Source organism: Pseudomonas sp. A6, from assembly GCF_052367875.1.
In the GTDB taxonomy this organism is placed as follows: Bacteria; Pseudomonadota; Gammaproteobacteria; order Pseudomonadales; family Pseudomonadaceae; genus Pseudomonas; species Pseudomonas citronellolis.
Window position 1 is genome coordinate 3021636 of sequence record NZ_CP198970.1, and the last position, 453306, is coordinate 3474941.

At 68.2% G+C, this 453306-nt stretch carries 377 protein-coding genes, 5 tRNA genes, 3 rRNA genes and 5 pseudogenes (2 of these 390 running past the window's edge); 207 read left to right on the forward strand and 183 right to left on the reverse strand.

The genetic code is table 11. From position 1 onward, the window contains the following. The 6 genes from metE to ACTWJ5_RS13720 all read right to left on the reverse strand — a co-directional run. Positions 1 to 695, reverse strand: the 5' end (the start) of a protein-coding gene (gene metE / locus ACTWJ5_RS13695; RefSeq protein WP_444439031.1) for a 5-methyltetrahydropteroyltriglutamate--homocysteine S-methyltransferase. 1621 nt of this gene lie to the left of the window's left edge; only the first 695 of its 2316 coding nucleotides appear in the window; the start codon lies at positions 693 to 695; the stop codon falls past the left edge of the window. A gap of 633 nt (positions 696 to 1328) precedes the next feature. Further along, complete coding sequence (locus ACTWJ5_RS13700) at positions 1329 to 2027, reverse strand: anaerobic ribonucleoside-triphosphate reductase activating protein (RefSeq protein ID WP_444439033.1); 699 nt, start codon at positions 2025 to 2027, stop codon at positions 1329 to 1331. After that, a complete protein-coding gene (gene nrdD / locus ACTWJ5_RS13705; RefSeq protein WP_009619575.1) occupies positions 2024 to 2170 on the reverse strand; it encodes an anaerobic ribonucleoside-triphosphate reductase in 147 nt (48 codons plus the stop codon). The genes ACTWJ5_RS13700 and nrdD overlap by 4 nt, the downstream gene beginning before the upstream one ends. A 46-nt stretch (positions 2171 to 2216) precedes the next feature. Beyond that, complete coding sequence (locus ACTWJ5_RS13710; RefSeq protein WP_444439036.1) at positions 2217 to 4241, reverse strand: ribonucleoside triphosphate reductase; 2025 nt, start codon at positions 4239 to 4241, stop codon at positions 2217 to 2219. Positions 4242 to 4935: 694 nt separating this feature from the next. Next, positions 4936 to 7197: an OsmC domain/YcaO domain-containing protein gene (locus ACTWJ5_RS13715; protein WP_444439038.1), complete on the reverse strand. Its 2262-nt coding sequence runs from the start codon at positions 7195 to 7197 to the stop codon at positions 4936 to 4938. 88 nt (positions 7198 to 7285) lie between these two features. Beyond that, a complete protein-coding gene (locus tag ACTWJ5_RS13720; RefSeq protein WP_135499795.1) occupies positions 7286 to 8092 on the reverse strand; it encodes a substrate-binding periplasmic protein in 807 nt (268 codons plus the stop codon). Positions 8093 to 8485: 393 nt separating this feature from the next. Here ACTWJ5_RS13720 and ACTWJ5_RS13725 point away from each other — a divergent pair, with 393 nt between their 5' ends. After that, positions 8486 to 9229, forward strand: coding sequence for an SDR family NAD(P)-dependent oxidoreductase (locus tag ACTWJ5_RS13725; protein WP_269963411.1), 744 nt, complete (start codon positions 8486 to 8488; stop codon positions 9227 to 9229). Between the two features lie 36 nt (positions 9230 to 9265). On the opposite strand, the gene ACTWJ5_RS13730 is transcribed toward ACTWJ5_RS13725, so the two are convergent. The 5 genes from ACTWJ5_RS13730 to ACTWJ5_RS13750 all read right to left on the reverse strand — a co-directional run bounded on the left by ACTWJ5_RS13730 (position 9266) and on the right by ACTWJ5_RS13750 (position 14882). Next, positions 9266 to 9664, reverse strand: coding sequence for a GFA family protein (locus tag ACTWJ5_RS13730; RefSeq protein WP_444439041.1), 399 nt, complete (start codon positions 9662 to 9664; stop codon positions 9266 to 9268). An 85-nt stretch (positions 9665 to 9749) separates the two neighbouring features. After that, a complete protein-coding gene (locus tag ACTWJ5_RS13735) occupies positions 9750 to 9971 on the reverse strand; it encodes a formate dehydrogenase subunit delta (protein ID WP_249919757.1) in 222 nt (73 codons plus the stop codon). Next, a complete protein-coding gene (fdhF, locus tag ACTWJ5_RS13740) occupies positions 9968 to 12847 on the reverse strand; it encodes a formate dehydrogenase subunit alpha (protein WP_444439043.1) in 2880 nt (959 codons plus the stop codon). The genes ACTWJ5_RS13735 and fdhF overlap by 4 nt, the downstream gene beginning before the upstream one ends. Further along, a complete protein-coding gene (locus tag ACTWJ5_RS13745) occupies positions 12844 to 14406 on the reverse strand; it encodes a formate dehydrogenase beta subunit (RefSeq protein ID WP_444439045.1) in 1563 nt (520 codons plus the stop codon). Before ACTWJ5_RS13745 ends, fdhF begins: the two co-directional genes overlap by 4 nt. Then, positions 14400 to 14882 carry a formate dehydrogenase subunit gamma gene (locus ACTWJ5_RS13750; RefSeq protein WP_281687993.1) on the reverse strand — a complete coding sequence of 161 codons (483 nt, stop codon included), beginning with the start codon at positions 14880 to 14882 and terminating at the stop codon, positions 14400 to 14402. The genes ACTWJ5_RS13745 and ACTWJ5_RS13750 overlap by 7 nt, the downstream gene beginning before the upstream one ends. A 519-nt stretch (positions 14883 to 15401) precedes the next feature. Between ACTWJ5_RS13750 and ACTWJ5_RS13755 the strand changes: the two genes are divergently transcribed. Both ACTWJ5_RS13755 and ACTWJ5_RS13760 read left to right on the forward strand, forming a co-directional pair. Further along, entirely contained in the window at positions 15402 to 16589 is a 1188-nt protein-coding gene (locus tag ACTWJ5_RS13755) for an acyl-CoA dehydrogenase family protein (RefSeq protein WP_069865993.1), read from the forward strand. Positions 16590 to 16597: 8 nt separating this feature from the next. Beyond that, positions 16598 to 17695, forward strand: coding sequence for a sigma-54 interaction domain-containing protein (locus ACTWJ5_RS13760; protein WP_444439047.1), 1098 nt, complete (start codon positions 16598 to 16600; stop codon positions 17693 to 17695). Positions 17696 to 18808: 1113 nt separating this feature from the next. Here the strand turns inward: ACTWJ5_RS13760 and ACTWJ5_RS13765 are convergent. From ACTWJ5_RS13765 to ACTWJ5_RS13855, 19 genes are all read right to left on the reverse strand, one after another. Continuing rightward, positions 18809 to 19822, reverse strand: a complete 1014-nt coding sequence (locus ACTWJ5_RS13765; protein WP_444439049.1) for an aldo/keto reductase — start codon at positions 19820 to 19822, stop codon at positions 18809 to 18811. Positions 19823 to 19843: 21 nt separating this feature from the next. Then, entirely contained in the window at positions 19844 to 21661 is a 1818-nt protein-coding gene (locus tag ACTWJ5_RS13770) for an ABC transporter ATP-binding protein (RefSeq protein ID WP_444439051.1), read from the reverse strand. A 15-nt stretch (positions 21662 to 21676) separates the two neighbouring features. Continuing rightward, positions 21677 to 22216 (reverse strand): GNAT family N-acetyltransferase, encoded by a 540-nt coding sequence (locus ACTWJ5_RS13775; protein ID WP_444439053.1) that lies wholly within the window; start codon positions 22214 to 22216, stop codon positions 21677 to 21679. Further along, positions 22209 to 23672 carry an MFS transporter gene (locus ACTWJ5_RS13780; RefSeq protein ID WP_444439054.1) on the reverse strand — a complete coding sequence of 488 codons (1464 nt, stop codon included), beginning with the start codon at positions 23670 to 23672 and terminating at the stop codon, positions 22209 to 22211. The genes ACTWJ5_RS13775 and ACTWJ5_RS13780 overlap by 8 nt, the downstream gene beginning before the upstream one ends. 11 nt (positions 23673 to 23683) lie before the next feature. Beyond that, positions 23684 to 24886 (reverse strand): acyl-CoA dehydrogenase family protein, encoded by a 1203-nt coding sequence (locus ACTWJ5_RS13785; protein ID WP_301502172.1) that lies wholly within the window; start codon positions 24884 to 24886, stop codon positions 23684 to 23686. A 25-nt stretch (positions 24887 to 24911) separates the two neighbouring features. Then, positions 24912 to 26315 (reverse strand): LLM class flavin-dependent oxidoreductase, encoded by a 1404-nt coding sequence (locus ACTWJ5_RS13790; protein WP_444439056.1) that lies wholly within the window; start codon positions 26313 to 26315, stop codon positions 24912 to 24914. Further along, positions 26293 to 27954 carry a dipeptide ABC transporter ATP-binding protein gene (locus ACTWJ5_RS13795; RefSeq protein WP_444439058.1) on the reverse strand — a complete coding sequence of 554 codons (1662 nt, stop codon included), beginning with the start codon at positions 27952 to 27954 and terminating at the stop codon, positions 26293 to 26295. The genes ACTWJ5_RS13790 and ACTWJ5_RS13795 overlap by 23 nt, the downstream gene beginning before the upstream one ends. Beyond that, positions 27951 to 28838 carry an ABC transporter permease gene (locus tag ACTWJ5_RS13800; protein WP_043318923.1) on the reverse strand — a complete coding sequence of 296 codons (888 nt, stop codon included), beginning with the start codon at positions 28836 to 28838 and terminating at the stop codon, positions 27951 to 27953. The genes ACTWJ5_RS13795 and ACTWJ5_RS13800 overlap by 4 nt, the downstream gene beginning before the upstream one ends. A 13-nt stretch (positions 28839 to 28851) precedes the next feature. Beyond that, positions 28852 to 29910 carry an NADP(H)-dependent aldo-keto reductase gene (locus ACTWJ5_RS13805; RefSeq protein WP_074979442.1) on the reverse strand — a complete coding sequence of 353 codons (1059 nt, stop codon included), beginning with the start codon at positions 29908 to 29910 and terminating at the stop codon, positions 28852 to 28854. 20 nt (positions 29911 to 29930) lie between these two features. Then, positions 29931 to 31277 (reverse strand): LLM class flavin-dependent oxidoreductase, encoded by a 1347-nt coding sequence (locus ACTWJ5_RS13810; protein WP_074979444.1) that lies wholly within the window; start codon positions 31275 to 31277, stop codon positions 29931 to 29933. Continuing rightward, a complete protein-coding gene (locus ACTWJ5_RS13815) occupies positions 31274 to 32650 on the reverse strand; it encodes an acyl-CoA dehydrogenase family protein (protein WP_444439588.1) in 1377 nt (458 codons plus the stop codon). The genes ACTWJ5_RS13810 and ACTWJ5_RS13815 overlap by 4 nt, the downstream gene beginning before the upstream one ends. Positions 32651 to 32652: 2 nt before the next feature. Beyond that, the gene (locus tag ACTWJ5_RS13820; RefSeq protein WP_043266538.1) at positions 32653 to 33585 is read right to left on the reverse strand and encodes an ABC transporter permease; all 933 of its coding nucleotides are present in this window, start codon (positions 33583 to 33585) and stop codon (positions 32653 to 32655) included. Then, positions 33582 to 35303 carry an ABC transporter substrate-binding protein gene (locus ACTWJ5_RS13825; RefSeq protein ID WP_444439061.1) on the reverse strand — a complete coding sequence of 574 codons (1722 nt, stop codon included), beginning with the start codon at positions 35301 to 35303 and terminating at the stop codon, positions 33582 to 33584. Before ACTWJ5_RS13825 ends, ACTWJ5_RS13820 begins: the two co-directional genes overlap by 4 nt. A 130-nt stretch (positions 35304 to 35433) precedes the next feature. Further along, positions 35434 to 37497: a TonB-dependent receptor family protein gene (locus tag ACTWJ5_RS13830; protein ID WP_444439063.1), complete on the reverse strand. Its 2064-nt coding sequence runs from the start codon at positions 37495 to 37497 to the stop codon at positions 35434 to 35436. A gap of 678 nt (positions 37498 to 38175) precedes the next feature. Then, positions 38176 to 38337: an ABC transporter ATP-binding protein gene (locus tag ACTWJ5_RS13835; protein ID WP_444439064.1), complete on the reverse strand. Its 162-nt coding sequence runs from the start codon at positions 38335 to 38337 to the stop codon at positions 38176 to 38178. A 240-nt stretch (positions 38338 to 38577) separates the two neighbouring features. Then, entirely contained in the window at positions 38578 to 40290 is a 1713-nt protein-coding gene (locus tag ACTWJ5_RS13840; protein WP_444439066.1) for a dipeptide ABC transporter ATP-binding protein, read from the reverse strand. After that, a complete protein-coding gene (locus tag ACTWJ5_RS13845) occupies positions 40290 to 41147 on the reverse strand; it encodes an ABC transporter permease (RefSeq protein WP_074979452.1) in 858 nt (285 codons plus the stop codon). Before ACTWJ5_RS13845 ends, ACTWJ5_RS13840 begins: the two co-directional genes overlap by 1 nt. After that, a complete protein-coding gene (locus ACTWJ5_RS13850; RefSeq protein WP_253390715.1) occupies positions 41144 to 42127 on the reverse strand; it encodes an ABC transporter permease in 984 nt (327 codons plus the stop codon). The genes ACTWJ5_RS13845 and ACTWJ5_RS13850 overlap by 4 nt, the downstream gene beginning before the upstream one ends. Continuing rightward, entirely contained in the window at positions 42124 to 43776 is a 1653-nt protein-coding gene (locus ACTWJ5_RS13855) for an ABC transporter substrate-binding protein (RefSeq protein WP_444439069.1), read from the reverse strand. The genes ACTWJ5_RS13850 and ACTWJ5_RS13855 overlap by 4 nt, the downstream gene beginning before the upstream one ends. A 367-nt stretch (positions 43777 to 44143) precedes the next feature. On the opposite strand from ACTWJ5_RS13855, the gene ACTWJ5_RS13860 reads away from it, so the two are divergent. Continuing rightward, positions 44144 to 46261: a TonB-dependent receptor family protein gene (locus tag ACTWJ5_RS13860; RefSeq protein ID WP_444439071.1), complete on the forward strand. Its 2118-nt coding sequence runs from the start codon at positions 44144 to 44146 to the stop codon at positions 46259 to 46261. Between the two features lie 37 nt (positions 46262 to 46298). Here the strand turns inward: ACTWJ5_RS13860 and ACTWJ5_RS13865 are convergent, their stop codons facing one another. Together ACTWJ5_RS13865 and ACTWJ5_RS13870 are read right to left on the reverse strand one after the other, a co-directional pair. Then, positions 46299 to 46868, reverse strand: coding sequence for a TetR/AcrR family transcriptional regulator (locus tag ACTWJ5_RS13865; RefSeq protein ID WP_253407403.1), 570 nt, complete (start codon positions 46866 to 46868; stop codon positions 46299 to 46301). Between the two features lie 115 nt (positions 46869 to 46983). Then, positions 46984 to 48168 carry an acetyl-CoA C-acyltransferase family protein gene (locus ACTWJ5_RS13870; protein WP_444439073.1) on the reverse strand — a complete coding sequence of 395 codons (1185 nt, stop codon included), beginning with the start codon at positions 48166 to 48168 and terminating at the stop codon, positions 46984 to 46986. A gap of 101 nt (positions 48169 to 48269) precedes the next feature. Here ACTWJ5_RS13870 and ACTWJ5_RS13875 point away from each other — a divergent pair, with 101 nt between their 5' ends. Both ACTWJ5_RS13875 and ACTWJ5_RS13880 read left to right on the forward strand, forming a co-directional pair. Further along, complete coding sequence (locus ACTWJ5_RS13875) at positions 48270 to 49328, forward strand: AraC family transcriptional regulator (protein WP_444439075.1); 1059 nt, start codon at positions 48270 to 48272, stop codon at positions 49326 to 49328. Positions 49329 to 49413: 85 nt separating this feature from the next. Further along, positions 49414 to 50274: a CAP domain-containing protein gene (locus ACTWJ5_RS13880; protein WP_444439077.1), complete on the forward strand. Its 861-nt coding sequence runs from the start codon at positions 49414 to 49416 to the stop codon at positions 50272 to 50274. 534 nt (positions 50275 to 50808) lie between these two features. Here ACTWJ5_RS13880 and ACTWJ5_RS13885 read toward each other — a convergent pair. The 7 genes from ACTWJ5_RS13885 to ACTWJ5_RS13915 all read right to left on the reverse strand — a co-directional run bounded on the left by ACTWJ5_RS13885 (position 50809) and on the right by ACTWJ5_RS13915 (position 57457). Then, entirely contained in the window at positions 50809 to 51204 is a 396-nt protein-coding gene (locus ACTWJ5_RS13885) for an NUDIX hydrolase (RefSeq protein ID WP_052267932.1), read from the reverse strand. A gap of 405 nt (positions 51205 to 51609) precedes the next feature. Further along, positions 51610 to 53226, reverse strand: coding sequence for a gamma-glutamyltransferase family protein (locus ACTWJ5_RS13890; protein WP_444439078.1), 1617 nt, complete (start codon positions 53224 to 53226; stop codon positions 51610 to 51612). An 18-nt stretch (positions 53227 to 53244) separates the two neighbouring features. Beyond that, a complete protein-coding gene (locus ACTWJ5_RS13895; protein WP_261746327.1) occupies positions 53245 to 54333 on the reverse strand; it encodes a polyamine ABC transporter substrate-binding protein in 1089 nt (362 codons plus the stop codon). Positions 54334 to 54350: 17 nt separating this feature from the next. Continuing rightward, on the reverse strand, positions 54351 to 55130 hold the full coding sequence (locus ACTWJ5_RS13900; protein ID WP_043318903.1) for an amino acid ABC transporter ATP-binding protein: 780 nt from the start codon (positions 55128 to 55130) through the stop codon (positions 54351 to 54353). 1 nt (position 55131) lies between these two features. Next, a complete protein-coding gene (locus ACTWJ5_RS13905) occupies positions 55132 to 55902 on the reverse strand; it encodes an amino acid ABC transporter permease (protein WP_058489249.1) in 771 nt (256 codons plus the stop codon). A 16-nt stretch (positions 55903 to 55918) separates the two neighbouring features. Further along, the gene (locus tag ACTWJ5_RS13910; RefSeq protein WP_444439081.1) at positions 55919 to 56728 is read right to left on the reverse strand and encodes an ABC transporter substrate-binding protein; all 810 of its coding nucleotides are present in this window, start codon (positions 56726 to 56728) and stop codon (positions 55919 to 55921) included. Between the two features lie 60 nt (positions 56729 to 56788). Further along, positions 56789 to 57457, reverse strand: a complete 669-nt coding sequence (locus ACTWJ5_RS13915; protein WP_043318899.1) for a GntR family transcriptional regulator — start codon at positions 57455 to 57457, stop codon at positions 56789 to 56791. A gap of 538 nt (positions 57458 to 57995) precedes the next feature. Here ACTWJ5_RS13915 and gacA point away from each other — a divergent pair. From gacA to ACTWJ5_RS13935, 4 genes are all read left to right on the forward strand, one after another. Then, positions 57996 to 58640, forward strand: a complete 645-nt coding sequence (gene gacA / locus ACTWJ5_RS13920) for a response regulator transcription factor GacA (protein WP_009619673.1) — start codon at positions 57996 to 57998, stop codon at positions 58638 to 58640. Then, positions 58641 to 60467, forward strand: coding sequence for an excinuclease ABC subunit UvrC (gene uvrC, locus ACTWJ5_RS13925; protein WP_444439084.1), 1827 nt, complete (start codon positions 58641 to 58643; stop codon positions 60465 to 60467). It abuts the gene before it with no gap. A gap of 34 nt (positions 60468 to 60501) precedes the next feature. Beyond that, entirely contained in the window at positions 60502 to 61062 is a 561-nt protein-coding gene (pgsA, locus tag ACTWJ5_RS13930) for a CDP-diacylglycerol--glycerol-3-phosphate 3-phosphatidyltransferase (protein ID WP_074979477.1), read from the forward strand. Between the two features lie 65 nt (positions 61063 to 61127). Beyond that, a tRNA-Gly gene (locus tag ACTWJ5_RS13935) sits at positions 61128 to 61203 on the forward strand. A gap of 199 nt (positions 61204 to 61402) precedes the next feature. On the opposite strand, the gene ACTWJ5_RS13940 is transcribed toward ACTWJ5_RS13935, so the two are convergent. From ACTWJ5_RS13940 to ACTWJ5_RS13950, 3 genes and pseudogenes are all read right to left on the reverse strand, one after another. Further along, on the reverse strand, positions 61403 to 62461 hold the full coding sequence (locus ACTWJ5_RS13940) for an extracellular solute-binding protein (RefSeq protein ID WP_444439085.1): 1059 nt from the start codon (positions 62459 to 62461) through the stop codon (positions 61403 to 61405). Positions 62462 to 62709: 248 nt separating this feature from the next. Continuing rightward, entirely contained in the window at positions 62710 to 63465 is a 756-nt protein-coding gene (locus tag ACTWJ5_RS13945) for a methyl-accepting chemotaxis protein (RefSeq protein WP_444439590.1), read from the reverse strand. Positions 63466 to 63615: 150 nt separating this feature from the next. Beyond that, positions 63616 to 64863, reverse strand: a pseudogene (locus tag ACTWJ5_RS13950) (PDC sensor domain-containing protein); the annotation flags it as partial. A 362-nt stretch (positions 64864 to 65225) separates the two neighbouring features. On the opposite strand from ACTWJ5_RS13950, the gene ACTWJ5_RS13955 reads away from it, so the two are divergent. From ACTWJ5_RS13955 to ACTWJ5_RS13970, 4 genes are all read left to right on the forward strand, one after another. Next, positions 65226 to 66665, forward strand: coding sequence for an APC family permease (locus ACTWJ5_RS13955; protein WP_370311332.1), 1440 nt, complete (start codon positions 65226 to 65228; stop codon positions 66663 to 66665). Between the two features lie 86 nt (positions 66666 to 66751). Next, a complete protein-coding gene (locus ACTWJ5_RS13960; protein WP_074979517.1) occupies positions 66752 to 68164 on the forward strand; it encodes an aldehyde dehydrogenase family protein in 1413 nt (470 codons plus the stop codon). 11 nt (positions 68165 to 68175) lie between these two features. Further along, positions 68176 to 69525 carry an aminotransferase class III-fold pyridoxal phosphate-dependent enzyme gene (locus tag ACTWJ5_RS13965; protein ID WP_301502112.1) on the forward strand — a complete coding sequence of 450 codons (1350 nt, stop codon included), beginning with the start codon at positions 68176 to 68178 and terminating at the stop codon, positions 69523 to 69525. 84 nt (positions 69526 to 69609) lie between these two features. Then, positions 69610 to 70929: a hypothetical protein gene (locus ACTWJ5_RS13970; protein ID WP_301502111.1), complete on the forward strand. Its 1320-nt coding sequence runs from the start codon at positions 69610 to 69612 to the stop codon at positions 70927 to 70929. A gap of 78 nt (positions 70930 to 71007) precedes the next feature. Here ACTWJ5_RS13970 and ACTWJ5_RS13975 read toward each other — a convergent pair whose 3' ends face one another. From ACTWJ5_RS13975 to ACTWJ5_RS13995, 5 genes are all read right to left on the reverse strand, one after another. Further along, positions 71008 to 72258, reverse strand: coding sequence for an OprD family porin (locus ACTWJ5_RS13975; protein ID WP_301502109.1), 1251 nt, complete (start codon positions 72256 to 72258; stop codon positions 71008 to 71010). Between the two features lie 138 nt (positions 72259 to 72396). Beyond that, positions 72397 to 73824, reverse strand: coding sequence for a spinster family MFS transporter (locus ACTWJ5_RS13980; RefSeq protein WP_436410231.1), 1428 nt, complete (start codon positions 73822 to 73824; stop codon positions 72397 to 72399). Positions 73825 to 74291: 467 nt separating this feature from the next. Continuing rightward, a complete protein-coding gene (locus ACTWJ5_RS13985; RefSeq protein WP_301502105.1) occupies positions 74292 to 75986 on the reverse strand; it encodes a chemotaxis protein in 1695 nt (564 codons plus the stop codon). Then, on the reverse strand, positions 75983 to 77704 hold the full coding sequence (locus ACTWJ5_RS13990) for a hypothetical protein (RefSeq protein WP_301502104.1): 1722 nt from the start codon (positions 77702 to 77704) through the stop codon (positions 75983 to 75985). The genes ACTWJ5_RS13985 and ACTWJ5_RS13990 overlap by 4 nt, the downstream gene beginning before the upstream one ends. 246 nt (positions 77705 to 77950) lie before the next feature. Then, on the reverse strand, positions 77951 to 78706 hold the full coding sequence (locus ACTWJ5_RS13995) for an IclR family transcriptional regulator (protein WP_301502103.1): 756 nt from the start codon (positions 78704 to 78706) through the stop codon (positions 77951 to 77953). Between the two features lie 324 nt (positions 78707 to 79030). Between ACTWJ5_RS13995 and ACTWJ5_RS14000 the strand changes: the two genes are divergently transcribed. The 11 genes from ACTWJ5_RS14000 to ACTWJ5_RS14050 all read left to right on the forward strand — a co-directional run bounded on the left by ACTWJ5_RS14000 (position 79031) and on the right by ACTWJ5_RS14050 (position 90600). Continuing rightward, the gene (locus tag ACTWJ5_RS14000; protein ID WP_116425355.1) at positions 79031 to 80572 is read left to right on the forward strand and encodes an acetolactate synthase large subunit; all 1542 of its coding nucleotides are present in this window, start codon (positions 79031 to 79033) and stop codon (positions 80570 to 80572) included. A 10-nt stretch (positions 80573 to 80582) separates the two neighbouring features. Next, positions 80583 to 82073 carry an aldehyde dehydrogenase family protein gene (locus tag ACTWJ5_RS14005; protein WP_444439089.1) on the forward strand — a complete coding sequence of 497 codons (1491 nt, stop codon included), beginning with the start codon at positions 80583 to 80585 and terminating at the stop codon, positions 82071 to 82073. 25 nt (positions 82074 to 82098) lie between these two features. Continuing rightward, positions 82099 to 82893, forward strand: coding sequence for an SDR family NAD(P)-dependent oxidoreductase (locus ACTWJ5_RS14010; RefSeq protein WP_074979546.1), 795 nt, complete (start codon positions 82099 to 82101; stop codon positions 82891 to 82893). Between the two features lie 13 nt (positions 82894 to 82906). Continuing rightward, complete coding sequence (locus tag ACTWJ5_RS14015; RefSeq protein WP_261746101.1) at positions 82907 to 83947, forward strand: WD40/YVTN/BNR-like repeat-containing protein; 1041 nt, start codon at positions 82907 to 82909, stop codon at positions 83945 to 83947. A gap of 10 nt (positions 83948 to 83957) precedes the next feature. Next, positions 83958 to 84407: a VOC family protein gene (locus ACTWJ5_RS14020; RefSeq protein WP_261746100.1), complete on the forward strand. Its 450-nt coding sequence runs from the start codon at positions 83958 to 83960 to the stop codon at positions 84405 to 84407. Between the two features lie 12 nt (positions 84408 to 84419). Continuing rightward, positions 84420 to 85022, forward strand: coding sequence for an amino acid synthesis family protein (locus ACTWJ5_RS14025; RefSeq protein WP_261746099.1), 603 nt, complete (start codon positions 84420 to 84422; stop codon positions 85020 to 85022). A 23-nt stretch (positions 85023 to 85045) separates the two neighbouring features. Further along, complete coding sequence (locus ACTWJ5_RS14030) at positions 85046 to 85894, forward strand: alpha/beta fold hydrolase (protein ID WP_253390744.1); 849 nt, start codon at positions 85046 to 85048, stop codon at positions 85892 to 85894. Between the two features lie 20 nt (positions 85895 to 85914). Then, positions 85915 to 87519 (forward strand): bifunctional 3-(3-hydroxy-phenyl)propionate/3-hydroxycinnamic acid hydroxylase, encoded by a 1605-nt coding sequence (locus ACTWJ5_RS14035; RefSeq protein ID WP_261746098.1) that lies wholly within the window; start codon positions 85915 to 85917, stop codon positions 87517 to 87519. Continuing rightward, entirely contained in the window at positions 87516 to 88301 is a 786-nt protein-coding gene (locus tag ACTWJ5_RS14040; RefSeq protein WP_261746097.1) for a 2-keto-4-pentenoate hydratase, read from the forward strand. The genes ACTWJ5_RS14035 and ACTWJ5_RS14040 overlap by 4 nt, the downstream gene beginning before the upstream one ends. 77 nt (positions 88302 to 88378) lie before the next feature. After that, the gene (locus ACTWJ5_RS14045) at positions 88379 to 89326 is read left to right on the forward strand and encodes a helix-turn-helix domain-containing protein (RefSeq protein WP_444439093.1); all 948 of its coding nucleotides are present in this window, start codon (positions 88379 to 88381) and stop codon (positions 89324 to 89326) included. A 68-nt stretch (positions 89327 to 89394) separates the two neighbouring features. Beyond that, a complete protein-coding gene (locus ACTWJ5_RS14050) occupies positions 89395 to 90600 on the forward strand; it encodes a multidrug effflux MFS transporter (protein ID WP_253390747.1) in 1206 nt (401 codons plus the stop codon). Between the two features lie 83 nt (positions 90601 to 90683). Here the strand turns inward: ACTWJ5_RS14050 and ACTWJ5_RS14055 are convergent, their stop codons facing one another. From ACTWJ5_RS14055 to ACTWJ5_RS14065, 3 genes are all read right to left on the reverse strand, one after another. After that, positions 90684 to 93095, reverse strand: a complete 2412-nt coding sequence (locus tag ACTWJ5_RS14055; protein WP_444439095.1) for a TonB-dependent siderophore receptor — start codon at positions 93093 to 93095, stop codon at positions 90684 to 90686. A gap of 169 nt (positions 93096 to 93264) precedes the next feature. Beyond that, complete coding sequence (locus tag ACTWJ5_RS14060; protein ID WP_444439097.1) at positions 93265 to 94254, reverse strand: FecR domain-containing protein; 990 nt, start codon at positions 94252 to 94254, stop codon at positions 93265 to 93267. After that, positions 94254 to 94808 (reverse strand): sigma-70 family RNA polymerase sigma factor, encoded by a 555-nt coding sequence (locus ACTWJ5_RS14065; protein ID WP_444439099.1) that lies wholly within the window; start codon positions 94806 to 94808, stop codon positions 94254 to 94256. The genes ACTWJ5_RS14060 and ACTWJ5_RS14065 overlap by 1 nt, the downstream gene beginning before the upstream one ends. Before the next feature lie 220 nt (positions 94809 to 95028). Here ACTWJ5_RS14065 and ACTWJ5_RS14070 point away from each other — a divergent pair, with 220 nt between their 5' ends. Then, positions 95029 to 95778: a succinate dehydrogenase iron-sulfur subunit gene (locus ACTWJ5_RS14070; RefSeq protein ID WP_043273704.1), complete on the forward strand. Its 750-nt coding sequence runs from the start codon at positions 95029 to 95031 to the stop codon at positions 95776 to 95778. Positions 95779 to 95782: 4 nt separating this feature from the next. Here the strand turns inward: ACTWJ5_RS14070 and ACTWJ5_RS14075 are convergent, their stop codons facing one another. Both ACTWJ5_RS14075 and ACTWJ5_RS14080 read right to left on the reverse strand, forming a co-directional pair. Next, positions 95783 to 96331, reverse strand: coding sequence for a DUF488 domain-containing protein (locus ACTWJ5_RS14075; protein WP_444439101.1), 549 nt, complete (start codon positions 96329 to 96331; stop codon positions 95783 to 95785). Between the two features lie 12 nt (positions 96332 to 96343). Beyond that, entirely contained in the window at positions 96344 to 96553 is a 210-nt protein-coding gene (locus ACTWJ5_RS14080) for a DUF2945 domain-containing protein (protein WP_444439103.1), read from the reverse strand. A 196-nt stretch (positions 96554 to 96749) separates the two neighbouring features. Here ACTWJ5_RS14080 and hemN point away from each other — a divergent pair, with 196 nt between their 5' ends. Then, on the forward strand, positions 96750 to 98135 hold the full coding sequence (hemN, locus tag ACTWJ5_RS14085) for an oxygen-independent coproporphyrinogen III oxidase (RefSeq protein WP_444439105.1): 1386 nt from the start codon (positions 96750 to 96752) through the stop codon (positions 98133 to 98135). Positions 98136 to 98180: 45 nt separating this feature from the next. Here the strand turns inward: hemN and ACTWJ5_RS14090 are convergent, their stop codons facing one another. Continuing rightward, positions 98181 to 102290, reverse strand: a complete 4110-nt coding sequence (locus tag ACTWJ5_RS14090; RefSeq protein ID WP_444439107.1) for a molybdopterin-dependent oxidoreductase — start codon at positions 102288 to 102290, stop codon at positions 98181 to 98183. A 608-nt stretch (positions 102291 to 102898) separates the two neighbouring features. Here ACTWJ5_RS14090 and nirB point away from each other — a divergent pair. Together nirB and nirD are read left to right on the forward strand one after the other, a co-directional pair. Then, positions 102899 to 105460, forward strand: a complete 2562-nt coding sequence (gene nirB / locus ACTWJ5_RS14095; RefSeq protein WP_444439109.1) for a nitrite reductase large subunit NirB — start codon at positions 102899 to 102901, stop codon at positions 105458 to 105460. Next, positions 105460 to 105843: a nitrite reductase small subunit NirD gene (gene nirD, locus ACTWJ5_RS14100; protein ID WP_444439111.1), complete on the forward strand. Its 384-nt coding sequence runs from the start codon at positions 105460 to 105462 to the stop codon at positions 105841 to 105843. The genes nirB and nirD overlap by 1 nt, the downstream gene beginning before the upstream one ends. An 85-nt stretch (positions 105844 to 105928) precedes the next feature. On the opposite strand, the gene ACTWJ5_RS14105 is transcribed toward nirD, so the two are convergent. Continuing rightward, positions 105929 to 106777, reverse strand: a complete 849-nt coding sequence (locus tag ACTWJ5_RS14105; RefSeq protein ID WP_444439113.1) for an amidohydrolase family protein — start codon at positions 106775 to 106777, stop codon at positions 105929 to 105931. Between the two features lie 509 nt (positions 106778 to 107286). Here ACTWJ5_RS14105 and mhpB point away from each other — a divergent pair. From mhpB to ACTWJ5_RS14270, 33 genes and pseudogenes are all read left to right on the forward strand, one after another. Beyond that, positions 107287 to 108234: a 3-carboxyethylcatechol 2,3-dioxygenase gene (gene mhpB / locus ACTWJ5_RS14110; protein ID WP_116425337.1), complete on the forward strand. Its 948-nt coding sequence runs from the start codon at positions 107287 to 107289 to the stop codon at positions 108232 to 108234. Positions 108235 to 108246: 12 nt separating this feature from the next. After that, on the forward strand, positions 108247 to 109116 hold the full coding sequence (locus ACTWJ5_RS14115) for an alpha/beta fold hydrolase (RefSeq protein WP_444439115.1): 870 nt from the start codon (positions 108247 to 108249) through the stop codon (positions 109114 to 109116). A gap of 14 nt (positions 109117 to 109130) precedes the next feature. After that, the gene (gene mhpD, locus ACTWJ5_RS14120; protein ID WP_444439117.1) at positions 109131 to 109925 is read left to right on the forward strand and encodes a 2-keto-4-pentenoate hydratase; all 795 of its coding nucleotides are present in this window, start codon (positions 109131 to 109133) and stop codon (positions 109923 to 109925) included. Between the two features lie 128 nt (positions 109926 to 110053). Further along, a complete protein-coding gene (locus tag ACTWJ5_RS14125; RefSeq protein ID WP_444439119.1) occupies positions 110054 to 110986 on the forward strand; it encodes an acetaldehyde dehydrogenase (acetylating) in 933 nt (310 codons plus the stop codon). Further along, on the forward strand, positions 110983 to 111990 hold the full coding sequence (gene mhpE / locus ACTWJ5_RS14130) for a 4-hydroxy-2-oxovalerate aldolase (RefSeq protein WP_301502072.1): 1008 nt from the start codon (positions 110983 to 110985) through the stop codon (positions 111988 to 111990). Before ACTWJ5_RS14125 ends, mhpE begins: the two co-directional genes overlap by 4 nt. Positions 111991 to 113517: 1527 nt before the next feature. Next, positions 113518 to 113790 (forward strand): annotated as a pseudogene (locus ACTWJ5_RS14135) (HAMP domain-containing protein); the annotation flags it as partial. Between the two features lie 195 nt (positions 113791 to 113985). After that, positions 113986 to 114510, forward strand: a pseudogene (locus tag ACTWJ5_RS14140) (methyl-accepting chemotaxis protein); the annotation flags it as partial. 220 nt (positions 114511 to 114730) lie between these two features. Further along, a complete protein-coding gene (locus ACTWJ5_RS14145) occupies positions 114731 to 115789 on the forward strand; it encodes a WD40/YVTN/BNR-like repeat-containing protein (RefSeq protein WP_024128391.1) in 1059 nt (352 codons plus the stop codon). Between the two features lie 31 nt (positions 115790 to 115820). After that, complete coding sequence (locus tag ACTWJ5_RS14150) at positions 115821 to 118208, forward strand: efflux RND transporter permease subunit (RefSeq protein ID WP_444439122.1); 2388 nt, start codon at positions 115821 to 115823, stop codon at positions 118206 to 118208. A gap of 69 nt (positions 118209 to 118277) precedes the next feature. After that, positions 118278 to 119882, forward strand: a complete 1605-nt coding sequence (locus tag ACTWJ5_RS14155) for a DUF1302 family protein (protein ID WP_074979597.1) — start codon at positions 118278 to 118280, stop codon at positions 119880 to 119882. A 20-nt stretch (positions 119883 to 119902) separates the two neighbouring features. Continuing rightward, positions 119903 to 121162 carry a DUF1329 domain-containing protein gene (locus ACTWJ5_RS14160; RefSeq protein WP_116425328.1) on the forward strand — a complete coding sequence of 420 codons (1260 nt, stop codon included), beginning with the start codon at positions 119903 to 119905 and terminating at the stop codon, positions 121160 to 121162. 108 nt (positions 121163 to 121270) lie between these two features. Next, a complete protein-coding gene (locus ACTWJ5_RS14165) occupies positions 121271 to 122377 on the forward strand; it encodes an alcohol dehydrogenase catalytic domain-containing protein (RefSeq protein WP_444439125.1) in 1107 nt (368 codons plus the stop codon). Between the two features lie 35 nt (positions 122378 to 122412). After that, the gene (locus ACTWJ5_RS14170) at positions 122413 to 122949 is read left to right on the forward strand and encodes a cupin domain-containing protein (protein ID WP_253411337.1); all 537 of its coding nucleotides are present in this window, start codon (positions 122413 to 122415) and stop codon (positions 122947 to 122949) included. A gap of 426 nt (positions 122950 to 123375) precedes the next feature. Then, a complete protein-coding gene (locus tag ACTWJ5_RS14175) occupies positions 123376 to 124380 on the forward strand; it encodes an AraC family transcriptional regulator (protein WP_116425325.1) in 1005 nt (334 codons plus the stop codon). Positions 124381 to 124606: 226 nt separating this feature from the next. After that, complete coding sequence (locus tag ACTWJ5_RS14180) at positions 124607 to 125941, forward strand: Rieske 2Fe-2S domain-containing protein (protein ID WP_261746082.1); 1335 nt, start codon at positions 124607 to 124609, stop codon at positions 125939 to 125941. Positions 125942 to 125998: 57 nt separating this feature from the next. Continuing rightward, the gene (locus tag ACTWJ5_RS14185) at positions 125999 to 126862 is read left to right on the forward strand and encodes an alpha/beta fold hydrolase (RefSeq protein ID WP_116425324.1); all 864 of its coding nucleotides are present in this window, start codon (positions 125999 to 126001) and stop codon (positions 126860 to 126862) included. Further along, positions 126859 to 128262, forward strand: a complete 1404-nt coding sequence (locus tag ACTWJ5_RS14190; RefSeq protein WP_444439129.1) for an amidase — start codon at positions 126859 to 126861, stop codon at positions 128260 to 128262. The genes ACTWJ5_RS14185 and ACTWJ5_RS14190 overlap by 4 nt, the downstream gene beginning before the upstream one ends. 141 nt (positions 128263 to 128403) lie before the next feature. Further along, complete coding sequence (locus ACTWJ5_RS14195; protein WP_444439131.1) at positions 128404 to 130326, forward strand: propionyl-CoA synthetase; 1923 nt, start codon at positions 128404 to 128406, stop codon at positions 130324 to 130326. 64 nt (positions 130327 to 130390) lie between these two features. Then, the gene (locus ACTWJ5_RS14200) at positions 130391 to 131395 is read left to right on the forward strand and encodes a quinone oxidoreductase family protein (RefSeq protein WP_444439133.1); all 1005 of its coding nucleotides are present in this window, start codon (positions 130391 to 130393) and stop codon (positions 131393 to 131395) included. A 181-nt stretch (positions 131396 to 131576) separates the two neighbouring features. Then, entirely contained in the window at positions 131577 to 132569 is a 993-nt protein-coding gene (locus ACTWJ5_RS14205; RefSeq protein WP_009619907.1) for an AraC family transcriptional regulator, read from the forward strand. Between the two features lie 134 nt (positions 132570 to 132703). Continuing rightward, entirely contained in the window at positions 132704 to 133933 is a 1230-nt protein-coding gene (locus ACTWJ5_RS14210) for a styrene monooxygenase/indole monooxygenase family protein (protein ID WP_444439135.1), read from the forward strand. Positions 133934 to 133938: 5 nt separating this feature from the next. Next, entirely contained in the window at positions 133939 to 135141 is a 1203-nt protein-coding gene (locus ACTWJ5_RS14215; protein WP_444439137.1) for an OmpP1/FadL family transporter, read from the forward strand. Between the two features lie 14 nt (positions 135142 to 135155). Beyond that, entirely contained in the window at positions 135156 to 135647 is a 492-nt protein-coding gene (locus tag ACTWJ5_RS14220; protein ID WP_444439139.1) for a flavin reductase family protein, read from the forward strand. A gap of 170 nt (positions 135648 to 135817) precedes the next feature. Continuing rightward, positions 135818 to 136186, forward strand: a complete 369-nt coding sequence (locus ACTWJ5_RS14225; protein ID WP_249919833.1) for a VOC family protein — start codon at positions 135818 to 135820, stop codon at positions 136184 to 136186. 70 nt (positions 136187 to 136256) lie between these two features. Then, positions 136257 to 137285: an FAD-binding oxidoreductase gene (locus tag ACTWJ5_RS14230; RefSeq protein WP_444439142.1), complete on the forward strand. Its 1029-nt coding sequence runs from the start codon at positions 136257 to 136259 to the stop codon at positions 137283 to 137285. Between the two features lie 10 nt (positions 137286 to 137295). Continuing rightward, complete coding sequence (locus ACTWJ5_RS14235; protein WP_009619915.1) at positions 137296 to 138621, forward strand: M20 family metallopeptidase; 1326 nt, start codon at positions 137296 to 137298, stop codon at positions 138619 to 138621. Between the two features lie 16 nt (positions 138622 to 138637). Beyond that, the gene (locus tag ACTWJ5_RS14240; RefSeq protein WP_444439144.1) at positions 138638 to 139375 is read left to right on the forward strand and encodes an aspartate/glutamate racemase family protein; all 738 of its coding nucleotides are present in this window, start codon (positions 138638 to 138640) and stop codon (positions 139373 to 139375) included. Between the two features lie 13 nt (positions 139376 to 139388). Next, positions 139389 to 140831: an indoleacetamide hydrolase gene (gene iaaH / locus ACTWJ5_RS14245; protein ID WP_444439146.1), complete on the forward strand. Its 1443-nt coding sequence runs from the start codon at positions 139389 to 139391 to the stop codon at positions 140829 to 140831. 29 nt (positions 140832 to 140860) lie between these two features. Continuing rightward, positions 140861 to 141607 carry an SDR family NAD(P)-dependent oxidoreductase gene (locus tag ACTWJ5_RS14250; RefSeq protein WP_444439147.1) on the forward strand — a complete coding sequence of 249 codons (747 nt, stop codon included), beginning with the start codon at positions 140861 to 140863 and terminating at the stop codon, positions 141605 to 141607. 34 nt (positions 141608 to 141641) lie between these two features. Then, the gene (locus tag ACTWJ5_RS14255; RefSeq protein ID WP_074979631.1) at positions 141642 to 142601 is read left to right on the forward strand and encodes a VOC family protein; all 960 of its coding nucleotides are present in this window, start codon (positions 141642 to 141644) and stop codon (positions 142599 to 142601) included. Continuing rightward, complete coding sequence (locus ACTWJ5_RS14260; RefSeq protein WP_444439150.1) at positions 142598 to 143434, forward strand: alpha/beta fold hydrolase; 837 nt, start codon at positions 142598 to 142600, stop codon at positions 143432 to 143434. The genes ACTWJ5_RS14255 and ACTWJ5_RS14260 overlap by 4 nt, the downstream gene beginning before the upstream one ends. A gap of 4 nt (positions 143435 to 143438) precedes the next feature. Then, complete coding sequence (locus tag ACTWJ5_RS14265; RefSeq protein ID WP_009619921.1) at positions 143439 to 143864, forward strand: lipocalin-like domain-containing protein; 426 nt, start codon at positions 143439 to 143441, stop codon at positions 143862 to 143864. A gap of 312 nt (positions 143865 to 144176) precedes the next feature. Beyond that, a tRNA-Cys gene (locus tag ACTWJ5_RS14270) sits at positions 144177 to 144250 on the forward strand. A gap of 228 nt (positions 144251 to 144478) precedes the next feature. Here the strand turns inward: ACTWJ5_RS14270 and ACTWJ5_RS14275 are convergent. The 3 genes from ACTWJ5_RS14275 to ACTWJ5_RS14285 all read right to left on the reverse strand — a co-directional run bounded on the left by ACTWJ5_RS14275 (position 144479) and on the right by ACTWJ5_RS14285 (position 145925). After that, a complete protein-coding gene (locus ACTWJ5_RS14275; protein WP_116425311.1) occupies positions 144479 to 144829 on the reverse strand; it encodes a type II toxin-antitoxin system RelE family toxin in 351 nt (116 codons plus the stop codon). Beyond that, a complete protein-coding gene (locus ACTWJ5_RS14280) occupies positions 144810 to 145067 on the reverse strand; it encodes a type II toxin-antitoxin system Phd/YefM family antitoxin (RefSeq protein WP_074979635.1) in 258 nt (85 codons plus the stop codon). Before ACTWJ5_RS14280 ends, ACTWJ5_RS14275 begins: the two co-directional genes overlap by 20 nt. Before the next feature lie 507 nt (positions 145068 to 145574). Next, positions 145575 to 145925, reverse strand: coding sequence for a hypothetical protein (locus ACTWJ5_RS14285; protein ID WP_009619928.1), 351 nt, complete (start codon positions 145923 to 145925; stop codon positions 145575 to 145577). A 431-nt stretch (positions 145926 to 146356) separates the two neighbouring features. Between ACTWJ5_RS14285 and ACTWJ5_RS14290 the strand changes: the two genes are divergently transcribed. Continuing rightward, on the forward strand, positions 146357 to 146782 hold the full coding sequence (locus tag ACTWJ5_RS14290; protein ID WP_444439153.1) for a hydrogenase: 426 nt from the start codon (positions 146357 to 146359) through the stop codon (positions 146780 to 146782). A 305-nt stretch (positions 146783 to 147087) separates the two neighbouring features. On the opposite strand, the gene ACTWJ5_RS14295 is transcribed toward ACTWJ5_RS14290, so the two are convergent. Continuing rightward, a complete protein-coding gene (locus ACTWJ5_RS14295; protein ID WP_116425310.1) occupies positions 147088 to 147507 on the reverse strand; it encodes a LytR/AlgR family response regulator transcription factor in 420 nt (139 codons plus the stop codon). A gap of 410 nt (positions 147508 to 147917) precedes the next feature. Between ACTWJ5_RS14295 and ACTWJ5_RS14300 the strand changes: the two genes are divergently transcribed. Then, positions 147918 to 148004 (forward strand) — tRNA-Leu (locus tag ACTWJ5_RS14300). Positions 148005 to 148184: 180 nt separating this feature from the next. Next, complete coding sequence (locus ACTWJ5_RS14305; RefSeq protein WP_009619935.1) at positions 148185 to 148400, forward strand: hypothetical protein; 216 nt, start codon at positions 148185 to 148187, stop codon at positions 148398 to 148400. A 126-nt stretch (positions 148401 to 148526) separates the two neighbouring features. Here ACTWJ5_RS14305 and ACTWJ5_RS14310 read toward each other — a convergent pair whose 3' ends face one another. Next, positions 148527 to 148745 carry a hypothetical protein gene (locus tag ACTWJ5_RS14310; RefSeq protein WP_444439156.1) on the reverse strand — a complete coding sequence of 73 codons (219 nt, stop codon included), beginning with the start codon at positions 148743 to 148745 and terminating at the stop codon, positions 148527 to 148529. Between the two features lie 143 nt (positions 148746 to 148888). On the opposite strand from ACTWJ5_RS14310, the gene ACTWJ5_RS14315 reads away from it, so the two are divergent. Beyond that, positions 148889 to 149266: a LexA family protein gene (locus tag ACTWJ5_RS14315; RefSeq protein ID WP_116425309.1), complete on the forward strand. Its 378-nt coding sequence runs from the start codon at positions 148889 to 148891 to the stop codon at positions 149264 to 149266. A 4-nt stretch (positions 149267 to 149270) separates the two neighbouring features. Here ACTWJ5_RS14315 and ACTWJ5_RS14320 read toward each other — a convergent pair whose 3' ends face one another. The 3 genes from ACTWJ5_RS14320 to imuA are packed head-to-tail and all read right to left on the reverse strand — an operon-like array spanning position 149271 to position 154382. Next, entirely contained in the window at positions 149271 to 152345 is a 3075-nt protein-coding gene (locus tag ACTWJ5_RS14320; RefSeq protein ID WP_444439158.1) for an error-prone DNA polymerase, read from the reverse strand. After that, positions 152342 to 153757, reverse strand: coding sequence for a Y-family DNA polymerase (locus ACTWJ5_RS14325; protein ID WP_444439160.1), 1416 nt, complete (start codon positions 153755 to 153757; stop codon positions 152342 to 152344). The genes ACTWJ5_RS14320 and ACTWJ5_RS14325 overlap by 4 nt, the downstream gene beginning before the upstream one ends. Before the next feature lie 7 nt (positions 153758 to 153764). After that, a complete protein-coding gene (imuA, locus tag ACTWJ5_RS14330) occupies positions 153765 to 154382 on the reverse strand; it encodes a translesion DNA synthesis-associated protein ImuA (RefSeq protein WP_256515083.1) in 618 nt (205 codons plus the stop codon). Between the two features lie 401 nt (positions 154383 to 154783). Between imuA and galU the strand changes: the two genes are divergently transcribed. After that, on the forward strand, positions 154784 to 155623 hold the full coding sequence (gene galU / locus ACTWJ5_RS14335; protein ID WP_009619948.1) for a UTP--glucose-1-phosphate uridylyltransferase GalU: 840 nt from the start codon (positions 154784 to 154786) through the stop codon (positions 155621 to 155623). A gap of 180 nt (positions 155624 to 155803) precedes the next feature. On the opposite strand, the gene ACTWJ5_RS14340 is transcribed toward galU, so the two are convergent. Beyond that, positions 155804 to 156235 (reverse strand): VOC family protein, encoded by a 432-nt coding sequence (locus ACTWJ5_RS14340; protein WP_249919844.1) that lies wholly within the window; start codon positions 156233 to 156235, stop codon positions 155804 to 155806. Between the two features lie 86 nt (positions 156236 to 156321). Here ACTWJ5_RS14340 and gorA point away from each other — a divergent pair, with 86 nt between their 5' ends. Next, positions 156322 to 157677: a glutathione-disulfide reductase gene (gorA, locus tag ACTWJ5_RS14345; RefSeq protein ID WP_249919845.1), complete on the forward strand. Its 1356-nt coding sequence runs from the start codon at positions 156322 to 156324 to the stop codon at positions 157675 to 157677. Positions 157678 to 158097: 420 nt separating this feature from the next. Here the strand turns inward: gorA and ACTWJ5_RS14350 are convergent, their stop codons facing one another. Both ACTWJ5_RS14350 and ACTWJ5_RS14355 read right to left on the reverse strand, forming a co-directional pair. Continuing rightward, a complete protein-coding gene (locus tag ACTWJ5_RS14350) occupies positions 158098 to 159102 on the reverse strand; it encodes a bile acid:sodium symporter family protein (protein ID WP_074979706.1) in 1005 nt (334 codons plus the stop codon). A gap of 140 nt (positions 159103 to 159242) precedes the next feature. Further along, a complete protein-coding gene (locus tag ACTWJ5_RS14355) occupies positions 159243 to 159596 on the reverse strand; it encodes a hypothetical protein (RefSeq protein WP_083426758.1) in 354 nt (117 codons plus the stop codon). A gap of 132 nt (positions 159597 to 159728) precedes the next feature. Between ACTWJ5_RS14355 and ACTWJ5_RS14360 the strand changes: the two genes are divergently transcribed. Continuing rightward, positions 159729 to 160202, forward strand: a complete 474-nt coding sequence (locus ACTWJ5_RS14360) for an Lrp/AsnC family transcriptional regulator (protein WP_444439165.1) — start codon at positions 159729 to 159731, stop codon at positions 160200 to 160202. 41 nt (positions 160203 to 160243) lie between these two features. On the opposite strand, the gene ACTWJ5_RS14365 is transcribed toward ACTWJ5_RS14360, so the two are convergent. Both ACTWJ5_RS14365 and ACTWJ5_RS14370 read right to left on the reverse strand, forming a co-directional pair. Next, positions 160244 to 160750, reverse strand: a complete 507-nt coding sequence (locus tag ACTWJ5_RS14365; protein WP_074979646.1) for a DUF1993 domain-containing protein — start codon at positions 160748 to 160750, stop codon at positions 160244 to 160246. Positions 160751 to 160840: 90 nt separating this feature from the next. Beyond that, a complete protein-coding gene (locus ACTWJ5_RS14370; protein WP_058072321.1) occupies positions 160841 to 161560 on the reverse strand; it encodes an endonuclease in 720 nt (239 codons plus the stop codon). A gap of 145 nt (positions 161561 to 161705) precedes the next feature. Between ACTWJ5_RS14370 and ACTWJ5_RS14375 the strand changes: the two genes are divergently transcribed. Then, positions 161706 to 162050 (forward strand): hypothetical protein, encoded by a 345-nt coding sequence (locus ACTWJ5_RS14375; protein ID WP_061561560.1) that lies wholly within the window; start codon positions 161706 to 161708, stop codon positions 162048 to 162050. 203 nt (positions 162051 to 162253) lie between these two features. On the opposite strand, the gene ACTWJ5_RS14380 is transcribed toward ACTWJ5_RS14375, so the two are convergent. Then, entirely contained in the window at positions 162254 to 162430 is a 177-nt protein-coding gene (locus ACTWJ5_RS14380) for a hypothetical protein (protein WP_167858368.1), read from the reverse strand. A 134-nt stretch (positions 162431 to 162564) separates the two neighbouring features. Then, complete coding sequence (locus ACTWJ5_RS14385; RefSeq protein ID WP_009619967.1) at positions 162565 to 162882, reverse strand: hypothetical protein; 318 nt, start codon at positions 162880 to 162882, stop codon at positions 162565 to 162567. Between the two features lie 197 nt (positions 162883 to 163079). On the opposite strand from ACTWJ5_RS14385, the gene ACTWJ5_RS14390 reads away from it, so the two are divergent. Then, the gene (locus ACTWJ5_RS14390) at positions 163080 to 163475 is read left to right on the forward strand and encodes a hypothetical protein (RefSeq protein WP_043273733.1); all 396 of its coding nucleotides are present in this window, start codon (positions 163080 to 163082) and stop codon (positions 163473 to 163475) included. Positions 163476 to 163700: 225 nt separating this feature from the next. After that, the gene (locus ACTWJ5_RS14395; RefSeq protein WP_249920255.1) at positions 163701 to 165071 is read left to right on the forward strand and encodes a CoA transferase; all 1371 of its coding nucleotides are present in this window, start codon (positions 163701 to 163703) and stop codon (positions 165069 to 165071) included. A gap of 7 nt (positions 165072 to 165078) precedes the next feature. Here the strand turns inward: ACTWJ5_RS14395 and ACTWJ5_RS14400 are convergent, their stop codons facing one another. Genes ACTWJ5_RS14400 through ACTWJ5_RS14410 form a run of 3 tightly spaced genes read right to left on the reverse strand, consistent with a single transcriptional unit; the run spans position 165079 to position 170743 of the window. After that, complete coding sequence (locus ACTWJ5_RS14400; protein ID WP_444439168.1) at positions 165079 to 168180, reverse strand: efflux RND transporter permease subunit; 3102 nt, start codon at positions 168178 to 168180, stop codon at positions 165079 to 165081. Then, positions 168177 to 169343, reverse strand: a complete 1167-nt coding sequence (locus ACTWJ5_RS14405) for an efflux RND transporter periplasmic adaptor subunit (RefSeq protein ID WP_074979652.1) — start codon at positions 169341 to 169343, stop codon at positions 168177 to 168179. The genes ACTWJ5_RS14400 and ACTWJ5_RS14405 overlap by 4 nt, the downstream gene beginning before the upstream one ends. Then, positions 169340 to 170743, reverse strand: coding sequence for an efflux transporter outer membrane subunit (locus ACTWJ5_RS14410; RefSeq protein WP_444439170.1), 1404 nt, complete (start codon positions 170741 to 170743; stop codon positions 169340 to 169342). The genes ACTWJ5_RS14405 and ACTWJ5_RS14410 overlap by 4 nt, the downstream gene beginning before the upstream one ends. A 222-nt stretch (positions 170744 to 170965) precedes the next feature. Here ACTWJ5_RS14410 and ACTWJ5_RS14415 point away from each other — a divergent pair, with 222 nt between their 5' ends. Together ACTWJ5_RS14415 and ACTWJ5_RS14420 are read left to right on the forward strand one after the other, a co-directional pair. Continuing rightward, entirely contained in the window at positions 170966 to 171262 is a 297-nt protein-coding gene (locus ACTWJ5_RS14415) for a type II toxin-antitoxin system RelE/ParE family toxin (RefSeq protein ID WP_074979656.1), read from the forward strand. Positions 171263 to 171270: 8 nt separating this feature from the next. Then, positions 171271 to 171579, forward strand: coding sequence for a HigA family addiction module antitoxin (locus ACTWJ5_RS14420; protein WP_024128404.1), 309 nt, complete (start codon positions 171271 to 171273; stop codon positions 171577 to 171579). A 603-nt stretch (positions 171580 to 172182) separates the two neighbouring features. On the opposite strand, the gene ACTWJ5_RS14425 is transcribed toward ACTWJ5_RS14420, so the two are convergent. After that, positions 172183 to 172866 carry a response regulator transcription factor gene (locus ACTWJ5_RS14425; protein WP_074979659.1) on the reverse strand — a complete coding sequence of 228 codons (684 nt, stop codon included), beginning with the start codon at positions 172864 to 172866 and terminating at the stop codon, positions 172183 to 172185. 104 nt (positions 172867 to 172970) lie between these two features. Between ACTWJ5_RS14425 and ACTWJ5_RS14430 the strand changes: the two genes are divergently transcribed. Both ACTWJ5_RS14430 and ACTWJ5_RS14435 read left to right on the forward strand, forming a co-directional pair. Then, positions 172971 to 173660, forward strand: a complete 690-nt coding sequence (locus tag ACTWJ5_RS14430) for a winged helix-turn-helix domain-containing protein (protein WP_074979712.1) — start codon at positions 172971 to 172973, stop codon at positions 173658 to 173660. Next, complete coding sequence (locus ACTWJ5_RS14435) at positions 173638 to 175017, forward strand: sensor histidine kinase (RefSeq protein ID WP_249919849.1); 1380 nt, start codon at positions 173638 to 173640, stop codon at positions 175015 to 175017. The genes ACTWJ5_RS14430 and ACTWJ5_RS14435 overlap by 23 nt, the downstream gene beginning before the upstream one ends. Positions 175018 to 175299: 282 nt before the next feature. On the opposite strand, the gene ACTWJ5_RS14440 is transcribed toward ACTWJ5_RS14435, so the two are convergent. The 5 genes from ACTWJ5_RS14440 to ACTWJ5_RS14460 all read right to left on the reverse strand — a co-directional run bounded on the left by ACTWJ5_RS14440 (position 175300) and on the right by ACTWJ5_RS14460 (position 180375). After that, positions 175300 to 175866: a flavin reductase family protein gene (locus tag ACTWJ5_RS14440; RefSeq protein ID WP_253411379.1), complete on the reverse strand. Its 567-nt coding sequence runs from the start codon at positions 175864 to 175866 to the stop codon at positions 175300 to 175302. Positions 175867 to 175882: 16 nt separating this feature from the next. Next, positions 175883 to 176803, reverse strand: coding sequence for a bestrophin family protein (locus ACTWJ5_RS14445; RefSeq protein WP_444439174.1), 921 nt, complete (start codon positions 176801 to 176803; stop codon positions 175883 to 175885). Between the two features lie 100 nt (positions 176804 to 176903). Next, the gene (locus tag ACTWJ5_RS14450) at positions 176904 to 177182 is read right to left on the reverse strand and encodes a hypothetical protein (protein ID WP_074979666.1); all 279 of its coding nucleotides are present in this window, start codon (positions 177180 to 177182) and stop codon (positions 176904 to 176906) included. Positions 177183 to 177867: 685 nt separating this feature from the next. Then, on the reverse strand, positions 177868 to 178743 hold the full coding sequence (gene mmsB / locus ACTWJ5_RS14455) for a 3-hydroxyisobutyrate dehydrogenase (protein WP_444439176.1): 876 nt from the start codon (positions 178741 to 178743) through the stop codon (positions 177868 to 177870). A 117-nt stretch (positions 178744 to 178860) separates the two neighbouring features. Next, the gene (locus ACTWJ5_RS14460; RefSeq protein ID WP_253411383.1) at positions 178861 to 180375 is read right to left on the reverse strand and encodes a CoA-acylating methylmalonate-semialdehyde dehydrogenase; all 1515 of its coding nucleotides are present in this window, start codon (positions 180373 to 180375) and stop codon (positions 178861 to 178863) included. Between the two features lie 147 nt (positions 180376 to 180522). Here ACTWJ5_RS14460 and ACTWJ5_RS14465 point away from each other — a divergent pair, with 147 nt between their 5' ends. Beyond that, complete coding sequence (locus ACTWJ5_RS14465) at positions 180523 to 181419, forward strand: LysR family transcriptional regulator (protein WP_253390782.1); 897 nt, start codon at positions 180523 to 180525, stop codon at positions 181417 to 181419. A gap of 166 nt (positions 181420 to 181585) precedes the next feature. Here ACTWJ5_RS14465 and ACTWJ5_RS14470 read toward each other — a convergent pair whose 3' ends face one another. Both ACTWJ5_RS14470 and ACTWJ5_RS14475 read right to left on the reverse strand, forming a co-directional pair. After that, complete coding sequence (locus ACTWJ5_RS14470) at positions 181586 to 182287, reverse strand: YebC/PmpR family DNA-binding transcriptional regulator (protein WP_074979673.1); 702 nt, start codon at positions 182285 to 182287, stop codon at positions 181586 to 181588. A 180-nt stretch (positions 182288 to 182467) separates the two neighbouring features. Beyond that, the gene (locus ACTWJ5_RS14475; RefSeq protein ID WP_444439179.1) at positions 182468 to 183874 is read right to left on the reverse strand and encodes an aminotransferase-like domain-containing protein; all 1407 of its coding nucleotides are present in this window, start codon (positions 183872 to 183874) and stop codon (positions 182468 to 182470) included. Between the two features lie 166 nt (positions 183875 to 184040). Between ACTWJ5_RS14475 and ACTWJ5_RS14480 the strand changes: the two genes are divergently transcribed. Beyond that, entirely contained in the window at positions 184041 to 184814 is a 774-nt protein-coding gene (locus ACTWJ5_RS14480; protein WP_444439180.1) for a class II aldolase/adducin family protein, read from the forward strand. An 83-nt stretch (positions 184815 to 184897) separates the two neighbouring features. Next, the gene (locus ACTWJ5_RS14485) at positions 184898 to 185929 is read left to right on the forward strand and encodes an ABC transporter substrate-binding protein (RefSeq protein ID WP_116425289.1); all 1032 of its coding nucleotides are present in this window, start codon (positions 184898 to 184900) and stop codon (positions 185927 to 185929) included. Here ACTWJ5_RS14485 and ACTWJ5_RS14490 read toward each other — a convergent pair. The 3 genes from ACTWJ5_RS14490 to ACTWJ5_RS14500 all read right to left on the reverse strand — a co-directional run bounded on the left by ACTWJ5_RS14490 (position 185926) and on the right by ACTWJ5_RS14500 (position 190424). Continuing rightward, on the reverse strand, positions 185926 to 186555 hold the full coding sequence (locus tag ACTWJ5_RS14490; protein WP_444439183.1) for a class I SAM-dependent methyltransferase: 630 nt from the start codon (positions 186553 to 186555) through the stop codon (positions 185926 to 185928). The two genes, ACTWJ5_RS14485 and ACTWJ5_RS14490, sit on opposite strands and share 4 nt — an antisense overlap. A gap of 422 nt (positions 186556 to 186977) precedes the next feature. Further along, positions 186978 to 188744 (reverse strand): acyl-CoA dehydrogenase C-terminal domain-containing protein, encoded by a 1767-nt coding sequence (locus ACTWJ5_RS14495; RefSeq protein ID WP_444439184.1) that lies wholly within the window; start codon positions 188742 to 188744, stop codon positions 186978 to 186980. Between the two features lie 57 nt (positions 188745 to 188801). Then, positions 188802 to 190424, reverse strand: coding sequence for an acyl-CoA synthetase (locus ACTWJ5_RS14500; RefSeq protein WP_444439186.1), 1623 nt, complete (start codon positions 190422 to 190424; stop codon positions 188802 to 188804). Between the two features lie 166 nt (positions 190425 to 190590). Here ACTWJ5_RS14500 and ACTWJ5_RS14505 point away from each other — a divergent pair, with 166 nt between their 5' ends. The 5 genes from ACTWJ5_RS14505 (at position 190591) to ACTWJ5_RS14525 (ending at position 195839) form a co-directional block, all read left to right on the forward strand. Continuing rightward, positions 190591 to 192843, forward strand: coding sequence for a PAS domain-containing sensor histidine kinase (locus tag ACTWJ5_RS14505; RefSeq protein WP_444439187.1), 2253 nt, complete (start codon positions 190591 to 190593; stop codon positions 192841 to 192843). Positions 192844 to 192866: 23 nt separating this feature from the next. Beyond that, complete coding sequence (locus ACTWJ5_RS14510) at positions 192867 to 193505, forward strand: response regulator transcription factor (RefSeq protein WP_074985710.1); 639 nt, start codon at positions 192867 to 192869, stop codon at positions 193503 to 193505. A 459-nt stretch (positions 193506 to 193964) separates the two neighbouring features. Next, entirely contained in the window at positions 193965 to 194576 is a 612-nt protein-coding gene (locus ACTWJ5_RS14515; protein WP_058072586.1) for an eCIS core domain-containing protein, read from the forward strand. Between the two features lie 115 nt (positions 194577 to 194691). Further along, positions 194692 to 195588 (forward strand): universal stress protein, encoded by an 897-nt coding sequence (locus ACTWJ5_RS14520; RefSeq protein WP_074985704.1) that lies wholly within the window; start codon positions 194692 to 194694, stop codon positions 195586 to 195588. Between the two features lie 11 nt (positions 195589 to 195599). Next, the gene (locus ACTWJ5_RS14525) at positions 195600 to 195839 is read left to right on the forward strand and encodes a hypothetical protein (RefSeq protein WP_009620020.1); all 240 of its coding nucleotides are present in this window, start codon (positions 195600 to 195602) and stop codon (positions 195837 to 195839) included. Between the two features lie 10 nt (positions 195840 to 195849). Here ACTWJ5_RS14525 and ACTWJ5_RS14530 read toward each other — a convergent pair whose 3' ends face one another. Continuing rightward, the gene (locus tag ACTWJ5_RS14530) at positions 195850 to 196038 is read right to left on the reverse strand and encodes a hypothetical protein (RefSeq protein ID WP_009620021.1); all 189 of its coding nucleotides are present in this window, start codon (positions 196036 to 196038) and stop codon (positions 195850 to 195852) included. Between the two features lie 136 nt (positions 196039 to 196174). Continuing rightward, positions 196175 to 197380, reverse strand: coding sequence for an MFS transporter (locus ACTWJ5_RS14535; protein ID WP_444439190.1), 1206 nt, complete (start codon positions 197378 to 197380; stop codon positions 196175 to 196177). 470 nt (positions 197381 to 197850) lie between these two features. Between ACTWJ5_RS14535 and ACTWJ5_RS14540 the strand changes: the two genes are divergently transcribed. From ACTWJ5_RS14540 to ACTWJ5_RS14570, 7 genes are all read left to right on the forward strand, one after another. Then, the gene (locus ACTWJ5_RS14540; RefSeq protein WP_444439192.1) at positions 197851 to 199026 is read left to right on the forward strand and encodes an acyl-CoA dehydrogenase family protein; all 1176 of its coding nucleotides are present in this window, start codon (positions 197851 to 197853) and stop codon (positions 199024 to 199026) included. A gap of 3 nt (positions 199027 to 199029) precedes the next feature. Then, the gene (locus tag ACTWJ5_RS14545) at positions 199030 to 199665 is read left to right on the forward strand and encodes a TetR/AcrR family transcriptional regulator (protein ID WP_083426864.1); all 636 of its coding nucleotides are present in this window, start codon (positions 199030 to 199032) and stop codon (positions 199663 to 199665) included. Between the two features lie 114 nt (positions 199666 to 199779). After that, positions 199780 to 200742 (forward strand): hypothetical protein, encoded by a 963-nt coding sequence (locus ACTWJ5_RS14550; protein WP_444439194.1) that lies wholly within the window; start codon positions 199780 to 199782, stop codon positions 200740 to 200742. After that, positions 200742 to 201932 (forward strand): CaiB/BaiF CoA transferase family protein, encoded by a 1191-nt coding sequence (locus ACTWJ5_RS14555; RefSeq protein ID WP_444439196.1) that lies wholly within the window; start codon positions 200742 to 200744, stop codon positions 201930 to 201932. Before ACTWJ5_RS14550 ends, ACTWJ5_RS14555 begins: the two co-directional genes overlap by 1 nt. A 150-nt stretch (positions 201933 to 202082) precedes the next feature. Then, a complete protein-coding gene (locus ACTWJ5_RS14560; RefSeq protein ID WP_253411403.1) occupies positions 202083 to 203420 on the forward strand; it encodes an MFS transporter in 1338 nt (445 codons plus the stop codon). Between the two features lie 319 nt (positions 203421 to 203739). Then, positions 203740 to 204618, forward strand: coding sequence for an alpha/beta fold hydrolase (locus tag ACTWJ5_RS14565; protein WP_444439198.1), 879 nt, complete (start codon positions 203740 to 203742; stop codon positions 204616 to 204618). A gap of 97 nt (positions 204619 to 204715) precedes the next feature. Beyond that, positions 204716 to 205591, forward strand: a complete 876-nt coding sequence (locus ACTWJ5_RS14570; protein ID WP_444439200.1) for a substrate-binding periplasmic protein — start codon at positions 204716 to 204718, stop codon at positions 205589 to 205591. 190 nt (positions 205592 to 205781) lie between these two features. On the opposite strand, the gene ACTWJ5_RS14575 is transcribed toward ACTWJ5_RS14570, so the two are convergent. After that, positions 205782 to 206696, reverse strand: coding sequence for a LysR family transcriptional regulator (locus ACTWJ5_RS14575; protein WP_116425276.1), 915 nt, complete (start codon positions 206694 to 206696; stop codon positions 205782 to 205784). 104 nt (positions 206697 to 206800) lie between these two features. On the opposite strand from ACTWJ5_RS14575, the gene ACTWJ5_RS14580 reads away from it, so the two are divergent. From ACTWJ5_RS14580 to ACTWJ5_RS14590, 3 genes are all read left to right on the forward strand, one after another. Then, positions 206801 to 208540: an amidohydrolase gene (locus ACTWJ5_RS14580; protein WP_444439202.1), complete on the forward strand. Its 1740-nt coding sequence runs from the start codon at positions 206801 to 206803 to the stop codon at positions 208538 to 208540. A 57-nt stretch (positions 208541 to 208597) separates the two neighbouring features. Further along, complete coding sequence (locus ACTWJ5_RS14585; RefSeq protein WP_444439204.1) at positions 208598 to 209677, forward strand: C45 family autoproteolytic acyltransferase/hydolase; 1080 nt, start codon at positions 208598 to 208600, stop codon at positions 209675 to 209677. 78 nt (positions 209678 to 209755) lie between these two features. Continuing rightward, on the forward strand, positions 209756 to 211084 hold the full coding sequence (locus ACTWJ5_RS14590; RefSeq protein ID WP_444439206.1) for an MFS transporter: 1329 nt from the start codon (positions 209756 to 209758) through the stop codon (positions 211082 to 211084). Positions 211085 to 211504: 420 nt separating this feature from the next. On the opposite strand, the gene ACTWJ5_RS14595 is transcribed toward ACTWJ5_RS14590, so the two are convergent. Continuing rightward, positions 211505 to 212389: a DMT family transporter gene (locus tag ACTWJ5_RS14595; protein WP_253390799.1), complete on the reverse strand. Its 885-nt coding sequence runs from the start codon at positions 212387 to 212389 to the stop codon at positions 211505 to 211507. 261 nt (positions 212390 to 212650) lie between these two features. Between ACTWJ5_RS14595 and ACTWJ5_RS14600 the strand changes: the two genes are divergently transcribed. Continuing rightward, positions 212651 to 213349 carry a B3/B4 domain-containing protein gene (locus ACTWJ5_RS14600; protein ID WP_444439208.1) on the forward strand — a complete coding sequence of 233 codons (699 nt, stop codon included), beginning with the start codon at positions 212651 to 212653 and terminating at the stop codon, positions 213347 to 213349. A gap of 94 nt (positions 213350 to 213443) precedes the next feature. Here the strand turns inward: ACTWJ5_RS14600 and ACTWJ5_RS14605 are convergent, their stop codons facing one another. The 4 genes from ACTWJ5_RS14605 to ACTWJ5_RS14620 all read right to left on the reverse strand — a co-directional run bounded on the left by ACTWJ5_RS14605 (position 213444) and on the right by ACTWJ5_RS14620 (position 215508). After that, positions 213444 to 213716 (reverse strand): hypothetical protein, encoded by a 273-nt coding sequence (locus ACTWJ5_RS14605; protein WP_009620055.1) that lies wholly within the window; start codon positions 213714 to 213716, stop codon positions 213444 to 213446. A gap of 407 nt (positions 213717 to 214123) precedes the next feature. Further along, positions 214124 to 214474, reverse strand: a complete 351-nt coding sequence (locus ACTWJ5_RS14610) for a hypothetical protein (protein ID WP_249919868.1) — start codon at positions 214472 to 214474, stop codon at positions 214124 to 214126. A 33-nt stretch (positions 214475 to 214507) separates the two neighbouring features. Continuing rightward, complete coding sequence (locus tag ACTWJ5_RS14615; protein ID WP_024128409.1) at positions 214508 to 214834, reverse strand: low molecular weight protein tyrosine phosphatase family protein; 327 nt, start codon at positions 214832 to 214834, stop codon at positions 214508 to 214510. A gap of 68 nt (positions 214835 to 214902) precedes the next feature. Then, positions 214903 to 215508, reverse strand: a complete 606-nt coding sequence (locus ACTWJ5_RS14620; protein WP_444439211.1) for a LysE family translocator — start codon at positions 215506 to 215508, stop codon at positions 214903 to 214905. Positions 215509 to 215922: 414 nt separating this feature from the next. Here ACTWJ5_RS14620 and ACTWJ5_RS14625 point away from each other — a divergent pair, with 414 nt between their 5' ends. The 5 genes from ACTWJ5_RS14625 to ACTWJ5_RS14645 all read left to right on the forward strand — a co-directional run bounded on the left by ACTWJ5_RS14625 (position 215923) and on the right by ACTWJ5_RS14645 (position 226267). Beyond that, positions 215923 to 223032, forward strand: a complete 7110-nt coding sequence (locus ACTWJ5_RS14625; RefSeq protein ID WP_444439213.1) for a two-partner secretion domain-containing protein — start codon at positions 215923 to 215925, stop codon at positions 223030 to 223032. 9 nt (positions 223033 to 223041) lie between these two features. Then, a complete protein-coding gene (locus tag ACTWJ5_RS14630; protein ID WP_074985649.1) occupies positions 223042 to 223281 on the forward strand; it encodes a hypothetical protein in 240 nt (79 codons plus the stop codon). A 361-nt stretch (positions 223282 to 223642) separates the two neighbouring features. After that, on the forward strand, positions 223643 to 223990 hold the full coding sequence (locus ACTWJ5_RS14635) for a hypothetical protein (protein WP_249919871.1): 348 nt from the start codon (positions 223643 to 223645) through the stop codon (positions 223988 to 223990). A 1339-nt stretch (positions 223991 to 225329) separates the two neighbouring features. Beyond that, positions 225330 to 225620, forward strand: a complete 291-nt coding sequence (locus ACTWJ5_RS14640) for a hypothetical protein (RefSeq protein WP_261746047.1) — start codon at positions 225330 to 225332, stop codon at positions 225618 to 225620. A 491-nt stretch (positions 225621 to 226111) separates the two neighbouring features. Then, complete coding sequence (locus ACTWJ5_RS14645; protein WP_338139907.1) at positions 226112 to 226267, forward strand: hypothetical protein; 156 nt, start codon at positions 226112 to 226114, stop codon at positions 226265 to 226267. Between the two features lie 630 nt (positions 226268 to 226897). On the opposite strand, the gene ACTWJ5_RS14650 is transcribed toward ACTWJ5_RS14645, so the two are convergent. After that, positions 226898 to 227857: a DMT family transporter gene (locus tag ACTWJ5_RS14650; protein ID WP_444439217.1), complete on the reverse strand. Its 960-nt coding sequence runs from the start codon at positions 227855 to 227857 to the stop codon at positions 226898 to 226900. A gap of 88 nt (positions 227858 to 227945) precedes the next feature. On the opposite strand from ACTWJ5_RS14650, the gene ACTWJ5_RS14655 reads away from it, so the two are divergent. From ACTWJ5_RS14655 to ACTWJ5_RS14665, 3 genes are all read left to right on the forward strand, one after another. Further along, positions 227946 to 228815: a LysR family transcriptional regulator gene (locus ACTWJ5_RS14655; RefSeq protein ID WP_074985635.1), complete on the forward strand. Its 870-nt coding sequence runs from the start codon at positions 227946 to 227948 to the stop codon at positions 228813 to 228815. A gap of 136 nt (positions 228816 to 228951) precedes the next feature. Further along, positions 228952 to 229842, forward strand: coding sequence for an SPFH domain-containing protein (locus tag ACTWJ5_RS14660; RefSeq protein WP_009620067.1), 891 nt, complete (start codon positions 228952 to 228954; stop codon positions 229840 to 229842). A 752-nt stretch (positions 229843 to 230594) separates the two neighbouring features. Beyond that, the gene (locus ACTWJ5_RS14665) at positions 230595 to 231983 is read left to right on the forward strand and encodes an IS4 family transposase (protein ID WP_444439219.1); all 1389 of its coding nucleotides are present in this window, start codon (positions 230595 to 230597) and stop codon (positions 231981 to 231983) included. A gap of 27 nt (positions 231984 to 232010) precedes the next feature. Here ACTWJ5_RS14665 and ACTWJ5_RS14670 read toward each other — a convergent pair whose 3' ends face one another. From ACTWJ5_RS14670 to ACTWJ5_RS14725, 12 genes are all read right to left on the reverse strand, one after another. Then, entirely contained in the window at positions 232011 to 233279 is a 1269-nt protein-coding gene (locus ACTWJ5_RS14670) for an acetyl-CoA hydrolase/transferase family protein (protein ID WP_116425265.1), read from the reverse strand. 66 nt (positions 233280 to 233345) lie between these two features. Next, a complete protein-coding gene (gene catC / locus ACTWJ5_RS14675; RefSeq protein ID WP_074984398.1) occupies positions 233346 to 233624 on the reverse strand; it encodes a muconolactone Delta-isomerase in 279 nt (92 codons plus the stop codon). Positions 233625 to 233640: 16 nt separating this feature from the next. Further along, a complete protein-coding gene (locus ACTWJ5_RS14680; RefSeq protein ID WP_245323037.1) occupies positions 233641 to 234942 on the reverse strand; it encodes an MFS transporter in 1302 nt (433 codons plus the stop codon). 210 nt (positions 234943 to 235152) lie between these two features. After that, positions 235153 to 236040, reverse strand: a complete 888-nt coding sequence (locus tag ACTWJ5_RS14685; protein ID WP_074984404.1) for an acyl-CoA thioesterase — start codon at positions 236038 to 236040, stop codon at positions 235153 to 235155. 10 nt (positions 236041 to 236050) lie between these two features. After that, positions 236051 to 236755 carry a 3-oxoacid CoA-transferase subunit B gene (locus tag ACTWJ5_RS14690; protein ID WP_444439222.1) on the reverse strand — a complete coding sequence of 235 codons (705 nt, stop codon included), beginning with the start codon at positions 236753 to 236755 and terminating at the stop codon, positions 236051 to 236053. Between the two features lie 2 nt (positions 236756 to 236757). After that, positions 236758 to 237447, reverse strand: a complete 690-nt coding sequence (locus tag ACTWJ5_RS14695; RefSeq protein WP_261746042.1) for a 3-oxoacid CoA-transferase subunit A — start codon at positions 237445 to 237447, stop codon at positions 236758 to 236760. Positions 237448 to 237631: 184 nt separating this feature from the next. Further along, complete coding sequence (locus ACTWJ5_RS14700; RefSeq protein ID WP_180711927.1) at positions 237632 to 238333, reverse strand: SDR family oxidoreductase; 702 nt, start codon at positions 238331 to 238333, stop codon at positions 237632 to 237634. A 12-nt stretch (positions 238334 to 238345) separates the two neighbouring features. Beyond that, positions 238346 to 239398 (reverse strand): cyclase family protein, encoded by a 1053-nt coding sequence (locus ACTWJ5_RS14705; RefSeq protein WP_261746041.1) that lies wholly within the window; start codon positions 239396 to 239398, stop codon positions 238346 to 238348. 124 nt (positions 239399 to 239522) lie between these two features. Further along, positions 239523 to 240425, reverse strand: coding sequence for a LysR substrate-binding domain-containing protein (locus ACTWJ5_RS14710; protein WP_109933062.1), 903 nt, complete (start codon positions 240423 to 240425; stop codon positions 239523 to 239525). 127 nt (positions 240426 to 240552) lie between these two features. Continuing rightward, the gene (locus ACTWJ5_RS14715) at positions 240553 to 241443 is read right to left on the reverse strand and encodes an MBL fold metallo-hydrolase (RefSeq protein WP_109933061.1); all 891 of its coding nucleotides are present in this window, start codon (positions 241441 to 241443) and stop codon (positions 240553 to 240555) included. 45 nt (positions 241444 to 241488) lie between these two features. Then, complete coding sequence (locus ACTWJ5_RS14720; protein WP_116425259.1) at positions 241489 to 242358, reverse strand: alpha/beta fold hydrolase; 870 nt, start codon at positions 242356 to 242358, stop codon at positions 241489 to 241491. A 7-nt stretch (positions 242359 to 242365) separates the two neighbouring features. Beyond that, positions 242366 to 243562: an acetyl-CoA C-acetyltransferase gene (locus ACTWJ5_RS14725; protein WP_116425258.1), complete on the reverse strand. Its 1197-nt coding sequence runs from the start codon at positions 243560 to 243562 to the stop codon at positions 242366 to 242368. Positions 243563 to 243833: 271 nt separating this feature from the next. Here ACTWJ5_RS14725 and ACTWJ5_RS14730 point away from each other — a divergent pair, with 271 nt between their 5' ends. Then, a complete protein-coding gene (locus ACTWJ5_RS14730; RefSeq protein ID WP_444439227.1) occupies positions 243834 to 245072 on the forward strand; it encodes an OprD family porin in 1239 nt (412 codons plus the stop codon). Between the two features lie 233 nt (positions 245073 to 245305). Here ACTWJ5_RS14730 and ACTWJ5_RS14735 read toward each other — a convergent pair whose 3' ends face one another. The 4 genes from ACTWJ5_RS14735 to ACTWJ5_RS14750 form a co-directional block, all read right to left on the reverse strand. After that, the gene (locus tag ACTWJ5_RS14735; protein WP_116425256.1) at positions 245306 to 246115 is read right to left on the reverse strand and encodes an HpcH/HpaI aldolase/citrate lyase family protein; all 810 of its coding nucleotides are present in this window, start codon (positions 246113 to 246115) and stop codon (positions 245306 to 245308) included. Between the two features lie 10 nt (positions 246116 to 246125). Further along, positions 246126 to 247289 carry an acyl-CoA dehydrogenase family protein gene (locus ACTWJ5_RS14740; protein ID WP_444439229.1) on the reverse strand — a complete coding sequence of 388 codons (1164 nt, stop codon included), beginning with the start codon at positions 247287 to 247289 and terminating at the stop codon, positions 246126 to 246128. Between the two features lie 45 nt (positions 247290 to 247334). Beyond that, positions 247335 to 248162 carry an FAS1-like dehydratase domain-containing protein gene (locus ACTWJ5_RS14745; RefSeq protein WP_074984433.1) on the reverse strand — a complete coding sequence of 276 codons (828 nt, stop codon included), beginning with the start codon at positions 248160 to 248162 and terminating at the stop codon, positions 247335 to 247337. Positions 248163 to 248806: 644 nt separating this feature from the next. Next, entirely contained in the window at positions 248807 to 249163 is a 357-nt protein-coding gene (locus ACTWJ5_RS14750; protein WP_258872517.1) for an alpha/beta hydrolase, read from the reverse strand. A gap of 261 nt (positions 249164 to 249424) precedes the next feature. Here ACTWJ5_RS14750 and ACTWJ5_RS14755 point away from each other — a divergent pair, with 261 nt between their 5' ends. Beyond that, positions 249425 to 249760 carry a LysR substrate-binding domain-containing protein gene (locus ACTWJ5_RS14755; protein ID WP_258872526.1) on the forward strand — a complete coding sequence of 112 codons (336 nt, stop codon included), beginning with the start codon at positions 249425 to 249427 and terminating at the stop codon, positions 249758 to 249760. A gap of 99 nt (positions 249761 to 249859) precedes the next feature. Here ACTWJ5_RS14755 and ACTWJ5_RS14760 read toward each other — a convergent pair whose 3' ends face one another. The 8 genes from ACTWJ5_RS14760 to ACTWJ5_RS14795 form a co-directional block, all read right to left on the reverse strand. Further along, complete coding sequence (locus tag ACTWJ5_RS14760; protein WP_258872516.1) at positions 249860 to 249988, reverse strand: hypothetical protein; 129 nt, start codon at positions 249986 to 249988, stop codon at positions 249860 to 249862. Between the two features lie 677 nt (positions 249989 to 250665). Next, complete coding sequence (locus tag ACTWJ5_RS14765; RefSeq protein WP_444439232.1) at positions 250666 to 251472, reverse strand: helix-turn-helix transcriptional regulator; 807 nt, start codon at positions 251470 to 251472, stop codon at positions 250666 to 250668. A 105-nt stretch (positions 251473 to 251577) separates the two neighbouring features. Then, entirely contained in the window at positions 251578 to 252810 is a 1233-nt protein-coding gene (gene eutH / locus ACTWJ5_RS14770) for an ethanolamine utilization protein EutH (RefSeq protein ID WP_009620098.1), read from the reverse strand. A 99-nt stretch (positions 252811 to 252909) separates the two neighbouring features. Then, positions 252910 to 253674, reverse strand: a complete 765-nt coding sequence (locus ACTWJ5_RS14775; RefSeq protein WP_074984451.1) for an SDR family NAD(P)-dependent oxidoreductase — start codon at positions 253672 to 253674, stop codon at positions 252910 to 252912. Between the two features lie 294 nt (positions 253675 to 253968). Then, positions 253969 to 255459, reverse strand: a complete 1491-nt coding sequence (locus tag ACTWJ5_RS14780) for an aldehyde dehydrogenase (protein ID WP_444439234.1) — start codon at positions 255457 to 255459, stop codon at positions 253969 to 253971. Next, positions 255452 to 256363, reverse strand: a complete 912-nt coding sequence (locus tag ACTWJ5_RS14785) for a dihydrodipicolinate synthase family protein (protein ID WP_444439236.1) — start codon at positions 256361 to 256363, stop codon at positions 255452 to 255454. Before ACTWJ5_RS14785 ends, ACTWJ5_RS14780 begins: the two co-directional genes overlap by 8 nt. 63 nt (positions 256364 to 256426) lie before the next feature. After that, complete coding sequence (locus ACTWJ5_RS14790) at positions 256427 to 257755, reverse strand: MFS transporter (RefSeq protein WP_444439238.1); 1329 nt, start codon at positions 257753 to 257755, stop codon at positions 256427 to 256429. A 166-nt stretch (positions 257756 to 257921) separates the two neighbouring features. Beyond that, complete coding sequence (locus ACTWJ5_RS14795; RefSeq protein ID WP_253412298.1) at positions 257922 to 259241, reverse strand: NAD(P)/FAD-dependent oxidoreductase; 1320 nt, start codon at positions 259239 to 259241, stop codon at positions 257922 to 257924. A 709-nt stretch (positions 259242 to 259950) separates the two neighbouring features. On the opposite strand from ACTWJ5_RS14795, the gene ACTWJ5_RS14800 reads away from it, so the two are divergent. Continuing rightward, positions 259951 to 260979, forward strand: coding sequence for a GlxA family transcriptional regulator (locus ACTWJ5_RS14800; protein ID WP_249919894.1), 1029 nt, complete (start codon positions 259951 to 259953; stop codon positions 260977 to 260979). 14 nt (positions 260980 to 260993) lie between these two features. On the opposite strand, the gene ACTWJ5_RS14805 is transcribed toward ACTWJ5_RS14800, so the two are convergent. After that, positions 260994 to 261944, reverse strand: coding sequence for a LysR substrate-binding domain-containing protein (locus ACTWJ5_RS14805; protein ID WP_116425247.1), 951 nt, complete (start codon positions 261942 to 261944; stop codon positions 260994 to 260996). A gap of 242 nt (positions 261945 to 262186) precedes the next feature. Here ACTWJ5_RS14805 and ACTWJ5_RS14810 point away from each other — a divergent pair, with 242 nt between their 5' ends. The 6 genes from ACTWJ5_RS14810 to ACTWJ5_RS14835 all read left to right on the forward strand — a co-directional run bounded on the left by ACTWJ5_RS14810 (position 262187) and on the right by ACTWJ5_RS14835 (position 270108). Then, complete coding sequence (locus tag ACTWJ5_RS14810; RefSeq protein ID WP_074984469.1) at positions 262187 to 263398, forward strand: aromatic ring-hydroxylating oxygenase subunit alpha; 1212 nt, start codon at positions 262187 to 262189, stop codon at positions 263396 to 263398. Positions 263399 to 263522: 124 nt separating this feature from the next. Next, positions 263523 to 264404: a DMT family transporter gene (locus tag ACTWJ5_RS14815; protein WP_245323034.1), complete on the forward strand. Its 882-nt coding sequence runs from the start codon at positions 263523 to 263525 to the stop codon at positions 264402 to 264404. 1022 nt (positions 264405 to 265426) lie between these two features. Next, entirely contained in the window at positions 265427 to 266593 is a 1167-nt protein-coding gene (locus tag ACTWJ5_RS14820) for a quaternary amine ABC transporter ATP-binding protein (RefSeq protein WP_444439242.1), read from the forward strand. A gap of 53 nt (positions 266594 to 266646) precedes the next feature. Then, positions 266647 to 267594, forward strand: coding sequence for a glycine betaine/L-proline ABC transporter permease ProW (proW, locus tag ACTWJ5_RS14825; RefSeq protein ID WP_069865375.1), 948 nt, complete (start codon positions 266647 to 266649; stop codon positions 267592 to 267594). 124 nt (positions 267595 to 267718) lie between these two features. Further along, positions 267719 to 268690, forward strand: a complete 972-nt coding sequence (gene proX / locus ACTWJ5_RS14830; protein ID WP_444439593.1) for a glycine betaine/L-proline ABC transporter substrate-binding protein ProX — start codon at positions 267719 to 267721, stop codon at positions 268688 to 268690. Positions 268691 to 268758: 68 nt separating this feature from the next. Beyond that, positions 268759 to 270108, forward strand: coding sequence for an MmgE/PrpD family protein (locus ACTWJ5_RS14835; protein ID WP_444439245.1), 1350 nt, complete (start codon positions 268759 to 268761; stop codon positions 270106 to 270108). Positions 270109 to 270191: 83 nt separating this feature from the next. On the opposite strand, the gene ACTWJ5_RS14840 is transcribed toward ACTWJ5_RS14835, so the two are convergent. After that, complete coding sequence (locus tag ACTWJ5_RS14840) at positions 270192 to 271130, reverse strand: LysR substrate-binding domain-containing protein (RefSeq protein ID WP_444439247.1); 939 nt, start codon at positions 271128 to 271130, stop codon at positions 270192 to 270194. A gap of 198 nt (positions 271131 to 271328) precedes the next feature. On the opposite strand from ACTWJ5_RS14840, the gene ACTWJ5_RS14845 reads away from it, so the two are divergent. The 12 genes from ACTWJ5_RS14845 (at position 271329) to ACTWJ5_RS14900 (ending at position 282744) form a co-directional block, all read left to right on the forward strand. Beyond that, positions 271329 to 272096: an SDR family NAD(P)-dependent oxidoreductase gene (locus ACTWJ5_RS14845; protein ID WP_444439249.1), complete on the forward strand. Its 768-nt coding sequence runs from the start codon at positions 271329 to 271331 to the stop codon at positions 272094 to 272096. Positions 272097 to 272106: 10 nt separating this feature from the next. Continuing rightward, positions 272107 to 272865, forward strand: a complete 759-nt coding sequence (locus tag ACTWJ5_RS14850; RefSeq protein ID WP_444439251.1) for an SDR family NAD(P)-dependent oxidoreductase — start codon at positions 272107 to 272109, stop codon at positions 272863 to 272865. A gap of 143 nt (positions 272866 to 273008) precedes the next feature. Continuing rightward, positions 273009 to 274019 (forward strand): GlxA family transcriptional regulator, encoded by a 1011-nt coding sequence (locus ACTWJ5_RS14855; RefSeq protein WP_444439253.1) that lies wholly within the window; start codon positions 273009 to 273011, stop codon positions 274017 to 274019. A 237-nt stretch (positions 274020 to 274256) separates the two neighbouring features. Beyond that, a complete protein-coding gene (locus ACTWJ5_RS14860; RefSeq protein WP_444439255.1) occupies positions 274257 to 275399 on the forward strand; it encodes an aromatic ring-hydroxylating oxygenase subunit alpha in 1143 nt (380 codons plus the stop codon). Then, complete coding sequence (locus ACTWJ5_RS14865) at positions 275396 to 276151, forward strand: SDR family NAD(P)-dependent oxidoreductase (protein ID WP_444439257.1); 756 nt, start codon at positions 275396 to 275398, stop codon at positions 276149 to 276151. The genes ACTWJ5_RS14860 and ACTWJ5_RS14865 overlap by 4 nt, the downstream gene beginning before the upstream one ends. An 8-nt stretch (positions 276152 to 276159) precedes the next feature. Continuing rightward, a complete protein-coding gene (locus ACTWJ5_RS14870; protein WP_444439259.1) occupies positions 276160 to 277089 on the forward strand; it encodes a 3-keto-5-aminohexanoate cleavage protein in 930 nt (309 codons plus the stop codon). A 14-nt stretch (positions 277090 to 277103) separates the two neighbouring features. After that, positions 277104 to 278525 carry an aminobutyraldehyde dehydrogenase gene (locus ACTWJ5_RS14875; RefSeq protein WP_444439261.1) on the forward strand — a complete coding sequence of 474 codons (1422 nt, stop codon included), beginning with the start codon at positions 277104 to 277106 and terminating at the stop codon, positions 278523 to 278525. 5 nt (positions 278526 to 278530) lie between these two features. Then, positions 278531 to 279280: an SDR family NAD(P)-dependent oxidoreductase gene (locus ACTWJ5_RS14880; RefSeq protein ID WP_256515113.1), complete on the forward strand. Its 750-nt coding sequence runs from the start codon at positions 278531 to 278533 to the stop codon at positions 279278 to 279280. Continuing rightward, positions 279280 to 280215 carry a 3-hydroxyacyl-CoA dehydrogenase NAD-binding domain-containing protein gene (locus tag ACTWJ5_RS14885; RefSeq protein ID WP_444439263.1) on the forward strand — a complete coding sequence of 312 codons (936 nt, stop codon included), beginning with the start codon at positions 279280 to 279282 and terminating at the stop codon, positions 280213 to 280215. The genes ACTWJ5_RS14880 and ACTWJ5_RS14885 overlap by 1 nt, the downstream gene beginning before the upstream one ends. Before the next feature lie 79 nt (positions 280216 to 280294). Continuing rightward, on the forward strand, positions 280295 to 281248 hold the full coding sequence (locus ACTWJ5_RS14890; protein WP_444439264.1) for a PDR/VanB family oxidoreductase: 954 nt from the start codon (positions 280295 to 280297) through the stop codon (positions 281246 to 281248). Between the two features lie 29 nt (positions 281249 to 281277). Then, positions 281278 to 281739, forward strand: a complete 462-nt coding sequence (locus tag ACTWJ5_RS14895; protein ID WP_043273825.1) for a thioesterase family protein — start codon at positions 281278 to 281280, stop codon at positions 281737 to 281739. A 63-nt stretch (positions 281740 to 281802) separates the two neighbouring features. Further along, complete coding sequence (locus ACTWJ5_RS14900; RefSeq protein ID WP_069865355.1) at positions 281803 to 282744, forward strand: choline ABC transporter substrate-binding protein; 942 nt, start codon at positions 281803 to 281805, stop codon at positions 282742 to 282744. Between the two features lie 767 nt (positions 282745 to 283511). Here the strand turns inward: ACTWJ5_RS14900 and ACTWJ5_RS14905 are convergent. Next, entirely contained in the window at positions 283512 to 284546 is a 1035-nt protein-coding gene (locus ACTWJ5_RS14905; protein WP_253412330.1) for an ABC transporter substrate-binding protein, read from the reverse strand. Between the two features lie 224 nt (positions 284547 to 284770). Between ACTWJ5_RS14905 and ACTWJ5_RS14910 the strand changes: the two genes are divergently transcribed. Further along, complete coding sequence (locus tag ACTWJ5_RS14910) at positions 284771 to 286246, forward strand: PucR family transcriptional regulator (RefSeq protein ID WP_074984509.1); 1476 nt, start codon at positions 284771 to 284773, stop codon at positions 286244 to 286246. Here the strand turns inward: ACTWJ5_RS14910 and ACTWJ5_RS14915 are convergent. The 6 genes from ACTWJ5_RS14915 to ACTWJ5_RS14940 form a co-directional block, all read right to left on the reverse strand. Continuing rightward, entirely contained in the window at positions 286236 to 286580 is a 345-nt protein-coding gene (locus ACTWJ5_RS14915) for a cupin domain-containing protein (RefSeq protein ID WP_444439268.1), read from the reverse strand. The genes ACTWJ5_RS14910 and ACTWJ5_RS14915 overlap by 11 nt on opposite strands. Before the next feature lie 19 nt (positions 286581 to 286599). Beyond that, on the reverse strand, positions 286600 to 287985 hold the full coding sequence (locus ACTWJ5_RS14920; RefSeq protein ID WP_301503007.1) for an NAD(P)/FAD-dependent oxidoreductase: 1386 nt from the start codon (positions 287983 to 287985) through the stop codon (positions 286600 to 286602). Between the two features lie 267 nt (positions 287986 to 288252). Then, positions 288253 to 289998 (reverse strand): ShlB/FhaC/HecB family hemolysin secretion/activation protein, encoded by a 1746-nt coding sequence (locus ACTWJ5_RS14925; RefSeq protein WP_444439270.1) that lies wholly within the window; start codon positions 289996 to 289998, stop codon positions 288253 to 288255. A gap of 2 nt (positions 289999 to 290000) precedes the next feature. Continuing rightward, positions 290001 to 293966 (reverse strand): MBG domain-containing protein, encoded by a 3966-nt coding sequence (locus tag ACTWJ5_RS14930; RefSeq protein ID WP_444439272.1) that lies wholly within the window; start codon positions 293964 to 293966, stop codon positions 290001 to 290003. A 113-nt stretch (positions 293967 to 294079) separates the two neighbouring features. Next, positions 294080 to 295720, reverse strand: coding sequence for a response regulator (locus ACTWJ5_RS14935; RefSeq protein WP_444439274.1), 1641 nt, complete (start codon positions 295718 to 295720; stop codon positions 294080 to 294082). Positions 295721 to 295759: 39 nt separating this feature from the next. Next, positions 295760 to 296668, reverse strand: coding sequence for a LysR family transcriptional regulator (locus ACTWJ5_RS14940; RefSeq protein ID WP_074984521.1), 909 nt, complete (start codon positions 296666 to 296668; stop codon positions 295760 to 295762). Positions 296669 to 296809: 141 nt separating this feature from the next. Between ACTWJ5_RS14940 and ACTWJ5_RS14945 the strand changes: the two genes are divergently transcribed. The 4 genes from ACTWJ5_RS14945 to ACTWJ5_RS14960 all read left to right on the forward strand — a co-directional run bounded on the left by ACTWJ5_RS14945 (position 296810) and on the right by ACTWJ5_RS14960 (position 299957). Then, entirely contained in the window at positions 296810 to 297838 is a 1029-nt protein-coding gene (locus ACTWJ5_RS14945; protein ID WP_116425228.1) for an alpha/beta hydrolase, read from the forward strand. Positions 297839 to 297975: 137 nt separating this feature from the next. Next, positions 297976 to 298329 (forward strand): cyclophilin-like fold protein, encoded by a 354-nt coding sequence (locus ACTWJ5_RS14950; protein ID WP_444439277.1) that lies wholly within the window; start codon positions 297976 to 297978, stop codon positions 298327 to 298329. Between the two features lie 164 nt (positions 298330 to 298493). After that, entirely contained in the window at positions 298494 to 299624 is a 1131-nt protein-coding gene (locus ACTWJ5_RS14955; RefSeq protein ID WP_249920256.1) for an MFS transporter, read from the forward strand. Between the two features lie 123 nt (positions 299625 to 299747). Then, on the forward strand, positions 299748 to 299957 hold the full coding sequence (locus ACTWJ5_RS14960) for a DUF6434 domain-containing protein (protein WP_116425226.1): 210 nt from the start codon (positions 299748 to 299750) through the stop codon (positions 299955 to 299957). Between the two features lie 18 nt (positions 299958 to 299975). On the opposite strand, the gene ACTWJ5_RS14965 is transcribed toward ACTWJ5_RS14960, so the two are convergent. Then, entirely contained in the window at positions 299976 to 300197 is a 222-nt protein-coding gene (locus ACTWJ5_RS14965; protein WP_058489475.1) for a DUF1654 domain-containing protein, read from the reverse strand. Positions 300198 to 300830: 633 nt separating this feature from the next. On the opposite strand from ACTWJ5_RS14965, the gene ACTWJ5_RS14970 reads away from it, so the two are divergent. Both ACTWJ5_RS14970 and ACTWJ5_RS14975 read left to right on the forward strand, forming a co-directional pair. Continuing rightward, a complete protein-coding gene (locus tag ACTWJ5_RS14970; RefSeq protein ID WP_074984528.1) occupies positions 300831 to 301613 on the forward strand; it encodes an alpha/beta fold hydrolase in 783 nt (260 codons plus the stop codon). Positions 301614 to 301805: 192 nt separating this feature from the next. Beyond that, positions 301806 to 302456 (forward strand): cell wall hydrolase, encoded by a 651-nt coding sequence (locus tag ACTWJ5_RS14975; protein WP_256515120.1) that lies wholly within the window; start codon positions 301806 to 301808, stop codon positions 302454 to 302456. A 458-nt stretch (positions 302457 to 302914) separates the two neighbouring features. Here ACTWJ5_RS14975 and ACTWJ5_RS14980 read toward each other — a convergent pair whose 3' ends face one another. The 3 genes from ACTWJ5_RS14980 to ACTWJ5_RS14990 form a co-directional block, all read right to left on the reverse strand. Further along, positions 302915 to 305089, reverse strand: coding sequence for a TonB-dependent siderophore receptor (locus ACTWJ5_RS14980; RefSeq protein WP_074984533.1), 2175 nt, complete (start codon positions 305087 to 305089; stop codon positions 302915 to 302917). Positions 305090 to 305674: 585 nt separating this feature from the next. Beyond that, a complete protein-coding gene (locus tag ACTWJ5_RS14985; protein WP_116425224.1) occupies positions 305675 to 306142 on the reverse strand; it encodes a GNAT family N-acetyltransferase in 468 nt (155 codons plus the stop codon). 83 nt (positions 306143 to 306225) lie between these two features. Beyond that, positions 306226 to 307935 (reverse strand): amidase, encoded by a 1710-nt coding sequence (locus ACTWJ5_RS14990; protein ID WP_444439281.1) that lies wholly within the window; start codon positions 307933 to 307935, stop codon positions 306226 to 306228. 227 nt (positions 307936 to 308162) lie between these two features. Here ACTWJ5_RS14990 and ACTWJ5_RS14995 point away from each other — a divergent pair, with 227 nt between their 5' ends. Then, entirely contained in the window at positions 308163 to 308816 is a 654-nt protein-coding gene (locus tag ACTWJ5_RS14995) for an alpha/beta hydrolase (RefSeq protein WP_444439283.1), read from the forward strand. Positions 308817 to 308819: 3 nt separating this feature from the next. On the opposite strand, the gene ACTWJ5_RS15000 is transcribed toward ACTWJ5_RS14995, so the two are convergent. From ACTWJ5_RS15000 to ACTWJ5_RS15020, 5 genes are read right to left on the reverse strand one after another with little or no spacing between them, the layout of a single operon-like run. Beyond that, entirely contained in the window at positions 308820 to 310100 is a 1281-nt protein-coding gene (locus ACTWJ5_RS15000; protein WP_444439285.1) for a CaiB/BaiF CoA transferase family protein, read from the reverse strand. A gap of 13 nt (positions 310101 to 310113) precedes the next feature. Further along, positions 310114 to 311442, reverse strand: a complete 1329-nt coding sequence (locus ACTWJ5_RS15005; protein WP_074984542.1) for an MFS transporter — start codon at positions 311440 to 311442, stop codon at positions 310114 to 310116. A 46-nt stretch (positions 311443 to 311488) separates the two neighbouring features. Next, the gene (locus ACTWJ5_RS15010; protein ID WP_074984544.1) at positions 311489 to 312487 is read right to left on the reverse strand and encodes an acyl-CoA dehydrogenase family protein; all 999 of its coding nucleotides are present in this window, start codon (positions 312485 to 312487) and stop codon (positions 311489 to 311491) included. Positions 312488 to 312496: 9 nt separating this feature from the next. Continuing rightward, a complete protein-coding gene (locus tag ACTWJ5_RS15015) occupies positions 312497 to 313645 on the reverse strand; it encodes an acyl-CoA dehydrogenase family protein (protein ID WP_444439595.1) in 1149 nt (382 codons plus the stop codon). Then, a complete protein-coding gene (locus tag ACTWJ5_RS15020; protein ID WP_074984549.1) occupies positions 313642 to 314106 on the reverse strand; it encodes a MaoC family dehydratase in 465 nt (154 codons plus the stop codon). Before ACTWJ5_RS15020 ends, ACTWJ5_RS15015 begins: the two co-directional genes overlap by 4 nt. 111 nt (positions 314107 to 314217) lie before the next feature. Here ACTWJ5_RS15020 and ACTWJ5_RS15025 point away from each other — a divergent pair, with 111 nt between their 5' ends. From ACTWJ5_RS15025 to ACTWJ5_RS15060, 8 genes are all read left to right on the forward strand, one after another. Continuing rightward, on the forward strand, positions 314218 to 315135 hold the full coding sequence (locus tag ACTWJ5_RS15025; protein ID WP_444439288.1) for a LysR family transcriptional regulator: 918 nt from the start codon (positions 314218 to 314220) through the stop codon (positions 315133 to 315135). An 871-nt stretch (positions 315136 to 316006) separates the two neighbouring features. Beyond that, positions 316007 to 317543, forward strand: a 16S ribosomal RNA gene (locus ACTWJ5_RS15030). A 64-nt stretch (positions 317544 to 317607) separates the two neighbouring features. Next, a tRNA-Ile gene (locus tag ACTWJ5_RS15035) sits at positions 317608 to 317684 on the forward strand. Between the two features lie 27 nt (positions 317685 to 317711). Beyond that, positions 317712 to 317787 (forward strand) — tRNA-Ala (locus ACTWJ5_RS15040). Between the two features lie 232 nt (positions 317788 to 318019). Continuing rightward, positions 318020 to 320910, forward strand: a 23S ribosomal RNA gene (locus ACTWJ5_RS15045). A gap of 136 nt (positions 320911 to 321046) precedes the next feature. Continuing rightward, positions 321047 to 321162, forward strand: a 5S ribosomal RNA gene (gene rrf, locus ACTWJ5_RS15050). The 16S, 23S and 5S rRNA genes sit together here with 2 tRNA genes alongside, the layout of an rRNA operon. Positions 321163 to 321707: 545 nt before the next feature. Beyond that, the gene (locus tag ACTWJ5_RS15055) at positions 321708 to 322994 is read left to right on the forward strand and encodes a dicarboxylate/amino acid:cation symporter (RefSeq protein ID WP_064583035.1); all 1287 of its coding nucleotides are present in this window, start codon (positions 321708 to 321710) and stop codon (positions 322992 to 322994) included. Positions 322995 to 323079: 85 nt separating this feature from the next. After that, entirely contained in the window at positions 323080 to 324774 is a 1695-nt protein-coding gene (locus ACTWJ5_RS15060; protein WP_249919925.1) for an NAD-dependent malic enzyme, read from the forward strand. A gap of 19 nt (positions 324775 to 324793) precedes the next feature. On the opposite strand, the gene ACTWJ5_RS15065 is transcribed toward ACTWJ5_RS15060, so the two are convergent. Next, positions 324794 to 325249, reverse strand: coding sequence for a bifunctional diaminohydroxyphosphoribosylaminopyrimidine deaminase/5-amino-6-(5-phosphoribosylamino)uracil reductase RibD (locus ACTWJ5_RS15065; protein WP_249919926.1), 456 nt, complete (start codon positions 325247 to 325249; stop codon positions 324794 to 324796). A gap of 35 nt (positions 325250 to 325284) precedes the next feature. Then, the gene (locus tag ACTWJ5_RS15070) at positions 325285 to 325845 is read right to left on the reverse strand and encodes a nucleotidyltransferase family protein (protein ID WP_074982554.1); all 561 of its coding nucleotides are present in this window, start codon (positions 325843 to 325845) and stop codon (positions 325285 to 325287) included. 262 nt (positions 325846 to 326107) lie between these two features. Between ACTWJ5_RS15070 and ACTWJ5_RS15075 the strand changes: the two genes are divergently transcribed. The 5 genes from ACTWJ5_RS15075 to ACTWJ5_RS15095 all read left to right on the forward strand — a co-directional run bounded on the left by ACTWJ5_RS15075 (position 326108) and on the right by ACTWJ5_RS15095 (position 331222). Continuing rightward, positions 326108 to 327184 carry an AGE family epimerase/isomerase gene (locus ACTWJ5_RS15075; RefSeq protein ID WP_444439291.1) on the forward strand — a complete coding sequence of 359 codons (1077 nt, stop codon included), beginning with the start codon at positions 326108 to 326110 and terminating at the stop codon, positions 327182 to 327184. Positions 327185 to 327339: 155 nt separating this feature from the next. After that, entirely contained in the window at positions 327340 to 327597 is a 258-nt protein-coding gene (locus tag ACTWJ5_RS15080) for a hypothetical protein (RefSeq protein ID WP_074982551.1), read from the forward strand. 517 nt (positions 327598 to 328114) lie between these two features. Continuing rightward, positions 328115 to 328324 (forward strand): cold-shock protein, encoded by a 210-nt coding sequence (locus ACTWJ5_RS15085; RefSeq protein ID WP_074982570.1) that lies wholly within the window; start codon positions 328115 to 328117, stop codon positions 328322 to 328324. A gap of 438 nt (positions 328325 to 328762) precedes the next feature. Continuing rightward, a complete protein-coding gene (gabP, locus tag ACTWJ5_RS15090) occupies positions 328763 to 330178 on the forward strand; it encodes a GABA permease (protein ID WP_444439293.1) in 1416 nt (471 codons plus the stop codon). A gap of 45 nt (positions 330179 to 330223) precedes the next feature. After that, the gene (locus ACTWJ5_RS15095) at positions 330224 to 331222 is read left to right on the forward strand and encodes a GlxA family transcriptional regulator (protein ID WP_134163521.1); all 999 of its coding nucleotides are present in this window, start codon (positions 330224 to 330226) and stop codon (positions 331220 to 331222) included. A gap of 461 nt (positions 331223 to 331683) precedes the next feature. Here ACTWJ5_RS15095 and ACTWJ5_RS15100 read toward each other — a convergent pair whose 3' ends face one another. Beyond that, positions 331684 to 332592: a LysR substrate-binding domain-containing protein gene (locus tag ACTWJ5_RS15100; RefSeq protein ID WP_444439295.1), complete on the reverse strand. Its 909-nt coding sequence runs from the start codon at positions 332590 to 332592 to the stop codon at positions 331684 to 331686. A gap of 135 nt (positions 332593 to 332727) precedes the next feature. Between ACTWJ5_RS15100 and ACTWJ5_RS15105 the strand changes: the two genes are divergently transcribed. The 4 genes from ACTWJ5_RS15105 (at position 332728) to ACTWJ5_RS15120 (ending at position 337438) form a co-directional block, all read left to right on the forward strand. Next, positions 332728 to 334023 (forward strand): NAD(P)/FAD-dependent oxidoreductase, encoded by a 1296-nt coding sequence (locus tag ACTWJ5_RS15105; protein ID WP_444439297.1) that lies wholly within the window; start codon positions 332728 to 332730, stop codon positions 334021 to 334023. Positions 334024 to 334071: 48 nt separating this feature from the next. Then, positions 334072 to 335163, forward strand: coding sequence for a polyamine ABC transporter substrate-binding protein (locus tag ACTWJ5_RS15110; protein ID WP_444439299.1), 1092 nt, complete (start codon positions 334072 to 334074; stop codon positions 335161 to 335163). Then, positions 335160 to 336425: an NAD(P)/FAD-dependent oxidoreductase gene (locus ACTWJ5_RS15115; protein ID WP_444439301.1), complete on the forward strand. Its 1266-nt coding sequence runs from the start codon at positions 335160 to 335162 to the stop codon at positions 336423 to 336425. The genes ACTWJ5_RS15110 and ACTWJ5_RS15115 overlap by 4 nt, the downstream gene beginning before the upstream one ends. 83 nt (positions 336426 to 336508) lie before the next feature. Continuing rightward, complete coding sequence (locus ACTWJ5_RS15120; RefSeq protein WP_116426080.1) at positions 336509 to 337438, forward strand: LysR family transcriptional regulator; 930 nt, start codon at positions 336509 to 336511, stop codon at positions 337436 to 337438. Here ACTWJ5_RS15120 and ACTWJ5_RS15125 read toward each other — a convergent pair. Continuing rightward, positions 337429 to 337872: a GlcG/HbpS family heme-binding protein gene (locus ACTWJ5_RS15125; protein ID WP_301501740.1), complete on the reverse strand. Its 444-nt coding sequence runs from the start codon at positions 337870 to 337872 to the stop codon at positions 337429 to 337431. The genes ACTWJ5_RS15120 and ACTWJ5_RS15125 overlap by 10 nt on opposite strands. A gap of 2 nt (positions 337873 to 337874) precedes the next feature. Continuing rightward, positions 337875 to 339218, reverse strand: coding sequence for an amidohydrolase family protein (locus ACTWJ5_RS15130; protein WP_444439303.1), 1344 nt, complete (start codon positions 339216 to 339218; stop codon positions 337875 to 337877). 261 nt (positions 339219 to 339479) lie between these two features. Between ACTWJ5_RS15130 and ACTWJ5_RS15135 the strand changes: the two genes are divergently transcribed. After that, positions 339480 to 339860, forward strand: a complete 381-nt coding sequence (locus ACTWJ5_RS15135) for a nuclear transport factor 2 family protein (RefSeq protein ID WP_261746000.1) — start codon at positions 339480 to 339482, stop codon at positions 339858 to 339860. A gap of 689 nt (positions 339861 to 340549) precedes the next feature. Here ACTWJ5_RS15135 and ACTWJ5_RS15140 read toward each other — a convergent pair. Both ACTWJ5_RS15140 and ACTWJ5_RS15145 read right to left on the reverse strand, forming a co-directional pair. Then, the gene (locus tag ACTWJ5_RS15140; RefSeq protein WP_444439306.1) at positions 340550 to 341707 is read right to left on the reverse strand and encodes an alpha/beta hydrolase family protein; all 1158 of its coding nucleotides are present in this window, start codon (positions 341705 to 341707) and stop codon (positions 340550 to 340552) included. Positions 341708 to 341888: 181 nt separating this feature from the next. Further along, positions 341889 to 342827, reverse strand: a complete 939-nt coding sequence (locus ACTWJ5_RS15145) for a LysR family transcriptional regulator (protein ID WP_074982530.1) — start codon at positions 342825 to 342827, stop codon at positions 341889 to 341891. Between the two features lie 283 nt (positions 342828 to 343110). Between ACTWJ5_RS15145 and ACTWJ5_RS15150 the strand changes: the two genes are divergently transcribed. From ACTWJ5_RS15150 to ACTWJ5_RS15210, 13 genes are all read left to right on the forward strand, one after another. After that, positions 343111 to 344052: a VOC family protein gene (locus ACTWJ5_RS15150; protein ID WP_074982529.1), complete on the forward strand. Its 942-nt coding sequence runs from the start codon at positions 343111 to 343113 to the stop codon at positions 344050 to 344052. A gap of 3 nt (positions 344053 to 344055) precedes the next feature. Next, positions 344056 to 344403: a Rieske (2Fe-2S) protein gene (locus ACTWJ5_RS15155; RefSeq protein ID WP_074982528.1), complete on the forward strand. Its 348-nt coding sequence runs from the start codon at positions 344056 to 344058 to the stop codon at positions 344401 to 344403. Between the two features lie 141 nt (positions 344404 to 344544). Next, positions 344545 to 345669 carry an FAD-dependent oxidoreductase gene (locus ACTWJ5_RS15160; protein WP_444439309.1) on the forward strand — a complete coding sequence of 375 codons (1125 nt, stop codon included), beginning with the start codon at positions 344545 to 344547 and terminating at the stop codon, positions 345667 to 345669. Positions 345670 to 345755: 86 nt separating this feature from the next. Next, positions 345756 to 347426: a DUF1302 domain-containing protein gene (locus tag ACTWJ5_RS15165; RefSeq protein ID WP_444439310.1), complete on the forward strand. Its 1671-nt coding sequence runs from the start codon at positions 345756 to 345758 to the stop codon at positions 347424 to 347426. A 14-nt stretch (positions 347427 to 347440) separates the two neighbouring features. After that, on the forward strand, positions 347441 to 348808 hold the full coding sequence (locus tag ACTWJ5_RS15170) for a DUF1329 domain-containing protein (protein WP_444439312.1): 1368 nt from the start codon (positions 347441 to 347443) through the stop codon (positions 348806 to 348808). Between the two features lie 129 nt (positions 348809 to 348937). Further along, positions 348938 to 350002: a WD40/YVTN/BNR-like repeat-containing protein gene (locus tag ACTWJ5_RS15175; RefSeq protein WP_444439314.1), complete on the forward strand. Its 1065-nt coding sequence runs from the start codon at positions 348938 to 348940 to the stop codon at positions 350000 to 350002. 3 nt (positions 350003 to 350005) lie between these two features. Continuing rightward, entirely contained in the window at positions 350006 to 352477 is a 2472-nt protein-coding gene (locus ACTWJ5_RS15180) for an efflux RND transporter permease subunit (protein WP_444439316.1), read from the forward strand. Between the two features lie 160 nt (positions 352478 to 352637). After that, positions 352638 to 353828 carry an MFS transporter gene (locus tag ACTWJ5_RS15185; RefSeq protein WP_444439318.1) on the forward strand — a complete coding sequence of 397 codons (1191 nt, stop codon included), beginning with the start codon at positions 352638 to 352640 and terminating at the stop codon, positions 353826 to 353828. Beyond that, positions 353825 to 354559, forward strand: coding sequence for an SDR family NAD(P)-dependent oxidoreductase (locus tag ACTWJ5_RS15190; protein ID WP_444439320.1), 735 nt, complete (start codon positions 353825 to 353827; stop codon positions 354557 to 354559). Before ACTWJ5_RS15185 ends, ACTWJ5_RS15190 begins: the two co-directional genes overlap by 4 nt. An 11-nt stretch (positions 354560 to 354570) precedes the next feature. Then, a complete protein-coding gene (locus ACTWJ5_RS15195; protein WP_444439322.1) occupies positions 354571 to 355143 on the forward strand; it encodes a cupin domain-containing protein in 573 nt (190 codons plus the stop codon). After that, positions 355140 to 356132, forward strand: coding sequence for a fumarylacetoacetate hydrolase family protein (locus ACTWJ5_RS15200; RefSeq protein ID WP_444439324.1), 993 nt, complete (start codon positions 355140 to 355142; stop codon positions 356130 to 356132). Before ACTWJ5_RS15195 ends, ACTWJ5_RS15200 begins: the two co-directional genes overlap by 4 nt. Continuing rightward, complete coding sequence (locus ACTWJ5_RS15205) at positions 356123 to 357106, forward strand: NAD-dependent epimerase/dehydratase family protein (RefSeq protein ID WP_444439325.1); 984 nt, start codon at positions 356123 to 356125, stop codon at positions 357104 to 357106. The genes ACTWJ5_RS15200 and ACTWJ5_RS15205 overlap by 10 nt, the downstream gene beginning before the upstream one ends. Beyond that, entirely contained in the window at positions 357103 to 357888 is a 786-nt protein-coding gene (locus tag ACTWJ5_RS15210) for a cyclase family protein (RefSeq protein ID WP_444439326.1), read from the forward strand. Before ACTWJ5_RS15205 ends, ACTWJ5_RS15210 begins: the two co-directional genes overlap by 4 nt. Positions 357889 to 357899: 11 nt before the next feature. On the opposite strand, the gene ACTWJ5_RS15215 is transcribed toward ACTWJ5_RS15210, so the two are convergent. From ACTWJ5_RS15215 to ACTWJ5_RS15230, 4 genes are read right to left on the reverse strand one after another with little or no spacing between them, the layout of a single operon-like run. Continuing rightward, positions 357900 to 358367, reverse strand: a complete 468-nt coding sequence (locus ACTWJ5_RS15215) for a DoxX family protein (RefSeq protein ID WP_074982508.1) — start codon at positions 358365 to 358367, stop codon at positions 357900 to 357902. A 10-nt stretch (positions 358368 to 358377) separates the two neighbouring features. Further along, positions 358378 to 359136: an HvfC/BufC family peptide modification chaperone gene (locus tag ACTWJ5_RS15220; RefSeq protein WP_444439327.1), complete on the reverse strand. Its 759-nt coding sequence runs from the start codon at positions 359134 to 359136 to the stop codon at positions 358378 to 358380. Next, positions 359133 to 359966 carry an MNIO family bufferin maturase gene (gene bufB / locus ACTWJ5_RS15225; RefSeq protein ID WP_444439328.1) on the reverse strand — a complete coding sequence of 278 codons (834 nt, stop codon included), beginning with the start codon at positions 359964 to 359966 and terminating at the stop codon, positions 359133 to 359135. Before bufB ends, ACTWJ5_RS15220 begins: the two co-directional genes overlap by 4 nt. A 16-nt stretch (positions 359967 to 359982) precedes the next feature. Continuing rightward, positions 359983 to 360270, reverse strand: a complete 288-nt coding sequence (locus ACTWJ5_RS15230) for a BufA1 family periplasmic bufferin-type metallophore (protein WP_444439330.1) — start codon at positions 360268 to 360270, stop codon at positions 359983 to 359985. Between the two features lie 232 nt (positions 360271 to 360502). On the opposite strand from ACTWJ5_RS15230, the gene ACTWJ5_RS15235 reads away from it, so the two are divergent. The 3 genes from ACTWJ5_RS15235 (at position 360503) to ACTWJ5_RS15245 (ending at position 363030) form a co-directional block, all read left to right on the forward strand. Next, a complete protein-coding gene (locus ACTWJ5_RS15235; RefSeq protein WP_116426101.1) occupies positions 360503 to 361093 on the forward strand; it encodes a sigma-70 family RNA polymerase sigma factor in 591 nt (196 codons plus the stop codon). Then, positions 361080 to 361721, forward strand: coding sequence for a DUF1109 domain-containing protein (locus tag ACTWJ5_RS15240; RefSeq protein WP_253392789.1), 642 nt, complete (start codon positions 361080 to 361082; stop codon positions 361719 to 361721). Before ACTWJ5_RS15235 ends, ACTWJ5_RS15240 begins: the two co-directional genes overlap by 14 nt. A 1069-nt stretch (positions 361722 to 362790) precedes the next feature. Beyond that, positions 362791 to 363030, forward strand: coding sequence for a hypothetical protein (locus tag ACTWJ5_RS15245; RefSeq protein ID WP_074982492.1), 240 nt, complete (start codon positions 362791 to 362793; stop codon positions 363028 to 363030). Between the two features lie 22 nt (positions 363031 to 363052). On the opposite strand, the gene ACTWJ5_RS15250 is transcribed toward ACTWJ5_RS15245, so the two are convergent. Then, positions 363053 to 364624 (reverse strand): GGDEF domain-containing protein, encoded by a 1572-nt coding sequence (locus ACTWJ5_RS15250; RefSeq protein ID WP_116426103.1) that lies wholly within the window; start codon positions 364622 to 364624, stop codon positions 363053 to 363055. A gap of 314 nt (positions 364625 to 364938) precedes the next feature. Between ACTWJ5_RS15250 and epsC the strand changes: the two genes are divergently transcribed. After that, a complete protein-coding gene (epsC, locus tag ACTWJ5_RS15255; protein ID WP_009620203.1) occupies positions 364939 to 365889 on the forward strand; it encodes a serine O-acetyltransferase EpsC in 951 nt (316 codons plus the stop codon). A gap of 228 nt (positions 365890 to 366117) precedes the next feature. Here epsC and ACTWJ5_RS15260 read toward each other — a convergent pair whose 3' ends face one another. Further along, positions 366118 to 367464, reverse strand: a complete 1347-nt coding sequence (locus tag ACTWJ5_RS15260) for a chloride channel protein (protein ID WP_256515141.1) — start codon at positions 367462 to 367464, stop codon at positions 366118 to 366120. 698 nt (positions 367465 to 368162) lie between these two features. Between ACTWJ5_RS15260 and ACTWJ5_RS15265 the strand changes: the two genes are divergently transcribed. Both ACTWJ5_RS15265 and ACTWJ5_RS15270 read left to right on the forward strand, forming a co-directional pair. Beyond that, positions 368163 to 369776 carry a mechanosensitive ion channel family protein gene (locus ACTWJ5_RS15265; RefSeq protein WP_444439598.1) on the forward strand — a complete coding sequence of 538 codons (1614 nt, stop codon included), beginning with the start codon at positions 368163 to 368165 and terminating at the stop codon, positions 369774 to 369776. Between the two features lie 133 nt (positions 369777 to 369909). Further along, entirely contained in the window at positions 369910 to 370416 is a 507-nt protein-coding gene (locus ACTWJ5_RS15270) for a DUF3015 domain-containing protein (protein ID WP_074982479.1), read from the forward strand. A gap of 69 nt (positions 370417 to 370485) precedes the next feature. On the opposite strand, the gene ACTWJ5_RS15275 is transcribed toward ACTWJ5_RS15270, so the two are convergent. The 3 genes from ACTWJ5_RS15275 to ACTWJ5_RS15285 all read right to left on the reverse strand — a co-directional run bounded on the left by ACTWJ5_RS15275 (position 370486) and on the right by ACTWJ5_RS15285 (position 373719). Further along, on the reverse strand, positions 370486 to 371511 hold the full coding sequence (locus ACTWJ5_RS15275) for an AraC family transcriptional regulator (RefSeq protein ID WP_074982478.1): 1026 nt from the start codon (positions 371509 to 371511) through the stop codon (positions 370486 to 370488). Between the two features lie 142 nt (positions 371512 to 371653). Continuing rightward, a complete protein-coding gene (locus ACTWJ5_RS15280) occupies positions 371654 to 372322 on the reverse strand; it encodes a DUF3313 domain-containing protein (RefSeq protein ID WP_074982477.1) in 669 nt (222 codons plus the stop codon). Positions 372323 to 372387: 65 nt separating this feature from the next. Continuing rightward, a complete protein-coding gene (locus tag ACTWJ5_RS15285) occupies positions 372388 to 373719 on the reverse strand; it encodes an OmpP1/FadL family transporter (RefSeq protein ID WP_083426804.1) in 1332 nt (443 codons plus the stop codon). Between the two features lie 290 nt (positions 373720 to 374009). Here ACTWJ5_RS15285 and ACTWJ5_RS15290 point away from each other — a divergent pair, with 290 nt between their 5' ends. The 9 genes from ACTWJ5_RS15290 to ACTWJ5_RS15330 all read left to right on the forward strand — a co-directional run bounded on the left by ACTWJ5_RS15290 (position 374010) and on the right by ACTWJ5_RS15330 (position 385680). Continuing rightward, on the forward strand, positions 374010 to 374990 hold the full coding sequence (locus ACTWJ5_RS15290; RefSeq protein ID WP_074982474.1) for an AAA family ATPase: 981 nt from the start codon (positions 374010 to 374012) through the stop codon (positions 374988 to 374990). A gap of 13 nt (positions 374991 to 375003) precedes the next feature. Then, a complete protein-coding gene (locus ACTWJ5_RS15295; protein ID WP_074982471.1) occupies positions 375004 to 375954 on the forward strand; it encodes a DUF58 domain-containing protein in 951 nt (316 codons plus the stop codon). After that, positions 375951 to 376457 (forward strand): DUF4381 domain-containing protein, encoded by a 507-nt coding sequence (locus tag ACTWJ5_RS15300; RefSeq protein ID WP_444439335.1) that lies wholly within the window; start codon positions 375951 to 375953, stop codon positions 376455 to 376457. The genes ACTWJ5_RS15295 and ACTWJ5_RS15300 overlap by 4 nt, the downstream gene beginning before the upstream one ends. Further along, positions 376444 to 377445 carry a vWA domain-containing protein gene (locus tag ACTWJ5_RS15305; RefSeq protein ID WP_253391143.1) on the forward strand — a complete coding sequence of 334 codons (1002 nt, stop codon included), beginning with the start codon at positions 376444 to 376446 and terminating at the stop codon, positions 377443 to 377445. The genes ACTWJ5_RS15300 and ACTWJ5_RS15305 overlap by 14 nt, the downstream gene beginning before the upstream one ends. Before the next feature lies 1 nt (position 377446). Further along, a complete protein-coding gene (locus ACTWJ5_RS15310) occupies positions 377447 to 379033 on the forward strand; it encodes a VWA domain-containing protein (RefSeq protein WP_444439337.1) in 1587 nt (528 codons plus the stop codon). Then, a complete protein-coding gene (locus ACTWJ5_RS15315; RefSeq protein ID WP_074982465.1) occupies positions 379030 to 380343 on the forward strand; it encodes a BatD family protein in 1314 nt (437 codons plus the stop codon). Before ACTWJ5_RS15310 ends, ACTWJ5_RS15315 begins: the two co-directional genes overlap by 4 nt. A 14-nt stretch (positions 380344 to 380357) precedes the next feature. Further along, complete coding sequence (locus ACTWJ5_RS15320) at positions 380358 to 381371, forward strand: HAD family hydrolase (protein WP_444439339.1); 1014 nt, start codon at positions 380358 to 380360, stop codon at positions 381369 to 381371. A gap of 99 nt (positions 381372 to 381470) precedes the next feature. Continuing rightward, positions 381471 to 383048, forward strand: coding sequence for an arylsulfatase (locus ACTWJ5_RS15325; protein WP_253391146.1), 1578 nt, complete (start codon positions 381471 to 381473; stop codon positions 383046 to 383048). A 121-nt stretch (positions 383049 to 383169) separates the two neighbouring features. Next, the gene (locus tag ACTWJ5_RS15330; RefSeq protein ID WP_444439341.1) at positions 383170 to 385680 is read left to right on the forward strand and encodes a fused MFS/spermidine synthase; all 2511 of its coding nucleotides are present in this window, start codon (positions 383170 to 383172) and stop codon (positions 385678 to 385680) included. Between the two features lie 1095 nt (positions 385681 to 386775). Here ACTWJ5_RS15330 and ACTWJ5_RS15335 read toward each other — a convergent pair. Continuing rightward, positions 386776 to 387789 (reverse strand): AraC family transcriptional regulator ligand-binding domain-containing protein, encoded by a 1014-nt coding sequence (locus tag ACTWJ5_RS15335; RefSeq protein WP_444439343.1) that lies wholly within the window; start codon positions 387787 to 387789, stop codon positions 386776 to 386778. A 100-nt stretch (positions 387790 to 387889) separates the two neighbouring features. Here ACTWJ5_RS15335 and ACTWJ5_RS15340 point away from each other — a divergent pair, with 100 nt between their 5' ends. From ACTWJ5_RS15340 to ACTWJ5_RS15365, 6 genes are all read left to right on the forward strand, one after another. Further along, complete coding sequence (locus ACTWJ5_RS15340) at positions 387890 to 389473, forward strand: GMC family oxidoreductase (protein ID WP_444439345.1); 1584 nt, start codon at positions 387890 to 387892, stop codon at positions 389471 to 389473. Between the two features lie 140 nt (positions 389474 to 389613). After that, positions 389614 to 390210: a paraquat-inducible protein A gene (locus tag ACTWJ5_RS15345; RefSeq protein ID WP_074982451.1), complete on the forward strand. Its 597-nt coding sequence runs from the start codon at positions 389614 to 389616 to the stop codon at positions 390208 to 390210. Continuing rightward, positions 390207 to 390854: a paraquat-inducible protein A gene (locus ACTWJ5_RS15350; RefSeq protein WP_444439348.1), complete on the forward strand. Its 648-nt coding sequence runs from the start codon at positions 390207 to 390209 to the stop codon at positions 390852 to 390854. Before ACTWJ5_RS15345 ends, ACTWJ5_RS15350 begins: the two co-directional genes overlap by 4 nt. After that, positions 390835 to 392472 carry a PqiB family protein gene (locus ACTWJ5_RS15355; RefSeq protein ID WP_444439350.1) on the forward strand — a complete coding sequence of 546 codons (1638 nt, stop codon included), beginning with the start codon at positions 390835 to 390837 and terminating at the stop codon, positions 392470 to 392472. The genes ACTWJ5_RS15350 and ACTWJ5_RS15355 overlap by 20 nt, the downstream gene beginning before the upstream one ends. A 28-nt stretch (positions 392473 to 392500) precedes the next feature. Then, on the forward strand, positions 392501 to 393043 hold the full coding sequence (locus ACTWJ5_RS15360) for a PqiC family protein (protein ID WP_444439351.1): 543 nt from the start codon (positions 392501 to 392503) through the stop codon (positions 393041 to 393043). Between the two features lie 360 nt (positions 393044 to 393403). Beyond that, positions 393404 to 394381 (forward strand): IS110 family transposase, encoded by a 978-nt coding sequence (locus ACTWJ5_RS15365; RefSeq protein WP_444436200.1) that lies wholly within the window; start codon positions 393404 to 393406, stop codon positions 394379 to 394381. Positions 394382 to 394979: 598 nt separating this feature from the next. On the opposite strand, the gene ACTWJ5_RS15370 is transcribed toward ACTWJ5_RS15365, so the two are convergent. Together ACTWJ5_RS15370 and ACTWJ5_RS15375 are read right to left on the reverse strand one after the other, a co-directional pair. Further along, a complete protein-coding gene (locus tag ACTWJ5_RS15370) occupies positions 394980 to 395939 on the reverse strand; it encodes an HlyD family secretion protein (RefSeq protein WP_444439353.1) in 960 nt (319 codons plus the stop codon). Between the two features lies 1 nt (position 395940). Then, positions 395941 to 396285 (reverse strand): DUF3302 domain-containing protein, encoded by a 345-nt coding sequence (locus ACTWJ5_RS15375; protein ID WP_074982440.1) that lies wholly within the window; start codon positions 396283 to 396285, stop codon positions 395941 to 395943. 362 nt (positions 396286 to 396647) lie between these two features. On the opposite strand from ACTWJ5_RS15375, the gene ACTWJ5_RS15380 reads away from it, so the two are divergent. After that, positions 396648 to 398621 (forward strand): BCCT family transporter, encoded by a 1974-nt coding sequence (locus ACTWJ5_RS15380; RefSeq protein WP_074982438.1) that lies wholly within the window; start codon positions 396648 to 396650, stop codon positions 398619 to 398621. 51 nt (positions 398622 to 398672) lie between these two features. Here ACTWJ5_RS15380 and norR read toward each other — a convergent pair whose 3' ends face one another. Beyond that, positions 398673 to 400238, reverse strand: coding sequence for a nitric oxide reductase transcriptional regulator NorR (gene norR / locus ACTWJ5_RS15385; protein WP_444439356.1), 1566 nt, complete (start codon positions 400236 to 400238; stop codon positions 398673 to 398675). A gap of 190 nt (positions 400239 to 400428) precedes the next feature. Here norR and ACTWJ5_RS15390 point away from each other — a divergent pair, with 190 nt between their 5' ends. Beyond that, positions 400429 to 402708 (forward strand): nitric-oxide reductase large subunit, encoded by a 2280-nt coding sequence (locus ACTWJ5_RS15390; protein WP_444439357.1) that lies wholly within the window; start codon positions 400429 to 400431, stop codon positions 402706 to 402708. Between the two features lie 573 nt (positions 402709 to 403281). Here the strand turns inward: ACTWJ5_RS15390 and ACTWJ5_RS15395 are convergent. Both ACTWJ5_RS15395 and ccoN read right to left on the reverse strand, forming a co-directional pair. Further along, positions 403282 to 403491, reverse strand: a complete 210-nt coding sequence (locus ACTWJ5_RS15395; RefSeq protein ID WP_009620237.1) for a hypothetical protein — start codon at positions 403489 to 403491, stop codon at positions 403282 to 403284. 11 nt (positions 403492 to 403502) lie between these two features. Next, positions 403503 to 404939 carry a cytochrome-c oxidase, cbb3-type subunit I gene (ccoN, locus tag ACTWJ5_RS15400; protein WP_444439359.1) on the reverse strand — a complete coding sequence of 479 codons (1437 nt, stop codon included), beginning with the start codon at positions 404937 to 404939 and terminating at the stop codon, positions 403503 to 403505. Positions 404940 to 405339: 400 nt separating this feature from the next. On the opposite strand from ccoN, the gene ACTWJ5_RS15405 reads away from it, so the two are divergent. The 4 genes from ACTWJ5_RS15405 to ACTWJ5_RS15420 all read left to right on the forward strand — a co-directional run bounded on the left by ACTWJ5_RS15405 (position 405340) and on the right by ACTWJ5_RS15420 (position 409859). Beyond that, positions 405340 to 406719: a nitronate monooxygenase gene (locus ACTWJ5_RS15405; protein WP_444439361.1), complete on the forward strand. Its 1380-nt coding sequence runs from the start codon at positions 405340 to 405342 to the stop codon at positions 406717 to 406719. Between the two features lie 36 nt (positions 406720 to 406755). Beyond that, complete coding sequence (gene cfa, locus ACTWJ5_RS15410; RefSeq protein ID WP_444439363.1) at positions 406756 to 407913, forward strand: cyclopropane fatty acyl phospholipid synthase; 1158 nt, start codon at positions 406756 to 406758, stop codon at positions 407911 to 407913. A 347-nt stretch (positions 407914 to 408260) separates the two neighbouring features. After that, the gene (locus ACTWJ5_RS15415) at positions 408261 to 409121 is read left to right on the forward strand and encodes a LysR family transcriptional regulator (protein ID WP_444439365.1); all 861 of its coding nucleotides are present in this window, start codon (positions 408261 to 408263) and stop codon (positions 409119 to 409121) included. Positions 409122 to 409199: 78 nt separating this feature from the next. Further along, a complete protein-coding gene (locus ACTWJ5_RS15420; RefSeq protein WP_249919976.1) occupies positions 409200 to 409859 on the forward strand; it encodes a hypothetical protein in 660 nt (219 codons plus the stop codon). A gap of 61 nt (positions 409860 to 409920) precedes the next feature. On the opposite strand, the pseudogene ACTWJ5_RS15425 reads toward ACTWJ5_RS15420, so the two are convergent. Continuing rightward, positions 409921 to 410070 (reverse strand): annotated as a pseudogene (locus tag ACTWJ5_RS15425) (general stress protein); the annotation flags it as partial. A 232-nt stretch (positions 410071 to 410302) separates the two neighbouring features. On the opposite strand from ACTWJ5_RS15425, the gene ACTWJ5_RS15430 reads away from it, so the two are divergent. The 5 genes from ACTWJ5_RS15430 to thiM all read left to right on the forward strand — a co-directional run bounded on the left by ACTWJ5_RS15430 (position 410303) and on the right by thiM (position 413917). Continuing rightward, positions 410303 to 410533: a hypothetical protein gene (locus ACTWJ5_RS15430; RefSeq protein WP_064583351.1), complete on the forward strand. Its 231-nt coding sequence runs from the start codon at positions 410303 to 410305 to the stop codon at positions 410531 to 410533. 103 nt (positions 410534 to 410636) lie between these two features. Further along, positions 410637 to 411254: an FMN-binding negative transcriptional regulator gene (locus ACTWJ5_RS15435; RefSeq protein ID WP_256515159.1), complete on the forward strand. Its 618-nt coding sequence runs from the start codon at positions 410637 to 410639 to the stop codon at positions 411252 to 411254. Between the two features lie 71 nt (positions 411255 to 411325). Next, the gene (locus ACTWJ5_RS15440; protein ID WP_444439367.1) at positions 411326 to 411862 is read left to right on the forward strand and encodes a cysteine hydrolase family protein; all 537 of its coding nucleotides are present in this window, start codon (positions 411326 to 411328) and stop codon (positions 411860 to 411862) included. A 110-nt stretch (positions 411863 to 411972) separates the two neighbouring features. After that, positions 411973 to 412992, forward strand: a complete 1020-nt coding sequence (locus ACTWJ5_RS15445; RefSeq protein ID WP_444439369.1) for a hypothetical protein — start codon at positions 411973 to 411975, stop codon at positions 412990 to 412992. 61 nt (positions 412993 to 413053) lie between these two features. Beyond that, on the forward strand, positions 413054 to 413917 hold the full coding sequence (gene thiM / locus ACTWJ5_RS15450) for a hydroxyethylthiazole kinase (RefSeq protein WP_444439371.1): 864 nt from the start codon (positions 413054 to 413056) through the stop codon (positions 413915 to 413917). A gap of 12 nt (positions 413918 to 413929) precedes the next feature. Here the strand turns inward: thiM and ACTWJ5_RS15455 are convergent, their stop codons facing one another. From ACTWJ5_RS15455 to ACTWJ5_RS15470, 4 genes are all read right to left on the reverse strand, one after another. Next, positions 413930 to 414271, reverse strand: coding sequence for an FKBP-type peptidyl-prolyl cis-trans isomerase (locus tag ACTWJ5_RS15455; RefSeq protein WP_116424387.1), 342 nt, complete (start codon positions 414269 to 414271; stop codon positions 413930 to 413932). An 89-nt stretch (positions 414272 to 414360) separates the two neighbouring features. Next, positions 414361 to 414723 carry a YajD family HNH nuclease gene (locus ACTWJ5_RS15460; protein WP_043317887.1) on the reverse strand — a complete coding sequence of 121 codons (363 nt, stop codon included), beginning with the start codon at positions 414721 to 414723 and terminating at the stop codon, positions 414361 to 414363. A gap of 374 nt (positions 414724 to 415097) precedes the next feature. Then, a complete protein-coding gene (locus ACTWJ5_RS15465; protein ID WP_249919983.1) occupies positions 415098 to 415508 on the reverse strand; it encodes a YbaN family protein in 411 nt (136 codons plus the stop codon). Between the two features lie 67 nt (positions 415509 to 415575). Next, positions 415576 to 416175 (reverse strand): biliverdin-producing heme oxygenase, encoded by a 600-nt coding sequence (locus tag ACTWJ5_RS15470; RefSeq protein ID WP_444439374.1) that lies wholly within the window; start codon positions 416173 to 416175, stop codon positions 415576 to 415578. Positions 416176 to 416636: 461 nt separating this feature from the next. On the opposite strand from ACTWJ5_RS15470, the gene ACTWJ5_RS15475 reads away from it, so the two are divergent. Then, positions 416637 to 417614 (forward strand): IS110 family transposase, encoded by a 978-nt coding sequence (locus tag ACTWJ5_RS15475; protein ID WP_444436200.1) that lies wholly within the window; start codon positions 416637 to 416639, stop codon positions 417612 to 417614. 125 nt (positions 417615 to 417739) lie between these two features. On the opposite strand, the gene ACTWJ5_RS15480 is transcribed toward ACTWJ5_RS15475, so the two are convergent. From ACTWJ5_RS15480 to ACTWJ5_RS15490, 3 genes are all read right to left on the reverse strand, one after another. Continuing rightward, positions 417740 to 420343, reverse strand: a complete 2604-nt coding sequence (locus ACTWJ5_RS15480) for a TonB-dependent receptor (protein WP_444439376.1) — start codon at positions 420341 to 420343, stop codon at positions 417740 to 417742. A 289-nt stretch (positions 420344 to 420632) separates the two neighbouring features. Next, positions 420633 to 421382, reverse strand: coding sequence for an anti-sigma factor family protein (locus tag ACTWJ5_RS15485; protein WP_061561646.1), 750 nt, complete (start codon positions 421380 to 421382; stop codon positions 420633 to 420635). Next, positions 421379 to 421888 (reverse strand): sigma-70 family RNA polymerase sigma factor, encoded by a 510-nt coding sequence (locus tag ACTWJ5_RS15490; protein ID WP_058489505.1) that lies wholly within the window; start codon positions 421886 to 421888, stop codon positions 421379 to 421381. The genes ACTWJ5_RS15485 and ACTWJ5_RS15490 overlap by 4 nt, the downstream gene beginning before the upstream one ends. Before the next feature lie 170 nt (positions 421889 to 422058). Here ACTWJ5_RS15490 and ACTWJ5_RS15495 point away from each other — a divergent pair, with 170 nt between their 5' ends. The 3 genes from ACTWJ5_RS15495 to ACTWJ5_RS15505 are packed head-to-tail and all read left to right on the forward strand — an operon-like array spanning position 422059 to position 423937. Next, on the forward strand, positions 422059 to 423120 hold the full coding sequence (locus tag ACTWJ5_RS15495) for a catalase family peroxidase (RefSeq protein ID WP_256515167.1): 1062 nt from the start codon (positions 422059 to 422061) through the stop codon (positions 423118 to 423120). Further along, complete coding sequence (locus ACTWJ5_RS15500) at positions 423117 to 423683, forward strand: cytochrome b (RefSeq protein ID WP_301502843.1); 567 nt, start codon at positions 423117 to 423119, stop codon at positions 423681 to 423683. Before ACTWJ5_RS15495 ends, ACTWJ5_RS15500 begins: the two co-directional genes overlap by 4 nt. Beyond that, positions 423680 to 423937 (forward strand): DUF2790 domain-containing protein, encoded by a 258-nt coding sequence (locus tag ACTWJ5_RS15505; RefSeq protein ID WP_083426802.1) that lies wholly within the window; start codon positions 423680 to 423682, stop codon positions 423935 to 423937. The genes ACTWJ5_RS15500 and ACTWJ5_RS15505 overlap by 4 nt, the downstream gene beginning before the upstream one ends. Positions 423938 to 423961: 24 nt before the next feature. On the opposite strand, the gene ACTWJ5_RS15510 is transcribed toward ACTWJ5_RS15505, so the two are convergent. From ACTWJ5_RS15510 to ACTWJ5_RS15520, 3 genes are all read right to left on the reverse strand, one after another. Further along, the gene (locus ACTWJ5_RS15510; protein ID WP_444439380.1) at positions 423962 to 424357 is read right to left on the reverse strand and encodes an OsmC family protein; all 396 of its coding nucleotides are present in this window, start codon (positions 424355 to 424357) and stop codon (positions 423962 to 423964) included. 37 nt (positions 424358 to 424394) lie between these two features. Further along, positions 424395 to 424592 (reverse strand): hypothetical protein, encoded by a 198-nt coding sequence (locus ACTWJ5_RS15515; protein WP_444439382.1) that lies wholly within the window; start codon positions 424590 to 424592, stop codon positions 424395 to 424397. Positions 424593 to 424655: 63 nt separating this feature from the next. Then, a complete protein-coding gene (locus tag ACTWJ5_RS15520; protein ID WP_444439384.1) occupies positions 424656 to 426056 on the reverse strand; it encodes an MATE family efflux transporter in 1401 nt (466 codons plus the stop codon). A gap of 143 nt (positions 426057 to 426199) precedes the next feature. Here ACTWJ5_RS15520 and pdxB point away from each other — a divergent pair, with 143 nt between their 5' ends. Continuing rightward, positions 426200 to 427348, forward strand: a complete 1149-nt coding sequence (gene pdxB, locus ACTWJ5_RS15525) for a 4-phosphoerythronate dehydrogenase PdxB (RefSeq protein WP_444439386.1) — start codon at positions 426200 to 426202, stop codon at positions 427346 to 427348. A 39-nt stretch (positions 427349 to 427387) separates the two neighbouring features. Here the strand turns inward: pdxB and ACTWJ5_RS15530 are convergent, their stop codons facing one another. After that, the gene (locus tag ACTWJ5_RS15530; RefSeq protein ID WP_009620307.1) at positions 427388 to 427570 is read right to left on the reverse strand and encodes a PA1571 family protein; all 183 of its coding nucleotides are present in this window, start codon (positions 427568 to 427570) and stop codon (positions 427388 to 427390) included. Positions 427571 to 427757: 187 nt separating this feature from the next. Here ACTWJ5_RS15530 and ACTWJ5_RS15535 point away from each other — a divergent pair, with 187 nt between their 5' ends. Next, positions 427758 to 428879: an ATP-NAD kinase family protein gene (locus ACTWJ5_RS15535; protein ID WP_249919991.1), complete on the forward strand. Its 1122-nt coding sequence runs from the start codon at positions 427758 to 427760 to the stop codon at positions 428877 to 428879. Here the strand turns inward: ACTWJ5_RS15535 and ACTWJ5_RS15540 are convergent. From ACTWJ5_RS15540 to ACTWJ5_RS15550, 3 genes are all read right to left on the reverse strand, one after another. Next, on the reverse strand, positions 428855 to 430240 hold the full coding sequence (locus ACTWJ5_RS15540; RefSeq protein ID WP_444439389.1) for a PepSY-associated TM helix domain-containing protein: 1386 nt from the start codon (positions 430238 to 430240) through the stop codon (positions 428855 to 428857). The genes ACTWJ5_RS15535 and ACTWJ5_RS15540 overlap by 25 nt on opposite strands. Positions 430241 to 430248: 8 nt before the next feature. Next, positions 430249 to 432561 carry a TonB-dependent receptor gene (locus ACTWJ5_RS15545; RefSeq protein ID WP_444439390.1) on the reverse strand — a complete coding sequence of 771 codons (2313 nt, stop codon included), beginning with the start codon at positions 432559 to 432561 and terminating at the stop codon, positions 430249 to 430251. A 97-nt stretch (positions 432562 to 432658) separates the two neighbouring features. Then, complete coding sequence (locus ACTWJ5_RS15550; RefSeq protein ID WP_157763280.1) at positions 432659 to 433063, reverse strand: DUF2946 domain-containing protein; 405 nt, start codon at positions 433061 to 433063, stop codon at positions 432659 to 432661. Between the two features lie 1227 nt (positions 433064 to 434290). On the opposite strand from ACTWJ5_RS15550, the gene ACTWJ5_RS15555 reads away from it, so the two are divergent. Next, entirely contained in the window at positions 434291 to 435328 is a 1038-nt protein-coding gene (locus ACTWJ5_RS15555) for an extracellular solute-binding protein (RefSeq protein WP_301502838.1), read from the forward strand. Beyond that, entirely contained in the window at positions 435328 to 437079 is a 1752-nt protein-coding gene (locus ACTWJ5_RS15560; protein ID WP_074982379.1) for a GGDEF domain-containing protein, read from the forward strand. The genes ACTWJ5_RS15555 and ACTWJ5_RS15560 overlap by 1 nt, the downstream gene beginning before the upstream one ends. Here the strand turns inward: ACTWJ5_RS15560 and ACTWJ5_RS15565 are convergent, their stop codons facing one another. Continuing rightward, entirely contained in the window at positions 437080 to 437547 is a 468-nt protein-coding gene (locus ACTWJ5_RS15565; protein ID WP_116424399.1) for a MarR family winged helix-turn-helix transcriptional regulator, read from the reverse strand. It lies immediately after the preceding gene. A gap of 185 nt (positions 437548 to 437732) precedes the next feature. On the opposite strand from ACTWJ5_RS15565, the gene ACTWJ5_RS15570 reads away from it, so the two are divergent. Next, positions 437733 to 439259 (forward strand): DHA2 family efflux MFS transporter permease subunit, encoded by a 1527-nt coding sequence (locus ACTWJ5_RS15570; protein WP_444439393.1) that lies wholly within the window; start codon positions 437733 to 437735, stop codon positions 439257 to 439259. 35 nt (positions 439260 to 439294) lie between these two features. On the opposite strand, the pseudogene ACTWJ5_RS15575 reads toward ACTWJ5_RS15570, so the two are convergent. Continuing rightward, positions 439295 to 439549, reverse strand: a pseudogene (locus ACTWJ5_RS15575) (helix-turn-helix domain-containing protein); the annotation flags it as partial. A gap of 340 nt (positions 439550 to 439889) precedes the next feature. Between ACTWJ5_RS15575 and otsB the strand changes: the two are divergent. Genes otsB through ACTWJ5_RS15590 form a run of 3 tightly spaced genes read left to right on the forward strand, consistent with a single transcriptional unit; the run spans position 439890 to position 443898 of the window. Beyond that, positions 439890 to 440711, forward strand: coding sequence for a trehalose-phosphatase (gene otsB / locus ACTWJ5_RS15580; RefSeq protein WP_249919995.1), 822 nt, complete (start codon positions 439890 to 439892; stop codon positions 440709 to 440711). Then, the gene (locus ACTWJ5_RS15585) at positions 440708 to 442501 is read left to right on the forward strand and encodes a glycoside hydrolase family 15 protein (protein WP_256515175.1); all 1794 of its coding nucleotides are present in this window, start codon (positions 440708 to 440710) and stop codon (positions 442499 to 442501) included. Before otsB ends, ACTWJ5_RS15585 begins: the two co-directional genes overlap by 4 nt. After that, a complete protein-coding gene (locus ACTWJ5_RS15590) occupies positions 442486 to 443898 on the forward strand; it encodes an alpha,alpha-trehalose-phosphate synthase (UDP-forming) (protein ID WP_074982369.1) in 1413 nt (470 codons plus the stop codon). The genes ACTWJ5_RS15585 and ACTWJ5_RS15590 overlap by 16 nt, the downstream gene beginning before the upstream one ends. 15 nt (positions 443899 to 443913) lie before the next feature. Here the strand turns inward: ACTWJ5_RS15590 and ACTWJ5_RS15595 are convergent, their stop codons facing one another. From ACTWJ5_RS15595 to ACTWJ5_RS15640, 10 genes are all read right to left on the reverse strand, one after another. Continuing rightward, positions 443914 to 445281 (reverse strand): sensor histidine kinase, encoded by a 1368-nt coding sequence (locus ACTWJ5_RS15595; protein WP_064583330.1) that lies wholly within the window; start codon positions 445279 to 445281, stop codon positions 443914 to 443916. Further along, on the reverse strand, positions 445278 to 445940 hold the full coding sequence (locus ACTWJ5_RS15600) for a response regulator (protein WP_116424401.1): 663 nt from the start codon (positions 445938 to 445940) through the stop codon (positions 445278 to 445280). The genes ACTWJ5_RS15595 and ACTWJ5_RS15600 overlap by 4 nt, the downstream gene beginning before the upstream one ends. Before the next feature lie 2 nt (positions 445941 to 445942). Continuing rightward, complete coding sequence (locus ACTWJ5_RS15605; RefSeq protein WP_116424402.1) at positions 445943 to 446584, reverse strand: tetratricopeptide repeat protein; 642 nt, start codon at positions 446582 to 446584, stop codon at positions 445943 to 445945. Next, positions 446581 to 447387, reverse strand: coding sequence for an SDR family oxidoreductase (locus ACTWJ5_RS15610; RefSeq protein WP_444439397.1), 807 nt, complete (start codon positions 447385 to 447387; stop codon positions 446581 to 446583). The genes ACTWJ5_RS15605 and ACTWJ5_RS15610 overlap by 4 nt, the downstream gene beginning before the upstream one ends. Beyond that, complete coding sequence (locus ACTWJ5_RS15615) at positions 447374 to 448060, reverse strand: TenA family transcriptional regulator (protein WP_069866763.1); 687 nt, start codon at positions 448058 to 448060, stop codon at positions 447374 to 447376. Before ACTWJ5_RS15615 ends, ACTWJ5_RS15610 begins: the two co-directional genes overlap by 14 nt. Before the next feature lie 11 nt (positions 448061 to 448071). Then, positions 448072 to 449538: an AMP-binding protein gene (locus ACTWJ5_RS15620; protein ID WP_444439399.1), complete on the reverse strand. Its 1467-nt coding sequence runs from the start codon at positions 449536 to 449538 to the stop codon at positions 448072 to 448074. Further along, a complete protein-coding gene (locus tag ACTWJ5_RS15625) occupies positions 449528 to 450205 on the reverse strand; it encodes a thermostable hemolysin (protein ID WP_253391178.1) in 678 nt (225 codons plus the stop codon). The genes ACTWJ5_RS15620 and ACTWJ5_RS15625 overlap by 11 nt, the downstream gene beginning before the upstream one ends. 482 nt (positions 450206 to 450687) lie before the next feature. Next, positions 450688 to 451887: a beta-aspartyl-peptidase gene (iadA, locus tag ACTWJ5_RS15630; protein ID WP_444439402.1), complete on the reverse strand. Its 1200-nt coding sequence runs from the start codon at positions 451885 to 451887 to the stop codon at positions 450688 to 450690. Between the two features lie 2 nt (positions 451888 to 451889). Continuing rightward, complete coding sequence (locus tag ACTWJ5_RS15635; RefSeq protein WP_256515183.1) at positions 451890 to 452594, reverse strand: creatininase family protein; 705 nt, start codon at positions 452592 to 452594, stop codon at positions 451890 to 451892. After that, a protein-coding gene (locus ACTWJ5_RS15640; RefSeq protein WP_444439404.1) for a sodium:solute symporter family protein crosses the window boundary here: on the reverse strand, positions 452576 to 453306 show its 3' end. It continues 796 nt past the right edge of the window; the window shows 731 of its 1527 coding nt (coding positions 797-1527); its start codon lies off the right edge, out of view; its stop codon occupies positions 452576 to 452578. The genes ACTWJ5_RS15635 and ACTWJ5_RS15640 overlap by 19 nt, the downstream gene beginning before the upstream one ends.

A 453306-nucleotide genomic window follows, 5' to 3' on the forward strand; every position in this document is an offset into this window, starting at 1 on the left:
TCGAAGGCGTTCTTCCAGTCCTGCGGCAGGTCGAGGACCAGGATCGGCTCGTCGATCTGCACCCATTCCACGCCCTGTGCGGCCAGGCGGCGGAAGATCTGCCCGTAGAGCGGCAGCAGGCGGTCGAGCAGGTCGAGCTTGTTGAAGCTGTTCGTTTCAGAATCAGCACCTTTGGTCTTGCCCAGCCACAGGTAGGTCAGCGGGCCGATCACCACGGGCTTGACGTTATGGCCGAGGGCCTTGGCTTCGTCGACCTCTTCGAACAGCTGTTCCCAGCTCAGCGCGAACTGCTGGTCGGCAGTGAACTCGGGGACCAGGTAGTGGTAGTTGGTGTCGAACCACTTGGTCATCTCTTGCGCATGGGCGCCGCCGCAGCAGCTGTCAGTGACGCCACGGGCCATGCCGAAGAGGGTCTGCAGGGTCGGCTTGGCGTCGCCATGGCCGCGGAAGCGCTCGGGGATGACGCCGAAGGTCAGCGAGTGGGTCAGCACCTGGTCGTACCAGGCGAAATCGCCCACCGGCAGCAGCTCGATGCCGGCATCCTTCTGCGCCTGCCAGTGGGTGGCGCGCAGCTGCTTGCCGACGGCGCGCAGGCCGGCTTCGTCCAGCTCGCCTTTCCAGAAGGCTTCCAGGGCTTTCTTCAGTTCGCGGTCCCGGCCGATACGCGGGAAGCCGAGGTTGTGGGCCAATGCCATGGGTGAATCTCTCCATTGAAAAACCAGTGGAGGGATTCTCGGGGTCGACGGTTCATGAGACAAACTCAATTTATTTGCGATGAAATCAAGTTTTACTCATGATCGAGCTTCGTCATCTACCTCGGCGCTCGGGCTTTCCCCGGATCGCGGATGAATCCGCTCCTACCGTTCGGCCTCTTGCGCCGAGCCTCCCTGTAGGAGCGGGTCCTGCCCGCGAATCGCGCGCAGGGCGCGCTCCTACATGGGAATGGCGTGAGTGGCGCAGCGTAGGAGCGGATCTCATCCGCGAACCGCGCCGGAATTCCCGGCTATCGCGGACAAGGTCCGCTCCGCCCTCCGGCAAACACAAGACCCGTAGGATGGCGTTGAGCGAAGCGATACCCATCACCACGACCGCATGGGTTTCGCCAAGGCTCAACCCATCCGTTGAGGCGCGCCTTGGCGCAGCCGGCAAGACAGTTGCTCCTACCGTTCGGCCTCTTGCGCCGAGTCTCCTTGTAGGAGCGGGCCCTGCCCGCGAATCGCGCGCAGGGCGCGCTCCTACAGGGGAATGGCGTGGGTGGGATAGCGTAGGAGCGGACTCCGTCCGCGATTTTCGGCAACCGGCGAACACCCTCCGCGAGCAGGAACTCGCTAGGCATCCCGCAATTCGAATCGCGGGAACAGCGCTTCCAGCTCGCCCCACAGTGCCGCTGCGCCTTGCGGGGCCGGCGTTGCAATGAGCTGCGGATCGAGCTGCCGCCCACTGCGGGCCAGTTGCACCACGAAATTCTCCACGCCCACCCCACGCAGCCGCATGGCCAGGCGCCGAAGTCGCTCCAGGTCGAACAACTGCCAATGCACCGTGCTCCTGCATTCATAGGCCACGCCGCTTTCCAGCAGCAGCTCCAGGCTGCGCCAGTTGGCCTGGCCGCTGCGGGGCACGCCGGTGATGGCGTCGGTGTCCTCGGCCAGGGCCTTCACGTCGAACCCGACCCAGTCGGTGTGCGGCAGCGCCCGGGCGAAGGCGCGCGGCTGGATGCCGGCGCTGTGCAGGCCGGTGCGCAAGCCCATCTCGCGCACCCTGGCCATGGCCCCGGGCAGCGCGGTTTGCAGGGTCGCCTCGCCGCCGCTGAACACCACGCCCTGCAGCAGGCCCTGGCGCCGTTGGAGGAAGGCGAGGACGTCCTCCCAGCGGATTTGTGCCTCGCCGCGCGCCGGGATCAGCTGCGGGTTGTGGCAGTAGCGGCAGCGCCAGGCGCAGCCCTGGCAGAACAACACGCAGGCCAGCAGGCCGGGGTAGTCGAGGGTGGTCAGGGGCACCAGGCCCCCGACCCTGAGCTCAGCGCTCATCGCGTCTCGCGGAAGTGGCAGCGCTCGCGGTGCTCGGACTGCTTGCCGGCGTTGAAGGCCGACACCGGGCGGTGGTAGCCCATCACGCGGGTCCAGACTTCGCAGCGTTGGCGTTGGCTTTCGGGCAGTTGGTTGGCTTTCATCGGTAGAGCTCCTTTCTTGCGGTTGGTGAAGCGGGGTGTCGCCGGCTCAGCCGCCGCAGCTGCCGCAGCAACTGGCGGCGCGTTGTTGCAGCAGGGCTTCGTCGCACTTCGGGCAGAACTCGTGTTCGCCGGCGAGGTAGCCGTGCACCGGGCAGATGGAGAAGGTCGGCGTGACGGTGAGGTAGGGCAGGCGGAAGCGCCCGAGGGCGTTGCGCACCAGGGTCTTGCAGGCCTCGGCGCTGGAGATGCGCTCGGCCATGTACAGGTGCAGCACGGTGCCGCCGGTGTACTTGCATTGCAGGGCGTCCTGCAGCTCCAGCGCCTCGAAGGGGTCGTCGGTGAGGCCCACCGGCAGCTGCGAGGAGTTGGTGTAGTAGGGCGCTTCCGGCGTGCCGGCCTGGAGGATGTCCGGGTGGCGCTTGCGGTCCTCGCGGGCGAAGCGGTAGGTGGTGCCCTCGGCGGGCGTCGCCTCCAGGTTGTAGAGGTGGCCGCTGTCTTCCTGGAAGCCCACCAGGCGCGCCCGCACGTGGTCCAGCAGTTCCAGCGCCATCTGCCGGCCGGCCTCGTTGTGCAGGCCTTCGCGGTCGCCGGTGAAGTTGCGGACCATCTCGTGCAGGCCGTTCACGCCGATGGTGGAGAAGTGGTTGCGCAGGGTGCCCAGGTAGCGCTTGGTGTAGGGGTAGAGGCCGGCGTCCATGTGCTGCTGGATGACCTTGCGCTTCACCTCCAGGCTGTCGAAGGCCAGCCCCAGCAGGTAGTCCAGCTGGCGGTAGAGCCCGGCGAGGTCGCCGCGGTGGCGGTAGCCCAGGCGCGCGCAGTTGAGCGTCACCACGCCGAGCGAGCCGGTCTGCTCCGCCGAGCCGAACAGCCCGTTGCCGCGCTTGAGCAGTTCGCGCACGTCCAGCTGCAGGCGGCAGCACATGGAGCGCACCTGGTTGGGCTGCATGTCCGAGTTGAGGAAGTTCTGGAAGTACGGCAGGCCGTAGCGCGCGGTCATCTCGAACAGGCGCGTGGCGTTGTCGCTGTGCCAGGGGAAGTCGTGGGTGATGTTGTAGGTGGGGATGGGGAAGGTGAACACCCGGCCGTGGGCGTCGCCGGCCTGCATCACCTCGATGTAGGCGCGGTTGATCAGGTCCATCTCCGCCTGCAGCTCGCCGTAGGCGAAGGGCATTTCCTCACCGCCGACGTAGGGGATCTGCTCGCGCAGGTCCTCCGGGCAGACCCAGTCGAAGGTCAGGTTGGTGAAGGGCGTCTGGGTGCCCCAGCGCGACGGCACGTTGAGGTTGTAGATGAACTCCTGGATGGCCTGGCGCACTTCGTCGTAGCCGAGGCCGTCCTTGCGCACGTAGGGCGCGAGGTAGGTGTCGAAGGAGCTGAACGCCTGGGCGCCGGCCCACTCGTTCTGCAGGGTGCCGAGGAAGTTCACCATCTGCCCGAGGGCGCTGGACAGGTGCTTCGGCGGCCCGGCCTCGACGCGCCCCGGCACGCCGTTGAGGCCTTCGTTGAGCAGGGTGCGCAGCGACCAGCCGGCGCAGTAGCCGGCGAGCATGTCGAGGTCGTGGATGTGCAGGTCGGCCTCGCGGTGGGCGGCGGCGATGGCTTCGTCGTACACCTCGTCCAGCCAGTAGTTGGCGGTGACCTTGCCGGAAACGTTGAGGATCAGCCCGCCCAGGGAATAGCCCTGGTTGGCGTTGGCGCGCACCCGCCAGTCTTCCCGCGAGAGGTATTCGTTCATCGAGGCGGCGACGTCCACCAGCGTCTTGCGCTCGCGGCGCAGGCGGCCGTGGCGCTCGCGGTAGACGATGTAGGCCCGCGCGGTGGGGTAGTGCGCGGCTTCCATGAGGATGCGTTCGACCACGTCCTGCACCTGCTCCACGTCCAACTCGCCCTGCTCCGGCAGGCGTGCCAGCACGCGGCGCGTCAGCGCCTGGGCATGGGCCGCGGTGAACTCGCCGCTGGCCTCGCCGGCGGCGGCGATGGCGCGTTCGATCTTGCTCGGGTCGAAGGGGGCGGTGGCGCCATTGCGCTTGCGCAGGCGGGTTGGGAAAGGGGCGTTCCGTGTCTGGGTCATTGGGCTGGATTCCACAACATGATGTGTTTTGAATTTTCAAGACAACAAGATGTTGTGGAATCTAACGGCGTCGCCCGGGAAAGGATTGACCTCGGTCAATGTTCGGCGCCGGAGGGTTTTCGCCATCGGAGGTATTGACCGGCTGTGTCTGGCGTTTGTGTAGGAGCGAGCTTGCTCGCGAATGAGCCCCGCGGCGGAGTGTGTTCGCGAGCAAGCTCGCTCCTACGAAGAGCACCCTCACCCCAGCCCTCTCCCGCAAGCGGGAGAGGGGGCCGTTCGGTGTGGGCGGATAGTTCAGCGTCAGCCGGTGAGTTCGTAGGGCGCATAACCGTTCGCGGTTATGCGCCGTTGGCCGGGCCGCCGGGGTGTCCGGTGGCATGGCTTCTCGTAGGAGCGAGCTTGCTCGCGAATGAGCCCCGCAGCGGAGTGTGTTCGCGAGCAAGCTCGCTCCTACGAAGAGCACCCTCTCCCGCAAGCGGGAGAGGGGGCTAGTCCGTGCCGAGAGGAGGGCGGTTTCAGCTTGCAGCCACGGTGCTTGCCGGCTAACTGCAAACTACCCAAGCACACCGAACGGTCCCCTCTCCCTTCAGGGAGAGGGTTAGGGAGAGGGTGCTCTTAAGCCCCACGCCCATAGTCACAGGAAAAAACACCAACCGATCCTACGAAGAACCCCTCGGCGCAGCGATCCCCATCATCAGCGCTTGCGGATCGCCACGCGCCGCGGCTTGAGGCCGCCTCCCGCGTCGGCGCCGCCGTCCTGCACGGGCTGCAGCCTGGCCCGCGCCGCGTGCAGTTTCTTGTAGCTGTCGATCAGCCGCAGGTGCCTGTCCAGCCCCTCCAGTTTCATGCTGGTCGGCGTCAGGCCGTGGAAGCGCACGCTGCCGTTCACCGAGCCCAACACCGCGTCCATCCGCTCGTTGCCGAACATGCGGCGGAAGTTGGCTTCGTAGTCGGCGATCTCCAGCTCGTCGTCCAGCACCACCTCCAGCACCACGTTCAGGGCCTGGTAGAACAGGCCGCGCTCGACCGTGTTGTCGTTGTACTGGAGGAAGGCTTCCACCAGTTCCTTGGCTTCTTCGAAGCGCTGCAGGGCGAGGTGGATCAGCAGTTTCAGCTCGAGCAGGGTCAACTGGCCCCAGACCGTGTTGTCGTCGAACTCCACGCCGATCAGGGTGGTGATGTCGGTGTAGTCGTCGACCTCGCAGTTCTCCAGGCGCTCCAGCAGCGCTTCGAGGCGGGCGTCGTCCAGGCGGTGCAGATTGAGGATGTCCTCGCGGAAGGCCAGCGCCTTGTTGGTGTTGTCCCAGACCAGGTCCTCCACCGGGTAGATCTCCGAGTAGCCCGGCACCAGGATGCGGCAGGCCGTTGCGCCCAGGTGCTCGTACACCGCCATGTACACTTCCTTGCCCAGGTCTTCGAGGATGCCGAACAGGGTGGCGGCTTCCTCGGCGTTGGACTCCTTGCCCCGGCCGGAGAAGTCCCACTCGACGAATCCGAAGTCGGCCCTGGCGCTGAAGAAGCGCCACGACACCACGCCGCTGGAGTCGATGAAGTGCTCGACGAAGTTGTTCGGCTCGGTCAGCGCCTGGCTTTCGAAGGTGGGTTGCGGCAGGTCGTTCAGGCCTTCGAAGCTGCGGCCCTGGAGCAGTTCGGTGAGGCTGCGCTCCAGCGCCACCTCCAGGCTGGGGTGGGCGCCGAACGAGGCGAACACGCCACCGGTGCGCGGGTTCATCAGGGTCACGCACATCACCGGGAAGCGGCCGCCCAGGGAGGCGTCCTTGACCAGCACCGGGAAGCCCTGTTCCTCCAGGCCGCGGATGCCGGCGAGGATGCCGGGGTACTTGGCCAGCACTTCCTGCGGCACGTCCGGCAGGGCCAGTTCGTTTTCGAGGATTTCGCGCTTCACCGCGCGCTCGAAGATTTCCGACAGGCATTGCACCTGGGCTTCGGCCAGGGTGTTGCCGGCGCTCATGCCGTTGCTCAGGTAGAGGTTCTCGATCAGGTTGGAGGGGAAGTACACCACCTTGCCGTCGGACTGGCGCACGAACGGCAGCGAGCAGATGCCGCGCGCCACGTTGCCCGAGTTGGTGTCGTACAGGTGCGAGCCGCGCAGCTCGCCGTCGGGGTTGTAGATCGCCAGGCAGTGGGCGTCGAGGATTTCCGCCGGCAGTTCGTCCTGGCGGCTGGGCTTGAACCAGCGCTCGTCGGGGTAGTGGACGAAGGGCGCGTTGGCGATGTCCTCGCCCCAGAACTGGTCGTTGTAGAAGAAGTTGCAGTTCAGCCGCTCGATGAACTCGCCCAGGGCCGAGGCCAGCGCGCTTTCCTTGGTCGCGCCCTTGCCGTTGGTGAAGCACATCGGCGACTGCGCGTCGCGGATGTGCAGCGACCAGACGTTGGGCACGATGTTGCGCCAGGAGGCGATCTCGATCTTCATGCCCAGGCCGGCGAGGATCGCCGACATGTTGGCGATGGTCTGCTCCAGCGGCAGGTCCTTGCCCGGGATGTAGGTGCGCGAATCCGCATCGGCGCTGGGCATCAGCAGCGCCTGGGCGTCGGCGTCGAGGTTTTCCACTTCCTCGATGACGAACTCGGGCCCGGTCTGCACCACCTTCTTCACCGTGCAGCGCTCGATGGAGCGCAGGATGCCCTGGCGGTCCTTTTCCGAAATGTCCGCCGGCAGCTCCACCTGGATCTTGAAGACCTGCTTGTAGCGGTTCTCCGGGTCGACGATGTTGTTCTGCGACAGGCGGATGTTGTCGGTGGGGATGTTGCGCGTCTGGCAGTACAGCTTGACGAAGTAGGCCGCGCACAGCGCCGACGAAGCCAGGAAGTAGTCGAACGGACCCGGTGCGGAGCCATCGCCCTTGTAGCGGATGGGCTGGTCGGCCACCACGGTGAAATCGTCGAACTTGGCTTCGAGCCGAAGGTTATCGAGAAAATTAACCTTTATTTCCATGCGGGTTTACCACGACAAAAAATGAGATGAATAACCCGCCATTGTAAGCGTTTTGCGCAGCGCTCCGCCCGCTCGCCCGTCCGACGCGCTATTGCCCATCCGTGCGCTGATAGCGCGCGGCCGCCCGTTGCACCCAGCCCTCGTCGAGCATCTGCCGCAGCGCGCCTTCGATCAGCTGGCGCTCGGCCGTGAGCGGGCGCTGGTGGGAGAAGCCGAGATAGAGCTCGGTGCGGCTGTCCGGCTGGAAGCGGGTGCGCACGATCTGCCGGGCCAGTTGCGGGTCGCGCAGTTCGTAGTCCACCTGGCAGTCGGTGCCTATTACCAGTTGCAGGCGGCCGAGGGAGAGCATCTGCAGCAGCTGCGTCTCGTTGTTCACGCCGAATTTCTTCAGGCGCTTGTCGGAGTCGAAGGGTTCGAAGTAGGCGGATTCCAGCACGTAGCCGATGGTGGGGCCGAGCAGGTCGTCGTAGCGGGCGATGCGCGGCGCCTCCTGCGGCGAGGCGTACAGGCGCGGGGCGCAGGCGTAGTAGGGCTGCGGCAGGTAGTCGATGTACTGCTCGCGCTCCGGGGTGCGCGCCAGGCCCGTCATCAGGTCCGCCGCGCCGCTCTGCAGGGCGGCCAGGCCGCGGGCCCAGGGCGCGCGGTGCACTTCGAAGCGCAGGCCGGTGCGCTTTTCCAGCTCGGCCAGCAGGTCCATGTCCAGGCCGGTGATGCGGCCGTCGGCGCCTTCGATGCGAAAGGGCGGCCAGTAGTCGGTCATCACCCGCAGCGGCGCGTGTTCGCTGGCGCCGGCGCTGGCCGCCAATGCCAGCAGCAACAGGCCGCCGCCCAGCCTGCAGCGGCGCCAGGCGCGGACGACGGACACGGCGAATCTGGCGAAGGGCTGGCAAGGCATACCGGCTCCCGGAACTGGAATGGGTGGCGAAGTCGGCGGCTCCCTTGCCGAGGGGCGGTGCGCGCCCCGGAGCGTTCGGTCGGCGGATTCGCCCTCAGGCGACGTCGCAGAATCCTTCCGAATTACCTGAAGGATAGCCCTCTGCCGCTACGTTGCAGAATGCCCGGCGGAAATGGAGAGGCGTAGGCGCTCGGGGTCGCCATCAAGTCCGAAGTACCTTGCGTGCAGTCGAAAGAACTCGCTGTGCGGAGAGTCATGATGACTTCAGTGGCTTTCAACACCTTGAAAAGCTGAGGGTTTCACCCTGGCACGGAAGTTGGTGATGGTTCCTGGCGCCGGTGCGTGAATCCCCGCGCCAGGCGTATCCCACTGACGACCATCAGGAGCATGTACATGCCAAGCAATGATTCCAGGTCCCCCCTTGCGGTGATCACCGGCGCCGGTTCCGGCATCGGCCTGGCCGTGGCCCGGCGGCTGCTGCGCGAGGGCACCCGGGTAGTGGCCATGGCCCGGCGCGAGGTGCCGCCGGCCGAACTCGACGAGGCCGGCGGCCACTTGTGCTGGTTGAGCGGCGACGTCACCCGCGCCGAGGACCTCCAGTGCCTGGCGGACCTGGCCCGGGAACTGGGGCCGGTGGACTACCTGCTGCCCAATGCCGGCATCGCGCAACTGGCCGACGGCCTGGACCAGGCGGCGTTCCAGCGGCAATGGGCGGTCAACGGCGCCGGCGCGCTGAACACCCTGGCCGCCCTGCGCGGGCAGATGGCGCGGCCGTCTTCGGTGGTGTTCATCGGCACCTTCCTGTCTCAGGTGAGCTTTCCGGGGCTGGCCGCCTACATCGCCTCGAAGTCGGCGCTCAAGGCCCAGGCGCGCACCCTGGCGGTGGAGCTGGCGGGCGAGGGCATCCGCGTCAACGTCGTATCGCCCGGGCCCACGGCGACGCCGATCTGGGGCACCCTGGGGCTGGACGACGAGGCCCTGGGCAAGGTCGCCGCCAGCGTCAACGGGCGCCTGCTGGACGGCCGCTTCCTGGAGGCGGAGGCGGTCGCCGATGCGATCCTCTTCATGCTCTCGGACCAGGCCCGCGGCATCCACGGCCAGGACCTGATCGTCGACAACGGCTACACCCTGCGCTGAGACCCGCCTGCGCCGCCCCCGCGCGGCGCAGGCCGCTCAGGGCTCCTGCGGCCAGTGCCCGTCGATCTCGTACCAGCTCGCCCTGGACGCGGTGTAGATGTGCTTCTGGCTGGCGCAGTGGAAGTCGCTGTCCAGGGTGCCCAGGGCCACCGCGATCCAGTCCGGGTAATCGCCCCGGCTGTCCGACCAGAACAGCGTGGCGCCGCACTGGCCGCAGAACTGGCGGCTGACCGAGGGCGAGGAGTGGAAGGTCTTCAGCAGCTCGGCGCCCTGCAGGCTCAGGGCGCTGCGCGGCACGCTGCCGTAGGTGGCGAAGGCGGCGCCATGGCCCTTGCGGCATTGGCTGCAATGGCAGTGCGAGACCGCCTTGGGCGGCCTCGACAGCTGGTAGCGGATATGGCCGCAGAGGCAGCTGCCGTGGAAGGTTTCGCTCATGTTCACGCGTCCCGGGGGTGGAAGAAGACCCGGCGCGCCAGCGGTCGGGGACGGCATCATAGCCTGGCCGCCCCCGGCGTGCCCGCTAGGCGCTCTCCGCCGGCTCCTTCAGCGCCTCCTGCACCAGCGGGTGCAGGTCGGCCTCGGGGTGCTGCGCCAGCCAGGCCGCCAGGTCGTGGCGCATGGCCGGCGTCCAGAAGCTCTGCAGGTGCTGGCGCACGCCGCGCACGGCCAGTTCGCGGTCGGCTTCGCTGGCGAAGTACTGGCCGATCTGGTTGGCCATCTTGACCAGGTTGTCGATGCTCATCGGCGCACCTCGGCTTTCTCGGCGTGGCGGCGTTCCTTCAGCAGGCGGCGCTGTTCGTCGCTGAACGCCTGGTAGCGTTTCTGCCATTCCGAGGGCTGGAAGACGCGCACCACTTCCACCGCGGTGACCTTGTATTCCGGGCAGTTGGTGGCCCAGTCGGAGTTGTCGGTGGTGATCACGTTGGCGCCGGACTCGGGGAAGTGGAAGGTGGTGTAGACCACCCCCGGCGCCACCCGCTCGCTGACCTTGGCGCGCAGCACCGTCTGCCCGGCGCGGCTGCCCACGCCGACCCAGTCGCCGTCGGCGATGCCGCGGCTCTCGGCGTCGCTGGGGTGGATCTCCAGGCGGTCCTCGGGGTGCCAGGCGACGTTGCCGGTGCGCCGCGTCTGGGCGCCGACGTTGTACTGGCTGAGGATGCGCCCGGTGGTCAGCAGCAGCGGGTAGCGGTTGTTGACCTTCTCGTCGGTGGGCACGTAGCCGGTGAGCATGAAGCGCCCCTTGCCGCGCACGAACTGGTCGATGTGCATGGTCGGGGTGCCGTCGGGCGCGGCGTCGTTGCACGGCCACTGCAGGCTGCCGTGGCGGTCCAGCTCGGCGTAGCTGACGCGGGCGAAGGTGGGTGTCAGGCGGGCGATCTCGTCCATGATCTCGGACGGGTGGCGGTAGTGCATCGGGTAGCCCAGGGCGTTGGACAGCGCCATGGTCGCCTCCCAGTCGGCCTTGCCGCCCAGCGGCTCCATCACCTTGCGCACCCGCGAGATGCGCCGCTCGGCGTTGGTGAAGGTGCCGTCCTTTTCGAGGAAGGAGCTGCCCGGCAGGAACACGTGGGCGAACTTGGCCGTCTCGTTGAGGAAGATGTCCTGCACCACCACGCACTCCATGGCCGAGAGGGCAGCGGTGACGTGCTGGGTGTTGGGGTCGCTCTGGGCGATGTCCTCGCCCTGGCAGTACAGCGCCTTGAAGCTGCCGTCCAGGGCCGCCTCGAACATGTTGGGGATGCGCAGGCCCGGCTCGGGCAGCAGGGTGACGTTCCAGGCCTGCTCGAACTGGCTGCGCACGTCGGCGTTGGAGATGTGCCGGTAGCCGGGCAGCTCGTGGGGGAAGGAGCCCATGTCGCAGGAGCCCTGGACGTTGTTCTGCCCGCGCAGCGGGTTCACCCCCACGCCCTCGCGGCCGACGTTGCCGGTGGCCATGGCGAGGTTGGCGATGCCCATCACCGCGGTACTGCCCTGGCTGTGCTCGGTGACGCCCAGGCCGTAGTAGATGGCCGCGTTGCCGCCAGTGGCGTAGAGCCGCGCGGCGGCGCGGATCAGTTCGGCGGGCACGCCGCACACCGGGCCGAGCACCTCGGGGGCGTTCTGCGGCTGGCTGACGAAGTCGCGCCAGTGGGCGAAGTCGGCCGCCTCGCAGCGCTGCTCGACGAAGCGCTGGTTCACCAGGCCCTCGGTGACGATGACGTGGGCCAGGGCGTTGAGCATGGCCACGTTGGTGCCCGGGCGCAGTTGCAGGTGCAGCTCGGCGCGGGCGTGGGGCGAATCCACCAGGTCGATGCGCCGCGGGTCGATGACGATCAGCCGCGCGCCCTGGCGCAGGCGGCGCTTGAGCTGGGAGCCGAACACCGGGTGGGCGTCGGTGGGGTTGGCGCCCATCACCAGGATGACGTCGGCCTGCATCACCGAGTCGAAGCTCTGGGTGCCGGCGGATTCGCCGAGGGTCTGCTTCAGGCCGTAGCCGGTGGGCGAGTGGCAGACGCGGGCGCAGGTGTCGACGTTGTTGTTGCCGAAGGCGGCGCGCACCAGCTTCTGCACCAGGTAGGTCTCTTCGTTGGTGCAGCGGCTGGAGGTGATGCCGCCGATGGAGTCGCGCCCGTACTTGAGCTGAATGCGGCGCAGTTCGCCGGCCGCGTGGTTGAGCGCCTCTTCCCAGCTGACTTCCTGCCAGGGGTCGCTGATGCGCTGGCGGATCATCGGCTTGGTGATGCGCTCGGGGTGGGTGGCGTAGCCCCAGGCGAAGCGGCCCTTGACGCAGGCGTGGCCGTGGTTGGCCTGGCCGTTGCGGTCCGGGACCATGCGCACCAGCTGCTCGCCCTTGAGTTCGGCGCGGAACGAGCAGCCCACGCCGCAGTAGGCGCAGGTGGTGACGACGCTGCGCTCCGGCTGGCCCAGCTGCACCACGCTCTTCTCCATCAGCGTGGCGGTCGGGCAGGCCTGCACGCAGGCGCCGCAGGACACGCACTCGGAGTCGAGGAAGTCGTCACCGCCGGCCGCCGCCACCCGCGAGTCGAAGCCGCGGCCGTCGATGGTCAGGGCGAAGGTGCCCTGGATTTCCTCGCAGGCGCGCACGCAGCGGTTGCAGACGATGCACTTGCTCGGGTCGTAGTCGAAGTAGGGGTTGGAGACGTCCTTGGCCTCGCTCAGGTGGTTGGCCCCGGCGTAGCCGTAGCGCACCTCGCGCAGGCCCACCTGGCCAGCCACGGTCTGCAGCTCGCAGTTGCCGTTGGCCGGGCAGGTCAGGCAGTCCAGCGGGTGGTCGGAGATGTACAGCTCCATGACGTTGCGCCGCAGCGTCGCCAGCTTCGGCGTCTGCGTGCGCACCACCATGCCCTCGGCCACCGGCGTGGTGCAGGAGGCGGGGTAGCCGCGCATGCCGTCGATTTCCACCAGGCACATGCGGCAGGAGCCGAAGGCTTCCAGGCTGTCGGTGGCGCAGAGCTTGGGAATGCTGGTGCCCAGCAGCGCGGCGGCGCGCATCACCGAGGTGCCGGCGGGCACGCTGATCTCGCGGCCGTCGATGCTCAGGCTGACCTGCACCTCGTTGTCGCGGGGCGGGGTGCCGAGGTCGACGATGTCGGTGGAGGGATCGAAGAGGTTGATCACTGGTCGGCCTCCGTGTGCGCCAGACCGAAGTCGGCGGGGAAGTGCTTGAGGGCGCTGGTCACCGGGTAGGAAGTCATTCCGCCCAGAGCGCAGAGCGAGCCGTATTGCATGGTGTCGCAGAGGTCCACGAGCAGCCGCGCCTGTTCCTCGCGCGCGCCGAGGTCGGTGGCGGCGATCAGCCGGTCCACCACCTCCACGCCGCGGGTGGAGCCGAGCCGGCAGGGCGTGCACTTGCCGCAGGATTCCTCGGCGCAGAACTGCAGGGCGAAGCGGGCCATGCGCGCCATGTCCAGGCTGTCGTCGGCCACCACCACGCCGCCGTGGCCGAGCATGGCGCCCATGGCGGCGAAGGCCTCGTAGTCCAGCGGGGTGTCGAACTGCGCCGGCGGCACCCAGGCGCCCAGCGGGCCGCCCACCTGCGCCGCCTTCAGCGGGCGGCCGCTGGCGGTGCCGCCGCCGTAGCCTTCCACCAGCTCGCGCAGGCTCAGGCCGAAGGCGCGTTCCACCAGGCCGCCGTGGCGCACGTTGCCGGCCAGCTGGAAGGGCATGGTGCCCAGCGAGCGGCCCATGCCGAAGTCGCGGTAGAACTGTGCGCCACGGGCCAGGATCACCGGCACCGAGGCCAGGGTGAGCACGTTGTGCACCAGCGTCGGCTGGCCGAACAGGCCCTGCAGGGCCGGCAGCGGCGGCTTGGCGCGGACCACGCCGCGCTTGCCCTCAAGTGAGTCGAGCAGGGCGGTTTCCTCGCCGCAGATGTAGGCGCCGGCGCCCACCCGCACCTGCAGGTCGAAGGCGCGGCCGCTGCCCAGCACGTCGGCGCCCAGGTAGCCGGCCTCGCGGGCGATGGCCAGGGCCTGCTCCAGGGTGTCGATGGCGTCCGGGTATTCCGAGCGCACGTAGATGTAGCCGAGGCTGGCGCCCACGGCGAGGCCGGCGATGGCCATGCCCTCGACCAGCAGGAAGGGGTCGCCCTCCATCAGCATGCGGTCGGCGAAGGTGCCGGAGTCGCCTTCGTCGGCGTTGCACACCACGTATTTCGGCGTGGCCGGGGCCTCGCGCACGGTGCGCCACTTGATGCCGGCGGGGAAGGCCGCGCCGCCGCGGCCGCGCAGGCCGGAGTCGAGCACCGCGGCGACCACCTCGGCGCCGTCCAGGGCGATGGCTCGCGCCAGGCCCTCGAAGCCGCCGTGGGCGCGGTAGTCCTCCAGGGACAGCGGCCGGGTGATGCCGGCGCGGGCGAACAGCAGGCGCTGCTGGCTCTTCAGGTAGGGAATGTCCTCCACCGGCCCCAGGGCCAGCGGGTGGCCGCTGGCGTCGACGGCCAGGGCATCGAGCAGGGCGGGCACGTCCTGCTCGCTGAGCGGGCCAAAGCCCAGGCGGCGGCCGTCGGCGTCTTCCACTTCCAGCAGCGGTTCCAGCCAGTAGAGGCCGCGGGAGCTGGTGCGGCGCAGTTCCAGCGGCAGTTGCCGGCGCTCGGCCTCGCGGGCCAGGGCGGCGGCCACTTGTTCCGCGCCCACGGCGCGGGCGACGGAGTCGCGGGGGAGGAAGAGCTTCAGCATGCGCCATCCTCCAGGCAGCCGTTGACCAGCTCGCGCAGGCGCTCGGCGGTGAGCCGCGCGTGCAGCCGGCCGTCCAGCTCCAGGGCCGGCGAGCAGGCGCAGGCGCCCAGGCAGTACACCGGGCGCAGGCTGATGTTGCCGTCGGCGCTGGTGCCGTGGTCGTCCAGCGCCAGCTGCTCGCGCAGCTGCGCGGCCAGGCGCTCGGCGCCCATGCTCTGGCAGGACTCGGCGCGGCACAGGCGCAGGGTATGGCGCGCCGGCGGCGTGGTGCGGAAGTCGTGGTAGAAGCTGATCACCCCGCGCACCTCGGCCTGGCTGAGGTTGAGGGCATGGGCGATTTCCGCGACGGCGAGGTCGGGAACGTACCCGCAGCCGTCCTGGATGGCGTGGAGGATCGGCAGCAGGGCGCCGGGGGTGTCCTTCTCGCGTGCCAGCACGTCGTGGATCAGGGGCAGGTGAAGCGTCTCATCAGGCATACAGCGTACCTCGGCATCGCGGACCGGCCTGCCATGGCGGCAAGCCTCCGGTGTCTTCGGCTGCGGCGTACCGTCCACGTCACGGCTGCGTGGTTCACCCGGTCGCCATCCCTGCCGCCGGCCGGGTGTCTTGACGCACCGGTCCGGGGGCATCCTGCAAGCTTGCCATCCTGCTCGCCCGGGGTTTGCACCCAAGCGACCCGGCGCATCCTGAAACCGACCTGCGCCCTGGCCCGGCGTCTTCCCTATTAGCGGGTTTAGCTGGTGTGCAGGCGCGGCGCCAGGGGTTGCCGATCGGCGGAAGCGCCGGGGCAACAGCGAATCAACAGTTGTTGCTCAGATAACAACAAGCCGCCCGCTTCAGGCCGCGCAAACCGGCCCGGCGGCCGCTGGAATGGTTATTGCTCGGCCCTGCGTGCAGTTCAATTTCGCCGGCCGGGCCCATGGCGGCCGCGGCCGAAGGTTCATTGCCGGGGCGGCGCCCGCCTGAGGGCCGCCCCGACCGACGAGGGATCCCGTGTGAGCGCCAACCAGCAAAGCCGCATCCTCAACCCCTTGCAGATCGCCCGCCAGCTGGCCGCCGGTTTTGCCGAGAACGCCGCCGAACGCGACGAGCGCGGCGGCACGCCCAAGGCCGAGCGCGACGCCATCCGCCACAGCGGCCTGCTGGCCCTGAGCATTCCCGGCGCCTTCGGCGGCCATGGCGCGGACTGGTCGCTGACCCTGGAGGTGGTCCGCGAGTTCGCCCGGGCCGACAGTTCGGTGGCCCACGTGTTCGGCTTCCATCACCTGATGCTGGCCACCGTGCGCCTGTTCTCGCGCCCGGAGCAGTGGCAGCCGTGGTTCGAGCTGACCGCGCGCAAGAACTGGTTCTGGGGCAATGCCCTGAACCCGCTGGACACCCGCACCCAGGTGAAGTGGTTCGACGGCTGGTGCGAGTTCTCCGGCAAGAAGAGCTTCTGTTCCGGCGCCAACGACTCGGAGATGCTGATCGCCTCGGCGGTGGACGAAAGCGCCGGCGGCAAGCTGCTGATCGCCGCGCTGCCCAGCGGCCGCAGCGGCATCGGCGTGCACGACGACTGGGACAACATGGGCCAGCGGCAGACCGACAGCGGCAGCGTGACCTTCGAGCGGGTGCGCGTGGAGCGCTCCGAGCTGCTGCTCGACCCGGGCCCGCTGAGCACGCCCTTCGCCTGCCTGCGCCCGCTGCTGGCGCAGCTGATCTTCGCCCACATGTTCCTCGGCATCGCCGAAGGCGCCTTCGAGGAGTTCCGCGGCTACACCCTCAAGGAGGCGCGGCCCTGGTTCCGTTCCAGCGCCGAGCGCATCAGCGAGGACCCGTACGTGCTGCGCCACTACGGCGACTTCTGGGTCGGCCTGGAGGGCGTGCGCCTGCTGGTGGAGCGCGCCGCCGCGCAGTTCGACGCGGCCTGGGGCAAGGAGCAGCGCCTGGGCGCCGAGGAGCGCGCGGAGCTGGCCATCGCCATCGGCACCGCCAAGGTCGCCGCCACCCGCGTGGGCCTGGAACTCTGCAGCCGCCTGTTCGAAGTCACCGGCGCCCGCGCCACCCACGCGGCGCTGCGGCTGGACCGGCACTGGCGCAACCTGCGCACCCAGAGCCTGCACGACCCCCTCGATTACCGCGTCCAGGAGCTTGGCGCCTGGGCGCTCAACCGGCAGCGACCTTCGCCCACGTTCTACTCGTAAGGAAGCCCATGCAACTGCTGACCCTCCCACCCAACCCGACACTGGCCACCTCGATCCGGGCAACCGCACAGGTCTTCGAAGACCCGAAATCGCAGGCGCTTCTCTCCCATCTGCAACAGGTCGCCCCCAGCGAGGCCAGCGTCCTGATCATCGGTGAGACCGGCACGGGAAAGGAGCTGGTCGCACGTCACATTCATAACCTGAGCGGGCGCCGCGACCGGCCCTTCGTCGCGGTGAACTGCGGAGCCTTCTCCGAATCCCTGGTGGAGGCCGAGCTGTTCGGCCACGAGAAGGGCGCCTTCACCGGCGCCCTGGGCGCCAAGCCCGGCTGGTTCGAGGCGGCCAACGGCGGCACCCTGTTCCTCGACGAGATCGGCGACCTGCCGATGCCCATCCAGGTCAAGCTGCTGCGCGTGCTGCAGGAGCGCGAAGTGGTGCGCCTGGGCTCGCGCAGGGGCATCCCGATCGACGTGCGGGTGCTGGCGGCCACCAACGTGCAATTGGAGAAGGCGATCAACGCCGGGCATTTCCGCGAGGACCTGTACTACCGCCTCAACGTCGTCACCCTGCAGCTGCCCGCGCTGCGCGAACGGCGCGGCGACATCCTGCCGCTGGTGCGGCACTTCATCGGCACCTACGGACGCAAGCTCGGCTTCGAGGCGGTCGACCTGAGCGAGGCGGCGGCGCGCAAGCTGGCGGCGTACGACTGGCCGGGCAACATCCGCGAGCTGGAGAACGTCATCCACCACACCCTGCTGGTCTGCCAGGCCGGCCGCATCGAGGCCGACGACCTGCGCCTGCCGGGGCTGCGCCCGGAACGCCTGGAGGGCGCGACTGGTGCCGACGAGCCGCTGGAAGCGCAGCTGGAACGCGCCTTCCTGCGCCTGTTCCGCGAGCGCGGCGGCGATGTGCACGGCCAGGTGGAAAGCCTGCTGGTGCGCGAGGCCTACCAGTTCTGCCATGCCAACCAGGTGCACACCTCCGACCTGCTGGGGCTCAGCCGCAACATCGTCAGGGCCCGGCTGATCGCCGCCGGCGAACTGGTGGTGAACAAGCGCCGCACGCCGGCGCCGTTGGCCAGCCGCATGGTGCGGCTGTCGATCTGAACTGGGCGGAGGAGGACGGGCGAGCACAGCTTTTCGTAGGAGCGAGCTTGCTCGCTCCTACGAAGAGCACTTCGGCGCGGCTGGGGGGACAGTCATTCCTGCGCCCTCCGGCAAACACACGCTCCCGTAGGAGCGGACTCCGTCCGCGATCCATGGCGCCGGCCCTGCCGGCGCAATCGCGGATAAATCCGCTCCTACAGGTAAACGTGCACCCCGTAGGATGGGGATTGCTTCGTGCGATACCCATCCTACGAAGCTACTCATACGGGCGAGCATGGCTTTTCGTAGGAGCGAGCTTGCTCGCGAACGAGGCTCCCTGGGGGTTCGGTGCCAGCCAAGAGCACCCTCTCCCCAACCCTCTCCCTGAAGGGAGAGGGGGCTTGTCTGTGCCAGCGGAAAGCATGGCTTCAGCCGGAAACCACCGGCGTGTCCGGCTAACTCCAGACTACCCAGCTCTGCCGAACAGTCCCCTCTCCCTTCAGGGAGAGGGTTAGGGAGAGGGGCGGAGTCAGCCCGATGCACCGGCACAACCGGGAAACGCCGTTCGCGAGCAAGCTCGCTCCTACGAAGAGCACTTCGGCGCGGCTGGGGGGACAGTCATTCCTGCGCCCTCCGGCAAACACACGCTCCCGTAGGAGCGGACTCCGTCCGCGATCCATGGCGCCGGCCCTGCCGGCGCAATCGCGGATAAATCCGCTCCTACAGGTAAACGTGCACCCCGTAGGATGGGTATTGCTTCGTGCGATACCCATCCCACGAAGCTACTCATACGGGCGAGCATGGCTTTTCGTAGGAGCGAGCTTGCTCGCGAACGGGGCTTCCTGGGGCTTCGGTGCCAGCCAAGAGCGCCCTCTCCCCAGCCCTCGGCTGCGCGCCCCGCCCTGAAGGGAGAGGGGGCTTGTCCGTGCCAACGGGAGGAATGGCCTATGCCGGATGCTTCGTGCTTGCCGGCTAACTGTGGAATACCCCCAATACGCCGAACAGTCCCTTCTCCCTTCAGGGAGAGGGTTAGGGATAGGGGCGGAGTCAGCCCGATGCACCGGCACAACCGGGAAGCACCGTTCGCGAGCAAGCTCGCTCCTACGAAAAGCGCTTCGGCGCGGCTGGCGTCTGTCATGCCCCGCGCAGGCGGCGGCCGGGGACGAAGTGGGTCGGGTCGTTGTAGCCCGGCGTGGAGGCGTGGCCGGGGGTGACCAGGGCGTCGACGAAGGCTTCGTCCTCGGCGTCCAGGCGCACGTCCAGCGCCTTCAGGTAGTCCTGCCACTGTTCCTCGGTTCGCGGGCCGACGATGGCCGCGCTGACCAGGGCGTTGTTCAGCACCCAGGCGATGGCGAACTGCACCACGCCGACACCACGCGCCTCGGCGTGGGCCTTCAGCTTCTGCGCGATCTCCAGGGACTCCGCGCGCCATTCGGTCTCCAGGATGCGCTTGTCCTGGCGCCCGGCGCGGCTGTCGGCGGCCGGCTCCACGCCCGGCAGGTACTTGCCGCTGAGCACGCCGCGGGCCAGCGGGCTGTAGGGCACCACGCCCAGGCCGTGGAATTCGGCGGCGGTGAACTGCTCGGTCTCGGCCTGGCGGTTCACCAGGTTGTACAGCGGCTGGCTGGCGATGGGCCTTGGCACGCCCAGGCGCTCGGCCACGTGGGCCACCTCGGCGATGCGCCAGCCGCGGTAGTTGGACAGCCCCCAGTGGCGCACCTTGCCCTGGGCGATGGCGTCGCCGATGGCCGCGACCGTTTCCTCCAGCGGCGTCTGCTGGTCTTCGCGGTGCAGGTAGTAGAGGTCCAGGTAGTCGGTGCCCAGGCGTTTCAGGCTGGCGTCCAGGGCCGCGGCGATGTGCTTGCGGCCCAGGCCGCGGCGGTTCGGCCAGGCGTCCGCCGGGCCCATGCCGACCTTGGAGGCCAGAACCCAGTCGTCGCGGCGCGCGGCGATGGCCTGGCCGACGATTTCCTCCGAGCGCCCGTCGTTGTAAACGTCGGCGGTATCGATGAAGTTGATCCCGCGTTCCAGCGCCTGGTCGATGATGCGCCGCGAGCTGGCGGCGTCGGTCTGGCCGCCGAACATCATGCTGCCCAGCGCCAGGGGGGAGACCTGCAGGCCGGAGCGGCCCAGGGTTCGGTAGTTCATGTCGCTCTCCGGTTGGGAAATTCAGACCGCCTCGGCCTCTTCCTGGAACAGCCCGTCGGACTGCCGGCTCCACAGGCGGTAGTACTGGCCGCGCTTCTTCAGCAGCTCCTGGTGGCTGCCGTCCTCGACCACGCGGCCCTTGTCGAAGACGATGATGCGGTCAAGGTGCGCCACCGTCGACAGGCGGTGGGCCACCACGATCACGGTCTTGCCCTGCATGATGCTGTCCAGCTGGTCCTGGATGAAGCGCTCGGTGATGGAATCCAGGCTGGAAGTGGCCTCGTCCATCACCAGGATGGGCGCGTTCTTCAGCAGCACCCGGGCGATGGCGATGCGCTGCCGCTGGCCGCCGGACAGCTTGACGCCGCGTTCGCCCACCAGGGAATCGTAGCCGTGCTCCATGCGCTCGATGAAGGCGCTGGCGCCGGCGCCGTGGATGGCCGCGGCCAGTTCCTCGGCGCTGGCCTCCAGGCGCCCGTAGTGGATGTTCTCGCGGATGCTGCGGTGGAACAGCCCCGGCTCCTGGGGGATCAGGCCGATCTGCCGGTGCAGCGAGTGCTGCGTCACCTCGCGGATGTCCTGGCCGTCGATCAGCACCTGGCCGCCGTCGACGTCGTACAGGCGCAGCAGCAGGTTGAGCAGGGTGGACTTGCCGGAGCCGGAGAAGCCCACCAGTCCGACGCGCTGGCCGGCCGGGATGCGCAGGTCGAGTTGCTCGAAGATCGGCTGGCCGGGGTGGTAGCCGAAGCGCACGCCGCGGAACTCGACGTTGCCCTGGCGCACTTCCAGGCGGCGGGCGTCGGGGCGGTCGACCACCTCGTGGGGGCGGATCAGGGTGCGCACGCCGTTGGCGATGTTGCCGGTGGCCTCGAACAGCTCCAGGAAGCGCCGCGACAGGCTGGCCACGTCGTTGATGATCAGCAGCGCCATGCTGGTGGCCATGACGAAGGCGGCGATGCTGATGGCGCCGCTGCGCCACAGCCACAGGGTGAGCAGCAGCATGCCGATCTTCAGGGCCATGCCGCAGCTGTTCTGGAACCAGCGGATCTTCTCCATGTAGCCCAGCGAGCGGCCGGCCGCCGCCAGTTCGCGGTCCAGGTAGCCGGACAGGTAGTCCAGCTCGTGGGAATGCCGGGCGAACAGGCGCACGTTGCTCAGGTTGGTCACCGCGTCCACCACCTTGCCGGTGCTGATGCTGCGCGCCGCGGAGTACTGCTGCGCCAGCGGGTGGCTGCGCCGGGCGAGGAGGAAGGAGATGCCGATGAACAGCACCGACCAGCCCAGCATGAACGCCGCCAGCAGGCCCGAGGCGCTGGCCAGCACCAGGCTCGCGAGGCTCAGGGTGACCAGCAGCGGGATCAGGTCGAAGAGCAGGATGTTCATGGTCTGGTTCACCCCCATGGCGACTTCCGAGACCTTGTGCGCCAGGGCGCCGGCGAACTCGTTGCTGACGAAGCGGTGCGAGTGCTGCTGCAGGTAGGCGTAGACGGTGTGGGTGACGCGCGCCCGCTGGCGCGGCAGCACGCGGATGTTGATGGTGTTGGCGCTGCGGGTGAAGACCACCTCCAGGGCCACCAGCACGGCGAAGCCGGCCACTGGCCAGAACAGCGCCTCGGGCGTGCTGCTGGCGTTCACCAGGCGGGTGACCTGGCCCAGGCTCCAGGGGATCAGCACGGTGCAGACCACCGCGGTGATCTGCAGCAGCAGGATCGCCAGGTAGGCCCAGCGGTACTGGCTGACGAAGTGGATGACGAAAGGTACCGGCGCCTCCGGCAGGTAACGGATGTTCCAGGCTGGGGCCTGGCGTTCGCCGGCGGTGTCGTCCGGGGTGTGGCTCATGGCGGGTAGGGTCCTTCAGGCGTGGGTCAGGGGCAGCAGGTAGCGGGTCACCGGGAAGGCCGTGCCGTCCTCCTCGAAGACCCGCGAGGCGTTGCTTTGCGGAGTGAAGCCGGCGGCGCGGTAGAAGCGCTCGGCGCGCGCGTTGCCGTCCAGCGCCCACAGGGTGATGCGGGCGAAGCCCGCGGCCTCCAGGGCCTGGCGCGAGGCCAGCCAGAGCGCGCGGCCGATGCCGGCGGACCAGGCCGCCGGCACCAGGTAGATGGAATAGAGCTCGCCGGTGCCGGGCTCGACGTCGGGGTCGCGGCTGGCGCCGAAGGAACTCCAGCCGACCACCGCGCCCTCGCGCTCGGCCACGCGGATGTCGCGGCTGCCGTTGTGGATGGCGTTGTCGATGAAGTCGACGCGGCGCTGCAGGTTGTCGGCCAGGCCCTGTAGGTAGCTGTCCGGCAGCAGCCCGCGGTAGGTCGCCTGCCAGCTCTGCACGTGGGCTTCGGCGATGGGCCGGGCGTCGCCTGGGCGAACGGCGCGGATCAGCGCGGGAATGGGCTCAGCCATGGGCGGTCTCCTTGGGGCATGCGTTATCGGCGAGCGAGGGCCTGGCGCGGCCGCTGACCGAGGCTCCGGCGGTTTCGCCCAGGCGGCGGAATGACAGCGCCGAGGCGGCGCACAGCAGCGCCCCGGCGAGCATCGCCAGGGACAGGTCGGCGACCTGTGGTTGGGCATGGCCCTGGGCGTGCATGACCAGCCCCAGCAGGCTGGCGGCCAGGCCCACCGCCAGGCTCATGGCCAGTTGCATGGACATCGCCGACAGGCTGCTGGCGCGGCTGGCCAGCTCGCGCGGCACCTCGCAGAAGGTCAGGGCGCCCAGGGTGCTGAACTGCAGCGAGCGCAGCAGGCCGCTCAGGTACAGCAGGCCCAGCAGCAGCCACAGGGGCGTGTCGGCGCGCAGCAGGGCGCAGCCGACGATGGACAGGGCGCAGAGCAGGGCGTTGCCGACCAGGGTGCGGCGCAAGCCCAGGCGCTGGACGATGCGCACCGAGAGGAACTTCACGCTCAGCGCGCCGGCGCCGCCGGCGAGGGTCAGCAGCCCGGCGTCCAGCGCCCCCAGGCCGAAGCCCAGCTGCAGCATCAGCACCATCAGGAGCGGCTGCGCGGCGCTGCCCAGGCGGAACAGGTTGCCGCCCCAGATCGCCGTGGCGAAGGTGGGGATGCGCAGCAGGCTGAGGTCGATCAGCGGCGCCGCGTGGCGCCGCGCATGGCGCCAGTAGGCCAGCGCGGCGCAGGCGCCGGCGGCCAGCAGCGCGGCCACCGCCGGCAGCGGCAGCAGGCGGTGGCCCAGGGCCTCGAAGCCGAACACCAGCGCCGCCAGGGCGCAGCCGCTGAGCAGGAAGCCGCGGCGGTCCAGGCGCCGCTGCGGATCGCCCGGGAAGTCGGGGACGAAGCGCAGGATCAGGACGATGCCCAGCGCGCCTATGGGCAGGTTGACCAGGAAGATCCAGTGCCACGACAGCAGGTCCACCAGCAGCCCGCCCAGCGGCGGGCCGAGCAGCGGCCCGACCAGCGCCGGGATGGCCAGCGCGGCCATGTTGCGCAGCAGGGTGTCGGGCGTCGACCAGCGCAACAGCAGCACCTGGCCCACCGGCGCCATCAGCGCCCCGGCGGCGCCCTGGGCCAGGCGCGCCAGGGACAGCTGCAGCAGCGAGGTGGACGCCGCGCAGGCCAGCGAGGCGAGCATGAACAGGCCGATGGCCGCCAGCAGTACCCGGCGCGGGCCGAAGCGGTCGGCCACCCAGCCGCTGACCGGCACGAACAGCGCCACCGCCAGCAGGTACAGTGACACCACCAGGTTCATGCGCACCGCGGCCTCGCCGAAGTCGGCGGCCATCTGCGGCAGCGCGGTGAGCACCGCGGTGCTGTCCAGCAGTTCCATGAACAGCGCGGCGCCGGTGATCATCGGCACCAGGCGGCCGCCGCGCGCCGGGGCATCGGTAGCGGGGAGCAGGGGGCGCATGGCTGCGCCCATCAGAACAGCCCCGAGGTCGGCGGCTCGCTGCCCTTCAGGCGCCAGGCGCCGACCACCGCGGCCTTCCAGTGGCGCGGGTTGTGGTTGGCCAGGGTGCGGGCGTTGCGCCAGTGGCGGTCGAGGTTGTGCTGGCGGCCGGTGGTGGAGGCGCCGCCGACGTCGAACAGCAGTTCGGCGGCCTTGAGCGCCGATTCCACGGCTATGTATTGCGCCTGGGCCACTTCCACGGCGGCGAGGTTCACCGCGTCGTGCTCCAGGCCCGCCGCCCAGGCTTCGTCGAGGCGCTCGGCGGCGCGCAGGATCACCGCCTCGGCGGCCAGGGCGCGGGCGGAAATCTCGCCCACGGCGAATTCCACGTAGGGGTCGTCCACCGAGCGCTGCGCGCTGCTGTGCTTGATCGGCCGGGCGTGGTCGCGGGCGAAGGCCACGGCGTCGGTCAGGGCGTTGCGGGCGATGCCGGCCTCCACCGCGCCGAGGAACAGCTGCAGGAAGGGTGTGACGATGGAGCGCTGGCCTTCCTCCACCACCCGCGGGCGGATTTCCCCCGGCTGCACCAGCAGGTCGTTCAGGCGCGTGGTGCCGCTGGCGGTGAGGCGCTGGCCCATGGCGTCGAAGTCGTCCAGCAGTTCCAGGCCCTCGCGGTCGCGCGGGACCACGAAGGACACCGGCCTGTCTTCTTCGTCCAGGGCCACCGCGCTGACCCAGTCGGCGTACAGCGAGCCGGTGCTGTAGAACTTGCTGCCGCTGGCGCGGAAGGCCTCGCCGTCGCGGCGCAGGCGCGCGCTCACCGCGCCGTTGGCGCCGCCGACCTCCCAGCCGGCGTTGCCGAACACCTCGCCGGCGAGGAAGCGCGGGAACCAGCGCTGCTGCTCGGCCTGGTCGCCGCGGGCGAGCAGGCCCTCGATGAAGGCGAAGCTGGGGCGCAGCGACTGGGCGACGTTGGAGTCCACCGCCGCCAGGTCGATGACGAACTGCACGGTGTCGCGCACGCTGGCGCCGGCGCCGCCGTACTCGGCGGGGATGCGCAAGCACAGCAGGCGGTCGGCGGCCAGGGCGCGCACCTGCTCGTGGGGCAGCTGGCGCAGGCGCTCGCGTTCGGCGGCGCCCTCGGCGATGGCGGCCAGGCGCGGCACGGCGCGGCGGCGCAGCTCGGCCAGGTCGAGGGGGGCGGGGGGCAGGGTGGTTGCGGCGGGTGTAGGCATCTTCAGGTCCATCTCGGGAAAGGGATCAGGCCGGCGCCTGGGCGAAGCGCAGCGGCGCGCTGGCCTGGCGCAGGGCCGCCGGGTCGCGGTAGCGGGCGCCATGGTGGTCGGCGGGCAGGCGCGCGTGGCCGGCGCCGAACAGCCGTTCGCGCAGGGTCTCGCCGTCGTTGTAGGCCTCGCGGAAGCGTCCGCGGCGGCGCAGCTCGGGCACCACCAGTTCGATGAAGTCGCGCGCGGTGTGCGGGGTGAGGAACTGGCGCAGGTTGATGCCGTCGATACCGTCCTCGTCGAGCCATTTCTCGATCTCGTCGGCCACCACCTTCGGCGTGCCGGCGACGAAGAAGCGGCCCTCGTCGAAGCCGCCCAGGCGCTTCACCAGCTGGCCCACGGTGGCCTGCGGGTCGCTGGCCAGCAGCGCCGCCCAGGGCCCGCCGCCGGGCAGCTCGGCCAGCGGCGTGTGCGCCGGGAAGGCGGCCAGGTCGACGCCCGACTGCATGTGCGCCAGGGCGCCGTCGAGGCTCTGCAGGCGCCGGTAGTCTTCCAGTTTGGCCTGCACTTCCAGGTCGTTGCGGCCGACGATCACCGCCGCCTGGACGATGAACTTGATGCCCGCCGGATCGCGCCCGTGGGCGCGGGCGCGTTCGCGCATGTGGGCGATGTTGCGGCGCACCGCGGCCGGGGTGGGGCCTCCGGTGAACACCACTTCGGCGTGGCGCCCGGCGAACTCGGTGCCGGCCGGCGAGCCGGTGGCCTGGAACAGCACCGGGGTGCGCTGCCGCGAGGGCTGGCAGAGGTGCGGCCCGGCGACCTTGAAGTGCTCGCCGACGTGGTCGATGTAGCGCACCTTGGCCGGGTCGGTGTAGATGCGCCGCTGGCGGTCGGCGATCACCGCGTCGTCGTCCCAGGAGCCTTCCCAGAGCTTGTAGAGCACGTCCAGGTATTCGTCGGCGATCTCGTAGCGGCGGTCGTGGGGCACCTCGTCGCCCAGGCCGAAGTTGCGCGCGGCGTTGGGCAGGTAGGAGGTGACGATGTTCCAGCCGACGCGGCCGCGGGTCAGGTGGTCGAGGGTGCTCATGCGCCGGGCGAAGGCGAAGGGCGGCTCGTAGGTGGTGGAGAAGGTGGCGCCGAAGCCCAGGTTGCGGGTCACCGCGGCCATCGCCGGGATGACCAGCAGCGGGTCGTTGCTGGGCACCTGCACGGCCTCGCGCAGGGCCGTCTCGGGGCCGCCGCGGAAGCGGTCGTAGACGCCCACCACGTCGGCCAGGAAGACGCCGTCGAAGGTGCCGTGCTCCAGCAGTTGCGCCAGTTCCGTCCAGTAGTCGATGTCGTTGAAGCGGTGCCGCTGGTTTTCCGGGTGGGCCCAGAGGCCGTGGACGATGTGGCTGACGCAGTTCATCTCGAACAAATTAACGTGCAATGGCTTCGACACGGATGCGGCGCTCCCGGGGTTGCGGCAGGTGGGGAATGGCGCCCAGCAGGGCGCGGGTGTAGTCGTGCTGCGGGCGGGCGAAGACCTCGCGCACCGGGCCGCTCTCGACGATGTGGCCGTCCTTCATCACCAGCACGCGGTCGCTGACGTGGCGCACCACGCCCAGGTCGTGGGAGATGAACAGGCAGGCCAGGCCCAGGCGCTGCTTGAGGTCGGCCAGCAGGTCGAGGATCTGCGCCTGCACCGAGACGTCCAGCGCCGACACCGGCTCGTCGCACACCAGGATTTCCGGCTGCGCCGCCAGGGCGCGGGCGATGGCGATGCGCTGGCGCTGGCCGCCGGACAGCTCGATGGGCCGGCGCTGCAGCATGCCCGCCGGCAGGCGCACCAGTTCCAGCAGTTCGCGCGCCCGCTGCTGGCGCTCGGCGCGGCTGCCGCCGGCCCGGGCCAGGGCCTCGTCGAGGACGCGGGCCACGCTGTAGCGCGGGTCGAAGGAGGCCAGCGGGTCCTGGAACACCACTTGGATGCGGCGCCTCTCGCGGCGCTGGGCGAGGGCGTCGAGGGCGCTCCAGGCCTGGCCGCGCAGGTACACCTCGCCGCTGTCAGGGCGCTCCAGGCCGAGGATCATGCGGGTGAGGGTGGTCTTGCCCGAGCCGGATTCGCCGACGATGCCCAGGGTCTCGCCGGCGCGCAGGGTGAAGGAGGCGTCGGCCACCGCCTGCTGCGCCGCGCCGTTCGGGCCGTGGAAGTGCTTGGCCAGTTGCCGCGCCTCCAGCACCACCGGCTGGGCGCCGAGGCTGGCCGGCGGCGGCTCGCTGGCAACGGCCTGCGGCGCATGGCTGAGGTGCACCGCCGAGGCGGCGCGCAGCAGCGAGCGGGTGTAGGGGTGGCGCGGGTCTTCCAGCACCTGGTCGACCGGGCCTTCCTCGACTATCACGCCGTGCTGCATCACCGCCACGCGGTGCGCCAGGCGCGCCACCACCGCCAGGTCGTGGCTCACCACCAGCATGGCGCGGTTGCGCTGGCGCAGGCTTTCCAGCAGGTCGAGGACCTGCGCCTGGACGGTGGCGTCCAGCGCCGTGGTGGGTTCGTCGGCGATCAGCAGGTCGGGGTCGCAGGCGATGGCCGAGGCGATCAGCGCGCGCTGGCGCAGCCCGCCGGAAAGCTGGTGCGGGTACTGGCGGGCGCGCAGCTCGGCCTCGGGCACGCCCACCGCGCGCAGCAGCTCGAGGACCTTCTGCTGGCGCCGCTCGCGGTCCAGGGACGTATGCAGGCGCAGCGGCTCGTCGATCTCGCGGCCCACCTGGCGCAGCGGGTCCAGCGAGCCGAGGGCATCCTGCATCACGAAGCCGATGCGCGAGCCGCGCAGCTCGCGCCACTGGCGGCCGCCGAGGTTCAGCAGGTCCTGGCCGTCGAAGGCCAGGCGCCGTGCGCGGATGTGCGCGCCGGCGCCGGTGAGCCCGGCCAGGGTGCGCGAGGTGACGCTCTTGCCCGAGCCGGACTCGCCGACCAGGGCCAGGCATTCGCCGGGGTAGAGGCTGAAGGACACCTGCTGCAGCACCGGCTGGGCGCGGCCGAAGGCGACGTCCAGGTCGGCCACTTCCAGCAGCGGGCGGAACGGGTTGATCAGGGTGGTCATGGGCGTTTGCCCTCGCTGTAGCGCAGCAGGGCGCGGCCGAGCACGGTCACGGCGACCACGGTGAGGGTCACCGCCGTGCCCGGTGCCGCGACCAGCCACCAGGCGTTGGAGAGGAAGTTGCGGCCGACCGAGAGCATCGAGCCCCATTCGGGCGCCGGCGGCGGCGCGCCGAAGCCGAGGAAGCTCAGCGAGGCGCCGGCGGCGATGTTGGCGCCAATGCCCAGGGTGGCCAGGATCAGCACCGGGCGGATGGCGTTGGGCAGCAGGTGGCGCCAGATCACCGCCGGCCGCGACAGGCCCAGGGTGACCGCCGCCTCGACGTAGGCGGCGCCGCGCACCACCTTGGCCTGGGCCCGCACCAGGCGGGCGTAGCGCGGGATGCCGGCGATGCCCACGGCGAGCATGGCGTTGACCAGCCCCTGGCCCCAGAAAGTGATGATGACCAGGGCCAGCAGCAGTTCCGGGAAGGCCAGCAGCACGTCGATGCCGCGCATCGCCGCGGCATCCAGCCAGCGCGGCCCGAGCCCGGCGGCCAGGCCCACGGCGATGCCGCCGAGCAGGCCGATGGCGGTGGCCGCCAGGCCCATCAGCAGCGACGGCCGGGCGCCGTGGACCAGGCGCGCGAGCACGTCGCGGCCGTTCTCGTCGGTGCCCAGCCAGTGCGCCGCGCTGGGCGCCTGGAAGGCGTGGCGGGCGCTGGCCAGCAGCGGGTCGGTGGCCACCAGCCAGGTCGGCGCCAGGCTGGCGAGCACCAGCAGCGCCAGGAACACCCCGGCCAGCGTCAGGCCCGGGCGGGCCAGGGCCGCGCCGAGGAAGGCGGGCAGCTGGCGGCGCCGCGACGGCGCGGGCAGCAGGCGGGGCAGTGCGGTCGACGGACCGGCCATGGGCGTTCTCCTGTCAGGGCGCCGGGTTCGGCAGGCGCGCGTGGATGGCGTCGATGGCGGCGAGTGCCTCCGGCGTCAGCTGCAGCTCGGCGGCGTCGAGGTTCTGCGCCAGTTGCTCCAGGCTGGTGGCGCCGTTCAGCGCGCTGGCCACGAAGGGCTTGGCGATGACGAAGGCCAGGGCCAGTTGCGCCGGCGCCAGGCCCAGCTCTCGGGCCAGCTCGACGTAGGTGCGGGTGGCTTGCTGCGCCTCGGCGCTGGCGTAGCGGGCGAAGCGGCCGTAGGCGGAACCGGCGCTCAGGCGCGCGCCGGCCGGCTGGGCGCCGTCCAGGTACTTGCCGGTGAGCACGCCGAAGGCCAGCGGCGAGTAGGCCAGCAGGCCGATGCGCTCGCGGTGGCTGAACTCCGCCAGGCCCGTCTCGTACTGGCGGTTGAGCAGGCTGTAGGGGTTCTGCACGCTGAGGATGCGCGGCAGGCCCAGGCGCTCGGACTGCCTGAGGAACTCGGCCACGCCCCAGGGCGTTTCGTTGGACAGGCCGATGTGGCGCACCCGCCCGGACTTCACCAGTTCGGCCAGGGCGGCGAGGGTTTCGCCGATGTCGTCGCTCTGCTCGTCGTCCACCCAGGGGTAGTCGCGGGTGCCGAAGAAGTTCGTGCTGCGGCTGGGCCAGTGCAGCTGGTAGAGGTCCAGGTAGTCGGTCTGCAGGCGGTCGAGGCTGCCGTCCAGGGCGCTGCGCAGGGTGGCCAGGTCGAAGCGCGTGGCGCCGCCGCGGATGTGCTGCATGTGCCCGCTCTGGCGCGGCGGGCCGACGATCTTGCTGGTCAGGACGATGTCCTGGCGGCGTTTGCTGCGCGCAAGCCAGGTGCCGATGAAGCGCTCGGTGTCGCCCCAGGTGTCGGCCCGGGACGGGGTGGGGTACATCTCGGCGGCGTCCACCAGGTTGACCCCGCGCGAGAGCGCGTAGTCGAGCTGGCGGTGGGCGTCGGCCTCGCTGTTCTGGTGGCCCCAGGTCATGCTGCCGAGGCCGATGACGCTGACCTTGAGGTCGCTGTTGCCGAGTGGGCGGTAGTTCATGCCGGTGGTCTCTCGCAGGTTCAGGCCGAAGCGGCCGCGGGTTGTTCGTAGCGGCTGGCCGGGTAGGGCAGGCCGAGGTGTTCGCGCAGGGTGCTGCCCTGGTATTCGTGGCGGAACAGCCCGCGCTGGCGCAGGCGCGGCACCACTTCGTCGACGAAGCTCTCCACGCCCGAGGGGAAGCTGTCGGGCATGATGTTGAAGCCGTCGGCGGCGCCGGCGAGGAACCATTCCTCCAGGCTGGCGGCGACCTGCTCGGGGGTGCCCACCAGCAGCCGGTGGCCGACCAGGATGCGCCGCGACAGCTGGCGCACGCTGAGGTTCTCGGCGCGGGCCAGGTTCAGCTGGGCTTCGAGGAAGCCGTGGGAGCCCTTCTCGAATTCGTTGACCGGGCCGATGCGCTGCCAGGGCAGCGGCGCGTCCGGGTCCAGCTCGCTGGCGTCGACGCCGATGCGCTGGGCGATCTGCCGCAGCAGGCCGCCTTCGCCCAGGTAGCCGTTCAGCCGCTCGAAGCGCTCCAGGGCCTCGGCCTCGGTGCTGCCGATCACCGTGGACAGGCCGGGCATGATCTTCAGGTGCTCGGGGTTGCGCCCCCACTGGCGGGCGCGCTGCTTCATCTCGCGGTAGAAGGCCTGGCCGTCGGCGAGGGTGGTCTGGGTGGTGAAGATGGCGTCGGCGAAGCGCGAGCCCAGGGCCTTGCCGCCCTCCGAGGAGCCGGCCTGGAACAGCACCGGGCGGCCCTGGGGCGAGCGCGGCACGTTGAGCGGGCCCTTGACCGAAAAGTAGCGGCCGACGTGGTCGATGGCGTGCACCCGGGCCGGGTCGGCGAAGCGCCCGGAGGCGGCGTCGCCGAGGATGGCGCCGTCTTCCCAGCTGTCCCACAGCTTGAGGGTGACGTCGACGAACTCCTCGGCGCGGGCGTAGCGGTCCACGTGCAGCGGCGCGCCGGCCAGGCCGAAGTTCTGCGCGGCGGCGTCGCCGGCGTTGGTCACCACGTTCCAGGCCGCGCGGCCGCCGCTGATATGGTCGACCGAGGCGATGCGCCGGGCCAGGTTGAAGGGTTCGTTGTAGGAGCTGGAGGCGGTGGAGATCACGCCGATGCGCTGGGTGGCCAGGGCCACCGCGGTGAGCAGCACGGTGGGCTCCAGGCGCCCGGCCGGCTGGCGGCCGACGTCGCCGGCCAGGGCCGGGCCGTCGGCGAGGAAGATGGCGTCCAGGGTGCCGCGCTCGGAGATGCGCGCGATGTTCTGGTAATAGCCCACGTCCAGGTAGGCGGTGGGCGGCGCCTCGCCGGTGCGCCAGGCCGCGGCGTGGGCGCCGAAGCCGAGGATGTTCATGCCGATGCTCATTTGCCGCTGTGCGTTGCTCATGCCGGGGTCTCCTCGGTGCTAGGGGCTTGCTGTTGCGCGGCCCTGGCGGCGGCGAAACGCTCGCTCCAGGCCTCGCTGGGAAGGGTGCCGTTGAGGTGGTAGTCGCCCAGGTAGGCCTCGCGCAGGATCGCCGGGTTGTGCGAGGCCAGGGTGCGGGCGTTGCGCCAGTGCCGGTCGAGCCGGCGGCCGCTGCTGGTGGCCGAGGCGCCGCCGACCTCGAAGAGCAGGGTGGCGGCCTCCAGCACCTGGGGCAGGACGATCTGCTGCGCCTGGTAGGCGTGGATGTCGGCCTCGGCGTACAGCTCGCGGCTGGCGGTGCCCACGCGGTGCGCCTGCCAGGTGCGTTCGAGGGTGGCCGAGACGGCTTCCACCAGCGCCTCGGCGGAGAACGCCAGGCTGCCCAGGCGGCCCACCACGCGCTGCACCAGCGGGTCCTGGCGCGGCTCGGAGCGGCCGGGGATGCCGAAGGCGCGGGTGCGGCCCTGGACGAAGGCGACGGCGTCGCGCAGCACCGCCCGGGCGATGCCGGCCAGGGTGGCCAGGTGCACCTGCTGGTAGAAGGCGGTGATGTAGCTGTCGCTGCGCCCTTCGCCGAGCTTGAAGCGGCGGAACAACTGGTGTTCCTCGACGCGGACCTTGTCGAAGCGGGTGGTGCCGCTGCCGGTCAGGCGCTGGCCGAAGCCGTCCCAGTCGTCCAGGCGGGTGACGCCGGGCGCGTCGGTGGCCACGGCCACGGCGACGTGCTCGTCGCCATCGCTGGCCGACACGGCGATCCAGTCGGCGTAGAGGGTGCCGGTGCAGTAGTACTTCTCGCCGTCGAGCAGCCAGTGGTCGTCCTCGCGGACGAGGGTGACGCTGTTGCCGGTGACTTCGCTGCGCTCGGCCATGGCCGCGCCGAACAGCTCGCCGCCGACGATGCGCGGGAACCAGTGCCGGCGGCTGGCTTCGTCGTCGTCGTTGAGGCGGCCTTCGACGAAGCCGAAGTGCGCGCGGAAGATCTGCGGCAGGTTGGAGTCGGCCTCGCCGAGGCGGCGGACCAGGCGGAACAGCTGCGGCAGGCTGGCGCCCAGGCCGCCGTAGGCCAGGGGAATGCGCAGCGCGCCGAAACCGGCCTCGCGCAGCCAGGCCACCGGCTCGTAGGCCAGCTCGCGCTGCTGCTCGCGCTCGATGGCGCCGGCGGCGATGCGCTGGAACACCGCTTCGAAGCGTTGCAGCAGGGCGTTGTCGTCGGGGTGCGCCGGCGCACTCGCGGCGGCGGGAAGGTCGTCGGGGAAGATCATCGCGGTGTCCTCGGGGCGGGCGATGGAAGGGGGCGGCGCCTCGTGGGCGTCGAACAGTTGGCGCAGCTGGGCCAGGGCGATGCTCGCGGTCATGCTCATGCCTCGCTCACCCGCGGGTCGACCAGGGCGTTGAGCAGGTCCACGGCCAGGTTCACCAGCACGTAGATCGCCGCCGCCAGCAGGGTGATGCCGAGCACCACGGGCACGTCCTTGTCGTTCACCGCGTTGAGCATCAGTCGGCCGATGCCCTGGCGGGCGAACAGGTTCTCGGTGATCACCGCGCCGCCCAGCAGCGCGGCGAAGACGAAGCCGGACAGGGTGATCAGCGGCGTCAGCGCATGGCGCAGGGCGTGGCCCAGGCGCACGCCGGCCTCGGACAGGCCGCGGGCGCGGGCCATGGCGATGAAGGGCTGTTCGAGGATTTCCTCCAGCTCCTGGCGCAGCACCTGGGCCAGCACCGCGGCCACCGGCAGGGCCAGGGTTAGGATCGGCAGCACCAGGCTCTTCCAGCCGCGCGAGCCGGTGGGCGGCAGCCAGTGCAGCTGGAAGGAGAACACCAGCAGCAGGAGGATGCCGAGCACGAAGCTGGGCATGGACGACAGCAGCAGCTCGCCGCCGGAGGCCAGGCCGCGGGCCCAGGGCGCGCGGTTGGCGGTCAGCACCGCCGCGCTCACCGCCAGCAGTACCGCGGCCAGCGCCGCCCACAGGGCCAGCTGGGCGGTGGCGCCGACCTGCCCGGCGATGGCCTGGGCCACCGGGATGCGCAGGCGGTACGACTCGCCCAGGTCGCCCTGGACCAGGCGCCCCAGGTAGTGGGCGTATTGCACCGCCAGCGGCTGGTCCAGGCCGTAGTCGCGGCGCACCTGGGCGATGGCCTCGGCGGTGGGCATGGCGTCCGGCCCGCCGAGGATGGCCAGGGCCGGGTCGCCGCCGCTGACGTTGAGGGCGACGAAGGTCAGGCTGGCGGCGCCCCAGAGCACCGCCAGGCCGCCGAGGAAACGCCAGAACACGCGGCGCAGGGCTTTCATGGTTGCGGCTCCCGGTCCAGCCAGACGCTGGTGAAGAAGGGCACGTTGTGCGAGCTGTCGAACACCACGCCCTTGACGTCGCGACGGTAGGCGATGGTCAGCTGGCTTTCGTAGACCGGCACCGCCGGCACCACTTCGGTGAGGCGTTGCTGGGCGGCGCTGTACAGGCGCTGCTGCTCGGCCGCGTCGGTGCTGCGGCGGGCGCGGGCGAGCAGGTCGTCGAGCCGGGCGTCGCGCAGGCGCGCGCTGTTCTGCCCGATCAGCTTCGGCGTGGCGATGGAGTTGCTGTGGTAGAGGATGTACAGCCCGTCCGGGGTGTTGGTGTGCCAGTAGCCGCCGACCAGCGCCTGGTAGTCGCCGGCGTAGCGCAGGTCGTTGACCTGGGCCTGGGGCAGCACGCGCAGGCCCAGGTCGATGCCGATCTTCTTCGCGTCGGCCTGCATGGCCACCGCCACGTTGGCCGGCAGCGCCGGGCTGTCGATCATCAGCAGGGTGGCGGCCAGGCGCCGGCCGTCGCGGCTGCGGTAGCCCTCGGCGTCGCGCGCGGTCCAGCCGGCCTCGTCGAGCAGGGCGTTGGCCGCGACCACGTCGTAGCCCAGGGCGTTGCGCCAGGCCGGGTCGTAGAAGCGGGTGTTGGCGGCGAGGAAGTCGGCCTTGACCTGGAACTCGCCGAAGCCGCTGATCCAGGCCAGGCCCTCGCGGTCGATGGCGCGGGCCAGGGCCTTGCGCACGCGCACGTCGTCGAAGGGGAAGCGTTCGACGTTGAAGGTCAGGCTGCGCACCGGGTTGCCCTTGCGGATGCGGCTGCGCAGCACCAGTTGCGGGTCCTTGCGGATGGCCTGGGCGTTCTGCGTCGGCGCGTCCAGGGTGAAGTCGTACTGCCCGGAGACCAGCGAGCTGTAGCGGATCAGCGCCTCGGGCACGAAGCTCAGTTCCAGGCGCTCCAGGTAGGCCGGGCCCTGGTGCCGCAGCACCGGCGGCGCCCAGTGGTAGCCGGCGCGGCGCACGAAATTGGCGCCCTGGTCGCGGGTGTAGCTTTCCAGCACGAAGGGCCCGGAGCCCACCGGATGGGCGGCGATGGATTTCGGGTCTTCGAGGATCTGCTTCGGCGAGATCATGCCCAGCCAGGACTGCGCCAGCACGTCGAGGAAGGGCGAGTAGGGCTCGCGCAGGGTGGCCTGGAAGGTGTACTCGTCGAGCACCTTGCCCGACTGGTAGGGCGCGATGTAGGCCGCGGCCAGCGGCGACTTGGTGGCCGGGTCGCGCATGTGTTCGAGGTTCACCCGCACCGCTTCGGCGTTGAACTTCGTGCCGTCGCTGAAGCTGACGTCGTCGCGCAGGTGGAAGGTGTAGGTCAGGCCGTCTGCGGAAATCTCCCAGGATTTGGCCAGCCAGGGCGAGACCTTGCCCTGTTCGTCCTGGTACACCAGGCAGTCGTAGAGGATGCGCCCCAGCCACTGCACGTTGCCGTGGGACAGGGCGTGGATGTCGAAGGAATAGGTGTCCAGCGCGGCGCTGGCGCGCAGGGTGCCGCCGGGCTTGCCGGGGGCCTGCTCGTGGAAGTCCTCGGCGGGGTAGCTGAGCTGGCCGTCCTTGAGGGTGCCGGTGTCGAGGGCGGCGCCGCCGGCGCCGGGCCCATCGTCGGCGGCCGGCGAGCAGCCGGCCAGCACGGCGGCCAGCAGGGCGCCGGCCGCCAGGGGCAGGAGTCTGTCGATCATGCCGGCCTCCGCGGGAGGGCCGGTGGGGTGTGCGGTGTCGATGGCATCTACGATGTCCCTGTTGCCAGGCGGGCGGCGGATCGCGCCGCCCGCGTCAGTGCGCGCCGCCCCGGTCGGGTGGCGCGGCCGGTCAGTAGCGCAGTTCGAGGCCGACGTAGGCGCCGATGCCGTCGCCCGGGTAGAGGGCGGCGACGTCCTTGCCCTTGGCGTCGTACTGCGGCGCCACGGCGGTCACGTACTTCTCGTTGGCGAGGTTCTTGAGGTCGAGGGAGACCTTCCAGTCCTTCTTCGGCGCCTCGTAGCCGACCCCCGCGCCGAAGATGGTGTAGGAGGGCGCGTAGAAGCTGTTGGCGTAGTCCACCGCGGTGCGCGAGGCGGATGTCACGTTGACGCCGCCATAGAAGCCGCTGGGGTGCTGGTACTGCAGCTCGCCCTGGTAGACGTGCTTGGGAATGCCCGGCAGCTGGTTGTCGCCGAAGGTGTCGTCGTGGCGGTAGTAGAAGTCGTTGTAGGTGTACGCCTGGCGCCAGCTGATCTTCTCGCCGACGCTGTTTTCCCAGAGCAGGGTGTTCAACCCGGCCTCGACGCCCTGGTGGATGGTCGGGCTCTCGGCGTTGAAGGCCGAGGTGACCGCGGCGGTGGTGGCCGTGGCGGGAATGATCTGCACGTTCAGCAGCTCGTCGCGGATCCACGAGCGGTACAGCGCCAGGCTGCCGTCGAAGATGCCGTGGGAGCCTTTGATGCCGACCTCCAGGGTGTTGGCCTTCTGTTCCACCAGCGGCTTGACGAAGGGCGTGGCGGCCGCCGAGTTGGAGTACTGCCAGGACGCCGGCGGGTCGATGGAGCGGCTGAAGTTGCCGAACAGCTGCAGGTCCGGCGTCAGTTGGTAGCGCAGGCCGATGCGCGGCGCGGCGCTCCAGTTCTCGTAGGTGTCCTTGCTCGGGTAGCCGCTGGTGTTGCTGGTGTTCACGTACTTGATGTCGGTGCTGCGGCGCACGTTGATGAAGGACAGGCCGGTGGTCAGCCAGAGGTCCTCGGTCAGCTCCAGGTCGTTGCCGAAGGAGAAGACGTGGTCGAAGGACGAACCGTAGTCCACCACCTTCACCGGCTGCTTGTTGGCCCGCGTCGAGTCGACTCCGCCCTTGATGTGCTCGGTGGAGGTGAAGGCCGCGCTGGAGCGGCTCTCGTGGCCGAACCACTGGTCGCTGCGCGCGTAGTTGAGGACGAAGCTCAGGTCGTGCCAGTCCCAGTAGCTGGGGTTGGTCGGGCTGTCCGGGCTGTTGTTGTGCGGGTAGTCGTAGTAGACCAGGCCGACGTCCAGCCTGGAGTCGTCGTCGAAGGTGTAGGTGGTCTTGCTGCCGACCCAGGTGCTGCCCGGCCGGCGGCTGCCGGCGCCGCTGCTGGCGGCGGTGGGGCTGGCCTTGTCCGGGTCGTGCTTGAGCTGCTTGAGGGTGATGGCGCTGGGGTCGTTGTGGTACTCGTCGCGGTAGCGCACCAGCAGGCGCGTCTCCAGCTTCGGGTTGAAGCGGTAGCCCAGGTTGAGCACCACGCCCTGGCTCTTCGACAGGCTGTAGTCGCGGTAGCCGTCGTTGCGGTAGTTGTCGACGTTGGCGTAGTAGTCGAAGCCGCCGACCACGCCGCCGGCGCTGAGCACTTCCTTCTGGTAGCCGTAGCTGCCGGCCTCCACCCGCAGGCGGGTGCCGGGCGCGCTGTAGCCGGTCTGGTTGACGAAGTTCACCGCGCCGCCGAGGGTCAGCGCGCCGTACTGGAAGGCGTTGGCGCCGCGCAGGATCTCGGTGTAGTTCACCCCCGAGCCGTTGAGGAACTCGTAGGGCGTACCGCCCGGGCCGGTCAGCGGCAGGCCGTCGAAGAGGAACTTGATGCCCTCGCGGAAGTAACCCGGCGAGGTGTTGGCGCCCGAACCGCGGATGGATATCTTCGCCGCGTCGTTGCCGCCGGTGGACTGCACGAACACGCCGGGCTGGTAGGCCAGGGTGTCCTGCAGGTTGGCGGTACGGCCCTTGGAAAGCTGCTCGCTGTCCACCACGCTGACGCCGCCGGGCACGTCGGCGAGCTGGCTGCGCGCCGCCTCCACCGGGGTTTCCTTCTGTGCCTGCACCACTACCGTCTGTAGGCGGGTACCGCTGTTCTGCTTGCTGCTGTCGCTGGCATCGCTGCCTGCGGTTTCGGCCATTGCCTGGGTCCCCACCAGCAATACCGCCGAACCGAAACTTGCCGACCAGAATGTTGCCCGGCGAATAGCCAGCGCAAGTTTCCCCCACTCACCCCCAGAATAATTAACCACCAACTTCGAATCCTCATGGAATAGATAAAGTAATTGGCTTTCTATTCGTATAGTCATGCTCCATCTGTACTTGAGCAGGACTCGTGCCAGGTTGTTAATTCCTTTTAAATCAAGGTGTTGATGGTTTTTTGTGGTTTTTGTCTGCTTGCGCTGGATCAACAGGTGCTGATGTTCTGTTGGTTTGTGCGCAGTGTTTGGGTTATATGCAAATAACGGGGTGTTGGGTGGCGGAAAGTTGTATTGCGGGGCGGGGGAAGTTGTGGTGTTTTTTGTAGGAGCGAGCTTGCTCGCGAACAGGGTCAGCCGGTGAGACTGGTGTGGGAGGCTGACTCCGTACCCTCTCCCCAGCCCTCTCCCTGAAGGGAGAGGGGGCCGTTCGGTGTGCTCTGGTGGTCTGGCTTAAGCCGGAAGTTGCAGGAGTGTGCTGATGCCGCGATTGGCAGAGGACAGTCCCCTCTCCCTTCAGGGAGAGGGTTAGGGAGAGGGCGCTCTTCAGGACAGGCACCGCCTCCGACCGGCAGAACTCCGTTCGCGAGCAAGCTCGCTCCTACAACAGCAGCGCCCCCCTCAAACCGCCAACCCCCACAACCAGCGCTCCTCGAACGGCGGCGCCAGGTCGACGCTGGCCGGCGCCAGCTGCGCCACCTTCGGGCGGCCCTCCGCCGGTAGTTGCGGCACCGAGGCCAGCAGGCGCTGGGTGTAGGGATGCTGCGGGTTCCGCAGCACCACCTCGGTGGGGCCGGCCTCCTCCCTGAAGGGAGAGGGGCTTGTCCGTGCCGAGAGAAGGAATGGCTTCAACCTGAAACCACCGGCGTGTCCGGCTAACTCAAGAGCATCCGAACGCACCGAACGGTCCCCTCTCCCTTCAGGGAGAGGGTTAGGGAGAGGGCGCTCTTCAGGACAGGCACCGCCTCCGACCGGCAAACCCCGTTCGCGAGCAAGCTCGCTCCTACAACAGCAGCGCCCCCATCAAACTGCCAACCCCCACAACCAGCGCTCCTCGAACGGCGGCTCCAGGTCGACGCTGGCCGGCGCCAGTTTTGCCACCTTCGGGCGGCCCTCGGCCGGCAGTTGTGGCACCGAGGCCAGCAGGCGCTGGGTGTAGGGATGCTGCGGGTTCCGCAGCACCGCCTCGGTGGGGCCGGCCTCGACCACCTTGCCTTGCAGCATCACCAGCACTTCGTCGCTGAGGTGGCGGATCACCCCCAGGTCGTGGGAGATGAACAGGTAGGCCAGGCCCAGTTCGTCCTGCAGGTCGGCCAGCAGGTCGAGCACCTGGGCCTGCACCGAGACGTCCAGCGCCGACACCGGTTCGTCGCAGATGATCACCTTCGGCTGGCTGGCCAGGGCGCGGGCGATGGCCACGCGTTGCCGCTGCCCGCCGGAGAGTTGCAGCGGGCGGCGCTGCGCCAGTTCCGCCGGCAGGCGCACCTGGCGCAGCAGCTCGGTGATGCGCGCCGGGCGCCGCGCGGCTTCCAGGCCGCCGGCCTGGAGGGCGTCGTCGAGCACCTGGCCGACGCTCCAGCGCGGGTCGAAGGAACTCAGCGGGTCCTGGTAGATCACGCTGATGTCGCGCCGCCGCGGGCGGCGTTCACGCTCGGCGATGCGCTGCGCGGCGGCCGCATTCCAGGGCTGGCCGGCGAATGCCACGCTGCCGGCGTCCGGCTCCAGCAGGCCGAGGGCGATGCGTGCGGCGGTGCTCTTGCCCGAGCCGGATTCACCGACGATGCCCAGGGTGCGCCCGGCGTGCAGGCGGAAGCTGACGTCGTCGAGCACCTGCCGCCATTGCTGGTCGGGGCCGCGGTAGCGCTTGCCGAGGCCGCGGGCTTCCAGCAGCACCTGCGGCTGTGCGACTTCCGCGCGGCGAACCGCGGGAGCCGCGCCGGGCGTCAGCCGGGTGCCGCGCGGGCGGTTGGCGGGGATCGCCTCCAGCAGGCTGCGGGTGTAGGGGTGGCGCGGCGCGTGGAGGATCTGCTCGATCGGCCCCTGTTCCACCACCTCGCCGTGGCGCAGCACCAGCACCTCGTCGGCGAGCTGGGCGACCACCGCCAGGTCGTGGCTGATCAGCAGCAGCGAGTCGCCGCGCGCCTTCACCTGCTGCAGCACGCCGAGAATCTGCGCCTGCACGGTGGCATCCAGCGCCGTGGTCGGCTCGTCGGCGATCACCAGGCCCGGGTCCAGGGCCAGGGCGCTGGCGATCAATGCGCGCTGGCGCAGGCCGCCGGAGAGCTGCTCGGAGCGCTGCCGGGCGCGCAAGGCCGGCTCCGGCACGCCGACCTTCTCCAGCAATTCCAGCACCCGCTGCCGGCGGCTGTGGCGGTCGCCCCAGCGGTGGGTGCTCAGCACTTCGAGGATTTCCTGGCCCACCGGGCGCAGCGGGTCCAGGGATACCAGGGCGTCCTGCAGCACGAAGCCGATCTCGCGGCCGCGCAGTTCGCGCCAGCGCCGCTCGTCCAAGGCCAGCAGGTCGCGCCCGGCGTATTCCAGGCGCCGCGCCTGCACCCGCGCGCCGGCGCCGGCCAGGCCCACCAGGCTGCGCGCCAGCACGCTCTTGCCCGAGCCGGATTCGCCCACCAGGGCCAGGGCGCGGCCCGGCGGCAGGGTGAAGGACAGGCGGTCGAGCACGCGGTGCTCGCCGAAATGCACGGTGAGGTCTTCGACTATCAGCGGTTGGCGCGGCATCAGCGGCGGCCCTCCAGGCGTTGTTGCAGGTAGCGCCCGGCGACCGTGGTCGACAGGGTGGTGAGGACGATGAACAGGCCTGGGAAGAAGGTCAGCCACCAGGCGTTGACGATGAAGTCGCGGCCCATGGAGAGCATGGTCCCCCATTCCGGCGCCGGCGGCCGCGCGCCCAGGCCGAGGAAGCTCAGCGCCGAGGCCCAGACGATGGCGTGGCCGACGCCCATGGTCAGGGTGACGATCAGCGGGCGCATGGCGTTGGGCAGTATCTGCCGGGCGATGGTGCGCCATGGGCCGTGGCCCAGGGCGCGGGCGGCCTCGATGTAGCCGGCGTGGCGCACCGCCAGCACCTGGCCGCGGACCATGCGCGCGTAGCCCGGCGCGCTGCCGATGCCGGTGGCGATGATCAGCGGGCCGATGCCGCTGCCGAAGATGGCGACGAAGAGCAGCGCGAGGATCAGGCTGGGGAAGGCGAACAGCACTTCCAGCAGCCAGCCGATGCCGCGGTCCATGGCGCCGCCGGCCAGGCCCGCGGCGAGCCCCAGGCCGATGGCGATGCTCATCGCCAGGGCGGTGGCGGCCAGGCCGATGGTCAGCGACTGGCGCGCGCCGTGGATGACCCGCGCGTAGATGTCGCGGCCGGACTGGTCGGTGCCGAACCAGTGGGCCCAGCCCGGCGCGCTGAACGCCTCGCGCGGCTGGATGGCCAGCGGGTCGCCGTGGGCGAATAGCTGTGGGAACAGTGCGGCGGCCACCAATGCGGCGAGGAAGGCCGTCGCCAGCAGCGCCGGCCAGGGCAGCGCGCGGGCCTGCCGGCGCGGCGCCAGGGGCAGTTCGAGTGTGGGGGCGAGTTCGCTCATGCCGCGCTCCTTTGCAGGCGGGGGTCGACCAGTTCGTAGAGCAGGTCGACCAGGATGTTGGCCAGCACGTAGCCGGCGGCGACCACCAGGGTGATGCCCAGCACCAGCGGCAGGTCCTGGCTCTGCACGGCCTGGAACAGCTGGCGGCCCAGGCCCTTGCGGGAAAAGATCACTTCCACCACCACCGAGCCGCTGAGCAGCGCGCCCAGCGCCCAGCCCGACAGCGAGATGGCCGGCAGCACCGAGTGGCGCAGGGCGTGGCGGTAGCGCACGGCACGGTCGCTGAGGCCGCGGGTGCGCGCGGAGAGGATGAAGGGCTGCTCCAGGGTGATCTCCAGGGCCTCGCGGGTGACCTGGCCGATGAACCCGGCCAGCGGCACCGCCAGCGCCAGGGCCGGCAGCACCAGGCTGCGCAGGCCGTCGCTGCCGGCCGGCGGGAACAGCTGCAGGCCAAAGGCGAAGGCGGCCAGCAGCAGGATCGCCAGCCAGAACTGCGGCAGCGCCGCGGCGAGGGTCTCCAGCAGCGAGGCCAGGCCGCCGAACCAGTGGCGGCGGCCGGCGCTGAGCAGCGTCCAGCCCAGCACCATGAGCCAGGCCAGGGCCAGGGCGGCGAAGGTCAGCTGCAGGGTGGGGCCGGTCTGCTCGGCGAGGATGCGCGTCACCGGCAGGTGCTGCGAGTAGGACACCCCGAGGTCGCCGCGCAGCAGGTGGCCCAGGTGGATGGCGTACTGCACCGCCAGCGGCCGGTCCAGGCCGTATTCGCGGGTGGCCTCGGCGATGGTTTCCGGGGTGGGGTTGCCGCTGGGGCCGCCGAGGATGGCCAGCACCGGGTCGCCGGGCATCAGGCGCAGGGCGAAGAAGGTCAGGCTGGCGGCGGCCCACAGCACCAGCAGGCCGCCGAGCAGGCGCCAGGCGGCGTGGCGGGCCAGGCGCAGCAGGCGCTCGCGGCGCGGGTCGGGAGCGGTAAGGGTCTGGCTCATGGGTTCACCCAGGCGTCGTAGAGGGAGGTGACCGCCAGCGACGGCTCCAGGCGCACGCCGTGGGCGCGCTTGTAGATGCCCAGGCGGGTGCTCTGCGGGTAGGTGGTCAGCTGCAGGTACTGGCTGGAGGCGAGGGCCTGGGCCTGGTGGTACAGCTCGCGGCGGCGCTCGCCGTCCTGGGTGGCCAGGGCCTGTTCCACCAGGGCGTCGAAGCGCGGGTCGTCGAAGCCGGCGGTGTTCTGGTGGTAGCCGCGCACCCCGGCCGGGCGCAGGAAGGCCGAGCCGAAGATGATCCGCAGCACGTCCGGGGTGTTGGTGTTCCAGTAGCCCAGGCGGATGTCGTAGTCCCAGTCGGCCTGGCGCTGCTGGGCGAGCACGTCGCTCATCTGCTCGATGATCACCTCGAAGCCGGCGCGGCGGGCGGTGGCCTGCACCTGCTCCCACAGGCTGAATTCCGAGGGCGGCGTGCGGTTGCCCATGATCACGTGGACCTGCAGGCGCCTGCCGCCGCGGCTGCGGTAGCCCTCGGCGTCGCGCCCGGTCCAGCCGGCGGCGTCGAGCAACTGCCCGGCGCGCAGCGGGTCGTAGTCCTGGGCGTGCTCGAAGTCGGCGCTGTAGAAGGGCGTGGCCGCGCTGAGCGGGCCGCCGGCGCGGGGGAATTCGCCGAAGTACACGCTCTTCAGCGCCGCGTCTATGTCGGCCGAGCGGATGAAGGCCTCGCGCACGCGGAGGTCGTCGAAGGGCGCGCGGGTCATGTTGAGGGTGCCGTTGGTGGGGTTGCCGGGGCGCTGGGCGACCAGCAGCGACACCTCCGGGTTGGCCCGCGCGGCGGCGTGGGATTCCGGCGGCACGCTCTCGATCACGTCCACCTCGCCGGCCTGCAGCGAGGCGAAGCGCACCGAGGGCTCCTGGATGAACTTCCAGACGATGCGCTCCAGGTACGCCGGCCCCTGGTGCGCCGCGGTGGGCGGCGCCCAGTGGTAGTCGGGGTTGCGTTCCAGCACCACCTGGCTCTGGCGGTCCCAGCGCACCACCTTGAACGGGCCGCTGCCCACCGGGCTCTCGCAGTTCTCGTCGCGCGGGCGGCGCAGCGCCGTGGGCGACTGGATGCCGAGGAAGCCCTGGGCGAGCACTTCGAGGAAGGCCGCGTAGGGCGTGGCCAGGTGCACCACCGCGGTGTGCGCGTCGGGCACGTCGGTGCCGCGGTACTGGCGCACGTAGCCGCCGGCGGTGCTGGACTGGGTGCGCGGGTCGACCATGTGGTCGAGGTTGGCCTTCACCGCGTTGGCGTCGAACGGCGTGCCGTCGCTGAAGCGCACGTCGTCGCGCAGGTGGAAGGTGTAGCTCAGGCCGTCGGCGGAGACTTCCCAGCTTTTCGCCAGCCAGGGGCCGATGCGGCCTTGTGCGTCCATGGACACCAGCGAGTCGAGGAACTGCCGGCCGAGGAACACCTGGGGCATGTCGCCGGCGACGTGGGGGTCGAGGCAGATGGGTTCGCGGTCGGTGGCGTAGGTCAGGGTGCCGCCGCTGACCGGGGTGTCGCTGTGGGCCTGGTGGTCCTGCGCGTCGCGGCAGCCGCCGAGCGCGGCGGCGAGCAGCAAGGGCAGGGCGAGGGCCAGGGGCTGTGGGGGTGTTCGTCTGGGCTTCAAGCGTGGGCAGCCTTCTGCAGGTGGAAGACGGGGCGGCGTGCGCTCCGGGAGCGGCCGCCCAGGCTGCGTTGCACAAGCCATGCCCGGCCTGGAAGGCCCGTTTCAGTGGGCTTGCGCCTCGATTCCACGCTGCTGCGCGGGCAGTTTGTCGATTCGCTGTTGCTGGCTGAGCAGCGGGCGGTTGGCGGCGGGTTGTGAAGCGATCAACAGCGCGGCAACAGATGTTCCTTCGAGTACAGCGTGCTTTTTCTCATCTGATTGATTCAGAAGGAATTAATGCTTGGCATGGATTCTGCGAAAGCGCTGTCGAGCACGACTATGCGCATAGAGGCTCGCCCACTCATTGGAGGACCTAAGGAGCCTTGCCGTGCATTTGAAAAAACCTATAACCCGTACAACCCGCGCCGGCCTGGGGGGCCGGCTGCTGAGCCTCGGCGCCGGCCTGTGCCTGGCCGGCGGCCCGCTGTGGGCGGCCCAGCCGGAGGGTGGCGATACCCGCCTGGCCACCGTGGTGGTGGAGGGCGCCGCCCGCAGCGAGGCGCAGAAGGCCGAGGAGCGCTTGAAGAAGGTTCCCGGCGCGGCTGTGGTGGTGGACAACAAGGCAGTGGAGAAGGGCCGCGCGACCAACGCCGAGGACGTGTTCGCGCTGCAGCCGGGGATATTCGCCCAGGCCACCAGCGGCAGCGGGGCGAACAAGATTTCCATCCGCGGCTCGGGCCTGAACACCTTCTACCAGGGCTACGCGCTGGGCATCAGATACCTGTTCGACGGCCTGCCCATCACCGGCCCGGGCGGCACCCAGGAAGACTACCTGAGCATGAACGGCATCGATCACACCGAGGTGCTCTACGGTGCCAACGCCTTCGACTACGCGGCCACCAGCCTGGGCGGCGCCATCAACTTCGTCACCCACAGCGGCTACACCGCGCCGGGCAACTACCTGCGCCTGGAGGCCGGCAGCTTCGGCTACCGCAAGCAGCAGCTGAGCACCGGCGGGGTGGTGGACGACAGCGACTACTACGTGTCGATCTTCCACAACGAGCGCGACGGCTACCAGCACGACACCCCGAACAAGGGCCAGGAACTGGTGGCCAACCTCGGCCACCGCTTCAACGAGCGCCTGGATACCCGGCTGATCGTGCGCTACCGCGAGGAGACGCTGACCCAGGGCAACACCCTGACCCGCGCGCAGATCAAGCACGACTCCAATTCCAACAAGGTGCCCACCGGGCGCAAGAAGGACGGCTCCACCTGGGTCGGCAGCACCACCACCTACCGCTTCGACGATGACTCGCGGCTGCAGGTGGGCCTGAGCGTCAACGACTACCCGCTGCTCAACGGCTGGCGCTACTCGGCCACGCCGCAGGACTGGCGCTCCACCGACACCAACCTGACGCTGCGCTACCTGCGCAGCCAGGACCGCCTGTTCGGCCTGCCCAGCGACACCACCCTGACCTTCAGCAACACCCGCTCGCAGTTCGCCGACGTGAAGTCCCACAGCCGCGCCACCGGCCAGCTGCTGCAGCACACCGACTACACCGGCTCGCGGGATACCTTGTTCGCCTTCGGCAACGAACTGCAACTGGACCCGCGCCTGTGGCTGGTGAGCGGGCTCTCGGCGATCAACATCGACCGCGACGTGAGCATCGAGTACAGCACCAGCGCCAACACCAGCGAGTTCCCCAGCGCGGTCAGCTACAACAAGTGGTACGCCGCGCCGCGTGTTGGCCTGCGCTACCAGCTGACGCCGGACATCCAGCTGTTCGGCAACGCCAGCCGCTCCATCGACCCGCCGGTGACCTGGCAACTGGGCAGCACCAGTGTGCCGTACATCCGCCCGCTCACCCCGCAGAAGGCCGACACCCTGGAGGTGGGCATCCGCGGCAGCGTCGGGGTAGTGGACGGCAGCCTGACGCTGTACCGCTCCTGGGTGAAGGACGAACTGCTCTCGGTGGTGGTGCGCCAGGCCACCGCCACGGCGGATGCGCTGGTGGCCAACTCCAACGCCAGCCCGACCATCCACCAGGGCATCGAGGCGGGGCTGGGCATCCAGCTCTGGGAAGGCGCCAACGGCGACCGCCTGGACCTGCGCCAGGCCTGGACGCTGAACGACTTCCACTACCGCGGCGACAGCACCTTCGGCGACAACGAACTGCCCAGCCTGCCGCGCCAGGTGTACCAGGCGCAGCTGAACTACCAGCGGCACGACGGCTACTACGCCGAGCTCAACGCGCGGGCGGCCTCCAGCTACTACGTGGACTACGCCAACAGCCTGGGCGCGCCTTCGTACACGCTGTGGGGCGCCAAGCTGGGCTACCAGGCGCCGGGCCGGCGCTGGGAGGTGTTCCTCGACCTGCGCAACCTGACCAACGAGCACTACGCCACCGCGGCCAACACCGCCTACGACGCCAAGGGCCGGGACTCGGCCAACTTCTACCCGGGCGATCCGTTCAACGTCACCGCCGGGGTGGCCGTGCGCTTCTGAGCCGCCGCGGGGCCGGCGCCGTGCCGGCCCCGCCGCTTCAGGCGCCAGGCGCCAGCGCGGCGGTCAGCGAGCGCAGCAGGGTGGCGCAGCGCTGCTGCGGGTCCAGCGGGTAGCGGGCCAGCCACAGGGGCAGGTGTTCGAACAGCTCCAGGGTGGGCTGGCAGGCCTGGCCGGGGTTGGCGTAGCCGGCGGCGCCCAGCTGCGCATCGAGCTTCTGGCCGAGCTGCCGGCGCAGCCGTTCGACGCATTGGCGCTGTTCGTCGCTGAGGCAGCCGGCGTCGCGGGTAGCCAGCTGGAAGTGCAGGGGATTGCTTTCGTACAACGCCACCAGGCCCTCGACCACCCGTTGCAGGGCGGCCTTGGGGCAGCCGCGCAGCCGGCGCTGGTCGAACAGCGAAAGCAGCGCCAGGTAGTGTTCCTCGATGAACTCCAGCAGCAGCTCTTCCTTGCTCGCGCAATGGCTGTAGAGCGAGCCCGCGGTCAGCTCCAGGTGGCGCGCCAGCTCGCGCAGGCTGACCTGGGCGAAGCCGCGCCGGGCGAAGAGCTCCAGGGCCTTGGGGCGGTTGCGCGCGAAACGCGAGCCGGGGGAGGCGGGCGTGCTGTTCATCTGGGCACCTGTACGTCGTATCGGGTTGCTCGCCGGGGAAAGGCGCGCCGAAAGGGCGGCCGGCCGCGGCGCGCCCGTTTCGTGGGTTGGGCGCCTCCGGGGCCGGCCGGCCCGATCAGACGCGTTCGAAGATCACGGCGATGCCCTGGCCGCCGCCGATGCACATGGTGGCCAGCGCGTAGCGGCCCTGGATGCGCTGCAGCTCGTGGATGGCCTTGGTGGCGATGATCGCGCCGGAGGCGCCGATGGGGTGGCCCAGGGAGATGCCCGAGCCGTTGGGGTTGACCTTCTGCGGGTCGAAGCCCAGCTCGCGGCTGACCGCGCAGGCCTGGGCGGCGAAGGCCTCGTTGGACTCGATCACGTCCAGGTCGGCCACGCTCAGGCCGGCGCGCTGCAAGGCCAGGCGGGTGGCCGGGATCGGGCCGAGGCCCATCAGGGTGGGCTCGACGCCGGCGTGGGCATAGGCCACCACCCGCGCGATGGGTTGCAGGTTCTCGCTCTTCACCGCCTCGGCGGTGGCCAGCAGCAGGGCGCTGGCGCCGTCGTTCAGGCCCGATGCGTTGCCGGCGGTGACGCTGCCGTCTTCGAGGAAGGCCGGTTTCATCTTCGCCAGTTGCTCAAGGCTGGCCTCGGCGCGCACGTGCTCGTCCACCTCGAACAGGCTGGTGCCTTTGCGGCTGCGGATTTCCACCGGGACGATCTGCCCGGCGAAGCGCCCTTCGGCGATGGCGCGGGCGGCGCGCTGCTGGCTCTGCAGGGCCAGGGCGTCCTGGTCCTGGCGGGTGATGCCGTGCTGCTTGGCGATGTTCTCGGCGGTGATGCCCATGTGGATGCCGTGCAGCGGGTCCTGCAGGGCGCCGAGCATGTAGTCGAGCATCTTCACGTCGCCCATGCGCGCGCCCCAGCGGGCGCTGGGCACCAGGTAGCCGGACTGGCTCATGCACTCGGCGCCGCCGGCGATGGCGACGCGCGAGTCGCCCAGCATCAGGCCCTGGGCGGCGCTGACGATGGCCTGCAGGCCCGAGCCGCACAGGCGGTTGACGGTGAAGGCCGGGGCTTCCTTGGGAATGCCCGCCTGCAGCGCCGCCACGCGGCTGATGTAGGCGTCCTTGGGCGTGGTGGGGATGACGTGGCCGAACACCACGTGCTCGACGCGCTGCGCGTCGCAGTTGGCGCGGGCCAGCGCGGCCTGGGTGACCAGGGTGGCGAGCTGGGCGGGCGGGGTGTCCTTGAGCGTGCCGCCGAAGGTACCGATGGCGGTGCGCACCGCGCTGACGACGAAGACTTCTGGTCTGTGCATGGGAAGGGCTCCTGGCAGAATGGCGAGCAGTCTAGAAGGCGATGCGGTGGCGTCCTATGCCAGAATTGCGCAGTCCCGGCTGACGAATTTGGACATATCGGATGATGAAACCCGCCCTGGGCCCCCAGGAACAGACGGCCACCCCGCGCCGGCGCGACTCGGTGGCGGCCTATTTCGTGAAGGCCGCGCTGCACCGCCTGGCCGACCGCCCGCAGCGCGCCGCCGAACTGCTGGCGCAGGCCGGCATCGAGCCGCACTGGCTGGACGAGCCGCTGCACCGGGTGCCGGCGGAGGCGGTGACGCGCCTGTGGCTGCTGCTCACCGAGGAACTGGGCGACGAGTTCTTCGCCTTCGATTCCGCCGGCCTGCCGCGCGGCGCCTTCGCCATGGTCTGCCGCAGCGTGCTGCACGAGCCGGACCTGGGCCGCGCCCTGCGCCAGTGCCTGGCCGGCTTCAACCTGTTCCTGCGTGACATCCGCGCGCACCTGGAGCTGCGCGGCAACCGTGCGGCCATCGTGCTGTACACGCGCATCGACGACGCCACCCTGCGCTGCGTCGCCGAGGAAATCTACCTGAGCATGGTCATCGGCGTGGCCTGCTGGCTGGTGGGGCGGCGCATCAACCCCGACCGCGCCCGCTTCGGCCACCCGCAGCCGCCCCACGGCGCCGAGCCGCTGCTGTGGGGGCCGTGGATCCGCTTCGACGCCGACCACACCGAGCTGGAATTCAACGCCCAGCAACTGGCGCTGCCGGTGATCCGCAACTTCGCCAGCCTCAAGCAGTTCCTGCGCCAGGCCCCGGAGGGTGTGGTGGTGCGTTTCCGCAACCGTTCCGGGCTGTCGGCCAAGGTCTACCGCCGCTTGAAGGCCGGTGGTGACCTCGACTGGCCGTCCCAGGCGCAGATGGCCGCGCAGCTGGCGCTGAGCGAATCGGCCTTTCGCCGCCAGCTGGAGCGCGAGGGTTTTTCCTACCAGATGATCAAGCACGAGGTGCGCCGGGCGCTGGCCTTCGAGTGCCTGGACGACGCCAGCCTGAGCATCGCCGAGATCGCTGCGCGCTGCGGCTTCCAGGAGCCCAGCGCGTTCCACCGCGCCTTCCGCCAGTGGACCGGCATGAGCCCCGGGCGCTACCGCGCGGCCCGCGCCCAGGGCGGCGGCTGAACGGCGCCCGGCGGCGCTGAACCTTGGCCGGTGGCGGCAGTCTGAGGCTGGCCGTGTCGTCCATCAGCCGAGTCCACTGCCGTTCATGCGCCCCATCGCCCGTCGTCTGTCGTCGTGCCTGTCGTTCCTGCTCTGCCTTTCGCCCCTGCTGGCCGGCCCCGCCCGGGCCGGCGAGGAAAGCCGCCTGCTGGCGGCCATCAACGCCTACCGCGCGCATCCCTCGGGGTGTGGCGGAAGTATGCCGAGGCGGCTGGCGCCGCTGACGTCGCAGGCCAGCCTGGCGCTGCCGGTGGGCTTCGGCGGCGGCCTGCGCGAAGGCGTGCGGGCTGCCGGCTACCAGGCGCAGGTGGTGCGCAGTATTCGTCTGGTGGGTGCGGCCGATGCCGGGGAGGCCTTCGACATGCTGCGCGAGCGCTATTGCTCGGCGCTGCTGGACCCGCAGTTCGCCGATGCCGGCGTGAGCCGCGCCCGCGGCGAATGGCGCCTGGTGCTGGCGCGCTCGATGGGCGGCAGCAGCCTGGAGGACCCGCGCGCAGCGGGACGGGCGCTGCTGGCCCAGGTCAACGCGGCGCGTTCGCGGGCGCGGCTGTGCGGCGACCGGCGTTTCGCCGCGGCCCGGCCGCTGAGCTGGAGCCCGGCGCTGGGCGCGGCGGCGCAGGCGCACAGCCGGGCCATGGCGCGCGGCAACTACTTCGCCCACCGCGACCCCGACGGCGACACCCCGGCCGACCGCGCCCGCGCCGCCGGCTACCGCGGCCGCCAGATCGGCGAGAACATCGCCGCCGGGCAGGGCTCGACGAGCCAGGCCATGGCCAGTTGGCTGGCCAGCCCCGGGCATTGCGCCAACCTGATGAACCCGCTGTTCACTCAGGTCGGCGGCGCCTACGCCAGCGAGTCGCGCAGCGACCAGGGGGTGTACTGGACGCTGCTGTTCGGCGCGCCCTGAGGCAGCGGGCCTGCCCGCGTTTCGCGCGCAGGGCGCGCTCCTACATGGGAATGCGGTGGGTGGGGCTGCGCAGGAGCGGATCTCATCCGCGATAGCCGAAACCACCGGCGTCTTTCGTAGGATGGTGTTGAGCGAAGCGATACCCATCGCCGTGGCCGCATGGGTTTCGCCAAGGCTCAACCCATCCTACGAAAAGCGCCTCGGTGCAATCGGCAAGACAGTTGCTCCTACGATTGCGCCCAATCGTTGGGCGGAACACCGATGCCGGATGGCTCGCGCGGCCGGGGCCAATCGCGGACGGAGTCCGCTCCTACGTTACAGGTGAACACCGCCTTTCGTAGGAGCGAGCCGGGCCTGGCCGTACGGTAGGAGCGGATTCATCCGCGATCCCGCCGGCAGGGCCGGCGATGGGGAGGGGCGATGGGTATCGCTTCGCTCCACCCATCCTATGAAGGGCGCTTCGGCGCGGCCTGTAGGCAGTTGCGCCCAACAGGGGCCGGATGTGCCGTATTTTCGCGAGCCGGCCTGGCGGCGTCAGGCGCTGGAGGACTGCTGCGCCTGCGGGTTGCGGTAGTCCTTGAGCAGGCGCTTGATGGCCTTGTTGACGTTGCGCTTGGCCAGTTCGTCCAGGGAGAACCAGCGGCAGTCGGCAATTTCGTTCTGCGGCTGGGGGTTCTGCGGCTCGGGCAGGGCCGTTTCGAACACGTAGTGGAGGGTCTGGTACAGCTCCAGCGGAGCGAGGTAGGCCATGGCCTCCACCTGCAGACCGGTTTCTTCGGCCAGCTCGCGCTGGGCCGCCTGGCGCGGGGCCTCGTTGGCCTCGATGCGGCCACCGGGCAGGTTCCATTTGCGCCGGGCCTTGCGCACGAAAAGGATCTTGTCGTCCTGACGGCAGATCACTGTCGCCCGTTCCTTGATCGCACTACCCATGGGCACCCCCTGATACTGCTTGCCACATACATCTGTAATAGCAGACAACGCTTGTCATGAATTTGTCACAAAAAATAAGCAAGAACGGCGCCAGCCGGCGCGGCGCGCAGGATACGCAGGGGGGAAGGCAGCGTTCCATTTGAAACCGCTGATTCGGGCAATGGAAATTTCTGATCGGTCGGCGGGGGGATGGGCGGTTTTGGGGCGCGGTGTTCCGGCTTGCGCCGAGGTGCCTTTCGTAGGATGGGTTGAGCTTGCGAAACCCATGTGGTGGCGGTGATGGGTATCGCTTCGCTCAACCCATCCTACGGGAATGACCGAGCGCCGGCCTTGCCGGCGAAATCGCGGATAAATCCGCTCCTACATGGGAATGGCATGGCGCGTAGGAGCGGACTCCGTCCGCGATCAGCACACCGCGATATGCGAATCCGCCCGCGGTTCGGTGCCGCCGCAGAGCACGCCGGTCTGCGGGTCGCGGACGATGATCTGGCCGCGGCCGTAGTCGGTCAGGTCGCAGGCCACTTCCACCTCGTGGCCGCGGCGGGCCAGGGCGAAGGCGAGGTCGCGCGGGGCGCTTTGTTCTATGCCCACCTTCATCCCGCCCAGCCACTGCCAGCGCGGGGCGTCCAGCGCGGCTTGCGGGTTGAGGCCGAAGTCCACCAGGTTCATCACCACCTGCACGTGGCCCTGGGGCTGCATGTAGCCGCCCATCACGCCGAAGGGGCCGACCGCCACGCCGTCCTTGCTGAGGAAGCCGGGGATGATGGTGTGGAAGGTCTGCTTGCCCGGGGCCAGGGCGTTGGCGTGGCCGGGGTCGAGGCTGAATTCCGAGCCGCGGTTCTGCAGGGCGATGCCGCTGTCGGGCAGCACCACGCCGGAGCCGAAGCCGTGGTAGGCGCTCTGGATGAAGGAGACCATGTTGCCTTCGCCGTCGGCGGTGGCGATGTACACGGTGCCGCTGGCGTGCGGGTCGCCGTGTTGCGGCGCCTGGGCGCGCTCGCCGATCTCGGCGCGGCGGCGCGCGGCGTAGGCTTCGCTCAGCAGGGCGCTGGCGGCCACGCGCATGTGCTCGGGGTCGGTGATGTAGTGCAGGCCGTCGGCGTAGGCCTTCTTCATCGCTTCCAGCTGGCGGTGCCAGGTCAGTTGGCTGTCGCGCTGGTCGAAGTCGAAGCCCTGGAGGATGTTCAGCGTCATCAGGGCGATCAGGCCCTGGCCGCTGGGCGGGATTTCCCAGACGTCGTAGCCGCGGTAGTTGGCCTTGATCGGCTCGACCCATTTCGGCCGGTAGCCGGCCAGGTCCGCCACGCCCAGGTGGCCGCCGCTGGCCGCCGCGTGCGCCGCCAGGCGCTGGGCGATGGCGCCGCGGTAGAAGCTCTCGCACTTCGTCTCGGCCAGTTCGGCCAGCGTTCGTGCCTGGGCCGGGTTGCGGAACAGCTGGCCGGCGCGCGGGGCTTCGCCGTCGAGGGTGAAGGTGTCGAACCAGGCTTGCAGCACCGGCTCATCGGCGCGGCTGGCCTGGTACTCGCGGCGGGCGATTTCCCACTGGTGGGCGACCACCGGCGACACCGGGAAGCCGTCGCGGGCCAGGGCGATGGCCGGTTGCAGCAGCTCGGCGAAGGGCAGCTTGCCGAAGCGCGCGGACAGCTCGGCCCAGGCCGAGGGTATGCCCGGCACCGTGACCGGCAGCCAGCCGTGCACCGGCATCTTCCCGTGGCCGGCGGCCTTCACCGCGTCGATGGACAGCGAGGCGGGGGCGTGGCCGCTGGCGTCCAGGCCGTGCAGCTGGTCCTTGACCCAGACCAGGGCGAAGGCGTCGCCGCCGATGGCGCAGCCGGTGGGCTCGACCACCGTCAGCGCCGCCGCGGTGGCGATGGCCGCGTCGATGGCGTTGCCGCCGGCGCGCAGCATGGCGATGCCGGCCTCGGCGGCCAGCGGCTGCGAGGCGGCGACCATGCCGTTGCGGGCGAAGACGCTCTGGCGCTGGGAGGCGTAGGGGTATTCGTGGGCGGAGAAGTTAAGCATGGCAGGGCTCTTCGAAGGTCATTGGCCGGTCTTGATGCGGGTCCACTCGCGGGTGATCACGCGCTGGATGTTCGGCGGCAGGTCGGCGGAGACGAACAGCTTGTCGATCACCGCGTCGCTGGGGTAGATGCCGGGGTTGTCGCGCACCTTGGGGTCGAGCAGGGCGGTGGCGTCCTTGTTCGGGTTGGCGTAGCCGACGTAGTCGCTCACCGGGGCGATCACCTGCGGTTGCAGCAGGTAGTTCACCAGGGCCAGGGCGCCGGCCGGGTTCTGCGCGTCGCGCGGGATGGCCAGCATGTCGAACCAGAGGTTGGCGCCTTCTTTGGGAATCACGTAGCGGATGTCGATGTGCTTGCCGGCGTCCTTGGCGCGGCTCTGCGCCTGCATCACGTCGCCGGAGTAGCCGATGGCCACGCAGATGTCGCCGTTGGCGAGGTCCGTGGTGTAGCGCGAGGAGTGGAAATAGGTCACCGAGGGGGCGAGCTTCTGCAGCAGCGCCGAGGCCTTCTTGTAGTCGTCGGGGTTGTGGCTGTTGGGGTCCAGGCCGAGGTAGTGCAGGGCCTGGGGGATGATCTTCACCGGCGCGTCGAGGAAGGCCACGCCGCAGTCGTGCAGCTTGGCCAGGTTCTGCGGCTTGAACACCAGGTCCCAGGAGTCCACCGGGGCGTCGGCGCCGAGCGCGGCCTTGACCTTGTCGGCGTTGTAGCCGATGCCGACGGTGCCCCACATGTAGGGCACGGCGTATTTGTTGCCCGGGTCGGCGGCCTCCAGGCGCTGCATCAGGCGCGGGTCGAGGTGGTTCCAGTTGGGCAGCCTGCTGCGGTCCAGCGGCTGGTAGACGCCGGCCTTGATCTGCTTGGTGAGGAACTGGCTGGAGGGCACCACCAGGTCGTAGCCGGAGTGCCCGGAGAGCAGCTTGGCCTCGAGCATCTCGTTGGTGTCGAAGACGTCGTACTGGACCTTGATGCCGCTGTCCTTCTGGAAGTCCTTGAGGGTATCCGGGCCCATGTAGTCGGACCAGTTGTAGAAGCGCACGAGCTTGTCGTCGGCCTGGGCGACGGCGCAGGCGAGCAGGCTGAGGCTGGCGAGCAGAACGCGGTGGCGCATGGCTTGTCCTTGTCTGTTCAGAGTACGCGGCTGAGGAATTCCCGCGTGCGCGGGTGATGGGGGTTGCCGAACACCTGGGCCGGCGGGCCTTCTTCGATGAGCTCGCCCTGGTGCAGCACCACCACGCGGTCGGCCACTTCGCGGGCGAAGCCCATCTCGTGGGTCACCACCACCATGGTCATGCCTTCCTCGGCCAGCTCCTTCATCACCTGCAGCACCTCGCCCACGGTTTCCGGGTCCAGCGCGCTGGTGGGTTCGTCGAAGAGCATCGCCTGGGGCTTCATCGCCAGGGCGCGGGCGATGGCCACGCGCTGCTGCTGGCCGCCGGAGAGCTGCGCCGGGTAGTGCTCGGCCTTGTCCGCCAGGCGCACCCGGGCGAGCAGGCGGCGCGCCTGTTCGAGGGCTTCGCCGCGGGGCACGCCGAGCACCTGCACCGGCGCCTCGATGATGTTCTCCAGCACCGTCATGTGCGGGAACAGGTTGAAGCGCTGGAACACCATGCCGATGTCGCGGCGGCGGCGGGCGATGTTGCTTTCCGAGTCGCGCACCAGCTTGCCGTCGGCGCGCTCGCGGTAGCCCATCAGCGCGCCGTTGACGCGGATGCTGCCGCCCTGGATGTCTTCAAGGTGGTTGATGCAGCGGATGAAGGTGGTCTTGCCCGAGCCGGAGGCGCCGATCAGCACCACCACCTCGCCGCGGTGCACGTCCAGGGACACGCCCTTGAGGATCTCCAGCTCGCCGAAGGCCTTGTGCACGTCGCGGGCCTGGATCACCACGTCTTTCGCGGTCGGGATCATCTCAGCGCCCCCTCAGCAGTTTCATGGCCTGCTGGCCGAACATCCGGCTCGGCGCCGCCGGGGCGTTGCCCTCGGACTTGCCGAAGCGTTTCTCCAGCCAGCGCTGGAAGAAGCCCCAGAGGGTGGTCAGCAGCAGGAAGTAGATGGCCACCACCAGGTACAGCTCGAACACGCGGAAGGTCGCCGAGGTGACCATCTGGGTGCTCAGCAGCAGTTCCTGCACGCCGATCACGCTGACCAGGGTGGTGTTCTTCAGCATCACGTTGAATTCGTTGCCCAGCGGCGGGACGATGACGCGGAAGGCCTGGGGCAGGACGATGCGCCGCATCAGCTTGGCGAAGGTCATGCCCAGGGACTTGCCGGCCTCGTACTGGCCCTTGTCCACCGCGCCGATGCCGGCGCGGATGATCTCGGCCATGTAGGCGCCCTCGTTGAGGCCCAGGGCGATGATCGCCGCCTGGATGTTGCCGGGCAGGACGAACAGCCCCAGGTCCAGGTCCTCGAAACGGAACACCCCGCCGGCGGCCAGCGCCGTGTAGAGGAAGACGATCTGTACCAGCAGCGGGGTGCCGCGCATCAGCCACACGTAGAAGCGCACCGGGTACTGCAGCAGCGGGTTGGACGACAGCCGCATCAGCGCCGCCAGCAGCCCGAGCACGCAGCCCAGGAGCATGGCGCTGACGGCGATCACGCAGGTCAGCCAGAGCCCGTACAGGTAGATGTCGCTCGGCTTGAGCAGGTATTGCCAGAACACGTCCCAACTGAAGTTCATGGTCGGTCACCTCGGCTCAGTCGAGCTTGTCGCCTTCGATGTGCCACTTGGCGAGCAGCGCCTGGTAGCTGCCGTCGGCCTGCATGTCCTGGATGATCTGCTGCACCGCCGCGCTGAGCTGCTTGTCTTCCTTGCGGATGCCCAGGCCGGTGAGGATGCGGGCGAAGGCCGGCACGCCGATCTCGAACAGGTCCGGGGCCATGCCCTGGTAGTAGCCGGCGGTTTCCACGGTGGTGCCGTAGGCGTCGGCCTGCTGGATGCGCAGGGCCTGGAAGGCGTCGGTGTCGGTGTTGTAGACGACGACTTTCATCGGCGCCTTGCCGGCCTGCTTCAGCTTCTCGTTGTGGGCGTCGAGCAGGGTGCGGATGGTCGAGCCGTTGAGCACCGCCACCTTCTTCCCGGACAGGTCGTCGAGGGTGTGGATGCCCTTGGGGTTGCCCTTGGCGACCACCACGGCCTGGCTGGAGTACATGTAGTTGACCATGTCGATCACTTCGCGCCGCTCGGGCTTGTCGAACAGCTGGTCCACCAGCATGTCGCACTGCCGGGCCAGCAGCGCCGGGATCAGCCCGGAGAAGGGCGTCACCCGCCATTCGATTCTCTTGTCGCCCAGGCGCTTGGCGATGGCTTCGCCGAGGTCGACGGTGACCCCGGTGAGCTTCTGCGAGGCGTCGTAGAAGCCCATGGGCGGGGAGTCCATGCCGCCGCAGAAGACCACCTTGTCGGCGGTTTTCAGGCGGTCGGGGATTTTCACCGCGTCGGCGTGCGCCAGCGGGGCGGCCAGGCAGAGGGCGAGAAGGCACTGCGGGATCCTGCGTACGAACATGTTCAGCTCCAGTGGGCGAGGTTGCCGGGGCAGTTCAACGGGACAGGCGAAGCGTGGGTCTCAGGCGCCCTTTGCTTCGAGGAACTTCAGCAGCGAGGGTACGGTGCCCTCGATGTGCTCGCAGAGCACCCGCTCGGCTTCGCGGGCGTCGCCGCTGCGCAGGGCGTCGAGGATCACCGCGTGCTCCTCGCGGGCGCTCATGGGCTTGTCGACGTGCTGCAGCCACAGGCGCATGTGCGGCTCGATCACCGAGTACAGCGCGTTGATCTGGCGCAGCAGGCGCGGGCGCTCGGCGAGGCTGCAGAGGTATTCGTGGAAGACGCGGTGGCGGCTGACCCACTCGGCGCTGTCGTCGCGGTAGTCGTCCATCTCGTCGAGCAGGCGTTCCAGGCGCGCCAGTTGGCGTTCGCCCAGCTTCGGCACGGCGAGGCGGATGGCCAGGCCTTCGAGGGCGCTGCGCATCTCGAAGACTTCGCGCATCTCCTCGATGTTCAGCCCGCTGACGATGGCGCCGCGGTTCGGCCGCAGCGTCACCAGGCCCTCGGCGGCCAGGCGGCGGAAGGCTTCGCGCACCGGCATGCGGCTCATGCCGATGTCGTTGGCGATGTCTTCGGCGATCAGGCGGTCGCCGGTGCGGTACTGGCCCTTGCAGATGGCGTCCAGCAGGTAGCTGTAGGCCTCTTCCTCGGCGGTCACGGGTTGGCGGTCGTAGTTGGGTACCAGGCGCATGGGGCGCTCCTTTTGGATTTATGTATCCAATTATCCATGCATGCAATTAAGCAGATGCCGTGCCAGGATCGGTGATCGAGACACAAACCGTTGATTCGCTGGCGATTTGGTTGGGATGGAGGAGGGCGGCGGGGTGCTGGATGGGCATCGAACGGTAACGTCCGGCGCTCGTCGTGCGTCATGTTGATGCACGGCGGGCACTTTTGTAACGCGGGCGGACGTTCGTCAGGACGGCGCCGGGGGATGTGCCGTGGCCGCGGCGGCGTGCGTCGATGCCTGGGTTGGCACTGTCAGCTCCGCTTCGCCCCGCGACAACCGGTCTCAGCCGAAAGAATGGTCGTGATGCCCATCCTTGACGCTTCGCTCGGCGCCTGGTCAGCTTGGCGCGGGCGCTTCGGGGGTGCTTGCTGGTTCGTTGGCGCTTGCAATTTGACAGCTGTGTTCCAAGCTAGGTCAGGGCATCGCTTTCTGTTAAGGTTCGCGGATTCGATGGCGCGCACAGCGCCGGATTCCACTCTAGTTATGCATGAGGTGCTGTGTGATCAAGGTGCTGGTGGTCGATGACCACGATCTGGTGCGCACCGGAATTACCCGCATGCTGGCCGACATCGAGGGCCTGCAGGTGGTGGGCCAGGCCGAATCCGGCGAGGACGCCCTGCGCCTGGCCCGCGAGCTCAAGCCCGACGTCGTCCTGATGGACGTGAAGATGCCCGGCATCGGCGGCCTGGAAGCCACCCGCAAGCTGATGCGCAGCCAGCCGGACGTGCGCGTGCTGGCCGTGACCGTCTGCGAGGAAGACCCGTTCCCCACCCGCCTCATGCAGGCCGGCGCTTCCGGTTACCTGACCAAGGGCGCGGCGCTTGAGGAAATGGTCCAGGCCATCCGCCAGGTCTTCGCCGGGCAGCGCTACATCAGCCCGCAGATCGCCCAGAGCCTGGCGCTGAAGTCCTTCGAGCCGGAGAAGGGCGGTTCGCCGTTCGACTCGCTGTCCGAGCGCGAAATCCAGATCGCCCTGATGATCGCCAACTGCCACAAGGTGCAGAGCATCTCCGACAAGCTCTGCCTGTCGCCCAAGACGGTGAACACCTACCGCTACCGCATCTACGAGAAGCTCTCCATCACCAGCGACGTCGAGCTGGCGCTGCTGGCGGTGCGCCACGGCATGGTGGATGCCAGCAACTAGATGAGCGCGGTGTTCGATTCGGCGGCCTACCTCGCCACCTGCAGCGGCCGCCCCGGCGTCTACCGCATGTTCGATGCGGACGCCAAGCTGCTCTACGTCGGCAAGGCGAATAACCTCAAGAAGCGCCTGGCCAGCTACTTCCGCAAGACCGGCCTGGCGCCCAAGACCGCCGCCCTGGTGGCGCGCATCGCCCAGGTCGAGACCACCATCACCGCCAACGAGACCGAGGCGCTGCTGCTGGAGCAGACGCTGATCAAGGAGTGGCGGCCGCCGTACAACATCCTTCTGCGCGACGACAAGTCCTACCCCTACGTCTACCTGTCGAGCGAGGACGAATACCCGCGCCTGGCCCTGCACCGCGGCGCCAAGAAAGCCAAGGGCCGCTACTTCGGGCCCTACCCGAGCGCCGGCGCCATCCGCGAGAGCCTGGCCCTGCTGCAGAAGGCCTTCCAGGTGCGGCAATGCGAGGACAGCTACTTCCGCAACCGCACCCGGCCCTGCCTGCAGTACCAGATCAAGCGCTGCAAGGGGCCCTGCGTCGGCCTGGTCGGCCCCGAGGAATACGCCCAGGACGTGCGCCACTCGGTGATGTTCCTCGAAGGCCGCAGCAACCAGTTGGCCGAGGAGCTGAGCACCGACATGGAGCAGGCGGCCATGCGCCTGGAGTTCGAGCGCGCCGCCGAGCTGCGCGACCAGGTGGCCATCCTGCGCCGCGTGCAGGACCAGCAGAGCATGGAGGGCGGCAACGGCGACGTCGACGTCATCGCCGCCATGGTCAACCCTGGCGGCGCCTGCGTGCACCTGATCAGCGTGCGCGGCGGGCGCGTGCTGGGCAGCAAGAACTTCTTCCCCCAGGTGGGCATAGAAGAGGAGGTCGACGAGGTGCTGCTGGCCTTCCTCGGCCAGTACTACCTGAGCCACCACGAGCGCGAGCTGCCGGCGGAGCTGATCGTCAACGCCGTGCACGAGGACTTCCCGGTGTTGATCGAGGCTATCGCCACTGCCCGCGGCCGCGAACTGGAGATCAGCCACCGGGTGCGCGGCACCCGCGCGCGCTGGCAGCAACTGGCGATCACCAACGCCGAACAGGCCCTGGCCGCGCGCCTGGCCAACCGCCAGCACGTCGCCGCGCGCTTCGAGGCCCTGGCCGAAGCGCTGGACCTGGACGAGCCGCCGCAACGCCTGGAGTGCTTCGACATCAGCCATTCCAGCGGCGAGGCCACGGTGGCCTCCTGCGTGGTGTTCGGCCCCGAGGGCCCGCTGAAGTCCGACTACCGGCGCTTCAACATCGAGGGCATCACCGGCGGCGACGACTACGCCGCCATGCACCAGGCCCTGACGCGGCGCTTCAGCCGCCTGAAGGAGGGGGAGGGCAAGATGCCCGACATTCTCCTGGTGGACGGCGGCAAGGGCCAGTTGGCCATGGCCCGGGAAGTGCTCCAGGAGCTGGCGGTGAGCGGGCTGATCCTGCTCGGCGTGGCCAAGGGTGTGACGCGCAAGCCGGGCCTGGAGACCCTCTACCTCAACGATGCCGAGCACGAATTCACCCTGCCGGCGAATTCCCCGGCGCTGCACCTGATCCAGCAGATCCGCGACGAATCGCACCGCTTCGCCATCACCGGCCACCGCGCCCGCCGCGGCAAGGCCCGGCGCACCTCGAGCCTGGAAGAAGTGCCGGGGGTAGGGCCCAAGCGCCGCCGCGAGCTGCTCAAGCATTTCGGTGGGTTGCAGGAACTGGGCCGCGCCAGTATCGATGAGATCGCCAAAGCCCCGGGCATCAGCAAAAAGCTGGCCGAGCAGATTTATGCTGCCCTGCACAGCGAGTAGAATGCCGGGCTCAACTCACCGGCCAGTGGTCCCGATGAATATTCCGAATCTGCTCACTCTGCTCCGCGTCCTGCTCATCCCGATCTTCATCCTGCTGTTCTACATGCCGTTCCCGGGCAGCCACCTGGCCTCCAGCGCGGTATTCGCCCTGGCCGCGGCGACCGACTGGCTGGATGGGTATCTGGCGCGCAAGCTGGGGCAGAGCACGCCCTTCGGCGCCTTCCTCGACCCGGTGGCGGACAAGCTGATGGTGGCGGTGGCGCTGGTGCTGCTGGTGGAAGAGCACGCCAACCTCTGGCTGACGCTGCCGGCGGTGATCATCATCGGCCGCGAGATCGTGGTCTCGGCGCTGCGCGAATGGATGGCCGAACTGGGCGCCCGCGCCCACGTCGCCGTATCCAACCTGGGCAAGTGGAAGACCGCCGCGCAGATGGCCGCGCTGGTGATCCTGCTGGCCAACGCCCCGCTGTTCACCTTCTGGGTGCTGCTGGGCTACGGGCTGCTGATCGTCGCCGCGGCCCTGACGCTGTGGTCCATGCTGCACTACCTGCTGGCCGCCTGGCCGCACCTGAGCACCACCCCGAAAGAGAAATAACTTTTTTTGAATCAAAGGGTTGACGAGGCTCCAGAAAAAGATAGAATGGCGCCCGTCAACACGACGCGGGAATAGCTCAGTTGGTAGAGCACGACCTTGCCAAGGTCGGGGTCGCGAGTTCGAGTCTCGTTTCCCGCTCCAAATATCGACCTGCAGATGTCCACTGGCATTTGCAAGTCACTGAAAAAAGGGCCGAAAGGCCCTTTTTTCGTTCTGGCGCCATTTGCTGGAATCCCCCCCAAAAAAGCTTTAAGAGCCTGCCAATCTGCTCTCCATGGGCTGAGCAGGGCCCAATACGCGCTATCCAGCGGCATGGGCCTGCATGTCCGAGGACCGGTTGTCAGTTCCGCCTGGCCTTGATCTGCTGCCAGGCCGCATCCAGCGATTGCCGTTGATCCGCTGCCAGGGTTTCCAGCAGGTAGCTGCGGCGTCGTTGTTCGGTGTTCAGAACCTGGCCGGGAGCGTTCTTCAGCAGTGCCTGCATGGCTGGGGAGGTGCTGGGAAGAGGGGCGTAGAAGCGAGTCGCCCGGGCGTTGCGGATGGCGTTCTGCGGCGCGATCAGGAAGTCGATGAAGCGGTAGGCCAGCGCCGGGTTCGGGGCATTGGCCGGTATGGCCAGGGTGTCGATGTAGATCGCGGCGCCTTCGTCTGGAATCAGGTAGGCCAGCCGGGGGTTCTTTTCCATGGCGCGGATGGCGTGCCCGCTCCAGCTCATGGTCAGGCAGAGCTTGCCGGCGGCGATATCGTCGATGTAGCTCCAGTTGTTCAGTGAGTGCAACTGCCCGGCGATCGGCTGCAGGCTCTGCAGGTTGCGTTCTATTTGACGGCCACTGCTGCTCGACAGGCTCCGGCCGCGGTAGTTGAGCAGGAGCGAGGCGGTTTCCTCGGCGGCATCCAGCAGGCCGATGCCACAACGGGCCAGCCGGCTCGCCTGTTGCTCATCGAACAGCAGGCTCCAGCTGTTGGGCAGCGGCGCGCCGTAGGTGGCCTGCGCGGCCTGCGTATTGACCAGCAGGCCGATGGAGCCCCACAGGTAGGGGACCGTATGCTGGTTGGCCCCGGGGATTCCGGCCAGCGTGGAGACCACCCAGGGATCGAGCTCCTGGTAATGCGCCAGCCGTTGGCTATCGATTTCCGCCAGCCGGTGCTGCGCCAGCAATTGCTTGAGCATGAAGTGCGACGGCACGACGACGTCATAGGCGTCGCCGCCGGCCATGGTCTGCAGCAACTCGTCGGTAGTGGTGAAGGCGTGGTAGTCCACGCGGATACCGGTCTGCTCGTGGAAGTCCTCCAGCACGGCAGGGTCGAAATAGTCTTTCCAGTTGTAGACGCGCAGAACCTGTTCGGCATGTGCGGCGGTGCAGAAGAGCAGGGCAAGCAGGCAAACCAGGTGCTTCATGGCGATGACATCCGTTGATGTGGGGACAGGTTCCGTCGCTCGGTGCCTGGCTGGTCCGCAGCCAGTTCCCGGATCCGGATTCAAGCGGTTTTTGCCGTGGAAGAATTGCCGCTGGCAGACAAGTCGTTGTGTGTGATTGCCAGGATGAACCGGCATGCGCCACTTCAAGTCGCCGCAGCGACCCTCGGACAGGTCTTCCGCGCCCCGCCCTGGGCCAGGCAGCGCACATCCAGACGGCGAAGTGGGAGCTAGGTCTTGAAGTGCTCCACCAGGCGCTGTTGCTGATTCGCCATGTCATGCAGCGAGCGGCCGATGCGTGACGACTCTTCCACCTGGGCAATGAGTGTCTCGCTGATATCCCTGATGCCGCTCACGCGACGGCTGATCTCCTCGCTTGCCGAGCTCTGCTGCACCGCTGCGCTGGCGATCTGCTGGGTCATCGAGTCGATCACCTCGACGGCGTCGCCAATGGTGCGCAGGGCCGCGTGGCTTTCGTCGACCAGCGCGACGCTCTGGTTCGCCTGCTCCCGGCTGAGCCGCATGCTGCCGGTGACCTGCTCGCTGAGCTGCTGCAGGGTTTCCACGACCTCGCGGATTTCGCCCACGGAATTCTGCGTGTGGCTGGCCAGCTGCCGCACTTCGTCGGCGACCACCGCGAAGCCGCGGCCCTGCTCGCCGGCGCGCGCGGCTTCGATGGCGGCGTTGAGCGCCAGCAGGTTGGTCTGCTCGGCGATGCTGCAGATCACGTCGAGGACCTGCCCGATCTGGCTGCTGCTGTGGGCGAGCGCCCGCACGTCCGCCAGGGTCTTTTCCAGCCCCCGGTCCAGTGCCGCGATGCTGTCGGCCGACTTGCCGAACACCACCAGCCCTTTTCTGCTGGCTTCCTCGGCCGCCGTCGCGGCCTGGGCGGTGCGGGACGAGCTGTGCGCCACGTCCTGGGAACTGACGCTCATCTGATGGAGCGCCGTGGCCGCTTGCTCCACTTCCTGATGCTGGAGCTGCATGCCGTCGTCGACTTGTGCGGCTATCAGCGCGGAGCGGTCGGCCGTTTCACGGGTGTGCAAGGCGGCTTTCTGGATCTCTCCGATGATGGGCTGCAGTTTGTCGAGGAAGCGGTTGAAGCCGCTGGCGAGCCTTCCGATTTCATCGCTGCGGCTGTTCGGCAGGCGTTGGGTGAGGTCGCCGTCGCCGTCGACGATGGCATCCAGCATGTCGGCCACCTGCAGCAGGGGGCGGGTGACGCCACGGGCCGCGAACCAGATCAGCAACAGGCCCGCGCCGCTGGCGAGGACGCCCAGCCCCAGGCTCATCCACGTCGCCTGCAGGTTCTGCCGGTTCAGCTGTGCCTGCAGCTGCAGCGCGGGGGCTTGCAGCACTGCCTGGGGCACACGTATCTGCAGGGTCCAGGGGCGGGCCGCGGGGACTTGCAGCTGCTGTCGTATATCGATCGCTTCGGTGCTGTCGGCATCCGCGGCGAGGGCCTTGCCCAGCCCCTCCGGGTCGCTGCTGTGCCCGACCAGAAGGCCGCCCGCGGAGAGGATGCTGACCTCGCCCTGGCCCTGGTAAAGGCTTGCGCTGAGGGTTTCGCTCATCTTCTGCAGCGTCGACAGGCTGATGTCGATGCCTACCACCCCGAGCGTCTTGCCGTCCTGGACGAGCGGCAGGGCGATGCTGCTCATCAGTGTCTTGCGGCCTTCCACTTCGACCGCATAGGGCTCGACCACGCAGGCCTGCCCGCTCTGCAGCGGGCAGGTGAACCAGGCGTTTTCCGCCTCGCTGCCGGGAGGGGCATGGTTGGCGGTGATGTTGGTTTCGTTCAGCACCGCCTGCACGAGCTGGCCGGGTTTGCTCTGCGACCAGTAGAGGGCGAAGCGGCCGGTTTCGTTGCCTGCCGCCGCGGGTTGATCGACGAAGCGCGAGTCCTGGTCGTCCAGGGCATTGGCTTGCAGGACCACGTACATGCCCAGCAGCTGCGGCTTTTCCCGCAGCGCCTCATGGGTCCTGGAGACGATCTGGCGGCGCAGGGCCTCGCTGGGGAGCTGGCCGACGAGCGCCTGTTCCCGTAGTTGCAGCAGTTGCTTGGCGAAGCCTTCGGCGTAGAGCCTGGTCTCATCGAGAAAGCGCTCCACGTGCAAGCCCTGGAGCGTGGCGCTCGCCTGCAGATGCGCGTGTGCGGCTTCCGAGAGCAGGCGGGTGCTTTCCCGTTCGAGCAGGCTGGCATTGCGCTGGGCCTGGTACAGCGTGGCGCCGAGCAGGCTGGCAACCACGGCAAGCAAACAGCATCCGCTGAGCACGCTGATCCGCCACTGGGCGCTGAGGCGCAAAACCGGCATGGCTTGGTCTCCTGGGCGGGGCGATGATGCAGGGAGCGGAGGAGGGGCCGCCATGTCCGCCTGGATCATCGCTTATCGCATTGGTCGATTCGTTGTTCTTGTTGGTGCGCGACAGAGGCTCCCGTCCGGGAGATCGGCGCGGGGAGATGGTAGGGGCGCAGGCTGTTACCGGGTTATCCCGAATCGGCAGGCCAGGACCATGGGGCTGCCGGCGTGATCCATATCGGGGCGTGGCGTTCGATGCTGCCGATTTGGGATAACACCCCGTGCAGGGTCGGCCTAGCATCAGTCTTGCCAGTGAGCCCTGAGCGACCCGTCGGTCGTCGGCAGGCCTAGAACAAGAAGTTCGTTGGTTGGTGAGAGCGCTGCAGTCTCTCCGTGTTTTCCTAACGACTGCCTCATATAACAAGGTCAAGAAAATGAGCGTACCCATGTCCCAGATCAGCAGCTCGACAGAGCTGAGGCGCGGCGCCCTAGGCGTCGGTTTCATCATCTTCTTCGTGGTTTCCGCCGCCAGCCCGCTGAGTGTCATCGCCGGCGGCTTCCCCATCGGCATCATGCTTGGCAACGGCGCCGGAACGCCGGCGTTGCTGGTGCTGACGCTGCTGGTGCTGCTGGCGTTCTCGGTGGGCTACACCTCCATGGCGCGGCACGTGACCAATGCCGGCGGCTTCTATGCGTTTTCCTCGCGTGGGCTGGGTGGCCTCGCCGGTGGCGCCGCGGGCGTCCTGGCGATGTTCGCCTACAACATCCTGCAGGTCGGCCTGTACGGCATGTTCGGCGGGGTGGTGGCCGGCACCATGGCCAGCGTCTTCGGCGTGGAGCTGCCGTGGTGGTTCTACTCGCTGTTGGCGATGACCAGTATCGCGGTCCTCGGCTATCGCCAGATCGATCTCTCCGCGCGGGTGCTGTCGATCATCGTGGTCGCGGAATACCTGGCCATCCTCACCCTGGACTTCGCCATTCTGAAGTCGGGCGGCGATGCCGGCGTGAACCTGGATTCCTTCAAGTCCGAGCATGTCTTCAGCGGCACGCCTTCCATCGGCCTGCTGTTCTGTTTCGCGGCCTTCATCGGCTTCGAGGCCACGACCATCTATGGCGAAGAGGCGCGGGATCCGCAGCGCAGCATTCCGGTGGCCACCTATGCCTCGGTATTGCTGATCGGTTGTTTCTATACGCTGTCGATCTGGTCGATGGTGGTCGGCGTGGGCGCCGACAAGATCGTGGCGACCCTGCAGGCGCTGGGGGACCCGACCACCTTCATCTACGGCATGTCCGACCACTTCGTCGGCCCCGAGCTGACCAAGGTGATCCGCGTGCTGTTCATGGTCAGCATCTACGCCGGGCTGCTGGCGTTCCACAACTCGGCTGCGCGCTATTTCTACGCCATCGGCCGCGATGGCCTGCTGCACCGCATGCTCGGCACCACCCACCGCATCCACCAGAGCCCGCACATGGGCTCGGCCCTGCAGAGCCTGATCGCCGCGGTGGTGGTGCTGATCTTCGCCGCCATGGATGCGGACCCGATCCTGCAGCTCTTCGCCTGGTTCTCCAGCCTGGCGACGCTGTGCCTGATCCTGCTCATGGCGCTGACCTCGGCAGCGGTGTTCGCCTACTTCTGGCGCCATCCGGAGATTCCGCTGGGGCTGCTGCGCGGCCGCATCCTGCCGGCTTTCTCCTGCCTGGCGCTGCTGTTCGTGCTGGCCATCGCGGTGATCCATTTCGATGTGCTCACCGGTTCCAGCAAGGCCCTGTCCTATGCGCTGTGCGCCGTCATCCCGGTGGCGCTGATCGCCGGTGTGCTGCTGGCGGCGCGCCTGCGCAGGATTTCGCCCGAGCGTTTCCAGGCGCTGGGCAGCCACAAGCTCTAGGCGCGACCCGCGTCGATATCTCCCACCACGAAAGACCAGTAGCCACCGGGCGGAGCGATCCGCCGGTGGGCGAAGGGAAGGTTCATATGTACGACTATCGCATGCTCATCGACGGTGCCTGGGTAACGGGCGAGAACGGTCACTTCGACGTGACCAACCCTGCCACGGGCGCGCCATTCGCCCAATGCCCGGCCGGCTCCCTCGGCCAGCTGGACCAGGCGGTGCAAGCCGCCCGCCGCGCCTTCGGGCAGTGGCGGCAGAGCACCCATGAAGAGCGGCGCGAATGCCTGCGACGGATTGCCGACGACATCGAACGGGAGGCCGGGGAACTGGCCAGGCTCATCGTCCTGGAGCAGGGCAAGCCGCTGGAGCTGGCCATCTCCGAGGTCATGGGCGGCGTCGCCTGGACGCGCTACAGCGCCGAGCAGGAGATTCCCGTGGAGCTGGTGGAGGAGACGCCGGCGCAGCGCGTCGAGCTGCACCGCAAGCCCCTGGGCGTGGTGGCCTCGATCACCCCCTGGAACTGGCCGTTCATGATCGCCGTGTGGCACATCATGCCGGCCCTGCGGGCGGGCAACAGCGTCGTCAGCAAGCCTTCCAGCCTGACGCCCTTGAGCACCCTGCGCCTGGTCGGGATCATCGCTCGCCACGTGCCCAGGGGCGTCATCAACATCGTCACCGGCGAGCGCGGTTTCGGCAGTGCGATTGCCCGCCATCCGGGCATCGACAAGATCGTCTTCACCGGCTCCACCGCCACCGGCCAGAGCGTCATGCGCGAGGCCGCCGGCAATCTCAAGCGCCTGACCCTCGAGCTGGGGGGCAACGATGCCGCCATCGTGCTGCCGGGCACGCCGGTCGAGCCGATCGCCGCGGACATCTTCCAGGCCGCGTTCCTCAACATGGGCCAGACCTGCGCGGCGCTGAAGCGGCTCTACGTGCACGAGTCCCAGTACCAGGCGTTCGCCGAGGCGCTGGTGGCGATTGCCGGGCGCCAGGTGGTCGGCGACGGGCTCGAACCCGGCGTGACCTTCGGGCCGGTGCAGAACCTCGAGCAGCTCGAGCTGGTCGCCGGGCTGGTCGAGGATGCCCGGGCCCAGGGCGCGCGCGTGCTGTGTGGCGGCGAGCGCCTGGAGCGCCCCGGCTTCTTCTTCGCCCCGACCATAGTCGCCGACGTCACCGATGGCCAGCGCCTGGTCGACGAGGAGCAGTTCGGCCCGGTGCTGCCGCTGATCGCCTACACCGATGTCGAGGATGTCCTGCGCCGCGCCAATGCCAGCGACGTGGGGCTCGGCGGCTCGGTATGGGGGGACGCGGCACAGGCGCAGGCGCTCGCCTCGCGCCTGGAAAGCGGCGTGGCCTGGGTCAACTGCCACGCGCAGATTCAACCGAATACGCCCTTCGGCGGCTGCAAGCTGTCCGGCTTCGGCGTCGAGTTCGGCCTGGAGGGCCTGCTGGAGTACACCGCCCAGCAGCTCCTGTACGTACGCAAAAACCCGTGAGAACCGAAGCCATGTACGAAAAATACAAGACCGCAGAGAAGAAGTTCTGGCACCCCATGAGCTCGTCCGCGCCGGCGAACCGGGCCAAGACGCTGGTCATCGCCCGCGGCGACGGCAACTACATCACCGACATCGACGGCAACCGCCTGCTGGATGGCGTGGGCGGCCTGTGGAACGTCAACGTCGGGCACAACCGTGCGCAGGTGAAGGCCGCCATCGCCGCCCAGCTCGACGAGCTGGCCTACTACCAGACCTTCGACGGCATCGCCCATCCCCGGGTGTTCGACCTGGCCGAGCGCCTTACCACGCTGTTCGCCTGCGAGCGCATGGCCCGCGTGCTGTTCAACTCCGGCGGTTCGGATGCGGTGGAAACGGCCCTGAAGATGGCCCGGCAGTACTGGATCGCCGCCGGCCAACCCGGCCGCGTGCGTTTTCTCTCGTTGCGCAACGGCTACCACGGCGTGCATGTCGGCGGCACTTCCGTGGGCGGCAATGGCGTCTACCACTACAACCATGGCCAGCTGTTGGCCGGCTGCCACCTGCTCGACACCCCCTGGCTGTACCGCAACCCCTGGGATTGCCGCGATCCCGAGCAACTGACGGAGCATTGCATCCGCCAGCTCGAGGAGCAGGTCGCCTTCCTGGGGCCGGACACCATCGCCGCGTTCATCGCCGAGCCGGTGCAGGGCGCGGGCGGGGTGATAGTGCCGCCGGACAACTACTGGAAGCGCCTGCGGGAAGTCTGCGACCGCTACGGCATCCTGCTGATCGCCGACGAGGTGGTCACCGGTTTCGGCCGCACCGGTTGCCTGCTCGGCAGCCGTGGCTGGGGCGTGGCGCCGGACATCCTGTGCCTGGCCAAGGGCATTTCCGCCGGCTACATCCCGCTGGGCGCCACGGTGTTCAACGAGCGTATCGCCGAGGCGATCGAGAACGCCCCGGGCTTCGCCAACGTGATCATGCATGGCTACACCTACAGCGGGCATCCGACCGCCTGTGCCGCCGCCCTGGCGGTGCTGGACATAGTCGAGGCCGAGGACCTGCCGGGGAACGCGGCGAAGGTGGGGGCCGAGCTGATCGGCAAGCTGCAGCCGCTGAGCGAGCGTTTCGACGTGGTCGGCGAGGTGCGCGGCAAGGGCCTGATGATCGCCCTCGACCTGGTAGCGGACAAGCGCACCCGGCAACCGCTCGACCCGGCCGCGGGGCACGCGGCCCGCATCGCCGACGCCGCCCGGGCGGAAGGGGTGCTGGTCCGCCCGGTGGGTAACAAGATCATCCTTTCGCCGCCGCTGACGCTCTCCTCCGACGAGGCGGGAATGATCGCCGCGGCCCTGGAAACCGCCCTCCAGACCTGTCGCTGAGTCTCGTGCGCCGGCCTGCGCAGGGCCGGCGCACGCTCCAACCGAAAAACAACAACAGCCTTCCCAAGGCGAAGAAGGAGCATCATGCATCATCGAAACATCTACCGAACCCTCGGTGGAGGGCTTGCGCTCGCCCTGAGTCTCACCAGCCAGGCCAACGCCCTGGAGCTGTACGCCGACGACGATACCCACCTGAACGCCGACGTCCTGGCGGTCTACGGCTGGCTGAACAGCCGCAAGAACTACGACGGCACGAGCGGCGGCAGCACCTGGCGGGAAGGCTTCATCAAGTACGGCCTGAGCGCGGACCAGGGGCTGGGGAGCGCCGGCAGCGCCTATGGCGCCTTCAGCCTGGTCAGTTCCGGCACCTGGGGCGACGGGGATGCCGCAGGCAATACCGACGGCTCCGAACGCACCACCAAGATCGAGGACGCCTACCTGGGCTGGCGCTCCGCCGGGATGTTCCCGGCGCTCGGCCAGGACGGGCTGGACGTTTCCTTCGGCCGGCAAGTGGTCAAGCTCGGCAGCGGCTTCATCATCAACGACGATGGTCCCAACCTGGGCCGTGGGCCGGCCGACGGCAAGCTGAACCGGGGCGGCGCCTACTACATCGCCGCGCGCCATGCCTTCGATCGGACCGCGGTGGTCCGCATCGGCGGCCAGGATGGCCTGCATGGCAGCCTCCAGTGGCTCAAGTCCGACAACCGCGCCCAGGCCGAGACCGAACTGGCCGCGGGCACCCTGGACTACACCGCCAAGCCGGGCACCCTGGGCCTGACCTGGGTCCACGGCATCGATGTCGTGGACCAGTGGGCCAGCGATTTCCAGAAGCAGCGCGAGGGAATGAACATCTACAGCCTGCGCGGCGAGGGCGACGCCGGCGTGGAGAACGCCAGTTTCGCCTTCGAATACGCCTGGCAGGACAAGGACGCCGGCAACGAGAAGGCCTGGTACGCCGAGGCGGGCTACACCTTCGCCGACGTCGCCTGGTCGCCCAAGCTGACTTACCGCTACAGCCGCTATTCCGAGGGCTGGGACCCGATGTTCAACGGTTTCAGCACCGGCTACGGCACCTGGTTCCAGGGGGAAGTGGCCTCCAACTACGCGGGCCCGTTCAACAGCAACACGGCCATCCAGCACCTGGGCCTGAAGGCCACGCCGCTGGAGAACCTGAGCGTTGGGGTGCTGTACTTCGACTTCGACACCCTGCACAAGCGCGATGCGCTGAACCTCGATGCCCGGGAGCTGGACCTGTACGTCGAATGGGCGGTCAACCCGCACCTGATCGTCACGCCGCTGGTCGGGCTCTATCGTCCGGACAAGGACGAGAGCAACGGCGGCAACCAGGTCGGCGGCAATGGCACCAATGTCTATAGCCAACTGATCGTGGCGGTGCCGTTCTAGCATCGTGAACCCGGCCCGTGGGGCCGCCTTTGGTGAAACGGCTGCCGGTTCGCTGGGCGGCCGCTTTTTTCGGGGTGTTCAGAAGCTCAGCGGGTAGCTGGTGATGAAGCGTACTTCGTCGTAGTCGCTGGCGTAGCTGCTGCGGACGGTGGAGGTACGCAGCAGGAAGGAGAGGTGCTTCAAGGGACCGTTCTGGATGCTGTAGCCGATGTCGCTGTCACGCTCGTATTCATGGCCGTCGGCCGCGGCGACGCGCTGGATGTCGCTGCCCCGGGTATAGCGGGTCATCAGCGTCAGGCCCGGCATGCCGAGGCTGGCGAAGTCATAGTCGTAGCGCACTTGCCAGGAGCGTTCGCCGGCCCAGAAGAAACCGCCGTTGGTGACCCAGTTGACCAGGTAGGGCTGCGGCGTGGAGCCCAGCAGCATGGGGAACATGTCTTCGCCGAGCATGCGCTGGTAGCTCGCCGAGAGGGTGTGGCCCGCGTGGCGGATGCCCAGGCGCAGGCCGTAGGCGCTGTTGTCTATGCGCCCGGAAAGCGCGCGGCCGGACTCGCCGTTGTGGAAATAGCTGAGGGTGCCGATCAGGCTCGTGTCCTGGCCCAGCGGCTGGTTGAGGGTGCCGCCCAGGTAGTGCTGGTCGTAGATGTCTTCGAGGTTGGCGAAGTAGTAGCTGGCGGCGAGCCGCGGGCCCCATTTGGCGTCCACCCCGGCGAAGTTCAGCTTGTTGCTGTCTTCGCTCGCCGGGTGCCCGGCCAGGTAGAACGACTCGCGGTTGCTGGAGGCCCGGGTACTGGTATTCCACAGTTGCCCGGCGGTGAACTTGAACCCCTGCAGCTCCTGGGATTCCAGCAGCACGCCCTGGAAGGTCTGGGGCAGCACGCGGACGTCATCCTGGAAGATCACCGGCAGCCTCGGCTCCAGTAGCCCGACCTTCAGGGTGCTTTGGGAGTAGCGCAGCTTCAGCGTCGCGCCGGCGCGGCCGAAGTCATCGGCAGGCTCGCCCGTGCGTGGATCGTAGGGCAGGCTGCCGTCGTTGCTGGTGCCGCTGCCGCCGTCCAGCTTGAGCGCGTAAAGACCGGTCAGGTCCAGGCCGATGCCGACGGTGCCTTCGGTATAGCCGGAGCGCAGGCGGGCCAGGACCGCCTGCGACCAGTTGCCGGCCTGGGATTGCGGGGCGTCGTCCTGGCGATAGTCGCGGAGCATGTAGAAGTTGCGCAGGGTGGTTTCCAGGTTGCCGTCGGCCAGCAACTCGGCCCGTGCGCAGAGTGGGGCCAGGACGCTGGCGGCGCACAGGGTGAGGCAGGGGCGAAGGGCATGACGAAGCTGCATGTGCGGTTCTCCTCGGGCCCGGCGAGGCCGGGCCCATTGGCAAGTGGGGGAGGGCGCGCTGGCCGCTGCAGGGCGCAGGTCGCCGGCCACCGTCCCGGGCGGGACGGCGGATCGATGGGTGGTGGTCGTGCGGGGGCGTCAGCGCAGGACGGGGTTCGCCGGCAGCGTCTGCCCGTGGCTTTCCTGCGCCTGTTCAGCGGCGCCGGACTGGCGCAGGAGGCTGTTGCGGAAGTGCCGGCGGCCGCGGCCGAGCAGGCCCACGCAGAGCACGGCGGCGAAGGTGACGATGATGGCTACGGAAGAGCCCACGGCCTTCGGGTCCTTGAACAACTGGTCGGTGAGCAGGGCCACCAGGGTGGTGCCCACGCCGAGCCCGACCAGGTTGGACACCAGCAGGAACAGCGCGGAAACCTGCGCGCGCAGATGGCTGGGGGTGAGTACCTGCATGGCGGCGGCGGAAGTCGAGATGGGGAAGGCGCAGAAGAACATGGCCGGCGCCAGCAGGGCGATGGACCAGCGCAGGTCGTCCACCAGCACGGCAGCCAGCGCCGGCGGTAGCATGCAGGCGGCGCCGAGCATGGCGCTGAGCAGGGCGCCGTCATGGTGGCCGCGCTTCTGTAGCACATCGATCAGCCAGCCCGCGCAGAACACGCCCGCGGTGTTCAGCACCAGCAGTATGGTGCCCAGGATGTAGCCGACCTCGACGGGCGAGAGACCGAATTTGCGCATGTACATCGCCGGGGTCCAGCTGAGCAGGGCGTACTGGCACATGGCGAAGAAGGAGAAGCCGATGAAGTGGCAGGCGAAGGTGCGCCGGTGCAGCCCGATGAAGCGCAGGCCGTCGCCGAGCGCGGCCTTGCCCTGGGCCTGCGGCTGGGCCGGCCGCCTGGGGTCGCGGACGCTGAGGGCGATCAGCAGGGCGACCAGCAGCCCGGGCAGGCCGACGATGAAGAAGGTCAGCTGCCAGGAGCGCACTGTGCCCAACGGCCCGAGTTCGATACTCGGCACGCCGCGCAGCAGGTCGATCACGTAGCCGCCGACCAGGAACGCCAGGCCACCGCCCAGGAAGGCGCCCATGGAATACAGGCCGAGGGCGCGGCCGAGCTTCTCCCGGGGGAACATGTCGCTGAGCATCGAATAGGTCGCGGGCGTCAGCGCGGCCTCACCGACGCCGACCCCCATGCGGGCAAGGAACATCTGCAGGAAGTTTTTCGACAGGCCGCAGGCCGCGGTGGCCAGGCTCCAGAAGGCGATGCCGGCGGCGATGATGCGCATGCGCGAGGAACGGTCGGCCAAGCAGGCGATGGGGATGCCCATGACGGCGTAGAACAGGGAAAACGCCATGCCGCTGAGCAGGCTGAACTGGGTGTCGCTGATCTGCAGGTCGGCTTTGATCGGTTCGATCATCAGCGAGAGGATCTGGCGGTCCACGAAAGAGAAGATGTAGGCGACCATGCACACCGATACGACGTACCACTCGTAGGTGTAGCGGGTTTTCCGGGGCTGAGTGAGAGGGGACACGGTTACTGGCTCCTGATAGGGGTGAAGGCAGATGGCCAAGCACATCGAGCTCGTTGTTCTTGTTGGGTAACCGGGCGTCGCGGAGGGCGGAGGGTGCCTCCGGTCAACGGCCGTGGGAGATTTTTGTCATGGAATATTCGGTTGTTTCAATATAAGTAAGTAAAATAATCAGAATATGAGATTTTTGTGATTTATTGGGTGAGGAATCTGGCGAGGGGATTTCCCGCTGCCGGAAGCCTAGGGGGGGTGGCATGGGGGATGAATCGGAGCGATTCCCATGCCGGGCGGGAATTTCCCCCAGGCGGCTAGGGGAAACCTTTGGTGGGGGCCTCAGGTGTGGAGTTGCGCATCCGTTTGTATTCAACTTGACCGGCTATGTTCATGCGTTCTGACCACCGATTGCATCGGATTGACCCGCGCGCTTTGTAGCCAGGACGGGCAGAGAATGGCCAGGAGCGGACTCGTCTAACGAGCCCGCTTAAGGTCGATGCGACGCCAACAGGGGGTCGATGCTAATCAGCTTCAGGCTCCATTAAAGAGCTGATCCAAAACCCCGGAGGGATTGGTAACTGATGATGGTGGCAGGCAACCATAATCACTGGCCAAAAACCCGATTTGATAGGTGACAGGTTCTGCAAGTCCACATCCATGCGGCATGCCTCTGCAATGGTTGCAATGAGTTGGCGCCCACCGCGATTCAACGGCAAGCCACAAAGGGCTCGCCCGTGAGAACTTCCGCCCACGTAAAGCTTCTCTTCCGACAGGGCATCAGGTAGCCAAAGCTGCAAGGTGCACTCTTTCAATTCATTTTGTGCAAGGCGGGTAAGTGCCTCGACCGCATCAGTTGCACCAAGCGCATGCAGCCAAGCCGCAAGCAGTGGAACTACGGTGCTTCCCGCCATTGCCTCTTTGAAATACGCGTCAGATCTATCACGTGGGTGATCGGCGAGGTCGCGGTAGTCAGAGAGGGAGCAGGTATAGCGGCCTCTTGTGCGGATAGTGAAGATAAGGCGAGATGCCATTTCCTGTAGCCAGGATGTCACCCCTGTCGCATCAAGCCCACTGGCCAGCCAAAGCTGAAGGAACAGGGAAATGCTGGTTCCTTGCCTATCTGCTATTGGCAGAAACAGAATGGGGTTGTTTCGAATTAGCTCTAGGCCCACCTGCGTAAGCTGCACAACGCTATGCCTGACCTGCTCTTGGTGTGCCTCATTGCTCCGCTCCCCGATCCAGTGGAGCCATAGTCCCGCCAAACCAATGCGGCCCAGCACTTCAAATAGGGCAAGGTTCACATCCAGCGAGCTTCGGGAGCCTGTCGCCATTGATATTCCATGGCGTACCTCGGCATACGGCAGCACCCTCTGCTCGATGAACTCCATAGAGATGGTGAGATGAAGTTCGATCATCTGCCGAACAACGATGCTGAGTGCCTTCGTCTCCCGGCCGTTGCTGCCGAGAGCAGGCCGGAGTAGCTCCCACGCTGTCAGCACCGCCAGCTCGCTCACCCGATAAGGGGACTCGATGTTGCCGGCACTACGGGCCCAAACGAACAGAATCCACAGACAGATGTTTAGTTGCCGGGCAGCGCGCACACGGGCTTTTCCCGACACGATGCCAGCCTGACACAAGTTCCCTACAAGGCGACTGAAGTGCTCATAAGAGACATCGGGCTCATCAACCAATGCAACAGCTTTCTGGAAGCTGCTACGCAACGGTTTTGGGAGAATTTCCTCGCGAAGTATTCCTTTCAGTATCATTCCGGCGATCTTGTCGCCATTCCACTCATCAAAGGTGATTCTTGCTGTCGTATTCCTGTCGATGAACCCAGTTAGCTTTTCTCGTACTTGCTCATTCACATCTCCTCCAAATGCCAGGCAGATGACAATCTTCAGCCCCTTGTATCTGGCCGGAATTCTGTGAGGGATGTATGCATCTAGAATCTCATCCAACGATGATCGTAGAGCTTGAGGATTTCCGTCCCAGTCTTGACGTGTAAGGTCACCCTGCTTGACAGAAAACAGAAAGAGCTTCTTCTCTCCATCGTCGTCCTTCCCAACTGCCGCGATGTCAACCCCGAGCTGGCTTGTTCCTCTTTGAGGGCGCGAATAGACATTGAAGCCCAGCTCGCTCAACAAGTCGGGGAGGATTGCATCCAGCTCATCTCTCTCCCTCAGCGATGCCAAGTAATCACGAATTAAGAGCTTCATCCTTTCATCCTCTCATGACGGAAAATACGGAGGACGTAATCAAGACCCACAGGATCAACGACTTCCATTCGCGGCATCTCGTAGGAAATTCCGTGGGAGTGAAGGTTGATTTCCAATGGGCGAAGCTTGTCTTGGCCATCGTCGACAAAGGTCAGTGAACGATTGCCATACAGCAGCACAGAGCGGCTCACCATGCTCAAGAAAACAGATTCGCTTTCTGCCTGTTTATGAGCAGCCCACATCTGATCAGAAATGCGCAGTCGCTCTATGCGGCGATGGTGTTCTGATGGTTGGAGCTCGACGATAAATGGAATAGAACGCTGTGCATCGAGATAAGCCGCGTGTTGAGCAAGAGCCTGGGCCACGGCATTGTTCGCAGCATCCTCTGGTGCAAGGTCTTCGAGGTATTTCCGCACACCGTCATAGTTTTGGAGCAACTGATTAACCAGCAGCTCTTGCACCGCTTGGGATGTATCCGTATCACAGACCCGTAGCACCGAGACCAAAATGGAGGCTGCCGTTGTCGGCTTGAAAAAGAACCAACCAACAGCCTTTCGACATATGAACACTAGTGCAGTAGGAGAAGTAGCCAGATCTTCAGGCTTAAGGCTCAATGGCACGCCGTCCAGTCCTGGGCCCTGTATAGCTTTGGCAAGACCACCACAGAGACGGGGAGCACCGAGCTCTAGCCAGCGAACTACTACTCGACTCAGGAGATCAGGAGAGCCGGAAAGCAACGTCTTGGTGAAACTATCCAATGTCCCGAGTTCTAGGTCGTCGTCTGGGCGTGAAAGCAGCTTGGTTACAAAGGACACCGCAGCCTCGGCGTGCCCGTGCTTCAATAACACCTGCAGGCCGAGATCCAGCTCTTTTACGGTTCCCTTGTTGGCCGACTCCAGATGATCCAATGCACCCAGCAGGCAGGCGACGATATCTTGCGTGAGTGCCTCGCGGCAGCTCCAAAGCGCACGCGCACACTGATGTATGGTGAATTTTCCGGGATTGATTACCAGCCGATTTATAAGCGCGTTTGCATCTGCAGGTGCGACGTCACGAACACGCGCCAAGATTTCCATCGTCGCATGCAACACACTTGCCTTAGTAGGGTCGTCAATGCCGCCATCTAGCAGTGCATTGAAGACTGCAAACGTCTCGATACATGACGCTGAATCTAGGTGCTCGACACGCCCCAGCGCAGAAATGGCTGCCTGGCGCCGAACATCCGAATAGTCAACAGCAATACGGCGTGCCTCATTCAAATCACTAATGGCCTCTAACGCGAACGAAAGATGGTGGCTAGCAAGCTCATTACCTTGATGCGCTGCGGCGATGACCTCTCTAGCACGCAGGGGAAAATTCGCGCACCATTTCCGAAACGCGTCATTAGGCTGGTAGGCAGCACCGTCCTCTCCTCCACGCGTCACTAGTGCGTCTACACAAGCCATTACTCGCCCAGGCTCTGCCTCCAACTTAGGCAGAAGCTGGCAGAAAAAGTGCGAAGCCATGAAGAAGTCGAAGCTATCAAGCGCTTGTATGGCATTACCTTCAACAAGAGCCAACAAATCGATAGTTCCTGCGTTATGCAAATCAACGCAACGCTCTTCGATCACATGAGTGTCCATCCTGCCACTCATCCCAAACTGGTTAGCCATTTGGCTAACCAATTCTCTACGCTCGAACAACTCGACCAACTCTTCGGATGTCGGTGCCTTATCCATGATCCCTCACTTCAATCGTATTGATTGGCTAGGTTTCCGCTAAAGCCATTACCAAATGGAAATTTATACTCTTCTGGTTAATGAGTTTCCGCGTCAGGTCAAAATCGACCTGGCGTGGGCGGCAGCTTCTGGCCGATTGCTGCCCCCGCGAGCGGCGACTTCGGGTCATTCTCTGCCAGTCATGGCCACGCAGTGTGATGGTCAGACCCGATGCAAATGCTTGGTCAAGTAAGCGCAACTCCGCACTCAGCCATCTTGACCGTCGGCCTCGAGCATGTTGCGGGCGATGCGGCGGGCGGTGTCGATGACCATGTCGGTCACCGTCTCCTGGCGCAGCAGCCTGAAGTTTTCGGTGGTCCCCACCGCCGAGATGCTGCCCAGCACCTCCTTGCCGTCGGCGCCGAGGATGGGCGCGGCGATGCCTGTCAGGCCGCGGTTCAGCTCGTCGTGGGTGATGCAGTAGCCGTCCTTGCGGATGCGCTTGGCGGCGCGGGCGAATTCCGACCAGCTGTAGGTATTGCCCGGCTCCCTGGAGATTTTCTCCTCGAACAGCCGCTGCAGCTTGCGCCCGCGCTGGAAGGCCACCAGCACCTTGGACTGCGCGCCGCGGAACAGCGGCAGCGGGTGGCCGCGGCCGAAGGCGAAGCGGTAGTTCTCGTCGGGCTCGGTGATGTAGGTGTTGATGATGTGCCCGTCGTAGAAGACGCTGGCGAACACCGCCAGCCCGGTCTGCGCCGACAGCCCGTGCATCAGTTCGCGGCCGGCCACCAGGATGGGGTCGTACTGCCGCATCATCCAGTCCAGCTCGATGATCCGCGGGCCCAGGCCATAGCTGCCGGCGTTCACGCGGGTGAGCAGGCCCGCCTCGCATAGGTCCTTCACGTAGCGGTAGACGGTGGCGCGGGACAAACCCATGCGCTCGCCGATGGTGTCCGTATCCAGTTGCAGGTTCTGCGGGCTGAACAGGTCCAGCACGTTCAGCATCTTGCTCAAGCTACTCATGGCGCTCCTTTCTCGGTACCCGGGCTCCCGGGGCTGCTGGGCCGTCGTCCATGGCGGGGCGGACGACGGCGCCGGGTTCGCTGGCAGCACTATTGGGCAGCAGCCATGGGCTTTCAAGACCGCTGCCCGTGCCGGCATGCCTCCTTTCCCTGCCGCTGCGAGATCGGTGGCTTGGGAAAGGCTGCGTTCTCCTGGCGGATATTAGCGCTCTAAAATCTCATTTGTCTCTTATTTTGAGAGTTTTGCTCAAAAAATATTGTTGGTTGATTTTTGCTGTGCAATAAATCTCATCACTCGCAACCAACCCAGTCGAGAGCTAGAAACATGAATGGTGCCGAATTGCTGGTCAGGGCCGCCGCGGCCAGCGGGATCGAATACTGCTTCGCCAATCCTGGAACCACGGAGATTCCGCTGGTCGCCGCCATGGCCGCGGAGCCTGCGCTGAAACCGGTGCTTTCGCTGTTCGAAGGCGTATGCACCGGCGCCGCCGATGGCTACGGGCGCATTGCAGGCAAGCCGGCGATGACCCTGACCCATCTCGGTCCCGGCTTTGCCAACGGCATCGCCAACCTGCACAACGCCCGCCGTGCGAACACCCCGATCGTCAACGTCATCGGTGACCACGCGTCCTGGCACGTCAACTACGACCCGCCGCTGGCCAGCGATATCGAGGCCCTGGCGCGGACCGTGTCCGGCTGGGTGCGTACTTCGCGCCGCGCCGCCAGCATCGGCGAGGATTTCCTCTGTGCCGTGCAGGCCGCCTGGCAGCCGCGCGGCCAGGTCGCCAGCCTGGTGCTGCCCATGGACCTGCAGGCGCGCGACATCGTGTTCGACGACGCTTTCCCCAAGCCGACGCCGCCGGTTCGACGCTTCGCCAGCGACAAGGTCGAGGCCGTTGCGCGCCAGGTGCGCGCCGGCAAGCGCCTGGTGTTCATCGTCGGCGATGAAGGGCTGTCCGTCGCCGGGCTGCAAGCGGCGGGGCGCCTTGCCGGCCTGCCCGGCGTGCGCCTGTTCGCCGAGACCTTCCCGCGCCTGAGCTACCGCGGTGGTGGCTTGCCGGACCTGGACCGGCTGCCGTACTTCCCTGAGGTGGCCATCGAAATCCTCAACCAGTACGACGTCGTGGTCTGCGCCGGGATACCCGAGCCGATCAGCTATTTCGGCTATGAAGGCATTCCCTCCCGGCTGGCCGAGCGCGACCGCCTGCTGTGCCTGGCCGAGGTCGGCGACGACGTCAGCGGCGCGCTGGCCGCCCTGGCCGAGATGCTCGATGCGCCGGCCTTCGTGCCTGCGCCGGTGGGCGTCGAGTTGCCCGCCGCGCAGGAGCGGTTGACGCCGCAATCGGTTGGCCGGGTGCTTGCCGCGGCCTTGCCGGAGGACTGCATCGTCTCGGTGGAGGGCGGCACCTGTGGCTACCCGTTCTTCACCGCTTCGGCCAACGCGGCGCGCCATCGGGTGTTGACCAACACCGGCGGCGCCATCGGCCAGGGCATCCCCGTGGGCTTCGGCGCGGCGCTGGCCGAGCGCGGCAACCGGGTGTTCTGCCTGCAATCCGACGGCAGTGCCCAGTACACCATCCAGACCTTGTGGAGCATCGCCCGGGAGCAGTTGCCGGTGGTGATCCTGATCGCCGCCAACCACCGCTACGCAATCCTGCAGAACGAGCTGCGCCGCTTCGGCCTGAGCGAACTCGGCCCCCAGGCCCTGGCGCTCACCGAGCTGGACCGCCCGCGGGTGGACTGGAAGGCCCTGGCCAAGGGCTATGGCGTACCGGCCAGCAGCGTGCGCAGCAATGCCGAGCTGCAGCGCGCGCTGGCCGAGGCCGCCGCTTCGGCAGGGCCGTGCCTGATCGAGATGGAGCTTTGAGGAGCGCGTGATGAGCGAGATCGAACTTTTACCCGCGGTACGCGAGTTCCTGGCCAAGCCCCAGGGCCTGTATATCGGCGGCAGTTGGCAGGCCGCCGCGGCCGGTCGCCGCTTCGCCGTGGAGAACCCGGCCAGCGAGGCGCCGTTGTGCGAAGTCGCCGAGGGCGACGAGCGGGATGTGGACGCCGCGGTGGCTGCCGCCCGCGCGGCATTCGAGGGGCCCTGGCGGCGCGAGTCTCCGGCGCGCCGGGGGTTGTTGCTGTTCCGTCTGGCGGAGCTGATCGACGCGCATGCCGAGGAGCTGGCGCAGCTGATCACCCTGGAGAACGGCAAGCCGATCGCCAATGCCCGCGGCGAGGCGGCCAGCGCGGCCAACATCGTGCGTTATTTCGCCGGCTGGCCGACCAAGATCGAGGGCAGCACACTGCCGGTGTCGCCGGCCAGCGGCACGCCGATGCTCAACTACACGCTGCGCGAGCCGGTGGGCGTCTGCGCGCTGATCGTGCCCTGGAACTTCCCCCTGACCATGTGCGTGTGGAAGCTCGGCCCGGCCCTGGCCACCGGCTGCACCGCGGTGCTCAAGCCCGCCGAGCAGACGCCGCTGGTGGCCGTGCGCCTGGTGCAGCTGATCGAGGCGGCGGGCTTCCCGCCGGGCGTGGTCAACCTGCTCACCGGCTTCGGCGTGCGCACCGGCGCCCCGCTGGCGCAGCATGCCGACGTGGACAAGATCGCCTTCACCGGCTCGACCCAGGTCGGCCGGCTGATCGCCCAGGCCGCCACCGGCAACATGAAGAAGGTCTCCCTGGAGCTGGGGGGCAAATCGCCGAACATCATCCTGCCGGACGCCGACATCGCCCGTGCGGCAAAGGGCGCCGCCGACGGCATCTTCTACAACCAGGGCCAGGTCTGCACCGCCGGTTCCCGCCTGTACGTGCATGAGAGCGTGCTCGACCAGGTGCTGGCCGAGCTGCGCCGGCATGCCCGCGCCCATGTGCTCGGCCCCGGCCTGGACCCGCGCAGCAGCATGGGGCCGCTGGTCTCGGAACGGCAGCTGGGGACGGTCAACGGCTACCTGCAGCGCGGCCGCGAGGAGGGCGCCGAGCTGATCTGCGGCGGCCAGCGTCCGGCGCACCTGGAGAAAGGCCATTTCATCGAGCCGACGGTGTTCCTGGACCGGGCCGAGCGGGCCTGCGTCGCCCGCGAGGAAATCTTCGGCCCGGTGCTGACGGTGATGAGCTGGTCGGACATCGACGAGCTGGTCCTGCGCGCCAACGACACCCCCTACGGCCTGGCCGCCGGCCTGTGGACCCGCGACCTGCGCTCGGCGCACCGGGTTGCCGCCGCGCTCAAGGCCGGCTCGGTATGGATCAACTGCTGGAACGTGGTCGACCCGGCCTCGCCTTTCGGTGGCTACAAGCAATCCGGCTGGGGCCGGGAAATGAGCAAGAACGTGATCGACGCCTACACCGAGACGAAAAGCGTCTTCGTCGATCTCGCCTGACGAACCAACGACAAGAGGAGCGAACATGGATCTGGAACTGCAGGGCCGTGTGGCCATCGTCACCGGTGGCGGGATGGGAATCGGCAAGGAAGTGGCGCGTTTCCTTTCCCAGGAAGGCTGCAAGGTGGTGATCTGCGCCCGGCGCATGGAGTACCTCAAGCCGGCCGCCGAGGAAATCAGCGCGCAGACCGGCAACGAGGTGCTGCCGTTGTACTGCGACACCAACGACATGTCGGCGGTGGCCGACATGGTCAGCGAAACCGTGCGCCATTTCGGCCGCATCGACATCCTCGTCAACGGCGCCGCCGCGCCTTCCGGGGTGGTGCGCAACGACATCGAGCACGCCGGCGACGACGAACTGCTGTCCGACCTGAACACCAAGGTCATCGGCTACTTCCGCTGCGCCAAGGCGGTGACCCCGCACATGAAGGAGGGCGGCTTCGGTCGCATCATCAACATCGGCGGCCTGACCGGGCGGGGCAGCAAGGTGCTGTCCGGCATGCGCAACCTGGCCATCGCCCACATGACCAAGACGCTCTCCGACCAGCTGGGCCCCTTCGGCATCACCGTCAACCTGATCCACCCCGGTGTGGTCGATACCCCGCACATCCAGGAGCTGTACGAGCGCGAGGGCCTGAAGCAAGGCAAGACGCCCGCGCAGGTCGAGCAGGGCTACATCGACGCCACGCCGATCCGCCGCACCCTGCAGCCGATCGAGATGGGCTGGCTGATCGGTTTCCTCGCTTCGCCGAAGGCGGGCGCGGTCACCGGCGAATCCATCGGCATCGACGGCGGGTTGACCCGCGGCATCTTCATCTGAGGAGGTTGCAGCAATGAGTAACGGAACCTTTCTGGTCGCGACCGTCGGCCAAGCGGTCATCCGCAGTGCCGACGATGGCCGCAGCTGGCATCGCCTCGGGCTCGGCCAGCCGCTGGAGTTCGATGCGATCACCCGTTCGCTGAGCGTCAGCCCGGCTGCGCCCGACGTCATCTACGCCGGCGCGGACATCGGCCTGATCGTCAGCCGCGATGTCGGCGGCACCTGGGAACTGGTGGATTCGCCTTTCAATGGGCAGACGGTATGGAAGGTCGCGGTGGACCCCCGGGATCCGCAGCGTATCTTCGTCGGCACCGGCGCGCCTTCGCGGGCCGTGCTCTGGCGCACGCTGGACGGCGGTGCGAGCTGGTATCGCGTTCCGGTGGAAATCCCCGAGTTCTGCGCCGGGGTCAGCCGTCCGCGGCTGCTGGCCTTCGCTTACGATCCGACCGACCGCGACCAGGTCTGGTTCGGCCTGGAGGAGGGCGGCCTGTTCCACAGCCGCGACGGTGGCGACAGCTTCACGCGCATCGACGACCGGCTGCTGTGGGACTACAACTCCGACATCCACAACATCGTGGTGTTGCCCAACCATGGCAAGAAGGTGGTCGTGGTGGTCTGCGTCAACGCCATCTACCGCAGCTTCGACGAAGGCGCCAGCTGGACCGGGATCATCGCCAAGGAGGCTTTCGGCCTCTACTACGCCCGCGTGCTGAACGCCCCGCTCGGCACCGAGGACACCCTTTACCTGAGCATCTCCGACGGCACGCCGGGCACCACCAGCAAGGTCCTGGTTTCCCGCGATGCCGCCGCGAGCTGGGAAGTCCTGCCATTGCCGCAGCAGCCGAACTCCTGTGTCTGGGCGATCGCCTTCAACCCGGCCAATCCGCGGCAGATCGTGGCCGGCACCAAGTACGGCCATCTGTTCACCTCGCAGAACGGCGGCGACAGCTGGCAGAAGCAGTGGCGCGAATTCAGCGAGATTGCCGACGTGCTCTGGACGCCCGCCGTGGCGCAGATCAAGTCGGGACACCAGTCCGTCATCGACAAGAAGTGAGGTGCACGCGATGAAATTCGAAGTCGTTCGTACCCATCTGTCGCTGTTCGTCAGCGACCCGGACGTCTCGGCGCGCTGGTACGCCGATGTGCTCGGCATGCATGAGTCGGCCCGTGGCGAGAGCTGGATCATGATGGCGTTCGGCAGCAAGCACCACGACATCGCCCTGATCGAGGCCGCGCCCGGCGCCCACCAGGGCGGCCTGGGCCTGCAGCATTACGGGCTGGAGATCGCCGGCGACATGGACACCCTGCGCCAGCTCTACGGCATGCTGCTGAACAAAGGCGTCGAGGTGGTGAAGATCACCGATCACGAAATCGGCAACGGCGTGTATTTCAACGACCCCGACGGCAACCGCCTGGAGTTCTTCCTCGAAACCGACCACGACGACGAACGGGCGAAGGCTCGCTTCAAGGCGGCCGGTGCGCCCAGCCGCAACATCCATCTCGACCCACTCTGAGAGCGTTCGCCAATGAAACCGAGCAATTTTTCCAGCTACCACATCCGCAAATGGTACAGCTTCGTCGAGGAAACCCTGGCCAACGAAAGTGGCCAGTTGGCCGACGGTGAGCCGCTGTTCAAGTACGTCGTCGCCGCCGCCATCCACAACCCCTATGCCGGGCGTTTCAGCGAGAGCCTGGCCGAGCTGATCGAGAATTCGCCGGAGCTGGGCCACGAGTTCGGCCGCCGTATCCGCGAGCTGGCCGGCGATCGCGCCATCGTCAGCTACGGCAAGGCCTGCCTGGTGGGCAGCAACGGCGAATACGAGCATGGCAACGCGTTCCTGACCAACCCGGCTGCCGACCCGGTGCGCCTGGCGCTCGGCGGCGGCAAGTCCTGGGTGCCCTCCACCGGCAAGCGCAGCGGGCCCGGGGCGACCATCGACGTGCCGCTGGCGCACAAGGACGCGCTCTACGTGCGCTCCCACTACGACACCGTGTCGGTCTCCTTCGGCGACGGCCCGGCCGCCGACGAAGTCATCATCATCTGGGCCTTCGCCACCCGTGGCCGGCTGCGAGCCCGCCTGGGCGGACTACGCGCGGAGGACATCCAGGGCGACAACGGCCTGACCTGATGACCAACTGCGGGAGAATAGCCATGTCCGCGCAAAGCCAGTTCTTCACCAACCGCTCCGGCTTGCGGCTGCACTACCTGAGCTGGGGGCGCCAGGAGGGCGTTCCGGTGGTGCTGCTCCATGGCCTGCGCGCCTATGCGCAGACCTGGGAGGCGCTGGCCGGCGCCCTGGGCGAGGGCTTCCATTGCCACGCGCTCGACCAGCGGGGCCGTGGCTTGAGCGATTGGGCCGAGCCTTCGAGCTATCGTACCCAGTCCTATGTCCAGGACCTGGAAGACCTGGTCGCCCATCTCGGGCTGCAGCGCTTCGTCCTGGTCGGCCATTCGTTGGGCGGGGCGAACGCGCTGGAGTATGCGCGGCAGCACCCGGGACGCTTGCTGGCGCTGGTCATCGAGGACATCGGCCCCGGCTCGTCGAGCGCGGGGGAGGGCGCCGAGCGGATTCGCCGGGAGATGCGCGAGACGCCCCTGCTGTTCGCCGACTGGGACGAGGCAAGGGCGTTCTGGCGCAGGTCCCGCCCGGGGCTGTCGGAGCAGGGGCTGGCCTCCCGCCTGGCCCATAGCATGCGGGAGACCTCGGACGGGATCACCTGGCGGCACGACCAGCAGGGCATTGCCCAGGCGCGCCTGAGCATCGCTCCCACCGACCTCTGGCCGGCGGTCAGGGCGCTGGATTGTCCGAGCCTGTTCATCCGTGGAGGACGTTCGGACTTTCTGCCCCCGGCGACCGTGGCCGCGATGAGCGAGGCCAACCCCCATATCCGTACGGTGGAGATCGCCGACGCCAGCCATTACGTGCACGATGATCAGAGCGAAAGGTTCAACGCCGTCGTGACTGGCTACCTGGCAGGTCTGACTGAACGACAACAATAAGACATCGGTGAGAACAGAGCATGAAACGGGAGAACACTCAGGTAGTGATTGTCGGCGGCGGGCCGAACGGCATCGCTGCTGCCCATTACATGGGCCTTTACGGCATCGACTGCGTGGTACTGGAACTCTCGGAAGGCATCCTGCCTTACCCGAGGGCGGTGGGCATGGACGACGAGGCGCTGCGCGTCCTGCAGACCGTGGGCGTGGCGCAGCTGGCGCACCGCGACATGATCGGCAATGTGCCGCTGCGCTACTACAACGCCCGTGGCGTCTGCTTCGCCGAGGTCAAGCCGAGCGCCGCCGAGTATGGCTGGCCGATGCGCAACATCTTCATGCAACAGCTGCTCGAAGGCACCCTGCGCGAGGAACTGGGCAAGCGTGAAAGCGTGGACCTGCGCCAGGGCCACGAGATGCTCGAGCTGAGCCAGGACGCCGAAGGCGTCACGCTCAAGGTCAAGGATGCCGCCGGCGAGCCCTACGAGCTGCGCGCCCAGTACGTGATCGGCGCCGACGGTGGCCGCTCCTGCGTGCGCAAGCAGCTCGGCATCGAGCTGGTCGGCCTGACCCACCCGCGCAAGTGGGTGGTGGTCGATGCCGCCAACGACACGCTGGATGCGCCCTACACCGCATTGCATGCCGACCCGCAGCGGCCTTTCGTGTGCATCTACCTGCCGTACCGCCAGCGCCGCTGGGAGTTCATGCTGCTGGAGGGCGAGGATGAGGCGAAGATGTGCGAGGAGGGCAACATCCGCCGGCTGATCCGTGGCCACATCGGCGATGCGGTCGATCAGCTGGAGATCGTGCGCATCCGCGCCTACACCCACAACTCGCGGGTGGCGGAGCGCTTCGTCTCCGGGCGGGTGGCGCTGATCGGCGACGCCGCGCACATTACCCCGCCCTGGGCCGGGCAGGGGCTGAACTCGGGCCTGCGCGACGTGGCCAACCTCTGCTGGAAGCTGGCCGCGGTGCTCAAGGGCCGCGCCAAGGCCTCGATCATCGAGACCTACGACCAGGAGCGCCGTGGCCATGCCACCGACCTGATCGCCCTGGCCGACAACATGGGCGCGGTGCTCGGCCTGACCAACCCGCTGATGGCCGGGGTGCGCGACTGGCTGTTCCAGGCGGTCGGCACCGTCGACAACCTGCGTTCGCACCTGGTCGAGTTCAAGTTCAAGCCCAAGGCGACCATCGGCAAGGGTCTGGTGCACCACGAACGGCCGGACGTGCAGGAAGGTGACCTGGTCGGCCAGCTGTTCATCCAGCCCTATGTCGAGAACGCCGCGGGAGAGCGCCTGCGCCTGGATGAGGTTCTCGGGCCCTGGTATTCGGTGATCGGCTTCCGCGTCAATCCGGCGGAAGGGCTGAGCGCCGAGATGCGAGCGTTCTGGGACCGCCTGGAGACGCGCTTCGTCCAGGTCAACCGTTCGCGTAGCGGCAGCCGTGGCCAACCGCTGAGCGCCCCTGGCGCCATCAGCGTGGAGGACGTCGACAACCGCCTGGCGGACTGGTTCGGCAAGGCGCGCGACAGCATCGTGGTGGTGCGCCCGGACCGCTTCGTGGCCGCCATCACCACGCCAGAGCGCCTGGAGGGCGTACTGGCCAAGCTGGCGGGGCAGCTGTCATGAGCGCCATCGGTCAGCTTCCGACCGCGCTGCGGCGGGCCAGGTTGATCGCCATGGCCTTGCCCCCGCTGCCCGAGCCGGAGGCGTTGACGGTGGAGCAGGGCTATGGCCTGCAGCGCCAGGCCTTGCGCGAGCGGCTGGAGGAGGGTGAGGCGCTGAGCGGCTGGAAGGTCGCTTTCGCCGGCGCACTGGCGCAGGCCCGCTTTGGATTGAGCGAGCCGGTCTATGGCGCGCTGACCAGTGGCATGCAGGTGGCGCCGGACAGCCGGGTCGCACTGGTGCAGCTGGTCCAGCCGAAACTGGAGGTCGAGGTGGCCTTCCTGCTGGAGCGGGACATCCCACCCGGAAGCTACAGCGACGAGCAGTTGGTCGCCGCCATCGGCGAGGTCGCCCCGGCATTCGAGATCGCCGATAGCCGGTGGCGGGACTGGAGTTTCGAAGCCGGCGCCTTCCTGGCCGACAATGCCGCCGCGGCGATGTACTGCCTGGGCCAGGGCCAGGCCTTCGATCCCGGGCGCCACGCCGACGTGGAGTATCGCCTGGAACACGATGGCGTGCCCTGTGGCGCCGGCAGCACCGCCGGGCGGGCCGATGCGCCCCTGGTCAATCTGTGCTGGCTGTTGCGCCGCCTGCTCGCCGATGGGCAGCCATTGCGCGCTGGCCAGGTGGTCCTTTCCGGTGCCTTGCTGCCGCCCCTGGACATCCGCCTGGGCGAGTACCGGCTGCACATGCTGGGCGCGGAGCTGGTCCTGGGATTCGACGCGGTGTCGCCGGCCAACGCTTGAGGGACGATGTCCGTCAGGGATGACGTAACCGCCTTGTGGGCTGACAATCAGAACCATGGCTCAGAGGAGCGCTGATCATGCTCGCCGAAGTTCGTTCCTTCACCGACCCCCAGTTGCATGCCGGCTCGATTCCGGGATGGTGCCAGACCTACGACCAGCTGGGCCGTGGCTGCCTTTCCAGCGAGTTGCGGCAGGTCTCGGCCGAGCGCTTCCAGATATTCCAGGAGGTCCTGGACAAGCGGGTGGTGCAGCACGGTCGGGCGCCCAGGGGACGCTTCTGTATTGCGATGTCGCTCGGCAACGGACGGGCCCCGGTCTCGCAGGGGCACGAAGTCGGCGCCCATAGCGTGGTGCTGCTGCGCGATGGCGAAGAATTCCTCCTGCACGCGCCAGAGGGCACCCGGTTCTTCGCGGCGAATGTCGATACCGTCCGCTTCGCGCGGCTGGCGGCCTTCGAACTCTCCGGCGAGCAACTGCGGCTGCTGAAAAGCCTGCCGCAGATCGGGGTTTCCGACAGCGTGCTGCGGCGCGTCCAGCAAAGAATCCAGCCGGTCTTCGGAAGCCTGCTGCAACGGGCGGGGACGGTCGGCAGCGCCTCGGAAAAGATGCTCGAGGACACGCTGCTGGACACCTTCCTCGACCTGTTCAGCAATGCCTGGGACGAGGGCCGGGGGCGGCGCAGCAATTTCGCCGTCAGCGCCTACCTGGTGAAGCGCAGCCAGGAACTGGCCCTGGCCAATGCCGACACGCCCGTCAGCATTCTCGACCTGTGCGAGCAACTGCGGGTCAGCCGCAGGACCTTGCAGAACAGCTTCCAGGTGGTGGTTGGCATCCGCCCTGTCGAATACCTGCGGAACATCCGGCTGAATGCGGTCCGCCGACGGCTGATCAGCACCACGGCGGCGGACTTCAACGTCGGCGAGATAGCCGCGGAAATGGGCTTCTTCCACCTGAGCCATTTCGCCGGCAGCTACCGGGAACTGTTCGGCGAGTACCCGTCGCAGACGCCCCGCGCATCCTCCTGACAACGGGCCCGCCGCGGCCGCCGGTTGCGCGGCGGCTGGCCTTGCGTCCATTCGCTTCCGGAGTCTCCATGACAACCCGCCCGGGACCGCCCCTGGTCCTTCTGGCCGCCCTGACGGCATTCGTCCCCCTGTCCATCGACGCCTACCTGCCCGCGCTCCCGGCCATCGCCCGGGGGCTCGCCGCCGACAGCGCCCAGGTGCAGCTCAGCCTGAGCATCTTCCTGCTCGGGCTGTGCCTGGGCATGCTCGCCTACGGCCCGCTTTCCGATCGCTACGGCCGCCGCCCGCTGCTGCTCGGCGGCATCGCCCTGTACCTGGCGGCGACCCTGCTGTGCATGTTCGCCGGCAGCATCCAGCAACTGCTCGCCGGGCGCTTTCTCCAGGCCCTCGGTGGCGCCGCCTCGGCGGTCCTGGCCCGGGCCATCGTCCGCGACCTGTTCCCGTTGAACCAGGCCGCCAGGACCCTGTCGCTGATGCACATGATCACCATGGGCGCGACGCTGCTGGCCCCCATCGTGGGTGGCCTGCTCATGGTCCTGCAGGGATGGCGGGCGATTTTCCTGGTGCTCTGCGTGCTCGGCGGAGCCTGCCTGCTCTGCACCCTGGCGCGCCTGGAGGAGACGTTGGCTCCCGAGCGCCGCAGCGATTCCGTCCTCCAGGCGTTCAGGGCCTATGGGCATCTCCTGCGTGAACCCCTGGCCCTGGCCTATGTGGGCTGCAACGGCCTGTCCCTGGCGGGCATGTTCGCTTTCATCACCGCATCGCCTTTCGTGTACATGGACTACTTCCAGGTATCGCCGCAGGTGTATTCATGGCTGGTGGGGGCGAACATCGCCGGGGTGATAGCGCTCACGCTGCTCAACGCCAGGCTGGTGCCCCGCACCGGGCCGCGGACGATGATCGCCGCCGGCGCGGCGAGCACCCTGGTGGCCAGCGCCGGGTTGCTGTTCTGCGGCATGACCGGCCTCGGCGGGCTGCCGGCCATCGTCGCTTTCGTCGTGCTCTACGTCGGCAGCACCGGCCTCTTCGGGGCCAACTGCATCGCTACCCTGATGGCCCTCTACCCGGGCAGGGCCGGCGCCGTGGCGGCCCTCGCGGTGGCCGGCCAGTTCGCCCTGGGGGCGTTGTGCAGCGCCTGGGTCGGGAGCCTGGGCGACCGGACGCCGGCGGCCATGTGCCAGGTCATGGCCGCCACCGGCCTTGCTTGCGTGTTCTTCCACGCAATGGCCCGCAGGCTGGAAAGAAAAGCGGGAGCCCAGGTCGTTCGCGAGTAGCTGTTCGCGGAAGGCAAGCGGGGAGTCTGCTGAAGCCGGACGCGCGACCCGGGCGGAATCGATCGGGTAGCGCGTCCCGCGCCTTACCAGTTGTAGCTCACCTTGGCCGTGATCTCGCGGCCCGGGTTGTAGTAGTCCGCGCTACCGCGACCGACCACATGCTGCTCGTCGAACAGGTTGCTGACGTTGATGGCCAGGTCGGTGTCCTTGAGGATCTGGTAGTTGAACGCGGCATCGAACAGCGTGGTGGCGTCGCTCTTGCCGGTATTGTTGAAGTCGCCGAAATAGTAGGCCCCCGTATAACGGGCGCCCAGGCCGACGCTGACATCCGTTCCCGGCACGCTGTAATAGCTCCAGAGCGAAGCCGAGTGCTTGGGTGCGGAGACGAGCTGGTTGCCCTTGATCGACACGACCTCGTAACCCGTCCCGGCCCATACCTGCAGCGCACCGCGAAGCACCTCGGTGTCCATGTAGGAGTAGCCGCCAACCAGGCTCAGGTTCTCCGTCAGCTCGGCCTTGACCTCCAGGTCCAGGCCACGCACGCGCTGCGAGCCTACGGTCTGCTGGTCGATGACGCCGTTCGGCTGCACGACCGCGGTGGCGACATCGTCCTGGGTCAGCTGGTAGACGGCAGCGGAGAACAGCGCGTTCATCTCCTGCGGCGAATACTTCACGCCCACTTCGTACTGGGTGCCGCGTTCCGGAGTGACGCCGACCTCGGGCGGGGAAACCGACTCCACCATGCTGACGTAGGTGGAAACCTCATCGTTGACGATATAGGTCAGCGCGCCGCGGAAAGAGTTTTCCGAGAAATTGTCCGAGGACTTGATGCCGGAGAGGTGGTCGGTTTCGGAAACGTCCATGGAGTCGTTGCGCATACCGGCGGTGACGATGAAACGCTCGTAGAACGACAGGTTCTGCTGCAGGAACACCGACTTGATGGTGCTGTCCTGATCCTTGTCCTGGTAGACGATGGCCGGCGAAACGCCGCGGTATACCGGGTTGGCGACGTCTATCGGGTCGGCGGAGCCATAGACGGAAACGTTCTTGGCGGAGGAGTCGAGATATTCCACGCCGACGATGCTGCTGCTGTCGATGTTCTCGAAGCGCGCGTCGTACTGCAGCATCAGGTTGCCGTTGAACTGCTCGGCGTCAGTGTCGGAACCCAGGTAGCCACGGTCGACCAGGGTTCCGGTATGCCCGGAAGCGTCGCTGATATAGGCATAGCCGTATTCATCGCTCAGGTCGCTGTGGCGCAGGTTGCTGCGCAGGGTGAAACCGTTGTCGAAATCATGGGTGAAGTTGGCGCTGACGTTGGTGCGCTCGACATCGTGGAAGTTGTAGCTCGGCTCGCCGAAGAACTTGTCGCGGTCATACTCCCTGTCCATCGGGTAACCGCCACTGTTGGGCGTGTTGTCCTGGCGCAGGTGATCCACCACCAGGGTGGCGGAGGTATAGGCCGTCGGCGCCCAGGTCAGGCCGCCCATGAGGAAGTTGTTGTCGTCCTGGGAGTGGTCGTATTCGCGATCGCTGTCCTGGAACTTGCCGGTGAAGCGGTAGGCCAGGGTCTTGTCTTCGTTCGCATCGCCGGTATCCAGGCCGGCCTCCATGTGGTTGAACGAGCCGTAGGTCGCATAGACCTGGCCGAACCTGCTGAAACGCGGCTGCTTGGTCACGAAGTTCACCGAGCCGCCCGGGTCGGCCGGGCCGAACAGCGTGGAGTTGGCGCCGCGCAGCACCTCGACGCGCTCATAGGCAAAAGGCTCCTCGCGCACGCCACGCATCGAGCCCAGGGTCAGGCCATCACGGTAGGTGGTGGCCTGGAAGCCGCGAATCAGGAAGTAGTCGTTGCGGTCATCGGTGCCGTAGTAGTCGGTGATGGTCCCCGGGGTGTACTGCAGGATTTCCTCGGTCGTGCTGGCGCTGCGCTGCTCGATTTCCTTCTGGGTCACGACGGAAACCGAGGCCGGGGTGTTCTGGATGTTGGTCGCCACCTTGCCGCCGACCCACAGTTCCCGGGTCACCACCGAGGCTGCGGGGTCGTCCGCTACCGCCTGGGCGTTGACGATGACGGGAGCGAGGCGATAAGGCTCCGCGCCTGGCGCCTTCTGCAGCCCATAGCTGCCATCGGCCTGCTGGACGGCCTCCAGGCCGGTTCCGGAAAGCAGCGCGGCCAGGCCGTCCGACACCGTGTAGCTGCCTTGCAGGCCCGGGCTGGTCACGCCCTCGGCCACGCTGCCGGCACCGACCAGATACACGCCTGCCTCACGGGAAAAACGCGTGAGCACGCTGGCCAGCGGGCCGGCGGGAATGTCGTAGCTGCGCTCGGCGCTGGCCACGACGCCGTCCCCGGCCATGGCGACCGGCGACCAGGCCGCCAGGCCCACGGCGCTGCCCGATAGCGCCAGGTGAAGCGCCAGGGTCAGCGGGCGCAGGGCAAAAGCGTGTGCGACAACACCCGGGTGGGCAGCGCGCGGGTGACAGCGGAGGGACATGGACGGCATTCCTCTGGGGACAAGGGTTGATGAGCGAAGACCCTCAACAGCCGATGCCATACGGCCCCTCGAGGCACCGATGCGGCGATGTTTCACGTCTTCTCACTGGGTAAACCAGCGAGCAGGCGAAACCCGGAACCCTTTTTCCGATTTTTTTTGCCCGCCGTGCTCAGCGCCGGGCTTCGATGCTCGCCCACCAGGGCAGGGGCTGTTCGATACGGATCGGCAACGCCGAGGCCAGCATGCGCAGCACGCGCTCGGAGTCCTGGATGGGGAAGTTGCCATACACCCGCAGGTCGGCCACCTCATCGGCAACGCCGAGGTGGCCGTGGCGATAGCGGCGCAGCTCCTGCACCACCTCGCGCAGGGAAATGTTGTCGGCCAGCAGCGAGCCCTGGGTCCAGGCTTCACGGGCCGCGTCGGCGGTCTGACTGTCACCGATGTGCCCGGCGCTGAAATGAGCCTGCTGGCCGGCCTTCAGCACACGGACGGCGCCCTTGGCAGTGCGTATCTCCACGGCGCCTTCATAGACCGCCAGCCAGGTCCGCTCGCCCTCGCAGCGCACGTTGAAGCGCGTGCCCAGGGCTTGCAGGCGCCCATGCCCGGTCTCGACGTAAAAGGGGCGCGCGCCCTTGGCGGTGGCGATGAACACCTCGCCGCGCACCAAGGTGACGAGGCGAGCCTGGGCGCTGAACGCCAGGTCGATGGCACTGGCGGTGTTGAGCCAGGCGCGGGAGCCATCGGCCAGGGTTATCGCACGTTGCTCGCCAGTGGCGGTGCGGTAATCGGCGCCCCAGGCCATCAGGCCGGACGGCAGCAGCGCTTCACGCCAGCCCAGCCAACCGCACAGGGTGCCGGTGCTGACGGCCGCCATTGCGGTCAGCAGCCGGCGACGCGAATGCATGCGTTCGGCGGCGATACCCAGCGCATCGGCGGCCAGGTGCGTGTCGGGCCGGCCGCGCAGCGGCTCGAAGTTGCGGCTGACGCCCTCGACATAACGCCAGGCCTGCTCGTGCATCAGGTCCGCGCCCAGCCATGCCTGCCAGTGGGCGCGCTGCTGGGCGCTGGCCTGGCCGTCACGCAGGGTGGCGTACCAGTAGGCTGCCTGCTCCAGCACGGCGTGCGGGGGCAGGGGGCTTTCGTGACCGGGGCTCACCATCAGTAGAGCGGCTCCTGGCGCAGCGCGGCAGCCGTCTCGCCGGCGCGCAACGTCAGGCACGCGAGCATGGCCTGGGCCACGTACTTGCGCACCATGCGCCCGGAAACCCCCAACTGCGCACCGACCTCGTCGTCGGTCATCTCGCACACCACGGCGAGGGTAAAGGCCCATGCCGCCTTGGCGGACAGCGTCTGCAGCATGCAACTGATCTCCTCCAGGGCTTGCAGAACCGCGGCCTGCCGCTCGGCGGAGGGGCACTGCTCTTCCGGCAGTGCCGCCAAGGTATCGAGCCAGGCGCGTTCGATTTCCTGGCGCCGCCACAGGTTGATGCACAGATTCTTGGCGGTGGTTCGCAGATAGGCGCGCACTTCGGCGATGCTGGTGAAGCGGGGCTGGCTGGCCCCGCCGATCAGCCGCAGGAAGGTGTCCTGGGCCAGGTCCGCGGCATCGCAGGCGTTCCCCAGTCGCCTACGCAACCACGCCTGCAGCCAGCCGTGATGGTCGCAGTACAGTGTCTCCAGCGATGGAGGAGTGGCGTAGGCAGATGAGCTCACAGGTGGTCACCACACCGCTGGGTGGTGTCCCGCGGCCATCAGAGTCTTTTGGTAATGAGAATCGATACTAATCATCACACAGCTTGCCATTGGCCAGCAACTCGGCGCCTCTGCCGGCGCTGCTCGTATCGATGAGTCGTATAATTCCTGGGCTGCCGACAGAGGCTTGGCCAGATCGCCTGGAAGGTCCACGCTGGAGATCGGCCCGGAGGTGAGCGAGATGAAAGTCCGTATCTACCGTTATCTCCCGGAACAGGATGCAGCGCCGCGCCTGCAGGACTACACCTACGACCTGCAGCCGGGCGAGGACATGATGGTGCTCGACCTGCTGGAGCATCTGAAAACCCAGGACCAGACGCTGACCTACCGGCGCAGTTGCCGCGAAGGCGTCTGCGGCTCCGACGGCATGAACATCAACGGCGCCAACTGCCTGGCCTGTATCACCAGCGTCTCGACCTTGCTCCACGGCGGGCAGCTGCCATCCGGGCAGTCGATCAGGCCGCTGCGCGGCGACGTGGACATCGTCATACGGCCGTTGCCCGGCCTGCCGGTGATACGGGACCTGGTCGTCGACATGCGGACGTTCTACAGGCAGTACGAGCGGATAAAGCCCTACCTCATCAACGACCAGCCGCCACCGGCCATCGAGCGGCTGCAGTCGCCGGAGGAGCGGGCCAGGCTGGATGGCCTGTACGAGTGCATCCTGTGCGCCTGCTGCTCGACGCAGTGCCCGTCCTGGTGGTGGAACCCGGAGCGCTTCATCGGCCCGGCGGGCCTGTTGAATGCCTACCGCTTTCTCGTCGACTCCCGTGACACGGCCACCGAGGCGCGGCTGGCGGCGCTGGACGACCCGTTCAGCGTGTTTCGTTGCCGCTCGATCTACAACTGCATCGCCTTCTGCCCGAAAAAGCTCAAGCCGCGGGCGGCCATCGGGCATATCGAGAGGATGCTGCTGAAGCGCGGTACCTAGCCGTTCACGCCGGCGGCGAGTCAATCGCGGGATAGACCACCGAGCCATCCGCCCGGACGACGGCGCCGGGCGTCAACCGGGCCGGCTCCAGGCGGCCTTCCCCCATGATGTGGAAGACCGCCTCGCCCCTGGCGATGAGGTAGTCGCTGACGATGCGGCGGTGGCAGCGCCACCACACGGCTTCCGAGCACATGATCGCGCAGCGCCGTTGGCGCCCGGCCTCCAGCAGGTGTTCCAGTCCCTCGTGGAACTGCTCCGAGAGCGCGTAATCGGCATAGTTGTGGAAGCTGCGGTTGTCCCAGAAGCCATTGACCTGCGCCTGCAGGCCCCGGGCCTTGCCGCGCAGCCCGCCGAGCGCGGCCAGGTGCTCATAGGCAATACCGCAGTCGGCCAGCGCCCCGGGAAGTGTGTCGGCATTGAACTGCGGGTTGGACGCGGAGCGCGGGACCTTGCGGATGTCCACGACCAGTTCGACGCCGGGCCCGCGCAGCAACTCGACGAAGGCCTCGAGGCTTCGGCTGGAGTGGCCGATGGTGAAGAACGGAAGCTTCACGCGCCGCCCGCATCACACAAGGGTGAGGGCGCTGCCCTTGTGCGCCGCGATGTGGTCGGTCCTGTCGCTCTTGATCTCGTACTGCGGATTGTCTTCCGAGGCGTGATGGCGGTGGCCCTTGTAGTCGAAGTCGCGGGTATGGATGGCGATGATCGTCCCCGACACGCGGCCCGCCTCGGAGTTCCAGCTCACATGATCGCCGATCTCGAATCTCCTGGTCATCGTGCAGGCTCCTCAGGACGTTGCGCTAACCGCTGGCGCTGCCAGCACGGACAGTCTAGCTCGCCCTGGATGCGCGAAGCCGAGCTGCGCCCGGCGGAAGTTCTTGATCCCGCTCAGGAGGCGCAATGCTCACATGGGTGTATCTTTGAACGGACGACTTGCAGCGACAGACTGCCAGCGTCCGAGGAGCCGTGCCATGTCCGAGTCGATGAGTTTCAACCGCGCGCTGGTCGAGAAGTACGATCGCCCCGGCCCGCGTTATACCTCCTATCCCACCGCGCCGCAGTTCCATGGCGCGTTCGCCGCCGACGACTATCGCCAGGCCGCCCGCTCGAGCAACCGGGCGCCGGCCAAGCCGCTGTCGGTCTACATCCACATCCCGTTCTGCAAGAGCCTCTGCTACTACTGCGCCTGCAACAAGATCATCACCCAGAAGACCCACCGCGCCGTGGAGTACCTGGACTACCTCAAGCGCGAGATCGCCATGCAGGCGGCGCTGTTCGAGGGCTCGCGCAAGCTCACCCAGCTGCACCTGGGCGGCGGTACGCCGACCTACCTGACCAGCGAACAGTTGTCGGACCTGATGGCCAGCCTGCGCGAGCACTTCAACCTGGACGAGAGCGACGACCACGAGTTCTCCATCGAGGTCGACCCGCGCACCATCAGCCGCGAGCGCATCGCCGAGTTGCGCGCCCAGGGCTTCAACCGCCTCAGCTTCGGCGTGCAGGACTTCGACGAGAAGGTCCAGGCCGCGGTCAACCGCGTGCAGAGCGAGCAGCAGATCTTCGACCTGGTCCAGGCCGCCCGCGAGGCGCGCTTCAAGTCGGTCTCGGTGGACCTGATCTACGGCCTGCCGCTGCAGACGGTGGAGAGCTTCGACGCCACCCTGGGCAAGATCATCGCGCTGCGCCCGGACCGCATCGCCGCCTACAGCTACGCCCACCTGCCCGAGCGGGTGCGCGCGCAGCGGCTGATCCGCCGCGAGGACATGCCGCCGCCCGAGCGCAAGCTGGAGCTGCTGGAGCTGACCATCCGGCGGCTGACGGGGGAGGGCTATGCATACATCGGCATGGACCACTTCGCGCTGCCCGACGACGAACTCACCGTGGCCCGCGCCAGGGGCACGCTGCAACGCAACTTCCAGGGCTATTCGACGCATGCCGACTGCGACCTGATCGCGCTGGGCGTGTCGTCGATCAGCAAGGTCGGCGACACCTACGGGCAGAACGTGAAGGAGCTGTCGCAGTACTACGCGCGCCTCGACGAGGGCCTGCTGCCGGTGCACAAGGGCTACCGGCTGACCGACGACGACCGCCTGCGCCGCGAGGTGATAGGCGCGCTGATGTGCCATGGCCGCGTGGACTACGCGCCGCTGGAGGCGCGCCACGGCATCCGTTTCAGCGAGTATTTCGCAGGCTCGCTGCGGCAGTTGCAGGAGCAGGTCGACGACGGACTGGTGGAGCTGCGCGACGACGCGCTGATCCTGCTGCCCCAGGGCCAGTTGATGATGCGCAGCGTGGCGATGGCCTTCGATGCCTACCTGGGCGGCGAGCAGCAGGAGCGTTTCTCGCGCACGATCTGAGGCGGGGCGACGCTGGAATCCGCCGGCCGTCGAAGCAAAGGGCCCTCAATAGACATCCCGCAGGTAGCGCTTCTGCTCGCTCAGCGAGCGTACGTATTGCGCCGCGGCCTCCTCGTCGAGGCCGCCGTGGGCCCGGACGAGGTCCCGCAGCGCCTGGTCGACGTCCCTGGCCATGCGGCTGGCGTCCCCGCAGACGTAGAGGTTCGCGCCTTCTTCCAGCCAGCGCCAGAGTTCGGCGCCGTGCTCGCGCATGCGGTCCTGCACGTAGATCTTCTCCGCCTGGTCGCGGGAGAAGGCCAGGCTCAGGTGGGTGAGCAGGCCGTCCTTGTGCATCGCTTCCAGTTCGTCCCGGTAGTAGTAGTCGGTGGCGGCATGCTGTTCGCCGAAGAACAGCCAGTTGCGCCCGCCATCGCCGCGCGCCCGGCGTTCGTGGAGGAAGCCACGGAAGGGCGCCACGCCGGTGCCCGGGCCGATCATCACCATCGGCCGGTCGCCCTGTTCGGGGACGCGGAAGTGCCGGGACGCTTGCACGAACAGCGGTACCCGCGCCTCGCCGGCCCGGTCGGCCAGGTAGGTCGAGGCCACGCCCTTGCGCCGGCCGTAGCGGACGGCCGAGACGGTCAGCTGGACCTCGCCGGCCTGGGCCCTGGGGCTGGAGGCGATGGAGTAGAGGCGCGGCTGCAGGCGCTTGAGCGTGCCCAGGAGTTCGCCGGCGTCATGGCTGGCCGGGAACAGCTGCAGCACGTCGGCCAGTTGCCGTCCCCATAGCCAGTCCTTGAGTTCGGCCTTGCGCGGCCCCAGCAGCTCGCGCAGTTCCGCCCGGCCGCTGCGTTCGGCGACCAGGGCCAGGGCTTCGGCGCTGGGCCGGGCAATCTCGTAGCAGTCCGTGAGCGCCGTGCGCAGCGGCATGTCGCCGAGCCTGGCGACGCTCACGACCTGCTCCCCGTCCAGGCCGGCGAGCTGCAGCACTTCCTCGACCAGCTCCGGGCAGTTGCGTGGCCACACGCCGAGGGCGTCGCCGGCTTCGTACTGCAGGCCCGAATCGTCCAGGGCGAAGGCGAACTGGCGGGTGTCCTTGCTGGCGCCTTCGCCGTTCAGCCGGCGGTTGAGGGTCAGGCGCAGGGGCGCGGGGTGGTCTTTGCCTATCGCTGCCGGCGCTACGGTTTTTTCCTCCGGGGGCTTGCTGGTGACGGGCTTTCCGGGTTCCAGCCGGGCCTGCAATTCGCCCAGCCAGCGTTCCGCGCTTTCCTCGAAGTCGGTGTCGCAGTCGATGCGCGCGCCCAGCCGGTTGGCGCCCAGTTCGGCCAGGCGGCGGTCGAGGTTCTTGCCGTGCTGGCAGAACTGGTCGTAGCTGGGGTCGCCCAGGGCGAGCACGGAATAGCGCAGGTGGCTCAGGTCCGGCGCGCCGGTGTTGAGCGTTTCCCAGAAGCTGCGGCCGTTGTCCGGCGGGTCGCCGTCGCCGAAGGTGCTGCTGAGCAGCACCAGGTTGTGCACGCCGCCGAGCTTTTCCGTCGTGTAGCTGTCCATGGCGGCCAGTTCCACGCTGCAGCCCAGGGTTTCCAGGCGCTTGGCGACGCGCTCGGCCAGGGCTTCGGCGTTGCCGGTCTGCGAGGCCCAGAGCAGGGTAACGGGGGCCGTGCCGGCCGTTTGCGGGGCGGCTTGTGCCGGCTGGACGGGCGCTTCGAACAGCGCCGGCTGCAGCTGGCCGGCGCGGCTGAACAGGCCGGCCAGCATGCCGTCGAGCCAGAGGCGCGTCGGCGCGGCCAGGGGCGCGTTGGCGGGCAGGCTGGGCACGCCCGCATTGGGGTTGATGCGCAGGCCGCCGATGAAGCCGCCCATGTAGGCGCGCTCGGGCTCGCTCAGGGGCGGGGGCGTCGTGCCGGACACACCGAGCAGGGCGGCGAATGCATCGACGGGGGCCATATCGATCTCCTCGGACAGGGGCGGCGGGGTGGCAGGGGCGCCCGTGGCGGCAGGCGTCTCCAGGAACTGGTGGTCGATCAGCTCGACGCGGCGCAGGCTGACGGCGCAGAACTTGAACTCCGGCTGCTGCGACAGCGGGTCGATGGCATCGCTGGTGACGGCGTTGATCGCCAGGTTCTCGCCGTACAGGTCGTTCCAGTGGAAGGGCGCGAAGCAGCCTCCGGGCAGCACCCGGTCGGTCACCACCACGGGCAGCACGGCCTGGCCGCGGCGGGAGCGGATTTCCAGATGGTCCTTGTCGCGCACGCCGAGGCTCTGCGCGTCTTCCGGGTGGACCTCGACGAAGGGGCCGGGGTTGAGCTTGTTGAGGGTGGCGATCTTCCCGGTCTTGGTCAGGGTGTGCCACTGGTGCTGCAGGCGGCCGGTGTTGAGCACGAAGGGGTAGTCGGCGTCGGGCATTTCCGCCGGGTCGAGGTGCGGCCGGGCGAAGAACTGCGCCTTGCCCGTCGGGGTGGGGAAGGCCAGGCGTGGCCGCGAACCGTCCTCGTGGAGCCTGGGTTTCTGGCTGATGCCGTCGTTGAGGTAGCGGATCGGCGCGCGGTCGTCGCCATGGGCGTCGGCGCAGGGCCATTGCAGCGGGGTTTCGCGCAGGCGCGGGTGGCTGGCGCCGCGGATGTCGTAGCCGGTCTTGGGGTTGTGGAAGCGCTTGATCTCCTCGAACACCTCGGCCGCCGAGGCGTAGCTGAAGGCGTCGGCGAAGCCCATGGCGCAGGCCACTTCGGCGATGATGCGCCAGTCCGCCAGGGCTTCGCCGGGCGGCTCCACGGCCTGCTGCATCAGCGTGAGGTTGCGTTCGGAGTTGATCATCACGCCTTCGGCCTCGGCCCACAGGGCGCCGGGCAGCAGCACGTCGGCGTAGCGGTTGGTCTCGGTGTCGAGGAAGGCGTCCTGGGCGATCACCAGTTCCGCGGCCTTCAGGCCCTCGATGACCTTGCCGCGGTTGGCGACGCTGGCCACCGGGTTGGTACAGATGATCCAGCAGGCCTTGACCTTCCCGGCCGCCATGTCTTCGAACAGGGCGATGGTCCCGCCGCCCAGGCGGGTGTGCAGGGTGCCTTCCGGCACGCCCCAGGTGCGCTCGACGAAGGTCCGGTCGTCCTCCGCCAGCACCGAGCGCTGCCCTGGCAGCCCCGGCCCCATGTAGCCCATCTCGCGGCCGCCCATGGCGTTGGGCTGGCCGGTGAGGGAGAAGGGGCCGCTACCGGGCTGGCAGATCTTGCCGGTGGCCAGGTGCAGGTTGCATAGCGCGTTGGTGTTCCAGGTGCCGTGACTCGATTGGTTCAGGCCCATGGTCCAGCAGCTCATCCAGGCGCCGGCCTCGCCGATCCATTGCGCGGCCTGGCGCAGGGCCGCGGGATCGAGGCCGGTCAGTTCGGCGACCCGTTCCGGCGTGTAGTCGTCGAGCAGTGGCGGCAGCTCTTCCCAGCCTTCGGTGAATTCGGCGATGAACTGCGCGTCGGTGTGGCCGTTGGCGTGCAGCAGGTGGAGCAGGCCGTTGAGCAGGGCCAGGTCGGTGCCGGGGCGTATCTGCAGGAACAGGTCGGCCTTCTCGGCGGTGGCGTTGCGCCGCGGGTCGACGACGATCAGCTTCGCCCCGGCCTTGACCCTGTCCATCAGGCGCAGGAAGAGGATGGGGTGACAGTCGGCCATGTTGGCGCCGATGACGAAGAACACCTCGGCCTTGTCGAAGTCCTGGTACGAGCCGGGCGGGCCGTCGGCGCCGAGGGAGAGCTTGTAGCCGCTGCCGGCGCTGGCCATGCACAGGCGCGAGTTGGACTCGATCTGGTTGGTGCCGATGTAGCCCTTGGCGAGTTTGTTGACCAGGTATTGCGCCTCCAGCGACATCTGCCCGGAGACGTAGAAGGCGAGGGCGTCGGGGCCATGTTCGTCGAGGATGCCCCGCAGCCGCCTGGCGGTGGCGGCGATGGCTTCGGCGACCGGGGTGCGCACCGGTTCGCGGGCCCGCTCGCTGCGCAGGTAGGCGTGCTCCATGCGGCCGGATTCGGCGATGGCCTGGTTGCAGGTGCTGCCCTTGGTGCACAGGCGGCCGAAGTTGGTCGGGTGCTGCTTGTCGCCCACCACCTTGGCCACGCGGCCGTCCCGTACCTGCATGACGATGCCGCAGCCGACGCCGCAATAGGGACACACGCTCCGAATCGTCTTTTCCGCCATGGGCCTTTCCGTCCGCAAAAAGCAAAAACGCCATGCGACCCTCCGCGCAAGGCGGGGGTGGCACGGCGTCGTCGTCGTGGTCGAGGCGGTCGGCGTTGACCGCTCGGGGCTAGCTCAGGCAATGCCTGTGCCAGGTTCGGGAAACCACCCGTGTGCGTGGGGCGAAGACCCTGGCCGATTGCGCCCGGGCACGGCATTGCCATGGCGCTGCGGGGTGTCGGCGTAGAGGGCTGCTTGCCTGCGGGGTGGTGGTGAATGGGGCACGCTTGCCGTTCTGCGCACCGTTTTGGCTCGCCTGCCGGGCCGGGGCGGAGAGTAGTCGCAAGGCCGTGACCGGCTGTCCAGCCCAGGCACTGCGGGGCGCAGGGGTTCGGCTAAGGACTCTTCAGAGGGGCTGGCATGGAGTCTGCTAGAGCACCCTCGTGCCCACCAACGAGGCGGGCCACCCGGACGATCAACGCCGATCGACGACCCGGGGTACCAGGTGCATCGGGCAGCGTGGCCCGATGGCACCCCCAGAATGAACAGGCAAAGGCGCCTGGAGTCGCGAGACTCCAGGCGCCTTTTTGTTTTCCGCTGCAAAACCGTTGAGCTTGCCGGGGGCTTCCATGAACTCCAACGTCGCTACCTTCAATGCCGTGCAAACCCTGGTCGTGATCGGCAATGGCATGGTCGGCCACCACTGCGTCGAACAGCTGGTCGAGCGCGGTGCGCTGGGCCGCTACCACATTCATGTGTTCAGCGAGGAGCCGCTGCGCGCCTACGACCGGGTGCACCTCTCCGAATACTTCGGTGGCCGCGATGCCGAGTCGCTGGCGCTGGGCGAGGCCGGGCTGTACCAGCGGCCGGGCGTCACCCTGCACCTTGGCGTGGCGGTGCTGGAGATCGATCGCGCGCGTCGCGAGGTGGTCACCGCCGAGGGCCGCCGCGCCTACGACAAGCTGGTGCTGGCCACCGGTTCCTATCCCTTCGTGCCGCCCATCGAGGGCGCGCAGGGCGATGCCTGCCTGGTCTACCGCACCCTGGCCGACCTCGACGGCATTCGCGCGGCGGCGGCCAACGCCCGCCGTGGCGTGGTGGTGGGCGGCGGCCTGCTCGGGCTGGAGGCGGCCAACGCGCTGAAATCCCTCGGCCTGGAATCCCATGTGGTGGAGTTCGCCCCGCGGCTGATGCCGGTGCAGCTCGACGAGCAGGGCGGCGCGGCGCTGAAGGCGCGGATCGAGGCGCTGGGCGTCGGCGTGCACCTGTCCAGGGCCACCCAGTCGGTCACGGCCGGCGAGGCGTATCGCTACCGGATGAACTTCGCCGGCGGGGATTTCCTCGAAACCGACCTGATCGTCTTCTCCGCCGGCATCCGCCCGCAGGACGCCCTGGCCCGCCAGTGCGCCCTGGAACTCGGCCCGCGCGGCGGCATCGCCATCGACGGCCAGTGCCTGACCTGCGATCCGGACATCTTCGCCATCGGCGAATGCGCGGCCTGGAACGGCAGCATCTTCGGCCTGGTCGCGCCGGGCTACCAGATGGCCCGAACCGTCGCCGCGACCCTCTGTGGCGAGCAAGCCGAACCCTTCGTGGGCGCGGACATGTCGACCAAGCTCAAGCTGCTCGGCGTCGACGTCGGCTCCATCGGCGATGCCCAGGGGGCACTGCCGGGGGCGCGCAGCTACCGCTTCATCGACGAGGCCAGCTCCAGCTACCGCCGGCTGGTGGTCTCCGCCGACGGCAAGCAGGCCCTCGGCGCGGTGCTGGTGGGCGACAACAGCTACTACGACACCCTGCTGCAATACGTGCAGAACGGCATCCCGCTGCCGGCCGATCCGTCCAGCCTGATCCTGCCGCTGGGCGAGGCGGCCCCGGCGCTGGGCGCCGACGCGCTGCCGGCGACCGCCACCGTATGTTCGTGCCACAACGTCAGCAAGGGGGCGATCTGCGCGGCCATCGACGGCGGCTGCAGCGACCTGGCCGGGCTCAAGGCCTGCACCAGGGCTGCCACCGGCTGCGGCGGTTGCGCCGGGCTGCTCAAGCAGGTCTTCGAGCACGAGCTGAGCGCGCGCGGCGTGGTGGTGGACAAGAGCCTCTGCGAGCACTTCGCCTACACCCGCCAGGGGTTGTACGACATCGTCCGCGTGGAAGGCATCCAGACCTTCGACGAGCTGCTGGCCAGGCACGGTAAGGGCCACGTCGGTTGCGACATCTGCAAGCCGGCGGTCGGCTCGATCCTCGCGTCCTGCTGGAACCGGCCTATCCAGGAGCCCTGGCTGGTGCCACTGCAGGACACCAACGACACCTTCATGGCCAACATGCAGAAGAACGGCACCTACTCGGTGGTGCCGCGCATCCCCGGCGGCGAGGTCACCCCGGATGGGCTGATCGCCATCGGCGCGGTGGCGAAGAAGTACGACCTCTACACCAAGATCACCGGCGGCCAGCGCATCGACCTGTTCGGCGCGCAATTGCACGAGCTGCCGGACATCTGGGCCGAGCTGATCGCCGCCGGCTTCGAGACCGGGCATGCCTACGGCAAGTCCACCCGCACGGTGAAGTCCTGCGTCGGCAGCACCTGGTGCCGCTACGGCGTGCAGGACAGCGTGAAGATGGCCCTGGACATCGAGCACCGCTACAAGGGCCTGCGCTCGCCGCACAAGCTGAAATTCGCGGTCTCCGGCTGCACCCGCGAGTGCGCCGAGGCGCAGAGCAAGGACGTCGGCGTGATCGCCACGGAGAAGGGCTGGAACCTCTACGTCTGCGGCAACGGCGGCATGCGCCCGCGCCACGCCGAGCTGTTCGCCACCGACCTGGACGACGACACGCTGATCCGCTACATCGACCGCTTCCTGATGTTCTACATCCGCACCGCCGACCGGCTGCAGCGCACCTCGGTGTGGCGCGAGGGCCTGGAGGGCGGGCTGGACTACCTGAAGGCGGTGGTCATCGACGACAGCCTGGGCCTGGGCGCCGAACTGGAAGCGCAGATGCAGGCGGTGGTGGACCGCTACGAATGCGAGTGGGCCAACGCCCTCCAGGACGCGGAAAAGCTCAAGCGCTTCCGCACCTTCGTCAACGACGCGCGCCCCGACCCGGGCGTGCATTTCGTCAAGGAGCGTGGCCAGCGCCGGCCGGTCCGCGCCCATGAACTCCACCTGATACCCGTAGCCGAGGAGATGGTCTGATGGCCCAACTGAGCGCACAACTTATCGATAGCCGACCGCTCGACAGCGACTGGCAGGACCTCTGTTCCCGCGACGACCTGGTGGCGGACTCGGGCGTGGTGGCCTGGGTCGGCGGCGTGCAGGTCGCGCTGTTCTACCTGCCGGGCTCGGCCCGGGGCCGCCAGCTCTACGCCGTGGAAAACCGCGACCCGCTGTCCGGCGCCAACGTCATCGGCCGCGGCATCGTCGGCTGCCTCGGCGGCGAACTGGTGGTGGCCGCCCCGCTGTACAAACAGCACTTCCGCCTGGAGGACGGCGCTTGCCTGGAGTTTCCCGAGCAGCAGCTGCGCGTATGGCCGGTGCGCCTGCGTGGCGACATGGTGGAAATCGCTTCGATGGCCTGAGGCGAGGCTGCGCATGGGGGCGGCATCGCCCTGACCCGTTCCCCGCAGCGCCTCCATGACGACGGCGCTGCGGGGGCGCCGCTACTCAGTCGAGCCCGAACAGGCGCGCGGCGTTGCCGTGGAAGAAGCGTTCCAGGGCGTGTTCGTTCAGGCCCAGGCGCTGGGCGTCCTCGATGCTCTGGCGAATGGGCCTGAAGGTGTAGGAGGAGCCGAACAGCAGCTGGTCGGCGAGGAAGCCATTGGCGGCCTGCACGTAGGCTTCGCTGCCGGGCAGGAACAGGTACATGTCCGGCACCAGGTGGACGTTCTCGTAGCGGAACGCCAGGCCGATGGCCTGCTGCACGTTGGGCCAGAAGCCGTGGTAGACGACGATCCGCAGGTCCGGGAAGGCCCGGGCCACCGCCGCCAGGCGGCCGGGGTCGTTGTAGGCCGGGTCGGGCGTGGTCGGCCCGCTCATCAGGAACAACGGAATGGCGCGCTTCTGCAGGTGCTCGTAGATCGGCCAGTACAGCGCGTCGTCCGGGTGCCGGGCCGGTTCGCCGAAGCCGGGCTCCAGGTCGATGCCGGCCAGGCCCAGGTCGTCGATCGCATGATCGATCTCCGCGAGCGCACCCTCCACGCCCTGCAGCGCCGGGTCCACCGAGCCGATGCCGAGCAATTGCGCGTGGCCATCCACGATGGCGTGGATGCGCTCGTTGGGCAGGTGCTGCGCCGGCGTGTGCCGGCCGACCACCACGGCCTTGTACAGGCCGGCGTCGCGTACCTCGGCGAGGAAGCCTTCGTGGGTCAGCGAGCGCTCGAAATGGGCATCGTCGCCGCGGGTGCCGACGCGCCGGTTCAGCCAGCGCGCCGTGGCGTGCTCGGCCGAGCCGGGCACGGCGCCGAAGAACGGATGCAGGAAGGCCGGGCGGCAGCGCATGTCGATGATCTTCATGCGCCGTGCTCCTGTTTCCGGCCGCCATGGATGAGGCCTGGATGGTGGTTGTCGCTGGAGAGTGGTGGGGCGCGGAAGGCGTCCAGACTCATGTTGCTGTCCTCGTTGCTAGCTGGGGGAATCCGTCGTGGTGCCCCCGAGGCAATCCCCGTGCCACCGGGCGCCTCGGTGATTCCGGGGGCCGCGGGCTTGCGCCGGGCCTTTGCTGTTGCGCCTGCAACTGTACTGTCGGGTAACTGTCGCCAGGCCAACAGTTGGCCCGCCCCGCCGCAACCGGCTTCGGGCCGGCAGGGCCGGGTTTCTGCGCTATCGGGATAAGCCCCTCGGCCATGGGAGCGCGGGGCGGCGGCGCGCTTCCTATGATTCGGACGAATTGCCCGGATGCCCGTCCGTGTCGGCCGCAGAGGCCTGTTCCGGGCGTGACCGGGGTGTTGTCCGCTTGCCGAGTCCCTGGAGTGCCTGCCCATGAATACCCTGATGACCGTGACCCTCTGCCGCGGGTGCCGGTGATGAGCGTCCTTCTCCAATGCCTTTCGCATTCCCCGCTGATCGGGCACGTGGACCCCGCGCCGGAGGTGCTGCAGGAGGTCAATGACGTGGTGGCCCTGGCGCGTGAACGGATCGCGGCGTTCGCTCCGGAGCTGGTGGTGCTGTTCGCCCCGGACCACTACAACGGTTTCTTCTATGACGTGATGCCGTCGTTCTGCATCGGTGTCGCCGCGCACGCCATTGGCGACTTCGGCACCCTGAGCGGCCCGCTCAACGTGCCCAGGGAACTTGCCGAGGCCTGCGCCGCGGCGGTGCTGGAGGCCGGCGTGGACGCCGCGGTGTCCTACCGCATGCAGGTGGACCACGGCTTCGCCGAGCCGCTGGAGCAATTGCTGGGCGGGCTCGGGAACCACCCGGTGCTGCCCGTCTTCATCAATGCGGTCGCGCCGCCGTTGCCCAGCTTCCAGCGCGCCCGCCTGCTCGGCGAGGCCATCGGCCGCTTCGCCCGTACCACCGGCAAGCGCGTGCTGTTCCTCGGTTCCGGCGGGCTGTCGCACCAGCCGCCGGTGCCGCAGCTGGCCCAGGTGGATGCCCATATGGCCGACCGCCTGATGGGCAGCGGGCGCAACCTGCCGGCCGATGAGCGGGAGGCGCGGCAGCAGCGGGTGATCCGCGCGGCGCGGCTTTTCGTCGAGGATCCCGGCTCGCTGCATCCGCTCAACCCTGAGTGGGACCAGCAGTTCCTCGACATCCTCGCGCAGAACCGGCTGGGCGAGCTGGATGCCCTGGGCAACGAGCAGTTGTCGAGCATCGCCGGCCGCTCGACCCACGAGGTGAAAGCCTGGGTGGCCGCCTTCGCCGCGCTCTCCGTCTTCGGCGCCTACCGCGTGCATGACCGCTACTACCGACCGATTCCCGAGTGGATCGCCGGCTTCGGCGCGCTCGGCGCCGAACCCGAACCGAACTGAAGGAGGCCGCCGATGACCACCATGAACAGGGCGCCGAACGACGCCGACAGCAGCCGCTTCGCGCGCATCCGCGAAGGCGGGCTGGACCTGCAGCTGCACTACAACGACCTGGGCGAGGGCGCCGAGACCGTGGTGATGCTCCATGGCTCCGGCCCCGGCGCCAGCGGCTGGGCCAACTTCAGCCGTAACCTGGAGCCGCTGCTGGCCGCCGGTTACCGGGTTGTCCTGATGGATTGCCCCGGCTGGAGCAAGAGCGACCCCATCGTCTGCCGTGGCTCGCGCTCGGACCTCAATGCCACGGCGCTCAAGGGCCTGCTCGACGTGCTGGGCCTGGAGCGCGTGCACATCCTCGGCAATTCCATGGGCGCCCACAGCGCCGTGGCCTTCGCCCTGGCCAACCCGCGGCGCGTCGGCAAGCTGGTGTTGATGGGCGGCGGCACCGGCGGCGCCAGCCCCTTCGTGCCGATGCCCACCGAGGGCATCAAGCTGCTCAACGGCCTGTACCGCGAGCCGACCATCGACAACCTGAAGCGGATGATGAACGTCTTCGTCTTCGACGCCAGCGACCTCACCGAGGAACTGTTCCAGACGCGCCTGGACAACATGCTCAGCCGCCGCGAGCACCTGGACAACTTCGTCGAAAGCCTGGCCGCCAACCCCAGGCAGTTCCCCGACTTCGGCTCGCGCCTGACCGAGATCCAGGCGCCCACGCTGATCGTCTGGGGCCGCAACGACCGCTTCGTGCCCATGGACGCCGGCCTGCGCCTGCTCGCCGGCATCCCCAATTCCTCGCTGCACGTGTTCAACAACTGCGGCCACTGGGCCCAGTGGGAACACGCCGAACCCTTCAACCGCCTGGTGCTGGACTTCCTCCAGCACTGAACCCGAGGTGCCCTATGACCATCAGCCAAGAGACCCTCGAACGCCTGGCCGCCGAGCTGCGCTGCGCGGAACAGCAGGGCGAGGCCATCGCGCCACTGCGTGACGCCATCGGCGCGGAGAACGGCGCAGCGGCCTACGCCATCCAGCGTCTCAACGTCGCCCACGCCCTGGCCGCCGGCCGCCGCCTGGTCGGCCGCAAGGTCGGCCTGACCAACCCCAAGGTGCAGGCCCAGCTGGGCGTGGACCAGCCGGACTTCGGCTGCCTGTTTGCCGACATGGCTTATGGCGACAACGAAACCGTGCCCTTTGGCCGCGTGCTGCAACCGAAGATCGAAGCGGAAATCGCCCTGGTGCTGGAACGCGACCTGCCCAGCGCCGATACCACCTTCGCTGACGTGCTGAACGCCACCGGCTGGGTGCTGCCGGCCCTGGAAATCGTCGGCAGCCGCATCGCCAACTGGAACATCCGCTTCGCCGACACCGTGGCCGACAACGCCTCCAGCGGCTGCTTCGTGCTCGGCGGCCCGGCGCGGCGCCTGGATGGCCTGGACCTATGCGGCGCGGCCATGCGCATGACGCGCAACGGCGAGGAAGCCTCCATCGGCAGCGGCGCCGAATGCCTGGGCCACCCGCTCAACGCAGCGGTGTGGCTGGCACGCACCCTGGCCCGCCTGGGCGACCCGCTGAAGGCTGGCGACATCGTCCTTACCGGTGCCCTCGGGCCCATGGTCGCGGTGAATGCGGGCGACCGTTTCGACGCCGAGATCGACGGCCTGGGCCGCGTCGGCGTGACCTTCAGCCAGAGCTAAAAGCCGAAAAAAGCGCTGGAGGCAGGAGGCTGAACGACAAGCAGTCCCGGCCAGGGCGGAGGTCGGTGCTTTTTCGTCCAGCCTTCCAGCCTCCAGCGCTCTTGATCGAACGCTTTCCGAGGAATGCCATGAGCAACAAACGCAAAGTCGCCATCATCGGTTCCGGCAATATCGGCACCGATTTGATGATCAAAGTCCTGCGCAATGCGCAGCATCTGGAAATGGCCGCCATGGTCGGCATCGACCCGGCCTCCGACGGTCTGGCCCGCGCATCACGAATGGGCGTGGCCACCACCCACGAAGGCGTGGAGGGCCTGACCCGCCTGCCGATCTTCGACGAGATCGACTTCGTCTTCGATGCCACTTCAGCCGGCGCCCACGTGAAGAACGACGCGTTTCTGCGGGGCCACAAGCCCGGTCTTCGCGTGATCGACCTGACCCCGGCCGCAATCGGTCCGTATTGCGTGCCGGTGGTCAATCTGGAGCAGCACCTGCAGGCGTTGAACGTGAATATGGTGACTTGCGGTGGGCAGGCGACGATTCCGATGGTCGCGGCCGTTTCGCGGGTGGCCAAAGTGCACTACGCGGAAATCATTGCCTCCATCGCGTCGAAATCGGCTGGTCCTGGCACTCGCGCCAATATCGATGAGTTCACTGAGACCACCAGCAAGGCCATCGAAGTGATCGGCGGCGCGGCGAAGGGCAAGGCGATCATCATCATGAATCCGGCGGAGCCGCCGCTGATCATGCGTGACACCGTCTATGTCCTCTCCGAAGCCGTGGACCAGGCCAAGGTCGAAGCCTCCATCGAGGAGATGGCGGCTGCCGTGCAGGCCTACGTTCCCGGCTACCGCCTGAAGCAGAAGGTGCAGTTCGACGAAGTCCGTGATCTGAACATTCCCGGTCACGGCAAGTTCTCCGGGCTGAAGACCTCGGTGTTCCTCGAAGTCGAAGGTGCCGCCCACTACCTGCCGGCCTACGCCGGCAACCTCGACATCATGACCTCCGCCGCGCTGGCCACCGCCGAGCGCATGGCGCAGGCAATGGGGGCTTCGGCATGAACAAGCTTTATATCTCCGACGTGACGCTGCGCGACGGCATGCACGCCATTCGCCACCAGTATTCGCTGGACGAAGTGCGTGCGATTGCAGCAGCGCTGGATATGGCAAAAGTCGACTCCATCGAAGTGGCCCATGGCGATGGTCTGCAAGGCTCGTCCTTCAACTACGGCTTCGGCGCCCACACCGATCTGGAGTGGATCGAAGCGGCGGCGGACGTGGTGAAGCACGCGAAGATCGCCACCTTGCTGTTGCCGGGCATCGGCACCATCCACGACCTGAAGAACGCCTACAACGCTGGCGCCCGCGTGGTCCGCGTGGCCACCCATTGCACCGAGGCCGACGTCTCCAAGCAGCACATCGAATACGCCCGTGAGTTGGGTATGGACACGGTCGGCTTCCTGATGATGAGCCACATGCAGACGCCGGAAGGCCTCGCGCAGCAAGCCAAGCTGATGGAGAGCTACGGCGCCACCTGCATCTACGTCGTCGATTCTGGTGGCGCGATGAACATGGACGATATCCGCGCCCGCTTCCGTGCCGTGAAAGCCGTGCTGAAGCCGGAAACCGAAACCGGCATCCACGCCCACCACAACCTCAGCCTCGGCGTGGCCAATTCCATCGCCGCGGTGGAGGAGGGCTGCAACCGCATCGATGCCAGCCTGGCGGGCATGGGCGCAGGGGCAGGAAACGCGCCGCTGGAAGTGTTCATCGCGGCAGCGGACAAGCTCGGCTGGAACCATGGTACCGACCTCTACGCACTGATGGACGCGGCGGATGACCTGGTGCGCCCGCTGCAGGACCGTCCGGTACGTGTCGACCGCGAAACCCTCGCGCTCGGTTACGCCGGCGTTTATTCGAGCTTCCTGCGCCACGCCGAAGTGGCCTCGGCCAAGTACGGCATCAAGGCCGTGGACATCCTCGTCGAGTTGGGCAAGCGCCGCATGGTCGGCGGCCAGGAAGACATGATCGTCGACGTGGCCCTGGACCTGCTGGCCAGCCGGTAGGCGCCGGAGTCGCTGGGCTCCCGCGTTCGCGGGAGTGACGGGTAAGGGAAGGGTTCGCATTTCCCCCGTCATCCCCGCGAACGCGGGGATCCAGCGCCTTCGAGGCCGCGCCCCGGGACTGGACCTGCTGACCTCGACCTCGACTGTAGGAGCAGGCCCTGCCTGCGATTCGCGCGCAGGGCGCGCTCCTACACGGGAACGACGTGGCGGAGGCGCAGGAGAAACACCCCCGTAGGATGGGTTGAGCGAAGCGATACCCATCGCCATGACCGCATGGGTTTCGCAGGCTCAACCCATCCTACGAAAGCACCGACCTGGCCCTGTAGGAGCGAGCTTGCTCGCGAACCAACCCCCGCTGCGAGGCCGGGTTCGCGAGCAAGCTCGCTCCTACGAAGAGCACCGCGGCACGGTTGCAGGTGCAGAAGAAACACCCTCGTGGGATGGGTTTCGCAGGCTCGACCCATCCTACGAAAAGCACGCCGTCGCGTTGGGCTGGCGGCCGGGACGACATGATCGTCGACATTGAAAACGGGCCCCACCATGCTGGCCAATCTGTCGCTGAAGAGCAAACTGCTGCTGACCGTCCTGCCGCTGACGACGCTGATCTATCTGGCGACGGTCGTGCTGGTCTACCAGTCGAGCAAGACCTCCACCGAGGCCCTGGCCGAGGTGGCCGTGCAGGCCATCGTGCAGCAGCAGGCCGCGGAGATTTCCTCGTATTTCGACGGCGCCATGCACTCGGGCAGGGTGAGCGCGGACATGCTCGCCCGCGAGCTGGTCGAGGGCGCGCTGCCGGATCGCCGGCTCGGCGAGCAACTGCTGGAGGCGCTGTTGCTGGACAGCCCCCAGGCCAGCATCGCCTGGTGGATGCCGCTGCACGCCGGCGCCGCGGAGGCGCTGTGCTGGCTGCGTGACGCGCATGCGGTGCAGGCCGCCACGGCCGAGCAGTGTGCGGCCGTGCTCGAAACCCTGGGGGGCGCCGCCGGCGACCGCGAGAGCGTGGCCTCGCCCCGCTCGCCGGCGCGGGCCGGCCTGACCAGGGCGGTGATTCCCGTGCTCTTGCCGGTGCGCCAGAACGGCCACCTGGCGGGGCACCTGGGGCTGGGCCTCGACGCCGGGATGCTCCAGGCGAAGGTGGCCCAGCTGCGGCCGCTGGGCGTCGGCCTGGCGGCGCTGACGGCCAACGACACCACCCTGGTCGCCCACCCCGATCCCCGGCGCGTCGGGCGGCACACCGCCGAGACCGAGTCGGACTTCCTCGGCGACCACCTGCAGACGATGGTCGACGCGGTGCGCAACGGCAAGCCGCTGTCGATCCGCTTCCTCTCGCCGGCGATGGGGGAGGAGGTGTTCATGCTGGCGGTGCCGGTCGCCATAGGCGCCACCGGCGCGCCCTGGTCGTTCGGCGCCGCCTTGCCCAGCGCGGCCTTGCTGGGCGGGGTGAAGGCCCTGGCGATTCAACTGCTGGTGCTGGGCGGCCTGGCCGCGGCGCTGATCGGCGGGCTGGTCTTCTGGCTCGGCCGCGCCATGACGCGCCCCCTGGACGCGGTGGTCAAGGCCATACGCCAACTGGTGGCGGGGGAGGCCGACCTGTCCTCGCGCCTGCCGTTCGAGGGGCGCGACGAGCTGGCGGTGCTGGTCCGGGAGTTCAACCGCTTCCTCGACATCATGGCCGCCCTGGTGCAGGAGATAACCGCGACCAGCCAGGCCCTGCAGGGCGCCGCCCAGGCGCTGCAGGAGGAAAGCCAGGTCACCGGCCGCGGCGTGGACACCCAGCGCGACGAGATCGGCCAACTGGCCACCGCCATGCGGCAGATGTCCCAGGGCATCGAGGAGGTGGCCGGCAACACCGACCAGGCCGCCCAGGCCACGCGCGAGGGCGACCAGGCCGTGGGCCACGGGCAGGCCACGGTTGCCTGCCTGAACGAGGCCATCGCCGAGGATGCGCGGACGCTGGAGCAGATCTGCACCCTGACCGGCCAGCTGGAGTCCGCCAGCGAGGACATCGGCACCGTGGTGGCGGTGATCCGCGACATCGCCGGGCAGACCAACCTGCTGGCGCTCAACGCCGCCATCGAGGCGGCCCGGGCCGGCGAGCAGGGGCGCGGCTTCGCCGTGGTCGCCGACGAGGTGCGGGCCCTGGCGCGGCGCACGCACACCTCGACCCAGGAGGTGCACCGCAGCGTGTCGCTGATCCAGGAGCGCACGCGAACCGTGGTCGGCATGCTCGAGAAGAGCCGCAACACCTCCCTGGGCAACGTCGCCAGCGCCCGCGAGGCCAGCGAGGCCTTGCACCGCGTGACCCGGATGATCGGCCAGGTGCGCGACATGAGTCAGCAGATCGCCAGCGTGACCGGCCAGCAGGCCTCCACCAGTGAGCAGCTGTCCCACAGCCTGGCCTCGATCGCCAGCTCCGCCGACGACGCCTCGCGCAGCGCCGGCCAGGTGCGCCGCCGCAGCCATGACCTGCAGGCGCTGGCGGAGCGCCTGGGCGCCCTGGTCAGCCGCTTCCGCCTCTAGCCGTTTCCGCGTTGCCCCCATGGCCCGGCCCTCGCAAGCCGGGCCTTGTGCGTTGCCGGGAAGCCTTGGCGCACGCGGCGTGCAGTTGATCCAGGCCACTAATCTGCGCACAGCGGATAACCCCTGCAGTGGCGGGATAGTCCCCCCGGCACCCCTTCCCTAGAGTGGAATCGCCTTGGTCGTCGGCCAGAAGACCATCCTTGTGTGCGAATCCAACGCTATGACAAAACTCATCAACATCGAAGCATCCTCCCCGCAGCAGGGCGCCCGCGGCCCGGGCCTGCCGCGCCGCGCGCTGAACGCGCTGGCCGTGGTGCTGCCCTGGGCGATCATCGGCGGCCTGCTCTGGGCGGGCCTGTTCATCAAGCCGCAGCCGGTCGGCGGCAGCGTCACGCCGCCGCCCCTGGAGCGCCGCGACCAGTTCTACGGCCTGGCCCAGCTGCCCGACGGCACGGTCCTGGCCTGCGGCTCCAACGGCAAGGTCCTGGCCATCTCCGCCGACGGCCGCATCAGCCGCCAGGAAACGCCCAGCGACAAGCCCCTGCAGGACATCGCCGCCTGGGACGCGAACCACCTGGTGGCCGTCGGCAACGACGGCGTCATCCTGCACAGCGACGACGCCGGCCGGCACTGGCGCCTGGCCGATGCGGTGCCGCGCTCGGCGGTGGCCAACAAGCTCAACCGGGTGCGGGTGGGCCCGGCGGGGCTGGCGATCGCCGTCGGCGAGATGGGCGCGCTGCTGGTCAGCCATGACTTCGGCGCCCACTGGCAGCGCCTGCGCGAGGAGGAGGACGTCGCCTGGAACGATGCCGCGCTGCTGGACGACGGCCGCCTGGTGGTGGTCGGCGAGTTCGGCCGCATCCTGCTCAGCCAGGACCTCGGGGCGCACTGGGAGGAGATTCCCGCGCCGGTGCCCGGCTCGCTGATGGCCGTGCGCTTCCGCGATGCCGCCAATGGCGTCGCGGTGGGGGTGGAAGGGACGCTGCTGGTGACCCGCGACGGCGGCCGCCAGTGGCAGCCGGTCGGGCTCGGCGTGCATGACCACCTGTTCAGCGTGATCTGGAACCCGGCGCAGCAGCAATGGCTGGCCTTCGGCGCCCTCGGCCGCTGGGTCGCCGGCAGCGTCGGCGCGGGCGACATCGCCTGGCGCAGCGGCACGCTGGATGCGCGCGACCTGTCCTGGCACACCGGCGCGCTGTCCAGCGGCAAGCAGACCTGGCTGGCCGGCGACGGCATCGGCCGCTGGGACGGCCGCCACTGGTCGCCGCTGAAACCCTGACCTGCCTCGTCCACTTCTTCGAGACAACGAGATGATCGAACGCATTGCTGATTTCTGCATCCGCCGGCGTGCCTGGGTGGCGGGCATCCTCATGGCCCTGACCCTGCTGCTGGGCTGGTCCGCCCTGCACATCGAGGTGCGCACCGTATTCGAGGACATGCTGCCCTCGCGCCACGAGTACGTGCGCACCCACGAGAAATTCAAGGACACCTTCGGCGGCTCGAACATGGTCACCATCATGTTCGAGGTGGAGCAGGGCGACATCTTCCAGCGCCCGCTGCTGGAGAAGGTGCGCCAGGTGACCCTGGGGCTGCGCGAGGTGTCCGCGGTCAACCAGTACCAGATCACCTCGCTGGCCTCGAAGAAGCTCAAGGAGGTCCGCGCCTCCACCGAGGGCATCGAGAGCCGCCCGCTGATGTGGCCGGACGTGCCGGACAGCGCCCAGGGCATGGAGGAGCTCAAGCAGGCGGTGCTGCGCAACCCGCTGGTCTACGGGCCCTACGTGTCCAAGGACCTGCAGGCGACGCTGATCACCGTGGACTTCATCGACCAGCAGGTGGACTACGCCAAGGTCTTCGAGCAGATCCGCGCGCTGGTCGCCAAGGTCGACGACGGCAGCGTGAAGATCCGCCTGGTCGGCGACCCCATCCTGTATGGCTGGGTGAACCACCACGTGCCGGAAACCCTGCACCTGGTGCTGGCCGCCGTGGCGGTGACCCTGGTGCTGCTGTTCGTCCTGCTGCGCACCTGGCGCGGGGTGTTCCTGCCCCTGCTCGCCGGCGTGGTCAGCGCGCTCTGGGCGCTGGGCATCTGCCACCTGCTGCGGATCAACTTCGAACCGCTGGTCATCGTGGTGGCGATGCTCATCACCTCGCGGGCGGTCTCCCACTCGGTGCAGATCGTCAACCGCTTCGATGACGAGCTGGCCTTGCTGCCAGCGGACGGGCCGGCGGGGGCGGTCTCGCGCCTGGCTGCGCGGGTGGCCCTGGCCGACCTGTTCCGCCCGGGCATGCTGGGCGTGATCGCCGACGCCGCGTGCATGGCGGTGGTCGCCCTGAGCCCGATCCCGATGCTGCAGAAGCTCACGGTGCTGTCGGTGGTGTGGGTCTCGACGCTGACCATCAGCGCGGTGATCCTGACGCCGGTGATGCTCTCGTGGATCCGCCGTCCGCACAGCTTCGCGCATCCGTTCGACTGCCTGCCGGCGCTGCGCAAGGTGCTCGACCTGAGCGTCGCGGTGACGCTGTCCCGCGGCCGCTATGTGGTGCTCGGCGGCAGCCTGCTGCTGGTGCTGGGCGCTGGCTGGTACGCGTTCAACCTGAAGATCGGCGACGCCAATCCGGGTTCGCCGATCCTCTGGCCGCAGGCGCAGTACAACCTCGATTCCGCGGCGATCAACGGCCGCTTCGAAGGCGTCGACCGGATGTTCATCGTGCTCGGCGACGACGGCCACCCGGGGCTGGTCAAGAGCAACGAGGCGCTGCACGCGATGAACCGCTTCCAGCGCTTCATCGAGGCCCAGCCGGAGATCGGCGGCTCGCTGTCGCTGGCCGACGTGCTGCCCCACGTCAACAGCAGCCTGCGCGAGGGCAACCCGCGCTACCTGGAGCTGGGCGACGACGACGCCATCAACGGCAGCCTGGTGGCCATGCTCGACTCGGTGTCCGAGCCGGGCGACATGGACCGCTTCACCGACACCCAGTACGCCAACGGCTCGGTGACCCTGATGTTCCGCGACCGCCAGGGCGAGACCATCCGCACCGCGGTGGCGCGGATCAAGGAGTTCATCGCCGAGAACCCCCTGAGCCAGGGGCACTGGCAACTGGCCGGCGGGGTGATCGGGGTGATGGCCGCGGTCAACGAGATCATCCTTTCCAGCCAGATCGAGGCCATCGCCCTGGCGCTGCTGGTGCTGGCCGTGCTCTGCACCCTGGTCTATCGCTCGGCGGTCGCCGGCATGCTGTTCATGGTGCCGGTGATCATCTCCAACATGCTGACCTTCAGCTTCATGGCCTGGAAGGGCATCGGCATGAACATCAACACGGTGCCGGTGGCGGCCCTGGGCATCGGCCTGGGGGTGGATTACGCCTTCTACATCGCCGACCGCGTCAAGGAAGAGATCGCCATCGGCAGCAGCCCCGAGCATGCCATCCGCCAGGCCCTGCACTCCGCGGGCATGGGGGTGATCGTCACCGCCAGCGTGCTGATCCTCAGCACCCTGCTGTGGTGGGCCTCGTCGCTGCGCTTCCAGGCCGAGATGGGCCTGCTGATGGCGATCTGGCTGAGCGTGTCGGCGATCTCCGCGCTGTTCGTGATGCCCTCGCTGATCTACGTCTTCCGTCCCCGTTTCATCTTCGCCGGGCAGCCGCACGCGGCTGCCTTGCAGGCGCTGGAGCCGGCCCCGCTGCAGGCCGTGTGAAAGCGAACGCACAACAACAAAACCAAAACCATGGCTTCTGGCCGCTCTTAACCTCTGGGGAGGTATCCGGTGAACTCTAGCGTCGACTCCTGCGTGCAACCGCGTGTTGCACTTCACAAGCTCGCCCTGGCCATCGCCTTGGTGCCGGTGACCGTGCCGGCCCTGGCCGACGACAGTCTCAAGGTCGATGGCTACCTGCGCGAGGAACTGTCCTGGAACACCAAGAACTGGGAGGACACCCCCGGCTACAGCGACGGCGGCAAGCTGTCCATGGCGCGCAGCACCGCGCGCCTGAACCTGGACTGGGCGGCGACCGACCAGGTCTCGGTGGTGGCCAAGCTGCGCGCCTCGCGCGAGGTCAAGACCGACTTCCTCAAGCACCTGGAGGACATGGGCGCCAACAATTACCACTCCGGCGAGCACGGCGACATCATGGACCTCTACGACAAGGAGGAAATCCGCGAGCTGTACATCGACTTCCCGGTCGGCGAACGCACCCGCTTCCGCATCGGCAAGCAGCAGATCGCCTGGGGCGAGACCGACTTCTTCGCCGCCAACGACCTGGTGCACGGTTTCGACTACACCTGGCGCAGCTTCCTCGAACCGGCCAACGAGGAACTGCGCAAGACCAACAACATCGTCAAGGTGAACGTCGACGTGCCCGAGGCCGACGGCGGCATCGAGGCCTTCGTGCGGCCGGGGCTGGACCGCAAGCAGGACATCGGCAGCGAGCTGGACATCTACGGCGCGCGCTGGTCGAGCCAGCCCTATGCCGGAGTCGACTTCCGCAACATCGACCCCTACAACTACGAGAACAACGCGGGCGACTACCGCCACTGGACCGGCGGCCTGCGCTGGAGCGGCATGCTCGGCGACACCAACTACTCGCTGTCCTACCTGCGCACCTTCTACAACTCGCCGATCCTCAACGCCTCCAACAACCTGGCGCTGTTCGGCCTGCCCAATGTGCCGTCCGGGGCCGACACCGTCGGCACCGAGCAGACCAAGGGCCTGGCCGGCGAGATCATCTACCCGATCGTCAACATCTACGGCTTCACCGCCAGCCGCTATTCCGACGCGGCCGATGCGGTGTTCAGCACCGAGGTGGCGTACATCAAGGACGCGCCCTACCAGATCGCGCTGCCGGTGCCGACCCCGCTCAGCCAGAACATCGCCCCGGGCTTCGACGGCTTCCAGACCAAGAACGTGGTCGCGCTGATGCTGCGCATGGACAAGAACATCGCCGCCACCCAGAGCCTGCTGGGCACCGAGAAACCGATGTTCTTCTCCGTCCAGCTGTTCGACAAATGGGTGCAGAACTACGACTCCGACGACCAACTGCTCTACAGCGTCGGCTGGGGCGGCAAGGTCAAGGAGCACTCGGTGCTGGCCACCACCATCTTCGACCTCAGCTACGACAGCGGGCGCATCCGCCCGCAACTGGTGCTGGGCGCCGACCTGAGCAACAACGGCGGCTTCGCGGTGCCCTCGGTCACCTTCGAGCTGTCCAGCAAGTGGCGCTGGAAGGTCGAGTACGACGCTTTCTGGGACGACGCCTGGCGCGATGGCGACAAGTGCACCCCGGGCAATGCCGCCACCTGCGACAAGACCACGCTGTTCGGCTACTTCCACAACCGCGACCAGCTCTACACCAGCCTGACCTACCTGTTCTGATCCGCAGTGGAGACCTGACCATGAAACGCGCACCACTCGCTTTGCAACGCACCCTGGGCCTGGCCATCGCCTGCCTGGCTCCGCTCCTGTCCTGCGCTGCCGAACTGGCGCCGGGGACGGTGATCTCCGCGGCCAACCTCGACCAGGTGAAGAACGACACCTTCGAAGGCCACAGCATCGCCAGCCTGTTGACCGAGAAGATGGAATGGCGGATCCGCAACACCGGCTGGAAACTGCCGCTGGCCAAGTCCCAGGAGGTCAAGCTCGACCCGCGCTGGGTCAAGGCGTCCCAGGCCAACGCCGGCAAGGCGGTGATCAACAAGGAGGCCTGCCGGGTGGACAACTGGGGCGCCGGCGAGCCCTTCCCGAACATCGACGCCAAGGACCCGCAGGCCGCGGAAAAGCTCATCTGGAACTGGCACCTGGGGCAACTGGTGGGCGACGTCTCCCAGGTCCCGCAGTTCACCCAGCTGCTGATCGACGGCAAGAAGGGCATCCACGCCGAGCCGGTGGCGGAGTTCAGCCGCTACTCGATGAAGGGCCGCCTGACCGGCGACCAGGCGGTGGAAGGCGACGGCAGCGAGCGCGGCCGCCAGTTGCTGTACTTCAAGTCGCCCTCGGACATGAAGGGGCTGGGGACCTACACGCAGATGTACGACTCGGACAAGGTCAACGACGTCTGGGCCTACATCCCCGCGGTGCGCCGCGTCCGCCGCCTGTCCGGCGGCGCCTGGATGGACCCGGTCGGCTCCTCCGACCAACTGCAGGACGACCTGGACGTGTTCAACGCGCGCCCCTGCTGGTACCCGCAGTACAAGCTGCTGGGCACGCGCTGGGTGCTCGCCGTGGCCAACAGCAAGACCGGCCTGTGGAAGACCGACGGCAAGACGCCGGCCGAGAAGTACCCGGTGCTCGACGACCAGCCGCCGTACTGGAACATGAACAACAACAACTTCGAGCCGCGCGAGGTCTACGTGATCGAAGCCATCACCCCGTCCATCCACCCCTACAGCAAGAAGGTGCTGTACATGGACGTGAAGTACCCGCGCTTCTATTACGCCGAGGCCTACGACCGCAAGGGCGAGTTCTGGAAGTTCATGGAATTCCATTCCTATTCCAACATCGCCGACGGCGACGTGCGCACCACCGCTGGCGCGATCATCGACTTCCAGCGCAACCACGCCACGGTCTCGCTGATCGACACCGCGAGCTGGAAGACCAACTTCCCGGCCAAGGCCAGCAACTTCTCGCTGCAGACCCTGCAGGCCGCCGGCCGCTGACGGCGGGCCCGGAACAGTTTCAGTGCGGCACGGACGCCGCCCCCTTTTTCCTGCCACCCCGGGCCCTGCGCCGCAACGGCGGCGCCGGGCCCTTCGGAGAACACGAGCATGTCGACCATGAAGGCCGCGCGCCTGCACGAGATCGGCGGACGATTCCGCATCGACGAACTACCCCGGCCGGCTCCCGGCCCCCATGACGTGCTGGTGAAGGTCGAGGCCAGCGGGATCATCCCCAACCTGAAGAACGTCACCACCTACTTCCCCGAGTGGTATCCCTTCCTGCCGCTGCCGGCACTGCCGGCGACTTTCGGCCTGGATTCCGCCGGGGTGGTCGCCGCGGTTGGCTCGGCGGTCAGCGCCTTCAAGCCGGGCGACCGCGTCTACGTCAACCCCGGCGTCGGCTGCGGCGAATGCCGCCATTGCCGGCAGGGCGAGACGCCGCGCTGCTCGGCGTACACCTTCCTCGGCTACTTCGGCTTCGGCCCCGGCTCGCAGGCGATCTTCGAGCGCTACCCCTATGCCGGCTACGGCCAGTACATGACCGCGCCGGCGAACAACCTGGTGCGCCTGCCGCAACGCCTGAGCTTCCCCCAGGCCACCCGCTTCGGCTACCTGGGCACCGCCTACTCGGCGATCCGCAAGTCCGGCCTGCGCCCGGGGCAGAGCATCCTGGTCCTCGGCGCCTCCGGCACCCTGGGCGTCGGCGCGGCGCTCCTGGCCCTGGCCTTCGGCGCCTCGCAGGTGCTGGTCGCCGCGCGTGACGTTGCCGCCCTGGAACGCCTGCGGGCACTGGCGCCGCAGCGTATCGTGCCGATCCGCATCGGCGAGCGCAGCGTCCACGAGCAGGTGCTGGAACAGGTTCCCGGCGGCGTCGACGCCATGCTCGACACCCTCGGCGCCAAGGCCCCGGCGTCGCTCTCGGTGGAGGCGATGCAGGCGGTCGGCCGCGGCGGGCGCATCGTGCAGATCGGCGGCGTGGCCGGCCCCATCCCCATCGATCCGCATCCCTTCATGTGCGCACAGCTGCAGTACATCGGCTCGCTCTGGTTCACCCCGGCCGAAGGCGAGGAGATGGCCAGCATGATCGACTCGGGCGTGCTCGACCTGTCCGTGCTGGAGGAGCGGGCCTATCCCCTGGAGCGCCTGAACGAGGCGCTGGAGGACATCCAGGCGCAGGCCAGCGGCTTCGTCAACTTCCACATCGCGCACGCATGAACGGCGGCGCCGAACAACCGAGGGAAGACTCGACCATGCAGGTGAATCGCATCGTGACCGGCCACGACAGCCGCGGCCTTTCGCAGATCGACAGCCAGGGCCCGCTCGCCGGCACCGAGCCGTTCGTCCATTCCCCGGGCTTCTCCGCGGCGCTGGTGTGGCAGACCGGCGCCGAGCCGCGGATCCTCGCCAGCCCCGGGGACCCGGCCCAGGGCGTGGCGTCGGTGCTGCCGGTGCCGGGCGGCACCAGCGTCATGCTGGTGACCTTCCCGCCGCAGCAGGCTGCACCCGCCGAGGCGGTCGACGCCGCCGCCGCGCTCGACGAGATGCGCGCGCGGCTGCCGGGCATGGCGGAGCTCTTCGAGGCCGAGCATCCCGGCTTCCACCGCACCGACAGCATCGACTACGGCGTGGTGCTGGAAGGGGAGCTGCTCCTGGAACTCGACGAGGGCCGCAGTACCCATCTGCGCCAGGGCGATGTGGTGGTCCAGTCGGGTACCCGGCACGCCTGGCGTAACACCGGTAACACTGCGGCGCGAATGCTCTTCGTGATGGTCGGCGCGCGGCGCTGACGCGCCCGTCCGGCGAGGTGCGCCGAAAGCGGCCCGGGGCGTTGCCCCTGGCCAGAGAACATCATCCTAGAGCGCCCTGGGAAAAGGCCCCCGGCGCGTAGCTGCAAGACCTTTCCCGGCCGTCCGTTTCCATGGCTCGGCCTGGCCGGTGGGCGTGCTTATTGCATCTGCATGGGAGGACGGCCCGGGATACCCGATGCGGTGACAGCGCGCCCCGGCGCTGCTGGCCCCGCGTACCGGCCGGGCGGCGCCCAGGCGCCGCCCGCCGCACCGCAGCGATGCGTGACGCACCCCGCTTGGGCTGCGCCGCAGCGGTCGGCCGGTCCTGGTCGCGATAACAATAAGGGTGCGCAGTCCCCGACGCCGCGCACCGAATAAAACGTGAGAGCCTGCCCGGTCGCGTGCCCGGGCGGAGGAGGGTGCTATATGGAACGCCTGTTCTTTTCCCCCGCGGTACCACCGGACGTCGTCCTGTCGCGCTACGAAGTCTGTCGCACCCAGGACCTGGAGGAGGCTCGCAAGTGCGGGGAGCGCATATTCTGCGAGAACCGCCTGTCCAGCCTGGACGCCAACAGCCCGGTCAACACCCGCATCTACTACCGGCGCCTGGGCAGTATCGGCATGGGGCGCATGAGCTATGGCGGCGACATCACCATCGAACCCGGCGAACTCGACACCTTCACCCTGGTGCAGATGCCGATCTGCGGGCAGGAACAGATCGAGTGCGGCAACCAGCGCGTGCTTTCCAACGTGCACATGGGCTCGGTGCTCAACGCCCACCTGCCGTCGCGGATCAACCACAGCAACAGCACCGAAAAACTGATCATCCGCATCGACACCAGCCTGCTGGAGCGCAACTGCCAGCAGCACCTGGGGCGCATGCTGCGCAAGGAACTGGAGTTCCAGCCGGCCATGCCGCTGGACACGCCGCAGGGGCGCTGCTGGATGCGCACCGTCGGCTGGATCTACGACAGCCTTTCCGCCGACGACGGCGAGCCCTCGCCGCTGCTGGCCGCGCAGTTCGAGCAGTCGCTGGTGAACGTGCTGCTGGCCTGCCAGCCGCACAACTACAGCGCGGAAATGCTCGCCAGCGAGGGGCCGGTGATCGCCCCGTCCTTCGTCAAGAAGGTCGAGCGCTACATCGAGGAGCACGCCCACGAGCCGATCTCCATCATCGACATGGCGGAGCACGCCGGCGTCAGCAGCCGCTCGCTGTTCACCGGTTTCCGCCGCTACCGCAACACCTCGCCGATGCTGTACCTGAAGGAGGTGCGCCTGCGCCACGTCCAGGAGGAGCTGCAGCGCCAGTCCCCGGGCAACACCACGGTCACCGCCGTGGCCTTCCGCTGGGGGTTCAGCCACCTCGGCCACTTCACCACCGACTACAAGCGCCGCTTCGGCGAAAGCCCCTCGGAAACCCTGGCCCGTTGAACACCGCGGACACGGACGTCCCCCTTCCCCGCACTGCCTCTCCGCTCGCACCTGCGTCTCGCCCAGCCCCTTTCCCCATGCCCCTGTAACCCCTGCGCTTTTTCTGCGCTGGGGGGATAACGCCCTCGGTTGCGGGAGCGTCAGCCGGGGAGCGGCTTTCTAGGATGGCCCGCAAGCGCGCCGCATGGCGCGGCGCCTGTCCAGTCAGCCAATGGGGAGTCCCTTCATGTCCGAGCAACCGATCATCCGCCGCCGCCAGGTCAAGACCGGCATCAGCGATGCCCGCGTCAACAACGCCAAGACCCAGAGCCAGTACCAGCCCTACAAGGATGCGGCCTGGGGCTTCATCAACCACTGGTATCCGGCGCTGTTCAGCCATGAGCTGGTGGAGGACCAGGTCGAGGGCATCCAGATCTGCGGCATCCCCATCGTGCTGCGCCGCGCCAACGGCAAGGTGTTCGCCCTCAAGGACCAGTGCCTGCACCGTGGCGTGCGGCTCTCGGAAAAACCCATGTGCTTCACCAAGAGCACCATCTCCTGCTGGTACCACGGCTTCACCTTCGACCTGGAGAGCGGCAAGCTGGTGACCATCGTCGCCAACCCGGACGACAAGCTGATCGGCACCACCGGCGTCACCACCTACCCGGTGCACGAAGTCAACGGCATGATCTTCGTCTTCGTCCGCGAGGACGACTACCCGGACGAGGACGTGCCGCCCCTGGCCCAGGACCTGCCGTTCCGCTTCCCCGAGCGCAGCGAGCAGTTCCCGCACCCGCTGTGGCCGGCCTCGCCGAGCCTGCTGGACGACAACGCGGTGGTGCTGGGCATGCACCGCACCGGCTTCGGCAACTGGCGCATCGCCTGCGAGAACGGCTTCGACAACGCGCACATCCTGGTGCACAAGGACAACACCATCGTCCATGCCATGGACTGGGTCCTGCCGCTGGGCCTGCTGCCCACCGGCGACGATTGCATCAGCGTGGTGGAGGAGGAGAACGGCCCGAAAGGCCTGATGCAGTGGCTGTTCACCGACAAGTGGGCGCCGGTGCTGGAGAACAAGGAACTGGGCCTGAAGGTCGAGGGCGTCAACGGCCGCTTCTACCGCACCTCGGTGGTGCTGCCGGGCGTGCTGATGGTGGAGAACTGGCCGGGCGACCACATGGCGCAGTACGAGTGGTACGTGCCCATCACCGACGACACCCACGAGTACTGGGAAATCATCGTCCGCGTGTGCAACACCGAGGAAGAGCGGACCAAGCACCAGTACCGCTTCGACCGCGTCTACGAGCCGCTGTGCCTGCACGGCTTCAACGACTGCGACCTGTACGCCCGCGAGGCCATGCAGAACTTCTACTACGACGGCACCGGCTGGGACGAGGAACAACTGGTCGCCACCGACGTCTCGCCGATCACCTGGCGCAAGCTGGCCTCGCGCTGGAACCGCGGCATCGCCAAGCCCGGCCGCGGCGTGGCCGGCGCGGTCAAGGACACCAGCCTGATCTTCAAGCAGACCGCCGACGGCAAGCGCCCGGGGTACAAGGTCGAGCAGATCAAGGACTGACCGCCAGCCCGACCCGGCCTGCGCTGCAGGCCGGGTCACCTTCCCAGGGGAACCCCCATGCCGCAGATACCCGGCTCCAGCAGCCATTTCGTCACACTGGACGGCGTGCGCCTGCACTACCGTCTGGTCGAGGGCCCCAGCGACCGCCCGCCGGTGATCTTCACCCACGGCGGCGGCCCCGGCTGCACCGCCTGGAGCAACTTCCGCCTCAGCGCCGCGGCCTTCTGCGCGCGGCACCGCTGCTATTTCCTCGACCTGGCGCAGTTCGGCCAGTCTGAGATGGTGCCGGTGCAGGGCCCGGTCTTCACCTGGCACGCGCGCAAGCTGCTGGGCTTCATGGATGCGCTGGGCATCGCCCGGGCGCACCTGGTCAACCAGTCCTTCGGCGGCTGCGTGGCGATCCGCTTCGCCGCCGAGCATCCCGAGCGCGTCGGCAGCCTGCTGCTGATCGGCTCGCAACCGGTGGAGCGCGGGGTGATGCAGCCGCTGCCGCTGTTCAGCAAGCACGCCGCCGGGCTGATAAGCGACTACTACCTGGCCGACGGCGGGCCGAGCCTGGACAAGATGGCGGCGCTGATGCGCCGCTACGAGCTGCACGACGACGCCCGCCTCGACGAGGAGACCCTGCGCCTGCGCTTCGAGGCCAGCGCCAACCCCGGCTTCATCGCGCTGCTGCAGACCCCCGGGGCCTTCGGTGAGTGGGAGAACCTGATGCCGGTGTTCTCCCGGGTGCTGGCGCCGACGCTGATCTGCTGGGGGCTGCACGACTGGTTCGGCGGCGTCGACGTGCCGATGCTGATGCTCAACCAGTTCGCCGACGCCCGCCTGCACGTGCTGGGCAACCTGGCGCACCACCTGCAGAGCGAGGCGCCGGACGAGTTCAATGCGCTGGCGCTGACCTTCATCGGAGGGCACGAATGAACGCCTCGAGCGAACTGCACTACCTGGAAATGTACGAGCTGTCGCGGCTGATCCGCAGCGGCAAGCTGTCGCCGGTGGAGGTGGTCGAGGCGCAGCTGGCGCGCATCGAGCGCCTGGAGCCGCAGCTGCACAGCTACGCCTGCGTCACCGCCGAGCTGGCCCTGGAACAGGCCCGCCAGGCGGAGCGCGAGCTGATGCGCGGCGAGTGCCGCAGCCCGCTGCATGGCATCCCCATCGCGGTGAAGGACCTCTTCGACACCGCCGGGGTGCCGACCTGCGCCGGCATGCCGCTGCTGCGCGGCCGCGTGCCGCAGCAGGACGCCACCGTGGTCGCGCGCTTGCGCGAGGCCGGCGCGGTGCTGCTGGGCAAGCTGCAGATGACCGAGGGCGCCTTCGCAATCCACCACCCGAGCCTGGTCGAGCCGAACAACCCCTGGCATGCCGGGCACTGGGCGGGCGCGTCCTCCAGCGGCTGCGGGGTGGCCACCGCCGCCGGGCTCTGCTACGCCTCGCTGGGCAGCGACAGCGGCGGCTCGATCCGCTTCCCTTGCGCGGCCAATGGCCTGACCGGGCTGAAGCCGACCTGGGGGCGGGTCAGCCGGCATGGCTGCTTCGAGCTGGCCGCCAGCCTCGACCACATCGGCCCGATCACCCGCAGCGCGCGCGATGCGCTGTTCCTGCTGTCGACCATCGCCGGCCACGACCCGCAGGACCCCACCTCGCTGCCCAGCGTGTGCCTGGAGATTCCCGGCCTGGAGGAGTCGTTCCAGGGCCTGCGCATCGGCGTGGACGAGGCCTGGCTGAGCGACGGCGTCGACCCGCTCATCCAGCGGGCGCTGCAGCAGGTCATGGAGATCGTCCTGCAGGGCGGCGGCAAGCTGTTGCGCGTGCGCATGCCCGACACCCGCGCGGTGAGCGCCAACTGGGAGGCCCATTGCGGCGTGCAGACCGCCGTCGCCCATGCCGCCACCTACCCGCAGCACGCGGCGGAATACGGGCCGGCGCTGAGCCGCCTGATCGACGGCGGGCGGGCGCTTTCGGGCATGGACTACCAGCGCATCCTGCTCGCCGCGCAGCGCTTCACTGGCGAGCTGGAAAGCCTGCTGACCCAGGTCGACCTGCTGCTGGCCCCGGTGCAGCCCTACGCGGCGCCGAGCCACGAGCAACTGGCGGCCCTGGCGCTGGACGCGGAGGCCAATCGCCGGCTGATCCAGTTCACCGCGCCCTTCAACGTCAGCGGCCATCCGTGCCTGAGCCTGCCCTGCGGCTTCACCCCGCAAGGCCTGCCGCTGGGGTGCCAGTTCATCGCCGGCAAGGGCGGCGAGGCGGTGCTGTGCCGGGCGGGCATGGCGCTGCAGAAGGTGAGCGACTGGCACCGCAGGCATCCACCGGGCATCTGAGCTTTTTCCTGCGCTGCCGGGATAAAGGCCCCGCCCACGGGAGTGTGCGGGGCGGGGGCGGTTCATAAGATCGGGCTGAGCCTGCGGCGCCGTGTTTCCCGCGGCGGGTACGGGCCCGGATGCAACCCAGAGAACAACAAAATGAACGAAATCCATGCGTGCCCCAGCGCCGGGCAGGAAGACGACAGCCACTACCGCCAGGAGCACCGCCGTTCGCTGGCGGAGCCGCGGGCATTCTGGGCCGAGCAGGCGCGGCACCTGCATTGGCACCGCCCCTGGGACGAGGTGCTCGACGAAAGCCGGGCGCCCCTGTACCGCTGGTTCGCCGGGGCCGAGTTCAACACCTGCTACAACGCCCTCGACCGCCACGTCGAGGGCGGGCGCGCCGAGCAGGCCGCGCTGATCTACGACAGCCCGGTCACCGGCCGCTGCGAAACCTACAGCTACCGCGAGCTGCGCGACCTGGTGGCGCGCTTCGCCGGCTGCCTGCGGGCGCTGGGCGTGGAGCGCTCGGACCGCGTGGTCATCTACATGCCGATGGTGCCCGAGGCGCTGATCGCCATGCTCGCCTGCGCGCGGATCGGCGCGGTGCATTCGGTGGTGTTCGGCGGCTTCGCCGCGCCGGAGCTGGCCAAGCGCATCGAAGACGCGCAGCCGAAGCTGGTGGTGACGGCCTCCTGCGGCATCGAGCCGACCCACACGCTGGCCTACAAACCGCTGCTGGACCAGGCCATCGCGCTGTCGGCGCACAAGCCCGCGCACTGCATCCTGCTGCAGCGCCCGCAACTGCGGGCCGAACTGGTTCCCGGGCGGGACCTCGACTGGCAGGCGGCCATGGCCGCCGCGCAGCCGGTGGACTGCGTGGCGGTCGCGGCCACCGACCCGCTGTACGTGCTCTACACCTCCGGCACCACCGGCAAGCCCAAGGGCGTGGTGCGCGACCACGGCGGCCATGCCGTGGCCCTGCATTACTCGATGCGCGCGGTGTACGCGGCGAAGCCGGGCGAGGTCTTCTGGGCCGCCTCCGACGTCGGCTGGGTGGTCGGCCATTCCTATATCGTCTATGCGCCGCTGCTGCTCGGCTGCACGACGCTGCTCTACGAAGGCAAGCCGGTGGGCACGCCGGATGCCGGGGCGTTCTGGCGGGTGATCGCCCAGCACCGCGTCAGCACCTTCTTCACCGCGCCCACCGCGCTGCGGGCGATCAAGAAGGAAGACCCTCAAGGCGAGCGGCTGCGGGACCACGACATCGGCTGCCTGCGGGCGCTGTTCCTCGCCGGCGAGCGTTCCGACGCCGACACCATCGCCTGGGCGCAGTCGCTGCTCGGCGTGCCGGTGGTCGACCACTGGTGGCAGACCGAACTGGGCTGGCCGGCCATCGCCAACTGCCAGGGCATCGAGGCGCTGCCGGTCAAGCCGGGCTCATCCAGCGTGCCGGTGCCGGGGTTCGACCTGCAGGCGCTCGACGCCGAGGGCGCGCCGGTCGCCGCCGGGCAGATCGGCAACCTGGTGCTGAAGCTGCCGCTGCCGCCGGGCACCCTGCCGACGCTGTGGAACGACGTGCAGGGCTACCTCGACAACTACCTGGCGCGCTACCCCGGCTACTACCTGACCGGCGATGCCGGCTACCTCGACGCCGACGGCTACGCCTGGATCATGTCGCGCATCGACGACATCATCAACGTGGCCGGCCACCGCCTCTCGACCGGGGCGATGGAGGAGGCGCTGGCCGGGCACGCGGACGTCGCCGAATGCGCGGTCATCGGCGTCGCCGACCCGCTCAAGGGGCAGTTGCCCCTGGGCCTGGTGGTGCTCAAGGCCGGCGTCCGGCGCCCGGCGGAGGACCTCGAACGGGAGCTGATCGCGCGGGTGCGCGAGCAGATCGGCGCGGTGGCTTCGTTCAAGACCGTGCTGATAGTCGCGCGCCTGCCGAAGACGCGCTCGGGCAAGGTGCTGCGCTCCACCATGCGGGCCCTCGCCGATGGCCAGACGCCCGTGGTGCCGGCGACGATCGACGACCCGCGGGTGCTCGAGGAAATCGCCGCGGCGCTGGGCAAACGCTGAAACGTACCCCGGCGGAGGTTCCCGCACGGGACCATCCGCCCCACCTTCGAAGGGGAGGAGAGACATGAGCCAGCACACGGGCAGAGTCATCCGCATCGACCAGCCGGGCGGCCCGGAGGCGCTGCGCGTGGTCGAGGTCGCCGTCGGCGAGCCCGGCCCGGGCGAGGTGCGCATCCGCCACCACGCCGTCGGCGTGAACTTCCTCGACATCTACCAGCGCAAGGGCCTGTACGGTCTGCCGTTCCCGCTGCAGCTCGGCATGGAAGGGGCCGGCGTGGTCGAGGCGGTCGGCGCCGGCGTGGAGCACCTGCGCGCAGGCGACCGCGTGGCCTACGCCGGCTTCCCGCCGGGCGCGTACTGCGACGTGCGGCTGATGCCGGCGATGACGGTCTGCCGGCTGCCGGACGCGATCGGCTTCGAGACCGGCGCGGCGATGATGCTCAAGGGCTGGACGGCCTGCTACCTGCTGACGCGCTGCCCCCCGGTGGAAGGGCTGCACCCCGGCGATAGCGTGCTGTTCCACGCCGCGGCGGGCGGCGTGGGCCTGATCGCCTGCCAGTGGGCGAGGGCGCTCGGCCTGCAGCTGATCGCCACCGCCGGCAGCGACGAGAAGTGCCGGCTGGCGCTGGAGCACGGCGCCGCGCACGCGATCAACTACCGCCGCGAGGATTTCGTCGAGCGGGTGCGGGAAATCACCGGCGGGCGCGGCGTCAAGGTGGTGTACGACTCGGTCGGCCGCGACACCTTCGAAAAGTCCCTCGACTGCCTGGCGCCGTTCGGGCTGCTGGTGGCCTATGGCGACGCTTCCGGCCCCGCGCCGGCCATCGCGCCGCTGCAGTTGGTGAGCAAGGGATCGCTGTACCTCACCTACCAGGGCCTGTGGCACCACGTGTCGAGTCGTGAACGGGCCCAGGCGCTCAGCGACGAGCTGTTCGCCAGGGTGGCGCGGGGCGACGTGCGGATTCCGCTCATTCAGCGCTATCCGCTGGAGCAGGCCGCCGCCGCGCACCGCGACCTGGAAGCCCGGCGCACCTCGGGCTGCATCGTGTTGTTGCCGGCGGGCGCCTAGTTCCATCGCCCGCCGGTTTTCTGTAGCTCCTTGTGTAGCTCCTTGGTTTGCCCGTGCCCTTGGGCACGGGATTTTTTTCCAGCCCATACCGGGCAGGGCGCTTCGCGGGGTAGGGTGGACGCGTGCGGGCCGGCGCGGCGAAGCGGGAACCTGGCATGGCGATATCCCTTGGGAGGCGAAGATGACGACAGTGCCCGACAGCTGCCACCTGAACCGCGATGCGCTGCTGCATTCGCAGGACCTCGACGAGACGCGCCGGCTGGTGGCCTCGGTGTTCTGCGAGCACCGCCTGGAGCTGCGCCAGGCGGCGACGCGCCTGGACTACCGGCACCAGCACCTGCGCACCGAGCAGTTGAGTTTCAGCAGCATGCGCTACGGCGCCGAGGTGCACATCCGCCCCGGCGAGCTGGGCTCGTTCTACCTGGTGCAGCTGCCCTTCGCCGGCCACGACCGGCAGCGGATCGGCCGCCGCGAACTGCTCAGCGACAGCCTGCACGGCAGCATCCACGCGCCTGACGAGAGCCTGGAGATGAACTGGAGCGGCGACTGCCAGAAGCTGGTGGTGCGCATCGAGCGCGGTGCCCTCGAACGGCATGCCGGCGCTCTGCTCGACCACGACCTGCGCCAGCCCCTGGCGTTCCACCCGCTGATGGACCTGCGCAACCCCGCCGGGGCGGTCTGGGGGCAGACGGCGCGGCAACTGTTCGACGTGCTGCAGCGTGCCCCGCAGCTGTTCGAGATGCCCCTGGTCAGGGCGCAGTTCGAACAGACGTTGATGACCACGCTGCTGACCTGGCAGCCCAACACCCTGAGCGAGCGGCTCGGCGAGCCCTCGGCCCAGGTCCTGCCGCGCCACGTCAAGCGGGCCGTCGACTACATCCAGGCCCACGCCGAACAGCCGATCAGCGTGGAGACGCTGGCGGCCATCGCCGGCGTCAGCGGCCGCTCGATCTACCACGGTTTCCAGCGCTTCCTCGGCGTCAGCCCCATGCGCTACCTGCGCGACGTGCGCATGGAGCGCGTGCACCAGGACCTCAAGGACCCGCGCCAGCCCGCGCGGGTGACCGAGATACTCGCCCGCTGGGGCTTCTTCCAGTTCGGCCGCTTCGCCATCGAGTACCGCCAGCGCTACGCCGAGACGCCGCGCCAGACCCTGGCCCGGGGCCGCGCCTGAGGCCCCGCGAGCTTCTTGCAGTATTCGCATGATCGCTGCAGGGCCTGCATATTCGCTGTATCCGCCTTGCTCCACATTGACGGCCGTGGCTGCACCCGCAGCCACCGCCAAACTTGATGATGGAGTAGGACCGCATGAGAAGAATAACTATCGTCGGTGCCGGACAGGCCGGGCTGCAGCTGGGCATCGGCCTGCTCAAGCAAGGCCATGACGTCACCCTGGTCTCCAACCGCAGCGCCGCGGACATCGCCGCCGGCCGCGTGCTGTCCAGCCAGTCGATGTACGACATGGCCCTGGGCTTCGAACGCGAGCTGGGCCTGGCCTTCTGGGATGACAGCTGTCCGCCCACCGTGGGCGTGCACATGCGCGCCGGCAACGCCGAGGGCCTGATGGTCGACTGGCGCGCGCCGATGAAGGCTCCCGGCCAGTCGGTCGACCAGCGGATCAAGATGCCGCGCTGGATGCACGAGTTCGAGCGCCTGGGCGGCCGGCTGCTGATCGAGGAGGCGGGGCTGGAGGACCTGGAGCGCTACGCCGCCGCCTCCGACCTGGTGATAGTCGCCAGCGGCAAGGGCGAGATCGGCAAGCTGTTCGAGCGCGACGCCGAGCGCAGCACCTTCGACCGCCGCATGCGCACCATCTCGCTGACCTACGTGCACGGCATGCTGCCCCGCGAGGACTACAGCGCGCTGAACATCAGCATCAACCCCGGCATCGGCGAATACGTCAACTTCCCCTGCCTGACCTTGAGCGGGGCAGGGGACATCATCAACCTCGAATGCATCGAGGGCGGCCCGATGGACCGCTGGGCGGAAGTCAGCACGCCGGCGGAACACCTGGCGCTGGCCGTGGAGCTGATCGAGCGCTTCTTCCCCTGGGAGGCCCCGCGCTGCCGCAACCTGCGGCTGACCGACGACCTCGGCATCCTGGTCGGGCGCGTCACGCCCACCGTGCGCAAGCCCATCGGCTACCTGCCGTCCGGGCGCACCGTGCTGGGCATGGCCGACGTGCTGGTGCTCAACGACCCCATCACCGGGCAGGGCTCGAACAACGCCAGCAAGTGCGCCCGCGTCTACCTGGACGCCATTCTCGAACAGGGGCAGGCGCCCTTCGACGACGCCTGGAAGAACGCCACCTTCGAACGCTACTGGGACTACGCCCAGTGGGTCGCGCGCTTCACCAACACCCACCTGCTGCCGCCGCCGGAATCGGTGCTCAAGGTGTTCACCGCCTGTGCCGCCGACCCGGCGCTGGCCGCCGCCGTGGCCAATGCCTTCGACGACCCGAAGAGCCTGGTGCCCTGGTACTACGACAGCGCCGAGGCCGAGCGCTTCATCGCCTCCTTCAGCGCCGCGCGAGGGTGACCGCCATGCCCGTACAGCACAACAAAGCGCTGTTGTCCGGCCGCACCGGGGCGCTCGTCGCCTGCCTGCTGCCGCTGCAGGCCGCCTGGGCCACCCAGGGCACCTTCCCGCATGGCTACGGCGTCAAGTCCGAGGGCATGGGCGGGGTGGTCATCGCCCTGCCGCAGGACTCGCTGGTCGGCGCCTCCAACCCGGCCGGGATGGTCGCGGTCGGCGACCGCCTGGACGTCGGCGCCGCCTTCCTCAAGGCCGACAACGGCGCCGAGTTCGCCGGCAACACGATCAGCGGCTCCAAGGACCGGGACCTGTACGTGATCCCGCAGTTCGGCGCCAACAAGATGCTCGACGACGTCAGCAGCCTGGGCATCTCGGTGGTCGGCAACGGCGTGGGCACCGCCTACGCCCGCGACGCCGACTTCGGCGGGCTGCGCAACCCCGGTTCGCAGTTCCAGCAGATGGTCGCCACCGCCAGCTACGCCCGCAAGCTCAACGAGCGGCACAGCGTCGGCGTGGGCCTGATGCTGCTGCGCCAGGTGCTGGACATCGACGGCACCGCCAGCATCGGCCTGCCCCAGGGGCGCGACGAGTCCTACGGCGCCGGCCTGCGGCTGGGCTGGATCGGCCAGCTGACGCCCGAATGGAGCCTGGGCGCCAGCTACGCCACCCGCGGCTACATGTCGAAGATGCACCGCTTCGACAAGCTGCTGGCCGATGGCGGCGACCTCGACATGCCGTCCAACTGGGCCCTGGGCGTGGCCTGGAAGCACGGCCCGCTGACCCTCGCCGCCGATATGCAGAAGGTCTACTGGAGCGACGTCAGGTCCCTCGGCAACCCCGGCGTGAGCCGCGCCACGGGCGCCCCCGGGGACTCCGACGGGCCCGGCTTCGGCTGGCGCGACCAGCGCATCTGGCGGGTGGGCGCGGCCTGGGACCTGAACGAGCGGCTGACGCTGCGTGCCGGCTACAACGACGCCAACCAGCTGCTCGATGGCCACGACACCTACCTGGGCATCCTGGCGCCGGCCGCCAACCACAGGCACGTGACCTTCGGCGGCACCTACCGCTTCACCGGCGGCCACGAACTGTCCCTGGCCTACGCCCGTTCCTTCAAGGACAAGGTGGAAGGCGAGGGCGCCGGCCCGGACGCGGTCACCTCGCCGTACATGGGCCAGCACTGGCTGTCCCTGAGCTACGGCGTGGCGTTCTGAGCGGAGGCATTGCCATGATCGAAAGAGCCCAACTGCGGCAGGCCCTCGGCCAGTTCGCCACCGGCGTCACCATCGTCACCACCCTGGACGGCGAGAGCTGGCCCATCGGCGTCACGGCGAACAGCTTCAACGCCGTTTCGCTGGAGCCGCCGCTGGTGCTGTGGAGCATCGGCAAGTCCGCCTACAGCTACCCCGCGTTCGCCGGTTCCGAGCACTTCGCCGTGCACGTGCTGGGGGAGGGGCAGCGGGCGCTGTCCGACCGCTTCGCCCAGGCCTCGACGGACAAGTTCGCTGGCCTGGAGGTCGGCGCCGGCGTGGGTGGCGTGCCCTTGCTGCCGGGCTGCCTGACGGTGTTCGAGTGCGCCACCGAGCACCGCTACGACGGCGGCGACCACCTGATCCTGGTCGGCCGCGTGCTGCGCATGGCAGCGCCCGAGCCGGACATGCGGCCGCTGCTGTTCCACCGCGGCCGCTACCAGGACCTGGCCCGCGCGCAGAGCGCTTAGCGGGCCCGCACGGCGGCCCGGGAGGGGCCGCCGTTTCTCCTCCTGCGGCGCTGGGTTTATTTGCGCTGGCGGGATAACCGGGGAACCCATTGGAGTGTGGGCGCCACCCCCGGTTCCTATGATCGGGCCATGACAACGAAAGACGCCCTGCCTGCTCCGGAGGCCTTGCAATGATTGGATACACGCTGTTGGGCAGCAACCACCTGGAACGCGCCCGCGCCTTCTACGGCGCCTTCCTCGGCGCCATGGGCGCCACCGCGCTGCTGGAGTCCCCGCGCCTGAGCCTCTACGGGCGGGCCCCGGAACAGCCGATGCTGGGCGTCTGCACGCCCTATGACGAACAGGCCGCGCAGCCGGGCAACGGCAACATGGTCGCCCTGGCGGCCGGTTCCCGCGAGCGGGTGGAGCAACTACACGCCCTGGCCCTGGCGCTGGGCGGCAGCGACGAAGGACGGCCCGGCGAGCGCTTCCCGGGTTTCTACATGGCCTATTTCCGCGATCCGGACGGCAACAAGCTGGCGCTCTTCCACAAGGACTGAGCCGGCGGGCCGGACCGCCGCCGGCGCGCCGGGCCACCGCACCATCGACGTATCCCGTGGGACCCCACTCATGAAAGACCAGACACACCAAGTCACCGTGAACTTCTCCGACGGCGTCAGCCGCAGCTTCAGCGTCGCGGCCGACGCCAGCATCCTCGACGCCGCCCTGGAGGCGCAGGTGCCGCTGCTGTACCAGTGCCGTTCCGGCAGCTGCTCCAGCTGCATCGCCCACCTCGCCGACGGCGAGGCGGTCACCCGCCCCGGCGCCAGCTCCACCCTGCTGGCCAGCGAGTACGCCGCCGGCCAGCGCCTGCTGTGCCTGTGCCAGGCGCAAACGGACTGCACCTTCGAGCTGGCCTACGGCAGCGAGGTCGGCTCGGGCGCGGCCGGGGAGGTGCATGCCTTCGTCGACTCGGTTGAGCGCATCGCCAGCAACGTGGTGCGCCTGCGCCTGGAACTGGCCGAGGGCGAGTGCCTGGACTTCCGCCCCGGGCAGTTCATGCAGATCCAGGTGCCGGGCTTCGAGGTGCTGCGCAGCTACTCGCCGTCCAGCACCCCCGCCGACCTGCCGAAGCTGGAGTTCCTCATCCGCCTGCTGCCCGGCGGCGCCATGTCCAGCTACCTGGAAGAGCAGGTCAGGCCCGACGAGGTGCTGACCCTCAGCGGCCCCTACGGCGCCTTCTTCCTGCGCGAGGAGAAGCGCCGTGCGCCGCACATCTTCGTCGCCGGCGGCACCGGCCTGGCGCCGATCCTGTCGATGATCGACACCCTGCACAAACTCGGCGGGCGCAAGCCGCCGATGCTCCTGAGCTTCGGCTGCGCCACCCCGGAAGTGCTGTTCGGCCTCGACGAGATCGAGCTGCGCAAGCAGTGGCTGCCGAGCCTGGAAGCGCGCATCTGCGTGGACCGCGAGCCGCGCGAGGGCCTGCACCACGGCAGCCCGGTCAGCGCCCTGCGCGAGGGCGACGTGAGCGGCCCGGACTGCGTGGCCTACCTGTGCGGCCCCCAGCCGATGATCGATGCCGCCACGGCGCGGCTGATCGAGCTGGGCGTCGCCCCCGAAAACATCTTCAGCGAACAGTTCGTCGCTAGCCACTGAGGGCGCCAGCATGCAACCCACCACCTCCATGCCGTTCTCCGCCGAGCAGATGAAATGGTACGAGCAGGCCTGCGCCAGGCTCGACGCCAGGCGCCTGCAGGACCTGCTGTTCGCCATCACCGACATCCACAGCCCCACCGGCTCGGCCCGGGCCGTGGGCGAGTTCATGACCGCCCACCTGAAGCAGATCGGCATGCCCGCCCGCTACCAGCCGATGAGCTTCACCAGCGGCAACGTGCTGGGCGAACTGCGCGGCAGCGGCGGCGGCGCCAGCGTGATGCTGTACGCGCCGCTGGACACCCACCTGGAATGCGACGAGGCCGAGAAGCTGCTGACCGGCGAAGCCGGCCAGGCCGACATGCTGCCCAAGGCCCAGCAGGTCGACGACTGGGTGTTCGGCCTCGGCGCCTCCAACCCCAAGGGCATGATCGCCACCCTGACCGAAGTGGCCACCGCGCTGATCGAGGCCGGGGTGCCGCTGACCGGCGACCTGCTGCTGGGGCTGGCCGACGGCGGCATGCCGGTGGACATCTCGGCGCGCCAGCATTCGGGCATGTCCAACGGCGTGCTGCACCTGCTCAACCGCGGCGCCGCGCCGGACTTCGCCATCATCATGAAGCCGTGGAACTGGGTGTACCACGAAGAGCCGGGCATGGCCTGGTTCAAGCTGCGCGTCTACGGCAGCCTCGGCTACGCAGGGGTGCCGCGCGGCACACCGGGCTTCCGCAGCTCGGTGGTGCCGGCGGCGGCGGTGGTCGGCGAGCTGGAGCAGTGGATCATCGACTACGCCGAGCGCAACACCTCCGGGGTGGTCAAGCCCCACGGCTGGATCGCCGGCATCCGCGGCGGAGACGTCGAGCGCCCGGCGTTCCCCTCGGCGGTCACCGAAATCTTCTTCGACGTGCGCATCAACCCGCGCAGCAGCCCGGGCGACGTCAAGGCGCAGTTCGCCGCATTCGTCCGCGACCTGCAGGCGCGGCGCCCCGACCTGGAACTGGAGTGGGACATGTACGGCTCCGTGCCCGGCGGCAGCACCGACCCGCAGAACTGGATCGTCCAGTCGTGCAAGCGCGGCTGGGAGCACATCGAGCGGCGCCCGCACGGCACGCCCGACTGGCTCGGCGGCCAGACCGACGGCGCCGCGCTGCGCCGCTACGGCGTGCCCACCGCGCGCATCGGCTGGCCGTGGCCGGCGCAGGGCGCGCCCTTGCCGGTGGCCGAAGGCCTGGGCGGCATGGGCGCGACCTACGTGCCCGACCTGATGCCCTGCGCGCGCAAGATCCTCTACGCGCTGATCGACACCCTGACCCGTCCACGCCAGCAACTGGGCCTCTGAGCCCGGGAGAACGCAGATGCGCAAGCGCGTGAAAATGATCTTCCCCGTGCCGCTGAGCGAGCAGACCCGGCCCCTGGTCGAGTCCCAACTGCCGGCGGCGTTGCAACGCCCGGACATCGAGGTGTGCTTCGTCGGCGCCGGCAGCGTCTCGACCCTGGCCGACAGCTACTACGACATGGCGCTGATGGAGCTGGCGGTGATCGAGGCCGGCATGCGCGCCGAGGACGAGGGCTTCGACGCCGTGTGCATCAACACCGTCAGCGACTCGGGCCTGGCCGCGCTGCGCGCCCGGCTGTCGATCCCGGTGCTGGCGCCGGGGCAGAGCGCCTTCCACCTGGCCTGCGCCCTGGGCCACAAATTCAGCGTCCTGACCATGTGGCCGCGCTGGTTCCCGCTGTACCGCAAGACGCTCAAGGAGTACGGCCTCGAATCGCGACTGGCCTCGCTGCGCTCCATCGACGTGCGCCCGGACACCGAGGCCTTGCTGCAGGGCAAGGAGGAGGTTGTCTTCGCCAAGCTGCTGGACGCCGCCCGGCTGGCCATCCACGAGGACGGCGCCGAGGTGATAGTGCTGGGCTCCACCACCATGCACCAGTCCCACGCCTTCCTCAGCCAGCACCTGGACGTCCCGGTGCTCAACCCCGGCGTCATCGCCTACAAGCTGTGCGAGGTGCTGCTCGACCTCGGCCTCGCCCACAGCAAGCTTGCCTATCCCAGTCCGGAGCGACTCAAGGACGAGGCGTTCAGCCGTTGAACGGAGCCACCGCATGAAACTCTTCCAAGACTCCCCGACCCTTGCCGACCTGACCATCGCCGAAGCCGTCACGGCGTTCCGCGATGGCGTACTGAGCAGCACCGAACTGGTCTGCGCCTGCCTGGACCGCGCCGAGGACGGCCGCGAGCTGAACGTCTACGTCACCCTCAACGGCGACGGCGCGCTGGCCGAGGCCAAGGCCGCCGATGCCGCGCGCCGCGCGGGGCGGCGGCAGAAGCCGCTGTCCGGCATCCCCATCGTGGTCAAGGACAACATCCACGCCGCGGGCCTGCCGTGCACCGCCGGCACGCCGGGGCTGGCCGGCTTCGTCCCGCGCCAGGACGCGCCGACGCTGCAGCGCCTGCGCGACGCCGGGGCGATCCTGCTGGGCAAGACCAACATGCACGAGCTGGCCTTCGGCGCCACCGGCTACAACGCCGCCTTCAACACCGGCAGCCAGCCCGGCGTGCGCAACGCCTACGACAGCGAGCGCATCGCCGGCGGCTCGTCCTCCGGCAGCGCCGCGGCGCTGGGCGCGCGCATGGCCCTGGCGGCGCTGGGCACCGACACCGGCGGCTCGATGCGCATTCCCTGCGCGCTCAACGGCTGTTCCTCGCTGCGCCCCAGCGCCGGCCGCTACTCCAGCGAAGGCGTGATCCCCATCGCCCGCAGCCGCGACACCGTGGGGCCCATGGCCCTGTGCATGGCCGACGTCGCCCTGCTCGATGCCTTGATCAGCGACGAGTACGCGCTGCCGCCGGTGAGCCTGGACGGGCTGCGCCTGGGCATCGTCGAGGACTTCTGGAGCCATCTGGACGACGACGTCCGCGAGGTGGCCGAGGCCGCCCTGGCGAAGCTTTCCAGCCATGGCGTGAGCCTCGTCGAACTGCCGGAGACGCGCCTGCAGGAGCTGAATCGCGCCGTCGGCTTCCCTGTGGTGATCCACGAAGCCTACGACTCGATGGTCGCCTACCTGCGCGACGAGGGGCCGGGCATCAGCATCGAGGAACTGGCCCGGGACATCCACAGCCCGGACGTGCGCGCCATCTACGAGCAGTGGGTGCTGCCGCGCAAGGCGCCGGGGGAGGGCGGGCTGGTGGACGTCGCGCCGCTCTACGAGGCGGCGCGGAACACTGCCCGCCCGGCGCTGAAGGAACACTACCAGGACCTGTTCGAGCAGTACCGGCTGGACGCCCTGGTGTTCCCCACCACGCCCATAGTGGCGCCGCCGGCCAGCGACCAGGTCAACCTGCCGGAGTACTTCGAGCGGCTGATCCAGAACACCGAGCCGGCCGCCAGCGCCGGCCTGCCGGGCATCCAGCTGCCCATCGGGCTGGGCCCGCGCACGGGGCTGCCGGTGGGCCTGGAACTGGACGCGCCCTTTGGCTCGGACCGCCGCCTGCTGGCCGTGGGCATCGCCCTCGAAGCCGTGCTCGGGCGCATCCCGCCGGCCTGACGCCGGTCGCTTTCCCTGGAGGAGCAAGCATGAATCTGGACAACAAGGTGATAGTCGTGACCGGCGGCGGCAGCGGCATCGGCCGCGAGGCCTGCCTGGCGCTCGCCAGGGCGGGGGCCCGGGTGGTGCTGGGCAACCGCGATGCGCAGGCGGGGGCGGAAGTGCTCGATGAGATCGCGGCGGCCGGCGGCCAGGCGCTGTTCCTGGCCACCGACGTGTCCCGCCCCGCCGACTGCCGCGCCCTGGTGGCGCTGGCCGTGGAGCGCTACGGGCGGCTCGACGGCGCCTTCAACAACGCCGGCCTGCAGCGCGCGTTCCACGACATCCACGAAACGCCCCTGGCAGAACTCGACGAGGTGGTCGACATCAACCTCAAGGGCGTCCTCTACATGATGAAGTTCGAAGCCGAGGCGATGCTGCGCACCGGCGGCGGCACCATCGTCAACAACGCCTCGATCTTCGGCCTCAAGGCGATGCCGCGCACCGCCGCCTACGTGGCCGCCAAGCACGGCATCGTCGGCGCCACCCGCGCCGCGGCGCTGGACTACGCGACCCGCGGCATCCGCGTCAACGCCCTCTGCCCCGGGCCGATCAAGACGCCGAGCTTCGACCGCGTCACCGGCGGCGACGACCACCTGTACGACGACGGCGTGCCCATGCGGCGCATCGGCCAGCCCGGGGAGGTCTGCGCGGCGCTGCTGTGGCTGCTTTCCGGGCAGGCCTCCTACGTCACCGGGGCCACCCTCTCGGTCGATGGCGGGATGTCGGCGGAATGACACACACATGGACCAGCGCAGGAGAGGCGCAAGCATGATCAGGGCACTGAGCTACGTGATAGTCGGCACACCCAACCTGCCGGCCTGGCAGAAACAGGCGGCGGAACACATCGGCCTGCAGGTGGAAGTGGTCGAGCCCGGGCGCTGCGTGCGCCTGCGCGCCGACCAGAAGGTCCAGCGCCTGCTGCTCGAAGCCTGCGAAGGCGAACCCAGCATGGGCATGGGCTTCGAGGTCGGGGACGCGGAGGAACTGGAGCAGGCCGCCCAGGCGTTGACGGCGGCGGGCTACCCGGTGACCCGCGGCACGGCGCGGGAGAACGCCCTGCGCGGCGTCGCCGGGATGCTGCATTTCCGCGACCCCGACGGCGTGCGCATCGAGCTGGCCTGGGGCCTGGCCGACGCCGCCAGCCCCTTCGTGCCGGGGCGCCCGCTGGGCGGTTTCCGCACCGGCGAGCTGGGCATCGGCCACGTGGCGCTGATCACCGCGCACTTCGAGCAGATGTGCCACCTCTACAAGGAGGTGCTGGGCTTCAAGGTCAGCGACCGCGCCCGGGCGCCGTTCCGCGTCGAGTTCCTCCACGTCAACCCGCGCCACCACACCCTGGGCATCGCCCACACCGGCGGGCCGGCGAAGATCTACCACATGATGCTGGAGTACAACGACTTCGACGACCTCGGGCGGGCCTACGACATGGCGCTGGCCGACCCCGAGTGCATCGGCGTCACCCTCGGCCGGCACATCAACGACCACGTCACCTCCTTCTACCTGAAGAACCCCGATGGCTGGATGTTCGAGCTCGGCTGGGCCGGGCGCACCATCGGCCCCGACTGGGAGGTGGAAGAACTGCAGGGCATGAGCCTGTGGGGGCACGACCGCACCTGGCTGCCGCCGGACAAGCGCGAGGAGGCCAGGCAGATTCTCAAGCGCCTGGCCGCGCAGGGCATGCGTGCTCCCGTCGTTACCACCAGCCAGACCGCAAAGGCCAGACAATGACTACCCGGACATCGCCAGAAATCGCCAACAGCCTTCGCATCGGCGACTGCACCATCAACTACCACGACCAGGGCAAGGGCGAGCCGATCCTGCTGATCCACGGCTCCGGCCCGGGCGTCACCGCCTGGGCCAACTGGCGCGGGGTGATCCCCGAACTCTCCGCGCGCGCCCGGGTGATCGCCCCGGACATGCTCGGTTTCGGCTACACCCAGTGCCCGGCCGGCCGCCGGCTGGACCCCGAAGCCTGGGTCAACCAGCTCACCGGCCTGCTCGACGCCCTGGACATCGCCACGGTCTCGGTGGTCGGCAACTCCTTCGGCGGCGCCATCGCCCTGGCCCTGGCCCAGCGCCACCCGCAGCGGGTGAAGCGCCTGGTGCTGATGGGCTCGGCGGGGCTCTCGTTCCCCATCACCGAGGGCCTGGAGAAGGTCTGGGGCTACCAGCCCTCGCTGCAGGCCATGGGCGAGCTGATGGGCGTGTTCGCCTACGACCATTCGCTGATCAACGACGACCTGGTGCGCATGCGCTACGAGGCGAGCATCCGCGACGACGTGCAATCGCGCTTCGCCCAGCTGTTCCCCGCGCCGCGCCAGCAGGGCGTGGAGATGCTCGCGGTGCCCGAGGCGGCGCTGCGCGAGCTGCCCCAGCAGACCCTGCTCATCCATGGCCGCGACGACCGGGTGATACCGCTGGAGGTCTCCGAGCGCCTGCTGCGCCTGATCCCCCATGCGCAACTGCACGTGTTCGGCGAGTGCGGGCACTGGGTGCAGATCGAGCGGGCGCGGGACTTCACCCGCCTGTTGATCGACTTCCTCACCAACCCAGCGGAGTGACCGCATGAACGCAACAGACATCCACGGCCGCTGGGAAATCCTCGCCTGGGAACAGCTCTACGACGACGGCCGCGTGGTCCACCCGATGGGCGTGGAACTGGAGGGCTTCATCGAATACGGGCCGCACGGCATGTTCTGCGTGGTCGCCAGGAAGAACCGCGAGCCATTCCGCAGCGGCGGGCAATGGTCGGCCAGCGACGCCGAGAAGGCCGCCGCCTACGGCAGCTACCTGACCTACGCGGGCGGCTACGAAGTGCAGGGCGACACCGTGCTGCACCACGTGCGCCACAGCCTGTTCCCCAACTGGGAGGGCGGCAGCCAGCGCCGCATCGCGCAGCTGGAAGGCGACGTCCTGGCGCTCAGCGCGCGCCTGGAGGAGGGCACCCCCGAGGCGCGAACCGCCAGGTTGCTGTGGCGGCGGGTAGGGTAGCTGCCGCCGTTTCGATCCTGTTCCAGCAGAGTGCCCACCTTCGCCAGGGTGGGCGCTTGGTGCCGGATGGCCTGCCGCAGCTATTCGGGGTTGCGTCGAGTTTGTGGCCTTCATGGGCTCGCTTCCGCCCCTGCAGCCGGCAATGAAGAAATTTAATCTCAGGTGTTGCCAGCCTTGTCCCATTAGTCCATAATCCCGCCCATCGAAAGCGCAGGGCGATGAAAACTCTGTGTAATCAATAGGTTAGAGCTTGAAATAAAGCCAGGCCGAACAGAATTGCAGCAAGCCGCAGCGCGGTTTGCCAGGTTAAAAGGCTGAGTAGCAGAGTGGTTATGCAGCGGATTGCAAATCCGTGAACGCCGGTTCGATTCCGACCTCAGCCTCCAATAGAAAAGCCCCGTAGATCAGTGATCTACGGGGCTTTTTTCATTTCAGCCGAAAGGCCATCGTTTCCGCAATCAAAGGCTGCCTGATTGGGCGGAGGCCTGGATCATCGCGTCACGACCAGTAGGGAAGAGCAGGAATGAAAAGGCCATACTCGATGGTGCGGCCTTGTCTGGGCATCGCTGTCTTCCCATGTCGCAAGAACCGCACAGGGAATCCCGCTTCAAGAGTCAGCGCTTCTTCGATTCGTTGTAGACAGCGCTGCGTTCGCGCTTTCCAACTGCTACGACTTCAACCACGATCTCGGTGTCATGCACTTGATAAACGAGCCGGTAGCCGGAAGCGGAGAGCTTGATCTTATAGCGGTCCTTGTTTTCGCTGCCATGAAGCTTGTCCTTTTCGACGCGAGGGTTGACCAGCCTTTCGCCGAGCTTCTTGATCAACTGAGTCTTCACCGGGCCCTTGAGCCTATCCCATTCTTTGAGCGCGGTTTCTTTGAACTTCAGCGTGTACTGCTTGATGTCTTCCTGGTCTTGCTGAGGTGCTTTGATCTGTTTGTTGTTACCGGTTTTTGAGGTCATCCAGAGATACCGTTACCGAGGATTCGTCTTTACGCTCATCAGCGAGGCGACCCAGGTAGATGTCGTCGAGTAACTCGATCATCCGCTCGTACTCGTCCGCAGGAACCGCGTAGAAGACCGGTTCGTTACGGTTGAGAATCGCAACAGCGTGGCCCATTCCAGCGCCCACTGTACCCATGGGATCTTTTTTCAACTCGGTGATGGAGGCCGTAACATCGGCCAGCAGCGCATGCGGCATTTACAAGTTCTCCCTGCGCACTCTTGCGCGCATTTCCCCGTGGGGAACCGCCAGATTCTCCCGAGATTGGGAAGGAGGGCGGTATCAACAGTGCAGCTCTCCATCGGCAGCCGGCCTAAGCACGGGACAGGAAGATGGCGAACTGGGTTGCACTACGGTCTGGACAGAAGTCGGACAGGCCGCAATGGATCGTATCGGGATGGCTGTTCAACTCCCGGACCGGGCGAAATTAGCACTCTTGAAAGTGTCTTTCAATGCTCTCTAGAAGGCGCTCTAAAGGTCAGGTTGTACGTAGTCGACGAGGAAAACGATGATTCCGGCGAGCCTGGGTGATGGGTGAAATGATCCACTACCGTTCGTCGAACTGGGATCGATGCAGAAAATCAGGCCACTGGAGAGAACACGGCTTCGTCTCTTCGGACTAGGCGCTCTGCCCTTGCGGCGCACACGAAAAAGCCCCGTGGGTTCGCACCCGCGGGGCTTCGGCATTCCAGTGCGGCGCTGGATTTACTTCTTGCCGCCGAGGGCGCCGCCCGCCGCGCCACCCAGGCCGGCGCCGATGGCCGCGCCGGTGCTGCCGCCGAGCTTGTTGCCGATGAGCGAGCCACCGGCGGCGCCCAGGCCGCCACCGATGGCAGCCTTGGTCTTCCTGCCTTTCTTGGCGGTGGCCGCGCTACCTGCCGCGCCGCCGACGCCGGCGCCGATCGCGGCACCGGTGCTGCCGCCCAGTTGCTGGCCGACGACGTTGCCCAGGGCGCCACCCAGGCCGCCGCCGACGGCTGCCTGGGTACCGCCGCCAGCCATGGCGGCTTGGGCGAAGAGCAGGCTCAGGGCCAGGGCGGGGAGTGCTTTGCGCATATTGCTAACCTCGAGGAATGAAGGGCGGCAGGCATGCCGCCCGGGATGGTCGATGGAGCGTCCGGATCGCGGGGCGATCCGCAATGTGAATTCGCTGGCGGTGTCAGACCGGCCGCAGCCGTTCCGGTTCCCGGGGCGGCGGAATTCTACCGGGCCCGGCGCTGCGTCGCTCGTTTCCTTGTCTGCCGGTGAATGCCGGATGCCATCCATGGTTCGCCGTGGCATACTGGCACTTTGGAATTGCGCTGCTCAAGGATGAGAGATGTCGCGCTTCGAATGGCTCGTCGTGGCCGCCGCCTGTCTTTTCATCGCCTGCTATCTGGCGGTCTACCTGTTGCTCCCGTACGAAAACATCGCGCCCGGCTGGTTGCCGCTGCGCTAGGCCGCGCCGTCTAGAGTGAAGGGAAAGCCCGATCGCGGAGGGGCCCGGTATGGCTGGCGCGAATCGGCGGTTGCTCTGGCACGGCTTGCTGCTGCTGTTGCTCGGCCTGCTCACCGGGCTGGTCGAGGCGCAGCTGAGCAATCCGCGCATGGCCCTGGCGGCCCACCTGGAGGGCATCCTCAATGGCCTGCTGTTGCTGGCGCTGGGGGCGATCTGGGATGAGGTGGCGCTGTCGCGCAGGTGGCAGGGTGTCACTTTCTGCGCATTGCTCTACGGCGCCTATGCCAATTGGGCCTTCACCTTGCTCGCCGCGGTTTTCGGCACCGCGGCCATGTCGCCCGTCACCGCCGCTGGGCATAGCGGGGAGCCCTGGCAGGAGTTGCTGGTGACCCTTGGTTTCGTCAGCGTCGGCCTGGCGATCATCGTCGCCATCGGACTGCTGCTCTGGGGATTGCGCGGCAGGGTGGCGCGCTGAGAAGGGCAAGTGGCTGGCCGTCGCGTCCCTGCTCGGCCGGCCATGTCCTCAGCAAGAGGGCCAGGCATATTGCCATTACGCGACAGCGAAATAAACATACATCCTCGATTGCATGTATGCGAATCGCTCATACCTTGAGCTGATGCAAGTTTTCACTCGAACGATGGACAGCGGAAAGGAAAAAGCCCCGCTGTGAGGCGAGGCTTCTTCGTACTGCCGATGGGGGCTGGTCCGTCAGCCTTCGTGCAGTATAGAGGTGTGATGTTACTTTGATATTGCAGGTGGTCGAGCGATACGCCCTTTCGTCAGCCAGCCCGCAGGGCAGGGGCTGTCTGCGGGCCGGCCAGCATGGAAGGTGGCAGCGGCCCGTCCAGGGTGGCGATCACGGTCGCTCCGTTGCGGGCCCGCAGCAGGTTGCGAACCGCGCCGACGCGCTGGCGGCTCAGGGGCAGGCGGGCTTCCGTGCCGTCGATGCCGATGCTGGCCGAATAGGCGTCCCAGCGCAGGTTGCTGACCAGGCTGCGGCGCACCAGGTGGCTGCGATGGATGCGGATGAACTCCTCCGCGAACTCGATTTCCAGGGCCTTCAGGGTGGCGTCGAAATGGATGCGGCCCTTGGCGGTGAAGGCCGTCACATACTTTTCTTCCGCGCTGAAATGCGTGATGTCCTTGGTTTCGATGACGACCAGGGACCTGCCCACGCGGGTGGCAATACGTTGCCTCATCGGACCTCTCCTGTTTGGCGTTTCGTGATCCACTGAACGTCAAAGTCTTGTACCGATGATGGCGCTGTGCCGGCTTTTCGACAGTTATGTGATTGGGTTCACATTGATCCGCTGTCCGGCGGAGGCGGCAGAAGAAAAAGCGGCCGCATCCGGGGTAATGCGGCCCAAGACGGAGTCGGCTTCCCTTCCGCCCCGTGGGTGGGCAGCTTATGTGACAGGGGAGATGGCAAAAAGCCGGTAATTCCGACTAGTCCCTTGTGCAGGGCGCCCGGAAAGAAGGGAATCGGCTGTGCCATCAAGCGCTTACGCCCATGGCCCCGGCTTTACCGCAACGAGTCGACTCGGTATAGTCTCGGCCCTTCCACATTGCCCGGTGGCCGCGCTCTTCCGGCCTCGGCAATGCCCGCCCGGCTCGGATGGTGAAATTGGTAGACACAGCGCACTTAAAATGCGCCGGCCTTACGGTCTTGCGGGTTCGAGTCCCGCTCCGAGCACCAGAATCCCCCCTCTGCATTCCCAGCTTCCCGATTCGGCCGCGCTGCCGATGCCTGCCGCCGCGTCATCCGCCGGCTTGCGCACGGGGCCTGCGTTCGACCATTGGTCAGAATGCAACTCGCTGAAATCTTTGAGAAATATTGTTGTCCTAGGGTGCTCGCACTTTGTCATGAGGACCTGACGTGCAACGTGCAGCCCGCAACATCCGCAAGGTGCTGGACTCGGTAGCCAGCAACAACGAAGCCACTGCCATCGAAGTGATGCGCGCCGTGGAGCAAGTGCCCGACGAACTGCTGCGCCAGCGGTTGCTCAAGGCCATCCACCACCTGAACCAGGATGCAGCCGAATTGCGCGCCCTGCGCGACGAGGTCACCGGCGCGGACATTCGCCTGGCCTGAGGTCGGGTAGCCGGGGGAGCCGGCCTGCTCCGGGGCTGTCCAGCCTCGCCCGTCGGGCGAGAAAGCCGGGGCAGGGGCCTGTGCGGGGTTTCCGAAAAGCCTGAATGATGGCGGCCTGCTGCCGCTTCAGCGATGACTCCACGTTAGCCAGCCGGCATGGCGCCTGCGCGGGGCCGCCTGCGACTGCGCCTGGGGCGCCGGCGCCTCGTGGGGGTGGGCCTGGGCCTCGCTGCGCGAATGCAGCCGGGCCCGGCGCATGGGCACGCGCAGGAAGGCCCACAGGGTGACGCCCGCCAGCAGCAGCCAGCCGAAAATCATGAGTGTGACGAACGTGCCAGGATTCATGCTGAAACTCCTCGCCCCCACACGAAGGATAGACCACGCCGGCGCGCTTGCCGGCGGCTGTCAATGGAGTGGGGAATGGCTTGCCGGGTTCACATTGTTTCTGGTATCTGTATGTATGTACAGTATTCCGAGGATGCCCCGTCATGTCTCATACCGCTTTCCTTCCTGCCGTCGCCGATCCGTCGGCGTTCCTTCAGGCGCAGCCGCGGTCGCTGGATGACCTGCTCGAGCTGCACACGCCCCATACCTACATAGTCCGCGCACATGGCGATGGTATGACTGGCGCCGGCATCCACGACAACGACCTGCTGGTGGTGGACCGCGCCTGCCTGGCCAGCTCCGGCGAGGTGGTGGTGGCCGCGGTGAACGGCGAGCCGCTGATCCGCCGCCTGGACATCATCGATGGCGGCTACGCGCTGCTGCCGGCCAACGACCGCTACCCGCCGATCCGCATCGGCGAGGGCGACGAACTGGCGATCTGGGGCGTGGTGCGCTGGAACCTGCACCGCCTGGCCAGTTGAGCCACTAGCGGAAATCGCGGCTGGGCACGTCCAGGCCGCTGAGTAGGGGCGTCAGGTCGACCAGTTGCTCGGCGATCACGTGGCGCACGCCGCTCTCGCTTTCCAGCCGGCCGCGCACCTGCAGCAGTTGCGCTTGCAGGAAGACGCGCCGCTGGCGCTCGGCCAGGTCGCGCCAGACCACCACGTTGACCAGGCCGAACTCGTCTTCCAGGGTGACGAAGGTAACGCCGCTGGCGGTCTGCGGCCGTTGCCGGCCGATGACCAGCCCGGCGACGCTGACCGGCCGGCTGTGCTCCAGGCCGGGCAACTCGCGGGAGCTGCGGCAGCGCAGCGCCTTCAACTGGCCGCGCAGCAGGTTCAGCGGGTGCGGGCCGAGGGTGGTGCCCAGGCTGGCGTAGTCGGTGAGCATTTCTTCGCCCAGGCTGGGCAGCGGCAGGCTCACCGCGGTCTCCGTCATCACATCCTGGCCGGCGAACAGCGGTAGCTGCGGCTCCACCCCGGCCACGGCCCAGCGCGCCCGGTGGCGGTGCCCGGCCAGGCCGCGCAGGGCGCCGGCGTCGGCCAGGCGTTCGCGGGCCGCGGCGTCCAGGCCGGCCCGGTAGCTGAGGTCCTCGACGCTTTCGAAGGCCCGTCGCCCGCGGGCCTGGACGATGCGCAGGGCCAGCTCCTCGCGGAAGCCGCGGACCATGCGCAGCCCCAGGCGGATCGCCGGCTGTGCCTCGCCCTTGTCCTCCAGGCTGCAGTCCCAGTGGCTGTAGCGTACGTCCACCGGCCGCACCTCGACGCCGTGGCGACGGGCATCCTGCAGGACCTGGTCGGGGCTGTAGAAGCCCATCGGCCAGCTGTTGACCAGGGCACAGGCGAAGGCTGCCGGCTCGTGGCATTTCAGCCAGCTGCTGGCATAGGTGAGCAGGGCGAAGCTGGCGGCGTGGGACTCGGGGAAGCCATAGCTGCCGAAGCCTTTGATCTGTTCGAAGATGCGCGCGGCGAATTCGGCGGTATAGCCATTCTTCAACATGCCTGCGGTCAGGCGCAGGCGGTGTTTTTCCAGGCCGCCGTGGCGTTTCCAGGCGGCCATGGAGCGGCGCAGGTCGTCGGCTTCGCCGGCGGTGTAGTCGGCGGCCACTACCGCGACCTCCATGACCTGTTCCTGGAACAGCGGCACGCCCAGGGTGCGCCGGAACACCTGTTCCAGGGCCGGCGAGGGATAGGTGATCGGCTCCTCTCCATTACGCCGTCGCAGGTAGGGGTGGACCATGTCGCCCTGTATCGGGCCCGGGCGGACGATGGCGACCTCGATCACCAGGTCGTAGAAGGTCTTCGGCCGTAGCCGCGGCAGCATGGCCATCTGTGCGCGGGACTCGATCTGGAACACGCCTATGGCGTCGGCGCGGCTGATCATTTCGTAGGTGGCCGCATCTTCTGGGGGGATGTTGGCAATGCTCATTGGCGTGCCACGAAGGCGATGCACCAGGTCGAAACAGCGGCGCAGGGCACTGAGCATCCCGAGGGCGAGTACGTCGACCTTGAGCAGCTTCACTGCGTCGATATCGTCCTTGTCCCACTGGATCACGGTACGTTCGGGCATGGACGCGTTCTCGACCGGGACCAGGCTGGTCAATGGCTGCTCGGAAATGACGAAGCCGCCGGGATGTTGCGACAGGTGGCGGGGAAAGCCGATCAGCTCGGCGGTGAGCGCCAGCACCCTGCGCATGACCGGGCTCTGTGGATCGAAGCCCGCTTCGCGCAGTTGCTCTTCGGGTGGCGTTTGCTCGCTCCAGCGCCCGCAGCATCCGGCCAGGGCGTCCACCTGGTCGGGCGGCAAGCCCAGGGCCTTGGCTATGTCGCGCATGGCGCCTGCGCCGCGGTAGCTGCTGACCACGGCGGTCAGGGCTGCACGCTGGCGGCCATAGCGACGGAAGACGTACTGGATGACCTCTTCGCGCCGCTCGTGCTCGAAGTCGACGTCGATGTCCGGCGGCTCGTTGCGTTCGCGGGAGATGAAGCGGCCGAAAAGCAGCTTGCTGCGCGATGGGTCCAGTTCGGTGATGCCCAGGGCGAAGCACACCGCGGAGTTGGCAGCCGAGCCACGTCCCTGGCAGAGAATGCCCTGGCTGCGGGCGAACTGGACGATGTCGTGGACCGTGAGGAAATAGTTCTCGTACTCCAGTTCGGCGATCAGCAGCAGTTCCTTGCCGATGCGTTTGAGCACCTTCTTCCGCGCCCCCTCAGGCCAGCGCCTGCGGATGCCGGCATAGGTCATCTGGCACAGCCAGGACTTCGGCGTGTGCCCCTCGGGCACCAGCTCGCGGGGATACTGGTAGCGCAACTGCCCGAAATCGAAACTGCAGCGCCCCGCGATCCGCACCGTCTCCTCCAGCAACGGCGCCGGATACAACTCGGCCAACACTTCCCGCGGGCGCAGGTGGCGTTCGCCGTTGGGAAACAGGTAGGCGCCGGCCTCGCTGACCGGCAGGTGCTGACGGATGGCCGTCATGCAGTCCTGCAGGGCGCGGCGGCCGCGGCTGTGCATGTGCACATCGCCGCAGGCCACGGCGGCGATGCCGTGGCGGGTGGCCTGGGCCAGCAGGGCTTGCAGGCGAGCGCCGTCGTCCGCGCCGCGGTGCAGCTCGACGCCTAGCCAGAGGCGTTGCGGGAAGCGTTCGCGCAGCCAGGTTCCGTCGGTATCCGTTGGTGCGTCGGGCAGCCAGATCGCCAGCAGGCCCTCCAGGTCGGCCTGCAGGTCTTCGCGCAGCAGGCGGTAGCTGCCCTTTTCGGCCCGGCGCCGGGCGTGGGTGATGAGCCGGCAGAGGTTCTGGTAGCCGGCGAGGTTCTCGGCCAGCAGCACCAGCTTGGGGCCGGCCTCGATGCGCACCTCGCTGCCGACGATCAGCGCCAGCTTGCATTCCTTCGCCGCCTGCCAGGCGCGGACGATACCGGCCAGGCTGCATTCGTCGGTGATCGCCAGGGCGCGGTAGCCCAGGCGCGCGGCGCGTTCGAAGAGCTCGCTGGCGCTGGAGGCGCCGCGCTGGAAACTGAAGTTCGACAGGCAATGCAGCTCGGCGTAGTCGGGAGTCATGCGAACCAGCCATGGATCAGCCACGGCCCCTCGCTGCCGACCTCGCGGTAGACCCAGGCCTGCTGGCCGGCGCGGGTCTGCACCCGGTAGTAGTCGCGGCGCAGGTCGGCGCCGTCCCACCAGCCGGACTCGATGCGCTCCGGCCCGGCGAGCACCCTGGGCAGGCTTTCGCGCAGCGCCTGTGGCTGCAACAGCAGCCACCCGGGGCGCGGTCCGCAGGGCGGCAGGGGCAGGGCGCGCGGGCTTTCCCGGGGTTGCCAGGCCTGCTCCGGGCGGTGCTCGGCGAGGGCGCCCAGGCCATGCACGGCCTCGTCGCCGAGGCGGGCGCGCAGGCGTTCGCGCAACTGCTCCCAGGGCTGCGTCTGCTGGGGGCGCTCGTCGAACAGCTGGCGCCGTTCGGGGGCGAAGGGTGGCAGGTCGTCGGCCTGCAGGCGCACGGCGTGTACCGCGGCGGGCAACTGCAAATGTTCCAGGCGGCCGCGGCTCAGCTCGAAGAGCATGGCAGGCTCGCGTTCGGCGCTGAGCAGGCCGACCGGCATGCAGGTGTCGCTGCGGCCGTGGTGCTCCAGATACAGCTCGAAGCGCTGCACGCCGCTGTCGCGCCCGGCGAGGAAGGCGGCGAGGTCATCGGTCAGGCGACGCAGGGGGAAGAGCAGGGCCTGGGTCGATTCGACGTCGAAGTTCAGCTCGATGCGGCTTTCGAAGCGCTCCGGCGGCCGGTAGAAGTCCAGGGCCAGCGGCCGCTGGCCGAGCAGGCTGTCGACCTGCCGCAGCAGTTCCGCCGGAAAGCGCCGGGCCAGGCCATCGCGGGGCAGGGCGAGCAGTTGCTGCAGGCTGCGCAGGCCCATGCGCGCCAGGCTGGCCACGCTTTCCCGGGGCAGCCCGCAGCGCTCCAGGGGCAGGCGGCCGAGGGCGCTGCGCAGGGCTTGCGGCCGTTCCACCAGCAGGCCGTCGCCGACATTGACCAGTACCCGCGCGGCGGCGGGATTGGGCGCCACGCCGATGCGGTGGCTGAAGCCCAGGGCCCGCAGTTCCTCGCGCAGGCGGGCCTCGAAGCGCGGCCAGGGGCCGAACAGCGCCAGGCTGGAGGCGACCTCCAGCAGCAGCGCGCGCGGGTAATGCTGGCTGACCTGGGAGCTGAAGCCGTAGGCCCAGGCGGCGAGCAGGTCCTGGCTGCGCTGGATGGCCGCCTGGTCGTACTCGGCGCAGTCGAAATCGCGGCACAGGGCGCGCGCCGCGGTCAGCGACAGGCCGGGGCGCAGGCCGAGCCGGCGGGCCGCCGGGTTGACCGCCTGCAGCACGCGCCGCTGCGGCGGGCCGGCGAGCAGGGCGAGGGGCGCCTCGGGATCGCTGCGCTGGCGCAGGGCGGCGTCCATGGCCAGCTGTGGCAGGAGAATGCAGGCCCAGAGCATGGCGACCTCAGTTCAGGGCAGCCAGCGGCAGGGGATTGGCCGGAGCGAGGCCGCCACGGCACTTGAGCACCCGCAGCTGTGCCGGGCGGGCTTCGAGGGCCAGGCGCAGGGCAGCTGGCGAGGGGTTGAGCGCCTCGCGCAGCGGGCGGAAGGCGAAGGCCAGCGTCTGGCCGCTTTCCGCCGCCACCTGCAGGCGGCGCAGGGCGCGGTCGTCGGCCTGCTGCGGCCAGCACAGCACGGCGCCGCAGCAGCCCGAACGCAGGCATTGCTCGGTCGCCCAGAGCGCATCGCGGCCGCTGGCCTCGACCCACACCAGGTGTTGCAAGTCGACGCCGGCCGCCAGCCAGGCGCGGGGGTAGGGAATGTGCGGCGGCGCCACCAGCACCACGCGCTCGCCGGCGCGGCTCAAGCGCGCCAGGGTTGGCCAGAGCAGCTGCAGCTCACCGATGCCCTCGGCGCCATGGAGAATCTCGCTCAGCGCCGCCTCCGGCCAGCCGCCGCCGGGCAGCAGAGCGTCCAGACGGGCGTGGCCGGTGGGCTGGGCCGCGCTGGGCGCGGTGCCGGCCTGGCCTTTCCAGACGCGTCGCTGGTCGAGCAGCGCGCCCAGGTCTACGGCGAGGCCCATGGTCGGCACCGGTGGTGGGAAAGGCGGAAGCAGCGCAAGATGGAATCTCAAAATACTGTATGAAAATACAGTATCTGGTCTCGTCCCTATCCGGTCAATACGGCCGGATCGCTCCGCCGCGACGATCCGCCGGAAGGCTGAGCCAGGTCAGCCCGGGGCGTGGCGGTGTCCTTCAGAGTGTGTAGGTCGAGGCCGACAGACGGTCGCCGAGGGTAGCCGGTGCTGACTTTTTGCCAGTATCGGCCGAACTTGCCGGCGCCACGGCGGTCTGACTACCCGTTGCCCATCTCCCGACGGGTCTGCGCCTCCGCTGGCGGGCGCGCAGCGTGGGCATTGTAAGCCGCTCGCGGGCTCATTAGACTGCGCGCCATTCACACCCTCGTTCATGTCGAAGGACTTCCATGATCAAGAAATGTCTGTTCCCGGCTGCCGGCTACGGCACCCGCTTCCTTCCGGCCACCAAGGCCATGCCCAAGGAAATGCTGCCGATCGTCAACAAGCCGCTGATCCAGTACGGCGTCGAAGAGGCGCTGGAAGCCGGGCTGTCGGAGATCGGCATTGTCACCGGCCGCGGCAAGCGTTCGCTGGAAGACCATTTCGACATCAGCTACGAGCTGGAAACCCAGATCCGCAACACCGACAAGGAAAAGTACCTGGTCGGTATCCGCCGCCTGATCGACGAGTGCACCTTCTCCTACACCCGTCAGATCGAGATGAAGGGCCTGGGCCACGCCATCCTCACCGGCCGTCCGCTGATCGGCGACGAGCCCTTCGCCGTGGTCCTGGCGGACGACCTCTGCCTGAACCTGGAAGGCGATAGCGTCCTGAAGCAGATGGTCAAGCTGTACAACCAGTTCCGCTGCTCCATCGTGGCCATCCAGGAAGTGCCGCCGGAAGAGACCAACAAGTACGGCGTGATCGCCGGCGAGATGATCCGCGACGACATCTACCGCGTGAACAACATGGTCGAGAAGCCCAAGCCCGAAGAAGCGCCGTCGAACCTGGCGATCATCGGCCGCTACATTCTGACCCCGGACATCTTCGAGCTGATCGAGCAGACCGAGCCGGGCAAGGGCGGTGAAATCCAGATCACCGACGCCCTGATGAAGCAGGCCCAGGACGGCTGCGTGCTGGCCTACAAGTTCAAGGGCAAGCGCTTCGACTGCGGTAGCGCCGAGGGCTACATCGAGGCGACCAACTTCTGCTACGAGAACCTCTACAAGACCGGCAAGGCCTGGTAACCCCAGCGCGTTCCCGGTCCGTCGAAGAAGCCACCTGCGGGTGGCTTCTTCGTTTCCGGCACCCGCATGATCCGCGGGCTTTTCGTAGGAGCGAGGGGGACGCCTAGTTCTTGCTCGCGAACGCTCTTTCCGGTGCATGGGCGGTTCGCGAGCAAGCTCGCTCCTACAAACGCTGCCAGGCTATGGCGCTTGCGGAATCGGCATGTCTTCCGAGCCCGGCCCCAGGGGTTGGCCGTAGCTGAACTCGACGTAATTGCCTGATGGATCCCTGAGGCCACAGTAATAGCCAACAGGGTAGGGCTCCTGGCGCGGCGCCCAGATCAGGCAGCCGGCGCGCTCGGCCTCGGCGGCGATGGCGTCGACCTTCTCGTGGCTGTCCACCGCGAAGCCGAAGTGGCTGTAGTCGTCGCTGGCCAGGTGGCGGGCCTCGCCGCCGGGCATGATGACGAAGATGAACTGGTGCTCCTTGCCCGGCTCGGCCATCCACACAATGCGCGAGCCCTTGCCCTCGCGCTGGTGGATCATGCGCATGCCGCAGAAGCGTTCGTAGAAGGCGATGCAGGCCTCCAGGTCCGGTACGTGCAGGGCCAGGTGGGTCAGGGTCGGGCGCATGGCGGCTTCCTCCTGTGGGCTCTGCTGGCAGGATAGGCCAGCGGTGATGAGGTATGCTGCCGGGCATCTGCCAGTGGAGAACGACGATGGCTTTCGATTTCGACCTGTTCGTGATTGGCGCGGGTTCCGGCGGCGTGCGCGCCGCGCGGTTCGCCGCGGGGTTCGGTGCGCGCGTGGCGGTGGCCGAGAGCCGCTACCTGGGCGGCACCTGCGTGAACGTCGGCTGCGTGCCGAAGAAACTGCTGGTGTACGGCGCGCACTTCCACGAGGACTTCCAGCAGGCCGCCGGCTTCGGCTGGAGCCTGGGCGAGGCGCGCTTCGACTGGCCGACCCTGATCGCCAACAAGAACCGCGAGATCCACCGCCTCAACGGCATCTACCGCAACCTGCTGGTGAACAGCGGGGTGAGCCTGCTCGAAGGCCACGCGCGCCTGGTCGACGCCCACACCGTGGAAGTCGACGGCCAGCGCTTCCGCGCCGCCAACATCCTCATCGCCACCGGCGGCTGGCCCCAGGTGCCGGACATCCCCGGCAAGGAGCACGTCATCACCTCCCAGGAGGCCTTCTTCCTGCCGCAGCTGCCGCGCCGGGTGCTGGTGGTGGGCGGCGGCTACATCGCCGTGGAGTTCGCCTCGATCTTCCACGGCCTGGGCGCGCAGACCAGCCTGCTGTACCGCCGCGAGCTGTTCCTGCGCGGCTTCGACCGCAGCGTGCGCGAGCACCTGCGCGACGAACTGACGAAGAAGGGCCTGGACCTGCAGTTCAACGCCGACATCGCGCGCATCGACAAGCAGGCCGACGGCAGCCTGCTGGCGACACTCAAGGATGGCCGCCTGCTGGAGGCCGACTGCGTGTTCTACGCCACCGGCCGCCGGCCGATGCTCGACGGCCTGGGGCTGGAGAACGTCGATGTAGCCTTGAGCGACAAGGGCTTCGTCAAGGTCGACGAGGCCTACCGCACCAGCGAGCCGTCGATCCGCGCCATCGGCGACGTCATCGGCCGCGTGCAGCTGACGCCGGTGGCCCTGGCCGAGGGCATGGCCGTGGCGCGCCACCTGTTCCGCCCCGAGGAATACCGGCCGGTGGATTACAAGCTGATCCCCACGGCGGTGTTCAGCCTGCCGAACATCGGCACCGTCGGCCTCACCGAGGACGAGGCGCGCGCCGCCGGGCACCGCGTCAAGCTGTTCGAGAGCCGCTTCCGCGCGCTCAAGCTGACCCTCACCGAATCCCAGGAAAAGACCCTGATGAAGCTGATCGTCGACGCCGACAGCGACCAGGTGCTGGGCTGCCACATGGTCGGCCCGGAGGCCGGCGAGATCCTCCAGGGCATCGCCGTGGCGCTCAAGGCCGGGGCCACCAAGCGCGTGTTCGACGAGACCATCGGCATCCACCCGACGGCGGCCGAGGAATTCGTCACCATGCGTTCGCCGGTGGCCTGATCTCGTAGGATGGTGCTCCTCCTGCCATGTAGGAGTAACTGTCTTGCGGCCCACGCCGAGATGCTCTTCGTAGGAGCGAGCTTGCTCGCGAACCGCATGGCACCACGTTTGTTCGCGAGCAAGCTCGCTCCTACGAAAAGAGTTGCCAACAGGTAGTGTAGGAGCGGGCCCTGCCCGCGATTCGCGCGCAGGGCGCGCTCCTACAGGTTGCCGTGAAGCCTGGCATGCTCACCCGTAGGAGCGGATTCATCCGCGATTACGCCGGCAAGGCCGGCGTCTGGCCGATCGCGGACGGAGTCCGCTCCTACACCTTCCGGCAAATATGACACTCCGTAGGATGGGTTGAGCGAAGCGATACCCATCGCCGTGGCCGCATGGGTTTCGCCAAGGCTCAACCCATCCTGCGAAAAGCGCCTCGGCTCAGCGCGACTGCGCCACCTGCGCCGCCGCTGCGCTTTCCTGCTGGCGCTTGGCGTAGCGCTGGGCCAGCACCGCGCAGACCATCAGCTGGATCTGGTGGAAGAGCATCAGCGGCAGCAGGATCACGCCGATGCTGCCGGTGGCGAACAGCACCTGGGCCATGGGCACGCCGGTGGCCAGGCTCTTCTTCGAGCCGCAGAAGACGATGGTGATCTCGTCCTCCTTGTTGAAGCCCAGGCGCCGGCTGAGCTGGCTGGTGGCCAGCAGCGCCAGGGCCAGCAGGATGCAGCACACCACCACCAGGCCGGCCAGCGCGGTCAGCGGCACCTGGTGCCACAGGCCCTGGATCACCGCGGCGCTGAAGGCGGTGTAGACCACCAGCAGGATCGAGCCCTGGTCGACGTAGCGCAGCACCGGCTTGTGCCGGTCCACCCAGCCGCCGATCACGCCGCGCAGGGCCTGGCCGGCGATGAAGGGCACCAGCAGTTGCAGGGTGATCTTGCCGATGGCGTCGAGGGTGGAGACGCCGGTGTCGCCATGCACGCCCAGCAGCAGCTGGACCAGCAGCGGGGTGAGGAAGATGCCGATCAGGCTGGAGGCCGAGGCGCTGCACACCGCCGCCGGGATGTTGCCGCGGGCCAGCGAGGTGAAGGCGATGGACGACTGCACGGTGGCCGGCAGGGCGCACAGGTACAGCAGGCCCAGGTACAGGTCCGGCGTCACCAGCGGCGAGAGTACCGGCTTGAGCGCCAGGCCGAGGATCGGGAAGAGGATGAAGGTGCAGGCGAACACCAGCAGGTGCAGGCGCCAGTGGGTGGCGCCGGCGATGATGGCCTGGCGCGACAGCTTGGCGCCGTGCAGGAAGAACAGCAGGCCGATGGCCAGGTTGGTGATCCAGCCGAAGGCGGTGGCCACCTGGCCCTGGCAGGGCAGCAGGCTGGCGATGGCCACGGTGGCGACCAGGGCCAGGGTGAAGTTGTCGGGGAGCAGACGTGGGCGAGCCATGGCGATCATCTCGGGCAAGGTACGAAGAATGCGGTCGCCGTCTCTGACGGACGGACGACGGTTCCGACTCTATGCCCGCGGTGGCCTTCCGGCTAACGCGAGAAAGCCAGCCTGTATCGCTGAACGGACAGATCGCTCCGTCAGCAGCCGCTGAACGCCAATTCCACCGTCGCCACGCTGACCAGCGAGCGCATGCGCTCGGCCATCACCTCGCCACGCTGCTCCGGCATACCCGTAACGCGCAGGTCCACCTGCAGCCATTCACCCGCCTGTACGGCATGCACCTCGGCCGGCAGCCAGCCTTGCAGGGCGAACAGGTTCAGCAGCTTGCACAACACGTCGGCGTCGTTTTCGGCGCGGATGGCGAAGTGCGCCTGGCGCGCCATATCGGCCGGGCGGCGGGTCCAGCCATCGGGGCGCTCGGCGTGGGTGGCATCAAGCAGGCTGGCGGGCAGGGCGGTGGTGCTGCTGGGCAGGGAAACGGCTTGGTTCATGGCGGGTGACCGGCAAGGCTGGGAGGTGGCTCATTGTCGGTGGCCCGGCCGGGTTTTGCTTTGCGGAATGGACGCCAAGGCCGGTGGTTTGAGAATAGACTATGCGTGAATTTATGAGTTGGAGAATAAATCATGCCGATCGAGCTGGATGCCTATGACAAACGCATCCTCGCCCTGCTGCAGGAGGAGGCGACCCTCTCCACCGCCGAGATCGCCGAGCGCATCGGCCTCTCGCAATCGCCGTGCTGGCGGCGTATCCAGCGCCTGAAGGATGAAGGTGTGATCCGCCGCCAGGTGACCCTGCTGGACCGCAAGAAGATCGGCCTGAACGCGCAGATCTTCGCCCAGGTGAAGCTGAACACCCACGGCCGCAACAACCTCACCGAGTTCGCCGCGGCCATCCGCGAGTTCCCCGAGGTGCTGGAGTGCCATGTGCTGATGGGCGCGGTGGACTTCATGCTGCGCATCGTCACCGAGGACATCGAGGCCTACGAGCGCTTCTTCTTCGAGCGCCTGTCGCAGGTGCCGGGCATCCAGGAGATCAACTCCATAGTCGCGCTGTCGGAGATCAAGTCGACCACCAGCCTGCCGCTGCCGGGACGCTGACGGGAGGAGGGCGCCGGCCTGGCCGGCGCCCGCGGGCGGGCTCAGGCGCCGCCGAGGAAGTCCATCTTGCCCAGCTCCACGCCGTTGTGGCGGAGGATGGCGTAGGCGGTGGTGACGTGGAAGTAGAAGTTGGCGTTGGCGAAGCCGAGCAGGAAGTCCAGGCCCTTGAACTGCAGCTCGCGGCTCGGCGTCTTGATGTGGATGTCGCGGTTCTCGGCGCCTTCGAACTGCTCGGGCTTGAAGCCCTTGAGGTAGTCGACGGTCTTCGCGATGCGCGCCTGCAGGTCGGCGAAGCTCTGTTCGTCGTCGGCGTAGCTGGGAATCTCCACGCCGGCCAGGCGGGCGGCGCAGCCCTTGGCGGCGTCGCTGGCGATCTGCACCTGGCGCGTCAGCGGGAACATGTCCGGGGCCAGGCGGGCGTTCAGCAGCACCGTCGGGTCGATGGACCTGGCCTGGGCATGGGCCTCGGCCTTGGCCAGGATGGCCGAGAGGTTGCCGAGCATGCGGATGAACACCGGAACGGAAATCTGGTAGATCGACAGGGACATGCGAGGTACTCCAGACAGGGAAAATTAGGCCTGCGCGACAGGGCGCGCCCGCTGAGTCTACTGCCGGGCGCGGCGGCCGTCGCCTGGCTTTCAGCGCCCGGCGACGCTGCCCGCGCTGCCGCAGCCCTGCAGGTCGATCTTGCCCACGTATGGATTGCCCCAGCCCATCACGCAGCCGACCATCTGGTTGCGCTGGCGCTCCCAGCTTTCCACCGGGTACTGCTTGCTCCAGGCCTGGTACAGCTGGCGGTCCTGCCTGGACAGCCTCAGGCCGTAGCGGTCGCTCATGTAGAAGTAGGTGCGGGCGATCATCCCGCGGATCTGCGGGCGCGGCATGGCCTTCTTCGCCTTGAAGTCGATGACCATCGGGCAGGCGCCATACTGCGGCGCCTGCTGCGGCAGCCAGCCGTAGCCGAAGTTGTTGCGGTCGCCGTTGACCTCGCCGATGCTCGGCACCAGGTTGAACAGGTCGGCCTCGGCGCGTTGGTACACCGGGTCGTGCCGCGAGCAGTTGCTGCGCCCGCCGCTCTGCCAGCACTGGCGCTGGTGGCCGATGACCCAGGCCGGGACTATGTGCTCCCACTCGATGCGCCCGGCGCGCTTGGCGTTCTTGCGCGGCACGTAGCCGCAACTGGCCAGGTCGACGCGGTTGCCCTTGTAGCGGCAGCCGCAATAGAACTCCACCGACTGGCGGGCATAGAGCTTCCAGCCGATCTTCTTGGCTTCCTGGAAGGTGCGCGGGGCGGCGGCGGAGGCGGCCAGGGGCAGGACCGCGAGCAAGAGGAACAGTGCTTGGCGACGAATATTCATCAGAAACTTCTTTCAGAAATCGTCGCATCTTACTGATATGAAACGATCTGCCAATCGTGGCAATCGAATGGCAAGGAACAGGTGCGTAGGAAACTGGAGTTGTTAGACTGGGAACATTTCCAGCCTAACCGGAGGTTCAGCCAGCATGACCCGCATGAAGAGCCGAGCGCTTTGCGGCCTGCTCGCCAGCCTGGTGGCCGGGGTGGCGCTGGCCGGCCAGCCGCCGGTGCGCAGCATCGAGCGCATCTATGTCAGCCCTGGTGCCAGCGGCAGCATCGACAGCTCGTCCAGCGTGCAGCGCTATGACGGCTACGGCGGCGTCCAGGTTCCGCGCAGCTACGAACAGGGCTCCAGCCGGGTGATCATCGACAACAGCGGCGGTGGCACCAACGGTGGCATCCGCCAGAGCATCGAATACCCCAATGGCGTGCAGTTCGACGTCACGCCGGGGACGACGCGTTCGAACGGGCAGCGGCAGTCGTATCCCTGAGGGAGTGGCGTTCGCGGGGCATGGCCGGCCTGGCGGCCGGATCGCGGATGAATCCGCTCCTACGTTGCCGGCTGCGCCGAGGTGCTTTTCGTAGGATGGGTTACATCGCGATCACGCGTGGTATGTGGGATGGTGTAGGAGCGGACTCCGTCCGCGATTCGCGCGCAGGGCGCGCTCCTACAAGGGCTCGGTGCCGCGAAGGCTCAGGACTCCTTGCGCACCAGGCGCGACTTGCTCAGCCCACCCTTGCAGTAGAAGGGGCCGGTGTCGCCGCGCAGGTGGTAGAGGGTGGCGAGGAAGGCGGAACTGGTGCGGCCGACGGAGAGGCTGCGAAGTTTGTGGTAGGCCCACAGCCAGTCCTCGGGGAGCGTCTTGCTCATGGACTCGTCCTTGATTCAGCGTGCTGGTGCGAAACTGCCCCAAGGACATTAGTGGCCGAACCCCCGGTGCGCAAGTCCGGCCGCTCTGCGGCAAGCCTTTGCGGCCTTTTGCCATCCCCGCGGAGGGGGAGGTCTCAGGCCCCCGCCGCCTCGCTGTGGGCCTCCTCCACGTATTCCTTCAGCCAGCGCAGCACCTGCACCGCCTCCCAGCGCGTGGGGTCGAACATGGCGTAGGCCTGGCCCTGGTAGCCCACCACGTCCAGCGGGCGGTGGTAGCCGGCGCGCTGCAGCAGCGCCTCGATCTCGGCGAAGCAGGTGTTGAAGTGGGTGCGCGAGAAGGGCGTCTTGCCCTCGGTGACCAGGCCCTCGAGGTGCAACTCGGCGACCGCTTCGCTGACTTCCTCCACGCCCATGTGGTTCACGGTGTATTTCATCTGGCGGATGTCCACCATCGCTTTCGCTCCTGTTCGGGTCCTTGCCTGCCACCTGTTGCCAGGGTGCCTTTCGTCGATGACAGAAGCATAATCGAAAAATACTGTATGCATGAACAGTATTTTGTGGCTACCATGGTTTCGCTGGCTCACAGAATCCATGGCCGCCGCGAAACCGGGCCCCGCCCCGCGGCGACGACGAAGAAGAGGAACGCGTGATGAAGCAAGTCAAAGCCCTGCTGGTGCTCGCCCTCCTGGCCCTGCTCGGCGGCTGCGCCCAGCCGCCGGCGGAAGGCCCCAAGGCCAATGGCGCCTACCTGGTGATCGATGGCCGCGAGGCCTGGGCGGTGCTGGTGGCCGACGGCAAGCGCGTGGAGGAACACGGCATCGTGCGCGACGCCATCCGCGTGCCGCGCTCGCGCTCGGCGATGGTGGCCAGCTATGTGATCGACACGCCCAACTGCGGGCGCCTGCAGACGCTGACCGAGGTGTACGACGACGGCACCGGCGCCACCCGCCTGCTGAGCGTGGGCGAGGAGGGCGGCGACCTGTCCGCCTGCCGCATCCGCGACGACCTCAGCCGTGCCTGGACGGCGCTGGATTATTCCGGCTGAGCCCGAGTTTCTTCACGAAATTTTCACGCGCGTGGGGCGATGGTAGGCACATTGCTAAAGGACTAGCGCCCCAATAAAGAACCCGCCATCGGCGGGTTTTTTATTGCCCGCGATTCCTCTGCGGCGAAAGGCCGGCTCGCGGCGGCGCGGCGGGCGGGCTAAGGTTGCCTGGCGGGTCCGTTTCACGGACTTCTTCAGACGAGGTGCAGCATGCTCGCCAGCCAGATGACCAGGGCCCTGTGGCAGGCCCTGGAAGAGAACGCGGCCCTGCCCGCGTCCCTGTCCTTCCAGGCCGAGGGCGGGCTGCCCTCGACCTTCGCCGTCACCGACCTCGCTGGCGCCTCCATCGCCACGGCCGGCCTGGCCGCCGCGGCCTTGCTCAAGCGCGCCGGCCAGTCGCCGAGGGCGCTGCAGGTGGACCGCCGCCTGGCGTCCTTCTGGTTCGCCTGGACGCTGCGGCCCCAGGGCTGGGCGCTGCCGCCCATGTGGGGCGACATCGCCGGCGACTATGCCACCCGCGACGGCTGGATCCGCCTGCACACCAACGCCCCGCACCACCGCGCCGCCGTGGTGCGGGTGCTGGGCCCGGTCGCCAGCCGCGAAGAGGCGGCGGCCCGCGTCGCCACCTGGAACAAGGCCGAACTGGAGCATGCGGTAGTGGCTACCGGTGGTTGCGCCGCCGAAATGCGCTCCATCGACGAATGGAAGGCGCACCCCCAGGGCCAGGCCCTGGCGGAGCAGGACCTGATCTGGAGCCAGGACCAGGCCATCGCCCCCGCGCCGGCCTGGGCCCTGACGGCGGAACGGCCGCTGGCCGGGGTGCGGGTACTGGACCTCACCCGGGTGCTCGCCGGGCCGGTGGCCAGCCGCTTCCTCGCCGGGCTCGGCGCCGAGGTGCTGCGCATCGATCCGCCGGGCTGGGACGAGCCCGGGGTGATTCCCGAGGTCTGCCTGGGCAAGCGCTGCGCGCGCCTGGACCTGAAGGACCCGCCCGGGCGCGAGCGCTTCGAGGAACTGCTGCGCCACGCCGACGTGCTGATCCACGGCTACCGCGGCGACGCCCTGGAAAACCTCGGCTTCGACGCCGAAGTGCGCCAGGACCTGGCCCCGGGGCTGGTCGACGTGAGCCTGAACGCCTACGGCTGGAGCGGCCCCTGGCGCAACCGCCGCGGCTTCGACAGCCTGGTGCAGATGAGCACCGGCATCGCCGAGGCCGGCATGCGCTGGCGCCAGGCCGACAAACCGGTGCCGCTGCCGGTGCAGGCCCTGGACCACGCCACCGGCTACCTGATGGCCGCCGCCGCGCTCTGCGGCCTGGGCCGGCGCCTGGCCAGCGGGCGCGGCAGCACCTGGCGCCTGTCGCTGGCGCGCACCGCGCAGTTCCTGGTGGAGCAGGGGATGCAGGCCGATGCCCTGCCGGCGCTGGCCGGGGAGGCGCCGGCCGACCTCGACCCGGCCATCGAGGCCACCGCCTGGGGCCCGGCGCAGCGCCTGCGCCCGCCATTGCTGCTGGAAGGTACGCCGCTGCAATGGGCCTTGCCGGCGGCGGCGCTGGGTTCGTCGAAGCCGTACTGGGCCTTCGAGCAGGGCGCCTGAACGGCGCTCAGCGCTGCGGCGGCAGCAGCAGGCCGCCGCGGGCCTGGCGCCAGGCGCGGAAGCTGGCGGCCAGGCGCGAGAACCACAGATAGATCACCGGCGTGGTGTACAGCGTCAGCACCTGCGACACCAGCAGGCCGCCGACGATGGCGATGCCCAGCGGCTGGCGCAGCTCGGCGCCGGAGCCGGTGCCCAGGGCCAGCGGCAGGGCGCCGAACAGCGCCGCCAGGGTGGTCATGAGGATCGGCCGGAAGCGCAGGGTGCTGCCTTCGATGGTCGCCTGCTCCGGCGTCATGCCGCCGCGCTCGGCCACCAGGGCGAAGTCGATCATCATGATGGCGTTCTTCTTGACGATGCCGATCAGCAGGATGATGCCGATCATCCCCATCAGCGACAGGTCCTGGCCGCACAGCAGCAATGCCAGCAGCGCGCCGAGGCCGGCCGAGGGCAGGGTGGAGAGGATCGACAGCGGCAGCAGCGGGCTCTCGTAGAGCACGCCGAGGACGATGTACACCGTGACCACCGCCGCCAGGATCAGCCACGGCTGGCTGCGCAGCGAGTCCTGGAAGGCCTGGGCGGTGCCCTGGAAGGTGCCGCTGACGCTGTCCGGCAGGCCGGCCTGGCGGGTGGCCTGTTGGATGGCGGCGACCGCGTCGCCCAGGGCGTAGCCCGGCGCCAGGTTGAACGACAGGGTGACCGCCGGGAACAGCCCCTGGTGGTTGATGGTGATGGGCGCCAGGTCCGGCTCCAGGCGGCCGAGCACGCTCAGCGGCACCAGCTCGCCGGTCAGGCTGGAGCGCGCGTAGAGGTGCTTGAGGCTTTCCTCGGACACCTGCCAGCGCGGGTCCAGTTCGAGGATCACGTGGTACTGGTCCAGCGCGGTGAACAGCGTCGCCACCTGGCGCTGGCCGAAGGCGTCGTAGAGCACGTCGTCGATGGCCTGCACGTTCACGCCCAGGCGCGCGGCGCTGTCGCGGTCGATGTGCAGGGTGGCGCGCGGCGCCGCCTGCTGCTGGTCGGTGGCCACGTCGCGCAGTTGCGGCAGCTGCTTCAGGCGCGCCAGCAGCACCGCGGCCCAGTGGTCCAGCTCGTGGCTGTCCGGGTCCTGCAGGGTGTACTGGAACTGCGTCTTGCTCGGCCGCCCGCCGATCTGCACGTCCTGGCGGATCTGCATGTACAGGGCGATGCCCGGCACCACGGCCAGTTCGCGCTTGAGCCGCGCCACCACCTGGTCGGCCTTGGCCGCGCGCTGCTCGTAGGGCTTGAGGTTGATCATCACCCGGCCCTGGCTGAGGGTGGGGTTGGGGCCGATCCAGTAGTAGACGTTGGCCACGTCCGGGTCGCGCTGGATCACCTCGCTGAGCGCGGCCATGCGTGCGCGCATCGCGGCGAAGGAAATATCCGCATTGGCCTCGGCCACGCCCATGATCACCCCGGTGTCCTGCTGCGGGAAGAAGCCCTTGGGCACCTCGACGTAGAGCACGGCGGTGACCAGCAGGGTGAGCAGCGCCACCGCCAGGGTCAGGCGTTCGTGGCGCAGCACGCGGCGCAGGCTGCGCCGGTAGCCGTCGAGCAGGGCGTCGAAGGTGCGCTCGCTCCATTGCAAGAAGCGGTTCTGCACGCCGTGCAGGTCGTGGCGGATGAACCAGGCGCAGAGCATCGGCGTGACCGTCAGCGAAACCACCCCGGACATCACCACCGCCACGCTCACGGTCACCGCGAACTCGCGCAGCAGGCGGCCGATCACCCCGCCCATGAACAGGATGGGGATGAACACCGCCACCAGCGAGACGGTCATGGAGACGATGGTGAAGGCCACCTCGGCGGTGCCCTCGATGGCTGCTTGCAGCGGCGGCTTGTGCATCTCCAGGTGGCGGATGATGTTCTCCATCACCACGATGGCGTCGTCCACCACGAAGCCCACGGCGATGCTCAGCGCCATGATCGACAGGTTGTCCAGGCTGTAGCCCAGCACGTACATGGCCGCGAAGGTGGCCACCAGCGACAGCGGGATGGTCAGCGCCGGGATCACGGTGGCGCTGACGTTGCGCAGGAACACGAAGACCACCGCCACCACCAGGACGATGGACAGCAGCAGGTTGAACTGCACTTCGTCGATGGAGGCGTCGATGGTCTGGGTGCGGTCGCCCACCAGGTTCACTTTCACGTCGCGCGGCAGTTGCGCGATCAGCGCCGGCAGGCGGTCCTTGATCGCCTGGGTCACCGCCAGCACGTTGTAGCCGGGCTGCTTGTGGATGTCGACGATCACCGTCGGCCGGCCCTGCAGGCCGGCGGCCTGGCGCACGTCCTCGGCGCCGTCGATCACCGTGCCCAGGTCGCTGATGCGGATCGGCACGCCGTTGCGGTAGGCGATCACCAGCGAGCCGTACTGCGCGGCGCGGGTGAGCTGGTCGGTGGTGTCGAGAGTCACCGCGCGCTCGGCGCCGTCGAGGTTGCCTTTGGGCGCATCCACAGTGGCGTTGCCCAGCACCTCGCGCACGTCATCCAGGGTCAGGCCACGGGCGGCCAGGGCGTCCGGGTCGATGCGCACGCGCACCGCCGGGCGCTGCTCGCCGTGGAAGTCCACCAGGCCGACGCCGGGAATCTGCGACAGCTGCTGGCCGAGGTAGTCGTCGGCGTAGCGGTCCAGCTCTGGCAGGGTGCGGGTGGACGAGGTCAGGGCCAGGGAGAGGAAGGTGAATTCCGCCGGGTTGACCTTGTGGAAGGTCGGCGGCGCCGGCAGGTTCTTCGGCAGGTTACCGCCGGCGGCGTTGATCGCCGTCTGCACGTCCTGGGCGGCGCCGTCGATGTTGCGCTCCAGGTCGAACTGCAGGGTGATCTGCGTCAGCCCGAGAGAGCTGGCGGAGGTCATCTGGGTGACCCCGGGAACGCTGGCGAAGGCCCGCTCCAGCGGCGTGGCCACGGAAGACGCCATGGTCTCGGCGCTGGCGCCGGGCAGTTTGGCCTGCACCTGGATGGTCGGCATGTCCACCTGCGGCAGCGGCGCCACCGGCAGCAGGAAGTAGGCGGCGGCGCCGAGCAGCAGCACGCCCAGGGCCAGCAGGGTGGTGGCCACCCGGCGGCGGATGAAGGGTTCGGAGAGGGTCATTGGCGCTGCTCCGCGCTGGCGGTCTGCCGCGCGTCGGCCAGGGCCGCGACCTTCAGCCCCGGGGCCAGGCGGTACTGGCCGCCGGTGACCACGGTTTCGCCGGGCGCCAGGCCCTGGTGGATCCACTGCAGGCCATCGACCACCGCGCCGGCCTTCACTTCGCGCACCTGGGCCTGCTGGTCGCGCCCCACCACGTACACGAAGCTACCCTGCGGGCCTTGCTGCACGGCGCTGGCCGGCACCACGGTGGCGGCCTTCTCGGTGCGCAGCAGCAGGCGCACGCTGAGCAGTTCGCCGGGCCAGAGCTTGCCGTCGGCGTTGGCGAAGTCGGCCTTGAACAGGATCTGCCCGTTGCCGCTGGAGACCTGGCTGTCGATGAAGCTCAGCCGCCCGGTGGCGATGTGCTGGCGGCCGTCACGGCTCAGCGCCTCGACCTGCAGCGGCTGCCCGGCGTTGGCCTGCAGCACTTCGGCCAGGTCCTCCTGGGGCAGGCTGAAGGCCAGGGAAATGGGCGCCATCTGGGTGAGCGTCAGCAGGCCGGTGTTGTCGCTGGCGTGGACGATGCTACCGGCGTCCACCAGGCGCTGCCCGGTGCGCCCGGCGAAGGGCGCGGCGATGCGGGTGTAGCCGAGCTGCAGCTGGGCGGTGTCCAGCGCCGCCTGGTCGGCCTGGATCGTGGCCTGCAGGGTGGCCACCTGGCCGCGCAGGGTGTCCACGTCCTGGCTCGGCCCGGCATGGGCGGCGGCCAGCTTGCTGGCGCGTTCGAGGTTGACCTTGGCCACCGCCAGCTGCGCTTCGTCGCGCGCCTTGTTGGCCTTGGCCTGCAGCACCTGGGCGGCATAGGGGCGCGGGTCGATCTCGGCGAGCAACTGCCCGGCCTTGACCATCTGGCCCTCCTGGAAGTGCAGTTGCTGCAACTCGCCGTCCACCCGCACCTTGATGTCCACCGCGTTCAGCGCCTGCACCGTGCCGATGGTCTGCAGCCAGATCGGCAGGTCGCGCTGGTCGGCCACCCCCAGGCTCACGGGCACCGGCGCCTCGGCCGGCTTGGCCGTCGTGGTGGCGGAGAAGTGGCGCCAGGCGAAGACGGCCAGCGCCACGGCCAGGAAGAGGAACGCCAGGCGCCAGTAGCGCCGCTGGGAGGAGGGCTGGGACGGGCTCACGGTCGGGTCGCCTGTGCGGAAGGTTGATTGCTGGCCAGCTCGGCGTCTGCCGGCGCCTGGAAGCCGCCGCCGAGGGCACGGTTCAGGCCGACGGAGGCCTGCAGGCGTTGCAGGCGCACCTGCAGCAGGCTGTCCTCGGCCTGGTACAGGGTGCGCTGCACGGTCAGCAGGGTGAGGAAGTCGGTGCTGCCCAGGCGGTAGCGCACCTGTGCCAGGTCGGCGGCCTTGCGCGCCGAGTCCACGGCGGCCTGGTCGATGCGCTGGGTCTGCGCCAGGCGGGCGTTGGCGCTGAGCTGCGTCTCCACGTCCTGCAGGGCCTGGAGCACGTTCTGCCGGTAGTCGGCGACCAGCTCGCGGGCATGGGCGCGGTCGGCCTGCAACTGGCCTTCCAGCAGGCCGCCGTCGAACAGCGGCTGGCTGAGGCTGGCGGCCAGCTGCCAGAGCCCGCCGCCGGTATGCACGTCACTGCCGGCGAGGGCGCCCAGGGATATGTTCGGCAGGAAGGCCGCGCGCGCCGCGCCGACGTCGAAGTTGGCCGAAACCAGCCGCGCCTCGGCGGCCTGGATATCCGGCCGCTGGCTCAGCAGGCTGGCCGGCAGCCCGGCGCGCGCCTCGGGCAGCTGGATGCCGTCCAGGCCGCTGTGCTGCAGGGCGAAGCCCTCGGGCGCGGCGCCCACCAGCACCGCCAACTGGTAGAGCGCGGCGTCGCGCTGCTGGGCCAGGACGCTGACGTTGGCCTGGAAGTTCTGCAGGGCGTTGCGTTGCTGCTCCACCTCCAGGTCGGAAGAGGAGCCCAGGCGCGACTGCGTCTGCATCAGTTGCAGGATGTTCTCGGCGTCGCTGGCGATGCGCTTGGCCACGGCCAGGCGCTCGTCCAGCGAGAGCACCTGGAAGTAGCTGTCGGCGATATCCGCCTGCAGTCCGATGCGCGCCGTCTCCAGGTCGTAGGCCGTGGCCTGGGCCAGCGCCGTGGCGGAGTCGGCCAGGGCGCGGTTGCGGCCCCAGAAGTCCAGCTCGTAGCTGGCCTGGGCGTAGAGGTCGTGGGCGTTCTTGCTGCTGTCGTGATCGTGGACGTAGCTGCCGCCCAGGCTCAGGTCCGGGTACAGCGTGGCCCCGGCGACGCGGGCGCTGGCGCGGGCCTGGTCGACCCGCGCCACCGCTGCCTGCAGAGTGAGGCTGTCGCTGCCGGCGCGCTGGATCAGGCTGTCCAGCTCGGCGCTGGCATAGTCCTTCCACCACTGCTGCGGCATCTGGGCGGCGGGCGCGGCGGCATTGTCCCAGTGGCTGGCGACGGGTACGCCGGGCCGCTGGTACTGCGGCACCAGCGAACAAGCCCCGAGCAGGGCCAGGGAAAGGGCGGCGGCCAGCCGGGGCAGGGCGCCGGCGGTGGTTGGGGGCATGGGTTCGTCCTTCTGCGTCCCGCGTGCTGCGGGCTGCTGTGATGGACGACCTTAGCGCCGGGCAGCTACCGGGCGGTTCTTCCCAAGCTGAATAAAAGTTTAGGTGGCGCTTGGGAGGTTTCCGATTGGCTTTGCGGCTTTTGCCTAACCGTTGGCTGACAACTCCAGAGTTTTGCCGGTTGTACCGTGACGCGGTACATTTCCCTTCAAGGAAGCCGGCCCATGATCGGGAGTTTCAGGGAGGCGTGGCTGGAAGCGTTCTTCGTGCGGGACAGGATGCCGCGGCAGATTCCCGCGGATATCCAGGAGCGCCTGTTCCGCAAGCTGCAGATGCTCGACGACGCCACCACGGACGCGGACTTGCGTAGCCCACCCAGCAACCATTTCGAGCGCTTGCAGGGGCGCCTGCGGGCATACCACTCGATCCGGGTGAATCGCCAATGGCGCCTGGTCTTTCATTGGGATGGCGAAAAAGGCGAAGCCTCGGACGTCTACCTTGACAACCATTCGTACCGATGAGGTGCAACGTGATCATCACCGAACGCAAGCCGGTCAGCGTCGGCGAGGTGCTCAGCAGCGAGTTCCTCGATCCGCTAGGCCTGACCCAAGGCCGCCTCGCCGAAGCGATGGGGGTGCAGCGCAAGCTGGTCAACGAACTGTGCAACGACCGGCGTGCGGTGACAGCCGATACTGCGCTGATGCTGGCCCGGGTATTCGGCAACTCTGCGGAGTTCTGGCTCAACCTGCAGCGGCGCAACGACCTGTGGGCGGCGTTGAATTCGCCAGAGCGACGTGCCCGCATAGAGCGGGCTCGGCCATTGAATCGGGCGGCCTGAATGCCAGGTGTGGTGGAGTTGCGGTCCTCATAGGCACGCTTGCAGGCTGCGCTGAGGTGTTTTTTGCAGGAGCGGGGGCCCTGCCCGCGATTCGCGCGCAGGGCGCGCTCCTATATGGGAATGGCGCGCGAGCGGACTCTGTCCGCGATCCCGTCGGCAGGGCCGGTGTTCGGTTGGGGGGACGATGGGTATCGCTTCGCTCAACCCATCCTACGAAAAGCGCCTCGGCGTAGGGCGTATAGCTGCCGCTGCCGGGTTGCGCGAGCGCCTGGACGCCGGCCTGGAGCGGTGCCAAGGGGCTCTTCGTAGGAGCGAGCTTGCTCGCGAACGGTGCTCACTCGTGGCTACGGTATGTTGGGGAGGCGCCTTTCCCTCTCCCCAGCCCTCGGCTGTGCGCCCCGCCCTGAAGGGAGAGGGGGCTTGTCCGTGCCGAGAAAGGGCTTGGTGTCATCCGGCCACTCGGTGCAAGCCGGCTAACGCCGAAACACCAACACACTCCGAACGATCCCCTCTCTCTTCAGGCCATACACCACGCCTAGCCCGGAAACCTTGTTCGCGAGCAAGCTCGCTCCTACGAAGAGCACCCCGGCACCTCGGCTCCACCTATTCCGGCGGCGTTTCGCTGAGCATGTAGCCGGCGCCGGGGACCGTGTGGATCAGCGTGCACCCGAAGCCCTGGTCGACCTTCTGCCGCAGGCGGTGGATGTGCTTGTCGATGACGTTGTCGCGCGGGTCGAAGTCGTAGTCCCAGGCGCTTTCCAGCAGCATGCCGCGGGTCACCACCTGGTCGGCGTGGCGCATGAGTTTTTCCAGGATCAGGAACTCGCGCTGCTGCAGCACGATGCTGTGCCCCTGGCGCTGGGCCACGCGGCCTTCGCAGTCCAGTTGCAGGTCGCCGACCTGCAGGCGCGCGCCGAGCAGGCGGCGGCCGGGGCGGCGCAGCAGGGCGGCCAGGCGGGCGTGGACTTCGACGAAGGCGTAGGGCTTGGCCAGGTAGTCGTCGCAGCCGGCCTGCAGGCCCTCGACGCGGTGGTGGGTGGAGGCCAGGGCGCTGAGCATCAGCACCGGGGTGTCGGAGCCGGCGGAGCGCAGCCGGCGCACCAGTTCCAGGCCGTCCAGGCCGGGCAGGCGGCGGTCCACCACCAGGGCGTCGTAGAGGTTTTCCAGGGCCAGGTCCAGGCCCTGGACGCCATCGCCCGCGGCGTCGACTATATGGCCGCTCTCGCGCAGGCCCCGCACCAGGTAGCCGGCGGCCTGCGGGTCGTCTTCGATGACCAGGATTCTCAAGGTTGCACCTAAACTTTTGTTCATCTTGGCGCGAGGCCGACGTTCGCCCGCGCCAGACAAAATATACTGCCGAACACCTCCCGCCGCCGCCACGGACCGCGCCCATGACCCAGGTTCTCGTCGTCGAAGACGACCCCGCCACCGCCGCCGAGATCAGCGCCGCGCTGCACGACCACGGCTACCAGGTCAGCCTGGTCGGCAATGGCCGCGACGGCTTGGTGCGGGCCCTGAGCGAAAGCTTCGCGGTGATCGTCCTCGACCGCATGCTGCCCGGCGGCATGGACGGCCTGGCCATGCTCACCGCGCTGCGCTCGGCCGGGGTGGAGACGCCGGTGCTGATCTTGAGCGCGCTTTCCGACCTCGACGAACGCGTGCGCGGCCTGCGCGCCGGCGGCGACGACTACCTGACCAAACCCTTCGAGTTCATCGAGCTGACCGCCCGCCTGGACGCCCTGACCCGCCGCGCCGCGCGTGGCGGCGAGGCGCGCGACAGCCGCCTGCGCATCGGCAACCTGGACATCGACCTGCTGCGCCGCTCGGTGCGCCGCGGCGAACGGTCGATCGACCTGGTGCCGCGCGAGTACCAGTTGCTGGAGTACCTGGCGCGCCACGCCGGGCAGATCGTCACCCGCACCATGCTCTTCGAGGCGGTGTGGAACTACCGCTACGACGAGCGCACCAACGTCATCGAGGTGCACATCGGCCGCCTGCGGCGCAAGGTCGACGTGGACGGCGAGCCGCCGATGATCCACACCGTGCGGGGGGCGGGCTATGTTCTCCGGGCGCCTGAGTGAGATTCCGCGCACCACCAGCTTCCGCGTGGCGCTGCTGTTCCTGCTGCTGTTCGGCGTGGCCTCGCTGGCGCTGTTCGGCTACGTGTACTGGCGCACCGCCGGCTACCTGCGCGCCGAGGTGCAGGCCAACCTGACGCGGCAGATCCACAACCGCGCCGGCCTGGAGCTGCCCGAACTGCTGCGCGAAGTGCAGGAGCACGCCGCCAAGGACCCCGAGCAGCACTTCCCCCAGGCGCTGTTCGACGCCAGCGGCCGGCGCCTGGCCGGCACCCTCGCCGAGCAGCCGCCGACCGCGCTGCTGGACACGCCCATCGAATTCAGCCGGCGCAGCCTTTCCGGCGGCGAGCGGCGGGTGCGCGGCATCGTCCACCGCATGCCCTCGGGCGAGGTGCTGGTGATCGGCCAGGACATCCAGGACTTGCTGGAATTCGACGAACTGCTGGTCAGCGCCATGGCTTCCGGCGGGGTGCTGATCCTGATCCTCGGCCTGGCCGGCGCGATCATCGCCGGGCGCACCTCGCAGCAGCGCCTGGACGCGGTGACCGGGGCCATCGAGCGGATCGTCAAGGGCGACCTCAGCGAGCGCCTGCCGGTGCGCGGCAGCTCCGACGACGTGGATCGCCTGGCGGTGGTGGTGAACCGCATGCTCGACGAGATCGAGCGGCTGATGCGCGAGGTGAAGGGCGTGTGCGACGACGTCGCCCACGACCTGCGCACGCCCCTGACGCGCCTGCTCGCCGGGCTGGAGCGCGCGCAGCGGCGCGATTGCAGCAAGGAGGAGTACGCCGCGGCCATCGACCAGGCCATCGAGGACGCCCACGGCCTGCTGCTGACCTTCCGCGCGCTGCTGCGCATCTCCGAGATCGAGGACAGCGCGCGGCGCACCGGCTTCGTCGCGGTGGACCTGACCCAAGTGGCGGCCGACGTGGTCGAACTGTTCGAGCCCCTGGCCGAGGAGCGCGGCCTGCACCTGAGCTACAGCGGCCCGGCGCAGCCGGCCTGGCTGCAGGGCGATGCGCACCTGCTGTTCGACGCCCTGAGCAACCTGGTGGACAACGCGCTGAAGTTCACCCCGGCCGAGGGGCGTGTCGAGGTGCGGGTGGAAGCGGATGGGGACGCGGTGCAAGTGCAGGTGCGCGACAACGGGCCGGGGATTCCCGAGCACGAGCGCGAGGCGGTGCTGCGGCGCTTCTACCGTTCCGAGCGCAGCCGGCATACGCCGGGCAATGGCCTGGGGCTGAGCCTGGTGGCGGCGGTGGCGCGGCTGCACGACCTGGCGATGAGCGTGGGGGATGGGGCGCCGGGGTGTTGGGTGAGTTTGCGGGGGCGGGTGGTTTCGGGGGCGGTGCGGGGGTAGGGCTGGGGGTTGAGCGCGGCTGCCCTCACCCCAGCCCTCTCCCAGAGGGAGAGGGGGCCGTTCGGCATGCTCTGATGGCTTGGCTTCAGCCGGTGGTGCAGGAGTGCTCTGATGCTTCAGCGGGCAGAGGACAGCCCCTCTCCCTTCAGGGAGAGGGGGCCGTTCGGCATGCTCTGATGGTTTGGCTTCAGCCGGTGGTGCCGGAGTGCTCTGATGCTTCAGCAGGCAGAGGACAGCCCCCTCTCCCTCCGGGAGAGGGTTGGGGTGAGGGGCTCTTGCCCTTCACGCCTTGACCACCTGAAACGCCTCCCCCGTCGCAAAGAAAGCCCCACCCGCCTGGTAATGAATGGTCCGCGACTCCTCGTCCGGAAAATGCCAGCGCCCCTTCGAGAACACCCGCTCGTCCGCATAGGCCGCCACCACCTCGGCGATGAACAGGTCGTACTTCTCCTGGTTGTGCGGCTCGGCGATCACCCTGCATTCCAGGTAGGCCAGGCAGCCTTCGACGATCGGCGCCTGCACCTGGCGGGCGCGGGCGGTGGCGATGTCGTAGCGGGCGAACTTGTCCAGCTCGCCGCCGTTGCTGGAGCCCACCGCCAGGGTGAGTTCGGCCTGGCGCCGCGAGGGCAGCTGGATGACGAAGGCGCCGGAGCCCTCCACCAGGTGCCGCGACCAGGTGTTGCGGTCCAGCACCAGCATCAGCTTGGGCGGGTCGAAGTCCAGCGGCATCACCCAGGCCGCGGCCATCACGTTGGCCACGCCTTCGTGTTCGCTGGTGACTATCGTGGAGGGGCCGTGGTTGAGCAGCAGGTAGGCCTTGGCCAGGGGAACGTCTTGCAGGTGGTTCATGGATGGTCCTCGGGGATCAGAGCAGCAGGCCGTCGACCGGCTCCAGCGGCGCCGGCAGCTCGCTTTCGCCGAGGATCTCCATGACGGCGATCTCCAAGTGGCGGCTCATGGCGTCCAGCGGCAGGTCGTTGGGCTGGGTGTCGAACGGGTCGGCGATCTGGTCGCCCAGGGCGTCCAGGCCGAAGAAGGTGTAGGCCAGCACGCACACCGCCAGCGGGGTGAACCAGCCGATGCTGTCGACCAGGCAGAACGGCAGCAGGAAGCAGTACACGTGGACGATGCGGTGCAGCATGAGGATGTAGGGGTAGGGGATGGGCGTGCCCTTGATCCGCTCGCAGCCGCCGAGCACGTAGGACAGGCGGCTCACCTGCTGGTCGACGTTGGCCAGCAGCATGTCGCTGGCGTTGGCGCGGCGGCCGGCCTCGGCGAAGTCGCGGCCCAGGCGGGCGAGCAGGTCGCTGGCCGGGCCGGGCGTGTGCGCCAGGGCGTCGGCCAGTTCGCTGCCGAGCAGGCGGCGGGCGTCTTCGCTCTGCGGGCGCTCGCGCAACTGGTCGCGCAGCACGTAGGCGAAGGCGGCCAGGCGCTGGACCAGCAGTCGGCGCCCGGCGTCGTCCAGGCCGGGCAGCAGCGACAGGCTCTGCCGCGCCAGGTTGCGCGACACCACCAGCAGTTCGCCCCAGAGCGTGCGCGCCTCCCAGAAGCGCTGGTAGGCCACGTTGTTGCGGAAGCCGAGGAAGATCGCCAGGGTCAGGCCCCAGAGGGTGAACGGGGTTGAGGTGATCACCACCTTGTAGTGGTAGAGGGTGCCGTGGGTGGCCACCACCAGCGAGCTGAGCAGCACCGTGTAGAGCACCTTGCGCCAGATGGCCGGGATGATCGAGCCCTTGAGGGAGAACAGCAGCACCCAGAGTGTCGGGGTTTGCGGGCGGAGGATCATGCGCGGGCTTCCAGGCGGGGACACGGAGAGCGCGCATCATAGCCGAGATGGCCGCCGGGTGGAGCAGGGGACGGAGGGCGCTGCGCCCTCCGCCCTGGGCTCAGGCGCCGGCCTGTACCTGCCGGGCCTTGCGTTCGGCCAGTTCGTACAGCTGCCGCGCTTCTTCCAGCAGCGGTGCGAGGCTGGCGGACAGGCGCGCCACGCCCAAAGGCATGGGCATTTCATCGGCGCTGTCTTCCAGCAGGCGCAGCAGCACGCTGAGGGATTCCAGGCGACGTTCGGCGGTGCCCATCAGGTGCTCCACCGGGGCCTGCAGGTTGACGTAGAGCACGTCCTCGTGGGGTTGGGAAAGGGTGGTGAGGGGGATCATGTCAGGCATCGTCTGCCTCCGGATGAGAGGCAGCAGGGCGATGCACGCGGTTGGCCGGAAATTGCATGTCCATTGCTCCTCGAGTGGGTGAGGAACCGCCTTCCGGAATGGGAGGCGGGCCGCGCGGGGGTAGCAAACCGGAGCCAAGGAACCGGCCAGGCCAAAGCCTGCCCCGCGCGGCCCGCCACAGAAGCGAGAAAAAGCGCCAGTGCATCGAGATGCCTGGCGCTACCGCGCCTTAGCTATCCGGGTTGCTACACCCGTGTCACGGCATTCACCGTGACGGGCAGAGCCTACCGGCGGGGTTTGTAGGGGCTCAATGGAAAGGTCGGGTGTGAAATTTCGCAGAGTGCGGGAGGGGAGTGGAGCTTTTGTAGGAGCGAGCTTGCTCGCGAACGGTGCTTGCCGGCTGGGGCGGTGCCTGTGCTGAAGAGCGCCCTCTCCCTAACCCTCTCCCTGAAGGGAGAGGGGACCGTTGGGCAGGGTTGGGTGTTCTGGAGTTAGCCGGCAACACCGGAGGTTTCCGGCTGAAACCATTCCTCCTCTCGGCACGGACAAGCCCCCTCTCCCTTCAGGGCGGGGCGCGCAGCCGAGGGCTGGGGAGAGGGTGCGGAGTTAACCTCAAGCACCACCACCGCCGGTTGACTCCATTCGCGAGCAAGCTCGCTCCTACGAGAGCGGTTGGCGGGTGGCCTCACCCCTCCTGATACAGCTTCACGATCGCCGAGAAGTCGAGCTGGCCATTGCCCTGGTTGCTGAACGCCTGGAACAGCTGCTGCGCCAGCGCCCCGAGCAGCACCGGCTGGCGCACCTGGCGGGCAGCCTCGCTGGCCAGGCCAAGGTCCTTGAGCATCAGGTCGGTGCCGAAGCCGCCGCTGTAGCCGCGGGCCGCCGGCGCGCCGGTGAGTGGGTTGTTCACTTCCGAGGCCCAGCAGCGGCCGCTGGAGGTGTTGATGATGCCGGCCAGCACTTCTGCATCCATGCCCAGCTTCACGCCCAGGGACATGGCTTCGGCCACGCCGATCATGCTGATGCCCAGCAGCAGGTTGTTCGCCACCTTGGCCACCTGGCCGTTGCCGGCGCCGCCGCAGTGCACGATGTTCCTGCCCATGGCCGCCAGCACCGGCTGGGCGCGCTCGAAGTCGGCCGCCTCGCCGCCGACCATGAAGGTCAGGGTGCCGGCCGCCGCTCCCGAGGTGCCGCCGGAGACCGGGGTGTCGAGCATCGGGTTGCCGTGGGCCTGGGCCGCCGCCGAGACCTCGCGGGCGCTGTGCGGGTCGATGGTGGAGGAGTCGATCAGCAGCACGCCGGGCTGCACCCTGGCCAGCAGGCCCTCATCGCCGAGGTAGACCTGCTTCACGTGGGCCGCCGCCGGCAGCATGGTGATGATCACTTCCACGTCGGCGCCGGCCAGTTCCGCCGGTGAGGCCACGGCCTTGGCGCCCTGGGCCACGGCGGCCTGCACGGCGGCGCTGGAAAGGTCGAAGACGCTCAGGTCGAAGCCGGCCTTGAGCAGGTTGGCGGCCATGGGGCCGCCCATGTTGCCGAGTCCGATGAAACCGATGCGCATGGGGTTTCCCCTTGTTGTCGTTGTCGGGAACAGGGCCCGCGCCGCGCGTGGCCTGTGGCCCCGCAGCTTCCTGCTGCGGGGCCTGGCCGGCGGGGCGCGCGGGCGGGTTCTGGCGGCTTATTTGAGGTGGATGGTGGTGTTCACCGCGCCGCCCACTTCGTTCTCGTCGAACCAGCGTTCGGTGACCGTCTTGGTCTGGGTGTAGAACTGCACCACCTGCTTGCCGTAGGGGCCCAGGTCGCCCAGCTTGGAGCCGCGCGAGCCAGTGAAGGAGAACAGCGGCACCGGCACCGGGATGGGCACGTTGACGCCCACCTGGCCGACGTCGATCTCTTCCTTGAAGTGCCGCGCGGCGGCGCCGGAGCGGGTGAAGATGGCGGTACCGTTGCCGTTGGGGTTGGCGTTGATCAGCTCGATGGCCTCGTCCAGTGTCTTCACCGAGACCACGCAGAGCACCGGGCCGAAGATTTCCTCGCGGTAGATGCTCATCTGCGCGCTGACGCCGGAGAAGATGCACGGGGCGACGAAGTTGCCTTTCTGGTAGCCGGCCACCTGCGGATTGCGGCCGTCCAGCTCCAGTTTGGCGCCTTCCTGGATGCCGCGCTCGATCAGGCCGCTGACGCGGTCCAGGGCGGCGCAGGAGACCAGCGGGCCGACGTCGGTGCCCGCCTCGGTGCCGCCGCTGACCTTGAGCGTCTTGGCCTTGGCCACCAGGTCCGGGATCCACTCGTTGGCCTCGCCCACCAGGATGGCCACCGACAGCGCCATGCAGCGTTGCCCGGCGGCGCCGAAGGCCGCGCCGGCGATGGCGTTGAGGCTCTGGTCCTTGTTGGCGTCGGGCAGGATCACGGCGTGGTTCTTGGCGCCCATCATGCACTGCACGCGCTTGCCGGCCAGCGAGGCGCGGTTGTAGACGTGGGTGCCCACGCGGGTGGAGCCGACGAAGGACACGGCCTTGATGTCCGGGTGGTCGCAGATGGCGTTGACCACGTCCGGGCCGCCATGGACCACGTTCAGCACGCCCGGCGGGATGCCGGCCTCATGGGCCAGCTCGACCAGGCGCATGGTCACCATCGGGTCCTGCTCGGAGGGCTTGAGGACGAAGGTGTTGCCGGTGGCGATGGCCATCGGGAACATCCACAGCGGGATCATCGCCGGGAAGTTGAACGGGGTGATGCCGGCGCATACGCCCAGCGGCTGCAGCAGGGTGAAGGTGTCGACGCCGCCGGCCACGTTGTTGGCCAGCTCGCCCAGCTGCAGGTTGCCGATGGCCGCGGCGTGCTCGACCACCTCCAGGCCGCGGAACACGTCGCCTTCGGCGTCGGGCAGGGTCTTGCCCTGTTCGGCGGTGAGGATGGCCGCCAGTTCCTTCATGTTCTCGCGGATCAGTTGCTGGTACTTGAGGAAGATGCGCGCGCGGGCGCCGATCGGGGTTTTCTTCCAGGTCTTGAACGCGGCCTTGGCGCTGGCCACGGCGCGCTCGACTTCCTCGGCGGTGGCGAAGGGCACGCGGGCGAGGACTTCCTGGGTGGCGGGGTTGATCACCTCGCGCCATTCGCTGCTGGTGGACTCGACGGGCTTGCCGTCGATGAAGAGTTTGACCGTGGGAACGGCAGTAGTGGTGGTACTCATCGGAACTCCCAGCCTGCGGCGGTTTGTTGTTATGGGCCTTGGGGCGTACCTCAAGGAGATTGGATTGATCCTAGCAGTGCATTTTTGATGAATTCAATGCGGTGATGTGCAAGCATACTCTGCGTTTTTGCACACTCGGAGCCGGCGATGGACTGGGACAACCTGCGTTTCTTCCTCGAACTCTCCCGCGCCGGCAAGCTCACCGTGGCCGCGCGGCGCCTGGGCGTGGACCACACCACGGTGGCCAGGCGGTTGCAGGCGCTGGAAAAGAGCATCGGCGCGCAGCTGCTGGTGCGCGAGCCCTCCGGCTATCGGCTGACCGAGGCCGGGCACGGCCTGCTGCCCCAGGCCGAGGCCATGGAAAGCGCCTGCAAGGTGATCGAGAAGCGCCTGGCCGGGGCCGAGGACAACCTCTCGGGCAAGGTGCGCATCGGCGCCACCGAGGGCTACGGCTCGACGCTGCTGACCTCGCAGCTGGTGGAACTGAACCGCCGCCACCCGCACCTGGGCGTGGACCTGCTGGCGGTGCCGCGGGCGCTGCAGCTGTCGCGCCACGAGGCGGACATCGTCATCACCCTGGAACGCCCCGGCCGCGGGCCCTACCTGATCACCCGGCTGACCGACTACGTGCTGCGCCTGTACGCGGCCAGGGACTACCTGGCCGAGCGTGGGCCCATCCGCAACCGCGACGACCTGCGCAAGCACGCGCTGGTGGGCTACGTCGACGACCTGCTGTACAGCAAGGAGCTGCAGTACCTGGACGAGATCGGCCGGCCGCTGCACATGGCCCTGCGCTGCACCAGCATCCTGGCCCAGCAGCGCGCGGTGGCCGAGGGGGCGGGGCTGGCCATCCTGCCGGCCTTCGCTGCGGCGGAGGACCCGACGCTGCAGCCGGTGCTGGCGGGCGAGATCGAGTTCGTGCGGACCTTCTGGATGCTGATGCCCACGGAGCTCAAGGACATCGCGCGGATGCGCACCACCTGGGATTTCCTCCGCGAGAAGGCCGAGGCGAGCCAGGCGGTGTTGATGGGGCGGGTGGGGTAGGAGCGGACCTTGTCCGCGATAACCGGGCGTCCCGGCGCGTTGTGCCATACGGGCCGGGCACGGCTTCTCGTAGGAGCGAGCTTGCTCGCGAACCGCATGGCACCGCGTTTGTTCGCGAGCAAGCTCGCTCCTACGAAGAGCCCTCCTGTCGGGGGCTCAGCGTGTATCAGGCCAGCCCGACGTAGAGGTTCTGCACGTCGTCGTTGCCGTCCAGGGCGTCGAGGAAGGCTTCGACTTCCTCCAGCTCCGCGCCGGACAGGCTCACCGGGTTCTTCGCCTTGTAGCCGAGCTTGGCCGAGGCGACGCTGAAACCGTGCTCGGGCAGGGCGCGGCAGACGGCGTCCAGGTCGGTGGCGTCGGTGAGGAACAGGGTGTCGCCGTCTTCCTCGCCCGCCTCGAAGTCCTGGGCGCCGGCTTCGATGGCGGCCAGTTCCGCGTCGGCGTCGCTGCCGGCCGGGGTGGCTTCGATCAGGCCCAGGTAGTCGAAGTCCCAGGCCACCGAGCCGGAGGCGCCGAGCTGGCCCTTGCGGAACAGCACGCGGATTTCCGCCACGGTGCGGTTCACGTTGTCGGTCAGGCACTCGACGATCACCGGCACGCGGTGCGGGGCGAAGCCTTCGTAGACCACGCGCTCGAAGCTGGCGCCGCCGTCGAGCAGGCCGGCGCCTTTCTTGATGGCGCGCTCCAGGGTGTCGCGCGGCATCGAGGCCTTCTTGGCCTGCTCGACCACAAGGCGCAGTTTCGGGTTCATGTCCGGATCGGCGCCATTGCGCGCGGCGATCATGATTTCCTTGGCGAGTTTGCCGAAGACGCGGCCCTTGGCGTTGGCGGCGGCTTCCTTATGTTTGGCTTTCCACTGGGCGCCCATGATGTTCTCTTGGCTGGTTCATGATGGGCGGCAAGTCTAAGCGCTGGCGCGGCGCCTGGCGATATCCGCCGGATCGGCGCGATATAGCCGTTTCCATGCGTACCCCCATCCCACCCCGTCATTCCCGCGAACGCGGGAACCCAGAGACTCTGGATCCCCGCGTTCGCGGGAATGACGGGTTTAGGTGAGGTACGAGCTTTCGCCCTGGCGGGAGAGGAAGGCGTAGAGCCGCTCGTCCAGGGAATGCGCGACGTTGAAGCGCAGCCAGGGCACGTGGCGGCCGTCGGGCATGAACAGTTGGCCGGGGAACAGCAGGATCTTCGCTTCCTTGGCCCGCTCGGCCAGCAGCGTGGCGTCGGCCACCGCGCGGTGGCGGGCCCAGAGGAACAGCCCGGCGCGCGGTTCGTGGAACAGCTCCAGCCCCGCCGCCTCCAGGCGCCGGGCCACGCTGTCGTGGGCCTCGCCGAGCTGCTCGCGGAGCTGGCGCACGTGCTTGCGCTGGCGGCCCTGGAGGAGGATGTCCAGGGCCAGGGTCTCGGTGAGCTCCGAGCTGGTCAGCCCGGCCACCATCTTCAGCGGCACCAGTTCCTCGATCAACTCCGGGTGGGCGGCGATGAAGCCCACCCGCAGCGCGGGGGCGATGACCTTGGACAGGCTGCCGATGTAGATCACCCGCGCCAACTGGTCGAGGTTGGCCAGCAGCAATTGGCCGGCGGGGTCGAGGTCGGCGTAGATGTCGTTCTCGACGATCAGGAAGTCGTACTTCTCCGCCAGCTGCAGCAGGCGGTGGGCGGCGGCCAGGGACAGGCTGGCGCCGGTGGGGCTCTGCAGCCGCGCCTGGGTGAAGTAGACCTTGGGCCGGTATTCGCGCACCAGCTGCTCCAGGCGCTCCAGGTCCAGGCCGTCGGCGCTGCGCGGCACGCCCAGCAGATTGGCGCCCTGCAGGCGCAGGTTGAGGAACAGGTTGTGGTAGCCGGGTTCGTCCACCAGCACCGGGTCGCCGCGCTGCACCAGGTAGCGCACGGCCAGGTCCAGCGCCTGGCTGGCGCCGCTGGTCAGCAGCACCTGTTCGGGGCTGGCGGCCACCCCGGCGTCGGCCAGGCGGTCGGCCAGCTTGCCGCGCAGGCGCGGGTTGCCCTTGCTGTGGCCGTAGTTGCCGAACTGCGCCGGTTCCTCCCGGGCCAGGGTGCGCAGGCCGCGCAGCAGGCCTTCGCCATCCAGCCAGTGCTCGGGCAGCAGGCCGACGCCGGGGCGCAGTTCCATGCCCAGGGGCTGGAACACCTTGTGCAGCAGCAGGTGGGCGTCGAAGTCGAATTCCGGCGTGGCCTGTTCGTCGGCCGTCTCCCCGGGCAGTGGGCCGCGCACGTAGAAGCCAGCGTTGGGCACGGCGTTCAGGCAGCCGCGCGCCACCAGGCGGTCGTAGGCCTCGACCACGGTGAAGTGGCTCACTCCGTGGGTCTGGGCGAATCTGCGGATGGAGGGCAGCTTGGCGCCAGGGCGCAGGCGCTGCTCGTCGATGGCCTGGGCGATGCCGTCGACGATCTGGGTGACCAGGGGCGTTTCGCAAGTGGGGTCGAGCAACAGCATCGAAGCGTCCGGTGGAAGGGAAACGAAAACTGTACAGGCCGCGCGGCCATAACAGCACTGCAGGCACTCCAGCGCCCCTGTGCATGGCGGCCGGGCGGGCGGCCCAGCACACTGCGGGGCACGACGCGGCAGCCAAGCCGCGCAAGCCTGATGACAAGGAATTGCCATGCGCGATACAGCTTACAACATCGACCCCGCGAGTATTTCCGCCGAAGAGTGGCAGGCCCGCTGCGACCTCGCCGCGCTGTACCGGCTGGTGGCGCACTTCCGCTGGACCGACCACATCGACACGCACATCTCTGCCCGCGTGCCGGGCGAGCCGGGGCACTACCTGATCAACCGCTACGGCGTGATGTTCCACGAGATGCGCGCCTCCGACCTGGTCAAGGTCGACCACGCCGGCGACGTCATCGACCCGCGCTTCGGCCCCGACAGCGTCAACCGCGCCGGCTTCAACATCCACTCGGCGGTGCACGCCGCGCGCCCGGACGTGGCTTGCGTGATCCACACCCACACCGCCGCCGGCATCGCCGTGTCGGCCCAGGAGGAGGGTCTGCTGCCGATCAGCCAGCACGCGCTCAAGTACCACAACCGCCTGGGCTACCACGACTACGAGGGCATCGCCCTGGACCCGGACGAACGCTCGCGCCTGGTCCGCGACCTCGGTTCGCACATGGCGATGATCCTGCGCAACCACGGCCTGCTGGCCACCGGGCGCTGCATCGCCGAGGCCTTCAACCAGATCTACTTCCTCGAACGCGCCTGCCAGGCCCAGGTCCAGGCCCTGGCCGGCGGCCGCCAGCTGCGCTACCCGCCCGAAGCGGTGCGTGAGCGCGTCGCCGTGCAGGAAGAGGAAGCCCTGGCCGGCGGCCTGCATCTGCTGGCCTGGGAGTCGGCCCTGCGCCTGATCGAGGACGGCGCGGCCGACTACCGCAGCTGATCCCTTTTGCGTGCGTCCCGGCCCGCAGAGGCCGGGCGCCTGGCGTGCTTGCAATCTGCCAACAACAAAGCCAAGAGGTGGAAATGAAGAACCCGATAGCGGCGGCCCTGCTCATGGGCCTGGCGTCCGGCGCCATGGCGGCCGACCTGAGCGTGATCTCCTTCGGCGGCACCAGCAAGGATGTGCAGACCGAAGCCTTCTACAAGCCCTTCACGCAGGCCACCGGCAACAAGGTGATCGCCGGCGAGTACAACGGCGAGATGGGCAAGATCAAGGCCATGGTCGACACCCACAGCGTCAACTGGGACGTGGTTCAGGTCGAGGGCCCGGAACTGTTGCGCGGCTGCGACGAGGGCCTGTTCGAGCAACTGGACCCGGCGCGCCTGGGCAATGTCGCCGACTACGTGCCGGGCACCGTGTCCGACTGCGGCGCCGGCCTGCTGGTGTGGTCCATGGCCATGGCCTACGACGCCAAGCGCCTGACCACCGCGCCGACCGGCTGGGCGGACTTCTGGGACACGCAGAAATTCCCCGGCAAGCGCGCGCTGCGCAAGGGTGCCAAGTACACCCTGGAGATCGCCCTGCTGGCCGACGGCGTGCCCAAGCAGGACATCTATAAGGTGCTATCCACCCCCGAGGGTGTGAACCGCGCCTTCCGCAAGCTGGACCAGATCAAGCCGTCGATCCAGTGGTGGGAATCCGGCGCCCAGCCCATGCAATTCCTAGCGAGCGGCGACGTGGTGATGAGCACCGCCTACAACGGCCGGGTGTTCGCCGCCCAGGAGGAGGGCGCGCCGATGAAGGTGGTGTGGAACGGCAGCCTCTACGCCATCGACTCCTGGGCCATCCCCAAGGGCAGCCCGAAGAAGCAGGAGGCGGAGGACTTCATCGCCTTCTCGCTACGCCCGGAGCAGCAGAAGATCCACACCGTGAAGCTGGGCTACGGCTCGGTCAACAAGAAGACCACCGCGCTGCTCGACCCGGCCCTGGTGGAGCGCCTGAACACCGCGCCGGCCAACCTGGAGCAGGCGGTGCCGGTGGACTTCGCCTTCTGGGTGGACCACGGCGAGGAGCTGGAACTGCGCTTCAACGCCTGGGCGGCCAAGGGCAGTTAATCAGCACGCCGCCACACGCTGGCCAGCCAGGGCTGCTGCTCGCGTGGCAGCCCGGCGGGCCGGTAGTAGTGTTCCAGCTGCTCGAAGCCCGCCGCTTCGAGCAGCTGTTTCCAGTTATCCCAGTCGTGATAGGAACCGTAGCGCGGGCCGTTCCAGCCTTCGGCGTTGTCCCCGCGTGGGTTGGAGGAGAACAGCACGCCACCGGGCTTGAGCGCCGCGCGCAGCTCGCCCAGCACCCGCGGCAGTTCCTGGCGCGGCACGTGGAACAGGCTGGCGTTGGCATAGATGCCATCGAAGCGCGCCGCCGGCAGGTCCAGCGCCAGGAAGTCCTGCAGCCACACCTCGCAAGCGCTGGCCTGGCGGGCCATTTCCACGAAGTTCGGACAACCGTCCAGGCCCACCGGCGCATGGCCCAGGGCCTTGAAGGTGCACAGATCGCGGCCGGGGCCGCAGCCGAAGTCCAGCAGGGCGAAGGGCGGCTCGCCGTGGATGTGCCGCAGCAGGGCGGCGATGTTCTGGCTGACGTCGTGGTCGCGGGTGCCTTCGCGGAAGGCCTCGGCGCTGTCCTGGTAGTGCTGCAGGGTGAGGCGGGAGATGTCGCGGAGGGTCTGGTCGTCTAGGGGCATGGCGGGCGTCGGTGGGTCGCTGGGAGGGTCATTCTACGCCGGGTTTTTGGGGTGATGGGGGCTGGGGGGACTTGTAGGAGCGAGCTTGCTCGCGAATGGTGCCAGCCGGTAACAACAGTGTTCGGGATGAACGCCGTCCCCTCTCCCCAGCCCTCTCCCTGAAGGGAGAGGGGGCTTGTCCGTGCCGAGAGGAGGCTGGGTTTCAACCGGCAATCTCCGTGCTAGCCGGCTAATGCCGAAACACCAACGCACGCCGAACGGTCCCCTCTCCCTTCAGGGAGAGGGTTAGGGAGAGGGTGCTCTTCAGCACAGGCACCACCCACGACCGGCAGAACACCCTTCGCGAGCAAGCTCGCTCCTACGAAATAAAAAAGCGCGGCACACCCCCGAAGGACTGGCCGCGCAACACGCTCAACAGGGAATCAGAACTGCTCAGCCTCCAGCGCATACAGGCTTTCACTGCCAGCCCGCACAGCGCTGGCCAGGGACTCGGTGCGCGGCAACAGGCGGGCGAAATAGAAACGCGCCGTAGCCAGCTTGCCCTGGTGGAAGTCATCGGCCTGGCCGCTGGCGGCGCGGGCCATGCGCGCCCACATGTAGGCGTAGGCGGTGTAGCCGAACAGGTGCAGGTAGTCCACCGCCGCGGCGCCGGGCTCGCGCGGGTCTTCCTTGGCACGCTCCTGGAGTTGCCGGGTGAGGGCTTCCAGTTGGTCCAGGGCTTCCAGCAGCGGGGCGCTGAACTCGTCGTCCGCCGCGGCTCCGGCGAAGGCGCGGACTTCCCCGGCGAACAGCGCCAGCAGCTCGCCGCCGTTGGCCAGCACCTTGCGCCCGACCAGGTCCAGGGCCTGGATGCCGTTGGTGCCTTCGTAGATCTGCGCGATGCGCACGTCGCGCACCAGCTGTTCCTGGCCCCATTCGCGGATGTAGCCGTGGCCGCCGAACACCTGCTGGCCGTGCACGCAGCTTTCCAGCCCGGTGTCGGTGAAGAAGGCCTTGGCCACCGGGGTGAGCAGCGCTACCAGGCCTTCGGCGCGGGTGCGTTCTGCGGCGTCGTCGCCGTACTTGGCGATGTCCAGCTGCTGCCCGAGGTAGGTGGCGAAGGCGCGGCCGCCCTCGGTCAGGGCCTTCATGGTCAGCAGCATGCGGCGCACGTCGGGGTGCACGATGATCGGGTCGGCCGCCTTGTCCTTGGCCACCGGGCCGGTGGGTGCGCGGCTCTGGATGCGCTCGCGGGCGTAGCCCACGGCGGCCTGGTAGGACATCTCGGCGCAGCCGATGCCCTGGATGCCTATGGACAGGCGCTCGTAGTTCATCATGGTGAACATCGCCGCCAGGCCCTTGTTCGGCTCGCCCACCAGCCAGCCGGTGGCGCCGTCGAAGTTCATCACGCAGGTGGCCGAGGCCTTGATGCCCATCTTGTGTTCGATGGAGCCGCAGCTGACCGGGTTGTGCGCGCCGAGGGAGCCGTCTTCGCCGACCAGCACCTTGGGCACGAGGAACAGCGAGATGCCCCGCGAGCCGGCCGGCGCGTCGGGCAGCTTGGCCAGCACCAGGTGGATGATGTTTTCGGTCAGGTCCTGCTCGCCGCCGGTGATGAAGATCTTGGTGCCGCTGATTTTGTAGCTGCCGTCGGCCTGGGGCTCGGCGCGGGTGCGGATCAGCCCCAGGTCGGTGCCGGCGTGGGGTTCGGTCAGGCACATGGAGCCGGCCCAGCGGCCTTCGTACATGGCCGGCAGGTACTTCTGCTTCAACGCCTCGCTGGCGTGGGCGTCCAGCGCCAGGCAGGCGCCGGCGGAGAGGGTGGAGTAGAGCGCGAAGCTGGCGTTGGCCGCGTAGACCATTTCCTCGAACTGCACCGAGAGCATCTTCGGCATGCCCAGGCCGCCGAAGTCCGGGTTGCCGGCCAGGCCGACCCAGCCGCCCTCGGCGTAGGTGGCGTAGGCCTCGCGGAAGCCGGCCGGGGTGCTCACCGCGCCGTCCTTCCATTGCGCGCCCTGTTCGTCGCCGCTGCGGTTGAGCGGGGCGAGCAGGCCGCCGGTGATCTTCGCCGCTTCTTCGAGGATGGCGTCGGCGGTATCGGCGTCCACCCGCTCGGCCAGGGCCGGCAGGCGGCGCCAGAGGGCCGGGGCGTCGAATACGTCGGTGAGCAGGAAGCGCATGTCGCGCAGCGGAGCCTTGTAGTCGGGCATGAATGTACCTCGGCGCCCCGGCCTGGCCGGGGCGCTATCGCAAGTGGGAAGGGGAGGTCAGAGCTTCTGGGCCCAGTCGCGCAGGACGAATTTCTGCACCTTGCCGGTGGAGGTCTTCGGCAGTTCGGCGAAGACCACGGTCTTGGGCACCTTGAAGCCGGCCAGGTGCTCGCGGCAGAAGGCGATGATCTGCGCCGCCTCGGTGTCGGCATGGCCGGCCTTGAGGGTGACGAACGCGCACGGGGTTTCGCCCCAGCGCTCGTCCGGGCGCGCCACCACGGCCGCTTCCAGCACTGCCGGGTGGCGGAACAGCACGCCCTCGACCTCGATGGTGGAGATGTTCTCGCCGCCGGAGATGATGATGTCCTTCAGCCGGTCGCGGATCTCCACGTAGCCGTCGGGGTGCCACACCGCCAGGTCGCCGGTGTGGAACCAGCCGCCGGCGAAGGCTTCCTCGGTGGCGCTGGGGTTCTTCAGGTAGCCCTTCATCACGGTGTTGCCGCGCATGAAGATCTCGCCGACGCTCTGGCCGTCGCGCGGCACCGGCTCCAGCGTCTTCGGATCGGCGACCATCACGCCTTCCAGGGTCGGGTAGCGCACGCCCTGGCGCGACTTGATCCTGGCCCGCTCGTCCAGCGGCAGCTCGTCCCACTCTTCATGCCAGGCGCACACGGTGACCGGGCCGTAGACCTCGGTGAGGCCGTAGACGTGGGTGACGCGGATGCCCATTTCCTCCACCGCGCCTATGACCTTGGCCGGCGGCGCGGCGCCGGCGACCATGGCGTGCACCGGGTGGTCGATGGCGGCCTTGGCCGAGTCGGGCATGTTGATCAGCGCGTTGAGCACGATGGGCGCGCCGCACATGTGGCTGACGCGGTGCTCGCGGATCAGGGTGAGAATCTTCTGCGGGTCGACGCGGCGCAGGCACACGTGGGTGCCGGCCAGCGCGGTGACCGTCCAGGGGTAGCACCAGCCGTTGCAGTGGAACATCGGCAGGGTCCACAGGTACACCGGGTGCTGGCCCATGGACCAGGTCATCTGGTTGCCCAGCGAGTTCAGGTAGGCGCCGCGGTGGTGGTAGACCACGCCCTTGGGGTTGCCGGTGGTGCCGGAGGTGTAGTTCAGCGAGATGGCGTCCCACTCGTCGCGCGGCCAGGCCCAGGCGTACTCGGGGTCGCCCTCGGCCAGCAGGGCCTCGTAGTCCAGGCTGCTGACCGGCTCGCCCTCGCCGTATTCCGGGTCGTCGACGTCGATCACCAGCGGCGGGTGGTCGAGCATGCCCAGGGCGGCGCGGATCACGTCGTGGAACTCGCGGTCGGTGATCAGCACCTTGGCCTCGCCGTGCTGCAGCATGAAGGCGATGGCCTCGGCGTCCAGGCGCACGTTGAGGGTGTTGAGCACCGCGCCGATCATCGGGATGGCGAAGTGCGCTTCGAGCATCTGCGGGGTGTTGGGCAGCATGACCGCGACGGTGTCGCCACGGCCGATGCCGCGCCAGGCCAGGGCCGAGGCCAGGCGGCGGCAGCGTTGGTAGGTTTCGCGCCAGGTGCGGCGCAGGCTGCCGTGGATCACGGCGGTACGGTCGGGGTAAACGCTGGCGGTGCGTTCGATGAAGCTCAGCGGGGTCAGCGCGGTATGGTTGACCGAGGCAGGCGCGAGACCCTGTTCGAAGATCGACATATGGACACCCTGTGGCTGATTGTTAGCTCATTGTTCTTGGCTGCCCGCAGGCGGGTCGGGCGGCTGATGGGGCGATTTATAGCAATGCCGAGATAGTTATGGAAGTACAACCATATGCTTATGGTATAAATACTATATTCCAATAAAAGCACCCGGAACTGCCTCCATGCCTGAACTCAACACCCTGGTGCGCCTGCTCCGCGAGCCCGCGCCGGCGGCCGCCCAGGCCGATGCGCTGCTCGCCCTGTGCCGCGCCCGCGCGCCCCTGGAGCGCGCGCTCTACCTGGCCTGGCGGCCGCGTTCGCGCAGCTACGAGGCGCTTGGCGATGAACGCCTGCCGCCCGGCGCCGGCGACCCGCTGCAGGCCAACGACGAGGCCCTGCATGCAGCTTTTGCCGGCCGCCGCGACATGCCCCTGGACGAACTGCTGGCGCTGCCCGGCTGGCTGGGCGGGCGCCTGCGCCGCGCCGGCTGGAGCCATGGCCTGGCCTTGAACCTGGCGCTGGGCGGCGAACCCGGGCTGTTGCTGCTGGCCGCGCGGGATGCCGCCGCCATGCCCTGGCTGGGTTGGGTTGGCGAGCTGCTGGGTGAAGTAATGGCGCTGGCCGGCGGCGCACGCCGCACCGCGCCGCTGCTGGCCGCCGAGCCGCTGCCGGCGTTGCTGCTGGATGGCGACGGGCAGTTGCTCGACGGCAACCCGGCGCTGCATGGCCTGGCCGCCGAACTGGGCCTGGACGACGTGCGCGAGCTGCTGCCGAGCAACCACCGCGAGCTGCTGCGCAGTTGCCTGGCCCAGGCCCGCGCGGTGCAGGACGCGCCCAGCGAGCAGGGCGGCCGGCACTTCCTCTGGAGCTTCATCCCCGACGCCGGCCAGGCCGAGGTGCTGGTGCGCGGCCGCGAGGCCAGCGCGCAGATCCAGGGCGAGCGCGAGGCGGCCCAGGCGCGGCGGCTGTACCGGCAGATCATCGAGAACACCAGCGACCTGATTTCCCGCCGCACCCTCGACGGCGTCATCCTCGACGCCTCGCCCTCGTCCTGGCCGCTGCTGGGCTACTGGCCGGAGGAGATGCGCGGCCAGTCGGTGCTGCCGCTGCTGCACCCGGACGACCGCAAGCGCGTGGCCCGCCACACCCGCGACGCCCTGGAGCAGGACGGCTACGCGACCCTGACCTACCGCCTGCGCCACCGCGACGGCCACTACCTGTGGTTCGAGACCGCCAGCCGCGCTATCCGCGAGACCTACACCGGGGCGGTGGTGGAGGTGGTCAGCGTGTCCCGCGACATCACCGCGCGGGTGCGCGTCGAGGAGAACCGCCGGCGCCTGGCCGAGGTGGTGGAGGCCAACGCCGACCTGGTGCTGTTCGTCGATGCCGGCGCCCGCCCCAACTACGCCAACCCTGCGGCGCGCAAGGCGCTGAACCTGGGCGAGGACAGCCTGCCGGAGAGCCTCGCCGGGCTGTTCGACGAAGCCCTGCTGCAACGCCTGGCGGAGGAGGGCTGGAAGGCGGTGGACAGCCAGGGCGTGTGGCGCGCCGAGGGCCAGCTGCGGCCGCTGGGCGATGGCGCGCCGGTGCCGGTGTCGCTGGTGCTGCTGGGCCACCGCGCGGCCGGCGGCGAGCGCTACTACTCACTGGTGGCCCGCGACATGACCGAGCGCGAACTGCGCGAGCACCAGCAGCGCCGCCACCAGGACGAGCTGGCCCACAGCGCGCGCCTGGTCACCCTCGGTGAGCTGGCCTCGGGCATCGCCCACGAGATCAACCAGCCGCTGGCCGCGGTGGTCAACTACGCCGGCGCCAGCCAGCGCTACCTGGCGGCCCTGGGCAGCAACCCGGAGGCGGCGCAGCGCGTGGCCCAGGGCCTGGCGCGCATCACCGAGCACGCCAACCATGCCTCGGAAGTCATCCGCCGCCTGCGCGCCTTCCTGCGCAAGGGCCAGCGCCGCCTGCAGGCGCTGGACGTCAACGAGCTGGTGCGTGAGTCCCTTGGCCTGTGCGCCTGGGAAGCGGGGCAGGGCGGGGTAGCCATCGGCCAGGCGCTGGCGGAGAATCTGCCGCCGGTCTACGCCGACCGGGTGTTGCTGCAACAGGTGCTGCTGAACCTGCTGCGCAACGCCATCGAGGCCAACCGCGAGCGCCACGCCGGCGCGCCTTCGGCCATCGCCATCGGCTCGGCGCTGGAGGCGGACGGCCGGCTCTGCGTGTGGGTGGAAGACAACGGCCCGGGGGCCGACGAAGAGACGCTGGGGCGCATGTTCACGCCCTTCTACAGCAGCAAGCCGGACGGCCTGGGCCTGGGGCTGTCGATGAGCCGCGGCATGGTCGAAGGCTTCGGCGGCACCCTGGACGCGCGCCCGGCGGCCGACGGCCTGCGCCTGGAGTGCCGGCTGCCGGCGGCCGGCGAAGGGGGCAAGGCATGATGGAAAAAGCACAGGAGCAGGGCATGGAAGTACCGCAAGAGGCGGTGGTGTACGTGGTGGACGACGACCCGGGCATGCTCGAGTCCACGGTCTGGCTGTTCGAGTCGGTGGGTCTGAAGGCGCTGCCCTTCACCAGCGGCCGCGACTTCCTCGACGCCTGCCCGGCCGACGCCCACGGCTGCGTGCTGCTGGACGTGCGCATGCCCGGCCTGGGCGGCCTGAGCGTGCAGGAGGAAATGCGCCGGCGCGGCCTGGAGCTGCCGGTGATCTTCGTCAGCGGCCACGCCGACGTGCCCATCGTCATCCGCGCCTTCAAGGCCGGCGCGCTGGACTTCATCGAGAAGCCCTACAACGAGCAGCTGCTGCTCGACAGCGTGCAGCAGGCCCTGCAATCCCGCGCCCGCCAGCACGCCTCGCAAGCCGGCCTGGGCGAGGTGGACGAACGCCTCGCCGCGCTCACCCCGCGCGAGCGCGACGTGCTGCTGCCGCTGGTGCGCGGCTACACCAACCGCGAGGTGGCGGAGCAGCTGGATATCAGCGTGAAGACCGTGGACCTGTACCGGGCGCGGGTGATGAAGCGGATGCAGGCGCAGACGCTGGCCGACCTGGTGGGGATGGCTATTGCGGCGGGGTTGGTGGATCCGCTGCGGTTGCGGCCGTAGAGCACCCTCACCCCAGCCCTCTCCCGCAAGCGGGAGAGGGGGCTGTTCGGCGTCAACCTGTAGGAGCGGGCCCTGCCCGCGATTCGCGCGCAGGGCGCGCTCCTACAGGGGAATGGCGCGAGCGGGGCAGCGTAGGAGCGGATCTTATCCGCGATTGTGCTGCCCGGGATCGACATATCGCGGACGGAGTCCGCTCCTACGACCGTGCCTCCCTGGAGCCGTAGGGCGGATAACCGTTCGCGGTTATCCGCCGATACACCGGGGCCATAGCCAGCGCCAAGGTCAACCCTGGCGCCGCCGGAAGCCAGGGCCAAACGGCGGATAACGCCATAGGCGTTATGCGCCCTACGTGAAACGCCGCTGACCACCGAGGCATCCCCGGGGAGCTAACCCCCCACCGCCGTTGTCTGAAACAAGGCGGGTATACTCGCCCGCCTGCCCGAACCCCAGGAGCCCCGCTTGTCGAAGTCCCGTCCGTCGCGTCCGCTGCTTTCACTGCTCCTTGCCGCCGGCCTAAGCGCCAGCGCGGCGCTGTATGCCTGCCCGGCCGGGCAGTCGGAGGTCTGCCTGGGCGGCTGTATCTGCGTTGCCGACCCCGATGGGGTGTTCGGCGTGCTCCAGGAAGACGCGCGCAACGTCGCCGCACCCGCCCTGGCGCAGTGGCTCAGCCAGTCCCGCGAGCGCATGGTGGCCGCCGGCGTGCAGCCGCTGCCGCTGGACCTGCGCGTGCAACTGCAGGCCTGGTACCCGGACGACCTGCTGCAGGCGGTGCGCTACCGCGTCGGCCAGGGCCAGGACGTCGACGCCGCCAGCGCCATGCTGCAGAACCAGGACGTGGTCGCCGTGACGCTGGTCGACGTGGTGGTGTTCCGCAACGAGGACGACGCGCTGCACAACCTGGCCCTCTGGGCCCACGAGCTCAAGCACGTGCAGCAGTACCGCGAGCTGGGCGTGGACGGCTTCGCCCGCCAGTACGTGCGCAACTTCAGCGCCCTGGAAGACCCGGCCTACGCCATCCAGAACCAGGTCTCCCGGGAAGTGCGCAGCGCACGGGCGCCGGCCGGCGACTAGCCGGGTTCGCCGCCGGTTGGCAGGCGCTGCGGCGCGTTTGATGCACATCAAGGGGCCGATAACGACGAAGGCGCAGGCTTAGGGCACAACCCCTGTCCCCCTCCGGAGGTCCCCCATGAACGCCTACACGCGCCTGCTGCTGATCTGCGATCCCCTGCTCCGTGACTCCGCCGCCATGGCGCGGGCCAAGGCCCTGGCGCTGGCCGGTGGCGGCCACCTGCACATGGTTACCCTGGATGCCCTGCCGGTGGGCCTGGGCGTGCTCGACAGCGTGCTGCAGACCCGCGCCCGCGAAGAAACCCGGCTGCGCCAGGAGCGCTGGCTGGAGGAACGCGCCGGGGAGCTGCGCGCCCAGGGCGTCGAGGTCGGCGTCGAGGCGATCTGGACCGAGAACCCGCTGGAGGAGGCGCTGCGCCTGGTGGAGCAGCACGGCATCGACCTGGTGGTGAAGGACAGCCAGTACGAGCCGGCCCTGAGCCGGGCGATCATGACGCCCCTGGACTGGCAACTGCTGCGCCGTTGCCCGGTGCCGCTGCACCTGGTCAGCACCGCCGACAACCCACGCCCGCAGCGGGTGCTGGCCGCGCTGGACCTGTCCCAGGACGACGTGCTCGTCGACCAGCTCAACGACCACATCGTCGAGTCGGCGCAGGCCCTGGCCCGGCAGTGCGGCGCCGAGCTGCACCTGCTGCAGGCCTATGACCTGGCCAGCGGCTACCTGGCCTATGCCGCCGGGCCCGTGGCCTGGTCGCCGGAGGTCGCCGAGCAGATGAGCGGCCGCTCGCGCCAGCGCATGGACCGCATCGGCGAGCGCTTCGGCGTCGGCCGGCCCTACCAGCACCTGGTCAAGGGCGCGGCCACCCAGGTCATCAGCGAATTCGCCAACGAGAAACGCTTCGACGTGGTGGTCATGGGCACCCTCTACCGCCCGGGCCTGGCGAAGATCATCGGCAGCACCACCGAACAGGCGCTGTACCGGGTGCACTCGGGCATTCTCGCGGTCCGGCCCTGAGGCGCGCGGCCATGAAGATGGTCGCGTTCCTCGCCCTGCTGCTGTCGCTCTGGGCCATCGCCGTGGTGGCCTGGATGATGCTGCGCTATACCCCCGCCGGCGGCGACGCCCAGTACGTGTTCCTCTGGGACCGCTGGGAGAACCGCGTGTGCCTGGTGTCCATCGGCAACCCGTCGCGGATCATCTGCGACCCGCGCTCGCTCTGGGTGGAACAGCAGAAGGACGACGGGCCCACGGCGCGTCGTCCTTGATAGCAGGCGCTCAGCTGCCGTGGCGCCGTTGCTCGGCGTCGCGGCGGCGGGCCTCGGCCAGCGCGTGGGGCGCGGCCAGGCGTTGCTGCAGGCGCTCCAGGTAGTCGCGGGCCTGGGTTTCGTCGTGGAAGGGCACCCGGAACTGGTCGAGCTGGACGTAGCAGTGGCCATCGCGGGTGTGCAGCAGTTGCGTGCGCATGGAAGCCTCCTGGCGGAGCCGGCGGGGAAGTGGACTGCAACCACTTGTACGCCGCGCAGGGGGCGACGGCTTGATCCGCATCAACCCCGCGCAGCGGACGCTGCCGGCCACAGCCGGACGGCAGCGCGGTGCTTTCTCAGCAGTCGCCCTGCAGGGCGGCCCTTTCCTGGCGGCGGCTGGCGGCCAAGGAGATCGACCAGAGCACGAAACCGCCGATGGCCAGCAGGCTGCCCACCCAGCCCGGCGAGGTCCAGCCGTAGCCGGCGGCCAGGGCCAGGCCGCCGAGGAACGGGCCCAGGGCGTTGGCGAAGTTGAAGGCCGAGTGGTTCAGCGCCGCGGCCAGGCCCTGGGCGTCCTCGGCCACGTCCATCAGGCGCGTCTGCAGCACCGTGCCCAGGGCGCCGCCGAAGCCGACGAAGAACACGCAGAGCGCGATGCTCCAGATGTTGCCGGCGGTGAACGGGAAGATCGCCAGCACCACCGCGCTCCACACCAGCAGGCCGCCGGCGGTGGGCATCAGCGCGCGGTCGGCGAGCACCGGGATGAACATGTTGCCGAGGGTCATGCCGACGCCGAACACCGCCAGCACCAGCGGCACCACGGCGGGGGAGACGTGGGTGACCGCGCCGAGGATGTCGGCCAGGTAGGTGTACACCGCGAACAGGCCGCCGAAGCCGATGGCGCCGATGCCCAGGGTCAGCCACACCTGGCCGCGCTTCAGCGCGCCCAACTCGCGCAGCGGGCTGGCGCCGGCCTCGGGCGGCGAGTACGGCGCCAGCAGGCGCACGCAGAGCATGGTGGTCACGCCCAGGGCGGCGACCAGCGCGAAGCTCCAGCGCCAGCCCAGGGCCTGGCCCAGCCAGTTGGCCAGGGGCACGCCGACGATGGTGGCCACGGTCAGCCCGAGGAACATCCGCCCGACCGCCACTGTGCGCCGGTGCGGCGGCACCAGCGAGGCGGCCACCAGCGCGGCGATGCCGAAATAGGCGCCGTGGGGCAGGCCGCTGATGAAGCGGAACAGCAGCATCCAGTGGTAGGTCGGCGCCAGCGCGCTGAGGCCGTTGCCGATGGCGAACAGCCCCATCAGCAGCACCAGCAGGGTGCGCCGCGGCAGGCGCGCGCCGAGCACCGCCAGCAGCGGCGCGCCCACCACCACGCCCAGGGCGTAGGCGCTGATCACATGGCCGGCGGTGGGCGCATCGATGCCCAGGGCCGGGGCGAAGAGCGGCAGCAGGCTCATGGTGGCGAACTCGGTGGTGCCGATGGCGAAGCCGCCCACGGCGAGGGCGAATAGCACCAGGGCCGCACCGCGGCTGCGCGGTTCGGTTGTGGAGGTAGTCATCAGGGGTCCTTTGGTCTTATGCGGTGCGCCGGGGCGCGGCTGTCACGGGGAGCACGGTCAAGGCAGTGACCGACAGCGAAAGGACGCACAGGATAGCAGAAGGTTCCGCCGGGGTGGACGGAAGGCTCGGAATAGATGGGTAGGGCGTTGGTCGTTTTTGCTGGGTAAAGCGGTATCCATGTCTGTAGGAGTGTTCCTGGTGGGCGTGTCTGTCAGGGTGATGGGTATCGCTTCGCTCCACCCATCCTACGTCAGGGTTTGCGCTGCTTTGCGGGACGGAGGCTGGGTCGGGAAGCGTCGGCGGAAGGGGGCTGGAGAGGGGCGGCATCTTGCTTGGCGGGCAGCGGGGGCGGGCTGCCGGCGGGGCGATGACGGATTTGGATACTGAGTAGTATGTTGATCGCAAGACGGGATTCCGGCCTGCCCGGGATGCGTCGTCACTTTTCGAAAACCTACTCGGTAGTATTCCCATGAGCATCATCTGGAGCCCACCGCTGACCGCCGACGAGCGCCGCTGGCAGGAGATCGCCCGGCTGCTCGGCGAGCGGCATTTCCGCCCGTTGGCCGCCGAGATCGACCGCGACCAGCGCTACCCGCTGGAACACCTGCCCGTGCTGCTGGAAAACCGCCTGAGCGGCATGTTCGTGCCCCGCGAACATGGCGGCGAAGGGGCATCGCTGTGCGCGCTGGTGGCCGTGGTCGAGGAGCTGGCGCGCGGCTGCGCTTCCACCGCTGCGATCATGGCGGCCCTGTCCCTCGGCGCGTTCCCCGTACTGCTCGGCGGCAGTGACGCGCAGAAGCGCCGGCTGCTGGGCGGGCTCGCCGAAACCGGGGCCGCGGTGAACTTCGCGCTCAGCGAGCGTGGCGCGGGCTCCGACCCCGCCGCCCTGCAGACCACCGCCATCCGCACGGGCAAGGGCTGGCGGATACGCGGCGAGAAATGCTGGCTGGGCAACGGCGGCCACTCCCGGCACTTCATCGTCTTCGCCGCCACCGGCGAGAACGCTGGCAGGAAGGCCATCAGCGCCTTCGTCGTGGCCCGGGACGCCGAGGGCGTGGTGATCGACCACTACGAAGACAAGCTGGGCATCCGCGGCACCACCACCACCAACCTGAAGCTGGACACCTACGTCGAGGACGACGCCGTCGTCGGCGAAGCCGGCAAGGGCCTGGGCCTGGCGCTGGCCACCCTTGGCGTGGGGCGCGTGGTCATCGCCGCCCAGGCCAACGGCATCGCCCTGGCGGCATTCGAGGAGGCCGCGGCCCATGCGGTGGAACGCAGCACCTTCGGGCGCCCGATCATCGACCACCAGGGCGTCGGCTTCAAACTGGCCGACGCCGTCACCTCGCTGTCCGCGGCCCGCATGCTGACCTACGAAGCCGCCCGCGCATACGACCGCGGCGACGACATAACCGGGCTGGGGGCGATGGCCAAGCTGTTCTCCAGCGAATCTTCCCACCGCATTGTGGACGATGCCCTACAGATTCTGGGTGGCCGGGGCTACGTAAAGCCCAGCGCGATGGAACGTTATTATCGCGACCAGCGGATCACCGAAATCTACGAAGGCACTTCGGAGATCCAGCGGGTGGTCCTGGCGCGCCAGGTAAAACATTCGTTGTGTGCAAACCCGAACAAGAAGGAATGAAGTGTGGCTAATAAATCCGTCCGTTACGAAAACATGCCGCTGCGTCAGTCGGCGATATTGGATGCCGCGGCAGAGGCGTTTTCCAGAGTTGGTTATGAAGCAACTTCGATCGATTACGTGGCGGATCAGATACAGGCTACCAAGGGCAGTGTCTATTACTACTACCGGAGCAAGGGGGACCTGTTCGCCGCCGTGCACCGGCGGGCCATGGAAATGAACCTGGAAAGCGTTGCGCCCATCGCCGCGGACGTAGCCCTGGGCGCGGACCAGCGGCTGCGGCGGATGGCGATCGAACATACCCGGCTGATGATGGAATACACGTCCTACCAGCGGGTGACCGTGCAGGGCGTCGAGATGCACCTCACCGGCAGCCTGACCGATGCCCAGCGCGCCGAGATGCAGCGGCTCATCGTCATGCGCGACGAATACGAAGCGCTGTTTCGCGAAGTGATAGAGGAGGGAATCGTCGCCGGCATATTCAAGTCCGTCGATTCGCACCTGTTGGTCAAGCCGCTGTTGGGGGCATTGAACTGGACGACCATGTGGTATCGCCGGCAACCGGGCGAAACGGATATGCAGCGGCTGAAAGTTGCAGAAGATATTGCGGATTACGTCGTAGATGGTCTCAGGCAAACCTAAAACAACTAGAAGGTAGTAGAGATGAATACGGTAGTCGATAAAGAAACCAGCGAGGCATGGCATGCGGTAGCGCACTGGTACCACTCGTTTTTCACTGGGATGGTACTTTCCTCGGTGACCCGGCAAGGCACATCCCGCGCGGCGGAACTGGTCTACCAGGTGTTCTGCCGCCAACGCTCGGAACGGTTCCTCCAGGGCCTGGCGAAACTGGGCATCGACAAGCTCCCGCCCGCGGTGGCCGCCGCGCAATATCACTACCTGTCGAACAACATCGGCGGCGTCTGCGTCGAGTACATGTACGAGAGCGACCGCAAGGCCTGGGTGCGCTACACGCCGCCGCGCTGGATCTGGTCGGGCACCGCGCTGTGCGGCATCCCCTCGGAGGTTTCCGCGGCCATGCTGCGTGGCTGGCATGCGCAGAACGGCGTCACCCTGGGCAACCCGCGCCTGGGCTTCGTCTGCACCAAGCAGACCGCCGACGGCCAGTCCGGCCTCGAAGGCTACTACTACGAATACGACGCGCCCCTGGCGCCCCACGAGCGGCTGCGCTTCGCCCGCCACGAAGACGCCCCGGACTTCGACCCGGCCGCCGCGCCCACGCTGCCCTCCAGTGATTGGCCGCAGGCGCGCATCGAGAAGGCCAGCCGCAACTATGCGATGGAATACGTCCGCTCGACCCTGCCCACCGCCGTCGACCTCTTTGGCCCCAGCGAGGCGGTGAACGTGCTGCGCCTCTCGGCGCGCCAGGTCGCCATGCAGTGCTATCACGAGACGGCGGCGCGCCTGGGCGTGGCACAGGACAAGTCGCTGCACGCCTTCGTCGACTTCCTGGCCAGGCTGGCCCGGGCCCAGGGGGACGAGGTCAGGGTGCAGGAAACCACCGACGGCTACGCCATCAGCCAGCGCGGATGGACGCTGTTCGGCCAGGCACAGGCCCTGCACCCGGCGGTCTTCGACATCTGGAACGGCCTGCTGGAAGGCGCCGCCGATGCGCACAACCACCGGCTGGCGCTGAGCGTCACCCACAAGGACCTGGCCAACGGCCGCTTCACCTGGCACGTCGGGGGAGGTGTGTGATGGCCGGCGCACTGGAAGGACTGCGCGTCATCGACGCCTCGCGGGTTCTCGCCGGGCCCTTCGCCGCGCAGATACTGGCGGACCACGGCGCCGACGTGGTCAAGGTGGAAGGCCCCGAGGGCGACGAGTGCCGGGGCTTCGGCCCGCCGTTCGTGGAGGGCAGCGCGGCGTATTTCAACGCGGTGAACCGCAACAAGCGGGCGATCACCCTGGACATGGGCTCCGAGGCCGGCCGCGAGGTGTTCTGGACGCTGCTGGAAAGCGCCGACGTGCTCATCGAGAACTTCAAGGCGAGCACCCTGCGCGCCTGGGGCATCGAATCGCCGCTGGAGATCACCCGGCGCCTGCCCAGGCTCGTGCATTGCCGCATCACCGGCTTCGGCGACGACGGCCCGCTCGGCGAACTGCCCGGCTACGACGCCGTGGTGCAGGCGCTTTCCGGCCTGATGAGCATCAATGGCGAACCCGGGCGGCTGCCGGTCAGGCTGGGCTCGCCCATCGTCGACATGTGCACCGGCATGAACGCGGCGCTCGCGGCCCTGCTGGCGCTGCACGAGCGCAACGGCAGCGGCCGCGGGCAGATGGCCGACGTCGCCCTGTACGACAGCGGGGTGAGCATGGCGCACCCGTACCTGGCGAACTTCCTGGCCTCGAAGGTGCCGCCCAGGCCGGTCGGCAATGGCCACCCGAACATAGTGCCCTACGACCTGTTCGAGACGGCGGGCGCGCCGATATTCGTCGCCGTGGCGAACAACCGGCAGTTCCGCCTGCTCGCCCAGCTGCTGGGGGCGCCCGGCCTGGCGGACGATGCGCGGTACGCCAGCAACGGGCTGCGCGTCGAGAACCGGGCCGCGCTCGAAGTCGAGCTGAAAAGGCTGTTCAGGCAAGTCCGCGGCGAGGCGTTCGGCGAGGAGCTGCTGCGCAAGGGCGTGCCGGCCGCGGCCATCCTCGACGTCGGGACGGTGGCGCAGGCGCCGCATACGCTGCATCGCCACATGGTCATGGACGAGGAGGGCTACAGCGGCCCGGGCATCCCGGTGAAGCTGGCGCGCACGCCGGGCGCCTTGCGCAGGCGGCCGCCCCGGCTCGACGAGCACCGCGACGAAGTGCTCATGGCGTATGGCTTTTCCAGTGCGCAGATAAAGGCGCTCGCCGAGCGCGGCGTATTCGGCGCCGAACGGGAGCCTTGAGGCTGCCCGCGCGCCTTTCGCGCCTGGGCCGGCCGCAAGGCTGACCCGCACTCACCAGCACGATCAATCGAATAGCGGCTGTCCCTCTGCGAAGAGCGGGCAAGGGCCTTTGCATGCTTTTCGCAGGCAACCAACGGGTGGAGAACAACGATGCAATCAGCAACCCCCGCAATAACGCTGGCCGATCTGAACCCGTCGGACGTCGACGCGACCTATCGGAAACTCAACCTGAGAATCCTGCCTTTCCTGTTCATCTGCTACGTGCTCGGCTTCATCGACCGGGTGAACATCAGCTTCGCCCACCTGGAGTTCAGCGCCGACATCGGCCTCAGCGAAGCCGCCTACGGCTTCGGCGTGGGCCTGTTCTTCGTCGGCTACATCCTCTTCGAGGTGCCGAGCAACCTGTGCCTGCAGCGATTCGGCGCGCGGGTCACCATCTCCCGGATCATGATCCTCTGGGGGCTGATCTCCACCTGCATGATGTTCGTGCAGACCCCCATGCAGTTCTACGTCGCGCGCATAGCGCTGGGCTGCGCCGAGGCGGGCTTCCTGCCCGGGGTGATTCTCTACCTGACCTACTGGTACCCGTCCGGGCGCCGCGCCCGCGTCACCTCCAGGTTCATCCTCGGCATCGCCGCGGCCGGCACCATCGGCGGCATCGTCTCCGGCTGGATCATGCACAACATGGGCGGCGTATACGGGCTGAAGGCCTGGCAGTGGCTGTTCCTGCTCGAAGGCTCGCCGTCCATCGTCGCCGGCGTGATCGCCTACTTCTACCTGGCCGACAAGCCGGAGCAGGCGAAGTGGCTCAGCCCGGCGGAAAAGGCCATCGTCCAGGCGCACCTGGCCGAGGACGCCAGCGCCAAGGCCGCCGTCGAGAAGGGCCACGACTTCTCCGCGGCGCTGAGGAACCCCTGGGTCTACATCGCCGCCTTCGGCTATTTCGTCATTCCCTGGGCCGGCTCGGTGCTGAACTTCTGGGCCCCCACGCTGATCAAGCAGTCGGGGGTGACCAACGTCTGGTACATCGGCCTGCTGTCCGCGCTGCCCTGGATAGTCGGCGCGATCGGCATGCTCATCGTCTGCTGGAACTCCGACCGGGTGGTGGAGCGCCGCTGGCACTTCATGGCCTGCATCCTGGTGGTGGCCGGGGCCGTCGCCGCCATCGGCTACCTGCCGTCGAACTGGACGCTGTCGATCGTCCTGCTGTCGATCATGTGCGTCGGCTATCTCTCGGTGACGGCGTTGTTCTGGACCATTCCCACTGCGTTCCTGTCCGGCACGGCGGCGGCCGGAGGCATCGCGCTGATCAGCAGCCTGGGGCAGGTGGGTGGGCTGACCGCGCCCATCGTCATCGGCTGGGTGCGCGGGGCGACGGGGAGCTTGTCGTGGGGGATGTATACGGTTGCGCTGGTGTTGATCGCGGGGGGCCTGACCATCCTGCTGGGGATTCCCAGGCGCATGTTGCGGGAGAACAAGGCGAAGTAGGAGCGAGCTTGCTCGCGAACGGTGTTCTGCCGGCTGGATTCGGGGCGTGTCCTGAAGAGCGCCCTCTCCCTAACCCTCTCCCTGAAGGGAGAGGGGACCGTTGGGCAGACGTTGATGTTCTGGAGTCAGCCGGCTAGCGCAGAGATTGCCGGCTGAAGCCATTCCTTCTCTCGGCACGGACTAGCCCCCTCTCCCTTCAGGGAGAGGGCTGGGGAGAGGGCGCGGAGTCGACCAGACACACCAAGACAACAACATATCGCTGATCTGAAAATAATGATTATCATTCGCCACCTACTGCCACACCCCACCAGGACACCCCATGTCCCCAGCCCCCGCACCCACCCAGGGCACCCCCGGCCTAGCCCCCACCCGCGATGGCCGCGACCTGTTCTACCAGACCCTCTCAGGCCCGGCGGAAGGGCAGGCCCCCACCGTGGTGTTCGAGAGCGGCCTGGCCGCCAGCCGTTCCTTCTGGGGGCTGGTCCAGCCTTTGGTGTCCCAGTGGACCCGCGCCGTGGTCTACGACCGCAGCGGCCTCGGCCGCAGCCCGGCGGACGCCCAGCCGCGCAACATGCAGCGGATGGCCGACGACCTCAACGACCTGCTCGACCACCTCGGCCCCGGGCCCTTCGTGCTGGTGGCGCACAGCGGCGGCGGCCCCCTGGTGCGCGCCGCCACCGCCGCGCGGCCGGAGCGCATCGCCGGGCTGGTGCTGGCGGACGTCTCCGACGAAGCCTGCGAACTGATCTTCACCCCGGCCTTCCGCCGCCTGGAGAAGTTCGCCCACGCGGCCAGCTGGCTGCTGGCCCGCTGCGGCTTGCTGGAGCGCTGCTACCGCAAGGCCATCGCCGTACTGCCCGAAGACGTACTCGCCGACCTGCGCCGGGAAGGCTTCACCATGCCCGTAATGCATACCCGCGGCGCCGAGCTGGCCGGCCTGGTGGCGGCGCTGGAAACCTATCGCAACCAACCGCCGGTGCTGCCGGACATCCCGCTGACGGTCATCTCCGGCGCCCTGGCGGACTTCGGCATGAGCGAGCGCATCCGCGCGGCGGCCAACGCCGCCCATGCCTACCGCGCCCGGCAGTCGCCCCAGGGCCGCCATGTGCTGGCCGAGCGCTCGGGCCACGGGCTGATCCTCAGCGAGCCGGCGCTGGTGGCCGAGGAGGTCGCGCGGCTGCTCGGCGTGGCGGTCTAGCCAAGTGGTTGCTTTTGCCTGACGGAATGGTCTTACGGCTCTGGCTGACAGAGGCCGCGAACCACTAGACTCGCCGGACACAAGAATGCCGAGAGCCGTGACCTTGTCCCGAGCCGCAACGAGATTCGCGTCCCTGCTGCCCCGCCTGTGCCTGGCGTTGCTGGCGCTGCTGCCGGCCCTGGCGCCGGCCTGCTACAAGACCCTGCGCTGGGACGACGACCCGCCCTTCAGCATGCTCCTGCCCAATGGCGAGATCGGCGGCATCAACGTCGACATCAACCGGCTCACCCTGGAGCGCCTGGGCTGCCAGGTGACGCTGGTCAAGCTGCCCTGGGCGCGGGCGCTGAAGGAGCTGGAGCAGGGCCGTCTCGACGTGTTGCCGGGCGCCTTCCGCCGGCCGGAGCGCGAGGTCTACGCCTACTTCTCCGGGGTCATCCTGCAGCCCTCGCGGAACATCCTGTTCATGCGCAAGGGCGACCCCGCCCGGGACGGCCTGCATGGCCTGCTCGACCTGTTGGGCACCTCGTTCCGCCTGGGCGCGCAGGTCGGCGTGAGCTACGGCGAGTCCTACCAGCAACTGCTCGCCAACCATGACTTCGCCAGCCGGGTGTTCTTCAATCCCAGCCGCGGCAACCTCTGGCACATGATCGACAAGGGCCGCCTCGACGGCATCATCGCCGACGAGAACAGCGGCCTCTACGAGCTGGAGCAACTGGGCCTGAACGAACGCATCGGCCCCACCGCCGTGGTGGTTTCCAGCGACGCCGCGGAAGTCGCCTTCAGCAAACGCACCACCACGCCGGCGTTCGTCGAGCGCTATGCCCGGGCGATGCGCGAGCTGGTCGAGGGCGGGGAGTACCAGGCGATCCTGCAGCGCTCCTTAGCCCCCTGTAGGAGCGCGCCCTGCGCGCGAATCGCGGGCAGGGCCCGCTACGTTTTCTGGGTTCCCGCGTTCGCGGGAATGACGGGGTGAGAGTCGTGTTTTCCGACGTCATTCCCGCGAACGCGGGAACCCAATAGACGGTTGCTCCTACCGCACCGGCAGGCCCGGCTTCTCGTAGGAGCGAGCTTGCTCGCGAACCGCATGGCACCGCATTTGTTCGCGAGCAAGCTCGCTCCTACGAAGAGCACGGCCGCGGGGATTCTGGAGAATGCGCCGGGCCTCACCCCAACCCCTGCGCCCGCAGGTGCGCCTTCAGGGCCTCGATGAACACCCGCACCTTGCGCGTGTTGCGCCGGTGCGGCAGGAACAGCACGTGGATGGTGGCGCCGAAGGCGCTCTGGTCGCGCCAGCAGTCCGGCAGTTGTTCCACCAGCTCGCCGCGGGCCAGGTAGGGCAGGGCGCTCCATTGCGGCAGGAACTGCACGCCGTGGCCGGCCAGCAGGCAGGCGAGCAGGAAGTCGTAGTTGTCGCTGGCCAGGCGCGGCACCGGCTGCTTCAGGCGGATGCGCTCGCCGTCGCGGTTCACCCACCAGAAGTTCCGGTTGAGCATGGGGTGGCGGAAGATCAGCCAGTCGTGCTCGGTGTAGTTCTCCAGGGTCACGTCCATGCCCTTGCGCGCCAGGTACGCGGGGCTGGCGCACAGCAGCAGGTGGTTCTCCAGCAGCGGCTGGGCGATCACCCCCGGCAGGTCGACAGGGCCGTCGCGCAGGGCCAGGTCGTAGCCGCCTTCCACCAGGTCGGCGAACTCGTCCTGCAGGTCCACCTCCAGGCGCACCTGCGGGTATTCCTCGAGGAAGGCGCCGCACACCTGGTTGAGGAAGGCCGGGGCGAAGGAGGGCGGGGCGGCGATGCGCAGGGTGCCGCGCAGGTCCTTCTGCAACTGCTCCACTTCCGCGCCGGCCGCCTGCAGGTGTAGCAGCGCCTGGCGCGCGCCCTCCAGGTAGATCTGCCCGGCCTCGGTCAGCGCCATGCGCCGGGTGGTGCGCTCGAACAGCCGCGCGCCGAGTTCCGCCTCCAGCTGCGCCACGCCCTTGGTCACCGCCGAGGGTGTCTTGCCCAGGTGTTCGGCGGCGCGGCTGAAGCCGCCGTGGTCGGCGGTGGCGACGAACATGGTCAGGGCGGTCATCTTGTCCATTTATCTATTCCTGTCAGGCACAGAAGTTGTGCAAAAAATCGGCATTAAAGCCGTGCCGGGCTTTGGTTAACCTGCGTTCACACAACAAGAACCTGGGCGAACCCATGAAAATACTGATTCCGGCGCTGGTGTCCATGGCCTGTGTTTTTTCCTCAGCGGAAAGTATGGCCGCCGCTGACCTCATCCTCCACGGCGGCAAGGTCTACACCGCCGAGCCCGGCCAGGGCCTGCAACAGGCGGTGGCCATCGAGAACGGCAAGGTCCTGGCGGTGGGCAGCGACGAGCAGGTGCTGCGCCTGAAGGCCGCCGGCACCCGCGTCGTCGACTTGCAGGGCAAGGTGCTGATGCCCGGCTTCATCGACTCCCACAGCCACACCGTGAAGGGCGGCCTGCAGATGCTCCAGGCCAACCTCGACGGCGAGCTGCTGCCGGTGCCCGAGCTTGAGAAAAAGCTGCGCGAATGGCGCGACAACGGCAAGGCGAAGCGCGGCGAGTTCCTCAGCGTCGGCGGCCTGCCGTCCACCTACTGGGGCGACATCCCGGCGCTGGAGAAGACCTTCAACCAGGGCGAATGGGCCCAGGTGCCGATCCTCTTCGTCGGCTGGGACCTGCACACCGGCTGGGCCAACCAGGCCATGCTGAAACTCGCCAAGGTGGACGCGGCGAAAGTCGCCACCCTCGAGGGCGAAGAAAAAGCCACCCTCGGCGTCCATGCCGACGGCACCCCCAACGGCTTCCTGGTCGACGCCGGGCTCTACCCGCTGCAGGCGCTGCTGCCGCTGCCCAGCACCGAGGAACTGACCCGCGGCGCCTACGCCGCGCTGCGCTACTACAACAGCCTGGGCATCACCGCCTGGATGGACCCGCTGGCCAACGAAATCCCCGGCGCCGACATCACCAACGCCTCCACCGGCGTGCTGCCGATCTACAAGGCCCTGGCCGAGAAGGGCGACCTCTCCGTTCACGTCGCCGCGCTGCTGATGGCCGACTCCAAGGCCACCCCGAAGGACCTCGACGAGCTGGACAAGGTGCGCCAGCAGTTCCTCGGCGTGCCGAACCTGACGCTGCCGGGCATCAAGATTTTCGCCGACGGCGTGGCCGAGGTGCCGGCACAGAGCGCGGCCATGCTCGAGCCCTACAAGAACTCGCACAAGTTCGGCGAACTGCTGATCGACCCCAAGCACTTCGGCGAGCTGGTCAGCGCCGCCGACGCCCGCGGCTGGCTGGTGCACGTGCACGCCATCGGCGACCGCGCCATCCACGAGTCGCTCAACGGCATGGCCCAGGCGCGCCGCGACCGCCACAGCGGCATCCCGCACTCCATCACCCACCTGCAGATGGTCAACCCCAAGGACTTCGACCGCTTCAGGCAGTTGGACGTGATCGCCTCCATGCAGCTTTACTGGGCCAGTGCGGATGAATCGAGCATCGACCTCGTCAAACCCTACGTGGACGCCATGGTCTTCATGTACACCTACCCGGCCCATTCCCTGCTCAAGCACGGCGCGACCCTCGCCGGGGCCAGCGACTGGCCGATCACCACGCCCGACCCGTGGAAGGCCATCTACCAGGCGGTGACGCGCAAGGGCCCGAAGGGCGTGCTCAACGCCGACGAGGCCATTGACCGCCAGGTCATGTTCCAGGCCTACACCCTCAACGCCGCGCGGATGATCCGCCTGGAAGACAGCATCGGTTCGCTCAAGCCCGGCAAGCAGGCCGACATGGTGGTGCTGGACCGCGACGTCTTCACCGCGGAACCCGAAGCCCTGCGTGACACCCAGGTGCTGACCACCTGGTTCGCCGGCCGTGAAGTCTACAGCCGGCCGCTGACAGCCCAGCGCTGATCAGCCGGGCGGGGAAGCCCGCCCAGCGTTTTTCCAAATCGACAAAGGAGCCTTGCAGTGATCATCCATTCCTTCGTGAGCGAAACCCGCGAGCCGTTCGAGCGCGGGCGGCAGATTGGAGAGCGGTGGGCGGAACAGATTCGGCGCACCGTGGCGCTGTACCTCGACTTCTTCCCCCGCGTGGGCGTGCCCGCCGAGCAGGTGCGCGGCATCGGCGAGGCCAGCCTGGCCGCGCTGGACGCCTGGTGCCCGACCCTGGCCCGTGAGATCGAGGGCCTGGCCGCCGGCGTGCAGCTGCCGCTGTGGCAACTGGCGGCGCTGAACGCGCGCACCGAAATCCTCGCGGTGATGCCGGCGCAACCGCTGGAAGGCGAGTGCTCCACTGCGGTCTACGCGCCCCATGGCGCCGCCGCGCCGCTGAGCATCCAGACCTGGGACTGGCACGACAGCCTGGTGCCCCACGGCCTGCTGCTGCAGCTGGCCGCCGGCAGCGGGCTGACGGTCAAGCTGTTCACCGAGTTCGGCATGCTCGGCAAGATCGGCGTCAACAGCGCCGGCCTGGGCATGCACTTCAACATCCTCCACCACGCCGGCGACAACGCCGAGGCCGGGGTGCCGGTGCACGCCATCGCCCGCCGCGTGCTGGAAGAGGCCACAAGCGTGGCCGAGGCCATCGAACTGGTGGGCTCGGCCCGCGTCAGCGCCTCCACCGTGCTGACCTGCTTCAGCCGCGACGACGCCGAACTGCGCGCCGCCAGCATCGAGATGAGCCCGGCGGCCACCGCCGTGGTGCCGCCGCGCGCCGATGGCTGGGTGCTGCACACCAACCACTTCGTCGATCCGCAGCAGGCCCGCGGCGAGCGCACCGCAGACGTCTCCACCACCTACGCGCGCTTCGACCACCTGGCGGCCATGGCCCCGGGGATGGTCCGCGAGGGTCTGGCGCAGCGCGCCGAGGCCTTCTGCGGCGAGGCCGGCGAGCAGGCGGTGGTGTGCTTCCACCCGGACCTGTCGCAACCGGACACCGAGCGTTGGGAAACCCTGCTGACCATCGGCCTGGACAGCGTCGGCTGCAACCTGGAGTACCACGCCGGCAACCCGAAGGCCCTGGCCCGCGACGGCTTCCTGCGCTTCTGAGCTGAACGACCCACCCCCGCGGCGGCCACCCGGCCGCCGCGCGGAACACTGCTGCCACAAGAACAAGAGCAGACCACCATGATCGACCACACCCCCACGCCCGGCTCGCGCTCGGCGTTCAAAACCTTCTGCGTCTCCGGCATGGGCACCGCGCTGGAGTTCTACGACTTCGTCATCTACGGCTACGCCGCCGCCCTGGTCTTCCCCAAGCTGTTCTTCCCCGGCATGGACCGCCTCACCGCGGTGCTGGTGGCCTTCGCCGCCTTCGGCGCCGGCTTCTTCGCCCGGCCCCTGGGCGGCGTGGTGTTCGGCCACCTGGGCGACCGCTACGGGCGGCAGAAGGCGCTGGTCGCCACGCTGCTGCTGATGGGCATGAGCACCCTGCTGATCGGCTTCCTGCCGGACTACGCCAGCCTGGGCATCGCCGCGCCCATCCTGCTGGTGGGCCTGCGCCTGGTGCAGGGCTTCGCCGCGGGCGGGGAGTGGGGCGGCGCCGCGCTCTTCGGCATCGAGGTAGCGCCCCGCGGCCGCCGCGGCCTGTGGGGCAGCTTCACGAGCATGGGCATCGGCATCGGCGGCATCTTCGGCTCGGCGGTGTTCGCCCTGGTCAGCCTGGCCTTCGACGACGACCTGGGCGGCATCGCCTGGCGCATCCCGTTCTGGCTCGGCGGCGTGCTGGTGCTGGTCGGCCTCTACGCGCGCCTGCAGAACCCGGCGCCGGCGCAACCGGCCAAGGCCCAGCCCAAGGCCCGCATGCCGTTGCTCGAAGCCCTGCGCCAGCACCCGCGCGAGCTGCTGCTGTGCACCGGCATCGCCTTCGGCTACATCACCGTGGCCTACATCAGCACCTTCTTCCTCGCCTACGCCACCGACATCGGCTACAGCAGCAGCCAGGCCCTGCTGTTCGACTTCGCGCTGTCCATCGCCATCGTCATCTCGGCGCCGTTCTTCGGCCACCTGTCCGACCGCTATGGTCGCCGCACAGTGATGATCTTCGGCGCGGCCATCATGGCCCTGGGGCTGTTCGCCTTCTTCCCGCTGCTGGGCACCCACCACCTGGCGCTGGCCCTGCTGGCCTACCTGGCCGTGGGCTTCTTCATGGGCGCCACCCAGGGCCCGATCCCGGCCTTCCTCGCCGAACAGTTCCCGCGGCGGATGCGCTACTCCGGTATTTCCGCCAGCTATCAGCTGGGGGCTGCACTGGGTGGTGGGACTGCTTCCAGCGCGGCTACCGCGATCCTTATCGCCAGTGGTCACCAGCCGGTCTACGTGGCGCTGTATGGCGCGGCGGCGATGGCGCTGGTGGCGGTCTGTTCGTTGGTGATGCGTGAGACGGCGTATCTGGAGATGGAAGAGGTGGACAGGGGCGTGGCGTCGACGGGGGAGGGGGTGCGTAGCTTGTCCTGAGGCGGGGAGCTTTTTGTTTTTTGTAGGAGCGAGCTTGCTCGCGAACAGGGCTCCGAATTGGGCATGGTGTGGGCCCTGAAGAGCGCCCTCTCCCTAGCCCTCTCCCTGAAGGGAGAGGGGACCGTTCGGTGTGTTTGGATGTTCTGGAGTCAGCCGGCAACACCGAAGGTTTCCGGCTGACTCCATTCCCTCTCTCGGCACGGACAAGCCCCCTCTCCCTTCAGGGAGAGGGCTGGGGAGAGGGGACGGAGTCAATCCGAAGTACCACAGCTACCGGGTAACTCTGTTCGCGAGCAAGCTCGCTCCTACAAAAGCCCAAGGCCCAAGGCCCAAAGCCCAAAGCCCAAAGCCCAAAGCCCAAAGCCCAAAGCCCAAAACCCAAAGCCCAAAACCCAAAACCCAAAACCCAAAACCCCAACCTCAAACCGCCCCCCGCCGCCGCACCCCGGGCACCAACCCCAGCACCAACGCACACCCCGCCAGAATGATCAGCGCCCCCAGCCCCTGCACCAGCGACAGCGGCTCATGCAGCCACAGCGCCCCCACCAGCACCGCCACCACCGTCACCACGAACTCCACGCTGATGGTGCGGGTGGCGCCGATGCGGGCGACCAGGTGGAAGTACACCACGTAGTTGAAGGCGCTCATCATGCAGCCGCACAGCAGCAGGTAGAGCACGTCCAGCGCCGAGGGCACGCCCGGCGGCGGCACCCAGTACAGCAATGGGAGGGTCAGCAGCCCGCCCACCAGGAAGGCGCCGCAGGTCACCTCCCAGGGGCCGGCCGTGCGTAGGCGCAGCGCCGCGTAGTTGCTGCCGAAGGCAGCGCACACGCCGCCGAAGATCGAGGCCGCGCAGCCCAGCATGAAGGAAGGCGTCACCGGCACCGCCGGGAAGCCCACCAGCAGGAGCATGCCCAGCAGCCCCAGGGCCAGCCCGGCGGCTCCGGCCAGGGTGATGCGCTCCAGCCCCCAGAGGCGGCCGATGACCATGGAGAACAGCGGGATGGCCGCCACGAAGATCGCCGCCATGGCGGTGCCGATCAGCGGCGTGGCGAAGGTCATGCCGATCAGCTGGCCGGCCACCGTGGTGGCGCCCACCACGCACAGCGGCCGCCACAGGCCGCGGAAGTCCAGCACCCGGCCGCTCAGCCGCGCCGCCGCCAGCAGGGTGAGGCTGGCGATCAGCGCGCGGAAGCTCACCGCGCCCACCCAGCCGAAGCCGGCTATCGCCTTGAGCAGCACCAGGAACGACAGGCCCCAGGCCACAGCGAGATACAGGTAGGCGACGAGATCGCGAGGTTGCATGGGGCACCGGCAGAAAAGGGAAGGGGACACGCGCGAAAGCGCCCCGGCGGGGCGTGCCTATCTTGTCCGAACGGCCAGCTCGGCGGGAAGGGGGCTGTCGCTTCTGGCTGCCTGCATGCCGCAGCGATGCCGGCCGGCGTGTATTAGGAAAACTGATCGCGCATTCGCTTAAATCATCGGGATCGATCTGGAGTGCGCCCCGCCGCGGTGCTAGAAATAGCCCGCGCCAGCCCCTTCGACCGCCGATAGAGAGATGCCTCGATGCAACCCGTACTGCCCCTGATCGACCCTGAGGTCGCCCGCCTGGCCCCCGGCTTCCGCGCCCTGAGCCTGACGGTCGAGGCCGCGCCCATCCTGCGCCCAGAGGTCGCCCGCCAGGCCGTGGAGCGCGCTTGCCGGGTGCTGCTCGACGGCGGCCCGGCCTGGGCCGAGGCGCATATCGCCGCCTGGGCCGAGGTGTTCCGTGGTTTCGGCGCCAAGCCCCAGCGCACCCCCTGCTCGGTGGAAGCCCTGCGCAAGCGCGTGCTGCGCGACGGCAGCCTGCCGAGCATCGACCCGCTGGTGGACCTCTACAACGCCATCAGCATCCAGTACGCGCTGCCGGTGGGCGGTGAGAACCTGGCCGCCTACGTCGGCACGCCGCGGCTGGCCATCGCTGACGGCAGCGAGCCGTTCGACACCTTCAAGGAAGGCCAGCCGGCCAACGACCCGCCGCTGCCCGGCGAAATCATCTGGCGCGACGACCTGGGCGCCACCTGCCGCCGCTGGAACTGGCGCCAGGGCGTGCGCACGCGCCTGGACGCCGAGGCCCGGCAGATGTGGTTCATCCTCGAAAGCCTGCCGGCCATGCTGTTGGAGGCCCTGCACGAAGCCGGCGAGCGCCTGGCCGAAAGCCTGCGGCAGATGATGCCGGGGGTGCGGGTGGAGCAGCGGCTGGTGAGCGCCACCGGAGCGAACTGACCCGGCTACCCATTGCCCATCAAAGCCGAAGGCCGGAGCCCGCGCCTCCACAAGGAAGCACAGGCCCCGGCCTTCGGCCATCCAGGCGGCGCGATCAGCCGCCGCTACGCTCGGCCCGTTGCTGGGCCAGCTCGTACAGATGCCGCGCCTCGCCGGCCAGCGGCACCAGCGCCGAAGCCAACCGCGAGGTTTCCTGCACCAGCACGTCGTCGCCATCGTGGCATTCCAGCACGTGCAACAGGTCCTCCAGCGCCGCCAGGCGGCGCGCGGCGGCATCGTACAGATGCGCCGCGGGCGCGCCGGCATTCACGAACAGAACATCCTCGAAGGACTGATGGTGCAGCGGCACCAGTTTCGGATCAGCCATGGCACACCTCCAGGGCGAGGGCGCAGGGCAGGGGGGACGGCAAGGTGAACACAGCAAGATGTAAGCGACAGTGCATTTCCGTTGCTCCTTCTGGGAGGGAGAAACCGCCAGCCCGGAAAGAGGGGCGGCGGATCGTGCGGGGGTCGCAGTACCGGCACCGTTGATGCGCATATAACCGGCCAGGCCGAAGCCTGCCCCGCACGATCCGCCATGACTGCACTACGCAGCAGGCAAGAAAAAGCGCCTGTGCAGGAATGCTTTGGCGCTTATACGCGAACAACGGTGCACGGGGCTGCGACACCCCGGCCACGGGATTGACCGTGACAGGGAGCGAATCTAGCGACGGCCTTTGTAGGCCCACAAGGGAGAATGTGGGTGGGAAATTTCAGGTGAATCCGCCGCCCGCGTCACAGGCCAAAGAGGTAGCCCAACACAGCCGCCGTCATGGCCAAAGCCGCCACCACAAAGGCCGGCCTGGATGTGACCAGCCTCAAGAAAAGCTGCCGGTTCCGCCGACGTATCTCCACCAACTCCCGCGCCGCCTCCGGATGAATGTCCCGGAGAAGCTGCTGGCTGCTATAGATCAAATGCCGCGCCTGCCCAAGCTCGCTCGCATTCAGGCAGACAATGGAAAACATCGCCTCACCCTCCGGGCTGACGCCGGTGTTGAAGACATAAGAATCCAGCCCATGCCTGCGCAGCGGCGAGTTCAGGTACTCGGCGAGGGCTTCTTCCTTGAAGTCGAGGAGGGTGTACATGGGGGCAGCCTGTCTATTCGTTTTGTGCGCGCCTCAGACGGCAAGGCAGGACGTCACCATATCGTCGAGCATGTCCACCAGTTCAGGATCCATGAAGCGGTAGTCATCGGGAATATCCAGAACGTGAAGCCGCTTGTGTTCAAGCAGACGGGCATATTCCGCCCGCAGACGATTCAGGTGCTTGCGCTCCATCACGAAGATCACGTCGGCCCAACGGATATCCGCCGGGCCGACGGGTTTGCGGGCGTTCGGGCTGGTGCCTGCCGAACGGGCATCGAAGCCAGGCCGGCGACGCCAGATAGCTTCCGCGGTGGGGCTACGCCATTGATTTCGGCTGCAGATGAAAAGCAGGTTGGTCACTCTTGATCCAGACTAAAAAGGGGACGTTTTGAAATTCCGACCGCGGCTCAAAGCGGTCATTCGAAGCACTAACGAATCGGCAACAGTGCACCGAAAGCAACGAAGAAACCGCCGCAGACCCGATTGAAACGCCGTCCCGCCCGCGTCAGCCAGGGCCGGACCCGGTTCGCGGCACTGGCCACCCCGAATTCCACCGTGAACTCCACCACCGCATAGGTCAACGCCAGGACCCCGGCCTGGAGCATCAGGTTGCGCTGCGGATCGATGAAGGGAGTGATGAAGGCGGTGAAGAGCAGCAGGGCCTTGGGGTTGGAAATGGCGGATAGCAGCCCCTGGCGAAACAACGACCAGCCGCTCGACCTGGAAAGGTCGCCCAACTGGACCGTCACCGGTTCCGACCGCCACAGATTGATGCCCAGCCAGACAAGGTAGAGCCCGCCGACGATCTTCAAGGCGGTCAGCCAGAGGATCGACGTCTTCAGCAGGGCCGCCAGGCCGAAGACGCACAACGCGATCATCCCTACGAAGCCGATGACCCCGCCGCTGATCGTGAAGAGTGTTTTCCGGTTGCCGTGAAGCGCGCCATGGGTGAGCACGAGCAGCGCATTGGGGCCGGGCACTACCGCGATGCCGCAGCAGGTCAGCAGGTAGAGCAGCCAGGTATCGAATTGCATGAAATCTCCGGGGTGGGTGCTGCGGGAGGCCACTGCCGGATCATGGATGGGCCTTGCCTGGACGCAAAGCGCATATTCCAGCAATAAACTATTCGTTTATCGAATAGATGGCTGGTGGGGCAGATCGCGCCGCGCAAGTGCATCTCTGCTTGCCCAGGCCGCAGGCCATCAGGAATTCAGTAGATTGCGAGCGGTAGGTTCCGAGCAGCCCCGTAGGATGGGTTGAGCGAAGCGATACCCATCGCCACAGCCGCGTGCGAAGTGCGCCCTGGCGCACCTGGGGGCGGGGAGTTCCGCCAGGCGGCTTGATTCGGAAAAGGCTTACGCAAGGGGGCTGGAAACCCTCAAGGCCCCACGCCGAGTAGGGGAATAGAGTCCGCCGGGTCAACGATTACCCCGCGCGAGCCCCCCGATATGGACATCCGCCGCCCCTTCCACCAGGCCATCGCCAGCGCCCTGGCCGGCCTTCTGTTCCTCAATCCGATAGTCGCAGCCGCCGCCCAATTGGCGGTGGACGCGGCCGCCGGTGGCAACACGCAGATCGGCGCGGCGGGCAACGGCGTGCCCATCGTCAACATCGCCACGCCCAACGGCAGCGGCCTCTCGCACAACAAATTCAGCGACTACGGCGTTGGCCAGCAGGGCCTGATCCTCAACAACGCCACCGGCAAGACCCAGGGCACTCAGCTGGGCGGCATCATCCTTGGCAACCCCAACCTCAAGGGCCAGGCGGCGCAGAAGATCCTCAACGAAGTCACCGGGGCCAATCCCTCGCAACTCAAGGGCTACACCGAAGTGGCCGGGCAGGGCGCCCACGTCATCGTCGCCAACCCCCACGGCATCACCTGCAACGGCTGCGGCTTCATCAACACCCCGCGCGCCACCCTCACCACCGGCAAGCCGATCCTGGCCGGCGAGCGCCTGCAGGGCTACGACGTCGACGGCGGCGAAATCGCCATCGAAGGCGCCGGCCTCAATGCCAGCAACCTCGACCAGTTCGAGCTGATCACCCGCAGCGCCAAGCTCAACGCCGACCTGTACGCCAGGCAGCTCACCGTGGTGGCCGGGCGCAACACGGTGGACGCACAGACACTGGCCGCCACCGCCAAGCCCGACGACGGCAGCGCCAAACCGCAGCTGGCCATCGACAGCTCGGCGCTGGGCGGCATGTACGCCAACACCATCCGCCTGGTCGGCACTGAACAGGGCGTGGGCGTGAAACTGGCCGGCAACATGGCGGCCAGCGCCGGCGACATCCGCATCGATGCCAACGGCAAGCTGGAACTGGCCCAGGTGGCGGCCAGCGGGGACCTGGCGCTGAAGGGCCAGGACGTGGCCCTGAACGGCCCAACCTATGCCGGCGGCAGCGCCAGCGTGCAGGCCAGCGGTGCGCTGAGCAATGCGCAGAGCCTGGCGGCGGGCTCGACCATCGAGCTGAAGGCGAACCAGCTCAGCAACAGCGGCGTGATCGAGGCCGGCGTCAATGCTGACAACAGCCGCAACGCCGGAGGGGATCTCTCTATCGATGCGCAGCACCTGCGCAACAGCGGCAGCCTGATCGCCACGCGCCAGCTGCAGGCCCGCGCTGCCGTGCTCGATAACCGCAACGGCCAGATCGGCGGCCAGCATATCCACATCAGCGGCGGCGCCCTGGACAATCGCCTCGGCCTGTTCGCCGCCGAACAGAGCCTGCGCCTGGACCTGGCCAGCCTGGACAACCGCGAGCAGGGCCTGCTGAGCAGCCAAGGCGGGCTCACGGGACGCGTCGGCAGCCTGAACAACCAGCAGGGCGGCATCACGGCCCGGGCCGTCGAGCTGCAGGGCGACAGCCTCGACAACCGCGGCGGCCAACTGTACGCCGAGACCGAACTGGCGCTGGACCTCGGCGCCAACCCGGATAACCGCGGCGGGCGCCTGGAAGGCCAAGGCGTGCAGGTGCGCACCGCCAACCTGGACAACTCCGCCGGCGGCATCCTCAGCGGCGCCGGAGGCTTGCTGCAACTGGCCACCGGGCACTTCGACAACCGCGCCGGCATCGCCCAGGGCGCCGCGCTGCTGCTCGACGCCGACAGCATCGCCAACAGCGATGGGCACCTGGCAGCCACCCACGGCGACGCCCGGGTGAACAGCGCCGGCTTCGACAACCGCGCCGGCGGCCTCTTCGCCAGCCAGGCCCTGGCCCTGTATGCCGGCGACTTCCTCAACCACGGCGGCCAGGTCGGCGCCCGGGACATCGACTTCAGCCTGCGCGGTGCGCTGGACAACACTCTCGGCCTGATCGAGGCCGGCAACCAGCTCACTCTCACCGCCGCCGGCCTGTCCAACGCACAGGGCCGCGTGCGCGCCCTTGGCCAGCAGGGCGCCACGCGCCTGAGCATCGGCGGCCTGCTGGACAATCGCGAAGGCCTGCTGGAAAGCGCCGCTGCCGACCTGCTGCTCACCAGTGGCGACCTGCGCAACGACGACGGCAGCGTGCGCCACCTGGGCAATGGCGGGTTCGGCATCGACCTGGCGCAACTGGGCCTTGCGGGCGGCAGCTTCGTCACCAACGCCGCGCTGAACCTGAGCGCGGCCAGTTGGACTAACCGCAGCAGCCTGCAGGCGCGCGAACTGACCCTGGATATCGGCCAGCTGGAACAAGCGGCCGAGGGACGTCTACTGGCCAGCCAGGCCCTGCGCGGCACGGGTGGCGACTGGCGTAACGCCGGCCTGATCGCCAGCGACGGCGACCTGGCGCTGAACCTGGGTGGACGCTACAGCGGCAGCGGGCAACTGAGCAGCCTGGGCGAGCTCGGCCTCGATGCCGCCAGCCTTGCCCTCGATGGCAGCGCCAGCATCATCGGCGGTGGCGCCACCCGCATCAGCATTGGCGGCAGCCTGGACAACACCGGCCGCATCACCGCGGCCGGCGACTTGCTGCTCCGCGCAGCCAACCTGAACAACACCGGCACCCTCGGCAGCGCTGCCGGCCTGCGGATCGAGAGCGCGGACCTGCTCAACGAAAACGGCCTGCTGTTCAGCGGCGGCGACATGGCGCTGCGCGTGGAGCGCTTCGTCAACCGCTACGCCGACGTCTACAGCCTGGGCGCCCTGGACATCGCCGCGGACGACCGGCAAGGGCGCGCCCGTGTGGTGGAGAACCGTTCGGCCACCCTGGAGGCGCAGGGCGACCTGGCGATCGCCAGCGACAGCCTGAAGAACACCCAGGACAGCTTCCGTCTCGGGCAGAAGCTGATCTCCGGGGAAATCATCGTTCGCTGCTACGACTGCTCCGGCGACCACTACAACGTCGACTACATCGCCCGGGAGGTCTATGCCAGCGAGGTGCAGGAGGCATCCCCGGCCGCTTTCATCCAGGCCGGCGGCAACCTGCGGGTGGATGCCCAGGACTTCGAGAACACCGCGAGCACCCTGGCCGCCGGTGGCGACATCGCCATCAGCGCCAACAGCTTCGTCAACCAGGGCATCAACGGTGGCGAGAGCATCCGCACGCGGATATTCAACAGCGGCAGGGTCACCGACGGCACCGTCGAACGCTTCGTCGGTCATTACGTCCTGCCCTACAACCTGGCGAACAATGCCGATCCCTCGGTGTTCAGCTACTGGGACAGCTTCATCGGCGGGCTCAACCAGGGCACGGTGACCCCCACCGAACTGGCCAATGGTCTGCTTCTGCACGTCTACCGCGACGCCGATGGCAACCTCCACCGGCCGATGCACGTGCCGGACTACCAGGCCAACCACTACGACCCGGACAACCTGCTGGAGCTGCCGTCGGCGCTGTACGACCTCGGCTTCCTCAGCGACGTCTGGGAATACCGCCCGGGCGGTGCCACCTCCGCCAACGCCGTCATCCAGGCGGCTGGCGCGGTGCAGATCAGCGCCGGCGAGCGCCTGGACAATGGCGTCATCCACCCCGGCATTGCCTACGACGGTGGGGTGGCGCGGATCGAGGACGTTCAGGTCGACGGCCAGTCGCAACCCCTGGTCGTGGTGCTCAACCCACAGTTGCCGCCGGACCTCGCCCAGCAGGCGGTCAACCCCATCACCCTGCCGGGCTTCCGCCTGCCCCAGGGCGAGCATGGCCTGTTCCGGCTCAACGCCCCGGACAGCGGCCACCCCTACCTGATCGAAACCAACCCGGCGCTGGCCGGGCTCAAGCAGTTCCTCGGCTCCGACTACCTGCTGGCCCAGCTGGGCTACGACCCGGCCCAGGCGCAGCAGCGTCTGGGCGACGGCCTCTACGAACAGCGGCTGATCCGCCAGGCGCTGGTGGCGCGCACCGGCCAGCGCTTCATCGCCGGGCTGTCCAGCGACGAAGCGCTGTTCAGGTACCTGATGGACAACGCCATCGGCTACAAGGACCGCCTGGGCCTCAGCCTCGGCGTGGCCCTGAGCGCCGGGCAGGTGGCGGCGCTGACCCACGACATCGTCTGGCTGGAAGAGGCCGAGGTGAACGGTCGCAAGGTGCTGGTGCCGGTGCTCTACCTGGCTCAGGCCGAGCATCGTCTGGCACCCAACGGCGCGCTGATCCAGGGGCAGGACCTGGCGCTGATCAGCGGCGGCGAACTGAACAATGCCGGCACCCTGCGCGCCAGCAACGACCTCGGCGCCACTGCCGCCAACATCGGCAACAGCGGCCTGATGGAAAGCAACCGGCACCTGCAACTGCTGGCCACGCAAAGCATCCGTAACGCCGCCGGCGGCATCATCAGCGGGCGCGATGTCAGCCTCGCCGCGCTGACCGGCGATGTCGTCAACGAACGGACCCTGACCCAGGTGCAGGGCCAGGCCAGGGGCGCCAGCCTGCAGACCAGCCTGCTCGACAGCGCCGCGCGCATCGAGGCCGACGGTGACCTGTCGATCAGCAGCGGGCGCGACCTGCTCAACCTGGGTGGCCAGCTGCAGGCCAAGGGCGACATCCAACTGCAGGCCGGGCGCGATGTGCTGATCGGCGCCGTCGAGTCCGTCGACAGCAACGCCCGCCAGGACAAGCGTCATAGCTGGGAACAGACCGAGGTCCGCCAGCACGCCGCCGGCGTCCAGGCCGGCGGTGACCTGCAGATCAGCGCCGGCCGCGATATCGGCGTGCTGGCCAGCCACCTGGAAGCCGGCGGCGACGCCAACCTGGCCGCCGCCGGCAACCTGCTGCTGGGCGCCGCGCAGGAGCAGAGCAGCCGCGAATACCACTACCGGCGCAGCGGCAAGAAGGTCGATAGCGAAGACAGCCGTGTCAGCCAGCGCGGCACGAGCCTGAACGCCGCCGGCGACGTCACCCTCAGCGCTGGCCAGAACCTGACCCTCGAAGCGAGCCAGGTCGGCGCCGGCAAGGAAGCCTTCCTGGTGGCTGGCGACAAGCTGCAGCTGCTGGCCGGTCATGACAGCGAACACTCGCTGTACCAGAAGCAGAAGAAGGGCAGCCTCGGCAGCAAGAGCTTCAAGCGCGACGAAGTCACCGACGTGAAGGCCGTGGGCAGCCAGGTCAGCGCCGGCGGCGACATCACCCTGCTCAGCGGCGGCGACCAGAAGTACCAGGCCGCCAGGCTGGAAAGCGGCAACGATATCGCCATCGTCAGCGGCGGCAGCGTGACCTTCGAAGCGGTCAAGGACCTGCACCAGGAAAGCCACGAGAAGAGCAAGAGCGACCTGGCCTGGCAGTCCGCCAAGGGCAAGGGCCAGACCGACGAAACCCTGCGCCAGAGCCAGCTGATCGCCCAGGGTGAACTGGCGATCAAGTCCGTGGAAGGCCTGAAGATCGACATCAAGTACATCGACCAGAAGAGCGTCGGGCGGACCATCGACGCCATGGTGCAGGCCGATCCCGACCTGGCCTGGCTGAAAGAGGCCGAGGCGCGGGGGGATGTGGATTGGCGGCGGGTGCAGGAGGTGCATGACAGCTGGGAGTACAGCAGTTCGGGAATGGGGCCGGCTGCACAACTGGCGGTAGCGATCGTACTCAGCGTTGCCACATATGGGGCCGCAAGTACCGCAGTCGGCACAGCAGCAGGGGCCACCGCAGGTTCCAGCACCGCTATGGCCGCTGCGGGAGTCAGTGCAACGGGGGCAACAGTCGCGGCGGGTTGGGGCAATGTGGCGCTGGCCAGTGGAGCGGCCTCACTCGCCTCTACTGGCGGTGTCAGCGCCATCAACAATAAAGGCGATATCGGTACAGCGCTAAAGGACACCCTGAGTAGCGACGGCCTTCGCCAAGCGATGATCGCTGGTGCGCTAGGTGGATTGACCACGGGCTACTTCGACGATCTGGTCGGCACCCAGACCAAGTTCGTCAACGGCAAGGTGGTCGTGGACCTGAGCAGCCCGAATGGCGTCGCCGCCTTCGCAGCCAACCAGGCGTTGCAGAACATGACCAGTGCCGCCCTGAACAAGGTCACCGGTGGCTCGGCCAGCTTCGGTGATGCGCTCAAGGGTAGCCTCTACAACACCTTGGCGGCGGCCGGCTTCAATGCCGTGGGTGATTTCGGCCAGGCCCACAAGCTGGATACCGGCAGCGGCCAGATGGTGGTCCTGCACGCCTTGGTGGGTGGCCTGGCTGCCGAGGCGCGAGGGGAAAGCTTCGCTACCGGTGCGCTGGTTGCTGGTCTCAACGAAGCCGTGGTGAAGGATCTAGACGCGCTGGTCAGCAGTTACTCGCCCGAGAACCGCGAGGCCCTGCTGAGCATGAGTTCGCAGTTGCTCGGTCTGGTCGCCACGGTGGCGCAGGATCCGGATGCGGACACGAACAAGCTGGAAACCGGCTCCTGGGTAGCGAAGAACTCGACGCAGTACAACCACGAACTGCATCGAAAAAATGCCGAGAGTTTTGCTGAAGGCGCCCTGGACTTCTGCAAGAAGCAGCCGGCGTACTGTGGCCCTGGAGCCGATCAGGTCAGCGAGCAGGACATGATGGACGCCCTGGCTGCGACTGCGGCACACGGCGAGGGGATCGATAAGGTCAAGCCGGAAGCCCTGCGCTTGGTAAACCAGTTCCTGGTCAATCCGGACCTTGCGGATACACTGCAAACCGATCTGTTCGCCCCTACGGCTTCTGAACAGCAACGCCTGAACACCTTGGAAAAGGCGGAGCTGGCAGCAGCAGGTGTTTCAGCAGCGGCGCTGGCAAAGGCTGTAATGGCAGGTGGTGGCCAACTGCTGAGTAAGCTAGCTGGGGCGTTGAAGGGGCAGGACTCAAAAGGATCGGCGACGGCTCTTCAGATCTTCGGTGGCCGCCGTGTTGATGATCTTGCAGCAGCCGCTTCGAATCCGATTAATAAAGAGGGTTTAACACAGGCGGCTAGAGCATTGACTAAGCATGCATCCGGACAGAGGGAAATGGGGACATTCCCTAAACTTTCTGGCGGTATTAAGCAGCAGAATGAAACTGCTCAGAAGATAGTTGATGAGATTCTTAATAATCCTAAATCAACATTCACAAATTTGGGGCGAGGTGGTCTTGAGGTTCGAGCACCCGATGGCCGAGGGCTTCGCTATAATAGTGATGGCTCGTTCTCTGGGTTTGTGGATTAAGTGATTAGAATGATAATACTTGAAAGCAATCCTGATTTTGAAGTTGTGCGATATAGCGATTCGCGCTATGAGAATTTAACTGCTGAGATCCGGTACAAAGGAGAGCCAGTTGCGCAGGTAAATCAAGACATGGGAGTTGACAGTCTTGAGCTTGAGGTGTTTGCTGACTTAAAGGACTCTATATTACGAGTTCCATTGGATGGTTTTTTGGAGTCTTTAAAGCTGGCAAAAGAGTTGCTTGTTCAGTAATTTTTTGGTGCAAAAGGAATAGAAAATGCGCCGGGTAAGTTTGATTATCTATTTGGCCGTGTCGCTAGTAACTCCCATAATGCTGCTCGTTCAAACCAGCCTGCGCTCGAAATGAAAAGACTTGGTGTTCCAGACAATTCTGCTGGACGTCAGATGCTAACTGATCACTTGACGCTTTCTGCCAAAACTGAGGGTAATGTGATAAATACCTTTTCCAACCAGTACGGAAAATTTGAGGTCAGAGAATCATTTTTTATGGGGCCATCAGGTAAGGCTGCTAACTTCCAGAGCACGTTCCAAGTTCTTGATGATGGCACTCGTAAGCTCAGCAAAGTCATACCGCTTCACTGAGGAGGTCGCAGTGGAATTTCCAAGCCCAACCGATTTTTTGGAGGAGTTTGGTATCGAACCTGTTGAGGTAGATCCAAGCTTGGCTTTATGCCGTTATACAAGAAAATCAAAAAAATACGAGATCGAAATTGATATTTCTTTTAGCGCTGTCATGGAGTCGTTCCAAGTGGTTCTGAGACTTGCCATGCAGGAGTTGGCAATTGTTTCCTCGGAAAACGTCAAATCTATTGAAATAGTACGTGATAGTTCGGGAGCGGGAGTCCGAGTTGTTTTTGATAATTGCGGATCAACTTCGGAGGCTAGGGTGATGCTTGAACCTGAGGTGAGTCTTCGATGGTGGACGTTGCGTAACGTTTAAATTGCGGCAAAAGGGGCTATAGATGCTCCAAAGATCACTATCAGAGATCATTGCCTGAACATGGTGGACGACATTAAAGTTCAGCTTTCGTCCCAAGAATACAGAGTTAATACGAAAGAAGTTTTTGGTAGTTCCCGCGGAGCTGGTCGCTGTAGACCAGGTATTGTGGCGGCACCCCTAGATGGAAAGCTGAGAATTATTGAGATTAAGACAGGAAATGCGGATTTGAGTATTCGGCAATCTGAAATATTCCCGCAGATTCGGGATGGTAGTTCAATTCCAAGAGAGAAAGTTGCTGATAGCTTCGGTCTGGCTCCAGGGGTGCCGCTCAGAGATCAGGGCTATCCAAACGGTATTCCTAGACGAAATCTGATGATATTGGAGCAATGCTAGTCTCGTTGGACTGGAAGATTTGGTTGAATAATTCGGGGCCTGCTGATCCAGCAGCATGGGGAGATTGGCTAGATGCTGTAAAAAAGCGCGGAAAGATAACCTGAAGTGGTAGTTTTGTCTTTAGGCCGAAAAGGGGCAGATTTATTTTTCCTGCTCTAAAGCTGGCTGACTGGACAGAATTAGGGTGTGAGAAATAAATCGTCCCTTTTGTTCTGGCAACGGGGAAATCACCGCAACCAACGAAAGGTCTTTCTAATGCTGAAAGGAAACAATGGATTAGAGAAAGAACGCATATTGAGCAGGTGAACTAATGTTTGATTTCCTAAGGGTTGTTATGTCTTTTCTTCCTCTCGATATAAAAATGTTGAGTGGGATAGTGATTCCTTGGTTGTTTCTGGTGACGATTGGAGCTTTGTCACCACTAGTGCATGGCGGGTTTCTCAAGGTAAAGAGCTATTGTTTACATGCTGGGATAATCAGCTAGATGTAAATATAGAAGGTCTGGTAGGGCTTACAATTGTTGATGTTTCATGGGTCTCTGATGGTCAGCCAATTGATCCGTCATTTATTCTCTCTGATGGAAGAAGACTTGATGTGTTTTGCTCTTTTATTTGTGAGCCCTGGGTGATGAATCTTCCGGGTAACAGCGTTTATGTTGGGAATTCGTAGGTGGAACAATATTTCTTGTGCTCAACTCTGTAGAGTTTGGAGTACTTGATTAGGTTAAAATGATTATTAGTGTCAGTTAGTTGGCTAGGGTTGATATTGGATAAGGCCGAAAAGGGGGCTTATTTTTTCTGCTCTAGAGCTAATTGATTGGGCAGTATTAGAGTTCACCCCTATTTTTCATCACATATAATGGTGTTTAGCAATATGTCTCAATTGGCGTCGACTCAAACGGTTTCGTGGTTCGAGCGAATCCAGTCAGCTCTTGGAGACCATTGCCATGATCAAGTTGAGATTAGCGAGTGAATATTTGGCTGGACCGATATTTTGTCCGGAGCCGGATATTATGGGGCACATTGATATTGACGACTTGCCCCTTTCTCAAGAACTGAAGGCTGAAATCACCGCATGGGACAGTGAGTATCAGGCGACGTTCAATAGCGACTACCCGCCTGATTCTGGGTTTAGCTCGCCTGAGGTGGCGTTTCGACATATAGCTGAAGGGCAACAATTGGCCAAAAAATTACAGCAAGAACTAGGAGGGGGGTATGCGGTTGAGTACTGCCCATAACAAATAGTTCTTCGGTGCAAAAGGTAGCGTCGGCGCAGGGACCGAAATGGGGACGGATTTGAATGGCACTTACTTAAGCGCTAACTAATTGATTCAGAAAATAAAGGCTGCTCTTGGTCTACGGTGATGGTTGCGAACACACCGAGCCCAAGGAGCCGCCCAGATGAATCCTAGGCGCCAGGCCGTCATTCATTAACAGCAGCGCGCCCGTCGGTATATATCGAATACGGACGCTTACGCCTTCTTCAACCTGCTAACCGGCCCTGAATTATTCGACCCTGTCGAGTTGCTGCTGCCGGTTCATCGGGAGCGCTTGTTCCCGCCGCCAGCCGCGAACACCAGCTGATCGGCGAAGGCCAGCTGTCCGGTCCCTTCGAGCTGTTCGACCGCCAGCACGAGCTGACCCTCGGCGCCAACTACGGCCGCTCGCACCTCAAGGCTGGCGCCGACACCATCGCCGCCAACGGCTACTACACGCCCTGGTGGACCTGATGGCCAGCTACGACATCGACAGCCACTGGAGCACGGCACTGAACCTGAACAACGTCACCGATCGCAAGTACCTGCTGTCGCTGTACGAAAGCACCACTACCGCCAACTATGGCGTGCCGCGCAACCTCACCGCCTCGGTCACCTGGAAGTACTGACCCGCAGCTCTCGGCTGCATGCCCGGCAGGTTCAACACCAACCTGCGGGAGCGGGCCCTGCCCGCGATTCGCGCGCAGGGCGCGCTCCTACATGGGAGCGGAGTGGGTGGGGAGGCGTAGGCGGATCTCATCCGCGAATCGCGCCGGAGCCTCCGACTATCGCGGACAAGGTCCGCTCCTTCCGGTGGGCACCCCGGCGCGACCTGCAGGGCAGTTGCTCCTACGGGCAGGCATGGAACGGAGTGGCACCCGCCAGCGGCGGATAACCGCTAGCCGCGTTCCTCGCTGGGTGCACCTGATTCAGTCTTCCGCCTTCCGACGCCAATCGGGGAGAGCGGATCGCACAGGTTATGGCCGCTTTTGGCCCAAATCTGCCCGTGATGGCGGGAGCGCCTGGCAATCCAATTTGACTCGGCCTCTCTATAGCTATCGAGTCAGACTGAACTGAGCAACTGATAACTGCTGAGGCCAACAGAGACCCAAACTAGTTGTGGGACAGGATACGGGTTGCTTGGTCGCGGATGCTGCAGACTTCGTCTTCGGTAAGTGGAGAACCTTTTCTGTTTTCGGCAGCGGTGAGCAGTGTCATGAGAGCGGGTACAAAAACCAGGGATTGAGGATCGGCTGACATCAAGTCCGCTCCCTTTCCCCATTGCGCTCGGTGAACCAGATGGCAACGGCCATCACCGCGACGCCCATCAACTGCAGAGCACCCAGGCGCTGCCCGTAGAACAGCCAGTCGATGACGATCGCCACGGCCGGGTAGATGAACTGGTAGACCGCGATCCTGTCGGTGTTCAGGCGCGCCATGCCGGCGTACATCAGCGAATAGGCGAGCCCCGTGTGGATCAGCCCCAGGCCTGCCAGCCATGCCCAGGAGGCGCCCCATTGCGGCCAGCCGTGGAGCATGGGCCACGCCAGCAGGGCCAGCGTTCCGATCGCGCATTGCCACCAGGCAAGAATGCCGGCCGACATGTGCCGTAGCCGCCGGGCGACGATGGTGACGCAGGCGGTGCAGAAGGCGCCGACCAGGCAGAACGCCACGCCCCACCAGTAGCTCGCGGGGTAGGCCTGCTCCGCGCCGAACAGCGAAAGGTGCTCCAGTATGCCGGTCGCCAGCACCAGGCCGGCCATGGCGACGATCACCGATACCACGCGCCGCTTGGCGATCGGCTCCTTCAGATACCAGGCACCCAGGATCAGCACCCACAGCGGCTGCACATGGAAGAGCACCGTGGCTACGCCCGCCGAGGTGCGCTCGATGGCGGCGAAGAACAGGCTCCAGGCCAGCACCATCAGGCCGCCCGCCGCGAGCAGCGCGAAGGTCGCCTTCCTGCCCGGGAGCAGGCCGCGCAACTGGCGGCGACAGGCTGCCCAGAGCGTCAGCCCCAGCAGGCCGAAGGCGCAGCGGAACCAGGTCGCGGTCAGCGGATCGGCGCCGGACTGGTGCAGGAAGAGGCCGATGGTGCCCAGGACGACGCTGCCCAGTACGAAGGGCAGCGTTCCGCCGGTGGCGTCGGAAGCGGAGGGTGCGGTTCGCTGGCTGAAAGGCGAAGCCTGCGGCCCCGCTATCTGTTCATGTGTGTTCATGCGGCGAGTGTGGGGCTGGCCCGTTGGAACGAGAAGCGCATAATGCCGCATGCAAGTATTCGATAAACGAATGGAAAGGGCGATCAAGATGATGCCGCGTGACCTGCAGCTGGACTGGCTGAAGTGCTTCGTTTCCGTGGTCGATGCGGGCTCGCTGTCGAACGCTGCGAGCGAGGTGCATCGCTCGCAGTCGGCGGTCAGCATGCAGTTGAAGAAACTGGAAAGCGCCCTGGGCCGGCAACTGCTGGTACGCGGTCCGCGCAGCCTGCAGCTGACCGCGGACGGCCAGACGCTGCTGGGCTTCGCCCGCCGCATGCTCGACCTGCACGCCGAAACCCAGGCCGCCTTCCATGGCGAGGAACTCAGCGGCCGGGTTCGTCTTGGCGTGCCCGATGACTATGCGGCCAAGTACCTCACGCCGGTGCTCAAGCGTTTCGCCCAGCGCTATGGCAGCGTGGAAATCGAACTGAACTGCGAGCAGTCGACGGCGCTCATCCCGCGGGTGGCCAGCGGCGATCTGGACCTGGCGCTGGTTTCCCGCGACCACTCCCGGCGCGGAACGCTGCTGTTCCACGAACCCATGGTCTGGGTGGGCTCGCCGCAGTTCGAGCTTTGGCGGCGCGACCCGCTGCCGATCGCGGTCTACGAGAGCACGAGCCTCGCACGGCGCAGCGCGATCAACTCCCTGGCGCTGCAGGGCCGGCGCTACAAGGTGGTGTACAACAGCTCCAGCCTCGCCGGGCAGCTCGCCGCGGTGGAGAGCGGCCTGGCGGTGGCGGTGCTGACGCAATGCAGCGCCCCCGATCACTTGCAGATACTGGGCGTCGAGCAGGGGCTCGGCCCGCTGGAGCCCATGGAGGTCGCCGTCTATCGAAGCCGCGCTTCCCAGGGCTCCAAGGCCGTGGACAGCCTGCGGAACCTGTTGATCAGGACGTTGAGGTTGTCGAGCGAGGGCTGAAGGATTGCTGGTGGAGTTCGTTTCCTTCGAGGCGAGCGACATTCGATGCTGGTGCCGGCCCAGGTCAATCCGCTAGGCTTGCCGCTCCCGGCGCAGGTGCCGGGCCCCAGGAACGCCACTTTCAAGGAGATGCCCCATGGCGAACATTCCCCAGGCGCTGCCGCGCGCCTTTCCCCTGAAACTCGTCGCCGGCGGCCTGATCGGCCTGCTGGTGCTGGTCGCCGTGGGCGGCTCGTTCTACACCATCGACGAGAAGGAGCGCGGCGTGGTGCTGCGCAACGGCAAGCTGGTGGACGTGGCCGAGCCCGGGCTGGGCTGGAAGGTGCCGTTCATCGAGACGGTGAAGACCCTGTCGATCCAGAACCACACCAGCCGCTACGAGCAACTGCAGGCCTACAGCCGCGACCAGCAGAGCGCGGCGCTGGTGGTCTCGGTGTCCTGGCACGTGACGCCGGACGAGGTGGCGAAGGTCTACTCCGGCTACGGCGACCTGCAGGGGCTGGTGGACCGTCTGATCAGCCGCCAGGTGCCGACCCAGGTGGAAAACGTCTTCGGCCGCTATACGGCGATCCAGGCGGTGCAGAACCGGGGGCAGTTCGTTGCCGACGTGGCCACCGCGGTCAAGGCCGCGGTCAAGGGCCCGGTGGTGATCGACGGCGTGCAGGTGGAGAACATCGACTTTTCCGACGCCTACGAACGCTCCATCGAGGAGCGCATGAAGGCCGAGGTGGCGATCCAGACCCGCCAGCAGAACCTCGCCACCGAGCAGGTGCAGGCGCAGATCCAGGTCACCCAGGCGCAGGCCGAGGCCGACTCCAAGCTGGCCCAGGCCAAGGCCGACGCCGAGGCCACCCGCCTGCGCGGCCAGGCCGAGGCCGATGCCATCCGCGCCAAGGCCGAGGCCCTGGCCTCGAACCAGAACCTCATCGAACTGACCAAGGCCGAACGCTGGGACGGCAAGCTGCCGGAAACCATGCTGCCGGGCTCGACGCTGCCGTTCATCGATGTGAATCGCGCACGTCCCTGATCCTGGCATCGGTTCTTTGTGGGGCCGGGCCCCGGTGGGTCCGGCGCCAACCTGTAGGAATAACTGTCTGCGCCGAGGCGCTTTCCGTAGGATGGGTTGAGCTTGCGAAACCCATGCGGTTGCACTGATGGGTATCGCTTCGCTCAACACCATCCTACGAAAAGCCATGCTCGCTCATGCGGGAGCGGACTTTGTCCTCGATGGGGCGTGTCCTGAGCGGGGCCAATCGCGGACGGAGTCCGCTCCTACGTTCGTGTGTCCCTGGAACTGGACTGTGTTCCGTGCTGAGGCTGAGATCGGAGCGGGGGGCGTAGAAGAGCACCCTCTCCCCAGCCCTCTCCCGCAAGCGGGAGAGGGGGCTGCCCGGCATGCTCGGGGAGTTCGGCACCAACCTGTAGGAGCGGGCCCTGCCCGCGATTTCGCGCGCAGGGCGCGCTCCTACAAGGGGCTTGGTGCGGGGCAACGCTCATCCGCGAATCGCGCCGGAACCTCCGGCCATCGCGGACAAGGTCCGCTCCTGCCCCCGCCGGCAAACCACCCCGTAGGATGGTGTTGAGCGAAGCGATACCCATCACCGCGGCCGCATGGGTTTCGCAAGCTCAACCCATCCTACGAAGAGCATCTCGGACGTAAAAGGGGACGGATCTGAATGGCACTTACTTAAGCGCTAAGCGATTGATTCAGAAAAGAAAGGCTGCTCTTGGTCTACGGTGATAGTTGCGAACACACACCGAGCCCAAGGAGCAGCCCAGATGAATCCTAGGCGCCAAGCCGTCATTCATCAACAGCAGCGCGCCCGTCGGCATACATCGAATACGGACGCTTACGCCTTCTTCAACCTGCTAACCGGCCCTGAATTATTCGAGCATGTCGAGTCGTTGCTGCTGTTTCATCGGGAGCGCTTGTTCCCGCCGACAGAGACGTTGTCCATGTTCATGGCCCAGGCCTTGAGTGCCGACCGTTCCTGCCAGAAGGCGGTCAATGAGATGGCCGTCAAACAACTGTTAGCGGGTTTGAAGCCGTGCAGCACGCACACCGGCGGCTACTGCCGTGCTCGTCAGCGGTTGCCGGTGGAGATGGTTTCCACGCTGGTGCGCAACACTGGCAGCCTGATCAGTCACTATTCAGGCAAGACAGGGCAATGGATGGGCAGACCGGTTCGGCTGGTGGATGGCACGACGGTGTCGATGCCGGATACAACGGCTAATCAGGCCGCCTATCCGCAGTCGCGCGGGCAAAAGCCGGGATTGGGCTTTCCGATTTGTCGGCTGGTTGGCATCGTCTGCCTCTCCAGCGGTGCAGTGCTGAATGCAGCATTGGGTCGTTTTCGCGGCAAGGGTGGCGATGAGCAAACCCTGTTGCGGTCGATGCTCGATACGTTGAACGCTGGCGATGTTTTGCTGGGAGATGCCTACTACGCGACCTATTTCCTGCTGTGTGAATTGCAGCGCAGGGGCATCGATGGTGTGTTTGAGCAATATGGCGCGCGTCGGCGCAGTACCGACTTTCGGCGAGGTAAGCGCCTGGGGACGCGCGATCATCTGATCGGTCTGGAAACGCCCCGGAAACGCCCATCCTGGATGAGCCAGGCTTACTACGAGCAAGTGCCTGACAGGTTGGAGGTTCGGGAGTTGAAAGCGGGCGACAAGATTCTGGTCACGACGCTGCGCTGCACGAGTCAAACGCCCAAGGCTGCCTTGAAAGCGCTGTTCAAAAGCCGCTGGCACGTAGAGTTGGATCTGCGCAATCTCAAAACCACGATGGGACTCGAAATGCTGAGCTGTAAAGCTCCCGCGATGGCTATCAAGGAACTCTGGATTTACCTGCTGGCACACAACCTGATTCGCCTGATCATGGCGCAATCGGCCTCGATGGCTGACTGCCTACCCCGTGAATTGAGCTTCAAGCACAGCCTCCAGCTATGGCTGGCGTGGCGGCAATTCGACGATGATCCTGACGGAGGTACGACTCTTCGCGGCCTGCTGGTTCTGGTCGCGCAACAGCGTGTCGGCAATCGCTCCGGGCGAGTTGAACCCAGAGCCCTCAAGCGAAGGCCAAAGCCCTACCCATTACTGACCTGCACACGTCAATCTGCTCGGGCAGCGATCAAGAAACACGGTCATCCGAAAAGGGTTAAGTAAGTGCCATTCGGGACGGATCTATTTTCTCTACTCTAAATCTGCCGGTTTTGCCCGCAGCTGCGCCTCCAGCGCCGCGCGGTGTTGCGGATGGGTGACTTCCAGCAGGCATTCCACTCTCTGTCGCAAGGATTTGCCGCGTAGATCAGCGACGCCGTATTCAGTGATGATCAGCCCTGCGTCGCTGCGTGGAATGGTGGCGGGGCCATTGAGCCTGGCGACGATGCGGCTGTTGGCGCCGGCGGTGGAGGGCAGGGCGATGATCGGCAGTCCGCCTCTGGAGCGCTGGGCGCCGCGCAGGAAGTCCAGCGCGCCGCCCACCGCGCCGACGTAGCTGCCGGCGGCGATTTCCGAGTTGACCTGGCCGGTCAGATCCACTTCTACCGCGGAGTTGATCGCCACGAAACGGTCCAGGCTGGCGAGCACGTCCGGGTCGTGGGTGTATGTGGTGGAGCGCAGTTGGATGGCGGGGTTGTCATGGGCGAAGTCGTGGATCACCCGGCTGCCCAGCAGCACGCCACCGATGCTGACGCCACGGTCGCGATTTTTGCGGGCGTTGGTGATGACGCCGGCCTGCATCAGCTGCGCGACGCCATCGCCAAGGCTGCCCGAATGCACGCCAAGGTCACGGTGGCCGCGCAGGGCACCGAGCACGGCGTCGGGGATGGCGCCGATGCCCATCTGCAGGGTGGCGCCGTCATCGATCAGCCCGGCGATATGCGCGGCGATACGGGCGTCCGCTTCGCGGATGCGCGCCGGGGGATTCTCCAGCGGCGGCCGGTCGGTGTGCAGGATGGCGTCGAGGTCCGCATCGCCCAGGGTGTGTTCGCCGAAGGTACGCGGCGCCTGCCGGTTCACCTCGGCAATGACCACCCGCGCATGGTCCAGCGCTGGCAGCAGGTACTCGTGGGCGATGCCCAGGCTGTAGCGGCCATGGCTGTCGGCGGGCGCCAGTTGCAGCATCAGCACGTCGATGCGCAGGGCTCCGCTGGCGATCAGACCGGGCAGCTGTGAATAGTGGCAAGGCAGGATGTCGAGTACCCCGGCGTTGCCCAGTTCGCGGTTGGCGCCGGCGCCGCAGTAGGCGAGGAAATCGACCACGTCGGCATGTTCGGGGCGGCAGGTCCGGCTGCTGGCGATGCCGAGCATGACGCGGAAGCGGCCGATGCGTGCGCGTTGCTCCATCAGGGCTTGGGTCAGCGGCAGGGGTTCGGCGTTGGCCTGGCCCCAGAGTACGGTATCGCCGGGGCGGATCAGCTCACTGAGGTCGAGCGCGTCCGCTTGCAGCAGCATTGGCATGGCGTGGCCGCATCCTGAAAGTGGTGTGAGGAAGGCGCGGCGGCCCGGGCGGGCCGCCGGCCGAGGTCAGGCGATGGAGGAAGGGTGCCTGGCCAAAGGGGTGACCTGCAGGGTCATGAAGGGAAACAGCGGCAGGCTGGAAAGCAGCGCATGCAGCTCGTCGTTGCTCTCGACATCGAACACGCTGATGTTCGAGTACTGGCCGACGACCCGCCACAGGTGCGGCCATTTTCCCGATTGCTGGATTTCGATGGCGCGGGCCTTCTCGGCAGCCTTGATCGCCTCGACTTCTTCGGCCGGGATGTCGCGGGGAATGTTCACGTCCATTCTTACGCAGTACAGCATGGTGATTCCTCGGTTTTCAGGGTTTGCTCTGGGACAGCTGGGCACCGCTCGAAGGTTGCGGCCCGGTGTCGTCGTTCATGGCCTTGGCGTCGACATCCTGCAGGCGTACGCCGCGGGTTTCCGGGAGCAGCAGCACGGCGGTGACGGAGAGGGCATAGGCCACCAGGCAGAAGGTGCCGATGGACTGGGCCAGGCCGATCTGCTCGGAGAGCACGCCGACGCCGGCGATGGAGAGCGCGCCCAGGGACTTGCCCAGGTTGTAGGAGAACCCCATGCAGGTGGTGCGCACGTGGGTGGGGAAGAGTTCGCTGAGGAACGGGCCGAGCACTGCGAAGATGCCGGTGGCGAAAGCGCCCACCGGGAAGGCCATGGCCATCAGCAGCGTCGTGCTCATCGGCACCAGCATATAGACCACGGTGAAGATCCATGCGCCCACGCTGAACAGCAGCAGTGCCGGGCGGCGGCCGTAGCGGTCGGCCAGCCAGGCGGTGACCACGAAGCCGGCGAAGGCGCCCGCGCACATGATCAGCATGGTGAAGATCACCGGGCCGGGCTTGAGGCCGCGCACCGAGACCATCAGGGTCGGCAGCCAGGCCATGATGGTATAGGCCGCTGCCTGCAGGCCGGTGACCAGTACCGCGCCGAGCAGGGTCAGGCGGATCACGTTGGGACGGAAGGCGGAGAGCATCGAGGCCCTTTCTTCGACCTTGGCGGTGGCCTGCTTGTAGATCTCCGGGTCCTTGACGTGCCGGCGTATGAACAGCACGAAGCCGGCCGGGATCACGCCGACCCAGAAGGCTGCGCGCCAGGCCATCTCCTGGGGCAGCCAGGCGAGCAGGGCGGTCATGATCACCGCTGCCGCCGCCCAGCCCAGGGCAAACCCGCTCTGCACGAAGCCCAGCGCCTTGCCGCGGTGTTCCGGGCGGATGACCTCGGCCATCAGTGCCGCGCCGACTGCCCATTCGCCGCCGAAGCCCAGGCCTTGCAGGGTGCGAATCACCAGCATCTGCTCGTAGCTCTGGGTGAAGCCGGCGATGAAACCGAACAGGGTGAACCAGCAGATGGTGAAGATGAGGATGCGTACGCGGCCGTAGCGATCGCTGAGGATGCCGGCGATCCAGCCACCGAAGGAGGCCGAGAGCAGCGCGGCGGTACCGAGGACGCCGGCCTCGCCCTTGGAGATCTGCCAGACCGCCATCAGCGCCGGCAGCAGGAAGCTGAACATCTGGGCGTCGTAGGTATCCAGCGCCCAGCCGGAGAAGCAGGCCCAGAAGGTCTTGCGCTCCTGCCGGGAGCCGGATTTGTACCAGTCGAACATGGTGATTACCGTCCTTATTGTTATTGGGTGTCGGCTCATGGCTCGGAGCCACGACTTCATTGTTGGGGAGTGCCTGTCGTTGCGAGCAGATCGCCAGGTGGAGCCGGCAGGGGCGCGCCGAGGCGTCAGTTCGTGGTACGAGCATGCGGCAGATTGCTGCGTGCGCCCATTTGCCTTTGCGAAAGCCTGCCTTTCGGCCGTGCTAAGCGATCAGTCGGTCCTCGGCGAAATCAGCAGGTCCTGGGCCATGCTGGCGATCAGGCGGCCGTCGCGGCAGTAGATGTGCACCAGTGCCAGGCCGCGCCCGGCCAGGCTGCGGGTGGCCTGGCTGACGAACAGCAGCCAGTCGTCGCAGGCCGGTTCGGGCGTGTGGAACCAGAGCGTGTGGTTGAGGTTGGCGACATAGTGGTGTTGCCACAGTTCGTGCATGCCCAACGGTGGCGCCAGGGCGCCGTTGAACCAGCAGTCGGACAGGTACGCCAGCGCCGCGTGGTGCAGACAGCCCTCGGCGGTCAACGGCTGCAGCAGGCGCACCCAGTAGGCGATCTCGTTCCGTGGCGGTGAACCGGCGAAGCAGGCCTCCGGGTTCACCGGGCGGATGTCCAGTAACGGTTGCCCGGTGAAGCGTACCTGCAGCGCCTCGCCCTGGCCGGGGTAGCGTTCGGCCAGTTCGCGCAGGTCGGGCAGGCTCTCCGCTGGCGGGACCTCGCGATCCAGGCGCGGTACAGGTTCGAGCGTTTCTCCAGGGTTCTGGAAGGTCGCATGGGCGCTGAGCACCAGCGAGGTGCCCTGCACGCCATAGATGTGCCGGCTGGAAAAGCGCCGGCCGTCCTGCAACGCCTCGACCTTGTATTCCAGAGCCCCCTCGGGACGGGCACCTTGCAGGAAGGTGGCCTGCAGGGTACTGGGCACGCGCTGCGGGGTGGTCTGCGCGGCGGCCCAGAGGGCCTGGCCGAGTAGCTGCCCGGCGTAGACGCGGCCATTGGCGTTGCTGTCGTTGACGGTGCTGCGGAAGGTGTCCTGCGGGCCGTCTTCCAGGCTCAGCAGTTCCGTCAGGTCGCCCTGGTCCCAGGGCTGGGCACGGTCGAAGGTGGCCACGCTGCCGTCCTCAGGCCGAACTGCCCAGGGCGCGTTCGGCGCTCGGGCTCAGGGCTCTCGCGGGGCGGCTGGCGAGAGTGGAGAAATCCAGCGGGATCGGCGTGACGTCCTGCAATGCCTGGGCCGTGGTCTCGCCCACCAGCTCGATGACCTGCACTCCGTTGGCGGTTATCTCCAGGGTGGCGAGGTCGGTGTAGACGCGGCTGACGCAGCCGATCCCGGTGAGCGGGTAGGTGCAGCGTTGGATCAACTTGCATTCGCCGTTCTTGGCCAGGTGCTCCATCATCACGAAGATGCGCTTGGCGCCGATGGCCAGGTCCATGGCGCCGCCGACGGCGGGGATCGCATCCGGCGCGCCGGTGTGCCAGTTGGCCAGGTCACCGTTGGCGGCGACCTGGAAGGCGCCCAGCACGCAGATGTCCAGGTGGCCGCCGCGCATCATGCCGAAGGAGTCGGCGTGGTGGAAGAACGCTGCGCCCGGCGCCAGGCAGATCGGCTCCTTGCCGGCGTTGATCATGTCCCAGTCTTCCTCGCCCGGCCTGGCGCCGGTCCAGCGGCCGAGCACGCCGTTCTCGCTGTGCAGGAAGATGTCCTTGTCCGCCGGCAGGTGGTTGGCCACCAGGGTCGGCAAACCGATGCCCAGGTTGACGTAGGCGCCTTCGGGGATGTCGCGGGCCACGCGGGCGGCCATGGCGTTGCGGGTCTGTTTGTCCATGCTCAACCTGCCTGACTGTGGGCGATGGCGCGGGTGCGCTGCACGATGCGTTTGACGAAGATGCCTGGGGTGACCACCTGCTCCGGGTCGATCTCGCCCAGGGCGCAGACGCGGCCCACCGAGGCGATGGTGTGGCGCGCGGCCATGGCCATCACCGGGCTGAAGTTGCGCGCGGTCTTGCGGTACACCAGGTTGCCCCAGCGGTCGCCGATCTCGGCGTTGATCAGCGCGTAGTCGACGTGGATCGGGGTTTCGAACACGTAGTGGCGGCCGTCGATCAGGCGGGTTTCCTTGCCTTCGGCGAGCAGGGTGCCGTAGCCGGTGGGGGTGAAGAACCCGCCGATGCCGCAGCCGGCGGCGCGCAGGCGCTCGGCGAGGTTGCCCTGGGGGACGATCTCCAGCTCGATCCTGCCGGCACGGTACAGTTCCTCGAACACGTGGGAACCGACCATGCGCGGGTAGGAGCAGAGAATACGGCGCACGCGGCCGGCCTTGAGCAGGGCGGCCAGGCCGGTATCGCCCTGGCCGGCGTTGTTGCTCACCAGGGTGAGGTCGCGCGCGCCCTGGGCGATCAGCGCATCGATCAGGTCCTCGGGCATCCCGGCGCCGCCGAAGCCGCCCACGGCGATGATCGCGCCGTCGGGAATCTCGGCCAGCGCCAGGGCGGCACTGGGGCAAAGCTTGTCGATCATGACTGCGGGTCCTTTTTCGTTTTCATCGCAGGCGGATGCGGCCTTTTCCGGCCTTCATCGCGCCTGGAAACCAGCTTGCCAGCGCGCCCTGGGGGTCACAATTTCAGTCTGCGGAAGGGGTGTTTAACCGCGGATTAACAAGCTACTGGCCTGCTGATGAGGCGGGCCAGCAGGGTGAGGCAGGTCAGACGGCGGCTACACCGACGGTCATGCCACCGCACACGTAGAGCACCTGGCCGGTGACGAAGCCGGCGCGCGCATCGAGGAAGAACGAGGCCGCCTGGGCGATGTCGTCCGGCACGCCCAGGCGCTTGACCGGCACGCTGTCGATGATCGCCCGGGTGCGCGGGCTGTCCGGCGGATTGGCACGCTCGAACAGCTCGGTACGGATGGGGCCGGGGCCGATGGCATTGGCGGTGATGCCATGCCGGCCCAGCTCCAGCGCCCAGACGCGGGTCATGCCCAGCAAACCGGCCTTGGTGGCCGCGTAGGCGCTGCGCAGCTCCTTGCCCAGCGCGGCGCGCGAGGACATGTTGAGGATGCGCCCGAAGCCGGCGTCCTTCATGCCCGGCAGCAGCGCCTGCATGCATTGCAGCGAGCAGCGCACATTCAGCGCCCAGACCCGCTCCAGTTCTTCGAGGCTTTGCTCGTCTGCGGGGTTGGGGCAGACCATGCCGACGTTGTTCACCAGGCGGGTGATCGGGCCAGCGGCCAGGGCCTGTTCCAGGGCGGAGGCAGTGGCGGCGGGGTCGGTGAGGTCGGCGATCAGGCCGTCGCCGATTCGGTCGATGATCACCGGTTCGAATCCGTCCTCGCGGCAGCGTTGGGCGATGGCCGCGCCGATACCGGAGGCGCCTCCGGTAATGAGCACGCGTTCTCTGGGCATGATGGAACTCCGTCAGACTGTGGCGATGGGGTTGAGCGGGGCGCCCACGGCGCCGGGCAGGCGCAGCGGCGGGGCGGTAAGCAGGAAGCGGTTGCGGCCGTTGGCGCGCAGCCAGTTGGCCAGCGGCGTGAGGTGCCAGAGCTCGCCCAGGTGCACCCCAAGCTTGAACAGGCAGTGGTGGTGCAGCGGCATCACCGAGCAACAATCACCGGCATGGCCGGCGGGGAAGACTTCCACCGAGTAGTTGTCGGCGGCGATGGCCACCAGGTTGCTGTCGGTGATCCAGTTCAGCAGCCGCGAATCGTGGCCGTCGAGCACGGCGGCCAGCCGATCCAGTTCCGCTGGGTCGGGGTTGCGGTTCATCCCCAGTAGGGCTTCGGCGTAACCGGTATGCAGGCAGACGATGTCGCCGGCCTCGACTTCCACCTTGTCGGCGTCCATCACCCGCATCAGCTCGTCGTAGCCGATGTGCGTGCGTTCGAGGCCGAAGTGGTGGTGCAGGTCGATCAGCACGCCGCGGCCCTGCACGCAGGTCTCGGCCATGCGCTCGATGCCCAGCGCGTGGGCGCAGGAGGTGCTGTGGGGTTTGATCGGCCCGGCGATGCCGCAGTCCTGGAGGTCGCTGGGGCCTTCGACGTCGCCGCCGGCGCTGAAGCCGTTGTAGTACAGCGGTTCGGGCACACCGTCGTCATCGGCGTCGAACAGTGCGCCGACGTGGGAGAGCGCGTCCCATTGCGTGGAGTACTGCAGGTGGAGGATCGCCAGGTCGTCGCTGAGCACGTCGGGGCGGCCTTCCTGGATCCACTGGTACTGGTAATTCATGTTGACCCCGCCCTTGCGCAGCAGCGGGCGCAGGATCGGCGGCAGGCGGTTGACGTTCATCGCGTTGCCGCCCGGGTAGTCCAGCGGCAGGCTGAGGCAGAAGGCTAGCCCCTCGCGCACTTCGGCGATGCCCTGCAGCACCTTCTGCGGCGTCAGCAGGTTCAGCCGGCCCCTCTGGTCGTCGGGGCCGAAGTCGCCCCAGTTGGAGCCCTCGGGGCGTTTCTTCCAGCGTTTTTCGGCCATGGGTGGTCCTTGTCATTGTTGGTTGCGGAGCGCCCTGGAACGTGGCGCGTCCTTGTGCAACAAGGCTCCCAGACTCGTTTGGGGTGGACAATTGGCCTCTTCGAAAGAGGGGCTTAACCTGGGGTTAAGCCGCGCGGTAGCAGTCGATCAGGCTGTCGGCGAAGTCGCGGGCGAAGGCCGAGAGGCCGTCGAAATCCTGGGCGCAGAGCTGGAAGGTGCGCACCGCCCAGGGGTCGAGCAGCTTGCACGAGCCGATTCTCTGGCTGCCCTTGAGCCGCTCGAAGCCGGCCTGGGGCACGATGGCAATGCCAGCGCCGGCCTCGACCATGCGGAAGATGGCATCGGAGCTGGCGACCTGCACGCGGATGGTCAAGGGGATGTGCAGCGCCGCCGCCGCGCGGCTGAGGAAGACGTGGATGGCGCTGCCTTCGAGCAGGGAGACGAAGGCGTATTGCAGGGCCTGCTTGAAATACACTTCACCTCCTTCGAGGATCGGGTGGCCTTCGGGGGCGATGACCATCAACCGGCTGCTCACCAGCGGCACGCTCTGCAGGCCGTCGGTGACCACGCTGCCGGAGACGATGCCCAGGTCCGCGCTGCCATCGCGGATGCAGCGCACGATGTCGTCGCTCAGGCGCTCGCGCATATCGATGTGCACGTCGGGGTGGGTCTTGAGGTATTCGCCCACCACCGGCGGCAGGTATTCGGTAATGGCCGTGGTGTTGGCCAGCAGGCGCAACTGGCCCTTGAGGCCTTCGGCGTACTGCTGCAGGTCGCCGGTGAGCATCTCCAGCTGGGAAAGGATGATGCGCGCATGCTGCAGGTAGGTCTTGCCCGCGTTGGTCAGGGTCACGCCCTGGGGCGAGCGCTCCAGCAGACGCATGCCGAGGTTGTCCTCGAGATTCTTGATGCGGTTGCTGGTGGCCGGCACGGAGAGGAAGGAACGCTCCGCGCCGCGGGTGAGGCTGCTGGTTTCCGCGATGTTGATGAACAGCCGGAAATCCGTGATATCGAAATGCATCGCCATGGTCAGGTACTTCTTGCCAAGTGGTATGCCACGGTACTGGCTGGTGAATGGCCTGCATAGACGGTGTTCGTCGCTCCGGCGCCGCCATGTACGGCCCGCGCCGCATGGGGCGGCGCAGGCAACGGGCTCACCAGTGGGCCGCCTCGAAGCGGAAGCCCTCGCCCTGGCGGCGGATGAAGCCGCAATGGGGCTCGCCGAAGTGCACCGGCAGGATCAGCGCGCCGGAGTCGGCGGCCTCGTTGAGGAAGGCCAGGCGCGTCTGCCGGGCGGTGTCTTCCCAGATGCAGTAGCCGGAATTGATATCCGGACGGACGATCTGCACCGGGCTGTGCAGGATGTCGCCGCAGAAGATGCCTTCCTCGTTGCCGGAGCGTACCTTGAAGATCACCTGGCCGGGGCTGTGGCCGGGCGCTGCCTGCACCTGCAGGCAGTCGGCGATTTCCTCGCCGGGCACCATCATCCGCGCAAGGCCGGCATCGACGATGGGCATCACGCTGTCGAAGAAGGATTCGCCGAACACGTCGATGACGCCGCCTTCCTTGTTCTTGCCCTGGTGGCAGAAGTCGAAGTCGTCCTTGGGGAAGTGATAGGTGGCGTTGGGGAAGGTCGGTTCCCAGCGCCCGTCCTTCCAGGTGGTGTTCCAGCCCACGTGGTCGGCGTGCAGGTGGGTGATGACGACGTGGGTCACTTTTTCCGGTGGCGCGCCGGCGGCAATCATCCACTCGCGCACCAGGCCGTTGAGCATGTTCATCCGCGCGATGCCCGGGCGCGGCTTGAAGTTGCCGACGCCGGTATCGATCACCACGATCTCGCTGCCCACGTGCACGATCCAGAACTGGATGGTGACGATCAGCTTGTTCATGTGCGGAATCCAGTGGTTCGGCGCCATCAGCTCGCGGTGTTCTTCCAGCACCTGGCTGTCCATCTGTGGGAAGAGGAACGCCGGGTCGTGGGTGGGGCCTGCGTATTCGAGTATGCGGGTGACCTTGATGTCACCGATCTTGCGCGACTGCATCATGGGGCGTGGTTCCTCATTGTCGTTGTTCTGCTATCACGGTGTGCTTCAGGCGGCATGGCCACTGGCGCCGACGCGGTGCTGCGGGTGCTCGATGAACGCCCGGTAGAGCGTCGAGCCGGACAACCCGGCGCATACATAACCGCGCACCAGCGTGGCGACCAGCCGGGGGCTCTGCAGCGGCATGAAATGCCCGGAGGCTACCTGCAAAGGCTCGATCTGTGCAGCGAATCGGGCCAGGCGGTCGATTTCCGCCGGGGGCCGTAGGGCGTCGTATTCGCCGGCCACCAGCAGGGTGCGTTGCGGAAGGCGGGGCAGGTCGCTTTCCAGTTCCAGGCCGGCAAGCATGGCGAAGGTCGCGGCGAAGCCCTGGGGATCGGCGGCACGCCAGCGCAGGCGAAAGGCGTCGAAGCGCCCGGCATCGGTGCGCAGCGGGACAGGCCAGGTTTTTTCCAGCAGCGCCGGCACCAGTTCACCCAGGCCTTCTTCACGCAGCGCGGCAGCGCGCTGGCGGGTGGCATCGCGAGCCGAAGCGGCGACCCCGCAGGCCGGCGCCAGGCCGATCAGTTGCTGGCAGCGCCCGGGATAGCGGGCGGCGAAACGGATGGCGATGGCTGCGCCGACAGCGACGCCCATCAGCGCGACGGGGGTATCGATCCGCAGCGCGTCGAGCAGGGCTGCCAGGTCGGCCACGTGATCGTCGATGGCCAACTCGCCGGGAAATTTTTCCGACAGCCCGGCGCAGCGGGTGTCGTAGCGCAGCAGCGTGAGTTCGCCAGCCAGGGTGGCGCAGAGGTCGTCCCAGCTTTCCAGGCTGCCGCCCATCTCGTGGATGAGCACCAGCACCGGCGTGTCGGGGCGTTCGGCCGGCAGCAGCTGGTAACGCAGGGCGGCCTGGTTGACTTCGATCCAGTTCATGCCGCCCTCACACCCGTTCGAACAGCGCGGCCATGCCCTGGCCGCCGCCGATGCACAGGGTTTCCAGTCCGTAGCGTGCGTCGCGGCGCTGCATCTCGTGGAGCAGGGTGGTCATGATGCGCACGCCGGTGGCGCCGATCGGGTGGCCCAGGGAGATGCCCGAACCGTTGACGTTGACCCGCTCGTCATGCTCCAGGCCCCAGGCCTTGAGCACGGCCAGCGCCTGGGCGGCGAAGGCTTCGTTGACCTCGATCAGGTCCATCTCGGCCAGCGTGCGCCGGGTGCGTTGCAGCAGCTTCTCCACCGCCGGCACCGGGCCGATGCCCATGCGCGCGGGGTCGCAGCCGGCCGCCGCCCAGTCCACCAGGCGCGCCAGCGGCTTGAGGTTGTGGCGTCGGGCGTAGTCCGGGGAGACCACCAGGCAGGCCGCCGCAGCATCATTCTGCTGGCTGGAGTTGCCCGCCGTGCACACGCCGTCAGGCAGCAGCACGCGCAGGCCGGCCATGCTTTCCAGGCTGGCGTCCTCGCGGATGCCTTCGTCCATCGATACGGTGGTTCGACTGCCACGCCTTCCGGGTACGTCGACCGCCACCACTTCTTCGGCGAAGCGTCCGTCACGCCACGCGGCGGCGGCATTGCGGTGGCTGCGCACGGCGAAGCGGTCGGCTTCCTCGCGGCTGATGCCGTAGTCGCGGGCCAGGTTTTCGGCCGTCTCGGGCATGCCGGAGATGTAGCCGAAGCGCTCGTGCGGCTGCGAGCGCTCGCGGCCACGCTCCAGGCGGTCGTGGAACTTCACGCTGCCGGCGCGGGCGCCCCAGCGCATGTCGGTGCTGTAGTACTCGATGTTGCTCATGCTCTCCACGCCCACCACCAGCACCGCCTGGGCGTGGCCGGTCTGCACGTGCATCGCCGCGTCGGCCAGCGCCTGCAGGCCGGAGCCGCAGCGGCGGTCGAGGGTATAGCCGGGCACTTCCAGCGGCAGGCCGGCGGCCAGCGCGGCATAGCGGCCCATGCAGGGCGCCTCGCTGGAGGCATAGGACTGCGAGACGATCACCTCGTCCAGCGTCGCCGGGGGAATGTCCAGGCGCTGCAGCAGGGCCTGGATGATGCCGGCGGCGAGCTGGTCGGCGGTCAGCGGGGCGAGGGCGCCGCCGAACTTGCCGATGGGGGTACGCAATGGCGAAACGATCAGTGCGTCGTTCATGGACTCGACCTTGTGCGGGAAATGCCGGGCAGCATGGGCAAGGTGGGATGGCCTGGGCAATTTCGCATCGTGAAAGCCTGCCTTCGCCGTTGCTTAACCCGCAGCGCCCGCGGGGGTTCGGCCGCGATCTTTGCCTGGGCGAAACGGCTCCTTAAGCAAAACCCAATACCCCTATCCGTTCCCGCGTTTGCATCCTTCAGCGCACCCGGCGCTCCTTCCGGGCCCTTTGCACCGCTTCAAGAAAACAACAACAACCAACACGGATACCTCCATGCAGAATCCTTCTCTGGCCCGGCTCTGCGGCCTGCTCGCGCTGCCGCCGGCCCTGGCGCTCCCGGCGCTGGCCCATGCCGATTTCATCAAGGACAGCAGCGTCAACCTCAGCCTGCGCAACATCTACTTCAACCGCGACTTCCGCCAGGACAACGCGCCGCAATCCAAGCGCGAGGAGTGGGCCCAGGGCTTCATGTTCAGCGCAAAGTCGGGCTACACCGAAGGCACCGTCGGCGTGGGGCTGGAGCTGTACAGCGCGCTGGGCCTGAAGCTCGATTCCTCCGACGCCCGCGCCGGCACCGGCCTGTTGCCCAACCGCTTCGGCGATTCCGGCCCTGGCAGCTACAGCGACCTCTCGGGCGTGGCGAAGATGAAGATCGCCAAGACCGAGCTGAAGGTCGGCGGCTTCACCCCCAAGACGCCGGTGCTGCTCTCCAGCGATGCGCGCCTGCTGCCGCCGATCTACAACGGCGCCACGCTGACCTCCAGCGACATCGACAACCTGACCCTGGACCTGGGCCGTTTCGACAAGGTCAACTTCCGCAACTCCAGTGGCAACCACGACGAGATCATCGCCGGCAACTACAACGTCAGTGGTGATCACTTCGACTACTTCGGCGCTACCTATGCCTTCTCGCCAACGGTCAACCTCGCGTACTGGCGTGCCGAGCTGGAGGATGTCTACGAGCAGAACTATCTGGGCTTCCAGGGCAGCCGCAAGGTGGGCGACTGGGTACTGAGCGCCAACCTGGGCTACTTCGATTCCTCGGAGAACGGCGCTGCCCGTGGCGGCGACATCGACAACGGCCTGACCACCGCGATGCTCTCGGCCAACTACGGCGCGCAGACCTTCCGCGTCGGCTACCAGGACAACAGCGGCGACAGTCCCTTCCCGTACCTGCAGGATGCCGACACCTACGGTGCCAACGTGGTGCAGATCCTCGATTTCACCCGCGCACAGGAAACCTCCTGGCAGGTGCGCCATGATCTGGACTTCAGCGCCTTCGGCATCCCCGGCCTGACCATGATCAACCGCTACATCCGTGGCGACGGCTATGAGATCGGCGGCAAGGCCGGCAAGGAATGGGAGCGCAACCTGGACATCACCTATGTGGTGCAGAGTGGCCCGCTGAAGAACTTCGGCGTGCGCTGGCGCAATGCGACAGTGCGCTCCGATGGCGCCGGCGAGCTGGACGAGAATCGCCTGATCCTCTCTTACACGCTGTCGCTGAAATGAGTCGCGGGGCCGCCTTCCACAAGTAGGTGGCTGCCCGATCCACCGGGCTTGCCCGGTGCGCCCGGACGGCGAGACACCCCTTGCCGATACCGGAATCCCGACCCTGAGGTAAACGCACGCCTGGTCTCCACGATGGACCGGGCGTTCGCGTTTGCGCGGCCTGAGTTCCGTAGCGTGGCGGCGGCGCAAAAAAAAGCCGGCCACGAGGGCCGGCGCAAGCGAGGTCGGTGCTGTCAGTCGTGCAGCGCGAGCAGGCGCCGGGCGCGTTCGATCACCGGCGCATCGACCATCTGCCCGTCCAGCTGGAAGGCGCCATTGCCCCGGGTAGCACTGACGATCTTCCGTGCCCAGTCCAGTTGCTCGCGGGTCGGCGCCAGCGCCTGGTGCACGCCGATCACCTGGCGCGGATGGATGCACAGCATGCCGGCGAACCCGGCATCTCGGGCTTCGCGGGCGAAGCGGGCAAGGCCCTCGAGGTCGGCGATCTCGGGAAACACGGTGTCCAGCGGCGCGGCGAGGCCGGCCAGGCGGGTGTGCAGCAACAGCGCGTAGCGCACCTGGTCGAGCAGGCGCGTTGCGACCGCGGTGCCGGCGCTGATGCCCAGGTCCAGGCACAGGTCGAGACCGCCGAAGGTCAGGCGCTGCACGCCGGCGACCCGTGCCATTTCCGGCAATGCCTGCAGGCCCGGGGCGCTCTCGACGATGGGCAGTACCGGCTTGCCGACCGTGGCGGCATTGACCACCTGCTCGACGCTTTCCGCCTTGGGAAGCAGCAGGCCGACCACGCCACGATGACGGCACAGGTCGAGGTCCGCATCGTGTTCCCGGTGCCCGGCCATGTTCACCCGCACCCAGACGCCGGCGTCGGGGCTGGCGTCGAGGAAAGCGCGCAGATGTTCGCGCGCCTGGGCCTTGGCGGACGCCTGCACGGCATCCTCCAGGTCGACGATCACGGCATCGGCGCCGCTGGCCAGGGCCTTGGCGAAGCGCTCCGGGCGATCTCCCGGCACGAACAGCGCGCTGCGCAGCTTGTCCAGTTGCATGTGGCCTCCGTCAGAACGAGCGCGGCAGTTCGAGCAGGTGCTCGGCCACGTAGGACAGGATCAGGTTGGTGGAGATCGGCGCCACCTGGTACAGGCGCGTCTCGCGGAACTTGCGCTCTACGTCGTATTCGTTGGCGAAACCGAAGCCGCCGTGGGTCTGCAGGCAGGCGTTGGCCGCCTCCCAGCTGGCCTTGGCCGCCAGGTACTTGGCCATGTTCGCCGCGGCCCCGGCGTTGCGCCCGGCGTCGTATTCCGCGCAGGCCTTCCAGCGCATCAGGTCGGCCGCTTCCACCTCGATGTGCGCCTCGGCGATGGGGAACTGCACGCCCTGGTTCTGCCCGATGGGGCGGCCGAACACCACGCGGTCGCGGGCGTACTGGCTGGCCTTCTCGATGAACCAGCGGCCGTCGCCGATGCATTCGGCGGCGATCAGCGTGCGCTCGGCGTTGAGCCCGTCGAGGATGTAGCGGAAGCCCTTGCCCTCCTCGCCGATCAGGCTGCTGGCGGGGATTTCCAGGTTGTCGAAGAACAGCTCGTTGGTCTCGTGGTTGACCAGGTTGGCGATCGGCTGCACGGTCAGGCCATTGCCGATGGCCTCGCGCAGGTCGACCAGAAAGATCGACATGCCGTCGGCCTTCTTCTTCACCTCGGCCAGCGGCGTGGTGCGGGCCAGCAGGATCATCAGGTCGGAGTGCTGCACGCGGGAGATCCAGACCTTCTGGCCGTTGACCACGTACTTGTCGCCCTGGCGCACGGCGGTGGTCTTGATCTTGGTGGTGTCGGTGCCGGTGGTCGGCTCGGTGACGCCCATGGACTGCAGGCGCAGTTCGCCGCTGGCCAGCCTCGGCAGGTAGTAGCGTTTCTGCTCCTCGCTGCCATTCCGCAGCAGGGTGAACATGTTGTACATCTGCCCGTGGATGGTCCCGGAGTTGCCGCCGCAGTGGTTCACTTCTTCGAGGATCACCGAGGCCTCGGCCAGGCCCAGGCCGGAGCCGCCGTATTCCTCGGGGATCATCGCCGACAGCCAGCCGGCCTCGGTCATGGCTTTGACGAAGGCTTCGGGGAAGCCTTTCACTTCATCGATCTTGCGCCAGTACTCGGCGGGGAACTCCGCACAGAGGGCGCGCACGCCTTCACGGATGGCGTTGAGTTGTTCATTGTCGTGGTGGTTCATCGGTCTTCCTTTGGGCTGCGTCAGCGGGATGGACGCGGGGCAGTGTCAATCGAACAGGACTTCGGCGCGCTGGCACACGCCGGTGGAATTGGCGGCCCACAGCTCGGCTACGCCGGGTTCGGTGTGGTGTCCACCCACCTGGAACGGCTCGGGGGCGATCAACGGCCGCACGCCACGGAAGCTGAAGCGGCGCAGGCGTGCCAGCGGGTTGGCGCGGGCGAAGGCAGCGAGGCTCAGGGTTGCAGTCAGTGGGCCGTGCACCACCAGGCCGGGGTAGCCCTCGGCGCCGGTGACGTAGGGCCAGTCGTAATGGATGCGGTGGGCGTTGAAGGTCACAGCTGAGTAGCGGAAGAGCAGGGTGGGGTCAGGCGCGATGCGCTCTTCCCAACCCGCCTGGGGCGAGGGCTCGCCTGCGCCGAGCTTGGGCGGCGAGGGCTCACGGTAGACGATGTCCTGCTCTTCGCGCAGGCACAGGCGCTGGTCCTGCCAGTACTCGTGGGCGAGGGTGACGAACAGCAGCGAACCGGTGCGCCCGGCCTTCTCCTCTATGCGCTCGATACGCGTCTTGCGCCAGGCTTCGGCGCCGATCCGCAGCGGTTCGAGGAATTCCAGGCGGCCGCCGGCCCACATGCGGTTGCGCCCGAGGGCCGGCGGCATGAAGGTGCCTAGCGCGGGATGGCCGTCCGGCCCCAGGCGGCTACCCGCTACCTGCTCATTGAAAAAGCACCAGTGCCAGAGCCACGGTAGCTCCTCGCCATGGGCCGGCGCCTGGAGGCTGAAGGTCGCCGCGATGCGCTGCACGAGGTTGCGGCTGAGCTGGTCGTGCACTTCCTGGGTACGCCCCAGCCATGCCGAAGGATCGAAGTCGGTCATGCCTTGTGTCCGCTTTGAGGATGATGGCCGGCATGATGTGGGCGCGTGCGGACGGGAAGGAATTCGCTTTTGCGGAAGTCCGATTCAAGCTCAGGCTAATACAGGGTGGCGGAGCTTCAGGTCGATGCCTTCGATACGCCTGTGCGCACAACGTTTGTATGAGCGCGCCCTGCGCGAACGGCGTGCACCGGCGTGCACCGGCGGTAGCTGTACTTCGGGCAACCCCACTCCCTCTCCCGCAAGCGGTGTAGGAGCGGGCCCTGCCCGCGATTTCGCGCGCAGGGCGCGCTCCTACAAGGGGCTTGGTGCGGGGCAACGCTCATCCGCGAATCGCGCCGGAACCTCCGGCCATCGCGGACAAGGTCCGCTCCTGCCATACGGGTGGGCACGGCTTCTCGTAGGAGCGAGCTTGCTCGCGAACACACTTCACTGCGCTGCTCATTCACGAGCAAGAACCAGGTGTCCCCCTCGACCCTACGAAGAGGCGATCTGCCTGTCTCCACCGAGCCTGGCAGATAGTCGATGACGTGGCGCATTCGATGGTCGGTGATGGCTGCGTTGATGGTGTAGGCGCCGCCTCCGCAGATGCCGATGGCGCCGATGCGATCGGCATCTGCGGAGGGTTGGGCCACTGGCGGCGGGGCTTACAGACGGCTCTTGAAGAACCCGGCCAGCACCGACACGGCTTCGTCGACATAGGGTTGCTTGTCGTACAGCGACATGTGGTTGGCGCCCTCGATCAGGTGCATGTGCTTGTCCTGGGACGCTGTGCGGGCGAGGAGATCATCGCTCATCCATTTGCTGCCGGCCAGGGTGCCCGCCACGATCTGCAAGGGCTGGGTGAGGAAGGCTTCGGCCTTGTGGTAGGCGTCGTAGGTGATGATCTGCGGCAGGCTCCGGGCGGTCATGTAGCCCGGAGCGTTGGGGTGCTCGCAGCGCGGGGTGTGGTAATACTCCCAGGCTTCGCGCAGTTCTTCGTTGGGCGCGTCTTCCTCGCGCATCGCCGCCCGGACGTTGCTGGAGCCGCACCTGGGCGAGTTCCTTTCCCGTTATCCGGGGCTACGTCTGGAACGGGTGCTCAATGACGGCTTCGCCAACATCATCGCCGACGGCGCGGACGTGGGGAACCGCCTGGGGGAGAGCCTGGACGAGCACATGGTGCCGATCACGCCGCGCATCGAGATGGCGATCGTTGGCTCGCCGGATTACTTCAAGCGTCACGGCCCCCCGAGACGCCGGCGGACCTGGTTCGCCACAACTGCCTGGCATACCGCTTCACCAGCAGCGGGACGCTGGATCGCTGGTCTTTCACCGCGCCGGATACCGAGGCCCGGACCCACGTGTTCGAACCGCGGGGCAGCGTCGTGTTCAACGACGACGAGAGCATGCTCAAAGCGGCCGTGCAGGGGGGGGTGGTCAAGTACCTGGACGTCTGCATCCGCGAACAACTGGCATCCGGAGAGCTGGTGCATGTGCTTCAGCCCTGGTGCCCGTCCTTCGCCGGCTTCTACCTGTATGCCCCTACGCGTGCCCAGGTGCCGGCCAAGGTGCGGGCGTTGATCGATTTTCTGGTGGAGAAACGGATGGCGCTGGGGTGAGGTTGGTGCGGTGCTTTTGCGCGGCTGCTGCTGGTCGACTGCTGCTCTTCGGGAGCGACCCAGACCGCCATTCGTTAACACCCCCCGATTCTCCCTCACCTACGAAACCTGGCTCCCGCTCAATACGCGACACATCAGTACGCTGGCCCTGGGCGGCGTCATCGGCCTGCCGGCGACCGCCTGCAGTTTCAGCAGCTCGATCTCGATCAGGTCTTGCACGGTGAGCATTGGGGCCTCTTGTTTCGACGCGGGCGGGATGCCGTTCATTATCCGGAGTTATCCGGGGGCGCCTAGCTCTCTCTTGTCATTCTTGTGAGCGTGGGTATGACGGGGTTGAGGTTGGAGCGGAGGTTCGCAGAAGAGCACCCTCTCCCCAGCCCTCTCCCGCAAGCGGGAGAGGGGGCCTGTGGTGGTCAAATAATTTCGGACAGCCGTCCTGAGCGGCGTCAAACTCGGGTGCAGTCCTGACACCTCCGTCATTCCCGCGAACGCGGGAACCCAGAGCCGTAGGAGTGGACGGTGGAGGCAGGGAGCTTCGTGATTCCGCATTGCGCCGAACGGTCCCCTCTCCCGCTTGCGGGGGAGGGTTAGGGAGGGGGAGCGGAGCACAGGTTTGGCTGTGGAGTGTGGGCGACGTCCGTTGCCCTTACCCCAGCCCTCTCCCGGAGGGAGAGGGGGCCGTTCGGCGTGGGCGTATAACCCAACGTCAGCCGGAGAGTTTGTAGGGCGCATAACCGTTCGCGGTTATCCGCCGCTGGCTATGTCACCTGGGTGTCCGGCGTGGTCGGTGAGCCCAATCGCGGACGGAGTCCGCTCCTACAGTACAGGCTGGCACAGCTTTTCGTAGGAGCGAGCAGCCTGCAAGGCAGTCGCTCTTGTGTCCGGGCTTGAACAGCTAAACGCCCCTACCTCGCCGACTGCGCGATATAGCCGATGAACAACCGGAACAGGTCGGAGTTGCTGGAGATCTCCAGGCGCTGGTAGATGTTGTGCTTGTGGACCTTCACGGTGCCTTCGGAGATGCCCAGCAGGTGGGCGATGGAGGCGTTGCTGTGGCCTTGCAGGATGAGCTTGGCGATGTAGCGCTGGGCGTCGGTCAGCTGGCCCTGGAGGATGTCGACGAAGGCGCTCTCCAGTTCGCTTTCGGGCGCTTCCGTGGTGGCTTCGGCGGGCTTCAGGGCGGTGCGCCAGTGCAGTTCCCAGGCCGCGGCTATCACTGGCGCCAGGGTTTCCAGGAGCTGGACTTCCTTTGGCGCGAAGGGGCCGTGGTCCTCGGCCTTCATCAGCGAGAAGACGATGGCCGTGCGCGGCTGCAGGTGGATGATGTAGCCGATCTCCTCGACCTGGGTGCCGTGGGTGGACGACACGCAGGGGTGCAGGTCGCGGGAGATGGCGAAGCCGGAGGAGAAGAAGCTGTCCGGCGCCAGGTCGCTCATGCGCCACAGGCCGGCTGGGTGGCGGTTCATGCTGGCCACGTAGAAGGGGTCGAGCAGGTAGCCGCCGCGGGAATAGGCCTCCAGGGTCTTCGCCGACACCTGGCCGTTGTAGCCGTCGTGCAGCAGTTCCGCGTTGCGGTCGAAGCGGAACAGGTAGCCGCAGCTCATGTCGAAGCCGACCTTGCCGTCCAGCAGCGAGCCGATGGCGTGCCCCAGCTTGTCGGTGCCGACGGCGGCCATCAGGTCCGCCAGCTTCTTCGCGTCTTGGCTGTTCATGGAGGGCTGCGTCGCCTGTCTTGAGCCGGTGTTGCCGCGCCGGCGCGGGGCCGGCGGGTGCCTGGGCCTGGCAGGGGCGCCGCGGGGCGCCCCTGCGCGGGTGCGTCAGGACAGTCCGGTCGAGGCGCGCAGTGCGTCCTGCGGTGCTTCCTGGCTGCCCAACTGCTGCGCCTTGGGCACCGCCAGCCAGTAGGCCAGGAGCATGCCGATCAGGCCACCGCCGAGTTTTCCAATGATCAGCGGCAGGATCAAGCTCGGCTGGAAGTTGGCGGAGTAGGCCAGGTGGTCGCCGAAGGTGAAGGCCGCGCTCACCGCGAAGGCGATGACCAGCACCTTGTCCTTGGGCGGCATGTCCGCCACCAGGCGGAACATGGCGAGGATGTTGGCCGACGCCGCGAGGATGCCCGCCGCGCCCACCGGCGACAGGCCCAGGTGCGAGGCCACGCGCTCGATGGGGCGGGAGAGGAAGCGCTTGATCAGGTAGACCATCGGGAAGGCGCCGCAGAGCATGATGCCCACGTAGCCGGAGATTTCCAGCGCGCGGAACTGGTCCTGCTTGTCGGCGATGATGGGGGCGAAGCCCCAGCTGCCGAAGTTGGCGGTGAAGAAGCCGGTGAAGTACTCGACGATGGACGCCACCAGGATCAGCGTGACCGCCGCGTACATGATGCTGCCCAGCTTGAGGAACAGCCGCACCATCAGCCCCGGTACGTAGCGCAGCGCGGCGGCCAGGGCGATGCAGAAGAGAATCTGCGGCAGCAGGTTGCGCAGCAGCATCGGCAGGTCGAAGTGCAGTTGCAGGGTGGCGGCGCCGCTGGTGGCGATGTCCGGGCGCACGCCCAGGCCCAGCAGCTGCATGCCCATGGCGATGAAGACGATGCTGATGGGGATGCTCAGCAGGCCGGCCATGATGCCCAGGGCCATGTACTTGTGGTCGGCCTTGGCGAGCATGGCCAGGCCCACGGGGATGACGAAGATGATGGTCGAGCCGGACTGGAAGCCGGTGATCAGCCCGAGGATCCAGCCTTCCGGGTCGTGGGCCAGGGCCTGCGCCAGCTGGTAGCCGCCCAGGTCCGAGGCGATGAAGATCGCCCCGGCGATGCCCGGGTCGGCGCCCAGCGCGGTGAACAACGGGCCCACGTAATGGCTGATGAAGCTGGAGATGAAGGGGATCGCGGCCATGATGCCGGCGACTGGGATGAAGATCGGGCCGATGCTGTGCAGGCCGGCGTTGAACTCCTTGCCCAGCTCCGACTCGGCGTCGAGGATGGAGGCGATGGCGCCGACCACGGCGCAGGCCATGATGAGGTAGATGACGTACGTGCCGATGTTTTCCATTAGCTGCCTCTGTCTCTTGTAGGTTTCTTGTCTATTGGCAGAGCTAAGTGTTTTGCGAGCCGGGCGTTGTTGTTGGTCTGGGCGCGCGGCTCGGGCCGGTCAGGCCGCGGTGTAGGCGTTGTCGACGAACAGGTGGGCGCCGTTGACGAAGCTGGCGTCGTCGCTGGCCAGGAACAGCGCCGCCGAGGCCACCTCGCGCGGGTCGCACAGGCGGCCCTGCATGGCGCGCAGCGCCTCGTCGGAAACCTCGGTGCCGAATTCGCGCAGCAGGTCCAGCTCGCGGCGGCCGTGGGCGGTGCCGATGAAGCCCGGGCAGATGGCGTTGCTGCGGATGTTGCGGTCGCGATATTCCACCGAGATCGCCCGGGCGAACATGTGGCAGGCGCCCTTGGTGGTGCAGTACAGGACCTCCATGGGGGTGCCGACCACGCCGGAGATGGACGAGGTGCAGATGATGCTGCCGCCGCCGGCCTCGATCATCTTCGGCAGCACGGCGCGGGTCACCAGGAACATGCTCTTCACGTTGATGTTCATCAGCCGGTCCCAGTCGCTCTCGCGGGTTTCCAGGAAGGGCCCGACGTGGATGGTGCCGGCGTGGTTCATCAGCACGGTGACGGCGCCGAAGCGTTCCTCCACCTGCGCCACCGCGCGCTCGACCTGCTCGGCGACGGAGACGTCGGTGGGCACGAAGAGGGCCGTGCCGCCGGCGGCGTTGATCCGCTCGGCCACGGCCTTGCCGTCGCTGTGCGGAAGGTCGAGCAAGGCGACCTTGGCGCCTTCGCGGGCGAAGAGTTCGGAAGCGGCCAGGCCGCAGCCGCCCGCGCCGCCGGTGATGAGCGCCACTTTGCCGTTCAGTCGTCCCATGGGTATCTCCTGCTTGTTGTTGGTGTGGGATTGCCGTGGGGCTCCACGCTAGGGACGGGCCTTGTGGGTGTCCATATGCCGGCGGATATACGCTGGCCTATCTCTTTGTTTCAAAAGAAATAAAAGTCATTTTTCCGATGGGCGGAACGCGCCGCGCGGGGAGGGCGGTGGCGCCGAATCCGGCAACCCGGCGAAGCACATCGCCCCGTTCGCCGCCCTGGATGGAAAACGCCCCCAGCGCCGGGCGGCGCTGGGGGCGGTACTGCGGGTTGGATCAGGGTTTTGCAGCGGGTCTCACGAAGCATCGATCCAGATGGTCTTCAGCTCGGTGTACTGGTCGTGGGCCCAGATCGATTTGTCGCGCCCGCCGAAGCCGGACTCCTTGTAGCCGCCGAAGGGCGTCGAGGCGTCGCCTTCGCCGAAGCAGTTGACGGTGACGATGCCCGCGCGGATTTCCCGGGCCAGGCGCAGGGCGTTGCGCAGGCTGCCGGTGTAGGCCGAGGCGGCCAGGCCGTAGACGGTGTCGTTGGCCAGGTCGATGGCGCCGTCGATGTCGGTGAAGGGCGTGACCGACAGCACCGGGCCGAAGATTTCCTCGCGGAACAGCCGGCTCTGCGGCTCGACGTCGTCGACCACGGTGGGCTCGACGAAGATGTCGCCCTGGGTCTGGCCGCCATAGACGAAGTCCAGGCGCTCGTTGCGGGCCTGCTCGATGTACGAGCGGACCTTCTCGAAGTGGGCCTTGCTGACCAGGGCGCCGAGGCGGTTCTCCGGGTCCAGCGGGTCGCCCATCTTCCAGTCGCGCATGTGCACGCCGATGCGCTCGAGCAGGGCGTCCTTGATGTCGGCGTGGACGATCAGGCGCGAGGACGCCGAGCAGTTCTCGCCCATGTTCCAGAAGGCGCCGTTGACCACGTGCTGGGCGACCTGGTCGAGGTCTTCCACGTCGTTCATCACCACCGCCGGGTTCTTCCCGCCGCACTCCAGCACCACGCGCTTGAGGTTGGACTCGGCGGCGTACTTGAGGAACAGCCGGCCGGTCTCGGTGGAGCCGGTGAAGCTGACCATGGCCACATCCGGATGGCGGCCGATGGGCTCGCCGGCCTCGCGGCCGCCGCCGGGCACCACGTTGAACACCCCGGCGGGGATGCCGGCCTGGTGCGCCAGCTCGGCGACGCGCAGGGCGGTGAGGGTGGTTTCCCGGGCCGGCTTGACCACGATGGAGCAGCCGGCGGCCAGCGACGGGCCGATCTTCCAGGCCAGCATCAGCAGCGGGAAGTTCCACGGCAGCACCAGGCCGACCACGCCGATGGGCTCGCGCACCACCATGGTCACGGCGCCGGAGCCGACCGGCGCGGTGCTGTCGTAGATCTTGTCGATCAGCTCGGCGTGCCAGCGCAGGGTGTGGATGGTCTCCGGCACGTCGATGTTCTGGCATTCGCGCACCGGCTTGCCGCTGTCCAGGCTCTCCATCACCGCCAGTTCGTGGGCGTGGTCTTCGAGCAGTTGGGCGAAGCGTTGCATGACCGCCTTGCGCTCGCCGGGGGAGCGCTTGCTCCAGCGGCCGTCCTCGAAGGCCAGGCGGGCGCTGGCCACGGCCAGGTTGACGTCCTCGGCGTCGCAGGCGGCGATGTCGGCCAGCCGCTCGCCGGTGGCCGGGTTGCTGCTGGCGAAGGTGCGGCCGGAGACGGCGTTACGGAAGCTGCCGTCGATGAAGGCCTGGGTGGGGAAGCGCAGTTCGGCGGCGATGGCGGCGTATTGCGCCTTGCTCAGCAATTCAGCCATTGTGGGTGCCCTCGGTGATCTGCGCGACTTCGCGCTTGAGTACGGCGACGATCTCTTTCAGTTCGGCCTTCTCGGCCTCGGTCATGCCCTTGAGCGGGGCGCGCACGCCGCCGCTGCGCAGGCCGGCCAGCTCGCAGCCGTACTTGATCGACTGGACGAACTTGCCGCCTTCCAGGAAGTCCATCAGCGGCATCATCGCCGCCATGATGCGGCGGCCCTTGGCGAAGTCGTTCTCGACCACGCAGGCCTGGTACAGGGCGACGTGCTCGCCGGGGATGAAGTTGGAGCCGGCGCAGACCCAGCTGCGCGCGCCCCAGGCGAAGAATTCCAGGGCCTGGTCGTCCCAGCCGCAGGACAGCGCGATGCGCGGGTGCTTGCAGGCCAGGCGGTGCAGCTGGCCGGTGGAGCCGGAGCTTTCCTTGATGGCGACGATGTTCCGGCAGCCGGCGACGGCGGCGAAGAATTCCTCGCCCATGTCCACGCCCATGCGCGCCGGGTAGTTGTACAGCATGATCGGCAGGTCGGCGGCGGCGTCGACGGCCAGCACGTGGTCGGCGATCTCCTGCTGGGTGGGCAGGGCATAGGGCGGCGAGCCGACCAGCAGGGCGTCGGCCTTGATCTCTTTCGCCGCCTTGGCGTAGGCCACCGAGTCCTCGGTGCGGATGGCGCCGGTGCCGACGATCAGCGGCAGGCGGCCGTTGATCACGTCCCTGGCCTTGGCCGCCAGGTCGAAGCGCTCCTGGGCGGTGTGGGCGTAGTACTCGCCGGTGGAGCCGCCGATGATGATGCCGTGGACCTTCGAGGCGATCAGGTATTCCAGCACTTCGGCGAAGGCCGAATGGTCGATCTGGCCGTCGGCCGCCAGGGGCGTGATGGCGGGGGTGTAGATGCCTTCGAATTGCATGATGCGTTCTCCAGTGGGGTCGTGGTGGTCGGCCGCCGCGCCCATTGGCGCGGCGGCCCTTGATCAGGTGAGCGAGGCCGCCTGCTGCAGGTTGAGCGAGCGGGTTTCCGGGGCCAGCGCCCAGGCGAACAGCAGGCCGACCAGGGTGACGATGGCCGCGGCGTACATGGTCTGGGCGATGCCCAGGCTGTCCAGGGACAGGGGGACGAGGTAGGTGCCGACCGCGGCGCCGACCCGCGACAGCGAGGTGCCCACGCCGACCGCGCAGGCGCGGATCTCGGTGGGGAACAGCTCGTTCGGGTAGACCAGCTGCAGCACCTGGGCGCCGCCGATGAACAGGGCGTAGGCGCCGAACAGCGCGAGGATCACGGCTTCGGAGGAAGCGTGGAAGGCGCCGAGGCCGAGCAGCGCCAGGCCGGACCAGAGGAAGCTGTAGATCAGCATGCTGCGCCGGCCGATGACGTTGATCAGGCGGGTGGCGATGATGCAGCCGACCACGAACAGCAGGGTGATGGCTTCCGAGCCGAAGGCGGCCCAGTCACCCTGGAGGTTCAGCGCCAGCAGCACCTTGGGCGCGAAGGCGTAGACGGCGAACACCGGGATCACCGAGCAGCTCCAGAACATGCTGACGAACAGCATGCGTTTGCCGTAGCCGGAGTGCAGCAGGTTCCACACCGAGAGCTTCTTCTGCCTGGGCTGCTCGGGCAGGTTCTGCAGCGAGAAGCGCGGCCCGTAGACGCTCTTGATGACCTGCTCGGCCTCGGCTGCACGGCCCTTGCCCAGCAGCCAGCGCGGCGATTCGGGGGTGCCCAGGCGGACCAGGAACAGGGCCGCGCCTATCACCGAGGCGCTGGCCAGCACCAGGCGCCAGGCGTCGTCGCCGCCGTGCCTGAGCAGGGCGTTGCCGACCATGTAGGCCAGCGCGGCGCCGGCGAACCAGAGGATGGTCAGGGTCGCCAGGCGCGGGCCGCGGTGCTTCTTCGGCAGGAACTCCACCAGCAGGGAGGTGGCGACGGGGTATTCGATGCCCACTCCGATGCCGATGAGCAGGCGCAGCAGGAACAGCGCCAGGGCCGACTCCACCCAGTACTGCGCCAGCGAACTGAGGATGAACAGTACCGGGCCGACGAAGAAGATGCGCTTGCGCCCGAAGTGGTCGGTCAGCCAGCCGCCGATGAAGCCGCCGAAGAAAATGCCGATCAGCGCCGCCGCGGCGATCATGCCCTGCCAGAGGGTGCTCAGGCCTAGGGCGGCGGTCATCTGCACCATGGATACGCCGATGATGCTGAGCACGTAGCCGTCGACGAAGGAGCCGCCGCCGGAGCGGATCGTCAGCAGCTGGTGAAAGCGGTTGATGGGCACGTCTTCGATGGATGGAGTCGTAATTGTCATTGTTTTCCTCGTTTCAGGTTTCCCGGAAGCCGCAGCGCGCGCCCGGCAGCCGAAGGCTGCTTCGGCCGGCGGATGCGCATCGCTGCGGCTTCAGGTCTGCACGCCGGGAATCGTGTCGTGCGGCCAATCTCGGCCGGAGGTTCCCTGGCAAATGACCGGTGGGGGCTCAGCTTTCCTTGCCGGCGCGGTATTGCCCCCATTTCAGGTTCAGATTGACTCCCGCGGAGAGGAACGGCTGCGGCGGGTTGCCGTTGGGGCCCGGCGAGTTCAGCAGGAAGTCGATGAGCTCGCTGCGCTCGCCGGCCAGCCAGTCGGCCAGCAGCTTGCCGGTGACCGTGCCACGGGTAACGCCCAGGCCGTTGCAGCACAGCGCGCCATAGACGTTGGCGGCCAGTTGCCCGAAGTAGCCCGAATGGTTGCGCGACAGGGCCAGCGCGCCGCCCCAGGTGTATTCGAAACCGACCTCGGGCAGCATCGGGAAACGGCTGGTGAAGGAGGCCTGGTGGCGGCTGACGAAGCGCTCCAGGTACTTGGCGTTGCTGCGCCCGTCCGGGTTGAAGCTGAAGCTGTTGCGGATCAGCAGGCGGTTGTCGGGCGTGCGGCGCACGGTGGTGCCGAACGGGTCCGCCGGGATGACGCCCCAGTAGGGCTTGCCGCCGAGGCGCGCCTGTTCCTCGGCGGTCAGCGGGCGGGTGAGGCTGGCGTAGGTGAAGATCGGCAGCATCTTGCCGCGCAGGAAGCCGAAGCTCATGCCGAAGGCGTTGTTGGTGAGCACCAGGCGGTCGGCGATGAAGCTGCCGCGGGCGTGCCGGAGCACGACCTTGTCGCCGTATTCCACCTCGGTGATGGGGGTGTTCTCGTAGAGGCTGACGTTCGCCGGCAGGCTGTCCGCCAGGCCCTTGACCAGGGCGGAGGGCTGGATGAGCACGGTGCCGGGGGTGAACAGCGCCTTGCGGTAGAAGTGCGTGCCGATGTGCCCGGGCAGCGCGTCGGCCTCGATCATCTCGTAGGCCTGGCCGAGCCGGTCCAGGCCGCGGCGATAGGCTTCCAGCACGGCGATGCCGCGGTCCTCGATGGCCGCCTGGTACTTGCCGCAGGCCTTCATCTGGCAATCGATGCCGTGCCGCTCCACCTGGTTGCGCAGCAGGTCCTGGCCCATCAGGTTGAGCTTGAGGCTGGTTCTGGCGATGTCGATGTCGCCGATGTAGTCGTCGGCGCCGATGTCGTGGGGCAGGTCGATGGCGAAGCCGGCATTGCGCCCGGAAGTGCCGAAGCCCACTTCCTGGGCCTCGACCAGAACGATTTCCTCATGGGGGAAATGCAGCGCCAGCTGGCGCGCCGCGGCCAGCCCGGTGAAGCCCGCTCCGACGATCACCCAAGGTGCCGAAGTCCGGCCGGTATGCGTGGGCCTGGGTTGTCTGGCCTTGCTCAGGTGGTACCAGCCACAGCTTTTATCATCGGCAGGTAAATGGGTGATCTTCGTCATTTCAGGGGCCTGTTCTATTTATTTCAGCCAATAGCTATCCGTTGCGTGGAGTGAGTCACTTCACGCGAGAAAACCGGAGTCGGGGGATTACCCGAGTTTCAATGTTCCGCTGCGACCTCGGTGCCGGCGTCTGCGCGACGCTTCGAAGTGCGCTTTGAAGAGGTCCGCAGTGGCTTGCGGGTCGTGTCGTTGGGTGGTGTCGATCATCCGCTCGTACGGGGCGTGGGCTGGACCTCTTGCCCGTCGCCGGCGATCCCTGCCGTTCGTGGAATGACTATAGGGAGCGCGCCGACGGGGTGTCTAATTACATTTTCTGGGATCAATTCATACGCATACAGCGGGTTTCGGGCGCCGAAGAGGCGCTGGCGAGGGCCCCTGGCGCCTCTGTCGGTCGGGCATTTTCCAGTTGGAAATCACTGGGTTTTCTGCGCTGGTACAGGTATTTCCACTGCCGGGGCGAGGGTTGCAGCCAGCTATGACGCGAGGGGGATGGGCGCGCGCCGAGGCCGCTTGCGGGCCGACCATGACCGGGGGCGAGGGTTTGCGCAGGCCCGCGGGCTGCGTGGGGGAGTGGTCGGAGGCAGAGCGCCTGTATAACATTTGCCTGCGGACGGTATACAGAACAGCCCTCGCCGCGCCGCCCTGCCAGGCCCGCCGCGAGGCTGATGACGCCGCAACTGCCCACAAGAACTCATAGAGGCTGCCATCGGTGGAAAGACGACAATTCAGCGAAGCCATGCAAGGCAAGAATCTCCGCTTCATGGCCGAGAAGAAGGCCGACCCGCAGCGTCAGCGACGCGTGGGCTTCGTCCTGCTGGAGCACTTTTCACTGCCGGCCTTCACCCAGGCGCTGGACACGCTGGTCACCGCCAACCTGATCCGCGAGGGCGCCTTCTCGACGCACACCTTCAGCCTGGACGGCGAGCCGGTGACCAGCGACCTGGGCCTGGTCATCTGCCCCTCCGCCGCCCTGGAGAGCCGCCACCTGGACCTGGACCTGCTGGTGGTCTGTGGCGGCCTGCGCACGCCGCTGCGCGAGCTGCCCTCGCTCAACCGCCTGCTGCAGCTCGCCGACGACCGGGGCGTGGACCTGGCCGGCCTGTGGAACGGCGCCTGGTTCCTCGGCAAGGCGGGGCTGCTGGACTGCCACAAATGCGCGGTGCACCCGGAAAACCGCGCCGCCCTCGCCGAGGTGGCGAGGAACAGCGTGGTGACCGCCGAGAGCTACATCGTCGACGGCAACCGCCTGACCGCGGGGAGCCCCGCCGGCGCCTTCAACATGGTGCTGGAATGGATCAACCGCCTGTATGGCCGCGAGCTGGTCGACGGCGTGGTGGACATCCTGGCCTTCGAGGAATCCCGCTACCGGCGGACCCGCCCGGCGTTGCACGAGAAGATGTCGCAACCGCTGCGCGACGTGCTCAACCTGATGAGCGCGAACATCGAGGAGCCGCTGAGCACCGACCAGCTGTCACAGTGCGTGGGCCGCTCCAAGCGCCAGCTCGAACGCCTGTTCCAGGAACAGCTGGGCACCTCGCCGGTGCGCTACTACCTGGAGCTGCGCATCACCGAGAGCCGCCGCCTGCTGCAGCACTCGGACCTGTCCCTGGTGGAGGCGGCGCTGGCTTGCGGCTTCGTTTCGCCGAGCCACTTCAGCAAGTGCTACACCTCGTTCTTCGGCTACCCGCCGTCGAAGGAAATCCGCCACGGCTGCGTGCGTTCCGCCAGGGCGAAGTAGCTGGGCGGCGCCGCTCAGAACTGCGCCATGAGCCAGTCGCGCAGGCGGCGGCAGGCGTCGTCGTCTTCCTTGTCCTCGTTGAAGGTCAGGTAGTGCTGGCTGTCGTGCAGCACCACTTCCTGCTCCACGGGGCGCACCAGTGAGCCGTTGGCCACCAGGTGCCCCACCAGGTGGTTCCAGCCCAGCGCCACGCCCTGGTGGCTCAAGACCATCTGCACCAGCAGGTTGTAGTCGTTGGCGTTGAAGAAGTGCGGGCGCTTGCCTGGGCCGTTGTCCAGGTCGATGTTCTGGAAGGCCATCCATACGCTCCAGTCGACGTGCTCGGCCACCTGCGAGCGGCCGTAGGGGCTGAGGTTGAGCAGCACGCCTTGGCACAGGCCTTCCAGGCTGGCGATCTCCGGGTGCTGGGCGAGGTAGGCCGGGCTGCACACCGGGTAGATGACGTCGTGGACCAGCGGGTAGCTGCGGTAGCCCTCGCGGATCTTCGCCATCTTGGTGACGAAGATGTCGGGCCGCGTCCCCGGCTCCATGGAGAGGAAGTTCTGCGTGGTGATCAGGTTCAGCTCCACGTCCGGGTTGGCCTCGAAGAAGCCCGGCAGGCGATGGGCGAGCCAGAGCGCCGAGAAGGCCGGCGAGCAGCAGAGGGTGACGATCGACTTGGACGTGCTGTTGTGGCGGATGCGTTCGGCCGCCTGGGAGATGTTGACGAAGGACAGCTGCACGGCGTCGAAGAAGATCGAGCCGGCCGGGGTCAGCTCCACCGCGCGGCCCACGCGCTTGAACAGGTCGGCGCCCAGGTAGGTTTCCAGCTCGCGGATCTGCCGGCTGATCGCCGCCTGGGTGACGCACAGCGCCTCGGCCGCCCGCGTGAAGTTCTGGTACTTGGCCGCGGCCACGAAGGACTTCACCGCGCGCAGCGACGGCATCTTGATCAGCGTCTGATCGGGTTCGGTGTGTTTGACCATAACTTCAGGTAATCAAGACCTTGGAGAAAATGTCGGTTCTTTCGCGTCGGCCCCGGTCCTAGACTGCCGCAAATGCTGTGATCGCGGCGGGCTGGCAGGCTCCGTGGATGGAGGTTAGCCGAAGCGCCCGACGACAGAAAGCCTCCGCGCCGCAGGGCCCCTGCGCCAGCGCCGGACGCCGTCGCCAGCCGATCCACGCATGCACCGATCCAAACCGCGCCTGCTCTGGAGTGCATACAACAATGGATAAGAAAGCCGCTGTGCTCGACCTGATTCGCCAACGCAAGGCCCGCCACGCGCTGCCCCGCGCCGTCTATAGCGACCCCGGGGTGTACCGCCAGGACCTGGAGCAGCTCTGGCACAAGGAGTGGATCTTCGCCGGCCACACCTTCGAGCTGGAGAAGCCGGGCCAGTACCTGACGCTGCAGATCGGCGACTATCCCATCGCCGTGGTGCGCGGCGGCGACGGCCAGGTCCGGGCGTTCCACAACGCCTGCCGGCACCGCGGCTCCAAGGTGTGCACGGAAAACAGCGGCAAGGTGGCCAAGCTGGTCTGTCCCTACCACAAATGGGTGTTCGACCTGGACGGCAAGCTGCTGTTCGCCGGCAACATGGGCCCGGAATTCAACCCGGCCGACTACGGCCTGAAGCTGGCGCACTGCGAGGTGGTGAACACCTACATCTACGTGTGCGTCGCCGAGACCGCGCCGGACTTCTCGCGCTTCCGCGACGCGGTCTCGCCCTTCATCGGGCCGCACAACCTGGAAGACTGCAAGGTCGCCTTCGAATCCAACCTGGTCGAGCGCGGCAACTGGAAGCTGGTGTTCGAGAACAATCGCGAGTGCTACCACTGCGACGGCACCCACCCGGAGCTGCTCAATTCCTTCGTCGAGAACCTTTCCGTGGCCGGCGTGGGCGGTGAGGAAGACCCCGAGCTGAGCGCCCACTGGGACCGCTGCGAGGCCGCCGGCCTGCCCAGCCGCCTGGTGATGGATGAGGCGGGGCAGTTCCGCATGACGCGCATCCCGCTCTCGGCCGGCGCCGTGAGCTACACCATGGACGGCAAGCCGGCGGTGGCGCGGCGCCTGGACAAGAGCGGCGAGCCGAACATCGGCGCGCTGCTGTACTTCAACTACCCCTCCACCTGGAACCATTTCCTCGGCGACCACGCCCTGAGCTTCCGTGTGCTGCCCCAGGGCCCCAACGAGACCCTGGTGACTACCAAGTGGCTGGTGCCCAAGGATGCCCAGGAAGGCATCGACTACGACATGGAACGCCTGACCCGCGTGTGGATCGCCACCAACGACCAGGACCGGCGCCTGGTCGAGGGTGCGCAGGCGGGGGTGAACTCGCCGGCCTACGAGCCCGGCCCGTACTCCTCGATCGCCGAGAACGGCGTCTGCCAGTTCGTGGACTGGTACTGCACCGAGATGACCAGTCGTTTGGCCGACTGATTCCTTTCCCGTTCGCTGCGGACAGGCCCCGCTTCACCTTCTGGTGAAGCGGGGCTTTTTCGAATGCCCGGTCGATCTGATACCCAGGGAGCAGGTCATGCGGACCCCGCGTTTTCTTCCCGGAATGAGCGCTCATTCCCGAGGCTTTCTTCTCGTTCTGCTGGCCGCGTTCTGCTATGGCCTGCAGCCGTTGTTCGCCAGCTTCGCCTATGCCGGCGGCGCCAACCCGATCGGCCTGCTGCTGGCGCGCTTCTCCATCGCCGCCGCGGTGCTGCTGGCGCTGCTGTACCGGCAGCGCATCGGCTTGCCGAGCCTGCGCCTGGTCCGGCAGAACCTGTTGCTGGGCGTGGGCTACGGCCTGGCGGCGCTGGGCTACTACAGCGCCAGCCGGGCCAGCTCGGTGAGCCTGGCAATCATCCTCGTCTACAGCTTTCCGGCCTTCGTCACCCTGGTTTCCATCGTCTGGCTGGGGGAACGCACCAGCCTGCCGAAGCTGTTCAGCCTGTTGCTGGCGCTGGGCGGGGTGGCGCTGGCTACGGGGCTGAGCCTGGCCGGCGCTTCCATCGGCGCGCTGTGGGCACTGTTCGCGGCGATGGCCTACGGAGCGGCGGTCATCTACGGCACACACCGCGTTCGCCATGAGCACCCGCTGGCCTCGGCGGCCATCGTCCTGCTGGGCTGCGCCGCCACCTTCGCCGTCGCCGCGCTGTTCCAGCACGCCGCCTTCCCGGTGGGTGGCCAGGCGTGGCTGGCAACCCTGGGGCTGGCGGTCTTCGCCACGCTGATACCTGTCGCCGCGTTCCTTGCCGGGGCGCCGGCGATCGGTCCTTCGGCGGCGGCCACGCTGTCCACCGTCGAGCCCCTGGTGGCGGTGGCGATCGCCGTACTGCTGATGGGCGAGCGGCTGACCCTGTCGATGCTCGTCGGCGGCTGCATGGTGCTGCTGGCCGCCGTCGCCCTGGCCCGCCCGGACCCCGCGGAAACGCCGCTGGCGCCCGTGACTTAGGAACGTAGGGCGTATAACCGTTCGCGGTCATACGCCGTTGGCCGTGCCGCCGGGGGTGTCCGGCGTGGCCGGTGAATCCGATCGCGGACGGAGTCCGCTCCTACGACCGAGCTTGCCTGGGGGCCATGCACCAGGGCTTGAGAGCGCCCTCACCCCAGCCCTCTCCCGGAGGGAGAGGGGGCCGTTCGGAGTGGCCGGGAAGTCCAGAGTCATCCTGATACTCCTTACCCCCCTCGTCATTCCCGCGGACGCGGGAACCCAGTGGCTGCGGGGTTCGCGAGCAAGCTCGCTCCTACGAAAAGCAAAAGCACGCCCGCTCTTGCTCTGGCGTTTGGACTTCCAGAGAAACATCCGCGCACTCCGGAACGCCCCTTCAGAAGGCCGAGCGAAACCGGCGCTCAGGAGGTCATGCGACATGGATGTCGCGAGAGCCCCGCGGGCTACAGGGACGTACCCTCGGGGCGGGCCTCCGTGGCGGGGGAATTCGCGAGGGTAGCCCGACTCTGTCGGGCCCGTATGCGGGGCAAGCCTTTTTGGTTCCTTTTTGCGGGGGTGGCCTTCCACCGTTTGACAAAAGGGACTCGCCCGAGGGGGCGAAACAAAAAACATCCGAACACGCCGAAGCGGCGCAAACACGCCCAAACAAGAAGCCACTGGGTTCCCGCATTCGCAGGAATGACGGGGTTGCAGGATGCTGCCTAACCACCAAGCCGCTCAACCATGTAGGACTCATAACGCCCCAGGCCCCCGTGGCACAGGGCACGGACGCGGATCAATAACATCAAGTTATGGTTTTGAGCGAACAAATGTCGTTGGACGCTCGACAGGCGGAACCCTAATTTGAAGACACGCCGCCGTCGCCTTCGACGGCCGCTGTAAAGCCTTGCAGGAGCTTCTGCAGAACGGAAGGGCCGCCTCGCCAGTGGCGGCCGTGATTCTTCCGGCGGTACCGGTGCTACGAGGCCGCAAGGTCCCCGGCAGCAAGACCTTGGCCACAAGAATAAGCATAAGGTGAGGAACGTATGAGTCAGACCGACGATATCCTTTCGGTACGCAACATCTTCAAGGTCTTCGGGCCGCGCCCGAACGAAGCGATGGAGATGCTGCGCAAGGGCGCTGACAAGAACGAGATATTCCGCAAGTCCGGGCATGTCGTCGGGGTGTTCGATGCCAGCTTCTCGGTCAAGCGTGGCGAAATCTTCGTCATCATGGGCCTGTCCGGTTCCGGCAAGTCCACCATGGTTCGCCTGTTCAACCGGCTGATCGAACCCACCTCCGGCAGCATCCACCTCAACGGCCGCGAGATCACCGGGCTGTCGGACAAGGCCCTGCTCGACGTGCGGCGCAAGGAAATGGGCATGGTGTTCCAGTCCTTCGCCCTGATGCCGCACATGAGCGTGCTGGAGAACACCGCCTTCGGCCTGGAGATCGCCGGGGTAGGGGAGCAGGAACGCCACAGCCGGGCCCGCGAGGCGCTGCGCCAGGTGGGCCTGGAAGGGCACGAGCACAGCTACCCGCACCAGCTCTCCGGTGGCATGCAGCAGCGCGTCGGCCTGGCCCGGGCGCTGGCCAACGACCCCACCATCCTGCTCATGGACGAAGCCTTCTCGGCGCTCGACCCGCTGATCCGCAACGAGATGCAGGGCGAGCTGATGCGCCTGCAGGCCGAACAGCAACGCACCATCATCTTCATCTCCCACGACATCGAGGAAGCCATCCGCATCGGCCATCGCATCGCGATCATGGAAGGCGGCCGGGTGGTGCAGATCGGCACCCCCCAGGAGCTGCTGAACCAGCCCGCCAACGACTACGTGCGGACCTTCTTCAAGGGCTTCGACAGCTCGCGGGTGCTCAAGGCCGGCGACGTCGCCGAACTCGACCAGGCGGTGCTCTGCCGCCTCAACGGCAAGGGGCCGCAACCCAACGCCGGCGTGCCGTACAGCTACCTGGTCAACGAGCGCAACCAGCTGATGGGCGTCATGGGCGCCGAAGCCGGCGCCGCCGGCGAGGCGGGCGCGGGGCACTACACCCTGCACGAGCAGCACCCGGTCTACATCGACACGCCGCTGCACGACGTGCTCGACATCGTCGCCGAGCTGCCCTACCCGGTGCCGGTTCTGGATCGCAGCGGCGCGCTGCACGGCACCATTTCCAAGAACCAGCTGTTGCAGACCCTCAGCCGGCACTGAGCGCAGCCTTGCGCAACAGCCGTCCTCGTCATTCCTAGAAGCAGGTAGCGAGCATGTCCGAGTCCAGTTTCCTCGATCCCTTCCAGAACGCGGTCATTCCGCTGGGCGATTGGGTCGAAACCAGCCTGAATTTCCTGGTGCGCAATTTCCGCGATGTCTTCCACGCCATTCGCTGGCCCATCGACCACGTGCTCAACGGTTTCGAGTACGTGCTGCAGAGCGTCCCGCCGACGATCGCCATCGTGCTGGCGGCGCTGTTCGGCTGGCAGCTCGCTGGGCCGCGCATGGGCGCGCTGTGCGCCGTCACCCTGACCTTGCTGGGGCTGATCGGCGTGTGGTCCGAGTCGATGACCACGCTTTCGCTGGTGCTGACCTCCGTGCTCTTCTGCGCCGTGATCGGCATCCCGCTGGGCATCCTCTCCGCCCGCAGCGACCGCATCGAGCGCATCGTGCGCCCGCTGCTCGACGCCATGCAGACGCTGCCGGCGTTCGTCTACCTGGTGCCGGTGGTGATGCTGTTCGGCATCGGCAACGTGCCGGGCGTGCTGGTCACCATCGTGTTCGCCGTGCCGCCGCTGGTGCGCCTGACCAACCTGGGCATCCGCCAGGTGCCCGAGGACAAGATCGAGGCGGCCCGCGCCTTCGGCTGCACGCCGCGGCAGATGCTGATGCGCGTCCAGCTGCCGCTGGCCACGCCGACCATCATGGCCGGGGTGAACCAGACGCTGATGCTGTCGCTGTCGATGGTGGTGATCGCCTCGATGATCTCCGTCGGCGGGCTCGGCCAGATGGTCCTGCGCGGCATCGGCCGCCTGGACATGGGCCTGGCCACGGTCGGCGGCGTCGGCCTGGTGCTGCTGGCGATCTTCCTCGACCGCCTGACCCAGGCCATGGGCGAGCGCACCCGCTCCGACCCGAGCCGCCGCTGGTACCACAGCGGCCCGGTGGGCCTGCTGCTGCGCCTGTTCGGCAGCCAGCCGGCGCCGCACAAGGCGGCCTGAACGAGCCGCCACTGCTTTGCATTCATTCTGCCGACCCAACGAAAAGAACAAGAGGTATACAGCGATGCATTTCGAGACGTTCAAGAACAAGCTTGTGCACTGTGCCGCGGCCATCACCCTGAGCATGGTGTCGCTGTACGGGATGGCCGCCTCGGCGGACAAGCCGGGGGAGGGGGTGAAGGTCACGCCGATCTTCCCGCCGATCGCCGAGGAGCGCTTCCGCGGCGAGCTGGCCATGGCCGGCCTGCGCGAGCTGGGCTACGACGTGCAGGAGCCGAAGGAAACCGAATACGCGGCGATGATGGTGGCGCTGTCCTATGGCGATGCGGACTTCACCGTGCACTTCTGGGACAAGCTGCACGACGCCTTCTACCAGAAGGTCGACGGGCCGCACACGCTGGTCAAGGCCGGCGACGTGATCCCCGGCGTGCTGCAGGGCTACCTGATCGACAAGAAGACCGCCGAGCAGTACCACATCCGCTACATCACCGACCTGAAGAAACCGGAGATCGCCAAGCTGTTCGACACCGATGGCGACGGCAAGGCCAACCTGACCGGCTGCAACCCGGGCTGGGGCTGCGAACTGGTGATCTCCCACCACATGAAGGCCTATGACCTGGAGAACAGCGTCAACGTCAACCAGGGCTCCTACTTCGCCCTGATGGCCGACACCATCGCCCGCTATAAGCAGGGCCAGCCGATCCTCTACTTCACCTGGGTGCCGCAGTGGATCGCCGGCGTGCTGGTGGAAGGCCGCGACGTGGTCTGGCTGGAGGTGCCCAAGACCGACCTGCCCGACGGCAACAACGACGTGAACACCACCTACCAGGGCAAGAACCTGGGCTTCGCCATCGACAAGGTGGAGGCGTTGCTGAACAAGGACTTCGCCGACAAGAACCCGGTCGCGCTCAAGTTCCTTTCGCAGCTGCAGATCAGCGCCGACGACGAAAGCCAGCAGAACCTGCGCATGCAGAAGGGCGAGAACAAGCCGGCCGACGTCCGCCGCCACGCCCAGGAATGGATCGCCGCCCACCGCCAGCAGTGGGACGGCTGGCTGCAGGCCTCGCGCGCGGTCGCCAGCCAGGCCAAGCAGTGACGCCAGCGGGTGCCCGCCGCCGGGCACCCGTTCCTCCGATTCCCGATCCCCGTCTGTGGAGCCTCCACATGTCGCTTTATTCGTTCGTCCGTGAATTCCGCTTCGAGCAGGCGCCCGCGCACACCCGCGAACTCATGCAGACCTGCCTGCTGGACATCCTCGGCGTCGCCGCCGGCGCTCGCGACAATGCCACCAGCCAGGCGCTGCGCCGGTATGCCTTGAACCACTACCCGGCGGGCGTGCTTTCCAGCCGCCTGCTGTTCGACGGCCGCGCGGTGCACCCGCTGGGCGCGGCCTGGGCCGGCGGCTTCTGCGTCGACAGCCTGGATGCCCACGAAGGCCACTTCACCTCCAAGGGCCACGCCGGCGCCACCGTGGTGCCGGCGCTGCTGGCGCTGGTGGACGCCTGCCGCCAGCAGGGCCGGAGCATCAGCGGCGCGGAACTGCTCAGCGCCCTGACCATCGGCTACGAAACCGCCCTGCGCGCCGGCGCCGCGCTCATGGCCACGGCGCCGCAATACCACGCCTCCGGCGCGTTCTCCTGCATCGGCGTGGTGTGTGGCGGCGCGCGCCTGCTGGGCTTCGACGAACAGCAGTTCCGCCACGCCCTGGGCATTGCCGAATACTTCGGCCCGCGCTGCCCGATGATGCGCCTGGTGGACCACCCCTCCATGCTGCGGGACGCCCATGGCGCCGGCGCTTTCGCCGGCCTCAACGCGCTGCTGCTGGCCGAGGCCGGCGTCACCGGGGCGCCGGCCGAGACGGTCGAGTTCGACGAGGTCGCCGGCCACTGGCGCGACCTGGGCCAGCGCTGGGAGATCGACGCCCAGTACTTCAAGCCCTGGCCGGTGTGCCGCTGGGCCCAGCCGGCGCTGACCGCGCTGACCGCACTGATGGCCGAGCACCCGCAGATCCGCGGCGAGAACATCGAGCGCATCAAGGTGCAGACCTTCCACGAATCCATGCGTTTGCAGGGGCACACGCCGGCCAACGCCGACGAGGCGCAGTACGCCCTGGCCTTCCCGCTGGCGGCCCTGGCCGTGCGTGGCCAGGTGGGGCCGCTGGAGGTGACCGGGGATGCGGTGCACGCCTCGGACATCCTGGCCGTCAGCCAGCGCGTCGACATCGTCGAAAGCGACGAGCTTTCCGCGCGCTTCCCCAACGAGATCCTTTCGCGGGTCTCGGTGTCGCTCAAGGATGGCCAGGTGTTCACCAGTCCGGTGACCGCGGCCAAGGGCGACCCCGCAACCGCCATGAGCCGCGAAGAGTTCCGCGCCAAGTTCGACCTGCTGGCCGGCATCACCCTGGACGAGGCCCTCCGGCAGGAGATCGCCGGGGCGATAGCGGCGCTGCCCACCAGCGCCGATTGCGAAGGCTTGTTCGGGCTGCTGTTCGAGGCGGCCGGGCAGGGCGCCTGAGTACCGCGGCGGGCGGCCATCGTCTGTAGCGATGGCCTTTGCCGCGGCGCTCGCCGCCTTGCCCAGCGCCAGGCGGCGCCCTGCTATGGGGCCGGGTTTCTCAGCGCCTGGGTCTGCGCCAGCAGCCACTCGCGGAGCATGCGGATGCCCGTCGAGCCGGCCAGGTCGCGGCGGCAGACGAAGTAATGCTTCCTGTCGTCGGCGAAGTAGGTTTCCTGCAGGGGGCGCACCAGGCTGCCGCTGTCCAGCTGCGGCTGGACCAGGTGGCGCCAGGCCAGGCCGACGCCGACCTCCTGGTGCACCGCGTCCATGAGCATGGAGAAGTGGCTGAAGTTCATGGCCTCCCGGCTTCCGGAAACGTCCAGGCCGAACTGCCGCAACCAGAACGCCCAGTCGATGGGCGCCCACAGCCTGGCCTTCCAGTGGCTCGCGCTGAGGTTGAGCAGGGTGGCGTCCAGCAGCCCGGGCAATGTCGCGACCTGGGGATGCTGTTCGAGAAAGCCCGGGGCGCACACCGGGAACACCTCCTCGGAAAACAGGTACTCGGCCACGTAGCGCGGATGCTCCTCCAGCCCCAGGGTCACCGCCGCGGTGAAGTTCTCCTGGTAGTCGGGGTTGCCTTCGGTGCTGATCAGGTGCAGCTGCAGTTCGGGATATTGCGCGCGCAGCTGCTTCAGCCGCGGCATCAGCCACAGCTGGGCGAAGGCCGTGGTGGTGATCAGGGCGAGATGATCCTGGCCGTTGCGCCGCAGCAGGTCGCTGGAGGCGTTGGCGATGTGGTGCAGGGCCGACGACGCGGCCAGGTACAACGCATGCCCGTCGTCGGTCAGCTCGACCTTGCGGTTGCCGCGCAGGAACAGCTTGAGCCCGTAGAAGTCCTCCAGCACCTGGATCTGGCGGCTGACCGCCGCCTGGGTCACGTAGAGCTCCTCCGCCGCCATCTTGAAACTGCCGTGGCGGGCGGCGGCCTCGAAAGTCCGCAGCGCATTCAGTGGCGGCAGCGAATGCCGGAGGTTGCTCATGGGGGCTCACCCGCTATGGAAGGACGCCTGAGCAGTTAAGCAAAACTCAAGTGTGCAGGGCAGTACTTTCTCGATTTTCTTCAATGCCCAAGCGTTTCGATTAACCAAAAGTCAATCGAATGCAGCGAAGAAGTCGTTTGTCGCCGGCCCCCGGTCTGTCGATCATCGGCCTCACACATCCCACTGAGGTGCAAGGCCATGCGATTCGAAAACAGGATTGTCGTGATTACCGGTGGCGCCGGCGGCGTGGGCCAGGCGCTGGTACGGCTGTTCGCCGCCGAAGGGGCCCGGCTGATGATCTCGGACATCAACGCCGAGGGCTGCCAGGCCATGGTCGACGAGGCGCGCGCCCTGGGCGCCGAGGCCGAGTGCCTGGTCGGCAACCTGCGCGAGAAGGCGTACTGCGAGGCGATCATCGCCCGCGCGGTCGAGCGCTTCGGCGGCGTCGACATCCTGCTCAACAATGCCGGCATCATTCCCCGCGGCACGGTCGAGGAAACCACCGACGACATGTGGTTCACGGCGCTGGACGTCAACCTGAACGCCGTGTTCTTCCTCTGCCGCGCGGCGATACCGCACATGAAGCGCCGCGGCGGCGGGGCCATCGTCAACACCTCGTCGGTCTGGGGCGTCTACCCCGGCCCCGGGCACGTCGCCTACTGCACCAGCAAGGGCGCGGTGGCCGCGCTGACCAAGAACCTGGGCCGGGACGCCGCGCCCTTCGGCATCCGCGTCAATGCCGTGTGCCCGCACGAGATCAACACGCCGATGATCCGCAGCGGCTTCGAACGCCGTGGGCTGGACCCGCAAAAGGCCATCGAGGAACTGAACAGGACCGTGCCGCTGGGCCGCATCGCCGAGCCGGAGGACATCGCCGACGTGATCGCCTTCCTGGCCTCGGACCAGGCGCGCTACATCGCCGCGGAAACGCTCGAAGTCACCGGCGCCAAACCGGTTTCGGGCTGAGGAGGCCAGCATGCTGCTCAATGACAAGGTAGCCGTCGTGACCGGCGGCGGACGCGGCATCGGCCGCGGGATCAGCGAGAAACTGCTGGAGGCCGGCGCCCGCGTGCTGGTCGCCCAGCGCCAGCCGCTGGATGAAGACCTGGGCGCGAACCCCCGGGTGGCATGGTGCGAGGCCGACCTGGGCGAGCGCGAGGCGCCCTATGCCATCGCCCGCGCCGTCGAGGCGCATTTCGGCGGCGCCGACATCCTGGTCAACAATGCCGGCTTCATGTTCGAGAAATCCCTCGACGACATGCACGAGGACGATTGGGACCGCATGATGGCCGTCAACCTGCGCGCCCCGGTGTTCCTGGCCAAGGCGCTGCTGCCGCAGATGCGCCGGCGCGGCGGCGGCAGCATCGTCAATATCGGCTCCATCGAAGGCATCGGCGCCAACCCCTGGCACACCGCCTACTGCGGCTCCAAGGCCGGCGTGCATGGCTTCACCCGGGCCATGGCCGTCGACCTGGGGCGCGACGGCATCCGTTGCAACGCCATCGCCCCGGGGTGGATCAACTCGGAACTGAGCGACGCCTACATCGACGCCCAGCCGCAACCCGAGCTGGCCCGCGCCGGCCTGCTGAAGCTGCACCCGGTGGGCCGCACCGGCGAGCCCGGGGACATCGGCGGCGTCGCCGTGTTCCTGGCCAGCGACGCGGCGGCCTTCATCACCGGCCAGGTGCTAGTCGTGGACGGCGGCCGCACGGCCAAGTTGCCGCTGCCTTTCTGAGGCGCGAGCGGCGCCGGGAAGCCCACCTTGGCGGTGGGCTTTTTTCATTGCGTCGTGCGAGGGCGTTTCGAGCGCGCGGGCCCCGGCGATCTGTGCTATTTCTCCCCGGCGGTCCCGCCCTCCGGGCCGCCACGGAGACCCCCATGCCCGCCGAAGCCGCCGCGCCGTTCTCGATCCTCGTCCTGGTGTTCCCGCACTACAACCTGGCAGCCACCACGGCCTTCATCGACCCGTTTCGCGCCGCCAACTACCTGAGCGGCCACACCCATTTCCACTGGGAAGTGGTGTCGATGAACGGCGGGCCGGTGGTGGCGAGCAACGCCATGAGCACCGACACCATGGCGCTGGCCGAGGTGCAGGGCGTGCCCGACCTGGTGATGCTGTCTTCCAGCTGGAACCCGGAGACGCTGCACAGCCCGGCGCTGAGCGCGGCGCTGCGGCTGTGGGCGAGGGAAGGGGTGGTGCTCGGCGCGCTGGATACCGGCGTCTACCTGCTGGCCGAGGCCGGGCTGCTCAACGGCAAGCGCGCCACCGGGCACTACGAGCACATCGATTCGCTGAAGGAGCTGTACCCGGAGGTGGATATCTGCGAAGACATGCTGGTGATGGACGGCAAGCGCATCACCTGCTGCGGCGGCGCCGCGTCCACCGACTGCGCGCTGCACGTCATCCGCTCGCTGCACGGCGATACCCTGGCCAACGAAACCGCGCGCTACCTGTTCCACGAGCGCCTGCGCCCGCTGGGCACGCAGCAGAACCCGGAGACGCCGCAGCCGCTGGGCAACACCGTGCCGGACCTGGTCAAGCAGGCCATCCGCATCATGGAGCAGAACCTGGAGGAGGCCGTGCCGATCCCGGACATCTGCGGGCGCATCGGCATCTCCCAGCGCCAGCTCGACCGCCTGTTCAACCAGATCGTGCAGAAGAGCCCGGCGCTGTACTACCGCGACATCCGCCTGGACCGCGCGCGCTGCCTGGTGACCCAGACCGACATGTCGCTGATGGAGATCGCCGTGGCCTCGGGCTTCGCCAACCAGTCGCACTTCAGCCGCATCTACCGCGAGCGCTTCGGCCTGACGCCGCGCCGCGACCGCCTCGACGGCCGCATTCCCTTCGAGTTCCGGGCCTGGCCGATGCACCAGGTCACGCCCTGACGCCTTTCCCCCAAAGCCGCTGCTGACGCCCTGCAGCCCGCCCCGCGCGGGCGGCGGGAGCCTGCGCGCCCGGCCCAGGGCGGTCGCAAACGGGACGTTCATGTCCAAAAGCGACCATGGCCAAAAACGAAAAAAACGCGGCGAATCCTGCACATTTCCCCCGCCCCGCGACGACCACTATCGGCCCCGAGACAAGAACACAAACCCAGGAATTTCCTGTACCGGAAGGCCGCTGATATGTCTGAAGTCATCTCCAAAGTACAACTCCAGAACATCGCCCGGGGCTACCACCCGGACCCGCTGATCTCCCAGTCGCTGCGCGCGGACGCCTACGTCGACCCGCAATGGTTCCGCCTGGACCAGCAGCAGATCATCGCCAAGTCCTGGCAATGGGTCTGCCACGTGGAAAAGGTCCGCGAGCCGGGCACCTACACCACCTCGGAAATCGCCGGCAACCCCATCGCCGTGGTGCGCGACCACGACGGCAAGCTGCGCGCCTTCTACAACGTCTGCAAGCACCGCGCGCACCCGGTGCTCAGCGGCGAGGGCAAGGTCAACCGCATCATCTGCCCCTACCACTCCTGGTGCTACGGCCTGGACGGCCAGCTCAGCGGCGCGCCCCACGTCGGCGGCCTGAAGGCGTTCGACAAGGGCGAGATCCACCTCAGCCCCGTGCAGGTCGAGGAATTCTGCGGCTTCATCTTCGTCAACCTCGACCCCGCCGCGCGGCCGCTGCGCGAGCAGTCCGGCGAGTTGCAGGAGGAAATCCTGCACTGGGCGCCGGACGTCGCCAACCTGACCTTCGGCCACCGCCTGACCTACGCCATCAAGTCCAACTGGAAGAACGTCGTCGACAACTTCCTGGAGTGCTACCACTGCCCGACGGCGCACAAGGACTTCTGCACCCTGGTGGACATGAGCACCTACAAGGTGCGCACCCACGGCATCTATTCCAGCCACATGGCCGAGGCCGGCCAGGGCCGGAACAGCGCCTACGACACCTCCCAGGCCAAGGTGCGCACCCACGCGGTGTGGTGGCTGTGGCCCAACACCTGCCTGATGCGCTACCCGGGGCGCAGCTCGATGATCGTGCTGCACATCATCCCGGCCGGCCCCGACCTGACCTACGAGACCTACGACTTCTTCCTCGAAACGCCCGAGGCGAACGAGATGGAGAAGGAAGCCATCCGCTACCTCGACGAAGTGCTGCAGGTGGAGGACATCGCCCTGGTGGAGAACGTCCAGCGCGGCATGCGCACGCCGGCCTTCGAGCAGGGGCGCATCGTCACCGACCCCAACGGCTCGGGCAAGTCCGAGCACGCGCTGCACCACTTCCATGGCCTGGTGCTGGGCGCGTATGAGCAGGGAGTCGAGGCATGAGCGGCGCGCTGCAAGGGAAGGTCGCCTTCGTCACCGGCGGCCTGGGCGGGATCGGCCGCGCCATCTGCGCGCGCTTCGTCAGGGAAGGCGCCACGGTGTTCGCCGCCGACCTGAAGGAGTCCGCAACCGTGCCGGGCACGACCTTCGTCCCGCTCGACGTCAGCTCCGAGGAGAGCGTGCGCCAGGCCATGGCGACGGTGCAGGCGCGGGCCGGCAAGCTCGACGTCCTGGTCAACGCCGCCGGCATCGAGATCGAGAAGACCATCGAGCAGACCAGCCTGGAGGACTGGAACCGCATCTTCGCGGTGAACGTCACCGGCACCTTCCTGGTCTCGAAATTCGCCCTGCCGCTGCTGCGCGACAGCGGCGCGGCGAGCATCGTCAACTTCGGCTCCTACGACGGTTTCATCGCCGACCCGGGCCTGGCCGCCTACTGCGCCACCAAGGGCGCGGTGCACGCGCTGACCCGCGCCATGGCCTGCGACCACGGCCCCGAGGGCATCCGCGTCAACGCCGTCTGCCCCGGCTACGTGGACACCCCGATGCTGCGCAGCTTCTTCCGCGACCACGGCGACATCCAGAGCCTGGAAGCGGCCGTGCGCGACGTGCACCCGCTGCGCCGCTACGGCACCCCGGAGGACGTCGCCAACCTGGTGAACTGGCTCGCCGGCGACGAAGCCCGCTACGCCTCCGGGCAGTTGTGGGTGCTCGATGGCGGGCTGACCGCACAAGTCCAACAAATGAAACTGTGAGAGCGACCATGCCCAAGTCCGTCATCATCACCTGCGCCACCACCGGCGGCGTGCACACGCCGACCATGTCCGAATACCTGCCGATCACCCCGGACGAGATCGCCCGCTCGTCCATCGAGGCGGCCGAGGCGGGCGCCTCGATCATCCACCTGCATGCCCGCCACCCCGAGACCGGCAAGCCCGACCCGCGCCCCGAGCTGTTCCGCGACTTCATGGGGCAGATCAAGGGCGCCAGCGACGCGGTGCTCAACGTCTCCACCGGCGGCGGCCTGGGCATGAGCCGCGAGGAGCGCCTGCGCGCCGCGGTGAGCCTGAGCCCGGAAATGGCCTCGCTGAACGTCGGCTCAATGAACTTCGGCATCTTCCCGATGAAGGCCAGATACCCGAGCTGGAAACACGACTGGGAGCCGGCCTTCCTCGACAGCACCCGCGACTTCATCTTCCGCAACACCTTCACCGACATCGAGTACATCGTGAAGGAGCTGGACGAGGGCCACGGCACGCGCTTCGAGTTCGAGTGCTACGACCTGGGCCATCTCTACAACCTGGCCTGGGTCATCGACCAGGGCTGGATCAAGCCGCCGTTCTTCGTGCAGATGGTGTTCGGCGTGCTGGGCGGCGTCGGCGCCGACCTGGACAACCTGATGCACATGCACAGCATCGCCCAGAAGCTGTTCGGCAAGGACTACGAGTGGTCGGTGCTGGCCGCCGGCAAGAACCAGATGCACTTCGCCACCCAGGCCGCGCTGCTGGGCGGCAACCTGCGCGTCGGCCTGGAAGACAGCCTGTACATAGCGCCGGGCGAGAAGGCCAAAAGCAACGCCGAGCAGGTGCGCAAGATCCGTTCGATCGTCGAAAGCCTCGGCCTCAAGGTCGCCACGCCGGCCGAAGCCCGCGCGCGCCTGGGGCTCAAGGGTGGCGACAAGGTCGAGTTCTGAGAGGGGAGAAGCTCATGCAGACCCGAATGCTGATCGACGGCGAGCTGGTGGCGGGCGAGGGCGAGGCCCTGGCGGTGATCGACCCCGCCAGCGGCGAGCGCATCGCCCAGGTCCACGAGGCCAGTCCGCAACAGGTGGACGCCGCCGCCCGCGCGGCCGAGGAAGCCTTCCATCGTTACGGCCGCAGCACGCCCGCCGAACGCTCCGCCCTGTTGCTGGACATCGCCGACGTCATCGAGGCCCACGCGCCGGAGCTGGCCGCGCTGGAAAGCGCCAACGTCGGCAAGCCCTGGCCGTCGGCGCTGGACGACGAGATGCCGTTGACCCTCGACAGCTTCCGCTTCTTCGCCGGTGCGGCGCGCACCCTGGCGGGCGTCGCCGCCGGCGAATACGTGGCGGAGCACACCAGCCTGATCCGCCGCGACCCGCTGGGCCCGGTGGCGGCCATCGCGCCCTGGAACTACCCGCTGATGATGGCCGCCTGGAAGCTGGCCGCGCCGCTGGCGGCCGGCTGCACGGTGGTGCTCAAGCCCTCGGAGCTGACGCCGCTGTCGACCCTGCGCCTGGCCGAGCTGTTACAGGACGTGGTGCCCAAGGGCGTGGTCAACGTGATCAACGGAAGAGGAGCGAGCATCGGTGATCGTCTTATCAATGCTGCTGGGATGGAAGGCGTCAGCATCACCGGATCGCCCGCCACCGGCGCCGCGGCCATGCGCGCGGCGGCGCAGCAACTGCGCCAGGTGCATCTGGAACTGGGTGGCAAGGCGCCGGTGATCGTCTACGCCGATGCCGACGTCGACAAGCTGGTCGCCACCCTGCGCGGCACCGCGTTCTTCAATGCCGGCCAGGATTGCGCGCAACCCTGCCGCCTGCTGGTGGCCGACGCGGTCTACGAGCGGGTCGTCGCCGCACTGGCCGACGCGGTGGGTTCGATACGCACCGGCGCCCCGCGCGAGGCGGGCACCGAGATGGGCCCGCTGATCAGCCAGGCGCATCGCCAGCGCGTGGCCGGCTTCGTCGAGCGCGCCCGCGGGCGCGCCGAAGTGGTGGCCGGCGGCTTCGCCGAGGAGCGTCCCGGTTTCTTCTACCGCCCCACGGTGGTGGCCAACGTCGACAACGATGCGGAGATCGCCACCTGTGAAATCTTCGGGCCGGTGGTCACGGTGTCGCGCTTCGGCGCCGGCGACGACCCCATAGCCATCGCCAACGCCGGCCGCTACGGCCTGGCTTCCTCGGTGTGGACGCGGGACAGCGCGCGGGCCATGGCCGCCACCAGCCGCCTGCGCTACGGCTTCACCTGGGTGAACACCCACGGCGTGGCCACGCCGGAAATGCCCTGGGCGGCGATGAAGGGCTCGGGGCACGGCTGCGACATGTCGGTGTTCGCCCTCGAAGCCTACACCGCCGTCCGCCACGTCATGTTCGCGCACGGGTGAAGGCCATGGACAAGGACATCGTGATAGTGACGGGCGGCGGACGCGGCATCGGCCGGGCCATCGTTGACCGGTTCCGCGCGCAGGGCGCGCAGGTCGCGACCTGCGGCCGGGGAGAGCGCCCGGCCGACCTGGATGAGGCCGTGCTCTGGGTGCAGGCCGACGTCTCGTGCAGCGCCGATGCCGGGCGTGTGGTGGCGCTCACCCTCGAACACTTCGGCGTACCCACCGTGCTGGTCAACAACGCCGGCGTGCAGGTGGAGAAGACCCTCGACGCGACCACCGACGAGGACTGGGAGCAGGTCATGGGCATCAACGCCAAGGGCACCTTCAACCTCTGCCGCGCCGTGCTGCCGGTCATGGCGGAGCGGGGCGGCAGCATCGTCAACCTTGGTTCGATTTCCGGGCTGAACGCCGATCCGTCCATGGCCCTGTACAACGCCTCCAAGGCCTTCGTGCATGGCCTGACGCGTTCCATCGCCATCGACCACGGCCCGCGCGTGCGCTGCAACGCGGTGTGCCCGGGCTGGATCATGACGGCCATGGCCGAGGACGGTTTCGCCCAGGCCCGCGACCCCGGGAAAGCCAAGGCCGATGCCCTGGCCCGGCACGCCGCCGGGCGCTTCGGCCGGCCCCAGGACGTCGCCGGGCTGGTGGCCTGGCTCGCCAGTGAACAGGCCGGCTTCGTCACCGGCCAGTGCTATGTCATCGACGGCGGCCTGACCGCCGCCTCTCCACTCCAACCGAGGTTCTTCTGATGCGTGAATTCCAGAATGTGGCGGTATTGGGCGCCGGTGTCATCGGTGCCAGCTGGGCGGCGTTGTTCCTGGCCTCCGGCCGTGACGTGGCGGTCTTCGACCCCGCCGAGGGGATGGAGGACGACGTGCGCGAGTACGTGAAGAACGCCTGGCCCACCCTGGTGGAACTGGGCCTGGTGAAGGAGGGCGCGCCGGGCGAGCTGAGCTTCCACCGCAACGCCGCCGACGCGGTGAAGCACGCCGACTTCATCCAGGAGAGCGTGCCCGAGCGCATCCGGATCAAGCATGCGCTCTATGCCGAAATCGAACCGCTGCTGAAGGCCGGCGCCATAGTCGCGTCGTCCGCCTCGGGCCTGCCGCTGAGCGAGATGCAGGCCGGCTGGCGGGACCCGTCGCGCTTCGTCCTCGGCCACCCGTTCAACCCGCCGCACCTGATCCCGCTGGTGGAGGTCATGGGCAACCAGCGCACCGCGCAGGATGCGGTCGAGGGCGCGGAACGCTTCTACCAGCAGGTCGGCAAGGTGACCATCCGCGTGCACCGCGAAGTCCCCGGCCACGTCGCCAACCGCCTGCAGGCCGCGCTCTGGCGCGAGGCCATCCACCTGGTGAAGATCGGCGCGGCCAGCGTCGAGGACGTCGACACCGCCGTGTGGGCTGGGCCCGGCCTGCGCTGGGCGGCCATGGGGCCGACGCTGCTGTTCCACCTGGGCGGCGGGCCCGGCGGCCTGGAGTCCTTCTGCCAGAAGTACGCCGAGAGCTTCCACCGCTGGTGGGACGACCTGGGCGACCCGCGGCTGGATGCCGAAACCGCGGCGCTGCTGGTCCAGGGCGTGGCCGCCGAGTCCGCCGACGGCACCCAGGCGGAGCTTTCCCAGGCCCGCGACGAGCTGATCACCGCGATGCTCAAGACCACCGCGAACCTGCGGCGCAAATAAGCCGTCGAGGTCGTTCGCAGGCTGGCGGGGCATAAGCGTTCCGCCGGCCGTAGTCCCCGATCCAGGAGCAGAGGTCATCATGTCGGTCCAATGTCTGACACTGCGGGTGGCGGAGATCGCCAGCGCCGCCCGGGACGCGCTGGTCATCGAGCTGCGCGATCCCGCCGGCGGCGAGCTGCCGGCCTTCACCCCCGGCGCGCACATCGAACTGCACCTGCCCGGCGGCCTGGTGCGCCAGTATTCGCTATGCGGCGACGCCCGGCAGCGCGACGCCTACCGCGTCGGCGTCGGCCTGGCGCCGGCCAGCCGCGGCGGTTCGCGCTACATCCACCAGCAGTTGCGCGTCGGCGACCTGCTCAGCGTCACGCCGCCGCGCAACCACTTCCCGCTGTTCGAGGACGCCGCCGAGTTCGTCTTCTTCGCCGGCGGCATCGGCATTACGCCGATCCTCTCGATGATCCACTGGTGCGAGGCGAACCGGCGCCCCTGGCGGCTGTTCTACCTGGTTCGCAGCCGTGAACGCGCGGCCTTCCTCGACCAGCTCGCGGCCTACGGCAGCCGCGTGACCCTGCATGCCGACGAAGAAGCCGGCGGGCTGTTCGACATCGCCGGCAATCTGGCCCGCCTGCCGGCGCAGGCGCACCTCTACACCTGCGGCCCCACGCCCCTGATGCTGGCGGTGGAGGCGGCGGCCAGGGCCTTCCCCGCCGAGCAGGTGCACTTCGAATGGTTCTCGCCGCGGCAGGTGGAGAAGGCCGGGGCCGACGCGCCCTTCACCCTCGAGCTCGCGCGCAGCGGCAAGTGCCTGGAGGTGCCGGCCGGGCAGAGCATCCTGCAGGTGCTGGAGGCCAACGGCGTCTGCGTCGAGAACTCCTGCCGCGAGGGCACCTGCGGCTCCTGCGAGACCCGGGTGCTGGCCGGCATCCCCGACCACCGCGACAGCGTGCTGAGCGAGGCGGAGCGCAAGGCCAACCGCACCCTGATGGTCTGCGTGTCCCGGGCGCTTTCCGCGACCCTGGAACTGGACCTGTAAGCCAACTCCCCCCAAGAGCAGGACACGCCATGCTGACCTATCGAACGCCCGTGCTGCGCGAATGGATCGACTACAACGAGCACCTGCGCGACGCTTTCTACTTCCTCATCTTCAGCTACGCCACCGATGCGCTGATGGCGCGCATCGGCCTGGACGCGGCGGGCCGGGCCGACACCGGGCACACCCTGTTCACCCTCGAAGCGCACATCAACTACCTGGCCCAGGCGAAGCTGCACGAGGCGCTGGAAGTGCGCACGTCGTTCATCGACCGCGACCTCAAGCGCCTGCACATCGTGCACAACCTCTACCGCGAGGGCGCGGCCGAGCCCCTGGCCGTCAGCGAGCAGATGCTGATGAACATCGACAGCCGAACCGGCAGGTCCAGTGCCTTCGCCGGGGCGGTGGATTCGCGGATTTCCGAGCTTTTCCGGCAGTTCCAGGGGGCCCGGCACCCCGGCTATTGCGGGAAGACCATCGGCATACGCCGCTGAGGCGGGCCTGCCCTGCGCAGGCGCAACCCACAAAAACAAAACCTTGCCTTGAGGATTCTCCCGATGAAAGCTGCATCCCTGCTGTTCCTGGGCGCCCTGGCCGTTCTCCCCGTCGCGGCGCAGGCCGCCGAGCCCGCGCAGTGCCAACTGGTCAGGATGTCCGACCCCGGCTGGACCGACATCCAGTCCACCACCGCCATCGCCAACACCCTGCTCAAGGGCCTGGGCTACAAGACCAAGGTGACCCTGCTGGGGGTACCGCTGACCTACAAGGCGCTGGCCGAAGGCAAGAACATGGACGTGTTCCTCGGCACCTGGATCCCGACCATGGAGCCGGACCTCAAGCCCTACCGCGACGCCGGCAGGATCGACATCGTCCGCGTCAACCTCAAGCACGCCAAGTACACCCTGGCGGTGCCGGAGGAGCTCTGGAACCGCGGGCTGAAGGACTTCGCGGACATCCCGAAATTCAAGGACGAACTCAATGGCAAGATCTACGGCCTGGAGCCGGGCGACGGCGGCAACAACGCCGTGCTCAAGGCCATCGAGCAGAACGCCTTCGGCCTCAAGGACGCCGGCTTCAACGTGGTGGCGTCCAGCGAGTCGGGCATGCTGTCCCAGGTCGACCGGGCCATCCGCAGGAAGAACGCGATCCTCTTCCTGGGCTGGGAACCGCACCCGATGAACACCCGCTTCAGGATCCGCTTCCTCACCGGCGGCGACGCCTTCTTCGGCCCGGACTTCGGCGACGCCACCGTCTACACCAGCACCCGCAAGGGCTACGTGGACGAGTGCCCGAACGTGGGGCAGCTGCTGAAGAACCTCAGCTTCACCCTGGACATGGAGAACACCATCATGGGCTCCATCCTGGACGACAAGATGGAACCCGAGGATGCGGCGAAAGCCTGGCTGAAGAAGAACCCGCAGGTGCTGGAGCCGTGGTTGAAGGATGTGGCGACCGTCGATGGGAGGCCGGGGTTGGAGGCGGTCAGGGGGAGTTTGTAGGGGGAAGTGGTGTTGTGCCTGAAGAGCGCCCTCTCCCCAACCCTCTCCCGCAAGCGGGAGAGGGGGCTGTTCGGAGTGGACGGCGAATCTGGAGTCATCCTGAAGCGCCTAACCTCACCCCGTCATTCCCGCGAACGCGGGACGCGGCTCCATCGCGAACAGCGCTTGCGCTGGCCCGAAGGGGAATAAACCCAGTGGCTGCGGGGTTCGCGAGCAAGCTCGCTCCTACGAAGAGCAAAAGCGGCTCAGCTCTGGCTTTGGCTCTTGGGACTTCCAGAGAAGCCTCCGAGCGCACCGGAACGCCCCTTCAGAAGGCCGAGCGAAACCGGCGCTCAGGAGGTCATGCGACATGGATGTCGCGAGAGCCCCGCGGGCTACAGGGACGTACGCTCGGGGGGGGACGCCTAGTTCGGGCCTCCGTGGCGGGGGAATTCGTGAGGGTAGCCCGACTCTGTCGGGCCCGTATGTTGGGGCAAGCCTTTTTGGTTCCTTTTTGCGGGGGTGGCCTTCCACCGTTTGACAAAAGGGACTCGCCCGAGGAGGCGAAACAAGAAATCTCCGCAGACTCGGAGCGGCGCGGTACAGCCAAACAAGACGTCTCTGGGTTCCCGCGTTCGCGGGAATGACGGGGTGAGGTTAGGGGTGGGAGGATAACGCCTGACCGACACGTCGCTCAGGACGGCCCCCTCTCCCTTCAGGGAGAGGGCTGGGGAGAGGGAGCCAAGGCCAGGATGTAAACACCCCCGCCAAACCAACACACCAAACGATCAGCGCGCCGCCCAGGCATTGAACCGCTGCTGCAGCTGCTCCCCATGATCCGCCCAGAACGCCGCATCCATCGCCAACTGCTTGCCCAGGTTATCCGGCGCGCTGGGAAGGTCCCGGCTCTGCGCAGGCGCTATCTGCGCCGCAGCCTCGAGGTTCACCGGCCCATAGGCGATGTGGTCGGAATAGGCCTTCTGCTGCGGCTCCTGCAGCGCGAACCGGATGAACTTGCGCCCTTCCTCGGCGTGCTTGGCGCCCTTGGGAATGGCGTAGGACTCGATGTCGTAGATGCCGCCGTTCCACACCACCTTCAGGTTGCTTTCGTTCTGCACGGCGGAGATGCGCCCGTTGTACGCGGCGCTCATCACCACGTCGCCGGAGACCAGGTACTGCGGCGGCTGCGCGCCGGCTTCCCACCACTGGATGTACGGCTTGATCTCGTCGAGCTTGCGGAAGGCGCGGTCCTGGCCTTCCTTGGTGGCGAGCACGGCGTAGATGTCCTTGTACGGCACGCCGTCGGCCATCAGCGCGTACTCCAGGGTGTACATCGGGCCCTTGCGCAGCCCGCGCTTGCCCGGGTACTTCTTCACGTCCCAGAAGTCGGCCCAGCCGGTGGGCGCGGTCTTGAGCTTGTCGGCGTTGTAGGCCAGCACCGTGGACCAGACGAAGATGCCCGCGCCGCAGGTGTTGATCGCGCCCTTGACCAGCTTGGGCGCCAGGGCGGCGATGGCCGGGTCGTCGCCGATCTCCTCCAGCAGCCCCTCGTCGCAGGCGCGCAGCAGTTCCGGCGTTTCCAGCTCCACCACGTCCCAGGAGACGCTGCCGGTGTCGACCTGGATCTTGACCTTGGCCATTTCGCCGTTGAATTCGTCGGCAATGATCCGGCTGCCGGTCTGCGCGCTGTAGGGCTGGTAGTAGGCCTGCTGCTGCGCGTTCTTGTTCGCCCCGCCCTGGGAGGCCACGGTGAGGTCGGCCAGGGCGTGGGTGGAAAGACAAGCGATGGAAACGGCGATGACGCTGCTCAGAGACTTTGGCATTGTTATGGGCTCCGATGAGTCGAGGGAATGTCCGGTGAGGGCAATGGGCCGGGGCGCTGGACTGCGCGCGGCCTGACCTCCAGTTTCCCCAGGGCCCGGGCGCGGCGACATCAGACAGATTTACAATTCGCCGGCACCTGGTTCATACCTTTGTATGGATTCAACGGCCCGGGGCCGATGCGATCCTCTGTTTCGCTGCTGCGAACCCACCTGCCGGAGGCGCCGTGCCGATTTCGATTCAGGACATCCTCGATGACAACGCGCTGTCCACGCGCCTGGTCAGCGGCGCCAGCCATGTCGGGCGGCTGCTGCGCTGGGCGCACGTCTGCGAACTGCCCGACCCCTCGCAATGGCTGGGCGAGGGCGAGCTGCTGATGACCACCGGCCTGGGCATTCCCGCCGATGCCGCGGCGCAGCGCGAGTACATCGAGCGGCTGGCCAGGGCCCGGGTGGCGGGGCTGATGATCGGAGAGAACATGCACGCGCCCAGCGACATGGAAGCGCTGTTCGATACCGCCATGCAGCTGGATTTCCCGCTGCTGCTGACGCATAGCTCGGTGCCGTTCTCGGCGGTCGCCCGGGCGATCATCGACGCCAGCAAGCAGGAGGAGCAGGAGCGCCGCAGCGCGGTGGCGCGCATCTACGAAAGCGCGCGCATGGGCCTGCGCCACGTCGGCGTGGAGTTCCTGCTGCAACGCCTGGCGGCGGACTTGCGCACCCAGCTTTACCTGTTCGACGCCGCCTCGCTGGAGCCCTGGCATGCGGGCCTGGCGCCGCTGCCGGCGCACTGGCGGGCGGCCCTGGGCAAGCGTGCGAACACCACCACTACCGTCACCCGCCATTCGACGGAGGAGGGCGACGCCCTGGTCATGGCGCTGCCTTCGGTGCCGGCCTGCAAGATTCTCGCGTGCGGCGGCGGCCTGGTCGACTATGGCCTGCTGCACCACGTGACGGCGGTGCTGGGCATCGAGCTGGAGCGCCAGCAGGTCGAACATGAGCGCCTGTTGCGCCAGGGCTGGGAGTTGCTGGATGACCTGTTGCAGCAGCGCCTGAGCGAGCGGCCCGCCCACGAGCGCCTGGGCGCCCTGGGCTATCCGGTCGGCCAGGCGGTCTTCGCCGTCGCCCGTTGCCAGGCGGACTTGCCCGAGCGCTGGTCGCAGCGGCTGCACCTGCAGGGCGTGGCGTTATTGTCGCGTGTGCAGGGCGAGGAACTGATCCTGCTGCTGGCCTCGGATGCGGCGGCGGAGCAGGTCCAGCAGGTGCTCGGTTGCCCGCTGGGGTTGTCCAACCCGCTGGGGCACTCGGGCCGTACCCCGGAGGCGCTGCGCGAGGCGCGCCTGGCTCTGGCGCATACCTCGGCCAGCCGCCAGGTCGCCCACTACGGGCGGGCTTCCGGCGAGCTGCTGTGGCTGCCGTCCAGCCTGGAGGAAGCCCTGCTGGTCTACCGCCGCGCCCTGGGCGCCCTGGCCGATTACGACCAGCAGCAGGGCGCGCAGCTGCAGCACACGCTGCAGGTGTTCCTCGAACAGAACCGTTCCTGGCAGAAGACCGCCGAGCGGCTCAACGTGCACCGCCAGACACTGGTCTACCGCATCCGCCGCATCGAGGAGATCACCGGCCTCTCGCTGGACTCCACCGAGGACGTCGCCGTGCTGTGGATCGCTCTGCGCGCGGCGGACATCGCCGGCCTCAAGGCATGATCACGAAGCTCTTGCGCAGGGTTTCGCGAATGTCCCAGGTGCCGTGACAGTTCGCCGGGAACAGGATGGCGTCGCCGGCGCGCAGCTCGATGGGCTCGCCCTCGTCGGGGATGAAGAAGCCGTGGCCGCTGATGAAGTGGCTGAACTCGCGCTCCATGATCTGGCGGCGGAAGCGCCCCGGCGTGCATTCCCACACGCCGGTCAGCAGGCCGCCCTGGCCTTCGGCGGCGTAGGTGGCGGCCTCGGCCACCGGCGTGCCGACCGGCGCCTTGGCCGGTACGCCGGCGGGCAGCGGGAAGCGGGCGGTATCGGGCAGATGGATCAGGTGCTGCATCGAAGGTCTCCTTGCCTGTTCAGGCGCTCTTGTCTTCCAGGCCCACGGGGGCGAACTTGCTCAGCCTGAGGTCGAGCCAGGACGGCTTGCGGTTCTGCGCTTCCTGCTCTTCCTTGCGCTGCACCGCGCCGCGCACCAGCAGGCCGCCGAAGTAGCGGATGGGCTCCGGCGGGAAGCTCTTGGGCCGGCGCCCCACCAGGCCGCAGCGGCTCCACTCGTCGTTGCGCCCCAGCACCAGGCTGGCGAGGATGCGCCCGCCCAGGCGGCTGGGGCCGACGCCATTGCCGCTCCAGCCGATGCCGTAGAAGATGTGCGGCGCGCCTTCCAGGTGGCCGAACACCGGCATGCTGTCGTAGGTGCGGTCGATGGGGCCGCACCAGGCGTGGCTGATGGGCTCGTCGGCGAGGTTGGGGTAGGTGCGGCGGAAGTCTTTCTCGGTCTCTTCGCTCAGCCGCGGGTTGTCGTCGAAGCTGGCGTCGATGCGGCTGGCGTAGTTGATCATGCCGGTGCCCTTGCCGAAGGCGATGCGGCCGTCCCGGGTGGTGCGGTAGAAGTCCACCATCAGCTGCGAATCGGTGATCGACTCGCCGCCGGTCCAGCCGATCTGTTCCAGGCGCTGGGGGATCGGGTGGGTCGCCACTATGGTGCTGGTGACCGGCAGGACGACGCGGCTGAGTTCGGGAATCTGCGCGGCCCAGGCATTGGTGGCCAGCACCACGCGCCGCGCCGTGACCGAGCCCGAGGGCGTGCGCAGCACCGCCGGTTCGCTGCGCTGGATGTCGTCCACGGGCGTGTTCTCGAAGATCCGCACGCCTTTCTCCAGCGCCACCCGGCGCAGGCCGCGGGCGAGGCGGGCGGGCTGCACGGTGGCGTTGCTGGCCTCGATCACGCCTTCCAGGTGCTGGCGTGAGCCGGCGCGGCGCTGCACTTCGTTGTCCGGCAGCGAGCGGAAGACCTGCTCGCCCAGGCTTTCGCAGGTGCGCTGCACGCCTTTCCAGGCGCCGCGCTGGGCGTCGCTGGTGGCGGTCCACAGCCAGCCGCCGCGGCGGAAGTGCGCGTCGATGCCGTGCTGCGCGCAGAACTCGCCGATCTCGCCGATGTTCGCTTCCGAGGCGCGGGCCAGGCGCAGGGCTTCTTCCTTGCCGCACTGCGCCACCAGCGAGCTGATCTTCGGCCACCAGGACATCACGAAGCCGCCGTTGCGCCCCGAGGCGCCGCCGCCGCAGATGTCGCGCTCGAGGATCACGATCCGGCACTGCGGTTCGAGCTCCAGCAGGCGCAGCGCCGTCCATAGCCCGACGAAGCCGCCGCCGATGATGGCGACGTCGACGCTGAGGTCCTCCCGCAGGGGCGCGGTCGGGGTGAGTTCGTCGGCAATTTCCTGGAGCCAGAGGGAGCGTTTCATGGCGAGAGCCCATGGGTTGTTGTTTCCCATAATCTCGCCGAGCAGCGCCGGCGCCACCCATCGTGCATTTCTAACGATTGGGCGGCGGGTTTTCATACAAACATACGAACCCGGCGCTGAGGCCAGGGTGCCCCGGCCACGGCGCTCTTCGCAGGATGGGGTGAGCGAAACCCATGTGGCCGTGGCGATGGGTATCGCTTCGCTCCACCCATCCTGCGTTGCCCGTCCTCACTCGCCGGAACCCTGGAGGGTTCCGGCGCGGCGGGTTCAGAACAGCTTGAGGAAGTTGAGGTAGAAGCGCGGCGCCTTGCCGTTGTCGTCGTCCAGTTCTTCGGCCGAGACCTTGCGCGTCAGCGGGAAGGCCAGCTCGGGCGACACGTACATGTCCTTGAACACCTGCAGGTGGGCGCCGACGCCGGCCGAGGACAGGCTCTCGGCGCTGACCCAGCTCGGCTCCTCGCTCCATACCTTGCCGAAGTCCCAGAAGGCGTAGTACTGCGTGGGCACCTCGTGGTCCCTGAAGGTGTGCAGGCGGTTGTACTGCAGCTCGACCTTGCCGGCGAAGCCCTTGTCGCCGGTGATCTCCGACGGGTCGTAGCCGCGGCCGAACTCGCTGCCGCCCACACCGAACTGCTCGGGGCTGAGCAGCGGCTGGCCGAAGGAGGTCTGCGCGGTCATCGCCAGGTACAGGTTGAGGCCGTCCATGATCTTCGACAGGTCCTGCAGGCGCTGGGCATCCACCTGCAGCTTGGTGAAGTCGGTCTCGCCGCCCTCGCGCGAGGGGTTGGCGCGGCTTTCGCTGCTGGCGCCCATGATCTTCAGGCCGCGGCTCAGTTCCGCCTTGACCAGGTTCTTGCCGCCGTAGCCGTCGAAGAAGTCGTAGCTGGCGCCCAGGCGGAGGGCGCGGATGCGGTCGTCGCTGGAGGGCGGGCTGTGCGGGTCGTCGAGGTACTCGGACTTGCCGTTGAACCAGGTGAAGGCCGCCGAGGTCTTGAAGGTCTCGTCGCGCTGGCGGATCCACGGCCGGGTGACGCGTACGGCGAAGGTGTCGCCGGAGCTGTTGGCGTCGAGGAAAGAGTAGGTGTCGGCGTGGCCGTCGTTGTGCTGGGCGAGGAAGCTGAGCACGTCGCCGCGGCTGCCGACCGGGACTTCGTACTGGCCTTCGAAGAAGGTCATCTTGTCGCCTTCCACCGACTTGCCGGCGCGCACGCCCAGGTGGTCGCCGTGGCCGGTCAGGTCGTTGACGCCCACGCCGCCGTACACCTGCCAGGGGCCGAAGTAGCGGCTGTCGCGGTTGTCGAAGCCGAAGAAGCCCTCGTACTTGCGCTGGCTGTTCTCCACCAGCAGGTCGGTGCCCTCGGCGGCCGGCGAGGGGCTGAAGGTGCCGCGGCTCTGGTTGCCCGAGACGTCGTTCATCAGCAGCAGGTTGCGTTCCAGCGTGGCGCTCTTCACCGGCACCTCTTTGCGGATGTTGCGGGCGTAGCCTTCCAGGGCCTTGTTGCTCGGCCCCTGGAAGGTCACCTGGTTGACCCGCCCTTCGAAGACGTGGATGACCAGGTTGCCGTTCTCCAGGCGTTGCTCGGGCACGTAGGCCTTGGCCAGGAGGAAGCCGGCGCGGCGATAGCGCTGGGTGATGACGTCGGCCACGGCGTTCACTTCGGGCAGCGACACCCTGTTGCCTTCCAGGCGCGCGAGCAACGGCGCGAAGGTGGCGGGCGGGTAGCTGGTCACGCCGGTGAGGGTGACCCTGGTGACCTTGAAGCGGGTCTCGCCGCCGGGCAGCGCGGTCATCTCGGCGGGGACATCCTCCGCGCTCGGGGTGACCACCGTGTCCGGCAATTGCAGCGTGGCGGGCATTTCGGTCGGCGCGTTGCGGTGCCCGGAGGCGTCCGGCACCTCGACCCGCCCGGGGTTGAGCTGGCCGAGCGGGGCGGCCTGCAGCGCGCCGGCGGCGAACAGGCCGGAGCAGACGGCCAGGGCGAGGATGCTCAGTTTCGACGGAAGCGGTTTCATGGCTATTTCCCTCCCTTCTGGTCGGCCTTCAGGTCGTGCGGGATCACGCTGCGGTTCCAGTCGGGGGCGATGAACTGGCCGTCCCTGATCAGGCTGTTGGCGTAGGTCAGCACGTCGCGGATGTCCGGCGTGGTGCTGGTCTTGCCGCCGTAGGCGCGGGGTTTGCAGATCAGTTGCACGGCGTAGGTGCGGATCACCGCCGGCGACACCGAGTAGTTGGCCGAGACCGCCGAGGGCGACTCCAGCGCGGTGCAGCGGGTGTTGCCGGGGGCCTGGGCGGTCAGGGGCACGGCCACCGCTTCCCGGCCGGGGGCGGGCGGCGGCGTCACCGGTTCCAGCGGCCCGGTGATGGTCAGGGCGCCGTCGCGGAATACCACGCTGTAGTTGCTGCCGGCGCTGAACGCCTGGTCCTGGCCGATGGCGTAGCTGCCGGGTTCCTCGCCCGGCGCGCGGCGCAGCGAGCCCTGGGCGATAGTGGCCGGGTCGCCGTTCTTCAGCCCGTTGACCGAGTGGGTCAGCCGCGGGTCGGCGCTGCCCTGGACCTTGCTTTTGTCGTCGGCAGTCACCACCAGTTGCGCCGGGGTGATCCGCAGGGTGCCGTCCTTGAACACCAGGGTGTAGTTGGCGCTGGCCAGGCCCAGGTCGCCCTGGCCGATGGCGTAGCCCTGGGGCCGGACGTTCTCGCCCTGCTGGCGCTGCAGGCTGCCGCCATTGAGCACGCCGGCGGCGCTGTCGCCGTTCTTCAGGCCGCTGACCGAGTAGCTGAGGCCGGGGTCGGCGTCACCGTAGACCTTGCTCTTGTCCTGGGCCGTGACCGTGAGGGTGGCGGGGGTGATCTGCAGCTTGCCGTCGACGAACTTCAGTGTGTAGTTGCCGCCCAGGCCGCTGTTCAGGCCCAGGTTGCCCTGCTGGATGGCGTACTGGCCGACGTTCTCGCCGGCGGCCCGGCCGAGGTTGCCCTGCAGCAGGTCGGCGCCGTTCTGGCCGAGCTTGGCTCCGGAGACGCCGTAGTCGAGCGCCGGGTCGGCGTCGCCGTAGACCTTGCTCTTGTCGTTGGCGGTGACCGTGAGTTCGGCCGGGGTGACCTTCAGGTTGCCGTCGGCGAGTTGGGTTTCGTAGCGCCGGGCGACGAATTCGCCGGGGTCGACCTGGCCCTTGATGGCGTAGTCGCCGACGTTGGATTGCGGGGTCGCCGCGGTGCTGTAGCTGGTGCCGGGCTGGAAGCGGTCCTGCCCCAGCTGGCGGTCGACGAAGTCGTCCAGCGCCTTGACGTTCTTCGAGTTGTCGCTGGCGTCGGCGGCCAACCCCAGGGACGAGCTGGAGAAGGTCGGGTTGGCCTCGCCGTATTCGCGACTGGCGTCGTTGACCTTGCCTTGCACCTGGGCTTTCTGCGCCTGCAACTGCACGCCGTTGGCGCTGTTGTCCGTGGTGTTCATGAACTGCACGCGAGCCGCTTCGTGGGCGCCGTTTTCGTTGAACAGCCAGGAGAAGGTGGTGTCGACGGCCTTGGTCTTGCCGCCCAGGTCGACCACCATCTGCTCGGAAGCGCCGGTGTTCCTGTTGTGCTGGATCTCGTCGGTGATGGAGGCGCCGGGGGCGTCGTCGAACTGGCGCACGCCCCAGCCCTGGTCGACGCCCTGGGCGTTGCGGTAGGCCACCACCTGGCCCGGGTAGGCGTCGAAGGACAGCCCCGGCGGCAGTTCGTCGGTCTCCACGCCGTCCTTCAGCACCTTGACCTTGGTGGCCTTGCTGGCATCGGCGGAAAGTATCCAGACGCTGCCGGCGGCGTCGGTGAACTTCATCTGCCTGACCAGGTAGTCGGAGCTGTCGTTGGCGCTGACGTTGACCGGCTTGCCGTTGGCGTCGACGTACTGGATGGCGTCGAACACCAGGTAGTCGAAGGGCTGGTCGTCGTAGCCCAGGGTGGCCTGGCGTTCGCCGCTGGAGGCATTGCTGATGACCAGTTGCTCGCCGATCTTGCGGATGGTCTGCGCGCTGACGCCGTCCATGCTTTCCGGCATGCCGCCGCTGACGCTGTAGGGCGAGGCGACCTTGCCGGTGGCGACCTTGCCGTCGGCGCTGGTCTGGTTGTAGTGGAACACGCCGTTGCTGGCCTTGCCGGCCAGGGTGCCGGCGGAGTTCAGCGGGCTGTCGAGCAGCACGCTGGCGCCCTGCACGGCGAGCTTGTCGGCGATCAGCGCGGTATTGGCGTCCTGGATCACCGAGGCGGTGTTGGCGGTCTTGATCCAGATGGTGCCCTTGCCGACGTCGAGGATCGCTCGGTTCAGGTAGGCGTCGTCGCCGCTCATATTGCCGGCGTTGTCCCTGAGCAGCACGTCGCCGGTGGCGACGATCACCAGGTGGCCGTTCTTCAGCAGGATGGGCGCGTTGATGTACACCGAGCCGCTGTCGTTGCGCTTGGCATCGGCGAAGGGGTCGCCGCTGTCCTTGTACTCGGACACCGCACCGACGTTGCCGGTGGAGAACAGGCGCAGGGCGTAATAGCCGTTGGCATTGCTGCCGACGTTCTGCGCGATGATCGCCGAGTTGACGTTGATGCGGCCGCTGGCGCTGATGTCCACGTCGTTGGTCTTCAGGCCGTTGACGATGGCGCTGGCGGCCACGGTGCCGCTGCTTACGTCGCCGCCATTGGCCTCGATGTTCACCGTGTCCGGGTCGAGCAGCCATTTGCCCGAGGCCTGGCCGCCGCCGGCGTCGACCTGGGCCTCCGGGGCCACGGTCAACTGCCGGCCGGAGGTTTCCACCACGCCGCCGCGTTCGCCGCCCCTGGCGCTTGCGTTGCCGGCGAAGTGGGTGGTGCCGTCGCTCCAGACCACCACCTGGCCGCCGTCGGTCTTGCCGTCGGCCTTGAGTTGCGCGCCCTTGGCCACGCTGGTGGACTTCGCCGCCGGCTCCGGCCCCTGGCCCTGGTAGCTGCCGCCGACCAGCACCTTGCCGCCGGCGCCCTGGCTGCCGGAGGCGTCGATCCTGGCACTGCCGGCGAGGTTCACCGCGTCGCCCAGCACCTTCACGCTGCCGCCGCTGCTGCCCTTGGCGCTCAGCTGGCCGCTGACGTTGGTCTGCGCCGCGTTGCCCAGGACGATGCTGCCGCCTTGCTCGCTCACCGAGTCGGCGGCCACCTTGCCGCCGAGGTTGATCACCGAGTCCAGGTGTTTGGCCGCGCGCTCGGCGCTCATGGCCACCACGCCGTTGCCGACGTCGATCTCGCCGCTGTTGTGCACGCCGCCGGTGACGTCGGCGTTGACGCTGTCCTTGTCACCCGGGGTGCCCTGGACGGCGATGTTCATCAGCCCGTCGCCGTGGAAGTCGAGGGTCGCGCGCGGGCCGGTGGCCAGTTGCACGCTGCCCTTGCGCGCCTGGATGACGCCGTGGTTCTCCACCTGGGCGCCGAGCAGGGCGACCATGCCGTTGTCGTGCACGGTGATGCGCCCGTGGTTGCTGACCAGGCCCTTGAGCTGCAGGTCCAGCTTGCCGCTGCGGGCGAACTCCTTGGCCTGCTCGTCGGTGAGGAAGCCGGCGCTGGCCACCAGGGCGCTGGCGGAGATGCGCGAGTTCGGGCCGAGCCAGATGCCGTTGGGGTTGACCAGGATCAGCTGGCCGTTGGAGGTGACGGCGCCATAGATCTTCGACGGATCGCTGCCGATCACCCGGTTGAGGGTCACCGAGCGGCCGTCGGGCTGGCGGAAGGTGATGCTGTTGTCCGGGCCGACGTTGAAGCGCTGCCAGTCGATGGCGGTGCGCGCGCTGGCGGTGTTCACCTCCATGTTCGGCCCGTTCCGGGTGATGCTGGCCTGGCCGCCGACCACCTGGCCGCCCTGGGGCAGGGCGTCCGCCAGGGCCAGGGGCACCTGCAGCGACAGGCCGGCCGAAGCCAGGGCTATCGCGACGCAGAGCGAGTGCAGCGGCAGAGGGGAGGGGCCGCGGTTCCCCGAATGGCGACGTTTCATCGCTTGTCTCCTAGGAAATTTACTAGGAGAAAGCTTTGGGGAATTCCCTGCGGGGATTAATCAGGCGCGCCACGAAAGGCTTGTAGTGCGTCCCTGAGTCGGGCCCGCCGGCCTCAGGGTTGCCGCGCGCTGCGGGGGAGTTCCAGATGCAGTTCGACGTGCAGCTCCGCGCCGTCCTGCTCATGGACCTGCAGGTTGCCGCCGAGCAGGCCGGCCAGCGTCTCGGCCAGCACCAGGGCCGCGACGAAGGGCGGCACGCGCGCCGGCAAGGGCCCCGCCCGCAGCGAAAGCCGCCAGTGCAGGCGGGCGCCGGAAACCTCGATGGCCTTCGCCGCCAGGTCGACCCGGCTGGCGCCCAGGCTCTGCGCATACAGGAGCAGGGTGCCGACCAACTGGCGGTAGCGCTGCGCGTCCACCCAGGCCCAGGGCTGCGTCCCGGCCTTCTGCAAGCGGCAAGCCGGCGCTGCGGGGGTGGCGAGGGCCTGCTCGGTCAAGGCATCCAGATCGGCCCGGCTGGGCATGGGCGTCATCTGGCCCAGTTCCAGGCGGGCCAGGTCGGTCAGCAGCTCGATGTCGCCGCGCAACCGGGCCAGGCCCTGGGCGAGGGCGTCGTCCTGGCCGGGCTGCTGCAGCGCCGCCAGCTCGCGCAGGGCCTGTTCGCCGAAGTCGACCAGGTAGCGTCCGCGCCGGGTGCGGATGCTGCGGACCTGCTCCAGGCTGTCGCGCAGCATCTGGATCTCCTGGTCCTGCTCGCCGATGTCGACGGCCGAGCAGAGCATGCCGATGAACCCGCCATCCTCGCCGCTGACGGGGATGCCGCCCTGCTTGAACACGTGGCGCACGCCGTTGATGTGGACCACGCACACCGTCATGTACGGGATCCTGGCCTGCACCGCGGCCTGGAAGGTCTTGCGCACGTACTCCAGGTGCTCGGCGTCCACCACCCCCAGCTCGCTGATGGTGCTGCCCGCGACCTGGTCATGGCTGAGGCCGGTCAGCCGGAGAAAGGCCGCGTTCGCCGCCAGCACGCGGCCTTCGCCATCGCGCAGGCTCACCGGGTAGGGGACGCGGTCGATCAGGCTGTCGAAAGACGGCAGGGCGCCTGCCTGCGCGGGTGCGTCGCCCGGGCGCTCCACCAGCCCGTGCTGCGCGGCGACCTGGATCAGCTCGACCAGCGAGCTGGTGTTGGTCTTTTCCAGCAGCCGGGCCTTGTAGGTGCTGACGGTGCGGTCGCTGATCGCCAGTTCGGTGGCGATGTCCTTGACCCGGTAGCCGTCGGCCAGGTAGTGCAGGACCGTGATTTCCCGTGGCGTCAGCACCTCGGCCTGGGCGGTGCCGTGGGCCGCCGCGCCGATGGGTTCCTGGCGCAGCGCGCCGACCTTGAAGAAGGTGCGCCCGGCCAGCACCGCCGACACCGCTTCCAGCAGCGGGGCCCGGGTGTCGGACTTGGCGACGAAGCCGGCGGCACCGCACTCCACGCAGGCGTGCTCGTAGACGTCCGCCGGCAGGTCGGTGAACACCAGCACTTGGGTACCTTCCTGGCGGGCGCGGATGCGGCGGATCACGTCCAGCCCGCCGAGGCGCGGCACCTTGAGGTCGAGCACGACCAGCTCCGGCGCCAGCCGCCGGCACAGGTCCAGGCCCTCGACGCCATTGTCGGCCACGCCGACGACCTGGTGGCCCTGGCTTTCCAGCAGGGCCCTGGCGCCCACGCAGGTGATGGGGTGGTTGTCGATGATGATGATGCGGCTCATCCCTCTGCCCGCCGTGCGATCGGGTTCCGGAAGGATAGTTCAGGCGCGCTTGCCCGGAAGCCGCACCCGCAGCGCGTCCACCACCAGGGAAAAGGCCGGGGAGGGCTGTCGGCGGCTCGGGTAGTACAGGTGGTAGCCGGAGAAGGGCGGGCACCAGTCTTCCAGCACGCGCCGCAGGCGCCCTTCGGCGAGGTGTGGGGCGAACTCTTCCTCCGGCAGGTAGGCGATGCCCATCCCGCCCACGGCGGCCTCGGCGATATGGGTGGTGGTGTTGAAGACCAGTTGGCCGTCGACGCGGACCTTCAGCTTCTGGCCGCGCCGCTCGAATTCCCAGGCGTCCAGCCCGCCGTAGGTGGGGAAGCGGATGTTGATGCAGCGATGGGCCACCAGGTCCCGCGGCGTCTTCGGGATGGGGTGCTGCGCGAAGTACGCCGGCGCGGCGACCACCGCCATGCGCAGCTCGGGGCCGATGGGCACCGCAATCATGTCCTGGTCCACGGTCTCGCTGAAGCGCACGCCGGCGTCGAAGCGGTCGGCGACTATGTCGCGGAAGCCGTAGTTGACGTCCAGTTCCAGCTTGATGTCCGGGTATTCCCGCAGCAGCGGCATCAGCTTCGGCAGCAGGGTGGTCCTGATGACGTGGTCGCCGCAGGTGATGCGCACCGTGCCCGCCGGCTTGTCGCGCAGTTCGGTGAGGGCGTCCAGCTCCGCCTCGATCTCGTCGAAGCGGTAGCCGATCGCCTGGAACAGGCGTTCGCCGGCGCTGGTCAGGGACACGCTGCGGGTGGTGCGGGTGAGCAGGCGGATTTTCAGCCGCGCCTCCAGGGCCGAGACCACCTGGCTGACCGCCGACTGGCTGACGCCCAGGCGGGCGGCGGCGCGGGTGAAGCTGCCCTCGCGGGCGACCGTGACGAACGCCTGCAGATCGTTGAGGTTGTGCCTGGCCATGGCCGCTCGCTCTGATTGATTAGCAGGGATTATAGGGATATTCAGGATTCATTAGCTAATAAGCGGCTCCCGCTTTCGCGACAATGCTCGCACCCGCCGGCTCATCCCGTGCCGCCGGGGTCCTTCAACAAGGCAGGACCCATGAAAAGACTCTTCCTGATGCTTGGCCTCCTGCTCGGTTCCTTCACTGCCATGGGAGCGGACATGTCTCGCGGTGCCGACAACTTCTACCAAAGCGACAAGGTGACCGTGCAGAAGGTCACCTTCCTGAACCAGTACCGCATGCGGGTCGCGGGCAATCTGTTCCTGCCCAAGGGGCTGGACACCAGCGCCAGGCACCCGGCGATCATAGTCGGGCACCCCATGGGCGCGGTGAAGGAGCAGAGCGCCAACCTCTACGCCACGCGGATGGCCGAGCAGGGCTTCGTCGCCCTGTCCCTGGACCTGTCGTTCTGGGGCGAGAGCGAAGGGCAGCCGCGCAACGCCGTGGCGCCGGACATCTACGCCGAAGACTTCAGCGCGGCGGTGGACTACCTGGGCACCCGGCCCTTCGTCGAGCGCGGGCGCATCGGCGTGATCGGCATCTGCGGCAGCGGCAGCTTCGCCATCAGCGCCGCGAAGATCGACCCGCGGCTGAAGGCCATCGCCACTGTTAGCATGTATGACATGGGCGGCGCCAACCGCAACGGGCTGAGGCATTCGCTCAGCCTCGAACAGCGCAGGCAGGTGCTGGAACAGGCCGCCGAGCAGCGCTACGTCGAATTCACCGGCGGCGACACGGCCTACACCAGCGGGACGGTACACAGGCTGACCAACGCTTCCACGCCCATCGAGCGGGAGTTCTACGATTTCTACCGCACCCCGCGGGGCGAGTTCACGCCCCAGGGGCAGTCGCCGGAGCTCACCACGCACCCGACGCTCACCAGCAACGTCAAGTTCATGAACTTCTACCCGTTCGACGACATCCAGACCATCTCGCCGCGGCCGATGCTGTTCATCACCGGCGGGGAGGCCCACTCGCGGGAGTTCAGCGAAGAGGCCTACCGGCTCGCCGGAGAGCCCAAGGAACTCTACGTGGTGCCGGGCGCGGGCCACGTCGACCTCTACGACAGGGTCGAGCTGATTCCCTTCGACAAGCTGGTGGGGTTCTTCCGCGCGGCGCTGAACTGACGGGCCCCGGGATGCCCGACCTCGACCCTGGTATCCGCCGCAGCGTGCGGCTGTCGCTGGCTGCCTCTTGCCTGGCGCTCATGGCGTGCCTGCCGGGCGGCTCGGCGGCCTCGTCCCTGCAACCGAAGGAGGCCGCCATGAAGATCCGCATCCACGTCGACGACCAGGTCGTCGACGCCACGCTCTACGACAACCCCGCCGCGCGGGATTTCGCGGCACTGCTGCCGTTGTCGCTGACGCTGGAGGACTACGCGGTCATCGAGCGGATCGCCGACCTGCCGGGCAAGCTGTCCACGGCGCAGGCGCCCGCGGGCATGACGCCGCAGGCTGGCGACATCACCTACTACGCCCCCTGGGGCAACCTGGCGATCTTCGTCAAGGGCCGGTCCTACGCCTCGGGCCTGCTGCCGCTGGGCCGGGTGGATGCCGGCCTGCCTGCGCTGCAGCGCCGCGAGCCGCTGCAGGTGCGGATCGAACCCGTCCAGGACTGACGCCCTCATTTTCCCCTTGCCGCGTGCGTCCGGACGGACCTGCGCGGCAACCTCTGACGAACCGGTAATCCATGACGACCAACCTATGCGACGCCCCTGTGGGCGATACCCGATGCCGACAGGCTGCCGGGCGCGAGCCCGCCTTCTGGGGCGGCGTGCTGGCCATGACGCTGTGCGTCTTCGCCCTGATCGCCTCGGAGTTCATGCCCGTCAGCCTGCTCACGCCCATGGCGGCGGACCTGCGGGTGAGCGAAGGCATGGCCGGGCAGGGCATCGCCATCTCCGGCGCCTTCGCCGTGGTCACCAGCCTGTTCATCTCGACGCTGGCCGGCAGCCTGAACCGCAAGACGCTGCTGCTGGGGCTGACCGGGGTGATGGCGCTGTCCGGCGCGGTCATCGCCCTGGCGCCGAACTACTTCACCTACATGCTCGGCCGCGCGCTCATCGGCATCGTCGTCGGCGGCTTCTGGTCCCTGTCGGCGGCCACGGCCATGCGTCTGGTGCCGGTGAGCCAGGTGCCGCGCGCCCTGGCCATCTTCAACGGCGGCAACGCCCTGGCCACGGTGGTGGCCGCGCCCCTGGGCAGCTACCTGGGGGCCGTCATCGGCTGGCGCGGCGCCTTCTTCTGCCTGGTGCCGGTGGCGCTGCTCGCCTTCGCCTGGCAGTGGATCAGCCTGCCGTCCATGCCCGTCGAAGGCCGCAGGGCTGGTGTGGGCAACATCTTCACGCTGCTGCGGCGGCCGGTGGCGGCCCTGGGCATGCTGGGCGCGAGCCTGTTCTTCATGGGCCAGTTCACCCTGTTCACCTACGTGCGGCCGTTCCTGGAAACGGTAACGGGGACGGGCGTCTCCAGCCTCTCGCTGATCCTGCTGGCCATGGGCGTCACCGGCTTCATCGGCACCAGCCTCATCGGCCTGGTGCTCAAGCGCGGCTTCTACCCGACGCTGGTCGCCATCCCCATGCTGATGGCCGCCATCGCCCTGGCGCTGATCGTTTTCGGCGGAAGTGAAGCCGTGGTCGTCGTGCTGCTCGGGCTCTGGGGGCTGCTCGCCACCGCCGCGCCGGTCGGCTGGTGGGGCTGGGTGGCCAGGACCTTCCCCCGCGACGCGGAGGCCGGCGGCGGGCTGCTGGTGGCTGTGGTGCAACTGGCCATCGCCTTGGGTTCGACGGTGGGCGGCCTGCTCTTCGACGGCAGCGGCTATCGCAGCACCTTTGCGGCCAGTGCCGCACTGTTGCTGGCCGCGGCTGCGCTGGCCTGGCTGACGTCCCGCTCGGATGTGGAGCAGGACGCCTGAGCCATGGACGCCGCCGCCCGTAGCCGGCGGCTGTGCGTTTCGCAACGGCGGCATGGACCCTGGTCGGCCACGCCGCATCCTGTCAGGCTGACCCCCTCCATGCCGCAACCAGGGAGTGGTCCCATGCGCTTCGATTGGCACAGCCAGCCGATCACCCGGCAAACCCCGGTCGATCCGGGCTACCGCAACACCCAGAACGTCCGCCGCTTCCTGCGCGAGCAGTGCGGCGAGGGCTTCCGTTTCGACCGCGCCTTCATGGCCTGGATACGCAGCGGCGCCCCGGCGACCATGGGCGATATGGTGGACGAGTGGCTGCGGCGGCACGGCCCGTAGGGACGCGTTCGCCCCGGCTCAGTCCAGCCAGCTGTGCCAGGCCAGGCGTACCGCGCCGTCGCGCAGCGGTAGCACGGTGAGGTTGTCCGCGCCGCGCAGTTCCATCAGCACCCGTTCCCAGGCCTTGGCGTCGTCGCCGGGGATGCGCTGCAGGGTCAGGCCGGGGCGCTGGCGGGCGTCGTGGGCGGCGATCTGGGCGTTAACCCGGGCGGCGAGCTGCTGGTAGGTATCGGCGTGCATGGTGTCCCCCTGGAGTCTGGGAAGTGGCTGATTGGCCCTGTGGAAAATACTGTATGTGCATACAGTATTCCTGTAAACCCTCTCCGACGACGAGAAGATGATCGGCATGGGGGGCGCAGGGCTGTCCCTGGTGTCGTCGTCCTGTTCCGGCAAAGACGGCCACGCTTGCCCTGCGAGCCGCCATGGGGCTGCCGTCGGATTCGAAAGCCGTTGCTGACGCCCTAGCGGTGGCCCAGGTCCATGATGATGAGAGCCGCCACGGCGATGATCAGCAGGATGAAAAAGGTATTCATGGCCCGCGCCTCCCCGGTAAGAGTTGAACCGTCGAGGGTGCCCGTTCGCAGGCGTTCACAAAGTCTTGCCCGGCGGTCAGGCGTGGCGGCCCATGGCGTCGCGTGGCCGTTGCGCTTGGCCGACGGAGCCGCTGCCCCGCCTCTGCGCCGCGTGGCCGGGGGATCGACTACTGCGCAGGGCAGGGCATGTTCATCAGTATCGACCCGCCTGTGGTTCCCTCGTCGGCCGTATGTCGCCGGGCTTGCATTCCGGCCGCCGCCGGCCTAAAAGCGAATCCCTTCAGCGTGCCGCCGCCCCGCCGGGCGGTGGCCGGCCACCGGAGCAGCAGAGGAAGCCCCCATGACAGCGGTCAGCACCCGCGAACACTGGATCGACACGCCGCACGGCCGGCTCTTCGCCCGGCGCTGGACGCCGAGTGGGGGCGGCGCCGCGGCGCCCATCGTGCTGTTCCACGACTCCCTGGGCTGCGTGGCGCTGTGGCGCGAATTCCCCGAGCAACTGGCGCGGGCCAGCGGGCGCGAGGTGATCGCCTACGACCGCCTGGGCTTCGGCCAGTCCGACGCCCATCCGGGGACGCTGGCGCGGGGCTTCGTCGAGGACGAGGCGCGGCAGGGCTTCGCCGCGTTGCGCGAACAACTGGGCTTCGAGCGCTTCGTCGCCTTCGGCCACAGCGTTGGCGGCGGCATGGCGGTGGGCTGCGCCGCAGCCTTCGGCGCGGCTTGCGAGGCGTTGGTGCTGGAGTCGGCCCAGGCCTTCGTCGAAGACCGCACCCTGGAAGGCATCCGCGCCGCCGAGCGCGACTTCGCCCGGCCGGGCGAACTGGAACGCCTGGCGAAATACCACGGCGACAAGGCGCACTGGGTATTGCGGGCCTGGGTGGATACCTGGCTGTCCGATGCCTTCGGCGACTGGAACCTGGATGACCAGCTGGCGCGCCTGCAGTGCCCGTTGCTGTGCCTGCACGGCGAGCAGGACGAGTTCGGCTCGGCCCGCCACCCCGAGCGTTTCGTCGCCCGCGCCGCCGGGCCCGCCACCATGAAGCTGCTGGCGGACTGCGGCCATGTTCCGCACCGGCAGAAGGCCGCCGAGGTGCTGGCGCAGGTGTGCGCCTTCCTGGGCTGAGCGAGGCCGGCGAGAACCGTGCCAGAGCCCTCGCGGACACCCGCCGTTGCGTTACAGGCCGCGCCAGCCGTGGGCTGTGGCGGAATCAATATGAATGATCCACCAGCGCGGCGGTCTACAGAACCGAGCGAAGCCGGCCGGCAGCGCCGCGAACAGGCGTGGCGCGCCAGGTGCCGGCGAGTGAGGTCGATCATGCGCTGGACAGTCCGGGTAGCGTGCATCGTCGCCTTGCTGTTCGGCGCCCCGGCATTCGCCGGGCCGCTCGGGCAGAAGGCCGCGGTGGCGGAGAACAAGGCCGAGGTGCTCGAGGAGCAGGCGGCCGAGCAGGGGGCGACCGGCACGGCCGCCCAGGTCAGGCCCATCACCCGCAGCGAGGCCCGCGCCGTGGACCCGGCCGGGGAGGCGCCGCTGGACGACGCCATCACCTGCCTGGCCCGCTCCGTCTATTGGGAGGCCAAGGGCGCATCGCGCGGGGACATGGAGGCGGTGGCCAACGTGGTGATGAACCGGGTGGCCAGCAAGGACTTCCCCGATACCGTCTGCGCCGTGGTCAAGCAGGGTTCGGAGAGCAGGAGCTGCCAGTTCTCCTGGTGGTGCGATGGCCGCCCCGACCAGGTGGTGGAGGAAAAGCGCTACGGCCTGGCCCGCGACATAGCGCGCAAGGCGCTCAACCGCCAGTTGCCCGATCGCACCGACGGCGCGCTGTACTTCCACGACCGCCACGTCAGGCCGTCCTGGGCGAGGACCTACCTGAGGACGGCGCGGACCGAGCACTTCCTGTTCTACAAACCGCGCCTGGGCGGCGAGCCGATAGCCCGCAGCGGGGCGGGACGGCGGCCGTGAGCGGGAGCGGTGGTCTTGCCGGGGGGGCGGGGTTTGTCTGCGATAGCCGGAGGTTCCGCTGCGGATCGCGGATAAGATCCGCTCCTACGGGGAGGGACGGTGCAAGGGGCAAACCGTAGGAGCGGATTCATCCGCGATCCGGCCGGCAGGCCGGCGTGTATCGGTGACCGCGGACGGAGTCTCATACCCCTGCCATTCCCATGTAGGAGCGCGCCCTGCGCGCGATTCGCGGGCAGGACGCGCTCCTACAGGGAGGGTGCAAGGGGTTGGCCGGCGTGTATTGGTGATCGTGGATTAAGGTACGGGCGGGCACGGCTTCTCGTAGGAGCGAGCTTGCTCGCGAACAAGCCCCGTAGCGGAGTCTGTTCGCGAGCAAGAACTAGGCGTCCCCCTCGATCCTACGAAGAGCACCTCGGCGCAGCCTGCAAGGCAGTTGCTCCTACGGTGCTCCAGGGGCGTTACATGGAGTACTTGACGCTGAACATCAGGTTGCGCGGCTCGCCGTAGTTCAGGTTGCCGAAGCTGATGCCGCTGTAATAGTACTTGTCGAAGATGTTGTTGAAGTTGACGCGGGTGTCGATGTTCTCGCTGACCCGGTAGCCGAGCATGGCGTCGACCACGGTGTAGCCGCCCTGCTGGAAGCCGGTGGTGGTGTCCTCGGTCTGGCTCTGGGTGGTCAGGTTGCCGCCCACGCGCCATTTGTGCAGGTCGCCCGGCAGGTTGTAGGTGGTGGCCAGCTTGAACAGGTGGCGCGGCTTGCTCGGGTCGAAGGGCTTGCCGACGTTGGATTCGTCGGCGTCATGCTTGTACTTCGCGTCGACGTAGGTGTAGCCCACCATCGCCTGCCAGCCTTGGCTCAGCTCGCCGCTCAGTTCCATGTCCACGCCCTGGCTGCGGACCTTGCCGGAGGCGCGCTGGCAGTAGTCGAAGGAGCTGGGGTTGGCCGGGCACGGGTTGGGGCTGCTGGTGTCGTCGGTGGCGCGGTTTTCCTGGTCCACCTGGAACAGCGCGATCTGCGAGTTCAGCGCGCCGCCGAAGTGCTCGCCCTTCAGGCCGATCTCGTAGTTCTTGCCGGTGATGGGGGTGAGTACGTTGCCGGTGGCGTCCAGCGTGTCCTGGGGCTTGAAGATGTCGGTGTAGCTGGCGTAGACCGAGTAGGTGTCGTTGAGGTCGTAGATCACCCCGGCGTAGCGGGTGACCTTGCGGGTGACCTTGAAGACGTCGGTGTCGCCGTGGGCGTCGGCCTCGTACCAGTCCAGGCGGCCGCCGAGAATGACCTTGAGCGGGTCGGCGATGTTCAGCCGGGTGGTGACGTAGGTGCCTTTCTGCTCCTGGTCGAGCTTCATGCCCCAGAGGTTCATGTCGATGTTCGGCTTGAGGGTCGAGGCCGGGTCCCACTGCGTCGGGTCCATCGCGCCCAGCGGCGTGCCGTCCTTCTTGAACAGGTCGCCCCAGCCGCCGTGGCCGTCGAAGCGCTCCTGGCGATAGCTGGCGCCCACCACCAGCTCGTGCTCGCGGCCCAGCAGCTGGAAGGGGCCGTTGGCGAAGGCGTCGTAGCTTTCGTGGTCGTCGGTGTAGTCGTACTTGCCGGCGCCCTGGGTCATGGTCGGGCAGTCCTGGGTGTAGTAGCAGCTGTTGTACAGGCCGAGCATGTTGATGCGCGCCCACAGCTTGTCGGCCGCCAGCTTCATCTGCCAGCCGTTGTCGAAGCGGTGGGTCAGGTCGCTGAACAGGTGCGTGGTCTTGGTATCCCAGTAGGACCAGTCGGCGCCGTAGTAGTCGGAGCGCTTCAGGTCCAGGTGGCGGCCGCCCAGCGGGGCGGGCAGGCCCACCCAGTTGTCGTTGCGGTTGTCGTCCTGATAGGAGGCGCCGATGGCCAGGGTGGTGTCCGGGCTCAGGTCGGCCTCGGTGATGCCGTAGAGCACGCCGCGCTCGCTGCTGACGTAGTCCTGGAAGCTGTCCTTGGTCTGGTAGGCCATCACGGCGCGGCCGCGCAGGGTGCCTTCGCTGTTCAGCGGGCCGGAGACGTCGGCTTCGCTGCGGTAGCGGTCCCAGGTGCCGGCGCTGCCTTCCAGGCTCATGTGGAAGTCCTGGGTGGGGCGCTTGCGCACCATGTTGATGGCCGCCGCCGGGTTGCCGGCGCCCTGCATCAGGCCGGTGGCGCCGCGCACCACTTCGACGCGGTCGAACATCGCGAGGTCCGCCGCGGAGATCACGTCCTGGGTGTAGGTGGAGATGCTGGTGGGCAGGCCGTCGTACATGATGTTGTCGACGTCGAAGCCGCGCGAGGCGTAGCTCACCCGCGCCGGGCCGTACTGCTGGACGGTCAGGCCGGTGACGCCCTTCACCGCGTCGTTGAGGTCGTTCATGCCCTGGTCGTCCATGCGCTGGCGGGTCACCACGCTGACCGACTGCGGCGTCTCGCGGATCGACATGGGGATCTTGGTCGAGGTGCGCATGGCCTTGGTGGTGTAGGAGCCGCTGCCTTCGGTGGTGGCGGCTGCGGCGGGGTCCTGGGTACCGAGCACCTCGGTGGCGCCCAGGTCCACACGGTCATCCTTGGCCGCGGCCTGGATGGCCAGGGGGAGGGCGGAGAGGCTTAGCAACAGGGCGCTGGATACTACTTGTCTCATTTTGCAGGGTCCTGGTCGGATGTAAGCCGCATGAGGCCGTGGCAGAGGCCGGCTGCGATTCTTGTTTACGTAGGAAATCGGAGAGGGATTTCTCCGTCGGCAAAATGGTAAGGAAAGGTAAATATGTTGTAAATAAAAACAATTAGCATTTACAAACAATCACCGAGGTGGCCTTGAGGGACGGTTGTTTCCAAGGAGGGATCATCGCGGACGGAGTCCGCTCCTACGGCTCCGGGGGAGTACGGACGTAGGAGCGACTGTCTTGCAGGCTGCGCCGGGGCGCTCTTCGTAGGATCGAGGGGGACGCCTAGTTCTTGCTCGCGAACCGCATGGCATCGCGCTTGTTCGCGAGCAAGCTCGCTCCTACGAGAAGCCGTGCCCACCTGCAACGTAGGAGCGGACTCCGTCCGCGATTGGCCACCGGCCATGCGAGTCGTCGGACATCGGTGCTCCGGCCAGCGGCGGATAACCGCGAACGGTTATTCGCCCTACGTGCTGTCGGCAGAGGAGGATTTTTCCTGCGACCGGGCTTTCATTTCCGGCTGAGGGGGAATGTCGTAGGTGTTTGGTGTGGGGGCAGGGCGGCTACCCATGCGCCTTACATGGCGCCGCTTGCAGCATGTACCGCAGGTAGCCGTTGGGTGAGGTGCCCAGGTGGCGGAAGCCTGCCCGTTCGTAGAGCCGGCGTGCCGGGTTGTCCTGGCGCACGCTCAGGGTGAGGTGGCTGAAGCCTTCGGCCCTGGCCGCGGCGATATAGGCCTGGAGCAACGCATCTCCAATGCCCTTGCGGCGGAAAGCGGCGCAGACGCCGAGCGTGCAGAGTTCGGCATGGCCCTCGTCCGGCATCCAGAGGCTGTAGCCTACGGGCTGTCCTTCCAGGGTGGCGATGGTCAGGCGCTCCAGATGCTCGACCCAGCGCGTCAGGTGCCGCTCCAGTTGCCGGTACCAGTCGTCCTCGTGGGCCGGCTCCCATTGGCGGATGTAGGCCAGCTCGCCGCGGTAGACGAAGGGGAGGTCGCTGGCCAGTGCCGGCCTGAGGGTGGGTTCGTTCATGGTGGGCGGCCCTCCTTGGCGCTTCGATGTCGTTCTGCAGCGGGCGGGACCGGCGCCTGCGCGCCGACCCGCCCGTGGCCTCGTCAGCCGTGCGCCAGCGGCGGGGTGCGCGGGGGGACGATGCGGCGCTTGCCGGTCGACTCGAAGGCCGCGGCGAAGCGCAGCAGGGCCGAGTCGTCGTAGGCGCGGCCGGCGAAGGTCAGGCCCACCGGCATACCGATGTCCGCCATCACGCCCATGGGCACCGTCACCGTGGGCACGCCCAGGTGGCGGATGGCGAGGTTGCCGTTGGCGACCCACACGCCGTTGCTCCAGGCGATGTCCGCCGAGGCCGGGTTGACGTCGGCGTCCGCCGGGCCCACGTCGGCCACGGTGGGGAAGAGCACGGCGTCGAGGCCGAGTTCGTCCATCCAGTCTTCCAGGTCGAGCTTGCGCGTCTTCTCCAGGCCGCGCAGGCCGTCGGGCAGGGTGGCGATCTGGTCCCAGGGCTTGATGCCGCGCTGGGCCATGCGCACGTATTCGTCCATGCCGGCGGCGAGGTCGCCCTCGCGGTTGGGCAGGGTGCCGGGGTCGTGGGGGAAGATCAGCTCGCCCTGCACGTCGGCCAGGCGGTTCAGCCTGGGATCGCCGTTGGCCCGCAGGAAGTCGTCGAAGGCCCAGCCGCTCAGCTCCCACAGCTCGTCGTGGAGGAATTCCTTGGAGACGATGCCGCGGTTGAACACCGTCGGCGCGCCGGGGCGGTCGCCCTCGCAGTTGGAAACCAGCGGGAAGTCCACCTCGAGCACTTCGGCTCCGGCCGCTTCCAGAGCCTTGCGGGCTTCTTCCCAGAGGGCGATCACCGAGGGCCGGGTGTGGATGCGCTGCCCGGTCGGGCCGCCGATGCCGGGGTTCTCGCTGGTGCCGGCCGCTTCATCCTTGTTGATGAACATGCGCGGCACGCCGAGGCGCTTGCCGGCCAGGGCGTCGGCCTTGGCGGCCAGTTCCAGGTAGGACGCCGGGCGCACCGAGGCGACGTCGGGGATCGGCACCCAGGGTTGCAGGCGCCACAGGTCGCCGCGCTTGTCGGCGTCCTCGGCGACCACCACGTCCAACACTTCCAGCAGGTCGGCCATGCTCCGGGCGTAGGGCACCACCACGTCCATGGTCGGCGTCAGCGGCCAGTTGCCGCGCACCGAGATCACCCCGCGCGACGGGGTGTAGGCGCACAGGCCGTTGTTCGAGGCCGGGCCGCGGCCGCTGGACCAGGTTTCCTCGGCCAGGCCGAAGGCGCAGAAGCTGGCCGCGGTGGCCGTGCCCGCGCCGTTGGACGAGCCGGAGGCGAAGGGCGCGGTGAGGTAGGCGGCGTTGTAGGGGCTTTCGGCGCGGCCATACACGCCGCGCTGCATGCCGCCGTTGGCCATGGGCGGCATGTTGGTCTTGCCCAGGCAGATGGCGCCGGCGGCGCGCAGGCGCTCGATGGTGAAGGCGTCGCGGTAGGCCACCAGGTCCTTGAAGGCCGGGCTGCCGGAAGCCGCGGTCAGGCCCTTCACCAGGTAGCTGTCCTTGGCGGTGTAGGGGATGCCGTCCAGCGGGCCCAGCGTCTCGCCCCGGGCGCGGCGCGCGTCGGACGCCTCGGCCTCCGCCAGCGCATCGGGGTTGCGCACCACGACCGCGTTCAGCGCGGTGGGGGTGTCGGCGCCGTCGTAGGCATCGATCCGCGCGAGATAGGCCTTGACCAGTTCGACCGCGGTGGTGCGGCCGGACTCGAGCGCGTCGCGCAGCTCGGCAATGGAAACCTCGGTTACCTCGATCATGCTGTCACCGCCGCTTGCAGGTGGGTGGTCGCGAAATCGGCTTTCATACTGTCCTCGTTCACTGCTTGTTCGACGCCAGGCCCCGGGCCCGGCGGCAGTAGAGCAGTGTATCAGCTCGCCCGGGGATGGCAGAGGCGGGGCATGGGCGGTCGCATGCGTGCTTTTTGCCCACCCCGGGGACTGCCTGGATTACCCTGGCCACCCGCTTTCCGAACGAGAACACCGCGATGCCCGATGAAGACCGCAACCCGCTGCTGATCGATGGCCCGGCAGGCCGGATCCAGTTGCTCATCGACGCCCCGGCCGGCCCGGCCCGCGGCGTGGCCATGGTCAGCCACCCGCAGCCGCTGCTCGGCGGCAGCCCGCGGCACCTGGTGCCGCTGACCCTGGCGCGGCGCCTGAGCAAGGCCGGCTGGCTGGCGGTGCGCCCGAGCTTCCGCGGGGTGGACGGCACCGAGGGCGAGTACGCCGAGGGCATCGGCGAGGCGCAGGACAGCCAGGCGGTGGCTGCCTATCTGCGCGAGCGCTACCCGGACCTGCCCCTGGCGCTGGTGGGCTTTTCCTTCGGCGCCTACGTGTTTGCCCGCACCGCCCGCGACCTGGCGCAGCCGGCCGAGGCCTTGGTGCTGATGGGCCTGCCGGTGGGCACGGTGCCCGGCGGCCGGCACTACGAACCCATGGCGCTGCCGGCGGACTGCCTTCTATTGCACGGCGAGGCCGATGAAATGGCGCCGCTGGCCAATCTGCTGGACTGGGCGCGGCCCGAACAGCGCCCGGTCACCCTGTTCGCCGGCGCCAACCATTTCTTCAAGGGCTGCCTGGACCGCGCGGTGGACCAGGTGCTGGCCCACTTGCGCGGGGTGGAGCGGTTGCCGGGCTGAACCTCAGCCGGCCTTGGCGGTGCGTACGGACGATGGCTGGGCCAGGGCGATGGCGCCTTCGGCGGCCAGCTCGGCCAGTTGCGCGGCCGCCAGGCCCAGTTCCTCGCCCAGCAGGCTGGCGGTGTCCTGGGCGAACACCGGCGGCGCCAGGCGGTAGCTGGGCGGCGTGGCGGAGAACTTGGCCGGGTAGCCGAGCAGGGTGACCGGCGTGCCGTCCTGGCGCTGCAGCGTCTGCAGCATGCCGCGGGCCTGCACGTGCGGGTCGGCCAGGGCCTGTTGCAGGTCGTTGATCGGCCCGCCGGGGATGCCGGCTTCTTCCATGGCCGCCAGCAGGTCGGCGGCGCGCCAGGTGCCGATGGTCTTCGCCAGTTCCACTTCCAGTTCGCGGCGATGCTGGCTGCGCCCGGCGTTGCGGGTGAAGCGCGGGTCGCCGGCCAGGTCGTCGCGGCCGAGCAGGCTGCACAGCGCCTGGAACTGGCCGTCGGCGCCGCAGGCCACGAGGATGTAGTCGTCGCTGCAGGCGAAGTCGCGGTAGGGCACCACGTTGGGGTGGGCGTTGCCCAGGCGCTGCGGCACCTGGCCGCCGACCAGGAAGTTCATGGCCTGGTTGGCCATCAGCGACAGTTGGCTGTCGAGCAGCGCGCAGTCGATGTGCTGGCCCTCGCCGCTGGCATGGCGGTGGTTGAGGGCGGCGAGGATGGAGATGATGGCGTACAGGCCGCAGAACAGGTCGCTGACCGGCAGCCCGACTTTCAGAGGCCCGGCACCGGGCTCGTCGTCGCGGTGCCCGGTGATGCTCATCAGCCCGCTCATGCCCTGCACCAGGAAGTCGTAGCCGCCGCGCCCGGCGTAGGGGCCGGTCTGGCCGAAGCCGGTGACCGAGCAGTACACCAGGCGCGGGTTGAGCGCCTTCAGTGCGGCGTAGTCCAGGCCGTAGCGGGCCAGGGTGCCGACCTTGTAGTTCTCCACCAGCACGTCCGCCGAGGCGGCCAGCCGGCGCAGCAGGGCGGCGCCGTCCGGATGGCCGAAGTCCACGGCGATGGCGCGCTTGTTGCGGTTGGCGCAGAAGTAGTAGGCGGCGTCCCAGGTCTGGCCGCTGTCTTCCAGGAAGGGTGGGCCCCAGGTACGGGTGTCGTCGCGGCGGCTGGGGCGTTCCACCTTGATCACGTCGGCGCCCAGGTCGCCGAGGACCTGCGTGGCCCAGGGGCCGGCCAGGACCCGCGACAGGTCGAGGACGCGCAGGCCGGCGAGCGGGCCTTGGTGGGTGGCTTGCGTGTTGCTCATGCTGTTCTCCGAATCAGTGCAGGGGTTGGCCACGGGTTTCCGGCATGCGCAGGAAGGCCACCAGGGTGATGACGGCCATGGCCGAGACGTAGACCAGGAACCACTGCTCGTCGCCGCGGCTCTGCAGCCAGGTCATCAGGTATGGGGTGGTGCCGCCGAAGATCGCCACCACCAGGTTGTAGGGCAGGCCGATGCCCAGGGCGCGGATGTCGGTGCTGAACAGTTCCGACTTGATCGCCGGGGCGATGGCCGAGTACAGGCCATAGAGCAGCAGGCCGAACAGTTCCACGGCGAGGATGGCGCCGAAGGAGGCGTTCATCGAGCGCACCACCGGGTACAGCAGCAGGGCGTAGCCGAGGGCGAAGACGATCAGCTGCGGGCGCCGGCCGATGCGGTCGGACAGCCAGCCGAACAGCGGCTGCGAAAGCATGAACACCACCAGTGCCAGGCTACTGGCGCCGTAGGCGGTGCCCGGCGAGGCGCCGAGGCTGCGGATGGCGTGCACCGGCAGGTAGCTGACGAACAGATAGAAGGCGAAGGCCCCCAGCAGGCTGATGCCCACCAGGCGTTTCACCGCCTGCGGATGCTCGCGCCAGAGCGTGCGCAGCGGCTGCTCCAGGCGCTGGCCGCGGCGCTGTTCGTGGCCCTTGCGGAAGGCCGCGGTCTCCTCCACGCCATGGCGGATCCAGAAACCCGCCAGGCTGCCCAGGCCGCCGATGAAGAAGGGGATGCGCCAGCCGAAATCCATCAGTTGCTCGCGGCTCAGGCACTGGCTGAGCAGCCAGGCCAGCCCGGAGGCCACCAGCAGGCCGAGGGCGATGCTGGCGAAGAAGAAGCCCGAATAGAGCCCGCGCTGGCTGGCCGGCGCCGACTCGGCGAGGAAGGTCGCCGCGGCGCCGTATTCGCCGCCCACCGACAGGCCCTGGACCATGCGCGCCAGGACCATCAGCAGCGGCGCGGCGATGCCGATGCTGGCATAGGTGGGCATCAGGCTGATCAGCAGCGAAGGCAGGGCCATCATCAGGATGGTCAGGTTCAGCGCCGCCTTGCGTCCGGCGCGGTCGTTGAACACGCCGATCACCCAGCCGCCCAGCGGGCGCATGGCGAAGCCGATGGCGAATACGGCGAAGCTGGCCAGCAGCGCAGTGGTCTCGTTGTCGGAGGGGAAGAACTGGTGGCTGAAGTAGAGGGCGAAGGCGGTGTAGACCGTCCAGTCGAACCATTCCACGGTGTTGCCGATGCTACCGGCGACGATGGTGCGCCAGGCGATGGGCGTGCCGGCGCGCGGGGCGGCCCCGGCGAGCGCCGGGGCCTGCTGGGTTTGGCTGAGTAGCTGGGCCATGGGTGTTCTCCATTGTGATTGTTATGAGAAGCACGGGTGCCGCGGATCAGGCGGCGGGCAGGTGGCGTTCGAGGAAGGCCAGGCTGTTTCCCGGGCCATCCAGGGCCGCGCGGCCGATCAGCGGCTGCCAGGCCGACTCGCTGCCGTAGTCGGCGCGCCACTCGTGGAGACGCCGGGTGTACAGTTGCAGGTCGTACTCCTCGGTGACGCCGATGGCGCCGAGCACGCCGTGGGCGATGGCGCAGATGCGTTCGGCGGCGGCGCTGCAGCGCGCCTTGGCCACCGCGGCCGGAACGCTGGCCGGCCACGAGGCGCCATGCAGCGCCAGCTGTGCCGCCATGCGTGCGGCGAAGACTTCCTCGGCCAATACGCTGAGCTGCTGCTGGATGGCCTGGAAGCGGCCGATGGGCTTGCCGAACTGCTGGCGGGTATTGGCGTATTCCAGGGTCAACTGCAGGACGCGTTCGCCGGCGCCGGCGATCAGCGCGGCGCTGAAGGCGGCGCCCAGGGCGCGCCAGTCGCGCCCGGCCGGCAGGCGCAGGGCGTCTGCGGGCAGACCGGGCCAGCTCAGGTCCTGGGCCAGGCTGGCGTAGACGCCGTTGGCCTGGCGTTGCGCCGAGGCCAGCGGCAGCAGCCAGGCGCCATCCGGCAGCTCGGCCAGCAGCCACTGGGCGCTGGCGGCGAAGGGCACCTGGCGGCACACCAGGGTGTCACCCTCGCGCCGGCCGGTTGCCAGGGCGATGGGGCCTTCGGGCAGCGGCAGGCCGGTTTCGGCCAGCGCCGCGCGTACCCACCAGGTACTGGCCAGGGGCAACGGCAGGGCTGCGCCGCCGGCGGCGAACAGGAGGCGGCAGGCGGTTTGCGCACTGGCCGCGGCGCCGCCCTGGGCTTCGGGCAACAGCAGGTCGGCGAAGCCGTGTTCGGCCAGTGAGCGCCAGAGGGCATCGGCAGGCTCGCCCAGGTCGATGCGGCGGACCCGTTCGAGGCTGACTTCGCCTTCCAGCCATTGGCCGAAGGCGTCGATGATCAGGGTGTCGAGGTTCATGGCGGGCTCCTATCGCAGGCCAAGGCCGCGGGCGACTACGCCGCGGAGGATTTCGCGGGTGCCGCCGCGCAGGGAAAACACCGGGGCCATGCGTTCCAGGTAGGCCAGGGTGCGCTGCAGCAGGTGCGGCGCCTCGGCGCCGTCGATGGCGCCCAGCACGTCGCCGAGCAGGGCGGGGATGGATTGCTCGAAGGCGGTGCCCAGGTCCTTCACCAGCGCGGCCTCGACCACCGGGCTGCGGCCGTCGGCCAGTTGCGCGGCGAGGCTCACCGAAAGCGCGCGCAGCACCATCAGTTCGCCGAGCAGTTGGCCCAGCAGGCGTTCATGGCCGGGCTGCGGCCGTACGCGCAGCCAGTCCATCCACGCATCGAGCAGTGCGATGCTGGAGTAGATGCGTTCCGGCCCGCTGCGCTCGAAGGCCAGCTCGGCGGTGACCTGCTTCCAGCCTTCGCCTTCCTTGCCGACCAGGGCGCCCTCGGGTAGCTGCACGTCGTCGAAGAACACCTCGCAGAAGTGCTCGGCGCCGGTGAGGTCGCGGATCGGGCGGATGCTCACGCCCGGCAGGCTCAGGTCGACGATCACCTGGGACAGGCCGCCATGGCGGTCCTCCGCGCTGCCGGAAGTGCGCACCAGGGCGATCATGTAGTGGCTGTGCTGGGCGTAGGTGGTCCAGATCTTCTGGCCATTGAGCCGCCAGCCGGTGGCATTGCGCTCGGCGCGGGTGCGCACGCTGGCCAGGTCCGAGCCGGAATTGGGTTCGCTCATACCGATGCAGAAGAACTGCTCGCCACGGCAGATCGCCGGCAGGTGGAAGCGCTTCTGCGCCTCGCTGCCGAAGCGCAGCAGCAGCGGCCCGCTCTGGCGGTCGGCGATCCAGTGGGCGGCTACCGGCGCGCCGGCGCAGAGCAGCTCTTCCACCACCACGAAACGGGCCAGGGGGTCGAGGCCGGCGCCGCCATACTCGTGGGGCAGCGTCAGGCCGACCCAGCCGCGCGCCGCCAGGGCCCGGCTGAAGTCGGCGTCGAAGCCCTGCCAACTGCGCGCGCGCAGGTCCAGCGGATAGTCGCCCAGGCGCTCGGCGAGGAAGGTGCGCAGCTCGCTGCGCAGGGCCTCGTGGCGGGGCGGCAGGGGGCGGAAGTCGAGGGCTTCGAGCATCAGCCTTCACCCCGTCCGGCCAGCAGGCGCTTGACCTGGTATTCGATCACCGTTTCCGCGCGCTGGTTGAGCACGCTGACGCGGGAAGTGACCACGGCGCGGCCGTGTTTGGAGGTAGGGCGGACCTCCTCGATTTCCACCAGCGCTTCCAGGGTGTCGCCCACCACCACCGGGCCGCGCACGCTCTTGTGCAGTTCCAGCAGGGCCAGGCCGGTGCCCTGCAGCATGGTCTGCATGAGGATGCCCTCGATCAGGCTGTAGCTCAGCGCGGCGGGCACCGGGCGGCCCTGGATGGCGCCGGCGAAGGTGCTGTCGATGAAGATGACCTCGGTTTGCCCGGTGACGCCGACGAAGCCGATCAGATCGGCCTCGGTGACGGTGCGGCGGTAGGTGCGGAAGCGCTGGCCGGGTTCGAGGTCCTGCCAGTGATAGCCTTGCCCGAGGGCGATTTCGTTGTGCGCCATGGAGTCACTCTCCTGTTGGGATTGTTGGCATCGAGTGGCTTCAGGCTATGGTCGGCATCCTCGTTCATCCAATATTATTTGGCGCATTATTGATACGCATGGAGTATCAGTGTGGAGCTGCGCCAGATTCACCAATTCCTCGCCCTCGCCGAGACCCTGAACTTCCGCGAGGCCGCCGAGCGCCTGCACATGTCCCAGCCGCCGCTGTCGGTGTCGATCCGCAAGCTGGAGGAGGAGATCGGCCTGCCGCTGTTCGAGCGCACCACGCGCCAGGTGAGCCTGACCGAAGCGGGCCAGGCCGTGCTGCCGGAGCTGCGCAAGGTGCTGCTGCACCTGCAGCAGGCGCAGCGTTACGCGCTGGAAGCGGGCGCCGGCGCTCGCGGCCAGCTGACCCTCGGCTCGGTGGGTTCGGCGACGCTGTCGCTGGTCCCGCGGCTGATCCCCGAGTTTCGCCGGCGCTACCCGGGCATCGCCCTGGAGCTGCGCGAGCTGCCTTCCAGCGGGGTGCTGGAGCTGGTCGAGAACGGCCGCGCGGACGTCGGCCTGGTGCGCTTCCCGCTGCCCCAGCCAACGTCGTTGCAACTGATTCCCCTGGAGTGGGAGCCGATGATGCTGGTGGTGCCGCGCGACAGCCCGCTGGCTGGCGATGGCCGTCGCCGTGTGCACCTGGCCGAGGTGGCCGACCAGCCGCTGATCGACTACCCGCACAGCGAAGGGCTGCACTACGTGCTGTTGCAGCTATGCCAGGCGGCGGGGTTCGTGCCGCAGCTGGTGCATTCCACCACCCAGGTGCAGGCGGCCATCAGCCTGGTGGCCTGCGGGCTGGGCGTCGCCCTGGTGCCGGCGCTGCACGCGCGCAATTCGGCGGCGCCGGTGTGCTTTCTGGAACTGGAGACGCCGCACCAGGAGCGCACCGTTGGCCTGGCGCTGGTGTGCAACCCGGACAACGAGAGCCGGGTGGTGCGGCAGTTCCGCGACGTGGCGTTGGAATTGCTGGGAGTGGAAGAGGAAGGCGGGGTTGGTCGGTAAGCTCGACACCTGGCCTGGGAGCGGCAGGCGTTGATGCCCAATGCGTCCTTCGCGGAGAAGGCAGCGCGCAGAAATGCAGGGGAGGGGGAACTTGTCGCCGTGGCGCTGTCTACAGAAGCGATTCCCCCGCCTCGCCGGCATCGGGCGATGCTTCAGCGGTGAGGTGGGGGATCAGCTCTCTTGCCTTGGGCAGTAGTCCTACTGCCCGGTCTGCCGCTGGTCCCGGCGCCTGTCGGTGGAGCTGCGGTAGACGCGCAGCAGCTCCAATGCCAAAGCTGCCAGGCAGATGAATGCGATGACCTTGATATCCATATCCAATGTTCCCTGGGAAATTCATAGAAATGTATGGCGGTCGCCTGGGTCTCCTTGGCGGTGCCGCTGGACATGCTGCCGGGGCGCTGGCGATCAGGCAAGTGTCGGGCGACCGGCTGTGGCGCCAGTGGCGGCGCTATCTATATAGAGGCCGCCTAATCATGGCGGGCGCCGGAGTCGGGCCTGAACCGCATGGCTCCAATCGGGAAACACGACGTTGAAAGAAGTGTTGACAACCATTCGGAGGTCTATATAATTCGCCGCCCGTCAACTGGCAAAGCCCATAGGGTTTTACATAAGACGCTGAATTTAAAGAAAATATTTTTTAAATTAGGTGTTGACGGGAAGTGAGGTTGCTGTAGAATGCGCGGCCTCGGTTGAGACGAAAGAATCAACCAACTGCTCTTTAACAAGTTGAATCAAGCAATTCGTGTGGGTGCTTGTGAGCTAAGACTGGTGATCGCAAGATTATCAGCATCACAAGTAACACTCGTGAATTCGAGAGTTTTTTGCGATTGCTGAGCCAAGTTTAGGGTTTTCTCAAAACCCGATCAGTATTGAACTGAAGAGTTTGATCATGGCTCAGATTGAACGCTGGCGGCAGGCCTAACACATGCAAGTCGAGCGGATGAAGGGAGCTTGCTTCTGGATTCAGCGGCGGACGGGTGAGTAATGCCTAGGAATCTGCCTGGTAGTGGGGGACAACGTTCCGAAAGGAGCGCTAATACCGCATACGTCCTACGGGAGAAAGTGGGGGATCTTCGGACCTCACGCTATCAGATGAGCCTAGGTCGGATTAGCTAGTAGGTGGGGTAATGGCTCACCTAGGCGACGATCCGTAACTGGTCTGAGAGGATGATCAGTCACACTGGAACTGAGACACGGTCCAGACTCCTACGGGAGGCAGCAGTGGGGAATATTGGACAATGGGCGAAAGCCTGATCCAGCCATGCCGCGTGTGTGAAGAAGGTCTTCGGATTGTAAAGCACTTTAAGTTGGGAGGAAGGGCAGTAAGTTAATACCTTGCTGTTTTGACGTTACCAACAGAATAAGCACCGGCTAACTTCGTGCCAGCAGCCGCGGTAATACGAAGGGTGCAAGCGTTAATCGGAATTACTGGGCGTAAAGCGCGCGTAGGTGGTTTGGTAAGATGGATGTGAAATCCCCGGGCTCAACCTGGGAACTGCATCCATAACTGCCTGACTAGAGTACGGTAGAGGGTGGTGGAATTTCCTGTGTAGCGGTGAAATGCGTAGATATAGGAAGGAACACCAGTGGCGAAGGCGACCACCTGGACTGATACTGACACTGAGGTGCGAAAGCGTGGGGAGCAAACAGGATTAGATACCCTGGTAGTCCACGCCGTAAACGATGTCGACTAGCCGTTGGGATCCTTGAGATCTTAGTGGCGCAGCTAACGCGATAAGTCGACCGCCTGGGGAGTACGGCCGCAAGGTTAAAACTCAAATGAATTGACGGGGGCCCGCACAAGCGGTGGAGCATGTGGTTTAATTCGAAGCAACGCGAAGAACCTTACCTGGCCTTGACATGTCCGGAATCCTGCAGAGATGCGGGAGTGCCTTCGGGAATCGGAACACAGGTGCTGCATGGCTGTCGTCAGCTCGTGTCGTGAGATGTTGGGTTAAGTCCCGTAACGAGCGCAACCCTTGTCCTTAGTTACCAGCACGTTATGGTGGGCACTCTAAGGAGACTGCCGGTGACAAACCGGAGGAAGGTGGGGATGACGTCAAGTCATCATGGCCCTTACGGCCAGGGCTACACACGTGCTACAATGGTCGGTACAGAGGGTTGCCAAGCCGCGAGGTGGAGCTAATCCCAGAAAACCGATCGTAGTCCGGATCGCAGTCTGCAACTCGACTGCGTGAAGTCGGAATCGCTAGTAATCGTGAATCAGAATGTCACGGTGAATACGTTCCCGGGCCTTGTACACACCGCCCGTCACACCATGGGAGTGGGTTGCTCCAGAAGTAGCTAGTCTAACCGCAAGGGGGACGGTTACCACGGAGTGATTCATGACTGGGGTGAAGTCGTAACAAGGTAGCCGTAGGGGAACCTGCGGCTGGATCACCTCCTTAATCGAAGATCGCAGCTTACTCATAAGCTCCCACACGAATTGCTTGATTCACTGGTTAGACGATTGGGTCTGTAGCTCAGTTGGTTAGAGCGCACCCCTGATAAGGGTGAGGTCGGCAGTTCGAATCTGCCCAGACCCACCAATTGTTGTGGTGGTGCCTTGATCCGATGGGGCCATAGCTCAGCTGGGAGAGCGCCTGCTTTGCACGCAGGAGGTCAGGAGTTCGATCCTCCTTGGCTCCACCATTAAAATCGTCGTAAAGCTCAGACAGGAATGTTCGATAGAACGAACCTTGCTGTCTGGTCTTTGTACCGGAACCGTTCTTTAAAAATTTGGGTATGTGATAGAAGTAGACTGAATGATCTCTTTCACTGGGGATTGTTCAAGTCAAGGTAAAATTTGCGAGTTCAAGCGCGAATTTTCGGCGAATGTCGTCTTCACGTTCGAGACGTATGACCAGATTGCTTGGGGTTATATGGTCAAGTGAAGAAGCGCATACGGTGGATGCCTTGGCAGTCAGAGGCGATGAAAGACGTGGTAGCCTGCGATAAGCTTCGGGGAGTCGGCAAACAGACTTTGATCCGGAGATCTCTGAATGGGGGAACCCAGCCAGCATAAGCTGGTTATCACACACTGAATCCATAGGTGTGTGAGGCGAACCAGGGGAACTGAAACATCTAAGTACCCTGAGGAACAGAAATCAACCGAGATTCCCTTAGTAGTGGCGAGCGAACGGGGACTAGCCCTTAAGCTTCTTAGAATCTAACAGAACGCTCTGGAAAGTGCGGCCATAGTGGGTGATAGCCCCGTATGTGAAAGGTTCTAGGAAGTGAAATCGAGTAGGACGGCGCACGTGAAACGTTGTCTGAACATGGGGGGACCATCCTCCAAGGCTAAATACTACTGACTGACCGATAGTGAACCAGTACCGTGAGGGAAAGGCGAAAAGAACCCCGGAGAGGGGAGTGAAATAGAACCTGAAACCGTATGCGTACAAGCAGTGGGAGCCCACGTTGTTGGGTGACTGCGTACCTTTTGTATAATGGGTCAGCGACTTATATTCAGTGGCGAGCTTAACCGAATAGGGGAGGCGTAGCGAAAGCGAGTCTTAATAGGGCGTTTAGTCGCTGGGTATAGACCCGAAACCGGGCGATCTATCCATGAGCAGGTTGAAGGTTAGGTAACACTGACTGGAGGACCGAACCCACTCCCGTTGAAAAGGTAGGGGATGACTTGTGGATCGGAGTGAAAGGCTAATCAAGCTCGGAGATAGCTGGTTCTCCTCGAAAGCTATTTAGGTAGCGCCTCACGTATCACTCCAGGGGGTAGAGCACTGTTTCGGCTAGGGGGTCATCCCGACTTACCAAACCGATGCAAACTCCGAATACCTGGAAGTGTCAGCGTGGGAGACACACGGCGGGTGCTAACGTCCGTCGTGAAAAGGGAAACAACCCAGACCGTCAGCTAAGGTCCCAAAGTTGTGGTTAAGTGGTAAACGATGTGGGAAGGCTTAGACAGCTAGGAGGTTGGCTTAGAAGCAGCCACCCTTTAAAGAAAGCGTAATAGCTCACTAGTCGAGTCGGCCTGCGCGGAAGATGTAACGGGGCTCAAACCACACACCGAAGCTACGGGTGCGTCGCAAGATGCGCGGTAGAGGAGCGTTCTGTAAGCCTGTGAAGGTGAGTTGAGAAGCTTGCTGGAGGTATCAGAAGTGCGAATGCTGACATGAGTAACGACAATGGGAGTGAAAAACTCCCACGCCGAAAGACCAAGGGTTCCTGCGCAACGTTAATCGACGCAGGGTTAGTCGGCCCCTAAGGCGAGGCAGAAATGCGTAGTCGATGGGAAACAGGTTAATATTCCTGTACTTCTAGTTACTGCGATGGAGGGACGGAGAAGGCTAGGCCAGCTTGGCGTTGGTTGTCCAAGTTTAAGGTTGTAGGCTGGACACTTAGGCAAATCCGGGTGTTCAAGGCCGAGAGCTGATGACGAGCTTTCTTTTAGAGAGCGAAGTGGTTGATGCCATGCTTCCAGGAAAAGCTTCTAAGCTTCAGGTAACTAGGAACCGTACCCGAAACCGACACAGGTGGTCGGGTAGAGAATACCAAGGCGCTTGAGAGAACTCGGGTGAAGGAACTAGGCAAAATGGCACCGTAACTTCGGGAGAAGGTGCGCCGGTGAGGGTGAAGTATTTACTGCGTAAGCCCACGCCGGTCGAAGATACCAGGCCGCTGCGACTGTTTATTAAAAACACAGCACTCTGCAAACACGAAAGTGGACGTATAGGGTGTGACGCCTGCCCGGTGCCGGAAGGTTAATTGATGGGGTTAGCGAAAGCGAAGCTCTTGATCGAAGCCCCGGTAAACGGCGGCCGTAACTATAACGGTCCTAAGGTAGCGAAATTCCTTGTCGGGTAAGTTCCGACCTGCACGAATGGCGTAACGATGGCGGCGCTGTCTCCACCCGAGACTCAGTGAAATTGAAATCGCTGTGAAGATGCAGTGTATCCGCGGCTAGACGGAAAGACCCCGTGAACCTTTACTGTAGCTTTGCACTGGACTTTGAGCCTGCTTGTGTAGGATAGGTGGGAGGCTTTGAAGCGTGGACGCCAGTTCGCGTGGAGCCAACCTTGAAATACCACCCTGGCATGCTTGAGGTTCTAACTCTGATCCGTTATCCGGATCGAGGACAGTGTATGGTGGGCAGTTTGACTGGGGCGGTCTCCTCCTAAAGAGTAACGGAGGAGTACGAAGGTGCGCTCAGACCGGTCGGAAATCGGTCGCAGAGTATAAAGGCAAAAGCGCGCTTGACTGCGAGACAGACACGTCGAGCAGGTACGAAAGTAGGTCTTAGTGATCCGGTGGTTCTGTATGGAAGGGCCATCGCTCAACGGATAAAAGGTACTCCGGGGATAACAGGCTGATACCGCCCAAGAGTTCATATCGACGGCGGTGTTTGGCACCTCGATGTCGGCTCATCACATCCTGGGGCTGAAGCCGGTCCCAAGGGTATGGCTGTTCGCCATTTAAAGTGGTACGCGAGCTGGGTTTAGAACGTCGTGAGACAGTTCGGTCCCTATCTGCCGTGGACGTTTGAGATTTGAGAGGGGCTGCTCCTAGTACGAGAGGACCGGAGTGGACGAACCTCTGGTGTTCCGGTTGTCACGCCAGTGGCACTGCCGGGTAGCTATGTTCGGAATAGATAACCGCTGAAAGCATCTAAGCGGGAAACTAGCCTCAAGATGAGATCTCACTGGGAACTTGATTCCCCTGAAGGGCCGTCGAAGACTACGACGTTGATAGGTCGGGTGTGTAAGCGCTGTGAGGCGTTGAGCTAACCGATACTAATTGCCCGTGAGGCTTGACCATATAACACCCAAACAATTTGTGTGTTGATTGGTGAAGTCGACGAACCGAAAGTTCGTGAGAACCGCAAAGAAAATACCTGTCACATACCCGAATCGGGATGAGCGTGAGCGCAAGCCACGAGCATCCGAAAGAATTGCTTGACGACCATAGAGCGTTGGAACCACCTGATCCCATCCCGAACTCAGCAGTGAAACGACGCATCGCCGATGGTAGTGTGGGGTTTCCCCATGTGAGAGTAGGTCATCGTCAAGCACCTATCCCAAAACCCCTGATCAGCCTGGCTGGTCGGGGGTTTTGCTTTGGGCGCGGAAAAGCCGGGGCGATGGGAGCAGATACCCGCGCCATTGCATTCCCCTTGTAGGAGCGCGCCCTGCGCGCGATATCGCGGGCAGGGCCCGCTCCTACAGGGGGGCGGGCCCATGGCGATGGGTATCGCTGCGCTCAACGCCATCCTACGAGGGCATGTCTCCTGCGCCCGTAGGAGCAATTGTCTACAGGCTGTAGTGCTCTTGGTAGGAGCGAGCTTGCTCGCGAACAGACTCCGCGACGGGGCTCATTCGCGAGCAAGCTCGCTCCTACGAAAAGCCGTGCCCGCTCGGCAGGCAGACATTCGGAACTTCGCCGCGCTGTGTAGCGCCTATAGTCAGAAACAATAGGTAACAAGTTCCCGGCCGCCGCCACTGCTCGCCGGGAGTCCACCGTCTGCAGGACGCGCTCTCGAGGATGGGGAGGCCCGTTCGTGGAGTCGGGTGCCGTGGCCAGGAGGGCCGGCGCCGATCTGGAGAAAGGTAGCCGCCATGAGCAAGAAACCCTTCTACAAGAGCCTCTACGTGCAGGTGCTGATCGCCATTGCCATTGGCATCGCCCTGGGCCACTTCTATCCGCAGACCGCGGTGCTGATGAAGCCCCTGGGCGACGGCTTCGTAAAACTGATCAAGATGGCCATTGCGCCGATCATCTTCTGCACAGTGGTCACTGGCATCGCCGGCATGCAGAGCATGAAGGCGGTGGGCAAGACCGGTGGCATGGCGCTGCTGTACTTCGAGGTGGTTTCCACCATCGCTCTGATCATCGGCCTGGCGGTAGTCAACATCGTCCAGCCGGGTGTGGGTATGCACGTCGACCCGGCCAGCCTGGATACCAGCAAGGTCGCCGCCTACGCCTCGGCCGGCGAGAAGCAGAGCACCATCGAGTTCCTGCTCAACATCATCCCCAACACCGTGGTCGGCGCCTTCGCCAACGGTGACATCCTCCAGGTGCTGTTCTTCTCCGTGCTCTTCGGCTACGCGCTGCACCGCATGGGCAGCCTGGGCCAGCCGATCTTCCTGTTCATCGAGCGTTTCACCCAGGTGATGTTCAACATCATCAACGTGATCATGCGCGTCGCCCCTATCGGCGCCTTCGGCGCCATGGCTTTCACCATCGGTGCCTATGGCGTAGGTTCGCTGGTGCAACTGGGTGAACTGATGGCCTGCTTCTACCTCACCTGCATCCTCTTCGTGCTCCTCGTGCTGGGTAGCATCGCGCGCTTCCACGGCTTCAACATCCTGCGTTTCATCAACTACATCCGCGAGGAACTGCTGATCGTGCTCGGCACTTCCTCGTCGGAGTCCGCGCTGCCGCGGATGATCGCCAAGATGGAGAAACTGGGCTGCGACAAGACTGTAGTCGGCCTGGTGATTCCCACCGGCTATTCCTTCAACCTCGACGGCACCTCGATCTACCTGACCATGGCCGCGGTGTTCATCGCCCAGGCCACCGACACGCAGATGGATATCATCCACCAGGTGACCCTGCTGGCGGTGCTGCTGATCGCATCCAAGGGCGCGGCCGGCGTCACCGGCTCGGGTTTCATCGTCCTGGCTGCTACCTTGTCCGCCGTGGGCCACCTGCCGGTCGCCGGCCTGGCGCTGATCCTCGGCATCGACCGCTTCATGTCCGAGGCCCGCGCCCTGACCAACCTGGTGGGCAACGGCGTGGCCACCGTTGTGGTAGCCAAGTGGTGCAAGGAGCTGGACGAGGAAACCCTGCATCGCGAACTGGCCGCCGGACCCTCGGCGCTCGAAGCATCGATGGATCATTGAAAGCTTCACGCGCTACCCTCTACGGCGCCCCTGCACGGGGCGCTGTCGTTTCCTGAAGCCCGTCATGCAGGCAGTGGAGAAAGCCATGACCGAACGCAAGTCGAACTACCCGCTGTACACCCACTATTCGGGCCCGGCCCTGCTGGAGATGCCGCTGTTGAACAAGGGCAGCGCCTTCAGCCCGCAGGAGCGCATCGACTTCAACCTCATCGGCCTGCTGCCGCAGACCGTGGAGACCATCGAGGAACAGGCCGAGCGTGTCTACCAGCAGTACCTGCAATGCGCCTCCGACCTCGACCGGCACGTCTACCTGCGCTCCATCCAGGACAACAACGAGACGCTGTTCTTCCGCCTGCTCGAAGGCCACCTGGAGGAGATGCTGCCGATCATCTACACGCCCACGGTGGGCCAGGCCTGCCAGGACTTCTCGAAGATCTACCGCACCCACCGCGGGCTGTTCGTCTCCTGGCCGGACCGCGAGCGCATCGACGACGTGCTGCGCAGCGCCACCAAGGACAAGGTGAAGATCATCGTGGTCACCGACAGCGAGCGCATCCTCGGCCTGGGCGACCAGGGCATCGGCGGCATGGGCATCCCCATCGGCAAGCTGTCGCTGTACACCGCCTGCGGCGGCATCAGCCCGGCCTATACGCTGCCCATAGTGCTGGACGTGGGCACCAACAACCAGGCGCTGCTGGACGACCCGCTGTACATGGGCTGGCGCCACCCGCGCATCAGCGGCAAGGACTACGACGAATTCGTCGAGCTGTTCATCCGCGCCGTGCAGCGCCGCTGGCCGGGCGTGCTGCTGCAGTTCGAGGACTTCGCCCAGACCAACGCCATGCCGCTGCTGGAGCGTTACCGCGACCAGCTGTGCTGCTTCAACGACGACATCCAGGGCACCGCCTCGGTGGCGGTCGGCACCCTGCTGGCGGCGTGCAAGGTCAAGCAGCAGAAGCTCAGCGAGCAGGTGATCACCTTCGTCGGCGCCGGTTCCGCCGGCTGCGGCATCGCCGAGCACATCATCGCCGCCATGCAGCTGGAAGGGCTGTCCGAGGCGCAGGCGCGCCAGCGCATCTTCATGGTCGACCGCCACGGTTTGCTGGTGGAAGGCATGGACGGCCTGCTGGAGTTCCAACGCAAGCTGGCGCAGAAGGCCGCCGACGTGGCCGGCTGGCAGCGCGGCGAGGACGGCATCGGCGTGCTCGAAGTGGTCAGCCGGGCCAAGCCGACGGTGATGATCGGCGTTTCCGGGCAGCGCGGGCTGTTCAGCGAGGCGGTGATCCGCGAGATGTACAAGCACTGCCCGCTGCCGCTGGTGATGCCGCTGTCCAACCCGACCTCGCGGGTCGAGGCGACGCCGGCGGAAATCCTCCAGTGGACCGAGGGCCGCGCGCTGGTCGCCACCGGCAGCCCGTTCCAGCCGGTGGAGCACGGCGGGCGCAGCATCCACATCGCCCAGTGCAACAACTCCTATATCTTCCCCGGCATCGGCCTGGGGGTGATCGCCGCCGGCGCCCGGCGCGTGACCGAGGCGATGCTGATGGCCGCTTCCAACGCCCTGGCCGAATGCTCGCCGGTGGTGACGGGGGAGGGCGACGCGGTGCTGCCGCCGCTGCGCGACATCCAGCAGGTCAGCCGGCGCATCGCCTTCGCCGTGGCCAAGCAGGCCCAGGCCGAGGGCGTAGCGCTGGAAACCCCGGACGACATGCTCCATGCCGCCATCGAGCGCAACTTCTGGGCGCCGCGCTACCGCGAGTACCGTCGTCGCTCGTTGTGAGGTCGTTGCCCTCGGTGGCTCAGTGGCTGCAAGCGCCCAGTAGATAGGGCCCCATGTCCCGTCGGGCTTCTTCTTCCAGCAGCCCGACGCTCACCTGGACACCTGCCTCGCGCAGTATCGCGATGCCGGCGCCGGCATTGCGCGGATCGGGGTCCAGCATGGCGACCACTACCCGCTTGACGCCCCAGACCACCAGGGCGCGGGCGCAGGAGGGTGTGCGGCCGGCGAAGGAGCAGGGCTCCAGTGTCACGTAGGCGGTGAGTTCGGCCGTGGCCCCAGCCAACTGCGCCAGCGCCATGGCTTCGGCGTGAGGCTCGCCGGGCGGCTGGGTGAAGCCGCTGGCTACGAGCATGCCGTTGGCCGTCATCACGCAGCCGACCGGCGGATTGGGCAGGCAGCTCGATAGCGCGCGGCGTCCCTGGGCCAGGGCGAGGCGCATGCATTCACGGTCGTGTTCTTCGAGATGGTTGTTCATGGAGGTTCCCGGTAAAAAGGCGGCGGGCGAAGCGCTCAGGGCTCGATCGTCAGCCAGGGCCAGCGCGCCTGGTAGCTGCTGGCCTTGCGCGCGAACCATTCGGGTTGGTGGTTCAATGGGTTGCTCCGCAACATTCCGGCCTGCAGATCGTCGAGGCCGTGGGTGCTGTAGAGTTCGCCGCTGCCCACGTCCAGTCCCAGACAGGTCGCGTTGATCAGGTAGCGGTCTATCCCGTCGGTGACGGCCTGCAGGGGAGGGCAGGCGGAACCGAAGCGGCCTTCGTACCAGAGGTGCACCCGCGCCTGGTTGCGCACCTCCACGTTCGCTTCCAGGTCGTGGCAGGCCTGGCGCACCTGTCGTATCACCTGGTCCTCGGCTTCCCAGGACAGGTCTTCGTCGAAGTAGATGACGTCGTAGTCTTTCACGCCCCAGCCGGCGGCACGGCCGCAGCGGTGGTTCCAGACCGCCTGGAACAGGCAGCCGGCGGTGAGCATGCAGGCGGGCAGGTCGAGCCTGGCCAGCACCTCGAGCAAGGCTTCGTTGATCGGGTTGCGCAGCGCCAGCGCCACTACCTGCTCGTCGGTCAATGGGGCCATGAGTCCACTCCCTGGGCGGTGTTTCGATGGGTCGCCAGCATAACAGTGCCCGGAGCCGGCGCCAGGCACCGGCTTACACTGGCTGGGGCGCACACGCAGGACGCCGCGTCGAGCGGCTGGCGAACCCGTCCTTGCGCGGGCGGGTTCTTTCCGGGGGGCTTTTCCTCTATCTTCTGCGCTTGCGCCTTCCTTCCTCACGCAGACTCGCCGCATGCCCGTCCCGTCGTCCCTTGCGCCATCCCTCACTGCCGGTATCGCGGCGTTGACCCGTCACTACGCCGATACCGTCCTGCCGTTGTGGCGCGCCGCCGGCTGGAACGAGGCGCTGCAGCTGCCCTACGAGTCGCTCGACGATCGCAGCGGGCAGCCCCTGCCCGCGGTACGCTACCGCGCCATGGCCTGCGCCCGCCAGCTGTTCGTCTTCAGCCACGCGGGGCCTGCCGGCGCTGCTCGGGCAGAGGCATTGTTCGCCTCGCTGCAACGTCACTTCGGCGATGGCCACGGGGCCTGGCTCTACAGCATCGACACGGCCGGAAAGCCGCTGGACAGCCGCCGCGATCTCTACACCTTCGCCTTCGTGGTGTTCGCCTGCGCGCAGTATCACAAGCTCAGTGGCAACGCGGCTGCGCTGGAGCTGATGACGCGCACCACCGAGCTGATCGAGCAGCGCTTCGCCGATGGCCAGGGGTTGTACCTGTCCGCGCTGGCCGAGGATTTCGTAGACGACGGCGCGCCCGTGCTGCAGAACCCCATCATGCACCTCACCGAGGCCTATCTGGCGGCCTATGCCATCGCCGGCGACCCCTGGTACGGAGAGCGCCTGCAGGCGATCGGCGCCGCGGTATTGGCGCGCTTCGTCGATCCGGCTAGCGGCTGCGTGGCCGAACTGCCGCTGGGTGAGGCGGGCAACCGCATCGAGCCGGGGCACCAGTTCGAATGGTTCTCCCTGGTCATGGGAGAGCCGGCGTTGTTCGCCGGTTCGGCCCTGGAGGCTGCGCTGCGCCACGCCTTCGCCTTCGCACAGCGACATGGCGTGGCCGCTGGCACCCTCGGCGTCGGCGCCGCACTGGCGGCGGACGGCACCCTGCAGGACGCCACCCAGCGCATCTGGGCGCAGACCGAGTTCGCCCGCGCCCTGGCCGTGGAGGGTAGCGCCCGATCCCTCGATACCCTGGCGCTCTGGACCGAGCGCTTCCGTTCGCGCTTCCTGCACGACGGTGGCTGGCACGAGGTGCTGGGCCCCGGTGGCGAGGTGTTGCGCCCGGACATGCCGTCCACCACGCCCTACCACCTGCTGGGTGCCTACCAGGCGCTGCAGGCCCTGGCCGGGCGCGTCTGACTCCTTGTACCGCCCGGCGGCCATGCCTTTGGCAGGGGCGATCCGGCGGAACCGCTGGCAAGCTGGAGAGTCCGTGAAAGGGTGGGCGACCGTCCGCCATCTCGCGCTACTCCAACCATGTGAACGGCCTGCCAGCGGGCCGGGGGAAACGATGCATGCAACAGCACACCAGCGAGCCGAACTTCATGCCACCCAGCGAGTACACCACCTCCAGCGGGGTGGCGGTGCTCATCTCACCGCGCTACGCCGGCCCCGGCAAGGTCGCCGAGATGCTGCTTTCGCTGGCGAAGGTGCCGCCGAGCGTGTCGCCGCTGGATGTCGTCGTCGGCCCCTGGGATTCCCATGAAGCCGCCTTCGAGGCCTCCTTCGCCGCGGCCGAGCGCTGGGTGGACCAGCTCGACGGGAGGGGCTGAGCGGGGCTCTTCGCGTTATCCATTCGAGCCCGCCGCGGCACCGAAGGTGCATCTCCCGGGGCATGTGGGGCGCCGAGGTGCTTTCGTGGGATGTAGGAGCGGCTGTCTTGCAGGCCGCGCTGGGATGCTCTTCGTAGGAGCGAGCTTGCTCGCGAACAGACTCCGCTGCGGGGCTCATTCGCGAGCAAGCTCGCTCCTACAAGAAGCCATCCTCACCGATGTGGTAGGAGCGCGCCCTGCGCGCGAATCGCGGGCAGGGCCCGCTCCTACAGGTGCTGGGAGATGCCTTCTGCTCGGCATGGAAAGGCGACCGGCCGTCCAGAATCGCGGTGCGGAAAAGAAAATGCTGTTCAAATCCGTCGAACCCTGTATTCTGCTGCCACTGCCTGCCAGTTTAGCGGCTCCGTATTGATGTTCAGTCCGTTCTGATTTCCATCTCCTCGGTTTCTCTTCACTCTGCATTCAGTTCCAGCCAGGCATGTCGCCTGTGCTCGTTCCTACCTTGGAGATCTACATCATGGCAAACCGCCAAACTGGTACCGTCAAGTGGTTCAACGCTGAGAAGGGCTTCGGCTTCATCACCCCGGAAAGCGGCCCGGACGTATTCGTTCACTTCCGTCAGATCGAATCCACCGGCTACAAGACCCTCGACGAAGGTCAGCGCGTCAGCTTCCTCGTGACTGCCGGCGCCAAAGGCCCGCAGGCCGAGCAGGTTCAAGCCCTGTAAGCGCACCTTCTGGTGCCCGAAGCCCCGCATCGCATTGCGGGGCTTTTCGTTTGTGCCCGAAAAATTCCCGCTCGCAATCGAAGCTCCGCGACCTCGACCCGCCAGCCTGGCGCTCGCTGATCGACGCCGCATCCTGCCTCGCCCCTGACCGGGCGCTCCATACCATCGCGCAGACGCTGTCCGTGGACGGTGGCTACATCTAGCAGCAACTCCGCTGCCCTTCCTCTTTCCCTCCGCTGATGTCGTTTTCATGGCATCGCCAGCCCCGGCCTTGGGCGCTCGCGGGCGAGGCCATGTCGTTTTTTCTCATGCCCATGGCGATCCTGGGCAAATGCCCGGATGACGCCCTGGAATAGGGTTGTGCCCGCGTCCCGCAGTCCGGGACGCCCGCCAGGTGGCGCCTTGCCACCGCATAACAAATTCAACAAAGGCCGACCGATGAGTATTCCAAGTGCGAAAGGCGCCAGTGGCGAACTGGTCCAGGGCTTCAAGCCGCGCCATGTGACCATGCTGTCCATTGCCGGGATCATAGGCGCGGGATTGTTTGTCGGTTCCGGCCATGCCATCGCCGCCGCGGGGCCCGCCGCCATCCTGGCCTACGCGCTGTCCGGGCTGCTGGTGGTGCTGGTGATGCGCATGCTCGGCGAGATGGCCGTGGCCCGCCCCGACACTGGCTCCTTCTCCGCCTACGCCGACCAGGCCATCGGCCGCTGGGCCGGCTTCACCATCGGCTGGCTGTACTGGTGGTTCTGGGTGCTGGTGATTCCCATCGAGGCGATCGCCGCCGGGGTGATCTTCAACAGCTGGTTCCCGCAGGTGCAGACCTGGGTGTTCGCCCTGGTGATGACGCTGCTGCTGACCGTCACCAACCTGTTCAGCGTGGCCAAGTACGGCGAGTTCGAGTTCTGGTTCGCCATGCTCAAGGTGGGCGCCATCGTGCTGTTCATCGCCGTGGGCGCGGCGGCGCTTCTCGGCGTGTTGCCGGCGGGGCACGAGGTCAGCGGCCTGGGCAGCCTGATGCGCGAGCATGGCGGCTTCCTGCCCAACGGCTGGGGCGCCATCTTCACCGCGCTGATCACCACGCTGTTCAGCTTCATCGGCACCGAGGCGGTGACCATCGCCGCCGCCGAATCCAGCGACCCGCGGCGCAACATCGCCAAGGCCACGCGGGCTGTGATCTGGCGCATCAGCGTGTTCTACCTGCTGTCGATCCTGGTGATCATCTCCGTGGTGCCCTGGAACGACCCCATGCTCACGGCGCAGGGCTCCTACCAGCGCGCCCTGGAGCTGATGAACGTGCCCCACGCCAAGCTGATGATGGACGTGGTGGTGCTGGTGGCCGTGGCCAGTTGCCTGAACTCCTCGATCTACATCGCCTCGCGGATGATCTACTCGCTGAGCCGCCGCAACGACGCGCCGGCCTTCATCCAGCGCACCTCGGCGGCCGGCGTGCCGCGAGCCGCGGTGATCGCCAGCACGCTGATCGGCATGCTCACCACCGTGCTGAACTTCGTCGCCCCGGCGCGGGTGTTCGACTTCCTTCTCGCCAGCTCCGGCTCCATCGCGCTGCTGGTGTACCTGGCCATCGCCGTTTCGCAATTGCGCATGCGCGCCAAGCTGCAGCGCGGCAACCAGGAGATCGCCTGCCGCATGTGGCTGTTCCCCTGGCTGACCTGGGCGGTGATCGCCTTCATCAGCACCGTGCTGGCGGTGATGTTCATCCTGCCGGAGCACCGCGCCGAAGTGAGTTCCACCCTCGGCCTGAGCGTGGCGACCGTGCTGCTGAGCTTCACCAATCGACGCCAGGGCGCGACTGTCGGCGGCCGCCTCGACCCGCTGCGTTCGGCCGGCTGACGGCGGGAGTCGCGATTGGTCGACCGGCGGCAGTTCAGCGGCGCCATGCAGGGCCGCAACCTCAGGTTCCTTTCCGCGCCCCGGGCGGGCGCGCAACGCCAGGGGCGGGTGGGCTTTCTGCTGCTGGAGCATTTCTCCCTGCCGGCTTTCACCCAGGCGCTGGATACCCTGGTCACCGCCAACCTGATCCGCGCCGGGGCCTTCGCCACCAGCACCTTCAGCCTGGATGGCGAGTCGGTCACCAGCGACCTGGGGCTGGTCATCTGCCCCGGCTCGGCCTTGGCGCCCGCGCACCTGGCGGGGCTGGACCTGCTGGTGGTCTGCGGCGGCCTGCGCACCCCGCTGCGCGCCGCGCCGGAACTGACGCGCCTGCTGCAACTGGCGGCGGAGAAGGGCGTGGCCCTGGCCGGGCTGTGGAACGGCGCCTGGTTCCTTGGCCAGGCCGGCCTGCTGAACGGCTACCGCTGCGCAGTGCACCCGGAGAACCGTGCCGCGCTGGCGGAGATCGCCCGGCACAGCGAGGTCACCAGCGAAAGCCACATGGTCGACCGCGACCGCCTCACCGCGGCGAGCCCGACCGGGGCCTTCAACATGGTGCTGGAGTGGATGGACGCGCTGCACGGCCGCGAGCTGGTGGAGGCCGTGGCGGACATCCTCGCCTTCGAGGAATCGCGCTTCCGCCGCGCCCGGCCGGCGCTGCACGAGAAGCTCAGCGAGCCGCTGCGCGAAGCCATCAACCTGATGAGCGCCAACATCGAGGAGCCACTCAGCCAGGAGCAGCTGGCCCGCTACGTCGGCCGTTCCAAGCGGCAGATCGAAAGGCTGTTCCAGCAGCAGCTGGGCACCACGCCGGTGCGTTACTACCTGGAGCTGCGCATTACCGAAAGCCGCCGTCTGCTGCAGCATTCGGACCTGCCGATGTTCGAGGTGGGCCTGGCCTGTGGTTTTGTTTCGCCCAGCCATTTCAGCAAGTGCTACACGTCTTTCTACGGGTATCCGCCGTCGAAGGAGGTGCGCCATGGGTGTGTGAAGTCGGTGAGGTAGGTTGGCTTGTGGAGACGGCGGATAACGCTGGGGTGTTATGCGCTCTAGGATTCGGGAGGGGTGTTTTCCGGGGGCCGAGGTGTGTTGGATTGACTCCGCTCCCTCTCCCCAGCCCTCGGCTGCGCGCCCCGCCCTGAAGGGAGAGGGGGCTTGTCCGTGCCGAGACAAGCTTTGGTGTCAGTCGGGAACTCGGTACAAGCCGGCTAACGCCGAAACACCAGCGCGCTCCGAACGGTCCCCTCTCCCTTCAGGGAGAGGGTTAGGGAGAGGAGCGGCCTCGAACCCGAGCACCAGAACGCCCGGCGAACCCCGCGCTGCCTTGAACGTAGGACGGACAGCCGCGAACGGTCATGCGCCCCACGCCACCGTAGGATGGGTTGAGCGAAGCGATACCCATCGCCACGCCCGCATGGGGTTCGCAAACTCGACCCATCCTGCGAAAAGCAGCGCGCCAGCCGATTTCACTCCCTCTGCCCACCCCCCTTGCCCTGCTCCTCGAACCAATCCAGCACCGTCTGACAAGCCGGATGAGCCGCCCCGCTGTCGCGCAGCCACAGGGCGTAGACGCCGCCGGTCTTCAGCGCCTCGCCGAAGGGCACGATGAGGTCGCCGCGCTGCAGGGCGTCCTGGGCCAGCATGCGGTCGGTCATGGCGATGCCCAGGCCGCGGGTGGCGGCGTCCAGGGCCAGGTCGTCGAGGTTGAACAGGATGTGCTTGAACTGGCGTGGCGCGCTGTCGGGCTGGGCGCGCAGCCATTGCGTCCACTCGTGGCGGCCGGTGGAGGCGTGGATCAGCGCGTGGCGCGCCAGTTCCTCCAGCGAGCGCGGCGGCGGCTGGCCGTCGTCCAGGCGCGGTGCGCAGACCGGCACCAGGTATTCGTCGAACAGCGGGGTGAGCGGGCGCTCGTCCAGGCCGCCGGGCAGGTAGAGCACGTAGGCGTCGCAATCGCCGCCGTCGTCCACCACTTCGCCGCCGACGCTCTCGATGGACAGGCACAGACCGGGGTTGGCCGCGTAGAACGAACTCAGGCGCGGCAGCAGCCAGCGCACCGCCAGTGAGACGAAGATGCGGATGCGGAAGGGCCGCTCCAGGGGCACCGGCGTCAGGCGTTCCTCCAGGCGCAGCAGGGTCTTGAACATGTCCCGCGCCACGCCGTACACCTCGCGCCCGGCGTCGGTCAGGACCACCTTGCGGCTGGTGCGGTCGAACAGCGGCACCCGGTAGTACTCCTCCAACTGCTGCACCTGCCGGCTGATGGCGCTCTGCGTCAGGTGCAGCTGGCGTGCGGCGGCGGTGAAGCTGCTGGCCTCGGCCACGTGAACCAGCGCCTGGAGGGCTTGCAGGGAGGGAACGCGAAGCAGTTTATCCATGCGTTTTCCGAATGGTTGGATGAAATATCAGCGTTGGCCTGAGGCCAGCAAGAGCCCGTAGATTCGGCATTCGACGCGCAAGCAGGGTATTCGCTGGATACCCCCTGCGCATGGATTCTGAAGGAGTGACGGGCCATGAACAATCACTGCGGCTGGATCGCCCTGGCAGGCGAGGGCACACCCCGGCCGCGCCTCGCCGGCCAGCAACGGGCCGACTGGCTGATCATCGGCGGCGGCATCACCGGCCTGTCGGCGGCCCATGCCCTGGCGCGGCGCTTTCCGCAGCAGCGGGTGCTGCTGCTGGAGCGCCAGCGCGTGGCCCAGGGCGCCTCGGCGCGCAACTCGGGCTTCGTGGTCAGCCATGAGCTGCCCCACGCCGGCGAACTGCTGGGCCAGCCCGGTTACGCCGCCTACCAGTTGGCCTCGCGCATCGGTGTGGCTGCCGGCCGCGAAGTCCGCCAGCGCATCGCCGAGCTGGGCATCGACTGCGAGCTGAGCGACGACGGCTACCACTTCGCCGCCCATGACCCCGCGCACCTGGACGCCGAACCGACCCTCGCCACCCTGGCTTCGGTGGGCGCCACGGCGCAGTACCTGGAGGGCGAAGCCCTGGCGCGGCGCCTGGGCAGCGGCTTCTACGCGCGGGCCATCCACTGCGCCGGCGGCAACGGCCTGCTGCAGCCGGCGCGCTACGTGCGTGGCCTGGCGGAGAGCCTGCCGGAGCAGGTGGAGCTGTACGAGCACAGCGACGTCAGCGGTCTGCGTCGCTCGGGCCGGCTGTGGTCGGTGCGCGCTGGGGAGGGCGAGGTGACGGCGCCGCAGGTGCTGGTCTGCGTGGGCGCCTTCCTGGCCCGCGCCGGCCTGCGCGGCGGCGGCACCTTCCCCCTGGAGCTGAGCGCCAGCATCACCCGGCCGCTGCACGAAGCCTACTGGCAGGCGCTGTTCGGCGAGCGCCAGTGGGGCGTGCTGGCGCCGCTGCCGGGCGGCGCCACCCTGCGCCTGCTGCCCGGCCGCCGGCTGCTGATCCGCAACACCGTGGAATACCGCCGGCATGACCTCGACGGCCCGGCCCTGGCCCAGCGCCGGGAGCGCCACCTGGAGGGCCTGCAGAAGCGCTTCCCCGGCCTGCAGGCTGCGGACATCGCCTACAGCTGGACCGGCCACCTCAGCGGCACGCGCTCCGGCGAGCCCTATTTCGCCCGGGTGGCCGACGGCCTGCACGCCGTGGCCGGCTGCAACGGCTCGGGCGTGGCCCGCGGCACCCTGTGGGGCCGCCTGCTGGCGGAAATGGCCGCCGGCGTCGATTCGCCGCTTCTGGCCGACGTGCTGGCCCAGGCGCGCCCCGGCTACCTGCCGCCGCGCCCCTTCTTCGACATCGGCGCCGCGCTGCGCATGGCCTGGGAGGTCCGCCGCGCGCAGGCCGAAGGCTGATCGACTCCTTCCCATCCACCCCCATCCAGAACAACAAACGAGGGCAGCATGAACCTACGACACTCGCACCTGGCCGGCCTGGCGCTGGCGCTGCTGGCCGGCACCGCGCAGGCGGCGCCGACCGTCACCATCGCCAACTGGAGCGGCTACATCGCCGACGACACCCTGGCCAACTTCACCCGCCAGACCGGCATCCAGACCACCTACGACCTGGTCGACAGCAACGAGACCACCGAGGCCAAGCTGATGACCGGCGCCAGCGGCTACGACCTGGCCAGCCCGTCCAACCACTTCCTGCCGCGGCTGATCAAGGCCGGCGCCATCCAGGAACTGGACCGCGCCAAGCTGCCCAACTGGCACAACCTCGATCCCAAGCTGATGAAGGTCCTCGAGGCCAGCGACCCGGGCAACCGCTACGCCGTGCCCTATCTCTGGGTGACCGTGGGCATCGGCTACAACGAGGAGAAGATCCGCGCCATCTTCGGCAACACCGACGTCACTCGTAGCTGGCAACTGCTGTTCGACCCGCAGAACATCGCCAAGCTCGCCCAGTGCGGCGTGGCGGTGATCGACAACTCCACGCAGATGGTGCCCATCACCCTGCGCGTGCTCGGCCTGGACCCCGCCAGCGAGAAGCCCGCCGACTTCGCCAAGGCCGAGGCCGCGCTGCGCGCCATCAGCCCGTCGATCCGCTACTTCCACCAGTCCAAGTACGTCAGCGACCTGGCCAACGGCAACATCTGCGTGGCCGTAGGCTTCAGCGGCGACGTGCTGCAGGCCATGAGCACCGCGCAGCAGGCCGGCAACGGCGTGAAGATCGGCTTCAGCCTGCCCCGCGAGGGCACCACCATCGCGGTGGACACCGTGGTCATCCCGAAGAATGCGCCGCACCTGGACAGCGCCTACGCCTACCTGAACTACCTGCTCGAACCCAAGGTGATCGCCGACATCAGCAACGCCGTGCAGTATCCCAACGGCAACGCCGCGGCGCTGCAATACGTGACCCCGGCCTTGCGTGAGAACCCCGCGGTCTACCCGCCGCAGGAAGTGCTCGACAGCCTGTTCCCGATCCGCACCCTGTCCCCGGCCGGCATGCGCCTGAACACCCGCCTGTGGACCCGCGTGAAGAGCGGCACATGAGCCGGCCCGACAGCCTTCGAGGGAACGCCCTGGTGGTCGGCGCCGGCGTGGTCGGCCTGGCCACCGCCCTGTGCCTGCAGCGCCGGGGCTGGGCGGTGAGCCTGCTGGACCGCAACCCCCCGGGCCTGGCCACCTCGTTCGGCAACGCCTGCACCTTCGCCACCTATTCCGTGGAGCCGGTGGCCACCCCCGGCATCTGGCGCAAGGCGCCGGGGATGCTGCTGCGCCCGGACAGCCCGCTGGCGATCCGCCCGGCCTACCTGCCGCGCATCGCCCCCTGGCTGTGGCGCTTCCTCGCCGAATCGCGGCGGCAGCGGGTGGAAGCCATCGGCCATGACCTGAACAGCCTGCTGCGGCCGTGCATGGCCGCCTGGCAGGTGCTGCTGGACGATGCGCAGGCCAACGACCTGGTGCGCCACGACGGCTCGCTGTACATCTTCGAGGCCCACGAGCGCCAGGCGGCGCTGGAGATGGTCGACTACCACCGGTGCTTCGAGGTGCCCATCCGCCTGGTGGAGGGCCCGGAACTGCGCGAACTGGAGCCGGCGCTCAACGCCCGCGCCGCCTGCGCGGTGGAGCTGCCCGGGGTGAGCCGCACGCTCGACCCCTACGCCCTCAGCCGGCGCCTGTTCGAACGCTTCCTGGCCCTGGGCGGCCGCTTCCGCCGCGGTGAGCTGCTGGGCATCGAGCCGGCGGGCGAGGGTGGTGATGCCGTGCAGGCCCACCTGAGCAGCGGCGAGCGGATCGTTGCAGCGCGGGTGGCGCTGTGCACCGGCGCCTGGTCACGGCACCTCACGCAGCAACTGGGCGATGCCGTGCCGCAGGACACCGAGCGCGGCTACCACGTGCTCTTCGACCACGCCGGCGAAGTGCTCAACCGCCCGGTCTGCTGGGCCGCCGGCGGTTTCTACATGACGCCCATGGCTCAGGGCCTGCGGGTGGCCGGCACGGTGGAATTCGCCGGGCTGGAGGCGCTGCCCGCCGAGGCCCGCTACCGCTACCTGGTCCGCGGCGCGCGGCGCTTCCTGCGCCTGCAGCACGAGCCGGCGTCGCGCTGGATGGGCTTCCGCTCCTCGCTGCCGGACAGCAAGCCGGTGCTCGGCCCGGCCCGGCGCCTGCCCCAGGTGTTCTACAACTTCGGCCACGGCCATATCGGCCTGACCTTGGGCGCCATCACCGGCCAACTGCTGGCCGAACAGGCCTCGGACCTGGCGCCGTCGGTGCCGCTGGAGCCCTTCCTGGCGCGGCGTTTCGCAGGGTAGGCGCTGACAGGTATCGCCCGGCGCGATACCTGCCAGCGGCAAACGCGCTCCGTCGCCGGCGGCGCGCGGGGTATAAAGCGCCCATGCGCTACCGTCGCCTCGACCTCAACCTGTTGGTGGCCCTGGCCGCGCTGCTCGACGAGTGCAGCGTCAGCCGGGCCGCCGAACGCCTCCACCTGGGCCAGTCGGCCACCAGCGCGGCGCTGGCGCGCCTGCGCGAGCATTTCAACGACCCGCTGCTGCTGCCGGTGGGGCGGCGCCTGGTGCCCAGCGCCCTGGGCCGCCAGTTGCTGCCGAAGGTGCGCGAGGCGCTGGCCCTGGCCGGCGAGGTGGTGGATGCGGCGGTGGTGTTCGACCCTTCGCGTTGCGATCGGCGCTTCACCCTGGTGGCCTCCGACTACGTGGCGGCGACCCTGTTGCCGGCGGCCAGCCGCGAGCTGTCGCGGCTGGCGCCGGGGGCCTCGCTGGTGGTGCGTGACCTGCCGCTGCCGCGCGATGGCGACGTGGTCGCCGAAGCCCTGGAGTACCGCCGCAGCGACCTGGTGATAGTGCCGCAGCGCCGGGTGAATGCCCGTTATCCGCAGATGCCGCTGCTCAGCGACGAGCTGTGCTGCATCGTCTGCGCCGGGCATCCGGCCTTCGCCGAGGGCCTGAGCCTGGCCGACTATTGCGCCGCCGAGCACGTGCTGCGCGAGTTCGCCGACGGCCAGAACCTGGCCATGGACGCGCTGCACCTGCGCGAGCTGGGCATCGAACGGCGCGTGGCGGTGGCGGTGCAGAGCTTCGCGCTGATGGCCGAGTTTATCGTCGGCACGCCGCGGGTGGCCACGCTGTTTCGCCGCCAGGCGCAGGCCCTGGCGCGGCGCTACCCGCTGCGCGTGCTGCCGGCGCCGCTGGCCTTCCCGGCGGCGCCGCAGCTGTTGCAGTGGCACCCGCAGCAGGACCTGGACCCGGCGCTGGCCTGGCTCCGCGGATTGCTGGCGGAGCAGGCCGCGCGGCTGGATCAGGCCTGAGCGTCGCCAGTGTCGCCGTGCAGGCCCAGTTCCTCGATGGCCAGCAGGGCGCAGCGTTCGTCGTTGTCGGACGTGTCGCCGCTCACGCCGATAGCGCCGAGCAGGTTGCCGGCCTCGTCGCGCAGCAGGATGCCGCCGGGCACCGGGATCACCTCGCCGCCGGTCAGGCTGTTGATCGCATCGAAGAACGCCGGCATGGCCTGGGCGCGGCGCGCCAGTTCGCGGCCGCCAAAACCCATGCCCAGGCAGCCGCGGGCCTTGCCGCTGGCGATCTGCGGGCGCAGGAAGCTGGCCTGCTCGTCGCGCAGCACTGCCAGCGGGTGGCCGGCGGCGTCCAGCACCGCGGCGGCCAGCGGGCGCAGGCCCAGCGCACGGGCATGGCGCAGGGTGGCGGCGGCCAGCTGCGCGGCGCGTTCGAAGTCGAGTGTGGTCATGCTCACAGGCTCCATTTGCCGAGTTGGGCGACGCGGTCGCGGGTGTAGAGGTCGGTCCATTTCAGCGAGTTGAAGTCCGACACCTGCTTGGGGTTGTACGCCGTGCGCTGCAGGCGCACCGGTTCGCCGGCCTTGTACACGGCCTGCAGGCGCTGGCGGTCCTGGAGGATGCGGATGTCGTCCAGGGGCGAGCCGTCGAGCAGCAGCAGGTCGGCCTGCTTGCCCGCTTCCAGCGTGCCCAGCGTCTCGCCGCGCGGCATCAGCCGGGCGCCGACGTTGGTGGCGGCATACAGCGCCTCGGCCGGGGTGAAGCCCAGGCGGGTGACCAGCAGTTCCAGCTCGCGGGCATGCCATTCGCCGTAGGGAGTGACCGCGAAACCGCTGTCGCTGCCGCAGGCGAAGGGGATGCCGGCGGCCTTGGCGCGCTTGAGCACCGGGGTGCCCAGCTCCAGGGTGCGTGCGCAGTAGCCGGCGTAGCCGGTGGCTATGGCCGGGTCGTGGGGCTGGCAGAAGTCCACGGTGTTCTGCGGGAAGGTCATGGTCGGGGCCAGCACGCTGCCGGCCTCCAGCAGCGCCTCGATGCAGGCGTCGTCCATGTAGAAGGCATGGAACACCAGGTCCACCCCGGCCCTGGCGGCGTACATCACCGCCTCGCGGCCGTAGGCGTGGGTGGCCACCCGGCAGCCCAGGCGGTGGGCTTCCTCGACCATTTCGCGGGTCTCGTCGGCGGTGAAGGCGGCGATGATCTCGCCGTTGGGCCGGCGGTGGGTGCCGTCCATGGCGATCTTGATCAGGTCGACGCCGTCCTTGGCCTGCCTGCGGATTTCGGCGATGGCCTCGGTGCGGCTGGTGACCAGGGCGGCGGTGAAGTATTCCGGCGCGCCGACGCGGCTGGGGAACCAGTCGTTGAGGCTCTGCCGGTTGGTGATCACGCGGCTGCTGGCGGCGATGCGCGGGCCCTCGAACAGCCCGGCGTTGACCGTGTTGCGCACGGCGATGCTGAGCTGGCCGCTGTCGCCGGGGCAGACCATGGAGGTGACGCCGGCGGCGAGCACGTGCTGGGCGAAGAACAGCCCGCGCAGGGCGCGGAATTCGTCGCTGGTCCAGATATCGATGTCTTCCTCGCTCTGGGCGTTGCCGAAGGCCAGGTGGGTGTGCACGTCCACCAGCCCGGGCATGACGAAGGCGGCGCGTTCCTCGCGGTCGCCCGGCTGCGGCCGCGGGGCCTGGGCGGTTGGGCCGACATGGCGGATCAGGCCGTTGTCGATGATCAGCGTCTGGGCGTGGCGGGCCTCCAGGCCGGTGCCGTCGAACAGGGTGGAGCAGTGCAGGTGCAGGGCGCCCATGGGCGGTTTCTCCTCGGCTTCTTGTTGTGCCGGCAGGCTAGGGCGGCGCCGGCCCGGCTGACCAACAGATGCTGTCGATGTCCGGTCATCGATGGTGTCGATACGTGGCGCAGGCCCTGTGGTGCCTGGGCTGGGGAAGGAGGGCAAGCGCCCGCCGGCAGGTATCGGCAGTGGCGATGGCAGGCATGGCCAATGGCGATTTTTCCCGCCGGGGCGGCCGGGGCGAGGATGCCGCCGCCATCAAACCAAGAGGGAAACCCGATGAACGATATCCGTAGCGAACTGCTGGCCCTGGAGCGGGAACGCCAGCGCGCGCTGGTGGAAGAGGACCACGCCGGCCTGGAGCGGTTGTTCGCCGACGACCTGCTGTACGTGCACACCACGGGTCTGGTGCAGGACAAGGCGCAGTATCTGGACTACGCCCGCCACGCCGTGCGCTATCTGGCGGTGGAGCGCGGCGAACTGCAGGTGCGCCTGTTCGGCGATGGCCTGGCGCTGATGAGTGGGCCGCAGTGCAACCTGCTGCAGAAGCGTGGTGGCGGCGAGCCGGTGCGTGCCGAGGGCTTCGCCACGCAGCTGTGGGTGAAGGGCGGGGAGGGCTGGCGGATCGCGTCGTTCCATGGGACGCGGGTGCCGGCGTAGGACTAAGGGCTGTCGCTCCTACGCCGCCCCGCCCACGCCATTTCCCTGTAGGAGCGCGCCCTGCGCGCGAAATCGCGGGCAGGGCCCGCTCCTACAGGTTGCCGGATGGCGGGATCGTAGGGCGGATAACGCCCAGGCGTTATCCGCCGATTCCGCGTCTGCTTCCAGAGCGAAGAGCCCCTCTCCCCAACCCTCTCCCGCAAGCGGGAGAGGGGGCTGTCCGTGCCGAGAGGAGGTCTGGTTCCAGACGGCAATCTCTGTGCTAGCCGGCTAACTCCAGAACATCCAACCCTGCCCAACGGCCCTCTCTCCTGCAAGCGGGAGAGAGGGGCGTCCGTGCCGAGAGTAGGTCTGGTTCCAGACGGCAATCTCCGTGCTAGCCGGCTAATTCCAGAGCATCCAACCCTGGCCAACGCCCTCTCTCCCGCAAGCGGGAGAGAGGGCTGTCCGTGCCGAGAGTAGGTCTGGTTCCAGATGGCAATCCCTGTGCAGGCCGGCTAACTCTGCCGAGAGGAGGCCGGGTTCCAGATGGCAATCTCCGTGCTAGCCGGCTAACTCCAGAACATCCTACCCTGCCCAACGGTCCCCTCTCCCTTCAGGGAGAGGGTTAGGGAGAGGGTGCTCTCAGGTCCGGCACCATCGCCTCCCATCCCACGAAAGCGCTTCGCCGAAGTTGGCGCGGCAAACCCTCAGGCCGTACGCCCACCCAGCGTCTCCGCCACCCAGTCCGCTATGTACTGCCCGGCATTGATGCTGTTGTCGAAGCTCGAATGCTGCACCCCGCCTTCGCGTTCGGTGAAGATCTTCAGCTCGCGTTTCGGGCTGTTCACCAGTTGCTCGTAGGTGCGGTGCGCCCATTTCAGCGGGATCTGCGAGTCCTTCTCGCCGTGGGTGACCAGGAAGGGCACGCGGATGCGCTCGAGCACGCCGTCGAGGTGGACGTTCTCGGCGATGCGCATGAACTCGTCCATGTCCCTGGCGCCCCATACCCAGCGCACGTGGGCCCAGTAGTGCGGCACCGGGAAGTCGCCTTCCTTCTCCAGGCGGCGTTTCTGCACGTCGCGCCAGTCGTGGTTGGCGCCCCAGGCCACGCCGCAGGCGAAGCGCGGTTCGAAGGCCACCGCGCGCGGGCAGTAGTAGCCGCCCAGGGACACGCCTTCCAGGCCGATGCGCTTGGCGTCGACGTCCTCGCGGGTTTCCAGCCAGTCGAACACGCGGCTGGCCCAGTGCTCGCTGTCGTAGCGCGCGGTCAGGCCGTGCAGGCGCAGGGCCTCGCCGGTGCCGGGCTGGTCGATGATCAGCGAGGCCACGCCGCGTTTCGCCAGCCAGGCCGGCAGGCCGACGCGGTATTTCATTTCCTTGGTCGAATCCAGGCCGTTGACCTGCACCAGCAGCGGCGCCGGGCCTGCGACGCCCTCGGCGCGCACGTACAGGCCGGCGATGTGCTTGCCCTCGTAGGGGATCTCCACGCGCTCGCAGTTCTCCTTCGCCAGCGCGATGCCGCGGGCGAAGGTCTGCAGGAAGCGCTGGTACAGCGCCTCGCGGCCCGGCGCGCCGTGGGCCTGCAGGCGTTCGCAGGTGAGGTAGTAGGTGGCGGCGCGGTTGTACTTCTCGCCGGCGGAGAGCAGGCGGCCGGCGGCCTCGTCTTCCTCGGCCAGGCCGCAGAGCTTGTCGGCCATCTTCGACCAGGTCTCGCGGAAGGCCTGGGTGCCGGCGGCGTCGGGCTGCTTCGCGGCCTCCTGCAGCGGGGCGCACATTTCCTCGATCTCGCCCAGGCGGGCGCCCATCTCGATGGCCAGGTCCACCGAGAGGTTCCAGACGTAATTGGTGGGGAAGTAGCGGAACATTCTTGTTGTCCTTCTGCGGTCGATGTATCCGGCGCCCGGGAATGGCGGCAGGCACGCAGGGCGCGGTTCGACGGCAAGGTACGCAGGCGGGGCGGCGGCGCGCCAATCGCGAGTGGGGATGCGAGGTATCGCCAAACGCGATGCCCCGGCTCCATGCCGGCGGCCGGGGCGATGGGCGGGCTCAGCCGGCGTGGCGCAGGGCTTCGGGCTGCTGGTCGAGGCTCTGGATGAAGTCGTGGATGCGCTCGCGCAGCCAGCGGTGCATGGGGTCGCCCTCCATGCTGCGGTGCCAGAGCATGTACTCGCGCATCACCGGGATCTTCACCGGCGGCGGCAGGATGCGCAGCGGCAGGTAGCGCGCGTACAGCTCGGCCAGGCGGCGGTGCATGGTGGCCACGCGCTGGGTGCCGACCAGCAGCTGGGGCAGGGTGTTGAAGTCGTTGGTGATCACTTCCAGGCGGCGGTTGAAGCCGTACTGGCTCATGAACCAGTCCTCGATGCTCAGGTGCCGGTTGCGCCCGAAGCCCACCGAGATGTGGCCCATCTGCATGTACTGCTCCAGGGTCAGGCTCTCGCCCACCACGGGGTTGTCGCGCCAGACCACGCAGACGTGGTCCTCCTCGAACAGCAGTTGCGCCGGGTGGCCGTCGATGATGTAGCGCTCGGGCACGATCATCATGTCCACCTCGCCGCGCATCAGCAGCTCGGCGCTGTTGTCGCCGGGGCTGAGCATCTCGAAGGTGATGTGCGGGGCCTGCTGGTGGATCTTCTGGATCACCTGGGCGAAGAGCACGCTGATCAGGTAGTCCGAGGTCACCAGGCGGAAGTGGCGCTTGCTGCTGGCCGGGTCGAACACCGGCTTGGCGGTGATCGAGGAGCGGATGGTCAGCAGCACCTCGCGCACGGGTCCCGCCAGTTCCAGGGCATAGGGCGTTGGCTGCATCTTGCGGCCGACCTGCACCAGCAGCTCGTCCTCGAAGAAGGCGCGCAGGCGGCCGAGCACGCCGCTGGTGGCCGACTGCGTCATGTGCAGGCGTTCGGCGGCGCGGGTGATGTTCTGCTCTTCCAGCAGCACATCCAGCGCCACCAGGAGGTTCAGGTCCAGGTGATGGAATCGCATGGCAGATGGCTCAGGCTTGTTGTAGTTATTTTCGCGATACCTTCCCGCCGCGTTCCCGATACGTCAATAGCGCCTCGTCATGAGTGGGCGGCAAACGCCCACCGCCATGGGCCCGCGCCCAGGTATCGCGATCGGCGATGTCTCGCATCCCCACATGCGATTGGTCAGGGGGCCGCCCCGCCCAGCAACCTGCGCTCCAGTCGAGCGGCCCCCGTGCCGCGGCGACCCACCACCGGCGGCCCCCTGCCCGGCGCCGAATCATAATTTCAATGGAGTGGTAGCCATGAACATCCTTGGCCTCGACGCCCTGGTCTTCGGCGTCGACGATATCCAGGCCTGTGCCGATTGCCTGCGCGACTACGGCCTGTCGGCCGTGCAACTCACCGCCGACGGCGGGCGCTTCGAAGCCCTCGATGGCACCGCCATCGTCATCCGCCGTGGCGACGACGCTAGCCTGCCGCCGGCCCTGGGCCCGACGCCGTCGCTGCGCGAGACCGTCTACGGCGTGGCCAGCGCCGCCGACCTGGAGGCCATCGCCGACGAACTGGGGCGCGACCGCGAGGTGCGCCGCGATGCCGCCGGCGCCTTGCACTGCGTCGACGACCTGGGCTTCGCCATCGCCTTCCAGGTCAGCTGCCGGCGGCCCTTCGAGGCCCCGGCCGACCTGACCAACGCCCCCGGCAGCGCGCCGCAGCGCCCGCTCAACCAGTTGGGCATCACCCCGGACATGCCGGCGCTGCCGCGCACCCTGTCCCACGTCGTCTACTTCGCGCCCGACGTCGCCAAGGGCGAGGCCTTCTACCGCGACCGACTGGGCTTCGTCACCACCGACAGCTTCGTCGGCGTCGGCCCCTTCATGCGTTCGGCGGGCATGGACGACCACCACTGCCTGTTCATGATCCAGACGCCGCCGCACATGCAGGGCTGCGAGCACTTCACCTTCCACCTGGGCAGCGGCAGCGAAGTGCTGCTGGCCGGCCGGCGCTTCGAGCGCAAGGGCTGGACCAGCTTCTGGGGCCCGGGCCGGCACCTGCTGGGCTCCAACTGGTTCTGGTACTTCAACAGCCCGCTGGGCTGCCACATCGAGTACGACGCCGACATGGACAAGCACGACGACGACTGGGCCGCGCGCCAGGCGCCGATGTCGGCGGACACCTCGCAGCTGTTCCTCTTCACCTCGCGGGAGAACTGGGCGCCGAGCGGCCCGCCGCCGAAGCAGGGCTGAGCCGTGGCCTGCGTGGCGCTGTGCCGGCTCGACGAGCTGGCCGAGGGCCAGGCGCGCGGCTTCGACCCGCAGGGCGAGGGCACGGACGCGCTGTTCGCCCTGCGCCACCGCGGCCAGGTGCGCGTGTACCGCAACCGCTGCCCGCACCTGCAGGTGCCCCTGGAGTACCGCAAGGACAGGTTCCTCAGCGCCGATGGCCAGTGGGTCATCTGCTACGCCCACGGCGCGCGCTTCCGCCCGCACGACGGCGAATGCGTGTACGGCCCGTGCCTTGGGCAGTCGCTGGCGGCGCTGGTGCATGAAGAGAAGGACGGCTGGCTGCTATTGCCGCTGGCGCAACTGCGGGGCTGAGGTATCGCGCCGCGCGATAGGTCGCATCCGCGGACTCGATTGGTCAAGGCCCGGCCCCGCCGGGAAGCTGTGCCCCGGGGCACGGAGAACGGCCGCACCGCCAGTCGGTGCGGACAACAAGAACAACACGTGAGAGACGCCATGAACACTGTGAGCAACGTGCTGATCGTCGGCGGCGGCATCGGCGGGCTGTGCGCCGCCATCGCCCTGCGCCGCAAGGGCATCGCCGTCGACCTGGTCGAATTGAAGACCGAGTGGACCGTCTACGGCGTGGGCATCATCCAGCAGAGTAACGTGGTGCGCGAGATGCACCGCCTGGGCCTGCTCGACGCCTACCTGGACGCCGCCTACGCCTTCGAGGACGTAGCCATCTACACCACCGCCGGCCAGCAGCTGGCGCGCATCCCCGGCCAGCGCCTGGCGGGGCCGCAGTACCCGGCCAACGTCGGCATCTCCCGCCGCGCGCTGCACAAGGTGCTCAGCGAAACCGCCATCGAGCTGGGCACCCGCGTGCGCCTGGGCACCTCGGTGGAGAGCTTCGAGCAGGACGCCAGCGGCGTCGACGTGCTGTTCAGCGACGGCAGCCAGGGCCGCTACCAGCTGCTGGTGGGCGCCGACGGGCTGTACTCGCGGGTCCGCGGGCTGCTGTTCGGCGACAGGTACCAGCCACGCTTCACCGGCCAGTCGGTGTGGCGGCACAACTTCAAGCGCGTGGCGAGCATCGACCACCTGGCCAACTACCAGGGCCCCTCGGGCAACGCCGGCCTGGTGCCGCTGGCCGACGATCTCATGTACCTGTTCACCACCTCCCACGAGCCGGGCAACCCCTGGATGGACCCGGCCGGCCTGGCCGAGGGCCTGCGCCGGCGCCTGGCCGGTTTCGGCGGGCTGGTCGGCGAGCTGCGCGAGCAGATAACCGACAGCGCCGAGGTCGTCTACAAGCCGCTGGAGGCGGTGTTCGTCGACGAGCCCTGGCACCGCGGCCGGGTACTGCTGATCGGCGACGCCGCCCACGCCACCACGCCGCACCTGGGGCAGGGCGCCGGCATGGCCATCGAGGACGCGGTGGTCCTGGCCGAGGAACTCACCACCGGCGGCAGCCTGGCCGAGCAGCTGCAGCGCTTCATGGGGCGGCGCTTCGAGCGCTGCCGGTTCATCAGCGAGAAATCCCTGCTGACCGGGGAGCGGGAAATCGCGCGCGACCCGTCCTTCGACCGCATCGGCCTGGTGAAACAGATGCTGGAGGTCACCGCGCAGCCCATCTGACCCCACGGCCCGGCGCGCCCTGCCTTGCCGGCGCGCCGCGGCCCACGCCAACACCAACGCACAAGAACAAGAAAGAGGTGACCTCGATGTCCGCTGACAAGCGTGCAACCGCGCGGCCGCTGCCGCCGCTCAAGCCCCTCACCCTGGCGCTGCTGGCCCTGGCCGCCGGCCAGGCCCAGGCCTTCGAATTCGACACCGGCAACCCCGACCTGCGGGCGCGCTGGGACAACACCCTGAAGTACAGCGCCGCCTGGCGCACCCAGGACGCCAGCAGCAAGCTGAGCGAGGGCCAGACCGCGCTGAACCTCGACGACGGCGACCGCAACTTCGGCAAGGGCCTGATCTCCAACCGCCTGGACCTGCTCTCCGAGCTGGACGTCACCTACGGCGACGTCGGCGCGCGGGTCAGCGGCGCGGCCTGGTACGACGACGTCTACAACCGCGGCACCGACGCCAACGACCCGAGCCGCGCCAACGCCTATTCGGTGGACTACGACGAATTCACCGACGACACCCGCACCCTGCATGGGCGCAAGGGTGAGCTGCTCGATGCCTTCGTCTTCGGCAAGACCGAACTGGCCGGCATGCCGCTGTCCGGGCGCCTGGGCCAGTACGCCATGCAGTGGGGCGAGAGCCTGTTCTACGGCATGAACGGCATCGCCGGCGGCATGGCGCCGATCGACGTGGTCAAGGGCCTGTCGGTGCCCAACACCCAGTTCAAGGAACTGATCCGCCCGGTGCAGCAGGTCTCCGGCCAGCTGCAGCTGACCCCGGACGTGTCCATCGGCGCCTACTACCAGTTCGAGTGGGAGGCCAACCGCCTGCCGGCCGCCGGCAGCTACTTCTCCACCGACGACTTCTTCGGCGACGGCGCCGAGCGCATGTACATCGGCTCGCCGGTGATGCCCGGCGGCCAGCCGCTGGCCTTCTACCACGGCAACGACAAGGAGGCGAAGGACTCGGGGCAGGGAGGTATACAACTGCGCTGGCGCACCGAGACGGTGGACTGGGGCCTGTACGCCATCCGCTTCCATGACAAGTCGCCGCAGCTGAACGTGCGCAGCGACTTCGCCAACCTCAACCCGCTCACCGGCAAGGCCGGCGAGTTCTACTGGGTGTACCCCGAAGGCATCAGCGCCCTGGGCGGCAGCTTCTCCACCACCCTGGGCAACTTCAACGTCGCCGGCGAAGTCTCCACCCGCTGGAACCAGCCGCTGGCCTCCACCAACCAGCACGCCCTGGCCGTCGGCGAGGCCATCAACAACAGCGACGACCCGCTCTACGCCACCGGCCGCACCCTGCACGCCAACTTCTCCTGGCTGGCCAGCCTTGAGCCGAACTTCATCGCCGGCGAGTCGAGCTTCCTCGGCGAGATCGCCTGGAACCGGGTGCTGAGCGTGAGCAAGAACCGCGACGCCATCGACCCCAATGCCGACCGCGACGCCACCAGCCTGCGCCTGGTCTACGAGCCGATGTACCGGCAGATCTACCCGGGCCTGGACCTCTCGGTACCGCTCGGCGCCAGCTACACCAACGGCGCCTCCGAAGCCCTGGGCACCGGCTTCGGCACCGACCACGGCGGCGACATCAACATCGGCCTGAAGGGCAGCTACCTCAACACCTGGAGCCTGGGCCTGACCTACACGCACTACTACGGCCCGCAGAACACCTTCCTCGACGCCGACAACCACTACACCTTCGAACAGTCGCTGAAAGACCGCGACTTCATCGCCTTCACCGTCAGCCGCACCTTCTGACCGAGGACTGCCCGATGAAACACAACAAGAAAGTCGTTTCCCTGCTCACCGCCCTGAGTGCCTCCCTGCTGTTCGCTCACGGCGCCCTGGCCGCCGTCTCCGCCGAAGAGGCGGGCAAGCTCAAGAGCACGCTCACCCCGCTGGGCGGCGAGCGCGCCGGCAACGCCGACGGCAGCATCCCGGCCTGGACCGGCGGCTATACCCAGGCCGACCCGGCCTACAAGGACGGCGGCAAGCGCGGCGACCCCTTCGCCGCCGACAAGCCGCTGTTCACCATCACCGCGCAGAACATGGCGCAGTACGCCGGGCAGCTCACCCCCGGGGTGCAGGCGATGCTGAAGAAGTACCCCGACAGCTACCGCCTGGAGGTCTACCCGACGCACCGCAGCGCCGCCGCGCCGCAGTCGGTGTACGACGCCACCTTCGCCAACGCCACCAGCGGCAAGCTGGTGGACGGCCCGGCCGGGCCCATGCCCGAGGGCGCCGCCGGCGGCATCCCGTTCCCCATCCCGCAGAGCGGCGCCGAGGCCATCTGGAACCACCTGCTGCGCTGGCGCGGGGCGTCCTGGCACGTCAACTTCACCCAGTACCTGACCACTGCCGACGGCAAGCACGTGCTGACCAACGATTCGCGCGCCGACCTGCAGATGCCCTGGTACCTGCCCGGCGGCAGCGCCGAGAGGGGCGTGTTCTGGTCCGTCCGCATGATCAACGACGGCCCGCCGCTGCGCGCCGGCGAGGCCATCACCGGCCTTGAGAACCTCAACGCCGACAAGGCCTCGGTGTGGACCTACCTGCCCGGCCAGCGCCGCGTGCGCCGCCTGCCCAACGCCTGCTGCGACACCCCGACGCCGGCCACCGCCGGGGTCATGAGCTTCGACGAGCTGTACGTGTTCAACGGCCGCATCGACCGCTTCGACTGGAAGCTGGTGGGCAAGCAGGAGATGTACATCCCCTACAACGCCAACAAGGTGTTCAGCGCCGCCGGCCCCGAGGCGCTGCTGGATGCGCACCACCTGAAGTCCGACGCCCTGCGCTGGGAGAAGCACCGCGTCTGGGTGGTGGAAGCGACCCTGAAGAACGGCCAGCGCCATGTGATGCCCAAGAGCACCTACTACCTGGACGAAGACACCTGGGCGGCGGTGCTGGGCGAGCGCTACGACGCCCGCGGCCAGTTGGCCAAGGTGCTCTGGACCTCGCCGGTGGTGCTGCCCGACCTGCCCGGCGTGGTGACCCTCACCAACGGCTTCTACGACCTGCTCTCCGGGGCCTGGTTCGCCGGCGACCTGTTCGCCGGCAAGAACGAGCAGTACCGCATCGTGCCGCCGTACAAGGACTCGGTGTTCACCGCCGATGCCATGGCGGGCGAGGGCGTGCGCTGAGCGTTAGCACCCTGCTCCTGTAGGAGCGCGCCCTGCGCGCGAATCGCGGGCAGGGCCCGCTCCTACGGGAGACCTCGCTGTACCCGGCCTCGACAGGCCCGACTACAAGAAAAACCAAGGTTGCGTGCGATGAACAAAATGCTTTCCGGCCTGCTCCTGGCGGCGGCCTGCTGCACCCTGCCGCCGGCCTTCGCGGCAAGTACCCCGGACGTGCTGGCGCAGCCCGCCGTGCAAGGCTCCCAGGCCCTGCGCGCGGTGCTGCAGGACGTCACCCGCGCCGGCAACCGCCTGGTGGCGGTGGGCGAGCGCGGCGTGGTACTGCTCTCCGACGACAACGGCGCCAACTGGCGCCAAGCGAGCGCGGTGCCGGTAAGCGCCAGCCTGGTCGCGGTGCAATTCGTCGATGCACGCAACGGCTGGGCCGTGGGCCATGCCGGCGTGGTGCTGCACAGCGACGACGGCGGCGAGCACTGGAACCTGCAACTGGACGGCAGGCGCGCCGCCGCCCTGGAACTGCAGGCGGCCCAGGCCTCGGCCGATGCCGGCCGCATCGCCGCGGCCCAACGCCTGGTGGCCGACGGCGCCGACAAACCGCTGCTGGCCCTGCACTTCAGCGACGCCCGCCACGGCCTGGTGCTCGGTGCCTACGGCCTTGCCCTGGCCACCACCGACGGCGGCCGCAGCTGGCAGTCGTGGATGGGCCACCTGCCCAATCCCCAAGGCCTGCACCTGTACGCCGTGGCGGGGCAGGGCAGTGACCTCTACATCGCCGGCGAACAGGGCCTGCTGCTGCGCTCGCGCGACGCCGGCGAACACTTCCAGGCGCTGCAGGGCCCCTACGAGGGCAGTTACTTCGCCGCCGCCGTGCTGCCCGGCGGCCGCCTGCTGGTGGGCGGCCTGCGCGGCAAGCTGTTCGCCTCCGACGACGGCGGCGCCAGCTTCCAGGCCCTGGCCAATCCCATCCCGGCCTCGCTCAACGGCATCCGCGTGGCCGGCGGCCAACTGCTGCTCGCCAACCAGGCCGGCATGCTCCTGCGCAGCGGCCTGGGCGAGTTCGCCGCAAGGCCGCTGCCGGTCTCCGACGGCCTGCCGCTGAGCGCCGCCACCGTCGCCGCCGACGGCGCCCTGGTGGCTGTCGGCATGGCCGGCGCGCGCCGCCTGGCGCCTTCTTCCTCCTCCAGCACAGCGGACTGAGCCATGCACGCCCCGACTTCCCCCGCGCCGTCCAGCGGCCGCCTCGACGACTTCGACAGCGCTTCCGGCTCGCTGCTGGAACGCGCCCTGTTCAACCACCGCGGCCTGGTCCTGCTGCTGTGCCTGGCGGCGACACTGCTGCTGGGCTGGCAGGCCACGCGGCTGACGCTCAACGCCAGCTTCGAGAAGATGATCCCGCGCGAGCACCCGTTCATCCTCAACTACCTGGACCACCGCCAGGAGCTGGCCGGCCTGGGCAACGCCGTGCGCATCGCCGTGGCCAACCCCGTGGGCAGCATCTACGACAAGCACTACCTGCAGGTGCTGCAGCAGCTCAACGACGAGGTGTACCTGCTGCCCGGCGTGGACCGCGCAGCGATGAAATCCCTGTGGACGCCGTCCACCCGCTGGACCGGCGTGACCGAGGACGGCCTGGAAGGCGGCCCGGTGATCCCCGACGGCTACGACGGCGGCGCCGCCAGCCTGGAAGCGCTCAAGCGCAACGTCGAGCGCTCCAACGAGATCGGCCAACTGGTGGCCTTCGACCAGCGTTCGAGCATCCTCTACGTGCCGCTGCTGGAGAAGACCCCCGACGGCCAGGCGCTGGACTACACCACCTTCGCCCATGAGCTGGAGGCCCTGCGCGGCAAGTACCAGGCCCAGGGCGTGGACATCCACATCACCGGTTTCGCCAAGGTGGTGGGCGACCTGATCGACGGCCTGAAGCAGATCCTGCTGTTCTTCGCCGCCGCCATCGCCATCACCGCCGCGGTGCTCTACTGGTACACCCGTTGCGTGCGCAGCACGGCGCTGGTTGTGCTGTGCTCGCTGGTGGCTGTGGTCTGGCAGCTCGGCCTGCTGCCGCTGCTGGGCTACGAACTGGACCCATATTCGGTGCTGGTGCCCTTCCTGGTGTTCGCCATCGGCATGAGCCATGGCGCACAGAAGATGAACGGCATCATGCAGGACATCGGCCGCGGCATGCACCGCCTGGTCGCCGCGCGCTTCACCTTCCGCCGGCTGTTCCTCGCCGGGCTCACCGCGCTGCTGTGCGACGCGGTGGGCTTCGCCGTGCTGATGATCATCCGCATCCAGGTCATCCAGGACCTCGCGATGATCGCCAGCCTGGGCGTGGCGGTGCTGATCTTCACCAACCTGATCCTGCTGCCGGTGCTGCTGTCCTACGTCGGTGTCAGCCCGAAAGCCGCGCGGCGCAGCCTGCGCGCGGAGGAGGCCGAAGCAAGCGGGGCGGACAAGCACGCCGTGTGGCGCTTCCTCGACCTCTTCACCCGCCGCCGCTGGGCCGCCGCGTGCATCGCCGTGGCCGCGCTGCTGGCCGCCGGCGGCTACGCGGTGAGCCTCAACCTGAAGATCGGCGACCTCGACGCCGGCGCCCCGGAACTGCGCGCGGACTCGCGCTACAACCGCGACAACGCCTTCGTCACCCAGCACTACGGCGCCAGCAGCGACGTGTTCGCGGTGATGGTGCAGACCCCGGCCGGCGCCTGCTCGGCCTACGACACCCTCAAGCGCGTCGACGACCTGGACTGGCAACTGCGCGGCTTGGCCGGCGTGGATTCGACCAACTCCCTGGCGCTGCTCAACCGCCGCGTGCTGGTGGGCCTCTCCGAGGGCAGCCCGAAGTGGTACGAGCTGGTGAACAACCAGGCCACCCTGAACATGGTCACCGCCAACGCCCCGCGCGGCCTGTACAACGACGACTGCAGCCTGCTGACGCTGTACGCCTACCTCACCGACCACAAGGCCGACACCCTGGCGCGGGTGGTCGACAGCGTGCAGGCCTTCGCCCGCGACAACGACAGCGAGCAGGCGAAGTTCCTCCTCGCTGCCGGCAGCGCCGGCATCGAGGCAGCCACCAACATCGTGGTCAGGCAGGCCAACCACGACATGCTCTGGTGGGTCTACGGCGCGGTCATCCTGCTCTGCCTGGTGACCTTCCGTTCCTGGCGCGCGGTGCTCTGCGCGGTGCTGCCGCTGGTGCTCACCTCGATCCTCTGCGAGGCGCTGATGGTGGCCCTGGGCATCGGCGTGAAGGTCGCCACCCTGCCGGTGATCGCCCTGGGCGTGGGCATCGGCGTGGACTACGCGCTGTACGTCATGAGCATCGTCCTGGCCCAGCTGCGCCAGGGCGCCAGCCTCTCCAGCGCCTATTACCGGGCGCTGCTGTTCACCGGCAAGGTGGTGATGCTCACCGGCGTGACCCTGGCCATCGGCGTGGGCACCTGGATCTTCTCGCCGATCAAGTTCCAGGCCGACATGGGCGTGCTGCTGGCCTTCATGTTCGTCTGGAACATGGTCGGCGCCCTGGTCCTGCTGCCGGCGCTGGCCTACTTCCTGCTGCCCCGGCGCCAGGCGCAGCCCGCCGTGCCGGCGCACCCCCTGGAGGAAGTCCACCACGACCGCGACTGCTGCGAGCCGAATACCAACCAGAGGACCGCCCGATGCCATGCCTGAATCCATCGAATGCCGGCTTCACATGTAGGAGCGCCCCCTGGGCGCGAATCGCGGGCAGGGCCCGCTCCTACAGGTGCGGCAGGAACACCTGCGTAGGATGGGTTGAGCGAAGCGATACCCATCGCCACGGCCCCATGGGTTTCCGGCGCGGAGGTGCGCAATGACCGCCGCACGCTCCGCCGGAACCGCGCAAGCCCTGCTCCTGCTGTTCGGCAGCTGCCTGCCGGTGCTCGGCGCGGTGCTCATCGCACCGGTACTGCCGCGCATGCAGGCGCATTTCGCCGAAACCCCCGGCGCCGCCGTGCTGGTGCCCGTCGCCCTGACCCTGCCAGCGCTGGTGATCGCCTTCCTGGCGCCGCTGGCCGGGCTGCTCGCCGACCGCATCGGGCGGCGCCCGCTTCTGCTGGCCAGCATGTTGCTGTACAGCCTGTGCGGGGTGCTGCCGCTGTGGCTCGACTCGCTGGGGCTGATCGTCGCCAGCCGCGCCGGCATCGGCCTGGCCGAGGCGGGCATCATGACCTGCTGCACCACCCTGATGGGCGACTACTTCGACGGCCAGCGCCGCGAACGCCTGTTCGCCCTGCAGATGGTCGCCACCTCGTTGTCCGCCGCGCTGTTCATGGGCCTGGGCGGGGCGCTGGGGGAGAGCGGCTGGCGCACGCCCTTCGCGCTCTACGTGGTGGGCCTGCTGTGCCTGCCGCTGATGGCGGCGCTGCTGTGGGAACCGCAGGTGCGCCATGCCGGGCCGCTGCGCGCGGACGCCGAAGGCTTCCCCTGGGCCGCGCTGGCGCCGCTGTACCTGCTGACCCTGCTGGCCGGCGTCAGCCTGTTCATCGTCCCGGTGCAGGCCGGCTACCTGCTGCAACTGCTGCATGTGGACGCCCCGCAGCAGGTGGGCATGACCATGGGCGCCAACCAGCTCGGCGTGCTCGCCGGGGCCCTGGCCTTCCGCCTGCTCGCCACGCTGCCGGCGCGGCGCCTGCTGGCCCTGGGCTTCGCCACCGCCGGCCTGGGCGGCGCGCTCATGGCCCTGGCCGGCAGCCACGCGCTTGTGGTGCTGGCGGTGCTGGTCAATGGCCTGGGCGTGGGCCTGCTGCTGCCGACGCTGATCACCCAGGTGATGCTGCAGGTCGGCTTCCACCAGCGCGGCCGCGCCACCGGCGGCTTCACCGCATCCATCTTCGCCGGCGAATTCCTCAGCCCGCTGCTGGTGCTGGCGATCACTGGCGGCGCCAACCCGCAGCTGCCCCAGGCCTTGCTGGCGGTCGCCATAGGCCAACTGGTCCTGGCCCCGCTGTGCCTGGTGCTGTTGCGCCGTGACCGGCCGGCGCCGGCGGTGGAGGCACTATGAACGAACTCTTTTCCCTGGCCGGCAAGACCGCGCTCATCACCGGCGCCACCCGCGGCATCGGCCTGGCCATCGCCCGCGAAAACGCTGAGGACTGCGCGCGCAGCGTGGCGCAGCTGGCGGAGGAGGGCATCGAGGCCCTCGCGCTGCCCGCCGACCTGCGCGACCCGCAAGCCGTGCAGAGGCTGGCGGAACAGGCCCTGGCGCGCCTCGGCGGCCTCGATGCGCTGGTCTGCAACGCCGGCGTGGCGCCGCACATGGGCCCGCTCGCCACGGCCAGCGACGCCGACTGGGAGCTGACCCTCACCGTCAACCTGCGCAGTGCCCTCTGGCTGACCAATGCGCTGCTGCCGGCCATGGCCGCGCGCGGCGGCGGCAGCGTGGTGCTGATGGCCAGCATCGCCGGCGTGCGCGGCAACAAGGGCCTGGGCCTCTACGGCCTGTCCAAGGCCGGCCTGGCCCAGCTGGCGCGCAACCTGGCGGTGGAATGGGGCCCGGCGAACATCCGCGTCAACGCCATCAGCCCCGGGGTGATCCAGACCGCGTTCGCCCGTCCGCTCACCGACAACCCCGAAGTCCTGCGGCGCCGCCTGGCGCTCACCCCGTTGCGCCGCGTCGGCCGCCCCGAGGAGGTGGCCGCCCTGGCGCTGCTGCTCGCCGCGCCCGGCGGCGCCTTCATCAGCGGCCAGAACCTCATCGTCGACGGTGGCACCACCATCGGCGACGGCAATTGAAAGGAGATGCCATGCAACAGCTTCCCGAATTCAAGCGCATAGTCACCGGGCACGACGCCCGGGGCCAGGCGGTGGTCGCCAGCTGCGGCCCGACGCCCAACGTCTTCCCGCTCAAGGCGGTGCCCGGCACCGTGTTCTACGAGGTGTGGAACAGCGCCGCCAGCCCGGCGCCGCTGGACAATGGCGACGACCCCACCGCCCAGCCGCTGCAACTGAGCCCCGGCCTGCTGGGCAGCGTGATCCGCGTGGTGGACATCCCGCCGGACAGCCTGCAGAACCAGGTCAGCGCCGCGGACGCGGCCGCCGCCTTCGCCGAGATCGGCCAGGCCCATGCCGGCACCGGCAAGGCCGAGTCGAAGCACAAGCTGATGCACCGCACCGAAACCCTGGACTACGGCATCGTCACCGAAGGCGAGGTGTGGCTGGTGCTGGACGAGGGCGAGGTGCACCTCAAGCGCGGCGACATCGTGGTGCAGCGCGGCACCAACCATGCCTGGAGCAACCGCACCGAGCAGATGGCGCGGATGGTCTTCATCCTCCTCGACGGCCGCTACGCCGAGGCGCTGAAGGAGCTGCTGCCATGAAGCTCGCCAGCCTCGACGATGGCAGCCGCGACGGCCGCCTGCTGGTGGTCTCCCGCGACCTGCAGCGGGCGGTGGAGGCCGCCGCCATCGCCGCCACCCTGCAGGCGGCGCTGGACGACTGGCCCGCCGTCGAACCCGCCCTGCAGCGCCTCTACCAGCGCCTGAACGCCGACGAGGCGGATGGCGCCTTCACCCTCGACCCGGCGCAGCTGGCCGCGCCGCTGCCGCGCGCCTGGCAGTGGCTGGACGGCTCCTGCTTCCTCAGTCATGGCGAACTGATGCAGAAGGCCTTCGACCTGGAGCCCATCGACGGCATCGACAGCATTCCGCTGATCTACCAGGGCGCTGGCGACGACTTCCTCGGCCCGCGGGCGGACATCCCGCTGCCCAGCGAGGCCCACGGCATCGACTTCGAAGGCGAGTTCGCCGTGCTGGTGGACGCGGTGCCCATGGGCTGCCCGGCCGAGTCCGCCCTGGCCCACGTGCGCCTGGTGCTGCAGCTCAACGACGTCAGCCTGCGCGCCCTGGCGCCGCGGGAGATGAAGACCGGCTTCGGCTTCCTCCAGGCCAAGCCCGCCAGCAGCTTCGCCCCGGTGGCGGTGACCCCGGACGAGCTGGGCGCGGCCTGGCGCGACGGCCGCGTGCACTTGCCGCTGCACGTCGAGTGGAACGGCGAATGGTTCGGCCACCCCTACGGCGGCGCCATGCACTTCGGTTTCCACCAGTTGATCGCCCATGCGGCCCTGACGCGCAGGCTGAGTGCCGGCACCCTGATCGGCTCGGGCACCGTGTCCAACGCCGACCGCGCGGTGGGCTCGGCCTGCATCGCCGAGCGCCGCGCCATCGAGACCCTCGCCCAGGGCGCGCCGCGCACCGGCTTCATGCGCTTCGGCGACCGCGTGCGCATGGAAGCCCGCGGCGCGGACGGCGAAGCGCTGTTCGGCGCCATCGACCAGCGCGTGGTGCAAGGGGGCTGGCCATGCGCGTGATGATCAGCGGGGCCAATGGTTTCGTCGGCCGCGAACTGGTCCGCCGCCTGCTGGAACGCGGCGAGCTGCGCGGGCGGCGGATGGACGCGCTGCTGCTGCTCGACCAGCAACTGGACGGCCTGCCGGACGACCGCCGCCTGCGCCGCCACTTCGGCAGCGTCACCGACCCGGCGCTGCTGCGCCGGGTGCTGGCCGACGGCATCGACGTGGTGTTCCACCTGGTCAGCGTGCCCGGTGGCGCTGCCGAGGCGCAGTACGAACTGGGCTACGAGGTCAACCTGCAGGCCAGCCTGGAACTGCTGCAGCAACTGCGCCACCGCGAACGCCCGCCGGTGTTGGTGTACGCCAGCAGCGTGGCGGTGTACGGCGGCGAGTTGCCGGCGCGCATGGACGAGGCGCAGCCGGCGCACCCGCAACTGTCCTACGCCGCGCACAAGCTGATGGTGGAAACCGCCCTGGAGGACCTGGCCCGCCGCGGCGAAGTGGACGGCCGCGCCCTGCGCCTGCCCGGCATCGTCGCCCGGCCGCGGCAGCCCAACGGCCTGCGCTCGGCCTTCATGAGCGACCTGTTGCACGCCTACGCCGCCGGCGACACCTACACCTGCCCGGTGTCGCCCCAGGCCACGGCCTGGTGGATGTCGGCGCGCTGCTGCGTGGACAACCTGCTGCACGCCGCCGAGCTGGAAAACCCCGGCGCGCGGCGCGTGTGGCAACTGCCGGTGCTGCAACTGTCCATCGCCCAGGTACTCGACGCTCTGGCCGCCGGCTTCGGCGAGGCCAACCGCGCGCGCATCGCCTTCGAACCCGACGCGCAGCTGGAAGCGCTGTTCGGCCGCTTCCCGCCGCTGCGTACGCCGCAGGCCCGCGCCCTGGGCTTCCGCCACGACGGCTCGGCCGCCGCGCTGCTGCGCAACGCCCTCGACCTTGCGCCGCGCCGCAGCCGCGCGGCCGCCCGCAAAGGAGTTTCCGCATGAACCTGAGCAAACGCCGCCTGCTCGACCTCTCGGTGAGCCTGGACAACAACCCCTATACCGACCCGCCGCCGTTGCTGCCGAAGATCGACTACATGGACCACCAGCAGGGCTGGCCGGAAATGGCCGCGATGTTCCCCGGCCTGCGCAAGGAGGACCTGCCGGGCAACGAGGCCTGGGCCGCCGAGCGCCTGCAGATCACCACCCACAGCGGCACCCACATGGACGCGCCCTGGCACTATGCCTCCACCACCGACGGCGGCAAGCCGGCCTTCGGCATCGACGAGCTGCCGCTGGAGTGGTGCCTGCAACCGGGGGTGAAGCTGGACTTCCGCCACTTGCCCGACGGCCACGTGGTGACGGCGGCCGAGGTGGAGGCGGAACTGGCGCGCATCGGCCACGCGCTGCAGCCGCTGGACATCGTGCTGGTGAACACCCGTGCCGGCAGCCTGTTCGGCCAGCCGGGCTACCTGGAAGCCGGCGTCGGCATGGGCCGCGAGGCCACGCTCTACCTGCTGCAGCGCGGCGTGCGGGTGGTGGGCACCGACGCCTGGAGCTGGGACGCGCCCTTCAAGTACACCCGCGAACGCTTCGCCGAAAGCGGTGACGCCTCGCTCATCTGGGAAGGCCACAAGGCCGGCCGCGACATCGGCTACGGGCAGATGGAGAAGCTGGCCAACCTCGACCAGCTGCCGGCCGACGGCTTCCTGGTCAGCTGCTTCCCCTACAAGATCCGCCACGCCTCGGCGGGGTTCGTCCGCGCCGTGGCGATCTTCGAAGGCTGAGGCGGCGCCGCTCAGCGGATGCCCAGCAGGCGGTCCAGCGACAGCCGGCCGCCGCCGCGGGCGACCAGCAGCAGGAGCAGGCCGGCCCAGGACAGGTGGGTGGGCCAGGCGTCGGGGTAGACGAACACCTCGATCACCGTGGTCATGCCCAGCAGGGCCAGGGCCGAGAGGCGGGTGCCCAGGCCCAGCACCAGCAGCAGCGGGAACAGGTGCTCGGCGTAGGTGGCCAGGTGCGCGGCGATGTGCGGCGGGACCAGCGGCAGCGCGTACTCGCTCTGGAACAGCTCGTAGGTGCTCGGGGTGATGGTCAGCAGGCCTTCCACCTTGGTACGCCCGGAGAGGAAGAAGATCGAGGCGATGCCCAGGCGCGCCACCAGGCACAGGAAGGACTCGCCGAGCAGGCGCTGCAGGGCGTCGGCCAGGCGGTTCCAGCGCTGGCGCAGGCCGGGGTTGGTCGATGGGGCGTGGGTGATGTCCATGGCGGGTTCCTCAGTGGGGCAGGATGAGCGGGGCGAAGGCCGCGGCGGCCAGCAGGCGGCCGAGCAGGGCGGTGAAGTCCAGGTCGGGCTGGGCCTGCAGCGCCAGGGCGGAGGCCCGGTCGAGGTCGTGCCCGGCGGCGCAGGCGTCGAGGAAGGCGCAGGCGCCGAGGTCCAGCGGCTGCCAGGCGACGCCCGCGGCGCTGCCCACCAGCAGGGCGCCTTCGCCGTGCCAGGGGATGTCCTCCGGCAAGGGCAGCGCCTCGCGGTTGTAGCGCCACAGGCTGTAGATCGGCTGGCCGGCGAACCAGCGCCAGCGCACATTGCTCCGCGGGCGCAGGCGGCAGCGGGCGAGGTCGGTGGCGGTCATGCCGGCCAGTTCGGCCAGGGCCAGGGCGGGCTCCTGCTCGGCGGCGAAGGCCTCCAGCCAGAGGCGGTCCAGGCGCGCCACGTCGGCCAGGTAGGGCAGCTGGCGGGCGGGTTCGAACGCATCGAGGAAGTCGGCGAAGCCTTCGCCGTAGAAGACCAGCCGCGCGTCGTTCGGCGGCGTCCCGCGGGCATACAGCGCCGCGACGGCGGCCAGCCACTCGCGGCCGACCAGGCGCTCGACGGCGGGGAAGTTGTCGCACAGGGCGTCGACGCAGCCCTTGAGCACGGTGTTGCGGTAGACGCTGAAGCCCGGTTGCGCGACCAACGCTGCCAGCTCGCCCGCCGGGTGCTGGTAGAGGGCGTCGACGAAGGCGTCCTGGAAGGCGCCGAGGGACCTGTTCATGCCGGCACCTGCGCCAGGTTGAGGATGGCCTGGGCGACATCGCGCTCGCCCAGCAATTCGCCGAATGCGGGGATGTGGTCGTCGCGCTCGATCAAGGTCGGGCGCGGGCCGATGCGCTGGATCAGGCGTTGGTAAAGGGCCCAGACCGGTTCGGCGATGGCGGCGTCGTGGGAGTCGATCAGCAGTTCGCCGCCTTCGTCGTGGCTGTGCCCGGCGAGGTGGATTTCGAGGATCGCCGCGGCGGGAAAACGGTCGAGGTAGTGCGCTGCGTCGAAGCCGAGGTTGTGGGCGCTGACATGCACGTTGTTGACGTCCAGCAGCAGGCCGCAGCCGGTGCGCAGCGCCAGTTCGGTGAGGAAGTCGATCTCGTCCCAGTCGTGGCCGTCGAGGCGCAGGTAGTGGCTGGGGTTCTCGATGGCGATGCGCCGGCCCAGGGCGTCCTGGGTGCGCTGGATGTTCTCGGCGATGCGCGCGAGGGCGGCGTGGCTGCGCGGGAAGGGCAGCAGGTCCGGCAGGTACTGGCCGCGCCAGGTCGACCAGGCCAGGTGTTCGGAGATCAGCACCGGCTGCACGCGCTCGGCGAGCGCGCGCAGACGTTGCAGGTGCGCCGCGTCGGGTAGTGCGTCCGCCGCCAGGGACAGCGAGACCCCGTGCAGCGACAGCGGATGGCGTTCGCCGATCCGCTCCAGCCAGGCGCAGCGCGGGCCGCCGACCATGTAGTTCTCCGGGTGGACCTCGAACCACAGGCCCTCGGCGTCGCATTCCAGGGCCTGGGCGTAATGCTCGGCCTTCAGGCCCAGGCCGGCGCCCGGTTCATGCGTGGCGTTCATGGTCGGCGGCCTCCGCTCAGGCCTTGATCGGCGTCAGCGAGCCCATGCCGTGGGGCGTCTTGATCGAGGTGCAGGTGCCGGCCGGGACGTTCTTCCAGTGCATGCCGTCGTAGTCCTTCTTGGCGCTGCCGGCGCAGGTGGTGCCGGCGCCGGCCTTGCAGTCGTTCTTGCCGGCCAGGGCCACGCCATAGCATTTCTCCATGGCGGCGCCTGCGCCGGCCTGGGTGTTCATGTCGTCAGCCATGGCGGCGCCGGCGAGGGAGGCGAGGGCCAGGGCGGCGGTAGCGAGGGCGATGCTTTTCATGGTGCGGTCTCCGAAAGATTGGGATGGCCGGCGGAGGCTTACCGTCGGCTAATGAACCAGTTCGTCGCCTGCCGCCATCCGGTTACAGGCGCGCGAAAATTTTTTTGAGATTTCCCCGGCGTGGCCCTAACGTATTGAACGGCGGCCTGTTTTTTCATGCCGCCGGGGTGTGCATGCTGGCTGGTGCGCGCCGTGCAGAAAAATTTCATCCGCGGTGTAACCAGGGCGAGCGATGCAACGAACTACCAGCCAGGCGCAGTTGAACGCACGCGAGGCGCAGCTCCAGGCCTTGCTGTTGCGCGGCCTGGCCGGCGATGCCGCGGCCTACCGCGACTTTCTCGGCGCCCTTGGCGTACACCTGCGGGCCTTCCTGCGCCGCCGCCTGGCGCAGCGCCCGGCGGAAGTCGAGGACCTGTTGCAGGAGGTGCTGCTGGCCGTGCACAACGCCCGCCACACCTACCGCGCCGAGCAGCCGCTGACCGCCTGGGTGCAGGCCATCGCGCGCTACAAGCTGGCCGACCACTTCCGCGCCTACGCCCGTCGCGAGGCGCTGCAGCAGCCACTGGAAGAGGATGATCACGAACTCTTCGCCAGCGAGGACGGCGAACCGGCGCAGGCCAGCCGCGACCTCGGCCGCCTGTTGCAGCAACTGCCCGAGCGGCAGCGCCTGCCGATCGTCCATGTGAAGCTGGAAGGGTTGTCGGTGGAAGAAACGGCGCGGCTCACCGGGCTGTCCAGCTCGGCGGTGAAAGTAGGCATCCACCGCGGGCTCAAGGCCCTGGCGGGCATGATTCGAGGTAAGCGCAACGATGAAGACCGATGAGCTGATCGACCTGCTGGCCGCCGGCGAAACGGCGGTGGACCGGCACGCCCTGGCCCGGCGCTTCGCCCTGGCCCTGCTGGGCGGCGGCCTGGGCGCGCTGCTGCTGGTGGCGGCGCTCTACGGCGTGCGCGCCGACCTCGCCGAGGTGGCGCGCACGCCGCTGTTCTGGGCCAAGGTCGCGCTGCCGGGCAGCCTGGCGCCGCTGGCGCTGTGGCTGTGCAGCCGCCTGGCGCGCCCGGGCGTGCGCGGCGGCGCGGCCTGGGCCGCGCTGTGCGTGCCGGTGCTGCTGGTATGGCTGGGCGGCGCCCTGGCGCTGGCCGGCGCGCCGCTGGAGGCGCGCGCCGACCTGATCTTCGGCCGCACCTGGCGCACCTGCCCGCTGAACATCGCGCTGCTCTCGCTGCCGGCCTTCATCGGCGTGTTCTGGGCCCTGCGCGGCCTGGCGCCGACACGCCCGCGCCAGGCCGGCGCCGCCGGCGGCCTGCTGGCCGGCGCCACAGCGACCCTGGCCTACTGCCTGCATTGCCCGGAAATGGGTGTGCCCTTCTGGGGCATCTGGTATCTGCTGGGGATGCTGCTGCCGACGCTGCTGGGGGCGTTGCTGGGGCCGCGGCTGTTGCGCTGGTGAGGGTGGGGCGCCCGAGGAAGGGCAAGCGGTGTCTGGGTTCGGCAAGAGTGTTCAATCCTGGCCGCCGTTCCCTCACCCCAGCCCTCTCCCAGAGGGAGAGGGGGCCGTCCGGAGCGGGCGGAAAGTTCGGAGTCATCCTGTGAGCGCGTAGGGCGTATAACCGTTCGCGGTTATACGCCGTTGGCCGAAGCTCCGATGCCTGATGATTCCGGACCCGTAGGAGCGGACTCTGTCCGCGATTGGTTTGGCTAGACGGATGTGGGGTCAGGGAGCTTCGTGAATGCACTTCACGCCGAATGGTCCCCTCTCCCGCTTGCGGGGGAGGGGTAGGGAGGGGGGAGCGGGGTCAGGGTTGGCAGAGGTGTGGGGTGGAGTCCGTAACCCTCTCCCCAGCCCTCTCCCTGAAGGGAGAGGGGGCTGTTCGGAGTGGCCGGAGAATTCGGAGTCATCCTGATACGCCTAATTCCACCTCGTCATTCCCGCGAACGCGGGAATCCAGTGACTGGCGGGTTCGCGAGCAAGCTCGCTCCTACGAAGAGCAAAAGCAAAAGCGCGTTTGCTCTTGGATTTCCAGAGAAACCTCCGCGCACTCCGAAACGCCCCTTCAGAAGGCCGAGCGAAACCGGCGCTCAGGAGGTCATGCGACATGGATGTCGCGAGAGCCCCGCGGGCTACAGGGACGTACCCTCGGGGCGGGCCTCCGTGGCGGGGGAGTTCGCGAGGGTAGCCCGGCTTTATCGGGCCCGTATGTTGGGGCAAGCCTTTTTGGTTCCTTTTGTGGCGTTTGACAAAAGGGACTCGCCCGAGGGGGCGAAACCAGACGGTCGGGCAAACTCGGAGCGGCGCAGAAACACCCAAGCCAAGGCAACTGGGTTATTCCCCTTCGGGCCAGCGCAAGCGCTGTTCGCGATGGAGCCGCGTCCCGCGTTCGCGGGAATGACGGGGTTAGTTTGGGCGCAAGGGCTCGCAAACGAAGCCATAACCCCACACTGCCGATTGTCGGCTCATCCACTACCCCATCAAATTCAGAGCTATTCCTGCACTGCTCCAACCAACGATGGAGGAGGAGATGGAACGACTAAGGAAGGTATTGCTGGCCTCAGCCATCAACGAGACTTCCGCTGTGCAGGTCTTGCGCCAGGCCGCGGCGGAAGCCGTCTCGCCCGTTACCGCCGCGGCCCTGCTCACCGCCGCGAAACGCCTCGAGGAGAATGCCGATGCGCTGCTGCAGGCCGCGCACCGGATCGAATTGGCGCTGCACCCCGACACCCGGGAGGAGGACCAGGCCGGGCTCGCGCCGCTGGAGTGAGCCTGCCTGGCCGACTCGCTCGTCAGGCGGCCGTCGTCGAGGTCCCCTTGCCGTGGACCATCACCCGGTTCCTGCCGGCCTGCTTGGCCTGGTAGAGCAGCTCATCCGCCTCCTTGAGCGTGGCGGCGACGTCGGGCCGGTCCGCCGTCCAGCAGGCCACCCCCAGCGACAGGGTGACCTGCCCGGCCGGAGGCATGACGGCCTCGGCCAGCGAGCGCCTGATCCGCTCCGCCACTTCCGCGGCGTCGGTGAGGCCGGTCAGCGGCAGCAGCAGGATGAACTCCTCGCCACCCACCCGGCAGGGTACGTCGCCGTCGCGGCAGTTCTGCCGCAGCAGGCCGGCGAAGGCCTGCAGCACCTTGTCGCCGACGTCGTGGCCGTATTGGTCGTTGACCCGCTTGAAATGGTCGATGTCCATGCTGATCACCGCGAAAGGCTTCTCCAGCAGCGCCCAGTCGCGCAGGCAGTCCTCCAGCATCCGCCGGTTCGCCAGGCCGGTCAGCGGGTCGCTGAGCACCTGGTGGTTGAGCTTGCCGATGCGCTCCTGGGTCAGCAGCGCGCCCTGGATCAGCGCGCGGCGGATGCGCCAGGCCTCGTAGTACCAGGCGCTCACCTGGCCGATGCCGCGGGAGTCGTCCAGTTGCTCGGCATAGTCGGCGAGCCTGCTCAGGGGCTGGCTGATCCGTGAGGCGGCCCACCAGAGCAGGACCAGCCCCAGCAGGATCATCGGCACTATGCCCTGCACCACCTGGAGCATCAGCGCCCGCAGGGCGGCGAGGGGCACGCTCATCGGTTGCTGGACGACCACCCCCCAGCCGCTGTTGGGCACCGGGGCATAGCCCGCCAGCATCTGCACCCCGTCGGCATCGGTGACCTGCATCGCGCCGCTCTCGCCGCGCAGCACGGCGTCCACCGCCGCGTTGCGGCCCACGGCCTTGCCGATGTGGTCGGCATCGGGGTGGAACAGCAGGTGACGGTTGCCGTCCACCAGGTACAGGTGCGAGGCGTCGGTCTGGAAGTGCTTGCTGACGATCTCGTTGAGCGCGTTGTTCTTGCGCAGGTAGATGGTCCCGCCGACCAGCCCCAGGTACTCGCCTTGCGGGCTGCGGATGGGGTGGGAGACGAAGACGATCAGGTTGCCCACCAGCGAATTGAAGGCCGGGCTGATCATCGCCTGGCGCCGTTCCAGCGGCTCCCGCGAGCGCAGGTTCTGGCCGGCCACGCTGAGCGCCGGCGGGTGCGAGGCGAGAATCCGGCCCTGGGCATCGGCGATCACCAGGGTGTTGAAGCTCTGGTCCTGCTCCGCCAGGCGCCGGGCCTCGGCCTGCATCGTCGCCCGGGAGGCGAAATCCTTGCCCATCACCTGGGCGCTGTAGCGCAGCCGGCCGAGGTCGGCGTCGAGGCTCTGGCCGAGGGTCAGGGCGACTTTCGCCGCGTAGGCGCGGTTGGTCTCCAGCGAATTGCGCACCAGCGTCTCGCGCTGGATCCGGTAGGTGGCATAGAGGTCGTTCAACAGCGTGGCGAGGATGGCCAGCGAGGTGAACAGCAGGATCAGCGTGCGCAGGTTGAGCTTGGGGATGGCCCCGGATGGCATGGACGTATTCCAGTGGCGCGTGGTAGATGGCGGCCGGAAACGGCGGGCCGCCGGGTTCTGGCAAGGCAGCGGCCCGTCAGCGGCCGGTCCTCCGGTGCTGCGTCCGTCTATCCTGCCAAGGTTCATGTTAGGTGAGAAATTGGTGGCATATAGCCATTATTTGACCAATGGTTTGTGGCGGCTTGGCATGAGCTTAGAACCGCCAGCGATTTGTCGACGGGCCCGGGAACCCCCAGGATAGGCCGGTAATGGTGACGGAGGCTGCCCAGCCGGCCTACGCTTGAAAAGAACCACGGCATTGGAAGTATCGATACATGCACGAGATTGGCAAACAGAACGAGAACGGCCCGGCGGGCTGGCAACTGGAGCGCATCGTCGAGGAACTGCGCGCGGCGCGCAGCGAATGGCGCAGCCGCAGCGGCCGGCCGCGGGAGCAGGGCGGGCGCGAGCTGCCTTCGCGGCGTTCCATCGAGGAGATCGTCGAGCGCCTGGCCAGCGCGCTCTTCCCCATGCGCCTGGGGCCCAACGACCTGCGCGACGAGAGCGAGGACTTCTTCGTCGGGCGCACCCTGGACAGCGCCCTCAACGCGCTGCTGATCCAGGCGCGCCTGGAGCTGCGCTACAGCGCGCGCCAGCGTGGCGAGGCGGAGGACGGCATCGAGGAGCGGGCGCTGGGGATCGTCCGTGACTTCGCCCTGGCCCTGCCGCTGCTGCGCCAACTGCTGGACTCCGACGTGCTGGCCGCCTACCAGGGCGACCCGGCGGCGCGCAGCGTCGACGAGGTGCTGCTGTGCTACCCGGGGGTGCTGGCCATCATCCACCACCGCATGGCGCACCACCTGTACCGCGCCGGCCTGCCGCTAGTGGCGCGGATCATCTCCGAACTGGCGCACTCGGCCACCGGCATCGACATCCACCCCGGCGCGCAGATCGGCGGCAGCTTCTTCATCGACCACGGCACCGGCGTGGTGATCGGCGAAACGGCGATCATCGGCGAGCAGGTGCGCATCTACCAGGCGGTCACCCTGGGCGCCAAGCGCTTCACCGCCGACGAGACCGGCCAACTGCACAAGGGCCAGCCGCGCCACCCGATCGTCGAAGACGAAGTGGTGATCTACGCCGGCGCCACCATCCTGGGGCGCGTCACCATCGGCAAGGGCTCCACCATCGGCGGCAACGTCTGGCTGACGCGCAGCGTGCCGCCGGGCAGCCAGATCAGCCAGGCCAGCCTGCAGCAGCAGGCCAACGACGCGGGCCTGGACTAGGCGTAGGGCGGATAATCGCGGACGGAGTCCGCTCCTACGACCGTGCTTCCTGGAACCGTAGGAGCGGACTCCGTCCGCGATCGGTCCGATCCGTTGCACCGAACTATGCAACTGCACGGCCCTCGTAGGATGGGTTGAGCTTGCGAAACCCATGCGGTCGTGGCGATGGGTATCGCTTCGCTCAACCCATCCTACGAAAAGCGTCTTGGCGCGAGCGGGCCTGTTCCGTCAGCGAGTTCCCTGCGCCGGCGCCAGCTTGTCCAGCACCTGCCGGGCCAGGGCGTGGTACAGCGAGACCGGGGCGATCCAGCCGGAAATGCTGGCGGCCATGACCGTGGCGGCCAGCATGGGGATGACCAGGTCGGGGCTGTGGGAGAGTTCCAGGACGATCACCGAGGCGGTCAGCGGCGAGCGGGTCACGCCGGCGAGGTAGGCGCCCATGCCCAGCAGCGCGCAGGTCTGCGGGTTGACGTCGGGCAACTGCGACAGCAGCGGGGCGAAGGCCGCGCCTATGCTCAGCGAGGGCGAGAACAGGCCGCCGGGGATGCCGGCGAGGTAGGACACCACGTTGGCCAGGAACTTCCACAGCACGAAGCCCTGGTCGGTCATCGGGTGGCCTTCGAGCAGGGCGCGGGTTTCCTCGTAGCCGGTGCCGAACACGTGGTTGCCCGAGGCCAGCCCCAGCAGCGCCAGCAGCAGGCCGCAGGCGGCGGCGAAGCGTACCGGCCAGCGCTCGCGCAGGCGGCACATGCGGCCCAGCCAGCCGGCCTGGGTGGGCAGCACCAGCTTGACGTAGAGCCCGCCCAGCAGGCCGCCGAGCAGGGCGCAGGCCGGCACCTCGCTCCAGCCCCAGCCGGCCGGCAGGCTGCCGCCGATCTCGCCGAAATAGGAGTAGTGGCCCATCAGGCCGAGGGTGACGGCGCCGCCGATCAGCACCGCGGTCAGCACCAGGCCGCTGAAGCGCTGCTCGAAGGTGCGGCTGAGTTCCTCGATGGCGAACACGATGCCCGCCAGCGGGGTGTTGAAGGCCGCGGCGATGCCGGCCGCGCCGCCGGCGAGGATCAGCCCGGCGATGGTGCGCCGGCCATGCAGCCCCAGGCGCCGGCCGAAGGCGTAGATGACCGCGGCGCCGACGTGCACCGTGGGCCCTTCGCGGCCCACCGAGCCGCCCACCAGCAGCGCGCCCAGGGTGAAGAGCATGCGCACGGCGGCCACCGGCAGCGCCAGTACCCGGGCGCGGAAGCGCCGCGAGGGCGACTCCAGCGCGGCGATCACCTGGGGAATGCCGCTGCCCTTGGCCTCGCCGAACCAGCGCTGGGTGATCCAGGCCAGCAGGGCGAACCCCGCCGGGGTGACCAGCAGCGGCAGCCAGGGCGCGATGCCGAGCATGCGCTTGAACAGGGCGAAGGACTGGTCCGCGAGCCAGGCGAAGGCCAGCGCCACCAGGCCCACCAGCAGCGCGCCGACCCAGAACGCCAGGCGCTGTCGCCATTCCAGCCAGCGTGGCCGTCGGAAGCGCCGGAGGCGGGCGGTGGGGGCGGGTTCTGCGTTGGCGGGGCTGGGCTGTTCGGACATCGACGGGGCCTGGATCGCGGGGCAAGGGCGGATTATGGCCGTCTTGCCATCGCCTTGCACTTCGCGTTCAGGTGTCTCCACGTTTTCCCGTGCAGGCGCTCGCCCTGCATGCGAATCGTGGACGGAGACGCGATGTTATCCCGTAGGAACAACTGTCTTGCCCACTGCGCCGGGGTGCTCGCTCCTACGAAAAGCCGTGCTAGCCTGCCGCGCAGGAGCGGACTTTGTCCGCGATTGTGCCGGCAGGGTAGGCGATGGGTTTTGCAAATGTTCTGCCGGGACACATAGGTAACGCCTGGGGCGTTATGCGCCCTACGGTTGGGCTGGCGAGCGGGCATAAGAATGCTCTCGTCCTTCCTGAACGACAGGCCCCCGCCAGGGCCGAGCCCAGGAGCCTGGCCGGGCCCGGCGGGGAGCGCTCGCCCGCAACGTGGCGGGCCAGTAGGCCATTGCATCGGAACACGAGAGCCGCCCGTCCGTAACCGGGTGGGCGACACCCCAGGTATAGCCGATGGCGATGGCCGCTTCGCTGGCGAAGTGTGGCGCAGTCGAGGGTTTCGAGAGTTCGCTGCGCCGGGCCGACGACTGCCGCGGCAGTGGCTACGCTTGAGCCAGGGCGGTCGCATTCGCCCGCTGGATCGTCATCGACGCCCGTAGCGAGGGGCCAAGGAGCGGAGTGAATGAGGCGCTGGTTCGGCATGCTGTTGTTGCTCTGCGTCGCGTTGCCGGGCTGGGCCCTGGCGCAGATGCCGGCCGACGCCACGGAAGGGGTGCCGGGCGTGCCGGCGGAGCTGAAGGTGGCCAACCGCAGCATCGTCGTGTTCCGCGCCACCCTGCTCGGCGAGACGCCGGCGGCCCGCGCGCAGAGGGCCAAGGCGGTGATCGAGGAGGCGTTGCAGGGCACCGATGAGCTGACGGTGAGCATCGACGCCATCCTGCACAGCCAACTAGTGCTGCTGGGCGGCCGGCGCGCCTTCATCGTCGTGCCGCTGGACCTGGACCCGCCCGGCGGCTCGGTGCAGGAGGCGGCCGCCCAGGCGGCGGCGAACCTGCGCCTGGTGGTGGAGGAGACCGGCCAGGCGCGCAGCCTGCGCTTTCTGCTCACGGCCCTGGGCTTCTCGGCCCTGGCCACGCTGGTCTACGCGGCGTTGCTCAAGGGCGCCGGCTACCTGCGGCGCAAGCTGCGCGGGCTGCTGCCGCAGCTGATGCGCGAGCGCACCTACCAGATCAAGGTCGGGCACACGCCGCTGTTCGACATGCAGTACGTGTTCTACCTGGTGGACCGCCTGCTGGCGCTGCTCTACTGGGTGTTCGTGCTGCTGTGCGGCTACAAGTGGCTGAGCTTCGTGCTCTCGCAGTTCCCCTACACCCGGCCCTGGGGCGAGGGCCTCAACCTGTACCTGCTGGAGCTGGCCAACTACCTGCTGGACGGCATCGTCGGCGCCATTCCCGGCCTCGCCGTGGCCGTGGCGATCTTCTTCATCGCCCGCGGCGTGAGCGCCTTCAGCCGGCGCCTGCTGGAACGCCTGGCGCGCCCCGGGAGCATCCGCTGGCTGACCGTGGAAACCCTGCAGCCGACCACGCGGCTGACCTCCCTGGCCATCTGGCTGTTCGCCCTGGTGATGGCCTACCCGTACCTGCCGGGCTCGGGCACCGATGCCTTCAAGGGCCTTTCCGTGCTGCTGGGCCTGATGATTTCCCTGGGCGCGTCGAGCATGGTCGGCCAGGCCGCCGCCGGGCTCATCCTCACCTATTCGCGCACGCTGAAGGTGGGCGAGTACGTGCGGGTGGGCGACAACGAGGGCACGGTCACCGAGGTGGGCATGTTCAACACCACCATCCGCACCGGCCTGGGCGAGGTGCTGACGCTGCCCAACTCGATGATCACCGGCTCGGTGACGCGCAACTATTCGCGCGCCGTGCAGGGCGCCGGCTACATCGTCGACACCGTTGTCACCATCGGCTACGACACGCCCTGGCGCCAGGTGGAGGCGATGCTGGTCGAAGCCGCCAGGCGCACCGACGGCATCCTCGAGAAGCCCCGGCCGCAGGTGTTCCAGACCGGGCTGTCGGACTTCTACCCGGAGTACCGCCTGGTGGCCCAGGCCGTGCCCAGCGAGCCGCGCCCGCGCGCGGAGCTGCTGAGCCTGCTGCACGCCAACATCCAGGACGTGTTCAACGAGTACGGCGTGCAGATCATGTCGCCGCACTACCTGGGCGACCCCGCGCAGGAGAAGCGGGTGCCGCGGGACAAGTGGTACAGCGCGCCGGCCACGCCGCCGGCCGGGGGGGAAGGGCGTGGCGGGAAATGAAAATACATGGGCCGGGCTGGTTTGAAAGCCGCTCGATCGTTGCCTAAACCTGTAGGCGAGCCGCGTGTTCCAGCGCTGGAGGCCATACTGGATAGCGCATGTCGATGAAGTTCACCGAGCAAGGACCGATCCCATGAGAAGTCAACTGTTGACCAAGAGCGCGATCTTCGCCGTACTGAGCGCCGCCAGCCTGCTGGCCCAGGCCGATGAGGCCGGGGGCAACGGCTGCGGCTGGGGCAACATGGTGTTCGAAGGGCAGCGCGGGCTGTTCCCGCACCTGCTGGCGACCACCACCAACGGCACTTCGGGCAACGCCACCTTCGGCCTGACCTCCGGCACCAACGGCTGCAACTCCGATGCGCGCCTGGGCTACGGCGGCCGTTCGATCTTCGCCATGAACGGCATGCTCGACAACATCGCCGAGGACATGGCCAAGGGCCACGGCGAGGCGCTGGACGCCTACGCCACCCTGCTGGGCGTGCAGCCCCAGGACCGCGCCCACTTCGCCCAGGTCACCCGGCAGCACTTCGGCGAGATCTTCGCCAGCAAGGACACCACCGGCGAGCAGGTCTACGCCAACACCCTGGCGGTGATGAGCCGCGACAATGTGCTGGCCCGCTACGCCCGCCAGCCGGCCTGACGCGTCCGCAACGAAAAATGCCCTCTTCGGAGGGCATTTTTCGTTCATCCGGCCGGGGCCGTGGTGGCGCTACTCGCCGGTTGCCATCTGCACGACGCCGGGGTCGCCGTGCAGGCGCCGATGCTCCAGGGGTGTCATGTCGAACCAGCGCTGGTGCGCGCGGCAGAACGAGGTGGTGCGCCGGTAGCCCAGTTCGCCGGCGATCTGCGCCACGCCCAGGGTGGTGTGGCGCAGCATCTGTGTGGCCTGGCGGCGGCGGATGCGCTCCAGGTGTTGCTCGAAGTCGACGCCGTTGTCGGATAGGCGCCGCTGCAGCGTCCTGGGATGCAGGCCGAGGGAGTACGCGACCTGTTCCAGGTTGCAGCGGTGGCTCGGCAGCAGCGTCTGGATCTTGTGCGCCACCTTCGCACCCAGGTCGTCGTCGACGTCGCCATGGGCCTCTAGGTAGAAGCGCACGATGGCGTGCAGGGTGGCGTCGTGGTGGAGGCAGGCGCGCTGCAGGACCTCCACGGGCATGACCAGGGCGTTGTGGTCCTGGCCGAACAGTGCGGAGCAGCCGAAGTAGTCGCGATAGGTCGCCATTTCGCCGAGGGCCTGGTGGCGGAACATCACGGCCTTGGGCTGCCACGGGCGGCCGGTCAGCTCGCTGATCAGCAGTTTGCCGTGCAGCACCGATTTCTCCACGATCTGCGGCGTTTCGGTGTTGCTGGGCAGAGCGTTGTCGAAGTACAGCAGCGCCTGGTTGGGGCGGCGCTCCAGGCGGAACAGGATCGAGGGGCTGTAGACGCTCATGTAGCGGATCACCGCCACCAGCGCATCGCCCACCGTGGGCGCGGAGTGGGCCAGTTGCTGCAGCGGACCGGCCAGCGCGAAACCCTGGCGGGTGGCCAGCTCCAGGCCGAAGTGCGGCAACTGGAGGGCCTGGGCGCTGCCCTCGAAGATCTGCACCAGGCTCTTGTAGGGCAGTTGTTTGTCGAAGCTGCCGACCACGTCCAGGCCGATGCGATAAGGGGCGAGAAAGTCGCGCACGCAGGCGCCGCGCTCGGCGACCAGTTCGCCGAATTTGAGAAAGGCAGTACCGCGAATGCTATCCATGGCTGTTCTTGTGTGTAGCGAGTGGGTTGTTCGTGAGTATGGCCGCGGAGGCGGCGCCTGCACGCCGGGGCGATGAGCTGTCGTTTGCGGAAGGGGGGGCGGAGAACCACCCGGCGCCGCGAAGGCGCCGGGCGGCAAGGTGTCACTTCTTCAGTGCCTGGTACGACTTGACCATGTCCGAGGCCCAGCCATCGAGCACCGCGCGGGCGTCCGAGGCCTTCATCACCTGGGAGGAGTTGTCCAGCTCGGTGCCGGCGCCCTTGCGCACCACCTCGGCCACCACCTCGTTGCTGCCGCCGTCGAGGAAGGCCGCCTCGGTGGCGATGCTGGTGTCCTGGTCGCGGATGCCGGTGGCGGCGCTGACGCCGGCGGCCACCAGGGCGATGGGGATCACCTCGTAGGGCTGCAGGCCCTTGGTCGAGGCGCTCACCCCGGTGATCGCCGGGCGCACCACCAGCACGCCCGGGCCGGGGCCGCTGGCCAGCGGCAGGGCCTTGGCGAATTGCGTCTGCAGGGCCTGGTCGTAGTAGCTGGTGATGCCCTGCAGGGTGCTCTGCGGGATCTTCTCGGTGGGCTGCGGTTGCGGGTAGAGCTGGCTCGGCTCGACGTACACGCTGCTGAAGCGGTTGACGTCGATGCCGGGCTGGATCCAGCGCATGACCGGAGCGCCGGAGGGCGATTTTTCTTCCTTCAGCACGCTGTAGTTCTTGAGGAAACCGGAGTACTGCTCGGGTTCGACGTATTTGCTCGCGCAGCCGGAGAGCACCAGGGACGCCAGGCACACGGATACCGCTAACGATTTCAACTTCATCGAGTTGCTCCTTGTGGACGGTAATGACGGGGTAGGGGAATCGGGTACATGACCGGGGCTGGCCGCTAGTAGCGCCAGGTGACGCCCCCGGCCAGGGCATGCAGTGCGGCATTCTTGTAGGTGCCGGAGAGGGTGGTCCCGGAGCGTGACTTGGTCTGTTCGACGTCCATGTCCCCGAGCCACATCAGAGTGTAGGCGAAGTGCACGTCCATGCCGTCGCCCAGGTCGTAGTTGATGCCCGTGGCGAGGCGCCAGACGGCGCCGGCGGGGTTGTCCACGGTGCGGTCGCTGTCGTCCACCATGGGGCTGTCGTAGCCCAGGCCCATGCTCCAGCGCAGCTTCGGCGTGGCCTGGTACTGCGCGCCGACGGAGGCGTTCCAGGAGTCCTTGTAGTTGCGGTCGACGGTGCGGCTGACGCCGCCGGCGTTGGCATCGACTTCCACGCCGATGTTGCCGAAGTCGCTCCAGTCCTGCCAACCCAGGCTGCCCAGCAGCGTCCATTGCGGGTCGAGGTCGTAGGCAAGGCTGAGCAGGGCGGTCTGCGGGATGTTCAGGTCCAGTTCCAGCTTGTCCACGTTCAGCCGGTTCAGGGCAGCGTTGAGCAACGGGTTGTTGATGCCGTCCAGGTCCGGGCGGTCCTTGAACTCCAGCTTGACCTTGCTGGTGTAGGCCAGGCCGACGCGGGTGCGCTCGTTCAGCTCGTAGAGCAGGCCGATGTTGAAGCCGGTGCCGACGTCGGTGTCCTTGTATTCCAGCTGGCCGTCGGGGCGGTCGATGAGGCCGAGCAGGCTGTTGTTGACCGCGACTTCGGTGCGGTAGTAGCCGTACACCAGGCGCGGGCCGATGCCGACGGAGAGCTTGTCGGTGAACTTGTGCGCCAGGGTCGGCTGGAAGGACACGCTGAGCAGCGACGCCTCCTGGGTGAAGTAGCGGCCGGCCCAGTCGTCGTCATAGTCCACCGCCAGGCCGAAGTTGCCGTAGATGCCAAAGCCGATGGCGTTGCGCTCGTCGATGCGGTGGCTGACGAAGAAGCTGGCGCCGGGCAGGTATTTGAGGCCGTTGCCGCCTTCGTTGCCGTCGAACTGGTTGGCATCGTCGCGGGAGAACTTGTAGTGCCCCAGCAGCACCTGGCCGTTGGCGTTGATCTGGGTGCCGGCCAGCGCGGCGATGCCCGCCGGGTTGCTCATCAGCACGCTGGGGTCGCGGGCCAGCGCCGCCGAGCCGGCGTTGGCCAGGCCCGTGCCTTCCTGGCCCACTTCGTAGATCAGCGCATCGGCCGCCCAGGCATTGCCGGCGGCCAGCCCCAGTGCACCTGCCAGTATGGCTGGGTGCAAATGCAGACGACGGAGGTTGTTGCTCGCCACTGGCAGCGCTTCCTTTTGCTCGTTATCGGTCATGCAGGCACGGGGATTACTACCTGCCGTGCAGGTGAACCACCCCTTCGGGGGAGTGTGGTGACACTGTCCAGCCTAGATACTGACAGCGGTTGCGCAATCTCGCCGACTCTGCGGTTCGTCGGGGGATGCTCATTACACGACATTGCCGGTTTTCCCGTGGCGTCGGCCGAACCGCGGACTAGAGTTACGGCATCCCTGCGCCAGCGCAGTGGAATGGCAAAGCGCCAGGCATGGCGCGCCCGCCGCAGGGAAACGAATACGACGCGACGGCCGGAACAAGGAAAACGACAGTGACCACACGTGAGCAGATCGCCAATCTGGAAGCCAGCGTCGGTGCGCAGGTTCTGGGCCAGGAACAGACCATCCGCAATATCATGCTGGGCCTGCTGGCCAACGGCCATGTGCTGCTGGAAAGCCTGCCGGGCCTGGCCAAGACGCGCACGGTCAAGGCCCTGTCGAAGAACCTGGACGCGCGCATGAGCCGCATCCAGTTCACCCCCGACCTGCTGCCCTCGGACATCACCGGCGGCGAGATCCTGCAGCAGACCGAAAGCGGCAACCAGCTGAAGTTCCAGCCCGGCCCGCTGTTCGGCAACGTGATCCTCGCCGACGAGATCAACCGCGCCCCGGCCAAGGTCCAGGCGGCGCTGCTGGAGGCCATGGAGGAGCGCCAGATCACCGTGGCCGGGCAGACCCACGCCATGCCCGGGCTGTTCATGGTGCTGGCCACGCAGAACCCCATCGAGCAGGAGGGCACCTACCCGCTGCCCGAGGCGCAGATGGACCGCTTCCTGATGAAGCTGCTGATCGACTATCCCAAGGTCGAGGACGAGACCCAGGTGCTGCGCCTGGTGCGCGCCGAGGAGCAGCGCCAGCAAGCCGGCGCGCCCGCCGAGGCCCCGGCGCCGCTGGCCCAGGAGGCGATCTTCGCCGCCCGCCGCGAGGTCGGCCAGGTGCACGTGGCCGAGGCCATCGACCGCTACCTGATCGACCTGATCAACGCCACCCGCCGCCCGGCCGACTACGACGCGGACCTGGCGCGCTGGATCAAGGTGGGCGCCAGCCCGCGCGGGGGCATCAGCCTGGACCGGGTGGCGCGTGCCCACGCTTGGCTGGCCGGCAGCGACTACGTTTCGCCCGATGACGTGCGCGCCGTGCTGCACCCGGTGCTGCGCCACCGCCTGCTGCTGTCCTACGACGCCGTGGCCGATGGCGTGAGCGCCGAGCAGGTGGTCGACCGCCTGCTCGACAAGGTCGCGGTACCGGCCTGAGGGGAGGGTAGCCATGGCCCCTGCAACACCCGTCGCCGACGGCTTCGTCTATGCCTCGCTGGAGCAACTGATGCTGCTGGAGCACCAGGTGCGCGGGCTCAGTTTCCTGTCGCGGCAGCCGCTGTCCAGCGTGCTTTCCGGCAACCATGCGGCGCGCCTGCGCGGCCGCGGGCTGAGCTTCGACGAGCTGCGCCAGTACAGCCCCGGGGACGACCTGCGGCACCTCGACTGGCGCGCCTCGCTGCGCTACGGCAAGCCCTTCGTGCGCAGCTACACCGAGGAGCGCGACCGCCCGACGCTGCTGCTGGTGGACCAGCGCATGAGCATGTATTTCGGCTCGCGGCGCTACTTCAAGTCGGTGACCGCGGCGGAGCTGGCGGCCATCGGCGCCTGGATGGCCTTCCACGCCGGCGACCGGGTGGGCGGGCTGGTGTTCGGCGACCAGCGCATCGACTACGTGCGCCCGCTGCGCAGCCGCGCGCGGGTCGAGGCGCTGTGCTCGGCGGTGATCCGCCACAACCATTCGCTTCACGCGACACGCACCGACGACGAGTCGCCGGGGCAGCTCGACCGGGTGCTGCGCGAATGCCTGGCGGTGGCCGGGCACGACGCGCTGATCGTGATCATCAGCGACTTCGCCGGCGTCGGCCCGCAGACCCTGCAGCTGCTGCGCCAGCTGGGCGCGCACAACGACGTGCTGGCACTGCAGGTGTTCGACCCCATCGCCCTGAAGATTCCCGACCGCGGCCGCGTCACCGTGACCCAGGGCGAGCTGCAGGTGGAGCTGGAAGTGGGGCGGCGCCAGGTGCACCGGCCCCTGGGCGAGTTCCTTTCCGGGCGCCTGAAGGACGTGGCCACCTTGCTGCGCCGCAGCCAGGTGCCGTTGATGATGTTCAGCACCGGCCGCGAGAGCCTGGAGCAATTGCGCGGCGAGCTGGGCCGGCTATCGGGCGTGCCGCGATGAGCCTCGCCGCGGTACCGAGCATCGACCAGCTGCAGGAGCTGGCCCTGCCGCCGCCGGCCACCGGCTACTGGCCGCAGACCTGGGGCTGGCTGGTGCTGGCGCTGGTGTTGCTGGCGCTGCTGGTGGCCTGGGGCATCTGGCGCTACCTGCGCTGGCGGCGCGACCGCTACCGGCGCGAGGCCCTGGCCCTGCTGGAAGAGTTGAGCGCCGCCCTGGACGATCCGCAGCGCCGCCTGGGCGCCCTGCGCGAACTGCCGCAGCTGCTCAAGCGCGTGGCCCTGTCGCTGCCCGGGGGCGAGGCCGCGGCGCGGCTGGGCGGGGAGCAGTGGCAGGCGTTCCTGCAGCGGCGCAGCGCCACCCCCTTGCCGGCGGACCTGGCGCAGCGCCTGGCGCTGCTGGCCTATGCCCCGGCGGAGCGCCTGCAGGCGCTGGCCGACGGCGACGTACAGGCATTGCTGGCGGCCTGCCGGCACTGGATCGAGGCCCACCATGTGGCAGTTTGACTACCCCTGGCTGCTGTTCCTGCTGCCGCTGCCCTGGCTGGTGTACCGCTACCTGCGCGCCTACCACGAGTCGCGCAGCGCCCTGCGTGTGCCGTTCTTCGCCGCCATGAGCCGCGCCACCGGCCAGGCGCCGGGCAACGGCAAGGCCGGCGGCGGGCGCTGGCAACTGGCGCTCAACCTGCTGGTGTGGGCCCTGCTGGTGGCCGCCTGCGCGCGCCCGGTGCTGGTGGAGAAGCCCATCGAGAAGGAGCGGCCGATCCGCGACCTGATGCTGGCGCTGGACATCTCCCAGTCCATGGAAACCCGTGACTACACCGACTCGGGCGGGCAGAAGGTGGACCGCCTGACCGCGGTGAAGAGCGTGGTGCGCGACTTCATCGCCAAGCGCAAGGACGACCGCATCGGCCTGATCGTCTTCGGCACCGGCGCCTTCCCCCAGGCCCCGCCGACGCTGGACCACGCCAGCCTGTCGACGCTGCTGGACGAAGTGGGCATCGGCATGGCCGGGCCCAACACCGCGCTGGGCGACGCCATCGGCCTGACCATCAAGCTGCTGGCCGACGCCAAGGAGCAGGAAAAAGTGCTGATCCTGCTCACCGACGGCAACGACACCGCCAGCGCCATCACCCCGGACCACGCGGCGGCCATGGCCCGCGAGCGCGGCATCGTGGTGCACACCATCGGCATCGGCGACCCCGCCGCCAGCGGCGAGGCCAAGGTGGACCTGGACAGCCTGCGCGGCATCGCCCAGACCACCGGCGGGCGTTTCTTCCGCGCCGGCGACAGCGGCGCCCTGCAGCAGGTGTATGCGACCCTCGACCGGATCACCCCGCACAAGGTGAAGACCTTCAGCCACCAGCCCAAGCGCGACCTGTTCTGGCTGCCCCTGGGTGCCGCGCTGCTGGCCCTGGTGCTGGCCCACGGCCTGGCGGCCCTGGCCGGGCGTGTCAGTACGCCGGGCCGGCGCCAGGCGCAGGCGGAGGGTTGAGATGGACATCGACCTCGCCGCCTTCCACTTCCTGCGCCCGCTGTGGCTGCTGACGCTGCTGCCGGGCGTGCTCCTGCCGCTGCTGTGGACGCGCCGCCACGACCTGGTGCGGCGCCTGGACGGCATCATCGCCCCGCACCTGCTGCAGCACCTGGTGATCACCCCGCAGGACAACCAGCGCCTGCGCCCGGTGCACCTGCTCGGCGCCTTGCTGGTGCTGGGCGGCATCGCCGCCGCCGGGCCGACCTGGGAGCAGGACCGCCCGGCCTTCCTCGACAACCGCGCGCCGCTGATCCTGGCCCTGGACCTGTCGCCCTCGATGGACGCCGACGACGTGCCGCCCTCGCGCCTGGAGGCGGCCAAGCACAAGCTGCACGACCTCATCCAGCGCCGCGCCGGCGGCCGCACCGCGCTGCTGGCCTACGCCGGCAGTGCGCACCTGGTGCTGCCGGCCACCGAGGACCCGGCGCTGCTGGACAGCTTCCTCCAGGCCCTGGCCAGCAACCTGATCGAGCGCCAGGGCAAGGACGCCCTGGGCGCCATCGAGGTGGCCAAGCGTCTGCTGGCCGCCGAGCAGGCGCCGGGCACCCTGGTGCTGGTCACCGACGGCGCCGACCGCGAGCAGTTCGCGGCCATCGGCAAGGCCCTGCAGGACAGCGAACTGCAGGTGCTGGTGCTGGCCGTGGGCAGCCAGGACGGCGGCCTGCTCAAGGGCGGGCAGGAGGACGCCGAGGGCCGGCCGCTGCTGGCGCGCTTCGACGCCGAGGGCCTGAAGGGCCTGGCCGACGCCGCCGACGCGCCCCTGGGCAGCCTGACGCTGAACGACGACGACCTGGACTGGATCGAACTGCACGCCCAGCAGCACTTCCAGGCGGCCCAGGACGACGGCCGCGAGCTGCACTGGAAGGATGCCGGCTACTGGCTGTGCTGGCCGTTGCTGGTGCTGGCGCTGCTGGGTATCCGCAAGGGCTGGCAGGTGCACTGGATGGGCGCGGCGCTGCTGGCCCTGGGCCTGGGCTGGGCGGCGCCGCCGGCCCACGCGGGGCCGCTGGCGGACGCCTTCTTCACGGCCGACCAGCAGGGCCGCTGGGCCTTCGAGCACGAGCATTACCCGCAGGCTGCGGCGCACTTCCAGGACACCTACTGGAAGGGCATCGCCGCCTACCGCGCGGCGGACTATCAACTGGCCCTGGCCACCTTCGCCCGGCTGGACACGGCGCCGGCGTACTTCTACCTGGGCAACACCTACGTGCACCTGTCCAAGTTCGAGCAGGCCATCGCCGCCTATCGTCAGGCCCTGGCGCGCCAGCCGCAGTTCCCCGAGGCGCAGGCCAACCTGGCCCTGGCCGAGGCCCTGCAGAAGGACCACGACGCCCAGCAGGAGGCCGGACCGCCGGACGAGAAGGCCGACAAGGAGGTGTTCGACAACACCGCCGGCAAGGGCAAGACGGTGCCCAGCCAGACCGGCCAGGCCAGCTCCGACGAGCAGTGGCTGAGCAACCTGACCACCTCGCCGGCGCGCTTCCTCAAGCGCAAGTTCCTGCTGCAGGACGCCGCCCACGCCCCGGCCACGGAGGCCAGCCCATGAAGCGCCTGTTGCTGTGCCTGCTGCTGGCCCTGTCGCTGCCGGCCCTGGCCGACGACCCCGTGGTGAAGGTGCGCAGCCAGTTGCTGCCGGGCGATTCGGTGCTGGTGGGCGGCACCCTCGATCTGCAGGTGGACGTGCTGGTGGACACCTGGTTCAGCGCCGCGCCGCAGTTGCCCAAGTTGACGCTGGACGGCGCGGTGGTCTCGGTGCCCAGCGGCGAGGCCACGCACCTGAACGAGCAGATCGACGGCAAGCCGTTCTTCGGCCTGCGCTACAGCTACCAGATCACCCCGCAGCAGGCCCGCGCCTTCGACATTCCCGCCCTGGCCATCCAGGTGCAGCCGGGGCAGGGCAGCGGGCCGCAGACGGTGAGCACCCAGGCCCTGCATTTCACTGCCCGCGAGCCCGCCGGCGGGGAGGCCGCGGGGCAGCGCCTGGTGGCCCGGCAACTGACCTTCAGCCAGGCGCTGGAGCTTTCGCACAAGCCGCTGCGGGTGGGCGACAGCGTCACCCGGCGCCTGCGCGTGCAGGCCGAAGGGGCCCAGGCGATGCTCATCCCGGCGCCGGTGTTCGCCGAGGTGGACGGCCTTAAGCGCTATGTGCAGTCGCCCAGCGTGGGGCCCCTGGGCGATGGCCGTGGCGGCGTGGATGGCGGCCAGCGCGAGGATGCGGCGACCTACGTGGTGAGCGAGGCCGGGCACTACAGCCTGCCGGCCATCGAGCTGCACTGGTGGGACGCCAGCACGGGCGAGCAGCACACCGCCACGCTGCCGGCCCTGGCGCTGGAGGCCAAGGGCGAGGCCGGCTACCAGGCGCCGTTCTCCATCACCGAGGACCTGCGCCGCCTGGGCCAGCGGGCCCAGCTGCACATCGCCGGGCACTGGCTGGTGGTCGGCCTCGCCCTGGTGCTGCTGGCGGCCCTGGCCTGGGCCGCGAACACCTGGGGCGCGCCGCTGGTCGGCCAGTGGCGCGCCTGGCGCCAGCACCGCCGCGAGGCCTGGCTGGCTTCGCCCGAATACGCCTGGCGCCAGGTGCGCCCGCAGCTGGCGGGCTCGCCGCCGCAACTGGGGGCGCTGTACCTGTGGCTGCGCCGGCGCACGGGATGTCGCGAAATGAGCAGCGCCTTTGGGCAATTGCCCGAACCGACTGTCAATTATTTGCTAGCGTTTTTCAGAACTCGCTATGGACGCGAACACCGCGCAGACACTTCGGCGCAGTTGCTCGAGGCCCTGCCCGGGCTGCCGAAGGCCGTCGCCGAACACGACAGCCCGCCACCGGCGCGCTGCAGCCTCAAGCCGTTGAACCCATGAAGCAAGGACGTCCCATGTACCCACAACGCACACTGCCCAGCCTGCGCTGGATCTTCGCCCTGCTGCTCTGCCTGCCGTTGCTGGCCCAGGCGGCGGAGGTGCTGCCGTCGTGGAACGACGGGCCTTCGCGGCAGGCCATCGTGAAGTTCGTCGAGGCGGTCACGACCGAGGGCGACAAGGGCTACGTGGCGCCGGCCGAGCGCATCGCCGTGTTCGACAACGACGGCACCCTGTGGAGCGAGCAGCCGATGTACTTCCAGGTGCTGTTCGCCCTGGCCGAGGTGAAGCGCATGGCGCCGCAGCACCCGGAGTGGAAGACGCAGATGCCGTTCAAGGCGGTGCTGGAGGATGACCAGAAGGCGCTGGCGGAAACCGGCATGCGCGGCCTGCTGGAAATCGTCCTGGCCACCCATACCAACATGAGCACCGAGGCCTTCACCGCCAACGCCCAGCGCTGGCTGGCCAGCGCCAGGCACCCGCGCAGCGGCAAGCCCTACACCGAGATGGTCTACCAGCCGATGCTGGAGCTGCTGGGCTACCTGCGCGAGCACGGCTTCAAGACCTACATCGTTTCCGGCGGCGAAGTGGCCTTCATGCGCGCCTTCGCCGAGGAGGTCTATGGCATTCCGCCGGAGCAGGTGATCGGCACCACCTTCGCCACCCGCTTCCAGGACGAAGAGGGCGCGCTGTCGATCCAGCGCCTGCCCAAGCTCACCCACAACGACGACGGCGCCGGCAAGCCGCAAAGCATCGACGCCATCATCGGCCGCCGGCCGATCCTCGCCTTCGGCAACTCCGACGGCGACCTGCAGATGCTGCAGTGGACCACCGCGGGCGAAGGCCTGCGCTTCGCCGGCCTGGTGCACCACACCGACGCAGAGCGCGAATGGGCCTATGACCGGCAGAGCAAGGTCGGCCGCCTGGACAAGGCGCTCGACGAAGCCACCGCCAAGGGTTGGACGGTGGTGGACATGGCGAAGGAGTGGAAACGGGTCTACCCGTTCGAACAGCAAGCGGGAAACAACTGAGAACCGCAGGAGCACGAGGGGCGCCAGCCAGTCAGTCGGCGCTCCCGGTGAACGTAGTCGTGGCTCACGACAAGCAAACCGGAAGGGAGTAACACCTACATGAAACGCACGGGAAGATGGTTGTCGCAGTTCGCCCTGGCGGCGACGGCGATAGTCGGATGTTCGCTCGCCAGTGCCGCTGACAAGCCGAACATCCTGGTGATCTTTGGCGACGACGTCGGCCAGACCAACATCAGCGCCTATTCCTTCGGCGTGGTCGGCTACAAGACGCCGAACATCGACCGTATCGCCCACGAAGGCATGATGTTCACCGACTACTACGCGGAGAACAGTTGCACCGCCGGCCGTTCCACCTTCATCACCGGCCAGTCGGCCCTGCGCACCGGCCTGTCCAAGGTGGGCATGCCCGGCGTGCCGGTGGGCCTGCAGGACCGCGACATCACCATCGCCCAGGCGCTCAAGGCCCAGGGCTACGCCACCGGCCAGTTCGGCAAGAACCACCTGGGCGACCGCGACGAGTACCTGCCGACCAAGCACGGCTTCGACGAGTTCTTCGGCAACCTGTACCACCTGAACGCCGAGGAAGAGCCCGAGCGCCCGTACTGGCCGAAGGACGACGAGGCCTTCACCAAGGCCGCCACGCCGCGCGGGGTGATCCACTCCACGGCCGACGGCAAGATCGAGGACACCGGCCCGCTGAACAGCAAGCGCATGGAGACCATCGACGACGACACCACCCAGGCCGCCATCAACTTCATGGACAAGCAGGTGAAGGCCGACAAGCCGTTCTTCGTCTGGATGAACACCACGCGCATGCACCTGTTCACCCACGTGCGTGATTCGATGAAAGGCCAGAGCGGCATGCTCGGCAACGAGTACGCCGACGGCATGGTCGAGCACGACGGCGACGTCGGCAAACTGCTCAAGGCCCTGGATGACCTGAAGATCACCGACAACACCATCGTCGTCTACACCACCGACAACGGGCCGAACCAGTTCTCCTGGCCGGACGCGGCGACCACCCCGTTCCGCAACGAGAAGAACTCCAACTGGGAAGGCGCCTACCGGGTACCGGCGATGATCCGCTGGCCGAACCACGTCAAGCCGGGCACCGTCTCCAACCAGATGTTCTCCGGCATGGACTGGTTCCCGACGCTGCTCGCCGCGGTGGGTGACACCGATATCAAGGACCGCCTGCTCAAGGGCGCCAATATCGGCGGCAAGAACTTCAAGGTGCACCTGGACGGCTTCAACCAGCTGGACTACCTGACCGGCAAGTCCGACAAGGGCGCGCGCGACGAGTTCTACTACTTCAACGACGATGGCGACCTGGTGGCCATGCGCTTCGGCGACTGGAAACTGGTGTTCTGCGAGCAGCGTGCCCCCGGCGGCTTCGCGGTCTGGAGCGAACCCTTCACCTGCCTGCGGGTGCCCAAGCTGTTCAACCTGCGCATGGACCCGTACGAGCGGGCGGACGTGGTCTCCGACCAGTACTACGACTGGCTGACCAAGAACGACTACCTGCTGTTCCAGGGTGAGCGCAAGGCCGCGGCCTTCCTGCAGACCTTCGTCGAGTACCCGCCGAGCCAGCGCCCGGCCAGCTTCAGCATCGACGCGGTACGCAAGGCAGTGGACCAGAAGATCGAAGAGAAGATGAAACAGGGCGGCAAGCAGTAAGCCGCATGACGGGCGCCGCGATAGTGGCACCCGAAGCCCGGCCCGCGACGGTTCCGCCGTCGCGGGCCTTCCTCTGTCCGACAAGGCCGTCCCAATGCCCTCAGCCGCCAGCCCGTCCCGCATGAGCCCCCGTTGCAGCGCAGCAGAACAGGCCCGCCCGCGGGCGCACCTGGCCATGGCGCTGCCGGCCCTGCTGATGTTCGTTTCCGGTGGCGCGGCCCTGGTGTTCCAGGTGCTGTGGGTGAAACAGCTTTCCCTGGTGGTGGGGGTGGAGGTGTATGCCGTCACCACCGCCATCAGCGCCTTCTTCGCCGGCCTGGCCCTGGGCGGCCTGGCCTTCGGCCGCTGGGCCGACCGCCTGCGCCGGCCGGTGCGCCTGTATGCCGGCCTGGAACTGCTGGTGGCGCTGCTGGGCGTAGGCGCCACCTTCGCCCTGGCCCATGCCGCCGGGGCCTTCGCCCGCCTGGAGGCCAGCCTCGGCCTGCTGGCCTGGCTGTTGCCCTTCGCCCTGGTGGGGCTGCCGGCCTTCTTCATGGGCGGCACGCTGCCGGTGCTGGTGCGTGCGCTCAAGCCCGTCGAAGGCCAGCTGGGCCGCGCCGGCGGCGGGCTGTACGCGGCCAATACCGCCGGCGCCATCGCCGGCACGCTGCTGGCCGCCTTCGTGCTGCTGCCGGCCCTGGGCGTGCTGGGCAGCGCCTGCGCCGCCGCCGGCTTCAACCTGCTGGCCGCTGCCGGCGCCTTGCTCGCCCGCCGCGAAGCCGTGGAACCCGCCGCGCCCGCCGGGCAGGTTGCGCCGCCGCGCCGCCCGGCCGCGCGCCTGGCCATCGCCCTGTACTGCGTGGCCGGTGGCGTGGCCCTGGGCTACGAAGTGGTGTGGACGCAATCCATCGTGCAGTTCATGAGTACCCGCGCCTTCGCCTTCGCCGTGGTGCTGGCCACCTACCTGTGCGGCCTGGTGCTGGGCAGCGCGCTGTACGCCAGGCGCGCCGACCGCCTGCGCGACCCCTGGGGGCTGTTCGGCCTGCTGATCGCCGCCGCCGGGCTGCTGGCCATTCTCCAGGTCGCCGGCCTGGGCGCCTGGCTGGTGGGCGCGCAGACCCGCGCCGAGGCGCTGGTGCTGGGGCTGGGCGGCAGCGAGCTGGCCGGCATGTGTGCGCGCTTCGCCGTGGCCGCGCTGTGCGTGGTGTTCCTGCCGACGACCCTGCTGGGCGCCGCCTTCCCCCTGGCCCTGCGCCTGGCGGTGGACAGCGCCCACGTCGGCCGCGACGTCGGCCGGGTGGTGGCGCTCAACACCCTCGGCGGCATCCTCGGGGTGATGCTCACCGGCTTCGTGCTGGTGCCCGGCCTGGGCCTGGTGCGCACCCTGGCGCTGCTCGCGGCGCTGGCCGCGGCCGTCGGCCTGCTGGCGGTGTGGCGCGGCGAAGGGGTGGGCAAGCGGCTGCGCCTGGGCGTGGTGCTGGTCGCGGTGGCCACCCTGGCCGTTGGCGCGCTCACTTCGCCCCGGCACCTGGCCGAACTGATGCCGGCGGCGCGCCACGGGCAGATCACCTTCTACGAGGAAGGCCGCGGCGGCACCGTGGCGGTGGTGGAGCAGGGCAGGGGGCAGAACCGCTTCAGCCGCCTGTACATCCAGGGCGTGTCCAACACCGGCGACGCCATGCCCTCGCTGCGCTACATGCGCCTGCAGGCGCTGCTGCCGCTGCTGGTGCACGACGGCGAGCCGCGCTCGGCGCTGGTGATCGGCTTTGGCACCGGCATCACCGCCGGCGCCATGCTGCGCTACCAGGGCCTGCAGCACCCGGTGGTGGCCGAGCTGCTGCCCGAGGTGCTGGCCGCCGCGCCACACTTCAAGGGCACCTTCGACGCCCGCCACGACCCGCGCCTGGAGATCCGCCTGCGCGACGGCCGCCGCGAGCTGCTGCGCAGCGCCGAGCGCTACGACATGATCACCCTGGAGCCGCCGCCGCCCTCGGCCGCAGGCGTGGTCAACCTGTACTCGCGGGACTTCTACCAGCTGGCCGCCAGCCGCCTGGAGCAGGGCGGCATCGTCGCCCAGTGGCTGCCGCTGCCGACGCAGAACGAAGAGGACAGCCGCGCGCTGGTGCGCAGCTTCATCGACCTCTTCCCCCACGCCTGGCTGTGGACCACCGAGTTCCACGAGATGCTGCTGGTGGGCTCGCTGCAGCCGCTGCGCCTGGACGTGCCGCGCATCCGCGAGCGCTTCGCCCAGCCGGAGGTTTCCGCGGCCCTGGCCGAGGTGGGGGTGGACTCACCGGAAGCGCTGCTGGCCACCTGGGTGACCGACCGCGCCGGGCTGGAGAGCTTCGCCGGCGACGCGCCACCGGTCACCGACGACCAGCCGCGCATCGAGTACGCACCCTGGGTGCGCGCCAAGGAGATCACCCGGGTGCTGCCGGCGCTGCTGGCGCTGCGCCGCGCGCCACCGCTGGAGGGTGCCGAACCATCCTTCCGCGCCGCGGTGGACGACCACTGGACGCGCCTGCGGCGCTTCTACGACCTGAGCCTGCACGCCTACCGCGGCGACCGCCAGGCCTGGGCGCGGGACGCCCGCCAGGTGGTCCGCGACGACGGCGATAATCCCTATTACCGCTGGTTCCTCGGGGCGCCGTAGCCAGGAGCAGCAGGATGACTCCGGGTTCTCCGGCGGCGCCGAACGGCCCCCTCTCCCTCCGGGAGAGGGCTGGGGTGAGGGTTACGGACTTCGCCCATACACCTCTGCCAACCCTTACTCCGCTCCCCCACCCTAACCCTCCCCCGCAAGCGGGAGAGGGGACCGTTCGGCGCGATGCGGAATCACGAGCTCCCTGGCTCCACCATCTTCTCCCACGGTCCGAGAGCCATCGTGCACGGGCTTCGGTGCAGCGGCCAACGGCGTATAACCGCGAACGGTTATACGCCCTACGATGGGAATCACCACGTCGCCAGGAGTACCAGGATGACTCCGGGTTTTCCGGCGGCGCCGAACGGCCCCCTCTCCCTCCGGGAGAGGGCTGGGGTGAGGGCAACGGACTTCGCCCACACACCTCTGCCAATCCTGACTCCGCCCCCCCTCCCTAACCCTCCCCCGCAAGCGGGAGAGGGGACCGTTCGGCGCGAGGCAGAATCACGAAGCTCCCTGGCTCCGCCATCAGCTCCTGCGACCCCAGAGCCGTCGTGCACGGGCTTCAGCGCACCGGCCAACGGCGTATAACCGCGAACGGTTATACGCCCTACGCGTTCAGGATGACTCCGGATTCGCCGCTCGCTCCGAACGACTCCCTCTCCCTCCGGGAGAGGGCTGGGGTGAGGGTTACGGACTTCGCCTATACACCTCTGCCAATCCTGACTCCGCTCCCCCTCCCTAACCCTCCCCCGCAAGCGGGAGAGGGGACCGTTCGGCGCGATGCGGAATCACGAAGCTCCCTGGCTCCACCATCTTCTCCTGCGGCCCCAGAGCTTCGGTGCACCGGCCAATGGCGTATAACCGCGAACGGTTATACGCCCTACGCGCTCAGGATGACTCCGGATTCGCCGCCCGCGCCGAACGGCCCCCTCTCCCTCCGGGAGAGGGCTGGGGTGAGGGTTACGGACTTCGCCCACACACCTCTGCCAACCCTGACGCCACTGCGGCTCCAGCCTCGTAGGATGGGTTGAGCGAAGCGATACCCATCGCCATGGCCGCATGGGTTTCGCCAAGGCTCAACCCATCCTACGAGAAGCGCTTCGGTTACGCGCGCGGCCCCAGCAACTGGCGGCGGTATGCGCCGGGGGTGAGGGCGAACCAGCGTCGGCAGGCGCGGTTGAACACTGCCTGCTCGCTGTAGCCGAGCATGTTGGCGATCTGCGCCAGGGGGATGTCCCGCGCCGCCAGGTAGGTTTGCGCGCGTTCGCGGCGGACGCCCTCGACCACTTCCTCGAAGGTCAGCCCCAACTCGCCCAGGCGGCGCTGCAGGGTGCGCTCGTGCAGGCCCATCTGCTCGGCCACCAGGGGCAGGCGGCAGCGCTGGGTGGGCAGCATGCGCATGACCATGCGCCGCACCAGTTCGCCCAGGTCGCTGGCGCCTTCCTGCTCGAACTGGCTGAGGTACTGCACAAGGGTGCGGTGCAGCGTCGGGTCCTGCTGCTCGATGCGCTGCTGCAATTGGGCCTGGGTCAGCAGCATGGCGTAGCCGGCCTGGCCGCTGCGCACCTCGGTGTGGAAGTAGCGGCGGTAGCGCAGCAGGGGCAGCGGGCTGGCGCCGTGCAGTTCCACCGCCTGGGCCTTGAAGGCGGGGCCGCAGAGCAGCGTCATGGTGTTGTGCGTCACGCCCATGGCCAGTTCGGCCATCTGCCGCTGCTGCGTCACCCCGGGGATGCGCAGGGTGATGCTCAGCCGCGGGGCCTGGCCGGGCGTCTGGTCGAGGTCCAGCTGGATGCCCGGGCTGTGGTAGCCGATGAAGCGCACCACGTCGGCCAGCGCATGGGCCACGGTCACCGAGTGGCGGGCGATGGCGGCGATGGGGCCGAGCACGTGCAGGTTCTGGTACTCGGCCATGCGCAGGCCGAAGTCCGGGCAGTCCAGCTCGGCGGCGGCGCATTCCAGCAGCCCCACCAGCGAGCGGAAGGGCACCCGGGCGTCTTCGTCGTCGAGCAACTGCGGCTTGATGCGGAAGCGCTCCAGGTAGGCTGCCGGGTCCCGGCCGTGCTGGGCGACCAGCTCACGGAAGCCGGTGAAGGAGGTGGTGCGGATGAAGGGTTCCATGTCATGAAGAATCAATTATCTGTCATCAAAGATCAATCAATCCGTTCGCGTCCGGCAAAGAATCCATGGCGTTCCCATTCCCCTCACCCCGGAGCACCCCATGGAATTCGACTACATCATCGTTGGCGCCGGCTCGGCTGGCTGCGTGCTGGCCAACCGCCTGAGCGCCGACCCCAGCGTTTCCGTGTGCCTGCTCGAAGCGGGGCCCGAGGACCGCTCGCCGCTGGTGCACGCGCCGGCCGGCATTGCCGCCATCCTGCCGACGCACCACGTCAACTGGGCCTTCGACACCGTGCCCCAGCCCGGCCTGGGCGGGCGCATCGGCTACCAGCCACGGGGCAAGGTGCTGGGCGGCAGCAGCTCGATCAACGGCATGATCTACATCCGCGGCCACCACAGCGACTTCGACGACTGGGCGGCGCTGGGCAACCCCGGCTGGTCCTTCGCCGAGGTGCTGCCGTACTTCCGCAAGAGCGAGCGCCACCATGGCGGCGGCTGCGAGTACCACGGCGGCCAGGGCGAACTCTACGTCGGCAAGGTGGACGCCCACGTGGCTTCCCATGCCTTCATCGAGGCCGGGCTGCACGCCGGCCATCGCTACAACGAGGACTTCAACGGCGCCGAGCAGGAAGGCGTGGGCCACTACGAGGTGACCATCCGTGACGGCCGCCGCTGGAGCGCCGCCACCGCCTTCCTCAAGCCGATCCGCCAGGCGCGCGGCAACCTGACGGTGCTGACCGGCGCCCGTGCCGAACGCATCCTGCTGCAGGGCGGGCAGGCCTGCGGCGTGCGGGTGACGCACAAGGGCCAGCACCTGGAACTCAAGGCGCGCCGCGAGGTGCTGCTCAGCGCCGGGGTGTTCGGCAGCCCGCAGCTGCTGATGCTCTCGGGCATCGGCCCGGAGGCCGAGCTGAAACCCCATGGCATCCGCGTGGAGCACGAGCTGCCGGGCGTGGGGCAGAACCTGCGCGACCACCCGGACGTGGTGCTCTGCTACCGCAGCCACGACACCTCGCTGCCCGGCTACTCGGTGCGCGGCGGCGCACGCATGAGCGCGGCCCTGGCGCAGTACCTGGCCTGCCGCAGCGGCCCGCTGGCGAGCAACTTCGCCGAGGCCGGCGCCTTCCTGCGCACCGGCCCCGAGCAGAGCCGCCCCGACGTGCAGCTGCACTCGGTGGTGAGCCTGCTGGACAACCACAACCGCACGCTGCACTGGGGCCACGGCTTCAGCTGCCACGTCTGCGTGCTGCGGCCCAAGAGCGCCGGCAGCCTGGGCCTGCAGTCCGCCGACCCGGCCGCGGCGCCGCGCATCGACCCGAACATCCTCGGCCATGACGACGACGTGCAGACGCTGCTCAAGGGCTACCGCATGGCGCGGGAAATCTGCGAGCAGCGGCCCATGGCGCGCTTCGGCCTGCGCGACATGTACAGCAACGGCCTGCACAGCGACGAGCAACTGGTGGAGGTGCTGCGCCGCCGCACCGACACCATCTACCACCCGGTGGGCACCTGCCGCATGGGCCCCGACGAGGACGCGGTGGTGGACAGCCGCCTGAAGGTCCGCGGCATCGAGGGCCTGCGCGTGGTCGACGCGTCGATCATGCCGACCCTGGTGGGCGGCAACACCAACGCGGCGGCGATCATGATCGCCGAGCGCGCGGCAGGGTGGATCGGCGAGGCCTGAGCCGGCGCGGACCGGCTGTCGTGGAAAGAGCAGGGTGCGCCGGCCGCGTCGCCATCTTCGACTAGGCTTGCCTGGCATGGTCGAGCGCGCCGGCATTCGCGCGGCCCCTCGGCCCCGGTTCCCACTGCCCAGAGCCCTGCATGCCCCAGGCCCGCGACCTGATCATCTGCGAATACTGCGACGCCGTTTATGAGCGCGCGCCGTTGCAACGCCACCAGCGCGCGCTGTGCGTGCGCTGTGGCGGCGTGCTGCAGCGGCACACCGCGCTGACGCTGCAGCAGCGCCTGGCGCTGAGCCTGACCGGCGCCGTGTTGCTGGCCTTCGCCAATGCCTACCCGGTGATGACCATCAACATGAAGGGGCTGAGCAATTCGGCGACGCTGTGGGACTCGGTGATGATCCTCAGCAGCGGCAGCATCACCTTCATCGCCCTGGTGGTGGCCCTGGCCATCATCATCGCCCCGGTGCTGCAGGTGGGGCTGCTCACCTGGGTGCTGGGCTTCGCCCTGGGCGGCCGCCGCGCGCCGGCCTTCGCCCTGTGCATGCGCGCCCTGGAGGGGCTGCGGCCGTGGAGCATGCTGGAGGTGTGCCTGCTCGGCGCCATGGTGGCGGTGATCAAGCTGGCCGGGTTGCTGGAGGTGATCCCCGGCATCGGCCTGGTGGCCCTGGCGGCGCTGAGCGTGCTGCTGATCGCCATCGCCGGGCGCGACATCCGCGACCTCTGGGAGCTGGTATGAGCGCGCCGCCGCTGGCCCCGCAACTGAACCTGCGCCTGTGCCACGGCTGCGGCCATGCCTGCGACCTTGCGCGCAACGCCCATGAGTGCGAGCGCTGCGGCGCGCCGCTGCACGCGCGCAAGGCCGACGCCATCAACCGCGGCTGGGCCTACCTGGTGGCGGCGCTGGTGTTCTACGTGCCGGCCAACCTGCTGCCGGTGATGCGCACCGAGCTGCTCGGCCAGGGCGCGGACAGCACCATCGGCGGCGGCGTGCTGGAGTTCTGGGAAGCCGGCGCCTGGGACATCGCGCTGATCATTTTCATCGCCAGCATCGGCGTGCCGGCGATCAAGTTCTGCTCCCTCGGCCTGTTGCTGTTCACCGCCCAGCGCCGCAGCGCCTGGGCCCGCCGGCAGCGCTCGCAGCTGTACCGCTTCGTCGAGCTGATCGGCTACTGGTCGATGCTCGACGTGATGGTGGTGGCGCTGGTGGCGGCGCTGGTGCAGATGCGCGGGCTGGGCACCATCGAGCCGCGCCCGGGCATTCTGTTCTTCGGCCTGGTGGTGGTGCTCACCATGCTTTCGGCGATGAGTTTCGACCCTCGCCTGATCTGGGATGACGATCCGCACAAGGGAGACAGAAGCGATGGCGCAGGACACACATGACCCGGCCTCGCCGGGGCAGGCGGAGGTGCGCACGCGGCGCTGGAACCTGTCGCTGGTCTGGATAGTGCCGATAGTCGCGCTGCTGGTCGGCGCCTCGCTGGTGGTGCGCAACTGGATGCAGCAGGGGCCGGTGATCGCCATTTCCTTCGCCACCGGCGAGGGGCTGGAGGCGCACAAGACCCAGGTGAAGTACCGCAGCGTGGTGATCGGCGAGGTGACCTCGGTGGAGCTGGCCAGGGACCGCAAGGGCGTGCTCACCAAGGTGCAGCTGTCCAAGGAGGCCGAGTCCTTCGCCAGCCGTGGCGCGCAGTTCTGGGTGGTGCGCCCGCGCATCGGCGCCGGCGGCGTGTCGGGGGTGGACACCCTGCTCTCGGGGGCCTTCATCGGCGCCGACGCCGGCGAGTCCAGCGCGCCGGAGAAGAACTTCACCGGCCTGGAGTCGCCGCCGCCGATCACCTATGGCGAGAAGGGCAAGCGCTTCATGCTCACGGCCGACGACCTGGGTTCGCTGGATATCGGCTCGTCGATCTACTACCGGCGTATCCCGGTGGGGCAGGTGGTGTCCTACGCCCTGCGCCAGGACGGCAAGGGCGTGGACATCGGCGTCTTCGTCAATGCGCCCTACGACGCCTTCGTCACCCAGGACACCCGCTTCTGGAACGCCAGCGGCGTGGACCTGTCGGTGGACGCCAACGGCCTGAAGGTCAACACCGAGTCGCTGTCCTCGCTGCTGATGGGCGGCCTGGCCTTCGGCAACCCACCGTTCGCCGCCAACGCGGAGGCGGCGGCCGACCAGCAGCGCTTCCAGCTGTTCGCCGATCGCGACAGCGCCCTGGCGCCGCCCAGCGGCGTCGCGCAGCACCTGCGCTTCCGCTTCGACCAGTCGATGCGCGGCCTGTCGGTGGGCGCGCCGGTGGAGTTCATGGGCGTGGCCTTCGGCAAGGTCACCTCGGTGCAGCTGGACTACGACGAGGCGAAGCAGAGCTTCCCGGTGATGGTCGAGGCGGTGGTCTACCCGGCGCGCCTGGGCCCGGTGCACCAGAAGATGCTCAAGGCCTTCGGCCAGTCGCCCGGCGAGGAGGCGGCCCGCCGCCTGATCGGCACCTTCGTCGAGCACGGCCTGCGCGCCCAGGCCCGCAGCGGCAACCTGATCACCGGGCAGATGTACATCTCCCTGGACTTCTACCCCGATGCGAAGAAGGTGGCCTTCGACGTCGCGGCCCAACCGATCGCCATCCCCACCGTGCCCGGCAGCCTGGACAAACTGCAGGAGCAGTTGCAGGAAGTGGTGGAGCGTATCCGCAAGCTGCCGCTGGAGCGCATCGCCAACAACCTGGACGGCAACCTGCGCGAACTGCAGGGCAGCCTGAAGCAGTTCAACAGCCAGACCCTGCCCGGGGTGAAAGGCACCCTCGACGAGGTACGCAAGACGCTGCAGACGGCCAACGCCGCGCTGTCGGAGGACTCGCCGCAGCGCGAGAAGCTCAGCGACACCCTGGACGAACTGGACCGCATGTCGCGCTCGCTGCGCGACCTCTCGGACTACCTCGGCCGGCACCCCGAGTCGCTGATCCGCGGGCGCCCGAAAGCCGCGAACGCCAACGACCTGCAGCCCTGATAGCGGAATGCCAAAGGAGTGAATTCAGATGCCGAAGCTGCCGAAGCTGCTCATGGCCGGGCTGTTCCCGCTGTTCTGGGGCTGCAGCAGCGCGCCCATCCACTACCACACGCTGGTGCCCGCGCAACCGGGGCAGGGCGCGGCGACGGGGGTGCGCGTGGAGCGCGTGAGCCTGCCGCCGCAGGTGGACCGTTCGCAACTGGTGGTGCGCCAGGGCGGTAGCGGCCTGGCCATCCTGGAAACCGAATGGTGGGGCGCCAACCTGGTGGACGAGTTCCAGAACGCCCTGCAGGACCAGCTCGGCGGCCCGCCCGGCGCTGCGCCCAAAGCCCTGCTGCGGGTGGAGGTGCAGCGCTTCGACTCGGTGCCGGGGCGCTACGCGCTGCTGGACGCCACCTGGCGCCTGAAGCGCGCGGGCGGGCAGGGCGAGTTGAGCTGCCACACCACGGTGCAGACGCCGGCGCAGAACAGCGTGGAGAGCCTGGTGAGCGCGCACCAGACCAACCTGCGCCAGCTGGCTACGGCCATCGCCCAGGCCGCAACCGGCCAGGGCCGCTGCCCGGCGCCGTAGGCGCAAGCGGGCCAGCCCGCGATATCGCGCGCAGGGGGACCGGTGTGGTGGGGCAGCGTAGGAGCGGATCTCATCCGCGAATCGCGCCGGAGGTTCCGGCTATCGCGGACAAGGTCCGCTCCTTGTATGTCGACGACCCGCCATAACGGCGGGTAGTCTCCGGCTGATCACCGGAAGGAAGACCAGGAAGACGTGTCCGCTCCTAGGCTACGAGCCTGCACTGTAGATAGTCTCCTGCCTTCCCAATCCACTCGTGAGTCCGAACGGTATCTGGAGCCCCACCCCGGTGGTAGCTCGTATAGGCAAGGTTGGATGGAGTGGAGTGCTGATGATGTAAAGCTGTAAGAGGTAGCAGGAGTTATGGCCATCGTAGTTGGCGTGGATATCGCCAAGAAAACTTTCGACATTGCGGTTCTGCAGAGCAATGGCAAATACCGCACCAAAGGCAATCTGAGCAACGATCAGTCGGGCTTCAGCGTCTTTGACCAGTGGCTGCAAAAACATGCCGAGCCAGGGGCGTGGGTGGTGATGGAAGCCACCAACATCTATCACGAAGCTCTGGGCGATTATCTGTTGGCCCGGGGATATCGTGTCTGCGTGATGAATCCGGCACGTATCGCCAGCTATGCGCAAAGCCAGTTGCAACGGGTCAAGACCGACAAGGTCGACGCCAAGTTGATCGCCCTCTACGGCGCTCGGCATGCCGAGGATCTCCAGCTCTGGCAGCCGGACCCGGTGAGCGTGCGGCAACTCCGTGCGCTGGTACGGCGCTACGAAGAGCTCAAGGAGCTGTTCCAGATGGAAATCAACCGCCTGGAAACCGCCAAGAGCGACGTGGTGAAAGAGTCGATCCTGTCGGTCTCGGCCCATCTGGAACAGCAGATTGAACAGACGCTGGAAGCGATTCGCCAACATATCGACAACGATCCTGACTTGCGGGGCAAGCGCGATCTGCTGACGAGTATCGAGGGTATCAGCGACAAAACTGCAGCCCTGTTGCTGGCCGAACTTGGATCAATCAGCCGCTTCGAGAGTGCCCGGGCGGTCGTGGCTTTTGCAGGGCTCAATCCGAGGCTCAGGGAATCCGGTCAACACAAGGGCCAGGTGAGGATTTCAAAGATCGGCTCACGCCTCTTGCGGGCAGGCCTGTTCATGCCAGCCATCTGTGCCATGAGCCATAACCAGGCGATACGGGCACTGCGTTTACGGCTCGAGGAGAAAGGCAAAGCGGGTAAACAGATCATCTGTGCCGCCATGCGCAAGCTGCTGCAGATCGCCTATGGCGTCCTCAAGTCGGGCCAGCCATACAATGTGGAACTGGCCCTTGCTCGAGGCTAGGTGACACGGTATCTACGGGGGAGGAATACCGTGCCTCCCGGCAACCTGTAGGAGCAGGCCCTGCCTGCGATTCGCGCGCAGGGCGCGCTCCTACAGGGGAATGCTGTGGATGTAGCAGCGTAGGAGCGGATCTCATCCGCGAATCGTGCCGGGATGGCCGGCTATCGCGGACAAGGTCCGCTCCTACGGGGAGGAATACCGTGCCTCCCGGCAACCTGTAGGAGCAGGCCCTGCCTGCGATTCGCGCGCAGGGCGCGCTCCTACAGGGGAATGCTGTGGGTGTAGCAGCGTAGGAGCGGATCTCATCCGCGAATCGCGCCGGGATGTCCGGCTATCGCGGACAAGGTCCGCTCCTACGGGGGAGGAATACCGTGCCTCCCCGGCGACCTGTAGGAGCAGGCCCTGCCTGCGATTCGCGCGCAGGGCGCGCTCCTACATGGAAATGGAGTCGGGGGTGGCGTAGGAGCAGCTGTCTTGCAGGCCGCGCCGGAGCGCTCTTCGTAGGAGCGAGCTTGCTCGCGAACAGATTCCGCTACGGGGCTCATTCGCGAGCAAGCTCGCTCCTACGAGAAGCGGCGTTCCCTGCGAAGCACCGGCTTCAATGGAACGGATAGATGTAGTTCAGCCAGGAAGCCATGCGCAGCAGGATCTTGCGCATCACCGCCAGTTCGTGGGCGTGTTCGCTGTACACCGCGGCCTGGCCGAAGGAGCCGCCGGGCAGGGTGGCGCGGTACTGCTCGAAGGCGGGGTCGGTGATGTCGAGGATCACCGGCACGCGCCCCGGTGGCGGCGAACCGCTGAAGCTGATCAGGTTGCCGCCGGGCTGGATCTGGCCTTCGCCGATCACCGGCAGCACGCGCCGCACCTTGGCCTGGAACACCTGGCCGGGCAGGCCGTCGAAGGCGATCTCGGCGGCGTCGCCGGCCTTCAGGCGCAACTGGCTGTTCTGCCGCATCCAGGCGACGTAGAAGTAGTCCTCGTTGGGGATGAACACCATGGAGGGCCGGGTGGCGAAGCGCGTGGCGCGCACGCCGGGGCGCAGGATCAGCTGGGACACGATGCCGTCGGCCGGGGCGCGCACCGTGGTGCTGTCCAGGTCGTAGCGGGCGCCGATCAGTTGCGCCTCGATGGCGTTGACCTGGGCGGTGGCCTGGTCGAGGTCGCGGCGGTTGCCGACGTTGCGCTGCACCAGGGTGGAGGCGCGGTAGAGGTCGGCCTTGGCCGAGACCAGCTGGGCCTCCAGCGACTTGACCTTGCTTTCGAAGGGCGTCGGGTCCATGCGGAACAGCACGTCGCCTTTCTTCACAGCGCGGTCGCGTTCCACCGGCACCTCGACCACCTGGCCGCTGACGTTGGGCGAGATGGGCGTGCTGATGAAGTAGCTGCGGGCCACCTCGGAGTAGGGGTGGTTGTAGTTCATGAAGAACACCAGGCAGCCCACCAGGACCACGCCGCCGAGGGCGGCGGTGGGCACGGTCCACTTGTTCTTGGGAATGCGGAACAGCTTGAAGACGGCGACGCAGAGGGCGGCGTAGGTCAGCAGGAGCAGCGTTTCCATCTCAGTGGCTCCCTTCTTCGTGCGGCGCATGGGGCGCGGCGAGGGTGCGCTTGAGCTCCAGCAACTCGGCCTTGAGCTCCGCCAGCTCGCCTTCGGTGGCCGGCGCGTTCGGGTTGCCCATGCCCCAGCCGCGGTCCTCGCGGTAGAGCGTCGCCCAGATCCACAGCAGCGGCCAGATGACGTGCAGGGTGAACAGGCTCACCCAGCCGGCCACGTGGATGGAGTCCTGGTGCGGGTGGTTGCGCTCCTTGGCGATCTCGTAGGGGATGTCGTGGAGGGCGATGATGCCGTAGAAGAGGATCAGGGCGACGACGATGAGGATTCCCAGGGCCACGTAGTTCAGCATGGGCGATCTATTCCTTGTGCGGGGCCGGGCGACCAGGCGGGGTGGGCTGCCGCCTGTCGCGCCAGCGAGGGGACGGGGCCGTGCACGGGCACTGCCTTTGAATCTAGTTTCGATTCGCGGCGGCGCAAACCATGCCTTGTGACGGGCGCGGGCGCGATGCTCATTTGACGACAACGCGCCCTGCGTCAGTGCCTTCTGAAAAGCGGGAAGGGCTGCTGCCATGCGCCTTCCACGCCGGGGTTGCCACTCTAGCGAGGGGCCCGCTCGAATGTTTACGAGATGCCGATGCGCTACCCTTGCAGGCTGAACGCAGGTTCAGGGCGCCGCTGGCGTCTTCGCTTCACAAGGAGAAACCGTCCCCGATGTCCAACTCTTCCAAGCCAAGGAGCACGCTCAACCCTCCGGTCTTCTACAGCAGCGCACTGCTCATCGTCTTGCTGGTGTTCTACGCAGTGGCGTTCCAGGACCAGGCCCAGGCCCAGTTCGACGGCATCCAGCGATGGATCGTCGGCAACGCCAGCTGGTTCTACATCCTGGCGGTGGCGCTGGTGCTCATCAGCGTCGTGTTCCTGGCCGTCAGCCGCTACGGCGACATCAAGCTGGGCCCCGACCACAGCGAGCCCGAATACCGCAACGGCAGCTGGTTCGCCATGCTGTTCTCCGCCGGCATGGGCATCGGCCTGATGTTCTTCGGCGTCGCCGAGCCGGTGATGCATTTCACCACGCCGCCGGTGGGCGAGCCGGGTACGGTGACCGCGGCGCGCGAGGCGATGAAGATCACCTTCTTCCACTGGGGCCTGCACGCCTGGGCGATCTACGCCATCGTCGGGCTGATCCTGGCCTACTTCAGCTTCCGCAAGGGCCTGCCGCTGACGCTGCGCTCGGCGCTCTACCCGCTGATCGGCGAACGCATCTACGGCCCCATCGGCCATGCCGTGGACGTCTTCGCCATCCTCGGCACCGTGTTCGGCGTGGCCACCTCCCTGGGCTACGGCGTGCTGCAGATCAACAGCGGTTTCCACCACGTGTTCGGCCTGCCGGTGAACGCCACCGTGCAGGTCATCCTGATCGCCGCCACCTGCGGCCTGGCGACCCTCTCGGTGGCCAGCGGCCTGGACCGCGGCATCCGCATCCTCTCCGAGCTGAACCTGGGCCTGGCGGTGGTGCTGCTGCTGTTCGTGCTGCTGCTGGGCCCCACGGTCTTCCTGCTGCAGGCCTACGTGCAGAACACCGGCGCCTACCTCTCGGAGATCGTCAACAAGACCTTCAACCTCTACGCCTACCAGCCCACCGACTGGATCGGCGGCTGGACCTTGCTGTACTGGGGCTGGTGGCTGTCCTGGTCGCCCTTCGTCGGGCTGTTCATCGCGCGCATCTCGCGCGGGCGGACCATCCGCCAGTTCGTCTGCGGCGTGCTGTTCGTGCCGGCCGGCTTCACCCTGCTGTGGATGACGGTGTTCGGCGACTCGGCGCTGCACATGATCCTCAACGAGGGGGTGACCGACCTGGCGACCGTGGTCGGCCAGGACAGCTCCCTGGCGCTGTTCGCCTTCCTCGAGCACTTCCCCCTGTCCAGCGTGGTGTCGCTGGTGGCGGTGCTGATGGTGGTGGTGTTCTTCGTCACCTCGGCCGACTCCGGCGCATTGGTGGTGGACATGCTGGCCTCGTCCGGGCACGACCACTCGCCGCTGTGGCAGCGCATCTTCTGGTCGGTGAGCATCGGCGTGGTGGCGGTGGCGCTGCTGCTGGCCAACGGCCTGAAGGCGCTGCAGACGGCGACCATCGCCAGCGCGCTGCCGTTCTCCATCATCCTCCTGGCCTCGATCTGGGGCCTGTTCAAGGCGCTGCACCTGGACGCCACCCGCCGCGACCTGCGCTACCAGGCGCTGCCCTCGCCGCGCCATGCGCCCCACGCGCAGGGCGGCTGGCAGCGGCGCCTGCGCAGCATCGCCATGCGTCCGCGCCGGGCCCACGTGGCGCGCTTCATCGCCGAGGTGGTGCGCCCGGCCTGCGAGCAGGTGGCCGACGAGCTGCGCAAGCAGGGCTACGAGGTGGCGGTGGAGGAGCGCGACGACGGCCGCGTGAGCCTGGCGCTGGACCATGCCGGCGAAGGCCGCTTCCTCTACGAGGTGCGCCCGCGGGCCTTCGCCTCGCCCAGCTTCGTGGTGCAGGACAGCGACGAGGGCAACGACGCCCGCAAGTACTTCCGCGCCGAGGTGCACCTGCGCGAGGGCGGCCAGGACTACGACATCATGGGCTGGAGCCGCGAGGACGTGATCGGCGACATCCTCGACCAGTACGAACGCCACCTGCACTACCTGCACATGGTGCGCTGAAGCGCCCGCTGCGAGTGGCCCACGGGCCGCTCGCGCGGTGCCCCGCCGCGCTCAGTGCAGGTCCAGGCGGCGCGCCAGCTTGCGCAGGTTGCTCGGGTCCATCTTCAGCGCGCGGGCGGCGGCCGCCCACTTGCCGCCGTGGCGCTGCAGCGCGCGTTGCAGCAGGCGGCGCTGGTAGTCGTCCACTGCCTCCTGCAGGGAGTGGGCGTCCTCGGTCGAAGGGGCGGGTATCTCGACGGCATCGTCGGCCGCCGGCAGCTCCAGGCCGAGCCCTGCCGCGTCGATGCTCAGCAGCTCGCGCCGCGAGGCCGCCTGGCTCAGGGTCTTCAGCGCTGCGCGGCTGATGAGGTGTTCCAGCTCGCGCACGTTCCCCGGCCAGGCATAGTCCAGCAGGGCCTGCTCGGCATCGGGCGTCAGGCGCAGGCAGCGCAGGCCCAGGCGGGTGCGGTTGAGTTCGAGGAAGTGCCCGGCCAGCACCAGCACGTCCTGGCCGCGCTCGCGCAGCGGCGGGATGTGCACCGGGTACACCGACAGCCGGTGGTAGAGGTCGGCGCGGAAGCGCCCGCCGCGCACCTCGTCGGCCAGGTGGCGGTTGGTGGCGGCGATGATGCGCACGTCGACGTGCTTGGGCCGGTCGGCCCCCAGGCGTTGGATCTCGCCGCCCTGCAGGGCGCGCAGCAGCTTGGCCTGGATCGACAGCGGCAGCTCGCCGATCTCGTCGAGGAACAGCGTGCCGCCGTTGGCCGCCTCGAAGCGCCCCTGGCGGTCCTGGGCGGCGCCGGAGAAGGCGCCGCGCACGTGGCCGAACAGCTCGCTTTCGGCGAGGGTTTCCGGCAGCGCCGCGCAGTTCACGTAGACCAGCGGCTTGCGCGAACGCGGCGAGCTGGCGTGCAGGGCGCGGGCGAACAATTCCTTGCCGACGCCGGTCTCGCCCTGCAGCAGCACCGGCAACTCGGAGTCGGCGACTATCTTCAGCTCGTCCAGCAACTGGTGCAGCACCGGGCTCTCGCCGAGGATGCCGGCGCCGGGCTCCAGGGCCGGCTCGGCCAGGGCGCTGCGGGTCAGGCGCAGGCGGCGCACTTCGCTTTCCAGGCGGCCGACGCGCACGGCGGCCTCGATCAGCGGTGCGTAGTGCTCCAGGCGTCGGACCAGCACCGGCGAGAAGCTGCCGGGGCGCAGGGCGTCCAGGGTCAGCGCGCCCCAGGCGCGGCCCTCCAGGTAGAGGCTCATGCCCATGCAGTCGTGCACCGGCAGCGGCTTGTCGGGGCTGTCCTGGAGCAGGCCGTCGTAGGGATCGGGCAGCTCGCTGTCGGCGCTGAACTGCAGCGGCTCGCGCTGCGCGAGGATGTGCGCCAGGCGCGGGTGGCTGGCCACGGCGAAGCGCCGGCCGAGCACTTCGCGGTCCAGGCCCACGGCGGCCTGGGGCTGGAGGCTGTCGCCATCGAGCTGCAGCAGCACCACGGCGCTGCAGGCGAACTCGTCGCGCAGCGCCACCACCAGCCGTTGCAGGCGTTCGGCGGTGGGCAGGTCGTCGGCCAGGTCCGCCAGGAGTCTGTCCAGCAATGAGGTGTTTTTTACCTTTGCGAGGTCATTTGAACCCCTTCCGGGTGCGGTCATTTCGACTCGTGAATTTCGCAAGTTATTGATCCTGGGAGGTTTATGGGATGGCACAGCGCTTGCGACAGCGCAAGCAGTGCCTGACCAAGGAGCCATCCCATGCACGTCCCGCTCAGCAACATCCCAGGCCGTCGTGCCTACGTCAAATCCGCCAGCCCCATTCGCCCGGTCACCGGGGAGGAGCGCCATCATGGGTGAATACCGCAAGTTGTGGTGGGCGCTGATCGCCGTGCTCGGCGTGACCTTCTGCATACTCGGCTGGTTCGGCCGCGAGGTCTACCGGCAGGCGCCGCCGATCCCCGCGCAGGTGCGCAGCGAGACCGGCGAAACCCTGTTCACCGGCACCGACATCCTCGACGGCCAGACCGCCTGGCAGAGCGTGGGCGGGATGCAGCTCGGCTCCATCTGGGGCCACGGCGCCTACCAGGCCCCGGACTGGACCGCGGACTGGCTGCACCGCGAGCTGAGCGCCTGGCTCGACATCGGCGCGCACGAGCAGTACGGCAAGGCCTTCAGCGAACTGGACGGCGACCAGCAGGCCGTGCTGCTCGCCCGCCTGAAGCGCGAGTACCGCGGCAACCGTGCCGAAGATGGCGTGCTGACCCTCAGCGCACGTCGCGTCGAAGCCATCCGCCACACCGCCGACTACTACATCGCGCTGTTCGGCGACGACCCGGCGCTGCAGCACAGCCGCAAGAGCTTCGCCATGAAGGAGGGCACCCTGCCGGACCTGGCGCGGCGCCAGGAGCTGACGCACTTCTTCTTCTGGACCGCCTGGGCCGCGGCCACCGAGCGCCCGGGCTCGGCCGCCACCTACACCAACAACTGGCCCCACGAGCCGCTGATCGGCAACCAGCCGACCGCCGAGAACGTCATGTGGTCCATCGTCAGCGTGGTGCTGCTGATCGCCGGGGTGGGCTTCCTGGTGTGGGCCTGGGCCTTCCTGCGCGGGCATGAGGAGGCGGAACCGGAGCCGCCGCTGCAGGACCCGCTCAGCCTGGTGGCGCTCACCCCGTCGCAGCGGGCGCTGGGCAAGTACCTGCTGCTGGTGGTCGGGCTGTTCGGCTTCCAGGTGCTGCTGGGCGGCGCCACCGCGCACTACACGGTGGAAGGGCAGGACTTCTACGGCATCCCGCTGTCGCAGTGGTTCCCCTATTCGCTGCTGCGCACCTGGCATATCCAGAGCGCGCTGTTCTGGATCGCCACCGGCTTCCTCGCCGCGGGGCTGTTCCTGGCGCCGATCATCAACGGCGGCAAGGACCCGAAACACCAGAAGCTCGGCGTCGACGTGCTGTTCTGGGCACTGGTCGTGGTGGTGGTCGGCTCGTTCATCGGCAACTACCTGGCCATCGCCCAGCTGATGCCGCCGGAGTGGAACTTCTGGCTGGGCCACCAGGGCTACGAATACGTCGACCTGGGGCGCCTGTGGCAGATCGGCAAGTTCCTCGGCATCGCCTTCTGGCTGCTGCTGATGCTGCGCGGCATCCTGCCGGCCTTCGGCAAGCCGGGCGACAAGAACCTGCTGGCGCTGCTGTCGGCCTCGGTGATCGCCATCGGCCTGTTCTACGGTGCCGGCCTGGCCTACGGCGAGCGCACCAACCTGTCGGTGATGGAGTACTGGCGCTGGTGGGTGGTGCACCTGTGGGTGGAGGGCTTCTTCGAAGTCTTCGCCACCACCGCGCTGGCCTTCATCTTCTCCAATATGGGCCTGGTCTCCGGCCGCGCCGCCAGCACCGCCAGCCTGGCCTCGGCCTCGCTGTTCATGCTCGGCGGCGTGCCCGGCACCTTCCACCATCTGTACTTCGCCGGCACCACCACGCCGGTGATGGCGGTGGGCGCCACCTTCAGCGCCCTGGAAGTGGTGCCGCTGGTGGTGCTGGGCTACGAGGCCTGGGAGAACTGGCGCCTGAAGAACCGTGCCGCCTGGATGCAGCGGGTGAAATGGCCGCTGGCCTGCTTTGTCGCCGTGGCCTTCTGGAACATGCTCGGCGCCGGGGTGTTCGGCTTCATGATCAACCCGCCAGTCGCGCTCTATTACATCCAGGGCCTGAACACCACGCCGACCCACGCCCACGCCGCGCTGTTCGGCGTCTACGGCTTCCTCGCCCTGGGCTTCACCCTGCTGGTGCTGCGCTACATCCGCCCGCAGCTGCACTTCAACGAACGGCTGATGAAAACCGCCTTCTGCTGCCTCAACGGCGGCCTGGTGCTGATGCTCGCCACCAGCCTGCTGCCCATCGGCATCATCCAGTTCCACGCCAGCGCCAGCGTCGGCCTCTGGTACGCCCGCAGCGAGGAATTCATGCAGCAACCGCTGCTGCAGACCCTGCGCTGGGTGCGCACCTTCGGCGACCTGGTGTTCATCGTCGGGGCCCTGTCGATGGCCTGGCAGGTGGTGACCGGCGTGCTTTCCCCGAGCGGCAAGCCCGTGAAAGTCTTCGCGGAAGGAGGTGTGCAGGAGCAGGTCTGACGATTCGATAGGAACAAGCGTTGGTAACGCACGCGGCCCGCCAGGGAGGTGGGGCGCGTGCGTTTTTGCATGTGTCCGTCGGCCTCAGAAACTCTGCGACATCTCTCCCTGTGCTGGGCGGGCGTTGATGTTGGCCACCGGTGCTTGCCGGTGGTTATGGCGTGCTGGGTTGAGTCTGCTCCCTCTCCCCAGCCCTCTCCCTGAAGGGAGAGGGGGCTAATTCGTGCCGAGAGAGGATTTAATATCAGCCGGCAATTCTGGAGCTGCCGGCTAACGCCAGAACATCAAACCCTGCCCAACGGTCCCCTCTCCCTTCAGGGAGAGGGTTAGGGAGAGGGGCTCTTGTTCGCGAGCAAGCTCGCTCCTACAGCTCGCCGGCAAGATCGTAGGGCGGATAACCGTTCGCGGTTATCCGCCGCCTGACCTTGCCCGAATCCCCCTCGGAGATGAACTGGATGACGCCAATGCATCATGCGCCACGAAAAAAAGGGCCCACCTCACGGAACAACGAGGTGGGCCCCGAAAAGTGCCAGATAGGCACAAGGGAGGGATCCGTCCTTGGATCGGGGTAAATCAGGCCCGCAGGCGGCACTCGCGGCGCGGGTCGAACAGGCGGTCGCAGTGCTGGCCGGTGGCGGCGCTCATCCGTTCGGCGGCCTCGGGGTCGTCGGCGAAGGGCAGCAGCGCCGCCTGTTGCAGGTCGTGGCGGCTGGCGCGGCGCAGGTGCAGGCAGGGGGCGACGGCCACGACCAGCAGCGTGGCCAGGGCGAGCAGCAGTTGCATGGCGGGGTTCCTCAGGCGGCGCTGGCGATGGGCATGCGGTCGATGCGCTGGCCGGCGCGCACGGTCAGCCAGGTGTTGCCGGCCATCAGGAACATGCCGCTGGCGAACAGGGCGCCGCCGAACAGCCGCACCATGTAGCCGGGGTGGCTGGCCTGCAGGGCTTCGACGAAGGAGTAGGTGAGGGTGCCGTCGGCGTTCACCGCGCGCCACATCAGGCCCTGGGTGATGCCGTTGACCCACATCGAGGCGATGTAGAGCACGGTGCCGATGGTGGCCAGCCAGAAGTGCGCGTTGATCAGCCCGACGCTGTACATCCGCTCGCGGCCGTAGAGCTTCGGGATCATGTGGTACAGCGCGCCGATGGAGATCATCGCCACCCAGCCGAGGGCGCCGGCATGCACGTGGCCGATGGTCCAGTCGGTGTAGTGGGACAGCGAGTTCACCGTCTTGATGGCCATCATCGGGCCTTCGAAGGTGGACATCCCATAGAACGCCAGGGACACCACCAGGAAGCGCAGGATGGGGTCGGTGCGCAGCTTATGCCAGGCGCCGGAGAGGGTCATCATGCCGTTGATCATGCCGCCCCAGCTCGGGGCCAGGAGGATCAGCGACATCACCATGCCCAGGGACTGCGCCCAGTCCGGCAGGGCGGTGTAGTGCAGGTGGTGCGGGCCGGCCCAGATGTACAGGGTGATGATCGCCCAGAAGTGCACGATGGACAGGCGGTAGGAGTAGATCGGCCGCTCGGCCTGGCGCGGCACGTAGTAGTACATCATGCCGAGGAAGCCCACCGAGAGGATGAAGCCGACCACGCTGTGGCCGTACCACCACTGGATCATCGCGTCGGTGGCGCCGGAGTAGATCGGGTAGGACTTCAGCAGGCTGACCGGGCGCGCCAGGTGGTTGACCACGTGGACCATGCCGGTGACCACGATGAAGGCGCCGTAGAACCAGTTGCCCACGTAGATGTGCTGCACCGTGCGGCGGGCGATGGTGCCGAAGAACAGGTAGGCGTAGGCGATCCACACCACGGTGACCCAGAGCGCGATGGGCCACTCCATCTCGGCGTATTCCTTGGAGGTGGTGATGCCCAGCGGGTAGCTCACCAGCATCGCCAGGATGCTCGCCTGCCAGCCCCAGAACACGAAGTTGGCCAGGCTGTCGGAGACCAGGCGCACCCGGCAGGTGCGCTGCACCACGTAGAAGGAGGTGGCGAACAGCGCGCTGCCGCCGAAGGCGAAGATCACCAGGTTGGTGTGGATCGGGCGGATGCGCCCGAAGCTGGTCCAGGGCAGGCCGAGGTTGAGTTCCGGCCACACCAACTGGGCGGCGATCACCACGCCCATGCTCATGCCCAGCACGCCCCAGAACAGGGTGGTGAGGGTGAAGCGGCGGACGATCTCGTAGTTATAGGTGTCGTTCTTCTCGAGAGCTTGCACACTGGCCATCTTGGGTTCCGTCGAAATGCGCGGTGACTGGCTGCTCCCCCCACTGCACAGGGAACGTGGCAGCGGGCGCAAGACCCTGGCCGGAGTGGGGGCCAGAACCTTTGCAGGGAGCCGATACAGTCTGCGGAACGTCAAGGCATGCAACAAATTAATAATAATGAAGGCTGAATCAACTTATTTTGATATGAACGCTGCGACCGTCGCCCGCGCGACCCTTTGCCGCAGACGGGCCTGGGCAAGGAAAGCGTGGCTTGCAGGGGGCAGGTATGCTCGACGGCGCAGCGTCGATGTATTCGTTTAAATGCACTAATCGGCCATTAAATTTCATTTAAATTCAGTTAAGCCTAGGGCCTACCATTGTCCTGTCGCCGCTCTGCCTTGCGGCTTCAGGAGTACCGCCATGCCTCATCCCGCGCTGAATACCCCCCTGGTCGAACTCTTGGGTTGCCGGGTACCGATCATCTGCGCCGGCATGGGCGGCGTGGCGCGCCACGAACTGGTCGCGGCGGTGAGCAACGCCGGCGGCTTCGGCTGCCTGGGCATGGTGCGCGAGCCGGTGGCGCTGATCCGCCGCGAGGTGGCGGCCTACCGCGAGCTTAGCCACGAACCCTTCGCCGTCAACCTGATCCCCGCGGCCACTCCCGCCGAACTGCTGGAGGCGCAGGTGGCTGTCTGCCTGGAACTGCGGGTGCCGGCGGTGGCGCTGTTCTGGGACGTGCAGGCCGACGTGGTCCGCCGCTTCAAGGATGCCGGCATGCTGGTGCTGCACCAGGTGGGTAACCGCGCCGATGCCGAGGCCGCGCTGCGCGCCGGGGTGGACGTGCTGATCGCCCAGGGTGTGGAAGCCGGCGGGCACGTACGCGGCCAGGTATCCACCTTCGCCCTGGTGCCGGAACTGGTGGCCCTGGGCGAAGTGCCGGTGGTGGCCTGCGGCGGCATCGCCAGTGGCGCTGCCATCGCCGCCGCACTGGCCCTGGGCGCCCAGGGCGTGGCCTGCGGGTCGGCCTTCCTCGCCACCGACGAGTCCTACGCCCACGACTACCACAAGCGCTGCCTGGTCGAGGCCGAGGCGGAGCAGACGCTGCTGACCGAGGCCTTCTTCCGCAACTGGCCGATGCCGGCGCCGGTGCGCGTGCTGCCCAACGCCGTGACCCGCGGCGACTACGCGAACCTGCGCGCCCGCCGCGAGACGCCGGTGATCGGCGAGCAGGACGGCGGCCCCATCTACCTGTTCTCCACCGACTCGCCGTTGCGCGGCGCCTATGGCCGCCTGGAGGACATGCCGATCTACGCCGGCCAGTCCTGCGCCCAACTGCACGACATCCGCCCGGCCGCCGAGCGCCTGGCGCAGCTGGTGACGGAGGCCGATGCCTGCCTGGCGCGCCTGCAGGGCGGCGATGAAGACGCCGACCTCATCGACTGGCTGCAGGAACTGCTGAGCGCCGAGCGCGCCGGCGCCCGGGTGATGCTCGACAGCGCCCGGCAGACCGAGGACCCACAACTTCTGGAGCGCCTGCACGCGCTGCACCAGGGCGAGGCGGAAAGCTGCCGCCGCCTGCGCCGCAGCCTGCAGCGCCTGGGCGCCGAGCCCGGGCGCGAGCTGGGCGCCTTCCATGCCAAGGCCATGGCCATCGAGGCGATGGCCGAGCGCCTGCGCTTCGTTGCCCGCGGCCAGCGCTGGGTGGCGCGGCGCCTCGCCCAGCGCCTGCCGCGCATCCGCCAGGCCTGGCTGCGCGAGGAACTGCGCGCGGTCCTGCGCCTGCACCGCGACGACGCCTGAGCGCCGACGGATATCTAGAAAACAAAGGGAAACACCATGCCTTCCGAGCTCTCCACCTCCCGCTCGACCCCGGCGGCTGCCGACAGCCGTGCCCAGCGTTTCGCCCGCTCGTTGCTCGAGCAGGCCGGCCTGGGCCTCGACGGCCACCAGCCCTGGGACATGCGCCTGAACCACCCCGGCGTGCCGCAACGCGCCCTGGCCCAGGGCAACCTCGGCCTCGGCGAGGCCTACATGGACGGCGACTGGGACTGCGACCAACTCGACGAGTTCTTCGCCCGCCTGCTGCGCAGCGGGGTGGTCGACCAGGTCAGCCCGGCCTCGCTGATCTTCCACGCCCTGCAGGCGCGCCTGTGCAACCTGCAGACGGCGAACCGCGCCTGGGCGGTGGGCGAGCGCCACTACGACCTGGGCAACGACTTCTACGCCGCCATGCTCGACCCGCGCATGACCTACACCTGCGGCTACTGGAAGGACGCCGAGGACCTGGCCCAGGCCCAGGAGGCCAAGCTCGACCTGGTGTGCCGCAAGCTCGACCTGCGCCCGGGCATGCGCGTGCTGGACATCGGCTGCGGCTGGGGCAGCTTCATGGCCTTCGCCGCCGAGCGCTACGGCGTGGAGTGCGTGGGCGTGACCATTTCCCGCGAGCAGTGCGAATGGGCGCGCAAGCGCTACGCCGGGCTGCCGCTGGAGTTCCGCCTGCTGGACTATCGCGACCTCGACGAGCGCTTCGAACGCATCGTCAGCATCGGCATGTTCGAGCACGTCGGGCGCAAGAACCACCGCACCTTCATGGAGGTCGCCTCGCGCTGCCTGGACGACGACGGCCTGTTCCTGCTGCACACCATCGGCAAGAACCAGCGCCGCAGCGTGCCGGACCGCTGGATCGACAAATACATCTTCCCCAACGGCGACCTGCCCTCCATCGGCCAGATCGGCGACGCCGCCGACGGCCTGCTGGTGGTGGAAGACCTGCACAACTTCGGCGCCGACTACGACCGCACGCTGATGGCCTGGGCGCGCAACTTCGAAGCCAGCTGGCCGCGCTTCGCCGAGGAACTGGGCGAGCGCTTCTACCGCATGTGGCGCTACTACCTGCTGTCCTGCGCGGGGGCCTTCCGCGCAAGGGACATCCAGCTGTGGCAGTGGGTGCTGTCGCGGCGCGGGGTGTTGGGTGGGTATCGGCGGGTGAGCTGAGCTTCCGTCCTGTAGGAGCGAGCTTGCTCGCGAACGGGGTTTCCAGGGACTTCGGTGCCAAGACCGAGAGCGCCCTCTCCCTAACCCTCTCCCTGAAGGGAGAGGGGACCGTTTGGTGTGCTCGGGTATTTTGGCGTTAGCCGGCAACACCGAAGGTTTCCGGCTGAAACCATCACCTTTCTCGGCACGAACTAGCCCCCTATCCCTTCAGGGAGAGGGAGGGGGGAGAGGGTTGCGGACCTTCACCCAACACCACTCCCCACCGGAAAAACCACCGTCATTCCCCCAGCAGTCCCCCAACCCTGGTTTAGAATGCCGCCACCCGCCCCACAGCCCCGCCCCACAGCATGGACATCGACCTCACCCGCACCTTCCTGGAAATCGCCCGCCACGGCAGCTTCGTCGCCGCCGCCGAGCGCATGCACGTCACCCAGACGGCCATCACCGCACGCGTCCAGAAGCTGGAAAGCCACCTCAACTGCAAGCTGTTCGTGCGCAACCGCGCCGGCGCGCGCCTGACCGCCGACGGCGAGGCGTTCATCATCTACGCCAACCAGATGCTGCAGACCTGGGAGGCCGCGCAGCGCGACCTGCCGCTGCCCGAAGGCGTGGACAACGTGCTGCACATCGGCGGCGAGGTGAGCCTGTGCAACCCGCTGATGCTGCGCTGGGTCAGCCGCATCCGGGAGACCATCGACAGCTACGCGGTGCGCGCCGAGATCGGCAGCAGCGAGGCCCTGCTGCGCCAACTGGAGCTGGGCGTGCTGGATGCCGCGCTGGTGTACCAGCCGCACTACTGGCCGGGCATGCAGGTGGAGCAGCTGCTGGAAGAGAAGCTCATCCTGGTGCGCGCGAAGAACCCCGAGCCCTACGTGTACATCGACTGGGGCGAGGGCTTCCGCCAGCAGCACGACAGCGCGCTGCCGGACAAGGCCCGCGCGCCGGTGGCCTTCAACCTCGGCCCGCTGGCGCTGCAGTACATCCTGGAGAACGGCGGCTCGGGCTACTTCCGCACGCGGGTGGTGCAGAGTTACCTCGACAAGGGCGTGTTGCGCCGCGTGCCGCGTGCCCCGGAGTTCAGCTACCCGACCTACCTGGTGTATTCCCGCGAGCGAGATTCGGCGCAGTTGCAGCAGGCCTTCGCGCTGCTGCGCGAGCTGGTGCGCGAGGACCCGGACTGGTCGCAACGCTGGGACCCGACGCTCTGACGGGGCACGGGGCTACACTGCCCAACGGCTAGCCTGCTTCCATCGGGCGCCAACTTTCACCGCCTTGGGAGGCCAGGCATGCGCAACCTCGATTTCAGTTCCTGGGAGGGCCTGCTTTCCACCCTGTTCGGGCTGGCCCTGATCACCCTCGTCGGCGTCGGCATCCGCCTGCTGGCGATGCAAACCATCCAGCAGCGCCGCGAGCGCGAGAACCGCCAGATCAACGAACGCCTGCGCACGCTGATCGCGGCCTACAAGACCCTCGGCGGCTCCTTCACCGGCAACCTGGCCGTGGACCCCACGCACCTGGGCTCTCTGCGCCGGCAGGACGAAGCGGTCGCGACGGAAGACGAACGGGCCAGCACCGACCGCTCCCGGCGCATCCGCGATGCGGTCGAGGCGGCGCTGTCCGACATCCTGCTGCTGGGCACCGAGGAACAGGTGCGCCTGGCCGCGCGCGCCGCCACGGAGCTGGCGGAAGGACGGCCGATCCATACGGCGGAACTGGTGATCTCGCTGCGTGACTTCATCCGCCGGGTGCTGGACCTGGAGGCGGTGCCGGCCGGGCTGGCCATCCCGCGGCAGGGGCCGACGCGTCCCTCCGGCGTCAAGGCCAAGGGCGATGGGGAAGGCAAGGGCGGCGGGCAGGGCAAGGGCGGCCTGGGCGGCGGCCTCGGTGGCGGCGGGGGAGCGGGCGTGGCGCTGCCGCTGGACGGCGAGCGGGACCACCACGGCTAGGCGCTTCATGAAGAAGCCCGGCGGAACCTGGAGCTCCGCCGGGCCAGCTCAGGGTCGCGGCCTAGCTCCTGCCGCCGCCGTGGCTGTGCTGGCCACCTTTGCGGCCGGCCTCCGCGGCTCTTTCACGGTCATTGGCGAAGTTGCCGCCACTGCGGGAGCCGCCTTTCTTGCCGGCTTCCGAGGCTTTCTCGCGGTCGTTGGCGAAGTTGCCGGGGTTGCTGCTCTTCGAAGTCATGATGAACTCCTCAGGGTTGGTTTCCACTGAATGGGCGAACCGTCATCGGCCCGCACATGTAGTGGGAAGGCCACGTGGCCGAATGGTTCGAAGAAGTTTCGCCAGCGGTTGCTCGGGGCCTGCCGGGCGGCAGGCGATCGATCGGTTTGAACCCTGGCGGCGCATGCGCTTCTTACCCTGATACCCATGCTTCGAGAGGGAGAGGCCCATGGCACGCTGGAAGATCAGTTACCACAAGGACAACAACACGAGCATCCTGTCCATGCCGTCCGCGCACAAGCCGAGCATGCAGGAGGCGGAGCGCTACCTGCTGGAGTGGGCGCGCCGCAACCTGGAGAAGGGCGAGTACGGCGCCGCCCACGAGACACCCGAAGGCGACGCGACCGATGCGTTGCTGCGCCTGTATGGCATCACCATCACGGGCATCACCCGCGAATGACGGGCCGCCGGGGAATGGCTCCCTGTGGCGAAGGGGAAATGGCTCTTTGTAGTGGACCAATCCCCGCGCATCATGGGGGCCTTCCCAGTACCCGGAGAACGGCATGTACCTGCCCGAGCATTTCCGCGAGACCCGTGTCGACGCGCTGCACCGCCTGATCCAGGCTCACCCGCTGGGCATGCTGGTGCACGGCAGCGGCGGGGGGCTGGACGCCGACCACATCCCCTTCGAACTGCTCCCCGAAGAGGGTTGCCTGCGCGCCCACGTCGCCCGGGCCAACCCCTTGTGGCAGCACGCCGATGGCAGCGAGGTGCTGGTGGTGTTCCGCGGCGCGGAGCACTACATCTCGCCCAACTGGTACCCCAGCAAGCACCTGAGCCACGAGCAGGTGCCCACCTGGAACTACCAGGTGGTGCACGTGCGCGGCACCCTGCGGGTGGTGGACGACGAGCGCTTCGTCCGCGGCCTGGTGGGCCGCCTCACGCGGCAACACGAGGCCGGCGAGGCGCGGCCCTGGCGCATGGCCGATTCCACCCCCGAATTCATCGCCGGGATGCTGGCCAAGGTGGTCGGCATCGAGGTGACGATCCGCGAGCTGATCGGCAAGTCCAAGCTCAGCCAGAACAAGGTGGCCGACGACGTCCGTGGCGCGGCCGGGCGCCTGGACGAGGAGGGCGCCGCCGAACTGGCCGGGGCCATGCGCGAGCAACTGCCGTCCTGACGCGGCGCTGGCCGGTCCCGACGCCGCCGGCTATCGTTGGCCCCTTTTCATCGCTACCGGGGAGTTTCACCATGTCCGTCGCCCTGCTCATCATCGACGTCCAGCACGCCCTGTGCGGCGGCGCCGACGCCTGCTTCGACCACCCGGGCGTGGTCGAGCGCATCAACGGCCTGAGCCGCCGCGCCCGCGACCTCGGCCTGCCGGTCATCTTCGTCCAGCACGAGGAGCCCGAGGGCGACTTCCGCCATGGCAGCGAGGGCTGGCAACTGGCCCCGGCGCTGCAGGTGGCCGACGGCGACCCGCGGGTGCGCAAGACCACGCCCGACTCCTTCAACGGCACCGAACTGGATGCCCTGCTGCGCACGCTGGGCGTGACCGGCCTGGTGATCTGTGGCATGCAGACCGACTTCTGCGTCGACACCACGGTGCGCCGCGCCCTGGCCGAGGGCTACGACGTGGTGCTGGCCGGCGACGCCCACAGCACCCTGGACAACCGCGTGCTGCGCGCCGAGCAGATCATCGCCCACCACAACGAAGTGTTCAGCCGCATGAGCAGCTTCGCCCCGCGCCTGGACGTGCTGCCCAGCGCCGCGGTGGCCTTCGACTGACGCCTGCCGTGCGTCCGGCCGCCAGCCCCGCCGGCGGCGCTGCGGATAAGGTGGAGTAGGGCGCCGGCGACTTTCCCGCGCCGGCAGCGCCCGTGGCGGAGGGATAGTCGATGGCCAGCCGAGCGACAGCCTGGCGACCGCTGCGCTGCCTGTTGCTGGCGGCGTTGCTGGCGCTTGCGGCCTGCGCCGGGCACAAGGCCGCCGAGCCGCTGGCGCCGGTGACGGCGGCCACCTGGGCACAGGTGGACCGCGACATCGCTTCCGCTTCCATGGCCGCCGCCGACAAGGCCGAGGACTACGCCCGCGGCGCCATGGAAAACTGGATGGACCTGGTCTACCAGCGTACCGACAGCGACTTCATCCCCTGGTTCTCCGGCTACTGGACGCAGCAGTGGCTGGGCCTGCGGGTGGCCTGGTACAAGCTCGGCGACAGCCAGAAGAGCCCGGCGGTCAGCCGCCTGTCCGTCTACCTGCAGGGCCAGTACCAGCGCCGCGTGCTCGAGCCGGTGGCGCGGCAGGTCGATCCGGCCGCGGTGATGGAAGCCGCCACCCGTTTCTACGTGCAGGCCCTCGCCGGGCAGCTGGACGCCATCCCCGAACGCCTGGGCGTGCCACGCGCGCAGCTGGACCAGCGTTTGCAGGCCATCCCCGCCATCGCCCTGGGTCCACCCGCCACACGGGATGCCTCGCTGTACCAGTTGCTGCAGGCGAAGCGCCTGGAGCAGCTGCCGGCCTACCAGGCGCTGATCGCCGGGGTGCACGACGCCTCGACGCGCACCGGGGTGGACGTGGAATCGCCGGACCAGGGCGTTTCCGCCGTGGCCCGGCGCACCAGCGAGAAACTGCTGGGCGAGGTGACCGTCAGCGGCGCCGTCGGCGCCATCGCCGCGGCGGTGGGCAAGGCGGCGGGGACGGTGCTGTCGCTGGGCAGCGCCGGGCTCACCGCGTTGTCCCGCGACCGCGAGCGCCCGCAACTGGAGGCGCAGCTGCGCAAGGACCTCAACGATGCCTTCGACCAGCAGTGGCTGGCGCTGATGGGCAACAGCCAGAGCGGCGTGCTGGCCGGCGTGCACTACCTGTCGCTGCAGGTGGAGGCGGGCGCGGCCACGCCCTGGACGGCGCAGCCATAGAGGGCGCGGCGCGGAACGGGTAGATTAGGCGCACTTTCCGCCGCCCTCCCGGAGCCGCCCCATGCCCACCGCCGCGCCCGCCAGGTTCATGCCCAGCCTGGATTCGATCATCGCCGCCCACGCCGAACTGCGCGCCGTGCGGCCGCTGGTGCAGTGCCTGACAAACGTGGTGTCGGCCAACTTCATGGCCAACGTGCTACTGGCCGCCGGGGCCTCGCCGGCAATGGTCGACAACCCTGAGGAAGCTGCCGGCTTCGCCCGCGTGGCCGGCGCCGTGCTGGTCAACCTGGGCACCCCGACCAGCGCCCAGGTGGAGGGCATGCGCCAGGCGGTGCGTTCGGCGGTGGTCCACGGCACGCCCTGGGTGCTGGACCCCATCGGCGCCGGCGGCCTGCCCTGGCGCGGCGGGGTGGCCGCCGAGCTGCTGCAGCAGCGCCCGGCGGTGGTGCGCGGCAACGCCTCGGAAATCATCGGCCTGGCCGGGCTGGGGCAGGGCGCGCCGGGCTTCGACAGCTCCGATGACCCGGCCCGCGCGGTGCCGGCGGCGGTGGAACTGCTGCGCAACTGCCAGGCGGTGTCGGCCTCGGGCGCGGTGGACCACCTGCTGGGTTGGGTCGGCGACAGCCGCGAAAGCGCCGTGCCACGCCTGCTGCGCATCGGCGGCGGCAGCGCGTTGTTGCCGCGGGTGACCGCTTCCGGTTGCGCCCTGGGCGCACTGGTGGCGGCCTACACGGCGGTGGCGGTGGACGCCTTCACCGCCCTGGCGGCGGCCCACGTGCATTTCGCCGTGGCCGCGGAAATCGCCGAGGCGGCCAGCCGCGGGCCGGGCTCCTTCGCCGTGGCCTTCATCGATGCCCTGGATGCGGTGGACGCCAACCTGCTGCGCCAGCGCGCCAGGCTCATGTCGGTGCAGTCCACGGCCTGAGGCGAGGTACGCTCAGTCGTCGCGGGTCAGCACTTCCAGCAGCTCGATTTCGAAGATGAGGTTGGAGTTCGGCTTGATGTGCGCGCCGATCTGCCGCTCGCCATAGGCCAGGTGCGCCGGCACGAAGAGCTTGCGCTTGCCGCCGACGCGCATGTTCATGAGGCCGATATCCCAGCCCTTGATGACGCGTCCGGTGCCGATCACGCACTGGAAGGGGCGGCCCTTGTCGTAGGAGGAGTCGAAGACGGTGCCGTCTTCCAGGGTGCCCCGGTAGTGGGTGGTGATCAGCGCGCCCTTTACCGCCGCCTTGCCGTCGCCCGGGCGGATGTCCTCGATACGCAGTTCGTCGCTCATGTCTGTGCCTCTGTCGCAGGTGGCGGCCCGGCGGGGCCGTTTCGGGGCGCCGTTTTCGCAGGAAACGCCGCGCAAGGCAACAGGCGCGCTCAGGAATCCTTGTTCAGCAACGCGGCCAACCCGGCCAGGGCCTTGTGCGTGACCTTCGGCCCGCTGGCACCGGCGTCGTTGCCCTGGTAGTGGGCGTCGACCTGGCGCTGGTGCTCGTTGTCGTGGCAGTAGAGGCACAGCAGTTCCCAGTTGGAGCCGTCCTCTGGGTTGTTGTCGTGGTTGTGGTCGCGGTGGTGCACGGTGAGTTCGCTCAGGCGCTTGCCGGAGAACTCGCGGCCGCAGCGCCCGCAGATCCAGGGGTACATCTTCAGGGCCTTTTCCCGGTAGCTGCTCTCGCGGCGCTGCTGGGCCTCGGCGAGGAGCTGGTCGACCTTGCTGGTGGGTTTGGCGGGGGTTGGCATGGTGGTGGCTCGGGGTGGTTGGGGTAGGTTTTCAGCATACCTCCGTTGGGGGGGATTTGCTTTTTGTAGGGGGCGAGGGGACTTGCTCGCGGATGGAGTTTCCCGGTTGCGCTGGTGTTGGGTATGAGAGCGCCCTCTCCCCAGCCCTCTCCCTGAAGGGAGAGGGGGCTTGTCCGTGCCGAGAAGGATTTGGTGTCAGCCGGTTACTCGGTGCAAGCCGGCTAACGCCGAAATATCAGCATCTGCCCAACGGTCCCCTCTCCCTTCAGGGAGAGGGTTAGGGAGAGGGAACGGAGCAACCGGCAACACCATGGCCCTGGCGAGCACGGTTCGCGAGCAAGCTCGCTCCTACAAGAGCCTGGAGCCTGCCTGCCCTACGAATTCCGCTCTGACCCCGTCGCCGGCCGATCGTCCGGCCGCGACCAGATCCACAGGTTGCCGATCGCCATGCCCAGCACCACCGCATACAGCCAGTAACCATGGGGCAGGGTGAGCAGCATGATCGCCAGCGCCGCGAGCATCGCCAGGCTGGCGGCGACCTTGGCCCGGCGGGCGATGGCGCGGCCGTTGCGCCAGTTGGCGAGGATGGGGCCGAACAGCCGGTGGTTCTCCAGCCAGGCGCTGAGCCTGGGCGAGCTCTTGGCCGCGGCCCAGGCCGCCAGCAGGACGAACTCGGTAGTCGGCAGGCCGGGCACCACCAGGCCGACCATGCCCACGCCCAGGCTGGTGTAGGCGAGCAGGGCATAGAGCAGGCGGACGGTGCGCGAACGGGCGGGCTGGGACATCGGGACGGCAGCGACGGGGGTGAAGGGCGCATCCTGGCGGCTGCCGGGATGCGCGTCAATCACCGCGTCAGGCGTGGGCGGCGGCATGCTCGTAGGCGTGCTGCAGCAGGGCGCCGAAACGCTCGAAGGCGGCCAGGGCGCCGGCTTCGGCCGCGCGTTCTTCCTCGGCGCTCAGGTCCAGGCCGTCGAGGGTGCGGGTGAAGCGCTTCCAGCCTTCGGCGCGGCCGCCGGCCGGCTCGCCCAGGTGGCGGGCGCCGAAGTTCTCGTCCAGGCCCAGGGCGGCCACGCGCTTGATCAGGAAGGCGGCGCCGAGCTTGGAGCCCTCGGAGACGAACAGCCAGCCCAGGGCCTCGGCGCGGGACGGATTGGCCACGGCGCCGGCCACCGGCGCCGGGACCTGGGCGCCGAGGTCGGCGAGGTCGGCCTTCGCCTGCTGGGCGCGGCAGCGTTCGGGCAGGTCGGGGAAGATCGCGCCCAGCTCGGCGTCCTGGTACAGCGCCTGCAGCTCCGACTGGAACAGGTACTGGGCGACGACGAAGGGGGTGAAGTTCTCGCGGCTGGCGAAGGGATCGTGGGCCTTCACCGCGGAGTCCAGGCGCTGGTGCGGGGCGTTGGTCGCCAGGTTCAGGCGCTGGGAACGCAGGGCGGGGGCTTCCAGGGTGGTCATGCAGCAGGTTCCTTGAGCGATGGATTCACAGAAGACGAGACGAACGAGGGCGGGAAAAACGTAAAGAACGGTGAGGGGTTTCCCTGTAGGAGCGGGCCCTGCCCGCGATTTCGCGCGCAGGGCGCGCTCCTACAGGTGAATCCGGAGGTGGGCATGGCGTAGGAGCGGATCTTATCCGCGAATCGCGCCGGTGGTTCCGGCTATCGCGGACAAGGTCCGCTCCTTGTATGTCGACGACCCGCCATAACGGCGGGTAGTCTCCGGCTGATCACCGGAAGGAAGACCAGGAAGACGTGTCCGCTCCTAGGCTACGAGCCTGCACTGTAGATAGTCTCCTGCCTTCCCAATCCACTCGTGAGTCCGAACGGTATCTGGAGCCCCACCCCGGTGGTAGCTCGTATAGGCAAGGTTGGATGGAGTGGAGTGCTGATGATGTAAAGCTGTAAGAGGTAGCAGGAGTTATGGCCATCGTAGTTGGCGTGGATATCGCCAAGAAAACTTTCGACATTGCGGTTCTGCAGAGCAATGGCAAATACCGCACCAAAGGCAATCTGAGCAACGATCAGTCGGGCTTCAGCGTCTTTGACCAGTGGCTGCAAAAACATGCCGAGCCAGGGGCGTGGGTGGTGATGGAAGCCACCAACATCTATCACGAAGCTCTGGGCGATTATCTGTTGGCCCGGGGATATCGTGTCTGCGTGATGAATCCGGCACGTATCGCCAGCTATGCGCAAAGCCAGTTGCAACGGGTCAAGACCGACAAGGTCGACGCCAAGTTGATCGCCCTCTACGGCGCTCGGCATGCCGAGGATCTCCAGCTCTGGCAGCCGGACCCGGTGAGCGTGCGGCAACTCCGTGCGCTGGTACGGCGCTACGAAGAGCTCAAGGAGCTGTTCCAGATGGAAATCAACCGCCTGGAAACCGCCAAGAGCGACGTGGTGAAAGAGTCGATCCTGTCGGTCTCGGCCCATCTGGAACAGCAGATTGAACAGACGCTGGAAGCGATTCGCCAACATATCGACAACGATCCTGACTTGCGGGGCAAGCGCGATCTGCTGACGAGTATCGAGGGTATCAGCGACAAAACTGCAGCCCTGTTGCTGGCCGAACTTGGATCAATCAGCCGCTTCGAGAGTGCCCGGGCGGTCGTGGCTTTTGCAGGACTCAATCCGAGGCTCAGGGAATCCGGCCAACACAAGGGCCAGGTGAGGATCTCAAAGATCGGCTCACGCCTCTTGCGGGCAGGCCTGTTCATGCCAGCCATCTGTGCCATGAGCCATAACCAGGCGATACGGGCACTGCGTTTACGGCTCGAGGAGAAAGGCAAAGCGGGTAAACAGATCATCTGTGCTGCCATGCGCAAGCTGCTGCAGATCGCCTATGGCGTCCTCAAGTCGGGCCAGCCATACAATGTGGAACTGGCCCTTGCTCGAGGCTAGGTGACACGGTATCTACACCGTCGGCACCCGCGACACCCCGTAGGATGGTGTTGAGCGAAGCGATACCCATCGCCATGACCGCATGGGTATCGCAAGCCCGACCCATCCTACGAAGAGCGCTTACCTCAGATATCCCACACCAGGTTGACCGAGAAGTTGCGCCCCGGCTGGGTCAGGCGGTCGAGGTTGGCCGGAGCCAGCACCGAGGCTTCGCCGACGCTGTCGTAGCCGCGCACGTCATCCCACAGCCAGTACTTCTTGTCGGTGAGGTTGTACACGCCGGCGTTCAGCGTCAGGTCGTCGGTCAGCTTGTAGTAGGCGGTCAGGTCGAGGATGCCGAAGCCGGGGGTCTTGAACTGGCTGCTGGTGCCGTCCGGGGCGTTGAAGGTGGTGTCGTCGACGCGGTCCTTGCGCTTGACCAGGGTCCAGTTCAGCAGGCCGCCGTAGACCTGGCTGGGATCGTCGTAGCCCAGGCCGAACACGCCGGTCAGCGGGTTGACGCTGTTGAGCGGCTCGCCGGTGTCCTTGTTGCGGCCGTAGGCGTAGGCCACCGAGCCCTTGCTGTAGAGGCCCTCTGGCGCGCCGAACGGGGCCAGTTCCAGGCGGCCCTTGAGCTCCACGCCCTTGATGATGGCGTGCTTGATGTTGTTGCTCTGGAAGGTGACCTCGTTGTAGCCGGCGGTGATGGCGTCTTCGTTAATGAAGTCGCGGTACTTGTTGTAGAACACCGAGACATCGAACGAGCCGACGTCGAAGGTGCCGCGCAGGCCGGTCTCGTAGCTCTGGCTGCGTTCCGGGTCCAGGTCCGGGTTGGGCTCGACGCGGTAGCCGCTGGTGGGGTTGTCGAAGCGGCCGTACAGCGCCTTGGCGGTCGGGGTGCGGAAGCCCTGGGCGTACTGGCCGTACCACAGGTAGTTGTCGTCGAAGGCGTAGGTCACGCCGAGCTTGGGCGAGAGCTGGTGCCAGGTCTTGTCCTCGCTGCTGACCTCGCCGTCGCCGCTCTGGTCGGCGGTGTTGAGGAATTCCTCGGTGATGTGCGGCTTCAGCCGGGTGTAGTCGTAGCGCAGGCCGGGCAGGAAGGTCCAGGCGTTCCAGCGGATCTCGTCCTGGGCGAACAGGCCGTAGGTGTCGATGGTCGGGTCCGGGAAGTCGCTGCTGCGGGCCAGGGCGTCGCTGGCGCTGGACGCGCCGACGGCAGTGCAGCCGCGGCCCACGGCCAGGCAGGTGCCGCTGCCTTCGCGGTAGCCGGTGACCTTCTGCCGCTTGAGGTTGGTGCCGTAGGTCAGCAGGTGGTCGGTCTCGCCCAGCTCGAAGCTCTTGTCCAGCTGCAGGTCGAACACCCATTGGCGTTCCTTGTAGAGGGTGTCGCGGGTGCGCAGGACCTGGCGGGTGATGGGGTAGTAGAACTCCTCGGTGCCCTGGTCGGTCTTCGCTACCTGGTAGTTGAAGGTCCACTTGGCGTGGTCGGCCAGGGCGCTGTCGACGAGGAACTGGTGGTCCAGGCCGAAGCGCTCGCGGGTGATGGTGTCGTTGCCCTTGCGCCACTGGTACATGCCGCCGGGCAGGATGCTCGCGGGGATGGCCGGCGCGCCGTTGGAGTAGGGGCCGCCGTAGGCGCTCTTCTGGTCGGTGTCGACGTCGTCCTTGTAGTGCTCGTAGGTCAGGCCGAAGCGCGAGCCTTCGGCGTAGTTCCAGCCCAGCTTGGCCAGCACGTTGGTGGTGCGCACGTCCTCGGGGTTGGCTTCGGTGCGGGAGAGGCCGGTGCCGCCGTGGCTGCCGTAGGACTCGGTCTCGTGGCCGTTGCGCTGGCTGACGTGGAGCAGGGCGTCGAAGTCGTCGTGGCGTCCGGCGACGGTGGCGGAGGTCAGCCAGCTGTCGTCGGCCGAGCTGTAGCCGGCCTTCAGGCGCGCGCCGACGTCCTTGCCATCCTTGATGATGTCGTCCGGGTCGAGGGTGAAATAGCTCACCGCGCCGCCGATGGCGTTGCTGCCGTACAGCGCCGAGGCCGGGCCGCGGAGGATTTCCACGCGCTTGACGATCTCCGGGTCGACGTAGTTGCGCTCGGTCTGGGCGTAGGGGCCATTGAAGAAGGAGCCGGGGATCTCGACGCCGTCGATCTGCGTCAGCACGCGGTCGCCGTCGATGCCGCGGATGTTGTAGCCGGTGATGCCCGAGCGGGCGCCGGTACCGCCGACGCTGACGCCGGGTTCGTCGCGCACCAGCTCCTTGATGCTGTTGACGTTGTTGCGGTCCAGGTCGGTACGGCTGCGCACGCTGACGGTGTTCGGCACCTCGTTGACGTTCTGCGCCTGGCGGGTGGCGGTGACGGTCTGCGGCTGCAGCTCGATGGCGCGGGCGCCCGGGGCGCGGAACAGCACGACGTTGCGCTCGGAGACCTGGCGGTAGTCCAGGCCGCTGCCGGCCAGCAGGCGCTTGAGCGCCTGCTCGGCGCCCAGCCGGCCGCTGACGCCGGGGGAGGTGACGCCGCTGGCCAGCTCCGCCGGCAGGGCCACCTGCCAGCCGGTGACCGAACTGAAGGCATTCAGCGCGCCGGCCAGCGGCTGGCGCTCGATGGCGAAGCGGTAGCCGGCCTGGGCCTGGCTGCTGGGCTCGGCGGCCTGGGCGCCGGCGGCGGGCACGGCGGCCAGGGCGATGGACAGTGCCAGCAGCGAAAGGCTGGCCGGTGCGCGCAGGCGATGCAGGGTGGAGCGTCGGGCGTGGGTGGTCATCGAAGGCTCTCTTCTGAGTTTCGTCGCATTAAAAATGCGAATCAGTTGCATTGGCATCTGACGAAACGGATGAGGCTTCGGGATCGCGTAAAAATAGTTTTTGGGGGGTGGCGGCCGGGGGTGGCAATCGCGGACGGAGTCCGCTCCTACGGCCGTGCTTCCTGGAACCGTAGGAGCAGCTGCGAGGCGCTTTTCGTAGGATGGGTATCGCTTCGCTCAACCCATCCTACGGGGCTGGAGGGTGTAGGAGCGGACTCCGTCCGCGATTCGGCGGATAACGGTTCGTGGCTCAGAACCCCAGCAACTGCCCTACCTGGTCCCCTTGCGGGTTGTCGCTGCGGCTCACCAGCGCGTAGTTGTAGTCCCCCTGGCTCCAGTAGCGCGTCAGCAGCTCGCCATCCTGCCGCTGGCCGTGGGGCAGCAGCAGGTGGCCGGGGCCCGGCGGGCGGATGAAGAAGCTCAGGCGATGGCCCTGGGCATCCTCGTAGATCACCAGTGCCGCCGCGCCCTGCTCGGTGGCCAGCAGTCGCGCGCCGACGCTGCGCAGGCCCAGGCGGTCGAGGTCGGCGGGCAGGTTGGCGTTCTCCAGGTAGCGGCCCAGCCAGTTGCGTACGTTCTCGCCGGCGCGGGTGTCCAGCGGGGCGCTGCTGCCGTTGGCGGCGAACAGGCGGTAGGCCTGCACCGCGTCCTCCATCGGCTTGCCGTGCCTGACCAGGCTCATTTCGCGGGCCTGCCAGCCGCCCAGGCTGCCCACGCCCAGGGCCAGCAGCAGGGCGGCGGCGGTGGCCAGGCGGGCGCGGCGGCGTTCGCGCAGCTGGCGGCGGATGCGCGCCGGGTCCAGCGCCGGGCCGGCCGGCGGCAGGGCGCGGCTGGCCAGGGCGGCGCGCAGGTGCTGGGCGTCCTGCCGCCATTGCTCGACGCGGCGGGCCTCCTGCGGGTGGCTGGCCAGCCAGGCTTCGATCCATTGCCGGCGCTCGGCGTCCAGTTGGCCGTCGAGGTAGGCGTGCAGGTCGCTTTCGGTAGGCGTCAGTTCGCTCATTTGAGTACCCGTAGGGAAGGGGCGCCGCTGCTGCCTTCGCTGAGCGCGCGCAGGGCCTGGCGTGCGCGCGACAGGCGCGACATCACGGTGCCGATGGGGATCTGCAGGGCCTCGCCGACCTCGCGGTAGCTCAGCCCCTCGACGCTGACCAGGGTGAGCAGGGCGCGCTGTTCGGCCGGCAGGCGTTCGAAGGCCTCCAGGGTGGAGCGCGCGCTGACGATGTCCTCGGCGGAGGGGCTGCGTTCTTCCGCGCCGCCGAACAGCGCGAGGATGCGCGCGTAGCGGCGGGCGCGGCGCTGGCCGTCGACGAACAGGCGGTAGAGGATGGCGAACAGCCAGGCGCGCAGGTCGCCGTCGCCGCGCTTGCCGCCCCAGGCCGACAGGGCCTTTTCCAGGGTGGCCTGGACCAGGTCGTCGGCGCTGGCCGCCTCGCGCGTCAGGGACAGCGCGAAGCGCCGCAGGCGCGGCAGCAGTTCGCGCAGTTGCTGGTCATCCAGTTCGTTCATCGCGCCGCGGCCGTCGGCCGTCTCCGTGGTTCGTCGAGCCGGTGGGACGAATCCCCGCGCAGTTTATTCCACCGCCGGTCGGCTTTCAGGCGAATTTCCGCTGCCGGGAATAACCCGGCGCCTGGTGCGTCGTACGGGCTCATCGAACCTGGCCCAATGAGGACCTACCCATGACCCAACCCGACTCGGCGCCGCCGAACCTGCCCCTGCGCCTGGCGACCATCGCCCTGGCGGTGGGCGGCCTGGCCGCCGCCTTCGCCTACGCCGCCGGCTGGATAGGCCCGCAGCGCCTGACCCCGGCGCGCCTGGTGGACAGCCTGGAGCAGAACGCCGGCGTCTACCCGGCCTACCGCCGCAACCATGCCAAGGGCCTTTGCGTGGTCGGCCATTTCGACAGCAACGGCGCCGGCGGCGAAGTCTCCCGCGCCGCGGTGTTCGCCAGGGGCAGCGTGCCGGTGGTGGGGCGCCTGGCGATTCCCGGCGGCAACCCGGCCGCCAGCGACGGCGCCGCGCCCATCCGCAGCCTGGCCCTGCGCTTCCTGCCCGGGCACGGCGGGGAATGGCGCACCGGGATGAACGCCATGCCGGTGTTCGTGGTGAACAGCGTGCAGGGCTTCTACGCGCTGCAGCAGGCCTCGCAGCCGCAGCCGGGCAGCGGCAAGCCCGACCCGGCGAAGCTGGCCGCGTTCTTCCAGGCGCACCCGGAAACCGCCGCCTTCCGCGCCTGGATGAAGAGTTCCACGCCTTCGTCCAGCTACGCCAACAGCGCCTACTACGGCCTCAACGCCTTCTTCCTGGTGGACGGGCAGGGCCGCGAGCACCCGGTGCGCTGGTCGGTGCAGCCGGAGGCAGCCTACCAGCCGATCAGCGCCGAGCAGCGCGGCGAGGCCGACTTCCTGGCCGCCGAGCTGCAGCAGCGCCTGGCCCAGGGGCCGCTGAAATGGCGCCTGCTGCTGACCCTCGGCGAACCCGGCGACTCCACCGCCGACGCCACCCAGGCCTGGCCGGCGCAGCGCCGCAGCATCGATGCCGGCGAACTGGTCATCGAGCGCGCGCTGCCCGAGCAGGGCGGGCCCTGCCAGGACGTCAACTACGACCCGCTGATCCTGCCCGACGGCATCCGCGCCTCGGACGACCCGCTGCTGAGCGCGCGCTCGGCGGCCTATTCGGAATCCTTCAACCGCCGTACCCGCGAGCAGGCCGCCATGCCGGCCAAGGAGCCGCAGCCGTGAAAGCCGAACCCCGCTACTTCCCCTTGCCGCTGCGCGTGTTGCATTGGCTGATGGCGCCGCTGGTGATCGCCATGCTGCTGATCGGCCTGGCCATGGTCGCCAGCGCTTCGCCCGCCCATGCCACCCTGGTGGCGATCCACAAGCCCCTGGGCGCGGCGCTTCTGGTGCTGGTGCTGCTGCGCCTGGCCATCCGCCTGAGCCGGCGGGTGCCGGCGCTGCCGCGGGAAATGCCGGCCTGGCAGCAGCGCCTGGCCCATGCCTCGCACTACCTGCTGTACGCGCTGCTGATCCTGCAGCCGCTGGTGGGCTGGACCATGCAGTCGGCCGGCGGCTACCCGGTGGTGCTGTTCGAGGGCCACGAGCTGCCGGCCCTGGTCGACCCCTCGGTGTGGCTGCACAGCCTGCTGCGCAGCGCCCACAGCGTGATCGCCTACCTGCTGATGGCGACCATCCTGCTGCACCTGGCGGCCGCGCTGTTCCACGGCCTGATTCGCCGAGACGATGTGCTGCCCAGCATGACCGGCGGCCGCCTGCCGACCCTCACCCCGGGAGAACGTCCATGAACATCCGCGCCCTCCAGCCCGTCCTGCTGGCCCTGGCCTTGGCCGCCACTCCGGCCGCCTTCGCCGCCGAGCCCGGCGACCCGCCGGCCGAGGACTACCACTTCGGCAGCCGCCCGGACATCGCCGAGGTGCTGCGCCCGGCCGACCTGGACTTCTGCGGCATCCGCGAGGTGGAGATGCTTTACCTCGACCACCAGGGGCAGAAGCACCGGTTGCGCTACCCGGTGTGGGGCAGCTGCCCGAGCCAGAATTAGGCCAGCGCTGCCTTCAGCGCGGCGTCACACCAACTGGCTGTCGATATGGATTTCGCCGCTGAGCAGCTTGTGCACGGGGCAGGCGTTGGCGATTTCCAGCAGGCGCTGGCGCTGGGTGTCGTCCAGCGAGCCGTTCAGGCCGATGTCACGGGCGATGCGGCTGTTGCCGGGTTTCTCCTGGCTGAGCCTGAGTTGCACCTGGATGCCGTCCAGCGGCCATTGCTTGCGCCGCGCGTACATGGCCAGGGTGATGGCGGTGCAGGCGCCCAGGGACGACAGCAACAGCTGGAAGGGGCCCGGGCCCTGGTTGCCGCCGCCCAGCTCGGCGGGTTCGTCGGCCAGCCACTGGTGCAGGCCGTCGGACAGGCTGACCTGGTAGGGAATGCCGGCGTGGCTGGCGGTGACGGTGGCGTCGCTCATGGCAAGGCTCCTTGGCCTGGAGGGGAGGCCTGGGAGTCTAACCGCCTAGCACCTCGGCGCGCAGTGCGCTGAAAGTCGACTCTACTTCGTCATGGGAACGACCGCGGCTTGCCTGCAGCGAGGCGCGTGCCGCATCAACCTTTCGCTGCAGGTAGTCGTCGTATTCGTCGAGTCGTGTCTGTTCAACTGCGGGGGCAGCGACGGCGATCGATTCCTTCTTCGTCTTTGCGTTCATCGCTCATTTCCAGGTAGGCCAGGAAAACTTCGCATTCTATCTGTGCGGTGACGAGCCGTACCGTCAGGCCCCGCGCATCTGCTGCAACCTGATATGCCGCCGCGCGCTGCGCGCCAGGCGGATGCCGAGCAGGATCGCCGCGCAGGTCAGGCCGACGATCAGGCCTTCCCACAGCCCGCGCGGGCCGGTGGGCTGTTGCAGCCAGTCGGCGAGGCCGAGGCTGTAGCCCACCGGCAGGCCGATGCCCCAGTAGGCGAACAGGGTGATGAGCATGACCGCGCGGGTGTCCTGGTAGCCACGCAGGGCGCCGGCGGCGGTGACCTGCAGGCCGTCGGAGAACTGGAACAGCGCCGAGTACACCAGCAGCGCGGCGGCCAGCGTCAGCACCTCGGGGTCGCGGGTGTAGAGCGCGGCGATGTGCTCGCGGAACACCAGCATGGCGCTGGCCGAGATGGCCGCCCAGGCCAGCGCCGTGGCCATCCCGGTGCCGGCGGAGAAGCGTGCGTCGCGCGGGCGGCTGGCGCCCAGGGCCTGGCCGACGCGCACGGTCACCGCCATGGCCAGGGCGTAGGGGATCATGAAGGCCAGGGCGCTGATGTTCAGGGCGATCTGGTGCCCGGCCACGACCTTCTCGCCCAGCTCACCGATCAGCAGGGCGATCACCGAGAAAATGCTCGACTCGGCGAAGATGGCGATGCCGATGGGCAGGCCGACGCTGACCAGGCCGCCGATCACCTTGCGGTCGGGCCGCTCCCAGCGGGCGAACAGGGCGCTGGGCCGGTACACCCGGGCGCTTTTCACCCACACCAGCATGCCCAGCAGCATGAACCACATCACCGTGCCGGTGGCCCAGCCGCAGCCGGCGCCGCCCAGGGCCGGGACGCCCAGGTGGCCGTAGATCAGCACGTAGTTGAGGGGGATGTTCAGCAGCAATCCGCAGATGCCCAGCACCATGCTCGGCCGGGTGCGCCCCAGGCCATCGCTGAAGCAGCGCAGCACGTGGTACAGGGCCACCGCCGGCAGGCCGCAGGCGATGCCGCGCAGGTAGAAGCGGCTGGGCTCGATCAGCGCCTCCTCGACCTTCATCGCCCGCAGGATGGGCTCGGAAAGGAACCACAGCGCGGCCGCCGCCAGCGGCCCCACCAGCAGCGCCAGCCATAGCGCCTGGCGCACCAGCGGGCCGGTGCCGGGCTGGTCGCCGGCGCCGAAGCGCTGGGCGACCTTGGCGGTGGTGGCCAGCAGGGTGCCGGTCATCAGCAGGAACACCGGGATCCAGATGGAGTTGCCCAGGGCCACCGCGGCCAGGTCGCGGGGGCCGACGCGGCCGGCCATGACGGCATCGACGAAGCCCATGGCGGTGGTGGCCAGTTGGGCGATCATGATGGGCGCGGCGAGGGTGAGCAGCTCCCTGAGTTCGGTGGCGAGGCGCCGTCCGCGCGAGACGGGCTGGGCAATGGCAGTCACGGCTGTCCTTGGCTGAGCTTACGTGGGGAAGCCGGCCAGTCTATCGCCTGACGGTAGGGTCAGGAAAGCGCCACGCACGCGGGCCGCGACCCCCGGCCATGGCGCTGGTAAAGTGACGGGAATCATCCGTAGGAGCTTTCCTCATGCGCATCCTTGCCGACGAGAACATTCCCCTGGCCGAGGCCTTCTTCGGCGCCCAGGGCGAGATCCGCCGCGTCCCCGGGCGCGCCATCGACCGCGCGACACTGGGCGACGCCGAGGTGCTGCTGGTGCGCTCGGTGACCCAGGTCGACCGCGAGCTGCTGCAGGGCAGCGCGGTGCGCTTCGTCGGCACTTGCACCATCGGCACCGACCACCTGGACCTGGGCTACTTCGCCGAGGCCGGCATCGCCTGGTCCAGCGCGCCGGGCTGCAACGCCCGCGGCGTGGTGGACTGGGTGCTGGGCAGCCTGCTGGCGCTGGCCGAGGCCCACGGCGCGGACCTGGGCAAGCGCCGCTACGGCGTGGTCGGCGCCGGCCAGGTCGGCGGGCGCCTGGTGGACGTGCTGCGCGGCCTGGGCTGGGACGTGCGGGTGTGCGACCCGCCGCGGCAGGCCGCCGAGGGCGGCGACTTCGTCAGCCTGGAAGAGATCGTCCACGAATGCGACGTGATCAGCCTGCACACGCCGCTGACCAGCATGGGCGCGCACATGACGCGCCACCTGATCGACGCCGAGCGCCTGGCCCACCTGCGCCCCGGCGCCTGGCTGCTCAACGCCAGCCGCGGCGCGGTGGTGGACAACCTGGCGCTGCGCCAGCGCCTGGAGAGCGGCGCTGACCTGGACGTGGCGCTGGACGTATGGGAAGGCGAGCCCCAGGCCGACCCCGAACTGACACAGCTATGCCGCATCGCCACCCCGCACATCGCCGGCTACAGCCTGGACGGCAAGCTGCGCGGCACGGCGCAGATCTACGAGGCCTTCTGCGCCTGGCGCGGCATCGAGCCCAGCGTGCAGCTGGACGACCTGCTGCCGGCGCAATGGCTGATGGAACTGAGCCTGGGCGAGGACTGCGCGCCGGACTGGGCGCTGGGCCTGCTGTGCCGCGCGGTGTACGACCCGCGCGGCGACGACGCGGCCTTCCGCCGTAGCCTGGTGGGCGGCGCCGAGGCGCGCCGCGAAGCCTTCGACGCGCTGCGCAAGCACTACCCGCCGCGCCGCGAGATCACCGGCCTGTGGGTGGACATCCAGGGTGAGGCGCCGGTGCTGGAACGCCTGGTCCAGGCGCTGGGCGCCAACCGCGTCGGCGAGTAGACGGGGGAAAGGGCCCGCCAGGGCGGCGGGCCGGAGGGGTCAGCGCGCGCGCTTCTGCACGCAGCTGCCTTCCAGTTCGCGGCAGGCGCGCTGGATCATGTCTTCGGTAATGGGTATCTCGCGGCCCTGGGCGTCGATGATCGAGCCGCCCACCGGCTGGTCCGGGGCGGGACGCGGGGGTTCGCGGCGCGGGGCGTTGTCATGGGTGGGGTGCGAGCTCATGGCCAAACTCCTCATCGAAAGCTGCTGCAGTCTAGGCAGAATCACATGAAGTCCCGGTGACAGCGCGCGCCGGGCGAAACGACCGCCATGGCCGCGGGCGCGAGCCGGGCGGCGGGGCGGTGAATGCTTGTTATGAGCCGGTCCCTCCCGGACCTGGTATCCGTGGGAAAGTCCTTTGAGGTTGAGTATGGACGGATTTCACCTGGGCCTGATCGTCAATCCGCTGGCCGGTATCGGTGGCACTGCCGCGCTCAAGGGCAGCGACGGCGTCGCTGAGCAGGCCCTGGCGCTGGGGGCCGCGCCGCGCGCGGCCGAGCGCACCCGGCAGGCGCTGGAGGCGCTGCTGCCGTTGCGTGAGCGCCTGCGCTTCCTCACCTTCCCGGGGCCGATGGGCGGCGACCTGCTGGCCGAGATGGGCTTCCGTTTCGAGGTGATCGGCGAACTGGCAGGCGAGCGCACCAGCGCCGAGGACACCCGCCGCGCCGTGACCCTGCTGCAGGACGCCGGGGTGGCGCTGATCCTCTTCGCAGGCGGCGACGGCACCGCTCGCGACGTCGCCGCAGTGGCGCGCGAGGGCCAGCCGGTGCTGGGCATCCCGGCCGGGGTGAAGATCCATTCCGGGGTCTACGCGGTCAGCCCGCGGGCGGCCGGCGAGCTGGCCCGGCGCCTGGTGGAAGGCGGCCTGGTGCGCCTGGCCCAGGGCGAAGTGCGCGACCTAGACGAGGCGGCGCTGCGCGAGGGCCGGGTGGCGGCGCGCTGGTACGCCGAGCTGACGGTGCCGGAGGAAGGCCGCTTCATGCAGCACGTGAAGCAGGCCGGGGTGGAGACCGAGGAGCTGGTACTGGCCGACATCGCCGACTGGCTGCGCGACACCTGGGAAGACGGCGTGCGCTACGTCTTCGGCCCCGGCTCGACGCTGCACGGCCTGGCCCGCGAACTGGGCCTGGAGACCACGCTGCTGGGCGTGGACGTGATCGAGAACGGCGAGGTGATCGCCCGCGACGTCACCGAGCAGCAGCTGTTCGAGCTGGTGGACGACTACCCCAGCTGGCTGCTGGTGACGGTGATCGGCGGCCAGGGCCACGTGATCGGCCGCGGCAACCAGCAGATCAGCCCGCGGGTGCTGCGCGCCATCGGCCTGGAGCGCCTGCGGGTGGTGGCCACCAAGCGCAAGCTCGGCACCCTGGAAGGCCGGCCGCTGCTGGTGGACAGCGGCGACCCGCAGCTGGACGCGAGTTTCCCCGACGCGCTGCGGGTCTGGGCCGGCTACAAGGAAGAGCTGCTCTACCCGCTGGCCGAGGCGCTGTAGCCGCCCAGGCCGAGGAAGCGCGCCAGCGGGGCGACGCGTGACAGCAGGCAGCGCTCCAGCAGCCAGACCAGCAGCAGCGAGGCGCCCAGCAGCGGCAGGTACAGCCCCAGCAGCACCAGCACGGCGAGGGCCAGCGCTGGGTAGCGCGCACCCGCCAGGGCCGCCGGCGCGCCCAGCACGCCCTGCGGGCGGCGCCGCCACCACAGCACCAGGGCGCTGAGCGCCAGGCAGATCAAGCCCAGGGTGGTGAACAGCCCGAGCGCCTGGTTGGCCACGCCGAACAGCTGGCCCTCGTGGGCCGCCACGCCATAGCCGATGACGCGGTCGAGCAGCGGCCGCTGGGCGAAATCCACGCGCTTGAGCACTGCGCCGGTCTGCGCGTCGAGCACCAGGTTGACGCGTTGCGGGCGGTTGGCCGCGTCCGAACGCGCGGTCCACTGCGGGGCCATGGCCGAAGGTGGAGCCAGCAGAACGGGGGAGGGCAGGTCCAGCGCCTGCACGGTCGGCAGCATTCGGTCCAGCGCGGCGTAGTCCGGCGTCGGCGGCGGCATGTCGGGCATGGCGTGGTGCATGCCCGGCATGTTGGCGTGCTCGTCCGCCGGGGCGGCGTTCTGCGCGCGGCGCTGGGCCATCTCCTCGGCGCGGCCGGTGGTCCAGTCCTGTTGCACCGTCTGCTTCGCCGCCCACTGGCGGACCTCCTTGAGCGCGCCGCCCCAGAAGGTCGCCCAGGGGAGGCCGCTGAGGATCAGCAGCAGGGCGAACAGCGACACCCAGAATCCGGTCACTCCGTGCAGGTCGCGCCAGAACAGCCGGCCGCGCTGGCCCAGGCGCGGGTAGAGCACCCCGCCCAGGCGCGTGCCGCGCGGCCACCAGAGGTACAGGCCGGTCACCAGCAACAGCACCGTCCAGCAGGCCGCCAGTTCCACCAGGTAGGAGCCGGTGCTGCCCATCAGCAGCTCGCCGTGCAGGTGGAACAGCTGGCGGCTGAAGCGCTGGTCCTCGACGACCTGGTGCAGCACTCGGGCGTCGGTCGGATCGACGTAGACGCGCTGCAGGTCCTCGCCGTTGCCGACCAGGACCTGTGCGGCGTCGCGCGGGCCATCCGGCAACTGGTAGGCATTCAGCCGCGCGCCGGGCACCGCGGCCAGGGCTGCGCGCACCTGTTCGCTGACCGGCAGCCGCGCGGCGGCCGCGTCCACCTGGTTGTAGGGGCTGTCGAGCAGGGCGTCGATCTGCGGGCGGAACAGGTAGATGGAGCCGGTGAGCGACAGGGCGAGGATGAACGGGATGCAGAACAGCCCGGCGTAGAAGTGCCAGCGCCAGATCAGGCGGTACAGCGCGGCGCGGTTGGCTGGTGTCATGGCGGGCCTCAGTAGTCGTAGCTCAGGCCGAGGAAGGCCGTGCGCTGCGGGTAGGGGTGGCTGACGTAGTATTTCTCGTTGCCCAGGTTGTCGATCCCGGCCGAGGCGGTCAGGTGCTCGTCGATGCGGTAGCTGGCCTTGACGTCGAACACGCTGTAGCGGCTGATGCCGCCGTAGGTGTCGTGGTTGTCGTCGGTGTTCAGCAGGGTGCCGTAGGAGGCGCTGGCGTAGCGGTAGCCCAGGGCGTAGGTCAGGCGCGCATCCTGGTGGTAGACCGCGGACAGGCGCGCCCGCCAGCGCGGGATGCGCGGGTAGTCGTTGCCTTCGGCGGCCGGGGTCAGGGCGTCTTCGAGGATTTGCGCTTGGGTCCAGGTCAGGCTGGCGGACAGGTCCAGGCCGGGCAGGCCGACGTCCTGCGCATCCAGCGCGCTCTCGATGCCGCGCAGGCGGGCGCGGTCGATGTTGTCGATGCGGGTGAGGTTGGGGCTGACGCTGGTGTCTGTCTGCGAGAACAGCGCGTCGTGGCGTTCCTCCTGGAACAGCGAGACGCGCAGCAGGTAGCGGTCCCAGCCGTACTGGGTGGTCCAGTCGAAGGAGCGCACGTCCTCGGGCTTGAGGTCCGGGTTGTTCTGCACCAGCTGGGTGCCGCTGCTGATCTGCTGGAACAGCTCGCCCACGGTCGGGTAGCGCACCGCGCGGCCGTAGGAGAAGCGCGTCTGCAGGGCGTCGGTGATGTCGAAGGTCAGCGCCGCCTTGGGCGAGATGTCGTTGCGCTGCTGGTCGTCGTAGTGGACCTGCTGCGGGGTGGTGGTGGCGTCGCGGTTGAAGCCGTCGAAGGCTTCCCAGTGTTCGGCGCGGGCGCCCAGGGTCAGGGTCCAGCGCGGGGCGAACCGCCAGGCGTCCTGCAGGTACAGCGCCTGGGTGCGCGTCTCGCCGCCGGAGGCCGCGACCTTGGCGCCGTTGCCGGCGGACTTCCAGTCGTCCAGCTGGTAGGTGCGCTGCTTCAGCAGGTAGTCGTCGATGTGGTAGCCGAAGGTGACCTCGTGGCTGTCGGGGCGCCAGATGCCGCGCAACTCGCCGGTCTGCCAGCCGGTGCCGTCCTGCACCTGGCGGGTGCCGGCCTGGCTCTGGCCGTAGCTGGAGGCGGTGCGGGTGGAGGAGTCGAGGTAGCGGTAGTCGCTGGCCGAGGCCTGCCAGTCGAAGAGGCCGCCGCTGTGGCTGGCGAACGACAGGCCGTTGAGCAGGTGCAGCTCGTCGGTGCGGCTGGGGTTGAGGCCGGAGACCTTGTACGAATGCCCGTCGATGTTGACCGTGCCGTTGTACAGGGTGCGCCCGCTGGCGTCCTTCAGGTAGCTGTCGACGCCGGTGTGGGAGTCGTTGGACCACAGGCCCAGGGTGTAGACCGCGGTGATGTCGTCGTTCAGGTCCCAGCCCAGCTTGAGCTTGCCCTGGTCCTGCAGGCTGTGGTCGATGGAGTAGCCGCCGAACACCAGGCGCTGCTTGCCGTTCTGGTCGTTGTCCGCGTGGGCTCCGCTGGCCGTGGGCGCGCCGGCCACCGGCGCCTTGCTCGACAGGCCGGCGGTGGCGTAGCTCATCGGCTGTCCCTGGCTGTCCAGGTGGTCGTAGGACACCCACACCGACAGCGGCCCGCGGCGGTCGCCGGCGGCCAGGCTGATATTGCCGGTGGCGTAGTCGTCGTGGCTGCCGTAGAGGTCGAAGTCCTGCCGCGAGCCGGTGACCGAGGCGTGGAATTCCGGGCGCGTGGGCATGCGCGTCTCCAGTGTCACCACGCCGCCCAGGGAGTTGCCCGGGTAGAGCGCGCTGAACGGGCCGTAGAGCACGTCGACGCGGGAAATCTCGGCGGGCGTCACCAGGCCCCAGCGCGGCGGGAAGGCGTAGCTGTTGCCGAGCAGGTTGGAGAGCAGCAGGTCGTCGGCGTAGACCAGCGACTGCGCGCTGGAAATGGTGCCGGTGGTGCGGGTGGCGAGAATGCCGTTGCGGTCGCCGATGAAGCGCTCGCGCACCTCGATGCTGGGCAGGTACTTCAGGGCCTGGGCGGAAGTGACCAGGTTGGTGCTCTCGCGCAGTTGCTCGGCCGTGCGGCTCTCGACCACGGCGGGGGCGCTGGCCAGGGCCGCGGGCAATGGCTGCTGGCCTTCGGCGCTGACCACCACATCGGCCAGGCGGGCAGGGGCGTCGCCATCGGCGGCGGTTTCGGCGTGGGCCGGCAGCAGCAGGCTGCCGGCCAGGCCGCAGAGCAGGGTGCGGGCGGCCGGGGGCTTCAGTGCGTAGGCAACGCACCGGCGCAGGGATGTGGACATCCGGATGATCCTTGTTCAGGACGACGGGAGCGCGGCCGGGCATGCGCGCAGGGGCACGCACGCCGGGGGCGCGGGTTCGGGGTGTCGTGGAACGGGATCAGGCCAGGGGCGGGCCGCGCGGACGGACGTCCAGCAGGTGCAGGAAGGGCGGGAGGGGCAGCGCCGGCGGCGGCGCCTGGGCATTGACCGGCCCCAGCGCCGGGGCCATGGCGATGGCCCAGAGCAGCGCCGGGCTGTCGTGCAGCAGGGTGCAGTAGCCGCAGGCCGGGTCGAGGCTGTTGTGGACCATGCCGCCATGGTCGCCGGCCGGGGCCTGCTGCATGGCCCCGTGGTCCATGGGCATCTGCCCCATGTCATGGGCGGAACACCAGGCGCCCTGGGGCGGCGGGGAATGCTCGACGGCCTCGAGGGTGCGCGAGAAAGTCGGGGCGAACAGCAGCAGCCCGAGGGCCATGACGGCCAGCCAGGTGGCGAGGCGGTACTGTGCTGAATGACGGCGCAAGTGTCGTCCCGATCGGTGGGGCCGGGGGTTGGGGGCGTTATGCTGCCATGCCGGGGGTTGCGGCTTCAATGTGGGCGGTGTCTGAGAGTGAGGGGGCTGTCCGCAGTGGCTGGACATTCTGCCGTTCGCGTGGGCTCCGGCTTCACGCTCACGAGGTATCCGGCTGACTGCGTGGCTGTTCGTTCTGCCCAACGGTCCCCTCTCCCGCTTGCGGGGGAGGGTTAGGGAGGGGGAGCGGAGTCAGGGTTGGCAGAGGTGCGTGGGCGAAGTCCGTTGCCCTCACCCCAGCCCTCTCCCGGAGGGAGAGGGGGCCGTTCGGAGTGAGTAGTGAGTTCGGAGTTATCCTGAGCGTGTAGGGCGTATAACCGTTCGCGGTTATACGCCGTTGGCCGGTGCGCTGATGCTTTCATGGAACTGTAGGAGCGAGCTTGCTCGCGAACGGGGTTTGTCGGGGACTGCGGCGTTGGGGTTGAGAGCGCCCTCTCCCCAACCCTCTCCCTGAAGGGAGAGGGGGCTGTCCTGAGTGAAGGGAGAATCCTGAGTCATCCTGATACTCCTCACTATCCTCGTCATTCCCGCGAACGCGGGAACCCAGTGACTGCCGGGTTCGCGAGCAAGCTCGCTCCTACGAAAAGCAAAAGCGCGCTCGCTCTTGCTCTGGCTTTTGGATTTCCAGAGAAATATCCGCGAACTCCGGAACGCCCCTTCAGAAGGCCGAGCGAAACCGGCGCTCAGGAGGTCATGCGACATGGATGTCGCGAGAGCCCCGCGGGCTACAGGGACGTACCCTCGGGGCGGGCCTCCGTGGCGGGGGAATTCGCGAGGGTAGCCCGGCTTTATCGGGCCCGTATGTTGGGGCAAGCCTTTTTGGTTCCTTTTGTGGCGTTTGACAAAAGGGACTCGCCCGAGGGGGCGAAACAAGAAACATCCGAGCACGCCGAAGCGGCGCAAACACACCCAAACAAGAAGTCTCTGGGTTCCCGCGTTCGCGGGAATGACGAGCTGGAGTGGAAACCAAGGTCCGAAAACGAAACCACACAACCCCTCAGGCCGACGAACAGCCAACCGAATCCACACAGCCTCCCTTGCGCAGTCCAGCGATACTGTCATGCTGTCATCACCGGTTTCGGCGGCCCCGGCCGCCGGGCCTTTCGGGGAAGCGAACACAATGACGGCGCCACGCCCGCCTTGTCGCCGGGCGGGCAGCGGCGCCTACCAGGATGGGCTATGCGTGGCATCGGCAGTTGGCTGTTGGCGGTGATTCTGGCGGGGCTGACGGCCCAGGCCCCGGCTCAGGACGAGCGGACCCTGCACGTGCTCGCCTGGCCCGGCTATGCCGACGCCGACGTGGTGAAGGCCTTCGAGCAGCGCGAAGGGGCAAAGGTGACGGTGACCTTCGTGGACTCCGACGAGGCCCTGTGGGACCGCCTGCACGCCCAGGGCGGGAGGCTGTTCGACGTGGTCGCCGCCAATACCGCGGAAATCCAGCGCTACCAGCGCGCCGGGCTGCTGCAGCCGCTGGACCTGGCGGCCATTCCCAACACCCGCCGGCAGCAGCCGCGCTTCCGCGACCTGGCCGGCATCGGCGGGCTGGTCGCCGACGGCCAGGTCTATGCCATCCCCTATACCTATGCCGCCATCGGGCTGATCTACGACCGCCGCCAGGTGCCGCAGCCGCCGCGCAGCATGGCCGAGCTGTGGAACCCGCGCTACCAGGGCAAGGTGCTGGCCTTCAACAGCGCCCAGCACAACTTTTCGTTCACCGCGCTGAGCCTGGGCATGCCCGACCCCTTCCACCTCGACGCCCGGCAGACGCAGCGTGTGACCCAGCGCCTGGTGGCGCTGCGGCGCAACCTGCTGGCCTACTACAGCCTGCCCGAGGAGGCCACCGAGCTGTTCGTGCGCCACCGAGCGGCGCTGATGTTCGCCAACTACGGCGCCCAGCAGTTGACGCAGCTGCGCCAGGCCGGCGCCGACGTCGGCTACGCCATCCCCGAGGAGGGCGCGCTGGCCTGGCTGGATTGCTGGGCGGTGACCCGTGCCGCCGGCGACCGGGCCCTGGCCCAGGCCTGGATCGACTACATGCTGGAACCCTCGGTCAGCGACCTGCTGACCCGCCGCCAGGGCCTGGACAACACCCTGAACGCCTCGGCCGCGCCGGACACCGGGGCCCGCCTGTACTGGCTGCAGCCGGTGGAGGACGTGGGCCGCCGCGAGGCGCTGTGGAGCCGCATCGTCTCCGGCGACCGGGCGGAGCGCTTCTGATGCGCCTGGGAATCACCGCCAAGCTCAGCATCCTCCTGGCCTGCATCGGCATCCTGTCCTCCGGCGTCACCGGCTACTACGCCTACACCGCCAACCGCCAGTTGCTGGCCAACGAGGCAGAGCGCAACCTGCTGACCTCCACCCAGTTGCTGGCCCAGCGCTTCACCTCGCTGCTGGACGACATCGGCGCCGACGCCCTGACCCTGGCCAACATGCCCTCGGCGCCCAAGGTGCTCGCGCCGCCCGATGGCGTGCTGGACGCGGTGGCGCAGGAACGCCTGGCCGGCGTGTTCGCCACCTTCATGCGCCTGCACCCGCAGTATTCCCAGGTGCGCCTGATCGGCCGCCGCGAGTACGGCCTGGAAGTGCTGCGCTACGACCGCGACGGCCCACGGGTGCTGCGCGTGGACGGCGAGCAGTTGCAGGAAAAGGGGCACTTCCCCTACGTCTTCGAAAGCCTGGCGCTGGCGCCGGGGCAACTGTTCGTCTCGCCGATCACGGTCAACCACGAGCAGGGCGCCCATGCCGCCGACGGCGCGCCGACGTTGCGCGTGGCCACCCCGGTGCCCGGCGGCGGGGGCGCCAATGAAGGCGTGGTGGTGATCAACGTCGACCTGAAGAAATTCCTCGCCCAACTGGTGGCCGACCTGCCGCAGGGCCTGGAGCTGTACCTGACCAACGAGTGGGGCGACTTCCTGGTGCACCCGGATCCGGCCATGACCTTCGGCTTCGACAAGGGCCGGCGCATCCTGGTGCAGGACAGCTTCGCCGAGACCCGCGGGCTGTTCGAGGGCGCCGGCAACGTGCTGGTCAACGACCTGCAGGGCGCGCAGCGCGAGCAGGGGCGGATCATGGCCTTCGTGCGCAAGCCCTTCGGCCTGCCCGGCCAGGGGCATTTCGTGGTGCTCGGCCTGGCCCGGCCGCTGGACGAGGTGCTGGCCAGCGGCCGGCCGCTGGGCCTGAGCATCATCCAGATGGTGCTGGTGTTCAGCCTGCTGGCCATCGCCCTGGCGGTGCTCTTCGCCCGCGCGCTGACGCGCCCGCTGCAGATGCTGATCCACGCCGCGGTGCGCTTCCAGGCCGAGCACAGCCTGGCGGCCGAGCTGCCGTTGCAGCGCCAGGACGAGATCGGCCTGCTGGCGCGCGGCTTCGACCAGCTGCGCAAGGAGCTCAAGGCGCGCATCGAGGCGATGAGCCGCAGCCAGCAGGAGCTGCAGCACCTGGCCAACCACGATTCGCTGACCGGCCTGCCCAACCGCATGCAGTTCTTCGGGCAACTGGAACAGGCCATCGCCCGGGTGGCCGCCAGCCACGAGCAACTGGCGCTGCTGTTCATCGACCTGGACCACTTCAAGCGCATCAACGACGAGATGGGCCACGCCGCCGGCGACGAGGTGCTGACCATCATCGCCCGCCGCCTGCGCCACGCGGTGCGCGACCAGGATCAGGTGGCGCGCCTGGGCGGCGATGAATTCGTGGTGTTGCTGCATGGGCCGGGCATCGCCGGCACCGCTTCGGCCGTGGCGCGCAAGATCCTCGCCGCCCTCGGCGAGAAGCTGCTGCTGCAGGGCGCGGTGGTGCAGGTGGGGGCGAGCATCGGCATCGCCCTGTACCCCGAGGATGGCAGCAGCGCCGAGGAGCTGCTGCTGTGCGCCGACGATGCCATGTACCGGGCCAAGATCGAGGGCCGGCGCAGCTTCGCCTGCCAGCAGGGCGGCGGCCTGGAGATCGACCGGCGCCCGGAGGGCTAGCTAGGCGTCCGCGGGTTTCTGCTGGGCGTAGGCGCGGGCCTTTTCTTCCATCAGCCGCAGCACCCGGGTGGCGGTCTCGACGTCTTCCCGGGGGATGCTGCCGAGCACTTCGGCGCGCAAGGCGTTGAGGGCTTTCTCCAGGCGCTCGGCCAATTCCCGTCCCGCATCCTGCAAATGGATGGCGCGTAACCGCCGGTTGCCCGGCACCATGTGCCGTTCCAGCAGGCCGGCGGCTTCTGCCTGGTCGAGCGTGCGCACCAGCGCCGCCGGGTGCACGCCGATGCAGTCGGCCAGCACGTTCTGCAGCACCCCGTCGCCCATGCGCGAGACCAGCAGCACCGGCGTGGCCACCGCCAGCGACAGGCCGCTCTCGGCCAGCACCAGGCTGGCGGCCTGCTGCCAGGCGCGGCGCGCCGGTTGCAGCGAGCCGGTGAGGGCGAACAGGTGATCCTGGGGCGGGCTGGGCATGGGGCGGTCCATTGCGGGTGGATTTCGCGCCGATGATACGGACCCGGGCGGCGAGTACCAAACCCGCCTCGGCTTATCTGTGCAAAGTCAATGATTGCATTGACAGCAATTCGTCGCCGGTTCCAGAATTCGCCCAGGCCGGCGGCAGCACCGGCACCTCACGACCCACCCCAGGTTCGCCTTCCATGAGCACCGAATTCCGCCCGCCGAGCCTCGCCCTCACTACCCTCGGCCTGGCCCTGGCCATCTTCATGCAGGTGCTCGACACCACCATCGCCAACGTGGCGCTGCCGACCATCGCCGGCAACCTGGGGGTGAGCGCCAACCAGGGCACCTGGGTGATCACCTCGTTCGCCGTCAGCCAGGCCATCTCCCTGCCGCTGACCGGCTTCCTCTCCCGGCGCTTCGGCGAGGTGCCGCTGTTCATCGGCTGCTCGCTGCTGTTCGTGGTCGCCTCCTTCCTCTGCGGCGTGTCCCAGGACATGGGCATGCTCATCCTGTTCCGCGCGCTGCAGGGCGCCGTGGCCGGGCCCATGTACCCGATCACCCAGAGCCTGATGATCAGCATCTACCCGCCGCACAAGCGCGGCACCGCCCTGGCGCTGCTGTCCATGGTGGCGGTGGTGGCGCCCATCACCGGGCCGATCCTCGGCGGCTGGATCACCGACAACTATTCCTGGCCGTGGATCTTCTTCATCAACCTGCCCATCGGCGCCTTCGCCGTGTTCGTGGTCAGCCGGCAGATGCGCGGCCGCCCCGAGCGCCTGCAGCGCACCCGCATCGACTACGTCGGCCTGGCGACCCTGGTGGTCGGCGTCGGCGCGTTGCAGATCCTGCTGGACAAGGGCAACGACGAGGACTGGTTTTCCTCGCCCTTCATCATCGCCTGCGCGGTGGTGGCGGCCATCGCCCTGGCGGCCTTCCTCATCTGGGAACTGACCGAGGACGAGCCGGTGGTGGACCTGCGGCTGTTCCGCCACCACAACTTCCGCTACGGCACCCTGGCGCTGGTGCTGTCGTTCTCGGCCTACTTCGCCATCAACCTGCTGCTGCCCCAGTGGCTGCAGCGCAACCTCGGCTACACCGCCACCTGGGCGGGCCTGGCGGCGGCGCCGCTGGGCATCGCGCCCTTGCTGCTGAGCCTGCTGGTGGGGCGCTACGCGGCCAACTTCGACCTGCGCCTGGTAGCCTCGGTGGCCTTCGTTGCCATGGGCGCCACCTGCTTCCTGCGCTCGGACTTCACCCTGGACATCGACTTCCGCCACGTCGCCCTGATGCAGGCGCTGATGGGCGTGGGCGTGGCGCTGTTCTTCATGCCCACCACGGTGATCCTGCTGTCGGACCTGGAGGCCCACGAGATCGCCGCCGGCTCCGGGTTGTCGACCTTCCTGCGGACCCTCGCCGGCAGCTTCTCGGCCTCGCTCACCACCTTCCTCTGGGACCGCCGCGCGGTGTTGCACCACGCCCAGCTCAGCGAGAGCATCACCACGTTCGACAGCGGCACGCGCAACAGCCTGGAGCTGCTTGGCCAGGGCGACTCGCACCTGGGCGCCAGCCTGCTGAACCAGATGATCACCCAGCAGGCCTACCAGATCAGCTTCAACGAGCTGTTCCACGCCCTGGGCTGGATCTTCCTGATACTGATGAGCGTGATCTGGCTGACGCGCCCGCCGTTCAGCGGCAAGGCGCGGGTGGCGGTGGCGGACCACTAGGGCCGCCGTTCCCGCGCGGGGCACGGCGGGTCATTCAGTCTCCGGACTTGGGCGGCGTTCAACCGGTCGCCGTGGGCCTCCAGGGTGGCCAGCGCCGCTTCCAGGCGCGCCACCGGCCAGCCCAGCTCGCGGTCGGCGAAGGCGATTTCCGCCTCGGCCACCTGGCAGCGCGCGCGGGCCACGGCTTCCCGCGGGCCGAAGGCGCGGGCGGCGGCGCGCAGCAGTTCGCGGGCGCGGGCCAGGTCGCCCAGGGCCAGGGCGCGGGCGGCGGCGTTGATCAGGGCATCCATCGGTCGGCTCCCGGGGTTCCCGCCAGTCTAGTCAGCGCACCGCTTGTGGGCATTCACACTGCGGCCGGGGAGCGGCGGCTTGCCCGCGAACGGTACGCGACGAACGGCGCCAGCCCCGGCAGACCGGGCGTCGTGGCGGCGCGGGCGGCAGCCGGGCAGGGCGCCAAGGCATGGACCTTGCTGAACTTGCCGGGCCCCCGGAAGGTCCGTCCCAGGGCGGAAGATGCAGCCGGCGCGCTGGCCGCCCGGTGGATTTTCCCGTGTTAGTCTTTTGGATTCTCATTCGCTTCGTCGTCCGCAGCGGCTCTTCGCGGGCGGCCCGAAACGTGGAGATCGGCCCATGTCCCGCCCGATCGATTCAGGTCTGGCCGACGCGGCCATTGCTGCTTGCGGTGATGCCTCGGCCAGGGCCCTGCTCGATGACTGGTTGAGCGAGCGCGACGCACCCTGCGCGCTCTTTCTCGATGTCGACGGTACCCTCCTGGATATCGTCGAGACCCCCGACGCGGTGCGCGTTCCCGACGACCTGCGCGCCGCCCTGCAAAGCCTGCACCGCCAACTGGACGGCGCCCTGGCGCTGGTCAGCGGACGCCCGCTGGCGCAGCTCGACGACCTGTTCGCCCCCCTGCGCCTGCCGGCCAGCGGTGGCCACGGCGCGCAATGGCGCCTGGCTGGCGGGCAGCCCATGCAACAGTTGCCGGCGGCCCATCTTGGCGCGCCGCAACGCGAGCAACTGCTGGCCCTGGCCCGGCGCCATCCCGGCGTGCTGGCCGAGGACAAGGGCAGCAGCCTGGCCCTGCATTACCGCGCCGCGCCCGAGGCCGGCCCGTTCCTGGCGGCGGCCCTGGAGCGCCTGCTGCGCGGCCCCGAGGGCGCCGGGCTGCGGCTGCTGCCGGGGAAGATGGTGTTCGAGGTGCTGGCCCACACCAGCGACAAGGCCCAGGCCATCCGCCGCTTCCTCGGCGAGCCGCCCTTCGCCGGGCGCCGGCCGCTGTTCATCGGCGACGACCACACCGACGAGCCGGCCCTGGCGCTGATGCCGCAGTTGCACGGCCTGGGCCTTTCGGTCGGGCGCCTGGCGCCCGGCGCGCGGGCCGCCTTCGACCATCCGCGCGCGGTGCGCGAGACACTCATTCAGGCCACGAGGAGGACACAGGCATGAGCAAGCACAACGGCGCGCTGGACCTGGGGCTGATCGGCAACTGCCGCGTCGCCGCCCTGGTGAACCGGCAGGCGCGCCTGGTGTGGTGGTGCTACCCGAACTTCGACGGCGACCCGGCCTTCTCCCGGCTGCTGGCCGGCGACGAGGAAAAGGGCTTCTGCGACGTGCTGCTCGACGGCATGGTCAGCAGCCACTCGGAATACCAGCCCAACACCGCGATCATCCGCACCACCCTCACCGACGCCGCGGGCAACGCCGTGCGCATCACCGACTTCGCCCCGCGCTTCCTGCAGTACGGCCGCTACTTCCGCCCGGCGCAGCTGTGCCGGCTGGTGGAGCCGGTGCAGGGGCTGCCGCGGGTGACCCTGCGCATGCGCCCGACGCACCACTACGGCAAGCCGTGCGAGGCGGTGGCCGGCTCCAGCCACATCCGCTACCTGGGCGGCGACCAGGCGCTGCGCTTGACCACCGATGCGCCGCTGTCCTACGTCATGCAGGAAACGCCCTTCGCCCTCAAGCACCCGGTGAGCCTGGTGATGGGCGTCGACGAACCGCTGGACGAATCCCCCGAGCAGGTGGTCCGCAGCTTCCTCGAACGCACCCGCGCCGGCTGGTACGAGTGGGTGCGCTCGCTGGCCATCCCCTTCGAATGGCAGGACGTGGTGATCCGCGCGGCCATCACCCTGAAGCTGTGCAGCTTCGAGGAGACCGGGGCGATCATCGCCGCGGTGACCACCTCGGTGCCCGAGGCGCCGGGCACCCAGCGCAACTGGGATTACCGCTACTGCTGGCTGCGCGACGCCTACTTCGTGGTGCTGGCGCTGAACCGCCTGGGCGCCACCAAGACCATGGAACGCTACGTCGACTTCATCACCACGGTGGCGGTGGAGGGCGCCGAGCTGCGCCCGCTGTACGGCGTGGTCCCGGCCATGGACCTGACCGAGCGCATCGAGCCGGACCTGGCCGGCTTCCTCGGCCACGCCCCGGTGCGCGTCGGCAACCAGGCGGTGGAGCAGGTGCAGCACGACGTGTTCGGCTCGGTGGTGCTGGCGGTGCTGCAGAGCTTCGTTGACCAGCGCCTGCCGCATCCCGGCGACGAAGGCATGCTGCGCCTGCTGGAAAGCCTGGCCGAGCGCGCCGCGCGCAACGCCTTCGTGCCCGACGCGGGCATCTGGGAATACCGCGGCCGGCAACGCGTGCACACCCACTCGGCGATGCTCTGCTGGGCCGCCTGCGACCGCGTGGCGCGCATCGCCGCGCGCCTGGGCCACGGCGAGTCGGCGGCGCGCTGGCGCAAGGAGGCCATGCGCATCCGCGAGGGCATCCTGCGCGAGGCCTGGAGCGAGCGGCGGCAGTCCTTCACCGGCAGCTTCGGCGTCGACGACCTCGACGCCAGCGTGCTGCTGATGCACGAGCTGGGGCTGATCGAGGCCGACGACCCGCGCTTCGTCGCCACCGTCGACTGCATCGGCCGCGAGCTGAACGTCAACGGCCACCTGCTGCGCTACGCCGCCGCCGACGACTTCGGGGTGCCGGAGACCGCCTTCCTGGTGGTCAAGTTCTGGTACCTGGACGCCCTGGCCGCCATCGGCCGCCGCGACCAGGCCCGCGAGCTGTACGCCGAGCTGCTGGCCGCGCGCAACAGCTTCGGCCTACTGTCCGAGGACCTGCATCCGCACACTGGCGAGATGTGGGGCAACATTCCGCAGACCTACTCCATGGCCGGCTTGATCAACACCGCCATGCGTCTGTCCATGAGCTGGGAGGAGGGCCTATGTCGCGGCTTGTAGTGATTTCCAACCGGGTGGGCATGCCCGATGCCGAGGGCCGGCCCGCGCCGGGCGGCCTGGCCGTGGCGGTGGCGGCCACCCTGCGCGAGCGCGAGGGCCTGTGGTTCGGCTGGAGCGGCCAGGTGGCGGAGGTGCCGGCCGAGCCGACCACCCTGCAGAACGACAACATCACCTACATGGTCACCGACCTGCCGCCGCAGGACTTCCAGGAGTACTACAACGGCTTCGCCAACCGCGTGCTCTGGCCGATCCTGCACTACCGGGTGGACCTGGCCGAGTTCACCGAGGCCGACTTCGGCGGCTACCTGCGCGTCAACGAATTCTTCGCCGAGCGCCTGAGCCCGCTGCTGCAGCCGGACGACGTGCTGTGGGTCCACGACTACCACCTGATCCCCCTGGCCGTGGCGCTGCGCGAACGCGGCCACCGCAACCGCATCGGCTTCTTCCTGCACATCCCCATGCCGCCGCCGGACCTGCTCACCGCGCTGCCGCACCACGAGGAGCTGGTGCGCGCGCTCACCGAATACAACCTGATCGGCTTCCAGACCGAGAACGACGCCGACAACTTCGCCCGCTACCTGACCCGCGTGGTGGGCGCAGCCACCCCCGATTCGCGGCGCTTCAGCCTGGGCCACCAGCACTTCCGCGTCGGCGTGTTCCCGGTGGGGGTGGACGTCGAGGGCTTCCGCCACCTGGCCGAGGAGGCCGAACACGGCCCGCTGGCCGCCAAGCTGGAGGAGAGCCTGGTGGGCCGGGCGCTGATGGTCGGGGTGGACCGCCTGGACTACTCCAAGGGCATCACCAACCGCCTGGACGCCTACGAGCGCTTCCTGGAGAAATACCCCGAGCGGCAAGGCAAGGTGACCTGCCTGCAGATCGCCCCCGGCAGCCGCCAGGAGATTCCCGAGTACGCCGAGATCGACGCCGCGGTGAGCGCCCGCGTGGGGCACATCAACGGCCGTTTCGCCGCGGTCTCCTGGGTGCCGCTGCGCTTCGTCAGCCGCAACCTGGGCCGCGAGGACATCGCCCTGGTCATGCGCCGCGCGCGCATCGGCCTGGTCACGCCGCTGCGCGACGGCATGAACCTGGTGGCCAAGGAGTTCGTCGCAGCGCAGGACCCGGCCGACCCCGGCGTGCTGATCCTCTCGCAGTTCGCCGGCGCCGCCGCCGAGCTGGGCGCCGCGCTCATCGTCAACCCCCATGACCGCGACGCCCTGGCCGACACCATCGAGCGCGCCCTGGAGATGCCGCTGGAAGAACGCCAGGCGCGCCACCAGGAGATGTACTCGGTGCTGGAGGCCAACCACATCCGCTACTGGGGACACGGCTTCATCGAGGCCCTGACGCGCCCTGGCGTGCCGCTGAACTGGCTGTCCAGCCGCGGGGCCAACCGCTGAGCCGGCCGGGCCCGCTCACCGCCCCCGCGGCAGGCGCAGGCACGCCCGCAGGCCGCCTTGCGCGCGGTTGGCCAGGCTTGCGCTGCCGCCCAGGCGCTGCATGATCATGGCGACGATGGACAGCCCCAGCCCCGCGCCGCCTTCGTTGCCTTCGCTGTAGAAGCGCTGGAAGGCGCGCTCCAGGTGCGCTTCGGCGATGCCCGGGCCCTGGTCCTCGACGGCCAGCTCGAAATGCGCGCCATCGGTGCGCAGGCCGATGCGGACCAGTCCGCCGGGCGGGGAGAAGTTCACCGCGTTGGTCACCAGGTTCTGCAGGGCGATGCCGATGGCGCCGGCGTCGCTGTCCAGGCGGTAGTCGCCGGGTTCGATCTCCAGCACCGGCTCCAGGCCCTGGCGCAGTATCCAGGGGGTGAGTTCGGCGAGGGTGTCGGTGACCACCGCGGCCAGGTCCAGCGGGGCGAACTGGCGCTGCGCCAGCTGCGGCTCGACGCGGGCCAGGGTGAGCAACTGGTTGACCACCCGGCTCAGGCGGTCGACGCCGCCGATGAGGAAGTCCAGGGCCTCGCGGCGTTCCGTCTCGTTGCGCGCCTGCAGGGCGTTCTGCGCGTGCAGGCGGAGCACCGCCAGGGGCGTGCGCATCTCGTGGGCGGCGTCGGCGATGAAGCGGTGTTCGCGGCGCAGCAGCGCCTCCAGCTGGCCGAGCAGGCGGTTGAGCGCGGCCTGCATGGGTTCCAGTTCCCTGGGCAGCGGCACCAGTTGCAGCGGCTCCAGGGAGTCGGCGTGGCGGGCGCGGATCACCTTCGCCATGTTCTGCAGCGGCTGCAGGCCCCAGCCGATGGCCAGCCACACCAGCAGCACCAGGGCCAGGCTGCCGAGCATGAAGGGCAGCAGGGTGTGGCGGACGATGCGCCCCACCAGGTCCTCGCGCACGTCGTCGCGCTCGCCCACCCAGATCAGCAGCTTCTGCGCCGGCACCGGCAGCAGGAAGCCGCGCCAGTGCCGGCCTTCCACCTCGTAGTTGGCGAACCCCGGCGTGCGCAGCGGCGCGCTGAAGGTGGGCGCGCTGGGCGTGTGCACCAGGATCTGGCCATCCTCGCGCCACACCTGGAAGGCCAGCTTGTTCTCGTAGGGATGGCCGACGCGGTGCCGGCCGACCTGGCTCAGCGCCTCGTCGAAGGCGGCGTAGAGGTTGCGCCGCCCGGCCTCGTCCAGCGGCATGCTCATCACCCCCTGCAGCAGGCGGGCGTTCTGCGCCAGGTGGGCGTCGTAGACCTCGGCGATCTCGTGGCTGCTGTCGTGGTAGTTGTACAGCGCCAGCAGCCCGGTGCCGAGCAGCAGCAGGGCCGTCACCCGCAGCAGGGTGCGCCGGCGCAGCGAACTCATGCCTGGCCTTCCACCAGGTAGCCGATGCCGCGCACGGTGCGGATGAGGTCGCCGGAGAGCTTCTTGCGCAGGTGGTAGATGTGCACCTCCAGGGTGTTGCTCTCGGCTTCCTCGTCCCAGCCGTAGAGCAGCTGCGTCAGGCGCTCGCGGGTGAAGACCTTGCCCGGCTGCGCCAGCAGCTCGTGCAGCAGCAGGTATTCCTTGGGCGTCAGCAGCACCGGCTGGCCCTGGTAGCTGACCTGCTGGGTGGCCGGGTCGAGGCTCACCCCGGCATGTTCGATCAGCACCCGGGCGCGCCCGGCGCTGCGCCGCAGCAGGGCGCGCAGGCGGGCCTTGAGCTCGTCCAGGTCGAAGGGCTTGACCAGGTAGTCGTCGGCGCCGGCGTCCAGCCCGGCGATGCGGTCCTCGGTGGCGTCGCGCGCGGTGAGGATCAGCACCGGCAGGTTGGCGCCGCCGGCGCGCAGGCGCTTGAGTACTTCCACGCCATCCAGGCGCGGCAGGCCGAGGTCGAGCACCGCCAGGTCGAATGCCTCGTGCTGCAAGGCGTGCAGCGCGCTGGCGCCGTCCTTGAGCCAATCGATGGTGTAGCCCTCCTGGCGCAACCCCGTGCGCACGCCTTCGCCCAGGGCGCTGTCGTCCTCTACCAGCAATAGCCGCATGCTCAGTCCTGCTTGTCCTTGATCGCCTTGAGTAAAGCATCGATTTCGCCGCGGCGGCCCTGGTCGGCCAGCTCGCGCCCCGGCCGCGGCGGGGCCTGCAGGGCCTTCTGCAGGGCGCTGCGGGCCTCTTCGTAGCGGCCCTCGCGGTACAGATGGTCGCCCCAGAAGTACAGGCTGTCGATGCCCGTGGGGTTGATCTGCAGCGCCTTGCGCAGCATGGCCTCGGCCTTGTCGGCGTCGCCGAAACCGATCGGCCAGCCCGGCACGCGGTCGTAGAGGGCGCCCAGGCTGGTATAGGCCGAGCCTTGCAGCGCGCCGGGGTCGAGCTGCAGGGCCTTCTCCAGGCTGGCGCGGGCGCTCTTCACCTTGCCCAGGGCGCCGAGGCCGCCGACCGCGCCGGCCCAGCTGCTGGTGATGATGCCGTTCCAGATCCAGGCTTCGGCGGCGCCGGGCTGCTCGCGGGTGAAGGCTTCGCTGTCGCCGGCGAGCTTCTCGAAGGCCGCGGCGCGCTGGGCCTCCGGCAACTGGTACTGGATCTGCGCCCAGCGTTGCTGGAGGGCGGCCAGGCGCTGCGTGCCGGCGGGGTCGAGGGCCCAGGCGAAGGGAGCGATGGCCAGCAGGAAGATGAGGATCAGGCGCTTCATTCCAGGGGCTCCCGGGTGTTGGCGTCGCTGTAGCGACGGATCAGTGGCAGTTGCTTGCGCAGGGCGCGGTCGACCAGGCCGGGGAGCATGCTGTTGAGGCGCACGAAAAGCTTCTCCGGCCAGCCCAGGTACAGCTCGCTGCGGTTCTTCTGCACGGCGTCGAGCACCGCCCGGGCGACGTCGCGCGGGTCGTCCATGCCCACCTTCAGGGCCAGGTTCAGCGCCGTGGCGGCGGCCGAGTTCATGTTGGTGCGGGTTGCCCGCGGAGCGACGTAGAGCACGTCCACCGGGGTGTCGGCCAGTTCCCGGCGCAGGGCTTCGGAGAAGCCGCGCAGGGCGAACTTGCTGGCGCAGTAGGCGGCATAGCCGGGGTAGCCGATGGAGCCGTAGGTGGAGCCGACGTTCACCACCAGGGCGTGGGGCTGCTCGCGCAGCAGCGGCAGCATCACCCGCGTCAGCTGCAGGGTGGCGGTGATGTTCAACGCCAGCAGGTCGTCCAGGGCCTGTTCGTCCAACTGGTCGAGCAGGGCGAAGCGATTCACCCCGGCGGCGTTGATCAGCAGGTTGGCGCCGCCCATCTGCCACGCCGCCTCGACCACCGCCTGGCGGCCTCCGGCCGTGCGCAGGTCGGCGCACGCCCAGAGCAGCTGCTGCGGGTAGCGCCGCCGCAGCTCGGCCAACGGGCCCGGATGACGGCTGACCGCCAGCACCCGGGCCCCGGCGGCGCACAGCTGTTCGGCCAGTTGCAGGCCGATGCCGCCGCTGGCGCCGGTGAGCACCGCGCGGCAGTCAGGCAGGCGCATGCTGCACCTCACCCAGGCCGGCCCGGGCCCGCGGCAGGCCGCGGAACATGTCGGCGTACAGCTGGTACACCACCCTGGCGGCGTGGACCACCGCCTGCTGGTCGGCGGCATCGTCCAGGCGGTTCATCAGCGTGCGGTAGGTGGCCATGTGGTCCTGGTCCAGGGCGCCGTGGGAGCTCAGATAGCCGAAGGCGCCCGGCGGCAGGCCGAGGCCCTGCTGGATGCTGCCGGCGGCCTGGGTGGCCAGGGCGATGCTGGTGCCCTCCAGCACGTTGACCATGCCGAACAGGCCCACCGGGTTGTCGCGGGCGATCAGGTCGTAGAGGAAGGCCACCATCAGCTCGATGGGCAGCGCCGGGCGGCTGTTGCGCACCTGCTCGGGATCGCCGCCGCAGGCGGCGATGTCGTCGAGGATCCACTGCTCGTGGCCGTACTCTTCCTCGATGTAGTCGCACACCGCCTTGCGCAGCCACTCCAGGCGCGGGGGCAGGCGGGCGCCGCAGGCCATCATCAGCGGCACGGTATGGCGCACGTGGTGGTAGGCCTGGGTGAGGAAGGCGACGTAGCCCTCCAGGCTGACGACGCCGTCCAGGGCGTCGCGGATCACCGGTACGCCGAACAGCGCCTGGCGCTCCTGGGCGGTGGCCGATTGCAGGGTGTCGAAGAATGCCATGGTGTTGAACCTCATTCGGTCACGAGGGAAAAGAGTTCGTTGCGGTAGCGTTCGAGGATGGCCGCGCGACGTGGCCGGCCGTTGGCGGTGAGGGTGCCCTCGGCGGCGCTGAAGGGCCGCGGCAGGCGGCGCCAGGCGTGCACTCGGGCGTAGTCGGGGAGGGCAGCGTTGCAGCGCTGCACCGCCTGCTCCAGGTCGCCGTCGCTGGCCTGCGGGTCCAGCGGCCAGAGCAGCGCCAGGTTCTGGTGCAGACCCTCGCCATGGACGAAGGCCTGGAGGATGGCGCCGCCCTGGCTCAGCTCGGCCTCGATCCATTCCGGGTTGACGTTGCGCCCGAAGCTGGTGATGAACTGGTTCTTCTTGCGCCCGGCCAGGTACAGGTAGCCCTCGGCGTCGAAACGGCCGAGATCGCCGGTGGGCCACCACTGCCCGGTGCAGGGCGGCTCGCCCAGGTAGCCGAGCAGGGTGGCGCCGCGCACCAGCACCTCGCCGTCCTCGGCCAGGCGTATCTCGACGTGCGGCAGCGGCCGGCCGACGCTGCCCGGGCGCTGCTCACCGGGGCGGTTGAGGCAGACCACCGAGGCGCATTCGGACAGCCCATAGCCCTCGTACACCGGCAGGCCGACGGCGGCGGCGCGCTGCAGCAGGCTGGCCGATACCGGCGCGCCGCCCACCGCGACGAAGCGCAGCGGGCCGACGCGCATCAGCCCGCGCTCGATGGCGCTGACCAGGCCGAGCAGCAGTTGCGGCACCAGGATCAGGCTCTGCGCGCCGCTGAGCGCCACGCAGCCGAGCAGGCGCTGCCAGTCGACCCCGCTGGCGCCGCTGATGCCCAGCTGCGCCTGCGGCAGCAGGGTGATGCTGGCGCCGGCCAGCAGCGCGGCATACAGGCCGAGGTTCTCCAGCAACACTGCCAGCGGCAGCACCGCCAGGTAGCTGGCGGGCTCGGCCGGGCGGCTGGCCCGCTCCAGCTCGTTGGCCACCTGCAACAGCGCCGCGGCGGACAGGCACACGCCCTTGGGCGCGCCGGTGCTGCCGGAGGTATAGGTGAGCTTGGCGGTACCCGGCGGCATGCCGGCATCCACCACCGACGGGCGCCACCAGAACGGCTCGCCGGGGCTGAAGCCCAGTTCGCGCAATTCGTCGTGCAGCTCGGCCGGGGCCAGCACCAGCGTGGCCTGGCTCTGCATCAGGCAATGGGCGCGCTGGGCCGGGCTGAAGAACGGCGGCAGGAGCACGCAGGGGCGCTCGCCGAACAGCGCCGCCAGGTCCCAGAACAGCGCTTCGGGGCCGTTGTCCAGGGCGAAGGCGACGACGCCCGGCGGCTGTTGGCGCAGCAACGCCTCGCGGGCCTGCACCTGCTCCAGCAGCTGGGCATGGCTATAGCGTTCGCTGGCGTCGCGCAGGGCGATAGGCTCGCCCGGAAGCCGCGCGTGTTCCTCCAGGCGCTGGCGGAAGGCTTGCAGTTCAGGCTGCATGGCCGGCCTCCGTCAGCAGCAGGGGAAAGCCCAGGCGCTCGAACACCCGGTTGCGCTCCAGCTGCGCATGGCCGTAGCGGATGTCGCCGGCGAACACCTGCGGATGCTGCTCGTAGTAGCTGCCCCAACTGGCGCCTTCGCCGTTCAGCCGGGCGGGGTCGGCGCGGCCCAGCACGCTCGGTTCCAGCCCCAGGCGGTGGAAGCTGTTGACCAGGCTGGCGGCGCCGGTGAAGGCCACCCAGTTCAGCTCGCGGGCGGCCAGCAGCCAGGTCACCGCCACGATGATCAGCCGCGCGCTGCCGGCGCTGAGCGCGGACAGGTTGCCCACCTCCACCAGCTCGTCGCGCCCGACGATGCGCCCGGCCAGGCGCGACACCGGCGCTTCCAGCGGTTCGTCCAGGTAGCCTTCGAGAAACAGCGGCCCGCCGGCGGCCAGGCGGATGCCCACCGCGGCGCTGAGCCGGCCCTGGCTGTCGTACAGGCCGAGCAGGTCGGGCAGGAAGTGCTGCACGTCGGCATGGTGCATGCGCTCGAAGCGCTCGTGGATGAACGCCTCCAGCGCCTCGCGGCCGGGTTCGCCCGCGCGGCGCAGGACCAGGCTGGCCATGCGCTCGGCGTGGGTGCCGAAGCGCAATGGAAAAAGGGCGTTCCATTGTGTCTGTGTCATGTCGTTCCCCCCAAGCGGGACTGGCGGCTGGAGGGGAGTATCGGCAGCGAATCTGAATGCAGTCTGAAGCGGGGGCAGGGGTGTTCAGGCGTGGAGCGGGTTCTGGAGGGGGACTTATGGTCGTAGGTGCAACGATCCTGCCGGCTGCGTCGAGGGGCTTTTCGTAGGATGGGTTGAGTTTGCGAAACCCGTGCGGCCTTGGCGATGGGTATCGCTTCGCTCAACCCATCCTACGTCGGCTTTGCTGTTGTAGGAGCGAGCTTGCTCGCGAACGGGTGTTTACCGAAGGCTTCGGTGTGTTGGGTGAATGCCGAGAACGGATTTGGTGCCAGCCGGCCACGCGGTGCAGGCCAGCTAACGCGAAAATATCAGCGCACGCCGGACAGTCCCCTCTCCCTTCAGGGCGGGGCGCGCAGCCGAGGGTTAGGGAGAGGGGACGGGACCAAGCCCAAACACCGTCATTCCCGGCCAGCACCAAAAGCTTACTCCCCCTCAAACGTCCCCCACAAACAAGCCCTACCACCAAGCACCACCTGCCGCCCCCGCGCAAAGGCATGCACCAACTCCAACCGCTCATCCAGCAACAGGATGTCCGCCTCCAACCCCACAGCCAGTCGCCCCTTGCGCCCCTGAATACGCAACAGGTCGGCCACGTTGCTGGTAAACGGCCGCAGCGCCTGCTCCAGCGGCAGTTGCTCGCGTAAAACCAGATCACGCAGCTCGTTCATCAGGCTCTTGCACCCCGCCAGGGCCAGCCCCGTCAGCCGGCCGTCGCTATCGAACACCGGCTGGCTGCCGTTGGCGTCCGAGCTGATGGTCAGCCGCTGCAGCGCGACACCCGCGCTCAGCGCCTGGATCACCGCGCGGCTGGCTTTCAACGCCTGCTTGGCGCCCAGTTCGGGGTTGATGCCGCTGGTGAGGTCGATGTTGCCGCCGTCCAGGGCGAAGCGGATCGCCGCCTCGTAGAGCGCCGCCGTGCGGTTGACGTGGGTCGGCAGCAGTTGGCCGATGGGGACGTCGCTGTGTTCGAGGATGCCGTACAGCGGCTCCAGCGCCCGGCGCCCGTTGCCCAGGTGGAACACGCTGATGCCCGCCTTGCCGCCCAGCAGGCCGCCGAGCCGGGCTTCGGCGGCGATGCGCGCCAGTTCGCCGATGCCCGGCGCGGACGAGCGATGGTCGGAGATGGCCGTCTTCACCCCGATGATGGGATCGATGAAGGCGATGTCGCGCTGGATGCTGCCGGTGATGGTGGGCGTCGGGACGGCGTAGGCGCCCGTCAGCATGAAGGCTGTGATGCCCTCGGTGTTCAGGGCGCGGGCCTTGGCCAGCAGCGATTCGGGGTGGCGGGTGATGGCGTCGGTGCCGAGCAGGCCGACCACGGTGGTGATGCCGCCTTCCAGCAGGCTGGACAGGCGCACCTCCGGCGTGCGGCTGTGGGGCCCGGCTTCGCCGCCGCCGCCGATCAGGTGCAGGTGCTGGTCGATGAGGCCTGGGCAGAGCGTCAGGCCCCGCGCATCGACCTCCTGGCAGCCCGGCAGGTTGGGCGCCTGCAGATGCTCGGCGATCGCCAGGATGCGTTCGCCGCCGATCAGTACGTCGCGTCGGCCGAGCTTCTCGGGGGCGTAGAGTTCGCCGCCGCGCAGCAGCAGGAAAGCCGGCGGCGCGGGGGCTGCGTTGGTCATCGTCATTCGGCCCAGCCGCCTTCCAGTTGTTCGCGGGTTTCCTCGACGCCGACCTGCCACAGCTCCTGCATCAGCGCGTCGTCCTTGTGGTAGGCGCCGCCGTAGTTGCCGTCGCCGATGTAGGCGCGCACGGCCTGCGGGCCCAACTGGCGCAGGCGGGCCAGGTCGACCATGGGCTTGCGTTCCTCGGGCGGGGTCTGGCCGGGGATGCGTGTCCAGGGGAAGTTCTCCATCCACGAGGCATGGGAGGCCAGCGCGTCGATCTCGCGAACCTTCGCCAGAGTGCGCGGCGTGCTCCACCAGTTGTGCAGCTTGACCCGCGCCTGCGGGTGCCGGCACAGCCACTGCTGGATTTCCGCCTGCACCGGGCAGTTGCCGCCGTGGCCGTTGACCAGCAGGATGCGGCGGAAACCCTGCTGGTGCAGGCTGTCCAGCACGTCGACCAGCAGCGCGAAGTAGGTCGCCGGGCGCAGCGAGACGGTGCCGGGGAAGTCGCCGAAGTAGGGCGTCATGCCGTAGGGCAGGGCCGGGAACACCGGCAGCCCCAGGGGCTCGGCGGCCTCGATGGCCACCCGCTGGGCGAGGATCACGTCGGTCATCAGGCTGAGGTAGGCGTGCTGCTCGGTGCTGCCCAGCGGCAGCAGGACGCGGTCGTCCAACTGCACCTGGCGCTCCACCTGCATCCAGTTCATGTCGCCGATGAACATGGCTTGCTCCTGTCGTTGCGGGCGGTTGTGAAGTGCCGTTCCAGCACCTCGCGTTCGACGGCCGGGGTGGCCAGGCTGACGACCACGGCGACGGCCATGCCGAGCAGCCAGGCCGGCAGCAGCGGGTCGGTCCGCAAGGTCAGCCAGCCGTCCAGCCAGCCGGCCTTCAGCACGACGAAGCACAGCTCGCCGAGTAGCACGCCGGCCAGCGCGCCGGCGGCGGTGGCGCGCTTCCAGTACATGCCGAGGATCACGGCGATGACCCAGATGCCCAGGCCGCCGAAGGCGAAGCGCACGATCTCGAAGATGCTGGCGGGCTTGAGCACGCCGATGGCGATGCCGGCCAGGCCGATCAGCAGGGTGACCCAGTGCGACAGCCGGAGCACCCTCGCGTCGCTGGCCGCGGGGTTGATCAGCTTCTGGTAGAGGTCGCGGCTGATGCCGCCGGTGGCCACCACCATCAGCGCCGACACCGTCGACATGCCCGCCGAGACGATGCCGGCGATCATGACCGAGGCCAGGATCGGGTCCAGCGAGCGCTGCAGCAGCATCGGCACCACGAAGTCGGCGTCGCGGCCGACGAGGCCCGGCAGCGAGACGAAGGCGTTGACCCCGGCCCACTCGATCAGGGTGGCCGAGACCAGCATGCCCAGGGTGCCCAGCAGCACGCTCTTGAACAGCACGGCGTGGCTCTTCATGGCGTAGAACTTGG

Bases quoted from the DNA above. Each gene is read 5' to 3' on its own strand.
- ACTWJ5_RS15060 (WP_249919925.1), top strand. From the start codon at position 323,080: ATGACCGAACGCAAGTCGAACTACCCGCTGTACACCCACTATTCGGGC.
- ACTWJ5_RS15505 (WP_083426802.1), top strand. From the start codon at position 423,680: ATGAACATCCGCGCCCTCCAGCCCGTCCTGCTGGCCCTGGCCTTGGCC.
- ACTWJ5_RS13915 (WP_043318899.1), bottom strand. From the start codon at position 57,457: ATGCGCCTGGTACCCAACTACGACCGCCAACCCGTGACCGCCGAGGAA.
- ACTWJ5_RS14435 (WP_249919849.1), top strand. From the start codon at position 173,638: ATGTTCTCCGGGCGCCTGAGTGAGATTCCGCGCACCACCAGCTTCCGC.
- ACTWJ5_RS15600 (WP_116424401.1), bottom strand. From the start codon at position 445,940: ATGCGGCTATTGCTGGTAGAGGACGACAGCGCCCTGGGCGAAGGCGTG.
- ACTWJ5_RS15615 (WP_069866763.1), bottom strand. From the start codon at position 448,060: ATGGCATTCTTCGACACCCTGCAATCGGCCACCGCCCAGGAGCGCCAG.
- ACTWJ5_RS15490 (WP_058489505.1), bottom strand. From the start codon at position 421,888: ATGAACGAACTGGATGACCAGCAACTGCGCGAACTGCTGCCGCGCCTG.
- ACTWJ5_RS14815 (WP_245323034.1), top strand. From the start codon at position 263,523: ATGAGCGCTCATTCCCGAGGCTTTCTTCTCGTTCTGCTGGCCGCGTTC.
- ACTWJ5_RS13880 (WP_444439077.1), top strand. From the start codon at position 49,414: ATGCGCCCCATCGCCCGTCGTCTGTCGTCGTGCCTGTCGTTCCTGCTC.
- ACTWJ5_RS15420 (WP_249919976.1), top strand. From the start codon at position 409,200: ATGCGCAACCTCGATTTCAGTTCCTGGGAGGGCCTGCTTTCCACCCTG.
- ACTWJ5_RS15555 (WP_301502838.1), top strand. From the start codon at position 434,291: ATGCGTGGCATCGGCAGTTGGCTGTTGGCGGTGATTCTGGCGGGGCTG.
- ACTWJ5_RS15360 (WP_444439351.1), top strand. From the start codon at position 392,501: ATGCCGAAGCTGCCGAAGCTGCTCATGGCCGGGCTGTTCCCGCTGTTC.
- ACTWJ5_RS14045 (WP_444439093.1), top strand. From the start codon at position 88,379: ATGCTCGCCGAAGTTCGTTCCTTCACCGACCCCCAGTTGCATGCCGGC.
- ACTWJ5_RS14210 (WP_444439135.1), top strand. From the start codon at position 132,704: ATGAGAAGAATAACTATCGTCGGTGCCGGACAGGCCGGGCTGCAGCTG.
- ACTWJ5_RS15190 (WP_444439320.1), top strand. From the start codon at position 353,825: ATGAACGAACTCTTTTCCCTGGCCGGCAAGACCGCGCTCATCACCGGC.
- ACTWJ5_RS15320 (WP_444439339.1), top strand. From the start codon at position 380,358: ATGTACCCACAACGCACACTGCCCAGCCTGCGCTGGATCTTCGCCCTG.
- ACTWJ5_RS14660 (WP_009620067.1), top strand. From the start codon at position 228,952: ATGGCGAACATTCCCCAGGCGCTGCCGCGCGCCTTTCCCCTGAAACTC.
- ACTWJ5_RS14865 (WP_444439257.1), top strand. From the start codon at position 275,396: ATGAGCGGCGCGCTGCAAGGGAAGGTCGCCTTCGTCACCGGCGGCCTG.
- ACTWJ5_RS14565 (WP_444439198.1), top strand. From the start codon at position 203,740: ATGTCCCCAGCCCCCGCACCCACCCAGGGCACCCCCGGCCTAGCCCCC.
- ACTWJ5_RS13825 (WP_444439061.1), bottom strand. From the start codon at position 35,303: ATGATCGACAGACTCCTGCCCCTGGCGGCCGGCGCCCTGCTGGCCGCC.
- ACTWJ5_RS15020 (WP_074984549.1), bottom strand. From the start codon at position 314,106: ATGGCGCACAACGAAATCGCCCTCGGGCAAGGCTATCACTGGCAGGAC.
- ACTWJ5_RS14855 (WP_444439253.1), top strand. From the start codon at position 273,009: ATGCCCGCCGAAGCCGCCGCGCCGTTCTCGATCCTCGTCCTGGTGTTC.
- ACTWJ5_RS14780 (WP_444439234.1), bottom strand. From the start codon at position 255,459: ATGGCTGAATTGCTGAGCAAGGCGCAATACGCCGCCATCGCCGCCGAA.
- ACTWJ5_RS14700 (WP_180711927.1), bottom strand. From the start codon at position 238,333: ATGCCCAGAGAACGCGTGCTCATTACCGGAGGCGCCTCCGGTATCGGC.
- ACTWJ5_RS14885 (WP_444439263.1), top strand. From the start codon at position 279,280: ATGCGTGAATTCCAGAATGTGGCGGTATTGGGCGCCGGTGTCATCGGT.
- ACTWJ5_RS15350 (WP_444439348.1), top strand. From the start codon at position 390,207: ATGAGCGCGCCGCCGCTGGCCCCGCAACTGAACCTGCGCCTGTGCCAC.
- ACTWJ5_RS14745 (WP_074984433.1), bottom strand. From the start codon at position 248,162: ATGACCGACTTCGATCCTTCGGCATGGCTGGGGCGTACCCAGGAAGTG.
- mhpE (WP_301502072.1), top strand. From the start codon at position 110,983: ATGAACAAGCTTTATATCTCCGACGTGACGCTGCGCGACGGCATGCAC.
- ACTWJ5_RS15465 (WP_249919983.1), bottom strand. From the start codon at position 415,508: ATGTCCCAGCCCGCCCGTTCGCGCACCGTCCGCCTGCTCTATGCCCTG.
- ACTWJ5_RS14205 (WP_009619907.1), top strand. From the start codon at position 131,577: ATGACGACAGTGCCCGACAGCTGCCACCTGAACCGCGATGCGCTGCTG.
- ACTWJ5_RS13960 (WP_074979517.1), top strand. From the start codon at position 66,752: ATGTACGACTATCGCATGCTCATCGACGGTGCCTGGGTAACGGGCGAG.
- ACTWJ5_RS13945 (WP_444439590.1), bottom strand. From the start codon at position 63,465: ATGCAGCTCCAGCATCAGGAAGTGGAGCAAGCGGCCACGGCGCTCCAT.
- ACTWJ5_RS14340 (WP_249919844.1), bottom strand. From the start codon at position 156,235: ATGCGCCCGACCCTGACCCACCTGGCCCTGCACGTACCGGACCTGGAG.
- ACTWJ5_RS13810 (WP_074979444.1), bottom strand. From the start codon at position 31,277: ATGAGCAACGCACAGCGGCAAATGAGCATCGGCATGAACATCCTCGGC.
- ACTWJ5_RS14835 (WP_444439245.1), top strand. From the start codon at position 268,759: ATGTCGCTTTATTCGTTCGTCCGTGAATTCCGCTTCGAGCAGGCGCCC.
- ACTWJ5_RS15110 (WP_444439299.1), top strand. From the start codon at position 334,072: ATGAACCTACGACACTCGCACCTGGCCGGCCTGGCGCTGGCGCTGCTG.
- ACTWJ5_RS14355 (WP_083426758.1), bottom strand. From the start codon at position 159,596: ATGAACCAAGCCGTTTCCCTGCCCAGCAGCACCACCGCCCTGCCCGCC.
- epsC (WP_009620203.1), top strand. From the start codon at position 364,939: ATGCACGAGATTGGCAAACAGAACGAGAACGGCCCGGCGGGCTGGCAA.
- ACTWJ5_RS15510 (WP_444439380.1), bottom strand. From the start codon at position 424,357: ATGAGCGACGCCACCGTCACCGCCAGCCACGCCGGCATTCCCTACCAG.
- ACTWJ5_RS14895 (WP_043273825.1), top strand. From the start codon at position 281,278: ATGCTGACCTATCGAACGCCCGTGCTGCGCGAATGGATCGACTACAAC.
- mmsB (WP_444439176.1), bottom strand. From the start codon at position 178,743: ATGCGCATCGGTTTCATCGGACTCGGCAACATGGGCGGCCCCATGGCC.
- iadA (WP_444439402.1), bottom strand. From the start codon at position 451,887: ATGACCAACGCAGCCCCCGCGCCGCCGGCTTTCCTGCTGCTGCGCGGC.
- ACTWJ5_RS14125 (WP_444439119.1), top strand. From the start codon at position 110,054: ATGAGCAACAAACGCAAAGTCGCCATCATCGGTTCCGGCAATATCGGC.
- ACTWJ5_RS14710 (WP_109933062.1), bottom strand. From the start codon at position 240,425: ATGGCGATGCATTTCGATATCACGGATTTCCGGCTGTTCATCAACATC.
- ACTWJ5_RS14905 (WP_253412330.1), bottom strand. From the start codon at position 284,546: ATGCCAAAGTCTCTGAGCAGCGTCATCGCCGTTTCCATCGCTTGTCTT.
- ACTWJ5_RS14955 (WP_249920256.1), top strand. From the start codon at position 298,494: ATGACGCTGTGCGTCTTCGCCCTGATCGCCTCGGAGTTCATGCCCGTC.
- ACTWJ5_RS13970 (WP_301502111.1), top strand. From the start codon at position 69,610: ATGCATCATCGAAACATCTACCGAACCCTCGGTGGAGGGCTTGCGCTC.
- ACTWJ5_RS15105 (WP_444439297.1), top strand. From the start codon at position 332,728: ATGAACAATCACTGCGGCTGGATCGCCCTGGCAGGCGAGGGCACACCC.
- pdxB (WP_444439386.1), top strand. From the start codon at position 426,200: ATGCGCATCCTTGCCGACGAGAACATTCCCCTGGCCGAGGCCTTCTTC.
- bufB (WP_444439328.1), bottom strand. From the start codon at position 359,966: ATGAACGCCACGCATGAACCGGGCGCCGGCCTGGGCCTGAAGGCCGAG.
- ACTWJ5_RS14320 (WP_444439158.1), bottom strand. From the start codon at position 152,345: ATGACTCCCGACTACGCCGAGCTGCATTGCCTGTCGAACTTCAGTTTC.
- ACTWJ5_RS15185 (WP_444439318.1), top strand. From the start codon at position 352,638: ATGACCGCCGCACGCTCCGCCGGAACCGCGCAAGCCCTGCTCCTGCTG.
- ACTWJ5_RS13830 (WP_444439063.1), bottom strand. From the start codon at position 37,497: ATGGCCGAAACCGCAGGCAGCGATGCCAGCGACAGCAGCAAGCAGAAC.
- ACTWJ5_RS14530 (WP_009620021.1), bottom strand. From the start codon at position 196,038: ATGCGCACGCAACTGCTGCACACCCGCGATGGCCACTGCTACGTCCAG.
- ACTWJ5_RS15160 (WP_444439309.1), top strand. From the start codon at position 344,545: ATGAACACTGTGAGCAACGTGCTGATCGTCGGCGGCGGCATCGGCGGG.
- ACTWJ5_RS14480 (WP_444439180.1), top strand. From the start codon at position 184,041: ATGCGCGATACAGCTTACAACATCGACCCCGCGAGTATTTCCGCCGAA.
- ACTWJ5_RS15605 (WP_116424402.1), bottom strand. From the start codon at position 446,584: ATGAAGCGCCTGATCCTCATCTTCCTGCTGGCCATCGCTCCCTTCGCC.
- ACTWJ5_RS15175 (WP_444439314.1), top strand. From the start codon at position 348,938: ATGAACAAAATGCTTTCCGGCCTGCTCCTGGCGGCGGCCTGCTGCACC.
- ACTWJ5_RS14260 (WP_444439150.1), top strand. From the start codon at position 142,598: ATGACTACCCGGACATCGCCAGAAATCGCCAACAGCCTTCGCATCGGC.
- ACTWJ5_RS15445 (WP_444439369.1), top strand. From the start codon at position 411,973: ATGGCCAGCCGAGCGACAGCCTGGCGACCGCTGCGCTGCCTGTTGCTG.
- ACTWJ5_RS15000 (WP_444439285.1), bottom strand. From the start codon at position 310,100: ATGAGCAACACGCAAGCCACCCACCAAGGCCCGCTCGCCGGCCTGCGC.
- ACTWJ5_RS13845 (WP_074979452.1), bottom strand. From the start codon at position 41,147: ATGAGCGAACTCGCCCCCACACTCGAACTGCCCCTGGCGCCGCGCCGG.
- ACTWJ5_RS13885 (WP_052267932.1), bottom strand. From the start codon at position 51,204: ATGGGTAGTGCGATCAAGGAACGGGCGACAGTGATCTGCCGTCAGGAC.
- ACTWJ5_RS15325 (WP_253391146.1), top strand. From the start codon at position 381,471: ATGAAACGCACGGGAAGATGGTTGTCGCAGTTCGCCCTGGCGGCGACG.
- ACTWJ5_RS14655 (WP_074985635.1), top strand. From the start codon at position 227,946: ATGATGCCGCGTGACCTGCAGCTGGACTGGCTGAAGTGCTTCGTTTCC.
- ACTWJ5_RS14190 (WP_444439129.1), top strand. From the start codon at position 126,859: ATGAACGCCTCGAGCGAACTGCACTACCTGGAAATGTACGAGCTGTCG.
- ACTWJ5_RS15340 (WP_444439345.1), top strand. From the start codon at position 387,890: ATGGAATTCGACTACATCATCGTTGGCGCCGGCTCGGCTGGCTGCGTG.
- ACTWJ5_RS13770 (WP_444439051.1), bottom strand. From the start codon at position 21,661: ATGAGCCACACCCCGGACGACACCGCCGGCGAACGCCAGGCCCCAGCC.
- ACTWJ5_RS15280 (WP_074982477.1), bottom strand. From the start codon at position 372,322: ATGAAGTTGAAATCGTTAGCGGTATCCGTGTGCCTGGCGTCCCTGGTG.
- ACTWJ5_RS13820 (WP_043266538.1), bottom strand. From the start codon at position 33,585: ATGAAAGCCCTGCGCCGCGTGTTCTGGCGTTTCCTCGGCGGCCTGGCG.
- mhpB (WP_116425337.1), top strand. From the start codon at position 107,287: ATGAGCGTCCTTCTCCAATGCCTTTCGCATTCCCCGCTGATCGGGCAC.
- ACTWJ5_RS14950 (WP_444439277.1), top strand. From the start codon at position 297,976: ATGAAGATCCGCATCCACGTCGACGACCAGGTCGTCGACGCCACGCTC.
- ACTWJ5_RS14475 (WP_444439179.1), bottom strand. From the start codon at position 183,874: ATGCTGTTGCTCGACCCCACTTGCGAAACGCCCCTGGTCACCCAGATC.
- nrdD (WP_009619575.1), bottom strand. From the start codon at position 2,170: ATGAAAGCCAACCAACTGCCCGAAAGCCAACGCCAACGCTGCGAAGTC.
- ACTWJ5_RS15275 (WP_074982478.1), bottom strand. From the start codon at position 371,511: ATGGATAGCATTCGCGGTACTGCCTTTCTCAAATTCGGCGAACTGGTC.
- ACTWJ5_RS14600 (WP_444439208.1), top strand. From the start codon at position 212,651: ATGCAACCCGTACTGCCCCTGATCGACCCTGAGGTCGCCCGCCTGGCC.
- ACTWJ5_RS14040 (WP_261746097.1), top strand. From the start codon at position 87,516: ATGAGCGCCATCGGTCAGCTTCCGACCGCGCTGCGGCGGGCCAGGTTG.
- ACTWJ5_RS14880 (WP_256515113.1), top strand. From the start codon at position 278,531: ATGGACAAGGACATCGTGATAGTGACGGGCGGCGGACGCGGCATCGGC.
- ACTWJ5_RS14105 (WP_444439113.1), bottom strand. From the start codon at position 106,777: ATGAAGATCATCGACATGCGCTGCCGCCCGGCCTTCCTGCATCCGTTC.
- ACTWJ5_RS15270 (WP_074982479.1), top strand. From the start codon at position 369,910: ATGAGAAGTCAACTGTTGACCAAGAGCGCGATCTTCGCCGTACTGAGC.
- ACTWJ5_RS14665 (WP_444439219.1), top strand. From the start codon at position 230,595: ATGAATCCTAGGCGCCAAGCCGTCATTCATCAACAGCAGCGCGCCCGT.
- ACTWJ5_RS14875 (WP_444439261.1), top strand. From the start codon at position 277,104: ATGCAGACCCGAATGCTGATCGACGGCGAGCTGGTGGCGGGCGAGGGC.
- ACTWJ5_RS15180 (WP_444439316.1), top strand. From the start codon at position 350,006: ATGCACGCCCCGACTTCCCCCGCGCCGTCCAGCGGCCGCCTCGACGAC.
- ACTWJ5_RS13875 (WP_444439075.1), top strand. From the start codon at position 48,270: ATGATGAAACCCGCCCTGGGCCCCCAGGAACAGACGGCCACCCCGCGC.
- ACTWJ5_RS13905 (WP_058489249.1), bottom strand. From the start codon at position 55,902: ATGAACTTCAGTTGGGACGTGTTCTGGCAATACCTGCTCAAGCCGAGC.
- ACTWJ5_RS14180 (WP_261746082.1), top strand. From the start codon at position 124,607: ATGTCCGAGCAACCGATCATCCGCCGCCGCCAGGTCAAGACCGGCATC.
- ACTWJ5_RS15005 (WP_074984542.1), bottom strand. From the start codon at position 311,442: ATGGCCCAGCTACTCAGCCAAACCCAGCAGGCCCCGGCGCTCGCCGGG.
- ACTWJ5_RS13750 (WP_281687993.1), bottom strand. From the start codon at position 14,882: ATGCCTGATGAGACGCTTCACCTGCCCCTGATCCACGACGTGCTGGCA.
- ACTWJ5_RS15460 (WP_043317887.1), bottom strand. From the start codon at position 414,723: ATGCCAACCCCCGCCAAACCCACCAGCAAGGTCGACCAGCTCCTCGCC.
- ACTWJ5_RS15235 (WP_116426101.1), top strand. From the start codon at position 360,503: ATGCAACGAACTACCAGCCAGGCGCAGTTGAACGCACGCGAGGCGCAG.
- ACTWJ5_RS15295 (WP_074982471.1), top strand. From the start codon at position 375,004: ATGGCCCCTGCAACACCCGTCGCCGACGGCTTCGTCTATGCCTCGCTG.
- ACTWJ5_RS14185 (WP_116425324.1), top strand. From the start codon at position 125,999: ATGCCGCAGATACCCGGCTCCAGCAGCCATTTCGTCACACTGGACGGC.
- ACTWJ5_RS14805 (WP_116425247.1), bottom strand. From the start codon at position 261,944: ATGGTCAAACACACCGAACCCGATCAGACGCTGATCAAGATGCCGTCG.
- ACTWJ5_RS13890 (WP_444439078.1), bottom strand. From the start codon at position 53,226: ATGCTTAACTTCTCCGCCCACGAATACCCCTACGCCTCCCAGCGCCAG.
- ACTWJ5_RS15565 (WP_116424399.1), bottom strand. From the start codon at position 437,547: ATGCCCAGCCCGCCCCAGGATCACCTGTTCGCCCTCACCGGCTCGCTG.
- ACTWJ5_RS14275 (WP_116425311.1), bottom strand. From the start codon at position 144,829: ATGACCTCAAAAACCGGTAACAACAAACAGATCAAAGCACCTCAGCAA.
- ACTWJ5_RS15415 (WP_444439365.1), top strand. From the start codon at position 408,261: ATGGACATCGACCTCACCCGCACCTTCCTGGAAATCGCCCGCCACGGC.
- ACTWJ5_RS15205 (WP_444439325.1), top strand. From the start codon at position 356,123: ATGCGCGTGATGATCAGCGGGGCCAATGGTTTCGTCGGCCGCGAACTG.
- ACTWJ5_RS15130 (WP_444439303.1), bottom strand. From the start codon at position 339,218: ATGGGCGCCCTGCACCTGCACTGCTCCACCCTGTTCGACGGCACCGGC.
- ACTWJ5_RS13800 (WP_043318923.1), bottom strand. From the start codon at position 28,838: ATGGCCGGTCCGTCGACCGCACTGCCCCGCCTGCTGCCCGCGCCGTCG.
- ACTWJ5_RS13985 (WP_301502105.1), bottom strand. From the start codon at position 75,986: ATGAAGCTCTTAATTCGTGATTACTTGGCATCGCTGAGGGAGAGAGAT.
- ACTWJ5_RS13765 (WP_444439049.1), bottom strand. From the start codon at position 19,822: ATGAACTACCGAACCCTGGGCCGCTCCGGCCTGCAGGTCTCCCCCCTG.
- ACTWJ5_RS14390 (WP_043273733.1), top strand. From the start codon at position 163,080: ATGAAGCAAGTCAAAGCCCTGCTGGTGCTCGCCCTCCTGGCCCTGCTC.
- ACTWJ5_RS15515 (WP_444439382.1), bottom strand. From the start codon at position 424,592: ATGAACGCAAAGACGAAGAAGGAATCGATCGCCGTCGCTGCCCCCGCA.
- ACTWJ5_RS15570 (WP_444439393.1), top strand. From the start codon at position 437,733: ATGAGCACCGAATTCCGCCCGCCGAGCCTCGCCCTCACTACCCTCGGC.
- ACTWJ5_RS15355 (WP_444439350.1), top strand. From the start codon at position 390,835: ATGGCGCAGGACACACATGACCCGGCCTCGCCGGGGCAGGCGGAGGTG.
- ACTWJ5_RS14680 (WP_245323037.1), bottom strand. From the start codon at position 234,942: ATGTTCGACTGGTACAAATCCGGCTCCCGGCAGGAGCGCAAGACCTTC.
- ACTWJ5_RS14730 (WP_444439227.1), top strand. From the start codon at position 243,834: ATGCAGAATCCTTCTCTGGCCCGGCTCTGCGGCCTGCTCGCGCTGCCG.
- ACTWJ5_RS14995 (WP_444439283.1), top strand. From the start codon at position 308,163: ATGCCCGATGAAGACCGCAACCCGCTGCTGATCGATGGCCCGGCAGGC.
- ACTWJ5_RS13840 (WP_444439066.1), bottom strand. From the start codon at position 40,290: ATGCCGCGCCAACCGCTGATAGTCGAAGACCTCACCGTGCATTTCGGC.
- ACTWJ5_RS15545 (WP_444439390.1), bottom strand. From the start codon at position 432,561: ATGTCCACATCCCTGCGCCGGTGCGTTGCCTACGCACTGAAGCCCCCG.
- ACTWJ5_RS14890 (WP_444439264.1), top strand. From the start codon at position 280,295: ATGTCGGTCCAATGTCTGACACTGCGGGTGGCGGAGATCGCCAGCGCC.
- ACTWJ5_RS14050 (WP_253390747.1), top strand. From the start codon at position 89,395: ATGACAACCCGCCCGGGACCGCCCCTGGTCCTTCTGGCCGCCCTGACG.
- proX (WP_444439593.1), top strand. From the start codon at position 267,719: ATGGTGTCGCTGTACGGGATGGCCGCCTCGGCGGACAAGCCGGGGGAG.
- ACTWJ5_RS14765 (WP_444439232.1), bottom strand. From the start codon at position 251,472: ATGAACAGCCAAGACGCGAAGAAGCTGGCGGACCTGATGGCCGCCGTC.
- ACTWJ5_RS15620 (WP_444439399.1), bottom strand. From the start codon at position 449,538: ATGCAGCCTGAACTGCAAGCCTTCCGCCAGCGCCTGGAGGAACACGCG.
- ACTWJ5_RS15140 (WP_444439306.1), bottom strand. From the start codon at position 341,707: ATGTTCCGCTACTTCCCCACCAATTACGTCTGGAACCTCTCGGTGGAC.
- ACTWJ5_RS13735 (WP_249919757.1), bottom strand. From the start codon at position 9,971: ATGAGCATCGACAACCTGGTCAAGATGGCCAACCAGATCGGCCAGTAC.
- ACTWJ5_RS14470 (WP_074979673.1), bottom strand. From the start codon at position 182,287: ATGGGCGCCCAGTGGAAAGCCAAACATAAGGAAGCCGCCGCCAACGCC.
- ACTWJ5_RS15055 (WP_064583035.1), top strand. From the start codon at position 321,708: ATGAGCAAGAAACCCTTCTACAAGAGCCTCTACGTGCAGGTGCTGATC.
- ACTWJ5_RS15375 (WP_074982440.1), bottom strand. From the start codon at position 396,285: ATGCTGAACTACGTGGCCCTGGGAATCCTCATCGTCGTCGCCCTGATC.
- ACTWJ5_RS15215 (WP_074982508.1), bottom strand. From the start codon at position 358,367: ATGGACATCACCCACGCCCCATCGACCAACCCCGGCCTGCGCCAGCGC.
- ACTWJ5_RS14720 (WP_116425259.1), bottom strand. From the start codon at position 242,358: ATGAACTGGATCGAAGTCAACCAGGCCGCCCTGCGTTACCAGCTGCTG.
- ACTWJ5_RS14705 (WP_261746041.1), bottom strand. From the start codon at position 239,398: ATGGCCGAAAAACGCTGGAAGAAACGCCCCGAGGGCTCCAACTGGGGC.
- ACTWJ5_RS14860 (WP_444439255.1), top strand. From the start codon at position 274,257: ATGTCTGAAGTCATCTCCAAAGTACAACTCCAGAACATCGCCCGGGGC.
- ACTWJ5_RS15635 (WP_256515183.1), bottom strand. From the start codon at position 452,594: ATGTTCATCGGCGACATGAACTGGATGCAGGTGGAGCGCCAGGTGCAG.
- ACTWJ5_RS13995 (WP_301502103.1), bottom strand. From the start codon at position 78,706: ATGAGTAGCTTGAGCAAGATGCTGAACGTGCTGGACCTGTTCAGCCCG.
- ACTWJ5_RS13720 (WP_135499795.1), bottom strand. From the start codon at position 8,092: ATGCCTTGCCAGCCCTTCGCCAGATTCGCCGTGTCCGTCGTCCGCGCC.
- ACTWJ5_RS13760 (WP_444439047.1), top strand. From the start codon at position 16,598: ATGCAACTGCTGACCCTCCCACCCAACCCGACACTGGCCACCTCGATC.
- ACTWJ5_RS13815 (WP_444439588.1), bottom strand. From the start codon at position 32,650: ATGACCGCGAGCATCGCCCTGGCCCAGCTGCGCCAACTGTTCGACGCC.
- ACTWJ5_RS14535 (WP_444439190.1), bottom strand. From the start codon at position 197,380: ATGACTACCTCCACAACCGAACCGCGCAGCCGCGGTGCGGCCCTGGTG.
- ACTWJ5_RS15250 (WP_116426103.1), bottom strand. From the start codon at position 364,624: ATGCCATCCGGGGCCATCCCCAAGCTCAACCTGCGCACGCTGATCCTG.
- ACTWJ5_RS14980 (WP_074984533.1), bottom strand. From the start codon at position 305,089: ATGAGACAAGTAGTATCCAGCGCCCTGTTGCTAAGCCTCTCCGCCCTC.
- ACTWJ5_RS15135 (WP_261746000.1), top strand. From the start codon at position 339,480: ATGAACGATATCCGTAGCGAACTGCTGGCCCTGGAGCGGGAACGCCAG.
- ACTWJ5_RS14285 (WP_009619928.1), bottom strand. From the start codon at position 145,925: ATGCGCAAAGCACTCCCCGCCCTGGCCCTGAGCCTGCTCTTCGCCCAA.
- ACTWJ5_RS15335 (WP_444439343.1), bottom strand. From the start codon at position 387,789: ATGGAACCCTTCATCCGCACCACCTCCTTCACCGGCTTCCGTGAGCTG.
- ACTWJ5_RS14410 (WP_444439170.1), bottom strand. From the start codon at position 170,743: ATGCCCCCAACCACCGCCGGCGCCCTGCCCCGGCTGGCCGCCGCCCTT.
- ACTWJ5_RS13775 (WP_444439053.1), bottom strand. From the start codon at position 22,216: ATGGCTGAGCCCATTCCCGCGCTGATCCGCGCCGTTCGCCCAGGCGAC.
- eutH (WP_009620098.1), bottom strand. From the start codon at position 252,810: ATGGAAAACATCGGCACGTACGTCATCTACCTCATCATGGCCTGCGCC.
- ACTWJ5_RS15475 (WP_444436200.1), top strand. From the start codon at position 416,637: ATGGCCATCGTAGTTGGCGTGGATATCGCCAAGAAAACTTTCGACATT.
- ACTWJ5_RS14080 (WP_444439103.1), bottom strand. From the start codon at position 96,553: ATGACCAGGAGATTCGAGATCGGCGATCATGTGAGCTGGAACTCCGAG.
- ACTWJ5_RS14870 (WP_444439259.1), top strand. From the start codon at position 276,160: ATGCCCAAGTCCGTCATCATCACCTGCGCCACCACCGGCGGCGTGCAC.
- ACTWJ5_RS15395 (WP_009620237.1), bottom strand. From the start codon at position 403,491: ATGCAACTGCTGCTCGCCCTGGCCACGCTGCTGGTCGTGGCCGTCGCC.
- ACTWJ5_RS14430 (WP_074979712.1), top strand. From the start codon at position 172,971: ATGACCCAGGTTCTCGTCGTCGAAGACGACCCCGCCACCGCCGCCGAG.
- ACTWJ5_RS14200 (WP_444439133.1), top strand. From the start codon at position 130,391: ATGAGCCAGCACACGGGCAGAGTCATCCGCATCGACCAGCCGGGCGGC.
- ACTWJ5_RS14315 (WP_116425309.1), top strand. From the start codon at position 148,889: ATGTCTCATACCGCTTTCCTTCCTGCCGTCGCCGATCCGTCGGCGTTC.
- ACTWJ5_RS14230 (WP_444439142.1), top strand. From the start codon at position 136,257: ATGAAAGACCAGACACACCAAGTCACCGTGAACTTCTCCGACGGCGTC.
- ACTWJ5_RS14445 (WP_444439174.1), bottom strand. From the start codon at position 176,803: ATGATCCTCCGCCCGCAAACCCCGACACTCTGGGTGCTGCTGTTCTCC.
- ACTWJ5_RS14965 (WP_058489475.1), bottom strand. From the start codon at position 300,197: ATGCACGCCGATACCTACCAGCAGCTCGCCGCCCGGGTTAACGCCCAG.
- ACTWJ5_RS13700 (WP_444439033.1), bottom strand. From the start codon at position 2,027: ATGAGCGCTGAGCTCAGGGTCGGGGGCCTGGTGCCCCTGACCACCCTC.
- ACTWJ5_RS14750 (WP_258872517.1), bottom strand. From the start codon at position 249,163: ATGCGCGAGGAAGACGCGCCCAACGAAGAACTGCGCGAAGCCTGGGAG.
- ACTWJ5_RS14775 (WP_074984451.1), bottom strand. From the start codon at position 253,674: ATGGGACGACTGAACGGCAAAGTGGCGCTCATCACCGGCGGCGCGGGC.
- ACTWJ5_RS14400 (WP_444439168.1), bottom strand. From the start codon at position 168,180: ATGACCCTCTCCGAACCCTTCATCCGCCGCCGGGTGGCCACCACCCTG.
- ACTWJ5_RS14020 (WP_261746100.1), top strand. From the start codon at position 83,958: ATGAAATTCGAAGTCGTTCGTACCCATCTGTCGCTGTTCGTCAGCGAC.
- ACTWJ5_RS15590 (WP_074982369.1), top strand. From the start codon at position 442,486: ATGTCGCGGCTTGTAGTGATTTCCAACCGGGTGGGCATGCCCGATGCC.
- ACTWJ5_RS14380 (WP_167858368.1), bottom strand. From the start codon at position 162,430: ATGAGCAAGACGCTCCCCGAGGACTGGCTGTGGGCCTACCACAAACTT.
- ACTWJ5_RS14385 (WP_009619967.1), bottom strand. From the start codon at position 162,882: ATGGTGGACATCCGCCAGATGAAATACACCGTGAACCACATGGGCGTG.
- ACTWJ5_RS13865 (WP_253407403.1), bottom strand. From the start codon at position 46,868: ATGAACAGCACGCCCGCCTCCCCCGGCTCGCGTTTCGCGCGCAACCGC.
- ACTWJ5_RS15345 (WP_074982451.1), top strand. From the start codon at position 389,614: ATGCCCCAGGCCCGCGACCTGATCATCTGCGAATACTGCGACGCCGTT.
- ACTWJ5_RS15370 (WP_444439353.1), bottom strand. From the start codon at position 395,939: ATGGAAACGCTGCTCCTGCTGACCTACGCCGCCCTCTGCGTCGCCGTC.
- ACTWJ5_RS14920 (WP_301503007.1), bottom strand. From the start codon at position 287,985: ATGAAACGCTCCCTCTGGCTCCAGGAAATTGCCGACGAACTCACCCCG.
- ACTWJ5_RS15220 (WP_444439327.1), bottom strand. From the start codon at position 359,136: ATGAACAGGTCCCTCGGCGCCTTCCAGGACGCCTTCGTCGACGCCCTC.
- ACTWJ5_RS15125 (WP_301501740.1), bottom strand. From the start codon at position 337,872: ATGACCACACTCGACTTCGAACGCGCCGCGCAGCTGGCCGCCGCCACC.
- ACTWJ5_RS14510 (WP_074985710.1), top strand. From the start codon at position 192,867: ATGGAAGTACCGCAAGAGGCGGTGGTGTACGTGGTGGACGACGACCCG.
- ACTWJ5_RS15210 (WP_444439326.1), top strand. From the start codon at position 357,103: ATGAACCTGAGCAAACGCCGCCTGCTCGACCTCTCGGTGAGCCTGGAC.
- ACTWJ5_RS14280 (WP_074979635.1), bottom strand. From the start codon at position 145,067: ATGCCGCATGCGCTGCTGGCCGATGTTACGGCCTCCATCACCGAGTTG.
- gabP (WP_444439293.1), top strand. From the start codon at position 328,763: ATGAGTATTCCAAGTGCGAAAGGCGCCAGTGGCGAACTGGTCCAGGGC.
- ACTWJ5_RS14795 (WP_253412298.1), bottom strand. From the start codon at position 259,241: ATGACGAAGATCACCCATTTACCTGCCGATGATAAAAGCTGTGGCTGG.
- ACTWJ5_RS14215 (WP_444439137.1), top strand. From the start codon at position 133,939: ATGCCCGTACAGCACAACAAAGCGCTGTTGTCCGGCCGCACCGGGGCG.
- ACTWJ5_RS14740 (WP_444439229.1), bottom strand. From the start codon at position 247,289: ATGAACCACCACGACAATGAACAACTCAACGCCATCCGTGAAGGCGTG.
- ACTWJ5_RS13965 (WP_301502112.1), top strand. From the start codon at position 68,176: ATGTACGAAAAATACAAGACCGCAGAGAAGAAGTTCTGGCACCCCATG.
- ACTWJ5_RS15560 (WP_074982379.1), top strand. From the start codon at position 435,328: ATGCGCCTGGGAATCACCGCCAAGCTCAGCATCCTCCTGGCCTGCATC.
- ACTWJ5_RS15330 (WP_444439341.1), top strand. From the start codon at position 383,170: ATGAGCCCCCGTTGCAGCGCAGCAGAACAGGCCCGCCCGCGGGCGCAC.
- ACTWJ5_RS15435 (WP_256515159.1), top strand. From the start codon at position 410,637: ATGTACCTGCCCGAGCATTTCCGCGAGACCCGTGTCGACGCGCTGCAC.
- ACTWJ5_RS15495 (WP_256515167.1), top strand. From the start codon at position 422,059: ATGACCCAACCCGACTCGGCGCCGCCGAACCTGCCCCTGCGCCTGGCG.
- ACTWJ5_RS14220 (WP_444439139.1), top strand. From the start codon at position 135,156: ATGATCGAAAGAGCCCAACTGCGGCAGGCCCTCGGCCAGTTCGCCACC.
- ACTWJ5_RS14375 (WP_061561560.1), top strand. From the start codon at position 161,706: ATGACCCGCATGAAGAGCCGAGCGCTTTGCGGCCTGCTCGCCAGCCTG.
- ACTWJ5_RS13745 (WP_444439045.1), bottom strand. From the start codon at position 14,406: ATGCTGAAGCTCTTCCTCCCCCGCGACTCCGTCGCCCGCGCCGTGGGC.
- ACTWJ5_RS15170 (WP_444439312.1), top strand. From the start codon at position 347,441: ATGAAACACAACAAGAAAGTCGTTTCCCTGCTCACCGCCCTGAGTGCC.
- ACTWJ5_RS14015 (WP_261746101.1), top strand. From the start codon at position 82,907: ATGAGTAACGGAACCTTTCTGGTCGCGACCGTCGGCCAAGCGGTCATC.
- ACTWJ5_RS13715 (WP_444439038.1), bottom strand. From the start codon at position 7,197: ATGGAAATAAAGGTTAATTTTCTCGATAACCTTCGGCTCGAAGCCAAG.
- ACTWJ5_RS14715 (WP_109933061.1), bottom strand. From the start codon at position 241,443: ATGATGCAGTCGCGCAAGATCGGTGACATCAAGGTCACCCGCATACTC.
- gorA (WP_249919845.1), top strand. From the start codon at position 156,322: ATGGCTTTCGATTTCGACCTGTTCGTGATTGGCGCGGGTTCCGGCGGC.
- norR (WP_444439356.1), bottom strand. From the start codon at position 400,238: ATGACCGCACCCGGAAGGGGTTCAAATGACCTCGCAAAGGTAAAAAAC.
- ACTWJ5_RS14990 (WP_444439281.1), bottom strand. From the start codon at position 307,935: ATGATCGAGGTAACCGAGGTTTCCATTGCCGAGCTGCGCGACGCGCTC.
- ACTWJ5_RS13870 (WP_444439073.1), bottom strand. From the start codon at position 48,168: ATGCACAGACCAGAAGTCTTCGTCGTCAGCGCGGTGCGCACCGCCATC.
- ACTWJ5_RS14960 (WP_116425226.1), top strand. From the start codon at position 299,748: ATGCGCTTCGATTGGCACAGCCAGCCGATCACCCGGCAAACCCCGGTC.
- ACTWJ5_RS14465 (WP_253390782.1), top strand. From the start codon at position 180,523: ATGGACTGGGACAACCTGCGTTTCTTCCTCGAACTCTCCCGCGCCGGC.
- ACTWJ5_RS15305 (WP_253391143.1), top strand. From the start codon at position 376,444: ATGTGGCAGTTTGACTACCCCTGGCTGCTGTTCCTGCTGCCGCTGCCC.
- ACTWJ5_RS15485 (WP_061561646.1), bottom strand. From the start codon at position 421,382: ATGAGCGAACTGACGCCTACCGAAAGCGACCTGCACGCCTACCTCGAC.
- ACTWJ5_RS13795 (WP_444439058.1), bottom strand. From the start codon at position 27,954: ATGACCACCCTGATCAACCCGTTCCGCCCGCTGCTGGAAGTGGCCGAC.
- ACTWJ5_RS15245 (WP_074982492.1), top strand. From the start codon at position 362,791: ATGGAACGACTAAGGAAGGTATTGCTGGCCTCAGCCATCAACGAGACT.
- ACTWJ5_RS14735 (WP_116425256.1), bottom strand. From the start codon at position 246,115: ATGCAACTGGACAAGCTGCGCAGCGCGCTGTTCGTGCCGGGAGATCGC.
- ACTWJ5_RS15285 (WP_083426804.1), bottom strand. From the start codon at position 373,719: ATGACCGATAACGAGCAAAAGGAAGCGCTGCCAGTGGCGAGCAACAAC.
- pgsA (WP_074979477.1), top strand. From the start codon at position 60,502: ATGAATATTCCGAATCTGCTCACTCTGCTCCGCGTCCTGCTCATCCCG.
- ACTWJ5_RS13730 (WP_444439041.1), bottom strand. From the start codon at position 9,664: ATGAGCGAAACCTTCCACGGCAGCTGCCTCTGCGGCCATATCCGCTAC.
- ACTWJ5_RS15165 (WP_444439310.1), top strand. From the start codon at position 345,756: ATGTCCGCTGACAAGCGTGCAACCGCGCGGCCGCTGCCGCCGCTCAAG.
- ACTWJ5_RS15065 (WP_249919926.1), bottom strand. From the start codon at position 325,249: ATGAACAACCATCTCGAAGAACACGACCGTGAATGCATGCGCCTCGCC.
- ACTWJ5_RS15315 (WP_074982465.1), top strand. From the start codon at position 379,030: ATGAAGCGCCTGTTGCTGTGCCTGCTGCTGGCCCTGTCGCTGCCGGCC.
- ACTWJ5_RS14520 (WP_074985704.1), top strand. From the start codon at position 194,692: ATGAACGCCTACACGCGCCTGCTGCTGATCTGCGATCCCCTGCTCCGT.
- hemN (WP_444439105.1), top strand. From the start codon at position 96,750: ATGTCCGAGTCGATGAGTTTCAACCGCGCGCTGGTCGAGAAGTACGAT.
- ACTWJ5_RS14290 (WP_444439153.1), top strand. From the start codon at position 146,357: ATGGCTGGCGCGAATCGGCGGTTGCTCTGGCACGGCTTGCTGCTGCTG.
- ACTWJ5_RS14650 (WP_444439217.1), bottom strand. From the start codon at position 227,857: ATGAACACACATGAACAGATAGCGGGGCCGCAGGCTTCGCCTTTCAGC.
- ACTWJ5_RS14840 (WP_444439247.1), bottom strand. From the start codon at position 271,130: ATGAGCAACCTCCGGCATTCGCTGCCGCCACTGAATGCGCTGCGGACT.
- ACTWJ5_RS15455 (WP_116424387.1), bottom strand. From the start codon at position 414,271: ATGAGCGACGAACTGCGTATCGAGGACATCCGCCCGGGCGACGGCAAG.
- ACTWJ5_RS15300 (WP_444439335.1), top strand. From the start codon at position 375,951: ATGAGCCTCGCCGCGGTACCGAGCATCGACCAGCTGCAGGAGCTGGCC.
- ACTWJ5_RS14090 (WP_444439107.1), bottom strand. From the start codon at position 102,290: ATGGCGGAAAAGACGATTCGGAGCGTGTGTCCCTATTGCGGCGTCGGC.
- ACTWJ5_RS14415 (WP_074979656.1), top strand. From the start codon at position 170,966: ATGATCGGGAGTTTCAGGGAGGCGTGGCTGGAAGCGTTCTTCGTGCGG.
- ACTWJ5_RS15540 (WP_444439389.1), bottom strand. From the start codon at position 430,240: ATGACACCAGCCAACCGCGCCGCGCTGTACCGCCTGATCTGGCGCTGG.
- ACTWJ5_RS14940 (WP_074984521.1), bottom strand. From the start codon at position 296,668: ATGGCCAGGCACAACCTCAACGATCTGCAGGCGTTCGTCACGGTCGCC.
- ACTWJ5_RS13910 (WP_444439081.1), bottom strand. From the start codon at position 56,728: ATGTTCGTACGCAGGATCCCGCAGTGCCTTCTCGCCCTCTGCCTGGCC.
- ACTWJ5_RS13785 (WP_301502172.1), bottom strand. From the start codon at position 24,886: ATGCCTACACCCGCCGCAACCACCCTGCCCCCCGCCCCCCTCGACCTG.
- ACTWJ5_RS14595 (WP_253390799.1), bottom strand. From the start codon at position 212,389: ATGCAACCTCGCGATCTCGTCGCCTACCTGTATCTCGCTGTGGCCTGG.
- ACTWJ5_RS14605 (WP_009620055.1), bottom strand. From the start codon at position 213,716: ATGGCTGATCCGAAACTGGTGCCGCTGCACCATCAGTCCTTCGAGGAT.
- ACTWJ5_RS14450 (WP_074979666.1), bottom strand. From the start codon at position 177,182: ATGCCTGACATGATCCCCCTCACCACCCTTTCCCAACCCCACGAGGAC.
- ACTWJ5_RS14945 (WP_116425228.1), top strand. From the start codon at position 296,810: ATGAAAAGACTCTTCCTGATGCTTGGCCTCCTGCTCGGTTCCTTCACT.
- nirB (WP_444439109.1), top strand. From the start codon at position 102,899: ATGAACTCCAACGTCGCTACCTTCAATGCCGTGCAAACCCTGGTCGTG.
- nirD (WP_444439111.1), top strand. From the start codon at position 105,460: ATGGCCCAACTGAGCGCACAACTTATCGATAGCCGACCGCTCGACAGC.
- ACTWJ5_RS14265 (WP_009619921.1), top strand. From the start codon at position 143,439: ATGAACGCAACAGACATCCACGGCCGCTGGGAAATCCTCGCCTGGGAA.
- ACTWJ5_RS15380 (WP_074982438.1), top strand. From the start codon at position 396,648: ATGTCCAACTCTTCCAAGCCAAGGAGCACGCTCAACCCTCCGGTCTTC.
- ACTWJ5_RS14925 (WP_444439270.1), bottom strand. From the start codon at position 289,998: ATGAAACCGCTTCCGTCGAAACTGAGCATCCTCGCCCTGGCCGTCTGC.
- ACTWJ5_RS14055 (WP_444439095.1), bottom strand. From the start codon at position 93,095: ATGTCCCTCCGCTGTCACCCGCGCGCTGCCCACCCGGGTGTTGTCGCA.
- ACTWJ5_RS14325 (WP_444439160.1), bottom strand. From the start codon at position 153,757: ATGCTCTGGGCCTGCATTCTCCTGCCACAGCTGGCCATGGACGCCGCC.
- ACTWJ5_RS14975 (WP_256515120.1), top strand. From the start codon at position 301,806: ATGCGCTGGACAGTCCGGGTAGCGTGCATCGTCGCCTTGCTGTTCGGC.
- ACTWJ5_RS14225 (WP_249919833.1), top strand. From the start codon at position 135,818: ATGATTGGATACACGCTGTTGGGCAGCAACCACCTGGAACGCGCCCGC.
- ACTWJ5_RS14640 (WP_261746047.1), top strand. From the start codon at position 225,330: ATGATCAAGTTGAGATTAGCGAGTGAATATTTGGCTGGACCGATATTT.
- ccoN (WP_444439359.1), bottom strand. From the start codon at position 404,939: ATGGCCAGTGTGCAAGCTCTCGAGAAGAACGACACCTATAACTACGAG.
- ACTWJ5_RS14485 (WP_116425289.1), top strand. From the start codon at position 184,898: ATGAAGAACCCGATAGCGGCGGCCCTGCTCATGGGCCTGGCGTCCGGC.
- catC (WP_074984398.1), bottom strand. From the start codon at position 233,624: ATGCTGTACTGCGTAAGAATGGACGTGAACATTCCCCGCGACATCCCG.
- ACTWJ5_RS13940 (WP_444439085.1), bottom strand. From the start codon at position 62,461: ATGAAGCACCTGGTTTGCCTGCTTGCCCTGCTCTTCTGCACCGCCGCA.
- ACTWJ5_RS13900 (WP_043318903.1), bottom strand. From the start codon at position 55,130: ATGATCCCGACCGCGAAAGACGTGGTGATCCAGGCCCGCGACGTGCAC.
- ACTWJ5_RS15230 (WP_444439330.1), bottom strand. From the start codon at position 360,270: ATGAAAAGCATCGCCCTCGCTACCGCCGCCCTGGCCCTCGCCTCCCTC.
- ACTWJ5_RS15530 (WP_009620307.1), bottom strand. From the start codon at position 427,570: ATGAGCTCGCACCCCACCCATGACAACGCCCCGCGCCGCGAACCCCCG.
- ACTWJ5_RS15200 (WP_444439324.1), top strand. From the start codon at position 355,140: ATGAAGCTCGCCAGCCTCGACGATGGCAGCCGCGACGGCCGCCTGCTG.
- ACTWJ5_RS15095 (WP_134163521.1), top strand. From the start codon at position 330,224: ATGCAGGGCCGCAACCTCAGGTTCCTTTCCGCGCCCCGGGCGGGCGCG.
- ACTWJ5_RS14060 (WP_444439097.1), bottom strand. From the start codon at position 94,254: ATGGTGAGCCCCGGTCACGAAAGCCCCCTGCCCCCGCACGCCGTGCTG.
- ACTWJ5_RS15150 (WP_074982529.1), top strand. From the start codon at position 343,111: ATGAACATCCTTGGCCTCGACGCCCTGGTCTTCGGCGTCGACGATATC.
- ACTWJ5_RS14580 (WP_444439202.1), top strand. From the start codon at position 206,801: ATGAAAATACTGATTCCGGCGCTGGTGTCCATGGCCTGTGTTTTTTCC.
- ACTWJ5_RS14610 (WP_249919868.1), bottom strand. From the start codon at position 214,474: ATGTACACCCTCCTCGACTTCAAGGAAGAAGCCCTCGCCGAGTACCTG.
- ACTWJ5_RS15145 (WP_074982530.1), bottom strand. From the start codon at position 342,827: ATGCGATTCCATCACCTGGACCTGAACCTCCTGGTGGCGCTGGATGTG.
- ACTWJ5_RS14495 (WP_444439184.1), bottom strand. From the start codon at position 188,744: ATGCCCGACTACAAGGCTCCGCTGCGCGACATGCGCTTCCTGCTCACC.
- ACTWJ5_RS14170 (WP_253411337.1), top strand. From the start codon at position 122,413: ATGCAGGTGAATCGCATCGTGACCGGCCACGACAGCCGCGGCCTTTCG.
- ACTWJ5_RS14440 (WP_253411379.1), bottom strand. From the start codon at position 175,866: ATGAACCACCTGCAAGACGTTCCCCTGGCCAAGGCCTACCTGCTGCTC.
- ACTWJ5_RS14235 (WP_009619915.1), top strand. From the start codon at position 137,296: ATGCAACCCACCACCTCCATGCCGTTCTCCGCCGAGCAGATGAAATGG.
- ACTWJ5_RS14970 (WP_074984528.1), top strand. From the start codon at position 300,831: ATGACAGCGGTCAGCACCCGCGAACACTGGATCGACACGCCGCACGGC.
- ACTWJ5_RS14490 (WP_444439183.1), bottom strand. From the start codon at position 186,555: ATGCCCCTAGACGACCAGACCCTCCGCGACATCTCCCGCCTCACCCTG.
- ACTWJ5_RS14030 (WP_253390744.1), top strand. From the start codon at position 85,046: ATGTCCGCGCAAAGCCAGTTCTTCACCAACCGCTCCGGCTTGCGGCTG.
- ACTWJ5_RS14935 (WP_444439274.1), bottom strand. From the start codon at position 295,720: ATGAGCCGCATCATCATCATCGACAACCACCCCATCACCTGCGTGGGC.
- ACTWJ5_RS13955 (WP_370311332.1), top strand. From the start codon at position 65,226: ATGTCCCAGATCAGCAGCTCGACAGAGCTGAGGCGCGGCGCCCTAGGC.
- ACTWJ5_RS14930 (WP_444439272.1), bottom strand. From the start codon at position 293,966: ATGAAACGTCGCCATTCGGGGAACCGCGGCCCCTCCCCTCTGCCGCTG.
- ACTWJ5_RS14460 (WP_253411383.1), bottom strand. From the start codon at position 180,375: ATGAGTACCACCACTACTGCCGTTCCCACGGTCAAACTCTTCATCGAC.
- ACTWJ5_RS14350 (WP_074979706.1), bottom strand. From the start codon at position 159,102: ATGGCTCGCCCACGTCTGCTCCCCGACAACTTCACCCTGGCCCTGGTC.
- ACTWJ5_RS15085 (WP_074982570.1), top strand. From the start codon at position 328,115: ATGGCAAACCGCCAAACTGGTACCGTCAAGTGGTTCAACGCTGAGAAG.
- ACTWJ5_RS14240 (WP_444439144.1), top strand. From the start codon at position 138,638: ATGCGCAAGCGCGTGAAAATGATCTTCCCCGTGCCGCTGAGCGAGCAG.
- ACTWJ5_RS14310 (WP_444439156.1), bottom strand. From the start codon at position 148,745: ATGAATCCTGGCACGTTCGTCACACTCATGATTTTCGGCTGGCTGCTG.
- imuA (WP_256515083.1), bottom strand. From the start codon at position 154,382: ATGGGCCTCGCCGTAGACCTGGGCGCGCTGCTCGACCAGCGACGCGTC.
- ACTWJ5_RS14360 (WP_444439165.1), top strand. From the start codon at position 159,729: ATGCCGATCGAGCTGGATGCCTATGACAAACGCATCCTCGCCCTGCTG.
- ACTWJ5_RS14365 (WP_074979646.1), bottom strand. From the start codon at position 160,750: ATGTCCCTGTCGATCTACCAGATTTCCGTTCCGGTGTTCATCCGCATG.
- iaaH (WP_444439146.1), top strand. From the start codon at position 139,389: ATGAAACTCTTCCAAGACTCCCCGACCCTTGCCGACCTGACCATCGCC.
- ACTWJ5_RS14620 (WP_444439211.1), bottom strand. From the start codon at position 215,508: ATGCAATTCGATACCTGGCTGCTCTACCTGCTGACCTGCTGCGGCATC.
- ACTWJ5_RS14145 (WP_024128391.1), top strand. From the start codon at position 114,731: ATGACAAAACTCATCAACATCGAAGCATCCTCCCCGCAGCAGGGCGCC.
- ACTWJ5_RS15080 (WP_074982551.1), top strand. From the start codon at position 327,340: ATGCAACAGCACACCAGCGAGCCGAACTTCATGCCACCCAGCGAGTAC.
- ACTWJ5_RS13990 (WP_301502104.1), bottom strand. From the start codon at position 77,704: ATGGATAAGGCACCGACATCCGAAGAGTTGGTCGAGTTGTTCGAGCGT.
- ACTWJ5_RS14370 (WP_058072321.1), bottom strand. From the start codon at position 161,560: ATGAATATTCGTCGCCAAGCACTGTTCCTCTTGCTCGCGGTCCTGCCC.
- ACTWJ5_RS14165 (WP_444439125.1), top strand. From the start codon at position 121,271: ATGTCGACCATGAAGGCCGCGCGCCTGCACGAGATCGGCGGACGATTC.
- ACTWJ5_RS13805 (WP_074979442.1), bottom strand. From the start codon at position 29,910: ATGAACTACCGCCCACTCGGCAACAGCGACCTCAAGGTCAGCGTCATC.
- ACTWJ5_RS15260 (WP_256515141.1), bottom strand. From the start codon at position 367,464: ATGTCCGAACAGCCCAGCCCCGCCAACGCAGAACCCGCCCCCACCGCC.
- ACTWJ5_RS14625 (WP_444439213.1), top strand. From the start codon at position 215,923: ATGGACATCCGCCGCCCCTTCCACCAGGCCATCGCCAGCGCCCTGGCC.
- ACTWJ5_RS13975 (WP_301502109.1), bottom strand. From the start codon at position 72,258: ATGCAGCTTCGTCATGCCCTTCGCCCCTGCCTCACCCTGTGCGCCGCC.
- ACTWJ5_RS13710 (WP_444439036.1), bottom strand. From the start codon at position 4,241: ATGACCCAGACACGGAACGCCCCTTTCCCAACCCGCCTGCGCAAGCGC.
- ACTWJ5_RS14070 (WP_043273704.1), top strand. From the start codon at position 95,029: ATGAAAGTCCGTATCTACCGTTATCTCCCGGAACAGGATGCAGCGCCG.
- ACTWJ5_RS14845 (WP_444439249.1), top strand. From the start codon at position 271,329: ATGCGATTCGAAAACAGGATTGTCGTGATTACCGGTGGCGCCGGCGGC.
- ACTWJ5_RS13850 (WP_253390715.1), bottom strand. From the start codon at position 42,127: ATGAGCCAGACCCTTACCGCTCCCGACCCGCGCCGCGAGCGCCTGCTG.
- ACTWJ5_RS14295 (WP_116425310.1), bottom strand. From the start codon at position 147,507: ATGAGGCAACGTATTGCCACCCGCGTGGGCAGGTCCCTGGTCGTCATC.
- ACTWJ5_RS14505 (WP_444439187.1), top strand. From the start codon at position 190,591: ATGCCTGAACTCAACACCCTGGTGCGCCTGCTCCGCGAGCCCGCGCCG.
- ACTWJ5_RS14025 (WP_261746099.1), top strand. From the start codon at position 84,420: ATGAAACCGAGCAATTTTTCCAGCTACCACATCCGCAAATGGTACAGC.
- ACTWJ5_RS14010 (WP_074979546.1), top strand. From the start codon at position 82,099: ATGGATCTGGAACTGCAGGGCCGTGTGGCCATCGTCACCGGTGGCGGG.
- ACTWJ5_RS14560 (WP_253411403.1), top strand. From the start codon at position 202,083: ATGCAATCAGCAACCCCCGCAATAACGCTGGCCGATCTGAACCCGTCG.
- ACTWJ5_RS14985 (WP_116425224.1), bottom strand. From the start codon at position 306,142: ATGAACGAACCCACCCTCAGGCCGGCACTGGCCAGCGACCTCCCCTTC.
- ACTWJ5_RS15195 (WP_444439322.1), top strand. From the start codon at position 354,571: ATGCAACAGCTTCCCGAATTCAAGCGCATAGTCACCGGGCACGACGCC.
- ACTWJ5_RS14250 (WP_444439147.1), top strand. From the start codon at position 140,861: ATGAATCTGGACAACAAGGTGATAGTCGTGACCGGCGGCGGCAGCGGC.
- ACTWJ5_RS15310 (WP_444439337.1), top strand. From the start codon at position 377,447: ATGGACATCGACCTCGCCGCCTTCCACTTCCTGCGCCCGCTGTGGCTG.
- ACTWJ5_RS13780 (WP_444439054.1), bottom strand. From the start codon at position 23,672: ATGCGCCCCCTGCTCCCCGCTACCGATGCCCCGGCGCGCGGCGGCCGC.
- ACTWJ5_RS14590 (WP_444439206.1), top strand. From the start codon at position 209,756: ATGATCGACCACACCCCCACGCCCGGCTCGCGCTCGGCGTTCAAAACC.
- ACTWJ5_RS15440 (WP_444439367.1), top strand. From the start codon at position 411,326: ATGTCCGTCGCCCTGCTCATCATCGACGTCCAGCACGCCCTGTGCGGC.
- ACTWJ5_RS14695 (WP_261746042.1), bottom strand. From the start codon at position 237,447: ATGATCGACAAGCTTTGCCCCAGTGCCGCCCTGGCGCTGGCCGAGATT.
- ACTWJ5_RS15115 (WP_444439301.1), top strand. From the start codon at position 335,160: ATGAGCCGGCCCGACAGCCTTCGAGGGAACGCCCTGGTGGTCGGCGCC.
- galU (WP_009619948.1), top strand. From the start codon at position 154,784: ATGATCAAGAAATGTCTGTTCCCGGCTGCCGGCTACGGCACCCGCTTC.
- ACTWJ5_RS15240 (WP_253392789.1), top strand. From the start codon at position 361,080: ATGAAGACCGATGAGCTGATCGACCTGCTGGCCGCCGGCGAAACGGCG.
- ACTWJ5_RS15480 (WP_444439376.1), bottom strand. From the start codon at position 420,343: ATGACCACCCACGCCCGACGCTCCACCCTGCATCGCCTGCGCGCACCG.
- ACTWJ5_RS14000 (WP_116425355.1), top strand. From the start codon at position 79,031: ATGAATGGTGCCGAATTGCTGGTCAGGGCCGCCGCGGCCAGCGGGATC.
- ACTWJ5_RS13895 (WP_261746327.1), bottom strand. From the start codon at position 54,333: ATGCGCCACCGCGTTCTGCTCGCCAGCCTCAGCCTGCTCGCCTGCGCC.
- ACTWJ5_RS14630 (WP_074985649.1), top strand. From the start codon at position 223,042: ATGATAATACTTGAAAGCAATCCTGATTTTGAAGTTGTGCGATATAGC.
- ACTWJ5_RS14785 (WP_444439236.1), bottom strand. From the start codon at position 256,363: ATGCAATTCGAAGGCATCTACACCCCCGCCATCACGCCCCTGGCGGCC.
- ACTWJ5_RS15120 (WP_116426080.1), top strand. From the start codon at position 336,509: ATGCGCTACCGTCGCCTCGACCTCAACCTGTTGGTGGCCCTGGCCGCG.
- ACTWJ5_RS14790 (WP_444439238.1), bottom strand. From the start codon at position 257,755: ATGACAATTACGACTCCATCCATCGAAGACGTGCCCATCAACCGCTTT.
- ACTWJ5_RS14175 (WP_116425325.1), top strand. From the start codon at position 123,376: ATGGAACGCCTGTTCTTTTCCCCCGCGGTACCACCGGACGTCGTCCTG.
- ACTWJ5_RS14255 (WP_074979631.1), top strand. From the start codon at position 141,642: ATGATCAGGGCACTGAGCTACGTGATAGTCGGCACACCCAACCTGCCG.
- ACTWJ5_RS15365 (WP_444436200.1), top strand. From the start codon at position 393,404: ATGGCCATCGTAGTTGGCGTGGATATCGCCAAGAAAACTTTCGACATT.
- ACTWJ5_RS15405 (WP_444439361.1), top strand. From the start codon at position 405,340: ATGCCTCATCCCGCGCTGAATACCCCCCTGGTCGAACTCTTGGGTTGC.
- mhpD (WP_444439117.1), top strand. From the start codon at position 109,131: ATGACCATCAGCCAAGAGACCCTCGAACGCCTGGCCGCCGAGCTGCGC.
- ACTWJ5_RS14525 (WP_009620020.1), top strand. From the start codon at position 195,600: ATGAAGATGGTCGCGTTCCTCGCCCTGCTGCTGTCGCTCTGGGCCATC.
- ACTWJ5_RS15100 (WP_444439295.1), bottom strand. From the start codon at position 332,592: ATGGATAAACTGCTTCGCGTTCCCTCCCTGCAAGCCCTCCAGGCGCTG.
- ACTWJ5_RS15070 (WP_074982554.1), bottom strand. From the start codon at position 325,845: ATGGCCCCATTGACCGACGAGCAGGTAGTGGCGCTGGCGCTGCGCAAC.
- ACTWJ5_RS14500 (WP_444439186.1), bottom strand. From the start codon at position 190,424: ATGTCGATCTTCGAACAGGGTCTCGCGCCTGCCTCGGTCAACCATACC.
- ACTWJ5_RS13725 (WP_269963411.1), top strand. From the start codon at position 8,486: ATGCCAAGCAATGATTCCAGGTCCCCCCTTGCGGTGATCACCGGCGCC.
- ACTWJ5_RS14195 (WP_444439131.1), top strand. From the start codon at position 128,404: ATGAACGAAATCCATGCGTGCCCCAGCGCCGGGCAGGAAGACGACAGC.
- ACTWJ5_RS15430 (WP_064583351.1), top strand. From the start codon at position 410,303: ATGGCACGCTGGAAGATCAGTTACCACAAGGACAACAACACGAGCATC.
- ACTWJ5_RS13980 (WP_436410231.1), bottom strand. From the start codon at position 73,824: ATGTGCTTGGCCATCTGCCTTCACCCCTATCAGGAGCCAGTAACCGTG.
- ACTWJ5_RS14820 (WP_444439242.1), top strand. From the start codon at position 265,427: ATGAGTCAGACCGACGATATCCTTTCGGTACGCAACATCTTCAAGGTC.
- ACTWJ5_RS14575 (WP_116425276.1), bottom strand. From the start codon at position 206,696: ATGGACAAGATGACCGCCCTGACCATGTTCGTCGCCACCGCCGACCAC.
- ACTWJ5_RS14035 (WP_261746098.1), top strand. From the start codon at position 85,915: ATGAAACGGGAGAACACTCAGGTAGTGATTGTCGGCGGCGGGCCGAAC.
- ACTWJ5_RS14005 (WP_444439089.1), top strand. From the start codon at position 80,583: ATGAGCGAGATCGAACTTTTACCCGCGGTACGCGAGTTCCTGGCCAAG.
- ACTWJ5_RS14900 (WP_069865355.1), top strand. From the start codon at position 281,803: ATGAAAGCTGCATCCCTGCTGTTCCTGGGCGCCCTGGCCGTTCTCCCC.
- ACTWJ5_RS14760 (WP_258872516.1), bottom strand. From the start codon at position 249,988: ATGCTCACCGTGCAAGACCTGATCGAGATCGAGCTGCTGAAACTGCAG.
- ACTWJ5_RS14555 (WP_444439196.1), top strand. From the start codon at position 200,742: ATGGCCGGCGCACTGGAAGGACTGCGCGTCATCGACGCCTCGCGGGTT.
- ACTWJ5_RS14850 (WP_444439251.1), top strand. From the start codon at position 272,107: ATGCTGCTCAATGACAAGGTAGCCGTCGTGACCGGCGGCGGACGCGGC.
- ACTWJ5_RS14395 (WP_249920255.1), top strand. From the start codon at position 163,701: ATGACCAGGGCCCTGTGGCAGGCCCTGGAAGAGAACGCGGCCCTGCCC.
- ACTWJ5_RS15390 (WP_444439357.1), top strand. From the start codon at position 400,429: ATGGGTGAATACCGCAAGTTGTGGTGGGCGCTGATCGCCGTGCTCGGC.
- proW (WP_069865375.1), top strand. From the start codon at position 266,647: ATGTCCGAGTCCAGTTTCCTCGATCCCTTCCAGAACGCGGTCATTCCG.
- ACTWJ5_RS14645 (WP_338139907.1), top strand. From the start codon at position 226,112: ATGGCCAGCTACGACATCGACAGCCACTGGAGCACGGCACTGAACCTG.
- uvrC (WP_444439084.1), top strand. From the start codon at position 58,641: ATGAGCGCGGTGTTCGATTCGGCGGCCTACCTCGCCACCTGCAGCGGC.
- ACTWJ5_RS14160 (WP_116425328.1), top strand. From the start codon at position 119,903: ATGAAACGCGCACCACTCGCTTTGCAACGCACCCTGGGCCTGGCCATC.
- ACTWJ5_RS15470 (WP_444439374.1), bottom strand. From the start codon at position 416,175: ATGACCACCCTGGAAGCCCCCGCCCTGCGTTCCCAGCGCCTGAACCTG.
- thiM (WP_444439371.1), top strand. From the start codon at position 413,054: ATGCCCACCGCCGCGCCCGCCAGGTTCATGCCCAGCCTGGATTCGATC.
- ACTWJ5_RS15265 (WP_444439598.1), top strand. From the start codon at position 368,163: ATGCTGTTGTTGCTCTGCGTCGCGTTGCCGGGCTGGGCCCTGGCGCAG.
- ACTWJ5_RS15535 (WP_249919991.1), top strand. From the start codon at position 427,758: ATGGACGGATTTCACCTGGGCCTGATCGTCAATCCGCTGGCCGGTATC.
- cfa (WP_444439363.1), top strand. From the start codon at position 406,756: ATGCCTTCCGAGCTCTCCACCTCCCGCTCGACCCCGGCGGCTGCCGAC.
- ACTWJ5_RS15595 (WP_064583330.1), bottom strand. From the start codon at position 445,281: ATGAGTTCGCTGCGCCGGCGCACCCTGCTGCGGGTGACGGCCCTGCTG.
- ACTWJ5_RS15625 (WP_253391178.1), bottom strand. From the start codon at position 450,205: ATGACACAGACACAATGGAACGCCCTTTTTCCATTGCGCTTCGGCACC.
- ACTWJ5_RS15010 (WP_074984544.1), bottom strand. From the start codon at position 312,487: ATGAACCTCGACACCCTGATCATCGACGCCTTCGGCCAATGGCTGGAA.
- ACTWJ5_RS14690 (WP_444439222.1), bottom strand. From the start codon at position 236,755: ATGGACAAACAGACCCGCAACGCCATGGCCGCCCGCGTGGCCCGCGAC.
- ACTWJ5_RS14115 (WP_444439115.1), top strand. From the start codon at position 108,247: ATGACCACCATGAACAGGGCGCCGAACGACGCCGACAGCAGCCGCTTC.
- otsB (WP_249919995.1), top strand. From the start codon at position 439,890: ATGTCCCGCCCGATCGATTCAGGTCTGGCCGACGCGGCCATTGCTGCT.
- ACTWJ5_RS14670 (WP_116425265.1), bottom strand. From the start codon at position 233,279: ATGCCAATGCTGCTGCAAGCGGACGCGCTCGACCTCAGTGAGCTGATC.
- ACTWJ5_RS15610 (WP_444439397.1), bottom strand. From the start codon at position 447,387: ATGCGCCTGCCTGACTGCCGCGCGGTGCTCACCGGCGCCAGCGGCGGC.
- ACTWJ5_RS14810 (WP_074984469.1), top strand. From the start codon at position 262,187: ATGGATAAGAAAGCCGCTGTGCTCGACCTGATTCGCCAACGCAAGGCC.
- ACTWJ5_RS14915 (WP_444439268.1), bottom strand. From the start codon at position 286,580: ATGCAGCACCTGATCCATCTGCCCGATACCGCCCGCTTCCCGCTGCCC.
- ACTWJ5_RS14540 (WP_444439192.1), top strand. From the start codon at position 197,851: ATGAGCATCATCTGGAGCCCACCGCTGACCGCCGACGAGCGCCGCTGG.
- ACTWJ5_RS15585 (WP_256515175.1), top strand. From the start codon at position 440,708: ATGAGCAAGCACAACGGCGCGCTGGACCTGGGGCTGATCGGCAACTGC.
- ACTWJ5_RS14150 (WP_444439122.1), top strand. From the start codon at position 115,821: ATGATCGAACGCATTGCTGATTTCTGCATCCGCCGGCGTGCCTGGGTG.
- ACTWJ5_RS14725 (WP_116425258.1), bottom strand. From the start codon at position 243,562: ATGAACGACGCACTGATCGTTTCGCCATTGCGTACCCCCATCGGCAAG.